This window comes from Bacillota bacterium, assembly GCA_013177945.1.
GTDB lineage: Bacteria > Bacillota > DSM-12270 > Thermacetogeniales > Thermacetogeniaceae > Ch130.
This window is the reverse complement of record JABLXW010000001.1, coordinates 1-341,513: the sequence shown is the minus strand read 5'-3', so window position 1 is coordinate 341,513 and position 341,513 is coordinate 1. Positions and strand designations below refer to the sequence as shown.

Here is a 341,513-nt window from a genome sequence, read left to right as displayed (position 1 = left end):
ATGGGGATGTCCACGGTGACCAGCATGCTGCTGAACCGCACCGGGTACCGGTTGCCTATGGCGGCGGGATTTCTTGTGCTGGCCCTGACCACCCTGGGATTGAACCCGTACTGGCGGCCTCCGGCGATCCTGGGCAGGGCGATTCCCACCTTCTGGTGGCTGGCTGCTCTTATTTTTGTATCCGGCATGGGTGTGGGCTTGGTCAGCCCCTCTTCTAACAACGCCGCCATCGAGCTGATGCCCGAGAAAATCAGTGCCATTGCAGGGCTCAGGGGGATGTTCCGGCAGACTGGCGGGGTTATCGGAACGGCAGGCATCGTCCTGGTTCTTTCCCGTTTTCCGGATAAGGTGGCCGGGTTCCGGGCAGTTTTCCTGGGGATGAGCGCCCTGCTGTCGCTGGCGATGCCGCCTATCCGGCTGGTTCCGGACGGGCGCGGGGCTGCGGGGGCCGGTCCCCGGGGCGAAGGGCTCGAAGTTTAGATAGTTTGGATTACCAGGAACCCTTCCGGTGACTTTCTGAATGTAAAAAAATTTAACAACCACCATTAAATGGTAATCTCTGCCACGGTTGACAATGACTGTAATCCATGGTATGGTAAATGTAAATGGGTGCTTCGTTGTTCGACGAGGTGCCCCTTTGCTTTATTATAAGCCTTTCCATAAAATGGCTTGCATGGGGGGAATAAAATGACAAGAGGATTTGAGGTCTCGAAGGCCTTCTTCGAAAACCTCGTAAAGCACTTGGTTGAGGTAGAGGAACAGAAGGATAAACTCCTCGAGGAATATTTCCAGGAACCCTCAAAAGAACGTGACGAACTAGAAAAACTTATTGATAACTACATCAAACATGTCGAATCACTCCTTAAGAAAGCCCATAAGTCAGAAACCGCGAGTGCCTCTCTCCCTTTTGTGACTATCGGAAGTGAGGTTGAAATTCAAGACTTATCCACTCAAGAAGTTCACCGTTTTCGCCTGGTAGCTCCCTTTTCAACAGGTGTAGGAGGCGGCGATATATCATATATCTCACCTGTCGGAAAGGCATTATTGTTAAAGAGGGTTGGAGACGAAGTAACAGTTAATGCGCCAGCTGGAGTATTCCGATACAAGATAAAATCTATTAAGTGGCAAGGCGATTAAGACCACGTATTTGTTTAATTTCTTTTTCCTGGAGTTCGATGGGCGGTTTAATATAAGTCACCCGGAGATTGGTGGTCACCCGATCGGCATCGTGGCTAGAATTGCCCGGTAATGGGATGCTGCAGGTCACGCAGGGATTGCTCTGTGAAGCAAAACCAAAAAAAGACATAAAAAAGGCGGTACCGTCCGGTTAAAGCGATCGCCTCCCCACCTGTCGCGGCTTCCAGGACGGCAGCAAAGGAAAAATTAAGGTTCTTAATCATCTGCTTGAGCCCGCGGCGGACGATGGGCTCGTCATCTGCCAATAAAATCTTCATTTCTCCGGCCATCTCCGGTTGTGAAAGGGATCCGGATCGTCACTTCCGTACCCCTGTTCTTTTCGCTTTTGATGCGGATCCCGTAGCCTTCGCCGAAAAGGGCGAGGCAGCGTTTCTGAACATTCGCCATTCCGATTTCCCCTGCTTCCTCGAATATCTCTTTCCGGTTAAGCCTCCCGGTGATTTTTGCGAGCTCTTCCGGCGTCATTCCGACACCGTTATCCCTCACGTGAAATATCAGATCCCGGCCCCGCACTTCCGCCTGTAACTCCAGGCGGCCGATCCCTTCATAAGGCTCCAATCCGTGGATGAGGGCATTTTCCACCAGGGACTGCAGCGACAGGGCCGGTACCCGGGCATCCAGGAGGGCATCGGGGATATCGATCACTACCTGAAGCCTGTCTTCAAAACGTGTTTTTTGGATGAAGAGGAGACTGTTTACTGCTTCCAACTCATCCCTGAGAGAGGTCAGCAGGTCGTTGACACTGAGCCTGGCGCGGAGCAGGTTGCTCAGGGCATTGATGATATCCGGCGTTTTCCTGGCACCCTCCAAATAAGAAAACATCTGGATCGTATTAAGGGCATTGAACAGAAAATGGGGATTGATCTGCGAACTGAGGGCACGCAATTCCGATTCCAGCAGGGCCTTTTCTATTTCAGCCTGTCTGACTTTTGCCTGGGCAGATCCCAACCGGATGAAACAGTTGCTGATGGCATAAAGGGTCTCCCCAAGCAGCAGGATCTCTTCGCGCTTTTTAACCGGCACTTCTTCGTAATATCTCGACAAACGTTCCCGGTTCAAACCCAGGTCCGCCACCTTCTGCAAGACCTCGCCGGTATCGACGGTACCGTCATCTATTCTTATCTCCCCTGTGGCCAGTGCTCCAATAGGGCCCCGTTCTCCTTGTAAAGGAACGGCAAGGACGTACAAACCGGCATGACAGGGAAAAAGGTGGTGTCTGTGCGGATCGAGGTAAACACATCGCCTGGCAGTCTCCCGGCACCGCTGATAGCCTACCGGATGATTGCGTATGAGGCGGCAGAAATTGCACTGTTGTTTGTTAATCGGGGTGATGACATATGTCCCGGAACAGCTTACATACTTAATCCAGAGCCGATAAAAATTGCTTAAATTCTCGAGCACCGGCTGGATGATATCTTGATTTTGCTGGAATGGGGTGTTATCAAATGTTTCCACAAGCCCACCCCTTGATCTTTTTTATGTATTTACGACCAAGATCTTAATTTTTCCTTCATAAATTACCAGTTCTCTTCCGCTCGATTCTGCGGCTTGAGCCGGAGCAGCCTGATCCCTCCCCAAATATCCTGCTCCGAAAAGCTTAATTATCGGGGAAAGGGGTTACTTACACTCTTTACCAGGTGTAATTCCCGAAACGCTTGATATGTTTGAATTACAGGAATGGCAAATACTGGGGGCGAGCTTCAGAATCGCGCTCTATTGACAAAATTGGATTTCGATGTTAGAATCGATTTCAAATAATTTTATATGGATTAAGCCCATGAAGGGGAAGATTAGGTGGAAGCCCGTCTTGAAGCGAGCCGGTGAGGGTGGAAGACCGGTAGATGGGAACACTGAAGGCCGCCCCGGAGGTGCCTGCCGAAAGAGATTTTTTCAACAGTAGGTACGGACGGTTCCCCCCGGTAAAGGGGACTAAAGTTGAACCTTTAACGGTTAACTAGGGTGGTACCGCGGGAGTTAAACCCCGTCCCTTGAGGACGGGGTTATTTTTTTAAACTTTTTAGCAATCCGTGACTTTTGGGAGAGCGAGGGGGAGCAGAATGCAGACTTTAAGAAAGTCCGGAGAAAATTTTAATGGTTTTATTTCCGAAACCTTGCGGGGGTTGCCGCCGTCAGGGATTCGAAAATTTTTCGATTTGATTGCTCAGACCGAGGGGGTCATTTCTCTTGGTGTGGGCGAGCCTGATTATGTTACACCTGAGCCAATTCGAAGGGCCTGTCTGGAGGCGTTAAAAAAAGGAAAAACAAAGTACACTTCTAACTGCGGAATGCCGGAGTTGCGGGAAGAAATAGCCTTCTATTTGCAGGACAGGTTTAATCTTAGTTACAACCCCGACGAAATCCTTGTTACTGTAGGGGTAAGTGAAGGTGTCGACCTGGCACTCCGGGCCTTGATTAATCCCGGGGACGAGGTTTTAATAGGGGAGCCCTGCTATGTATCTTACGCACCATGTACCGCTTTAGCAGGCGGAAAACCAGTTCTGGTTCCGACAAGGGCTGAAGACGAATTCCGGTTGCGCAAAAAAGATCTTGTGGTCCGAATTACCGATAAAACTAAAATTATTTTGCTCTCTTACCCCAACAACCCAACGGGAGCAATTATGGAGCGTGAGGACCTGGAAGAAATCGCTCAAATTGCAAAAAATTACAACTTGCTGGTTATCTCCGATGAAGTTTATGCGGAGTTGACTTACGGTGCCCGGCATGTTTCAATTGCCGCGCTTCCCGGCATGAAGGAGCGAACGATTTTGCTGAACGGCTTTTCTAAAGCCTTTGCGATGACGGGATGGCGGCTTGGTTTTGCCGCAGGCCCCAGGGGAATTATCGATGCGATGTTAAAAATTCACCAGTATACAATGCTTTGTGCTTCCTCTCTCAGCCAGTACGCTGCTCTCGCTGCTCTCCGGGAGGGAATCCAGTTTGTGGCGGAGATGGTCGGCGAATATGACCTGCGCCGCAAACTCATTGTCAGCGGGTTGCGGCAAATCGGACTTCCCTGTTTTGAGCCTAAAGGAGCTTTTTACGTATTCCCGAGCATCCAGCATACAGGAATGGCATCAGATGAATTTTGCGAACTCCTTTTGATGGAAGAAAAGGTGGCCGTGGTTCCCGGCAATGCTTTTGGGCCCAGTGGGGAGGGATTTATCAGGTGTTGTTATGCCGCCTCCCGGGCTGAGATTGAAGAGGCGCTGGAACGGGTCGACAGGTTTTTGAAGCGACATCGGCTCCCCCGGGTTGCCACTCTGTAAGCAAGGTCTGTCTTGCAGTTTTTTCAGGACGCGGACACGGGCTTCGCATAGCCGTCCGGGCGGCAGCGAAAAACGGCCAGGATACCGGATTTACCCGGACGGATAACAACATATGTCTTGTAACGAAAGACAAAAGGATTTTTTTTGGTTGGGGCGTTAAAAGAACCAAAAAATTAAGCAAGGCAGGACTATCACGGCAGATGCCATTGAAGGACTGGCACGGAAAATGGGTGTGCCTGTCGCGACCTTTAAGGCCACTGTTGCGAGGTATACAACGAATTGGCTCAACTGAAGAAATGCTGGCTACGATCGAGAAGCCTCCGTTCTACGCCTCAAAAGTGGTTCCTGGTCTTCTTACAACTGTAGCTGGCTTGAAAATCAATACCAAAATGCAGGTCTTGGATGAAGGGGGTTGTTTCCCCCTCTTTTTTGTATTTATTTTTTGGCTAATAAAACCTGGATCTCCTGGTGGCTTACTGCGAGCAGCCTTCTGATAAAAGGGTGTTTAGCCCAGGGAATGACTTCACCGAGCGAGAAATAGACGGCGAGTGCCTGTTTTGCTTTGAGGATCATGGGGAAAGTTGCAACTAAACGGAGCAGTTCGCGAAGGATTTCTCTTTTACGAAGAAGGTTCAGGATCTTTTCGAGCCTGACTTCGTCCTCGGGAGTAAACTTGTGGATGTGAAGGGAGCCGGAAAAGTGTTGGAGTTCGTCTGCGGTGAAGTAGACCGGTAGAAGCTGCGGAAGTTCGGCAAGGAGGTCGGCCTTTTCCAGGTAATAGGGGAGATTGGCAATTACTTCCTCCGGACAAAAAGGGATCTCCGCGGCAGGATACGGATTAAAGGGTTTTATTTTTTGAAGTGCTTGATGCAATTGTTTTCTCGCCGGATAAGGTGTTGCGGGATTGTTGAGGGTGACTAAGATAACTTCCCGACAGAGAAACCGGATTTCCCGTAAAACAATAGAAAGGGGACCTTCCAACACGCTGTGTTGGAATTTTTTCAGATGCCTGGCGTAGGACAGAATCCCGGGGTAGAGGCAAGGGAGATGGGCAAGGAGAAAGGAACGCAAACCGGAGAACGTCGAGAGCGCAGGGTGTTTCAGGTAAAGCGTTAAAAACAAGGCGTCCAGGGTTTTCTCGGGGTTTTCCGTTAGAATCTTTCGAAACCGCGCGCGTAAAAAAGGGTAGGCAGGTGCAGTCAAGTGCCATGCTGAAACCAGTTCAGAAAGAAAATTTTTTATGGAAGTATTGGTGTATTGTTCCATCTTCTCCACCGTTGCACTGTGAATCGTCTTTCCTTTTATTTATTTATAGGAGGAGAAGGTTTTATTCAAAAAACCTGTTAGGTGCAGCAGGTTTTTTGAGAGGTTCTGGATAAATAATAATATGTAATGCACATGAGAGAAAGGATGGTATCCGTGGAGGGGTATGGGTTTCATATCCCCGCTCTTTTCAGCAAAGATTTCTTTATGGCAGGATTTACTTTGATTCCCAACCTTCTGATGAAATACAGTGCAAGAATTTCCCTGGGGAGCCTCGACCTTTTGGTGGTTCTTGCCCTTTTTTATTTTCAACAGCAGGGAAATGACGCTCCGGCCCCGGAGGCGTTTAGCAGGCTTCTCGATGTTCCGGAAAACCAGGTTAAAGTAGTCCTGGAGTCTTTGGTGGCGCGCGGTCTGCTTAAAATCGAGGGTGGCAGGTTTGATCTTTCGGGGCTTTTTGAAAAAATTGCCGACCTCTGGGCTGAGGAAAAGGTGCAGGCGCTTCAGGAGATGCGCAAGGAGGCGGCACCAACTGCCCAGGTAAGAACCGCAGGGCGGGCTCAAACACCTTTACTGAGCAACCTCTTCCGGATATTTGAGCAGGAATTCGGGCGGCCTCTTACTCCTATGGAGTGTACGCAGATTATCTGCTGGTATAAGGATGAGGGTTATTCTGAAGAGTTGATTTTAGAGGCCTTAAAGCGGGCGGTTATGAGGGGTATTTTTAATCTGAACTACGTAGACCGGATTCTTTCCCGCTGGGCTCGTAATAATTTAAGGACAACCCAGGAGGTAAACCAATACGAGGAAAGGTATTTTGCCCAGCGCCAGGCTCGAAAAGGAAAGCCAAACCTTGAAGGAACAAAAGAGGATAAAGAAGAAAAATATAAAGATCTTTATTTAACTTAGTCAGGTGAGGCAAATGAAACAGGTTGAAGATTTGATTGCAAGGCTGCATAAGATCGTAGAAAAAAAGCAGCCTTCTCTCAAGTTTAAAGATTTGGAGTCACCCAGGTGTAAAATTTGCCAGGACCGGGGTGTGGTTCTTTTTGGAGATGTGGCCAGGATTTGCAGCTGTACAAAACAATTCACTCTGGAAAACCGGTACCAGTATGCAAATGTTACACCTGAAATTAAGGGATGCAGCTTCGAGGGTTTTCGACTTGATTATTATGAAGGAGTTCACCGGGAAATGGCGGCAAAGGCCTTGCAGGGAGCACGCCAGTTTGTTTCTGAATATCTCCAGAATCCCCATATTCCGGGCATCCTGTTTACAGGAGATGTAGGGGCAGGAAAAACCTATCTGGCCGGCGCTGTGACTAATTTTCTTATTCAGCACGGGATTCAGGTCTTTTTTCTAGTTGTTCCCGATTTTCTTGATGAACTCCGGGCAACTTACCATAAAGGCATCTCCGGGGAGGGATCAGATTTAGACGATGTCACCTTGTTGAGAAAGGTACGGCAGGTAGATGTTTTGGTTCTTGATGATTTAGGAGCGCATAACTATACACCCTGGACCTGCAACAGGTTATACTCCTTGCTTAATTATCGGCTGAATTTTCATCTTCCGGTTATTATTACCACAAATTTAACATTGGGCCAGCTTGAGGAATTTCTTGGGGAACGAACAACTTCGAGAATCGTTCAGATGTGCCGTATCTACCGGCTCTCAGTGGACAAGGATATTCGGCACTTGAAAAACAGGAACGGTTCTCAAGCAGGTAAATAGAACAACCATTGAAAAAGTTTTTTCAGGAAGGAGTTGCTTTTAGTGACATTCTGGCTTATTGAAGACCATACCCCGGGATACAGTGTAAAATGGCGCATACATAAAACGATCTACACGGAACAAACCCCTTACCAGCACCTTGCCATTGTGGATACTGTGGAATTCGGCCGTGCTTTGGTTTTGGATGGGATTATTCAGACCACAGTTTCGGACGAGTTTATTTATCACGAAATGATTGCTCATGTTCCCATGTTTACACACCCAAATCCCCGCCAGATTCTGATTGTAGGAGGGGGAGACGGGGGAACGGCACGGGAGGTGCTAAAGCACCCAACGGTCGAGAAAGTTGATCTGGTTGAAATTGACGAGCGCGTGATTACTGCCTGTCGTACCTATCTGCCGGAAACGGCATCCGCGTTTGAGGACCCGAGGCTTAATGTAATTATTGACAATGGTGTGAATTATGTAAGGCAGCAAAAAGAAAAATATGATGTTTTGATAGTGGATTCTTCAGACCCGGTGGGCCCGGCAATTGAGCTTTTCGACAAAGAGTTTTACAGGAGCGTCCATCATTCTCTTCAAGAGGATGGATTATTTGTGGCGCAAACCGATTCACCCCATTTCAGCCAGCAGATTTTTCAAAGAGTTTATCGGGATATCAAATCGATTTTCCCCATGGTAGCGGTCTATTTGGCCTGCATCCCTAGTTATATCAGTGGTTATTGGAGCTTCACGCTCGGGTCTAAATGTTACCATCCGGTGCAGGACTGCCGGGTCAACAGTTTGATTAAAACCAGATACTATACCCCCGAATTGCACAGGGCGTCTTTTGTTTTGCCTCGCTTTATTCAGGAACTGTTGGGAGAGGATTGAGCAAAAAAAGGATTTTTATCGAGTTTGGAGAAGGTAGTACTGTTTTAGTTTTAATTATGCTTTTGCGAAAGGGGTGGGAGCGTAAAAAGGGAATCACCGTTAGCAGGGACTTATTAAAAAAATAACAAATAACGACTCAGAAGCACGGAAGGATGGTAGTCTCATGAAATGGATGGCGGTTGCTATCTATTCCCTTTTTATTCTCTGTTTAAGTTTAATTACGGTAAAAAAGGTTCGTACGGTAGAAGATTTTTTTCTCGGAAATCGCTCTATTGGATCCTGGGCTTCTGCTTTTGCGTATGGAACAACTTACTTTTCTGCCGTAGTTTTTATCGGATATGCAGGTAAGGTAGGATGGGGTTTCGGTTTATCATCTCTGTGGATCGCAGCCGGCAATGCGATCATTGGTGGTTATCTCGCCTGGCGGCTTCTTGCACGCCGAACAAGAGAGTTGACCACCAGGCTGAAGGCATTAACGATGCCTGAGTTTTTGGCAGCCCGTTATGACAGCCCTGCGCTGCAGTATGTTGCGGCAGCTCTGATCTTTATTTTTTTGGTTCCCTATTCGGCCTCAGTGTACATGGGTTTGAGTTACTTGATTGAAAACATCTTTGGAGTTCCTTATTTATTGGCTCTCATTGTGATGGCCCTGCTCACTGCCTTTTACCTTGTCATGGGGGGATATTTTGCAGTCGCTCTGGTGGATTTGTTTCAGGGCCTGATAATGGCGTTTGGGGCAGTTCTCTTAGTGGTTTTTGTTACAAAAAGCCCTCAGGTGGGAGGCCTCTTCACGGGATTGCAGCGCTTGGCAGAAATTAACCCCGGTTTTACAAAGATTATAGGTCCTCCCGGATTCTTGCCCCTGTTTGCACTGGTCGTTCTCACAAGCTTCGGGTGCTGGGGTTTGCCTCAAATGGTTCAGAAATTTTACTCCGTTAAAAATGAGGATGCGATTCGGAGGGCGCAGGTGATTACCACTACTTTTGCTTTGATGATTGCCGGGGCGGCTTATTATACAGGAGCCTGGGGCCGCCTGTTTTTCTCGTCACTCCCGCTTTCGCAGGGTAGGCCAAACCCTGATTTAATTGTTCCTCAAATGCTTCAGATGATTCTCCCGGAATGGGGTGCCGCTTTAATCTTGCTCCTGGTATTATCTGCTTCGATGTCAACCCTTTCTTCTCTTGTTTTGGTTTCAAGTTCCGCAGTTGTGGTTGACATCTTCAAATCGCTTTTTCCACACTGGCAGGAGAACTGTTTTGTTGGGTTGATGCGCTTCTTGTGCATTGTTTTTATCGGTTTAAGTTTGTATTTGGCCGTAACACCGACAATTATTCTTGTGTTGATGGCCCTTTCCTGGGGAACACTGGCAGGTGCTTTTCTTGGCCCTTACCTGTACGGCCTCTACTGGCGCCGTGCCACCAGGGCCGGAGCCTGGGCCGGTCTTTTGACAGGTTTGGCTGTTTCTTTAGGTTTGGCTTTTTACTTCAAAATGGATGCGCTCTGGATTCCCATCAGCGGGTCCCTGGCGATGATACTGCCTCTGGCAATCGTGCCACTGGTCAGTTGCCTGACGAAAGCTTTTCCGGAAAGTCATTTAGAGAAAATTTTTGGGGCAAGGGATGAGTATAGAGAAGAAAGAGGAGCGGAGAAAGGACTGAGTTTTTTGTCATGATCTGGTCACCGCAATATGAGTGCATTTCCCGTGAGGCCTTAGTTGAACTTCAGCTGGCCCGGCTCAGGGAAACTGTAAAAAATGTTTATGAGAGCAAGGGTTTTTACCATCAGATGTTCCGTTCTCTTGGGTTCCAGCCCGGTGATCTGAAAACCCTCGAGGACCTCCACCGCCTCCCTTTTACGACTAAAGAAGATCTCGTCCAGGCCTATCCTTACGGTTTCTTTATTCGCCCCTTGAGGGAGATTGTAAGAATCCACGGCTCCTCAGGGACAAAAGGGAAGCCAACGATCGTGGGATACACCCGCCGCGACCTGGAGACCTGGGCCGATCTGGTGGCCCGGGTTGTTACCCAGGCTGGAGTTGGAGAGGATGACATCGCTCAGATTTGCTTTGGGTACGGTTTGTTTACCGGCGCTTTTGGTCTTCACTACGGACTGGAAAAGGTAGGGGCAATGGTTATTCCAACCTCTGCCGGGGCAACCGAGCGGCAGTTGATGCTGATGCAGGACTTCGGGACAACCGCTTTAATAAGCACTCCTTCTTACGCCCTGCACCTGGCCGAGGTGGGGGAAGAGCTTGGGATCGATTTCAAATCCCTCAAGCTCAGGGTGGGGCTTTTTGGCGCCGAAGGCTGGACCGAAGAGATGCGTAAGCAGCTGGAAGAGAGATTGTTTTTAAAGGCCACCGATAATTACGGTTTAAGCGAAGTAATGGGCCCCGGCGTGGCTGGAGAATGTTTGGAGACATCCGGTATGCATGTGGCCGAAGACCATTTTCTCATTGAAATAATTGACCCCGAAACCGGAGAGGTTTTACCGCCCGGGAAGAAAGGCGAAATCGTCATTACGACATTAACCCGCGAGGCCATGCCCCTGATTCGCTACCGGACGAAAGATATTTCTTCAATAAGCGAAGAGCCCTGCCCTTGCGGACGGACAACTGCGAGACTCTCAAAAATCAGCGGAAGAACTGACGACATGTTGATTATCCGGGGGGTTAATGTTTTTCCCTCTCAGATTGAAAGTGTTCTCATGGAGATTGACGGCCTGGCGCCTCATTATCAGATTGTAGCCAAAAAGCGGGGGCATCTCGATGAACTGGAGGTTCTGGTAGAAGTTTCCCCAGAGCTTTTTACAGACCGTTATCGCGACCTGGAAGCCTGGGAGAGGAAAATTGAGCGCAAGCTTCACAGTGTATTGGGTCTCACGGCAAAGGTGCGCCTGGTCGAGCCCAAAACGATTCAACGAACGACAGGAAAAGCGCAGCGCGTTATTGATCTGAGAGATAAAAATTAGCTGTTTGAGGGGAGTACTGAAGCGGCCACCGTTGATGTGTCCCGGGTGCCCCCACCGGCGGGGAGTTTTTTACGTTCTGCGTAAGCTTCGTGCGGCGGTTGCAGGTGACATTGGATGTTATGCCCTGGGAGCGCTGCCCCCCTTTGAACCGATGGATGCCTTCAGCTCGGGTGTCTGGCGCTCTGCTTTGAAGGAGATTGCCTGGCAGTTGACGAAAACAGTCGTGTATGGCCTGTGCTTTGAATTATCAGGTTTGCCCTCAAAGGGCAATGAAAAGCAAACAGACCGGGTGCACCTCGTTGCGGCCCGGGAAAGGGCCCAAAAATTGGGGAATCCCCGGGTGGTGAACATGATTTACTGGAAGTTCTGGCGCAGTACCTGGGGCGTTTCCGGGGGCCGCTGGGAAGAGGATATTAAAGATAAAAAATTTTGAGGGGGAAGAAAATTTGCGCAAGGTTGAAGATTTAGGGCGGCGTGCCATTTTTGCATTAAATCCTTATGTTCCCGGCAAACCCGTTGAAGAAGTGGAGCGGGAACTGGGGATTTCGGGAGCTATTAAGCTTGCTTCAAATGAAAATCCTCTGGGTCCATCACCCCTTGCTATAGAGGCCCTTCGGGGGGCAATTACGCGGGTGAATTCTTACCCCGACAGCAATTGCTTTTACCTGAAGAAAGAGCTGGCGGCCCATCTGGGATGCCGGGAAGAGAATTTAATCATTGGAAACGGGTCCGACGAACTCTTAAAGCTGATCGCAGAAACCTTTCTGGAACCCGGTGATGATGTGGTCTTTGCCCATCCTTCTTTTTCGGAATACGAATTTGCAAGCAAAATCATGGAGGCAAACTGCATCGCTGTTCCTGTGAAGGGGGACTTCACCCATGATTTAAAAGCGATGGCAGGAAAGATCGGGCCCCGGACAAAAATCGTCTTTGTCTGTAATCCCAACAATCCGACGGGAACGATTGTTACCGAGGATGAGCTTCGTGCCTTTTTTGCCGAGATCTCTCCCGAGGTCCTGGTCGTCATGGATGAAGCGTACTATGAATATGTGACAGATCCCGAGTATCCCAATTCCCTGCAGTTTATCGAAGAAGGAAAAAACGTTATTGTTTTAAGGACCTTTTCCAAAATCTACGGATTGGCGGGGCTGAGAATCGGGTACGGGATTGCCCGTCCGGAAATCATTGCTCTAATCAACCGGGTGAGGGAGCCCTTCAACGTCAATCTTCTAGCTCAGGAGGCGGCCCGGGCGAGCCTCCGCGATCAAGATCATCTCAGGCGAAGCAGAGAAATTGTCCTGGAAGGACGGGAGTATCTTTATCAGGCATTTGACCGGCTGGGGCTGGCATACGTTCCCACCCAGGCCAATTTTATCTTTGTAAACATTTTTCAGGATTCAAGGAAGGTTTTTGCTGCCTTGCTGCGGGAGGGAGTGATCATCCGGACGGGTGACATTTTCGGTTATCCGACCTATATCAGGGTTACCATCGGTACCCCGGAGGAGAATCAACGTTTTATCGCGAGCCTGGAAAAGGTTTTAAATACAGGGGGATGACTTTGGTGGAGGCCGAATATCTGAATCAGGTTAAGAAACTCGCTGACCTTCTCCTTTCCGCAAAATATCCCATGGCCTTAACCGGCGCAGGTGTCAGCACCGAGAGCGGGATTCCCGATTTTCGCAGTCCCGGAACGGGTCTTTGGGAAAAGATTGACCCCGTAAAGGAGCTTTCAAGGGATGCTCTTGAATCTGATCCTGCCCGCTTCTACGAGGTCGGCCTGCCCCGGTTTATCCGGATTTTAAAGGCAGAACCCAACCCCGCCCATCTGGTTTTGGCAAGATTAGAGGAAAAAGGTTTGTTGCGGGGTGTGATAACCCAGAATATAGATGGTCTTCATGTCAAGGCAGGCTCGCGAAATGTCTTCGAGGTGCATGGCCATCTTCGGACCTGCTTTTGCTTGAAATGCGGAAAGGAGGACGTGTTTGGTTTTCTGGTAGATTCGGTGCAAAAGGGGATCAATCCCCCCTTGTGCCGTTATTGCAAGGATGGTGTTTTACGCCCTCACGTTGTTCTTTTTCACGATCCCATGCCCCGCGCTTTTTATGCTGCTGCCGAGGCATTGCAAGATTGCGATTTCTTGATAATAGCAGGCAGCAGTCTCCAGGTTTATCCTGTTGCCTATTTGCCCGCTAGGGTAGAAAAGCTGGCCATCATCAACCTGATGCCAACACCCTATGATGATAAGGCAAGGGTGGTCATCAGGGAAAGAGCAGGCAAGGTGCTGGCTGATCTCTGGAAGATTTTAGCAGAACAAGAGTCAGCGGTCTTCTAAGGGGGGGCGCCGGTTGGAGGTTCGATGTTCCCTGTGCGGAAAAAAGGAATCGATCACCGAAGTTCATAAAGATTTTGAGCGTATTGTCAAAAATCCGAAATCGGTTTATTTCTGTCAGATGTGCCTTGCAAAACTCCAATATGATGCTTTGGAGCATAACAAACCCAAAAAACCAATCGGATAGGATCTTTCTCTGAATTCGGGGAGAAAATTCCCTGAATTTGTTTTTTTATATAATCCCCCTGGATAAAGAAAACGACAAATATTACCATTTTTTCCGAAGGAATCCAGTCAACTGATGGCGAATTGCTTTTACTCCAGGAAGACAGAGCATATTCAGAAGGGGGTTTATAAAAGATGGCGAAGGTTAAAAATGACAAAAAAACTTTAGATGCCTTTGATGAATACGAGTACGGGCGGAGGAGAGAAGAAGACCTTTTCTGGGAATTTGAAAAGGATGAGAACGAACTTCAAAAGGTGAAAATATTGAAGGAAAGGCTTCGCAAGCTCGAGGATGAACTCACCGAGAAGAACCGCTTGATCAACAGTCAGCGGAAGCAACTGGAAGAATCTTTACGTGCCCTGGAGGAACGGGAGAAGAAATGTCACGAACATGAAATTTTGTTAAAAACCATGGAGGCAAATCTGCATCAAATGGAAAGCGAAAGGCGCCAGTACTTGGGGAGAATAGAGGAATGCGGAAAGGAAGCCGCGGCTCTGCAGGATAAGTGTGCCCAGTACGAGGAAGACCTCAGAAATCTAACCGGTCAGTTGAAAGCCAGGACCCAGGAGAACATTCTTCTCAATAAGGAGAATAAGGATCTTCAAAGGGCAAACAACCAGCTGCGGGAAGCCCTTGCTCTTTCAGAAGAAAAAATCCGGAACCTGGAGCAGGAATTGGCCCTGGCGGGGCCTGCCAGGGCCGAACTGGAAAAGAAATTCAACCGCGCCCTGGACAGTTTGCGCACCGAGGTGAAGGCGAAGCATCAGGAGATACTCCGTTTAAATAAAGAGGTGGCAGACCTTAAAAAGATGCACCAGGACCTCCAGCGCGTTAACGAGAACCTGGAGTTAGAACTTGATATGTTGAACACGACGAACGTTTCGCTTCAGAAAAAGATTGAAAAACTGACCCTGCAGAACAGCATTTTGGAGAAAAAACTTCGGAATCGCCTGGTGCGTTTTGTGCTGGCTCTCTGCGCTCTCTTTGGTTGGAATCCGGAAAAAAAGATGAAGACTCTGGGTGTCTGAAGGGAGATGGAGGAATATACAGCCTGTGATATCCGGCTGCCGGCCCCTTGCGGCACCTTCGTGGGTAGAAAAAGCGATTTTTTATCAAATTTTCCCCGAGCGTTTTGCAAATGGTGATCCCGCCAACGATCCGCCCGAGGCTTTGCCCTGGCATGAGGAACCGGGAGAAGCAACGTTTTTTGGCGGCGATCTTCAGGGGATTATCGAACACCTTGATTATTTAACTGATTTGGGGGTTACGGCCCTTTATTTAAACCCGATTTTTGCTTCCGTTTCCCCCCATAAATATGATACATACGACTATTACCAGGTTGATCCTCACTTTGGAGATCGGGCAACCTTAAAAGAACTGGTTGCATTACTGCATGAGCGGGAGATCAAGATCATTCTGGACGGCGTTTTTAATCATGTAGGGGACGAATTCTGGGCTTTTCAGGATGTGGTGAGACGGGGTCCGGAATCTCCTTACGTGGACTGGTTTTACATTTACAGTTTTCCCGTTCGCAGGTCACCCCGTCCTAATTATGCGGCCTGGTGGGGATTCCCCGATTTGCCAAAGCTAAATACGGAGAATCCGGTAGTACGGCGTTACCTTTTTGATGTTGCCTCATTCTGGCTGCGGGAGTTTCAGATCGACGGTTGGCGCCTCGATGTTCCTAACGAGATCAGCCACGATTTCTGGCGTGAATTCCGGAAAATCGTAAAACAGATTAACCCCGAGGCTTTTATCTTGGGTGAGATTTGGGGCGAGGGTACACCCTGGCTCGAGGGGGATCAATTTGACTCCATCACTCACTACCAGTTCCGGGATCTTGTTTTGAACTTCTTTGCACGAAAGTGCCTCGATGCCGGGGAGTTTCATGCCCGGCTGTTAGGCTTCCAGAAGACTTACCCTCCCGGGGTGCAAAGTGTTTTGATCAACTTGCTGGGAAGCCATGATACGGCGCGGGTGGCTACAATCTTTCTTCGGGCGAGCGGAGATGAGCCTCCTGCTTCTAAGATCGTTTCCGCTTCCGGATACCTCCGCATGAAGGCTGCTCTTTTATTTCAATTTACCTATCCCGGGGTTCCTTTGATTTACTACGGCGATGAAATCGGTATGCTGGGTGAAGAGGGGCCTGCGTGCCGCCGCCCAATGATTTGGGAAAGGGAAAGGTACAACCGGGAGTTGCTGGCATATTACAAGGATTTAATCAGGTTAAGAAAAAGTTACCCGGTCCTGCAGCGCGGAAGGTTTCTCCCCCTCTGTTGCCACAGGAAAAAAAATTTCTATGTTTTTGCAAGGGAAGCAGGAGGTGAAGAGGTCATCATCATTTTAAATAACAACGATTGGAGACAGACGGTCAACTTTCCGGTTGGTGCTCTATCTGCTCCGGAAGGAAAGATTTGGAAAGACTTTTTTTCAGGGGAAAAGTTTATCGCCCAGAATGGGAAAATTGTTGTTGAAGATGTTGCAGGCAATTCCGGCGTAGCCCTTGTGCCGGTAAAATCCGGTTGACAGATGCCTGTGGTTTATGTTACTCTTACCAAAAAAACTTGATCTGGAAAAAGACAAGGAAGGGGAAAAGTAGCCAGGCTTCCTCGAAAGCAGCGAGCCGGGAAGGGTGGGAGCCCGGTTGAGAGGGCCGCGTGAAGTTCTCCCTGGAGTTGGGGACTGAATCCGCACGCTTTGTGGTAGTAGGTTGCCCCGGAGTTTCCCACCGTAAAAAGGGAAGAGATATCGGACGCTTTTTTGTGTCCCGTATCTTTAGAGAGGGTCCTTTTAAGGATCAATAAGGGTGGTACCGCGGAATCAACCCCCGTCCCTTCGGACGGGGGTTAACTTTTACAGCAAGACGAAACGGAGGCAGGTAAATTGATTGTCGTGATGGATGCGAAGGCTACCCAAAGGGAAATCGAACAGGTTAAAAGCCGCTTGAAGGAGTTGGGTTTTCAGACCCATGTAATCAGGGGGGTTAAAAAACAGGTAATCGGTGCCGTAGGTGATAAAAGTATTGCAGATGCCGGCTTTCTGGAATTGCTTCCCGGTGTCGAAAAGGTAATGCCGGTATTGAAGCCTTACAAGCTGGTAAGCCGCGAAGCGAAACCCGAAGGGACGATTATCGAGATGGGAAATCTGGCGATCGGGGGCGAAAACATTGTTGTGATGGCAGGCCCCTGTGCTGTTGAAAGCCGGGAGCAGATTGTTGAGACGGCGCGGGCCGTAAAAGAGGCTGGAGCCCAGATCCTGAGGGGTGGCGCGTTTAAACCCAGGTCTTCTCCTTACTCATTCCAGGGACTGGGTATTGAGGGGTTAAAATACCTTCGCGAGGCGGCCGAGGAAACGGGAATGCTGGTAGTAACCGAAGTTCTGGATTCCCAGGACATCCCGGCGGTTTCGGAGTATTCTGATATCCTTCAAATTGGGGCGCGGAACATGCAAAATTTCCGCCTGCTCCGGGCTGCAGGGAAACAGGAGAAGCCGGTCCTGCTGAAACGAGGCCTGGCAGCAACAATAGAAGAGTGGTTGATGGCAGCCGAATACATCATGTGCGAGGGGAATTACAGAATAATTTTATGCGAAAGGGGAATTCGAACCTTTGAGAACAGCACAAGAAACACCCTCGATATCAGCGCGGTTCCTCTGGTGAAGCGTTTAAGCCACCTTCCAGTAGTTGTCGATCCCAGTCACGCTTCGGGGAAATGGTATCTGGTGGCGCCGCTGGCAAAAGCCTCTTTGGCGGCGGGTGCCGACGGGTTGCTGATCGAAGTCCATCCCCGGCCTGAGGAAGCCAGGAGTGATGGCGCCCAATCTTTAACACCGGAGAATTTTAAAACTTTGATGGAGGATCTTAAAAAAATGGCACCCTTCTTGGGGCGCCGCCTTGATAGTTAAAAAAGTGTTTGGGTTGTAAAAATAAAAATAAAAAAATGGCGCGCCCGGCAGGAATCGAACCTGCGCACCTGGCTCCGGAGGCCAGCGCTCTATCCCCTGAGCTACGGGCGCGCTCCACTTCCAGTTATTATTTTAACCTGCGCGACTGAAATTGTCAAATCAAAGTCCGATTAGGGTAGCTGTCAACTTGCCGCCTACGCCACAAGCGAAGGAATTCTTGGATTGAGCCCTTAAGCGCTTCTCCTAAAGGAGTGCCTTGGGCCCTGGTGGCAAGAAGAGGAATGCTTGCCTGGAGCCGGGCTGCAGTAAAAGAAGGAAATAAGTCTGTCAATACATAAATTAGGAAATGATTCAATCCAAACCAAGAGAGGGGTCGTGAGCGATGAAAACAATTACCCTGCAAACCACCCGGCAGATTGAATTTGTCGATATTACAAGTCTGATCGAAAAGGAAGTTCGGGCTGCCGGATGCCAGGAAGGGATTTGTTTCCTTTACGTTCCGCATACAACGGCGGGGATAACCATCAACGAAAATGCCGATCCGGATGTGATTCGGGATATCGGCCAGACCCTTGAAAAACTGGTACCCGTAGCGGGTAGTTATTTTCACAGAGAAGGAAACGCTCATGCCCACATTAAAGCCAGCCTGCTGGGTTGTTCTGCTTTTGTTTTTATTAGAAATGGCAGACTGGCACTGGGAACCTGGCAGGGAGTGTATTTCTGTGAATTCGACGGGCCCCGCCGGCGCTCTTTGTTTTTGAAGATAATGCAGGAAATCGGCTCTTGTTAGCGAATCCTTTTAAAGGAAACAAAATCTGGAGGGGTTTGAGGATGGAGCAGGTTAGGGATAAATTAAACAAGAGTTTTATGAACCTGGATGTCACTTTAGAACTTGCTCAAAAGAAGCTGGGCGAAGGCAAACCCGAGGATATTGCCTGGCGCGCCGGGGTTAAATACGATGAGCTTCAAAGTGAGTTCTCAGTTCAATTTTTAAACGAGGAGCACCGTGTCAAGTACCCCTTGGGGAAAGTTTATCATCCAAAAGGCAAAGATGTACCCATTGTCAACAAGATTTTGATTCTCCATTATTTAAATACCGCCGAAGGGGTTCCTCTTCATCACAGGTGGATTTCCTTTAAAGAACTTCCTTCAGGTCAGATCTACATCGAGCCTTTTTACAACCGCGCTGTTCGTCCTTTGATCAAGCTTTTCGGGAATGATCCGGAGGCGCTGGTTAAAGCAGGCCTGGCGCTGGGCGGAAAAAAGGAAGCTCTCGGCGATTCCAGCGTTACCATACCGGTTTTTCCAATGGTGCCCATAACCTACGTAATCTGGCGGGGCGACGAGGAGTTTCCGCCCTCCGGCAACATTCTTTTTGACGCATCCGCCTCCTGTTATTTGCCGGTTGAAGATTACGCGGTGGTTGCGGGTCTGGTTGTGTATGAGCTGAGGAAGAAGGCAGATCAGTTGGCCGGGGGTCCGCCTGAATCCCGGGCACATTAAATTTTTTCTAGAGCATATATATTTTTTAGGGAAGCCTTTCGTTCTGCACCTTTTTCTTCCCCGGGGAATATAATGGGGAAGAAAAAGCAAACAGTGAGGTGGTAATCTTGAGGGTTTATTTTATTAAATTACCACGTTTCCTGAGGGATATCTTAAAAAAAGTGGTTAAGTAGAAAAAAGCGGCCCTTTCCGGCTGCTTTTTAAATTTAGTCATAATTGGTTTTTGCTGTGCATTAATTTACCGTAGAATCCTTCCAGGGGCAGGAAAATGGATCGTGGATAAAAAAATTTTTAAAAGACTTTTTCTGGTGGTTATTGTTGTTTCAGTTATATCTATCTCAGGCAAGTTCCTGTTGGGAGCACTTCGAGAAAGCAGCTTTTCGCTTCCTGTCGCAAAAGAGTTTGTTTACCCGGGAAATCCTTTTGAAGTAATTGACAGCTTCTACCGGGCCTTTTCTGACAACAACTGGGATGCGGTTCAAGCTCTCACCACTCCAGCCCTCTATCTCTATCTGGAGGAAAGCGGTCTAATCTCCCGATGGAAGCTTATCAAAAGACAGGACCCCTCGATTCAATATGTGATGTTTCTGGTTTTGGATTCCAGTGTGGACCCGCAGCGAGGAGAAGCCTGGGCGCTGGGCCGCGTCAGCTGGAAGTCGGCTCGGCGGCGTCTTTCGGACTATAATGAGACGGTTTTTCTCCGCCTGGTTGATGGGTACTGGAAGATTGCTCAAATTCGTGTCCACTCTTCGGTTGAGGTTGTAAGCGATTTTTACCAGGCAATTCAGAATGCGGACTGGCAGCGTTTTTATGGACTTTTAACAGACCGTTACAAGAGACGCTTAGAGGCTGCCGGTGTAACCTCTGCGCTGATCAAAGAGCGCGGCCAAATGACCACAGGGGTTTATGTGGTATTTCTTGTCACGAACTTTGCAGAACTGGATTCTCATGCCTGGGTTGAAGGGGATGTCATTTGGCGCCCTTTGAGCAAGCGGCAAAAGGAGGTCAAGGTCAGGGTCTTTCTAATCCGGGAACCCACTGGCTGGAAAATAGACGGCATTCGCGGCCACTGGGAACAGGCTAAGTGATAAGGCTAATCGGTTAACGCAATCCCGATGATTCCACCTGCGGCAGAAACTGTTAGCGTGTAAAGTGCTTTTAAACTCAGGTTAAGTAAAGAAAAAGGGGTGCGGGCCGCCAAGAGCACCAGCAGCGTAAAAAAGAGAAAGTAAAAGACGCCTACAAGAGTTCCGTTTAGCAGCCCTTTTCCGCCGGCCTTTTTTGCGGCCAAAAAGCCCCCCAGAAAGGCGCCGGTGAGGTAAAGAGTGGTTCCTGCTGGCTGCAGGTAATTTTCAGAAAGAGGAGAAAAGTAAAAAATTAAAGTTAAAAGAAGTGTGCCAGTCAGCCCAAAGCCAACTGCGACGAGAAAACCGAGGAAAACCGGGTTTACGCTGTATTTAGAGAGTAAATTTTTTTCCTCAGGCATTTTTATCCCCTCTCCTTCGGAAATTTTTACATTTCTAAGCATATTAAGAGTGGGAGCGGAATATGACAATAAGTAAGAATCTTCGTCTTATACAAGAAAAGGAAAACAAGAAGATAAATTGAATTATATTCTTAACGACTAAAGCCAATTGGTGAAGAATTTTGAAACCCAAGGTTTTGGTTATCGATGATGATCCCCTGGTAACCCAAATAATTAAAGACACTTTAGAAACGGCCGGTTTTGAGACCACCGTTCTCCACGATCCCACTCAGGCCTTGGCAGTGGCTCAAAACTTCCGTCCCGACATTATTCTTGTGGACCGGGTGATGCCCAAAATGGACGGTTGCGAACTCTGCCGCCAATTTCGCAGCAATCTTTTCACCTCCCACCTTCCCATTATCATGCTTACTTCCCGCACCGATATAGCAGACAAGATTGCGGGCCTTGAAGCCGGTGCCGACGACTATCTCTGTAAACCGTTTGAGCCGCTGGAACTGATTGCGCGGTTTCGCGCCCATCTCCGGCGCATTCAGCATGAGAGAAGCGCCAATCCGCTGACCGGTTTGAGCGGAAACCCTATGGTAGAAAAAGAAATAAAGGCCAGGATTGCGGCAAACAGAAAATTTGCTGTCCTTTACCTTGATATTGATAATTTTAAAGCATATAATGACACATATGGTTTTCTGCAGGGCGACGAGGTCATTAAATTTCTTGCAGAACTCCTCATCTTCGTATTTCAAAAAGAAGGCAACCCCGACGATTTTCTGGGTCATATTGGGGGGGATGATTTTGTCGCCATAACCACACCGGATCGGGTGGATAAAATCTGCAACCTTTTAATCCAGGGTTTTGATCAGGGAATTCAAAAGTTCTACAGCAATGAAGACCGGGAGCGCGGGTTTGTCGTAACCATCGACCGGAGGGGAAGGGAGCAGGTTTTTCCCCTTTTGAGCCTCTCAATTGCAGTGGTTTCTAACGAATACCGTCCGATCGACAACCACTGGCTTGTAGGGGAAATTGCTGCAGAGCTGAAAAAGTACGCGAAAACATTCCCGGGCAGTATTTATGTCAAGGACCGCCGGAGAAGATAGTTTATGGAGGGATTGCATTGCGGCCGAGCTTTAATTCTCTTTGTGCCAAGCTCCAGCAGAAGGCTTACAAGATTACACCTCAGCGCCAGATAATTTTAAAAGCCTTTCTCGATCATGAGCAACAGCATTTAAGCGCTGAAGAAGTTCACGGGATTGTCAGGGAGAAACACCCGGAAATCGGCCTCGCCACTGTTTACCGGACTCTGGAAATTCTTGCGAGTTTGGATATTTTGCATAAGATTGAGTTTGGAGACGGGTGCACCAGGTACGAGTTCTCCGATGCCGAGGTGCACCATCACCATCATTTAATTTGTGTCAATTGCGGCAAAGTGATGGAATTCAACGACGATCTGCTCGAAACCCTTGAGGCCTGGGTTGCCAAGAAAACCAACTTTTTGGTAATCGATCACCAGCTGAAGTTTTTCGGCTACTGCAAGGACTGCCAGCAGGAGAAATGAAAAAAGATCTCTGTCAGAACCTGACAGGGAAAGCGGCCAGGATATAAAAAACGAGAACCCCGACGAAACGGGGTTTATTTGTTTAGACAGGAAAAAACAAAAAACAGGCGCCCTGACGAAGTAGGGCGGAATAAGATGGAAAAAATTAGCAGGAATTTAATCCTTGAGTAAGAATTATAATAATTGGCTTTGAACGGCTACATTATTGAAGGAGGGGAAATCCTTGAATTTGAAAACTAGGCTGAACCTGTTCTTGGAAAAAATTCAAGGTTTTTTAAAGAACTTCCTGCAGGCGTGCAGATTTAAAGAAGGCGGATTCCTTGAGGAGAACGGTTCTGGAAACTTATACTGGGCAAAAAGTCTTGCCCTTGAGGCCTCTCCAAAGAATACCTTCTTGCTGGATAAGGCGCTGGAAAATGGAGTGGAAACCCCCGAACTTTGGAGGCTCAAAGGGGAAAGCTTGATGCATCAGGGCCAGTTTTTTGAGGCAAACAACTGCTTTGACCGGGCGTTGCGCCTTTCCCCAAAGGACGCAGTGGCGTTGGATAGCAAGGGTTATTGCTTGTACAAACTGGGCTATTACGAGATTGCCCTTTCCTGTTTCATTCAGGCTTTAACGCTACGTCCCCGTGATCCGGAAATTTTAACAAATACCGGTATTTGCCTCTGTCATTTAGGCCGCTATATGGAAGCACTAAACTATTTTGAAAAGGCCTTGCAAAATGGCGGATGCTCCCCTACTCTTTGGAACAACAAAGGTTTTTGTCTTGCTAAGTTGGGGCGTTATCAGGAAGCCTATCAGGCGTATAAAATTGCCCTGGAGTGCGGTGAATATGAATCGGTCGATCTTTTATGTAATGTAGCTGCCGCACTGGTGGGAATCGGCGCCTACAGGGAAGCCCTGTATTATTTCGATCGCGCGCTCCAGATGGATTCTGAAGATCCTCTTTTGCTGAATAATGTTGCAGTATGCCTGGAGGAGCAGGGTCGTTATGATCTTGCTTTGAAGTGTTACGAAAAGGCTTTAAGTTATGTTTCCGATAACCTGACGTACTTGTATAACAAGGGGGTTTGTCTCGCCAGGATGAAATGCTGGGAGGAGGCTTTGCATTGCCTGGAGGAGGTGGTCGCGCGGGAACCGAACCACACCGCTGCCTGGGGTGAATTGGGCGCCATTTATTTAGCTCAGGGAAAAAGTGAAAAGGCTTTAATTTGCTACAACAGGGCTCTTGGGTTGATTAAATAAAGAATATCTCCCCGATAAGCTCTCTTTTTTCGGATACTTTTTTACAATATCTTTATTTTTTTTTGGAAAAGTGCTAAACTCAAAAAGGAGTCCGTGGGACAAGGGGAAACTTACGGGGGGATTTATTTATAATGATATGCAACGATAATAAAAGGAAGATGGATCGCGAAAAGATTATTCAGGGGGTGCGTCTCCTTTTAGAAGGAATTGGTGAGGACCCTGATCGGGAAGGGTTACGGGGAACCCCGGAAAGGGTTGCCCGGATGTACGAGGAAATTTTTTGCGGGCTGCAGTACGATCCAAAAGAAGAGTTAAATGTCTTTTTTTCTGAAAATCACGACGAAATGGTTTTGGTTAAAGATATTCCGTTGTATTCAATTTGCGAACACCATTTTCTTCCTTTTTATGGAAAGGCTCATGTTGCCTATGTCCCACGCCAGGGAAGAATCACCGGCTTGAGTAAACTGGCACGGGTGGTGGAGGGTTTTGCCAAAAGACCCCAGCTTCAGGAAAGAATGACATCTCAGATTGCGGATACAATCATGGAGGCATTGAACCCCCTGGGGGTAATGGTGGTCGTGGAAGCAGAACACATGTGTATGACAATGCGGGGAATAAAAAAAGCCGGTTCAAAGACGCTGACATCGGCAGTGCGGGGCATTTTCAAATCCAACGAAGCAACGCGAGCCGAAGCCTTTTCTTTAATTAAGGGTAAGTTGGAGTAAGGAGTTTAATATAAAAAAGGAAGGGCGCCCGGAGGGCGCTTTTTAGTTTTTTGTTTTATTGCACGAATTAACTTCGAGCGTTAAACTAATTTTAAAAAGATATTTTGAGGATTTTGGAGGTCGTAGATGAGGATTTTATTAACGAATGACGACAGCATCTACGCCGAAGGGTTGGCCGTACTCTGGGCTGCCCTGAAGGAGATTGCCGAGGTTGCCGTGATCGCCCCCGACCGCGAAAGGAGCGCATCGGGCCACGGGATTACCGTTGATCAACCTCTCCGGGCCGAGCGGGTTAACCTTTTTGATGGTTCTGCCTGGGCGGTTAACGGCACCCCCGCAGACTGCGTTAAGCTTGGTGTAAATTGCCTCTTAAAAGACAAACCCGATCTGGTTATTGCCGGAATCAACCGGGGGCCGAATCTGGGAATCGATGTTTTATATTCTGGAACTGTATCGGGCGCCCTGGAGGGGATTATTTTAGGAATTCCAGCGCTTGCGGTTTCGGTTACCGACTACGTGAACCCCAATTACGAGGATGCTGCTTCTTTTATCAAGAGGCTGGTTCCCATGGTTTTAAAGACCGAAATTTGCACCGACACCCTCCTCAACATCAACGTTCCTTCCCTGCCTGCAGATAAAATTCGCGGCGTTAAAATAACGAAATTGGGGGCAAGGAAATACCTTAATTCCTTTGAGGTTAGAACTGATCCCCGGGGCCGGGCTTATTACTGGTTGGGCGGAGATGTGGTAGACCTGGATGAAGATCCGAATTCCGATGTTGCGGCAGTTAAGCAAAAGATGATTTCCATTACGCCAATTCATATTGATTTAACCAATTACCGGGCTCTCAAGTTGTTGCAGGAGTTGTTTTTAGAGTTTACGGGTGAGCAGCCGTGTTCTTCTTAAAGGTTTTAATTTTTACATTGCTCTTTTATTTTATTTTGAATTTTTCTCAAATTAAACAGGGGCGTCTTTTTCAAAAGCGTTCTTTGATTTTGCCTTTTTCGCTGGGTATTGCCCTCACTTTAGTGGATTCTGTCCTGAGAGTTGCTTTTTACTATTCTTTTCTCCTTTTTCTTCTGATCAGCGGGTTCAGTTACTGGCTGCTGTCTTTCTTCGCCAGGGGTTTCGAGAAAAGAAGGAAAGGAAGAGAGTGATGGAGTTAGTTCCGCTCGGAAAAAACCGGTATAAGTTGCCCAGACAGGGCAGGATGCGGGTGGAGGGAATAGTTTATGTTAACCAAAACCTGTACGAGCATCTTTTTAAGGATGATTCTTTAAAACAGCTTGCCCAGGCTGCATCTTTGCCCGGTGTTGTAAGAAGCGTGTTTGGAATGCCTGATATCCATCAGGGGTTTGGGCTTCCGATCGGAGGCGTGATGGCAACCGCGTTTCCTGAAGGCGTGATTTCGGCAGGGGCAGTTGGAATGGATATCAATTGCGGTGTCCGCTTGCTCCGAACCAATTTATCGAGCGAGCAGATTTGCCGGGACATTCTGTACGCATTGATTCGAAAGATCGAGGCTTATGTTCCAACAGGTGTTGGAAAAAAGTCGCGGAGGGGAAGTTTCGGGAAAGATTTTTTCGAGAAGGTCCTGCAACGCGGGGTCCCGTTCCTGATCAAAAACGGCTACGGCTGGCCGCAAGATGACCAGTACATCGAAGAAAACGGGTGCCTTCCGGGGGCTGAAATCGGTGCAGTTAGCAGTGAGGCCCTGAAAAGAGGTTCAGAGCAGCTGGGGACGCTGGGAGGGGGAAACCACTTTATCGAAATCCAGGTGGTTGATGTGATTTATGAACAGCGAATTGCCTCTCTTTTTGGACTTAAGGAGGGCCAGATTCTCGCGATGATTCATACAGGGAGCAGAGGGTTTGGCCATCAGATATGCACGGATTACACAAAAATTTTATACCGGGCTGCAAAGGACTATGGGATTGAGGTTCCGGAGCGGGGGCTTGCGTGCGCTCCGATTAATTCTCCCGAGGGGAAAGCCTACTATGCGGCAATGGCCTGCGCCGTAAATTTTGCGTTTTGCAACAGACAGCTTATCACTCACGATATTCGCCGGGCTTTTCAGGATATTTTCGGGAGGACGGCACAGGAACTCGAAATAAAAATCATCTACGATGTTGCGCATAATATTGCAAAGTTTGAAGAGCACAGGGAGGGAAAATTGTTGATCCACCGGAAGGGAGCAACCAGGGCGCTTCCTCCGGGTCATTTTGCCAATCCCAGGGTTTATCAAGAAACAGGCCACCCCGTTCTGGTGCCCGGGAGCATGGGCACCGCATCCTATGTCCTTGTCGGTACGCCCGAGGCTGAAGAACCCTTTTACTCTGTCAATCATGGGGCAGGGCGCCTCCTTTCGCGGACCGCCGCGGAAAAAGGGATTTCCAGGGAAGAGTTTAAGGCGAGCATGCAGGGGGTGGTTTTCGATGAGCGGGCCTACCATTTGCTGCTTGATGAGGCGCCTGCTGCATACAAGAATATTGACGATGTGGTGGAAACTCTTGCCGAAATCAATTTCGTTCGGAAAGTGGCAAGGTTGCGCCCTCTGGCGGTAATTAAAGGAAAAGATTAGAGGCACGGAGGGAGAAATGGAGCTGACACTGGAAGAACTGCGGGAGAGATTTACCCGCGCGGGATATATTATCAATGAGGATGCCTTAAACACTGTTTACCTTGCCTTGAGACTGGAGAAGCCGCTGCTGGTCTGCGGTCCCGCCGGGGTCGGAAAAACCGAACTGGCGAAGGTTTTGAGCAGCATATTAGGTGCGAAATTGATCAGGCTTCAGTGTCACGAAGGTCTGGATGAAAGCAAGGCCCTTTATGATTGGAATTTCCAGCGGCAGCTGGTGAAAATTCACCTTGCCGCCAGGCACGAAACGATTCGTGAGGAAGACCTTTTTTCCCTTCCCAATATTCTCCAGCGCCCCCTTTTGCAGGCGATTACTTCGGAGGAGCCGGTTGTCCTCTTAATCGATGAAATTGATCGGGCGGATCCTGACTTTGAGGCATTCCTGCTGGAGGTTCTCTCAGATTTTCAGATATCAATTCCCGAAATAGGCACTATAACGGCAAACCGGAAGCCCATCGTGGTGATTACAAACAACGGGGAGCGGGAGATTTCCGAGGCCCTCCGGAGGCGCTGCATCTTTTTATACATTGACTTCCCCACCATTGAACAGGAGGCTTCAATAATCAGGGTTCACGCTTCTGAAATCCTGGAAGAGTTGGAGGAGGAAATCTCTCTTGGCGTCAACCGGTTGCTCCAGCCGGGCTCCCACCCGGGCCCCCAGGCGGCTTCCACTCTGGACTGGGCGCGGGCTTTGCTTTTGTTAAATGCGGACCGCCTCCGGAGGGAGTACGTAGAAAAAACTCTGGATTTGCTGGCAAAAAAGAAAGAGAACATTGAAGCCTATCAGGAGTTTTTGAAATCTCAAGCTTGAACATGATTTTCAGAAGGAAAAAACAAATATATGGCGAACATATAATTGGTCTCTTTGTGTAAAAATGCTGTTATTTTTTATGTAAAGCTTTTGGGAGGGGGCTTCGCGATGGAACTTCAACCGGGAGAATTGGAGATGATCCGGAACGAGGTGGAAGCGGTTCTTCAGAGGTACGGGGTGGAGCGCGAGAATTTGATTCCAATTCTCCAGGAGGTTCAGAACAGATTGGGTTATCTTCCCAAAGAGGCGATGCAGCAGATCGCGGAGAACATGAAAATTCCGGAAATCGACGTTTACGGGGTCGGAACCTTTTACAACCAGTTCCGTTTAAACCCGCCCGGAAAACATCAGATCAAAGTATGCATGGGTACAGCCTGCCACATGATGGGGGGGCATATTATCCTTGACTCTTTTGAACGGCGCCTGAACATCAAAGAGGGTGAAACAACTCCAGACCGGGAATTCAGTTTAGAGCGAGTTGCTTGTGTAGGATGCTGTGCCCTCGCTCCCGTTGTTGTAGTTGATGAAAAGGTTGAAAGTAAAGTTTCGCCGATCAGAGTAGATGGGATCTTGCTGACTTTTGAAATAGAGAAGCAGAAGAGCGGGGAAGAAAAAGGCCAGGAGGAAGAAGGTAGTGGGCAATGAAGACTGCCGGACCTGCAATAGTTGAGACCTACCAACAGTTAAAAAGGGAAGCCCGGAAAAAATTTGAAGCCTTGAAGGAAAAGCCGCTGGTGCTGGTGGGGACGGCAACCTGCGGGAGGGCTGCCGGCGCACTTAATGTTCTGGCTGCTTTTCGGGAGGAAATTAGCCGGAACCAGCTTGATGCCGGGGTTAGAGAAGTAGGTTGCATGGGGCACTGCTACGCAGAACCGATGGTTATAATTTACAAGCCGGGCTTTCCCCCGCTTTGCTACGGCCCGGTTGATGAGGGAACGGCGGGCCGTTTGGTTGTGGATTTTCTCATCAATGACGATCCCTGTTTTGAATTTGCGATTGCGGCCCTTGAACCAAATGACTTTTTCCCGACCTTTTCTGATTACCCGCGCGGGATCTACGAAAACAAAATCATTTTGGCAAACTGCGGCCTGATTGATCCGGAAGACATTGACCATTATCTTGCTCACGAAGGTTATGAGGCTCTGGCAAAGGTCTTAACCATGGATCCTGCTGCCGTCGTCGCCGAGATTAAAAGCTCCAAATTACGAGGACGGGGGGGAGCGGGCTTCCCGACAGGAATTAAGTGGGAAACATGCAGAAACACCTCCGGCACCCCTAAATATGTGATCTGCAATGCTGATGAAGGGGATCCCGGCGCCTTTATGGATCGCGCTCTTCTGGAGTCTAATCCCCATCAGGTTTTAGAGGGGCTGATCATTGCCGCATATGCTGTAGGAGCCTCGCAGGGCTACATTTACGTCCGGGCGGAATATCCCCTGGCGGTGACGCGCGTGAAAACCGCGCTCGAGCAGGCGCGGGAAAGAGGACTGCTGGGAGAGTCGATTCTGGGAAGTGATTTCAGTTTCGATATAAAAATTTTTCAGGGTTCAGGTGCTTTTGTCTGCGGGGAAGAAACTGCACTGATTGCTTCGATTGAAGGAAGCCCCGGCATTCCCAATCACCGCCCTCCCTTCCCGGCAACTTCCGGCTTGCGGGGAAAGCCTACGGTGATTAATAACGTGAAGACCCTCTCCTATGTACCGCATATTATTCGGAAAGGTGCGGAATGGTTCAGGAGCATCGGCACCGAGAATAGCCCTGGGACAGCGGTTTTCGCCCTAGCCGGAAAGGTCAACAATACCGGTTTGGCAGAAGTGCCGATGGGTACCACGTTAAGGCAGCTGCTCTACGATGTAGGAAACGGAATCAAAAATGATAAAAGGTTCAAAGCGGTTCAGATTGGCGGTCCTTCGGGCGGTTGTTTGCCGGAAAGTGCTCTGGATATTCCGATTGATTTCGATTCTTTGCAGCAGGCAGGAGCAATGATGGGTTCGGGGGGGCTGGTTGTTTTAGATGAAGATGACTGCATGGTTGAGATAGCCCGGTTTTTCCTGGATTTTACCCAAAAAGAGTCCTGCGGCAAGTGTACATTTTGTCGTCTGGGAACGAAGCAGATGCTGGATATCCTCACGGAGATTACACGAGGTCGGGGAAGACCTGAGGATATCGACCTCCTCTGGGAGTTGGCCGAAGATATTAAAGCCGGCTCGTTATGCGGCCTGGGCAAGACCGCTCCGAATCCTGTCTTAACTACGATCCGTTATTTCCGCGACGAATACGAGGCTCATATTCAGGAAGGGCGCTGCCCCGCCTTGATGTGCAAAGAGCTGATCACTTATTATATTGTGCCCGAAAAATGCAGTAAACTCTGCAATGTTTGTATTGGGAGTTGTCCCGTCGAGGCTATCTACACCAGGCCGGATATGCTGAAGGCCATTTACCTGGATAAATGCGTGAAATGCAACAGTTGTATGGTGGCCTGCCCGCCTCAGTACCAGGCTGTTATCAAAATATCTCCACCTATTGTGGAGGATAAAGGAGATCAAGCTCATGAGCAAACCAGTGGTAATAACCGTTGATGGAAAGGAAATTACAGTCCCTGAAGGGGAGATCTTGCTGTGGGCGGCTCTGGATCAGGGAATATACATCCCCCATTTATGCGGGATCAGGGAAGCAGAGCGGCCTGCTGCGAGCTGCCGGCTCTGTTTTGTCGAGATTGAGGGTATTCCCAATCCGGTTACCGCATGCACGCAGCCGGTTCAGGAGGGGATGGTTGTTCGAACGCGCACTCCCCGGGTCGACAGGCTGGTCCGGACGGCATTTGAACTGCTCCTTTCGAATCATTGCCTGGGATGCGCCAAATGCCCGAAAAACCGCAATTGTGAATTGCAAAAAATTGCTAAAGAGCGGGGTCTGAAACTTAAGCTCACCCGGTTAAGACCGCTTCTCAAGGAGGTCCCCAGAGACGAGAGCCCGGATGCTTTTATTTACGATCCCAACAGGTGCGTGCTTTGCGGCCGGTGCGTTTGGGTGGATCACCATCAGGTCAAGGTTGGAGCAATTGGTTTTATCCGGCGGGGGATGGAGCGAAAGGTGGCAACTTTCGGGGATCTCAAATTTGCCGAATCCCGTTGCACCCAGTGCGGTGAATGCGTAAAGGTCTGCCCGGTGGGGGCCCTCAGCTTTAAGAAAAAGGAGCAAGAATATGCGAGTAAATAAAGTTTAACAAGGGGCCGGGGTTTTAATCCCCGGCGGGTGCACAGGTTTTAAGAGCGGAACCGGTTCTCTGTCTGGAGACTTCGTTCGGCTCTTTCAATGGCAAGGCGTACAAGCCCGCCGCAGTAGCGAGATGGGACGCCTCCCCAGCCTTCGCGCTGGACGATATCGGCTACCCCCATCTCTTTAGCCAGCTCCCACTTAAGTGCTTCAGACATTAAACCTTGATTTCTACGCCCCATAAAAACCCCCTTTTTAGTGCACCCATTATTAGTGTTGTAAAGACTCAACAAGTTTTATACCAAGCTCTTTCCTCTTTAAGGGACGAATTTTGACTTCTACAGTAATTTATAATATAATATTAACCAATGTAATCTCTATTTTTTTAGAAAGCGTCCAAAGTGACGTGTTTTCGCGTTTAGCCTAAATTTTGGAGGAGGGACCACTGATTTGAAAGTTTATGAAACATCTCGTTTGCGCAATTTAGCCGTAATAGGACACGGGGGCTCGGGAAAAACATCTCTTGTGGAAGCCATGCTTTTTAACGCGGGTCATGTAACCCGCCTTGGGAAAGTTGATGAAGGCACGGCCACAACCGATTTTTTTCCTGAAGAGATTAAGCGAAAAATCTCTGTAAATACAGCTACTGCACCCTGTGAATGGAAAGAATGCAAAATTAACCTGCTGGACACCCCAGGCTACTCCGACTTTTTCGGCGAAGTAAAAGGGGCTTTGCGAATCGTCGAAAGCGTTTTAGTAGTGCTCTGCGCCGTCTCGGGGGTTGAAGTTCAGACGGAGATCGGCTGGAAGGAAGCAGACCGGTCGAACCTCCTCAAGGTCGCATTCATTAATAAAATGGACCGGGAGAATGCAAATTTCGAGCGCGTCCTGCAGCAGATGAAGGAGATTTTGGGGGGGAACATTGTTCCTGTTCAGCTTCCAATCGGGTCTGAAGCAGAATTTTCAGGTGTCGTCGATCTCTTAAAAATGAAGGCTTATTATTACAGCCCCAAAGAGGGTACTTACCGGGAGCAGGCGATTCCCGATGATCTGGTCGAGAAGGCCGAGGCTGCCCGGGAGACGTTAATGGAGGCGGTTGCCGAAGCTGACGACGAGCTTCTGGTGAAGTATCTGGATGGAGAACCCCTGACCGATGAGGAGATTTTTGCGGGACTCCGGAAAAGCTTTAAAACAAATAGCATTATTCCTGTACTGTGCGGCTCTGCCATTAACAATATCGGCGTCAGACATCTTCTTGATTTTCTTGTGGATGTTGTGCCTTCCCCCGCAGATCTTGCCGGGGAAGACAGGGTTTTGGACCAGGAGCCTTTGTCCGCTCTTGTTTTCAAGACTATGGCAGACCCCTATGTTGGCAAGTTAAGTTTCTTCCGCGTATTTACCGGGGTTTTGAAGTCCGACAGTATCGTTTTTAATGCCAATAAAGAAAAAGAAGAAAAAGTCGGACAGCTTTTTGTCATGCGCGGGAAGCAACAGGAATCCATTCCCGAGGTCAGAGCAGGAGATATTGCTGCGGTCGCGAAATTGCAGGAAACATCAACGGGGGATACTCTTTGCCGGAAGGACAAAGTCGTTGTTTTACCCGGCATAGATTTTCCTGAACCTGCTCTTTCAGTTGCAATTGAGCCGAAGAGCAAAGGGGACGAGGACAAGCTGAGCAGTGCCCTCGGAAGACTGCTCGAAGAGGATCCAACCCTCCGCCTCACAAAGAATCTCGAAACAAAAGAAACCATCCTGACCGGAATGGGAGAAACCCATTTGGATATTGTACTCGAGCGGCTCCAGCAGAAGTTTGGAGTGGAAATAAACTCCAGGCCGCCGCGTGTGCCTTACCGGGAAACAATCCGGGCCACAGTTCAGCAGGAAGGAAAATATAAGAAGCAAACCGGCGGCCGGGGCCAGTACGGGCATGTCTTTTTAACCTTAGAACCGCTTCCCGATCAAGACTTTGTCTTTGAAGAGAAAATTTTTGGGGGAGCCGTTCCGAAACAGTACATTCCCGCAGTGGAAAAAGGGGTGCGGGAAGCTTTAAACGAGGGTGTTCTCGCGGGTTATCCGGTAACAGGCGTTAAGGTTACTCTTTACGACGGTTCTTTCCACCCTGTTGACTCTTCGGAAATGGCTTTTAAAATTGCGGCTTCGATGGCTTTCAAAAAGGGTGCGGAAAAGGCAAATCCGGTTCTTTTAGAGCCGATTATGAATGTTGAAGTTACGGTCCCCGAGCAGTTTATGGGGGATATTATTGGAGATCTCAACGGCAAGCGTGGTCGTATTTTGGGCATGGAGCCCAAAGGTGAGGGGATGCAGCTGATCCGCGCTCAGGTTCCTTTGGCCGAACTTTCAGATTATGCCATTGCTTTAAAATCCATTACCCAGGGGCGCGGCTCCTTTAAGATGGACTTTGCCCAGTATGAAGAAGTACCTGCCCGGCTTGCAGAAGAGATTATTGCGAAGCGTCGAGCCGAGCTGGAGAAAGAAAAGGAAAAATAATTAGTTTTCGCTTCGCAGGTATTGAAGGCATCCCCCTGTTAGAGAAACAGCGCGGAAGAGAGTTTTTTTCCCAAACCTGCTTCGCACAAGGTCGCATGCTTTTGCAATCCTTTTGAGTTTTTCCTGTTCCCCGAACAAATCCGGTTGTTCGATCTTTTGGGGGATAAGGTTGGTGAGGGTTATTCCCGCAAGACGCACAGGCCATGTTGGGAACCAATGTCTTTTTAGCAAGGCCAGGGCTACCCGGTAAATATCTGAAGGAAGGTTGGTATACTCCTTTAGCGTTTGCATCCGGGAGATCCAGGAAAAGTTGGGATCTTTCAGAGATAAAATTACGGTCTTTCCCAGATATCCTCCGGTTCTGGCGCGGTAGCTTACCAGATCGGCCAGCTCCAGAAGAACCACCTTAATTTCATCCCCCCGGTAGTCGCGGGGAAGGGTAATCTGCTGGCCGATGCTTTTTGCCTGGTTGAAGCTATTGGGGTCAACGGGGCTCGAATCTATCCCGTTTGCGTTTAACCATAAAATTTCTCCGGTTAACCCAAACTTTCGCTTGAGAACGTCAACAGGGAATTTTGCCAGGTCACCGATCGTATGGATGTTGAGTTTTCGCAGGTGCTGTTCGTAGCGGGGACCCACCCCGAAGAGCTTCCGGACGGGGAGGGGCCAGAGGAGAAGGGGAACATCCTGGTGGCGAATTACCGTTAACCCATCCGGTTTTTCCAGGTCCGCAGCCATCTTGGCTAACAGCTTGTTTGGTCCGATTCCGATGCTGCAGGTTATCTTTAATTCTTGTTGGATCCGTTTTTTTAGTTGCTGGGCAATTGCCACCGGCGAGCTGAAGAGTTTCCGGCAGCCGGTAACATCCAGGAAGGCCTCGTCAATCGAGAACGGTTCGACAAGGGGGGTAAAGTCTTGCATGATCCGTAAGATGTGGCCGGAAAAATACGTGTAGAGATAATATTGGGGTTTGATAAAAAATCCCTTTGGGCACAGGCGGCGCGCTTCCCATACCGTCATTCCTGTTTTTACGCCCTTTCTTTTGGCTTCGTAGCTGGCCGACAAAACGATGCCATGGCGTTTTTCCGGGTCCCCTGCAACAATCACAGGTTTACCCTGCAGGCCAGAGTTTAAAGCCTGGTGGACGCTGGCAAAAAAAGAGTTCATATCGGCGAGCAGGATTGCCCTTTCCATGTTAATCACTCCGAACTGGTGTTCTTAATGCGATCTTACCCAGAACACAGGTTCGTGTCAAGTCTTCAAGGGCTCCGGCTTCATCTTGACACCGCGGCCCAAGGGACTACTACCCAGGCCTGATGTAGTCACCCTCCACCTTCGGCTCCGGGATGGGCAGGCCGTCCTCGGCAAGGCCCTCCAGATGCATCTTCAGGGCCTCTCCGATGTTTGTCTTGACCTTCTCGACTGCCCTCCCGGTGGCCGCACACCCCGGCACGTCGGGAAGGTAGGCCGAATAATTGCTGTCGGTCTTCTCAATCACCACAAGATACCGCTTCAATGCTCGCGCCTCCTTTTGGCAGCTATTACATCCACGCCAGACGTAATGATAGGTCCCCCAAGTTCCTGAAGAAACACGGCCTGCCTATTTTCCCTTTCACGGCCCGCGCCACACCAGCGCCACCGTCCTGATCGGGGAGGGAGTAAACATCAAGGAAATTAGTTCCCGGTTGGGCCACACCAGCATCTTCACAACGGGGGATATTTGCGTCCACACCCCCAACTGTCCCCAAATTGTCCCCAAGGCCCGATTTTATACATCCTTGCATAAAAGAAAAACTCTGTTTGTGATGTTTGATGGGGCTGTTGCCAAAGACCCTCAAATACCAAGGCCAAAGAGTTGAATCCAGCAGAAAAATGCAGAAACATTTTCTTTGTCCATCCAGGCACCCGGCCTTTCCGTATAACCTTCACCAACTGCTTGATATTGTGCGCCGCAAAGAAAAGCAGCACCTGGATCTGCACCTTGTTTGTCCCACGCAGGGTTGCCCGATCCAATCCCAGGGGGCCTTTAAGTTCGGCAAAACTGGTCTCAACCCGCCATTGAAGTGAAAAAGATTATTCCGTTGCTGCCGATCTCCTGGACGAAACGGCTGTTGCACTTGGCGGGTGGGTAGGTTCCGGCTCTACTCTCGCGCAGGATTTTGCTTCCCGAAGTAGAAAACTCTACGTCAAGGTGCTTTAAGAGGGCGGTGAAGAGCGTGAACTCGGGCCAGGGAAGAGACGGACTCCACCGGCTGGTGGACGCTTTACCGGAAGACAAAATTAAAGCGGCCAGGGAATTGCTGGAACTCCTGCTCGTTGAAAGCAGCGAACTACCACCAGAAAAGTTAGGGGGGCGGCTGAGCCTTCTTGAGAAAATCGTCGACTCCCTCCCGGATGGCGTCCTTGCCATCGACCGCGCAGGCAAGGTGGTCGTGTGGAACCGGGCCGTGGAAGAAATGACTGGAGTCACGAAGGAGGAAATACTGGGCAAGGGCGAATACACTTACGCCGTCCCTTTTTTCGGGGAACGCAGGCCCATCCTCGTGAACATCCTGCTCGGCAACGGCAAGGAGTGGGAGCAGGAGTACGAAAAGATTGAGAGGAGGGGCCAAGTTCTTGTCGGGGAAGGTTTTGCCCCCTGCGCTTACGGCGGCAGGGGGCTTCATTTCTGGACCCTCGCGGCCCCGATCTGCGACGAGAAAGGGAACCTGCTCGGGGCGGTCCAGTGCATCCGCGACATCGGCGAGCGCAAGAAGATGGAGGAAGAGCTGAGGTACCAGAGCATGCACGACGCTCTCACCGGGCTTTACAACCGCGCCTTCTTCGAGGAGGAACTGCGGCGGCTGGAGAAGGGCCGCTCCTTTCCCGTGAGCCTTATCCTTTGCGACCTCAACGGCCTCAAGGTGGTCAACGATGCCCTGGGCCACGAGCAGGGCGACGAGCTCCTGCGCCGTGCGGCAAAGGTAATCGCGGGTTGCGTCCGCGGGTCCGACGTGGTGGCCCGGGTCGGCGGGGACGAGTTTGCCGTGATCCTGCCGCAGACGAACCGGAAGGCAGCGGAAGAAGTAGTCGGGCGCATAACCGAGGCGGTAGAGACGGACAACGCGCAGCACCCGGATCTCCCTCTGAGCGTTTCCGTGGGGGTGGCGACGGTGGAGGATGCTTCCCGCCCGCTGCGGGAGGTTTACGCGGAGGCCGACGACGCCATGTACAGGGACAAGCTCGCCAGGGAGGCGGAGCCGCACCGTGCGGTCGTCCGCGTGCTCAAGGCGGCCCTGGCGGAGAAGGATTACGTGGCCGGGGGTCACACGGAGCGGGTGAAAAAGCTGGCCTGTATGCTGGGCAGAGCGGTGGGGCTCTCTCGAAGCGACCTGGATATTCTTTGCCTTTTGGCGGACGTGCACGACGTGGGTAAGCTGGGAGTGCCTGAGCACATCCTTTTTAAGCCTTCTGCGCTCACCGAGAAAGAGTGGGAGGAAGTGAAACACCACCCTGAGGTGGGGTACCGGATCGCCCTTTCTTCACCCGAACTTGTCCCTGTGGCGGAACTCATCCGGCAGCATCACGAGCGGTGGAACGGGAAGGGATATCCCCGCGGGCTGCGCGGCGAGGAAATCCACATCCTGAGCCGCATCCTGGCCATAGCCGACGCCTATGACGCGATGACCTCGGAACGGCCCTACCGCCCTGCTCTGTCACCCGAGGAGGCCCTGGAGGAGCTAAGAAAGGGTGCGGGGACCCAGTTTGACCCGCACCTTGTGGAAGTTTTTGTAAGGTTGCTTTCGGAAAAAAGGTAAAGCCGCGTGTAGAAGTGGAAAAGACAACATGCCGGAGTTTTGCCTCGCCGGGAGAAAGGTCTCCCAAACAGGCCGTGCAGGGTGTATCAGCCGTAGCTCTTTTTAATTATGGGGGGTTTATGTATGCATTTTGGTCTGATGCAATTTTTCAAGCCCAACGGGGCGAGATGAAAATAAGGTTATTCGCAACGAGCTCCTAGGGGGACATTGTGACGAAAGAAGAAAAATTTTTGAAGGCTTTTAAAGACATTTTTGTTGGCCAAAGGTTCAAAGGCAGTCTGGTTATGTCAACCTCATGCATATTATAAGAGTCGGTATTTTGAGGAGGGTGTGTTTTCGCGCTTAATAGAAGATGTTAGCCGAGCACTTGAACCTTTCCCCTTCATCAGCGTGTTTACAAGCGAAACGAGGAGGAGATCGTTTTGACGGGGCTTGAGAGTCTCCAGACAGAAATGCAGATCGATTCTGCAGCTGTCACTCCCCTTCTTACCAGATTCATTGCCGCGAAAGTGGAGGAACTCGAAAGGGAAGGAGTGATCCTCGGGCTTAGCGGCGGGGTGGACTCGGCAGTTGTCGCTGCTTTGTGCCGAAGAGCAGTTGGTCCCGATAAAGTAGTTGCACTTGTGATGCCCGAAAAAGACTCCCGTAAGGAACACTTCCAAGATGCTCTCACTTTGGCGGCAGATTTAGGAATCAATGCCAGAGTAATCAGTCTCACAACTTGGCTGAAAGAAGTGGAGGCATACCGCCTGTTTGCTTTGGATAAACTTTCCTTTTTCGGAAAGCTCCGAGAAAGAATCATGAAAACCGCTTACAACTACTATCGAAAGAAAACTGGAGAAACTCCTTTTTCAGCAAGTCTCTTAGGGTTCAAGGACAAAGACTTCACCTCGTACCTCAAAACAGGAAATGCTTACTATCGGTTAAAACACCGTCTGCGTATGGTCCTGCTTTACCTCCACGGAGAGCTTGAAAACAGACTGGTTGTAGGCTGCGCCAACAAGACAGAATACAAAATCGGCTTTTTTGTCAAACACGGCTGCGACGATGCTGCTGATGTCATGCCCCTTCTTGACCTTTATAAAACCCAGGTGAGGGCCCTTGCTCGCCATTTGGAGATTCCGACACGCATCATTGAAAAGGCTCCTTCCCCTGATATCCTTCCCGGCATCAACGATGAAGAGGCAATAGGTCTTTCCTATAAAGAGCTTGATCTTATCCTACTGGCTTTAGAAAAGGGCTGGGCTGAATCCGAAATCAGCCAAGCGGTTGGCGTCGAAAAAGAAAGAGTTGAGTACGTTAAGAACCTTATACAGAGATCGGCCCATATGCGCCAGACCTATTTCCCCCAGATCCAAAATTAAGCACAATTCTTTGTTCCACGATGTTGCCCCCCCCACTGTGTGGCAGGCCATCCAGGCCACCGAGACGAGAGAGTAAGGCCCGGGAACAGCCGCTAAGCCTGAGCAAGCAGCCAACTTTATCGTAAGGGTAATGTTTTCCCTTTCTCCGGTCACTTCAGTAGCCTTAAGGCTGCGGCCACGTTGGCACCGGAAGAGAATCCGAAGAGATACCCTCAAGGCTGGCCAGCTCGGGTCAATATTGGGGCCGACAAGAATTAACATCAGCAGAACAGAAGGAATTGGGTGGCTTCGGAAGAATGATTAAATAAAGTACTTGCAGGAGGCATTTTCTATGGGCCCCTGGAAAATGCAAAAGCTATACGGGTTTGCCATCATTATGACCCTGGCAGCGATAATCTCCGGCATCATAACAAAGGACTATATATGGCTCTGCTTTCAGTTGGGCGTGCTGTATTTGCAGCTGAGCCCCTATCATCAGGTTTTAACTGCCCTGGAGACGGCAGCATTTTTACAGAGAGTGGGCGGGCTTTCTGGTTGATGAAAACCTGCCTGCAGCGGAGAGTCTACCGGAGATTGTTTCCCGCATGCTGTGGGAAATGTCTTTCTAGTGGCTTAAAGATTTGATCACCCCTCAGCGGCGGGGAGAAAGGCATGAGGACAGCCGTAAATGGAGATACTGTTTACCATACTGAAATGGATATTTAAGGAAGATATTGCATGAACACCTTGTCACCAGGAAGGAAAATGTGATAAAAGAGGAACCTTCTGTATTTGTTTGTAACCATTCCGGCATCTATGGTCCCATCGCAATGGAACTTTTTTCCTTATGAATTCAGGTCGTGGGTCATAAGCGATATGATCGGCGAGAAATCATGTAGTGCATACATGGAATAAGGACCTTTTCGAAAATGTGCCTGTAATAGCGAAACCTTTCTGCAGGCTGCTGACAATTATCATAGAGCCAATTGTTCTTTGGATAATGCAAAAAGTCAACGCCATACCTGTATTCAAAGGAAACAGCAAAATAATCAAGACGTTAGAGAGCAGTGTTGATTCACTTGCAGCCGGCGTTAATATTGCGATTTTCCTTGATGATGTGGTAAATAACAGCTGCGGAAGGCAAAAGAATTCAGGTTTCGTGCATATAGCCAGGGAATATTATTTTAAATATGGCAAGGTCCTGCGTTTCTATCCGGTGTATATAAGCCGGAAGAACAGAGAAATAAGCATAGGCATACATAGCACAGCACCCGGATGGTCTCAGGTACAGCCAGTTCTGCGACCGCTACCATAAGTGTTGAATTGCATATGAACATTTAGATACAGCGAAGGCGATTATATCGGTCATGCTTGCTGGCTATGGTCCTGGAACGGTTGACCAAAGGAAAATGTGGTTTAACATCCAAAGAGAGGAAGGAAGACAAGGTTAAACTTGACTGCCAGTATCTGGTACTTTGCCTACGGCTCCAATATAGACGCCAACCAAATGAAAGAGCGGATCGGGCGGTGCCCCGACCGCGTCCTCGGGATCCTCAGAAACTGGCGTCTGGAGTTCAACAAGGCGTCTGCAAAGGTCCCCGGCGCAGGCTTCGCCAACATTATGCCTTGCCCCGGCGATGCGGTGGAGGGCGTCCTGTACCTCCTTTCGGAAGAAGAGTTGCGGAGGCTTGACCACTATGAAGGCGTCCCTCATCACTACAGGCGCCATCTGGTCAACGTGGAGCGACAACAGACAGGTAAAGACGTCACCGCCGTGACCTATGTGGCAAACCCTGAAAAAGTCCAGGGTGGGCTCAAACCCACTCGCGAATACCTCAGCCACCTGCTAGCCGGGGCGGACTGCCTGAGCGAAGGATACATGCAACTCCTGCGGGCCATAGAAACGCTGGACTAGCCGAAAACCGGGAAAGGGATTAGTTGTTTTCAGCTGCCAGTTCGGCTGGCTTGGGTTTGGCTTCTTGCAGAAGTACATTATTGGACCCTTCAGACGGCGCTGGGACCGTGCGGCTGTTGCTGTGGGCTTCGACCCACGGAACCAGCGCCATATTCCCGGCAGAAGGAGTGGAGATGCGCATGGACAAAAGTGAGATAGCGCCTGACGAGGCTTACCGTCTTCTCGCGCCCGGTTGCGTGGTGCTCATCGGGAGCCGGAAGGACGGCAGGCCCAACGTGATGGCCGCCTCGTGGCAGATGCCTGTCAGCAGAAAACCGCCCCTGGTCGCTGTAGCCGTGGCCAAGCAGCACCTGACCGCAGAGTATGTGCGGGCCACCGGTGCCTTCACCCTGAATGTCCCCGGCTACGGGCTTCTCGACCGCGTCCACTTCTGCGGTACCGTCTCAGGAAGGGACGTGGACAAGTTTGCGGCTGCGGGGCTGACTCCCGTGGCAGGGCGGAAGGTCCCCGCCCCGCTGGTGGCCGAGTGCCTGGCCGGGGTGGAGTGCCGCCTGTGGAAGACATACGATGGAGGCGACCACTGGATCTTTGTGGGCGAGGTGGCGGCGGCCGAGGCCGCGCCGGGGTGCTTCGAGGGCCGCTGGACCTTCAAGGCCAAGGATCATTTTCCTGTTCACCACCTGGGCGGCACCGTGTACGCGGTGGCTGGGTTCCTGGCCGAGGTCAAAAGGCAGGGGGACGGGTGGACGGTCGCGGAGAGAAAGATTCCCGGAACGGACCGCCTTTGAACCCGGGCGTGCCGGGATCGCGCGGCCTGTAATGACCGGGGAGGACGGGGTTCGCAGCGCCGAATACCGGCTGCCGGAAATTTTGCGGCTGCCTGCTGGGGCTTGCGGTCGGGGATGCCCTGCCCGCTACCTCCGCCATCTTCTTGACCGCTTCGGCGGCGATCTCCGGCTGGCCCTGGCAGCATACAACGCCGGGCCAGGGGCCGTGGAGAGATACGCCGGCGTACCGCCGTATCCGAAACACGAACCTATGTGGAGAAGGTGCTGGCGGCCATGACTGGCCGGGAAGCCGGGGCGCAAATCGTGCCGATCGTTGGGGCCGGATCGGCCGCAGGCGTCACAGGCGGTGCCGGAATCCGAGTTGCCGCCCTGCGGGCTTACCTCACGGTGGCGCTATTGCGGACCACCCTGGAGGCCATCTTTTTTAACCTCCTAATGGTTGCCCCCAGAGATTTCAGGGACGAGGAGTTCTTCACGCCCAGGCGCGTCCTGGAGGAAAAGGGCGCCCAGATCACCGTGGCCAGAGTGTGAAGGAGATGGCCAAGGGGATGCTTGGCGGCACCGTAAGACCCGACATAGCTTTCTCCGACGTCCGTGGCGCCGACTACGACGCTGTGGTAATCGCAGGCGGCACGGGGTCGAAGGTGTATCTTTGGGACGACAAAGAACTTCGCCGGGTAGTGCGGGAGGCCCACCGGCAAAACAAGGTTGTGGCAGCGGTCTGCCTGTCCCCGGTGGTGCTGGCTCGCGCCGGCTGCCTTGATGGAAAAAAAGAGGCGACGGTCTACCCCGATCCGTCGGCGGTGCGGGAGCTCAAGACAGCGGGCGCCAGGTATGTTGACCGGAGTGTGGTCGTCTCCGGGAACGTCGTGACGGCCAGGGACCCCCAGAGCGCGGAGGCGTTTGCCCGGGCGGTGGCGGGGTTGCTTGGGCGGTACTGAAAGTAAGAACAGAGAAAAAGTCGAATTTCTTCTGGCAACTCCAGATAAAAACGGGTGATGTTAGATGTGTGACGACCTGCATTTAGCAGAAAGAACCCTTTCAGCACTTTTAGTGGGCATAGCGGCCCTCGCCGGCGGGCTTTTCATAATGGACCCAAAAGGCATAAAAGCCCTGGGTGTGAACGAGCGGGCAGCCGCAGCTCTGCTCATTGCGTCATTTATCGCCATGCTCCTGGCGGGCGCTTCCGCTGGGTGGCTGGCCGGTAGATATTCACGGGAGACTATGCTTCCCCTAGGACTGGCCTGGGCTGGAGCGTATCTTGTGCCGATGGTGGCCTGGTTTGCAGGTCTGGAAGTAGCGTGGCCTGTATCTCTTGCTTACGCCTGCGCGCTGGCCTTTGCCGGAAGCTGGGCAGGTCTGAGCTTGAGTTTGGTCCTTTGCAGGGGATTAAAAAGGTGAGCAGGTGAGCATTGTGGCAGAAATTACAAAATAGCTTACATGCTAGGCATCAGCTCTTCGATGGCGCACATTATAGCACGGAAGTTTCGCCAAATGGGGGTATCGGACCCGCAATATTGGAAGCGGAAACCCGGCCCGGTGAGAATCATCGACACCGCAACTGACGCCGGGGCTTGCGTCCTAGGGGGTTTTCTAGGGCACGGCCACAACGTCGGATGATGTCTGCCAGGCTCCGGAAAGGCCGTACCCCTGCGGCAGCATCAACGGCAGGGGTTTCATCCGGGCCTGGGTGGAGCTGCACGCATGCGCGGACGTGGTCCGCGCACCAGGCGAAAAAGACGCCCGATGCCCAGGCTGAGAATCTACGGCAACCAGGCGCTTCTGGAAGAAGTGAACCGGGTGGTGGCTGCCGGGGCGGGCCTGCCGCCAAGGAAGCTACAGAAGGTGTCCACAAACACCGGTACTGTCTGTAGTCTCTACTACACGGGAGAAGTGTTCGAAGCGTGGTGGACTGGCTCTATGCCGAGGTGTTGCTTTCCAACCCAGCGGCGCGGGGAAGATTTGGGGAGCTTCTGCATGAAACGTGCCTCAAGAGCTGAGCGGTCCGGCGTCGGGAAGCCGGGCGAAAAATTTTTTAAGAGACCCGGTTCTCTGCCGGGCCTTTTCGCGTCTGGAAAAAGCAAAAAAGCGCAGCTCACGGCCTTGGACTCGGGTTGAATCCGAGTTTTTCGTTTTTTCGAAAGGCCTTTTATTTCTTTTCTTTAAAATCGATTCCGAATTCCCTGCATACATCGGATAATCGCAAGGGCTCCGGCATTTTTCGCAGGAGCAAATCTTCTCCTGCTTCTATTTCCTTGGCGAATGTCTCCAAAATAAGAGCACGCATGGCTGAAATTACAGCGGAATTAAAACTCTCACCGCGGAAAGCAGCCACAGCTTCGAACGCGGCTGCCTGGCTTTGCGAAGTGCGGAGTGAATAAGATTTGTAATTTTTGGCCATAAATACCGCCTCCTTAATGATTTACTTTATATATATGGTATCATTAATGTTATATTCGGTTCTAGATTGTCAAGTAAAAGTGATCCCTTTTTAACATCGAAATTTGATCCCTTGATCAATTGATCTCCTTCCAGAACTGGTAATAGATGTAATTTGATCCGCCGCCATTTTTATTTTAATTTAACCGGCTACCTGCCACCCCCTTTTTGGGTTTCAGTCTGTCCTTCATCCTGTAGCTGTTGCCGGTGATCTGGAAGATGTGGCAGTGGTGCACCAGCCTGTCAATGATCGCTGAAGAGATTACTTCATCCCCAAAGACCGTGTCCCACTGGTCAAAGGGAAGGTTGGTGGTGATGATAATGGAACCATGCTCATAGCGTCTGCTCACCAGCTGGAAGAAGAGGTTTGCTTCTTGCTTGTCTACGGGCATGTAGCCGATTTCATCGATGATTAAGAGATGCAGCCGGGCAAGCGACTCAAGTTTCGCGGCCACACTCATGTCGGCCATTCCTGCATAGAGATAGTCAACGAGATCCGCACAGGTCATGAACAGCACCCGGTAGCGGGCAATGCAGGCCTTGATCCCTAAGGCAATGGCCAGGTGGGTCTTGCCTACACCCGGGGGTCCCATGAAGATTACGTTTTCTTTTCTTGTGATGAAGCTCAAGGTTTGGGCCAGTTCCCGGACCTCTCTGGCGTTGATGCTCGGCTGGAAGTTGAAGTCGAAGCTCTCCAGGGTGCACTGCCTGGGAAACCGGGCCATCTGGATCTTCCGGTCGATGGATGCATCGGTTTTGCGCTCCACTTCGGCCTGCACCAGACGGGCAAGGTATTCGATGTAGCTTGAGTTTTCCCGAGTCGCTCTTTCGGCTTCTGCCTCGAAGATCTGCTGGATCTCTTTCAGCCTCAGCAGTTTCAGGTTTTCTTTGAGCTGAACCAGGTCTTCGTGCGTCATCGCTCATCCCCTCCCCCTACTGCAGCAGTTCCCGGTAGCAGGCAAGCGGCCGGACCATTTGCCCTGTTACGGGAAGAGGCGCCGGAGTTCCTGCGGAAGGGGTAGAGTGCCAGAACACCAGTGATTTCAGGATATTGGTCACCGTTTTGTAAGAGGCCGCCCTGTACCTGAGGGCGTGTCTTAGCGCCTGGTCGATTGCTTCGTCCGGGTAGTACGCCTTGAGGTCGAGAATCCTCTGGGCATGGTAGGTGGCGTTGCAGCCGACCTTCTCCAGCAGAAGCCGGTAGTAGTCCCTCCCTGAGGGGAAAGACTGCATGAATATTTCCCGGATGCGCGGTGCAGTGCAGGGTGCTTTGCGCAAGCTTTGGTAGTGCTCTTCTTTGATGTTGGTGGACCCTTTGGTCTTTGACAATTCGTGTGTTGCAATTACAGCCCCGGCCTGGTCCTGGATCTCCAGAAGATGTCCGTGTCTGACGAGAACCCAGACCCTGGTTCCTGCATGCTGCGCTGGAACTGAGTACCTGCTGCCGCCTACGGAGACAAGGCAGTCCCGGCTTACTTTCCGGCTCTTGCGCAGGCTTTGAGTAAACGGGGTTTGCGGGAGCGGCTGGAGTAATTCCTTTTCTTCCCGAAAAAGCTCCTCCGGTTTCTTAAGGGTTGTCCTGTGCTCCTTTGCGCACCACTCCAGGATGAAGGCATGGCCTTTGTTAATCAGGTCCTCTAAGGAGTCAAAGGAGTTCCCCTTGATGAAGTGCTCCTGGATGTAGTAGAAGGGCCGCTCCACCTTCCCTTTGGTCTGGGGGTGCCGCGTCTTTTGGCAACCGGCCGGAAGCGGTAGAGCCCCGCCAGGGCCAGGAATGTCTCGTTGAAGCACTTTACACCGTTTCTGATTTCAAAGACTATCTGTTTGGCATTGTCCACCAGGAGCTCCTTCGAGCTGCCCCCGAAGAACCAGAAGGCTTCCTCCAGGGCTTCGATTACCGCAAAGAGGTCCTGCTTCAAGTTAAAAGTCATGTACTTCATCCGGCTGTACCCCAGGATCACCAGGAAGCAGTAGACCCGGACCTTTTCCCCGGCAATCTCTACATCAAAGGGGGACCAGTCGAATTGGGCCTGCTCTCCTGGTAGCGTCTCAAATCTCAGGCTGGCTCTGTTCCCTGGCTCTTCTTTAAGCATCCTGAGGCAGCGGTAGAGGGTCATCAGGGAGCCGTCATAACCCAGCTTTTTCAGCTCTTCGAAGATGCGAGTGCCGATCAGCTTCTTTTCCAGATACATCTCTCTGACTTGTTCAAGGTAAGGGAGAATCTTTTGCTCCGTAGTTTTCGTACGCCGGTAGCTGGGTGGAGTATCATCTTTCAGGGCGCGCCGTACCGTGTTCACAGAAATCCCCAGAATTTTTGCGATTCTCTTTTTGCCGTACCCCTCGTTGTAAAGCGTTCTGATGGTTGTCCATTGATCCACTTTAATCATCCCCCATTTTCCTCCCTGAAGCATGTTCCTTCAGGGATAGTTTAAGTTAACTGGAAATTCCGGGGGATCAGTTTTCGGTGTTAATCGGGGATCAATTTTAATTGTGGATCAACAATTGCCTCTCTTGAGGCCAGGACGCTTATCGCCCACGTCCGCTACGGTACGGTAAAGCTGCTGGACTCGGTCACCAACGCCCACCCTTTTGTGGCAAACATCAACGGAAAGGACTGGGCATTCGCTCACAACGGGTTTTTGCGGGGAATCAAAGTGTCCAGGCTTTTCGCGAACTACGCTCCCGTCGGGAAACGGACTCAGAGCAATTTTTCTCGGTCCTCGTCGACCACCTCAGCACCGGGAAGAGCAGGGCTGCAGCGGTCGCTTCCGCCGCCAAAATACGGCAGCGCGGGGGAGCTAAATTTCATCCTTTCCGACGGAGAAGAGTTCTATTTCTTCTCCAATCAATCCAACGGCCTGCACTACAAGGCGACCAAGAACGCCGTCTATGTCGCGACGGTTCCTGTCGGGAACCACGTGAACTGGTTTACAGCAACACCCGGCACGCTGTATATGGTAGAAAATGGGAAAATTATAGCAAAGGTTGTCGTGTTCACCGAACCAACATACATCCCCAAGAAAAAGGACGTTACCGACTCAACTGAGAGCCACGTCCGAAAGCGTTTTGGTTTCGAGAGAGTTAAGATCCGCCCCGACTTGACAAAAGAAGAGTGGGAAAACCTGTTGGGTTTTATTGGGGAGCGAAAGATGAAGGAGTTGTGAGAAGACCGTTAGCTCTCTTGGTGAGCGGTTGGCTCTTGAGGATTTCAAAAAAGAAGTAAAGAAAAGAGAGGAGCGGTTTCCTTGCGCACCACCAATAATTCAATTCAGCCAATCAACCGGCGGTTCAGCCCAGCTATAAAAAGACAGGTTCCGCGGATCAAGCCCCGCGTTATCAAGATTACAAGAGAGCTGATCAAGTGAAAGCCCTGGCGTGGCAACCCAGGGAGAAGCGGGTAAGAGGAATTTTCGAGGGCGTACCGGGCCTGCCTCACCTGGCTAAAAGAAATGAGCGCGCTGTACCACATCCCGATGCCGCTCCTTTTCATTACCGCAAATTGCGGCTCCGGATGCTACGACCCCGCAATTAACGCCATATTTCTTCCAAAATTCTCCGTCACTACGCTGGCTCACGAGTTCCGCCACGCCCTCCAGAATAAGAAGCCAATCCGGGTATGGAGCGTAGCACAGGCTGAAGAAGACGCCAGGGGATGGGAGCTCCACAGGCTTGAGACCATTCCAGGGGTGGGTAAGAAGACCGCAGAACTGATAATTGCAGAGGTGGGGACAACATGAGCAGATTCCCCAGTCACAAGCATCTTGCATCCTGGGCAGGTCTGTGCCCCGGGAACAATGAGAGCGAAGGCAAACGCTCAAGTAGCCGAACTCGAAAAGGTGATCCGTGGCTCAGAGAAGCCCTGGTAGAGGCGGCACGGGCAGCTGCAAGGACTAAAGGAACCTATTTGTGTGCCCAATACCACCGGATTGCCGCCCGGCGGGGAAGCAAGAGAACAGCAGTGGCAGTAGCCCATACCATTTTGATCATTGCCTACCACATACTCAAGCATGGCACTGCATACCGCGAGCTCGGGCCAAACTACTTTGACGAGATAGGCAAGACTGCAGTTGTTCGCAGGAGTGTCAAACGGCTGGAGAATCTCGGCTATCAGGTCACCCTAGAACAAGTTGCTTGAGGTACCACGTTCATTTTCAGAGCAGGATATAAGTCAGAATGAACAGGGGTATCTGAGTGTTAAACCGCTCTGCTGCAGGCGGTGCGGCAAAGGAGTACGAACCGGTGAGTGCCCAGACCGGCTAAAAATCTGGTCAACTGCGCCGGAAGGCCCGCCCCGCTTTGATGAAACTGCTTCCTGGCCCGCTTCCGCCGGACACTGGTGGGGCCGGTGGGGAGAGCCGCCAAGGGGCGGGCGGCATAGGAAAGCAAGGGCCTGCGCAGTGCCGGCCTTTTCGTATTTCGTATTGACGGGAGCAAGACGGAATAGTAAGATGAGGGCAGGTGGGGGCCATTGAAAAGGATAACCCGTTTTAAATGGGACGCCTGGAATGTGAACCACATCGCCAGGCACAGAGTGAGACCGGAGGAAGCCGAAGAGGTTTTCTTCAACGAGCCGGTCTTCCGGAGGGGCCGCGGAGGCACCCGCGTAGCTTTGGGCAGGACGGATACTGGGCGGCTACTGACGGTGATATACGCCGACAGGCCGGGCAGTGCGGTGTACGTGGTGACGGCGCGGGATATGGATCGCAAGGAAAGGCGGCTGTACCGCCGGGAAAGGAGGCGCTGAGCGGTGAGGGAAGAAAAGGCAATACCGGAATTCAAGAGCGAGCAGGAGATGGCGGAGTTCTGGGATACCCACAGCGTGGCCGACTACTGGGATCTGCTCGAGCCCGACGAAATCGAGCTTGCGCCCGAGCTGGCCGCGAAGATAAGGGAGCGGTCGAAGACCAAACGCGTGACCCTGCGCCTACGGGTGTCGCAGATTGAGGCGGCGAAGCGGATAGCGAAGGAGAAGGACATACCCTACCAGACGCTCCTGCGGTCCTGGATCGCGGAGGCGATCAGGAGGGAGCAGGAGAAGCGGGCTTAGGCGGAAAAGAAGCAAAGAGAGCCTGGCCGGGAGAGATCCCGGCCTTCGGTTTTTTTGGGAAAGTTACGGAAAGGAGGCGAAGCCGGTGGAGGCAGAACCTGATCCCAAAAAGAGGTTTAAACAAACTCTGGAAAAAATAAACAACCCCGCAAGGCTTGCGGGGCTTGATTTTTCTGGCAGGGGAGACAGGACTCGAACCTGCAACCAACGGATTTGGAGTCCGCTACTCTACCAATTGAGCTACTCCCCTGCAGTTTTACCGTGTATAATTATAGCGTAAAGAAAAAAAGTTGTCAAAGGGGGATTTGGAGATAAATGGTCTTTTTCAAATTTGGAGGGCATAAATAAATTTAAAATTCGGTAACAGAAAGGTGAGCAAAGCAGTGAAAAAGAAACCCGAAAAAGTAGCCGTTTTGCTGGGGGGGCTGTCTTCGGAGCGGGAAGTTTCCTTAAGAACAGGGAAACAGATTGCATCGGCCCTCGTCGAGAAAGGTTATCAGGTCAAAGAAATCGATCCTGCCCACCAGTTAATCGAGGGCCTGCAGGAGTTTAAGCCAGATGTGGTGTTTATTGCTTTACACGGTAAATTTGGAGAGGACGGCACAATCCAGGGGCTGCTTGAACTCCTTGGTTTTCCCTACACTGGTTCCGGTGTTTTAGCCAGCGCCCTTGCAATGAACAAGGTAATGACAAAAAAAATTCTTCTTTCCGAGGGGATAGAAACAGCGCCTTTTTATGTTTTTAAAAGAGACGAACTGGAGTATAAAGAGACGGCCCAAATTGCCAGCGAAATTGCAGAACATCTCAAGCTTCCTGTTGTGGTAAAACCGGCGTGCCAGGGTTCGACGATCGGTGTTTCGGTGGCGAGAAACCAAAAGGAGCTCGAAGATGCCATTGCTTGCGCCCTCCATTTTGATGAACTCTCGTTTGCAGAGCAGTTTATTGAAGGTGTTGAAGTGACGGCATCAGTCCTGGGCACAAAGGAACCACAGGTTTTACCGTTGATTGAAATTGTTTCGAAAACCGGTTTTTATGATTATACGGCAAAATACAGCGCCGGATTAAGCCGCCATATCATTCCGGCCCGGATTAGCCCCGGCGTTGCGGAAAAAGTGGAAGCTGTGGCCTTGAAAGTATACCGCGCACTTAACTGCCGCCATTTTGCCCGGATAGATTTTATGATCAGCAATCACGGGGTTCCGTATGTTTTGGAAGTAAATACGATTCCCGGAATGACGCCAACAAGTCTTTTCCCTGACGCCGCTCAAGCCGCAGGAATCTCTTTTCCAGATCTCGTTTCGCGCCTGGTTGAAGAAGCCTGGTCTTCGAAGTAGAAAGAGCAAGGAGCTTCATGGTGGAAAGGTTTCATCAGTGGTTACGCCTGCTTGTCGGAATTCTCATAATTATCTTAATAGGTGTTCTTGGAATCAAGTTTTTCGAAGAGTACTCTTTCCTGGAGGCCCTGTGGTTTATTATTGTTTCCCTTACAACAACCGGTTATGGAGATTACGTTCCTGTTACGACAGCAGGAAGAGTCTTCATAATGGTCCTCCTCGTTATTGGAATAGGTTTCGTTCTTTATGCCTTCGGTAGCGGGGTGGGAATGATCGTTGAAGGGAAACTGGCGGACGTGTTTGGGAGGCGAGGTATGCTTAAAAGAATTGCTAAGCTGGAAGGCCACATCTTAATTTGCGGTGCAGGAAGGGTGGGACGCCAGGTAATTCAGCGCTTAAAGAAAGAAGATGTTCCCTTTGTGGTTATTGAAAGCGAACCCAGTATTGTTCGCGAACTCCGGGAGCAAGGTATTCTGGTTCTGGAAGGTGATGCCACCGCAGATCATACGCTGCTGGAGGCCGGGATTCAGAAGGCAAGAGGGCTTATTGCGGCTCTTCCTTCTGATGCCGATAATGTTTTCGTTACTTTAACCGGTAAAGAGCTTAACCCAGAAATTGTGATCGTCGCCCGGGCGAACAAGGAAGGGGCGGAAAGCAAGCTCATCAGGGCGGGGGCCGATAAAGTGATCGCGCCCGAAGCAATTGGGGGCAGGCGGATGGCTGCTTCCATTCTGAGGCCGGCTACCGTTGAATTTGTAGAAACCATCATGCACAATCATGGAGCGGAAATTGAAATTGAGGAAATTGCGGTCTCGAGCCGTTCACCTCTGATCGGAAAAACCCTGCGGGATTCTCGCATCAAGGAGCGGACGGGAGCGATGATTATTGCGATTATGCGGGAAGGAGAAATTGTCGGGGTTCCCCGGGCTGATGAAGAAATTAAAACCCATGATCTTTTAATAGCGATCGGAACACGAGGCCAGCTTGCCCTATTGGAAAACTTAGCGGCCGGAACTGAAGAGGTGTAGGAGTTGTTAAACAGCAGGATTCTCAAAAACAAGATTCATTTCATTGATGGGAAAGGTTACAAAGCCTATCAGGAAATTGAAGGAGAATACGATTTCGGAAAGTATCAGCTTTTTATTGATCACGTCCAGGGGGATCCCTTTGCTGCCCCTTCAAAGGTGAGGGTAAGGGTAAATCAAAAACTTGCCCGGTTTCCTTCGGCTTTGTATCAGACAAAAATCAGGCAAATAGCCCTTACCGATTATCTGGCAAGATATTTTGCGCAGGCATGCAGGAAGTTTGGAACAGGATTGCGGGGCACAGGGAACAGCGGGCTTATTGCAATAGATCACGGAAAGCAGGAGATTTTAGAGCGGAGTGCTGTTGTAATTAACCAGGACTTTGTTGAGGCCCGCTTTGTCTGCGGTCTTCCTGCAAGAGGCCGGACGATTTTGGGTCGAGCGGCAGAAGCGATCTTTTTTCAGGCAATTCCCCAAATCGTAGAAGCGAGTCTTTTTTACGCCGCGCTTAATCAAAACGAACTGCATGAATTCATTATCCTGGCGGAGGACCAGGAAGCCATCCGATCGTCCCTGGAGCAGCTTTCTCTTGTAGCTTTCATTGGCAATGGTTCCATTCTCCCGCGCTTCAGCGGCGCCAGCGATGCCCCTCTTAAAGGACCCCGGGTTGTTCCGTTTCAAAGTCCGCCGGATTTAGAAGTTGCTTTCAAAGTACCCAACCACGGCGTAATTAAGGGGATGGGAATTCCCAAGGGTGTAACTTTAATCGTGGGGGGAGGGTACCATGGAAAATCGACTTTACTCCGTGCCATTGAGAGAGGGGTCTACAACCACATTCCGGGGGACGGAAGGGAATGGGTGATTGCAATTAAAGATGCGGTTAAAATTCGAGCCGAAGACGGAAGAAGGGTGGAAAAGGTGGACATCAGCCCTTTTATCAATAATCTTCCCTTTGGGCAGGATACCCGTTGTTTCTCCACGGAAAATGCCAGTGGCAGCACATCGCAGGCTGCCAACATCATCGAAGCGGTGGAGATGGGAGCCCGGCTGTTGCTTATCGATGAGGATACGAGCGCCACTAATTTTATGATCCGGGATATGCGGATGCAGGCTCTTGTCGCGAAAGAAAAGGAGCCGATTACTCCTTTCCTGGACAAGGTCCGCCTTTTGTTGAAGGACCTGGGTGTCTCAACGATTTTGGTTGTGGGGGGTTCAGGGGACTATTTAGATGTTGCCGATACGGTGATCATGATGGACGAATACCGGCCGCGTAATGTTACAGACCGGGCAAAAATGATTACCAGGCAGTACCAGTCAAACAGAAAGCCCGAAGGCGGCGAGCATTTTGGAGAAATCAGGCCCCGCGTTCCCCTTCCGAAGAGCTTCGACCCGCAAAGGGGGCGCAAAATCAAGGTAGCAGCAAAAGGGATGGAAACAGTCCTGTTCGGCCATTACCAGATCGAACTCGATTATGTAGAGCAACTGGTAGATATAAGCCAAACCCGCGCCATTGCCGACATTATTTACTATGCCTGGAAAAAATATTTTGATGGTTTCCGGACGCTTCGCCAGGCACTTGAAGAGGTTGAACGGGATTTGGACAGGCATGGGCTGGACATTATTTCCCCGTTTAAGGGAAAAGCAGGAGATTATGCAAGACCCAGGAAGTATGAGGTTGCAGCAGCAATCAACCGCCTGCGAAGTTTGGAAATTCGATAAGAGAAAGGGATGGGGAAAAGGATAAAATGAAGAAAAAAATTATCTGTTTGGGAGACAGCCTCACCTACGGATACCCCTACGGACCGCGCTTTTCCTGGGTTTATTACGTTGCCCAGAAAACCGGTCTTAATCTTGTTAATGCAGGTGTAAATGGCGATACCCTGGAGGATATGGCGAGAAGATTTGAAAGAGATGTCGCCGCGCGGGAGCCAGCGGCGGTTGTCATTCTGGGGGGAACCAATGATGCTTTTTGCAGAGATATTTCGATTGCAGAAACTCTCTATTACCTGAAGGAAATGCTCCGGCGCGCCCGGGAGAAAGAAATAGAACCGATAATCGGCCTCCCAATTCCTGTGGACGATCCTGTGGCCGGCCCGAAACTTGAGCGCATTTCCCTGTCTTACCGGGAAGTGGCAGGCCGCGCCCAACTTGTAGTTCTGGACTTTGCAACCCCCTTTTTTGTCGATCCTGTGTCAAAGTCTCTCCGTCAGGAACTTTATCTTGATTGTGTTCACCCGAATCAAAAGGGATACGAAGTCATGGGGGAAACGGCACTGGTCTTTTTTAGCTCCTGGATCTCTAAAAAGTAGATGATTCAACTTGGTCCGGGTGATTCTTTTTTCCAGAGATAGTCGGGATTGAAGTTTTTCAAGGCCGTCAAGAGGCGGTCTCGTACACCGGGAAATTTTTGCTCCAGATAGTTCAGAAGTTCCTTCATTTCCTCCCGCTTCGTCTGGTGATTTGCGGGGCAGGGGTTTTTGGCAACAGGAAGTTTAAAAGTCGCGGCAAAGTTTTGGATTGTTTTTTCGCGGACATAAATAAGAGGTCTGATCAGGGTTAGTTTGCTGCGGGATAAAAAACTTAAAGGCTGAAAAGTTTTAATCCTGCGCTCGTAAAAGAGACATAAGAAAAATGTCTCTAAAGCATCGTCCAGGTGATGGGCCAGGGCTACTTTGTTATACCCTAATTGATGTGCTGCATTATGCAGGGCGCCGTTGCGCATTTTACTGCAGAGTGAACAGGGATTAGTTTCTTTGCGGTAATCGAACACAATCGGGCCGATCAGGGTATGAATACAGGACCAGGTGATTCCATTCTCACGGCAGAAGTCCCGGATTGGGTTAAGGGAGGTGCCGAACCCGAGATCCACGGTAAAAGCAGATATTTCAAATTTGACCGGTGAGAAAGACTTGATTTCGTTTAATACATAGAGAAGAGTAAGGCTGTCCTTGCCGCCGGAGACTCCGACAGCAATTTTATCTCCTTCCTGGATCATCTGGTAGTCGTTGATTGCTTCTCCGACCGGGCGCCAGAGGGAATCATGAAAAGGTCTCTTAGGCAAGTTGATCACCCTTTATAATTATACAGATTACAGAAGAGAAATCCAGCGTGTGCATATTTATACGTTAGTGCATAATTAAACGCAAAATCGCAAGATAGTGAATCTTTATACACTCAACCCATAATTATGAAATTTGTGCATGATTATTCAAACTGTTTTAGGACTTTTTTTGAGAATAATTAGTATAAATTAAGTCCTGTGCAGCGGAGGTTCAAAGCAGGCATTGTGGGATCCCTCTGATTTTTATCCCGTATCCTTGTGTAAATTATGGACAGCGAAGAACAGGGAGATTATAATGCTCTAAGAGGGGATAAGAGGTGTTTAACATTGTTCTTTATGAACCGGAGATACCACAGAATACCGGAAATATTGCCCGCCTTTGTGCGGCAACGGGCTGTTGCCTTCATTTAATAGAACCTCTTGGTTTTTCTCTCCAAAATCGCTACCTCAAACGGGCCGGTTTAGATTACTGGCATCTTGTAAGGGTTTACTGCTATTCATCCTTTCAAGAGTTTAAGTCAAAATTTCCCTCGGCAAGATTTTTTTATATTACCACTAAGGGAAAGTTTTTTTATCATAATGTTGAGTATAAAGAAGGTGATTTCTTTATTTTCGGAAAAGAAACAACGGGCTTACCGGAGGATTTAATCGCTGAAAATCTGGATTTTTGTTTGCGCATCCCGATGGTAAAAGAGGCGCGCTGCTTGAATCTATCGAATTCTGTGGCAATAATTATCTATGAGGCGCTTCGTCAACAAAAGTTTAAGGGATTAAGCTAAAATTAAGGAGTGGGGGGTATATTTTGGTAAATAAAGGGGAATTAACACGAAGTTTCTGGGAGGAACTGCTGCACTTGTATGATGAGTTTATTCAGCTAGGAAAAACTGACCGGCGTACGATAGAGTTGTTGGAAAAAGCAGATTTGTTAAGAGAGGGAACACGGATCGGTCAGGAGATCATCGCTTCTTTTCCACACTTAGACTTTCAGGTGGTTGATGCTTTGGTAAAACAGGGGATCAGGGAAAGGATTTTGAAGGAATTAAGAGAGGCTCCTGAATGAAGCCTCTCCTGTTTTTTTGCAGAAGCTCAAAAGAGTGATAGGAAACCGAACCAAAAAGGTTACGATTTCCTACCCCTGGAATTATGGTGGCATTTCATATTCTAACAAATAACTACAGCTTTTGCAACAGTTCGACAGCAAATGTCGAAAGTTAACTGATAAATAGCGAGCTTTCGAAATCTTTCCCACGGCTGCCCGCAACAACAAAGCGGCCTGGTTGCAAAATGAAAAGGGGCAAGGGGCCTCTTGAATTTCTTATAGCTATATGCTAATATTGGAATGAAGTTATTTAGAACGTTCCAGGAACCTTAAACAAAGAGATGATTGGGGAGGAATACAAAAAATGCCGGAAAAGGTGACAACCAGACTCTCTCTTCTCGACCGCTTTCTGACGCTGTGGATCTTCCTTGCCATGGCCGCGGGTGTAGGGGGTGGCTACCTCTTCCCGGGGATCGCCAACTGGCTGAACAAATTCCAGATCGGGACAACCTCCATACCCATCGCCATCGGGCTGATCGTTATGATGTACCCCCCGCTGGCGAAGGTGAAGTACGAGGAGATCGGGAAGGTCTTTAAGGACTTCAAGGTCTTAAGCCTTTCCCTTTTCCTCAACTGGATCCTCGGGCCCATCTTAATGTTCGTCCTCGCCATTGTTTTCTTGCGCCACTACCCTGACTACATGGTAGGCCTGATCTTGATCGGCCTCGCGCGCTGCATTGCGATGGTGATCGTCTGGAACAGCCTGGCGCAAGGTGATTCAGAATATGCCGCTGCTCTTGTAGCCTTCAACTCCCTCTTCCAGGTTTTCTTCTACTCGGTCTACGCCTACCTCTTTATTACTCTCATCCCCCAGTGGCTCCACCTTTTCCAGAAGGTAGCCGTGATCCACGTATCCATGGCCGAGGTTGCCAAGAGCGTCGCCATCTATCTGGGAATACCGTTCCTTGCTGGAGTCGTGACGCGGTTCAGCCTCATTCCGGTGAAGGGCAAGGAATGGTACGAGAACCGCTTCATCCCAAAGATCAGCCCGGTGGCGCTGATCGCCTTGCTCTACACCATCGTGATTATGTTCTCCTTGAAGGGCAAGTACATCGTCACCCTACCCCTCGATGTCGTGAGGATCGCCATTCCCCTCCTTTGCTACTTCGTGCTCATGTTCCTCTTCTCGTTCTTCATAAGCTGGAGGCTCGGTGTCAGCTACCCCCAGACCGCCTCGCTTTCCTTTACTGCAGCAAGCAACAACTTTGAGCTGGCGATTGCCGTAGCTGTGGCGGTCTTCGGGATCCACTCGGGCCAGGCCTTTGCCGCCGTCATTGGTCCCCTTATTGAAGTGCCGGTGATGATCAGTCTCGTCAATGTCGCGCTCGGCTTTTCTCGGAAGTGCTTCACACCCGAAGGGGAGGCAATATAAATATGAGGAACTGCAAGACGTGCGCCCTCGGCAAAACTGCCAAGCCTGAAGGAGCGGTCTACTGCCACAAGTTCGAGCGCCTGATCCCGCCCGCGGACACCGGGCGAGATTGGGGGTGCCGCTACTTCACGGAGGCCGTTCCCGGTGAGGACTGCGGGCCCCAGCAGTACCTGCTCTTGAAAGAGTCCGAACTCGCCGATAAGAAGTGAAGGCTCCCCTAAACGTCCCGTGGGGACGGAGCCTCCTGAACTGAGAAAGACTGGCTTCGTTTGGTCTAGAATAGGCAAGCCAAGGGTTTTGCCTGACACTTTTATTCCTTTATGCTTAAATTGGCATAAAAGGAGGTGAAGAGCATGCCGCACGAACTCTATACTTTCCGGGCACAAGTCATCAGAGCCCTTGCCCACCCCATCCGGCTCCAGATCATCGACCTCCTCAGCCCTGATGAAGAAAGGTGCGTCTGCGAGCTCGTAGAGGCTCTGGGGTGCGACCAGCCTACGGTCTCGAAGCACCTCGGAGTTCTCAAAAGCGCCGGGCTTGTGACTGCGCGGAAAGAAGGCACGAAAACCTTTTACCGCATCCGGACGCCCTGTGTCAAAGAGTTTCTCGGTTGCATCGACCGCGTCCTGAAAGAAGACCTCAAGGCGAGAAACAAGGAACTCGCAGGAATCGAGACCCTCTAAACTGGCTTAAGAAGGGAAGGAAAAAAAGTGAAAGAGCGCGACAAGTTCTTCTTGTTGCTCATCGCTTTCTTGTGTGCCTACTTTATCCCGTTCGGCCACCCGCGGGTGGGCCAGGCGATCCTCGAAGCCTTCTACATGCTTCAGGATTACGCCCAGAAGCACGTGCTCTTCTGCCTTGTCCCCGCCCTCTTCATTGCGGGAGCGATCTCCCACTTTGTTTCCCAGCAGGCGGTTTTGAAGTACTTCGGGGGCGGCGCCAGGCAGTGGGTGGCCTACCTTGTGGGTTCGGTTTCCGGGGCGATCCTTGCCGTCTGCTCGTGTACGGTGCTTCCCCTGTTCGGGGGCATCTACAGGCGCGGTGCGGGATTGGGACCGGCCATCGCCTTTCTTTACTCCGGCCCTGCCATCAACATCCTCGCCATCGTGCTCACGGCGCGCGTTCTGGGGTGGGAGCTGGGCCTCGCCAGGGCAATCGGAGCGGTAGTCTTTGCCCTGGTCATTGGAGTCCTCATGGCCCTCTTCTTCAGGGGGGAAGAGCGTGAAAGGATCGCCCAGGCCCGGAAGATCGTGGCGGAGATGCCCGCAGAGAAGCGGAGTCCCCTCCAGACGCTGCTCTACTTCCTTGACCTTGTCCTCATCCTCGTCTTCGCTGCCTGGGGGAAGCCGGCCCAACAAGCAGGCTTCTGGTACGCCGTCTATGAGGTCAAGTGGCACCTTGTAGTGCTCCTGCTTGTTTTGCTCTTCCTCATGCTCTGGCGCTGGTTCGAAAAAGAAGAGCTTTGCTCCTGGGCGGATGCCACCTGGTTCTTCACAAAGCAGATCATTCCCCTGCTCTTCGGCGGGGTGCTGGTGGCAGGTTTCCTCATGGGAAGGCCGGGGCTTGACACCGGAATCATCCCCGCCCGCTACATCTCCCAGGTCGTGGGCGGAAATTCCCTTCTCGCAAACTTTGTCGCGGCGATCGTAGGGGCCTTCATGTACTTCGCTACTCTCACCGAAGTTCCCATCCTCCAGGGGCTGCTGGGGTCTGGAATGGGCAAGGGGCCGGCGCTCGCCCTGCTCCTCGCAGGACCTGCTCTCAGCCTGCCGAACATGCTCGTGATCATCAGGCTCATCGGGGCCAAAAAAGGGTTAACCTTTATTGCTCTTGTCGTCGTCATGGCCACCTTTACGGGTTGGCTCTTCGGAGCATTTTGCTAGGTTGCCCCAAACTGTTAAATCTCAGAAAGGATGGTTTCTATGGAGATCAAGATCTTGGGAACCGGCTGCGCCAAGTGCAAGAGGCTCGAGGAACTCACGCGGGAAGCGCTCGACGAGCTTGGAATCGAGGCTGCGATCAGCAAGGTCACGGACATCAACAAGATCATGGATTACGACATCATGATGACACCAGGGCTCGTGGTAGACGAAGAGGTGAAGTGCTTCGGCCGCGTGCCGAGCAAAGAAGAGATCAAGAAGTGGCTTCAAAGCTCAAAGTAAGGGGGTGAGAGGATGGAAGGAACAAGGGAAGAGTGCCTCTGCGCTGGAGGAAATGTGCTTGTCTTCGCCTGCTCGGGTGGCTCCAATGTCGGTCAGATCTCCAACCAGGCGGCAATAGCCCTGGAAGAGGCCGGCCTCGGGAGGTTCTTCTGCCTTGCGGGGATCGGGGGGAACCTCCCGGACATGGTGGAACCGGCGCGGGAAGCAGAGAAGAGAATCCTCATCGACGGGTGTCCAGTCTCCTGCGGCAAAGCCACCTTCGCGCGCGCCGGGCTCAAGGCAGACTGCTACGTAGTCGTCACTCAACTCGGGATCAAGAAGAGGCACGAGTTCGCCTTTGCCGACGAAGAAGTAGAGAAAGTCGTCGCCGAGGTAAAGGAAATCCTGTCTAAGACTGAATAATCTTGAAAGGGGTGCTTGTTCCAATGAGTGAAGGGTGCTGCTGCACCCAGCCGTCATTCAACTACATCGTGGCCTGTTCTGGAGCATGCTCGAACCTCGGACAGCTCAGCTCCAGAATGCTCCTAAAATTAGCTCGAGAGGGCCGCGGAAAACCTTTTTGCCTGGCGGGGCTGGGAGCTCATTTGCCCGGGTTTCTCGAACGCGCAAGCAGGGGGAGTTTCCTCGCGATAGACGGTTGTCCCCAGCAATGCGCAGCAAAGACACTAGAACACGCAGGTTTCAAGCCTGCACGAGCAGTCGTCATCTCCAATCTAGGAGTAGAAAAGTCGAGCGAGCTTGAGCCCCCCTCCGAGGAAGTCGAAAAGGTCTTTCAAAAAGTAAAAGAAGAGCTTGAAAGGAGGAACGCGTGAATGGAGAGGAAAGAACTCGAACAGCGCCGTCAAATGGTTGTGCAGACCCATACCCAGTTCTATAAACTCATTCTCGCTCTCGGGGACGAGTTCGGGCTCGGCAAAGTGCTCAATGTCGTGGCCAAGTGGCGGTTCGGCGAAGGCAAGGGAGTCGGCGCCAGGCTCAAAGAAGAACTCGACGTTACCGGTGATTCCCCCGAGGACTTCATCAGGATTTGGCAGGAACACGGGAAAATGGTAGGCATAGAGTGTGAGGTCTTTAAAGATGCAGATGGGAACATCGTATTCCGCCACGCGGGTTTCTGCCCTTGCCTCGCTGCCATCGGCAAGGCCAAGGCCCCCTGGGAACTCATCTGCCCGAACTGGGGCTGGCCGTACATTGAAGGCATGCTCTACGCCGTCAACCCTGACCTCAAGCTCATCCCTCCTTCAGAGCTTAGGTGGCGCGCCAAGGGCGACAAGTTCTGCGACCACAAGCTGGTAGTGGCCGGGGAGTAGGCTCCCTGAAGTGGCGAAAGGGGGAGAAGCAAGGTTGATCAAGGAATATAAAATCGATGTTGACTACCTCGCCTGCCACGTCGGGACCGATCTCGTGCGGGCCAAGATCGCCGTTGACACCGACCTCTCGGAACTCCTCCCCTACCTCAACGCTGTTGCCGAAAAAGCCAAGTTCCTCCCAAAGTTCAACTGGATCCGGTTCGTCTTCCGCGGCTACCCGCCAAGACCCAACGGCTTCTGGGAGGTAGCTATAAAAGAGTGCAAGATCTCCGTGAAAACCTTTCCCGATAAAGACGAGGCAGCCCAGATCTGCAAAGAACTGATTGCTTACCTGAATAAAGTGGCGCAGGAGAAGGACACGATCTCTCCCAGCTACAGAGAGTGGCATCCTCCAAAGGCGATCGAACTCTTCAAGCACCTGCCGAAAACAAACTGCCGCAAGTGCGGGGAAGCAACGTGCATGGCTTTTGCCACGAAGCTCGTGCTAAGTAGAACTCGACTCCTGTCCAGAGATAAAGCCAGACTCCGAAGCGTGCAAAGCCTTGAAAAGGATGCTGGATTAAAGGTGGCTTGGTTATGAAGAAGAGATCACCGAGCTTCTGGGCAAAGGCTATTCCGCCAGCACCAGCTACTGAGTGGATCGCGTGCTCTTGACAAGAGAGAACTAAAGAATTAATATCTATTTTAATGAAAGTATTTGGGCGTGTAGCTCAGTTGGGAGAGCACCTGACTCGCATTCAGGAGGTCACGGGTTCGAGTCCCGTCACGTCCACCAAGAAAATCAAGCCTTTCCAGGTCTTGGCATAAAGAGTTAGAGGGTCGGTTGACATCAACTTATCAACTTGACATCAACCGACCCTCAGAGTCCTATCTTTCAGGGCTCTTCTTTAAGAGGAAGGGCTTTTTGTTTTCACTTTAGGATGATGTTCAACTTCTCTGTAGCACGCCCCTTCAAGACCGGCATTGGAAGGTTGTAGAATATCTGCGACAGGCGGAGGGTTTGGAGAAGCCATTAGCTAAAGATGGTGGAGGAGTTGCGGGAAGAAATTGTAAAATCAAGGGAAACTGCATAGAATTGCCTCAAGCAGCCGTAAGAAGAGAAAAGATTCAGGTGAATAACAGGGTTTTTACAGTTAGGAGTAGGTGGCAACCTGTGGCTACCAGGACAGCATCCTTTGGGACACCTAAGAGAGAGGGTCACGACTCTTCAATCTTTTATTCAAGAAGCCTTTATCAGGTAGATTTCGAGTCCCTGCACCGCTTCCTGATCGAAACCTGTACAACCCAGGATCCTGGTCATCAAAGGATTAAAAACCCTCCCAGGCCCCTGAAAGCATGGGTCGACCGCATTTACTGCCACACTTCTGAAGATATGCATCATATTCCGGACGCGAGCGTGGCCCTGGCCTTTACATCACCTCCCTATAATTCCGGAAAGGATTACGACCGCGATCTTGAAGCTACAGAATATTTTGGGTTGATTGCCCGGGTAGGAGCGGAGGTCTTCCGGGTTCTCAAGCCAGGGGGAAGATATGTAATCAACATTGCCAATCTCGGGCGCAAGCCCTATATTCCGATGCATGCTTACTTCTACCTGATACACATGAACATCGGCTTCCTCCCTGCCGGAGAAGTAATCTGGCAGAAGGGGAAAGGCGCCAACGGCTCCTGCGCCTGGGGAAGCTGGCTTTCCGCCAGGTCGCCGCGCTTAAGAGATATCCACGAATACCTTCTGGTCTTTGTCAAAGAAAGGTTTGACCGTCCGGACAAGGGAGAATCTGATATTACCCGGGACGAGTTTATGTCCTCTACTCTCTCCGTGTGGGAAGTCCAGCCGGAATCTGCAAAAAAGGTGGGGCACCCGGCACCCTTTCCTGTGGAACTGGCGTGCAGGGTAATCAAGCTGTATTCCTACGTGGGGGATGTTGTCCTTGACCCTTTCGCTGGCTCCGGGACGACCTGTGTCGCTGCCAAAAAACTTCACAGACACTGGGTTGGATATGATATTGTGCCTGAATACTGCACTCTGGCCGAAGAACGCATCCAAATGGAAGGAGCACCGGAAAGTGCCGGGCACCAAGACTGAATGCACCGAACTGGCAGTTGCCTTTGGAATCTTGGAACGGGACCCGCTTGATGTAAGTACCGAAGAACTGCCGCTGCTCTTCGAAGCTCTTCGAAAAGACTCTTTCGCCTGAAAAGTTTCAGGGTAGGAAGCAGGGGTGGTTCACTTTATCAGGAGTATTAAAAAACTGAGAGTGAAAAAAGCCAGAGCTTTTAGGCGCACGAATTTCTGGGGGAGGAAAGAGGAACCATGCAAGTAGGGGCCGGAAAGCTGCCCCGGGAAGCTGAAGCCGCGGAGAAATTGGTGGAGTACCTCCGAACGGAACGGAGAGTGCTGGGGATCGATGAGGCGCTCGGTGGGTTTGCCCCAATGGAGGAGGAGTTCTCAAAGATCATTGCCCGGGAAGAATTTCTGGAGTGTCGGAAGAGTGGAGTTCGGTGAGGGATCAATTCGCCGGTTCTTTTCGATTTTTTAGTTCCAGCACGGATTTACTTTTGCAGGGCAAGGGATGCGCCGAGACTGTGCGTCTAAAAAAGTGATCAAAAAAGGGGAGCAGAAAGGTTGCGTCTTGAAGAGATTTCGGAATATGGGTTGGTCCAGCGGATTATACAGCAGTTCGGTACCACAGGTGACGGAATTGTCGTGGGAATTGGGGATGATGCAGCAGTTCTTTCGCTCGATCCCGCCAGAGAACTGGTCGCAACCTGTGATATGCTCCTGGAAGGAGCCCATTTTGATCTGCGCTGGATTACCCCGCGCCAGTTGGGGTGGAAGGCTTTAGCTGTTAATTTAAGTGATATTGCGGCAATGGGGGCCGAACCCCGTTTTAGCCTGGTTTCTCTGGGCCTTCCCCCCCAAACCGAAGTTAATTTTTTTGAGGAATTTTTTCAGGGCTTCAGAACCTTAGGTGATAGATTCAGAACTCTTTTATGCGGCGGAGATATTGTGAGTTCCCCCCTTGGGCTTGTAGTTAATGTAACGGTTTTAGGCCAGATTGAAAAACCAAATGTGCTTACCAGGAGCGGGGCAAAGCCCGGGGATCTCCTTGCCGTAACCGGTTACCCGGGGAGTTCTGCGGCCGGACTTGCACTCTTGATGAATAACTGTCTTGGCAAACTTCCGGCTGATGTGGAAGGAGAACTGCTTCGAGCACACTTGGAGCCGTATCCGCGCGTTCAAGAGGGGCGGTTTTTGGCTCTCGAACGTGTGGCAAGTGCCCTGAACGATGTCAGTGATGGCCTTGCCCGGGAGGTTAGGGAAATTGCCGAGGCGAGTGGAGTTGGTGCGGTTATTTACGCGGAGAAGCTCCCGTTAAGTGGAGCTGTAAAAATTGCCGGAGCATATTTAAACCGGGATCCGGTTTTCTGGGCGCTGGATGGAGGGGAGGATTACGAGCTGGTTTTTACTCTGGCTCCAGAAAATCTGGTAAAATTGGAAGAACTGCGAAAAATGGGAACTCCGGTTGCTGTTATTGGCGAGATCACAGACGCGAGAAATGCTCTTTATCTAGAACTTTCCGGGGAGCGCATTAACCTGGAACATTTTGGGTATGATCATTTTCGAAAAAAGAGTTGACAAGAAATTAACATGGTTATTATAATCTAAGTAGTAATTATTACTGAGGAGGCTGAAGGATGGCGGTCTGGCAATGTCAGGACTGTGGCTGGGAAAAAGAGACCAGATGTAAACCCCGTAAGTGTGCTAATTGCGGAGGAAAAAACATCGATAAAAAGGAATAATATTATAATTTTTGCATGGCCGTGGCAGTTTTTTCTTGACTGCCATTTTTTATTTTTTATATTGATTTTCACTTCAAACGTGATGTATCCTAAGGTAAGGATTTAATCAACGGGTTTTTAGGAGGAATGAAATGACTCAATTGATCAGTTTAGATCGAGCCCTGCAGTTAGAGCAAAAAGAAATTCGCTCTTTGTACAGGCAGTATTTAAATCCTGGTTTCGCGACTATGCTGGGCTTACTAAATTTTGATAAAAAATTTGTCCGCGCCGAGGATGTTTATGTTTGGGATGAGGCAGGGAAGTGTTATTTGGACTTTCTGGGTGGTTACGGGTCCCTGAATTTTGGACATAACCACCCTCGAATTAATGCTGCCCTTCAGCAGGTTTCGAATTTGCCCAACTTACTTCAAGCATCTCTTGGTATATTAAGCGCGGTTTTGGCTCATAATCTTGCTCAAGTAACACCTGGAAATCTTATTCGCTCCTTTTTTTGTAACAGTGGTGCAGAAGCTGTCGAAGGGGCACTCAAGTTGGCAAGGGCGGCTACAAAAAAGAAGAAGATCATTTACTGTGAAGGCTCATTTCACGGAAAAACCCTGGGCGCTCTTTCTGTAACCGGAAGAAGTAAATACCAGGCGCCTTTTCAGCCTCTTCTTCCTGGCTGCGAACCGGTTCCCTTTGGCGATTTAGCTGCCCTGGAGGCAAAGCTTAAGGATGGGGATGTGGCCGCTTTTATTCTCGAACCCATCCAGGGGGAGGGAGGGGTTCGCGTTCCACCTCAAGGTTACATGAGTGAAGTCCGCCAGCTTTGTAAAGAATATGATTCTCTTTTAATTGTAGATGAGATTCAAACCGGATTGGGGCGGACGGGTACAATCTTTGCATGTGAACTGGAAGGGGTAGTTCCGGATATATTGTGTACGGGAAAGTCTTTAGGTGGAGGGGTCATGCCTCTTGCAGCTTTTACAACAACTGAAGCTATTTGGGAACAAGCCTATGGAAGCCTTGAAAAGTGCCTTCTCCATACCTCCACTTTTGGGGGAAATACGCGGGCTATGGCTGCAGGGATTGCTGCTTTACAGATATTGGTAGAGGAAGATCTTGCTGCGCATGCATATGAAAAAGGGGTATATTTTCTGCAGAAACTCCGGCATCTTCAGGAAAAGTATCCCTCTTTTATCAAAGAAGTCAGAGGGAGAGGACTCTTGGTAGGAGTTGAGTTCAACCAGCTTGCCCAGGGTATATGGGATAAAATTACAGGTGGAAAACTGAATAAACTGGCCGAGGAATACCTCGCAGCTTTGGTTGCGGCAGAGTTGCTGAACAAGTATCAGATTATTACCGCTTATACCTTAAACAACCCGAATGTAATTCGTTTTGAGCCGCCCCTGACCGTTTCCCGGCAGCACCTGGATCGGGTGCTTGGTGCGCTGGAGGAGATTTTTAAAACATACCAGAGCATCTGGAGGTTTGTCCTTGCAAGTAGCAAGTATTTATTTTTTGCTGCCAGACCCTCTTCGTAGGGTAATACCGTTTTAAAGGAGGGAACCACATTGTGGAGATATGAGGAAATCTGTCAGGATTTTTTAGATGCAGCGGAAAACGCAGGGCTTTTTGTGTGCGAGGTGCATCACATCATGGACGTGATTACTTGCGATCGGGAGTTTCGCTGCACCTGCACCATTGACGAAAGCGAGCCTCCATACCGGATTTGGGCCGAAGTAGGCTTTACATGGAATACGCTTCTCACTGCAGAATCGATTTATGGAGACAATTGCCCGCTCTGCAAAAAGTACCCCTTAACACCTCCTTTTGAACGGGAACCTTCGGATTCTTTTATCGAGTTGGAGGTCAGGATCTGTTTTGAAACCGTTAAGTTTGAAGAGGCTGGAACCCTGGCACGCCAGATCCAAAATCTGATCGGCAAATTAATTACCCACAACCAACCTCAAATCAAATTTGAGGTTTCGGTTCTCCCGGAGGGAAAGGTAGTTGTTCATGATTCCTATATCTACTACCTGTGGTTGATCAATATCAAGGACGAAAAAATCGAATTTTTACCTATTTGCGAGGAGATCAGATTGATTCTCGACGCTTTAGTTAACTCTTCCTTGTTTGGATAATTTGGCTTTTAAAAGTGCTCCCCCGGCGGGGAAGAGGGGGAGAAAGAAGGAAAGAGCCAAAGTCATAAGGTAATAAAGAGGGATTTCCCAAAGCTGGATCCTGGGTAAAAAGGGAAAGAGAGGGGCAAAAGGAGCCTGCCAGATTTGGATAAAAAAGTCCAGGGCTTCGGGGATGAGGAATTTCCCGGCTTTCCCCAAAAGGATGATGACTGCGCAGATGATACCGGGGAACTGGCTTAAATATCCGGCCAGCAGGACCGCGGGAACCGTTTTTTTTAATTCGAGGAAAAATCCAAATCCTGACAAAAAAAGAACGGCCGGGTAAATTAACGGCAATGTTAAAGATAAAAGGGAATTTTCGAGAAAAAGCGGAGCCAGAAAAATAAAAGTGAAATGAACCAGAAAAAGAAGAAGCGCAAGCTTCTGTAATGAGTTCAATTTTGGCAAGTGAATCACCGCGCCCGGGAGTAGGCAACAACTTGTGTATGGGGGCTGTACCAGAAAGCGTCAGGAACAATCCAGTAGCCGTTGAAAGCATCCAGGTTGATGCCCTGTTTCAGGTAAGCGCACCAGATCAGTTTTGTGCAGTACCAGAGTCCGTTTTCTGATTTAGGTGTGAGGATAAAAAAGGGGCTTCCCACCTGGCTGTTGATATAGCTGATGACCGCCCTCTTTTTTTCTGGATTTGCCTTGACGCGGAGGATTGCGGCCCAGTCGTATTGATGATATGTCTCCGCTTCCGTGATATAAACACCGGTGCTGATATACATGTCCACCACTTTATTATCTCCAATGTAGAGACCGGCATGAGTAAAGTGCCCGTAAGAACCTCCGGCATTTCCGCCCAGGAGAATATCTCCGGGTTGGAGTAATGTCAGGTCAAGCTGGTTGGGTGTTCCTCCGAATTTTCCCGTTCCCAGGTTTCCCCTGCCGGCTGAAGCAAGAAGTTGAACCCAGAGGGGAGGGTGCTTTGCCTCCTTTTGGTACAGGCCTTCTATATAAATCATAACTCTCAGAAACGAATAAAAAATGAGGACTCCGACAGGAACAATGAGGGCCGGGTTGCGGCGCAAGATTTTTCGCTCCCATTTATTTTAGTTTTTCTTAAGAAAAATTTTAGGAAAGAGGGAGAAGCTGCATGATCTATTTTCTTACGGTTTTAACAGGTCTAGTCGCGGGATGGCTCAGTGCGTTGTTGGGAATCGGGGGCGGTGTGGTTTTAATTCCAATTCTGGTTTACTTTTTTCATTTGCCCATTCACCAGGCGGTCGGAACTTCCCTCGCGGTGATTCTTCCTACTGCTCTGGTAGGAGCTTATCAACACCACCGCCTGGGGCATGTAAACCTTGAAGTCGCGATTTTAATTGCTTTAGGCGCGGTATGCGGCGCTTATGCAGGTGCCTTGACAAGTTCAATTTTGCCGGGGACATTGCTCCGGAAGCTTTTTGCCCTGGTTCTGCTGGGAACAGCAATTCACCTGTGGCTAAATAGTTGACATAATTATTATTATAAGAAGTTAAACGAACAGACGTTTTTGGATCAGGTTAATGTTTATGATATAATTATATAAAATTATATAAAAAAATCGGGTCAATCTCTTTAACGGAGGTTAAAATAATGGTAAAAGACCTCAGTACGCGGCAAATGGCTATTTTGAATTTCATCCAGGAGACCATCGACAGACGTGGCTATCCCCCTTCGGTGCGGGAGATTGGAGAAGCAGTTGGGCTTAAATCGAGTTCCACGGTTCATGCCCATCTTGTTAATCTTCAAAAGAAAGGTTACATCAAAAGGGTTCCCACAAAGCCCAGAGCAATTGAATTAACAGGAGACAATACCTCGGTTGTTCGCATTCCGATTGTCGGTAGGGTTGCTGCCGGAGAACCGATTTTAGCTGTCGAAAATATTGAAGATACCTTCCCGCTGCCTGCTAATTTTTTGAAAACAACAAACAATGTCTTTATGCTACGGGTCCGCGGTGACAGCATGATTAACGCCGGGATTTACGATGGTGACTTCGTAATCGTTCGCCAGCAGAACACCGCCGATAATGGAGATATTGTAGTGGCACTGTTGGGTGAAGAGGCAACCGTAAAGCGCTTTTTTAAGGAAAAAGGTGGAGTCCGCCTCCAGCCTGAAAATGATGCTCTTGAGCCGATTATTAGTAAGGATGTTGCCGTTTTAGGAAAAGTGATTGGAGTTCTGCGGAAATTAGAGTAATTAAAAGATTACGTAAAGAAATGTTATCACCATAAAGAGCGCGATTATAAACCTGAGGATACTTCCACCTAAAAATCCTACGAGTGTACCAATTCCCACGCGCAAGGATTCGCGTAACGGGCGTTGGGAAATGATGATTTCTGCAATTACAGCACCTGTGAGGGGCCCCAGGAGAATTCCCAGGAGAGGATTAATGAGAACACCCAGAAGCCCTCCCAGGAGCGCGCCCCATACCCCTGCCCTGCTTGCCCCATACCTTTTTGCGCCAACCCAACCTGCCAGATTATCAATAAAAAAGGATAAGACCGTAATGATCAGCATTGCAATGAGAAAAATTGAATTAATCCGCTCAAATCCTTCAAAGAAACCGTAAACGAGAAAGGTTCCGAAGATCAGAGGAATTCCCGGCAAAAAAGGAAAGATTGACATAATTACTCCTATCCCCAGGATAATGATGGTAATGGCCAGGAGCACATTGTCGATTTGTTCATCCCTCCTGTTTTTAATTCTGGAGACAGGCCAGTCCTTCGTTTACCAGCTCCTGGGCGGCTTTAAGAAGTCCAAACAGGATGTGAACGTAAGAGAGCCCGCCCTGGACATAAACAATGTAGGGGGGGCGCAGCGGCGCGTCTGCCGATAGTTCTAAGGATGCTCCCTGAATAAAGGTTCCTGCAGCCATAATAATCGGGTCCTGATAACCGGGCAAGAGGCTGGACACCGGTACCGCGCGGGAATCTATTGGGGAAGCCGCCTGAATACCCCGGCAAAATGCTTTGACTCCTTCGGGGGAATTAAGTTTTAAAGCCTGTACGAGGTCGGAGCGAGGTGAACCCGGCAGAGGTGATGTTTCAAAGCCCAGCAGGGTAAAAAAATGAGAGGCAAAGATTGCCCCTTTCAGTGCCTCGCCCACGATTTGGGGAGCCATGAAGAGGCCCTGGTAAAAAAGACGGCCCAATCCCAGGTTGGTGCCGATTTTATTTCCCAGGCCTGGTGCAATTAATCTGTCTGCGGCATCACCAATTAATTCCCTTTTTCCAACAAGGTATCCTCCTGATGGAGCCAGCCCCCCTCCCGGGTTTTTGATAAGGGAGCCTGCTGCCAGATCTGCCCCCACATGGGTTGGTTCCCTTGCCTCAACGAACTCCCCGTAACAGTTATCTACAAAGCAGATAAGCTCTTGATTCGCATCTTTTAAAAATTTAATTAAATTGCCGATTTCTTGAACGCTGAGGGACTTTCTCCACGAATAGCCCCGCGAGCGCTGAATGAGTACAACCCTGGTCCTTTCCGTGATTGCTGCTTTAATTTTCTGGTAGTCGGGCAATCCTTCCGGCGTGAGAGGTACCTCCCTGTAATTTATGCCCCGGTCTTTTAAAGAGCCTCGCCGCGCGTAGGGGATTCCAATTACCTGGGCCAGGCTGTCGTAGGGACGGCCTGTTGCAGAGAGGAGTTCATCACCAGGGTTGAGCAGGGATGAGAGGGCAAGGGCAATGGCGTGAGTACCCGAAATAATTTGGGCACGGACCAGGGCGGCTTCGGTGCCAAAAGTTAAGGCATATACTGCTTCAAGCCCTTCCCGGCCAAGATCTCCGTAGCCGTAGCCGGTTCCATCTTTGAGGTGAAATTCCGAAATTCCTGCCTCCTGGAAGGCGGCGAGGACTCTCAGTTGATTTGTTTGAACAACAGGGACGAGTTCCTTAAATTCCGGGGCAGCTGCTTTCTCTGCTTCAATTGCCAGTTCGATTAATTTTGGATGGAAATTGTAATTCAAGCCAAGGTGTTCCCAAAATAGATTCATTTGATTCACCTGTTAACATGCAGCTATCTTAGATCCTCGGGTTTGATGGTCATGAGTTCTTCTCTGGTTAAGCGCGGTTGTTTAACAAGGCGCACCGCCTGCCGGCGGATCGCCTTTTCAATTAAATTTCGCACGAGGCGGGCATTTCCTTCGTACCGGCTCCCCTTCCCTACCTGCTGCTCAAGGATGATTCGGAGTTCTTTCCGGGCATCCGGTGACAGGTGGTACTGGCGCTTTTTGAGCATGGCCTCTCCAATTCTAAAAAGTTCTTCTACGGTGTAGTCGGGAAAATCAATATGAATTGGAAAACGCGAACGGAGCCCCGGGTTGCTTCTCAGAAAGAACTCCATTTCCTCCTTATACCCGGCCAGAATAAGGATGAGATTATCTTTTTGATCCTCCATTGCCTTTACTAAAACATCAATACTTTCTTTTCCGAAATCTTTTTCTCCACCCCGAGCCAGGGAGTAGGCCTCATCAATAAATAAAATTCCGCCCAAAGCTCTCTTGATTTGTTCCCGGGTTTTCTGCGCCGTATGTCCAATATATTCACCCACCAGATCCGCCCGTTCTACTTCAATCAGATGGCCTTTTGTCAGGACCCCAATTGCCCGGAAAAGTTTTCCAATAATCCTGGCTACCGTTGTTTTGCCGGTCCCCGGATTTCCTTTAAAAACCATGTGGAGAACCAGGGGGTCCGCACACAGCTTTTCTTTAATTCTTTTCTTCTGGATTTCAACATAGGCATAAATTTCAGAAACCAGATTTTTTACTTCGGACAACCCGATTAACCCGTTTAGTTCCTGGAGAATTTGTTCCGGTCTGGGCTGGCTGCCGTTGCTGGGATGGGAAAGATTTAGTGAACCAGTCAGAAAGGGTTGCGGCTGGATTGCCCCTCCCCCTTTTCTAAACTGGAACTTTAAATCCACACGACTTCCACCTCTTTGCCCTTTTTTCTCTGAAACATTATACGCCTTCCCAGAGTAGAACGTGTTATCAGCAGACGAGCAGGACAAGGAGGCTAAACAAAAGAAGGGATGTTTCTCGCATCCCAGGGCGGGCCAGCAACCGGCAACATGTTTTTCTCTAAAAATAAAGTCCTCACCGATCGGAGTTTCGGTTTAGCTCGAAAGAAAGGTTAACGGGTCTCAAAGGCATTACCGTTGAAATTGCATGTTTGTATACCATTTGCTGTTTTCCTTCAACTTCAAGGATGACCGTAAAATTGTCAAACCCCCGGATAACCCCTTTTAATTGAAAACCGTTGATAAGGTAAATGGTTACCGGTGCACCTTCTTTGCGGACCTGATTTAAAAAAAAATCCTGTAAATTAATCTGTTGTTTGGTCATTTTTTTACCTCCAATCGGGACTACAAGATCGGAACTGCAAAACTTTACCATGTCTTATTCTACACAAACGGGAATACTCCTGCAAATGTAGCTTCTGATTTCATCTAAAGTTTCTTGTTTGAGGGTTTCTCCTTGAAGAAAAAACCACTTAATTCTGGGGTCGCGGCGAAACCAGGTTAATTGTCTTTTTGCGTAGTTTCTGGTTGCCTTCTTTGTCAGGGCGATAGCGGTTGCAAGGTCGTAATCTCCTTTTAAGTAATGGATTACTTGTTTATAGCCCAGGGTTTGAAAGGGTTTTAATTCCGGGTTATATCCCCGGGCCAGTAAAGATTTTACTTCATCCACAAGCCCCTCGGCAAACATTTTATCAACCCGTTTTTCGATTCTCTGATAAAGCTCAGAGCGGCTTCTGTTTAGTCCTACCATGGCCAACAGGTAGGGGGAGGAGCACTTTCCCGCTTTCTGATAGAAAGAAATGGGTTTTCCGGTTAAGTAATAAACCTCCAGGGCCCTTGTAATCCTGCGGTAGTCATTGGGATGAAGGCGGAGGGCCGTAGGGGGATCGATTTTTTTGAGTTCTTCATAAAGCTCGGGACCTTTTCCCTCTGCTACCTTCTGGTTGAGCATATTCCGGATCTCTTTGAGCCCTTTTATTTTTGGAAACTTGTAGCAATCATCTATCACTGCCTGAATGTAAAGACCAGTTCCCCCCACGAGAAAAGGAAGTTTTTCCCGCGCTGCAATTTCTTTGATTTTTTCCCGGGCCAGGTGCTGAAATTGAGCAACGCTGAAATCTTCATCCGGTTCGAGAAAATCAAGGAGGTGGTGAGGAACACCTTTTTGTTCTTTTGGGGATAATTTTGCCGTTCCGATTCTGAAGTATTTGTATACCTGAACAGAGTCGGCAGAGATGATTTCGCCATTTAAATTCAGGGCAAGCTCCACAGCTATTTTTGATTTACCGACTGCAGTTGGCCCTAGAATTACGACAAGCGGCGCCACCTTGCTTCAATACTTCCCTCCGGGAACTCCAGGATAGCGGCAAGCTATTTCAGGTATAAAGTATAACCCGGGAAAAGGGTTTATTCAATTTGAATCTCACAGTCCTTTTCAACAAAAAACTGGTAGTAAATATCGTGCGGTTTATCCTGAAGGTAGACAAAATCCAGCCCCTGCGGATTTTTAATCCTTTCTTGATAGTAGCCTCTTGCTTCCTCCTGGCAGTTTAGACAGGCCTGCCATGGAATTGCAACCGCAAAGATGGTCCTTGTTGTTCCGTAGGGGTACATCCCCCGGGAAGTGATCATCTGGTAACCGGGGCAGGTTTTGCACAGGCGAATTTGCTCCCATTGCTGTTCCCTGATATGATCCGTATCGTAGTAAATTGATCTCTTCTGTTCGTAGAAATCACCTTCGTGAAATTGTTTTTGCTGCCCTAACGATGTCCTGTTTTTCCAGATTTCTTTCAGGTATTCGACAAGTTCTTTGATATAGACCATTTTCTCCGGGGGCTGGATAAAGTTTTCTTTTCTGTAATCCGGTTCCCGAACGTAAGAGTAGTCCAAACCAGCCATGGCAAGAACAATTCCCGTATTCACATAGGGAAGGGCGGACTCGATGGCATAACCCCCTTCAAGAACTGCAAGGTCCGGCTTCAACCGGGCATTGAGCCGGGCGTAACCCTGGGCGGTAAAGCGCATATTGGCCAGTGGATCTGTATAGTGGTTGTCCTGCCCTGCCGAGTTGACGATCAACTCGGGCTGGAAGTCATCGAGAACCGGCAGGACCAACTCCTCCAGTACGTAGTGAATTCCTTCATCTGTGGTGCCCGGCGGGAGGGGAATATTAATTGTGGCACCAAAGGCCCTGGGTCCTCCTAATTCGTGGGTAAAGCCAGAGCCGGGGTAGAGGGTTCGGCCATCCTGATGGAAGGAGATGAAGAGAACATCCGGGTCGTGGTAATAAATATCCTGGGTCCCGTCGCCGTGGTGGACATCGGTGTCTACAATGGCGATTTTTCGGATTCCGTATTTTTTCCGGAGATACTCGATCATGATCGCCTCATTGTTGATGTTGCAAAATCCCCGATTCCCGTGAACAACCCGCATGGCGTGGTGTCCGGGCGGGCGCACCAGGGCAAATCCGTTTTTAATTTCTTTGTTCATTAAGGCATCGGCAAGAACCAGGGTTCCCCCTGCTGCAATGAGGTGCGCCTCGGTAACCTGGGCCCTGATTTCCGGGACGCAGAAGTGAACCCGCGCAATATCCTTAAAAGTCGCAAGTCTTGCCTTGTATTCGCAGATTTCCGGGAGGTCCATGATGCCCTCTTCGAAAAGCTGGTCCTTTGTATAAAGCAGCCTTTCCTCCCGTTCAGGGTGCGTGGGAGAAATCGCCCAGTCAAAAGCAGGAAAAAATACCAGACCGGTTTTTTCAGGCATTTTGTTCCCTTCTTTCCAGCCAGTCTTCTAGAATACCGGGAGGAAACTGGACACAGATATCGTAAAGCCTCCCCGTAGTTGTCCACCCCCGTACCATATTAAACATTTCGCTGTAAACCAGTTCCGGTTCTTCTCCCGGTGGGATCCCCAATTTTTCCCCTTCCTGCCTAAGCCACTTAAAGGCCATCTCTTCTGCGTCGGCTAACGAAAGTTGCCCCTTGACTCCAAGTTTTTCCTGGACTCCGGTTTCTTCGATAAAATAAAAGTTTCTTTCGGTGTCAAAATGGAACGTCAGCCGGAGGGTTACCTTTGCAAGAGCGGCACCGATGGCATTGGCAACCTCTGCGTAGGGGGGAACAAGCGCCCGGCATCCCATTTCTTTTCCTAAGAGGGGCAGGATTGCAGGTGCTGAGGCACCGATCCCGACTACATTTTGGGGTCTGATTTTCTGTTTTTGAAGAAGCTCCCAGATCCGGTACGCGGGTTCCTCTTCCCAGGCCAGGAACATCTCGTTAATTTCCCTGGCAATGCGTTTGACCATAAGCTCGATTATTAAAGCGGCTGTTTGCTCGGCTGGCAATTTTAATTTGCTTCCCAGTTTGTTCATTGCTTCCCGGGCGCGTTTTTCGTCCCCGATCGTGATCAATCCTGCAACCCGCATGGCATCTGTTGGAGTGGGTTGGGGGCCTCCCAGGCAGTATGCGGCCCCCGCTCTTTGCGGCAATATTTCCAAAGAGGAATCCGGGCCCACCTGAACTACGCTGTCACCTCCCAGGGCTACAGATTTTGTTGCAAAGGCCCTCACATGTGTAAGGTGGTTGTTGATCCGGGCACCCCGGGAAGCCAGCAGTGGTTTCCCTGATAAAATGAGTGCAAGGTCTGTGGTTGTACCCCCAATGTCCAGAACAACAGAGGTCTGACCGCTGGGAGTCAGTGCCAGCACCCCCAGAGTGCTAGCTGCGGGGCCGGAAAAAATGGTTTCAACGGGTTTCAAAAAGGCCTGAGCAAAGGGCAGGGTTCCTCCATCTGCTTTCAAAATATAAATCGGGGCCGTAATTCCCCGTTGCGCCAGAACTTTTTGGATCTGAGAGTAGAATTCCTGAAACCTGTTTTGCGTTGCAAGTGTGAGGAGGGAGGTTACCACACGGCGCGGGAAGTTCAGGCGCCCGGAAACCTGGTGTCCCATCACGGTTTGAATCTCAGGTGCATGCTGCTTAAAATAAGAAGCAACTGCCTCTTCGTGGTTTTTGTTTCGTTGCGAAAACTTTCCCACGATAGCCACGCGCTTGATGCCCCGCGCTCTGACGGCCTCAAGGCATTCTTTTATTTCTTTCTCTTTAAGGGGTTCGATCTCGCGGCCGCGGTAGTCAATTGCTCCCGACAGGATAAAAGTGTCCGGAATATTAAAATTATACGTATTTGGGTTCAGGCCCGGCCCCGGGATCAAAACCAGGGCAACCGGATCGATATTTCCTGTTGCAATTAAGTTGGTGATTAAGGTGGTGCTGAAAACGATTCGATCAATTTGATTGTTTTTTGCAGCCTTGAGAAGGGGTTCCAGTGCTTTCAGTAAAGAAGTCAAAAGGTCGTCCGGTATTGTAGGGGTTTTGATTTTTTCCAGGACTTGTTCCTGTTTGAGCAGCACAGCATCTGTATAGGTGCCACCTACATCGATGCCAATTATCATTAATCTCACCCCTTCCGGAACTTGTTTTTGGTTTCCTGGGTTCCTGGACTTGTGCTGCCGTGCGGGTGTCCTTTGCTAAAAAAGCCGTTTGCGATCAGCACGAGCGAATTCCCGGACTTCGCAACTTAACTGGTCGGAGCGAGATCCCTGCACAAGGAACTCCCTTTACATGCAGTCTGGGCTCTGGCATTCGGAACAGGCCGATGGAGAACAGGAGCCTCCAGAAAGGATCTGGTTGATAATTGCGTTCACCTGCTGTAAAATTTTTTGGAAATTTTTCTGGGCCGAAAAATAAGCTTGAAGTGCTTTATTTTCTTTCATTTTTTCCTGTACCTCGCCGAATTTCTGCCAGTCATCTTCGCTTACTTCAATTCCTGCTTCCTGTAATTTTTGAATTTTTTGCTGCTGTTTTTGAAAATCCCTGATTAAAGCCTGGGCTTCGGGATCCTGATCGAGGTTTATTTCCGCCGCCCGCAAAATCGTTGTTTCTTCGCACTCCAAAAGCGCATATCCTAATTCCTGAGCCTTCTGAATTACTGACAAATTAATCACCTCCTGGGTTATATACTACTTAATTCTTGGTAAAGGCAAAGACTCCTCTTTTTCTCTGATTTTAATTAATGAGCCGAGCAGCGTCCATGTTTGGGCACATTCAATTTTTACCTCTACAATTTTTCCTCTTAAATTTTCTTCCCCTTCGAAGACCACGATTTTATTGGTTCTTGTTCTTCCGCTCCAACGGTCAGGATTTGTTTTGCTTTTCCCCTCAACTAAAACCTCCCAGATTTGGCCTTCCAGAATCCGGTTGCGGGCCAGGGAAATCTGGTTTTGGATTTTTGCAAGCTGACTTAAACGCGCCTTTTTTTCTGGAAGAGGAACCTGTTCTTTCATGTCTGCGGCAGGTGTTCCGGGGCGCGGCGAAAACATAAAAGTATAAGCCGCGTCAAATTGAATTCTCTCCACGAGATCGAGCGTTTCCTGGAAATCTTCCGGTGTCTCCCCAGGAAATCCCACGATTAAATCTGTTGTAATGCTTGCAGCGGGAATTACTTCCCGTATTTTTTCGGTCAGGCGGAGGTACTGCTCCCTTGTATAACCCCGGTTCATCTTTTCAAGGATTTTATTGCTTCCTGCCTGGAGAGGAAGGTGGAAGTGTTCACAGACTTTTTGGGAATTTGCGATTGTTTCAATCAGTTCGTCGTTAAAATCCCGGGGGTGGGAGGTCATGTAGCGGATCCTGGCAAGCCCCGGTATTTGATCGAGCCTCCGCAAGAGTGCGGCAAAATTCACATTCCCCGGAAGATCTTTGCCGTAAGTGTTTACATTTTGACCTAAAAGCATAACCTCGAGGTATCCCTGCTTTGCCAGGTTTTCAACCTCTTCAACAATTTCTTCCAGCGGGCGGCTTTTCTCCCTTCCCCTTGTATAAGGAACGATGCAGTAAGCACAGAAATTGTCGCAACCGTACATAATCGTCACATAGGCTTTTACAGGGCTTGCATAACGGGCCGGGAGCAGCCCGGGTAACTCCTTGTTTTCAATCCCCAGTTCAATTACCTGGGATTTTGTTTGCTCTGCCTTTTTGATGAGTTCGGGCAGTTGGTGAAAGTTTCTTGTTCCGAAAAGCACATCGATATAGGGAGCTTCATTGCGGAAGAACTCGATGATTTCAGGATTCTGGGTCATGCACCCCCCCACCGCGATCAGGATTCCCGGCCTTTTTTTCTTCTGGTGCTTTAAATTGCCTAAAAAACCCAGGGCCTTTTGCTCTGCGCTTTTTCTTACAGAACATGTATTGAGAACAATTAAATCGGCTTCTTGAGGACTGTCGGTCCACTGGTAGCCACTATTTTCTAAAAGGGCGCACATGATTTCCGAGTCGTGTTCGTTCATCTGACAACCCCAGGTAATGACTGAGAATTTTTTTTGCCGTTCCTGGTGCATTTTTGATCTCCTTTGCTGAATATTATTAAATCGCACTTTCACCATTGGTTATTATACCAAAAATTAAAGTGCGGCCAAAAAAGCCCCGGAAATCATTCCCCGATTAATTCCCTGATGTAGTTGATTAGAGTATTCGTTGTTTCTACATCTCCCATTGCCATGATATGGATGCCGTCTACGTATGAATAGACTTCAGAAATGAATTTACAGGCAATGTCGACTGCTGCTCTTTCGGAGCGCGCAAGGGCTTCCAGCACCTCCGGTGGGATATAGATGCCCGGAACGTTTTTATTCATGAATTCCGCCAGTTTTAGGCTCTTTAAGGGCATGATCCCCATCAGAACCGGAATTTTGAAATTTTTAACCCGTTCCATAAAGCGGATGGCCTTTTCAACGTGAAAAACCGGTTGCGTCTGGATAAAGTCGGCTCCTGCCTCCACCTTCTGTCGAACCCGTTCCACCTCTGCATCCAAATTTTTTGCAGCGGGCCGGGCTGTTGCTGCAACGCAGAAACAGGTTTGACCCTTAAAAGGTTTTTCGTTATAGTCCACCCCCCTGTTCATCTTTTTGATCAGTCTGATCAGGTCAAGTGAGGTGTAATTGTAAACCGCCGTCGAAGGGTAGGGTCCGTGTTTTGGGGCATCTCCCGTTGTTGCCAGAAGATAGCGGATTCCCAGGGCGTGGGCGCCAAGCAAATCTGCCTGGGTGCCGAGCAAACTGCGGTCTCGACATGTAAAATGAGGAATGGTCTCAAACCCCGTTTCTTCCTGAATGATATGCGCCAAGCTTATCGAATTGATCCTTAACCTCCCGCCCGGGCAATCATGAATGTTGATCCCATCCAGGGAAGGTTGATAAGACCTGGCGTTGTTGATAGATGTTTGGACATCAACTCCTTCAGTTGCACCCAACTCCGTTGTAATCACAAATTTTTTGCCCAACTTCTCTTTAAGCTTCACCAGTTTCTCCTCCCCCACTAATAATTTTTGAAATTTCAGGCAGCAAGAGGGCCGACCAGGATTCCATGCAGGGTTGATAAGAAGAGAGCCGGGAAACCGGGACAAAGCTTCCTGTAAGTTTCCCCTTTTCTTTAATTTCTGCTTCGGCCGAGGAACACGTGACGAGAAAAACGAGTCCAAGATGGCATTTTCCCACCCCGGTTTCTTCGTCGTTAACGATTCCCAGGAACCGGTGCGAATACGACCCCTTTAAAAAGATCTCTTCCCTTAATTCCCGGTTCAAATTTAGCGCTATGAGCTCTTTAAAACTTCGTGCCGGACCCGGGTTGATATGACCACCCAGACCCAGGGAATGTTTGAACAGCAATCTTTTCTCAGAGGATGCGTCTATACGCTGGTAAAGAAAAACAGAGTTCTGATGCGTGAGCACCAGATAGGTAATAATCTGCTTGTAATGGGGTTCTTTTTCTGCTTCATGGCGGGGGATAAAAAAGCTTCCGGCAGCAATCCGTTTGATTAATTTCCAGTTCCTGCCTCTCTGGAAGCCTTGTAAAATAGCCTGGCCAGAAAAAAGAAAAGACTTGGGTACAACGAGGACTTTTTCGCGCAACAGTTTCCCCCTTTTCCTTTTGTAATTGAACTTATCTTTTCGCTTTAAATTTAAAAATTCCTACCCACCTGGGCTGGCCTTTTAAATAAAAAACCCTCCGGCTGAGAGGAGGGAGCTTTTTTAAAGAGGTTTTGCTCCGGCTATACTACGACGCGATATAAAGTTGCGAGATGTTTGTGGATGGCTTTTTCGTAAAGCTGCGTATATTCCTGGGCGGAGCGTTCCCAGGAATAATCGGCTTTCATGGCATTGACCATTAACCGGCGCCACTGTTCGGGCCGTTCCCGATAAATGGCAAGGGCGCGTTTGATGGCTTCCAGAAGCGCTTTTGGCTCATAAGGTTTAAATGAAAAACCATTTCCCGCTCCCTTCTTCTCATCGTAATCCTGAATGGTATCGGCAAGGCCGCCGGTGGCGCGGACGATGGGAATGGTGCCGTACCTTAAGCTGATTAACTGGGCAAGGCCGCATGGTTCAAAGCGCGATGGCATTAAAAACATATCTGCTCCGGCGTAAATTTTCTTGGCAAGGATTGGGTTGAAACCCAGGTTGATCGCGGCCTGCTGGGGGTATTTCATTTTAAATTCCGCAAACAGCTTCTGGTAATAATCGGCCCCGCTTCCCAGGAGGACGAACTGGATTCCCAAAGCCATCATTTCATCAAAGATATCAGCGATCAGATCAAGTCCTTTCTGGTCCACGAGACGGGTGACAATCCCAATAAGGGGTGTATTTCCTGCAGGCAAACCCATTTCCTTTTGGAGGGCGTATTTATTATCTCGCTTGAGGTCGACTGTTTCAATATTGTAATTCTTGGAGATATGAGGGTCTGTTTCCGGGTTAAATTCTTCGTAATCGATTCCGTTTAAAACACCGTATAGATCCTGAGCCCGTTTTCGGAGGAGGCCGTCAAGGCGCTCTCCATATTCAGGAGTCTGGATTTCCAGGGCGTATTTCTTGCTTACGGTGTTGATTAAATCTGCATAAAGAAGCCCCGCCTTCATAAAGTTTATTTCCCCGTAAAATTCCAGGCGTTCCGGAGTGAAAAATTCGTCCCCTAACCCGATCAACCTCAAGGCGTGTTTGGGAAAAAGCCCTTGATACTGCAAATTGTGAATTGTAAACAAGGTGGCAATCCTCTGGTAGAAGGGGTCTTCGGTATATTTTATCTCCAGGAGCAAGGGGATCAGGCCGCACTGCCAGTCATTGCAATGAATCAGGTGCGGCTGAAAGTCGATGCGAGGGAGCATTCCAAGCAAGGCCTTCGAAAAAAAATTGTATCGTTCTGCTTCATCCGCAAAGCCGTAGATTCCGTCGCGATAAAAGTATTTATAGTTGTCGATTAAATAAACGGGGATCTCACAGTTTCTCCCCTTTAAAATTGTTTGCCGGATAATACCGGTTTCTAGATGGTGATCCATTTCAACAGGATAGTCTGTTAAATAATCCCCTTCGTTAATCTGTTTATATTTCGGTAAAACAATTCTCACATCATGCCCTAACCGGGCAAGAGCTTTCGGAAGAGAACCCGCAACATCTCCAAGACCTCCTGTTTTTGCGAAAGGTGCTACCTCTGAAGCTGCGAAGAGAATTTTTAACCCTTTTTTAGGCACTAAACCGTCTCTCCCTTCTTTCAGGTTTTTATATTTGTTTCTCTTAGATATTTTGCTGCCGCCTCCGGGGATGTGGGGTTGATGTAAACTCCTGTTCCCCACTCAAACCCTGCTACCGTGGTGAGGCGCGGCAGGATTTCTAAGTGCCAGTGATAATAGGGAACCTCTGTATATCCGGCGGGAGCCGTGTGAAGCAGGAGGTTATAAGGAGGATGATCTAACGAGGAGATGATCCTTTGCATGGTTTCTTTTACAATTGAGCTTAACTGTTTCAATAAAGAATCGTCCAGCGCTGAGAAGCTTGCCTGGTGCCGCTTGGGGAGAATCCAGGTTTCAAAGGGGAAACGCGAGGCAAAGGGGCAATAGGCAAGAAAACCTTCGTTTTCGGCAATAACTCTGACATTTTTCTTTAATTCCTGGTGATTTATTTCGCAGTAAAGGCAGCATCCTTTTTCCTCAAAAAAGTCTTGGGCCCCCTTTAGTTCTTCTTCGATTACAGGAGGAATCAGCGGTGTCGCGATGAGCTGGCTGTGGGGGTGCTCTAAAGAGGCTCCTGCTACTGCCCCTGCATTTTTAAAAATCTGGACGTATTTGATTATCTCCTCTTTCATCAACGCATTATGGCGTTCCTGCCAGGCGCGAAAAATTTCCTGAAGCTGATGAAGAGAGTGTTTCTCCAGAGAGGCGTTGTGGTCAGGGGATTCGATGATTACTTCATGGTAACCGATACCTTCCATTTTGACGAAAAAGTTTTGTTCAGGCGAACCCTGTGTTTCGTCTTTTTGAAGCGCGGGAAATTTGTTGGGAATCACCCGGATCCACCAGCCGGGTTCATTTGAGTTTGTTCCAGGTTCGCGAAAGGCCATAATTTCAGGTGGTGTTTGATTTTCATTTCCTTTGCAAAAAGGGCAGGCTCCCCCACTTTTTTCATTCTGTTTGACGCGGAAATCCGAAGGTCTTTTACTTCGCTCGGTAGCTATAATAACCCATCTTTTGGTAATGGGTTCCTGTCTCAATTCAGGCATTATTTTTGTTTTCCTCCTTGTTTTCGAAAAAATTTCTTACTTCAGTTTTTTCTCTCCTGCTTTGTTTTATGCAGACAGGGAATTCTTAAATTAAAAAGCCCTCTTCTTTTTGAGGTGGCTCAAAATTTTCCGTTAGTCCAGGCATTATGTAGAGCATGGGATACCGACCTCAATACGACCTCAATATCAGTATATCGTGGGTCGAGAAATTAATGTGAATAAATTTAATTATAATGGTTAAAATGATGAAAGGAAGGTCTCTCAATCCTGTTAAGTAAGTGGTCATTACTTAAATAGCCTGACCAGCGAAAAGACTGGGAGACCTTCCCCTTTTATTTGCTTTTAACAGGGAGACGCGGCGTTAACAAGAGCACCTCGGTGACGGGATAAGAGTTAAAAAGAGGACTTGTGTTTCGGCTTAATTCTCGATAGAGGGTTTTGATTAACTCAAGACAGGCGTTCTGCCGGAAGCGAAGAGAACAGTTGTTTTTTTGGCATTCGCGTCCCAAGGCCTGGTTCAGGATAATTTCCTCTTCTTGAAGGCGAAGCCAGAAAGCTGCCCAGCGCTTTGCTCTCGAATCTCGCCATAAGGAAACCTCGGGGCAGAGAAATTGGCGGCACACGGTATTGCGGTAGAGGATGGGAAGCCGGCAGCCAATTTCCGGGTGATGAAAACGGCAGTAGCGGCGTCCATCCACTCCCTTGATAGCTTTAACTTTTAAATAATTGTCTCCAATCTCTGCATAGGGGCTTTTGAGTAAACTTTTAAGGAAGCCGATGCTGTTGTTGTTCAAAAAGAATCCGATGTCGGTAAGCAAAAAAACAGGGCTGATTTTACAACAGCCATGAACCCGGTCCCGGGGGCACCTGCTGCACATGTTGCATTCAATGCTGCTCCGGAGACCTGCGTTGTGAAAAGTGACCTCGATTGCCTCCATCAAAACTCTTCTCCCAAGCCGGGAGGTGTGGACTCTGCCCTTTCAATCCTAATGATTTCTCATGAAATTGTCAACCTAAAATTTTTTCTTCGTCCTCCTTTGTCTTTTCCGTTTTTTCCTCAGGGTAGTAAAGGAGTCCCAGGTGGCAGAGGATGGGAGAACTGTAAAGGGCAAGAAAGATGCAGACAACGGCCACCAGGGTTAAAAAATAAAGCCCTAATCCGATTGCCATTCCCAGGCCTGCTGTAACCCACAGATTGGCTGCAGTTGTTAATCCTCTAATGGTTCCCCGATCTTTCCAGATTACTCCGGCTCCCAGAAAGCCGATTCCGGTAATTATCTGGGCCGCGATCCGGCCCGGGTCCATGCGAAAACCGCTTATGTACGGCAGGTTCTGAAGTCCGTAAGCGCTGATGATCATGAAAAGGGTGGCTCCGATGCATACCAGGGAGTAGGTTCGAATTCCGGCGGGTTTTTGCTGTTTTGTGCGCTCGTAACCGATGATTAACCCCACCAGGAGGGAAATTAACATTCTGATTATGATCTCCTGGTAAGAAAGCAAATTCCCTCCCTCCCCTCTCCGGTAGTCTTAACAAAAACTTAACATAACCTTAACTTAAACTTAACATAAATAAATGCTTCTGTCAATTAAATGAAAAAAGCTACATAAGTAGCTTTAGTATCTTTGGACTCCCGCAAGGTTTTCACAGGATTGCTTCGATCACGTCTTCGAGTTGTTTCAGGTTTCGACATTCGAATACTTGCCGGCAATAAGGTGCATAAATTCTCATAATGCTGTCCTCGGTATCCCAGCCGCTTTGCGGTTGGGGGTTGAACCAGAGGACTTTTCTCACCCGTTCCGCGATTTTTTGCAAGAATTCCCTTTCGTCCGGGCGCCAGTTGTTTCTGGCATCACCCAAGATGATAACCGTGCTTTTCGGCGAAACTCCGGGGAGGTATTTATTTGCGAAAATGGTGAATACCTTGCCAAAGTCGGAAAAGCCAGAATAAGAAAAATACGCTTTCGAAAAAGCCTCATGAAGGGCCTCTTCCAGATCTTGCTTCAAGAAGTAATCTGTCACCTCATCGATTACATCAACAAAAAGAAAAGATCGTACGGCGCGAAATCTATTCTGGATGGTATAAACAAGCTGCAGCATAAATTCACTGAAGACCGCTACGGAACCGGAAACATCGCATAGCAGCACCAGTTCCGGTTTGCTGATGACTTTTTTCCGGTACTTTAAACGGATTGGTGTGCCGCCTGACAGCATTGCCTGTCTTACCGTTCTCCTTAAGTCAATTTCTCCGCGTTTTGCTCTTCGGTAGCGGCGCGCGTATTTTGAAGCGAGCTTGCGTGCCAGCTTTGTGATCCTCTTGCGGATTTCTTCTATTTCAAGCTGATTCAACCGGTGAAATTCCTTTTCTTTCAGGTTCGCAGAGAGCGCGATCTCTTCTAAGGCCTCCAGGCCGAAATTTTTGACAAAAAATTCTTCTAAAAGCTCTTTGATTCTATTTTCAAGATAGGCAAGATGCTCCAGCCACCGGGTATAGGTGGCGTCGCTGATCTTTTCCATTTCTTTGATGCGCTCCAGCCTGTTGACCCCTTCGTACCAGCCTATTGCCACTTTGGCCCTCTCCACTGTTTTATCCATTTCTGCAAGCTGTTCCCGCGTGATTTTTCCCAAACTTTTAAGGGCCAGTTCTGCAAGAAAGCGGAGTAAAGGGTAGTTGCCTTCGCGTACTGCTTTCACCAGCAGAAGGGCAGGTGAAGCCCCCCCTCCCTTTCCCATCCCTTTTCCTTCGGCGCTCTGGACCAGCTCTGCGCCGTCTCCAGGGGCGTCCTCGCTTTCCTCTCCGTTTTCTTTGTTTGCTGGATTGTTTGTTCCACCCTGCAGGGATAAAAAAAAGAGCCGAAAAAGCTTGTCAAATAAGGATTTATCGGCGCGCTCTTTAACCAGAGTGCAGCACAGGGCGCAATAGAAGTCTTCCTGAAGAAAGCCTACCTCCGCAGCGGCTTTCAGTGCGTCTGCAACTTGAGAAAATGAAATATTGATTCCGCTTTTGCGAAGAAGCCGGCAGAACTCCAGAATTTTCTCTTCCATGGGCTAGGTTCCCTTTGATAAATTAATGTTCTGGAATTAAAGAAGAAACCTTTGGCGAGATCTTTTCAATGTCGCTCTGGTACTTCAAAAGAATACTGATGGTGCTCTGGATTATTTCTTCATCAATTGAACTTATCCCTAAGGTCAAGAGGGCCTGGGCCCAGTCAATGGTTTCCGCGATGCTTGGCGCTTTTTTTAGTTTTTGCTTTCTGATTGTTTGAACAAAACGGACAAGCTGCTGGGCTAAGGCCTGTTTAATCCCTGGTACTTTAAGATAGATGATATCCAGCTCTCGTTCAAAGGTCGGGTAGTCCAGGTAGAGGTGAATGCATCTCCTTTTTAGAGCATCGCCGAATTCGCGAAAGCTGTTGCTTGTAAGGATCACGATGGGTATATGAAGCGCCTTAATTGTACCCAGTTCAGGTATAGTTACCTGGTAGTCGGACAGGATCTCCAAAAGAAAACTTTCAAACTCCTCATCACTTTTATCTACTTCATCGATCAGCAGAACGACCGGTACTTCTGCCAGGAGGGCTTCTAAAAGGGGGCGTGTAAGAAGAAACTCAGGAGTGAAAATATCTTGCTTGGCTTCTTCCCAAGATTTGTTTTGCATTTGATCAATGTGGAGACGTAAAAGCTGCTTTTGGTAATTCCATTCGTACAGGGCCTTGGCTTCATCTAAACCTTCGTAGCACTGGAGGCGGATCAACCTGCTCTTCGTAGCCTTGGCCAGGACTTTTGCCAGCTCAGTTTTTCCAACTCCTGCAGGACCCTCTACTAAAAGGGGCTTTTGAAGCTTCAAGGCAAGATAAACTACCGTCGCGACATTCCGGTCGGTAATATACTCGCATTCGGCCAGCTTTTGCTGGAGTTCTTCGATAGAGGAAAACATGGTTTTATTTCACTCCCAAGTTGCCTAGAGGCTGTAATTGGGCGCCTCTTTTGTAATGATAACACTGTGTGGGTGGCTTTCCTGCAGTCCGGCGTTGGTAATTTTAATAAATTTGGTTTTTGTTTGGAGTTCCTTAATGTTCCTGACACCGCAGTAACCCATTCCTGCTCGCAGCCCTCCGATGAGCTGGAAAATGGTTTCGGAAAGAGGGCCCCGGTAGGGTACGCGTCCTTCTACTCCCTCTGGTACGAGTTTTTCAGGGTTATCCTGGAAATACCTGTCCATACTCCCCTCTCGCATTGCACCCAAAGAACCCATACCCCGGTAAACTTTATAACTTCTGCCTTGATAGATTTCTATTTCACCGGGACTTTCCTCGGTGCCTGCAAGCAGACTGCCCAGCATTACGGAGCTTGCTCCGGCGGCCAGAGCCTTTGTAATGTCACCGGAATATTTTATCCCGCCGTCGGCGATGATGGGAATATCGTATTTTTGAGCTTCTTCTGCACATTCAACAATCGCCGTAATCTGGGGAACTCCAATTCCTGCAATGACACGAGTTGTGCATATCGAGCCGGGTCCGATCCCCACCTTTACTGCATCCGCGCCTGCCTGGATCAGGTCCCTGGTGGCTTCTGCTGTTGCAACATTGCCTGCGATTAACGGAAGATCGGGAAAGTGGGTCTTGATCAGCTCAATTGCCTTTAAGACCGGGCTTGAATGCCCATGAGCGGTATCGATTACAATAACATCAACCCCCGCCTTCTGGAGGGCCTTGACGCGATCCAGGAGATCCGGGCCGACTCCGACCGCAGCGCCCACCCGCAGGCGCCCCTTTGAGTCTTTAGCTGAGTTGGGGTACTGCCGGGCCTTTTCAATGTCTTTAATTGTAATCAGACCACGCAGGTTGTTTTGCTCATCAACGATCGGCAGCTTTTCTATTTTGTAGCGGCGCAAAATGTTTTTCGCTTCCTGGAGTGTAGTGCCTACAGGAGCGGTAATCAGGTTGTCCTTTGTCATTACTTCCATGATGGGGCGGTTGAGATCATCTTCAAATCTAATATCACGATTGGTAATGATTCCTACCAGCTTTCCGTCTACCGTAATCGGGACCCCGGAAATATGGTAATGTTCCATGATATTCAGCGCATCTTTTACAAGATGTTGGGGGGTCAGTGAAATGGGATCGGTTATAACTCCGTGCTCAGAACGCTTGACCCTGTCTACCTCAACCGCCTGACGCTCAATGGATAAATTTTTGTGGATGATTCCGATTCCGCCTTCCCTTGCGATCGCGATCGCCATCCGGGCCTCGGTCACTGTATCCATACCTGCACTTATGATCGGGATGTTTAGTTTAATATCCTTGGTGAGGTATGTTGATACATCAACATCCCGGGGCAAGACCGAGGATTTTCCAGGAATTAGGAGAACATCATCAAAGGTGAGTCCGATTTTTGCAAATTTATCTTCAACCACGTTCAATACTCCTTTCTCCTTCCCCCCAATCTTTGAATCCCATTTTATCATCTTTAACAAAAAGAAACAATAACTTTCGGCCGCATGGATTCTCTCTGTTTCTTTTAAGAGAGGGAGCAGAGGTGATGTGTATCATTAAGAAGACACAAAATGCCGCGGTTCTGGTGGTATTCTATGATATTCAGTGCTCCATTATCCTGGCGAATGCGGAAGGCATGATTCAAGTCGATATCCAAAAGGGCGCAGATAATCGCTCTGATGGTTCCCCCGTGTGTGACAATGATAAATGCACCCGGGTCGTGCTTTTTAACCAGTTCTAGAACGGTCCGATATGCTCTTTCTTTTAATTGGGCGAACGTTTCTCCCTGTGGGATCTGGATTTCTGCAGGGGTTGTATACCAGCGGTCGGCCAATTCCTTAAAGCGGGTTTTGATTTCTTCAAAAGTGAGGCCCTCCCAGGCTCCAAAGTTAATTTCGCGCAAACTGGAGATTGTTTGGACCTCTAACTGGTGGGGAATGGCAAGGATCCGCGCTGTTTCGTAAGCACGCTTGAGATCGCTCGCGTAAACCGCCTGGACCGGTTCTCTGGCAAGCCGCTGCGCCAGCAGGCGGGCCTGCTTGAGACCAACTTCACTCAGTTCAATGTCAGTATGGCCCTGGTAGCGGGCGTCATGGTTCCAAACCGTTTGGCCATGGCGCACCAAAAGCACTCTTGTCAACCGTTAAACCTCCTTGCATTCCAGTTGATAGATAATATCTTTCAGGTTTTTCAATAAAAGCAAGTTTTCCGGTCTTTTTTTTACAGCAATTCTGATAAAATTATCACCCAGAAAGGCAAAATTACTGCAGTTTCGAATGAGGATGCCCCTCCTGGCAAGCTTGTCCTCTAAGTGCGAAGCCGATAGAGGTTCCTGGAGTTTTACAAGAAGGTAGTTGGCTTCAGAGGGAAAAACCTTGAAGCAAGGTATTTTTGCCAAAGAGAGAACTAGAAAATTCCGTTCTCGCATGACAAGCCTTCGCGTTTCCCGGGCGTAGCCCTTTGCACGGAAGGCCAAAAGGGTCGCAGCCTGGGCGAGGCTGTTGACCTGCCATGGGGGTTGAAAGTTACTTAAGAAATTAATGGTTTCAGGATGCGCAACCCCGTAGCCTACCCTCAGCCCGGGGATTGCATAGAACTTGGTGAGGGAGTGGATGATTAAAATCCCTTTGTTTTTTCGAGTTTCTGGAATGCAGGTTAGTTTTCTCCAGTCGCGGTGGAAGAAAAGAAAAGATTCATCGACAACAACAAAGATGGATCTCCTGCGGCAGAATTCCAGAAATGGCTTTAAAATTTCAGGAGGAAGAAGATAACCGGTAGGGTTGTTTGGATTGCAGATGAAGACCAGATCGGTGCCTTGTGCTGCCCGCACCAGATGCTCGAGATCCAAAGCAAACCCCTTTTGAGGCGAAAGTTTCAGGTGTTTAACCTGCGCATTCCAGACCCGGGCTGCAATTTCATACTCCCGAAAGGTGGGCCCGGGAATCAATACGGTCCGGGGTTGAAGAGCCTGAACTACAAGGTAGATTAATTCTATTGCCCCGTTGGAAAAAGTAATTTGCTGGGGTGAAACGTCTAGCAGAGGTGCGGCGGCTTCTTTTAGAGTCTGGCAGTCCGGTTCCGGATAAAATGCGATCAGGGAAAGATTTTTTTTCAAGTTTTTTTGAATTTCTTGAGGGGGGCCCAGAGGATTTGTATTGGTGCTGAAGTCAACTATATCCTGGGGCTTCAATCCGTATTTTACTGCGGTTGCATTAAGATTTCCCCCATGCCTGTGATTTTGCATGACTCCTCTCCTTTTTTTGCGTTTTTCCCAAGTACCGGCCCCCTCCACCGGTCAACTGTAAAGAGTAGTAATTCTTGATTTCTGGAAACTTTTCTGCAATTTGCTGGATTAAACGGCTATTTCTTTCCTGTCCCGGCGGCAGCAGGACTCCCGCCACGGTTCCGCTGTGAGCCACATTAACACCATATGCTCCCCTTTTGAGTACAAAATCTACTAATTCATGAAATCTCGGTTTGGGATTGATGGCTTGATTTGCCATGGCGCTGATCGTTGCTCCTTCGCCAACAAGGAAAGGATCCTTTCGGCTGAGACCCAGTTTCACCAGCTCAAGGGCCGCCTTTGTTTTTGCCTCGTTCATTTGATTGTAAAGGGGCAACTCGGGGTGCTGGTTGAATTTGAGCGTATCCACTGCTCCCCCGAAGTCGAGCACCAGAATTCCCAACGGGAGTGGCTCTCCCAGACTCTCCTGCATTGAACCCCGGACGTGATCGAACAACCAGATGCCCGGGTAGAAGGTCCCATCTGAAGGTTCAATAGATAAGGCGATCTTTGCAATTACGCCGGGCTCGACTCTGATCTTTAAGGCAGCTCCAACTGCGTAGCAGGCAGCGGCAAGGTCGGCGGTGCTGCTTGCCATTCCCTTACCCAGGGGAAGACTGGAGGCTATTTCTATAATCGCCCCAAAGTCGAAATACCCGAAATGGTTTAAAATTTTCCGAACGGCCTGTGCCGTTTTGGTCCGGTTTTTTGGATAAAAAATTTTTTTCAAAGAAGGCACGAGGGTAACAGTAGCCTTGCTGTAGAGGTTGACAGGACAGGTTACGTGAAAGTTTACCCCGGACGCGGTGCCCTGAACCAGTTCCCCGCAGGAACCCGGCATGCGTACGATCCCCTGAAGATTCACAGAGCGTGCCCTCCCAGGCCGAATCCAATGAGAAGTACCAAAACTTCAGTAAGTTCGCAAAGCGCTCCGTAGGTATCCCCGGTTAAACCACCCAGCAGCCGGACTAAGGATTTGGACAAAAGAAAAGCAAAAATTCCCGTTGCAAGAAAAATAATTAAGCCCGTTATTTTCAGAGACAGGATCGAAATAAAAAGGGTGATTCCGGTTGTTACTGCAAACTTTTTAAGATCCCCGTAAACATTAAAAAAACTGCCCAGGCCCTGCCGCCGCGCGTAGGGAAACGCCACTTGAGCCCAGACCGTCACCTGTCTTCCCAAGACTGGGGCGGTCACGAGAAGAGGGAGAAATTCAAAATCCAGCTGGGTATAGATACTGTACTTAATCAAGAGGAGGAGAAAGGCGCCCACGATTCCGTAGGCTCCCACGTGACTGTCCCGCATAATGGCAAGCCTTTCTTCTTTATCCTTGCCTCCGTATATCCCGTCCAGGGTATCCATAAGGCCATCCAGATGCAGGCCTCCAGTGATAATTACCTGGAATAAAAGAAGGAGAGCCCCGGTGATAATGGGCGGGAAAATATTTTTTAGGAGAAACCAGCTTCCTCCAAGTATCCCCCCGATGATCAGTCCCACTAACGGAAAGTAGTAAATGCTTGCAGAAAAGTCTTCTTCCTTAAAATTATTTCTGGTTGGAAGGGGGAGCCGCGTCAAAAAGGTAACCGCACAAAAGAATTTATCCATAGAAAGCCCGTCCTTCCTTTGGAGATGAGATAGGCAAGAGCAAGGCTTAAGACCAGAAAAATTGCCACTGCACCGTACATTAAGTGCACGGTCCTGGTTATATCTGATGGTTCCAGCGGCCTGAGAGGATCTCCCAGGTGTGGCCGTAAAGAGGGTTTTCCCTGATAGTAATTGACCCCTCCCAGTCGGATTTCGAGGGCGCCTGCCACGGCTGCCTCCGGGAAGCCGCTGTTAGGACTCGGATGCTTACGGGCATCGCGCCGCACTACGGAAAGTCCCCTGCGCCAGTTGAACCTCCAGCAGAAGGCGCTCGCGATTAAAAGTCCGGCTGTCAGGCGGGCCGGGAGGAGGTTTGCCAGGTCGTCTAATTTTGCTGCAAACCATCCGAAATCGCGGTATCTTTCGTTCCGGTAGCCCACCATGGCATCAAGGGTATTAATGACCCGGTAGGCGCAGGCGAAGGGGATTCCCCCAATTAAGAAATAGAAGAGGGGAGCCATAATTCCGTCGCTGATATTTTCGGCTACGGTTTCTACTGTAGCCCTGATAACCTCCGGTTCGTCGAGGTGTTCGGTGTCTCTTCCCACAATAAACCGCAAGCGTTCTCGGGCCTGCACCAGATCTTTTGCTTGAAGGAGGTTGAGAATTTCATGCGCTGCCTCCGCCAGACTCCGGATGGAAATTACACTCCAGAGAAGGAGCCCGCCCACGATGGGATAGAGCACCGGAATCGAGTTTTTGACCAAACCAAGGAAGAAATGGGCGGCAAAGAAAACCGGTACCACGTTTCCAAAAACCAGAAGAAATCCCGCCAGGCGGTTTTTAATAGGCGCCCCTTTCTCCTGATATAACAATCTTTCCCACTTCTGAATCGCTTTGCCAATAAGAGCTACAGGATGATAAGCGACCTGGGGGTCCCCGATGATGAAATCGAGAATCAACGCGAATAAAAGAATTTCGATTTCTGTTCCCTTCATGATTCTCTTACCCGGTCTTGTGGGGAGACAGAACTTTTTGAAGGTCCTGATTGAGGCTTTTCAGATCTACTGCAAGACCGGATACCAGAAAATAGACTTTGTCCGCTTTTGCAGCCATGATCTGATTGGCCCATCCCGCGACATCACGAAAGATGCGGCCCTGGGGGTTTGGAGGAACAAGACCCAGGCCTACTTCGTTCGATACCAGAATCACATGGGCGCGGCAGCTATAGGCCGCCTCGGCCAGCTGTTTCACTTCAGCCAGAGCCCTTTCCTGAACTTTGGAATTTGCTTCAGCTCCCAGGCAGTCTTTAAAAAGAAGATTTGTTATTAAAAATGTCAAACACTCAATGATAATGACTCCCTCGCGCTGCCCCACCTTTTCCACCAATGCGGCTACATGAAGGGGTTCCTCTAAAGTGGTCCAGGTTGCCGGCCTTCTTTTTTGATGTTTCTTGATTCTGGCAGCCATTTCTTCATCCAGTCCTTCGGCGGTGGCAATATAGGTTACAGGTTCTCCGAGAGCAAGGGCCAGGGACTCGGCAAAGCGGCTTTTTCCGCTCCGGGCTCCCCCTGTGATAAAGAAAAACTGTCCGCGGTTCATGCTCGAAGTTGACCTCCAGTTAAATTTTCTAAATTTTTTGCCCGACATAAACGATTCTTGGTGTCTGGGCATGGGGCGGGTCAAAAGTAAAGGCCTGATACGTTCCCTGGATCGTAAAACCTAGTTCGGTGAGGTGGGCCCAAACTTCGGATGGTTCGTAGATCCTCTCCCGGTGTTTTTCATGAAATTTTTCGTAATAATTTTCTCTGGTTTTGACGAATCCGGTTACTTCTGCCTCCCATAATCTTTCTTTTTCAGAGAAGTTCGTGCGCCAGATAAGGGTGAAGAGCTCCTCCTCTGCTACGGAGATCTGCTCATTTTTAGGAACGATTTGGGGGAGGTAATTGAGATCAAAAATAAAATATCCTTTCCCTCTGAGGTTATTGTATACGGCTTGAAAAGCTCGCCGCAACCCTTCAGGCTCCAGGATATAGTTCAGGCCATCCTGGAAACAGACGGCCAGATCGACCGGTTCTTCAAGTTTAAAATTACGGATATCCTGCCGGAGAAAAACTATTTTTAACCCTTGGGTTCTGGCCTTCTGGAGCGCCTGTTTCAGCATGGCTTCGGACAAATCAACACCAAAGGTACGGTAACCCCGTCTTGCCCAGGGAAAAGTCGAGTTTCCCGTGCCGCAGGCCAGATCAACAACCGAGCATACTTCCCCTTTAAGCTTCGCAATAATCTTTTCTACATAGCTTACCCAGGCTTCGTAGTCGATTCCCTGCATGAGGTGATCGTAGAAAACAGCCAGCCTTTCGTACTCCAACTGCCGATCCCACCTTAGCAGAGTTAATAAAGAAACTGTTTCCTGATCACTTTTTCGAGGTGGGCCAGGGTATAACATTCATGCATCCGGGAGTATCGCTGAAAGGCTGCAACAGAGCGGAGGTCTTTCCACTCGTCCTGAGGGAGGGTGTTGAGCCAAAGTATGTCCTTCACCGCCTGCTTAACTCTAAAAAGTTCCTTTTCCGCCCGTTCCAGCTCCAGGGTTTTGGTGTCACTTACGATAATCGCGATGGTATGGGAGGTCAGCAGGAGGGGGTACTGGGTTCGGAGTGTGTTCAAGGAAGCCCCCAGATTGGTCCCCTTCCCCCAGATGCGGCTCTTTCCGATCAGTTCCACCATCGTCTCTTCAAAAGGGCGGAACTTTTTAAAGAAGGGTGTTACGTACTCCAGCTCCTCCGCAAAAATGAAGCTTTCAATGTGTTTCATTACCATGCTCAGCCCGTAGATGAACTGGATCACAAAAGCGGCGTAGCGGGCCATCGAGCCGGAGACGTCGCAGATGAGCAGGATTTGCGGCTTCTGGATGCGCTTCTGTTTGTATTTGAGTTTAAAGATGATTCCTCCGTAGCGGACGTTGGACTTGATGCTCCGCCGGAGATCGATCATTACGGCTTTTTTGCTCATCCGGTAACGCCGTGAAATTTTTGTGGCCAGCTTCCTGGAAAGCTTTTTGAGGATGTTCGTGACTTTGGGCAGATCCCGCTCCCCGATGCGCTTCATATCTTCGTAGAGAAGGTTGCTGTCATCTTCCCCTAATTCGTGTAAAATCGAGGCCAGGACCTCGTCGTCTACTTCGTCATTCGGGAGAGGCGGAAGTTCATCCTCTTCGGCCAGCCTTTGTTTCCAGTAGCGCAAGGAGCCTCGGATCTGATACTCGAGCATCGGTTTGAACCTGCTGTACCGGTCCTCGGGAAGATAGCTTGCCTCCAGGAACTCCCTGATCTTTCTCTTTTCCTCTTCAGGTAGCTGGGCGTAGAGGAGCTTTTCTTCTTCGGTAAGGTCGAGCTTTTCCCCCTGGTAAGCAAGGTCTTTTTCCGCCTCCTCGATCAGGCGCGCCTCCTCTATTTTTCTTTCCTCCCACTCCTCCCGCTGCCGTTGCCTGACTTCCGGGATCGTAAAAAAACTCTCGAAGGCTTGATCGAAGATCGCCTGTTCGTCGTGGTTTTTAATCAGGGTCGCTCGTAAGGCTGCCTTTACATGGGCCCTGTTCAGAAGATCGACGAGCATCAGCGCCCTCAGGGCGGTGATGGTTTCTCCCGTGCTTACTTTTATTCCCAGGTGCCGCAGGATGTGAACGAAGCGGGCAAGGTTGTTTTCCAGGTAGTTTTTCAAGCGAAAGCCCTTCTTTCCGAACGCTTGCAGAGTTGATTCCGGACGATTTCGACAAGCCCTCCGGGCCCCACCTGTTGATTAAAGAGGTCGATATCCTCTTTATCTTTGAGCAAAAGGTTGATGGTTTGTTTCACGTGATCGGCTTCAAGCCTCTGGGCTCCGAAAAGCACGAGCGCCCGGGCGAGATCAAGGGTTTCCGAAATAGACGGTTTCTTTTTCAGATCTATCTGATGGCGCAAGTGGTGAACCGCCAGAGCGATCTCTTCCGCCAGCCTTTCCCCTGCCTCGGGGACCTTCACCTTGATGATTTTGATCTCCTTTTCAATGCTGGGAAAGTCAATAAACAGGAAAACGCAGCGTCTCTTTAAGCCGTCAGAAAGCTCCCGCTCCCCGTTGTTTGTCAGCACTACAATCGGGATGTGGCGGGCCACAAGGGTTCCCAACTCAGGGATCGAGACCTGAAAATCCGAAAGCACCTCAAAAAGAAAGGCTTCAAACTCTTCATCTGTTTTGTCAATTTCGTCAATCAGTAAAACGGTCTTTTTGGAAGCCTGGATTGCCTTGAGAAGGGGCCTTTCCAGCAGATATTCGCGCGAAAAAAGATTCCGCTCGATCAGTTCATCGGAGGTGCTCTCCTTGATGAGCTGGATTTTGATCAGCTGGCGCTGGTAGTTCCATTCGTACAGTGCTTTGTTTTCATCAAGCCCTTCGTAGCACTGGAGGCGGATTAAATCTGTTTCGAAGGCCTGCGCCAGCACCTTCGCGATTTCGGTTTTCCCAACCCCCGGGGCCCCCGTGATCAGGAGTGGTTTTTCCAGACAGAGGGCGAGATAAACCGGAACAATGATCTCTTCCTCTGCGATGTAGCCTGCCCGTTCGAAGCCAGACCGGACCTGGTCAATTGTTACTTTTGCAAACTTCACGAGTTTCTTTTCCCTCCCTGTGCTTTTTTAAAGAAGGCGGCGGGCGAAGGCATAGCGCGGCCCATACCATGTATCCTGGAGTGGTGTGATGGTTATTCCCTTACTTCGGCTCGCGTGAATAAAGGCATTGTTTCCCATGTAAATTCCCACGTGATCGATCAATCCGGTTTTTTCGGTAGAAAAAAAGACAAGATCCCCCGGAGCTAAATCCGCTACCTGGATTCCGGTAGCAGCCTGGCTGCTTGCTGTTCGGGGAAGTTTGATGCCGTGCAGTGAGAAAACATATTGAACAAATCCGGAGCAGTCGAATCCAGTTTCGGGGCAGGCTCCTCCGTACCGGTAGGGAATTCCTATGAAACGCCTTGCTGTTGTGATTACATCTGAATCCTCCTTTCGGGCCGGATGAGATTGTTGTCTCGAAATGGGGTTGATCCTTTCGGCAGCAGTTTGGTTCGTTTTCTGGTGATTTAGAGGATCGGGAACTTTTAAGATCTGGCCAGGGTGGATCAGGGTTCCCTTTATTTTATTCAGTTTTTGGAGCTCCTGTACGGAGGTTCTGTGCATTCTTGCGATTTTCCAAAGGCAGTCCCCTCTTTTTACAAGATAAGTGCCGGCCTCCGAAATTTGCGGGAAGCTCAAGCTTAAAAAGAAGATCATTCCCCACATCATCCCGAATTTCGTCGGCTGCTGGTTTTTCATTTTAATTCCCCCAGATTTTCTGAATACGTTTACACTATTTTTCGTTGCCGAAGTTTATATTCCTTCCGCGCCTGGCGAATTTTAATGCAATAATTGGTGCAGCAGCTTGAGGTCGGCTACCGTTTGATCCGGCACCGTTATTGTGCCCAGCGGGGGGTAATCCAGACCGGGTCCATGGGAATCGGACCCCCCTGTCATTATCAGTCCACTTTTTTGGCAAATCCAGACGTATCTTGCAATCATCTCTGGTGTGTGGCGTGGATAATATACTTCGATTCCCAGCAGGCCCGCTTTGATGAACTCCGGTATCAGTTCGTCTCGATCCATTAAACCGGGATGCGCCAGCACGGGGATCCCCCCGCCCTTGCGAATTAATGCGATTGCCTGAAAGGGGCTCAGCCTGTGGCGCGCTACGTATGCGGGTTTCCCCTGGCCGAGATAGCATTGGAAGGCTTCTTCAACAGAGGAAACATAGCCCGCTTCGATCAGAGCCTGGGCGATGTGGGGCCTCCCTATTGGAGCCGGACCGGCAATTTCCTTGACCCGGGCGGGCGACAGACTTATTCCTATTTTTTTCAGTTTCCCAATCATTGCTGCTGCTCTTTCTTCCCGGGCATTCCGAAGGTCATTCAGCGCCTGTTGAAACCAGCCTGCTTGAAACTCTATATAATAGCCTAAAATGTGGACTTCAATTCCTTCCCAATCGGTATTGAGTTCAATGCCGGGAACCAGTTCTAAGTCCTTCCCGGTTGCGGTGCGAAGAGCAGAATAGATTCCGTCAACCGTATCATGATCCGTTAAGCTTATTGCCGAAAGCCCGGATTGGACGGCCTGGTTCACAATTTCTTCTGGCGTCAGGGTTCCATCTGAAGCTGTACTGTGTACATGAAGGTCGGCAGACAAGTTAGCTCCCCTTCTTATTTTAAAACTTCTTTAAGTATCCGGAGGCAGTTTTCTCCACATATTTTTTGAATAGAAGTATCGGAATAACCTCGTTTCTGGAGGGCCTCAATGATTCTGGGAAAGTGAGTGACATCTGTTATTTCGGGAATCAGAGAATCCGTTCCATCGAGGTCGGAACCAAAACCCAGATATTCATCACCGACAAGTGCGCAGATATGATCGATGTGATTCAATAAATCATTCAGCCCCGCCCCCGGAGGGCCCAGAAAGTCGGGGACAAAGTTCAATCCGATAACCCCTCCTTTTTGAGCCAGCCCCTTAATTTGTTCGTCTGAAAGGTTGCGGGGATGGTTCCAGATTGCACGGCTGTTTGAGTGAGAAGCAATTACAGGACTGGTGCTCAATTCGAGTGCATCCCAGAAGCCCCTTTCCGCAAGGTGAGAAACATCGATAACCATGCCAAGTCTGTTCATCTCTTTAATGACTTGAACTCCGAAATTTGTAAGCCCTCCCCCTGTTCGGTCTTCTGTAATCCCATCTGCGAGTTCGTTTCGCTCGTTCCAGGTCAGGCCCAGACTTCTGATTCCCAGCCGGTGGAGAACCCGTAAAATTCGCAGGTTTCCTTCCAGAACTTCTCCTCCTTCGATGGCCAGGAGAACCCCCATTTTACCGCTTGCCAGGCATTTCGAAAGACTTGTTTGGGAGGTGATAATTTCCACCAGAGTTCTCTTGTTTTCAAGCTGTTCTAAGAAAAAATCTAACATCTCAAGGATGCGGTGGAGACACCGGAAGCGGCGGTAGATGCTTTCAGGAAATAAAGCAAAAAATTGAATTCGAATGTTTCCTTCCTTGAATTTTTGGATTTCGATCTGTTTTTGGGCGCGGTAGGCTGCAAGGATTGTATCACAGTGCATGTCGATGATCATCATTTAACCTCTCCTTGTGAGAATCACATAAAAAACATAAAAACCTGTTCATTTCGCTTGCAAAATGAACAGGTTATTTATAAATATCGCAAAAGGAACCGGCCGATCTTTTTCTAGGCTTATCTGGGCTCTACGATCAGTTTAATGGCTGTTCTCTCTTCACCGTCGATGACAATGTCTGTAAAGGCAGGGATGCAAATGAGGTCTACACCGCTGGGAGCTACGAATCCTCTTGCAATAGCTACCGCTTTAACCGCCTGGTTTAAGGCACCTGCTCCGATTGCCTGAAGTTCCGCACAGCCCTTTTCTCTTAAAACTCCGGCAAGAGCACCGGCCACCGAATTAGGGCTAGACTTTGCTGACACCTTCAATACTTCCACGAACTCAACCTCCCCTGTTGTTTTCCCCCAACTTATAAGCCCCTGAATAAACCCGAAAAAAGTGTTAGTACAATAATCATATCATCAACGGGGAGTTTTAGCAAGATAAAATTTTGGCTATTTTTCCTGGATAATCTGGATTCTTTCAATTGCTTGAGTGGTGTTTCGTTGGGGATCGATTTCAAGAAAAAGGGCGTTTAACTGAAGGGCTCCTCCGGCAACCTCAAAGCGAACGGGCTGAAGTGTAAGAAATTTTTTTAACACCGCCTCCAGTTTTACCCCGAGGACGGAGTCCCGGGGCCCCGTCATCCCGACATCGGTGATATAGCCCGTTCCTCCCGGCAAAATCCGTTCATCAGCGGTTTGAATATGGGTATGGGTTCCGATTACTGCTGTTACCCGTCCGTTTACATACCAGCCGAAAGCCACCTTTTCCGAGGTGGCCTCGGCATGAAAATCAACCAGAATCAACGAGGTTTCCTGTTGAAGCAAGGGAAGGATCTGGTCAATACTGCGGAAAGGACACTCCAGAGGGGGAAGAAATACGCGCCCTGAAAGATTGACAATACCCACCTTTACGTCCTGGACAGAAACAACTGTAAATCCCTGTCCCGGCGTACCCGGGGGGTAGTTGGCCGGCCGGATGATTCTTTTGTCGCGGTCAATAAAATTGTAAATTTCCTTGCGATCCCATACATGATTTCCCATGGTTAAGATATCAATTCCGGCATCATAAAGTTCCTGGGCGGCTTCCTCCGTGATTCCGTTGCCTCCTGCTGCATTTTCACCATTTGCAATGATCAGGTGAGGTTCGTACTTTTCTTTGAGTGCCGGAAGCATTTCTCTTACAGCGCGGCGCCCGGGCCGGCCGACAATGTCTCCAAGGAACAAAATTCGCAAGGAAATTTTACCTCCTGAGCTATTTGTTGAAAACAAAAACCTTTCCCTCGTCTCGTAAAGCAATCAATTTAGTATTTGAGCTGGATCTTTTGGCGTTTTCCAGCATATATCCAATCAATTCTTCATGCAGCGAGAGATCATCGATCATTAAACCATCGTCTTCTTCAGTTACAAGCTGGGAACCGAACTCCTCTTTGATTAATGCAATAATCAGTGCTATTTCCTTTTGGGAAAGGGTTTGGACATCTCTTTGGAATTCGATGGTTGTAAAGAAATCTAGCGATTGAAAGACCAGAGAACAAACTTCAATTTCCCGTTTTTCTAAATAATAATAAGCGCGGAGGGATTCCTTTAAGTGCCGGTGAAATTCTTTTAGTTTTGCCTTGGCTACGCCATTCGAAAGATAGAATGTAAATTTAACAGTTCGACTTTTAGGATCAAGATTAATTGTGGCGATTTCCGGATAACAAAGCAGGATCGAGGTAAGAAGGTTCGCAATATGAGATACGTTATTATTACTATCTTTTTCGCTATGCTTTTTGGCCATTACTTAATCCCTTCCCTTGCAAAAAATTAAAAGGTGCATCCAATTGCATCTTTATTTTTTTCGTCAGTAATTGAATAAATCCTGCTCCTTGAGAATTTCCTTTTCCTAACTGCCCCTTTGAAGAGAAAAAGGCCATTACTGGCCTTTTTTGGGCTTGAACGGCCCTGGAGGGCCGGAGCGGACTGCCGGATACGGAATCATTTTGCATATTCTACGTTTCTCGTTTCCCTGATCACTACTACTTTAATCTGCCCAGGATATTCCAACTCCTTTTCTATCTTTTTCACGATTTCCCGGGCTAATTGTGCAGCCTGAAGATCGTCGATTTGTTCCGGTTTTACCATAATCCGGATTTCCCGGCCTGCTTGAATTGCATATGATTTTTCTACACCTTCAAAGGATTCGGCGATTTCTTCAAGTTTTTCGAGACGCTTGAGGTAGGTCTCTAGAGTTTCCCTCCGCGCCCCGGGTCTTGCAGCAGAAATTGCATCTGCTGCCTGAACAAGAACCGCTTCTATTGTTTCCGGTTCCTGATCCCCGTGATGCGCTAAAATACAGTGGATTACTTCCGGACTTTCCCGGTATTTACGCGCTAAATCTGCCCCAATGGTGACATGCGGACCCTCCATTTCATGGTCAACGGCTTTTCCGATGTCGTGAAGGAGTCCGGCGCGTTTTGCAAGTTGGACATCTGCGTGGAGTTCTGCTGCCATTGTTCCTGCAAGGTATGCCACCTCAAGCGAGTGTTTTAAAACATTTTGACCGTAGCTCGTTCTGAATTTTAACCTGCCCAAAAGTTTAATCAACTCCGGATGGAGATTGGGCACTCCAACCTCAAAAGCGGCCTGTTCTCCCTCTTCCCGGATTTTTTGCTCAATTTCTTTCTGCGCTTTTTCTACCATCTCTTCAATCCGGGCCGGATGAATTCTCCCGTCGGCGATGAGTTTCTCCAGGGCAATACGGGCGGTTTCACGTCGAATTGGATCAAATCCCGAAAGGATCACGGCTTCCGGTGTATCATCGATGATCAGGTCAACTCCTGTCAGGGTCTCTAAAGTTCTGATATTTCTTCCTTCCCTGCCGATGATTCGTCCCTTCATTTCGTCATTAGGTAAAGATACAACGGAAACGGTTGTTTCTGCAACAATATCGGCTGCACACTTTTGAATTGCCTGGGTTACGATTTCCCGTGCTCTTTTTTCAGCTTCCTCCCGGGCCTGAGTTTCTGCTTCTTTGATAATTAATGCGGCTTCATGTTTAACTTCGTCTTTAATGTTGTTCAGGAGCAGCTCCCTTGCTTCTTCTTTTGATAAACCGGAAATGCGCTCCAGTTCAGAGGCCTGTTTTTGGAGCAGCTCATCTAAGCTGGCTTTCATCTGGCTGATTTCTTGATCCTTTTTCAGCAGACTTTCTTCTCGCTTTTCGAGGCTTTCCAGCTTCCGGTCTAAAGTTTCTTCTTTTTGGAGCAAGCGCCGCTCAAGCCGCTGAAGTTCGTTGCGCCGCTCGCGGTTTTCGCGTTCGGCCTCGCTTCTCATGAGATGAATTTCTTCTTTTGCTTCAAGGATTGCCTCTCTTTTTTTAGCCTCTGCTTCCTTTTGCGCTTCCTCCAAAATTCGTTTTGCCGCATCTTCTGCAAACGAAATTTTAGCTTCTGCTAAGTGTTTTCTCAGCAAGTATCCGGCAAGTACGCCCAGCATGAGAGCAGATATGGCAAGTGTTACGAAAATGGCTGAAATAAAGTTAATTCTTATCACCTCTTTCCTTAATTCAGAAAAATTAAGTTTTCATAAATAAAACCGAGTAGAAACTCGGTTTTATTATAGAAACTTCTTCCACAATTTAACCGATATTTAGTTTGCCTTTTGATTTATTTTTCCTTAAAAAATTTATCTATAGTAAAACTGTGGCAGAAGTTCTATCCATTGTTTCCACTTGCTTTAAATTTTATTACCCTTTGAGATGGATGTCAAGTAAATCTGACGCTTATGTATCGTTGCATGCCCTCCATAAAAAGCAGGAACCTTTTCTTTGGGTCAACTGAGGAGCCTCCGGGTATGCTCGATCTGGCCCTCGTCAGCGCCCACAAAGTTGCCTGGTCGGCGGGGAATGATTGACGAACGTCTGGGGTTCGGTAAAATCGGCGGCCTCGCGTTCGCTGCGGAGTTGGTGCGGAGGAGGCTCAGGGAACAAACCGGAGGATGCCCGGCACCAGCCGGCAACATGGAAACCTGGAGTTTTTAAGATTCACCTCTGTTGTCGAGTTCATCCTCATGATACCCCTGCGGCGATAAAGAGAGCTCCCTGCTTCCAATCATCGACCGGATTTTTTGCTCGATTTCGTCAGCAATTTCGCGATGCTCTTTTAAGAATTCCTTTGCGTTTTCGCGCCCCTGACCCAGACGTTCGTCTCCGTAGGCAAACCAGGACCCGGCCTTCGAGATTAACCCCAACTCCAAACCGATATCGAGGAGACTGCCTTCCCGCGAAATACCCTGGCCGTACATGATGTCAAAATCCGCTTGTTTAAAAGGTGGTGCCACTTTGTTCTTAACTACTTTCACCCTTGTCCGACTTCCTACCACTTCTGTTCCCTGTTTAATTGCTTCAAGTTTTTTTACTTCAAGCCTTACCGAGGCATAAAACTTGAGCGCCCTCCCTCCAGGAGTGACTTCGGGGTTTCCAAACATAACCCCAACCTTTTCCCTTACCTGGTTTATAAAAATCGCTGTGGTCCTGGATTTACTGATGGCTCCCGTGAGTTTTCTTAAAGCCTGGGACATCAAGCGGGCCTGGAGGCCCACGTGAACGTCTCCCATCTCACCTTCTAGTTCTGCCCTGGGAACAAGAGCAGCTACAGAGTCAACGACAAGGACATCTAGGGCACCGCTCCGGACGAGGGTTTCGGCGATTTCCAGGGCCTGTTCACCGGTATCTGGTTGCGAAACTAAAAGATTGTCAATATCGACTCCCAATTTCTGGGCGTAAAGAGGATCAAGAGCATGTTCGGCATCAATAAAGGCGGCAATACCACCTGCTTTTTGAGCCTCTGCAATTACATGAAGGGCCACTGTGGTTTTTCCCGAGGATTCAGGACCGTAAATTTCAATAACCCTCCCCCTCGGAACTCCACCCACACCGAGGGCCAGGTCCAGCGCAAGACTTCCGGTGGGAATTACTTCTACGTTCAGGTGGGCAGGAGCTTCTCCCAAGCGCATAATCGATCCCTTGCCAAAGGATCTTTCAATTTGCGTCATGGCCAGTTCTAATGCTTTAAGTTTTTCGTTCATCCTTCCCCCCTACCCCTTTAAAACAAATGTTCGGAATCCTTCCAACATTATATTTTACCCTGGGAAAGGTTGTCAAATAAAATTTATTTTTTAATGTCCTACCTTCTCAGCGGGAATGCAGCCAAAGAAGAATAAGAGGGTCCTGCGGGGCTTAATTTACTTTCCATGAGGTGAAGTTCGGATACCGGGAAACTTCCTATTTCTCCCGAAAGGGGTGAACCTTTCATTTTAATTAAAAGAAGTTCGATGTTGGCAGGAGAACGGAATCTTCCCAGGGTGATATGGGGATGAAAACTCTTTTCTTCTCTGGGAAAGCCATGGTTTAAGAGGCCGTTTTCTATTTTCAACCAGAGGTTGTGTAAAGCATCAAGGGCATCACCGCCGAGGCCCAACCAGAGAACGCGGGGGTGCCGACGATTGGGAAATAAGCCCCAGCCGCCGTACTTCAAAGAAAAGGAATCTACCTGGGGGGTTAATTCGGTTAAAAAAAGGCTAATTTTGCGAATTTCACTTTCTGTAAGGGAACCAAAAAACTTGAGTGTTAAGTGATAGTTTTCTTTTTCCACCCATTTGATATCCAGAGGGAGCCGGCAGATGGGGTTTAAATGTTGGTAGATCTGGTTCTTAACATCATCCGGGAGCAAAACGGCAAGAAAAGAGCGTATTTTTTTGGGGCCAAAAGCATTTTCCATCTTACCCAACCTCGACAGGCTTGATTAAGAACCGCCGGAGAAAATCCAGGGCGCCTTTTGCCGCCAGTTTTTTCACTGTAATTCGCCCCACCCCCGGGTAAAAGAGTTTTTTTGCAAACACCCCGGAAGGGGTCGCCAGACCGACGTATACAGTACCAACTGGGGTTTCAGGGAGACCGCCTGAAGGGCCCGCGATCCCTGTGGTGGCGAGGCCGAGATCTGTTCCGAGTACCCGGCGGGCGCCCAGGGCCATTTCCTTTGCTGTTTCCGGACTTACCACTCCGGCTTCCGCGAGGGTTTTAGCTTTGACACCTAAAATGTTTTCTTTGATTTCGTTGTGATAGGCAATAATTCCGCCACAGAAGTAGTCGGAGCTTCCGGCAATGTTTGTGAGATAATTTCCTATTAAGCCCCCGGTGCAGGACTCGGCGACTCCTAAAGTAATATTTCGGCTCCGCAGCAGCTCTCCCACTTTGCCTGGCAGGGTTGCGTCATCTATTCCGTAGAGATCGGGTTCAAGCAGTGATTTAATTTTCTCAACGAGCTGCAGGAACAAACTTTCGACTCCGTTGGGGGTGCCGGTTGCCTGAAGAATTACGTGAACTTCGCCGAGACGGGGAAGAAAGCTGATCTTTACCGGTGTATCTTTAATTTCTTTTAAGAATTCCTTTAACCTTTCTAAAATTGCAGATTCTCCCAGCCCGAAAACCTTAAAGGTACACTTTTTTTGGAAAGGAACCACCGGGTAGCGGCCTTCAAGGTAAGGTCTAATCTCGCTGAGAAACATTTGCTTTAACTCACCAGGGGGGCCGGGTAAGGCAATAATTGTTTGGATGCCTTGAGTGACAATAATGCCTGCAGCGGTTCCCAGGTGATTGGGAACCGCGCGCGCCTGGTACGGAAGGTAAGCCTGTTTGATGTTGGCGGGCGGTGTTTCCCTTCCCCGGGCTCGAAAGAAAAGCTGGATTGCCTCCCAGAGATCGGGCCGAAATTCGAGAGGTTGATTAACAGCTTCAGCAAGGGCCTCCCTTGTTAAATCATCCGGCGTGGGCCCCAAACCTCCGGTGACAATGATAATTTCGGCCCGCGTCAGGGCTTCGCGAATCGTTCTCTTGATCTCTTCCTGGTCGTCGCCGATGGTAACCAATCTCCCAATTTCATACCCCAGTTCGAGTAGTTGGTTTAATAAAAAAGGGGTTGTAGTATTTTCAATTTCTCCTCTTACTAATTCGTCGCCTGTTGCGATGATTTCGACCTTAGCCATTTTGAGATCAACCCTTCTTTTAAAATTTAGTGAAGGAGCGGATTTTGCCCTTGTTCCAGCAGGTCGCGTAAGGTTTGGCCCCCAAGGTATTCGTGTTCCAGCAGCATTTGGGCAATTTTCTTTAAAGTCTCGAGGTGAGCCTCAAGGATTTTTTCTGCCTCCTTTTTCTGTTGCTGGAGGATTTCTTGAATTGTTTGGTGGAAAACATCTTTGGGAAGAATTTCTTCCCAGACAATACCCAAAGGGGAAAGACCGGCGATAATAATTTGGCGTGCCACCTGAACGGCTTGCTGAAAATCGCTGGTTGAACCTGTGCTTTGGGAGTCCAGCAGAATATTTTCTGCAACAGCACCTGCCAGGTATACCTGGATTTGCTTTTCAAGGTAGTCTTTAGTATACAAGTAGAGATCATCTTCCGGTATTTGGCGCATGTATCCCAGTGCCCTGCCGCGCGTCGTAACTGTGAGATGAGATACAGATCCAGGCCGCAGGACTTCGCTGACGATGGCGTGCCCTGTTTCATGCACTGCAATCCGGTAAAGCTCCTCCCGGCTTGGCTTTCGATCGAGCTTTTCCCCCATCATAACCTTGTCGACTGCCTCTTTGAAGTGGCGTTGGTAAATACGCGGAGAATTTTCCCGGAGGGCGAGAATCGCCGCTTCATTGGCAACACTTTCCAGGTGGGCCCCCGAGAAGCCAAAACTTTCCTGGGCAATTTTTTCTAAGTCAACGTCATCTGCCAGGGGCTTGTTCCGGCAGTGCAGCTTCAAAATATGAAGACGGGCCGCCTTGTCCGGGAGATCAACGCGGACGATCCGGTCGAAGCGCCCCGGCCGGAGGAGTGCGGGATCCAGCATATCTTCCCTGTTGGTTGCCCCGATCACCAGGATTTTCACGCGGTCGTCATTTCGCAGACCGTCCATTTCAACCAGCAGTTGATTTAAAGTTTGATCATATTCAAGGTGGCCGGCGTGGGTTCCCCGCCGGTTTCCTAGAACCTCTATTTCATCAATAAAAAGAATCGCCCCGTTCTTTTTTTCTCGTAAAGCGCGCTCCTTTGCGGTCTTAAAAAGCTGTCTTACCCGCTGCGCACCGACACCGGCAAAAACTTCAATAAATTCGCTCCCTGACGTGGCTAGAAAAATTGAGTGGGTATAGGCAGCTGCCGCCTTTGCCAGGAGCGTTTTCCCCGTTCCCGGTGGTCCCGTTAAAAGGATACCCTTTAAAGGACGAATTCCCATTTCTGATATTCGGTTTGCGTGAAGGACGAAATCGAGGGCTTCCTTGAGTTCCTGTTTGGCCGGGGCTTGTCCCCCGATATCATCAAAGGTGAAATCCACCTGCTGGGCATACCCTGCATAGGAGGAGCCTCCGGCAAACCCCTTTCTCTCAATTAAAAGATAAAGAAAGATTCCCAGGCCTGCCAGCAGGAGCAACGGAAGGACATTATATCCCAGCATGATCAAGAAGATGAGGACGGCCAGGGATGTACCCAAACATACCTCCTTAATCATAGCAACCCTTCGACCTCCGGTTTCTTAAGCCCTTCATGACCGATCGCGAGTTGGGGCCAGCGGGGGATGATTTCGTAAAGGTAGCCCTCTTCATCTCGAAATTGCACGTAGACATTATAGGAATCTACAGAAATTTTATAGTTTACATTTTTATACCTAGCCTTTTGGCTTACAGTTTGATACATTTCCTGAAAGCTGCCGGTGCTGATCGCCTCTTGAATCGGAAACTGACAATCTTCAAACAGGGTTTGCAGTTTGGAAGTACGCCGATCCAGCAAAACAATTTGATATTCAGGGCCGAGCTGCTCTTTGACGGTTTTTTCCAGGCGCCTGTATATTACTTGAAGATCTTTGATCTGTGACGCGCGGATGTAAACGACAGGGGGTTTTTCTTGCTTTGCAATTTTAATTTCGTCAACTTTTACGATTTGTGAAACTTTCTGGTTGAGTCCCTGTTTTAAGATATACTTTTCATAGATATATTGTCCGCCTAAAAGCAGGCTGAGGGTGATGACCATCGCAGCGATTACAGTTGTCAGCCGGATCTGGTGTAACGGCATGGTTTTTCTCCCCTCCTACGACAAAAAATTATACCACAACTTTTTTCATAATCAGCTATGAAAGCACTGGAAAAAGCGGCTATTCCACTTCAATTCCTGCAAGATCGAAGGTATATGCCTGGGTGATTTTGACCTTTGCAAAATTCCCGGGAGACAAATTTTTTGCTTTAACAATAATTTTGGGGTCAACCTCCGGGGCCTCCCGGAAGCTGCGACCCAGGTAAACGCCGTTTCCTAAATCTTTTTCGATTAAAACCTTCAGTTCTCTTCCAACCAGTTTTCTGTTCTTTTTTCGTGAGATTTCCCGCTGGAGTTGCAGGAGAATCCGACACCGCCTCTTTTTTTCCCACCAGGATACGGTTTCGGGGAATCGAAAAGATCTGGCGCCTTCTTCGTGGTAATAGGGAAAAACTCCCAGGCGCTCGAATTCAGCTCTTTCGACAAAGCTTAAAAGTTCGCGGAAAGCGTGTTCGTTCTCCCCTGGAAACCCTATCATCAGAGTGGTTCTCAAAGTTAAATCAGGAAAGGCAGATCTTAAATAATCAACGAGCCGGAGATGTTCCTCAAGGCTCCCCTTTCTTTTCATTTTACGGAGTATCTCCTGATTTGCGTGCTGAAAGGGAACATCAAGGTAGCGGCAGATTTTTGTTTCGTATTTTATGACTTCAACAAGTTCAGGCGTTAAAGAGGTTGGATTGAGGTAGAGAATTCTGATCCACTCGAGTTGCGGTATTTGAGCGAGTTTTTTCAAAACAAGATTCAGAGAAGGGGATCCGAACAGATCTTTTCCGTACGAACCTGTATCTTGAGCCACCAGGATGATCTCTTTGACTCCATTCTCTGCTAATTGGCAGGCTTCCCGGTAAATGGCTTCCAGGGGTCTGCTTTTCAAAGGGCCCCTCAGGTGAGGAATGAGACAATAAGAACAGAAGTGAGAACATCCCTCCGCGATCTTAAGATAGGCTGTAGAAGGAGGTGTTGTTAAAAGTCGGGGGGAACCGGAATCTGGTTCCCGATGGGGAGAGGGGCAGTTTAACACCTTTTCCCCGGCCAGGGCTTTTTGAAGGGATCCAAGTAACACAGGGGCGGCATTAACGCCCAACCAGACATCAACTTCAGGGATCAATTCGGCCAGCTGGGGGCCGTAGCGCTGGGGTAAACACCCCATCACCACAAGACAGCGGCAGGCTCCCTTTTTTTTGAATTGGGAAGAGTAAGAAATTGCGTTGAGGGCTTCTTTCACGGCAGGTCTGATAAAGCTGCATGTATTAACAATTATTAATTCGGCGTCTTCGAGCGATGGGGTGATGGCATATCCGGAAGCGGCCAGAAGGCCAAGGATTGTTTCGCTCTCAACAAGATTTTTGGGGCAGCCGAGACTGATCATGCTGACAAGTTTCATGTATCGTTTGCCCTTCTCACTCCGATTTAACAAATTCTTTGACGACTACTTCACCGCGTTGGCCGAGAGGGGGAATCCCCTTCCCGTTGTAAAAAACTACAACCCCTCCGGCGTTTCCCAGTTTTAGCCAGATTGCCTCTTGAGCCTGAAATTTTTTGGTTTCTTCAGGGTTGAGGAAACCGGAAAACTCTTCTTTTCCGTCAACCTTTACCTGGATCCAGCATAGCTCTTTCCCCACCAGCTTTACTTCAACCCCCTCTCGCTTGACCGGAGGCGAGGGGGGCAACTGGTTCTTGTAGGGCGGAGGAGAAACTGGAGCAGGCGGTGCAGTCTTTTTGTTAGAAGCTAGCCCGAGGATCGCAAAGATCAGCAAAACTCCTGTAAAAGCCAGAATTACTCCGATAAAAAGGGCTTTATTTTTTAAAAGCGAGGCGAATTTTGAGAGTTTGTCAATTAATATATTTGGTTCCCTTGCACCTTGAACAGGTGGCGGAATGATTTCCTGGTTGCTCTTTTTCGTTCGGGATTTATATTGACTGATAATTTCGTCTGGATTCAGGTCAAGATAGCGGGCGTAGTTGCGAAGAAAACCTAAAAGGTAGACTTCGCCGGGGATCTCTTCAAAGTTTTCTGATTCCAGGGCAGCTAGATACTTGGCCCTAATTTTTGTTTCATTTTCGACATCAAGGAGGGAAAGTCCTCTTTTTTCCCGGTTTGTTCGCAAAAGTTCACCGATTTTCATGATGCCCTCCCCATAAATTTAATAAACTTTTTCAGGTACTTTTTAATTTCCCAGGCGGCCTTAACGGGATCCCGGCTGCACACCGAAATAGGGTAGCTTTCACTGGGACCGTCCGGAAAGTGGTAAAGGGGGTCATAATATTCCCGGAGTAAAAACCCTACTGCCGCCTCGTAATCCTGCTTGTTGAGCAGATTACAGAGAAATGCGGTTTTTCGTTTCCCCAAACGTACTTGAAGGTGAGAAACCGCGTTTTCGAGGTCGCAGTTGTCCTTTTGTGTGGCAAGGTATGTTGCAACCAACCTCTTTACCCTCTCCTCAAATCGATCGTAAAGAAGAATCCGTGTTCCCCTTTGCATCGCTTCGAAGAAAGGGGTTGGGAGATAGATATTCCCTATCCGCCGGCTTTCGCACTCGACAATAAGGTATTTTGACTCTTTGAGTCTTTCCAGTTCAAGGGCAAGCAATGCTTCAAAATCTTTTTGAGAGCGCATAGCGGTGAAACCGATATGGCCGAAAACCGAACCCCGGTGACCTGCGAGGTCTTCGAGATCAATTGCCGGTTCCTTCATTTCCTTTAAGAACTGGATAACTTCTGTTTTCCCGACTCCCGTAAGGCCCTCCAGGACGACAAATTTCTGTTTATATTGGTATTCTGCCAGGTATGAAATTACATGGCGGCGATAAGCTTTATAACCCCCCTTTAAATAGGAACACTGAAATCCTGCCAGTTTTAGAACAGAGGCGAGTGCCTGGCTCCTCAGTCCACCCCGCCAGCAGAACAAGACGAGTTCCCGGTTGCGGTAAGGCTGGAGCAACTCGGCTAAACGAACAAGTTTGGGAGAGGCGAGAGCCAACCCCCTCATCCGTGCCTTTTCAGGCCCTAACATCCGATATATGATCCCGATTTCACTCCGTTCCGCCTCATCAAACAAAGGAAGGTTGATTGCGCCTGGAATTGTACCTTCTGTATATTCGGTTTTAGTCCGGACATCTATCAAAACTGCATCAGGTTTCTTGAAAATCTCTTCGACAGTTACCATCTCGATCATTTGATTTCCCACACTTTACTTCAAACTGCTTTCATCAAATTCTAAAGAGCCGGGGGTTCTTTCCTTCTGGCTCCGTGAACGGCCTGGCTGCTGAGAGTCCTGAATGCCCATGGCCCGGCGTACTGCCAGCCGGATTTCATAGCCTGCTGCAAGCCCTCCGGCAATTCCTGCCGTAATGCTCAAAGGAGATCCCGAGGTATGAAGAGGTAAAACCGGAAAATACATCGTTTCCTTTTTGGTAACAAGAAGCAAACCCTGTTCTTCAAGAATAACGATAAGTGCCTGCAGACCCTGATTAATAATTCTCCGGCAGGAGGGGAAAAAAGCTTCAGGTTCAGTTCCCAGAGGGACCCCTTCCAGCTCTTGGATTTCTTGGTGGCGACAAACTAAAAAGAGCTGGGGACAGCTGAGGAGTTCCTTCTTCTGGAGCCAGTTAAGAGAGCAGCCTACAATGGAGGCTGCGATATTGTACTGTTTTATCTTGGTGATGAGGTATTCGATTTCCTGGAAGGGCAAAGTTCCATCAATTAGCAGCACCTTTGTTGTTCTCAAAAGCTCTTCTTTTGTGGAGAGGACTTTCTGGGTCAGGCTCCGGGCAATATCCATCTCCTCGACCTCGAGAAGAAGTTCCTCTCCCCTTTTTACTACGATGCGTTTTCCGCTGGAGAATGCAGGGTTTCTGATGATGTGCTGAACTTTAACCCCTTTCTGGAGGAGGTTGTTATAAATCTGATCTCCAATTTCATCACGTCCGAGAAAAGTGAGCAAGGTTGGCTCAACCCGGAACCTGGCCAGTTCTTGAGCGAGGAGATACCCAAACCCGCCGTATTCCATTACAACCTTTCCCGCAGGCGCTTCACCGGTGATCTCTCCGCGAATTTCGATCCAGGTTTTTCCGATAACGAGAACACCGCTCCGTTCGTTAAAAATATAACCCCTCCCCAAAATGTACCCTTTCCGCATCAGGTTGGAAATGTGGACGGCGGCAGCGGAACGCGAAATCTGCATTTTCGCGGCAAGCTCATCCTGGGAAATCATGGGGTCCTTTTTTAAATAAGCAAGAATTTGCTTTTCCCGCTCGGTTAGATGGCTCATTTTTTCCCCATTAACAATAGTTCAGTTCTCTGAATTATTGTTTAATTAATGATATCAAAATTTTTGTGAAAAAGACAAGAAGGAAAAGCTATTTTCCACCATAGTATTTATAAAATTGTTCCAGATTCATTAAAATGCCCCGGGGTTTTGACCCTTCAAAGGGCCCCACAATGCCTTTTTCCTCAAGAATATCCATAATTCTGGCAGCTCTGGAGTAACCGATCCGGAAACGTCGCTGAAGAAGAGAAACAGAGGCATGCCCCATTTCTATTACAAGCCTTGCCGCCTCCTTAAAAAGGGGATCACCGAAGTCGTCATCCTCCCGGTTTGCGGCCTCCGTCCATTCCGGAATCTCTGTGGGGTAAAAGGGTTTTCTCTGTTTTGAAACATGAGTGACGATTTCTTCAACTTCGTTATCGGTCACAAGCGCCCCCTGGATTCTGATGGGTTTAATTGCTCCCACGGGCAGGAAAAGCATATCTCCTTTCCCCAGCAGCTTTTCAGCACCATTCAAATCAAGGATGGTGCGGGAGTCCGTTTGAGAAGAAACGGCAAAGGCAATCCGGGAAGGAATATTTGCTTTAATCACACCGGTAATGACATCAACTGAGGGGCGCTGGGTTGCAACAACGAGGTGGATCCCAGCGGCGCGCGCCATTTGGGCCAAACGGCAAATGGCATCTTCCACTTCAACAGGGGAGATCATCATTAAATCTGCCAGCTCATCTATAACCACAACGATGTACGGTAAAGGAAGGTACTGCTTCTGCTCCTGGGCGCCGCAAAATTGGGAGTTGTACCGGTTGATATCACGAACTCCCAAGGAGGCGAATAGTTCGTAGCGGCTTTCCATTTCTCTCACAGTCCATTTTAAAGCGGCGGCTGCTCTTTTCGGCTCTGTAACAACTGGCGCAAGGAGGTGGGGAATTCCGTTGTACATGATCAATTCCACCATTTTAGGGTCTATCAGCAAAAACTTCACTTCGTCAGGGGTTGCTTTAAAGAGAATACTGCAAATAATGGTGTTTAAGCAGACGCTTTTTCCCGAGCCGGTGGCCCCTGCTATCAAAAGATGCGGCATCTTGACCAGATCTGCAACAAGCGGATTGCCGGCAATATCTTTTCCCAAAGCAATCGTAAGTTTGGAGGAGGCATTCTGAAACTCGTTGGTTTCGAGAATTTCCCGCAGGTAAACAGGGGTCACCTCTTTGTTTGGCACCTCGATTCCAAGCGCCGCTTTACCGGGGATCGGAGCTTCGATTCGAACATCGGGGGCTGCAAGGCTTAAAGCGATATCGTCGGCGAGCCGGATGATTTTGCTTACCTTTATTCCGGGTGCCGGTTGAATCTCATAGCGGGTAATTGCAGGCCCCCGGTGCACCTGGCTAACGCAGACCTTCACCCCAAAGCTTTCCAGGGTCTCTTCAAGTATCCGAACATTTTCGATGATTTCTTTATTGAGACGGCTGCTTTTAACTTTCAGAGGACGGGTTAACAAGGTCAGAGGAGGCAATTCATATTTTGGAAAACCAGGAGACTCTTGTTGTTTCTCTTCTGTGGGCTCGGGAAGGTTTTCCGGTTGCTCTTTGGCATCCGAAGGAGAATTATAATCGATAATAACAGGAAGCGATGGGTTCTCTTCCTCTTTTTCTTTTTCCTTTTCTTTTTCTTCAGGTTGAGTTTCTTCTTCAATAAAAAGGAAATTTAATGTTTTTGCTTTAATGATACCTCCTATTTTTAAGCACCCGCTTCCTAAATATTTAAGAATTTTCTTTGTAGAAATACCTGTGAGGAGGACGAGATCGATACCGCACAGGGCAATGACGAGGATATAAGCACCATGCCGGCCAAAAAGAAAAACAGCCATGATGCTGAAAGCGGCACCTAAAATGCCTCCGCCCTTCCCCTCAAGACCGGCTCTCCACAAATACTTGATGATTTCGTTTCTGGATAGAGGTTGAGCCGGAAAGAAAAGAAGGTGAAATCCTGTCATTGCGATCAAAAAGAAGAGCAAAACTCCCCAGGTACGGGGATTCATGGTCAATGGCCTGCGGTTCCAGCAAAGGTTGAATCCAAAGAAAGCGAGCACCCAGGGAACAACAAAAACTCCCTTCTCACCAGTTGTCAAAGCGAGTAGCTGCTTGAGGAAACTCCCGATGATACCCGTTTGGGTAAAGAGGCTGAGGAAAACAAAAAGGGCAAGGGCCAGAATTAAGATTCCTGCAATTTCATACTTTAATTTTTCATGTGCTAATTTTGCTTCTTGCTTAATTCTGGGAGCCACGGCCTTCCTCCTTGTATCCTTCCATTCTTCCCAAATTATAACACTTCTTGCCAACAAGGAAAATATTTTTGCTCGGGATCCTGCGAATTATTTGTGGGAGAGCGAACATAATAAAACTTAGAAATTTGCCTTGAGAAGGGAATGCCTATGGAGCTACGTGGTGAGCCGCGAGATCCCCGAATAACCCGTCAACCTCAGAGTCCTCCCCAGCCTGAAAAGCGTAAAATACAAGGGGTAAGGAAGATCGATGCCATTAAGGAATTCGGACAATTGAACATTCCCAATGTAAAAACCAATATCCACTGTGTCCCGATAGTAGGTCAGATTGAAGGGCACCTGGTGCTCCCCCCGCAGAACAAAACTACAAAGTACGAGCACATCATTCCCCAACTGGTGGCTGTAGAGCAAAACCCGGAAATAGAAGCACTTTTAATTGTTTTGAATACAGTGGGGGGAGATGTTGAAGCCGGACTGGCGATTGCAGAAATGATCGTGAGCATGTCCAAGCCGACGGTTTCTCTTATTTTAGGAGGAGGTCATTCAATCGGGGTTCCGGTAGCGGTAAGTGCTCGATATTCCTTTATTGCTGAAACTGCCACGATGACAATCCATCCAATAAGGTTGAGCGGCTTGGTAATTGGAGTTCCACAAACATATGAGTACCTGGATAAGATGCAGGACAGAGTGGTCCGATTTGTTGCCAGGCACTCGCGTATTACCGAGGAGAAATTCCGGGAGTTGATGTTCCGGACCGGGGAACTGGCGCGGGATATCGGAACGGTTCTTGTGGGGAGAGATGCGGTGGATGTAGGATTAATTGACAATGTGGGAGGGCTCGGTGATGCGATCAGAAAATTGCAGGAGATGATACAGGAAACAAAAAGAGGAAAAGGGGTGGCTCGGTGATCCTTTATACTCCTCTTCCTCTTGAGTTGATCTGGGCATCGGAGGGAAATGTTCCCTCGTACCAGGAAGTCGAATTTTCCGGAATAACCTTTGTAATTCAGCCTACAGGGCCAGGGATAGGAAAAATCGTCCAGATCAGGAGTTCTGACCCCAATGTTTACCTGAGGCCAGAATATCAGCCGGGGCGGGAGATATCCCTCTTTAGTCTGTATAAATGCCCTTTTTCATATTCCTGATGCTGCTTTTTAAACATTTTGTTATAATATGTGCAGCAACTTTTTTCAAGGAGGAAGGGCATTTGTTTTTAAAGGACGATATTCCCTGCGAATTTGACGGAATCTCGATAATTGACAGGAGCGGATCTGTGATCTGCCCTGTTTGTGGTGTGATTTGGTCTGTATCCAGCATTCACTTTTCATTCAGCGAGGAAGAAAAGGAAAGGTTCTGGAGCGGGAAAGGCTGTCCTGATTGCAGGATTTTATCAAGGTAGACTTCGACTTCACAGGGGCGTCGCTGCCCTTGTCAATTACACCTCCATGATAATGGGCAGGATCATTGGTCTGCGCCGGGTTCGCTCGTAGAGGAACTTCCCCACGATTTCCCGCATATAAGATTTTATTGCAGCCCATTCCGTGGTTTGCTCCTCCTCACACTGTTTGAGGATATGGCGGATCTTTTCTTTGGCCTCTTCAAGCAATTCTTCAGACTCGCGCACATATACAAACCCCCGTGAGACAATATCAGGACCGGCAATAACGGCTCCTGTTTCTTTATTAATTGTCACCACAATGATAAAAATTCCATCTTGAGAAAGTTGTTTCCGGTCCCGCAGGACGATGTTTCCCACGTCTCCGATTCCCAGTCCATCGACCAGGACCTTCCCTGCAGTTACTCTTCCGGCAACTGCTCCCTGTTCGGAGTTGAATTCCAGGACCTGTCCGTTTTCAGCAACAAAAATGTTCGCCGGCGGAATTCCCACTTCCCTGGCAAGCTGGGCATGTTTTATTAAATGCCGGTATTCGCCATGGATGGGAATGAAAAACTTGGGTCTGACAAGATTGATCATCAATTTTAACTCTTCCTGGCTTGCGTGGCCGGAAACATGGACCCCCGAGAAGGGTTCGTAAATGACATCCGCGCCCTGCCGGAACAGATGATCAATGGTCCGGTGGATTAATTTTTCATTGCCGGGAATCGGGCTTGACGAAATTATAACAGTGTCACCCGGGATGATTTCGATTCTCTTGTGATCGCACATTACCATTCTCGTCAAAGCGGACATGGGTTCACCCTGACTTCCCGTGGTTAAAATGACAACCTTGTGTTTCGGGAGGAGCTGAATTTCATCAAGGTCTACCAGGGTTCCCGGAGGAATTTCGAGGTACCCCAGTTCCCAAGCAATGTTGACAACGTTGATCATGCTTCTTCCGACGACAGCCACTTTTCGATTGTACTTATGAGCGGTTGTAATCGCCTGCTGAATGCGGTGAATATTAGACGCAAAGCAGGCAATGATAATGCGCTCTCGTGCATTACGAAAGGTTTTGTCGAAGGTTTCTCCTACAACCCGTTCGGACAAAGTGTAGCCGGGCCTTTCGGCATTTGTACTGTCCGATAAGAGGACGAGCACCCCCTCTCTTCCGAGTTCCGCAAATTTGTGGTAATCTGTAGTTTCATTATTAACCGGTGTCTGATCCAGCTTGAAGTCCCCCGTATGAACAATCGTCCCAAAGGGAGTTTTAATGCCCAGGGCAACGGCGTCGGCTATGCTGTGGCTGACCCTGATGAATTCAACATGAAAAGGGCCGAGTTCGACGGAATCTCCCGGGCGGATGCACCGGGTTTTAACCGGCTCTTCAAAATTGCTTTCTTTTAATTTTGCTTCAACTAAACCCAGTGTTAGCCTGGTTCCGTAAATTGGTACGTTAAGTTCTCTCAATATATACGGAAGGGCTCCAATGTGGTCCTCGTGGCCATGGGTTAGAAGAATTCCTCGAACGTACTCTCTGTTTTCGAGGAGATACGAGATGTCCGGAATCACCAGATCGATTCCAAGCATTTCATCTTCGGGAAACATGAGACCCCCGTCGACCACGATAATATTATTTCGAATCCGCAAGGCCATAATATTTTTTCCGATCTCGCCAAGTCCTCCCAGCGGAATGATCATTACGGAATTCCCATCTTTCATTTTTTCACCCCCTTGTACTATAGTTAGTTCTTAATGGTATTAGAGCTTTAATTAACTCAAAGTCATTGGCTTTTTCATAGCACGTCTTTTCCCTGTTTGGCTGCTTGAACAGATCGGACAACGAAAAAACCTACCTCGTAATTCTAAAGGTAGGTTTACCTCACCAGCACAACCGTTCCCTTCGCCTTTTATTATACTTCTTTGCAGTTCAAATTACAAGTGAATCTCGGTGGTTAGCTGCCCAGGCAAGGGTCGAACGCCGGATGGGCTAATACCGTTGAGCTGACCGGCTGGAGATAGAAGAAACTCTTGTGAGCAAAAAGGTCTGCCGCCTCCCGGTAAAAGGCCCCCCTCGAGCAGGAACTGGAATCGGATTTAGTTTTTTATCAGATCCAAATCCTTCATTACTTTCTCAATTGCCTCCACCTCTTGGCTTGTTGCTTCAACCAGGGGAAGCCGCGGGGGCCCTACGTTGATCCCGGCAAGCTTAACAGCTGCCTTAACAGGAACAGGGTTTGTTGTAATAAATAAAACTTTGAAAAGGGGGTAGAGTTTTAGATGAATCTCCTTTGCCTCCTCCACTTTTCCAGCAATAAAGTTCGTAACCATTTCTTTGATTAATTTTCCTGCGACGTGTGAGGCAACACTGATGACACCATGACCGCCAAGTGCCAGCATTGGCAGGGTAAGGGAGTCGTCTCCGCTGTAAATTATAAAGTCCTGGGGCGTTGTTCGCCTGATTTCTGCGACCTGATCAAGGCTCCCGCTTGCTTCTTTAACAGCAACGATGTTTTCGATTTCAGCGAGTTTTTTCACTGTTCCCGGCAAAAGGTTGACCGATGTTCGCCCGGGGACGTTGTATACGATTACAGGGAGGCTGGTTTCCTGAGCAACGGCCTTGAAATGCTGGTATAGACCCTCCTGACTTGGTTTGTTATAGTAAGGAGTTACAAGCATAACTCCATCAACTCCAACCTTTTCGGCAATTTTGGTTAATTCAATGGAATCCTTTGTGTTATTTGAGCCGGTGCCGGCGATTACTGTTGCTTGATCCCCTACGGCTTCCTTGACAACGGCGAAGAGCCTCTCTTTTTCTCCTTTGGTCAAAACAGGTGATTCGCCGGTAGTCCCTGAAACAACAATTCCGTCCGACCCGGTTTTCACTAAGTAACGCGCCAGGGTTGCAGCCTGTTCGTAAGCTACCTCACCGCTTTCTGTAAAAGGAGTAACCATTGCGGTTAAAACACGCCCGAAATCCTTCATCTCTGTCACCCCTCAAAAAATTTTTTAGAGTAGATTACGGTTGACGAGGATTTCTGCGATTTGAACAGCATTAGTTGCCGCGCCTTTGCGTAATTGATCGGCCGCGATCCACAAATTTAACGCTTGCTCGTGAGAAAAATCGTTTCTGATTCTTCCCACGAAAACCTCGTCACGGTGGGAAGTATAAAGCGGCATCGGATACTGTAGATTTGGCAGATCATCCTGAATAACAACGCCGGGGGCCCGTCCCAGGATTTCCCGAACTTCTTCAGGTGTAAGTTTCCTCTCGGTTTCAATATTTACCGATTCCGAGTGGCTCCTGATCACCGGCACACGCACCGTTGTTGCAGTAATTTTGATTTCTTGATCATGAAGGATTTTTTGGGTTTCCAGGAGAAGCTTCATTTCCTCGCGTGAATAGCCGTTTTCTCCGAAAGTATCTATGTGGGGGATGAGATTAAAGGCGATTTGATAAGGAAAAACTCGAGGGTTAACGGGTTCGCCTGCCAATACCTGCCTGGTTTGCAGAAGCAATTCTTCAATGGCTTCCCTTCCGGCACCTGAAACCGCCTGGTAGGTAGAGACAACCACCCTTTTAATGCGGGCTACGTCGTGAATCGGTTTGAGCGGTACAACCAGAATAATTGTAGAACAGTTAGGATTGGCAATTACACCCTGATGATTTTCGAGATCTTCGGGATTAACCTCGGGGACAACCAGGGGAACCCAGGGTTCGAGCCGAAAAGCACTGCTGTTATCTATCGCAACCGCTCCCCTTTTCACAGCTTCAGGGACGAGTTCTTTGCTGATGGGGCCCCCTGCAAAAAAGGCAATTTCAACTCCTGTAAAAGTTTCAGGTTTGGCTTGCAGAACTGTGAGTTCTTCAGACCCAAATTTAAGTTTTTTCCCCTCTGACCGGGGACTGGCCAGCAGCTTGAGATCGCTGATCGGGAAATCGCGCTCCTGGAGGACCTTAAGGATCTCCTGACCAACTGCTCCTGTAGCGCCAACCACAGCAACCCGATAGTTCTTTGCCATCCCGTTCCCTCCTGAAATTGTTTCTTTAATCATTTAGAGAGAAGGAGTGATGTCCTCCTGTCGCGCAAGAGTCTACAAGAATCTAATTGTTTTTATATTCTACTAAAACAGGCTGGATCTGTTTTCCTTCCAGAGCCAGACAAACGGTGTCGATAATTTTTTCCATGTGTGCCACAAGAGAGTTCGGTTTAGCGAACGGGTTATCCTGACCGAAAGGCACCATGTAAATGTTTTTTGCGTTGAGTAGAGTTGCAATATTTTTGGCATTAAGGCCGAGCCCATCATTTGTGGAAACCGCAATGACGACCGGGCGCTGATTGCGCAAATGGGCTTTAATTGCCATCAAGGCAGGGGTATCTGTAATTCCATTTGCCAGCTTAGCCAGGGTGTTTCCTGTACAGGGGGCAACAACCAGCACATCGAATGATTTTCCGGGCCCAATTGGTTCTGCCTCCGCAATTGTTTTGATAACAGCCTTTTTCGTTATTTCTTGAAGCCTGTTACACCAGTCAGAGGCTTTTCCAAAACGTGTATCTGTTGTACTTACAGAATAGGAAACAACAGGAAAAACATCTGCTCCTTCTGCCACAATTTTTTCGATTTCCCTGAGGATTTCTTGGATGGTACAGTGGGAACCCGTTACCACAAACCCCACACGCACTCCTTTGAGACGCATTCCAGGCACCTCCCTTAACCTATTCTCGATAGTTCACGGAGAATAAGTTGGGGAATAACCCGGGCAAGGATCTTGCCACTTGTTTTAGGCGCTACCTTACCGGGCAAGCCTGGCGCAAGGATTGCCTGGATGCCCAATTTTTTTGCGGCGGCGAAATCTGTTCCCCCCGGATGTGAAGCAAGATCGATGATAAGGGCGTCTTTTTGGAGCAAAGAAAGCATCTGCTCATCTAAGATCAGGGCAGGAACGGTATTAAAGATTATTTCTGCTTCAGAGATGACCTGGGGCAGTTCGGCAAATGAGACCGGGCGGTAACCCATTTCAAAAATGCGCGCCAGGTCAGCACGTCCTCTTGCGACCACCGTTGTCTGCGCTCCAATACCCTGCAGCATGCGCGCCAGGGTTTTGCCCAGACGCCCAAAGCCGAGAACGAACGATTTGCTATTGTGAATTGTAATTGGCAATTGCTCCATTGCAATTTGGAGCGCACCCTCGGCAGAAGGGATTGCATTTAAGATGGCAACTTCGTCCAAATCGGCGATTTCAATTAGCTTCCACCCGTATTCAATTGCCCGGTTGCGCAGAATTTCTCTTGCGGAGCCGATGATGACGAGGGTGCCGGCTGGGATAGTTTTTGCAATTTCAGAGGTGAAGGTAAGACTGCAGTTGCCGTCAAGTGTTTTAATTCTTCCTTCAGGATCCGTACCCTGTACAGGGAGAATCAGGACATGAGCATCCTTTAAGGCAGCTTCAAGGGTTCCATGAAGTTGGACCTGGCTCAATCCGGGACAGGGGAGGAATCCCACAGCGGTGACATCTGCACCCAAGCGGACAAGTTCCGGAATTAAAAAAAGTTGCCGCTGGTCTCCTCCAATGACTGCGATCTTAATACCCTTCAGATCCAAGCCCATCTTACTCCCCTCCTTCACTCACCTTTTGCTGGCGTTTACAGTATATGAGTTGGGAGGGGAGAAGGTGCCCATTAATGCTTCTCAACGGACGTGCTTTGAATAATTTAAAGCCCTAGTCCAGAATTTTTTCTAATCCGATTACCACTCCTTTCAACTGGCGGATTTTTCTAATTCCCAGGATGACTCCGGGCATAAAAGATTCCCGACTTAGAGAATCATGGCGTATGGTCAGCACCTGTCCCAGGGAACCAAAAATCACCTCCTGGTGAGCAACCAGACCGGGTAGACGGATGCTGTGGATTCTGATCCCCTTCCACTCTCCACCTCTAGCCCCCGGGACTTTCTCGTATTCATCCGGATGCCCCTGGCGAAAAGGTTCTCTTTCTGCTTCAATCATCTGGGCGGTTTTAAGCGCGGTGCCGGAAGGTGCATCGATTTTTTGATCGTGGTGAAGTTCGATGATCTCCACATGTTTGAAATAACGGGCTGCGCGGCGGGCAAAGTCCATCATGAGAACCGCGCCTAAGGCAAAATTCGGAGCAATCAAAACCCCCAGACCTGACTTTTCGGAAAGTTTCCGGAGTTCTTCGATCTCAACCTCATCCAAGCCTGTCGTGCCGATTACCGGGGAGACACCGTAGTTGAGAGCAGTGATGGCGTTTTTGATTACAGCTTGAGGGTTCGTAAAGTCAACCAGAACGTGGGCATGATTGTCTTCTAAAACTTTACGCAACTCTGCCTGAATTGCAATTCCATGGCCTGGCAGACCAACCATTTCTCCGATGTCGGTCCCAACTTCTCTCACATCTACGGCTCCCACGAGCTTTAAATCTTTTTCTTTAAGAACGGCTTTAATTACCTCTTGCCCCATTCTTCCGGCGGCTCCGGTAACAACTACCCGGATTTCCTCGCCCACCTTAACCCCATCCTTTCATCCTGAAGAAAAAATTCCCCTCACGTTGATCTTGCCTTATATTCTCGTACAAACGAAGCTTTCTGTCAATAATCGCGCCTCAAAACAAAAACCCGGGTTTTATTTCAAACCCGGGCTGGATTGTTTAATTTTTTTTCTATAAAGAGTATATGTTCGGTCGAGCTCTACTATAATTACTTCGCTTCCGATTTTTTTAACGGTCTCCCAGGGCACTACCAGGTCCTGGCGATCGATCCAGAAGTTAAAGAAATTCGTACGCTGCGGAAGGATAATCGATTCAATTTCTCCGCTTTCGGGATCAATTACAAGGTCGGAGTCTCCAATTGTACCCAAACGAGCGCCATCAAAAATATTGATTATTTCCTTGCCTCCGAGCTCACTGAGTCTCAATCGAAGTTCCCTCCCGCACCAGAGTCATTCCCTTCCATAATGTTATGTTTTAACAATCGGGATTATGCTAAAACTCCTTTGCCCAGGGAAGGGATATCCGCTCTACATCCAGATTGCCCAGTACAGTTGCGGTGAACCTGCCCGGATCCAGGAGTTCTTGTGCCAGTTCCTGGATCTCTGTCCGGTTTACACGGAATACTTTTTCCAGAATCTCTTCCGTTGTAATCAAGCGGTTGTAGATTAAATCAGATTTTCCCAAACGGTGCATTCTATGGATGACATTTTCTGAAGCCAGCAGGATGCTTCCTTTAATTTGTTCTTTGCTTCGGGTCAATTCTTCAGGAGAGATCCCGTCCTCAGCAATCCTCCTGATCTCCTGCCAGCTCAACTCCAGCACGTCGTCAAAATTATCCGGGCTTGTTGCAGCATAGATTACAAATAATCCGGTATCACGAAAAGCCGTATAATAGCTGTATATGGAATAGACAAGGGCGCGTTCTTCCCGGATTTTTTGAAACAGGCGGGAGCTTGCTCCCCCACCCAGGAGGCTGTTTAAAATTTGCAGGGCGTAAATCCGTTCATCTTTTTGAGAGAGGGCCGGCACCCCCATGCAAAGTTGTACCTGTTCCAGCGGTTTATAAAAGTGCTTAAAAACCGCACGGGGTTGAGGCGGAGTTGTGGAATATTCGACAGCCTCTCCGGGTGTTCCTTGAGCGAAAAGGGGTTCCAGGAGGGAGACGGCCCTTTCGTGCTTGATGTTACCGGCCAGGGCCAGCACCAGATTGGCAGGACGGTAGTACTTCTGATAAAAGGAAATTATTTTTTCCCGCGATAAAGCAGCGACCGAATCCCTCGTACCGATTACCGGACGGCCAAGGGGGTGCCCATCCCAGATCGTTTGTGCAAAAATGTCGTGAATGATTTCGTCAGGAGAGTCTTCGTACATCCGAATTTCTTCCTGAACCACCCTTTTTTCCCGCTCGATATCTTCAGGAGTAAAAAGGGAAGAAAAAAACATATCTGCCAAGACATCTATTGCAAGGGGCAGGTGTTCGTCTAAAACCCTGGCGTAATAACAGGTGTATTCTTTGCTTGTAAAAGCGTTGAGCTGGCCGCCTACAGATTCAATAGCCTCGGCAATTTCTTTTGCAGTCCGTTTTTGGGTGCCCTTAAAGAGAAGGTGTTCGATCAGGTGTGAGATTCCTGCCTCCGATGCATCTTCATAATGGGAACCTGTTCCAATCCAGACGCCAAAAGCAACGGAACGGACTCCCGGCATTTCCTCAGTTACAATCCGTATCCCGTTGCTCAAAACGGTTTTATTGTACATTTAAAACCTCCCTACCCGGCAGATATATTTTTATTCTCGTTCTGCATCTTTTGATTAAACTCCTTTTTTAAACCAGTTCTGCCGGGGTACTGCTGTTAGGGTCACCAGGTCTGTTTTAAAAAGGAGCCTCTCTTTCAGGAAAATTTCCAGTGTTCCTGCCTTCGTTCCAGCTTTAAAAGGTGCCTTTAAAAAGGGCTCGAGGCGGACTCTTCTCTCAAGAAAAGGTAGCTGTTCCGGGTTGACCGGAAATTCAAAATCGGCATCTGGACCGACTCCTACAGCAGAAAACTTTCCGTTCCAGACCGGCAATGCCAGGAGAGGCTCTCCTTTTGCAATTTTAAACCAGTGGCATTTTCTAAAACCGTAATTCAGGAGGTTTAAAGTATCAGCGTAGCGATCATGGCTGTGGAGGACAACGCTGATTAAGGTTCGGCCCTTATGTTCTGCTGCCGCGACCAGGCACTGGCCTGCCTCGCTTGTTGTCCCCGTCTTTACCCCGATGACTTGAAGATCGCGGTATTTGCTCCAGAGCAACCGGTTTGTATTACTTAGGAGAATTAAACTGCCTGTTTTCAGTTCGCGAATCGTTCCGGTTCGGGTTTTTACAATCTCCTGAAAATCTTTATTTTTCAAAGCATAACGAGTAATTAAGGCAAGATCGTAGGCTGTGGCATGGTGGCCGGGGCAAGGCAAGCCGTGGGGATTAAAAAACTGGCTCCGGCTGGCTCCGATTACTCTAGCCTTGTAATTCATTAAGCAGGCAAACAGCTCCCTGTTTCCCCCTATGTGTTCGGCGATTGCTGCCGCGGCGTCGTTGCCGGAACTGATTAAAGCACCTTTGATTATATCATTGAGGTAAAAAGAATCGCCTTCTCTTAAGGAGAGGCTTGCTCCTCCAGTGCGTGAGGCATTCCGGCTGACAGCAGCAATTTCTTTTTTCGAGCCCAGTTCCAGACCGAGCAGAGCGGTGAGGATTTTTGTGGTACTGGCAGGGGGGCGCTGCTGGGTTGCGTGATTGCTGTAAAGAACCTGGCCTGTTCGATAATCCATTAAAATGGCGGCATCTGCCGTAAGCTGGGGAGCACTGGCTGCTGCAGGAGAAACCGGTTTGATTAATAATGAGATAATAATTAAAATCTGGCACCAGACAAGTCGGGAATACCTGAGATCCTTTCCCAGCAAAAGGTTCCGCTCCTTCAACAAGGGCAACTTTTAAGACTTATTCGAAATTAGTTTTTCCAAAGGCTCTATCTGATAATCCTGGGCGGCGAGACTCTGAATAATTTCGGAGAGTGCTTTTACAGTTGAAGCTGTAGGATGCATAAGGATGATCGCGCCGTTGTGCACCCTCGTTAAAACTCGCGAGGTGATCCATTCCGGTGGAGGTTTTTGCCAGTCCAGGGTATCAACGGTCCAGAGGATCGTCCGGTGATTTAACCTGCGGGCTGCTTCTAAGACAACTTCGTTGTATTCTCCATAGGGGGGAGCAAAAAATTTAGTTTTCCTTTTTGTGAGATCATAAATAATTTCCGCAGTTTGCGCAATTTCCTTGATGTTGTCTTCCAGATTTAAATTGTTCACATGGGGATGAGAAAAACTGTGATTTCCAATTTCGTGCCCTGCTCTGGCGACTTTCCGGACCAGTTGGGGGTTGTTCCTGGCCCAGCGTCCTGTTACAAAAAATGTTGCTTTAATTTTATGTTTATCAAAAACGGCAAGCATTTGAGGAAGGTGCTCTTCCCCCCAGTCTACGTTCACCGTGAAGGCAACAGATTTTCTTGCGTTGTTTCCCTGATAAATTGGCCTCCTGTCGAGAAAGGTTTTTTCCGCGGAGTGGTTGGTTAACACATAAAGACCCGAACAGAAAGCTACAAACATAAAAAAAAGAGGAAGCGCCTTCCGCCTGATGCGGTAAAAGAAAAACAATTCTTCTCCCTCCCTCCGATTCTCTAAAATTATATATTCGGAAGGAGAGATAGATATTAAAAGGTAGCATCAAAATAAAAAATAAACCGATTTTTTTCGGTTTATTTTTAATATTTTTCTGATTTATTCTTTTCTGATTTGTTTCGAAGGCTTCTAATTGCTTCTTTGCGGGATAAATTGATCCGGCCCTGTTTATCGATTTCGATTACTTTGACGAGAATTTCGTCCCCCTCTTTAAGTACATCTCTTACTCTGCTTACTCTGCGTTCATCTAGCTGGGAAATGTGGACAAGACCCTCTTTTCCTGGCAATCCTAAGACGCCTGGAATAATTTCTACAAAGGCCCCGAAATCCATGAGGCGCACTACTTTGCCCATGTATATTCTTCCTACTTCAACATCCTGGGTAAGGCATTCAATAATGTGCACTGCTCTCTGACCGGATTCTGCATCTGTTGCTGCAATAAATATTCTCCCGTCATCTTCGATGTCGATCTGAACTCCTGTTTCCTCGATGATCTTGCGAATCGTCTTTCCGGCAGGGCCGATGACGTCCCGGATTTTGTCGGGATCGATCATCATCGTAATAATGCGCGGGGCATAAGGAGAAAGTTCCTTTCGGGGTTCAGGAATCACCTCGAGCATTTTTTCGAGAATGAATAACCTTCCCTCTCTTGCCTGGTCAAGCGCTTGCTGTAAAATCTCTTGAGAGACACCTTTGACCTTAATATCCATTTGGAGGGCGGTAATTCCCTTTCTTGTTCCTGCCACCTTGAAGTCCATGTCTCCAAGCGCATCTTCGATTCCCTGGATGTCGCTTAAAATGGCAAACCGGTTGTTATCGGAGTCAGTGACAAGGCCCATCGCGATTCCTGCTACAGGCGCCGAGATGGGAACTCCAGCATCCATTAATGCCAGAGTGCTTCCGCAAACGCTTGCCATTGAGGTGGAACCGTTGGACTCAAGAACTTCGGATACAAGGCGAATCGTATAGGGGAACACATCTTCCTTTGGTAAAACGGGTTCCAGTGCCCTTTCGGCAAGGGCTCCATGCCCGATTTCCCGGCGCCCCGGCCCCCGGATTGGCCTTGTTTCTCCTACACTGTAAGGAGGAAAATTGTAATGGTGCAGATACCTTTTTGATTCCTCAACTCCTAAATCATCCAAAATCTGCTCATCGCTCACAGCTCCAAGCGTTGCTACTGTGAGGACCTGGGTTTGTCCTCTTGTGAAAAGACCGCTCCCGTGGGTGCGTGGCAGAATGCCGACCTCGCAGGAGATTGGTCTGATCTCCGCCAGACTTCTCCCGTCGGGGCGAGTTCGTTCCTCGAGAATCATTTGGCGGACGGTTTCTTTAAGGACCTTCGTAAATACTTCCTTAACGGCTTTTATCTGCTCGGGATAAATTTCGGAGAAATAGGCGGCGGTTTCTTCTTCTAATTTGTCGATGGCTTCCTGCCTTGCGAGTTTATCGGGATTTCTCACTGCAGCGGAAATTTTATCGGCAAGATAGGCGCGCACTGCTTCCTCTATTTCTGGTTCCACCTTGTAGACCGGGATGACCAGTTTCTCTTTTCCTACCGCTCGCACAATTTCTTCCTGAAATTTGATTGTTTCCTGAATTATCTGATGCCCGAACTCTATTCCCTCAAGGATTACATCTTCAGGAACTTCCTTCGCGCCGGCTTCAACCATGAGAACTGCTTCTTTTGTGCCGGCGACTACAAGATGCATTTCACTTTTTTCTGACTGGGCGAGGGTAGGGTTGATGACAAACTCTCCATCTACCCTTCCTACAATGACGCCTCCTATTGGGCCTGCAAAGGGAATGTCGGAAATGGAAAGAGCCGTGGAAGCCCCAAGCATTGCTGTGATGTCGGGAGGGCAGTCCTGATCGACGGATAATACCGTTGCTACAACCTGAACATCATTGCGAAATCCCTCTGGAAAGAGGGGGCGAATCGGGCGATCAATAAGCCTTGCAGTTAAGATGGCCTTCTCGCTTGGGCGCCCTTCCCTTTTTATAAATCCTCCCGGGATTTTTCCGACTGCGTATAAACGTTCTTCATAATCTACCAGCAGAGGAAAGAAGTCGATTCCCTCCCGCGGCTCTTTTGAAACTGTTGCCGTAACCAGAACCACTGTATCGCCGTAACGTGTCAGCACTGCGCCATTGGCCTGTTTGGCTACCTTGCCTATTTCCATGCTTAGAAGACGGCCGCCAAGAATCATTTGGAATGTTTTGTGCATGATCTACCTCCTGTTACCAAAGAAATAACTTTTTGGGTATTAATCGTGTGGTTACTCTAGATTTTTCCTGGTCTATGTTTTGGATTCATCGTTTAACTGTTAATGCAACTTAAGAATAATTATAGAGCGGTGAACCGCTCTCTTTTTGAATTACCGGCGCAAGCCAAGCTTCTCAATAATGTTCCGGTATCTGAAGGAATCTTTTTCCTTCAAATAATTTAAAAGAGCGCGCCTCTGGCCTACCATTTTGAGGAGGCCTCTTCGTGAATGAAAGTCCTTCCGGTGGACTTTAAGGTGTTCGGTCAGGTAATTGATTCTTTCTGTTAGAAGGGCAATCTGGACTTCAGGAGAGCCGGTATCCCGTTCATGAATTTGATATTTTTGAATTATTTCTTTTTTGACCGTAGGGCTGAAAACCAATTCGATACCTCCCTGTTGTTAAAGATTCTATGCTACTTGTATTTTACTTGCCGATAATTGTGATTACAAGGCGTCCGGCAGGAATGTCCTTGACCACCAGGTCAAACATCCGGCCCGACTTTGCAAAGAAACCGCGGAACCTTGCAGCACTTGGGACCTGTGCAGGAATTTCTCTTGCAGCCCGGATGATGTCATCAATTGTGATTTTTTCTTGACGGAGGTCATTTAACCTTTTTTTCGCGTGTTCGGTAATAATAACCTTCATCAACAATCTGCTCCTCGCCCTAAACCCTGAACTGACGCAAATTCAGCTCCTCCTGGGCGATCAGCGCGTAGAGAGCATCTTGAAAAGCAAGAATTGAGGCATGTTCTGCACCACAGTCGGCATAAATTATTTCCAGTTCTTTTTTTAGAGCGAGGAATTCCTCACTCATGCAAATATGGGAAATTCGCTGCACAATTTTTTTGAGATCCTGGTGATACTCGTCGATCACCGGAAGTCCCAAATGGATTCCCCCTTAATTTTCTTAATTTTATTTATTAATCCTATCTTATCACAGTTTAAACCTTCTGTAAATCTTCACTTCACGGCTGCAGTTGGCCTTATCCATTACAAAAATATACGGAAGAGACGGGGCGATTATACCTGTTTTTTTGGCAGGAAAGCGCAGGAATTTCCCTGCTTTTCGAAAATGGAAATGGCGTTTTGGATGTCTTCTTTGATTTGCTGAACCAGTTCCTGAGTGTTGTTGAATTTTTGTTCATCTCGCAGTCTCTGATACAGTTCCACCTCAATTTCTTTGCCGTAGGCAAGCCCCCGGTAGTTTAACAAATGTGCCTCAATAGTTTTTCTGCTTGTATCATCAAAGGTAGGGCGGTAGCCGACATTTACAATTGCCGGGTAGTATTTTCCCTCCAGGTAGGCGCGCCCCGCATAGACTCCGGAACCGGGAACAATCAGGTCAGGCGGTAATGCAATGTTGGCGGTAGGGAATCCAAGCGACCTCCCTCGTTGGTTTCCCTGAACTACAGTTCCTTTTATGACTGGCCAGTATCCCAGCAATTGCCTGGCCCAGGTAATATTGCCTGCCTCCAGGGCGGCCCGAATTGTGGTGCTGCTCACCAGGGTGCCCTCCACCGTGGTAGGAGGAATAACGGCAACGAGAAAATTAAATTTCCTTCCATAGCGAACAAGGAGTTCAGGTGTACCTTGAGCGGCCCGTCCGAACCGGTAATTGAAACCAACGTAAACTCCAAATACCCTGAGTTTATTAATTAAAATTTCCTCGATAAATTGTTCAGGGCTGAGCAGGGCCAGATCCTCGTTGAAAGGAATAATAAAAGCCGCTTTAATGCCCAGCAATTCAAGCAATTCAATCTTTTTGTTAAAGTCGAGGAGCATTTTCGGCGCTTTTTTGGGGTCCAGGATTTTTAAAGGATGGGGATGGAGAAGGAGAACGGCCGGGACTGCTTTTATCTTGCAGGAAAATTTAACCATTTCCCTTAACAGATGCTGGTGTCCAAGGTGAACGCCGTCAAAGTTGCCAAGGGCCACAACGAGCTTTTTATCCGGGAAAGGCACTGGATCCAACTTTTCAATCACCTTCATGACCACGAACCCCTTTTTAATTTTTCTGCTTTTGCCAGAATTGGAAGACCTTTTTTGGTTTGTAAAACCAGTTTCCTCCAGGGCGGCTTTGATGCTCCCCTAACGCAAGAAAAATGCCATTGGGTGCATAGAGACGAACAAGGGGAGGCAGATTGGTATTGCCAATTCCTCCCATAATTCCTGAAGGGGCAAGAGGCAAGCCGTTAACGATATTACGTATCGCCTGCTCCTTAACCGTGAAAGCAGGCAAATCCTGTAAAGCATAATCTACGGGAAGAAGAAAAGAGCAATCCCCTTTTTCCCAAAGCTCCTTAATTTCTTCTAGCGTAAACGCCTTTTCGAGATGGAAGGGTCCACTTGCAGTCCGGATTAAAAAAGAAAGGTAGGCGCCAAAGGTCAACCTTTCACCGACTTCGGCACAGATGCTTCTTACGTAAGTTCCTTTTGAGCATTCGATGTCGAATAAAATTCGGGGATATGGATGTTGATTATCGACGCGAAGAATTTCAAATGAGTAAACCGTAACCTTGCGCGGCTTGCGTTCCACTGTTTTTCCCTGCCGCGCCAGTTCATAGAGCCTCTTTCCCTGGCAGTGAACTGCTGAAACCATCGGCGGAACCTGCTTGATTTCTCCGGTTAAACTTTTGAAAATTTCTTCGATTTGTCTGGGCTCCACCTGAACCGGGGCATGTCTGAAGGTAACTTTTCCTCCTGCATCGAATGTTTCGGTACGAATTCCGATCACCATTTCCCCGCGGTAGCGCTTGGGCTTCTCCATCATGTATTCCGCGACCCGCGTTCCCTGCCCCAGGCAGATCGGCAACACTCCAGCAGCACCGGGATCAAGTGTGCCGGTGTGACCCACCTTTTGGGTATGGAATAATTTCCGCAAGTACAAAACCACGTCGTGAGAGGTGATACCCGGGGGCTTCAGCACATTAATCAAGCCATCCATTTGTTTTACTTCCCTCCCCTGCTTCGGGTTAGGAATGCTTCTGTTGCCTGAATAACCCTTCTTTCCACTTCTTTTAAAGGGCCCCGGATTGTGCAGCCTGCCGCCCGTTCGTGGCCACCACCTCCAAAAAGGGCAGCAAGTTGATTAACATTCAGGAAGTTTTTTGAACGAAAGCCGACTTTGATTTCGTTCTCGGCGAGTTCTTTAAAGAGAATTCCAACTTCCACCCCGGCAAGAGATTTGGGATAATCAATAAACCCTTCACAATCTTCAATCTTGCCGCCAACTTCCTCGAGAAACTTTTGAGAAACTGTCATCCAGGCGGTCAGACCGCTTTCACTAACCGACAGGGTGCCGAGGCTTTTTTCCAGCAAGCGAAGGCTTGTTAAAGAGCGGTTTTCGTTTAAAAATTGCTGAATTTTCTCCTGGGCGGCCCCTAACTCCAGGAGAGTTGCCGCCGTCCGGTGGCAGCCGGGCGTTGTGTTTTGATATTGAAAGGAACCTGTATCTGTTGCCAGAGCAAAGTAGAGATTTGTAGCCACATCCGGGGTAATTTCAACTCTCATCACTGTAAGAATTTTGAATACAAGTTCTCCGGTTGCTGCAGCAGCGGGATCCACCACGTTGATGTTTCCGAAATTGGTATTGCTGATATGGTGATCGATGTTAATTATCTTTTTGCATTTCCTGAGAATCTCTTCAAGGTCCTTTCCGGCCCGGTTTATTTCTGTGCAGTCAAGAACGACACCCACATCGTAGACCTGCTTTTTTAAATTGCAGGGGAGTTGGACGAATTCGCTTCCCGGGAGAAACTGGTAGTTCCCGGGCAGGGGATGGGGAGAAACCATTTCCACTTTTTTATTTAATTTTTTAAGTGCCAGGCCAAGGCCGAGCAGAGAACCCACCGCATCCCCGTCGGGGTTGAGATGGGTGGTAATCAGGAACTCACCGGATTCCCGAAGGATGCTTGCTGCTTCTTCATCGGTCTTCACGAGTCCCCGGCCTCCCTTTTGTTTGCAACCTCGCGCAGAATTTGAGAAATCTTGATTCCCCGCTGGATTGAAGGATCGAAGCAAAAGGAAAGCTCGGGGAGGTACCGCACGCGAATTCTTTTTCCAAGTTCCGCCCGGATAAAGCCGCTGGCCTTCTTCAAGCCCTCCAGGGTTTTCGCCTGCTCTTCCTCAGATCCAAATACGCTCACGAACACCTTGGCATGGCGCAGGTCCTTTGAGACCTCTACATCCGTAATGCTGATAAACCTGCTGATGCGGGGATCCTTTAATTGGAGCCGGAGAATGTCTGTTACCTCTCGCTTGATTTCTTCTGCAAGCCGACTTGGACGAAAGTTCACTTTGCTTCACCCTTTTTAAGTATGGAGCACCCTCTTGACCTCTTCCACAGTATAGACTTCCAGGATATCACCCTGTTTCAGATCCTGGAATTTGTCAAACCCGATTCCACACTCATGGCCCTGGGCTACTTCGCGGACATCGTCTTTGAACCGCTTAAGGGAAGAGATGCTCCCGTCGTAGATTACCATGCCGTCACGAATGACGCGGGCCTTGCTGTTTCTGGCCACTTTTCCTTCCGAAACGTAGCACCCCGCAACTATACCTACCTTCGGAATGCGGAAAGTTTCTCTCACCTCGGCCCGCCCCAAAATAACCTCTTTTAATTCAGGCTCCAGGAGCCCCTCCAGAGCAGCTTTGATATCGTCAAGGGCTTCGTAAATAACGCGGTAAAGCCTGATTTCTACCTTTTGTTGTTCGGCAGCCTTTTTTGCATTGCTGTCAGGCCGCACGTTAAAGCCGATAATCAAACCATTGGAGGCGCTCGCGAGCATGACATCCGTTTCTGTGATGGCGCCTACGCCGGAATGAATGAGGTTAATCCTCACTTCCGGGGTATTCAATTTGGTAAGCGCCTGGGTAAGGGCTTCCACCGAGCCCTGAACATCGGCTTTAACAATGAGGTTTAGTTCTTTTACTTTTCCTTGTTGAATCTGTTTAAAGAGGTCTTCCAGGGTAATCTTACCGGGGGCTGAAACATCCTGCTGCCGCTTTTGTTTGATTCTTTCTCCTACAATCTGGCGGGCCAGTTTTTCGTCCTGGACCACATAGAAAGAATCACCCGCGTTGGGTACCTCCGAAAGGCCCAGAATTTCCACCGGAGTGGATGGAGTGGCCTTTTTTATCCTCCGGCCCTTGAAATCCATCATTGCCCTTACTCTTCCGTGGGCAGTGCCTGCCAAGATGTAGTCACCAACTTCGAGGGTCCCTTTTTGGATTAACACCGTGGCTACCGGTCCCCTGCCTCTATCCAGCTGAGCTTCAATGACGGTTCCCCGCGCCGGACGCCGCGGATTGGCTTTCAATTCCTCCATTTCGGCGACAAGTAAGAGCATTTCCAGGAGCTGGTCCAGGCCTTCCTTCGTGACAGCAGAGACGGGAACGCAAATCGTATTCCCTCCCCATTCTTCGGGAACAAGACCGTGTTCGGCAAGCTGCTGCTTTACCCGGTCCGGATTTGCCTGGGGTTTGTCGATTTTATTGATTGCAACTACAATTGGAACTCCGGCTGCTTTTGCGTGGTTGATTGCCTCCACGGTCTGCGGCATTACACCATCATCTGCTGCTACGACTAAGACGGCTATATCGGTAACCCTGGCCCCCCGCGCCCGCATTGCAGTAAAAGCTTCGTGACCGGGAGTATCTAAAAAGGTGATTTTCTTGCCTTTCAACTCAACTTGATACGCTCCGATATGCTGGGTAATCCCTCCTGCTTCGGTTGCAGTAACATTAGTTTTGCGAATGGCATCGAGCAGAGAGGTTTTCCCGTGGTCCACGTGACCCATTACTGTAATAACTGGCGGTCTCGGTTCAAGGTGTTCTTCCGGATCGGGGGTATCCTCCAGAATCGTTTCCAGCCCTGCGCTTTCTTCTTCGGCTTCAACTTCCACCCCGAATTCTTCTGCAACCAGAATTGCCGTTTCGCTATCGATTTCCTGGTTCAGGGAGGCCATTACCCCCAGTTCAATTAGTTTCTTCACTACTTCACTCCCGTTAATCCCCAGACGATCGGCCAGTTCTTGAGGTGTAATCGTATTTCCGATCGTAATTTTTGCGGGTTGAAGTTCGCCAGCGGTTCTGTTGGCTCCTTTCCTTCTGCGTTTTCCTAAAGACTTGCGGGAGGAAATTGTCACCACTTTGGAAAGGAGCTTGCGCTGGCTTTGCTCTTGAGAACGCCGTTGCTCTTCTTTGCGGGCTAAAGTCCGCCTCCGGTATTCGTCCCGATCAAACCTGGATTTTTCCGTAGCCTGAGGTTCAGGCTTCCTCTCGGGTTTCTTTGGAGACTTCGCCTGAGTACTTTTGCCAAAAATCTTTTTAACTCTTCTAACTTCTTCGTCCTCCAGGGTGCTCATGTGGTTTTTTACCGTTAGCCCCATTTGATGTAAACGGGCAAGAAGATCCTTGCTGTTCATATCCAATTCTTTTGCTAGCTCATGGACACGGGTTTTTGCCATCAAATCACCCCCATTTTAACAGGTTTAATTGAGATCTTGCTTCTTTTTAAGGATTCCGTTTCCGTATTTTAGAATCTGTTGGGCAAAATTTTCACAAAGAACTGCCCAGATGCAAGAGGATTGACCAAGATACTTGAGAAATTCTTGTCTGGATCCAAACTCAAGATAAGGTACCTGCTCCGTAAGGCAGGCTTTAATCACCTTCTCTCTGTTTCTTCCTGCGTCTTCTGCAAGAATTATCAGCCTGGCTTCTTTATGAGCAAGGGCGTGGAGGCAATTGGTAATTCCGGAAGTAAGCTTGCCTGCCCGCCTTGCAAGACCAAGTAAGGAAAAAAGGGACTTCATTTTACTTCACCTGAAAGCATTTTTTTAAGTTCCTCCAAAACCTCTGAGGGCAGCTCTACACGCAAGGCTCTTTGGAGTTGTTTACCTGCAATTGCAGCATCCAGACACTTTAGGTCCCGGCAAATATAGGCACCCCGGCCGGATCTCTTTCCGGTTGGATCAATCACTACGTGGAGATCGGGTGTCCGTACAATTCTGATCAATTCCCTTTTCTCTCTGGTTTGTTGACAACCCACACAGATGCGTTGGGGAATTTTTTTTGTTTTAGGCATCGGAGAAATTCACCTCATGTTTTTGCTCGACTTCCCGGGTAGTTTCTTGTTCAGCTGCCTGCTCAATATAGTTATTGCTTTCCCGAACCTGAGACTCGCTTTTGATGTCAATTTTCCAGCCTGTGAGGCGCGCTGCCAAACGCGCGTTCTGCCCTTCTTTTCCGATAGCCAGTGAAAGTTGAAAATCGGGGACGATTACCTTTGCGACTCTTTCGCTTTCGTTTATTTCTACTGAAATAACTTTCGAGGGACTTAAAGCATTGGCAACAAAAACTTTCGGATCGCTGTCCCACTTTACGATATCAATCTTTTCTCCCCGGAGTTCGTTCACGATCGTCTGGACGCGCATTCCCTTGGGCCCCACACAAGCTCCGACCGGATCCACGTTTTCGTCTCTGGAATGCACGGCGATTTTTGAGCGGGCGCCTGGTTCCCGGGCGACTGCCTTCAATTCGACGATGCCCTCATAAATTTCGGGAACCTCCAATTCAAAAAGGCGCTTGAGCAGTCCCGGATGGGTCCGCGAAACTAAAATCTGGGGGCCCTTGGTGGTTTTTTTAACTTCGACAACATATGTTTTAATGCGCTCCCCGCGGTTGTATTTTTCCGTAGGGATTTGTTCCGCTGGTGCAAGAAGGGCCTCGGCGCGGCCTAAATCTATATAAACATTTTTCGCTTCATGTCGCCGGATCACACCCGTAACGATGTCTCCTTCGCGGCTTAAAAACTCTTCATAAATAAGCCCCCGTTCCGCCTCCCGGATTCTCTGGACAACTACCTGCTTTGCTGTTTGAGCTGCGATCCGTCCAAAGTTCTGGGGGGTTACTTCGACTTCGATCACATCGTTCAAGTTTACCCCAGGGTTTATATTTTTAGCTTGTTCAAAGTCAATTTCAAGCCTGGGATCCGCAACTTCCTCCACGACGGTTTTTCTGGCAAACACCTTGATTTCTCCTGTTTCTCTTTCAATTTCAATCCGGGCGTTTTGAGCCGAACCAAAATTTTTTCGGTATGCGGAGAGAAGGGCAACTTCAATTGCTTCTAAAAGGGTTTCTATTTTAATTCCCTTTTCCTTTTCGATATCTTTTAGAGCATTGATAAATTCAATGTTCACGCTTCATTCACCTCCCTTATCAATTATTAAAAACTAGAATACTTTAAGTTTTGCCTGACTGATTGCTTCATACGGAATCATGAAATCACCCTCATCTGTCTGGAGAATTACCTGATTATCCAGATAATCAACAAGAACACCTTGAAAGTTCTTTTTACCCTGAACCCTGTTGTGTGTTTTTAAAGAAATCCGGGAACCGCGGTAGCGAAGAAAATCCTCAGGTTTCCGTAACGGCCTTTCAATGCCGGGTGATGAAACCTCCAGGATATAATGATGAGGAATGAGATCCAGTTCATCCAACCTCGAACTTAGAAAGTTGCTGATATTTTCGCAATCCGCTAGCTGAACACCACCCGGTTTATCTATAAAAATTCGCAGAAACCAGTTTTTTCCTTCCTTGCGATATTCTACATCGATGAGTTCGAGCGCGCTGTCGGTTAGAAAGGGCTCCAGCAGTTTTGCTATTGTTTCGTAAAATTCAGTTTTTTTCAAGAAAAACCCTCCGATCTGAAGTTACGAAAAAATAATTATTGATAATATGAAAGAGTGGGCAAAACCCACTCTGTCCGCACAACCTCCCCAGAGCATTTAAAGTACTGCAAGAGTGCTTTCTAACACGAATTATAACAAAAGATAAACATTTCTGCAACAAACACCTGGAACCCTGAAACAATTAAAATTCCCCATCCGTAAGCAAAGATTAATATTCCAGCAATTTCGAAAGGGTCGTTGATTCCGGCAGGCTCAGAGGTGAACCTTGTATTATTACTAAGATGTCGATAATCCTGTTTCTGTTTTTTTGTGAAGCATGCGCTTGGCGAAAGTAGTAAACCAAACCCAGCAATAATACTAATGCTAGAATGATGATTTTGTAATTCATTATGAAGCGGCCCCCTGACAATTTGTTATTCTCCTCTTCGGAGGGTGTTTAGAGTTTCGGCCAGGTAATCAACGGCCTCTCCTTTTTCCTTGAAAATTATTTCTCCGGTCGCGCGCCATTTAATTTCAACCAGCCCTTCCGTAACTGCCTGGGTTCCCACTACCAGACGAACGGGATAGCCAATTAAATCGGCATCCTTGAACTTGACGCCGGCCCGCTCCGGGCGATCATCGTAAATTACGTCTACTCCGGCGGCCAGAAGGTTCTGATAAATTTCCTCGGCAAGTTTGACCTGTAAGGAATCCCGGTGACTGATCGGGATCACAACCACCTCGTAGGGAGCAATTGATACAGGCCAGATAATTCCGTTTTCATCATGTCTTTGTTCCACTGCTGCGGCCATGGTCCTCGTAATGCCGATTCCATAGCAACCCATGATTATGGGAATCTCTTTTCCCGTTTCGTCGAGAATGGTGGCTCCCAGGGCCTTGCTGTATTTATCGCCCAGTTTGAAGATTTGGCCGACTTCAATCCCCCTTTTGAACTGAAGGGGAGCATCACATTTTGGACAGGGATCCCCCTCTTCTGCAACACGAAGATCCCCCAGGCCATCGAGATCGTAGTCGCGGCCGGGGTTTACGTTTAGATAATGATAGTCTTTCCGGTTAGCTCCTGCAACGGCATTAACTAACTCCTTGACCTCGTAGTCTCCAATAATTTTTACCGGCGCCTTCTCCTTTAAACCGCATGGTCCGGCATACCCCACCGGGATCTGAAACCGCTGGCTGATTTCCACTTCCGGGGCAATTTCAAGCTGAGTTGCTCCAAGGAAATTTTTTAATTTGGTTTCATTTACGGCGCGATCTCCCCGTACAAGAACTGCGACCGCTTCCCCATCTGCGTAGTAGAACAGGGTCTTGAGAACAGCTTTGGGTTCCACACCTAAATAGGCTGCTACCTCCTGTACGGTACGCGCCCCGGGTGTTGGAACAAGTTCCAGGGGTTGGGGCTTTCCGAGGGAAGCAACTTTCTGCGGTCGGCACGGAGCCTTTTCCACATTTGCGGCGTAGTCACAGACAGAACAGAAAACAAGTTGCGCCTCTCCGGCTTCCGCAAGCACCATAAACTCGTGGGTATCACTTCCGCCAATTGCACCTGGATCGGCCTCAACAACCCTGAAGGTGAGGCCGCACCGGCTGAAAATACGGCTGTAAGCATTGTACATCTTCTGGTAACTGATTTCCAGGCCTTGCTCGTCTCTGTCGAAGGAGTACAGGTCCTTCATAATGAACTCCCGCCCGCGCATTAACCCGAAGCGAGGGCGACGTTCATCTCTGTATTTGTTTTGAATTTGATAGAGGAGGAGAGGAAGCTGGCGATAAGACTTGACTTCCTGGCGGATTAAATCTGTAATGATCTCCTCGTGGGTTGGCCCCAAACAAAAACTGCGCCCGTGGCGGTCATGCAAGCGAAACATTTCGGGCCCGTATACTTCCCAGCGTCCTGTCTCGTGCCATATCTCTGCAGGCTGAATAATGGGAAGCAAAAGCTCGATTCCTCCGGCCTTATTCATTTCTTCTCGGACGATCTGCTTAATTTTTTCTACGACCCGATACCCCAGGGGAAGAAGAGTATAAATCCCGGCAGCCACCTTGCGGAGCATGCCCGCACGAATCAGAAGTTGATGGCTGATCGTATCTGCTTCTGCTGGCACCTCCCTGAGAGTCGGAATTAAATTTTGTGTTACCCGCATCCTTTAAACTCCCTCCTGTTCCTCCAGCATTTGTTCAATTTCTGTAATGAGAGCATCAGCCAGTTTTTCCTCGGGAACCTTCCGGATCATTTTGCCTTTTTTAAATAAGAGGCCGGAGCCCTTTCCCCCTGCGATTCCAACGTCAGCCTCCCGGGCTTCCCCTGGCCCGTTTACGGTGCAACCCATTACTGCGACACGCAGGTTTTTTTTCGAGGCGGGGAGGCGTTTTTCCACGGCCCGGGCAATTTCAATCAGGTTTATTTGACAACGCCCGCAAGTAGGGCATGAAATAAGTTCAATTCCCTCTGCCCTGAGACCCAGGCTCTTTAAAATTTGGATTCCCACGCGTATTTCTTCATGGGGGGTGCCTGTCAGAGAAACGCGGATTGTGTCTCCGATCCCCTCCGCGAGCAGAGCCCCAATCCCGACCGCCGATTTGATTGTTCCCGCCCAGGGCCCTCCTGCTTCGGTGACCCCCAAATGAAGGGGATAATCGACCCGTTTTGCTAAAATCCTGTATGCCTCTATTGTTATGGGAACCTCGGCAGCCTTAACGGAGATTTTCAGGTTGTAATAATTCTCTTTCTCCAGCAAGGCAACATGGGAGAGAGCACTTTCCACCAATCCTGTGGCTGTTCTTCCGTATTTTGCCAGGATTTCCGGAGCCAGGGAGCCTGCATTTACCCCGATCCGGATTGGGATGTTTTTTTCAGCCGCAGCCCTGACAACAGCCCGGACGCGTTCCTGGCTCCCGATGTTTCCGGGGTTGATCCGGAGCCCGTCTGCTCCCTTTTCGATTGCCAGCAGAGCAAGCCGGTAATCAAAATGGATATCTGCGACAAGAGGAATCCTGATTTGCTCTTTAATTTTTTTTATGGCATTTGCCGCGTCCCGGTCGGGGACGGCAACCCTGATGATGTCGCATCCAAGTTGCTCCAGTTCCCTGATTTGGGCTACAGTTGAGGCGACATCGCGCGTATCCGTTTTTGTCATGGTTTGCACCGAAACCGGTGCTCCCCCGCCGACAGGCACATTACCAACCATGATTTGTCTGGTAATCCTGCGCATGAAAACCACCCTAGTGTCCGGTTAATAAACGGGCGAGGTCGTTATAAGTAATGAGGAGGATTAAAACCATTAGAAGGGCAAAACCAATCAGGTGGATAAAATTTTCTTTTTCTGGATCTACCGGCCTCCCCCGGATTCCCTCCAAAAAGAGAAAAACCAATCTGCTCCCGTCTAAAGCGGGAATAGGAAGAAGGTTGATCAGGGCGAGATTTATGCTCAGGATAGCGGTAAAACTGAGCAGGTAACCGGCTCCCCCGCGCACTGCCTCCCCAATCATCTGGGTGATCCCGATGGGCCCTGCGATTTCCTCGGGAGGTACTGCACCGGTTACCGTTCCTATAAGACCTTGTAAAATCAGATGGGCAAAGCTAAAGGCCCGGCTCAGGCCTAATTTTACAGCATTCGAAAAACTTTGCTTCTCCCAAACCAGGCTTTGTCTGATTCCGATCTGGCCTACCTGGAACTTGGGATCGAACTGGGGTGTAACGAAAAAGATATATTTTTTATTGTCGCGCTCGATCACGAGGCGCGTTTTCTGCCAGGCTCTTTTATGAATATTCAATGCAATCTTCTCCCAGGTATCCGTTGGAGTCTCGTTCACCTGGATTATTCTATCACCCGGTTTCAACCCAATTCGGGCAGCGGGGCTTCCCGGGACAACTTCTCCGATGACATTTGAATTCGACGGAGTGGGGATCCCGATGATGCTGAAAGTGAAAATAAAAAGCACAATTGCAACCAGGAAATTGGTAACCGATCCTGCTGCAATAACGGCGATGCGGTCTTTTAAAGGTTTTTTGTTAAATCCATTTTCTTGGTCGCTGGCCGGGTCCATTCCTGCCATTTTTACGAATCCGCCCAAAGGAAAGCAGCGCAGGGAATATCTGGTTGGACTTTTTGCTGTTTTGAAACTGAAAAGTTTGGGGCCAAAGCCGATGCTGAATTCCTCTACCTGGATACCAACCAGCTTTGCAACGAGGAAGTGCCCCAACTCGTGGATACAGATGAGAAAACCCAAAACCAGAACAGAAATAAGAACGGGCATGGGAAACCTCCTAATTTCTCATTTCAATCAGTCGCTCAGTGTGTTTTCGGCCCCACTCGTCTGCGGCCAGAATCTCCTCCAGTTCTGGAGCAGGCCTTGGGAGATGAGAATTCATTGCTTCGGAGATAAGTTCGGGGATTGCCAGAAAGGAAATCTTTCCTCCCAAAAATGCCTCAACTGCAACTTCGTTGGCTGCGTTTAAAACAGCGGGCATTGTCCCTCCAATTTTACCGGCTTCAAGAGCCAGCTTAAGACACGGAAAGGTGTCAAGGTCTGGAGGTTCAAAAGTAAGCTGCCCTGCCTTAACAAGGTCTAAGGGAGCAATGCCACTTTTTCTTCGTTCTGGAAAGAAAAGGGCGTATTGAATTGGGAGGCGCATGTCCGGCCAGCTCAGCTGGGCAAGTACGCTTCCGTCTTTAAAAACAACAAGGCCGTGTACGATGCTTTGAGGGTGGATCACTACTTCGATCTGGTCGTACGCGATCCCAAATAGCCATTTTGCCTCGATTACTTCAAGCCCCTTGTTCATCAGTGTGGCGGAATCAACGGTGATTTTCGGGCCCATCTGCCAGGTCGGGTGGCGCAGGGCCATTTCAGGCGTAACCTTTTTGAGTTCCTGACGGGAGAAACCTCGAAAGGGGCCGCCTGAACCTGTTATGATTACCCGGGCAGCCTCGCCGGTTCTCTCCCAGCACTGGAAGATCGCGGAGTGTTCGCTGTCCACTGGAATGATCTGAACCCCCATTTTGCGGGCCGCCTCCATGACAAGGTTTCCCCCCGCAACCAGGGTTTCCTTATTGGCCAGGGCGATGTTTTTCCGGGTATAAATTGCTTCGAGGGTGGGGCGAAGCCCTGCAATCCCGGTTACTGCTACCAGGATTAAATCGGATTCCGGAAGTCCGGCAAGCCTGGTAAAACCCTCTGGTCCTTTCAGGCAGGTTACCTTTAGATCCCGGAGTCGTTCGGAAAAAACCCGAGCGGCATCAGGGTCCATTACCGCGGCATAGGGAACGTTAAAAAGGCGAACCTGTTGCTCAAGCAAGTCAATGTTCCGTTTTGCGGCCAGTCCGACCACTTGAAAAGCCTCGGGAAAAGAGCTTACTACTTCAAGGGCCTGTCTTCCGATTGAGCCTGTAGAGCCGAGGATTACGATCCTTTTTTTCATCACTTCAGATGCCTGCCTTTTTTTCCTCGAAAAATGCTTTATAGGCAATTACCAGGGCGGGCCCTAGAATCAAACCCCATAAACCCAAAAGCGAGAATCCAAAGTAAAGGGTGATGAGTGTGGTAAGAGGATGAAGCCCAAGACTTTGACCGACCACCTTGGGCTCCAGTAACTGTCTTACCACCACGATTATACCATAAAGAATCAGGAGACCAATCCCCAGGCGAATTTTTCCGGAGAAGAGCATCCAGAGCGCCCAGGGAATATAAAGGGAGCCGGGGCCCAAAATCGGCAAAAGATCGACGAAAGCAGCAACCAGCGCCAGAATGTGGGCGTAGCTTACACCCAGGATCGAAAGCCCCACCAGGCTTTCAAGGCCTGTTAAACTGATTAAAAATAACTGGGCCTTTAAATATCCGTGGAATGCTTTAAAAAGGCCGCCGCTCACCCTTTTAAAGGGTGCCTGCCACGGCGCGGGGATAAAACGGATCATGTTTGTTTTGATTAAATGGTAATCACGGGCGAAGAAAAAGCTTCCAACCAGGGTGATAATTAAAAGAATGAAGTAGCGGGGCAGGGATGCAATAAAGCGGAAAAGCTGGGTCAGGATTATGCCCACAATGTTTTTCGTAAAATCGACAACCTGCCAGAGGTTACGAACGGCCTCCTGAATAATGTTTTGGGGAAGATGCAGGTTTAATAAGAATGACTGAAATCGCTCTACCAGCAGGTTCAGGTTCCATATTTCTAAGTCCTGGGATGCACTGGCAAGAGCCTGGGATAATTGAACGAGTTCCCGGATTAAGTTGGAAATAAGAAGAAAAAGAAGCCCCCCAATGATGGCGATAAACAGGAGAAGGGCGAAAAGAGTCCCCCAGGTTCGAGATAAGTGCAGCCTTTGCTCTAAAAAGGTAATCGGGGGATCGAGCAGTGAGGCAAAAAGATACGCGATCAGAAACGGGAGCACCGCCTTGATTCCCGCTCCGATCAGGCGCGCCAGGAACGGCCAAAAATGGGTGATGAAAAAATAAATGCCCGCCCCAACCAGAACAAGAGTTAAAATTTTTATGAATATTAAGAGATTCTTCTCTAAAGCAGGAGTCACCTGGGTCCCTCCTCAACGGTTATAAGGAACTTAGATAAAGAACTTCAGGTAAAGGTAAGTAATGGGAGCGCTGAAAAGCAGGCTGTCAAAACGATCCAGAATTCCTCCATGGCCGGGAATCAATTCTCCGGAATTTTTTACCTTTCCCAGCCTCTTGATGGCAGATTCCACCAGGTCTCCCAGCTGAACGAAAATGCCGATCAGCAGGCCGAGAAAAAATGTACTTAAATAAGAAAAGAGAGGATAAAAAAGCTGAAAGAGAAAAGCCGCTCCAATGCTTAACACCAGGCCTCCAGCAGTTCCTTCTAATGTCTTTTTGGGGCTTAAATTGCGCCAGAGGTGGCGGCGTCCCCAGAGCCGCCCCGCAAAATAAGCACCTGTATCGCAGGCCCAGGTGACGATAAAGACGAAGAGCAAATACGGGAACCCGAAGGAATTCATTTTTCTGATTAAAATGAGATAACTGAGCAGGAGGCTTACGTAGCAGCCTCCCAAAAAAGATGAAGCGCTGTCACCAAGTGTATGCCTGGGGAAAGTAATAATTAATGCGATAAGATGAATTAACAAATAAATCGTGAGACCTGTTAAAAGGAGCTCGTGTTCCCGGCTGCTTGGTGCAAAAAAGGCAAGAAAGGGAAAGAGAATGCCGCTTCCGTAAATGAGAAGCGGGTGAGTTTTGAGATTCATGCGCACCATGATGGAGCAGAGTTCGCGCAGGCCTGCCATGGCGAGAAAAACAATCCCGGCCAGGAAAATGTATTTTCCTTCGTAAGAGAGGTAAATCAAAACGGGGATGCCCAGGACTGCGCTGAGGATACGTTCCAAAAGCAAAATTTCCAGGCCCCCTCAAAGCCCTCCGAAACGGCGTTTCCGCTGCTGAAAAGACACCAGTGCCTGCAGAAAGTGGGATGCCCGGAAGTCCGGCCAGAAAACCGGAGTGCTCCAGAATTCGGTATAAGCCGTCTGCCAGAGGAGAAAGTTGCTGATGCGAAGTTCTCCTGCTGGACGGATTAAAAGGTCTGGGTCCGGGAGATCCGCAGTGTAAAGGTGTTTTTCAAAAACAGCTTCGTCGATTTCGGCTGGCTCCAGCTCACCATTTTTGACGCGAAGCGCGATTTTCCGGGCAGCATCCACAATTTCCAGGCGCCCCCCGTAATTCAGCGCAAGATTTAAAATAAGTTTGTCGTTTTGAGAGGTCAGGTCCTGGGCCCTGATAATTTCTTTTTGAGCAGGATCAGGCAGTTCGTGGATGTGTCCAATAGCTCTGATTTGGATTCCCTGCTGGTGCAGTTCATTTAATTCCTTTTGGATATACTCGCACAACAAGTCCATTAAGATATTGATTTCTTCTTGCGGGCGCTTCCAGTTTTCCGTGGAAAAGGCAAACACCGTTAAAATTTTTATCTTTAATTCCAAGCACAGTTTTACGATGTTGCGGAGCGTTTCCACTCCTGCCCGGTGGCCCATTGCCCGGGGGAGCCCCCTTGCCTGGGCCCAGCGTCCGTTGCCGTCCATAATGATGGCTACATGAAAAGGAAGGCGGGCCAAATCAAGTCTTTTCCGTAATTTTTCTTCTTCTTGATAACCGTTTTGTTTTTTAATTCTGATTCGATTTAAAAGACCTTCAATCAATGTTAACTCTCCCAGAAAAGGTTTGGTTAAGAAAAACCCCCTCCATGAGGGGGAAGGCAGGGTCTGCTTACTCTTCCACGATTGCTTCGTTGGGGCATACATCCATGCAAGTTCCACAATCTTCACACTTTTCGGTGTTGATCCGATAGGTGCCATCTACCTCTTCAATCGCTCCATTGGGACATTCATCAAGGCAGGTACCGCAAGCTTCGCACTTATCGGTGATTTTGTAGGGCATTTTATCACCTCCTTTTACGCGGGATCTGAATAAAATTCATGCCCTATGATTAATTCGACTTTTTTTTCTCCAATTTCACGCTGGCGCAAAATTCTTGCCTTTTTACCCGGTTCTTGATGCAAAGGCCCGGTAAAACGAATTTGGATTCGGTAACCTGCCTGTTGAAGGAGGCGAGCACCTTCTTCGTAAAGATAACCGATAACGTCGGGAATCTGAAATTTCATCATCATTGCTCCAAAAATTAAAGTTCCATAATTTCTTTTTCTTTTGCTTCGGCAATTTGATCGATTTGCTTGATGTACTTGTCGGTAGCCTTTTGAATTACCTCGAGACTGCGCTTTGCTTCATCTTGAGAAATTTCCTTTCTCTTTTCCTGACTTTTAACCTGTTCGTTGCCTTCCCGCCTCAAATTTCGGACCGCGACGCGCGCCTCTTCGGCTTTTTTGTGAACCAGTTTAACAAGTTCTTTTCTTTTTTCCTGGGTCAAAGGAGGAATTACGATTCGGATTAAATAGCCGTCACTTACCGGGGTAACGCCAAGGTCCGACTTGAGGATTGCCTTTTCAATTTGCGGGACGAGGTTTCGGTCCCAGGGTTGAATTACAAGAAGGCGCGGTTCGGGGACGGAAATTGCTGCAAGCTGGTTAATGGGGGTTGGTGTTCCGTAATAGTCCACGGAAATCTTATCGAGCAAGGCAGGGGTAGCACGGCCGGCACGTAAAGTTGTGTACTCTTTAGCCAGCAAATCAACCGTTTTTTTCATTTTTTCTTCCAATTGTTGAAGGGCTGTCTTATCCATTACTTTCCCTCCCTACAATGGTACCGATTTTCTCGCCCATAACTGCCTTTAAAATATTTCCTCTTGTTGTGACACTGAAAACAATTATCGGAATTTTATTTTCCATACAGAGGGAGGTCGCAGTGGAATCCATTACACTCAACCCTTTATTCAGAACATCCAGGTATTCCAGCTCGGCAAACTTCCGGGCCCCGGGATTAAGCTGGGGGTCTGAATCATAAACCCCATCTACTTTTTTAGCCATCAGGATTACTTCTGCCTCAATCTCCGCTGCTCGGAGCGCTGCCGTAGTATCGGTGGAGAAGAAAGGATTCCCTGTCCCGCCTGCAAAAATTACAATACGTCCTTTTTCCAGATGGCGGATTGCCCGGCGGCGTATATACGGTTCCGCTACTTCCTTCATTTCAATGGCCGTCTGGACTCTGGTCTCAACTCCGTGTTTTTCCAAAGCATCCTGCAAGGCCAGGGCGTTGATTACGGTCGCAAGCATTCCCATGTAGTCTGCTGTGGCCCGGTCCATTCCCTTTGCGCTCCCTGCGACCCCCCGCCAAATATTTCCTCCCCCGACGACGATTGCGATCTCTACGCCCTTGTCTTTAACCTCTTTAATTTCGGCGGCAATAGCGCTGACAAGATCTGGGTCAATGCCGAACCCTTGATCTCCGGCAAGTGCTTCGCCGCTCAATTTAAGAATAATTCTTCGATATTTAGGATTCTCCATACTGGGGAAAACCTCCAGTTTCCCATATCTTCTACTTCATGTTTGTAAATCCTCTCAACCGGTCAATTTTAGGATTCTTCCCCAAGCCGGAACCTGCAAAAACGGCGGACCACAATATTTTCTCCTAACCGGGCAATATACTCGTTGATTAAATCTTTTACGGTACGTTCAGGGTCTCTGATATAGGGCTGTTCCAGAAGGCAAACTTCCTGGAAGTACTTTTCAAGTCTTCCTGAAACAATTTTATCAATCACCTTTTCAGGTTTGCCTTCATTTAAAGCTTGAGTTCGCAAAATCTCCTTTTCCTTTTCCAGCTGGTCAGGAGGAACATCACTGCGGTCGATATAAAGGGGATTGGATGCTGCTACTTGCATTGCTAATTCCCTGCAGAGGGTTTGATAATCATCTGTTTTGGCAACAAAATCGGTTTCGCAGTTGACTTCGATTAATACCCCTAGCCGGCCTCCGGCGTGAATATAAGCTTCAATTCTGCCCTCCTTGGTGGCTCTTCCTGCTTTTTTCGCGGCGGTAGCAAGCCCCCGTTCTCTCAGGTAAACAAGGGCTTTTTCAAGGTCTCCGCCCGTTTCCGTGAGGGCCCTTTTGCAATCCATCATTCCGGCTCCTGTACGCTCCCGCAATTCTTTCACAAGGTCGGCTTTAATCAAAAAAGATCCCTCCGATCTGTATTTAAGCCTGTTCCTGTTCACCCTGTTTGGCTTCTATCACCGCATCCGCGATCTTCGAGGTAAGTAGACGGACCGCTCTGATAGCATCGTCGTTTCCCGGAATCACATAATCAATTTCATCAGGATCACAGTTAGTATCAACAATTCCAACTGTAGGTATTCCCAATTTTCTGGCTTCACAGACGGCAATTCGCTCTTTCCGGGAATCAACAATGAAAAGCGCTCCCGGAAGCTCGTTCATTTCTTTGATTCCCTTGAGAAACTTTTCCAGTTTATCCTTTTCTGCCTTCAATTTTGTTACCTCTTTTTTGGGGAGGAGATCGAAATATCCCGTTTCCTCCATCTTTTCGAGTTCCTTGAGTCGCTCTACCCGTTTCCTGATGGTGGAAAAATTGGTCAGCATTCCTCCCAACCAGCGAACATTAACATAAAACATTCCGCATCTTTCTGCTTCTTCGCGTACCGACTCCTGTGCCTGTTTTTTCGTTCCTACAAAAAGAATGCTCTTTCCTTCTCTGACCACGTCTTTGACAAAATTGTAGGCTTCGTCAATTTTCTTTACGGTTTTTTGGAGATCGATGATGTAGATTCCGTTCCGCTCCGTAAAAATATAGGGGGCCATTTTGGGGTTCCAGCGTCTTGTTTGGTGGCCGAAGTGAACTCCCGCTTCAAGCAATTGCTTCATAGAAATTACTGCCATTAAGACTCCTCCTTGCAGGTTTTTCCTCCGCTGCTTTCATGCCCAACCGGACCCGGGGGGACCACCGGCTGTATTCAGCAGCGTGTGTTTTATGCCACCGGTTAGTATAACACAAAGATCCGCTCCTGGCAATGAAAAAGGCATCTGTTGGCGAAGACAGATGCCCTATTTTCTACTTTTTTAAGAGAGCCGTTTCCCTTTTAATTCAAGTACCAGTTCCACCTCGTCATAGCCTAAATTTAACCGCTGAGCAATTTCCTGGGGGCTTAACCCCTGGTCGGCCAGTTCGTAGAGTTTTGCGTATTTTTCCCCGTCATTGATCTTGACAGGTTCCTCTTTGCCGGATCTGTTTTCCTTCTGTTTTAATTCCCGACTGTTCCCGCGAGGTTTCCCCTTTCCCTGCGATCTTTGACTCTTTTCTCTTTCTTTGGCTATATTGCGCTTTTCTCCACTTAAACCAACAACGTGAAGACGCTGTTCGAGATGCGCAACTGAATTCCTGACCTGTTTAACCTGTCCTTCTACCTGAGATACCGCAAGGTCAGTATGTTTCCGGGCTGCAGTTAACATCTTTTCCATTTCTTCTTTTATCTGGTAAATTTCTTTAATGGATTCTTCCAAACGTGATATTTCCCTGGTGATCTGGTTTAGTCTCAACTCCCGCCTGTCGCGCCAGATGACCAGAGATACCATGGCGATGATACACAATGTAAGAATACCCAAGGTAATGATTAATAATTTTAATAGTTCCATAACGATCTACCTGCACCTCTAAATTAGATTTTAAGATCAACAATCTGGCCTAAGAGCAGGCTTCCGATGAGTTCCTGTTTTTCTTCCGGCACGGGCTGCTTTTCATGCGGTGCACCCTTCTTTTCATCTTTTTGCCTGGCAGAGGATCGCCTCTCATCGCGCGTTCGTTCCTTGATTCTTGCTTCTTGTGGTTGGGAAAGGTGCTGTACTGTTTTTTGGATGGCTTCGGATTCGTGGAGAAGATGAGCGGCAAAGCTCAGTTGCTGATTCTGCTCGTTTATCTGTTGGACATGCTGAATCCGGCCAACTTCCTGCGTCCTGGGAAGGAGAACCTGAAGGTCGAGTGATTTCAGGGTCATTGCCAACCCCCCGTAAAGAGCCATCTTAACCCCTGTTTAAATTGCGTCAAGCATACGGCGAAATTTTGATTTCCCCTCCCTCCTGGGAGATTGTGACATACTGCATTTCGTCCCGTACATAATAGGTTAGCTGGCCAATCCTGATGATCGTGCCAGGATGAAGGAGATTCTTTACCTTAACCTTCCCCTTGTCAAGAGTGCTGAGCAATCCTAACAATTTAGCCTCCTCTTCCCTTATTTCTTCAAGCTTTCGTTTGAGCTGAAGTTGGGTTCGGGTTAACCTGATTAAAAGCGTCTTTTTCTCCGGGGAAAGTTCCTTGCCTTCGCCTTCTAACCCGCGTAACAGGTTAAGGGCCTTCTCTACTTTATCCAGGTGAGTTTCGGTTTCTGACCGTTCTTTTGAAATTTGATTAAAAGCCATCCTCAGTTCCGGATTCACGCCGACCTCTAATTCCGTGATTGTTGCCAGGTTTGAACCAACGATTTTTGCTTCAATGTCTTCCCCCGCGCGGCAAAGTCCGCCTACAAGAAGCCCCTTTCGGCCGTTAACGATGATTTTCCCTCCTGCATTGACGTGGCTGTGCATGATTGCTTCCCCAACTATTACATTCTGTCCTGCCTGAACATGGGCAGTTTCCAGAAACTTTGCGAAAACGTTTCCCTTGGCAACGATGCGGCCTTTTCCCAGCCCCCGTATCCCCTCCTTTACAACAACATTTCCTCCGGCAATAATGGAGCCCCCTTCAATGGTTTCACGAACCTCGACATCACCTTCTGCCCTTACTGTAAATCCAAATTTGATACTGCCCCGGACCTGAACGCTCCCGATAAAATCAATGTTGCCTGTTGAGAAATCTACATTACCAACTACTTCGTACACAGGCAGCACGTGGATTTTATTATCCTGCATTAAGACGTGGCCACGGGCAGAGGCAATAAGGGTCAGTCCTTCATCTATTAGCTCGGTGTTTTTTCCGGCGCGCAACTGGCAATCCTTCCCGGGGCGGGGAAGGAGCGGTTTTCCTGTAACCGTCGAACCGGGCTCACCCGGGGTCGCCGGAGTTTTAGTTGCCAGCACCTGTCCGGTTTCCACATTATAAATTAGATTTATATTATAATAATCAACTCTTCCATCATCCAGTTCAGCGGGTTTTGGCTTTTGGCCTTCGACCGGAAAGTAGTAAGTGAGCTGGGCGTCTCGCCCGTCTTCAGCAGGCTTCCCGCGTGCCACAAGGACCGGTTCGTTTGACTCGGCCGCCTTTAGGGCTTCTTCTACCCTTGCCTGGTCGATGCCATAGACCACTCCCGCCTTTTTCAGGGCTTCGTAAACCATGTCAGCGGTAACGGGATTTCCGTTAAAGGGCGGAAATATTGTGACATAAGCCTCCATTTCATCTTTGCTCACTTTTACAAGCACTTCGCCGTTTTTTTTCAGGTTTTCCTGGACCGGAGCTATTTTGATTCGCTTCGATTTTTCCTCTACTGCCTCCCTGACCTTGTCCCAGTCAACCTGCTGAAGTGCAAGGGCCTTGATTTCCTGTTCTAAATCTGCAAAGGAAAGAACCTTTCCTGCTCCTTCGGGAGGAAAAACGGTAAGAAAGGTGCCTTCATCTGTAAATTCCAGAAGACGTAAACCGTCAAAGTCTTTAATTCCGGAGAGCGCCCTCTCGCAGATCTTTTCAATCTGGTCCTCTCTATTATTAAGTTCTCCCGGGTTTGGTTTTTTTCCTTCCTGCATAAATATTTTTATCCCCTCCCGTTTAGACTAATTAAGCCCTTTTTCTTTCTGCTTAAGTGCCCTCTCAAACGCAAAATAGCTTTTGTGTGAAGTTGAGAGACCCGGGATTCCGAAACACCGATTACCTTTCCGATTTCTTTTAATGTTAAACCTTCATAGTAATACAGGGTTGTCACCAGCTTTTCTTTTTCGGGAAGCTTTGCAATTGCCTGCGCGAGCACCTCTTTGATTTCTTCAAGTTCAAGGTGTTCAACCGGATCTTTCGCTTTGGGATCGGGAATTACTTCTCCTAGGGAATAGGATTCATTATCTGAATCCGAATACAGGGAGTCTTCGAGAGAAATCAGGGTAACCGGGGCAACTTCATCCATCATCTGGTGGAATTGCTTTAATGTAAGACCCAGATGAGCGGCGATTTCGTGGTCTTCCGGGGGCCTCCCCAAACTTTGCTCAAGGCTGAGGAGGGCTCTTTCCAGGGAGCGTGCCTTATTCCGAACGGATTGCGGAATCCAGTTGAAAGCACGGAGCCAGTCCAAGATCGCTCCTTTGATTCGCGCCAGGGCAAAAGTCTCGAATTTGAATCCTCTGTCCGGATCGAATCTGTCAACAGCGTTGATTAACCCGTAAACCCCCGCATTGATCAGATCGTCTAATTCAAAATGCCCCTTAACTCCAATGGCCAGGCGGCCCGCGACGTACTTCACAAGGGAGACATAGTGGAGGATTAACCGCTCCCGGGCTTCGGAATCGTTTTCTTTTTTAAATTTATGCCAGAGAAGGGCCAGTTCTTGAGAGTCTGCGGCTTCCATCAGAGGGCCTCCCGTGCTCTCTTGAATTTATTTTTCAGGCTGATCCTCAAGTGCCATCTTCCGGACCAGTTCTGCACCCCGTGCCGGGTCCTGACTCAAACGGGAGATCAGGTCCTCGGCCACCTGAGAGGCCTTTCTTTGCCTGAATTCTCCTTCAGTATCTTCAGATTCCCGCTCTCTTTTTTGGCCTGGGACCCGTTCGCCTTTGTTCTGGGGTAAATTTTTATGGGGATGCTGTCTGGTTTCGATTCTTTTCAAACCGAAGCTTAAAAGAGTTGACAAAAGATAAATAATCAGGCCCGAAAGTAGAGAGCGTTTAACCAGAACTGGAAACGAAACCTGTTTGAGAAAACCGGTTAAAAAAATAACAATTCCAAGGATGAGAGCTGCCCAAAGCGCCGGATTCATATAACCTTCTCTCCGTGCTCGATGGTCCGAATATAAAGCTTGCCTGTTGTCGTACAAAGCTCGATGCTGCGGCCGTAATTCCCCCCAACGTCCTGGGCAATTAAGGGGATCTGCTCCTTTGCCAGGGTGCTCTTTGTGGCTTCTATGTTACGTTCTCCAATGCGCATAAAATCTGTTGCACCTGGAAAAGAGAACATTTGGGCTCCACCTGCAATTTTGGCTACAATTCTGTTTTTAAGTGCACCCAATTTGAGCATTTCCGCGACGAGGATACCAACCGCAGTATTGGCAAATTTTGCTTTATTCTCGGAATTTCTTGCCTGTGTGCTGTCAGGTAGCATGATGTGTGCCAGACCACCGATTTTTGCAGCAGGATCAAAAAGACAGATTCCAACACAAGAACCGAGTCCTGCACTGGCAAGATTGGTAGGAGCTTTGGCGACTTTGAGTTCGGCGATTCCTACTTTTAAAATTTCTCCCACTAAGTATTCACCCCAAGTGTACTTAAAATCAGGTCCAGCGAGTCTGCCTCCGGAAGGAAGAAGAGGTACCCTACTACATGATCGGCCTGATACCGGAATTCGGTTTGAATAAAAAGGGCATGATCGCCTGTTTTGCCAAGTTCGTGAAATACGGTTCCCAGAAGGGCACCTGCCATGTCGGTACCGAGAGCCGGCACCGAGGGGAGGTAGGTGAGAGAAGTGAACATGGCCAGGGCGTTCAAAAAAGAACCGGTTAAGATGTTTCCTGCCTCCATGAGAGCCGAGCGTTCAAGTTCGGTCAAAGGCTGTCCCGGCCCTCCTGCTTTGCTTTTAAGCAAAATTTTCACAAGCTGTTTGGCGTCAGAAAAGGGGAGAAGAAACAAAATTCCACCCGGGGCCGAACCCGAAATTTTTAGATAGATTCCTGCCACAAAGGTTTCTGCTCCACCCAAAATTTCGGCTACTTCTGCAAAAGGAAGAATCCTGACCTGGGGAACACTCATTTCAACCCGGTCATCGATCAGTTTGGAAAGGGCTGTAGCAGCATTTCCCGCTCCGATGTTTCCGATTTCTTTCAGTGCATCTACCTGCAGATGGCTTAAAGAGCGAAAATCCCTAGCCAGGTTTATCCCCTCCCTGCCTCTGAAGCCTCTTCACCATGTTCTTTTAGGTTAAGCAGGGAAGCCAGGTCCAGGAGAAGAATAAGGCGCCCCTCGCTCTTTCCGACTCCCAGCAAGTGAGCTGTGCTCGCGGCTACTCCCGGCAGTGCAGGGGGTTCAATGGCGCTACTGCTCAGGTAAAGGACCCCTAAAACTTCATCGACAATCAGACCGACCGGGATCTCCTGAACCTGAGCAACGATGATGCGGGTCCGGGCGGTGTTCGTTCTCGTTCCAAGCCCCAAACGGGAGTGCAAATTTATAACCGGGATGACGTTTCCCCTTAAATTGATGACCCCTTCGATATAGGAAGGAGCCCGGGGCACTCTGGTGATGGGAAGAAGGCGGTTGATTTCCTGGACTTGATTGATTTCCAAACCGTATTCTTCTTTTCCTACAAGAAAAACTACCAGTTGAATTTCGTCTCCAAAAGTTCTTTGGTTTTCCACCATTTTTTACCCCTTCCCTCTCAAAACAGACTGTTCACATCAAGGATTAAAGAGACTTCGCCGTTTCCCAAAATCGTAGCTCCTGCAATACCGGGAATGTCTGTAAGGAGCCTCCCCAGCGATTTAATAACGATGTCTTGCTGTCCCACGAGGAAATCTACAACAAGCCCTACCCGGCGCTCCCCTTTTCGGACCACAACAACGTATAACTCTTCATTTTCGGAAGCTGCTGTTTCCACCCCGAGCAGCCGCTGCAGCCGAACCAGCGGCAAAACCGCTCCCCGGAGCACCATTACCTCCTGGTTTTGCATGGTTTTGATCTGATCGGGCAGAATAAAAGTGGTTTCATCAATTGAACTGAGCGGAATTGCGTACTGCTCTTTCCCCACGCTTACCAGGAGAGCCTGGATAATGGCCAGGGTAAGTGGAAGACTTATTTTAACCTTTGTTCCCACCATTTTTTTCGTTTCAATTTCGATGCTCCCATTTAAGGATTCAATTTTGGACTTGACAACATCAAGCCCTACACCCCGGCCTGAGAGATCGGTCACAATGTCCGCGGTGCTGAAGCCAGGCTGGAAAATTACGTTTAGAACCGCGTTGTCATCCAAATATTCTCCTTCCTTTTCCGTTAAAAAGCCTTTGCTGATTGCATGGCTCCGGACTTTATCGAGGTCTATCCCCCGTCCGTCATCTTCAACTTCGATGATTACGTTATTTCCTTCATGGTAAGCAACAAGACGAAGGCGGGCTGTTTTTGCTTTACCTGCCTGGATCCTTTCTTCGGGATGCTCAATTCCGTGATCAATCGCATTTCTGATTAAGTGCACAAGGGGGTCGCCGATTTCGTCGATTACGGTCCGGTCCAGTTCTGTTTCTTTACCCTCGATGATAAACTGAATGTCTTTTCCCATCTCCCGGGCAAGATCTCTTACCATGCGGGGAAACCTGTTAAAGACCTGTTCGATGGGAACCATCCTTACTTTCATGACGAGGGCCTGAAGATCAGCTGTAAGCCGGCCCATCTGTTCAATTGCTTCGAGGAGATCGGTGAGCCGGTGCGTTAGCCCGATTTGTTCGAGCCGTGTTTTATTGATCACCAGCTCCCCCACCAGGTTCATTAAGTTATCAAGGCGTTCGATATCGACTCTGACCGTTTTCAAGGCGCGGCCTCCAGGTGAGGAAAGAACCGCAGTCTGGTTTTTAAGGGCTTCGGTTTTAGTTTGCAGGGGTGCCGCTTTCTGGCCGCTGAGGCTGCTGGTGCTGATTTTCTGGATGGATAAAACCCTTACCTCTGCAATTTTATCCAGAGCCTGGGAAATTGTTTCCACGGGTGCCTGGGAGACAAAGACTACCTCAAAACTGTCCCCAAAGCGTTCCTCCTCCAAATCCTGAACGGGAGGGTGGCACTTGATAATCTGTCCGTATTCTTCCAGATTCCGGAAAACCATAAAGGCGCGCACCGATTTCATCACGGTATTTGGGGCCAGACCGACTTTAATATAATAGGGTTGGTACTCGCTGTTTTCGGCGGCTTTGAGAACCGAAACTTCGTATTCATTGAACTCCAGGGGTTCAGAAGAGGGCTGCTCTGGTTCGGAAGAGGGTAAATCCAGGTGGTCGCTGCAGACCTTGCCAAGATCCCGGAGTTCGCTGAGAAGGGGGTGATAGGGGTAAGGTTGTTCCCCGCCGTCTCGCAAATTCTTAATCATCACTTCGAGGGCATCCAGACATCTGAGAAGCACGTCGATAACTTCCGGAGTTACCCGGAGTTTCTTCTCTTTTAAAAGGGCGAGGGCATTTTCCATTTCGTGGGTTAACTCGGTAATTTGTTCAAAACCCATGGTGGCGGCCATGCCCTTCAGGGTATGGGCGGAGCGAAAGATTTCATTCAGAACCTCGTAATCACCAGGATTCCTCTCCAGCTTGAGGAGATTTTCGTTTAAAGATTCCAGATGCTCTTTTGCTTCAGCCAGAAACAAATCCATGTATTGCGACAGGTCCAAAGAAGATTCACCTTCCTTTACATTCTTTATTTAACAGATGGATGATTTCCGATGCGACTGACGGGAGGGGAAGTATGTAATCAGCCAGCTTTGCCTCGATTACGGCCCTCGGCATTCCGAAGACGACCGCAGTTGTTTCATCCTCGGCGATGACTTTTGCATTTTTTTCTTTAATTGCCCTGATTCCCTCCCGGCCGTCATGTCCCATTCCTGTCAGGATCACACCGATTAACTCCCACCCGTTGGCTCTTGCCGCCGACTGCATCATCACATCAACCGAAGGACGGTGGCCGTTTACGGGCGGGTCCTTGCTGAGCCGCAGCAGAGGATCTTTTTGCTGAGGAGAAACTCGCTCCACAAGAAGGTGATAATCACCGGGGGCGATGTAAGCAGTACCCGAAATGACCTTTTCCTGGTCTTCGGCCTCCTTGACCCGTATTTCGGAAATCTGGTCAAGGCGCTCTGCCAAAGAACGCGTGAAGCCAGGGGGCATGTGCTGCACAATAATCACTGCAGCAGGGATATCTTTCGGCAACCTGGGCAGGATCTCGTTCAGGGCTTTCGGCCCTCCTGTCGAAGTTCCGATGAGAACCAGTTTTTTAGGAGCCGTTGGTGCAGGAACTGTCGGTGCAGTCGAATAAAAAGCTTTTTGAGGAATTCTCCCCGGTTCACGAATAAAGGTCTGGTAAACCTTTACCGTTGCCGCGATTTTAACCTTGTTTATGAGTTCTTCTTTTACCTTAGCAAGATCAAGGGAAATAGTGCCGGAAGGCTTGGGAATAAAGTCAACAGCGCCCCTCTGAAGTGCTTTGATCGTAATCTCTGTTCCACTTTGAGTCAGGCTGCTGAGCATAATTACCGGAAGGGGCTTCTCCTGCATGATTTTCTCCAGGGTAACGAGTCCGTCCATTACCGGCATCTCTACGTCTAGGGTCACAACATCAGGCTTGAGCTCGTGTATTTTTTTTAAAGCATCCTCCCCGTTGCGAGCCGTGCCGACTACTTTGAGGACAGGATCTGTTTCGAGCAGATCAGTGATAACTTTTCTCATAAAGGCAGAGTCGTCAACCACGAGAACTTTAACCTGTGAGAAAATTTGGGGCACCTCCTAAACCAGACCCTTTCTTCTCAGTTCACGCTGGCGTTCGAAGACAAAGGCGATAATCCTGTCGCGGTCCGACTCATCAATTACCACAAAATCGATTCCGACCAGATAGAACAACCCGCCTTGATCTTTTGTCTCTTGAGTTCGCACAACTCTTCCTACCAGGTTAATCGTCCCTTTGCGCGGCAGGGTTAGCTCTATCTCCAAATATTCATCTTTTGAAAGCTTGACCGGGGATTTGATCATCACTCCTCCCCCGCTGAGATCGACTGTTTCTGCGCGAAAAATTTCGGACCGCGCGGCGTGCTCCAGGTCCTCGAGAATGCTAAAAGTTAAGGGTAGAGCAACCGGAATGCGCAAATAATTTCTTCTTTGAATCCGCGTTACTTCGCGTGGTCTTTCCGCAATAATTACAGGAACCTGTTGCACCTGTGTTTTGATTACTCTCGTGGTGAAGCTGTAGCTTCCCGTTTGCCCCCAGTAATTGACGGTAATGGTGTCTCCCTTCCGGAGGGGAATCAATGTTCCCTTTTTTAAAGGTGCAGCGAAAACTATTTTATCCGGAAAGATCTCTTCAACCCGGCTGGGATAGCTTCCGGCGTAAGAACTATCCCGAAGTTGGATTTCTACTCTTTGATTGATTTTAAGCTCTTCTTTTACCAATTTTACCAAGGTTTCAGATCCCTTCCTTAACCAAGTCTTTCGTTTTCTTTACCTCGAAAAAAAGCAAGCAGCTGCTCGAAAAAATTCTGGATCCCGCGCGGTGGTTTCCCGGAGCGCTCACCAAGGGATGAAGCAATTTTGATGGTGCTCAATGAGGCCGGGGACCGGGGGAAAGCCAGAAGATAAGCCTGGTGCTTTCGAACTGCATCCTGAACCGCAGTATCAGATGGGATGAACCCTGCGACCTCAATTTTGATATTTAAAAACTGGTGAACAACGCTGATCAGTTTTTGGGCGGCATCAAGGCCTTCCTGCTCGCTGGTTACCATGTTGATGACAAGCTTAATTTTCCCCTTTCCCTGATGGCGGCTAAAAACTTTAATTAAACCGTAGGCATCGGTAAGTGCGGTGGGTTCAGGTGTTGTTACCAGGAGGACCTCGTCTGCCGCCAGGATAAAGGCCAGCACCTGCCTGGAGATCCCTGCGCCTGTATCAATGAAAAGGTAATCCAGATTTTGGCCTAAAGCCGCGATTTCCTGGAGGAGTTTTGTGAGGGCTAGAGGTTCGAGATTGGCAAGTTCTTCAATCCCCGATCCGCCCGGAATAATCCAGAGTCCCGCGGGGCCCGCCTGGAGAATCTCCTCGATCCTTCTTTCCCCTGCGAAAACATGAGCCAGATTGTAGCGCGGAATTAAACCCAAAATTACGTCAATATTGGCCAAGCCCATGTCTGCATCCAGGATCATGACCCGATACCCCGCCTTCGCAAGGGCAAGGGACAATCCCAGCGCCAGATTGGTTTTGCCGACCCCTCCTTTACCGCTCGTTACTGCAACCACCCGGCACCCTTTTGTAGAGTTATAAATTTGACTCCGAATTTGGTCCTGGAGCGACCTGGCAATCATTCTTAATCTTTCAGCCTGGTCCTTCATTTTTCTTTCACCTGCAAAATCAATTTTGCAAGTTTAACGGGATCCGGAACTTCAATGTCGTCAGGAACATTCTGTCCGGTTGTGACATAGGCAAGATTTTTTCGCAGCCTGTTGACGACATTCAGGATCACACCGTAACTTCTGGTTTCGTCAAGTTTGGTGAAGATCAGGTGTTTGATTGGTAGCTGGCTAAACCGTGTCACGGCGTCCCATAAATCTGTTTGCTTTGTGGTGGCTCCCAGCACGAGAAAAATTTCGACATCAGTGCAGGGTTCTAAAAAGGCTTTAAGCTCCGTCATTTGCACCTCGTTAAGCGGACTTCTTCCGGCAGTATCGATGAGGATCAGATCTTTATTTGCGTGTTTTGCAAGGGCATTCTGGAGTTCTTTTGGGGTGTAGGCAACTTCAAGGGGAACGGAGATGATATCCGCATAGGTTTTCAATTGATCTACGGCGGCAACGCGATAGGTGTCAACTGTTGCAAGGGCCACCTGTCTTTTTTCGAGGATGGCAAAAATCGCGGCAAGTTTTGCAATTGTTGTGGTTTTGCCGACTCCGGTGGGCCCCACAACAGCAATTCTTTTTTGTCCTCCGGACTTTTTAAAAAGGATTGGCTGGGGACGCAGCAACCGCCGCACAATCAGATCCTCCAGGGTCTGATAAATCTCCGTGCGGTCCTGCCATTTTGCCGGTTGCAGGAGTTCAATGGCCTCATGGATGATTTTACGGGCGAGCTTTTCTTCAACCTCGCTGGATCTTAAGACCCGGTAAGCCTGGTCAAAATACTTTGGGTAGGTGCCGCCCTGAAAAGTGCTCAACTCCAACTCTTCGAGCATCTGTCCAAGCAGGGTTTTCACTTCTGCAATTTCTTTTTTGACATCCAGGTTGGCCGCCTCTTTCGCAGGATAGGAAGCAATGGAAGAAGGAAGACCAGGGGGTTGAATTTTTTTCGAGAGATGGTTCAGGTCTTTCTCTTCAATTGCTGCGGTAACTTCGACACGATCGCGTCCGAAAAAACCAAAGATACCCCCTTCCCGAAATTTACGGGTGTGTAAGATAACGGCGTCTTTGCCCAGCGTAGCCTTTACTTTGAGCATTGCCTCCTGCATGTCGTTTGCGATGAAACGCCTAACTTTCAACAGTGCTCACCATCCCAACAGACTCAACTTGAATGTTCGGTTGGAGTTCGTTGAAAGAGAGGACGACGAGGCCCGAGAGAACCCTTTCCGTTAAGCGCTTGAAATAAGGCCTGATGCCAGGTGGACACAAGACAACAGGTTGATGTCCTGCCTCGATCATCTTCTGGGCGAGGCTGCGTAGCCGGCTTAATATTTGCTGCGCTTTCTGAGGATCTACGGCAAGGTAGGAACCATGCTCGGTTTTCTGGATGCCGTCTTTAATGATCTGCTCTACTTCGGGATCAAGGGTCAGAACGTAAAGTTTCTGGTCTTCCAGGTACTGCCCGACGATTTGCCTCCCCAGGGCCTGGCGGACGTACTCGGTAAGCAGCTCTGGATCGCGCGTTACGCGGGCGTAGTCTGCCAGAGTTTCGAGAATTGTGACCAGGTCCCGAATGGATACTTTTTCTCTTAGCAGGTTTCCGAGCACCTTCTGGATTTCTCCAAGGCTGAGCAAATCAGGATAAAGTTCGTTGACAACGGCGGCGTAGCTTTTTTTCACATGATCGAGGAGGTTTTGGACATCCTGCCTGCTCAGCAGTTCGTGGGCATGAGTTTTGATAATTTCCGTGAGATGGGTGGCAATCACCGAGGTCGGGTCCACCACCGTAAAACCGGCCAGTTCGGCCTCCTCGCGCTGGTGAGCCTGGATCCATACGGCAGGCAGTCCAAAAGTAGGTTCCTGCGTTCTAACCCCCTTTAATTTGCTCTGAACCTCGGGTCCGAGAGCAAGGAGGTGGTCCAGCATCAGATCGCCGCGCCCCACCTCCACCCCCTTTACTTTGATTACATAGGTGTTCGGGTTTAGCTGCATGTTGTCGCGGAGGCGGACGGGAGGCACGATAAAACCCAGCTCCAGCGCACACTGCCGCCTGATCATCACAATCCGGTCCAGGAGGTCTCCCCCCTGTTTCGAGTCTACAAGAGGGATCAGGTTGTAGCCCAGTTCGATTTCAAGGGGATCGACCTGGACAAGGGAGATAACGTGCTCCGGCTTTTTTGCCTCTTCGAATTCTTGAGCCCGCGCCTTTTCCTCCTCCTGCCGCCTGGCTTCCTTGAAGGAGCGTTCAAGGGTATAAGCCAGGCCGCCGAGAATCCCGGACATGAGGAGGATGGGAAGGGGAGGAAGACCCAGAAGAGCAAGGAGCACCAGGATCCCTCCGGCGATTCCCAGCGCTTTTGGATAACTGAGCAATTGCCTGGAGAGATCCAGGCCAAAGCTGGCTTCCGCCGCTGCGCGTGTTACGATAATCCCGGCCGATGTTGAGACAAGAAGGGCAGGAATCTGAGTGACGAGGCCGTCTCCTACGGTAAGAACTGTATACGTTTGAAGGGCCTGTTGAAAAGTCATTCCCTTTTGCACGACACCCACAAGAAAGCCACCCAGGATGTTAATAACGATGATTACCAGGGCGGCAATGGCGTCACCCCGGACGAACTTGCTGGCACCGTCCATTGCCCCGTAAAAATCTGCCTCCTGCTGGATTTTGCGGCGCCTTGCCCGGGCCTCGTTTTCCGTAATGAGACCCGTGTTCAGGTCCGCGTCGATGCTCATCTGTTTTCCCGGCATTGCGTCCAGGGTAAACCTTGCCGCAACCTCCGAAACCCGTTCTGCGCCCCGGGTAATAACGATGAACTGAATGACGACGAGAATTAAAAAGATGATGAATCCAACTGCGGGGTTTCCTCCGATCACAAAACCTCCGAATTTTTGAATCACCTCGCCGGCGTACGCTTGAAGGAGGATGAGCCGGGTTGTGGAGATGTTCAGGCAGAGGCGAAACAGCGTCATGATCAGGAGGAGCGCCGGGAAAACGGAGAATTCCAGGGGCTCCCGGGTAAAAAGGGATACGAGCAAAATCAGCAGAGAAAGGGCGATGTTGAAGATCAGAAGAACACTGAGCAGTCCTGATGGTACAGGGATAATCATCATGACTACAGCCAGGATGACCGCTACGGCAACTGCGACATCAACGTATTTAAAATAGCGGCTTCCGGTTGATAACACGGCCAATCTAGATCACACCTTTTTTCCGAAAATGATTCGGGCGCAACCGGTAGACGAAAGCCAGCACCTGGGCCACTGCTTCGTAGAGTTCTGGCGGGATTAAATCGCCCACCTCAACGGTTTTATACAAAGTCTGCGCCAGCGGAGGATCCTCAAATATGGTGATTCCGTGCTCCCGGGCGATTGCTTTGATTCTTAATGCCAGCTCGTCAACCCCCTTTGCCAGAACAAGCGGGGCTGCCATTTGTTCCGGGATGTACTGCAGCGCGACGGCATAATGGGTGGGGTTGGTAATCACAACATCTGCCTTCGGAACCTGTTGCATCATCCTCCGGTACGAGATTTGCCTCTGGCGCTGCCGGATGCGGGCGCGAACCCGGGGGTCTCCCTCGTACTGGCGAAACTCTTCTTTCAGTTCTTGCTTTGTCATCCGCAGGGATTTCTCATGCTCCCAGTACTGAAACGCGTAATCGAAGATTGCAAGAACGAGTAAAAGAAGTCCGATGCGCAGGATGATGGCGGTGCTCAATTCTCCCAGGCTGCTTACTGCCTCCGGAACGCTCATGTCCAGGAGACGGGGAAAAAGGCTGAAATTCGCCTTGATTGTACTGTAGGCCAGGTAGCCTACAACCACCACCTTTGCTCCGGATTTCACCAGTTCGAGCAGGGCGCGCCGGGAGAAAATCCGCCTGAGTCCTTCGAAGGGGTTGATCCGGTCCAGCCTTGGCGCGAGGGGCGATGGTGTGAAAAGGAACCCTACCTGGAGAAGATTTGAGGCAAGACCCGCCCCCAGGGCAATTCCCATGACCGGGAGAGAGATCTGAAAAAAAGCTACTGCGCTGAAAAACAGGATCAGGTAAACGGTCTTTGTTCCCCACTCACGTGCAATTAAATCGGTTAGCACTGTTTTTGCGAAATTTGCCACCTGAGCACCCAGCCAGGGGCCGAAGATTTTCAGAAAGAGAAAGGTGCACAGGAGGATTACCGCTGAATTTATTTCGATGCTCCGGATTACCTGGCCCCTTCTCCGGGCTTCTTCCCGGCGCCGGGGAGTTGCTTTTTCTGTGCGTTCTTCCGCAAAGAGCTGTAAATCTAGAGGCTCCCCAGGGTTTCTCAAAAAGCCTTCACCTTCCTAAAATCACCAGGAGTTTATTGAGGTCCTCAAAAAGACCGGTAAAGATCGAACTGAAGATCCAGAGAAAAAGCGGCAGAATAAGCATTAATAAGCCCAGTCCGACCCCGATTTTCAGGGGCAAGCCGACGATAAAGACGTTCATTTGGGGGACGGTGCGGGCAATGATTCCCAAGGCAAGATCTGTGATGAACAGGGCCCCCAGTACCGGAAGGGAAATTTTAAAGGCGGTGAGGAACATTTCACCGGCAAGAGTAAAGATGAACGAATAAAAGGCTCCCGAAAAATGCAGGTTGCCAAGAGGTAGAAAACGGTAACTCCGGGCGAGGGCCGCTAAGAGCATGTGGTGCCCGTTGATCGTGAGAAAGAAAAGCACCGCCAGAATATATTTGAAGTTGCCCAGCACCGGAATTTGAATTCCGTACTGGGGATCGATGACATTCACAATGCCGAAGCCCATCTGCATATCGATCATCTGCCCCGCAAGCTGGAGCGCACTAAAAGTTAGTTGCGTCAGGAAACCTAAAATTGCCCCGATCAGTGCCTCCCCGAGAAATTGAAGGAGATAGCCTCCTGGTGTTTGAGAAATCTGGAAGTTCTCACGAGAGTGGATCGTAAAAATGAGGAAAGTGATCAGGGCTGCCAGCCACACCCTGACCTGACCAGGGATGTTCCGGCTGTTAAATGGGATCGCCGTGAGCATAAAACCTGTAATTCTGGCCCAGATCAGGAAGTAAAGATCAATTTCTTGAAAGAGAGACACCAGAAATTCCATAATCTTCTTTAACCACCGCCAGCCAGACGGTTAATGTTTAAGTAGAGGCTCTGGGTGAAAGAGACCAGAATCTGAAGCATCCACGGCGCGAAAATTACAGCTGCCACCAGTACGGCGATGATCTTCGGAACAAAGCTTAAGGTTTGCTCCTGGATCTGGGTTGTTGCCTGGAAAATACTCACAAGCAAGCCAACCAGCAAACTGACTCCCAGGAGAGGGGCGGATACAAGGAGAACCGCGTACAATGCGTCGCGACCTAAAGTGATAATGAATTCTTCCGTCATCTTCCCGGACTCCTTTAAGAGAAACTCATCACAAGAGAACGGACCAGCAGGTGCCAGCCGTCCACCATAATGAATAAGAGGATCTTAAACGGCAGCGAGATCATCATGGGAGGCAGCATCAACATCCCCATCGACATTAAAGTACTTGCGACGATCATGTCGATCACCAGAAAAGGAATATAGAGAACAAACCCGATCTGGAAGGCGGTCTTTAATTCACTGATTGTAAACGCCGGGATCAAAACGTAATTGGGAATATCCTGGTAGTTGCGAGGCCGGGGAATTTGGGCAAGGGAGACAAAAAGGGCGAGGTCCTTTTCCCTGGTCTGCTTGAACAGGAACTCCCTGATGGGCTCCATCCCCTTTTTAAGAGCCTCTTGCTGGGTGATTTCACCCTTCATATAGGGTTGGACCGCCTCCCGGTTGACCGCCTGCCAGGTTGGCGCCATGATGAAAAACGTCAGGAATAAGGCAAGCCCCACGAGCACCTGGTTGGGCGGCATTTGCTGTGTGGCAAGGGCGCTTCTCATAAACGAAAGAACAACAATGACACGCGTGAAGGAGGTCAACATCATCAGTATTGCCGGTGCCAGAGAAAGAAGCGTGATGATTAAAAGAATCTGGAGGCTTTGCGCCACCTCTGCGGGTCTTTCGGCACTGCCGATCTCGAAGCTGATCCGGGGAAAAGGTATGGTCTGGGCTTCTGCTGCTCGGGCCCCAAGCAGGATAAACATCAGGAGTACGGTTGTTGCAAGAATCAGGATTTTCCGCCTGGCCTCCACTCCGTTATTCCCCTTCCCGGTGCTCGAAAATATCTCTGCTTAAATGTTCTTTCTTCGTTGACAAGATATTTTGAAAGGTTCTTCTTTCCCAAAAGGGGTACCAGGTCCTGCTTCCCGGAAGAGGAGGGTTCCGTGCAGCCTCCTCCTCTTCGAGAAGTGCCGTTAAAAATGAAGCATCATCAATTTCAAGCAGTTTCGTAATGCTGTGGTCTGTAAGGGCAAGGACGTATATTTTTCCGGCAATTTCTGCCAGCAGAAGGCCCCGGTTGGGACCGACCGTTACCTGATCCAGGATTCTGATCCAGCGAGCAGGACGCGTGAAGAAAGGGCGCCGCTGCAAGAACTTTACTACGACCAGAGCAAGTCCGATAACAACGATGAGGCTGATTACCAGCCGCAAAAGCAGGGCACCTATGTTCGGGGGATTGAGAGGGGCCGGGTCCTGGTAGTCTAAGTTGGGAAGTGCTGCGGCCTGAGCAGGCAGTATGGCCATCATCTCCAAGATCCTGAGAGCTTTTGTGAGAACAGGACACTTCATCTTTCGGGAACCCCCGCGTTATCCCAGCACCTTCGCTACTGCCTCTAAAACCCTTTCGGGTTGAAAAGGCTTGACAATAAAGTCTCGCGCTCCCGCCTGGATTGAATCTATTACCATTGCCTGCTGCCCCATTGCGCTGCACATGATGATTTTTGCCTGGGCATCAATTTTTCTGATTTCCCTTACGGCGGTAATTCCATCCATCTCCGGCATCGTGATGTCCATGGTTACGAGATCGGGACGCAGCTCTTTGTACTTGTCTATCGCAACAGCGCCGTTTTCGGCTTCTCCTACCACGACGTAACCGTTTTTCGTAAGAATATCCTTAAGCATCATCCGCATAAAGGCCGCATCGTCTACAATTAAAATCCGCTTCCCCAAAAGTTTTCCCTCCTGATTCAAGATGGTATTTTAATTCTTAAAAATGTTTTACTGGAGGCTGCTCATCCGCTCTGCGGAACTCAAAATTTCGGTTATTCTTACCCCGTAATTTTCATCGATTACTACAACTTCTCCCTTCGCAATCGGCTTTCCGTTCACGAGGATGTCAACTGGTTCCCCTGCCAGCTTGTCGAGCTCTACAATCGCGCCAGGCCCCAGGTCGAGGATCTCTTTGATGGTTTTTTGGGTTCTTCCCAGCTCTACCGTGAACTGCAGCGGAACATCCAGAATTAAAGAAAGATTGCCCGTTTCCTTTGGCGGTGAAGAAGCTGTAAATGGGGCAAATTCTGCCGGCTGAACGACGACACTTCCAGCCGCCACCTCCTGGCGTGCTGCAGCAATATGACCGCCGGCTTTGGCTGCAGGCTGGACCGGCATTTCTGGTTCGGGCCGGGAAACGGCCTTTGCCTCCTCTTTTGGCGCTGGTTCTTTTGCTTCAGAAGGAGCCTCTCCTTTTAATTCTCCAAGCAGACCAAGGCTCATTTCCTTGGCAAAGGGGAGGGGGATGATCTGCATCATTTCGCTCTTCAGCAGATCTTCGATCGAGATTTGAAAAACAACCTGAACCAGCTGTTCGCTTCCGCACTCGATTGCAGGGTCCAGCTGCTCCTCGGCAAGGTTGATTAAACGCAAAGTTGGCGGAGAGATGCTGACCTTTTGGTGAAAGATTGTCGACATCGATGTGGCAGCAGAACCCATCATCTGGTTCATGGCTTCACTGACTGCACTTAGGTGAAGTTCGTTTAATTCTTCCGGGGGGTTGCTGCCGTCCCCTCCCATCATCAGGTCAACAATAATTGCGGCGTCCTGTTTTTTGATGATTAAAAGGTTTTCTCCGACAAGTCCTGCGGTATAACGCACGTTTACAACAACATAAGGTAAAGGGTATTCGGTTTGAAGCTTGTTTCGGGTTGTAATTGTCACCCGGGGTGTCGTGATCTCCACCCTTTTCCCAACGAGACTTGAAAGAGTTGTGGCTGCTGTACCCATTGAGATGTTGGCAACTTCACCCAGCGTATCTTTTTCGAGGTCCGAAAGGGCTTCCGTTTTTCCCTGCAGCAAAAAATCGATTTCTTCTTGAGTCAGGATCTTTTCGCTCAGAAAAGTTCTCCCCCTTTCTCATGAAAACCTGTAATCTGTACGGCCAGCCTGTTGTTCTGGATTCCGGGTTTCGCGTAAAATTTCAGGCGGTTGCCGACCAGTACGTCTAAATGGGCATCAACCCTGCGGTCGAGGGGAACAACGTCACCTGCTTGAAGGTCAAGGAGTTCCTGCACTGTAATCGAAGTGGAACCCAAAATCACCCGCAAAGAAATCCGGGCGGCTTCAATTTTTTGTTGAAGGGAGAGGCGGTATTCCTGTTTGTGTTCTTTGGGGGCCCTTGCAAACCAGTAATGAACACTTAATTTTTCAATGATCGGCTCGAGCACGATGTAGGGAATACAGAAGTTAATGAATCCCTCCAGTTCCCCCACCTTTGTTTCCAGGGAGATCAGAATTACCATTTCCATTGGGGAAACGATCTGCGCAAACTGGGGATTGGATTCGATAAACTCCACCCGGGGGGCTAATGCTGAAATATTTTCCCAGGCTTCTCTCGAAAGATCCAGCATGCGCTGGCTAATCCGTTCGACAATGGTCCGTTCGATTTCCGTGAGAGAACGCGTTTTTGGGGGAGTTCGGCCGGGGCCCCCGAAGAGCCGGTCGATCATCCCAAAGACGATGGGGGGCTGGATTTCCATAATCCCGTTTCCCTCAAGGGGAGCCATGTTGAAAATGATGATGATCGAAGGATCAGGCAAGGAGCGGATGAACTCCTCGTATGTTAACTGTTCAACGGAGGCGACCGATATCTGGACCGGGCTCCGGAGCTGGGCCGAGAGAAAAGTTGCCAGGGCCCGCGCATAATTTTCGTAGATGACCTGAAATGTATTGATTTGCTCTTTGGAAAACTTGTTGGGCCTGCGGAAATCGTAGACCCTTACCTTTTTCGTCTGTTCTTCTTCTTTAAGTTCATCTGCTGTTACCTCTCCTGCTGTAAGAGCGGCCAGCAGGGCGTCAATTTCCGCCTGGGATAAAATTTCCGTCAAAGTGTCACCCCCGAAAAAGTCTACTGCATTACCAGATCCGAGAAGTAAAGGTTCATGATTTTGCCTCCGCTTAAGTACCGGTTAAGGTCTGCCAGCAGTTCATCTTTAAAATGGGGGCGATTCTCGGCGCTCAGGTCCTCACTGGTTTTGCTGTTGAGAAACAAGAGAATGCGGTCTTGCAAAACTGGGAGCTTCTGTTTGACCTCTTCTGCCAGAGATTGCTGACTTAATTCAAATACTACTTTAACTTTAACGAACTTCTTTTCTCCTCCCTGGGCAAGGTTGGTGGTGAATTCTCCGGCCTCAAAAAGCGGGCCGATCGCAGAAAGTTCGTTTTTTGCTTGATCTGAAGAGCCGGTTCCCCCAGGGTTTCCGGTGTTGTGCTTCATGGCCAGATAGAATACGAGAAATGCCACTAAAGCACAGACTATAATTGCTCCAAACCCCAGCATAAGAAGCCTTTGATCCAGATAAATTCCCCGTTGGGCCCTGCTCTGGTTTCCCTGTTCCCCTGTTGCCTCTTGAGCCATAGAGCGACCTCCCTTGCGAAACTTTCTCCCGGATCATCCGTGTTATCCGGCACTTTGCCGTTCCCCCGGTTTCTGATTCAGGGGAGCCGGCTCCTTTTTTCCCAGTTCTTGTTTCAGGATTAAAATATCTACCCGCCGGTTTTGTCTCCTGTTCTCTTCGCTGGTATTGGGAACAACCGGGCGGTACTCGCCATAACCTACAGCGGAGAGGCGTTCTCCCGGAACGCCCAGGGAAATAAGATATTGAATTACCGTTGTTGCCCTTGCTGTGGAAAGCTCCCAGTTTGAAGGATATGAGGGCGTTTTGATGGGAAGATCGCAGGTGTGGCCTTCGATCCGTACCTGGTTCGGAATCTGCTTGAGAAAGGCTGCAACAACTGTCAGCGCCCTCTTTGCTTCTGGTTTTAAAATTGCTTTTCCGGGATCGAAGAGAACCGTTTCCTGAAACCTTAAAATCAAACCCCTTTCATCCAAAACCAGCTTTACTTTCCCCTGAAAGCTCTGGTTTTGCAGGAACTGTTCTGCCCCTTCTTTTACTTCGCGCAGCTGGGCGTCGGCCAGAAGCTGTTCTTCCAGGCTCTGCCCTTTCGGGAGCACCCCGGTCTGGCCCTCGAAGAAGCCGAGGGACCCCCGGATCGAGAGCAGGGCTGCCTGGAAACGCTCTACATCGATGACAGAAAAGGCGTAAAGAGCCACAAAGAAGGCAAGAAGTAGGGTCACCATATCTCCGTAGGTGAGCATCCAGTATGGGGACCCGACCCTGGGGGGATCTCCTCTCCTCCGGTTTGCCCTCATTTAAAGACCCCCTGTTGAACGTATTTCCCGGGCGTAGTGAATGTTCTCTCGCAAACGCGGGGCCAGGAAAACCTTCATCTTTTCTTCAACAATCCGGGGGTTTTCCCCGGCCTGGATGGAAAGAATTCCTTCGATCATCACTTCCCGTAAAAGCACCTCTTCACTGGTTCGCACCCTCAATTTGCCGGCAATCGGGTTAAAGATCAGATTTGCCAGCAGCGCCCCGTAGAAGGTTGTAATCAGCGCAGTGGCCATTCCCGGACCGATTTGTTCGGGTTTATCGAGCACTCCCAGCATCTGAATTAAACCTATGAGGGTTCCGATCATTCCGAAGGCCGGAGCAAGAAGGCCCATTGTTTCAAAAATGGCCTGGCCCGCTTTATGGCGCTCTTCCAGGAAAGTAAGATCTGTCTCCAGAATGCTCCGCACGAGTTCCGGATCCGTCCCGTCCACGACAAGCTGAATTCCTTTCTGGAGAAACCTGTCATCCACCGTTTCCGCCTCGGCCTCAAGCGCCAGCAGCCCCTCCCGTCTTGCCTTTTCGGCGAAGCCAACCAGGATTCGGATTATTTCGGTAGGGTCCTTAACCTTGGTAAAAAAGGCGTTCTTCAGAACCCTCGCGACCCCAATCACCTTTGGTAGGGGGTAGTTGATTAAAGTGCTTGCCAGGGTTCCCCCGATTACGATCATGATCGAGGGAAGATCCCAGAAGGTCCCAATTGATCCACCCATTTTTATTGCCCAGAAAAGAAGGAACAAACCTGATAAGAGGCCAAGCGCGGTTGCGAAATCCATTTCCTACACCTCGTCTTGATCTTTCTCCAGTTCTTGCTTTCCATCCACTTCCGGTTCTGCATTTTCTTCTAAATTTAAAGATGCGCGGACGAGGGTCCCCCGAAAAACCGTGATTCTCTTGATGATTTCAGGTATGTCTTCCTTCACCACGATTTTTCTTCCTGTGGTGAGGGTCAAAACGGTGTCAGGGGTCTTTTCGATGAACTCGATCAAATCCGAATTAACGTAAAACTCCTCCCCGTTCAAACGGGTTACTTTAATCACCCTGCTTCTCACTCCTGCCCCCGTCCCTACCCGGGGGAGCGGACTGCGCCGGCGCGGGCGCGTCCGCTCCCTTCGGGTGCTGGCCGGGAAAAGTAGGCGCACGAAAAAGGAACGCCAGTCCATTAAAGCCACCTTAACGCTTCAGATTAACCAGTTCCTGCAGCATCTCGTCAGATGCCGTGATCACCCGGGAGTTCGCCTGAAACCCCCGCTGCGTGACAATCAGGTCCGTGAACTCCGAGGAGAGATCCACGTTCGACATCTCCAGCGACCCGGGCTTGATTGTCCCATAACCACTTGTACCGGGTGGCGCCGGGTCTATTTTTCCTGAGTTGCTGGATTCGATGAAAAGGGAATTTCCTGCTTTCAGAAGCCCTGCCGGGTTGGTGAAGCGCCTCAAAGCCACCTGGGCAAGCGCCCTTGTGGTCCCATTGGAAAATACCCCCACAATTGTTCCAGACTGGTCTATGGTCAGGCTCTCAAGCACTCCCGAGGGGTACCCGTCCTGAGACTGCACCGTGGCCGTGGTCTCCGCAGCGTACTGCGTCATTTTCGAAAAATCAGGAGTGATGTTGACTTCTGCTAAATACCCGGTTCCGTCAGGATCAAACTTAAAGGGGTTAGTTTCTGAATAACTTTGCCATTTACCCTCATTATTGAACGAAACAGTACCTTCCCCTTGATATGTCCCAGGCGGTGCGATACTATTTCCTGCAGAGTTAAGCATATTAATTAATTTGCAAGTCCAATTTCCGCCTCCAGTGTTTGTAAATTCTATCACAGCTGTATAAGTGTTGCCCAGGGAATCGTAGACAGTTTGGCGAACTGTTACAGTGTCATTAATCGCAAGACGAGAATCAAGGTTGCCAGCAAAAACTATATTTTCTGTGGCTTTTGCTGGCTCCGTTTCATTTAAATTAATTTTCAAGATTACGGGATCTTGTTCTGAGTTAATTCTCCCTGTAGTATCGGCAAGCCAGCCCAGGACGTGCATCCCGTTCAGGTTGCTGACGAGGTTGCCGTTGCTGTCGAAGTCGAACGAGCCGACCCTGGTATAGAACTCTCTACCGGCTTCTTTTTCGGCGAGGATAAAGAAGCCTTCGCCGTCGATTCCCAGATCGGTCATTTTTCCTGTTTCCTGGAGGCTGGCGCTGGTCATGATGGTGTCAATGCTTCCCATGGTGACCCCAAGTCCGATCTGGATCGGGTTTGTACCTCCGCGCCCGTTGTCGACAGGGCGGCTTGCCCCCCTGATGGTCTGGTTGAGCATGTCCTGGAAGGTAACCCGGCTCTTTTTGAAACCGGGGGTGTTTACATTGGCGATGTTGTTGCCGATTACATCCATCCGCTGCTGGTGAGTTTTCAAGCCAGAAACAGCGGAAAACAGGGAACGCATCATTTTAAATCTAACCTCCTTTTTCGGGGTGGTTTACTTCGGTCTTTCGGTAAACCCGGGCCCCCTCTCATGAGGTCCGGCCCTTTTCCCCAAGAATAATTGGCGTTCAGATAATCACGGCGCTGTCGATGTTTGTGAAAACGTTTCCACGCAAACTTTTTTCATCAAGAGCGGTGATCACCGTGCGGTTCTTGATGCTGACCACAAAGGCGAAGTTGTCTACCAGGATCAGCGAGTCGCGTGCTCCCTTTGCGGCTGCCTTTTCCACTGCGGCATGGATGCGCTGCAGGTGGTCCGGGCTTAAAGAGATCTCCCTTTTCGCAATCCGCTCCTGGGCGTGGCGGGAAAACTTCAGTGTTTTCTGGGCGAGAATCTCCGCAAAGGAAGCGGATTGCTTGACTTCTCTTTGGGCCTCCTTTCCCTGCTCTGGCGCCGGCGGCAGGAGCGGTTGCGGAAAATAAACCCTTTCCGTCACCTATGACCCACCACCTTGAGGAAGTCCAACCCGGTAAACCCACGAAATGGGGATTTCTTTTTCCGGCAGCATCAGCCAGATTTCTCCTGCTTTGAGGTAATAGCCCCGCACCTGACCCCCGAATAGTTCTCCTGTTTCTGGATTTTTTGCTTCTACTTCTTTTCCCAGCATGTTTGCAGCAAAAAGGAGGACTTCCTTCTCCCAAGAGAGTTCCTGAAGGTAAGCCAGGTAACTCAAATTTTTGTTTAAGCCCTGCAGCTGCTCAAGTGAGGTTAACTGGGCCATCTGGGCGATGAATTCCGTGTTCTTCACCGGCTCCAGAGGGTCCTGGTGCCGGAGCTGGCTGATCAGCAGTTTCAAGAAATCTTCTTTCCCGAGCACCTGGTTTGTTTCCGATGCAGGTTGTTGGGACAGCGCAGAAATTGCATTTACAGCAGCCATATTTTCACCTCCTTGCCGTATGAGAAAATCCAGCACCTTTTCATTTAGACGAGGTAATCAACCAATCCCGGCGCTCCCCGGGAAGCACTCTCCGCCTTGCCGTTCTCACCCCTGGCTGAGACATCTTCAAGTGCGCCGGCGCAAGGAAGATTGTGCTGAGGTGTCTGGGCCTCCTGATGGGTTTGGGAAAATCCCTGGAAGTTTGTCTGGCTGTCCACGGCGACGCTTACCTGCTGCCAGGAAATGCCATGCTGTTCGAGAGACTGCCGCAGTTCGGGAAGGCGTGTTTCGATCAGGTTGGCTACAGCAGGGTTTTCCGCCAGGAAACGGGCCTGGAGAACCCCCTTTTCCAAACTGATCACCAGGTCCAGTTTCCCGAGAAATTCCGGCTTAAGGTGGATCTTGAGGGTGGTTGCTTCCTTCCCAACGGCCAGGTGGGCCCTTTCCACAACCTGTTCCACGATCTGTTTCATGATTCCTTCCGGTTTGCCAGGCTTGCTGTTGCCAGGCTCTGGCTGGAGGTGGAAGTTAAACTGTGCTTCCCGAAGGGCCGGCGCGGTCCGGAAAATATCCTGGAGTGAATTATCCCGGTTCAAGAGGGCTTTTGCCTCCGGCACGCTCGTTGTGCCGTCCTTTTTGGAAGCCTGTTGTCCCATCCCTTCTTCAAAGAAAGTTTCGCAGAAAACCGGTGATAGAGGTTTGGCTTTCCGGTTTCCGGCATCCTCCCCTGCAGCATGGAATGAGAGGCTCCCGGGTTCTGGCCGGAAGGCCTTAGCTTGAACCGCCTGTTCAACCGGTTCAGCTGCAACTTTCCGGGCAGAAAGAGGCAGCCCCTGTTCTTCTGAAGAAGCGGGCGGGCTTTTTTCCAGAAGATTTCCTGGTTTCATTTCTGAAAGTGCGCTAAAAGCTGCTTTGCTTGCTTCGGACAGTTTATGATTAACTGATTGGGAGATGCCGGTGCTTGAACTGCCGTGCCCTGCTTCTCCTGGGTCCGTTTCCGTTCCCGGAAACCAGGCGGATTCCGGGTTGAAACCAGATCGCGGTGCAGCTCTCAGCACCGGACCGCCGGTGGAGGAGGTGCCGTCCTGGAGCAGAAACGCCTGGTTTAATTTTACAGAAATCACAGGTTCCCCTTTGACGGACAACAGGGGATGCCCCTGGGGCAGAACTGCTTGGGAGAATTGCGGCAGCTGGAGGCAAGAAGCGAGGACGGCCCCCCACTCCGGACCGAAACCGGGAATTTCCCCCTCGACATTTTCCGGTTTCTCATCCTCCGGTGTTTGGAATGTAGCAGCTTCTGAAAGAAAAGCGCTTCGATTTGGTGCAATCTGAACCGAATTTCCGGGCAGGCCGGACGAGTTCCCGGTTCCCCCTTGAATACCCTGCTGCGCGATGAGGACAAGAAGCAGGTTGAGAAAGGGAGAGCCTGCAGGATCAGGGGAACCTCCATCTGTTAAAAACACAGATGCTGAGTTAACCGGCGGGAGGAGCACAGATGGGGTCTCGATTGCCAATAGATTCACCTCCTTTCCTTGAAGCTGTTTTCAGGCACCGGCCTGGGCTGCACTGCTTGCGATTACTTTCAGCAGTTCGGCTGCCCGCGCCGGTTCCATTGCGGCCAGAATCTGCCCTGCCTGTTCTTTGTCCATCGCCTGGAGAATTTCTGCTGCCACTTCGGGATCGAGGTTGTTCAGGATCGCCACCGCAGCTGCCGGTTTCATGTCTGCGTAATAAGCTGCAAGGGCGCGGTAACTCTCCTTTTTTGCCTGTTTTTGGGCAAGCCCCTCCTTTTGCAGGGCAAGAGTTTTTTCAAGGTCCTTTTGAATCTCTCGTAAAGCCCTTTCCCGCTCCTGCAACTCTTTGACTTCTCTTTCGAGTTCAGCAACCCGAGACTTGAGCCGCTTATTTTCTTCCGCCAGGGAAACGGGTTCTTTTTTGCCCACCGTTTCTCTTGAAATCCACCGGTCTAAGAATGGCACCTTTGCCGCCCAGTCTTTAAGATCGATCCAGCCCGTGGTGGAGGCGGCTACAATTCCCCCGCCGGCTATCACAATCAAACAGGCGGCAAAAAGTTTCCAGGATACAGGGAATGGTCGCGCCATTTTTCCCTCCTAGGCTTTCAAGAAACGGATTGTTCCTGCTTCATCCAGGTGCTTTTGTTCCTCGCGGAGAAAGTCCTCGTAGTAAGATGCCCAGAGCCGCTCCCGGAGGCGCTCCAGAATCCTTTTCTCTTTGCGCAGGTCGAGGAATTCCTGCTGCTGCTGCAGCAATTTACACCTCGCTTCGGCGACCACCAGGGCCTGCTGTTCTTTCTTTTCCTTTTGGAACTGTGTATACCCCTCGCCAAGGGTAAGCAGCTCAAGTTCAATCAGGCCGCGCCGCGCCTCCCGGTTTCGTTCCAGCAGTTCCTTCAGCTCGTTTTGGATCCCGGCCAGAATTTCCGCTTCTCTCTGGTACTCCGCCTGGGCCCGGCCAAGCTTCAGGCGGGCTATCTCTTCCTGCTGTGCCTTTAAGTTGAGAAAGTTTTGAAAGCGAAAACGAAACCGCCTCAAGGTTCCTTTATTCCCCTCTGGAAAGACTTCGCAGGTGTCAAAACCTATGAAAACAAGCGAAAGAGCAGCTCTTGCGTTGCTTCAAAGCTGTATTTCTCCCAGATGCCTTGCTGCAGAAAGGTCCGGCATTTTTCGATCATCTGGATTGCTTCGTCGATTTTGGGGTTGGAGCCCCTTTGATAGGCGCCGATTTCGATAAGATCCTTTGCCTCCTGGTAAGTTGCGAGAATGCTTCTTAACCGTGCAGCTTTTTCTAAATGTTCTGAAGGGACGAGATCGATCATTACTCTGCTTACGGAATTTAGAACATCGATCGCAGGGTAGTGGTTCTGGGCGGCCAGCTCCCGCGAGAGAATGATGTGCCCGTCCAGGGTGCCGCGCACGGCGTCGGTAATCGGCTCGTTCAGGTCGTCTCCATCCACCAAAACCGCGTAAAGCCCGGTGATCGTCCCTTTTAAAGAGGTGCCCGCCCTTTCCAGGAGCTTGGGCAGGAGGGCGAAGACGGAAGGGGTATAGCCCCTTGTTGCCGGGGGCTCTCCGATTGCAAGACCCACTTCACGCTGGGCCATCGCAAAGCGGGTTACAGAATCCATCATCAAAAGCACGTCCCTCCCCTGGTCCCGGAAATACTCTGCAATTGCCGTCGCCAGCAAGGCTCCCTTCAGCCGGACGAGTGCGGGCTGATCCGCGGTTGCAGCAACAACCACTGAACGGGCCAACCCCTCATCCCCCAGATCCCTTTCGATGAATTCCCTGACCTCCCGGCCGCGCTCGCCGATGAGGGCAATTACGTTGACATCTGCCGTCGTGTTGCGGGCGGCCATTCCCAGAAGGATGCTTTTCCCTACTCCGCTCCCGGCAAAAATTCCGATCCGCTGCCCTTTCCCGCATGTGAGGAGCCCGTCAATTGCTTTGATTCCTAAAGGCAGAACTTCGCGGATCCGCCTTCTTTCCAGGGGGTTGCGCGCCTCGGCAGTGACGGGGTACCAGTCCGCAAAGGAGACGGGTCCCCGCCCGTCCAGGGGCCTTCCAAGACCGTCCAGCACACGCCCGATAAGCCCCGGGCCCACCCCGATTTTAAAAACCTCTCCCGTTGCCACGACTTCGCAACCAGGTCCGATCCCGGTCATTTCTCCGAGCGGCATGAGGATTGTGTGCTGCCCCCGGAAGCCCACGATCTCTGCTTTAATTCTCCCCTCGGGTGTCGTGATGTAGCAGAGTTCCCCCACATTTCCCCGGGGGCCCAGGGCTTCGATCGTAAGCCCGATAATCTGAACGATCCTGCCGTGGTATTTAATAGGATCAAGTTCTTCACTCCGCATAATGTATCTTTTGAGGCTAACCACCCTGGCTTACCTCCAGGAGGTCCGACAGCGCCGCCTGCAGCTGCCCTTCAACGGTGCCGTCAACGACTCCGTAGGGCGTTTCCGCAAGACAGCCCCCGTTTTCGATTGAGTTGTCAATCTCTACCCTGACCACCGCCCTGTTCTGCCCATTTTTTTCCAGAAGATCCCCGATGTACTCATAATCGCTGGAGTGAACCTTCAGGGTAACATCTCCATCTGCCAGGGCCTTGGCCAGGGTTGCCCTTGCAATCGAGGCTATCTGATCGGGAGCAAGCTTGAGTTCGGCGTGAATGATCTGCCTTGCTATGTTTACGGCAAGCTGGATCAGTTCTGGTTCAGCTTGCTGGATTAAGCGGCGTCTTTCCTCCTCAAGGGCAGCCCTTTCCGACTCTTTAAAGGCATTGAATTTTTCCCACTCCTCCGCAAGAGCCTGCCGTCCCGCGGTAAAACCTGCCTCGTATCCGGTTTTTTCGGCCTCCTTCTTCAGGCCGTCGATCTTTTCGCGGGCTTCCCGCAGGATCGCCTGGGCCTCTGCTTTGGCGTCGGAAATGATTTTTTCTGCCTGGACTCTGGCTTCGTTTAAAAGCTGGTGGACCATTTCCTCCGTTTCCGCAATGATGGCCTCGGCAGCTTCGGCATTAAAGGCTTCAGGGTCCGGGATCTCAAGCTCTGGACCTCTCTTTTCTTTTTCCCCACATTTCTGTTCCCACTCAATCAGCCTGGGAAGGGTTACCACAAGATTGGTTGCCTTGATTACTTTGGACAGCCTAAACAATAATTTCCTCCCTCCCTCCCCGGGTGATGATGATCTGCCCCTGCTCTTCCAGCTTCCGGATAATTGATACAATTCTTTGCTGGGCCTCTTCTACATCCCGGAGCCGCACCGGTCCCATATATTCAATGTCCTCTTTCAGCATCTGGGCTGCCCGTTTTGAAATATTGCGCTCGATCTTGTTCATCACTTCTTCTCCTGCTCCCTTCAGGGCCAGCGCCAGGTCATGGGAATCAACCTCCCGCAGGACCAGCTGGACCGAGCGGTCATCCAGCTGGACAATGTCCTCAAAAACGAACATCAGCTTTTTAACTTCTTCAGCAAGTTCTGGATCCTGAACCTCGAGGGCTTCGATGATAGTTTTCTCCGTGCTCCGGTCGACCCGGTTCAGGACCTCGACAAGCGCCTTTACGCCCCCGGCACTCGTGTAGTCCTGGGTTACCACAGATGACAGCTTGCGCTCCAGGACCTTTTCGACCTCTTTTAAAATCTCCGGGGAGGTGCGATCCATCAACGCCACCCTCCGGGCCACTTCGCTTTGCTGGTCTGCGGGGAGCGCCGAGAGGACAGAGGCTGCCTGATCCGGTTCCAGGTAAGCCATAATCAAAGCAATGGTTTGCGGGTGTTCGCCCTGAATAAAGTTGAGGAGTTGACCCGGATCTGCCTTCCTGATAAAGTCGAAGGGGCGGACCTGAAGGGAGGCCGTAAGGCGCCCGATAATTTCTGATGCTTTTTGGGGGCCCAGGGCCTTTTCTAAGAGTTCACGTGCGTAGTCTATGCCCCCCTGACTGATGTACTCGTTCGCAACACACATCTGGTAAAACTCCTGATAAACTTCATCCCGCTTTTCTGGCGGCACTTTTCTGATGTTGGCAATTTCCAGGGTGAGCTGTTCGATTTCTTCTTCCTGCAGGTATTTAAAGATTTGGGATGAAAGCTCTGGTCCCAACGAGATGAGAAGAATTGCGGCCTTCTGCTTTCCTGTTAAGGCTTTCATGCACTCTCACCTCGACTCTTCAGTTAACCAGGTTTTGAGAAGCTGGGCAGCCTCCTTTGGGTTTTGGCGGACAAGCCGGTGAATTTGTTCGAAGATCCTGGCCCTTTCCCTTTCCTCCTCCGTCAGTTCCGGCTCCTGTGCGGCCAGGGCTTCTTCCACGGTCATCCGCGGACCGGCAAGGTAATCGATTTCCGCCTCGGGACGGCGCCGGCGGAGAACCCATCCCAGGAGGATCAAAGCCCCCAGCAGAGCCCCTGCAGTTATTCCGTATGTAACAAGCTGCTGGCGCCGCCTTGTTGCTGCCATCTCTTTTTCGAGCTGGCGCGCCCACGCTGTGTTGAAGGGCATGCTGGTTACAGTAAGGTTGTCTCCCCTTTCGGGGCGGATTCCCGCAGCTGCGGTAACCAGTTCTTCGATCTCCTGCTGCTGTTGCAAATCAAGTTGTCCATCCACAACAACAGAGACAGATAGCTGCTTGATCTGGCCGGGAGCAACTACCCGGTATTCTTCCTGCTTGTCAACTTCGTAGTTTGTGGTTTTTTCTGTTTTTTGGTACTGGCTTCTCCCCTGCCCCTCCGGTTGGGTATATAGCGGGATGTTCCCGCCGGGGCCAGGTTCACCCTCAGGAGTGAGGTTCTCCGAGGAAGAAGTTTCCTCCTTTGTCTGCTGGCTTCTTACCGTCTTATCTCCAAAGTCCTCCCTGCGGATCTCAACCCGATCGAAATCAAGGACCGCGTTGGCGCGGACAACGGCTTTCCCTTGGCCAACAATCCTTTCCAGCATTGATTGAATCGACTTTTCCAGTTGCTTCTCGAAATCCCGCTCAACCTGGATCTGGCTGGCTGTCAGCCTGGTTGTCTGGGGCGTTTCCTGGGTGGCGTCGAGCTCCTCAGAAAGGATGTTCCCCTGGGTATCCACAACTGTAACGTTTTCCGGTTTCAAGCCTTCAACTCCGCTTGAAACAAGGTGCACAATCCCGGCAATCTGGTTGTTCTGCAAACGGCGGCCCGGTTTTAATTTTAGTAGTACAGCGGCAGTGGCATCCTTTTCCTTTTCAGTGAAGAGAGAGGGTTCAGGAATTACAATGTGAATCCGCACGTCTTCAACAGCTTCCAGTTTGCGAATCGTTCGCTCCAGTTCTCCCTGCAGGGCAACCAGGTATTTAATTCTGCGCTCGCTTTCTGTTTCTCCAAAGCGGGTCTGGTTGAAAATTTCAAAACCAACACCTCCGCCCTTTGGCAGCCCTTCACCGGCAAGGTCAAGGCGGAGCTGGTACTTTTGGGATGCAGGAACGAGAACAGTGCTTCCTTCGTTGCTCAATTGGTAAGGAATTTTTTTCTCCTTCAGATACTCGGTAATTGCAGCAGCATCCTGAGGATCAAGGTTTGTATAGAGCGGCACAAAGTCGGGCTTGCCCGCCTGGGTGATAAGAAAGACAGAAATGGTCGCAATTAGCAATACACCTGCTCCAAAGAGAACCTTTTGGTTAAGTGTTAACTTGTTCCAGAAGTTGAGAATGGCTTCCTTCTGCTTCAGCCAGACTTGCATAAATTCGATCAATCCCAGAAGCTAAACTTGGAGACGCATAATTTCGTGGTATGCATCAATTAATTTGTTTTGAATCTGGGTGAGGAGCTGCAAAGCAAGCACAGCCTTTTCTGTTGCGATGATTACCTCGTGAAAGCTTTTGGCTTCTCCCAGGGCCGCCTCCATCGCCTTTTGTTCTGCTTCTTTCTGAAGGGCGTTTGCCTCCTGCCAGGCGCGCGTGAAAATCTCCTTAAACGGGATCCCGGGCGCCTCTTTTTCTCCTCTGTTGTTCTGGTTCCCGAACAAGGTTTCTCTTGTTGGATACAGTACCGTCCCCAAAAGAGGCTCCTGCATTGGATCTCCTCCTCCAGAAGGTCTGCTTTATTAACTTAATTTTAACTTAACTCCGCCCGATTTCCAGCGCCCGCATGCTCATTTCCTTTGTTGCATTAAGTGCTGTTACGTTTGCCTCGTAGGCTCTGCTTGCACTGATGAGGTCTACCATTTCTTCAACGATGTTCACATTGGGCATCCGGACGTAGCCCCGCTCATCTGCATCCGGATGGTCGGGATTGTAAACAAGAGGAAAGGGTCGGGGGTCGGTTTCAATTGCCTTTACCCTTACGCCCTGAATTGCAGCTTCGAACTCCTTCAAGATGGAGGCAAAGGCAGGAACCCGGGCCTCAAAGATCACTCTCTGCCGCCGGTAGGGAAGCGGGCGACCTTCAGCGTCGACCTGGCCTGATCTGGTGGTTTCCGCATTGGCAATGTTGTTTGCAATCACATCCAGGCGCAGGCGCTGCGCCGTCAAACCACTTCCGCTTATTTCGATTCCGGTGTAAAGACCCATGGCCTACCGGTACCTCCCTTCAGTGATCGCGATTCGCAGCATTCCAAAGTGCTCTGTCACCAGCCGGGTAAGAAGGTTGTAGTTCAGGAGATTTGCTGCCTGCTGTGCCATTTCTGCTTCAATATCCACGTTGTTTCCGTCATTCCGCCAGCTCGCCTGGCGTGAACGGGTAATGACAGGTTGAACCTCTTCCAGGCCTGGCTTTCCTCCCAGGTGGCGGGGATTTGTTTTCGATAGCGGCAGGGTTGGCGCGCTCTGCAGTATTTCCTTTAGTTTCTCCTCGAAACTTACCTCCTGGCGTTTATAGTAAGGTGTATCAACATTTGCAATATTGCTGGCAATCACTTGCTGGCGCAGCCAGGTGCAGTCGAGCGCCCGTTCCAAAAGCGGGATCAGCGGGGCTCCCAGTTGCTGCCACACTCTTCTTCCCTCCCATGTAAGATACTAGCTGAACAGGGGCATTCTGCCATATAAAACGACAGCAGGCCTCCAGCCTTGCTAATTTTAACTAATAGTTTCGAGGTTGCCTTCCAAAATCCTTCTTTTTCGACAAAAAAATGAAGCAGTGGTCAGTTTTTTCTATCCCCAATTTACCACTGCTTCAGGACCTTTTGGTATGTTACGTTTTTCCTAACTTTTTAGTACTAAAGACCTACGGCAGTTAGCGGATCTTTTTGTTCCACCTGATCTTTTTCAGTTCGTCCAGGAGATTCTCGTTGAGAATTCGGATGTAAGTCCCCTTCATCCCCAGGGACTTTGCCTCAATCACCCCGGCGCTTTCCAGCTTGCGCAAGGCGTTCACGATTACGGAGCGCGTGATTCCTACCCGGTCTGCAATTCTGCTCGCAACAAGCAAACCTTCGGGGCCTCCCAGTTCAAAAAAGATGTGTTCTGCAGCCTCCATTTCCGAAAAGGAAAGAGTTCCTAAAGCGATCTGAACGGCGGCCTTTTTTCTCGTATCTGCCTCTATCCGCTCGGTTTTAATCCGCATGATTTCCATTCCGACAACGGTGGCGCCGTATTCGGCCAGAACCAGTTCGGCTGGCCCCAAATCAGACCCGATCTTTGTCAGGATCAAGCTTCCCAGGCGTTCTCCCCCTCCGAAGATAGGAATGATAGTCATTTTTTTGTTGCTTAAAGGGCATTTTTCAGAGGGGTGAAAGAAACAGCTATTGGCTTGCTGGGAAACATTTGCCTTCGTCTCGGTGATGAGAAGAAGTTCCTGGTTATAACTTTCGGGAAAACCCTCGCTGTGCAGAATAATATCTGTCATAATTTCGCAGGCGAAGCCCTCCAGAAAGCTGTACCCCAGAATCTTCCCCCGCCGCCCGACCAGATAAATATTTACCCCGATGTTTTCGCTGAGAGCCTGAGCCATTGCCGCAAAATCCACCGGATTGCCTGCCGCCTTTTGGATTAATTTGCTGAGAGAACGGGTTTTTTCCAACAGGGCTTGCATGTCTCATCCCCTCTCCGTTAGAGTATGTATCTGCTTAAATCATCATCTTTGATGATCTCGGCAAGACGCGCCGAAACATAGTTTTTGTCAATGGTTATTTTTTTCTCCTTTTGGGAGATTTCGGGTGCCCGGAAAGAAACTTCCTCAAGCACCTTTTCCAGCACAGTATGGAGCCGCCGCGCTCCAATGTTCTCTGTTCGGGCGTTAACAAGATAGGCTATTTCTGCGATTTCTGCCAGCGCCTCAGGAGTGAATTCAATTTCGAGGCCTTCGGTGCGTAAAAGCTCGGTGTACTGCCGGATCAGAGAGTTGTGGGGCTCTGTTAAAATTCGCAGAAAATCCTCCTTTGTCAGGGGTTTAAGTTCAACTCTGATGGGAAATCTGCCCTGAAGTTCAGGTATGAGGTCGGAGGGCTTGGTGAAGTGGAAAGCTCCTGCGGCAATAAACAAAATGTAATCTGTTTTTACCGGGCCGTACTTCGTCATTACCGTGGAACCCTCCACGATCGGTAAAATGTCCCGTTGCACTCCGCCGCGCGAGACATCAGGTCCGTAGTTTGTTTCGCGACCGGCGATCTTGTCAATTTCGTCCAGGAAAATGATACCTGTCTGTTCGGCGCGTTCGATTGCCTCCGCAATCACTTCATCCATGTCTATCAGCTTTTGGGCCTCTTCCTGGGCCAGAATCCGGCGCGCCTCCCTGATAGCTACACGGCGCTTCCTCTTCTTCTTGGGTAAAATATTCCCCAGCATATCCTGGAGATTGATTCCCATTTCTTCCATTCCCCCGGCGGAAAAGACCTCCAGCATCTGGGGGGTTCTCTCTTCCACTTCTATTTCTATGTATCTATCTTCAAGCTCTCCGCTTCGCAGTTTTTCCGCGAACTGCCGGCGCCGCTGGGACCTGCTTGCTTTTTCTTCTTCCCGATCTTCTTCTCCCTGCACCTTTTCGAATTCTCCGAATAAAAGCTCAAAGGGGTTTTTGGGTGCCTGCTTTTGCCGGCGGGGAGGAAGCAGGATGTCCAGAATCCTTTCTTCTGCTAATTTTTCAGCCTTTTCCGCGACTTCAGCAAGTTTTTCGTTTTTGACCATGCGAATGGAGACCTCGACCAGATCCCGGACCATCGACTCGACGTCGCGCCCTACATACCCGACTTCTGTAAATTTGGTGGCCTCTACCTTGATAAAGGGGGCGTTTACCAGCTTTGCCAGACGCCGTGCGATTTCCGTTTTTCCAATTCCGGTCGGTCCGATCATGATGATATTCTTCGGAACAATTTCGTCTCGGAGTTCCGGAGGGAGCCGGCGCCTCCGGTATCTGTTTCTCAGGGCAACCGCAACGGCTTTCTTGGCTTCTTCCTGACCGACAATATACCGGTCCAGCTCGGCAACAATTTTTTGCGGAGTCAGCTCTTCCATTCCCATTCTCTCCTATATCTTTTCTATGGTTACAAAGTTGTTTGTGTAAACACAAATCGAGGCTGCGATTTCCAGCGCCGAACGAACGATTTCGGGAGCCTCCAGGGAGGTATGGCGGAGAAGCGCCCGCGCCGCGGCCAAAGCATAGGGTGCGCCTGAACCGGCCGCAGCAATCCCGTCGTCGGGCTCGATAACTTCTCCGTTGCCCGAAATGATTAAAAGGTGTTCCAGGTCGGCAACCACCAGCAGGGCTTCCAGACGCCGCAGAAAGCGGTCGAGGCGCCAATCCCGCGCCAGCTCCACTGCTGCCCGCAGGAGATTGCCCCGGTACTCCTGGAGTTTTTGTTCAAATTTATCGAAAAGGGTTAAAGAATCGGCAACAGAACCGGCGAACCCCGCTAAAACCTGATTGTTGTAAAGTTTTCTAATTTTGCACGCACGTTCTTTCATAATGGTATTGTTTCCCAGCGTAACCTGCCCATCCCCCCCTATTGCTACCTGGTTCCCCCGTTTGACTGCAATAATCGTCGTTCCGGAAAACAACTGGTTGGTAACCCTCCCCTCATCCTTTTCAAGCTTTCGCCCTCGGGTGAGCTCTTTCATATGCAGCTTTAATCCGCTCTCCTGAGACATGTGTATAAATTTGAGTGCTGGAAAGCCTCTGGTGTCCCAGGAGTTCCTGAACGGAACGGAGGTCGGCTCCCCCCTCCAAAAGGTGTGTGGCAAAGGTGTGGCGCAGGGCATGGGGTGTCAAATTCCGGGTCGGATCGAGCCGCCTTAAGTGCTTTGAAACAATTCCGTATACACCCCGCGTGCTTAAACGCTTTCCCCTCCAGTTGACAAAGAGGGGATCAGAGCAGGGGGGTTGCAGCTCTCCCGTGATGAGCGGCCTTGCTCTGGTTAAATAGGTTTTGAGGGCCTCCGCAGCATAGGATCCAAAAGGTACAACCCGCTCCCTCTTTCCCTTTCCTTTTACTAAGAGAGAACGCAGAGAAAAATCCAAATCACCGATGTTAATCTGAACGACTTCACCTATCCTCAGCCCTGAACCGTAAAGCAGCTCCAGGAGAGCACGGTCCCGCAGATCCAGGATATTTTCCTGTTCAAGCGAAGAGAAGAGGGTGTTTATTTCGTGAGAATAAAGAAACTGGGGCAGGCGCCTGGTTTTTTTAGGGGCGCGAATGAGAGCCAGAGGACTTGTTTCGATGATTTTTTGTTCTGAAAGATATTTAAAAAAGGTACGCAAGCAGGCAAGCCTGCGGGCCACGGTAGCGCGGGCGTAGCCGGCTTCATACAGCCTGGACAGGTAATGGCGAATGGTTCTCTGATCTACCCGGGCGGGTTCTGTTATTTTTGAAATTTTTAGAAAATCAAAAAAATGATCCAGATCAGACAGATAATTGATCACCGATTTTTCGCTCAAGTTTTTCTGATTTCTCAGATAATCATTAAAGTTATTTTTCAGTTCCTGGAAAGGGTCCATATCTCACAAGCCTTCCTCCTAACTTATAAACACATGCTAGCATAGAATACGAATTTCGACAAGTCTATTTGTCTAAATCTTCTAAGAATTTAGTCCAGGCGGAGAGCGCTCTTTGAACAAGGACGTGAGTTCTGGCGCGGCGTGGGATTCGCTTCGGCAGGGGAGGAAAGATGCCGAAATTGATGTTCATCGGTTGAAAATTAGGACTTGTTGAGGTGGCTACATACCAGCACAGAGCACCATGCGCCGATTCGGGAGGAGGGGTCAGGGGTTCTTTACTCTGGGCAAGACGCGCGCTGTTGACACCGGCAATAAATCCACTTGCAGCGGATTCGACATACCCTTCGACCCCTGTCAGTTGCCCTGCACAGAAGATATCGAGATGCGACCTCATTTGAAGGGTCGGCTGGAGAAGCCTGGGACTGTTGATAAAGGTATTCCTGTGCATAACCCCATAACGCACAAATTCTGCCTTTTCCAGGCCGGGAATAAGCCGGAAAACACGCTTCTGTTCCCTCAATTTCAGTTGGGTTTGGAAGCCAACCAGGTTGTAAAGTGTTCCCGCCCGGTTGTCCTGGCGCAGCTGGACAACCGCAAAGGGTTTTTGTCCGGTTCGCGGGTCGATTAATCCCGCCGGTTTCAAGGGGCCAAAGCGGAGGGTGTCGCGCCCGCGTCTTGCCATGACTTCAATCGGCAGACATCCTTCAAAGAAGCAGTTTTTTTCAAAAGCCTTGGGCTCGTGAACCTCTGCCGCAACAAGGGCGCGCCAGAAGCGGTCGTATTCCTCTTCGGTCATGGGGGCGTTTAAATAAACACCCTCCCCTTTTCCGTAGCGTGAGGCCGGAAACAGCTTATCCATGTTCAGAGACTCCTGAGTTACAATGGGGGCTGCAGCATCGTAAAAAAAGAGGTGGTTTTCTCCGGTCAGGCGTGCGAGGCTCTCGCTGAAAGATTCGGAGGTCAAAGGACCGGTTGCGATGACCAGAGGCCGGGAAAGAGGAATTTCCTCAACCTCCTCCCTGATTAGCGTGATCCGGGGGTGACTCAAAATTGCGTCGGTCACGGCATGCGCGAATTCGGTGCGGTCTACGGCCAGCGCTCCCCCTGCAGGCACAGCGGTTTTTTCGGCGCACTCCATAATAAGGGAGCCGGCACGCCGCATTTCTTCTTTCAGCAAGCCTACAGCATTTTCCAGGGAGTTGGAGCGAAGTGAGTTGCTGCACACAAGCTCTGCCAGCAGACCTGTGTGATGGGCGGGTGTTTGCCGGACCGGACGCATTTCAAAAAGGTTTACCTGGATTCCTCGCTGTCCGGCCTGCCAGGCTGCCTCGCACCCTGCCAGACCTCCTCCGATGACCGTTATTGAAGCCATTATTTCACCCCGGTTGCTTCAGGTAAACTGATCTCATCGTATGAGATTCCGCAAACAGGACAGGCAAGCTTTTTATTCTTTCCCCGGTAAACCAGAAAGTGGTTGCATTGGGGGCACTGCCTGGAAGCAGGTTCGTCCCAGGTGGTAAAATCGCAATCAGGGTAATTAATGCATCCGTAAAACTTTCTCCCGCGCCGCGTTTTTCTTGCTACTATTTTCCCGCCGCAGCGGGGGCAGGGAACGCCTGCCTCTTCATAATACTGCTGCGTGTAGCGGCACTCGGGAAAACCCGGGCAGGCCAGAAATTTTCCGTACCTCCCCTGTTTGATCAGCAGATACCTCCCGCACTTGGGACACCTCTCCTCACTCCTTTCTTCTTCTACCTCAATTGTTCCAATTTCTTTTTCGGCCTGTTCCAGGTTTTTCTTAAAAGGCCCGTAAAAGTCTTTGATTACCTCTTGCCATGCCATCTTTCCTTCCTCGATCAGATCAAGCTTTTCCTCCATTTGAGCGGTAAATTCAACATCAATAATTTCTGGAAAGTACTCCTTCAAAAGAAGCACAACAATAAAACCCAGTTCAGTCGGATAAAGGTTTCTTTCTTCTTTGACAACATAGCCCCGGCTTTGGATTGTCTCAATAATTGGGGCATAGGTGCTTGGCCTGCCTATCCCGTTTTCCTCCAGTGCTTTCACCAGGGTCGCTTCGGTGTAGCGGGGAGGCGGCTGGGTAAAGTGCTGTTTGGGAAGCAGCGCTTCGAGTTCCAGGGTTTCACCTTCAACAAGCGGGGGCAGGATGGTCTCGGCTTCCTCGTTTTCAGCATAAACCTGCATAAAACCCGGGAAGCGGAGGACCGTGCCGGTTGCCCGAAAAACATAGCAATCTGCCCTGATCTCCACGGTGGTAGCTTCGTAAAGCGCCGGGCTCATCTGGCTTGCAATAAATCTTTCCCAGATCAGTTTATACAGCTTATACTGATCCCGGTTAAGAAAACTTTTTACATCATCGGGACGGCGCCCGGCAACCGTGGGACGAATCGCTTCGTGGGCTTCCTGCGCCCTCCCGGTTTTTTTGAACTGGGGGGGCTTTTCCGGAACGTAATCGGTTCCAAAAGTGTTTTTAATAAACGCACGCGCCGATTCTACTGCCTCCTGAGAAAGCTTTGTGGAATCGGTGCGCATGTAAGTGATCAGGCCCACCGTCCCCTCTTTTCCCAGATCCAGACCCTCGTACAGTTGCTGGGCAATCAGCATCGTTTTACGTACTGGAAAATTAAGCTTCCTGCTTGCTTCCTGTTGCAGGGTGCTTGTTGTAAAAGGCGGGAGAGGGTTTCGTTTTCGCTCTCTTTTTGTGATCTTGTGAACGATGAAAGGGGCACCGTTTAATTCCTGGAGCACTTTATTAACGTCTTCTTCCCGCGCCAGGTGGATTTTCTCCTCCCCTCTCCCGAATAGCTTTGCTTCGAAAGAGGCTTGATTCGATTTCAAGCGGGCTGTCAGCGTCCAGTACTCTTCGGGCTGGAAATTTCTAATTTCTTCTTCTCTTTCGCAGATCAGGCGGACGGCCACGGATTGTACCCGGCCGGCGCTGAGGCCGCTCCGGATCTTGCGCCAGAGCAAAGGACTCAAATTGTATCCTACGAGCCGGTCAAGGATTCGCCTTGCCTGCTGAGCATCGACGCGGCGCTGGTTGATCAATTGAGGATGTTTGACTGCCTGCTCCAGAGCCCTTTTGGTGATCTCGTGAAATTCAATCCGGCAGGGGAGATCCGGAGGCAGTTCCAGGATTTTTTGCAGGTGCCACGCAATTGCCTCTCCTTCCCGATCAGGGTCGGGGCCGAGCAGAACCCGCTCTGCTTTTCGGGCAGCCTCGCGCAACTCCCTGATAATTTCCCCCTTGCCCCGGATTGTGATGTATTTAGGTGCAAAATCATTTTCAACATCCACACCGAACTGACTCTTGGGTAAATCCCTGATGTGCCCAAGGGAGGCTTTAACAAGGTATTTACGCCCCAAAAGCTTTGTGATGCTTCGTGCCTTTGCGGGAGATTCTACGATTACCAGCACCTTCGACAATTTCTTCTCCCTCCATTTCTGCAACTCAATCATCCGGAAAACTGGTGCTCACAAAAAAATGCCCGGGCATTTGTTTCACGAGCCCTTTTATCTCCAGCAACGTCAGGAGTCCGCTCACCACGGAAACAGATAGACGCGTCAACCTGGCCAGCTGGTCGATGTGAACCGGTTCCAGGCTTAAGAATTTTAACAAACCGGCTTCTTCAGGTGTAAGCTCCGCTGCCTTTCGGGGCGCCTCCTTTGTTTGCTGTTTTGGAAAATTAAGATAAGGAAATTCTACGAGAATATCCTCAACGGTTTCCACCAGTTTTGCTCCCTGTTTGATTAAACTGTGGGTGCCTTTGCTGCGGGTGCTCGTGACGGGACCCGGCACCGCGAAAACGTCTCGCCCCTGTTCCAGCGCGAACCCTGCGGTAATTAGGGCCCCACTTTTGTCCCCTGCTTCTACTACCAGTGTTCCCAGAGAACACCCGCTGACGAGCCGGTTGCGCACCGGAAAGTAATGCGGTTGGGGAGCAGTGCCAGGCGGAAATTCGCTTAGGATGCAGCCGGTTGCTAGAATTTGTTCTTTTAATTTTTGATTTTCCCGGGGGTAGCAGACGTCTACACCACAACCTAGAATCGCCAGCGTATAGCCGTTTCCTGCAAGCGCTCCTGAGTGGGCTGCAGCATCAATGCCACGCGCCATTCCGCTTACGATTCCCCAGCCTGCTTCAGCAAGCTCCTGCGCAAGTTTTTTTGCCACCGCCAGCCCGTAGGGGGTAGCACGGCGTGCGCCCACGATGGCAAGTAAGGGCAGCGCTCTGGGCGGAAGTTTTCCTTGGTAGTAAAGGACTACCGGGGGATCTGGAATTTCGGCCAGGTAAGAGGGGTATTCAAGATCTCCCAGCAGGATCAGCTTGATTTCTTTTTTAAGCAGTTCCTCTGCGGTTTTTTCGAGGTTGATGTGGCGTCGGCGCTCAATAATCTTTTCTACCAGATGCCGGGAAAGGTTGGGCACCTGTTTGAGTTCTTCTTCACCGGCATTCAAAAGGGCTTCTCCTGAGGGAAAGCAACGGTAAAGGTGAAGTAAATTGCGGGCGCTCAAATCCAGTGCTGCCTGCAGCGCCGCCCAGCAAAGACGCTCTTCCAACCTCAACCTCTCCCTTTTTATACTTTTAGTTTTTTTAATTTTTCGAAATTAAGAATGGATAATCCTTCCCTTACCTTTTATTTTTTTGGATGCCGTTAAGCCTGTTTTTGTAAGTACTTATTATACGCAATCATGACCGTGCTGAAAAATCTCTTGTTGCTGGCGCGCGGTTCTCTTCAGGAAATGGCAGTTTTTTTTCGAGTTTTACCTCGCTCCTTTTTTCCTTCCTTTCTTTCTTTTGTCATATCAATGCTTGCCCGAAGGGCCTCGATAAGATCCACAACTTTTGGAGCCGGAGCAGCAGGCGCGATCGTGATTTCTTCTCCCGTAATTTTTGAATTGATTATGCGCTTTAGCGATTTCCGGTATTCATCTTCATATTTTTCAGGCTGGAACTTGCCTGCAAGGTTTCCGATCAAACTGGTTGCCATCTTGATTTCGTTTTCATGCAGGTCCACCTTTTTTTCAAGTTCTGGAATTTCCTCAAGGGAACGAATTTCATCGGAATAGTACATCAGAGCCATCAGCAGGCAGTTCCGGTAAACTCTCAGCGCTACAAGAGATTCTCTGTTTCGCAACCTCGCCTTGGCGATGGCAATCCGTTTTGTATCCTGCATTGCCTGGCGCAGCAGAAAATACGCTTTTTCTCCCCCCTCGCCGGGCGCAAGATAGTACGGCTTCGCAAAGAAGATGGGATCGATCTCCGCCAGATTCACGAAGTCAAGGATCTCGATGCTGTGCAGAGGCTTGCCCGGTGCGGCGAGAAGTTCATCCTCAATAATAACAAACCTTCCTTTTTCGTATTCATATCCCCTTTCGATTTCTTCAAGGGGAACCGGGACTTCACAGGTGGGACATCTTCGTTCGTAGATTAAAGGGGTATGGCACTTCTTGTGAAGAAAACGAAATTTAAAATTGCGATCTTCGATTGCTGCATACAATTTTACCGGGATGTTTACCAGTCCGAAACTTATTGAACCACGCCATAAGGGGCGCATCCTTCCCACCCTCCTGTCTGCATTTATCATATATTCTGACCCCGAAAAAAGACGAACATACAGGGGAGACTGAAAAGGCACAGGAAGACGGGAATGATCCCTGCAGGAATAAAAAATGAACCGGGAGCAGGAAACAGAAGGCCCGGCACCGAATAGATATACATTAATTGAGAAAAAAAGATAAAAAGATTCAGGGGAAAAAATCAAGCGAGGGAAACCGACCGGTGCTGGCCATCGTAAACAGTTGCTGCTGTTTAGGAATGGAAACTTACCTCGTAAGGGTTGAGGTGGATGTTTCCCCTGGTTTGCCTTCATTTAACATTGTAGGGCTCCCGGACCCTGCAGTCCGGGAGTCCACGGAGAGGGTCCGGGGAGCGATCAGAAATACGGGTCTCGAGTTTCCCTTGAAAAGGATTACGGTTAATCTCGCGCCGGCTGACTTGAGAAAGGAAGGTTCCCTTTTTGACCTTCCAATCGCCGTCGGGATCCTGGCTGCCACAGAGCAAATTCCCCAGAACCAGCTTGGCCGCCTGGTTTTTGTGGGCGAGTTATCCCTTGACGGAACAATCTGCTCCGTTCCCGGGATCCTCCTGATGGCGGGGGACATTGTCAGGAACAAAGCAGGGTTCTCTTTAATCGTTCCCCTCTGTAACCTGGGGGAGGCTTCTTTAGTTGAGGGAGCTTCCGTTTACGGTGGTGGTCATTTAAGAGACGTGATCTATTTTCTGCGGGGGGAAGGAGATCTTCAAACAGGTACCCAAGACCTCGAGGCCCAGAAAAAACATATTCTCGAAAAAGCAGCATCTGAGACCTATCCCGATTTTGCAGACGTAAAAGGACAGGAAAAAGCGAAACGGGCGCTTGAAATTGCTGCTGCAGGTGGCCATAATATTCTTCTGGTAGGGCCGCCTGGGACAGGAAAAACCCTTTTGGCAAGGCGCCTTCCCTCGATTTTGCCGCCTTTAAGTTGGGATGAGTATTTAGAAATTGCCAAAATTTACAGTGTGGCGGGGTTGCTTCCCAAGGACAGCCCCTACATCCTCACGAGGCCCTTTCGGGCACCGCACCACACGGCATCGGCGGTTAGCATTATCGGAGGAGGGAAAGTGCCCCGCCCTGGTGAAGTTAGCCTGGCGTCGCATGGAGTTCTCTTTCTGGATGAATTGCCCGAATTCAACCGGGATGTTCTCGAGGCCCTGCGTCAGCCTTTAGAAGAGAGGGTGGTCACGATTGCCCGCGCCTCCGGTTCTTTTACTTATCCGGCCAACTTTATTTTTGTCGCTGCGATGAACCCCTGCCCTTGCGGATTCCTGGGCGATCCCAAGAAGGAGTGCACGTGCACTCCCTATCAGGCCCAGCGCTACCGCAACCGGGTTTCCGGACCTCTTCTGGACCGGATCGATCTCCAGGTTGAAGTTCCCCGTTTGGAACTGAAAGATCTTGAGAAGGGTTCAAAAGGAGAAACGTCTTTTGAGATAAGAAAAAGGGTGCTCAACGCCCACCGGAGGCAGCGGAGGCGCTTTCAAAATGAAGGAATTAGATATAATTCAGAGATGCAAAACCGCCATATCAAAATGTTTTGTCAATTGAAAAGCGAATCCTGGCAACTGCTCACCAGGATTTTCCAAAATTTAAATCTCAGCATGCGCGCCCTCGACCGCGTCTTAAAGGTTGCCCGTACCATTGCAGATCTGGCAGAATCCGAAGAGATTGAACCCCTGCATCTTGCAGAAGCGGTGCAGTACCGTTGCTTTGACCGACCTCTCTGGTGATCTTAATTTTAAAAATTGTTTTAAAAATGTTTCCCATGGAAGGAGGTATCTCGCATGATTCCCGTTCAGGTAAAAGAGATCGCCTTTGACCTTTCCCTGAGTCCTGTTGTTCTTTTAGTAGATCAGACTGAGGAACGCGTCCTCCCCATCTGGGTAGGACCCTTTGAGGCGCAGGCAATAGCCATGGCCATCCAGGGAATTGTAGCACCCCGCCCCATGACCCACGATCTGATGAAGTCGGTTTGTGAACATTTAGGAGCATCTGTACGCCGTGTCGTGATCAGCGACATCCGGGATGGTACGTACTATGCAGAAATGTATTTACAAACCATGTCTGGAGAAGTAATTGTTGATTCCCGTCCAAGTGACGCAATTGCCCTGGCTTTACGTACAGGCGCCAAATTATATATTTCAGAGAAGGTTGCCAGTTACACCCTGTCTATTGAAGAACTGGTAAACGAAGAGCAGCAGGAAGAAGTGAGGCGTATTTTAGGGCTGATCAGTCCCGATGATTACAAGAAATCCCTGCATTAAAAACCTCTTTCGGAAATTTACACTCAAATCGCCGGGCCCATACCCTGGCTGCCGACGGGCAGGAACGTTAAAGTTACGGAACCCCTGGCGAACGATCCTGATTGCTCCCTTGCATTATCTGAAACAATGAGAATAAAAAACAGGGAATTAAAAAGAGGAGAGAAAAATTTCTCTCCCCATCTCGTTTACCCCTGCTAATTTCAGCTAATCTGGTAGCTCCAGTTGAGGCCGTTATTGTTGTCCCAGTTGTTGGCGCTGTCTTTAAAACAGAAGTTGAACCGACCGCTTCTTGTAATCTCGATGGTATGCTCCCATTCATCTCCTGCTTTGCTCATTTTATAATCGTAGATGTTCTGCCAGGGTCCCGTTCCGTAACCGGTGTGAAGCCAGATCTGATCCGCCCCGGCCTGGGCAAGGATGCCGTGGTATCTGATTTTCACTTTGTCTCCGACCCGCTTGGGAATCGGTGAAATAGAGAATGCGGGATGCATATCGTACACTTTCAAGTCCCTCCTGTTTTCATTTATTATTTTTATTATGAAAACAGGAGGGGCTTTTTATGCTTTTCAAGCTGCGGCTTCTTTCAGGCGTTTTGTGAGAATGGAACCCAAAACGTATACGGCAGCGGTAGAAAGGTACCTTGGGGTTACAGCATCGAAAACCATGTTGGCCCTTGCCGGAAATTCCTCATCTCCCACCCATAGAATGACCGCAACCAGGATGCGTGGGAGAACCGGGATCACAACCCCGAGATCTCCGATTTTCAGTTCACTTCCACCCAGGGCCTGTGCAGCTTCCAGCAATTTTCCGGGTTGGCCTCCAAAGGTTTCGGCAAGAGGCTCGACAGCTTCGACCTTAAAAGGGCGATCATGGTACATTCCGTTTGGAAGCTCGGAATAGGAAATCCAGCGCTTTGTTAGGGGATGCCCCGGGGCCTGGCTGAGGTATTGGAGAATCAGCGCTTTTTCTTCAACAGCCAGATTGGTCGGCTCTTCTTCTGCCAAGATTCTTCCTTCCGGATAAAAAACCCTGTAAGATTTGTTCAGATAGAGAACCCGAATCACGTTTTCGCGGGGATCATATTCGGCGCCGCTTGCTTCCGCCATTTTTTGGGGATCGTGTTTTGCGAACTCCCGCTGGGCTTCCAGCAAAGTTTCAAGATACTGCATGAGAACACCCCCTCCCCGATTCGTTTGCTTGACCCTGTGAGCTATAGGTCATGCTCAGCAGTTCGGCTAAATGAAGAACCTGAACAGGGGAATTTTCCAGTTCAAGCATATGGCGAAGTTGCATGATGCAGGAAGGACACCCTGTAACCAGGAAATCGGCACCTGTCTCCCGGATATTTTGCACTTTGCGCCGGCCGATTTTGGCGGCGAGATTGTAATAGGTCAGGTTGAAGGAACCGGCCGCTCCACAGCACCGATCAGGCTCCTTCATTTCCTTGAATCTGAGGCCCGGCACTTTCCTGATCAACCTCCGGGGAGCTTCGAATACCCCCTGCCCCCGTTTCAGGTGGCACGGATCATGGTAGGTTGCAAGGCGCGGAACTTCAATTTCACCTGCCCGGAAAGAAACAGCTTCGCTCAGGAACTGGCTGAAGTCTAAAACTTTACCGGCAAAGGCTTTTGCTTCAGGCGTTCCTAAAAGATCGGCGTATTCTTTCAGCATGCTTCCGCAGGAGGCGCAATCGGTAATCACAGCATCTACTCCGGCTCTCTGGAATACCTCCACATTTTTTCGGGCCAGTTCGGCTGCCGTCTTTTCATCGCCGCTGGCCAGGGCGGGAATGCCGCAGCACCACTGCTCGGGGATTAAAATTTCCAGGTCGTGGCGGCGGAGGACGTTGACCACCGCATGGCCTGTGGCGGGATAGACAAAGTTAGTAAGGCAGCCTGTGTAATACGCGACCCGGAGCTTGGGCCGGGAGCACGTCAAAAACCTGGGGACCTGTTTCCGAAAGGGGCGCTTCGCCATTTTGGGAAGAAGGCGTTCTTTTTGAACGATTTCTTCCCCAAAAACTTTTAAAATGTTGCTCTTTCGTACCAGCCACTGGACTCCGGCGCGCTGGTACAACCACCCGAGCCGGGCTGCCAGGGTGAGCCTGCCGTTGTTCTTGAGGAGGTGCTGAAAAACGTTCTTTTTGACAAATGAGATCCCTTTTTCCTGCGCAATTTTCTGGCGTGCTCCCAGGACCAGCTGATCCACCGGGATGTTATTGGGACATTGGTTTACGCAGGCTTTGCACAAAAGGCATAAACTCATAATCTCTTTCATTTTGGCAGAGAGGGGAAGCTTCCCCTCAAGGTGGTTTTTTAAAAGAAAAAGCTTTCCTCTTGCGACATAAGGCTCGGCCCTGGTCTCTTGATAAAGGGGGCAAACAGCCTGGCACCCGCCGCACTTGCTGCACCGGTTGAGATAATCCGCAGCCCTTGCAAGGTTATCCATTTCGCTCACTCCCAAAGATTTTGCCAGGGTTGAGAATGTTGTTGGGGTCTAGCGCTTTCTTGATCGCCCGCATGACCTCATACCCTGCTTCTCCGGTTTCCAGTTTAAGGTAAGGTGCCTTCATCGTCCCGATCCCGTGCTCGCCGGATAAAGTCCCTCCCAATTCCACTGCTGCCTGAAACAGTTCTCCTATCGCTTTTTCGACCCGTTCCATTTCCTCGGGATCGTTCTGGTCGCAAAGAATGTTGGGATGCAGATTTCCGTCCCCTGCATGCCCGAAAATCACCAAATTCAGCTGGTAGCGGGAGGCGATTTCCTTTAACCTTCTGATCATCTGGGGGATTTGACTCCGGGGCACGGCAATGTCTTCGCTGATCTTTGTGGGTTTGATCTGAACAACTGCAGCAGAAACAGCCCTGCGGGCCGCCCAGATCTCCTCTCTTTCTTTTTCGTTCCTTGCGATCTTAATTTCTCGTGCCCCACTTGCCCTGCAGAGTTCTGCCACCTGTTCGGTTTGTTTTTTCACCAGATCGGCGGGCCCGTCGACCTCGATGATCAGAATCGCCTCGGCATCTAAGGGAAGCCCGATTTGAAGGTAGTTTTCCACACAGCGGATGGTCAGGTCATCCATCAATTCCAGGGTGACGGGAATGATTCCCCGTTTAATGGTGAGCGTTACGGTTTTAGCGGCATCGTCAAGCCGCTCGTAAACCGCCATCATCGTTTCTTTTGCTTCCGGTTTAGGGATCAAACGGAGAATAATTTTCGTAATGATTCCCAAAGTACCTTCGGAACCTGTATAAAGCCGGATTAAATCATAGCCGGTCACACTCTTGACCGTTTTGCCGCCTGTTCTTAAAATTTCCCCCGTTGGCGTCACCACTTCCAGGCCGAGTACGTAGTCCCTGGTGACACCGTATTTAAAGGCGCGGGGGCCTCCTGCACATTCCGCAACATTGCCGCCAATAGTTGAGGTCTTTAAGCTGGCGGGATCAGGTGGATAGAACAGCTCGCGTTTTTCCGCTTCCTCCTGGAGATGGGATGTCACAACTCCGGGTTCCACTACGGCAACCAGGTTTTCTTCATCTATTTCCAGAATGCGGTTCATCCTGGTGAGGTCCAGGACAACCCCGCCTTTAACCGGCAGTGATCCGCCGCTCAGACCCGTTCCGGCTCCCCGGGGAATGACGGGAAAAAGATGAAGATTGGCCAGTTTGATGATTTTTTGTATTTGCTCGGCGGAATCCGGGCGGACCACCAGGTCGGGAAGAAAGGCCTCCGGGGTGCTGTCGTAGCCGTAGCACAACCGTTCCTCAAGGGTGGCGAGGACGTTTTCCTTACCCACAATCTTCTTGATTTCGTTGATCAAAGAGGACTGAAGCATTTTCCGGAACCTCCTGTTGAGAGAACCGTTTTTAGTTTTCAGAGAAGAAGCTTTCCACCATCAAAGGTCATTTCCCGCCCTTCCCCCAGGATCGTCAAAAAAGGGTGAGCTTTTGCCTCCTCGAAAAGGGCCGCGGAAAACACGAGCTCCTCCAACTCTAGTGTATTTTGAATCACCAGAACCCGGGCCCCTTCGGGATTCCTGCTTCCCAGACTCAGAAGCGCCTTTTGAATCGTTTCCTCATCTGTAGGAAAGTGCATGGGGATCATCGCCCGCTGGACAAAGGTCGTGCTGAGCACGTTGAGGTATGTCGCCTCCCAGTCGACTTTAGAGAGGAGGCGGTCTGTTGTGAAGTCGGCAAGACCAATTCCTGTAGCGTTGCCCTCCGAGCGCTCCGCCAGGTCGAGGACGGCAATCCGTTTAATCCGGGGTGCTTCGGGTTCGGGTTCGCCCTGAATCCGCAGGCGCCCGATCAGGTTGGTATCCATCCCGGTGCCGCTGAAGCACTTCCCCATTTCTTTCACGACAAGCAGATCAAGTTCCTGAAAGGGCAGCCGGGGCATTAAAGAGCGGGCTCTGTTCAATAACTGTTGTTCCTTGCCGAAAAATTCCTCTGGTTCTACTCCCTCGATGTGGGCGGTTTGCTCCCGCGCGTTTTCGATGATCGCAATGCCGTATAAAACGGGAAGTCTGGCAAGAATAAAGTTTGCCACCTGCGGAATGTACTCCCTGAGCCCCGCGGGGCCAAATTTATGGAGTGCAGCCGCTCCCTGGGGATTGCCCAGGCCGACGGCAAGCATTTTCATCAAGCCGCTTTCCACCGGGCCCCGAAACGAAGTATGGGGTTTCACCCGGTTGACCACAATAATGCCGTCGCTTTCCAGGGCTGCCTGATTGAAAAAAACAGGAACTTCAGGTGTAATCTCGCCAAGTTTTATTGCTTCCCCTGTTGCTTTGATGGGAACACCTGTTGTTTCCTCGGTGATTCCCAGGCTGGCCAGAACTTTTTTCTGCCCCTCGGGTGTGCCTCCTCCATGGGACCCCATGGCGGGGACGAGGTAGGGCCGGAGACCGTTTTCCTTGAGCATGTTGAGAATAGTAACCAGAATCGGCAGGATGTCCGAAATCCCCCGGCTTCCTGCTGTTACCGCAATGCGCGCCCCCTTTTTGATCCCCCTCCAGAATTTTGCTTTTTGAAGGGCCTTTTTTACCTCATCCTGAACGTTTTCAACCCGGGGGGCAGGCAGGTTGTAAAGCGCCCGGTACATTACAGGATATCTCATGACAGAACCTCCCGATCTTCTTCAGGCAGCCGGTAGGCCCAGGGAGAAAGGTCGCACCAGCAGGGAATTGCGCTCCGGACCTGATCGATCAGTTTAAAATCTATCTCGCACAAGATAATATCTTCGTCATTTGAGCCTGCAGCGAGGACTTTCCCATCGGGAGCCACCACAAGTGACCTTCCGGGAAAGATTAGACTTCCCTCTCTTCCTGCTTTATTTACACCTGCTATGAAAACTTGATTTTCAACCGCACGTGCCCTTAGAAGGAGTTCCCACTGTTCAATGCGGGCATCGGGAAAAGCGGCGGGCACGAAAATTACCAGCGCCCCGGCTTTTGCCAGGAGGCGCGCCACCTCCGGAAAGCGCAGGTCGTAGCAAATCATCACTCCCATCTTACCATAAGCTGTCGAAAAAAGGTACAGGTTCCTGCCGGGTATACACCATTCTTTCTCTCCCAAAGGCCCGAAGGGATGAACCTTCGCGTAACCTCCCAGGTATCCTCCCGGGCCGTGGACTGCACAGAAATTATGAATTCCCTGGGGGGTTTTGATCGGGAGCGAGCCCCCTACAATGTAGATCCCCCTTTCTCTGGCCAGTCCGGCCAGGAGCGCATTTGTCGGGCCCTGGAGCATCTCGGCTTCCCTCATAACATTTTGGTGAAGGTGTCCTGTTGTCCAGAGCTCCGGAAGGACGACCAGATCAACGTCATGGGGAACTTTTTCCTCGACCAGGGATTTTACATGGGCCCGGCAGTCTTCGGGAGTTTTCTGGCCCGGCGCCAGTTGAAGCAATGCAATCCGCAATGGAAACACTCCCTTAAAAAACCCCTTTTAGGTGTTCGATTACGGGTCTTCCCTTCTCCGTAAAGGTAATTGCGATCACATCAAAGCGAAGGGGCGCCTCTTCTTCTTTTTTGGTGAGCAGGTAGTACTGCGCGAGGCGTCTGATTTTCGCCTGCTTCGCCGGGGAAACCGCTTCCTGGGGGGTTCCGTAAAGAAGATTGCGCCGCGTTTTCACCTCCACAAAAACGGTGACGGGTCCATCCTGCATGATTAAATCGATTTCTCCCAAGCGGCAGCGGAAATTCTTCGCAAGAAGACGGTACCCCAGGGAAGAAAGAAAGGAAAGGGCGATTTCCTCTCCCTTGAGACCGGTTTCCCGACGTTTTAAGGCCATTGCCTGGACCTCTTTTCTCCCCCTTATCAGAAATGGAGATTCAGGAGAATGCTCCTTCAGCCTCTTCCCTCCCGGGTTTTGAGAGGCGGGATTTCCGATCAAGCTGATAAATAAAAACGAGAACCTCTGCAACGGCGTGGTAAAGCTCAGGAGGAATTTCAGATTCCAGAGGGAGTTTTACAAGCAGACTGGCCAGTTCCGGGTCTTCGTAAAGGGGCACCCCGTGCCTTTCGGCTTCTTCAATAATGCGTGCTGCGACCTCACCCTTTCCCTTTGCAACAACCCGGGGGGCGCGGTCCTTATCTTTTCGGTACCTCAAGGCAACCGCTTGTTTCAGGCCGGCCTTTTCTTTTTCCATTTTACTTAATCCCCTCTTATGCCAGATTATACCAGAAGGTTTATCACCGGGGCAGCTGGGAAATGCTCTTTGCGAAGCTTCGCAAATACGGTCCTGACGGTTCCCACCGCACAGCCCAACCAATGGAGATAAAAATTTAGATTTCGCAGCGAATCTGCAAGGCAAGGCCAGCACTCATCGAAGAGAACCTTCGTTTCTTTCTGCTCGACAAGGGCGCGGGCGTACAGGATCGGGTTCTTGAAAGTCAGTTCGACCTGGACCCACCCCAGGGACGGAGTTTCCAGGGAGATAAGAAAAGACCAGACGGATGATTTCGGGGTTTCCTCCTGGGGGGAAGAATAAATGGAGATCTCCCCCTTTAGGGAAGGGTTTTGATCTGAAAACAAGAAAAGGGGGATGTAAAAGAAGGGCGACTGGTCTGGAGAATTTTCCTGGGCCCAGGCAAAAATTTGTCCGCCCAGCAATTGTTTTGCTGACTCCCCTTCCAGTTTTAGAGGAAGTTGATATTGTTTGCAATGTTCGCTTTCAAGAGGCTTTTCCAGGTGCTCCAGGAGCGACAGGAGTATTCCCCGGAGTTGATCCACCGCCGCTTTCAGGCGAAAGCCGAACAATTTTTGCTCCCTGGCATTCTGCTCAACATTTTCTGCTTTTTTAGGTTCAAGATAAATCTGAGGTATTGCTTTGTTTAGAAAACTGGCAAGAGATTCCAGGAGCAGGGGGTGAGGAGAGAGAGCCAGCTTTGCCAGGGTTGCTGCAATGAGAAAACTGACAGGAGATGAGCTCCCGAGTTTTGAAAGGATCTCCTGGACAAGGAGGAAATTTTTCTCGGAGATGGGAAGTCCTGCGTTATGGAGAACAGAAAAAATGGCACGGTTTCGGGTTTCCGGCAAACTCCCCAGAAGAGGAGGCTCCAGAACCTCCTGGACGATTCGCCAGGTTGTTTGATTCCCGCCCTTTTGCTCCTGTTTTACGAAAAAATACTGCCCTGGAGCAAGGGGAATTTGCGTGCGCACTCTGTAAAGCATCCCCCGCGCAGAGACAACTGCCGTCTCCCCGCTGACCTCTAAAATTTTGATTAAAAAAAGGTCCTTGTCTTGTTTCCCCGGTTCCCTGTGGAACTGGAGGAAAGAGAGTTGCTCAATTTCCATCTCCGGTCACCTTGACCCCGCAAAAAGTAAACCGGTGGAGAAAACAGGGGCCGTACTTTCTCAGTGCTTCAAGATGGGCAGGAGTGGCGTACCCTTTATTTTTTTCAAACCCGTACCTGGGGTAAATCCGGCTGTAGTAAATCATGATTTCATCCCGGAGCGTTTTTGCGAGGAGAGAGGCCGCCGCAATCGCGGCGCTCCTGGCATCCCCTTTTACCAGTGGGGTTTGAGGGATAATTAAATCCGGCAATGCCCAGCCGTCTATCAAAACGTGGTCGGGGGGAACCGGAAGACGCTCTAAAGCGAGCTTCATCGCGTAGAAGGTCGCCTGATGAATGTTATAGCGCTCGATAAAGCCTACAGGAACAATCCCGATTCCCCATCCTTTTGCGTGTCTTTTGATTTCTTGAGCCAGCCGCGTGCGAAGAGAAGGGGGAACGCTCTTGCTGTCGTTTAACCCGGGGATCATCAGCTCCCTCTCGATAACCACCGCTGCCGCAACCAGGGGGCCCGCAAGAGGGCCCCTTCCGACCTCGTCAACACCCGCAATCAGGCTGACCCCGCTTTTCCAGAGCAACCTTTCGTGAAAATGCAGCTGCTCCAGACGAGCCCGTTCTTTTTCGTTTAATATCTTCGTTTCTCCCCTCATCTGATCCTCATCTTCCTCCCTGATCTCCTAAAAATGATCGGGGAGTTCCAGCGTAAGAGAGCCGAGTTTGCCGCTTTGAAACGAACTGAGCAGGAAGCCGGCCGCCCGGTGGAGGTCGGGGAGGCCGTCAGCCAGGAGGAATTTTTTCTCTTGAGCAAGACCCTCCAGCGAGAGAGGGCCGGCAGAGATTCCGGAAATCCGGGAGAAGCTTTCCGGGCAGCGTACTTCCAGAAACTCGAGCAGTTTTCTGGCGACATCCTCTATATTGTACATTTTTTCGCCAAGCGCTCCGATCACGGCCAGCTTGAAAATCGCTTCTTCATCTTCAAGTTGCGGCGGAAGGACGCCCGGGGTATCCAGGACGGAAACCGCGCCCCGCAGGTGAACCCACTGGGGACCCCTGGTAATGCCTGGCCGGTTGCCCGTAGCGACGGCATGTTTTCCGAGAAGCCTGTTTAAAAAAGTGGACTTGCCCACGTTTGGAATCCCAAGCACTGCGGTTCGCAGTTCCCTGGGGCGGCGCCCCTTTTTTTGCAGCTTCTGGTTTAGCTCCAGGGCAGCCTCCTCCAAATACAACCAGAGCTCCCGAAATCCCCAACCCTTGCGAGAATCAACGGCAAGGGCGGCCTTTCCTTCGCGGGCAAGGAAGAGGAGCCATTGCTCTGTTGCTGCAGGCTCGGCGAGATCGGCCTTATTCAAGATCAGCAACTGTTTTTTTCCGGCAGCCAATCGTTCCACCAGGGGGCTGCGGGTGCTTCGTGGGCAGCGTGCGTCAACGATTTCGAAAACAAGGTCGACAATTTTAAGGCTGTTGAGAAGCAGCCTGACCTGTCTTTTCGGGACTCCGGTGCTCATCTAATCAGTCCTATGCGGTGGGGGGGCCAGTAGATAAAAAAGGCCTTTCCGACAAGATACTTTTTATTTAAACACCCCCAGAACCGGCTGTCCTCACTGTTATTCCGGTTGTCGCCCATTACGAACAAATACCCCCGCGGCACTTTAACGGGTCCGTAGTTCGGTACGGGTTCATAGGAGAGATAAGGCTCTTCAAGTCTTCTTCCGTTGATGTACACGTAGCCCTGACGAATTTCTACGGTCTCTTCTTCTAAGCCAATGATTCGCTTGATAAAATCCCGTTGGGGATCGAGGGGAAACTTAAATACGACAACATCTCCCCGTTTCGGAGGGTGCAGCCTGTACGAAAGCTTGTTCACAATAATCCGATCCCGGGGGTACAGCGTTGGTTGCATGGAAGGAGAAGGAATATAAAAAGGTTCGAAAAGCCAGAGACGGATTACGGCAGCTAGTACTACCGCAAGAATTACCGATTCGAGAATTTCCCGCCAAAAGGGTGGCTTCTCCTGAGTCAAACTTTTCCCCTACTTCCGTTCTCGAATTCGAGTAGCCTTCCCTACCCTTTCCCGGAGGTAGTAAAGCCTGGCGCGCCTGACCCGGCCCCTGCGGAGAACCTCGATCTTTTCCAGGCGCGGGGAATGCAGGGGGAAGGTCCTTTCAACCCCCACCCCATAAGAGATGCGCCTCACGGTAAAGGTTTCATTAAGGCCGCTTCCCCGTCTCCTGATCACCGTTCCTTCGAAGGTTTGCGTTCTTTCGCGGTTTCCTTCGATAACCTTTACATGTACCCGTACGGTGTCGCCGGGACGGAAAGGGGGAATCTCCTTTTTCAGATAATCCTGCTCGACAATTTTCATTAAGTCCACGAGATTCAGCCTCCTTGCTGCTCTTGTTTCAGGGTCGCCTGCCAACACTGCCGTTTATTATAGCACAGGAACTGGTAAATCACAATCCGCCGTCCGTTTCCCGGGAATTAAAAATTTCATCAACAGTCCTGCGGTCCTCCTCCTCCCAGTTTGCCTGCTGCAGCAAGTCAGGGCGGCGCAGAAAGGTCCGCTTCACGGCCTGGGCGCGGCGCCAGCGGGATATTGCCTGATGGTTTCCGCTCAGCAGGATCTCCGGCACCTCCCAGCCCCGAAAAACCCGGGGCCTTGTATACTGGGGGTATTCCAGGAAACCAAAGCTGAAGGACTCCTCTTTTAGCGAACCCTCTTCACCGATAACCCCGGGGATCAGACGGACAACGGCATCAACGAGGACCATTGCTGCAATTTCTCCGCCTGTTAGAATAAAGTCTCCAATTGAAATTTCGTCGGTTGCCAGGTATCTGACCCTTTCATCAATGCCTTCGTAGTGTCCGCAGATCAAAATGAGTTCCGGTGCGTGCGCGAATTCCTGGGCCTTGGCCTGAGTAAAGGTTTCTCCCTGGGGGGTAAGGAGAATGGTGCGGGAGCGCGGATCTGTTCGTACTGCCTCGAGACACCGGAAAAAGGGCTCTGGCTTCATCACCATCCCACTCCCGCCACCGTAAGGATAGTCGTCAACCTTGTAGTGTTTATCCTCGGAATATTCCCGGAGATCGATGGCTTCGATTTGAAGCATTCCCCGCGTTTGGGCGCGTTTGAGAATACTGCTTTGAAAAGGGCCCCAGAACATCTCCGGAAAAATAGTCAGGATTTTGATCACCATAAAGATCACTCCCCGAGCAGACCGGGTAAAGGATGGATGAGGATGGATTTCTCCTCTAGATTAATTTTTTTCACAACATCTTTAATGGCAGGGATCAGGTACTCCTTTCCCTTTTTGCTGTCCTTGATAACGTAGACGTCGTTGCTCCCGGTGGTCAGGATTTCTGCAACTTTTCCTACCAGTTCACCATCTTCCGTGAAGACGGAAAATCCGAGGAGCTGGAAGTGATAGTACCGGCCTTCCGGCAGGGGCCAGACCTCGGCGCGCGGCACCTGGAGCAGAGCACCCTGAAATTTTTTTGCCTCTTCCGGGGTGTTGATGGTGGAGAGCTTCAAGATCACGCGATTTTTTTGAAGTACAGCACTCTCAACCTCTTTTTCCAGGCAGAGATCCGCGAGGCGAAGAAAGATCCGCTTTGTTGCAAGAAAACGCTCGGGGAAATCAGTATAAGGAGTCACCTTGACTTTCCCCCGGCAGCCAAAAGGACCGGTAATCTGCCCGACCGTAATAAACTCCTCCATTTTTACTCCCCTAAAACGCCGTGTATAAAAATTGCAGTGAAACCATCTTCAAGACGTGATCTCAACGAAGACCTTTCTTCCCATCTTTGCCCCTGTGGCTTTTGCCAAAGTACGAATTGCCCTTGCTATTTTTCCCTGCTTTCCAATCACCTTGCCCATGTCTTCACTGGCAACTTTCAATTCGATGATGATTGCTTTTTCTCCCTCGATTTGGTTTACTTGCACGGCTTCGGAATTATCTACAAGAGATTTTGCTAGAAGCTCGATCAGTTCCCGCATTTGTCAATCCCCCTGCCTGGGGCCTTCAGCTTTCTGGAACTGCCGATTGAGTTGTGCGTTTCTGCCAGACCCCGGTTTTTTTCAAAAGCGCCCTCACGGTCTCGGAGGGTTGTGCTCCCCGGGCAAGCCAAAGAAGCGCCTTTTCTTCGTCGATTTTGATTACCTCGGGGTTGGAGGCAGGCTGGTAGTAGCCGATTTCTTCAATAAACCTTCCATCCCTGGGAGAACGGGAGTCAGCGACAACGATGCGGTAGGCAGGGTTTTTTTTCGCTCCAATCCTTTTCAATCTAATCCGTGTTGCCAAGAAGCAGACCTCCTTTAAAATAACGGAAATCTTAGTGATTTTAGTTTACGGGCACCTTTCCCCGTGCTCAGTTCACTGAACTGTTTGATAAGCTTCCGTGTTTGTTCAAACTGTTTCAGGAGACGGTTGACATCCTGAACTGTGGTACCGCTCCCCCGGGCAATCCGTTTCTTCCGGCTCCCGTTGATAATCGAAGGATTTCTTCTCTCTTCCGGAGTCATGGAGTTGATAATTGCTTCGATATAAACAAGTTCTTTCTCATCAAACTCCTCCTGAATTTTGCGAAGCTGCTTCGCCCCGCCCAGGCCTGGAATCAAACTCAGAACCTGCTCCAGGGGCCCCATCGCCCGTACGTGGTGAATTTGAGCCAGGAAGTCCTCCAGCGTAAATTCTTGCTTCCGGAGTTTTTGTTCCAGCTCCTTGGCCTTCTCTTGATCAAAAGCCGCCTGGGCCTTTTCGATCAGGCTCAGAACGTCGCCCATCCCGAGAATCCGGGCCGACATGCGGTCGGGGTAAAAGGGCTCCAGGGCATCCAGCTTTTCGCCGACTCCAATGTATTTGATCGGGCACCCCGTCACCGCTTTAACAGAAAGCGCTGCTCCTCCCCGGGCATCTCCATCCAGTTTTGTTAAAATAACCCCTGTTAAACCCAACTCTTCGTGAAAACTTTTTGCAATATTGACAGCATCCTGACCCGTCATTGCGTCTACGACCAGCAAAATCTCCTGGGGTTCGAGCGCCTTTTTGAGGTTTTTGAGTTCTTGCATGAGTTCTTCATCAATATGCAACCTTCCCGCAGTATCAATGATAATTAAGTCGCACCCCCGGCTTCGGGCAAATTCAAGGGAATCCTGCGCGATTTTGACCGGAGTAAATTTTTCGCCAGGGGTAAAGCAGGGGACGTTGATTTGTTTTGCCAGAACCTCCAGCTGTTTCCCTGCTGCAGGACGGTAAACATCTGCCCCCACCAGCAGCGGAGACCTTCCCTGTTTCCGGAGCAGAAGGGCAAGCTTGCCTGCTGTTGTGGTTTTTCCGCTGCCGTGAAGTCCAACCAGCATGAGGATTGTAGGGCCGGAACTGCTGAAGTTAATTTTGCTGAGACCCTCGCCCATCAGTGCAGCAAGTTCTTCATTGACAATTTTGATCATCTGCTGGGCAGGGGTCAGGCTTTCTAAAACCTCTGCTCCCATGCTTCGTTCCCTGACCCGCTGTGTAAACTCTTTTACAACGGGCAGACTTACATCTGCTTCAAGCAGGGCCAGCCGCACTTCGCGGAGGGCTTCCTTAATATCGGTTTCGGTTAACTTCCCTTTTCCCTTGAGTTTTTTAAAGGTGTTCTGCAGCTTTTCTGCCAGTCCCTGAAAAAGCAAAACCTTCACCCCCCTTCTCCGGATCTCAAAGAAGTACGCTCCTTCAGGTATCCCGCAAGCAGGCCGAGCTTTGCTTCATATGCCTCCAGAGACCGCTCGGCGCGTTTGAGAATGTCATGCACTGCCTGCCTGCTTATTTTAAGCTCAGCCGCAATTTCCCCTAAAGACAAATCATGCTCATAGTAAAGCCGCATCACTTCCTGTTGTTTCGAAGTTAACAGGGAACCGTAAAAATCATATAAAAGCATGACGCGGCCCAATTTGCTCAGCAGCATTGCCACCAACCTGTCAAGGGTTAAACCTTAACAGCATTTTAGCCCACAGAGAAAATCTTGTCAAATACAACTTCAGCCCGGGGAAACCAGGCGCCGGGCGCGCCTTTCCACCTCTCTCCGGACTGTTTCTTCATCAATTGTAAGGATTCTCCTGTTTTCCATCACGATCCTGCCGTCAATAATTACGGTTTCAACGTCATGCGCCTGGGCGGCATAAACCAGATGCGCGACCAGATTGTGCCTGGGGCAGAGGTGCGGCCGGTTGAGGTTAACCAGAATCAGATCCGCCTTCAGGCCCGGCTTCAGCATGCCGGTTTCGTTTTCCAGGCCCAGGGCGCGCGCTCCCTCCCGGGTTGCCATCAAAATCACTTCAGAGGCCGGCAAGGTTAAAGGATCTTCACTGGCAACTTTGTGCAGGAGCGCTGCAGTCCGCATTTCTTCGAACATATCCAGATTGTTGTTGCTTGCCGCCCCGTCTGTTCCTAAACCAACGGTAATTCCTGCCGCGCGTAAATCTTTAATCGGAGCGATTCCGCTTGCCAGTTTCATGTTGCTTTCTGGGTTGTGGGCAACGCTTGTTCCGGATTCCGCCAGGATCCTGATGTCATCCCTGGTGAGATGAACGCAATGGGCGGCCAGCACGGGAACCTGGAAGAGGCCGATTTCCTGGAGGTAACGCACAGGTGTTTTTTTGTACTGCTCCTCAATTTGCTTTACTTCGTCCCGGGTTTCTGAAACGTGGATATGAATCCCCACGCGATACTCCCGGGCGAGGGCGAGTACTTTTTCCAGGTACGAAGGGGGGCAGGTATAGGGTGCATGGGGCCCGAGCCACACCTTAATCCTTCCTCCTGCTCCTCCCTGCCATTTTTCGATTAAAGTGCGGCTTTCATCAAGACCCCTTTCGGCCTGGCTCCCGATCCCGATCAAACCCCGCGCCAGACACGCCCTGATTCCCACCTTATCTACCGCCTGGGCAACTTCGTCCATAAAAAAATACATGTCGTTAAAGGTAGTTGTCCCCGATTTGATCATTTCGATTAAGGCGAGAAGAGTTCCCCAGTAAACATCTTCCCCTGTCAAACGCGCTTCAACCGGCCAGATTTTCTTTTCCAGCCAGTACATGAGAGGAAGGTCATCGGCATAGCTTCTCAGCAGGGTCATTGCGGCATGGGTATGGCAGTTAACCAGTCCGGGCAGGCAAAGAAAGTCCTGACCGTTGATGATCTTGTCGGGTTCCCAACCGGGAGGGAGCTCGCCTTCCGGTCCTACTTTCAGAAGGCGGTCTCCTTCAATTGCAATGTCCCCGTTGAGGACCAGTTCTCCAGGATCTTTCCTCCTTTCCCCGGGTTGATGGGTCATCGGTAAAATCAGGCACTCCTTAATTAAAATCTTCTCTTTCATCATCTTCCCCTCCGGGTCGTTGCCCGTAATTTTTTATGAAATTTTCACGCAGCCTCTGCACTTCTGTCTCCGCCAGAAGACAGGGAGCTCCGCTTAATTTCGCCCAGAGAAAGACCTGGGCCGCCTTTTCCACGACCTGGCATACCAGGAGGGCCTCTTTCAGCGAACTCCCCACCCCCACGAGGCCGTGATTTGCCAGCAAAACCGCAGTTCGCCCTTCCAAAGCAGAAACCGCAGCCTCAGCCAGTTCCCCGGAGCCAGGCGGCGCATAGGGGGCTACTCTGACGCTTCCCCCGATTATTTGAGCCACCTCCTCGAGAACCGGGGGTATTTCCATCCTGTTTACGGCGAAAACAGAAGAAAATGGGCTGTGGGTGTGGATAATTCCGTGCACATCCTGCCGCGCCAGGTAGATTGCTGCATGAAGGGGAGTTTCCGTCGAGGGCCGCATTTTTCCTTCCCTCTTTTTTCCCGTAAAGTCAACAAAGACAAGGTCCTGGGGGCGCATCTCGGAGTAGGGAACCCCGCTCGGGGTAATGAAAAAGCCTTGCCGGCCTGGAGCGCGGATGCTAATGTTTCCCCAGGTGCCAAGGACGAGGCCTGTTCGCAGCAGGATCCGCCCAATTTTAATTACTTCTTTTAGATCTCTTGAAGTTCTCTCCACTTTTTTACTCCTGTTGTTTGGACTCTAGATCTCTCAAAGAGCATACCAGATTATGGAAGGGGGGGTTAATGATTCCCCACTCCGTAATAAAAGCCGAAACCAGGTGGGAAGGGGTCACATCAAAGGCAGGGTTGAAGACCGGACAATTCTCATACGTTATCAAATTCCCTTTAATTCTTCTTACTTCCTCCGGGTTTCGAATTTCGACGGGGATCTCGTCCCCTTTCGCCAGGCTCAGATCAAAGGTTGACAGGGGGGCGGCAACATAAAAGGGACGATGGTGGTAAGCCGCGAGCACGGCCAAACCGTAAGTGCCTATTTTATTTGCGAAATCACCGTTGGCAACAATCCGGTCTGCACCGACCAGAACCAGGTCGATTTTCTCCTGGGCAAAGAGATATCCTGCCATGTTATCGGTAATTAACGTAAAAGGAATCTCCCGTTCCTTTAATTCCCAGACCGTAAGGCGTGCCCCCTGGAGCACGGGTCTTGTTTCAGGAACGTAAACGTGGATCTCCTTTCCCTGCTGGTGAGCTTTCAAAATCACTCCTAAAGCAGTGCCCAGTCCCCCCGTCGCCAGCGCCCCGGTATTGCAATAGGTGAGAATGCGGGCGCGGGGAGGAATTAAGGCCGCACCAAAGGCGCCGATTTTTTCGTCCTGTTCCCGCTGTTTTTTGAGCAGTTGTTGTGCCGCCTCCAGGAGTCCTTCCCTGATTTGAACCAACGGCCTGCCTCTTAAATCTTGATACGCGCGAACCATTTTTTCAACGGCCCAGTTGAGATTAACTGCCGTCGGCCTTGCTGCTTTTAAATTCTGGGCGGCTTCAGACAGGTACCGATCTAAGGCGTGTTCCCCACCCCCCGAAAAGTTAAAAGCGGCCAGGGCGAAGCCGAAGGCTGCCGCAACTCCGATTGCGGGAGCGCCCCGGATCCGCATTTCCTGAATAGCCTGAACCACCTGTTGATAGCGGGTGCACAAAAGATAATGTATTTTTCCTGGTAGTTCCGACTGATCGAGAATCAGCAAGCTGTTCTTCTCCCAGCGCAGAATCTCCAAAGCAGGTTACTCTCCTTCTTTTTTTGGTTTCCCCAGGGAGCCCAATTCCTGGGCAGCATAGGGGCAGGAACAGGTGCGTGTTTCTTTTAATCGTTCAATCACGGTAAAAATTAGATTCCGCACGAGACCCTGAGCTTTGCTTGTTGCTTCGACAACTTCCCGGTGGGACAGGGGGCGCAGAGAAATGCCTGCTGCATAATTTGTAATCAACGCAACAGTCGCGTAGCAAAGGGTTGCCTCCCGCGCCAGCACCACCTCGGGAACGCTGGTCATCCCGACGACATCCCCGCCCAGCATGCGGAACATGCGGATTTCTGCAGGAGTTTCGTAACGGGGACCCTCTGTGCAGACGTAGGTGGCGCTCCGGTGCACCCTAACCCCCGCGTGGCGCGCTACCTGGTAGATCTCTTCATGGAGGCTTGGGCAGTAAGGTGAAGTCATGTCTACGTGCAAGACCCCTGCTTCCCCTCCCTCGTAAAAGGTTTGGGGACGGCTCTTCGTAAAATCAAGAAACTGATCGACGAGAACAATTTCGCCGGGCTTTAAGTCTTCTTGAAGGGAGCCAACTGCTGCGGTAGCAATTACCTTGATCACGCCGATTTCTCTGAGTGCCCAGATATTCGCCCGGTAATTGATCAGGTGCGGAGGTGTTACATGGCCCTCCCCATGCCGCGGAAGAAAGGCAACCTCTTTCCCCTTGTAGCAGCCAACTTTTAAGCTGACCTCTCCATAAGGGGTTTTCACTTTAAGGTCCCTTTCGTCTTCTAAAAAGCCGGGTTCGTAAAAACCTGTTCCACCGATAATCCCAAATTTCAATCTTTTTAAGCCTCCTCACCAAAAAGTGCAGCAACAAATTCTCTTCCATCGAAATCTTTTAAATCATCGGGCTTTTCACCGATCCCGATTAATTTTACAGGAATTCCTAGTTCCTCTTTAATTGCGAGGACAATCCCCCCCTTGGCGGTGCCGTCCAGTTTTGTCAGGGCAATGCCGGTCACACCGGTAGCCGCCTGAAACAATTCGGCCTGGCGGAGGGCGTTTTGACCGGTTGTCGCATCTACCACTAACAACACTTCGTGGGGTGCACCCGGTATTTCCCGCTCGACAATTCTTTTAATTTTTTTGATTTCCTCCATCAGATTCACTTTTGTATGGAGGCGGCCGGCTGTATCAATAATTACCACATCTGTACCCCTCCGGCGTGCTGCCTGAAGGGCGTCAAAAACAACAGCCGCAGGATCGGAACCTGGCTGATGCTTGACCAGTTCGGCTCCCGTTCTCGCTCCCCAGATCTCCAGCTGTTCAATGGCAGCGGCACGAAAGGTGTCGGCTGCAGCAAGAAGAACCTTTCTTCCCTCGGCGCCGAAACGGTATGCCAGTTTCCCGATTGTTGTGGTTTTGCCCACGCCGTTCACCCCCAGCACCATGATCACGGTAGGGGGGGTATCGCTTATCACAAGGGGAACGCGGGGTCCCAATAGCTCTTCCATTTTTTCGCGCAGAAGCCCCTTTACCTGTTCTGCCTCTTTCAGCCTCTGCTGTCTTGCCCCTTTCCGGATCTCCTCCAGCAAGTGGTTTGAGGCCGCTACCCCTACGTCGGCCTGAAGCAAAATTTCCTCCAGCTCCTCAAAAAGATCTTCATCAATTTTCCGATGTACGGAAACAAGCTGGGTTACCTTTTCTACGAAACCCTGCCGTGTTTTTGTAAGGCTTTCCTTTAGTTTGGCAAAAAAGGAAACCATTTTGAACCCTCTTTTTCTTTTTTAGTTCAAGCACATTTTACCACAACCAGAAAGGCCTGCTCAATTAGAGCCGGACTGTAAAAAGCTGAAAAAGGGTGCCGCAGAAGGCACCCCTTGGTCCGGTAAACAAATTCAGCCTGCCCTTACCCATTTTGAATCAGTAAGATTGACAGAAACTATCTTGGAAATTCCAGGCTCCTCCATGGTGATCCCGTAGAGGGTATCGGCGACCTGCATTGTCTGGTAACGGTGGGAAATAAGGATAAGCTGAGAACTTTCCCCCATTTTTTTAAGAAAATTCGTGAAACGGGCGATGTTCGCCTCATCAAGGAATGCCTCGATCTCATCCAGGAAATAAAAAGGGCTCGGGCGCGTTTTTAACAGGGCAAAGAGGAAGGTGATGCCTGCCAGGGCCTTTTCCCCTCCCGATAAAAGGGAGAGGTGGCGCGGCTTTTTCCCCCGGGGCAAAACCACTACCTCCAGACCGGCTTCCAGAGGATTTTTTTCATCGGTAAGCAGGAGTTCGGCTCTTCCACCCTCGCAGAGGATCGAAAAGATTTCTTCGAAATTTTCCCTGACTTCCCGGTAGGTTTTTTGGAAACGGCTTACCACAATTTGATCCATTTCCCTGATCACCCGGTGGAGGGCCTCCTTTCCTTCTTCCAGGTCCTTTTTTTGCTGGCGGAGAAAACTTAATCTTTCTTCAAGGGCGCGGAGTTCACCGGGTGCGGTAAAATTGACTTCACCAAGAGACTCCAATCTTTCTTTTAATTCCGCAATTTTTTCTTTAATGAGATTCTTCTCCTGATCCCCCATCTCCCTGCTGTTTTTGATTTCCCGGAGGTCGACTCCGTATTCGCGGGCCTCGGTTAGAAGTTGTTCAGTTTGTTCTTCTAAATGATTTAGTTGAAGCTCCATACTGCGCAGTTGCTGCTGGTACTGCCCAATTTTTTGCTTTATTTTTTGATATCTTTTCTCTTTTGCAGTTAAATATGCCTTTCTGGCCCGAAACTGTTTTTTCCTGAAAGAAAGTTCGCCTTCCAAAATGTTTCTTTTGTTTTCGATCTCGCTCAATTTTTCCCGGGTTTCCCTTTCCTGGTTTTGCAGTTCTTGCATTTCCTGGCTGACTTTTTCAAGCTCTCCTTTGAGCTTTTCAATGAGGCCATCCTGCTGGGTTAGCAGATCTTGGATCTGACATTTTCTCTGGGCCAGGTGCTTGAGTTCCTGGTTTAAAGAGCCCAGTTCGACCTTCAAAGCTGTAATTTCCTTCTCGAGCGCCTGGAGTTTTTTTTCGCAAAAGAGGCGCGCTTCTTCAACCTCTCCCCGCCTTCTTTCAAGGCCTCTTTCTTTTTCTAGAATCTCCGCAAGCTCCTGCTCTAAACCGGCAACCAGTTGATCCAGGTTCTCCAGCTGGCCGCGGACTTCACCTTCGGAAAAAAGTTTTTGGGTGAATTCGGTCAGCTGCTTTAACTCTTGGGTTAAGAAAAACAGCTGTTGCTCTTCCTCGCTTTTTTCCATCTCCCGGGAAAGCCGGAGGCTTTCCAGCTCCCTGAGTTTTCTTTCAAGGTGACTGATTTCCGAATTTAAGCACTCCTCCTGCTTCTTGAGGAGCTCAAGACCTTGCTGATCTTTGAAAAGTTGAGCTGAAATCCGGGCGATTTCCTGCTTCCGGTGGAAAGAGGCGGAAAAACGGGGACTTAGTTTTCCTCCTGTAATTAAACCCCCGGGCTGGATAAGATCCCCTTCAAGTGTGACAACGCGGACCCGGTACTGGTTGCTTTCGGCGAAATGTCTTGCACTTTTCAAGTCTCTGGCAAAGAAAGTGCGTCCCAACAGGAACTCAGCAACATTCCGGTACTCTGGGCTGCACCTGACAAGATCTGCGGCCCGGCCGAGAATTTTTGATTCATCTTTAAACCGCGGAAGATGCTCCTTTTCTGCCCAGCGGGCAAGCGCGGTCAAGGGAAGGAAGCTGGCCCTTCCTGCACCAAGAGACTTCAGGTAGTCAACGCCCCGGTGGGCGGCCTCTGGTGTTGTGCAAACAAAGTAATGAGCGGCACGGCCCAGCGCCACATCCAGCGCTGCCGTATATTCAGATTCGATTGAAAAAATTTCTTCAACCAAACCCAAAATTTCACGGCGGGAGAGAATTCCTTCGGCCAGAGCGCGCAGGATCTCCCTCACGCCTTTTTCGTAGCCATCTCTGGCCTCTTCGGCTTCTTTTAGAAAGCCGAGGCGCATCTCTGCTCCTTGAATTTTTTCAAGCACTTTCCGAATGGAGGAGGCAAGTTTTTCTTTTTCATTTCTCAGGTTTTGAAGCCGTGATTGGTGCAGGGAAATTTCCTGCAGAACCTTCTGCAGCGAGGAGGCATGAGAGTGGCAACGCCGGGTTCGTTCCTGAATCTGCTCCTTCAGCTCAGCAACCCGCCTTTTCTCTTCCTCTCCCCTTTTCTCAATGTTTTCCTGGCGCTGCCTGAGCATTTCTTTTTGATTTTTAACCTCCTGGATGCGGCTGATAAGAGAAGCTTTTTTATGAGAGGCTTCCAGGAACTCCCTGTTTGCGAGCTCCCAGTCTTGATTTATCCGGTTCCTTTTCTCTTCCCAGCTGTTTTTCTCCTTTTCCAGGTGGTCGTGATGTTGTTCGAGGTCGTCTTTTTGCTTGAGACGCCGCTTGAGTTCTTCCTCCAGGCCCCTGAGTTCCCCTCTTCCCTCTGCGTCTTTTTGGGCGAGGGAAAGGATTTGAGATTCCAGTTCTTTTTTGCGCGAGGAGGCGGAAGCAAGCCTTTCTTCGCAGCGAACCTTTAAAATACTCAAATCCTGAACATACTTTTGAAGTTCTTCGCAGTCTCTTTCAATTTGAGAGATTTTTTCTCCTCTTTCATGGAGGCCGGTTCTTAAATTTTTCAGTTCTTCTTCCAGAGGAGCCATCCTCTGCTGCTTCTGCGCCAGGGAGCTTCCTGTTTCCTGGTATGTCTTCGTGATAAATTCTTTTCTTTTTTTTACTTTGAAATATCGCTCCTCCAGCAAGCGCACCTCTAAACTCCGGAGTTCGTGCCGGAGCTGATGGTAGAGTTCGGCTGTTTTTGCCTGCTCGGCGAGGGGGAGGCGCTGTCTCTCCAGCTCCTCTAATATGTCCCGGAGCCGCACCAGGTCTTTTTCCGTTTCTTCCAGCTTTTTGACGGCCTCGGCTTTCCTCCGCTGGTACTTGCTTACCCCCGCTGCCTCCTCCAGATAAAGCCTCCGCTCCTCGGGGTGGAGGAAAACAAATTCCTCGATTTTCCCTTGAGGAATAACAAAAAAAGCCGCCCGCCCGATACCACAGGCAGAAAAAAGCTCCTGGATATCGCGCAGCCGGCAGGGTGACTTGTTGATGAAATATTCACTCTCCCCCGACCTGTAAACGCGGCGCGTAATGCGAACTTCCTGGTAAGGAAGGGGCAAAACGCCTGTCGTGTTGTCCAGAGTTATTGAAACTTCAGCCATGCCGAGAGAACGGCGTCTTGTGGTGCCCGAAAAAATTACGTCGTCCATTTTGTAGCCCCGCAGGGCCCTCACATTTTGTTCTCCCAGCACCCACTGCACGGCCTCGATCAGGTTGCTTTTTCCGCAACCGTTCGGGCCCACAATAACCGTTATACCCGGTCCGAATTCCACTTCAACGCGATCGGCAAATGACTTGAAACCTTGGATTTCCAGGCGGTTTAAGTACATCGGATACCTTTATCTGGGCTCCACAATGAATTTAATCGCCGTTCGCTCCTCACCGTCAATTGTAATTTCCACGAAAGCCGGTACTGCAACAAGGTCGATGCCATTGGGGGCAATAAAGCCTCTGGTTATCGCGATTGCTTTTACAGCTTGATTTACAGCGCCAGCACCTACAGCCTGAATTTCCGCGGTTCCTTTTTCCCTTAAAACAGCAGTAAGTGCACCCGCAACTGATTTAGGATTCGATTGAGCAGAAACTTTGAGCACTTCCACCATTATTTCCTCCTTTGTACTTCTGAAGTTACCAAATTTGACCTTGATAATCGGGTGAAATTAACCCGGCTTTTTACATGTATATTCGACGGAGTTGCTAAAATTCCTGCCTTGCATCATCTCCACAATCTCAGGATTTTTTAACCTTCTGGTTCTTCAGGTACTCCAGGGCAGCCCTTGCCGCCTGTTGTTCGGCCTCCTTTTTTGATTTTCCACTCCCCCTCCCCAGCATCTGGCCGCGCCAGATGACTCCCGAAGTAAATTGCTTTGCGTGATCGGGCCCGGATTCAGATAAAACAACGTACTGCAGCTTTCCATTATTCTGCTGCTGAATGAGTTCTTGCAGAGATGTTTTATAGTCCGGATAAAAACCCCGCGCCGTTTTTTCAATTTCTTCTTTAAATAAATTATATATAAAATCACGGACCCTTTCCCAACCCTGATCCAGGAAAATAGCTCCTGTAAGAGCCTCCAGGGCATCGGCAAGATTGGAAGGGCGCGTTCTTCCTCCCGAAAGCTCTTCCCCCCGCCCGAGACGAAGGTAGTTTCCCAGCTTAAGATGTGCGGCCAGCCGGGCAAGGGTAGGCTCGCACACAACCGCTGCCCTCATTTTTGTAAGCTGGCCTTCCGGCTGTTCGGGATAATGGTGGTAGAGATAATCGGCAATAACCGAACTTAAAATGGCATCGCCGAGGAATTCCAGCCGCTGGTTATGGTTTTTTCCTCCGGTATGTTCGGCAGCATAAGAAGGGTGGGTGAGCGCCCTTTCGAGAAGCTCTGGCCGGTTGAAGCGGATGTTTATTATTTTTTGGAACTGGTCCAGCTTTCTGCGGCTGTTTATTTCCATACAGGTACCCTGCCTCCCTCAAGGGAGGTGCGTTAATCGCTCTGAAATTTTTGAAAAACCAGAACTGCATTGTGACCGCCAAAACCAAAGGAATTAGAAAGTGCAACCCTGACGGAATGCGCCCGCGCCTGATTGGGGACATAGTCCAGGTCGCACTCGGGGTCCGGAAACTCGTAGTTAATCGTTGGCGGAACCAAATCGCTGGCAATCGTGAGAACTGTCGCGATTGCTTCAACAGCTCCCGCCGCCCCCATCAGGTGCCCGATCATGGACTTGATTGAGCTGACCGGAATCCGGTAGGCGTGCTCTCCCAGGACGTTTTTGATCGCCAGGGTTTCTATTCTATCATTTAACTCTGTAGAAGTGCCATGCGCGTTAATGTAATCCACGCTTTCGGGGGATATGTTGGCATCAAGCAGGGCTAGCCTTATGGCGCGGGCGGCTCCGGCACCGTCGGGATCGGGAGCGGTGATGTGGTAAGCATCTGCTGTGGTTCCATATCCTGAAATTTCGCAATAAATCCTTGCTTTTCTTGCCAGGGCGTGGGATAGAGTTTCAAGAACCAGAACTCCTGCTCCTTCCCCAATCACCAGGCCGTCTCTTTGCCGATCAAAGGGGCGGCTGGCGCGGGCAGGTTCGTCATTACGGGTGGACATGGCACGCATTGCGCAGAAGCCGCCGAGGGCAATTGGAGTGATGGGAGCCTCCGTTCCCCCGGCAAGCATCACATCTGCCTCTCCCCTTTGCAGGACCCGAAAGGCCTCCCCTATGGCGTTTGTCCCCGAGGCGCAGGCGGTTACAAGCGTCATGTTTGGTCCTTTCGGTCCCAGGCAAATGGCGATCTGCCCTGCAGCCATGTTGCTGATCATCATGGGGACAAAAAAGGGACTGATCCGGCTGGGTCCTTTGGCGATGAGGAGGCGCAGCTGTTCTTCAAGGGTTTCAATTCCACCGATTCCGGAGCCGATAAAAACACCCACCCGATCTAAGTCTTCTTTTTCCAGATCAAGTGCAGCATCTTCTAACGCGAGTTTTGCAGCTGCGACTCCGAACTGGGTGAAACGGTCCATTCTCTTTGCTTCCTTCTTCTCCAGGTAAGCTTCGGGGTTAAAGTCCTTAACTTCCGCGGCAATTCGGCTGGCAAAAGAAGAAGGATCGAAGCGTGTGATGGTGCCCACACCGGATCTCCCCTGCACCAGGGAAGACCAGAAAGATTCTTTACCAATCCCAACCGGGGAAACTACACCAAGGCCCGTAACAACGACTTGTTCCCTTGTGACCTTAGCCATAAAATCTTAATCCTTTCATATGGGATCGAGAAAAGAACTCAAACTTAGAAAGTCCCGTAGTTTTCCCACGGGACCCTGGTTTACTGATTCTCTTTGATATATTCGACGGCTGCTCCTACGGTGAGGATTTTTTCAGCTTCCTCGTCGGGAATCTCCAGATCGAACTCCTCTTCCAGTGCCATGATTAGTTCTACAATGTCCAGAGAGTCTGCGTTCAGTTCTTCAAAAGTGGTCTCGGGAGTAACATCATCTTCCTCCACACCAAGCTGCTCCACAATGATCGATTTCACCTTTTCAAAAATTGCCTTTTCATCATACTCGGCCATCCACCTTTCACCTCCCTCCCGCTTTCCAGATCATATGACCATTCCTCCATCGACATGTATTACCTGCCCGGTAATATAATCTGCACCAGGAGAAGCTAAAAATACAACCACTCCGGCAACATCATCCGGCTTTCCGGCTCTTCCCAGGGGAATTCTCCGCAGCAGTTCCTCTTTTGCTTCCGGCGGTATTTTTTCGGTCATTTCTGTTTCAATGTAACCTGGTGCCACGGCGTTTACGGTAATCCCCCGCGTGGCCACCTCCCGGGCAACGCATTTTGTGAAGCCGATGACTCCTGCCTTTGCCGCGCCGTAATTAGCCTGCCCCGCGTTGCCTGTAACTCCTATTACCGAGGCAATGTTGATAATCCTTCCCCACCGCTGCTTGAGCATCAGCTTTAAAGCGGCACGGGTGCAGTAAAACACCCCGGTTAAATTGGTGGAGAGAACATCTTCCCAGTCCTGATCCTTCATCCGGAGGAGCAACTGATCCCTTGTAATTCCCGCGTTGTTAACGAGGATGTCAAGGCTGCCGAAATGTTTCTGGATCGTTTCCACCATTTCTTCCACAGCCGGCTTGCTCCTGACATCTGCAGGAACCGTAAAACCTTTCCCGCCCAGTTTTTCGATTTCGGCTACAACCTGCGCGGCTTTTTCCTCCTGGTCCGGGTAAAAATTCACCGCTACCCGGGCGCCTGCCCGAGCCAGAGCCAGAGCAATTGCCCGCCCGATGCCCTGCGAAGCACCCGTTACTAAAGCAACCCGATTTTCTAAAATCATTTTAAACAGTCCCCCTTAATTGTGCAAGCACCTTTTCCAGGGAAGTTCTGTCTTCAACATGAAAGGTCCTTGCATCGGAAACGATCCTTTTAATTAAGCCGGAGAGAACCCGGCCCGGCCCAACTTCGATAAAAGTACGGTGCCCATCCAGGTGCAATCTTTTTATCGATTCTTCCCAGTAAACGGCACTTTTAACCTGCTCTGCCAGAAGTGATTTGATTGCTGCCGGATTCGAGACGTAGCTTCCGTTCACATTTGCCACATAAAGAACCCGCGGCGGGGAAAAAGAAAACTGCTCGAGATAGAGCGCCAGTTCCTGTGCCGCTTCCTCCATAAAAGAAGAATGAAAAGGGCCGCTTACCGGCAGAGGAATGATTTTTTTTGCACCGGCCCGGCGTGCTAAAACAAAGGCTTCCTCCAGTCCCCCCTTTTCGCCTGAGATTACAACCTGCCCCGGTGCATTGAAATTTGCCGGCTGCACAACTCCCTTCGCCCGAGCCTGGCGGCAGATTTCTTCTACTGCTTCTCGTTCAAGGCCGAGGATTGCAGCCATTCCGCCCTGTTTTTCTAAAAGGGCCTTTTCCATTAACTGGGCCCGCTTTTGGACGATTTTTAAGGCATCGGGAAAGCTTAAAACATCTGCTGCAACAAGGGCGGAGTATTCTCCCACGCTGTGACCCGCAACAGCATCGCAAGAAATCCCGTGCTTTTTTAAAACCTCAAAAGCAGCAATGCTTGTCGTGAAGACGGCAGGTTGCGTAAAGCCGGTTTTGTTCAAAGTTTCCGGCGGCCCCTCAAAACATAACCGGGCAAGCGGATAACCTAAAATCTGCTCTGCCTGCCTGAAAACATTCGCCGCTTCAGGCTCGCTCCTGAAAAGCTCCGCCCCCATCCCTACGTACTGGGAACCCTGGCCGGGGAAAACAAACACCCTTTTACCCATTTGCAAGCACCCCGAGTCTTTTGATGACCTCCTCTGCCTCCTGGATAATTTCTTTAATAACCATTTCAGCCGGCTCGATTTTTTTGACAAGCGCAGCGCTTTGGCCCGCCATCAGAGATCCCGTTTCAACGTCTCCCTCAATCACAGCGGCTCGCAGTCTATTTGTCCCCAGTTCTTGAAACTCCTCAGGAGAGGCCCCGCGTTTCGCCAGTTCTTCGAACTGGCGTGCCAGTTTGTTTCTCAAAACCCTCACATAATGGCCGGGATAACCTGTGACTACCGTATCTCTGTCGCCGGCCTTGAGGATCGCCTGTTTGTAATTGGGATGCACTACACACTCGGAGGCGCAGATAAAGCGCGTTCCTATTTGAACACCTACCGCGCCGAGGGCAAGGGCAGCGGCCAGCCCTCTTCCATCGGCAATCCCGCCTGCGGCAATAACCGGAATCCTCACGGCATCCACGATCTGGGGAACCAGAGCCATCGTTGTGATTTCGCCAATGTGGCCGCCGCATTCCATGCCCTCGGCAATGAGCGCGTCTACTCCAGTGCGTTCAAGACGCTTTGCCAGGGCAACAGAAGCTACAACGGGGATCACCTTAATCCCCGCCTCTTTTAAGCGGGGGAGGTGCTTGCCGGGATTGCCTGCCCCGGTTGTAATTACGGGAACCCTCTCGGTAATAACCAGATCGATCAGTTCTTCTACATGAGGCGACATGTAGTAAATATTTACTCCAAAGGGGCGGCTGGTCAGAGACTTTGCCTTCCTGATTTCGGCCCGGACGGCTTCAGGCTCCGCGTTGCCGGCTCCGATGATCCCCAAACCCCCCGCCTGGGAGACGGCGGCTGCCAGTTCCGCCGTCGCAACCCAGGCCATCCCCCCCTGCAGAATGGGGTATTCAATTTCAAGCAAATCGCACAAAGGTGTTTTCAGCATTTCAATCCCCTCCCTACCACCGCAAAGTGCACGCAGCCCAGGTGAATCCAGCCCCGAAGGCTGTTAAAACAACGACGGAGCCCTCCCTGATTTTCCCCTCTTCGACGGCTTCGGTCAAGGCAACGGGAATCGATGCTGCCGAAGTGTTTCCGTATTTCTCCAGATTCACAAAAACTTTTTCCGGAGGAAGCCCCATCCTTTTACGTGCTGCTTCGATGATCCGCAGATTCGCCTGATGGGGGATCAAAAGATCCACCTGGTCGGCTCTGAGGCCGGCGCGGGCCAGGCTTTCCAGAGCCGCTTCGGGCATTGCCCGCACCGCGAATTTGAAGACTTCGTTTCCGTTCATGTGGATGGTATGGAGCCGGCTTGCAACGGTTTCGGGAGAGGCCGGAAAGCGGGAACCGCCGGCAGGCATTTTGAGGAAATCTTCCCCCGTTCCATCAGCGCCGAGAACGAAAGAGAGAAATCCCTTATGTTCAGGAGCAGGCTGGAGAACCGCAGCTCCTGCTCCGTCGCCGAACAAAACGCAGGTGCTTCGGTCTGTCCAGTTGACAATCTTGCTTAGGGTATCGACTCCGATAACCAGAACGCAGTTGTACATCCCTGTGGCAACGAACTGGGAGCCTGCCGCACAGGCATAAATGAAACCCGGACATGCTGCCTCGATGTCAAAAGCTGCAGCATGTGTTGCCCCTAAACCTGCCTGGACCAGACATGCTGTGGAAGGGAAGAACATGTCCGGCGTTACAGTTGCAACGATAATCAAATCAACCTGATCCGGTTCAACTCTTGCCTCGAACAGGGCCTTTTCTGCAGCCTTTAAAGCCAGACTTGAGGAGGGCTCATCCGGTGCGGCAATCCGCCTTTCTTTGATTCCGGTGCGCGAGAGAATCCATTCATCACTTGTTTCTACCATTTTTTCTAAATCACTGTTTGTAAGCCTCTGGTCCGGCAGGTGTTTTCCCAGGCCTGTGATTGCAACACCCCTCATCTTAACCTGACTCACAAAGATTTCCCCCTAATCCCTTTTTAACAAGTTCCAAAAGGTTTTTCCGGGCAGCTTCCTGCGCAAAACGAATCGCGTTCCGGATTGCCTTGGCTCGGGAACTGCCGTGGCAGATAATGCTTATCCCCTGCACTCCCAAAAGGGGTGCACCTCCGTATTCCGTATAATCCAGTTTCCGCAAAATCTCACGAAACCCCGGTTTTACCAAAACTCCCCCGAGCGACCGGAGGGGATTTTTTTTGAGTTCCGACCTGATCATCATGAAAAGTGCTGCAACCAGGCCTTCTGTGAGCTTTAAAACAACATTGCCAAGAAAACCATCGCAGACAATAACATCAACATCTCCTGTGAAAAAATCACGTCCTTCAAGATTTCCCGCAAATAAAAGATTCTTTGTCTTTTCTAAAATTTGGAATGCCTCTACAACCGCTTCGTTTCCTTTGTTCGGTTCGCTTCCGATATTGAGGAGGGCAACCCGCGGGCTTTCGATCCCGAGCACTTCCCGGGCATAGATGCTCCCCAAACAGGCAAATTGGACGAGGTGGCGGGCTTTACAGTCTACATTTGCCCCGGAATCGATCAAGACTTTGGGGCCTCCAGGAGAAGGGAAAACAGTGGCGATAGCCGGCCTTTCGACTCCCGGAATCCGGCCCAATTCAAAAAGTGAAGCTGCCATTTGAGCCCCGGTGTTTCCGGCGGAGACAATTGCTGCTGCGGTTCTCTCCTTGACAAGCCTTGTGGCAACCACAAGGGAGGCATTTTTTTTTCTCCGGACCGCCGGTACAGGCTCCTCATCCATCTCGATGCTCTCAGGTGCATGAACGCAGGATATCAACTCAGGAGGGTAGTGGTATTTATTTAATTCCGCTTGAACCCTTTCCTTTTTCCCCACCAGGATAATCTGGGTCCCGTCTTTTACGACTGCTTCAACCGCCCCTTTAACAATTTCCTCAGGAGCATAATCACCCCCCATGGCGTCAACGGCAACTTTCATAAAGCTCCTTCATCTCCTTTGCCACAACAGTGAACTGGCTCCTTAAAACATCCTCCTTGCCTACCCGCGAGTTGACCCTTACCAGATAGCTGTTTCCTTTCCGGGTTACCACCTCGGCGCAGGCAGTTACCTTATCCTTCCAGTAAACAGGTTTCAAGAAACGGACCCGTGCACTTCCGGTTAAAACCACCTCGGCATTGATTAGAGCCACGGCCAGGGAATTGGCCTGCGCAAAAAGGTAGTGGCCCCGCAGAATTTTCGTTTTTGCAAAAACCATGTCCCTCCTTACTTCAAGTACGGAAACACCCCTTTTTCCGATCTGGATTTCCACGGGTTCTCCAATCAGTTCGCCTGTCATGAGGGACCGGATTTTCCCGTAAAACCGTTCTGCAACCTCTTTGGTCCGCACCCTCAGTTCGGGAATTCCCAATTCAAGCCGGTCCAGGCGGACCGTGGGGACGCTTACCGCCAGCAAGTCGGCAAGCTCTTCGTCTGTTAAAAACGGATTCTCCTGCAGATATGTGGTTAACTTTTGGTGCCTTTCCAGTTTCTCCTGGGTTCGCTTTTTCCTCATCATTTCAACAACCTTATTTATGACCTATTATTATTAACAGGTAATAAAAATTCCTGTAATTTAGTATATTACAAAGAAATAAAAAAGACAAGCAGGTTTTGTGAAGAACCTCTTGTCTTTTGAGCTTTTCCTGTTGGGAGTTTATTTTTCCAAGACCGCCTTGCCCCGGTAGTAGCCGCACTCAGGGCAGATGCGATGCGCCATTTTCGGTTCATGACAGTGGGGACAGAGGACCACCGTAGGGCCGCTTATTTTCCACATTGCCCTCCGTTTATTTTTCCGGGCCTTTGATACTCTTCTTTTCGGTACACCCATTTCTCTTAAACCTCCTGATTATTTTTTGCATTTTTTTTCAATAGCTCTCCCAGCACAATCAGCCTGGGGTCTCCCTCCTGCTTCTCGCAGTTGCACTCTCCGAGATTCAAATCCAGGCCGCAGGCCGCACACAATCCCCGGCAACCTGGTTTGCAAAGCGGCTTCATGGGAAGAGATAAAATCAGGCCTTCGTTGATGACTTCGGTTAAATCAATTGTATCTCCTTCGTAAACTCTTCCTAACCCCTCCTCTTTTTTTAATCCTGCATCCCCTACCCTGAAAAAAGACTCCGTAAAGGGAAATTTCAGGTCGAATAAAAACGGCTTCAGGCAAAGACTGCAGTTCAGTTCTGCTCTTGCCTCTACATTTCCCTGAACCAAAATTTCTTTTCCTGTATTGGTTGCTTTCCCCAAAACCTTAAGGCCGCGTACGGCAATGGCAGCACCCTGAAAATCAACGGTGAAACCGGGGAGATTTCCGGCAAATTCTTCCACACGCCCCTTTACCTTGCGCAGCTCACTGACATCGATTTTCACTGAGATCACTCCCTTTAATCACCCCACATTATACCGGTCGCCTACCCCCGTGTCAACGAACGAGGGGAAGGTGTTAATAACCTTCCCCTCGGCTGGTAAAATTATTTTTTACCTGAAATCAGATCTCCATTTCCTGGCCGTTGACCGTAACTTTAATTGGAGTGCGCCCCGGAACCTTTGCCCTGGCCCTGATCATATCCGGATTCTTCTGGAGCTGCTTCACGAATTCTTCATCCCGCATCTTGTTCCTGTATTCAGGGTTCTCAAAGGAATACTTGAAGTTGGTATGGACATCGTAACGGTTCTCCAGGAGGGCGACCACGTCTTCCACAAAGACGAGTTCCTCGTCCGTTGGGATGACGAAGATCTTAACCTTGGAATCCGGGGCCGAGATGTCCGATTCAGAGTTCCTCGTCCGCGCCAGCTTGTTTAACTCAGGGTCAAATTTAATGCCCATAAATTCTAAACCTTCCATAGCACGCGCCCGGATGTCGGCTGCCATTTCCCCGACTCCTGCTGTCCAGACGATGGCATCGACCCCACCCATTGCTGCTGCGTACGCACCGATATATTTCCTGATCCTGTAGCTTTCGATTTCGAAGGCAAGCCTTGCCCGCTCGTCACCTTTTTCCATGGCTTCGAGAACGTCGCGCCGGTCGGTGTACTTCCCGGTGATGCCAAAGATGCCGCTCTTCTTGTTCAGGATGCTGTCAATTTCCTTCGGGGAAAGACCTTCTTTCTGCATAATGTAGAAATCGAGGGCGGCATCGTGATCTCCGGCCCGCGTGCCCATGACGAGACCTTCAAGTGGGGTGAAGCCCATGCTGGTGTCAAAGGAAATTCCTTTCTTGACGGCGTTTGCGCTTACACCGTTGCCGATGTGGAGGCAGACCAGGTTGACATCAAAGGGGTCTCTCCCAAGCAGGACCGCTGCCCGCTTTGAAACATACAAGAGGGAGGTGCCGTGGAAGCCATAGCGGCGCACCCGGTACTTTTCGTACCATTCGTAAGGAATGGCGTAAATGTACTGGGGCGGCTGCATGGTCTGGTGCCAGGCGGTGTCCATGACTGCCATGTGGGGGACGTCTGGCAGGAGGCTCTTTGCTGCTTCGATGCCAAGAATGTTTGGGGGGTTATGCAAGGGAGCCAGATCTTGCAGTTCTTTAAAGGTATTCAGTACCTCGTCATCGATTATTACGGATTTCGCAAACTTTTCGCCCCCGTGAACTACACGGTGACCTACCGCATCAATCTCTTTGACGCTCTTCAGGACACCGTGTTCAGGACTTACTAAGAGGTCGAGGATCAGGTGTACGGCCTCTCTGTGTGTAGGGCACTCATGCTCGACCTTTACAGCGTCCCTTCCTGCCACTTCGTGGACGCAGAACGATTGCCCGATCGTTACCCGTTCTACAATTCCCTTGCACATGATCTCTTTCGCATCCCAGTCATAGACCATGTACTTTGCGGAGGAACTCCCGCAGTTCAAGGTCATAATTTTCATTTAACTCTCTCCCCCTTTTTTATTCGTTGATTATTCCCAGGTAGAGGCTTAAGGGACTGCGCCTTGGACAGGGCTACCCAAGAAAAAGCCTCTCAACCTCTTACAGCATGCAGGCTTATGTGCCCTCATTTAGCGGGTGCCGTACGGAACCATTGCTTTTACTGCCACAACTGCTGCAACATTGACGATGTCGGTCGGCTTGCAGCCCCGGGAAAGGTCGTTGATGGGCTTATCCAGACCCTGTACCAGTGGTCCATAAGCCTCGGCCTTGGCCAGGCGCTCTGTTAATTTATATGCGATGTTTCCGCAGTTCAGATCAGGGAAGATGAGGCAGTTTGCACGGCCTGCCACAGGGCTGCCCGGTGCCTTCTTTTTCCCGATTTCGGGAACAAGGGCGGCATCTCCCTGCAGTTCCCCGTCAATGAAAAGATCGGGACGCTTCTGATTGGCGATCTTGGTGGCTTCAATCACCTTGTCAACGATGGGGTGGGTGGCGCTTCCCTTTGTCGAATAAGAGAGCATGGCAGCATAAGCCTCTTTCACGCCGAAAATGTTTTTGATGGTCAAGCAGGTGGTAATTGCGATGTCAGCAAGCTCCTCCGCGGTGGGATTAGGATGACCTCCGGAATCGGCATAGAGGAAGAATCCATTTTCCCCATAGGAACAGTCAGGCACAATCATGGCAAAATAAGCAGAGGCAATTGAGATTCCGGGAGCTGTTTTAATAATTTGAAAAGCAGGTCTTAAAACATCTGCTGTGGTATGACTGGCCCCGGCAACCATACCGTCGGCGTCATCCAGCTTGACCATTGTAACTCCGAAATAAAGATAATCCTTTAACAAGTTTCTTGCCTCATCAAGGGACGCAATCTTTCCCTTCCTGATCTCCATTAATTTCTGGGCATATTCCTCGGTCTTTTCGTACTTATCCGGATCGATTACCGGCAGGTCGTCAATATTCGCTCCCGCCTCCTTGGCCTTCTTGCGAACCTCATCCTCCTTCCCAACCAGAATCACCTTGGCCAGCCCCGCCTTGTGGATCATTTCTGCGGCAAGCAAAGTCCTTTCATCTTCCGTTTCCGGAAGAACGATGCGCTTTTGACCCTGGCGGGCCCTCTCCCACACATACTCCATGATGGGATGCTTGGGTCCTACGACAGCCATCGACTCTACCTCCCTGATGAAATTATAAAAACATATACCATAATCGGTACTTTAGAAGAGCGTACCGATCTCTCCCGCCTTTGCATCCTGTATCCCGGGCGGTTAACGGCCCCGCCCTTTTCTTTTTTCCAGTGAAAACTGGCATTCGAAAGCAATTCCTGGGGTTAAAAAAGTGTTGGAAATGTTGCAGATTTTTTGTTAGGAAGGCTCTCAGTATGCGCGGTTATTTAGGATTGACTATGGCCTGTCTCCAGGGTAGAGTTGCTTATATTATATCATAATTGTTTTAATGGAACCACTCTTTTTTTGCAGCTTAAATTTTTCTAGATAGCCTGCTGTCTCAAGCTATACTGCCAGGTCTACTTTCTACATTGAGCTTGTATAATCCTTCCGAGAAAAAGTTTTTTCCTTTAATAACCCGGGAGGTATATTTAATGCTGGCACGGAGAATGCTTTCCAACTTTGAACTCCGAAGAACTGGCATATCTTTTTTCTGGATTTTCATCTTTCTAAGTTTTGGCATCGGGATGATTTGCTTTCCTGTCGTTGTCCTCCGGGCCGCCCGGCGGGGTTTAGAGGTGTGGTGGGAAATAGTTCTGCCCAGCCTCCTCCCTTTTTTCATCATTTCTGATCTTCTCATGAATTTGGGCTTTATCGCTTTTTTCGGGACCTTTCTGGAACCGGTAATGCGGCCCCTCTTCAATCTGCCGGGAAGCGGCGGATTTATTCTGGCCGTGAGCTACCTTTCGGGTTTTCCTTTATGTGCAGTTCTTACTGCTCGCCTGCGCCAGACGAACCTCTGCACCAAGGACGAAGGAGAAAGGCTTTTATCCTTCACCAGCAATGCCAGCCCTCTCTTCATGTTGGGGGCTGTAAGCGCGGGAATGTTTCAAAATCCGGCGCTGGGCCCCTTGATCGCCGGGATCCATTACTTTTCGAATTTTTTATGCGGGGTGATCCTCAAATTTTTTTCTCGGATTTCTCCTGGTCATCCCCCGCGATCTGGAATGTCAAAGGAATCCCTTTTAGCCAGCGCCCTCAGGGCCTTTCAAAAGGCTTCACGGCTTAAAGAACAGGGCTTCGGGGCCCTGCTGGGGGAGACAATTCGCAGCACAACCATTACTCTTCTCACCATTGGAGGCTTCATCACCCTCTTCTCGGTACTGCTAGGGATTCTCCAAGCGGTGGGCTTGTTTGCAGCAATTACCAGGATTTTAAATCCCCTTGCCGCATTTTTCAATTTTGATCCTTCTTTATTCCGGCCTTTGTTGTACGGTTTTTTTGAAATTACAATTGGAATCAACGAAGCAAGCAAAGTTAACGGTTCTCTACTTCAACAACTGATGATGGTCGAAGCAATTTTAGCATGGAACGGACTTGCCGTTCAGGCTCAGGTAGCAGGAATGGTTGCAGGAACCGACCTCCGGATTTTGACTTACATTTTAACGCGGTTTCTCCAGGCTGCAATTGCGGTTTCGCTGACTTGCATCTTCACCTGCTCCCCGGTTCAAGCAATTTTAGCCATCTCTCCCCGGGACCCTCTGGTCTGGGCGGCGGTTTTCCTGACTGGAGCAATTACCTTTTGCATCATCTCTTTTGCCAGATCTTTTCGAAAAAAAGTAATTATCATTCGCTGAACAGTACTCACTTCATCTGGCTGAGTTCTTCCCGCGCCCTGCGGATGACAGAGAGGTTTTGATCTAGACTCCCTTCAAGCTGACGTAAAATCTCGTCGGCATATTCCGTTGCCCCGTTGCGGATTTCCCTGGCAACGCGTCTTGCCTGGGAAACAATTTCCTCGGCTGCTGCCTGGGCCTGTTTCGTCAATTCACTTTCGCTGGTCAAGCGGTTAACTTCTTCCCGAACCTCGGCGAGGATCCGTTCTGCCTCTTCGCGGGCCTCTTGAATTACTCTTTCTCTTTCCCTGCTCAACAATTTAGCCTGGCGAATTTCCTCCGGTAAAATTGTTCTGATCCGGTCTAGAAAATCAAGCAGCACTTCTTCGCTGATTAAAATTTTACCGGTCATCGGCACCTTTTTGCTGCTCTGGATGATGCTTTCAAATTCATCCAGGACCTTGAAGATATCCACCCTCCCACCTCCGTCTGCTTACCGCTTGCAATTCTGCAGAAATTTTTCCTTCAGTCGTGAGGCTACCTGATCTGAAACAAAACCCGTGACATCTCCACCCAGGCTTGCGATCTCCTTGACGATGCTTGAACTTAAGTAAGAATATTTCGGCTGCGAGACCAGAAAGACCGTTTCCGCCGCAGGATTAAGCTTCCGGTTCATCAGGGCCATTTGAAATTCGCTTTCAAAATCTGAGATCGCGCGCAGACCCCGGACAATGGCGCGAGCTTCCTGCTGGCGCACAAAGTCACTCAACAATCCTCTAAAAGATCCCACCTCAACATTTGGGAGGTGCTTGCACTCCCGCGTGATCATCTCCACCCTTTCTTCTATCGAAAAGAGGGGTTGTTTCCCGGGGTTGATACATACAGCCACAATAACTTTATCAAAGATTAGGGCAGCCCTTTCGATGATATCCAGGTGGCCGTAAGTGATCGGATCAAAACTGCCAGGGTAAACCGCAACTTTCATGATGACCTCCTTCCTCGTGATTGCAATTACTCCCCGGAGTAAAATCTCAGAACACTGTCTCCATACCTCTCCTCCCGAACTGGCAACCTGTTTGCCGTTATTTCCTCCCCGAAGGCGCTCCGGGTAATAATCAACCCCCCTGGACGCAAAAGTTTTAGCCGGTACAGGCAATTCAGAGTTGGTGCCACTAAACCCTGTCTGAAGGGAGGGTCAACAAAGATCAGGTCGAACCCGTATTCCCTCTTTTTTAAAAGATTAAGGGCCTTGAAAGCATCGCACCTGTAAATTTGCGCTTGGGCAAGAAATCTGGTAATTTTCAAATTTTCCTGGATTAAGTCAGCATTTTGGGGATCTTTTTCCACGAAAACAACTTCTTGCGCCCCCCGGCTTAACGCTTCAATTCCAATGCTTCCGGTTCCTGCAAAGAGATCTAAAAAGATGCTGTTTGGCACCCGTGGGGCAATGATATTGAAAAGAGCCTCTCTGACAAAGTCAGTCGCGGGTCTCAAATCCTTCGACTTTCTGGTTTTCAGCCGTTTTCCCTTCGCAATTCCGCCGATCACGCGCAGTTTTTCCACCCCAGATTGTAATCCTGAAAGAAATTATAGCATTAAATAACCAGGAAAACACTTCCCTAAAAAGGATTTGCTTATTAATATTAAACCAGAAGGAGAGAAACCCTTTTTTTAGTCAAAGCAAAGGGTTCGAAAGGGGAGCATCTTGCATGGAACTTACAGAGGCAGGCTGGGCCGTTTTTCGAAGTCGTTACGCCCAAAAAGACGATACCGGAAAAGTGATCGAAAGCCCTGCAGAGGCCGTTTGGAGGATAGCAAATGCGGCAGCACTTGCCGAAAAACCGCTTCAGCGGGCTTCTTGGGCAGAAAAGTTCGCCGCGATCATCGACCAGAAAAAATTTATCCCAAGCACCCCCATCTGGGCCAACGTGGGAAAACCGGAGCGGCCCTGGCAGCCGAGCGCCTGTTTTGTTCTGGCAGTGGAGGACTCCCTCGAGTCCATGTATGAAACCTTGAAGCAAACTGCCCTTGTCTGTAAATGGGGAGGAGGGGTTGGCTTTAATTTCAGTTCTATCCGGCCGCGTGGAGATTTTATTCGTTCCACAAAAGGAAGGGCAAGCGGCGTTGTAGAGTTGATCAGGCTCTACGACGCCTCGGCTGCAATGGTAAAACAAGGGGGCATCCGGAGAGGCGCCTTCATGGGAATTCTCAACGTGGATCACCCCGAAATTTTTGATTTTATCAATGCCAAAAAGGAAGGCGGCTTAGAAAATTTTAACCTTTCTGTGGGAATCACTGATTCCTTTATGGAGGCCGTATTTAACCAAGGAGAATGGAGCCTCAAGTTTAGGGGGGAAACAAGGAGAACCGTAAAAGCCCGAGATTTATGGGAGGCGATTGTCAATGCCGCCTGGGCGTGTGGAGATCCAGGTTTAATTTTTCTTGACCGGCTTCAAGAGGCGAATCCGGTGCCGGGAAATCTTTTAAACGCCACCAATCCATGCGGTGAACAGCCTCTCTCACCGGGAGAAAGCTGCCTGCTGGGTTCCATCAACCTTGCCCAAATAGTGACGGCCGAAAAGGGGATCGCAAAAATAAATTGGGAAGAACTGGCCGCAATCACAGAGGTCGCCCTGCGCTTTCTCGATAACCTGATTGATGTCGCCCAGTATCCGCTTGCTTTTATCGGGGAAAAGTCCCGCGCCACGAGAAAGGTTGGTCTTGGCGTCTTGGGGTTGCACGATCTGTTGATCCGGCTCCGGCTTCCGTATGACAGCCATGAAGGGCGCCAAAAGGCAAGGGAGGTGCTCCGCCACATCCGCCTGACCGCATACCGCTATTCAGCTCAACTGGCGCGGGAAAAGGGGTGTTTTCCCCAGTGGAAAGACTCAATCTTTTATCCAACACAGCCCATGCGAAACGCCTCCTGCATCACCATCGCCCCTACCGGAACCATTACCCTTCTTGCCGGCACCGAAGGGTACGGAATCGAGCCGATTTTTGCAGTTGCCTACCGCAAAGAGACGGAAGCAGGAACAATCCCCGTTTTTTCAAGTCTTTTTCGCCATTTCTGCAACCAGCATCGAGTTCCGGAAAGGGCTTTAGATGAAGTTGCTGCCAAGGGCTCCTGTCAGGGAGTGGCCGGAATCCCGGATCAGCTTCAAAAATTATTTAAAGGGGCTTACGAAATTGCTCCAGAAGATCATCTGGCAATGCAGATCGAACTCCAGCAGGAGGTTGATAATGCGATTTCCAAAACGATCAATCTTCCCCTAACAAGCACCGTGGAGGATTTAGATTTCATCTACAAAAGAGCTTTCACGGGGAGGCTGAAAGGCATTACAGTTTTTCGGGCAGGGAGTAAACCTGGAGTTATTACTTTAGGAGATTTAGGAGAGAAACCCTCCCTATCCTGTTCTTCGCGGTGGATTTGCACCGGTTGCGAAGATCCCAGTTAAATGGTATAAATTACCACAAGAAAAAATGTATAAATTCGTTGTAATTGTACAGAATAGGTAATGGCAAAGGGTCTTCATGGGGAGGGGGACCCCGAACCAGGCAACGTGGCTTCTGTTGGTGCAGAGGTTACAGAAAACCCTCCCCCATGAGCTCTTCCTCCAGTTTCTCCTCTCCCACCGTCATTGAGTTCGCTCTGCGAGCGTCTCAATGGCGGCGCAAAAAGCGCCATGAGGATTACCCTCATGGCTTTTTCTATCCCTCTGATCCTCTGATAACTCCTTTCCATTAAGGAAAAATTAAACAAATGTTAATTAATTTGAACAATTATTTAGTTAAATGCTTTCGCAGAAAATCGGGGCCGTAGCCTCGTCTTTTGAGAACGGCTTCGATTAATTCAATTTTTCTTTTTAAGTCATCAAGCTCCTGGTCCAGTCTTTTTCGCACACCGTCCGGTATGTGTACAGGTGTTTTGCATAAGACAAAACTTCGCTCCCGCTCAAGGTCAGACTGCTCTTCATAGAGACGGTTCAGTTCCTTTTTTAACTCTTCGCTGCTCATCTGCTCAAAATCATGGCACATCCTCAATCTGCTCCTGCCTCTCCCCGAAAACCTTGCTTTTATAATTCCTCCCCGGTGATTTCACAGTACCGCTGAAGGAATTCCTCAAGCAGTTCTTTGTTTTTCTTAATTGTTAGCACCCAGGCGCGAAGAACATCTTCCCCTTCGCCAGTTAGTTTATAAAAGCGGCGGGGTGGCCCTGTACCAGATGTATCCCAGTGCGATTGAACCAGGCCATCTTCTTCCATCCGGCGCAGGTTGCGGTAAACTGCGCCAGGGTCGGGTGTTTGCATCAATCCGAATCCCGTTAAATTTTCTATAAGTTCGTATCCATAAGCCGGTTTTTGCCGCAGCAGGAGAAGTAAACAGGGCTGGATGAATTTTTTTAAAGGGCCCCCGGGGCACCGCCAGGCTTCATCATGTTCTTTAAAATCTGTATCATCAGGGTAGCCACCGTGGAACACTGCCGCCCCCTCCATTTAATTCAGCTTTTCTCCGTCTTAATATCTTAACACCCAGCAGACCCTTTTGAAAATAGTTCTGAGCACCGAAAACCGCTTGACCCTGACGAAAGGTTTGGATTATAATATATGTTGCCAACATATATAGGTAAAATGCCTTGAGAAGGGTACTCGAAGCAAAATCTTCCGCAGGAAAGGGGGTGAGCCGGTGCTCAATGAAACACAAGCCCTTCTGAACCAACTCCAAGAGGGGCAGGCTCAAATGGCGCGGCATCTTCCCGGTGTACTGGAGAACTTTCATGCCCTTGCCCAGTCAGTTATGAAAGAAAGAATTCTAGCGCCAAAGTTCAAGGAACTGATCGCGGTAGCCGTAGCAGTTGCAATCCGCTGCCAGCCGTGAATCGCCAGCCATGTTAAGCGCGCCCTCGGGGAGGGTGCAACGACCGAAGAAATTCTTGAGGCATGCGGTGTGGCCGTAATGATGGGGGGAGGGCCATCCATCGCTTACACATCTTATGTGGTAAAAGCTTTGAAGGATCTTGGTGCCTTAGATCAAGAAGAATAAAGGAGGCTTTTCAGGTGCGCTGCGACAAATGCCAGGCAGATGTTCCTGAAATCGAAATCCACGAGCATTTAGGGCGAAAGCTCTGCGAGGACTGCTATATTGCGGCTTTAACCCGCCCTCAACCCTGCGACCCGGGCGCAGTTTCGGCTGCCAGGGCGAGCCGGGAGTTGCAGGGGCTTAAGGGAGCCGAGGGGCTTACTCCCTTACAGAGAAAGATTTACGACTACTTGAAAGAAAAAGGAAAGGCAACCCGCGATGAGCTGGCAACTTATATAGGGATGCCCTGGGAAGACCTCGAGAAGCAGTTTGCAATCCTGCGCCACTGCGAGCTGGTACGAGCCTTTAAAGATGGTGACACCATCTTCCTGACATTAATGTAGCCCTTTATAAAAAAGCGAAAAAGAGGGTCTTTAGAGAAAACCCTCTCTTTTTTTATCAAAAGAATCAAAAAGTTTGGCCTGCCCTTTTATATTGTAAAACGATGCTGCCTATTGGACGGCCTGTATCCCGGGCGATGATCGGGCACTTCACCCGGAGCAGGAAAAATATATCTTTTCCACAAAACTGAAGGGTTTCGTAGTTCGCCTGCCCTTTTGCAATAACCAGATCCGCCTGTTGGAACCTTTCCTGAAATTCTGGTGAGCATGCTTCCAGTAAGGTGCCCGGTGTATCGGAACCGGTGTCAACTACCTCCACCAGTTCAGGTAAACCTGCAAAAATTGCATCCTCTTTTGTGGCATCGTTGATGATCGGGCCTCCTTTTACAACATAACTGAGCTTTTCAAACGGAAGTTTTTCGATGAGAATCCGGTCGAAGAAGGTTTCTCCGGCATTGTCTCCGATATAAAGAATCTTTTTTGCTTTCTCAACGGCCTCTCGAAATTCACGAAAATGATTGATGGCGAAAGGCTTCTCCAGAGTATCTTCGATTGTTCTGTTTACCGTCTCGAGATCCCGAATGGCAAAATCGATGATGTTTCCGGCAATCGCTATTTTAACTGCCGCCTCGAGGCTGTTTTCGGAAGTCCTGACGATCTCTTTTAAGCGCGGGTACAGCCTGCGGGATGCTTTATTAAAAAAGTGCTTCAGGGGCCGGTAAGGGTCTGAGCATCCGGTTTCTCGCTTGACAATGCTGTGAGCCAGGTAACTGAGCCTGGCGGGGTATTGCGTAAAGGAGACCTCTGCGAATGCTGCCAGTACTTTTCGGAGGACTCTTTCTTGGACCTGTTCGTCCGTGGCGGCCAGCCGCGCCGCATCCAGAGCCTGCCTCACCAGGCAGGGGGCGCAGTCGTGAAATCTCAACATGACCGGTCAAAACCCACCTCTTTCAAGTAGCATTGGGGCCCGGGTTCTTTCCTGGCTCCAGCCAATACGAGTGCTTCTTGTGGCCCGCTACGTTCCCCTTTCCCGACACCCTCACTTCTTCGCTCAAGTTAATACCGGGATAAATTCCTGGCTTTCCTTGGGCAGTTCGCCAGTAAAAGCAGGGGCTTCATCCTTTTTGCTCGGGAACATTTCTCGGTAATCTGCATACCTGCCCGCAAAAACCGGCCGGGTAAACCATATCCCCGGTCGCCGAGTTCGTGTGATGGCTAGTTTCGTTTCAACATCTCTTCAATCCAGCTCACCAGCCTGTCTACCTCTTCCTGCATGGTGCCTCCTTCCAGAGGACCCCCCAGCAGACTTGCCCGGGCTATGGCCGGGGAATAAGGGAAAACGCCCTTGATCTCGATGCCCTTCGCCGCCAGCATTTCTTTTAAAACAGGCTCTGTTTTCTCATCCACCTTATTCAGTGCCACTCCGAAGTCCTTTTTCGCTTCCCGGGCCAGGCTTGCAGCCTTCTCGGCCAGGACGACTGCATCGTGGGAAGGATCCACCACCATCAGCACGGCATCCACACCTTCCAGGACTCCCCGTCCGAAGTGCTCCACCCCCGCCTCGGTGTCAACCAGGACCCATTCGCCGTCTCCCACCGCCAGGTGGTTTAAGAAGGCCCGCGCCAGCGCACCCATGGGGCAGGCGCACCCCTCCATGACATGCTCGATCTTGCCCACTTGCATCCAGGCCACCTGCCCCTCCCTGTACATGCATTCCTCCGGCAGGTTGTCCAGAGTGATTTTTTCGGCAAAAAGCTGAATAACTTCATCGCCCTGACCCCGGATGGCAGCCATCAACTTCTCCCTTACCGCCGGCTTGCCCCCCAGGTGGTCCATTAACGTCTTTTCCGGCGGCTGCAGATTTAACATTGTACCCAATCCTAAATTCGATTCGTCGGCATCCACCACCAGCACCCTTTCCTTTTCTCCCAGCCGCCGCGCCAGCAGGGTCACCAGTGTGCTCTTCCCGCTGCCGCCCCGGCCGCCAACAAGCAATTTAGGCATCCTTAACCAACCCTCCTTGAATCATCTTTAAACCAGCCTGTGCGTGCCTCAGAAACACTGTCCAAATCAGAAACACTGTCCAAATCAGAAGAGTACGGTTTTATGTCCAGGCACCCTCAGAACAGCCCCCCCAACAATCCGGCCGCTCCCCAAAGGCTCTTTTCCGTCCTGCCCGGGGAGCGCGCTCCCCGGGCAGGAGACTCTTTTTCTACACCTGGATCACCTGGTCACCAGGAGCGGGAGGGTCGCGGTAAAACGCCGCTGGTCGTAGTACCCCTCTTTTGCGTCGGTTTCATCCACGTATCTTGCCAGGATCAGGTAGCGACCCGATTCACTTAACGTAAAGTCCACGAGACCGTCTTCTCCCGTTTCTTTTACAAGAGGTTCGCCCACATCAGGCGAATCCCCGTCGACGAAGGTTATTTTCACACCTGCCACAGGCTGGCCCCGGAACAGAGCATGCAGCCTTAAACGATCACCGGCCCGCCAGGTCTTCCAGAGCAGCGGCGCAAGCTCCAGGGCATTGCCTGCCGGCCTGACCTCCCCTTCCAGGTCGTGGCCGACCGGGATAATTGCCCGCGCATACTGGGTGAAGGCCGCGGCTTCCAGGGGAAACTGGCAGTCTTTTTTGGGCAAAAGCAGGTATTTGCCGTCGACCGTAACCGTTACAATCCCGTCCTGCTCCACAACGACCTGATAGAAACCCTCCTTTGCCGGAGTGAAAGAAAGGGCGTAGGAAAGATCGTCGTGATCGTAGAGATTCAAGTTTTCTTTGATTCCCTCAGGGTCAACCAGGTAAGCCTGGAGCCTTTCTTTCTGGCACAACCCGTCCGGCTTCATGTTGTGCCCCCACTTGAAAAAGACCTCGACAGGAGCGCCGGGGTGGTAGTGCACGCGGCCTACATCGAGCCACCCCTCGTGGCCCCGGATGACGAGGTGGGTCGTATCCCGAAGCGATCTGGACTTCATTTCAATCCCCCTTAAGGACTTTTAGTTTTCATAAATTCTGACCTTTCTTGCAAGCCTCACGTATTTCTAAAAAACAAAAAACCACGAAAGTTTCTCCTCCCTTCAGGGAGGCGCAAGACCTCCGTGGTCTGCTTCTTAAAGCCGGATGGATTAATTGTTAAATTCAATGCCGGCCTTCACGGCAACCCAAAAAAACGCCGAAAATCCAAACGGCTCCAGCCGTCCCTTCTTGCTAGTGTTTACTTCGACGCAAAACAGAAAATTCCTGCCCAGGATGCCTGCAAAAAATTGCTTTTACCCGGTGTATTCGGTGTATTTTTTCATCAAAACCAGCAATGCACCTCCCAAAAACATGATTCCGCCACAAAGCAAAAACGCCGGCCTCAACCCCGTTAACTGGGAAAACATTCCACCCAGGGAGGCGCCGCCGGCCAGGGCGGCCATCCGAAAAACTGTTAGAACGCTTAAACTGCCGGCAGTTTCTCCTGGAAAGAGTTCGGCCAGCCTGACCGTGAAAGGAACGGAGGCCAGGGCCTGGGCAAGGCCGAGAAACCCTGCGCTTACCCCTGCCCGGATGACGTCCCGAGCCAGGGCCAGGGCAGCGAAACTGACCCCGCTCCCGAAGAGGCCCAGGAGCAAGGGACGCCGCCACCCAAGGGAGTCTGTGAGATGCCCTGCCAGCAAGACGGCCAGGCTGTAGCTGATAAAGTAAATGGTTATGGTGAAGCCGACCACTCTTTCAGAAGGAACCAGCTCGTAAAAGAAAACCTGCAAGAAAGCATTGCAGAAACCTATTGTCAGAGCCGGGAAAACAGCCAGCACAGAGAGCAGGTAAACCAACCGGTTTTTTATGAAGTGCACGGATCTGGTTTGATCATTGGAAGGCTCGTCCCGCTCTGCAGGCAGCGAGGCCAGAAAACCCATGCCCATCACCGCTGCTCCGATTAAAAAGACCTTTTTAATTCCCAGGAAATCGATAAGCAGGCCTGCAGGAATAGGAGTAAGGGCAAACCCCAGATTGGCCAGGGAGTGGTAGGCACCGATGGCCTGCCCCTTTTTTCGGGCCATCCCGGCCACATAGGCAGTTCCAATGGTAAAGTTCAGGGCTTCGCTGATGCCCTGGAGGCACCTGAAGCCGATCAGTTGCCAGGGGTGCCGGGATAAGGCATAGGCCACCGGAGTCAATGAAAGCAGCGCAAACCCGGCACAGGCAAAATATTTCCTCCCGAATCTATCGGCCAGCAGTCCCAGCGGAAGCACCGCCAGGGCCCAGGCAATCTCGAGGGCCGCAAAGAGCATCCCTACTTCAAAATAGCTCGCTCCTAATTGCCGGGCATAAACAGGGAGAAAGGGGACGACAAAGCCCTGCCCTGACAGGGCCAGAATGATAGCTGCGCTGAATAAAAGGACGTTGCGGTCCCTAAACATTTCTGGCTCCCCTTCCGGCCTCAAGCATTTCCTTTAAACCTTCGCCCAAAGAATTCACCGCCAGTACGGTGGAAATAAGGGCCAGGCCCGGAAAGAAAACCGTCCACCAGACACCGGCCATCAGATCGTCCATCTCTTCCATGATAATGTTCCCCCAGCTCGGCTCATGCGGCGGGATGCCAAGGCCCAGAAAACTCAACGTGGACTCCGCCAGAATGGCGTGGGCTACGCTGAAGGTAGCGGCGACCAGCATGGGAGCAACGACATTGGGCAGGATGTGAAAAAAGATGAGATATCCCCTTGAGGCACCCAGCGCCCTGGCAGCCAGCACAAATTCTCTTTCTCTCAACGAGAGCGTTTCGCTCCGGATCACCCGGGCGGTGGCCGTCCAGCCGGTAAGAGCTAACACAAGGACCACATTGGCAAGCCCCGGTTTAAAGTAGGCGAGGAGTACAATGTAAACAACGATATTCGGTAGAGAGTTGAAGATATCCACGCAGCGCATCAAGATGTTGTCCAGAATGCCTCCCCAATACCCGGAGACCAGGCCGATAGCGACCCCCAGCACGGTGGTGATTACGGCCACCAGGAACCCGACCAGCAGGGAAACCCGGGCCCCGTAAAGGCACCGGCTCAGGACATCCCCGCCCAGGTCATCTGTGCCAAAGGGGTGTCTGAAAGAAGGTGCCTGGCTGGCCCTGTCCAGGGAAGTTGCCGTGGGATCACCGGGAGAAATCAGCGGAGCAAAAGCAGCCAAAAGGCAAACAAGACAGAGAAAGCAAGCACCAAAGACAGCTCTTTTCGGCACTCAGAGTTCACCACCGTACCTTACCCGCGGATCGACGAAAGCGTAGGTGATGTCCGCAAGGAGGTTCCCTAGCACAACGAAGATGCTTAAAAGGAGAACAAGCCCCATCAAGACCGGGTAGTCTGCCCGCAGCGCGCTTTCCACCAGCAGCCGTCCCACTCCCGGCCAGGCGAAGATGGTCTCGATGACCACGCTCCCCCCAACGAGGTGAGGGAAGGCCATCCCCAAAAGGGTAACAAAGGGAAGGAGGGCGTTCCGGAGAGCGTGCCGGAGGAGGACGGCCTTTTCCGGAAGACCCTTTGCCCGGGCCACCAAAATAAAGTCAAAGGCAAGCACCTCCAGCAAACTGGCCCGGAGGAACCTGGTGTACCAGGGTGCGGTAGTAAGGGCAAGCACGAGAGCCGGTAAAACTAAATGATGCAAAAACTCCAAAAAGGAAAAGGTGGTTGCCCGGCTCGAAGCGGTTCCGCACACAGGAAAGATGTTCAGCTTAAGGGAAAAAATATAAATAAGGATGAGGGCAAGCCAGAAATTGGGCGTGGAGTAAAGGGCGAAACTGACAGTTGTACAGGCGTGGTCAAAAAGGGACCCCTGCTTTTTAGCAGAAGCCACCCCCAGGTAAATGCTGACAGCAATAATGAGCAGGTAGCCTGTGCCCATGAGCGCCAGGGTGGCCGGCAGGCGCTCTCCAATGACCTGGAGAACGGGTCGTCCGATGAGTTGGGATGTGCCTAAATCTCCCCGCAGCAGGCGGCCCAACCAGACAAAGTACTGGACAGGCAAGGGTTTGTCCAGCCCCCAGGAAGCCTGGAGCCGCGCCCGATCTTCCGGTGTCAGCAGGCCTGCTTCTTCCTTGCCCAGGTAGAGTTCGACGGGGTCAATGGGAGACAGATGGATGATGAGAAAAGCCAGGATACTGATCCCGAAAAGGAGGGGGAGAAGCTGGCTCCCCCTCCTTAAGAGATAACTGCTTAAGCCCATTGCCCGCTTTTCTCCCTCTTCCTCATTTCTCCAGCCTCCATTCTTCCAGGTTCCACCAGAGGCCCTCGGTCATATAGCCGCTGTGGCCTTCGGGCTGGATTTTGAGTCCTTCAACCCTTGTGCTGCAGGCGTAGGTGTGGTCGATATAAGCAATGAAGATCATCGGCTGCTCTTCGGCAAGGATTTGCTGCAGCTCCCCGTAGATTTTCCGGCGTTCCTCTTTATCCATGGTCGCCCGGCCCTTTTCGAGAAGCTCGTCAACCATTTCGTTCTGGTAGCAGGCGGGGTTCCACCAGCCCTGGCCGATAAACTCCGAGTGCCAGATGGGATACTGGTCATCGGGATCATAGACAGTCGACCAGAAAAAGAGGGTGGCATCAGTATACATTCTGGGTTTAATCTGCTCCCAACTCAGCCCGGCCAGCTCTATATCTATGCCGACCTTTTTCAAATCTGTTCTCACGGCGGTGCAGATATCCTTACGCAGGACATCGTCTGCGGCATACATCAAGGTGAACCGGAGGGGCTTTCCGTTTTTATCCAGAATTCCGTCGCCGTCGGTATCCTTCCAGCCGGAGGCGGCCAGCAGGGCCTTTGCCTTTTCCAGGTCAGGGCTGTACCTTTTGGCTTTAGGGTTAAAGGCCCAGTGGTTGCTCCGGAAGGGAATGCTGGTGGGCTCCCCTTTGCCCTCGAGTATCCTATCGACAATGGCCTGTTTATCGATGGCATAAGCAAGGGCCTGTCGGAGGTTTCGATCCCGGAAGAGCGGGTTCTTATAAGGGAGGCCGATGCCACACCATTCACCTGTGGGAACAGCAACCACCTGAATATTTTTGCTTTGAGCCTTCGCCGCCAGCCTGGGAGGCAAGAAAGCCACATCGACATCCCCTTTGGTCAGCTGGAGGAGGCGGGTGTTTTCATCTGGAATAAAAGAAACCACGACCCTGTCGATCTCCGGCTTCCCCAGGAAGTAATCGGGGTTTGCCTCCATGACCAGCCTCTCTCCTTTTCTCCACTCCACGAATTTAAAGGGACCTGTGCCCACAGGGTGCTGGTTGAACTCAGCAGTCTTGATGTCCTTCCCTTCCAAGAGGTGCTTGGGGACAATCCCGACCACCAGTCTCTCTAGAAACGGGGCATAAGGCTTGGAGAGTTGAATCCTCAATGTGTGGTCATCAATAACATCAATCCTTTCTACAAATTCAAAGTAGGGCTTGAGGGGAGAAGCCACTTCAGGATCAAGGATTTTCTCGTAGGTGAACTTCACGTCCCCGGCAGTAAACTCCTTCCCATCATGCCATCTTACCCCTTTGCGGAGGTGAAAGGTGTAGGTCTTACCATCAGGGGAAATTTCCCAAGATTCAGCAAGGTCTGGAACTACATTGAGGTTTTCGTCAAATTTTACCAGCCCATTGAAGAACTTGGAGCCCCCGTACTTGCCGTAGCCCAAGATGGGGTTCAAATTATCGCCCTCGTACTTGGGAGCAATCACCAGGATGTTTTCCCTGGGTGGTGGGGTAGATGTCGGGTGCTGCTTTCCGCAGCCTGCCAAAATGATGCCCGCCACCAGCACCAGCATCATACCGCTCACTGAAAACAATCTTTTCCAGAGTCTCATCACTCGCCCTCCCTTGCTCTTAACTAAACTTCGAGTCACCCTGCCCCGGCCATGGGGCTAACCACGTTCTCCGTCCATCACCCCCTCATCCAACGCCTAAATGCCCTGATAAAAACCGAGCTTATTCTATAACTTAACTTCAGGCAACCAGCGGGTCTCTAACCTCTCCTCCTGTCCGGCGTGGCCTAAAAGCACAAAGCTCAACACCGCGAAGGAAATGCAGAAAACAGGGGGAAGGTACCACCACCAGTAGCCGTTGACGATCCCCCCGTGGGTGAAGGCGTAGTGTAGCATCATTCCCCAGCTCTTTTGCGTCGGGTCGCCAAGCCCGAGAAAGCTTATTCCCGCTTCCGTGAGCATAGCACCGGCAACCGCCAGGGAAGCCTTGGCGAAAACAACCTCTGTGGTATTGGGGAGGATATGCCGGAGCATGATGTAGAAACTGCCGGCTCCCAGGGCGCGGGCACTCCTGACAAAGGGCATTTCCCTGATCTGCAGCACTCTTGAGCGGACCACGCGGGCCGTTCCCGCCCAGCCCAGAAGGGAGATGGCAATAATAATGTTCCAGATGCTGGGCTTGAGGTAAGCCACCAGCACGATCACCAGCGGCAGAGTGGGAATCAGGAAAAAGAGATCGGCGAAGCGCATCAGGAGTTCATCCAGGGTTCCCCGCAGATAACCTGCCGCAAGCCCTACCAGGGTGCCGATGACAGTAGCCAGAAAGGCGGCAAAAAAACCGATAAACAGGGAGATGCGGGCACCGTAAATCAGTTCGCTTAAGAGATCCTGCCCAATGTCGTTGGTGCCTAAAGGATGCTCTCCCCCCGGCGGCAGGTACGGAGTCCCCAGCGCCCAGGGATCATGGGGTGACAGGAGAGGGGCGAAAATCGCCGTGATTAAAAAAAGCAGAAGTAGGCTCAAGCCTGTAGCTGCCATCCTGTTTTTAAACAAAAGCCTCACCCTCTTTGATCCTGGGGTCGATCAACGCATAGGCGAGGTCGGCCAGGAAATTGGCCAGCATCACACAGATGGTTAAGATCAGGAAGCACCCCTGGAGCATGGGGTAGTCCCTGGAGACTACCGCATCATAGATTAACGTGCCCATCCCCTGCCAGGAAAAGACCACCTCCACCAGCAGCGCCCCGGCCAGCAAGAACCCGAAATCAAGGGCCACCACCGTCACCAGCGGCGGCAAAGCGTTGCGGAAAATGTGCCCGAAGAGAACCCTTCTTTCCCTCAAACCTTTTGCAAAGGCGGTCAGCACATATTCCTCTGTCTTTACCTGCGCCACGGCGTTGCGCATGATGATGTAGTTGTAGGCGCCGTTGTGGATAACCAGAACCGTCAGGGGAAGGCACATGTGCCACAAGATATCGGCCAGCCTGGCCGGGCCGGAAAGATCCCCGCTCACCATTCCACCTAAAGGGAAGAGGTCGAGGTAAAAGGCAAAGAGCAGGAGCAGCAGCATCCCGAAGCAGTAAGTAGGGACGGTGTAAAAGAACAGGAGCACGGGAGTGAAGACAAGGTCAGCTTTCTGCCCTTTTTTCCAGCCGGCCAGCGTCCCCAGGTAAGCCCCTAAAATGGCAGCCAGGATAATCGCCGGCAGGAGCAGGACAAGCGTCCACTTGATGCGGAAGAGGATCACCTTGAAAACAGGCTGTCCGTATTGATAGGACCAGCCAAAGTCCCCTTTCAGGCAGCTGGCAAGGTAAATGCCGAACTGAACGGGCAAGGGCTTGTCCAGCCCGTACCTGGCTTTCAACTCCTCCAAGGTCTCAGGTTCGTGAACGTAGAGATACTGGTAGTTTTCCTCACCCAAGAGATGAACCAGGGGATCTCCCGGCATGAAGCGGATCAGGAAAAAGTTCAAAGTGATTACGCAGAAAAAAGCTAATAAATACCAGACCAACCTCAAGGATAAGTAAAATCTCCTCATTAGCTGCTCCCCGCCACCCTAAAAGAAAAAACCACAGAAATTCTCCTTTCCTGCCTTCGTGGCAAGAATGAAAACCTCCGTGGTTTTGATGTTCCGCCTGGGTTCTTCCGCGCGCGTCCCTTCACGAGACGCCTTCTGATTTCAACCTATTCGACAAGAATAAGGTAATTCCTGCTGAAAGATAAGTTTTGTTGCCGAAACCCACTCCGGCCGGAGTCAGGTTTTGGGCGTATGCTACAGCGACGTTTTTCAGTTGCATTTCTTCGGGCAGCACCCCCGCGTTTTGATGGTATAACCGGCCCGCAGCTGTTCGGGGACGTGGGACAGGTCGTCCACCTGCAGGGGCTGCCCTTTTCCCGCAAGGTTTGCAAACTCACCCCTGCGCATGGCTTCCCGGATTTTCTCTTCGGCCAGGATGGCCAGAATATCCATACCCATGAAATCACTTCCCATATCTATAACCTGGCAGTTTCCGGTACTCGTATCATTCCATTCCCAGGGAGGCCGCGATGAGGGTGGTCAGGGATGATGCTCCAGTTGCCGTGCACAGCCACGGATGGAAAAGCTTGAGGTGAAAGGCATTAGACAGGAAGCTGGATCCGCCCCAGCCTCTGCCGGGCCGGGAGAAGCCCCCCGCCCCTGGGACGACCGCAAAAGAGAGGGCATGAGTTTGGGTGAGCTATTTAAAAAATACTTTCCACCTGTACCGCAAATCCGGCGATTACACGGGATTGAACCTCTCCCTGTTGCTCCACTTCCTGGTCCAGGGCATATTTTCCACCCTTCAGGCAAAAAACCTGGACCGATTTACTATGGGGATCAACGATCCAGTATTCCCTGACGCCGCTCTTTTCGTAAATCTTATACTTGGTCCGCAGGTCGTAATAACCGGTACCGGGAGAAAGGATTTCCACCACCAGGTCCGGGGCGCCATTAATCCGGTTCTCTTCGATAATGAACAGCCTTTCGTTGGAAATATAAATTATGTCCGGCTGGTAGGTTTCCGTTTCTTCCAGATAGACATCCACAGGAGCGTACAAAACAACGCCCAGTCCTTTTTCCAGGACATAACCCGCCATTTTTAATTCCAGTTTCATGGACACCATCTGGTGGTATGGTGTCGGCGAGGGCGTCATGACCAGTTCCCCCCCAATCAGTTGATAGGGCGACCCTTCCGGAAGGCGGCAGTAGTCTTCGTAGGTATACCTTTGCCGGCCGGCCGCCAGCTCACCCGGGACGGCTCTCATTTTTCGCACCTCCATTTCTCCGGTACTGGTTTTGGCATTGTCTTAATCCGCGGTTTTTTCATTATTTTACCTGAACACAGCAGTTTGTGCAAACTATCTGAACCTGCCTGGCTGCAAAAATAAACAAATTAAAGTATTCCTGGACAGCAGCGTAATTATTGCTGGCCTGGCGTCGAGAACCGGCGGTTCGCCTCACTTTTTTGTTTTTAAAAAATACCCGGCCCGCATCGGCCGGCAAAACCCCTGCCAAAATGTGGGCAAGCGTAGATTTGCCGGAACCGGATTCCCCCACCAGGGCCACCACCTCACCACTTTTAATTTCCAGGCCAACTCCTTTCACTGCCTCAATTTCTCTATCCTTCAATATGTATTTTTTTCGAATCCCTTCAGCCCCCCCTTGTGACAGACTACCATGCGCTCAAGGGCTACATACCTGAGGGGACCTCGGAGTTTTTGATTAAAATGGCGATTTATGACCAAACGTGTTAAACCGCCAAACCACCTTCAGGCAACTACCCTTGACAGGAACTGACGTAAGGATTATATTCAGGTGTAAGGAGGTATTTAAATGATAAGAGCAAGGCTAACAAGTAAGGGACAGGTAACAATACCCGTAATCGTCCGCCGCAAGCTTAACCTGCAACCGGGAGACGAGCTCGTGTTCGATCTCGACCCGGGCGGGGAAGTTAAGATAAGGGTCCTGAAGCGCAAACGCTTAACTGAGCTCTATGCCTCCCTGCCCGCGAAGAGACCTTACCCCGGCAAGGCAGAAGTCCGGGAAGAGGTGGCTGGTGGACTCGCCCGGCAGATACTGGACAAGGGGAAAGAAACGTAATGGTCTATTTGTGGGTTGATGCCAACGTTGTCTTGCGCTTTCTCACCGGCGACCCACCCGAAATGGCCGCTCAAGCCCTGGAGCTAATGAGCCGTGCTGAAAAAGGAGAAATCGGCCTGCGAGTATCTCACCTGGTAGTAGCCGAAATCGTCTGGGTTCTGTCTTCTTTTTACAGGTATGCCAAAAGCCAGATTGCCGAAACCTTAATCTCCTTTCTCAGTGCCGACGGAATTTACCCTGAAAACCCCGCTTTGCTTATCCAGGCCCTGCAAGATATGGCGGAAAAAAATGTCGACTTCGCAGATGCCTACCTTGCCGCGCTGGCCCGAGCACGTGAGGAAAGCATCTGCTCCTTTGACAACGATTTTGAAAAGTTGAACGTCAAATGGGTTGCCCCGCCAGGAGATGGGTAACCGACCCAATCTAGCTGCATGTCAAGACCCGCTTCAGATAAACCTGAATTCCCTGCTCCCTAACCGCCCCTCCATGGCCAAGAGCAGGAAGCAAAGACATCAGCAGAACAAAAACCATCAAAAAGGAGATGCCCTTCAGGGAAAAACTTTTTTTCATCAAAATCCCCCTCCAAACCTTCTTGATCTTTGGATTAAATTCTCACAGCTAGCCTTGATACTCGCTTTTGTAGCAACCTAAGAGGGTTCTCTTTAGCGTGAAAATTGCAAGCAAAAGGCAGCCGCCAACTGAATGATAAACGCGCCATCACCCGCCCCTATATCAAGGACAGTAAATTCTGAGCCAATCAGACTACCTTTCCGGAGTAACGCTAACAACCTTCTCCCACTTTTTGCCGCCTTCCTCCCAGACGATCCGCACTTTGCTTTGGTAGGCAAGTCTTTCAACTTCGTCAGGGTTGCCTTCAATGAGGTACGTAACCTTGTCCAGGGTGACTGTTTTACCTGGAGCTACAGCCCCAGGGATGCCTAAGCACTCGTTGATGACGAGTTTCTTAAAAGAAGGATCAAGAATCGGGTCGACTAAAATGAAGCTTTTATTCCTTTTTCCGGTGTTTGTTACGGTTACTTGATATACTACCTGCCGGTGTTTCTCTGGGTCTGGCCTCCTACCTTTATACCAGTCGTAACAGGGATCGTGTGGATCAGGAGAAAAGTACACGCTGACTTTAACCGTAGCTTGCAGAGTGTCGACGGGATCGTATTTCTGGCACCCGGTAAAGATCAGCGGAATAACTAAGATCACAAAAAAGACCGTGAGTTTTTTCAAGGTTCTATCTCCTCCTATATGGCATGAAAGGGTAAGCCTGCCCCAGGCAGGAGGCCTGGGGCAGCCTGTTTTATTTAATATGTTATATGGAGGTAGTACTTGGTGCCACTGATGTCGCTTAATTTTCTGTCCTTTGTGTTAGTTGTATGGTACGTCACATGTCGATTCCCTGCACTATCAATCTTCGTTACGATCATCGAGTGATCGTTTGGATCGCTATCATCGAGGTTGAGCTGCACGATGTCACCCAATTGCAGTTGGCTGGGTGAGGAAACCAGGGTCCCTAAACGACTCCGGATGTGCCAGTGGAGGGTCTCCACCTTCACCCAACTCCAGGACCAGTCGTCGTCGTTGTTGCTGTCGTAAGCATCGCTACCGTGGCGGTAGTAGTACCAGTCGTCTTTGTCCCACCAGGGCCGCCACCAGGCATCAACCATCGGTATCCCGCCGCCTTCTTTAAGACACTGGGAGACAAAGTTGGTGCAGTCGGCACGAAAAGCGTGGTAAGCGGGATTGTAGTTTTTGTAAAAAGGATTGTCACTCGCGTTGCCGACATAACGGTAGGCATAATTAACAGCCCCCGAACGGTTGTACGAGCCACTTTGTATGACGGTAGGAGCAGGCTTTTGCTGCGATTGCTTCCTTAGCTCCTCTTCTGGTGACCCTACCGGCGGCAAAATGTTTCGGACGTAGTAGTCGTAGGCGTAAGCATCTATCAGTTCCCATTTCTGGGGATCTTGACGCCGCAGCTTTCCTGCGGGGTCGGCATACTCGGTGAGGCGCTGCCAGTACTCCTCTGTGCCGTATTTAGGGACCTTACCGACTTTCTGACGCAGAAGCTCTTCGAAGATCTTCTGCCCTTTTTCAACCTTCTGCTGCTCCATTACTTGCATGTTGATCAGTTCGTCTACCGTACCATTTCCTTCTTGAACAGCTGTATAACCGGCCACCCCTGGTCCGGCAAGCAGCGCGAGTAAGAGTAAGATTGCTATTGCTGCCTGCCAGCGGGTACTAATTTTCCGCAACATGGGCGCTTAACCTCCTTATAATTCCGTTGGTTATTAAAACAACAGAAAAATCCAGGTTTTCGCATATGCAATAATCTCAAACAAATCGGGTCGCAACAGGGGCTCACCGCCGCTGAATTCCACCTCCATGGTGCCCAGCCGGGACAACTCTCCAAGCAATTCCTTGACCTCGGCCAGGCTCAGTTCGTTGTACAGCTTCTCCCCGGCGCTGGCATAGCAGTGGCGGCACCTGAGGTTGCACTGGTTGGTAAGTTCCACGGTTACCACCAAAGGTGTATAAATTTGCCCACCCCCTAAACAAAAAACCGCGAAGCTCCTCCTTGCCTTCATGGCAAGGTGGAAACCTTCGCGGTTTCTGTTTCCAGGATATTCCGTTTTCCCCTGACGGATTCCCGGGGATCGAGCACATCCCTTAACCCGTCTCCCAAAAGGTTAAAGCCCAGCACCGCGAGCATAATGGCCAGACCAGGAAACAGCATCAGGTTTGGTTCCACCTGAAAGTACGGCCTGCTGTCACTTAGCATTGTCCCCCATTCCGGAGCAGGCGGCTGGGCTCCCAAGCCTATAAAGGAAAGCCCGGAAATGCTTAAAATAATCCAGCCCAGGTCTAAGGTGGCAAGCACCACCACCGGCCCGATAACATTGGGAAGGACGTGACGGGATAAAACCCATAAACTTGATGCGCCTAAGGCCCTGGCAGCCAGGATAAATTCCTGCTTTTTTATTTGCAGCACCAGTCCCCGGATGAGCCGGGCAAAGCTTACCCAGGAAACACCGGCCAAAGCCAGCATGGTGTTGGTGAGACTGGGGCCGAGCATCCCGGCGATGACCAGGGCCAAAATAATATTGGGAAAAGCCAGCAGCACGTCCACAATGCGCATTAGTAAATTGTCTACCCGGCCTCCAAACCAGCCGGAAATCAGGCCGTAAGGGATGCTGATTCCCAGGATGGCCAGCAAAACAATAAAAGAAGTGGTAAGAGAAACCCTTGTTCCCCAGATTATTCTGGAAAGCAGGCAGCGCCCCAGTTGATCAGTGCCCAGCGGGTATTCCTTACAAGGTGCAAGAAGAGCCTGGTCAAGGTTTGCATCTACCGGGTCATGGGGGGCAAGGAAAGGAGCCAGCACCCCAACCGCTATAAACCCTAGAACGATGACCAGGCCGGCGAAAGCCAGAGGGTCCTGGCAAATTTTTAACAGGCCTGCTGCCTCCGGCCTTACCCCGATCTTTTCTTTCAAAATTCTTGCTTCCTGCATTTAGCTCTCCTCCACCTCTACCCGGGGGTCGAGGAGCCGGTAGGATAGATCCACCACCAAGTTGGCCAGGACAAAAACCACCGCCATAAACAAGGCGTAAGCCTGGACAACCGGATAATCCCGGTTAAAAATGGCCTCCAGGCAAAACTTGCCCACCCCCGGCCAGGCAAAGACGGTTTCAATGATCACTGTCCCCCCCAAAAGGTGGCCAAAGCTCAAACCCAGCATGGTCACAGGCGGCAAGAGGGCGTTTTTTAAAGCATGCCGGACGACTATCTCTCTTTTGTTCAGTCCTTTAGCCCAGGCCACCGTAATGTAATCCTGCCCCAGCACCTCCAGCATGCTTGCGCGCAGGAGCCTGGCGTAAGTTGCCGCCATGCCAAAGCTCAAGGTTGCTGCAGGCAAAATAAGATGCTCTAAGCCACCTCTTCCCATGACAGGCAAAAGCTTTAGCTTTACGGCAAAAAGATAAATGAGGAGCAGGCCCAGCCAGAAACCGGGCAAAGAAGCGCCTAAAATAGCGATCAGGCGCATTAAATGGTCAGTTGCGGCCTGGCGGTAAAGGGCAGCCAGAATACCTGCGGGCAGAGCAAGCAAGACCACCAGAGCAATAGCCGCCCCGGCCAGCTCCAGGGTTGCCGGAAAGCGCGCGAGGATTTCCTTTGCCACCGGCTCGCCGGTATAATAGGACTTTCCCAGGTCCAGGTGAAGGACATTTATAAGCCAGCGGAGGTACTGGAGAGGAACCGGGGCATTTAAGCCCAGCTCTTCACGCAGCGCCTCTACCTCTTCTTTTGTCGGTTCAATCCCGCCCTGCCGCAAGATCAACTCCGCCGGGTCTCCAGGGGCCAGGCGAATTAAGCCAAAAGTAATTATGGAGATGCCAAACATTACCGGAATGAGGTAAGACAAACGCTTAAGGAGATACGTTCTCATTTTCTTCAACCCCTTTGGCCCCAATTATCCGGTTGGCGGCCAACCGGATAAATTCTTTTTTTGTTTACCTCCCAGAGGATGACTCCTAAATGATGCGATACTTTCTGATGATAAATGCCGTCTTTGCTCTGTTTTTGGATGTAGTCAGAAATTATCTGCTTAATTTCAGGAGTAACATCTGTATAACGGCCAAAAGATGCACAAAGGCTTTCAATGGCCTCTTCAGCAGGTTTTTCTTCCTCCCAAAAATCATCGATAAAGCGTAAGCTTGGAAGATAACCCAAAGCCAGCAAGAAATTCAAAGGGTAAATAACTTCAAATCCGCCACCAGGGTAAGCTTCTTTAAAGATAAGTTTCCACAGTTCAGCAAAAACAGGGTTATGATAACCTCCAGCGAATTCAATGAGGCAGCAGTATTTGCGGCTGGCGGCGAGCATTTTCAGGAAGGTTTCGGGATCTCTGATTGCCGGTGTGATGGAAGCAAAGACCAGGTCAAAATAACCCGACCAGCCCATTTTTTCTAAATCAACCTCTTCCCAGGGAAGAACCACTGTGGTTATGTTTGGCAAACCTGCTTCCTTAGCCTTTTCTTCTAAAACCTCGATCATTTTCTCAGCACTGTCCAAAGCCACTACCTGCTTTACTTTAGGTGCCATGCGCAGGGCATAAACCCCCGGCCCGCAGCCTATATCCAGGACAACGGAATCTTTATTTAAAATCCCTTGAGTCTCTAAAATTTCCATCACAGCTTCTAAGCGATCTTTTTCCTTTGTTTGTCTCTCCTGCCCGTAAGTAAGAGCGATCTTATTCCAGAAGTCAGAGCTATCTTTCGTCCTTTTAGCCCATAGGGAATTTTTTAAAGCTTCTTCCCAGGCGCTGCGCCAGAACCCGGCCGTCTTGAGGAGCTTAAAGTCCAAGCTCAATCCTCCTTTCCCTCCTTAATTAAGAAACGATCTTGCGATGAAAGATCCTGGCTGAAACGATGGCGGTAAACAAAGCCACCCCCCAGACATAGAGCAGGTGCCTTAAAGGGGAGCTGCTTCTTAATCCTTCCACCGCCTGAGTCAGGGGAACAAGCTCGATAAAACAGCGCACCGCCTTTGGGTAAAGTTCAAGAGGGAAGAATATCCCGCACAAAAAGGAAAGCGGCAGCAAAATCAGAGTGCCTGTAGTGGTGAAGTGATGAGGATTGGTGTGGCTTATCCCGCTAATAATCCCCAACGAGGTAAAAAACACCCCCAAGCCGGCGCTAAAGCCAATAAGCCAGCCTAAAGAAACTGAACTGCTCCCTATAACCAGATACGCCATGACTAAAAAACAACCCACGGCAAAAAGAGAAATGAAAATGCCGGCAATCAGGTAACCAGCCACTGCTTCCAGCGGATAAATAGGGGCCACCATCATTAAAAGCTCTAAATACTTGTCTACCTGCCGGGAAATCCAGAGCTCCGAGCTGAAGTGAGTATAGCTTACCTGCATCACGGTAATCATTAAAATTCCTGGAAAAACATATTCAAAGTAAGTGTTCCCCCCGTAGCGGGTAAGAGTGCCTACCCCCAAACCAAAGGCAAAAAGGTAAAGGGCGGGGGCAAGGAGGGTTCTTACGGCAAAGTACGGGAGGTGGATCAAGTAATCATATAATACGTATTCGCAGGTAACGCCAATCGCCTGCAGAGGCTTATGCATTTACCTCATCATCCTTCCCGGTAACCTTTAAAAAAACTTCTTCTAGCGAAGCCTGCCTTAAAGAAAACCCCAGCGGATTAAACCGAGAACAAACTTCCTGGACGAGCCAGCCTGCCTGCCGGGAATCACCATTAAAAGTGACCTCCAGGGTTTTTCCCTGAAGATGGCAAGTCTTTACCCCTGGCAGCCCGTTCAACCGGTTCATTTCCTCCGGCGCGGGCGATTCCTTAAGCTCTACAGATAAAACCTGCGGCTTGCCGATGATTTTGCGCAGCTCTTCTGGGCTTCCCTGCGCGACAAGCTTCCCTTGATTGATGATAATCACCCGGTCGCAAAGCTGCTCCGCTTCTTCTAAATAATGGGTGGTTAAAAAGATGCTTTTCCCCTGGCTTTTCAGCCTTTGAATTAAATCCCAGAGCTCTTTTCTGGCCCGCACATCCAGGCCTGTAGTTGGTTCATCCAGGAGGAGCAGGGGGGGATCGTTAATCATTGCCCGGGCAAAGAGGACCTTCTTTTGCATCCCGCCGGAGAGGTGCGCCCCGTTTTTCTTGCTGTGTTCCGTTAAATCCGCCCATTGGAGAGCAAGCCTGGCCCTTTCCAGGGCTTCTTGGCGGGGAAGCCCGTAGAGGCGGGCGTAAAAGTAAAGGTCCTGCTCGATGTTATAGTGTGCGTTGTAGCTGAAATCCTGGGTGCAGACGCCAAAAAGGCCCTTGGTCTTGATGGGGTTTGCGACTGCATCGATCCCGGCAATAAAGACTCGCCCTGCGGACGGCCTGTAGAGGCCGGTAATGATCCTTATCGTTGTGGTTTTCCCTGCTCCGTTGGGCCCCAAAAAGCCCAGCACCTCTCCTTTTTTTAAAACAAAATTAAGGTTGTCCAGCACCTTTTGTTTTTTTAAGTATTTGGTTAAATCTTTTACTTCCAGGATATTCATTAAAAAGCACCTCATTGGAGAGGACAGTAGTAGTCTTTTCCCGCCCCGGTTTTATTTGCCAGGCAGCCGCCGCCACACAAAGAAAAATAACGACAGCAAGCACAGCCTTTATTTAATTCCGTAAGCTTTGCCTGCAAGCAAACCCAGGCTTTTAAAACGCCTTCTTTGAGGTGGCTAAGCGGGAGGGGAAAGTAGGGGCAGGGTTTTACTTCCCCTTCCGGGCCAATAAACATGGCCAGCCTTCCCCCAGGGCAAAGGTTGGGAAAGCCGGACAGGCCTAACAGGGGGATGTCTATGATCAGCTCACGTAAGGGTAAATTTCCCAGCTTTTTGATTATCTGTTGGAAAGACGTAAACTCGAGAGCATATTTATGGTGCCGGGGAACAATAAAAATATTGGCTTTAAAATTATGTTTGGCGCACCAGCTTAAAATATCAGCTATTTCTTCCGTGTTTTCCCGGCAAACCGGGAAGACCAGGATTTTCTCCTGGTTATAATTTTCAGCCAGCCAGCGGGCAAAAACCATTATTTTCTGAAAATTATCTTTTTCACCTGCGATCTGATCATGTTTTTCTGGATTTAAAGAAAAAAGACGCAGGCGGATCTGCTGAATTAGATTTAAAGATGAAGGCTGCTCCAAAAAGCCGCCCCAGGTATCTACAGAAACCGGCCACCTCATGCTTCGCGCCAGGGAAAGAATTTCCTTTAAGCGCAAATCCACAAAAGGCTCTCCGCCTGTTAAAACGAGCACACCCTGGGGTGGGTTTGTCTTAAGGTAAGCAAAGACCTGGTCGTAAGCTGATTCGCTTAAAATGCCTACTTTTCCTGGATTAAGGAACGGGTCGTAATTGTTTAAAGCCAGGGCAAGGATAAAGGGGTGGCTTAAAGCGAATTCTTTCACCGGCCCCCACCTTCCAGCCAGCATAAGGGGTCAGCGGCCAGGTAATCCTTTGAGCGCGCCCAGGCATCGGCCCGGCACCCCCGGCAGATGCTAATGTATTCACAGCCGGAGCATTTTCCTTTTAAGTTATGCCAGTTGCGCAAGGTTATAAATAATGGTGAATTTAGCCAGATTTCTCTTAAACTTTGGTTTTTAAGATTTCCAGCGGGAATCCTTAGCTTTACACAAGGGTAAACGTCCATTTCAGGTGAAATGGCCACCCCGGCAATACCGGCAGTGCAGCCGCCGGCTATTTTGTTGGGTTTTACAGATTTTTTCTTTTTTTCGTTAAACCAGAAATTTAAAGGGTCATCGTTGGGGAGGCCAGCGTGAAAAGCTTTTAACAACACGTCTTTCCAAATAGAAGGGTCAGTTAAAGGAGCCAGGTTATTTTTTCCAAAACCGCACATGCGGGCAATCTTGGCTACAGCGCCATTTTCTTTGGCTATTTGGACAAAGGCATCCAGCTTATGGTGGTTGTCTGCATTTACTGTACAGAGAAAAGAAACCGGCACAATTTCTTTCAAATAGCAGGCAGCGCTAACCGCCTTTTCGAAAACCCCTCTTCCTCTTATCTTATCGTGAGTTGATTCATCGCCGTCTAAGCTTATCTGTACTTCGTCAAAAATCTTAAAATATTCCCTCGGAAATTCCCGGACTAAAGTGCCGTTGGTAGTAAGCAAAAGCTTCCGGCACACTTTTTTAAGTTCTTTAGCTAACTCAAAAATGTTCTCCAAAACCAAAGGTTCTCCCCCGGAAACAGTAATGAAATGTGGCTTTACTTTAGCAAGGTAGCCCAAAAGCAAATTAAAATCACTAAAGTCTTCTGGAAGTTCACTTCCCCGGTAGCAGTGGCTGCAGGATAGGTTGCACCTGCCGGTGATTTCTAAAGTTACCAGATGAAGACCTAAACTCATGTTTAACCTTCTTTCCAAAGAGGCGTTTTATATAACAATTAGGTTTTTTTCCATTAATTGATTAAGAAAACCGGTTATCTCTTCCATAGCTCTTTCCCTGGCAACGTTATATTTGTTAACTACTATTTCAGCCATATCCTTTATTGTGTGCTGGCCGTCACATAAATGCCATATTTCTGCCGAATAGCTTCCTAAAACAAAAAGCTGGTGCCCCCGATAAAGTACAAGCCTGTCCCCCTCCTGGCGCTGCATTAAGCCTGTGTCTCTTTGCCTTGGACAACAATCGGGCAGTAAGGATCCGAACATAAATAATCACCCTCCAGAAAATAAGCTAGGCCCCGGCAGCCTCCCCGGCAGCCGTCACGGTAAGCACAGGTGGCACAGGGGCCTTTAAGCAAGGTGGGGTCGCGCAGTTTCTTTAATACAAACGAGTCATGCCAAATTTTGCTTATAGAATCATGATAGATATTGCCTATAATAACGTCTATCATATATGCGCAAGGCGTTACATCTCCATGGGAATTTATCCAAAGGCGCGTGTATCCTGCTTCACATGGCCCAGCCTGGCGTTTTTTAGGGGGAAGAAAAAGAAATTCCCAGGGCATTTGAAAGCCTATGTTACCTTTAAATATTTTGTTCCATGAATGCTTTTGCTGAAGAAAATCATATATTGCTCTAGAAGAAAGAACCTCGCTCTTAAACTTAGCACCTCTGCCTAAAGGCATAAATGGTAGGAATCTTACATCTGAAATATTAAGTGCAGAAAGGAAACTTAAAAATTCTGGAATTACCTTGATATTTTCTTTATTTAGGACACATGAAACAGAAACTTTGGCGCCTGATTCACGCAACATAATAATTGCCTCAATTGCAGAATCAAAGGTTTCTTTGGGCCGAAAATAACCATGGAGTTCTGGTGAAGGGCCGTCTAAACTGACCCCTACTCCCAACAAGTCATCATATTTTTTTAAAATTCTCCGCAATGAATTAATCCTAGTTGGTATAAGCAAACCGTTTGTAACAAAAGACAACTTTAACCCTTTCGACAATATGTACTCGCATAAGTCGAAAAAACCATCGTAAAGAAGTGGTTCACCGCCTCCTAAATCCAATATCCTTACGCCTATAAGCTGAGCTTCATCTACGAGTGATAGTATTCTATCATAGGGTATACTCTTGCCTTCTTTGCTTGCTTCAGCTAGACAGTGTGGACAATCAAGATTACAACGTGTTGTAAGCTCTATGGACAATTCCAGGGGACTTTTTGGTAAATACATAAAATATCAGGCTCCCTTTTCAGTAAAACTGAAATCCGGGTCAGGGTGGGGGTAAACCCCCACCCTGACCAAAAATTTGCTATTCTTCCGCAGATTCGCCAACACAGAAACCCGACTGTCCTGCATGATTACTCATGCAACCTGCAAACACAAACTCCTCCAGCTCAAGCGTCCACTCCATACCTTTTCACCTCCTCCCTCAACTGTTAATCACTGCAAGCCTCGGAAACCAAAAGCTTGCAGAAATTCATCATCGCAAATCATTCCTCCCACCTTACCTTTATCAGCTCTTTTTCAGCATCGCCGTTAAAGTACATTCTATACATTGGGAAAGGAGAAAGACCTTTTACATTTTTCTTTGAAACAACAATATGCTTCTGATAGGCTATAGGGCATGAAACAACCAGTTCTTCTAAAGCTCTCTTTTGCGCTGCCTTATACTTTTCTGCTGCTCCTGCAAGATCTTTCCTGCTTTCCAGCTCCATTCCTTCCTCTAACAGCCGGTCTATCTCTTCATCTTCCGGCCGGTGATAACCTATCAAACCACTTTTGCTGTAAAGCTGGTCGTAAAGCATTGTGCTGGGGCTACCCCAGAAAAGACCCACCAGGTCAAGACAAATATCAAAATTCCCCTCCTCAATTACTTCTTTGTAGTAAGCATTCGAGTCCAAGCCTACGATATCTGTTTCTATGCCTATTTTCTTGTAGTAAGAACCAATAGCTTCGGCAAGTTCCTTATAGCCTTCTTCCGGGGCATAATAAGTAAACCTGAGTTTCAAAGGTTGACCGTTTTTATCGACATAACCCCTATCGGTCTCCCGGTAACCAGCCTTTCCAATAAGTCTTTTCGCCTCGTTGGGATTATAAGACCATCCTTGGATTTCATTTTCTGCAGAATATATGACCTCAGGTGGTACTATTGCCTTGGCCGGACTGGCTGTCCCATAAAAAACTCTGCTTACAATCTTATCTTTTTCGAAGGCCATACACAGCGCCTTTCTTAAGTTGATGTCTTGCATCTGAGGACGATTGTGATTAAACAGAAGAATAGCTGTACAGCCACGCGGAGCTACAACTACGTTAAAATCTTTCCTTAGTTCGTTAATAAGCGGGTAAGGAGGATAAAGGACTACATCAACCTCCCCTCTTTGTAAAGCCATTACCCGGGTATTGGCATCTGGTATTGGTTTAAATACAATTCGTTTGAAGTAGGGCTTTTCGCCCCAGTACTCATCGTTGCGCTCAACTATTACATACTGGTCTTTGACCTCTTCCTTAAATTTAAATGGCCCTGTGCCAACTACTTCTCCTTTGCTTATTGCTTCAGGATCAAACCCTGCTATAGACCCATGGGTCATTAAATTAGGTAAAAAGGGGTAAGGCCTAAGTGTTTTTATTTCTAGTGTATACTTGTCCACTACTTTGAAAGAATTGTGATCTACAACTTGACTTACTCTCTGGCCAACATAACCTGTTTTTAACTGATCGAGATAAATAGTAAACGCAAACTTGGCTGATTCCGCATCAAATTCTTTACCGTTATGGAATTTTACCCCTTCACGTATTTTAAGGCTCCACGTAAGATCATCTAGTCTATCCCAGGAGAGTACCAATCCTGGCTGCACTTCTAACTTTCTGTTGAGAAAGAGTAGAGGTTCATAAATTTGCGTACAGCCAGCTACTTTAAAAGCCTTGCTCGGAGAATAGGTATTTAATGCTATAACCAGTTCTTCTTTAGCCGGGACCCCGGTAGCTATTCTCACCAGGCGCGATTGGTCATCCCACGCCACCTTTGCCCCGAAGGCCTCGCTGATAAGCCGTAAAGGCACCATGGTGCGCCCATTGACAATTTTTGCAGGCGCATCCAAAACAACCTGGGTAACTCCTCTTTGGGTGATGGATGCAATCTTGCTGCCGACGGTTAATTTAATGACAGTATCATTTTTTTCCGCAGTTACTGTTTTACTTTTTCCATCCCATTCGACTGAGGCTCCTAAAGCTTCGAATAGTGTCCTGGCAGGAACAAGGACCCTCCCTTTTTCAATAAACGGGGAAACATCAAAGGCCAATAATTTGTTGTCTACCTCAACTTTTATGGCTTGCTTGTCTGGAGTGGCTATGGCAGCTGGTGCTACGGTAATATTGAGCAAGCCTGCCACAAGCATTGCGGTGAGCAATACCAAAACGAACCTGCTCTTAGGCAAATTCATTGTTTACGCCCCCTTACACATTACTTTTTAAGTGATTTGCGAATATTAAGCCTGCATTTTTTTTAAGCTCGCCCGCTTGTTTTGATATTTCAATTCCCACCCCCTATATCAAAGAAAAACCGCGAAGATCTTACCCGCCTTCACGGCATGGTAGAAACCTTCGCGGTTCCTCTTACTGCTATATTCTGTTCATTTTTGTTTATTTTGCTACCTGCTGTCTTGAAGGCATTGTATCATAAAAACTCATCACCATAAAATCTTATATTGACCGATTCATTAGGAGATTCTGGATAAGTCTCTATATTTTTCTTGTTTTTTCTAAAAAATTCTGTTATTATCGCTTTCAGTTCTGTCTATACGGTTCCCACAGCTCATGTATCCTCACTGCCTGTAGGTCATGATCTCGTACAGGCTCACCGTTAGGTCTACTTTCACCAAAACACTAATTATTTGACTAAGGCAGCGTTCCTTCCTCATTCTGCAGGCTCTAAACTCCACCAGGAGAAGTAATTAAAGGGACACCTGGGGTAAGTAATCCAACCGGTGTATTTGTCGATCCTGTGGGGATATAACAGCTCGTTCCAGCTCAAGGCGATTCCCACCAACGTCTTGTTGTAGTAATCCTGCAGCTCCCGAATCGCCTCTAAGGCCTCTTTTTCGTTACTGGCATAGAGCATTTTAAAATAGAGCTCTTGCAACTGCGGGTCATCGGAAGTGCCCCAGGCGCCTATTCCTTCCTTGGTTTTGCCCAGGTCAACAAAGTGGCACAGCCCGCCAATGACCTGGGTGATCATGGGGTAGGCCCTCCTCACGCACAACCAGAAGTCCTTATCATCGTGGAGCTTCTTGCTGGCTTTATCAACATTGCCGATTACTTCCTGGTCAAGGGTAGCATTAAGACCCACGTTCTTTAGATAACTGGCTATAACCTCGGCCATCCGGATATATAATTCATCAGGAGATCCATAGGGGATAAGGGCAAGGATAAGCTTTTCCCCAGTTGGAAGGTCGCGCCAGCCATCGCCATTTTTGTCCACCAAACCTAAAGAGTCGAGGATTCGCTTTGCGCCTTCGGGATCATACGCCAGCCTGGAGAGTTCTGGATTGTGACCCGGAACACGCGGGGGAATAAAACCCCTTCCGGGGACTTCCCCGTAACCCCCGGCAAACATTTTCACCAGCTGGTTATAGTCAAGGGCCAGAGAGATTGCCTCGCGCATTTCCTTAAGGTTCAATGGGTACTTTTGCACATTAAACTGGAGGAGGAAGCTAATCCCCGTGTTGGGCGTGAGACCCAGGGAAACACCTTTTGTCTTTTTCAGAGCCTCAGCGTAGGCTGGTGCTACCGATTCATAGTAGGTGCCCAAGCCATCAATTTCCCCTTTGCAGAGGGCCAGAACGGCCTGATCCATGGTGTCGAAAATCTTGTAACGAACTTCATTGAGGACCGGTTTCCCGGCAAAGTAATCGGGGTTGGCTTTTAAGTAAGCTATTCTTTCTGCAGGATCGTAACGCTCGAAGATAAAGGGGCCGTTGCCAATCATCAACTCGCGGCCTGTAGCCTTCCCCGGGTCCCCAGTGGCCACTATATCTTCCCAGATATGCTTAGGGAGCATGTAGTTTCCGGCTTCTTCAAGGAGTGCGGCGTAAGCCACCGGACGCTTGAAATGGCAAGTAACCGTCCAGGGATCCTTTATTTCTGCCCGCTCAAAAAATGGTTCCCAGATGAGATTGCAGTTAGTCATGAAGTGGTGCTTTAAATTAGCCTCGTAAGTAAACTTCACGTCTTCAGCAGTTACTGGTGTCCCATCATGCCACTTTGCATTCCTGCGGAGGTAAAAAGTAACGGCTTTGCCTTCGGGGGATATTTCCCACCTTTCTGCCAGACAGGGAGCTAGCTTCAGATCGGGGGTGAACTTTACCAGGCCCACATGTGTGACCCCTTCAATGTTCGACTGGGACAACCAATCGGCTACTCTAGGATTTAAGGTTCCAAAACCGCCTTTTCTGACGGTACCCAGGACGAGCGGGCGAAGGGTTTCCTTGAATATCCTAGCGGTACCCGTATTTCCGTCCCATTTCACGGCCGCCCCCAGGTGCTCGCTCACAAAGCGCAAGGGAACAAAAGCCCGACCCTGGACTATCCTGGGAGCCACTTCCATCACGGTTGTCTGGCCGTCCGAAGAAGCCAAGCGATTGCCGATTTGAAGCTTGACCTTCTTGCCTTCGGCTTCAATAGTGATAGTTTTTCCTTCTCCTCCCAAATTACCTTAGCTCCCAAGCTCTCCGCGAGGGCTCTTACAGGAACAAGGGTTCTTCCGTTTTCAATAAAGGGAGGCACATCGGCAGAAACCCTCCGGCCGTCCACGAGAACGCTTATCTTAGGGGCGGCAAAAGCAGGGTGAATTCCCCATAAAATACTGGCAGTAAACAAGAGGATAACAACCGGGGCAAGCAGTCGTAGCGCTTTAAACCTCACGTCACGCAACACTCCTTTCATTTGCGGTTTTCGGTTTTGCCCAGCCCTGAACTATTTTAATGCTCGCCGGAATCACTCTTTCTCGGCATAGATCATCGCATCCCTGTACCAGCAGTTGACCCACAGCGTTCCGTCTTCTTTCGTGACGAGCTTTCCTTCTGCCTCCAGGTAGGCGCGCACTTTATCTTCATCTTCCGGGGCAATTCCCTCATCGTGGCGCCAGGTCTTGACCAGCAGGTCCCAGGGGTAAAGATAGCGCCTGGTGTTGATCTCCACGCTGGCCTTGATCCCCAGCTGGTAGACCACATTATAGAGGATGATATAGTCGGGAGGGGGCTCATAGTCGGGGACGAAGAGGGGATACACCGCAGCCAGGGAGCTGCCGGCCTGGGTGATCAGGAAAAGAACGCCTCTGGTGCAGCCCCACATCTTCATCAAGGCGTCCTTGATATCGGGCATGGCAAAGCAGTAGGCGGCGTTGACCAGATCGTACTCCTGCAATTCCTCCCGCGACACGTCCTCCCAGCGCTTGTTGATGATCTTGATGTTCTCGAGCCCCTCCGTCCTCTTGAGCAACCTCCGGATCTGCCCCTGCGAGGGCTCGACAACCGTAACTTCCTTGACGATCCGGGCCAGGGGAACGGTATAGGCGCCGTCCCCGGCCCCGATGTCCAAGACCCTAGAATTGGGGCCGAGGTAAGACTTCATCTTCTCCAGGATGGCCCCGGGATAATTCTTGTACCCGTGGTCAAAGTAGAGCTCATCAGGGTAATTGTCCCAGTAGTCTTCGTTGGTGAGCCCCTTCTCTTTCAGCCTCCTTGTCCAGAAATACTCCTCGCGCTTCTGGTGCCATACTGTTGCCCAGTCAAGTTCCACTTTAGCAGCCTCCTTGCCCGGCAGCCTTCTTAATGAGCGCGCAGGCTGAACCAGGTCTGGTAGTTTACGGGGCCGAACCCGCTGCGGATCACCCAGCCGCTAAACTTGTCCGTCCGGTACGGATACAGGGCCTTCCCCCAGATCAGGGCGAGCCCCGGCAGTTCGCGGGCATGGTAGTGTTGGGCTTCTCTTAAGGCAGCAGTCCACTCCGAATCGTCTTTTGCCTGCCTGACTTTCTGGTAGATCCGCACGTATTCCGGATCGGCGCGGGTGCCGAAAGCTCCCTGGGCATCCACAAAGTACATCAAACCCCCGTCGTAGATGGCCGCGCCCGGTGTGGCATAGCCCAGGTAGAACCAGTAGTCGCGGTCGTTCCAGACCCGTTGCTGCCACTTCTCTTCATTACCGAGGACCTCAGGATCGATATACGCATCGATTCCAACCTTTTTCAGGTGGCTGCAGATTACCTCCGCGGCCCTCACCATCATCGTTTCCTTTCCTTTCTTTGTGGCGGGCGTAACCGGAATGCTCAGCTTCGAGCCGTCCGGGAGCTCTCTTATCCCGTCCCCGTTTTTGTCTTTCAGGCCCATCTGGTCGAGGAGGGCATTGGCCTTCGCCAGGTCCTGTTTTAGCCTGGGGATCGACGGGTCATACCCGGGGAGGCTCGGGGGCACGATGCCGCGTCCCGGAACCTCGCCGTAATCCCCGGCAATCGCCTTCACCAGCATCTCGTAGTCGATGGCGTAAGAGACCGCTTCCCGGAAAGGTTTCTCCCGCACCGGGTATTCCCTGCCAAAAGCCATGTAGATCATGATTCCCAAGTCGGGGATTACCCCCAGCTCCAGGCCGGGAACATCCTGCAAGGCAGGGGCATAAGAGGCCGGAACGGGCATGGCATAGTCATATGTAGCAGCGATTTCTCCCTTTTTAAGCGCCATTACCAGGGCATCAACGTTTTTGTAATACTTCACCTTGACCTTTTCGACGCTCGGCTGCCCGGCAAAGTAGTCGTGGTTGGCCTTGAAAGTGGCGGTCTGGGAAGCGGGGTCGTAGGACTCGAAAATAAAGGGGCCGCTACCAATGAGGTTCTCCCTTGCGGTGTATTTCTTGGGATCCTCAACGTTCTCCCAGATGTGCTTCGGCAAGATGATCCCGATGCCGATGGCTAGATCCTTAAAGAGGGAATAGACCAGGGGTTCCTTCAAGTAGAAGGTAACTGTGTGCTCGTCGGCAACTTCGATTCTCTCGATTGCGGCCACCGTCCACCGGGCAAGCTCTTTCAAGTGCTTGAGTTTGTATTCAAAGGTAAACTTCACGTCTTCGGCTGTCACCGGCTTCCCGTCGTGCCACCGGGCATCCTTTACCAGGTAAAAGGTGACTGCCTTCCCGTCCGGAGAGACATCCCACTTTTCGGCAAGACACGGCACAATGTTCAACTGGGAATTATACTGAACGAGCTGGACATGAGTGAAGCCCAGGTGGTTCATCCGGTACCAGGCGCCCAGAGCATTTAAGATATTCAACGGTTCAAGTGGGCTGAGCGTCCCCAGCGATACCTCCTTCACCCTGCCGCTCTTTACGTCAGCCAGTTGCCTTCCATGGTCCCACCCCACCTGGCAGCCAAAGGTCTGGGCGACAAAGCGGAGAGGGACAAAACACCTGCCGTTTACGATCTTCGGCGCAACCTCCATAAAAACTTTTCCATCGTTTTTCTCAGCCGCCCTGCTCCCGACAGTGAGCTTCAGCAGCAGGTCCCCTTTTTGCAGGGTGACCATCCTTTCATCGCCGTACCACCTGACTTTTAATCCCAGCGCCTCACCCAAGCCACGAACAGGAACCATAATTCTTCCCTGCTCATTAAGCAGTGATGACCCAGAAGCCAGTTCCCTTCCGTCGACCTTGACGCTGAAATCCTTCGCATAAGCCAAGGCCGTCCCATTAAAAAGGGTTACGGCAAAAAGGAATAAAACCGCCAGAGTAAAAAACCTGGCTTTTCTCGCCACCATTGTTCCCCCCTATCTCAACTGTTCTGTGGTTACCATAAAGAGTTTTCCTGTTTCGGGGTCTTTGAAGACTGTCCCCACCTTTTCATAAGCCTTTCCTTCCCCAGGTGTTTCCAGCAGGTCGCGCCGCACTTCGGGGAGATGGGAAACTTCCCTCGCTTGTTTTAACTCGATTCTTTCTCCCTGAGGGATGATCGGAACTTTCCAGTAAATCACCAGGGCAAGCATCAAGCCGCAGGCGAAGACCAGCATGGCGTCTACAATGTTAATCGCTCCCTCTAAGGGATTTGCTTCCTCCGCCGAAGTCAGCAGCCCCTTCTTTTTCCGCAGCGACCTCATGGCTCTTGCTCACCTCCAGCAAAGCTTCAGTAACGGTTTCCAGGATGCTCATGTAATCCTCGTACCACCGCCGGCGCACCCTGGAAATGAAATAGGCGATGGCGGCCGACGCCAGGCCAAGCACGGTGGCGTCGAACGCCGTCAGCAAACTTTCGGCAAGTTTTTTGGTATCACCCTGGCTCAGAGCAATTAGCCCCGGGCCGAGAGGGATCAGTGTTGCCATCAAACCGAGCATGGGGCCTAACCGGGCCACGAGTTCTGTTTTGGTCACTATCTTTGCGTAAAAAAGCTCCTCCCGAGTAAGCATCCTGCGCGCCAGGGCCTCCCAGGCAGCGTGGGGCAGTTCTGACTGCGCCAGCAGCGCGCCCAGCGCTTCTTTTTGCCTGCGGAGCATATTGCTTTCCTCAACCAGTCTTCCCAGTTCCACCCGGTGCCTGCTCATTTTGATTTTTCTCACCAAATCAGAAACATCGGTTAAAGCAGCACGCCTCGAAAAGAGCCATTCCACCAGCAGGCTGCCCAGTTCAATTACAGCAAAACAAATAAAGAACAGAAGCACGGCGATGGTGGGAACCAGCAGGATGGCAGAAAGCTGGTGCATTACTTCCTTCAATCCGTACAGCAGACCCAATTTCAACTCCTCCTCAAAAACCAATTGGATGCATCTGGCCAAATTCTCGCCTGTGCTGGAGGAGCCCCTTTGCTCCGCCCACCGCAAGCAGGGCCAGAAGGACTCCAACAGCAGGCCAGCAGGAAGCTTGCCCCTGGGAATGGGCAGCAGGCAATGGTACAGGCTCCACTTCAAAGATCAGCGGCCCTGGTTTAACCTCGGGTGCTCGGGGCGGCAAAGGCGCTGAACTTGCCTGCTGCTGTTGGGATTTTGTTTGGACCGGTTCTACCCCTGCTGCTGATGGCTTTTTCTGAACCGCCGGAGCGCTCCCCTTTTCGCCAAGCCGAACCCGGGAATCTTCCTGCGGTCCTGGTTCTTTGCCGGTCTCAACTCCCTGCAGGCCATGGGGTGTCCCGGTAATTTTTTCCACCTCCCCTCCCCCCCATTTTTCCAGGGCCGCCCTCAGCCCCGGCACGTAGGTGTATTCCAGGGGCAGGTCGTCCTGGTCAAGGATCGAACTTTCGCTGCAACAGTGGAAGAGTACATTACACCCCTTCAGCAGTTCCTTGAAAAGTTCGGGCCGGTTTGCACCCCAATCCGTCTCGGAATAAACATTGCCCAGGCGGTTCACAAACTGGTTGGCCACCTTTTCCGGGTCCTGCGGAGATCCGACAACATCGACTCCGGAACCAAACTCTCCTTCAGGTGGAGCAAAAATCCTGGCCGCCGCCAGTTCGCCGGCTTCCTCTGGCTGGTGGCCTTTGGCCAGGAGCTCGCGGACGGCAATTATCCAGCACCCGGCAACATAGTTGGAGTCCAATGGCTCCCTCCCTTTTGTGAGCAGTCTGGCTCTTTCTAAAGAGGCAAGGGAGGCATCCAGGGCCCCCTGGAGGTCGGGATAGGCTGAGGTGATGCTCTGGTAAGAAGCCGCCAGGGCCAGGCGGTGGGCCCGGTCCAGCATAATCACCTGGTTCTTGAAAAGGTCGCGAAACAGGCCTGTGGCTATCATTATGACATCGGTGCGCGGCCGGCCCAATTCACTGGGACTGATCAACTCCAGGCCAACCACTTTTCCAGATGGATCCCACCGGGGCCTGACGCCAAGCAGGGCAAGGGCAAAGGAAACCATCGGCCCTTCCCTCCCCGCCGTCTCCTTGCCCCAGATCACTGCGGCTACCCGCGGGGGGTAACTCCCTTTTTCTGCTCTGAACCTGCTCATAGCCTCCCGGGCCAGCTTTTCCCCCACGGCATAGGCCTCCCGGCTGGGATATCTTTCGGGATCGATGGTTTCTTTTTTGATTTTTTCGTCAAAGCGGAGGACGCTCAGATCTGATTGCCCCAAAGCAGCAGAGGCAAAACAGGCAACAGAGAGATAACCTGCGAACAAGAACAAAATCCATTTCCAGCGCTGCAATTCCGCGCCCCCTTTCTTAAAAAGCACCCTGTTGCAGGATCTCGTGAGGCTGGCGCACCGGCGGCTGCTCCTGCAGCTTCCCGTCCACCAGGCGGTAAATCCGCCGGCAGAACAACCGGGCCAGTTCTAAATCGTGGCTGATGAAGAGATAGGCCACCCCTTTTTCCTTTTGAATCGCCTGCAAAAGCCTGATGATCTGCGCCTGGGTAATGACATCCAGCATGCTGGTGGGTTCATCCAGCACGAGAAACTTCGGCTCAAGCACCATGACGCGGGCGATGGTTGCCCTCTGCAGTTCTCCCCCGCTCAGCTGGGAGGGGTAGCGGCCCAGGTGCTCGGCGTACAGGCCGACGGCTTCCAGTTGCTTTAAGAGGACCTTCTCTGTAAAGGGGATTCCGTGCAGCCTGTACGGTTCGGCCAGGCTCCGGATCAATCTCCATTTGGGGTTGAAGGCCGCCTCGGGGTGCTGGAAGATGATCTGGGCCTGGCGCCGGAAATCCTTATTCTCAGACGGAGTCAGTCTGGTGATTTCCTTCCCGTTAAAGAAAATCTGACCCTCATCGGGTTTTAAAAGACCTGTTAAAAGGAGCCCCAGGGTGGTTTTGCCGCTCCCGCTTTCCCCGACGAGGCCTACGGTCTCCCCTTCATCGATAAAGATCTCGGCCTCTTTGATCACCTTAATGGACCTTTTCTTGAGCCACCCGATTTTATAGGTCTTGCTCAGGGCAACTGCTTTAACTAACATAGAGCCAGCACCTCACCTGGCGACCGTTTTGTTCTAAAAGGGGTGGCTCCGCCTGGCAGTGGTGGAAAGCGCGGGGGCAGCGCTTTCGGAAACGACAGCCCGGTTCTCCATAGCTGGCGTGCTCAGGGGCGTAGCCGGCCAGGGGCCGCAAGCCGCGGGGGGGTAAGGCGGCCAGCAACGCCTGGGCGTAAGGGTGGAGCGGCTGTCTGAAGAATTCCGCCCGGGGAGCCACCTCCACAATTTGGGCTGCATACATTACTGCCACCTTTTGGGCAAACTTTTCGGCAAAACAGAGGTCATGAGTAACGGTTAAGATAGTCTTTTCTGCCAAACTTTGAAAGAGGTTTATGATTTCTTCTCGCCTTTCCCAGTCCACTCCCTTCGTAGGTTCATCAGCAAGGAGAACCTGGGGCTCGGCAGCTGCCCCCATGGCCACCAGCACCCTCTGCTTCATCCCTCCGCTGTACTGATGCGGGTACTCAAAGGCTCTTTTGTGAGCCTCGGGGATGCCCAGTTGCCCGAGCAGAGAAACCGCCTTTGCCAGAGCGGGCCTCTTTTTGAAGCCCAGGTGGACGATCAGAGGCTCGGCCACTTGAATTCCCACGGTTAAGACGGGGTTCAAGGCGTTTCCTGTCCCTTGCGGAATGTAGGCCAGCTCCCGCCCCCGGATCCGGCAGAGTTCATCCTCGGATAAACGGAGAAGGTTCCTTCCTTTGTACCAGATTTCTCCGGCAATCCGGGCACCGGCCGGCAAAAGCCGAAGGAGGGAGAGAAGCAGGACGCTTTTGCCGCTGCCTGTTTCCCCGACCAGGGCCACCCGCTCCCCTTTTTCAATCTCCAGGTCAACCCTGTCCACTGCCCGGATTGAACCCCCGGGACCCGGAAATTCCACCGACAGGTCCCTGATAAGAAGCAAACTGGAATCCACTATCAAACACCCTGCCTGACAGCTTAAAAAAGCCGCCGCGTACCCCTTTCCTTGCGAGGAGCCACTGAAACAAAAAACCACGAAAATCTCATCTTGCTTCTGCAAGAAAAGACCTTCGTGGTCTGCCTTTCTCTCAACCAAACCAGAGCAGCTTCAGCCGCCTTTTTATTCGGGAGATATTCTATTCGACATTAAGCTTCGACATTAAGTAATAAATTCCTGCAACAGAATAGCTGGCAACCTCACCTTTTGCCCGGCCTTACCATTAAGGGCAAGGATGTATTTGCATTTCGATTTCTTTACAAGCCCGGAACGCTGCGGATGCGGTACTGACGGAACGTACTCCAGGTCCTTTTCTCCCCGCCGGTCCTCATTACTCGGGCTTGATTACCCCGCAGTTATTCTCCATTGCCTTACCAGCCCAAACCTGACCCACCCCGGCCGTGGTAAAAGCAACCTGCCCAGCAGCATCCCCACGGCGCCAACTATCAGATTTATACCAGATTTATACCTAAGGTAAAAATTTTTCCATATGGACAGTTTGCTGGGGGCCCCCTTCATCCAGCCTTAGCTTAAATCCCTGCGAATGCCAGAATTCGAAAGCACCTGGTAGGTACATATGAGTATGGAGATAAATTACTTTATACCCTGCTCCCCTGGAGAATTGTTCAGCTTCTTTTACCAACAGGGAACCAATTCCCCTTCTTCGGTATTTCCTATCAACGTAACATCTGGAAAGCTCTGCCGTCGCCTTTAAATCATAAAAACCATCCAAAATCCGTATTCGCCCGTCATACCGGCGCACGGCCAGGGCGCCGACAATCTTATCATCTTCGGCATAAGCGGTCAAAAAGGTATTGCCAGGGGTTTCGAGGTAGACCTTTTGAAACTCAAGCAGATCGCGGTCCCAATCCGGCCTGATCTCTCTACCATAAACCTCTTTAATGCTGCGAATAGCGAATTCGGCAACCTCCTGAGCATTATCCCCTGCCGCGCTCCTGACAACAATCCCCGCACTTGTTGGCATATGGATCACCCCCACGCACTAATCACCTCAATCACGTTGCAAGCGTCACCTCTGGTGTCAACAGATAGTACTCGGTTGGAGATGGCGTAATCCCCTTAACCTTATTGCTCATGGCCACAATCGTCTTGGGGTAGACCAGGAATGCGAAAGCTGCGTCATCGAGCAGCACCTGTTGAGCCTCTTTTGCTATGGAGTTTCTCTTTTGGGTATCGAAAGCGGTTTTGAGCTGATCGACCAGAGCGTCAAGCCTGGGATTGCTGTATTTCCCGAAGTTGGAGCTCGCTCCCGTCCTAAACATGATCTCCAGCAGGTACTGAGGATCAGCAGTCGGAGCAGTGTTTATGCTGTAAATGGCAGCATCGAAGTCTCCTTTCAGAGCATCGCTGATGTTTTCCACAACTGAAATATTTATCTTGATCCCGATCTCCTGCAGCTCAGCCTGGATGGCCTCCAAAAGAACCGGCAGCTCTGGCCTGCTTTTATAACAGAGAACGGTAAACTCCAGCTTTTTCCCGTTCTTCCGGCGGATGTTGTCAGAGCCAACCTTCCAGCCTGCGGCATCAAGGAGCTTCTTGGCCTCATCGGGTTGATAGGCATATCCCTTCAGCTCATTCCCGCCAAAAGGCAGGACCAGTGGATAAGGGCTAACCGCAGGGATGCCGCTGCCTTTCATCACTTTATTAGCCAGGTCTTCCCTGTTAATGGCCATATTAATCGCTTTTCTCACGTTAATATCGTCAAGTCCTGGTTTCTTGACATTAAAAATGAGCATATGGGTGCGCACAGAGGACCAGCTGAGCGTCCGGAATGATCTGCTCTTTTTAATGGCCTCAAGGCTTTCTGCAGGAATGTTGTTCGCAACCTGGACCTCCCCCGCCTGCAGGGCCATTATCCTGGTATTGGCATCAGGAATAAGCTTGATAATCACCCTCTCCAGCTTCGGCCTCTCTCCCCAGTAATCGTCATTCCTTTCGACGACCACCTGAACGTCTTTCACATATTCTTTTAACTTGAAGGGGCCGGTCAGAATGGGTTTCATGGCAAAAGCATCGCCCATGGCACTGGCTGCCTCTGCATCAACGATCACCGTCAGGGGATCTGCCAGGGCATTCAGCAATGCCGGGTTTGGATGGTTGGTCTTTACCGTAATCTCATTGCCATTTGCCTCTATTGATGCGATATCGAGCAACTCAGGCGCTCTCTTATTCATTCGCAGGGAACGCTCGAGCGATACCTTGACCGCCTTTCCGTCGACCTTTTTGTTGTTATGGAAGAAGACATTATCCCTGATCTTGATCTTCCAGGTCAGTTCGTCCACTCTTTTCCATGATTCTGCGAGCCAGGGTCTGATCTTCATATCTTTGTTGATCTTGAATAGGGTCTCTCCCAGACCGTATTCCACAGTGTACCAGCCGTTATATTCCACAGCAGGGTCAAGATTGGTCGGCGACTGGGCCAGGCCTAGCGTGAGGGTTTTCTCCGTTGTCCCCCCTGTCGACGCTTTTTCGGATACCTTTTGGCCGCAACCCAATGCTGACAGCAAAAGAGATGCAATCGTTATCAGAGCGATCAAATATTTGCTCGACTTCATAATCTGTAACCTCCCTTTCAGATACCATATGATTCCACTGCAGAAATATCGATTCAGTCACCCAAGCAGATGTATTTAGTAATTGAACACATTTCCGGTCGATCTTCCAGCTTTGCATCATATAACTGGTTTCTCGGCAACAATCATAAAGGTATCTCCAGACGTACATCCGGCACCAGAGGGGCTTATGCTTGTTTCACGGCAACAATCATAAAGGTATCTCCCCAATAGCCTGTCTTCAAATGTTCAAATATGCTTCGTATTTGAGAATTAATGTTAGATTTAACGGTAATTATTTTGAAGCCACAAGCGTTTAATATTTTTTGATCCTCCTGCGGCCGGAGGCGGTCAATAAGGGGTAATTTCTGCAAAAATTCCTCATTCCGGTCCCGCTTCCAGGGTTTATAGCCCTCGGAAAGAAAGATTAATATCCAGGCAAAAAATTGCCAGGCCCTCCTGAACGGGGAACGCAGGTTTAGGTACCAATTGCCGTCAATAACTATTAACTTTCCTCCCGGGCGTAGTACCCGCCACCATTCAGCGTATGCCTTTCCCGGGTCCGGCAAGGTCCAGACGACGTGGCGGGAAACTACTGCGTCAAACGTATCGTCGGCAAATCCAACGAGTTCCGATGCGTCATTTAAACGAAAATCTATTCGTAAACCGCGTTGGGCAGCATTTCTAGATGCAATTTCCAGCATTCCCGGTGCAGCATCCACGGCCATAACACGGTGTCCCATTTCGGCCAGAAGCAATGCTAAAAATCCGGAACCGGTTCCCACATCCAGGACATGCTGGGGTACTTTCTCTCCCAAGGCTTCTCGAAGGAGATTTTTCCACACTTCAATACCCTTCTGATTGCGAAACTCAGCCTGGATACTTTTATCGTACTCACTCGCTTCCCGGCTCCAGTAATTTGATATCTCGTTGATCATCTTACTCCCCTCTCGCCCGGCTTTATTTGGTCACAAAAAGCTTTTCCCATTTTACGGGAAAATACGCCGTGGTTCCGAATTCAAAACCCTGGACATACGAATTAACTACCATAATTTCTTCCGGGTAATAAAGAGGCACACACATGGCCTGTTCGTAAATCAAGTTGAATATTTCATCATAGATTTTTTGCCTTTCTGTTTCGTCCATAGTAGATAAGACATTATCAATCAGCAACTCAAGTTTTGGATCAGCCCAGGCAACAGCGGGTTTACCCTTGGCAGTATGGAAAAGTCCCGCTAAAAAGCCATGAGGATTCCAGGAGTCCGAATAGGTGCGGTAGATAATGAGTTCGTAGCCCCTGTTTTTCCAGAGTTCATCATAATAAGCAGTGCGCTCCAGCATTTTCAAGTTTACCTGAATGCCCACTTTCGCCAGATCTCCTTGGATGGCTTCACACATGGGTTTCCATTCAGGATACTCTACGTTTTGGAAGGTCAAAGAAACCTTAAAAGGCTTCCCATTCTTGTCCAGTATGCCGTCGCCATCTGTATCTTTCCACCCAGCTTCCGCTAACAGTTCCCTGGCCCTGTTCACATCGTACGGGTAACCCTGGTTATTTCTTTCGGTAACATAGGGAACAGTGAATTGGAAAAGCCCTTGCGCAGGTTTGCCCACCCCACTAAGGAGATTGTCCACCATGCTCCTTTTGTTGATCGCATAGTTGATGGCCTGCCTAATGCGGACATCTTGGAAAAACTCATTGTCATAATTGAAGATCAAGAAATAAGATGTGCTCCCCTCGGTCCGGTGAATTTGCAGCTTGCTGTCTTTTGTTATTAACGGGAGACTTTCCAGAGGAATACTGCTCATTCGCCCTCCGGCCAAATCCACCTCTCCGCTCTGGAGAGCCAGCACCCTGGCTTGAGGGTCGGGAATAACCTTTAAAATGATCTTGCTTAGCTTGGGCTTTTCTCCCCAATAATTGGGATTTCTCACCAAGACAGCCTGCTGGTCTTTAGTATAGCTTTCAACCATCCAGGGGCCTGTCCCGATCGGTTTGACGAACTTACCATTGGGATCTCCGGCAGGAGTAACCGCAGAAGGGCTCATAATTCTCACCGGCCGGGGATACGTCAATTCCGTCAGGATGGGGTAGTAGCAGATGTTAAAGTGCAACTTAATGGTATGAGAATCAACAACCTCAATCTTCTCCAGGGCTTTGGAGGCAGTGATTGAAGAATGCTCTGGCTTCTGGCGCCACCTTTCCAGGGAAAATTTGACCGCATCAGCATTAAAAGGTGTACCGTCGGAAAACTTTACTCCTTGTCGCAAATGAAATGTGTAAGTTTTACCGTCAGGTGAAATCTCCCAGGACGTGGCTAAAGCGGGTAGAATCTTGCCTTTTTCTCCATACTCTACCAAAGAGTCATAGATCATCGGATAAGCTTGAATTAAACCGTTATAGGAGGCTGCATCCAGCTGATCAAACCCGGGGTCTTCAGCGACAGCTACCGTTATTTCTCCTCCTTTTTCTTTTACACTCACCCCGGTTTTCGTTGCACAGCCCGTCAAGATTGCAACTAGCAGTATTACGATAAACAAGTTGATAAAAAACTTGTGTCTTTGAAACATAATTTATCCCTCTCTTCTTAGATTTTTACGGGCATTCACCTTGATGAACCGTCATGGCCAGCAGCACGAGAGGCGGCCATGACGGTCCTTCAGAGCCTATAGACAAAAGACGTTGCCGCGTAACGTCTAACTTCCTTGTAGCTTAAGTGCCATTTTTGCTCGTAACAGGGTTTTATTTAGTCACAATAAAGCACAATGTTGCCGTCAGGGACAGGGCATCATACACCCCTTCTTCCCCTTCCGGCACCCGGTAGCGGGCCACCACCAGGTAGCGGCCGGGGTCCCGGGCCTGCAGATTGATGCGGCCGTCCCCGCCCGTCATTTCCTGCCACTGCCGGTATCCACCAGGCCCGTTGCAGGCCACATCCAGGGCCACACCATCCAGCGGCTCACCGCGGAATTGTACCTGCAGGCCGATTTCATCACCCACCCGCCATTGTTTCCATACTGCCGGTATTATTTCCAATGGTATTCCGGCCCGCTGGGGAACACCCTCCAGGTCGTGTCCCACCGGTACGAAAGTCTGCGCGTACTGGTTATATAAAACGGCCTGGGCCGCATCCGGGTGTTCCCTGCGGGTACCCTGATGATACTTGCCCTCCTTATCCAGCACGTAGCTGCCGGTATTTTGAACAACAACGTGATAAAACCCTTCGGCAGGGGCAGAAAGACGCAGGATATAATAATCGGGGCCTCCATCGCCGATGGCCAACTCTTCTTTTTCCCCACCCGGAGCCACAACCAGCGTGGTCATGCCTTCTTTCCGGGCCAGCCCGTCCGTCTGCATATTGTGCCCCCATTTCACATACACCTCCACGTTGCCGCCTGCGTGGCCGTGGCTGCCGGCCATCTCCAGCCACACTTCGTGGCCGTATACCATCAAGTCCGTGGTATCGCGCAAGGCGATTTTCGGTTTTTCACCCATCCTCCACCACTCCTTAAACTGTAATTTAATAGATACTTAAGAAATTAAACCCCATCTACCCGGCAACGACTCCTGAGATGTTCACTTAAAGCGCTGTTACATCAGGGAGAAACGTTAATTAAACAAGACAACCACCAACCCTATTGCCAGGCAAGTCGCACACTCCCGCACCACCAGCGCTGCCAGGCTTACTTTCCCGCCTAATTTGGGTCCGAAAATAGAAATGTTGGTCGGCAGCCCACTGCTCCAGAATTCATACAGGTAATGCAGCACCGAAGTAACCAGCAAGGCGATAACCGCCTCGGCCGGAGTGACCAAACCGGCCTGCAGGATGGGGCCGAGGGCGCCTATGGCTGCAACCATGCTGATTACACCTGTAGTAATAACGAGGATCACAGGGGCCGGCAGGCCCAGGTAACTTAAGACAGGTTCAACCTGCCGCAATATTTGGTTGACAAGGTCCGTATGCAGCAGGATCGCTACCAGAAAGGTGACGGGCATGAATACCACAGCCAGACGGCAAAAAGCGGGAAGCGTGCGGCGCACCGCTTCAGCCAGCTTATCCCGCCAGGATAAACCAACCGTTTCCCGGCTTCGATCACCCTCTTCCTGATCTTGATCCGGCAGCGGCAAAAGCAACCTGCCCAGCAGCATTCCCACGGCGCCGATCATTAAACTTATGCCAAGGTATATTGCCAGGTATACGGCTCCGGTATGGCACCCCAGGGAGGCCATAACCGCCGGGCTGAAGTAAAATATCGTATAATAGATCCCCGTAGGAAGGGCGGAAACCAGAAAAGAAACCACCACCTCCCGGGCCCCGACTACCCCGGTATTTTTCAGCTCGGCCAGCATGGTGTAGGCGGCAATCCGGTCGGCCAGGCACAAGGTGAGGGGTGTCGCACAGCCCGCAGGCAAACGGCCCAGCCGCGCCAGGGGCTGCATTACCCGGCCCAGGCGCTGCAGAAGAACGGTATTTTGAAACAGATTGCCGAGAAAGCAACCAAGCAGCATGGAAGGCAACACACTTTTCCACAGCTTTAGGACATTTGGCAGGACATCTAAAATGAGCTGCACCTACATCCCCACCTTTACCCAGAACCGGCATTGATCACAGAATTCTCCGGCTTATTACCCGCCAGCGGGTATTTAACTAGATGTCCGAGGCAGATGTCAGATGTCGGAAGCTCGCAAGAACTGTCTAACGCCGGTTCCGAATCAACCTCCAAACCTTGCTTCGCCTGATCTGTATTTACATCTTTCTGATGGTGCCGCATGGGCGGCATGAGCATCTGCCCCGAAAACGCAGACGGATTACTCCTCAACCCAGGCTTTATCCAGGCTTGGCTTGAAGAAAGGATCGAGTTTTAAGTCTTGAACATCTTTTCTGGTCGCGTACAGGCATACATCGTGGTAAATGGGGCAGAGAGGCACATCCCGCGCCACCAGTCGTTGCAGCTCAGCATAAAGCTCCCTTCTCTTTACCGGATCTCGTTCGGCAGCTGCAGTCTCCACCAGCCGGTCCGCCTCGGGATTGATGTATCCCACACCCCTCTGCACGTTCATCTGCCCGCCGGAAGAAACCCAGCGGCCGAAGAAGAAGTCCGGGTCGCCGGTCATCAGGGTGTAAGGGGAGAGGGTAATGTGATATTCCCCGCTCGCAAGAGCATCCTTCCAGGCACCGGCCTCCACCAGCTTGATCTCCACCTCAAGGCCGATATCCCGCAACTGCGCCTGGAGGATCTCAGCTATCTGTTTGTAAGGCCAGCGGTTGGCAAGAGCAGTGCTGATGACAAACTCGACACGCCGGGACCTGCCGGTACCGAGTGCCTGGGCTGCCAGCGATCTCGCTTTTTCCCCGTCGGTTTTCCACAATCCCCTCTCTACTAGATGCTTTGCCAGAGGCGTGAAAACTGTATCCGCCGGCTCACCGTAACCGCCGAGCACCTCTTTAACAAGCTGGGGCCTGTCGATAAAAAGGCTGACCGCCTGGCGCAAGCGCCGGTCGTTAAAAGGCGGTTTCTTGTTGTTAAATAGCAGGTAGTGGGTTGTGGTAACAGGCCGGGAAGATAAAGCCAGTTGTGAATCGCTCTTTATGGCCGGAACCTGCTCCGGCAAAATACCACCCACATCGGCTACGGCCTGAATTTCACCTGTCTGCAGGGCAGCCAGGCGGGTGGAGGGGTCGGGAATGACTTTAAAAGTCACTTTTGTCAGCCTGGGTTTGCCACCCCAATACTCTTCGTTGCGGACCAGCACCAGGGCTTCTCCTTTTTTGTATTCAGCATACTTGAAAGGCCCCGTCCCGTAAGGATGAACAATTCTTCCTTCAGCGTCAAAGCTCTGCGGGCTGAAAATGGGGCAGCCGTGATAAGCCACTTTAGCCGGAAAAACCGGCTCCGGCTTGTTGAAGGTAAACCTCACCGTCCGGTCACCTGCTGCCTCAACTCGATCCAGGTTCAAAAAAGTTCCGTACTCGTCGAATTGCGCCCGCCTTTGTAGGCGCTCCACGCTCTTTACCACCGCCTCCGAATTAAGCGGTGCCCCATCATGGAATTTAACTCCCTTCCTCAGATACACCGTCCATACCTTGGCCGTGTCATCGGAGACGAGCTTTTCGGCCAGCAGAGGTACCGGCTCCAGGTTTTCATTGAGGTAGGTGAGGCTCTCCCACACGCCCGTGCTGCCGTGCACAAAGCAGCTGCTCTCCGGCCCCTTGTAAAAGTCCCGCCCGACACCGATCACCAGTTCCCGGGTTGCTGATGCCGCCGGCTCCTTACTCCCGCAGCCGGCAAGCAGGCCGGCCAGGACGAGAAGAATTAAACACCAGACTGAAGTGAACTTACCATATTTTATCTTTATCATCTCTTCCTCCCATTAACCGAATATCAATTACCTACCCATCATGTACCCACGTATCGTTTGTCAAACTTAATGTTTCTCTCAAAAGGCGCCTGTTTCGGCCTTCCATTTTTCACCCCCCGTCCAGAGGATCATGCCCAGGCGCACCCGGTATTCCTCCCTGTAAACCCCATTGACTGCGTGCTGCTCCACGTACCCGGCAATTGTCTTTTTAATCTCCGGGGTAACCTCCGTGTAGAGCCGGAAAAACTCCTCCAACCCGGCCACCGCCTCCTCAACCGGCAACTCATCCCCCCAGTCATCCTCCCAGGTCTGAAAAGAGAGACAATAACCGCTAGCGTACAGATAGTTAAGGGGATAGATAATATCGTACCCAGGCATGGGCATTTCCTCGCCGAAGAGCAGGCGCCACAGCTCCTCCCGTCCAGGAGCACTGCGCCTGCCGGCATAGTCGCACAAAAAACACCACCGGCGGGAGCAGGCCATCATTTTTTCAAGGGTTTCCACATCCCGCACCCCCGGCGTGAGGGAGGCAAAGACCAGGTCGAACTTGCCGGCCAGGCGCTCTACCACTGGGTCAATCTTCTCCCATTCTAGGTCCAGAAATTGAACGTTTGTCAGCCCTTCCGCTTCCACCTTCTTTTGCAAGGCGGCCAGTACGGCCAGAGCCGGTTCCAGGGCCACTACTTTTTTTACCTGCGGGGCCAGAGGAATGGTGAAAGTACCTGCTCCAGCACCAATGTCCAGCACCTCTATTTCTGGGTGCAGTACTCCCTGCTGCTCGAGCCAGGCCAGTACCCGGGCCACACGTCCTCTGGCGTTCGCCTGATCGGTCCAGCGTTCAACTTGCCCCGCCAGCCGGTTCCAGTATTCTATAGGGTTTAGGTCAGGACGCCGCCTGGCAGATAGGGAATGGCGATGCGCCTCGTTCCACGTCTCTGTCCAGAAATGGGGGTCCTTCAACGAATACCCTGAACAATCCGGGGCTCCCCCTGCCGGATCCAGCCTTTCTGTTGTCATAAAGCTTCCTCCCTGAATCTTCTATTCTTCTATATAGACAGTGTCCCATATCGTGTTAATATTTGAAGGATGGGGAGTAAGTCCCTTAACCTTTTCTTTTGCGGCATAGATCGTGTATAACGAGGCAATTGGTACAGCAGTTGTTTCTTCATCTATCAGAACATGAATGGCCTCCGCCACCAGCCGTGCTGCTTCCCCTATCTCAGGATTGTTACGGGCATGATCAATCAAATCGTCAAACTTTCTGCCTGGCCAGAATGCTTTATTATAGTTGGCCTCATAATACCCTTCGCTATGGAAAAGAAGCTGCGGCAAGAAAGTTGGGTCGCCATCATTCTGGCTGCCTCGCTCCAGCCAGAGATCCCCTTCCCCCTTTTTCAATTTATCGAAGTAAAACCCGCGATCTGCAACTTCCACCACCTTAACTGCAATTCCGACATCCTTAAGCTGCTGCTGCAAGATTTCCGGTAAGGGTTCAAGCACACTAGCCGAAGGAAAACCGGAAACAAGGGTGAGTTCCAATCGCCGCCCGTCCTTGATCCTGATGCCGTCAGGCCCGGGTTTCCATCCAGCCTGTTCCAGGAGATTTTTGGCCTTTTCTGGGTTGTAGGCAAATCCGTTGACTAAATCCTTATACTCCCTCAAGATATCAGGAGGAATTATGGTCTGGCTGCTTATAGCATTACCTTCCCATACCTTCTGGATAATAGCCTCACGGTCGATGGCCCAGCCAATGGCCTGCCGTATCCTTTTGTCCTGCAAAATGTCGAAGGGCTGTTTCCCGTTAACCATAAGGTAAAGAGCCACATAAGCACCGGTTTTTCCGCGCAACACCTGAATCCCTTGGGTTGTCTTAAGTTGTCCAATCATTTCACGAGGAATTTCTGTAATAACATCAACTTCACCTGCCTGTAGGGCAAGGAGCCGGCTGTTGTGGTCTGGAATGAATTTAAAAACAATCTTATTCACTTTTGCAGGTTCCCCCCAATAATCAGGGTTACGCTCAACAACCAGCTCTTTATCTTGCTCGTACCTGGCAAAACAGAAGGGGCCGGTACCAATAGGTTTCTGGCTATCTTCATTTTCTTTGATTCGTATGGCAAAACTTGGGTGAGCCAGGATTTCTGGAACGCGCATATTAGGTTCTGTGGTTACAATATCCACCGTATAATCGTCAATTATTTTGACAGCATCCCCTTCGATTTTCAGCATGGATTTTCCACTTGGGCTAATACCTTTCTCCAAAGTGTACTTTACAGCTGCAGCATTAAAGTCCTCACCGTTATGGAACTTTACGCCTCTACGCAGGTAAAAGCGCCAAGTATTGTTCCCCTTATATTCCCATTTGGTGGCCAAAAGTGGCTCTAATTGATACTCAGGCGTTAGTCTAATTAATGGCTCGCAAATATTGGCATTTAGCGGATAAATTCCTAACTCGCTGTCCCTCTGGCTATAACCATCAGCTCCAACGCCCACAACTAATTCCTTTTTGCTTACCTGACCTTCCCTTTGTTGCCCACCACAACCCGTAGACCCGGCAACCAACATTATGATGACCAAGAAAGACACTATTTGCTTTAAATATTTCACGTTTCTGCACCCCTTTCTCCAGTTATCGCCCTTTGTACACCCGGATCGTTACGAAAGGTACGCTAACTCAAATGGCACCTCACCAGATGACCCTTCCCCACCTCCTTCAGAACGGGCTCCTCTTTCCGGCAAACGCCGCGAACTTGCGGGCAGCGGGGGTGAAAGCGGCAGCCCGGCGGGGGATTCGCCGGGTCGGGCGGCTCGCCCCGCACCACCGGTTTTTGGCCGGTTCTTTGCCGCGGGTCGGGTTCCGGCACCGCCTGTAGAAGCGCCCGGGTGTAGGGGTGGCGGGCCTGTGATACGAGGCCTTCTGCCGCCAGGATCTCCACGAGCTTGCCCAGGTACATCACCGCCACCCGGTCGGCAAGATACTTCACCGCCGCCAGGTCGTGGGATATGAAGAGGTACGATAGATTGAGTCGTCTTTTCAGCTCCCGCAGCAGATTCAAGATCTGTGCCCGGATGGAGACGTCCAAACTGGAAACGGGCTCGTCGCAGACAATCAGTTCCGGCTCTAAGGCCAGCGCTCGGGCGATGTTGATGCGCTGGCGCTGGCCCCCGCTGAATTCGTGCGGGTATTTTGGCGCATCCCCAGGTTCCAGGCCGACGAGCGTTAAAAGCTCACGCACCCGCTCCCGGCGCTCCTCTTTCGCCACGCCGAAATTGGCCAGGGGTTCCTCAATGATTGCCCCCACCGTCCGGCGCGGGTTGAGCGAGGAATAAGAGTCCTGGAAGACGATCTGGACCCGGCGGCGCAGCTCTCGCAGCTTTCTCCCCGTCCAGGCAGTGATCTCCTCGCCAGCAAAAAGAATTTTCCCGGCCGTAGGTTCTTCCAGCCGCACCACCAGCCGCCCCAGGGTGCTCTTGCCGCAGCCGCTCTCCCCCACCAGGCCCAGGGTCTCTCCCCGGGCCAGGGAGAAAGAGACGCCGTCCACCGCCCGTACCTTTTCCCGATGACCCGCAAATATCCCCCTTTTTCCTGCGTAGTGCTTCACCAGTTCCCTTACCTCTAAGAGGCTCACCCGCACCCCGCCTCCCTCAATCGGCTCCAGGAAAAGCGGTGGCAGGCTGCCGTATGACCCGGCCCGATCTCCCGCGATCCGGGTTTATCCCCCCAACATTCTGCGCCCGCCTGCGGGCAGCGGGGGAGAAAGGCGCAATGGGCCGGGAGATTTAGAAGCGACGGCGGCTGTCCCTCAACCGGCACCAGTTCTTCTCTATCCAGGCGCGGCACGGAGCGGAGCAAAGCCCGGGTGTAGGGGTGGGCGGGACGGTCAAACACTTCTGCCACCGGGCCGCGCTCCACGATCGATCCGGCGTACATCACCGCCACTTCATCGGCCATGGCCGCGACCACCCCCAGGTCGTGGGTGATGAGAATGATCGCCATCCCCAACTCCTCCTGCAGCTGCTTCAGCTCCGCCAGGATCTGGGCCTGGAGGGTGACGTCCAGGGCAGTGGTGGGCTCGTCGGCAATCAGAACCTTCGGACGCAAGGAGAGCGCCATGGCCATCATCACCCGCTGCCGCATACCCCCGGAAAGCTGAAATGGATATAGGCGCATGAGCCTTTCCGGGTCGGGCAGGCCCATGCGGGCAAGAAGCTCCACCGCCCGCTGCCGCGCTTCGGCCCAGGTTGTCTCTTGATGGGAGACAATAGTTTCGGCGAGTTGGGTGCCGATGGTTAAAACCGGGTTCAGGGAGGTCAGCGGGTCCTGGAAAACCAGTGCTATTTCCCTGCCCCGCACCTGCCTCAACTGCCTTGAGGGGAGTCTTAGCAGGTCGTAGCCGTTTAACCAGACTTCGCCGGAGCAGATCCTTCCCGGCGGCTCAATAAGGCGCAGGATGGACAGGGCCGTAACGCTCTTGCCGCAGCCGCTCTCCCCCACCAGACCCAGGGTCTTCCCCGCCGCCACCGTAAAACTCGCCCCATCTACGGCTTTGATCACGCCGTAGCGGGTGTAAAAATGGGTGGAGAGATTTTTCACCGTCAGAACAGAAGCAGAAGACATCCGTGCAAAGCCCCCTCTGTCTTCCTTAAAAAACACTCCTTTGAGAGCTTAAAGCCCGGTGGTCCCCCGCGGGTCCAGGGCGTCCCTGAGCCCGTCACCCAGGAGGTTGAAGGCCAGCACTACCGTCATGATGCAAAGACCCGGGTAGATCATCAGCTGGGGCGCCACCTGCATGTAAGGGCGGCCGTCATTCAGCATGGCCCCCCACTCCGGCGTGGGCGGCTGGGCGCCAAGGCCCAGGAAGGAGAGCCCGGAAATGGCCAGGATCAGCTTGCCCATGTCCAGCGTGGCCAGGACGATCACCGGTGAGAGCACATTGGGCAGGATGTGTCGGGTGATGATGCCCAGTTCGGAGGTGCCGCAGGCCCGGGCCGCCAGGACGAACTCCTTCTCTTTCACTGAAAGGACCATCCCCCGGATGACCCGGGCGTACCCCACCCACCAGACGGCAGAAAGCGCGAGCATCACGTTTAAAAGCCCCGGCCCCAGCGTCCCGGCGATAACCAGCGCCAGGATCAGGCCCGGAAAGGCCAGCAGCACGTCAACAACCCGCATGATGGCGTTGTCCACCCGCCCTCCGCAGTAGCCTGCCAGCGTGCCCAGGGGAATGCTGATGAGAATGATCGCCGTCAGGGCCAGAGCTGCCGTGGCCAGGGAAACCCTCGTGCCATAGATCAACCGCGACAAAAGGCAACGCCCCAGGTGGTCGGTGCCCAGGGGATACTGCGCGCCGGGCGGTGCAAGACGCTGCGCCAGATCCACCTTTACTGGGTCGTTGGGCGCAATATAGTGCGCAAAGACTGCCACGGCCAACACGGCCAGGATGATCACCAGCCCCAAAAGAGCCAGTTTGTCTTGCCAAAGTCTTTCCAGCGCGGCGACCAGCACTCCAGGCGAGCCAGCTCCTGCAGAACCTTTTGTTTTCCCGGCAATATGGTAACCAGCAACCCCAGCACCAGAATTTTTCGAGATGCCCACCGGCTACTTCCCCCTTTCCAGGCGGACGCGGGGATCCAAGAAGACATAAGACACATCCACCAGGAGGTTCACCAGCACGAAAACCACGGCCATGAAAAGGGCATACCCCTGGATCACCGGGTAGTCCCGGTTGAAGATGGAATCAACGGCAAACTTCCCCACGCCCGGCCAGGCAAAGATGGTTTCCACAATTACCGCTCCCCCCAAAAGGTGCCCGAAGCTCATGCCCAGTAACGTCACCGCGGGCAAAAGAGCGTTCTTCAAGGCGTGGCGCCCGATCACCCACTTTTCTTTCAGCCCCTTGGCCCGGGCCACCCTGATGTAATCCTGCCCTAGCACGTCCAGCATGCCGGCCCGCAAAATCCGGGCGTAGACGGCGGCCAGCCCAAACCCTAAGGCTACCGCCGGAAGCACGAGGTGCCTCCACCCGCCCCGGCCCATTACCGGCAACAGCCCGAGTTTCACTGCGAATAAGTAGATGAGCACGAGCCCCAGCCAGAAGCCGGGCAGCGAAGCCCCTAATAGAGCACAGAGGCGGCTCAAGTGGTCTAGAAAGGCACGGCGGTAAAGGGCGGATAAAATCCCTGCCGGCAGGGCAAGGCTGATCATGAAGACCATGGCCGCGCAGGTCAGCTCCAGGGTGGCCGGAAAGCGGGAGAGAATTTCTTCCGCCACGGGCCGCCCGGTACGAAAAGATTTGCCCAGGTCCAGGTGCGCCGCATTCCACAGCCACCGGCCGTACTGAATGTATACCGGGTCGTTCAGGCCCAGCTCTTCACGCAGGGCCTCCACAGCTTCCCTGGTCGGCTCCACCCCGCCGGAGCGCAGGATCAACTCTGCCGGGTCGCCGGGCGCCAGGTTGATCAGCCCGAAGGTGACGATGGATACCCCCAGCATCACGGGGATGAGGTAAAGAAGGCGCTTTGCCAGGTAACGGCCCAATTAAAAGCACACTCCCGGGTTAAGCAAAACATAAAAGGCCACGGAAACCCTCACCCCGCTTCGGCGAGGTGCCAAGGCCTTCGTGGCCTGAAGATGAACAAACCAAAATACCGTCCGCCCTTTTTAGGGCGTTAACTTTAATGGTGAGAGAAACCGGCGGCTCCTGCCACCCTCAGCTCCATTATTGTAAAATGGATACGACATCATTCCCTGAATTCCTTCTTTAATTCTTTTTAAGTCACAACTTTTTCCCGGCCACCTGCTGTGCTTTTTGACTCAGCAGAACCAGTTGCTTTCGGACATTCTTTAATTTTTCGGGCCAAAAAAACTCCGGCAAAATTCTGCCGGATACAGAAAGGAAAAGAGACAGTGGGTTTAATAAAAACTCCAGCCCCGAAAGAGAGGCTGGAGGCAATAAAGCATTGTAACCTGGCACTACCCTCTTCCTGGGAAGGTTAAAGATGCCTTGCAGCCCGGGCAGGTCTGGGAGAATTTTTTCTGAGGGCGTTCGAGCACCTTAATTACCAGCTTCACGCTCCGCAATCTCTTCCAGCCTTGCGACCAGCCTTGCCACCAGGTGATTTAAAGGTTTGGTTTCCGCCTCTTCTTCCATCCCCACCACTTTTACCTGGACAGGAGTCAAGGGCAAAAGAATCTTTTTGGCTCTGTTTTTTGCGATGGCTTCGGCCATTCCTGGCGTGAGTTCACCCCGCAGTCCAGGAGCACGACAGGAATGCCAAGTTTCTGCAGCTTGCTTACGATCTCCTGTTTAAGCGCCATGCCGCTTCCGTATGCAATGAAGAGATCAGGTTTTAATGCCGCGATTTTTTCTATACTGGGTGTCATGACCTTTCCTACTTTTGCCTTATCCTTTAGCTGCGGAGGAAAATTAGTTGTATCAGAAATTCCAATAATCTTCTTTCCTGCCCCAAAGGCGCAAATCAACTCCGAGGCGTTGCCGTTAACAGAAATAATCCGCCTGGGCGGGCAGGGAACCCGGACCAAACGGCCTGTCGAGTCGGTAATGGTAATTCGTCTTTCCTTAATTCCTGCTGCCTGAATCGCCGGGGCAAGGGCAAGCTGACCTAAGCCCAGGGTGAAAATCAACACCAGGATGAGACCATAAGCATAAATAACCTTGCTTTTCGCTTCCATAGGTCTACTTAACCTCCAGTTGTATTGGTATTCTCCTTCGTATTTCAATTCGTTTCTGCCCGGGAAGCAACTTAAAGCCCCGTTAAATGAAAACCCCCGGTCTACGGGGGACCGGGGGGTATTACGCTCAAAGAAAGCAAATTGAGCATCAAGAACACCTCCCTATCACGCGTAGATCAACGGTGTCCGCTGAACAGGCAGGTTTCCTGGCTCGGGTTCATCTCCAACCTTGCGCCTTCCCATCCGGCACTCAATTGCTGCTCAAAACTTGAGCTGGGCTGTCACCATTTTTGCCGAACCCAGCATTGAGTGCCGGACAGTGGCATCTTGCAAGGCGAATCCCCCACACAGTGGCGGGACCGCGCCGGATTTGCACCGGCTTCCCTCTCCCCCGGGAGTGCCGCTCCCGGGGTCACCTGTTCCGTACTATTCAGTTCTGCAAAATTGCTCTGCAAAATTCTTAGTTTAGATCTTTCGCCGTTTTCGCCGAAAATCCTTCTATCCCTCCGAATTTTATCTGTGCGTGCCAAATTGGCCTTGGCTTAGTGCGGAAAAATGGGTAATGGCTATGCCATATTTTTTATGGCGACCCTACTTTATTTGCGAATCCTTGCCAGCCACCACCCGCCTGGTGTAAACTGAAGATAGAAACGGCACGGAATGTAAAAGGGCAGGTGGTTTAATGTCTTCCATCCCTGAGCACCTCAAGTTTACCTACGAAGATTATCTGCTTTTGCCTGAAGACAGGCGGTATGAAATTATCGGAGGCGAACTTTTCATGACTCCTTCCCCCAAGCGGGCGCATCAGAAGATAAGTTTAAATCTGGCTACCATTTTATGGTCATTCGCCAAAGCCCACGGCCTGGGAGAAGTCTACGAAGCGCCGTTCGATGTGCTTTTCAGCCGCCATGATGTGGTGCAGCCGGATGTGCTCTTCGTGAGCCGCGAGAACCTCTCGATTGTAGGGGAAAATAACATTCAAGGAGCACCTGACCTGATCATCGAGATTTTATCGCCTGCTACCGCCGAAAGAGACCTTGATCTGAAAAAAAAGCTGTACGCCCGCCATGCCGTCAAAGAATACTGGATTGTGGACCCCGACGCCCGAAAAGTGACGGTGTACCTGTGGAAGGACAATGATTACGTAAAAACCGGGGTTTACGGCGAAGAGGATAGCTGGCAGCCTCACCTTTTGCCCGGCCTTAACATTAAGGGCAAGGATGTATTTGCATAAGGACAATCATTAGGCATTTTTGAGCCAGCTTCCTGACTTTTTAAATTCCACAATCAGCGCCCGTACCGTACGCTTTTTCGGGCCAAAAAAACTCCGGCAAAACTCTGCCGGATACAGAAAGGAAAAGAGACAGTGGGTTTAACGAAAACGCCGGACCGTCCAGGATTTTCACCTGATTCCCTTTTATCCCTTGCTTCAGGCAGGGGAACCCGGGCCAAAAAGTATTTAGTTGACAATAATGTACCATACTCCTTGATAATTTGTTGTCCAGTGTTTTATCCTTAATTTTATATTACCAGCGGTAAATTGGGTGAATTTTTTTCTGAAAGCGTTCGAGCACCTTAATTACCCGGGATCCAAGCAGCAGGTAAAAACCCGCGTTGCTCAGCGCATGAAAGGTATCAAACCAAAAGCTGGCGGCGTACGTTGCCAGAAAAGACTTCCAGGTAAGGGGATTGATAAAGGCGGTCCAGAACCAGAAGTCCATGATCCACCCGTACAGGTAACCCCAGGCAAAGCAGAAAAGGGCTGCTATGAGGCGCCCGTGGCGGGGGAAAGCGGTCTTCAGCCACCCCGCAGTTGCTCCCGCGAGGCCCCAGGCAAGCATCTGCCAGGGGGTCCAGGGGCCCTGGCCGAGAAAAAAGTTGGACACAAAAGCCGCAGTCGCGCCCACCATGAAGCCTGCAAGAGGCCTGAAGACGAAGCCTGCGGCGATGATCAGGAAAGTGGCGGGCTGGATACCCGGCAGGGCGGCGAAGGGCACCCGGGCGACGGCGGCGATGGCTCCGAGGACGGCGACCACCCCTACCTCCCGGGAGGAGGCCGTGCTCCGCTCGAAGCACCAGTACCAAAAGGCAAGGGCACCGCACACGAAGGCAACGCACAAGAAACCCCAATCCCTCTTCGAAACCGTCAGGGCCAGCAAAGCCACGGCAAGGACCCCGGCCGCGGACACGATCAGGAGCCTGCCTTTACCGCCAGACACCGGCCGAAAACCCCTTTCCTGCTGAGTTTTTCGATTCCTTCTTCTACGGTGAGCACACCCTCGACGTAGCCCCTGAACAGCCTCGCCATCTGGGGGCAATAAAAAAGGGAACCCCCGAGAACCTCGTGCTTGGAGCCCTCGCAGACTACCCTGCCGCCGCTGATCACGACCACGCGCCTGGCGTACTCCGCCGCGAACTCCACATCGTGGGTTACTACCACCACGCCCACGCCTTCTCCGGCAAGCGCCGTTAAGAAAAGCCCGAGCTCTCTTTTCAGGCGGCAGTCAACACCCCTCGTCGGCTCGTCGAGAACTAAAAGGCGCGGCCGCGCCACAAGCACAGAGGCCAGCGCCACCCGCTGGCGCTCCCCGCTGCTCAGGTCGCGGGGGTTGGCTTTCCGGTGAGCAATCAACCCGAGCCTTTCCAGAGTGGCGTCGACCACCCCGTTGTCCTCGAGACCGAGGCTGTCGAGGGTGAAGCGGAGTTCGTCTTCCACCGTGTCCTGGAAAAGGTAGTCGTTGGGATTCTGAGAAAGATAGCCGACACCGCGCGCCAGCTCCGGCAGGGAAACAGCGCGCGTGTCCCTGCCCAAAAGAAGAACCCTACCGCGCCCCGGCTTCAGCAGCCCCACCATGTTTTTCAGGAGGGTGGTCTTGCCAGCCGCGTTTTCCCCCATGATCACCACGAAATCCCCGGCCCGCACCTCGAGGCTCACCCCTCGCAGAACCTCCCTGCCGTTCGGGTAAGTAAACCAAACGCCCTTCAGCTCAACCAGATCCTGGGCTTGGGGCTCCTTCTTCCGGGGCAGAACCGCTTGAAGCTCTCGGGGTCCGGGCCCCGCGGAGAGGGGGATGTCCTCGAGAAGCCTTCTCAGTTCTCTCCGCCCCTCTTTTACCGTGAGGGGCAGGGCGGGCGCGCCCAGAGAGGCGAAAAACCTGGCCACAGGAGGGATAAAGGGAAGGCGGTTTTCGACCAGCCACCGCGCCGCCTCCTCTACCCGACCGCACCTGAGGACTTCTCCTTCTTCCATCACCACGAGCCGGTCGGCGAGGTGGAAGCACCTTTCCAGGCGCTGCTCGATCAGGACTACAGTATACCCCATCTCCTTGTTGAGGCGCTCCACGAGGTGGAAAAACTCTTCAGCGGCCACGGGATCGAGCTGCGAGGTCGGCTCGTCTAGAATGAGAACCTCCGGCTGCATCGCCAGGACCGCCGCGAGGGCTACTTTTTGCTTCTGGCCCCCCGAAAGGCTGGCAGTGAACTCTTCCTTCAGGGATGAAAGACCAAGAAAACCCGTGACTTCCGCGATGCGGCGGGACATCTCTTCTTGCGGCAGGCCAAGGTTTTCCAGGCCGAAGGCGATCTCGGCCTCCACAGAAGTCATGACCAGCTGCTTTTCAGGGTCCTGGAAAACAACACCCACGCGAGCAGCCAAAAGGCGCGGGTCGAGTTCCCGCAGGTCCTTTCCCCTGAAGAGCACCCTGCCTTCCAGCCTTCCCCCGTAAAAGTGAGGAACCAGCCCTGCCAGAAGGCGCGCCAGGGAGGATTTCCCGGAGCCCGAACCCCCTACTACCAGCAGCAGTTCTCCTTCCTCGATCTCCAGGTTGATGTTCTTCAAGGCCGGGCGGTCTCCGTCCGGGTAGGAGTAGGTCAGATCTTCGATCTTAAACAGGGCCAATGCTTCCACCCCCAACTCAAGATTGCCGGCACCGAAAGGGCCAGCAGAATGCCCAGAAGCAGGATGAGGGAAGAGCCGTCGGCCAGGGGCGCCAGCCGGGGGTAGTAGGTGTAATCCCCAGAACCGGAAGCCTTGGCGTAAGCAGAAAGAGCGAGGGCGAGGAGGCTCGCGGCGAGGCACACTGCGTCCCGGGGCCGCGCCAGCTCTCGCCTGTAGCAGGACCGCGGCCCGCTGCCGAAGGCCCGTGCCTGCATCGCCTCGGCAATCTGAAGGGCGCCTTCGAGCGAAGAAACGAGGAGGATGTCGAACAGCCACGAATGCTTTTTCAGCTTCTCCCTGAAACTTCCCGCCTCGAAGTCCACACCCCGCACCTGGAGGACTTCCCGGGCGTTCGCCAGGTCCCTGGCAGCAGCAGGCAGCATCTTCGTGGCAAGGGCGGCCACGAGGGCAGACTTATAGGCGAAGCGGGAAAAAAGGGCGAGCAACTTGTCGGGGTGGACGGTTGCGCTCCCGAGGCAGCAGACCGTCAAAACGGCGAGCAGCCTCACGCCCATGGCGGCACCATAGCACACTGCCTCGAGGCAGACCTTTACCGGCCCGGCCTGCCAGATGACGGTTTTTCCAGCGTGGAAGACGAGGGGGTTGAGGACCATGATCAGGAGCGCCATCCAGAGGCCGAACTTCAGGTAAAACTCCCACTTTTCCAGGGCCCCGGCGGCCGCCACTCCGAGCGCCCCGGCCGCCAGGACGGCCAGCAGATAGAGGGGGTGAGAGAAGAGCAGAGCCAGGACAAAGAGCACTCCCAGGTACCCCAGCAGGGCAACGGTGTGGAGGTCCTGAAGCAATACATCCCTGTCCTCATAGAATAAGCGGTCAAGCATTTTATTGCTTCTCCTTCACTGCAGTGTGATCAGGACTTCTTTTAAGGACTCGTTCCAGTCGACCCTGTACCCGAAGGCCTCGGCCACGTAGCGCGCGGGCAGGTAGGTGCGGCCGTTCCGGACGACCGGGGCCACGTCCATCCCCCTCGACCGGCCGTTGACGTAGAGAGTCCTGCTTCCGACGGTGAGCCTGACGGCCGTGTTGCCGAGCCTGAGCGTCACCGTCCGGTTCTTGCCGTCCCAGAGGATGTCCCTCTCCGCCACGCCCATAGCCAGCGCCAGGTAGCGCACGGGGACGAAGGTGCGGCCGCTTTCGACGAACGGGACGGCATCCATCTCGTGCCGTTCCTCCTGCCCGGACCGCGAGGTCACGTACCACTTCTTCCCAACCCGGAACCTTACAGAAAGCTCTTCTCTGCCTCCGAGCCCTGCCTTTCTCTTGAGCCGCGTCCAGAAGATCTCCCCGGAAAGCAGGGCGTCGAGGGCCATCAATGCCTGGTGGGTGGCCATCTCGTTCACCCCCCCGCCCTCAATGTGCTCAAAAGAGCCGTCGGGCAGCTGAAACCGGAGCAGGGCGGTGACGGGGTCGCCTTCAGGCTTCCGGAAGGCCGGATCCTGGGGATCGATCCCGACGGTGCGCAGCCCTAAGATCACCATGCTGCAGGACTCCGGGTTCTCGGCCCCCCAGGACTCAAAACCGCCGCTTGCCTTCTGCACGCTCTGCAGGTAGCGGACCGCTTTCTGGACAACCGGGCTTTCCTGCGTCTCTCCCAGGGCGCCCAGGGCCATCAGAACCATTCCTGTGGAGTCCACATCAGCGGTTTTCCGGTCGCGGGCGTTCCAGTAGAAAGAGCCGTCTTCGTGCTGCCGGCCGGCGAGCCACCGGCGCGCCCCCTCGGGGTCCGGCACGGAGGCGCCGGCGGCTTTGAGGGCAAGAACCGCCCAGATGTGGGAGTTGACCAGGTCCTCCCCGCCCGTTTTTACGTTGTCGGCGAACTTGCCGCTGGGAAGCTGGGCCTGCTGGATGATCTCCACAATGTTTTTCCCGCGGTAGTTGAAGGGATCCTGCCCGGCCGCGAGCAAGGTAAAGACCAGCAGGCAGTAGGTGTTCATCTCTCCGGAGGCCAATTCCTCATCGCTCCCGAGGAGTTCGCAGGCCCGGGATACGCGGCTGCCGCCGAGGTTCTCACCGGACGCGGCCAGCGCTATGTAGCTCCAGGGAGAAAGCACTCCTCTCTCCTTCTCCAATTTCAGAAGGTAGCTTTTTGCCCGTTTCAGGGCTTCTCCGGCCTGAGGCGAGGATACAGGCGAGGCAGATGCGGGAAAGGCAACTGCCGCGCAAAAGGCAATCGCCAGCAGGAAACACGCTATTCTTTTCACAAATTTGCACTCCCTTCAGTTTTTCCTTACCAAATCATCCCACCGGGGGGAAGCCTGGCTCATGTCTCGACTGTACCACCAGATCACCCGGTCCCCCTGCTTCACGATCCTTTTGGCAGCGGCAACCAGCGGGACCTCCTCGTTAACTTTGTACATCCAGCCGGACTGGCCGCGGTTGCGCTGGCCGGCGACCGCTTCCACGAAGTCCGGAAACCTTGCAGACATGGTGTAAGGCAGCCCCGTGGCATCCAAGGCACCGAGGGCGGTGGTGCCCCATGTGCTTTCTTTTGCTACCCTGACCTCAGCAGGACCGAAAAGGAGCTCGCCGTCCTTTCCCACCACCGCAACGCCTACTGCAACCGCGCCGTCAGCGGCCCCTGGCGTCTTGTCAGACACCCCCTCGCTCCTTTCCTCTCCCGTTTTCTTTTGGGTCGGCACCGCTTTTGTTGCCTGCCCGGTCTTCTCGCCCGGCAGGTGCTTCGGCGGGGCTTGCGCCACGGCACCGTTCTGGCTAACGGGTCCGGTCTTGGAAGCACTTTCCTCCGGGCCCTCTTTGACTTCTACTCTGGTTTGCCCGGGAGAGTTTGGCGGGCCCTGCCGGTCTTCCTTTGAGGCGTAGAAGAGCGGCACCAGCAGGCCCAGCAAGAGCAGCAAAAGCGGCACCACGTAGAGTCGCTTCACGCAATTCCCCCTCCTGTCCTCTGAAGAAGACCCATAGCTTCAGCCTCCTCTAATGCTTCAAAACTGTAACACTTCAAGACTTTAATCGTTCACCCGTTGCTCAAGGCCCTGCAAAGGTCAAAACCCAAGCTCGCCGCAGAGGCGGCAAGGGACGATGCCGAAGACCAGAGTTCCCCGATTGCCAGGACGCGGGAGGAGATGCGCCGGGGGACAAGCCGCGGGGGCAAGGGCCTGTCCCCCGGCTGTTGATGAAAGGATCAACAGGATGCCTAAACCCTGTTTAGAAAATGGAGGAGGTTCTTTACCACAACCACAGCCTCTGCCCTGGTGGTAGTGCCCTTGGGTGCGAGTTCGGAGGCGGACCTGCCTCTGATGATGCCGCTCTTTACGCAGGCGGCAACTCCTTCCCTCGCCCAGGCAGAAATCGCGCCGTTGTCAGAGTAGCTGGCGAGGGCCTCTGCCGCCTGGGAAGCGTCCGGCTTCACCGCTGCACCCTGCTTCACGAGGAGCCGCCCCAGCATCACAGCCATCTCTTCCCTCGTGATCCACCTCTCGGGCTCGAACCTCCCGTTCCCCGTGCCAGAAACCAGCCCTGCCTTGAATGCTGCTTCCACGGCTCCGCGGCCCCAGTGGTCGGAGGGAACGTCTTGAAACACCGGGAGGCCCGGCTGCCCTTCCTCGATCCCGAGCGCCTTCACCAAGAGAGCGGCGAACTGGGCCCTGGTCACCTTCTCGTCCGGGGCAAAGCGGTCACCTCCCACTCCCCTGATGATGAGCCTCCTTGCCAGGAAGTCAATTGCCTCCCGCGCCCAGTGGTCTTCAGTGTCTTTGAAAGTCTTCCAGAACTCGGCGAGGGCGTAGAGGCTCAGGTGATCCGTCTCAAAGGTGAAGGACTTCCCGTCCGCGCTCAGGCTTCCCCCGACGAATTCCCAGGAGCCGTCTTTTTTCTTTCTGTAGACTGCCAGCTTGCTCAAGTCGAGCTTGCCGAGATCCACTCCTTCAAGGGAGAAGGCAATTGTAAGTCTTTCAGGGAAGGCACTCGGTTTCCCCCTTTCCCCCTCCGGAGTCACCCCGCAGACCTCGAGATCAAACGCCCTCTTGGTAACCAGAGAGGCGCCCTCGAAGAAGCCAGCTTTGGTGCTGTCAACTTTTTTGACGGAAACCTCCACCTGGGTCACATCTGGAAAGACCCCGAGCACCGCCTTCAGGACCTCCGCGGGCAGCCTGAGGGAGACCTCCCTTTCCCGCAGAACGAAGGTGAGGCCGGCTTCAGCCACTTCCCTGCCGGCGCTTGCGGGGAAGGCCGTGCTCAGCTCGCTCCTGCCGGCAAAAGCATCCGGAACCTCTACCACAAGCTCGTCTTTAACGAGAGCAGCGCCCTCGGAGACACCGATTTTCTGCAGCTTAGCGGCCAACTGCGAGGCGTTTTTGAGCGCACCTACCTGGTCTTTCAGGATCTCGCCGTCTATTTTGATGCTGACTTTTTCTCCTTCTTCCTGAGATGTTAAAGCCTTCTCAGGCACCTTTGCCAGCGCCACGACGAGGAGGCGCGCGGCCTCGGAGAGCTTACTTTTGAGCTCCTCAGTAACCTCGGATTCTTTAAGCTTCTCGAGGGACTCCGTGAGGCGGGATACCGCCTGGCCGGCGCTAGCTTTGCCGCTCTGCAGGTCGGACAAGGTGTTTTCTACGCTCTTCAGGGCTTCTTCAGCAGGTATCGCACCTGCAGCCTTGTTTACGAGGTCCTCCCACTTCGGGGCAGGTGCGCTCATGTCCTTGCTGTAGTACCAGATCACCTTATCGCCGTCCTTCACCTGGCACTTGTCGGCCGAAGTCATGGGCATGGCATTGTTGACCGTGTAGCACCAGCCCTCCATCCCGGTGCCCGCCTGGCCGGCGATCTCCTCCACGAAGCCCTCCCACTTGTCGGAGAGCCGGTAGGGAAGACCCGTGGCATGGAGCGCCCCGAGAGCGGTCAGGCCCCACCTGCCCTCTTTAGAGAGGAGCACGTAGCCCGGGCCAAAGAGGAGTTCCCCATTCTTGCCCACCACGGCAACCCCGACCATGCAGGTGGTTGCAGTGCCGCCCGGTCCCCCTGAGGGCGCCACGGTCAGGGCCGCCGAGGCCGTAAGCCCGTTGTAGACGGCCCTGACCACTGTTTGCCCGGCCTTGAGCGCTGTGACCAGGCCCTTGTAAACGCCGTTGTCGACGCTGGCGATGCTGCTGTCGGCCACAGACCAGGCGGCCCACTGCGTTACGTCAGACTTGTTGCCGTAGGCATCCTGCCAGACTGCCGAAAATTGCTGCTTTTCACCAATGTTCTTTATTACATTCGTGGGGTTGATGTAAAACTGGGTACTCAGCAAATTATAGGCACTGAGCACCCAGGTGGCATCCATGGCGTTCCCTGAGGTGCCGAAGCTGCCATCAGGATTGAGGACATTTTCCAGCAGGTAGTCAACGGCCGTTTTTCCGTCACTGCTCTTCCACTCAGCTGGATCCCTCCCCAGTGCCTTTAAGGTCACGACCACTTCCGCGGTGTCAATGGCCGGGTCCTCCCACCAATTAGCCACGAACTTACCGTCGGCCTGCTGCTGTTTCTGCATCCAGGCCAGGCCGTTGTAGATCGCTGCCCGGACCGAGGGATCGCTCCCGGTGGGGTCGAGGTAATGCAAGGCCCGCACCGCCTGGGCGGTGGCCATGAAGTCGGCAAAGTAGTGTGTGCCTTCCTTGTCCGTCCAGCTTCCGCCCCAGGCGCCGTAAACATCATCGCTGACCGTAAGCTGCTGGCCTAAAATATAGTCCCTGGCGTAGGCTGCGTTTAAAACGTCAATCCTTCCCGCCCGGCCCAGCAGGTCGAAGGCCGACAGGTCGCTGAGAGGATTGTTATCAAAGCCGTTCTCGGTCTGCCTCTTTTTTAAAACCTCTAACAGCTGGCCGACCAGGTCGCCCCGCCCCAGTGCCTGCACGGCCACCAGGTCCTGGGCCAGGGTCTTGGCCTTGATATTGTCCACGTTCTGCAGGTCCTTGTAAACAGCATCCACCACGGTATCTTCCAGCTTCTGACCGTTGTACACCCAGGAACTGACATCAACGCCGGCCTGCTTCAAGACGTAAAGAGCGTAGGAGCCGACCCCGTACTCCGAGTTGTCGATTCCCTTCTGGGTGTATTCCTTGTATAAAAACTGCACGGCACTGTCGACAAGTGAAGCCGGTGCCCCGCTGGTGCCGGCATTTGCCGCCGGTACCAGAAAAGCGGCAGCCAGGATCAAAACCAGTACCAGACTCAAGCTTTTCAGCGCGCCCCGGCGCCGGTACACTTTTCTCTCCTCCCTTCATTTTCTTTCAGCTAGCTACTTCCAGGTAGTTCTTGCCAGGCCGCGTCTCGGAGAGCTTCAACTTCTTGATAGCACAGAAGACATCCCCTTATCTTTTCCGGCCGCCCCTTTTCCCTAATCCCCCTTACAATTTTGAAGCCCCGGTCCTACGCGAACCGGGGCGTCTCTCGCTCGAGCAAAAACACCGAGCATAAGAGACACCTCCCTATCTCGCGTAGATCAACAGTGTCCGTCGAACAGGCAGGTTTCCTGGCTCGGGTTCATCTCCGACCTTGCGCCTTCCCATCCGGCACTCAATTGCTGCTCAAAACTTGAGCTGGGTAGTTACCATTTTTGCCGAACCCAGCATTGAGTGCCGGACAGTGGCATCTTGCAAGACGGATCCCCCACACAGTGGCGGGACCGCGCCGGATTCGCACCGGCTTCCCTCTCCCCCGGGATGCTGCTCCCGGGGTCACCTGTTCCGCACTATTCAGTTTGGCAAAACACTAATATTAGATCTTCGCCGTCCCCACCGAAAATCCTCCCATCCTTCCGAAATTTTTCTCAGATGGCCTCACCCACTCCCAAAAGATTTTCTTCAAGCGGCAGTCTCCCTCATAGGGGCGATCCACCCGGCCTTTGTGGGCGTAGGCCCGCACCAGGCAGCCTCCCCCGCAGAACTCGCTTTGGGGGCAGCCCTTGCACCCTGCAGGCAGCCCCCTCCTTTGCCTGAACCACTTCTTTGCCTCCAGGGCCCTGGCCAGGGAAAAATTGGGGTCTTCAATGTTCCCCAGGAAAAACTCTTGCAGACCGCTGAGGGAGGCACAGGGGTACACGGAGCCGTCGGGCACCACCGCCATGCTCTGGCACGTTGTTGCGTAGCAGTAATGTTCCTTTGTCACCTCCTGCAGCAGCTGGCGGCGCAGCCTTTCTGCCTCGCGAAACCTGACGCGGGGGCCTCCCAGCTGCGCCAGTTCCTCCGCACGGTGAAGAGCCGCCCGCACCCGGCTTTCGAGCAGGTCGAGATCAGGCGCCCTCACCCCGGAATCGGCTCCCCTGCCCAGGGGGCGCAAGAGATCGAGGGAAATCCCGTGGACGTTGCCCAGGTAAGAAGCGAGCTCCACAAGGCGCGGCAGCGAACGGGTGCTTTCATCGGTCAAAACAGCTGTCACGCCCACCCTGACTCCTTCTGCGGCGAGGCTCTGGAGGCCCTGGATCACGGCAATGGTGGAACCCCTGCCCCCGGGAAGAGGGCGCAGGCTATCGTTCACCTCCGGAGGCCCGTCGAGGCTCACCCCCAGGCCGATCCTCAGCCTCTTTAATTCCCGCGCCAGCGCCCGGTCGATCAGGGTCCCGTTCGTCTGGAGTTGAAAGGTAACAGATCCCGGGTGGTTTTCAAGGTAGGCGATTATCTTCTTGACCAGGGGAAAGTGCAGCAGGGGCTCCCCGCCTGTAAACTGGATCTTGAAAGACCGGCTTCTTACGGCGACGTAGTCCACGGCGCGCCTTGCCGTCTCCCAAGTCATGTAGTCTTTCTTTTCACCCCCCAGGGCGTAGCAGTAGCGGCAGCCCAGGTTGCAGTCGCGGGTCACCAGCAGGATCAGGCACCTGATCTCTTCTCTCATCGTTCCCCGCTCCCGCAGCCCTAGCTCTCGGTCCGGGCCTCTAGCTCTGCTTCTATGTCCAGGTAGATGTCCCTCAGGGCCTCCGCCATTTCCCGGCCCGCCTGCCACATTCCCCGCTCAATCGCTTCCAGCAGGTGTTCAGTGATGTTCTGCAGGGCCCAGGGGTTAACCTCCTTAAACCAGTGCTGCATGGCGGGGTCGAAGACATATTTGCGCGCCAGCTCCTCATACATCCAGTCCTCCAATACTTCGGCTGTGGCGTCCCAGCCAAAGGCCACCTCCACCAGGTGGGAGAGGTCTCCCGCCCCTTTGTAGCCGTGCCTCTTCATGCTCTCGATCCACTTGGGGTTGAGAACCCTGCTCCGGAAGATGAACCTGGCTTCCTCTCCAAGCGTGCGGACCCGCACCCGCGCCGGGTCGGAACTGTCGCCGCTGAAAGAGGCCGGCAAAGAGCCCCTCACAGCCTTCACCGCTGCCACCATTCCCCCGTGGTAAGAGTAAAAATCGTCGCTGTCAAACATGTCGATCTCCCGGGTGTCTTCGTTCTTCACGGTTGCCTCTAAAGTCGCCAGGCGCCGGCGGAATGGCTCCCGGGCATCTTCACCATAGGCCTGCCTGCTGTAGGCGTAGCCTCCCCAGGTGATGTAGACCTCAGCAAAGTCCTTTTCGTCCTTCCAGTTTTTTGCAGTGACGAGGTTGCTTACACCTGCTCCGTAGCACCCCGGGCGGTCGCTAAAAACCCGCCAGAGGGCCTCTCTCCGGGCGCGTTCCGGTTCCATCCCGGCCCCCACCTTTTCTTCCACTTCCGCCTGCACGTGGGCAGCCAGGAAGTTCAGCTCCTCAGGCTCGTCTAAGGAGGCAACCATTTCTACTGCCTGGTCTAAAAGGTGAATCACGTTGAGGAAGGCATCCCGGAAAAGCCCGCTCGCCCGGATGGTGATATCGATGCGCGGCCGCCCCAGCTCCTCGAGGGGAATTACTTCTAATCCCTTGACCCGCCCGCTTTTCTCCCAGACCGGGCGGACTCCCATGAGGTAGAGGGCCTCGGCAACATCATCACCTCCTGTCCGCATGGTGTTGGTGGCCCAGATCACCATCCCGATGTTTTCAGGGTACTTCCCTTCAGCCTGGCGATACCGTTCCAGTAAAGCATCGGCAAGCGCCTGTCCCGTATGCCAGGCGGCCCGGGTGGGGATTGCCTGGGGGTCAATTGAGTAGAAGTTGCGTCCGGTCGGGAGGATCTCGGCCATCCCCCGCGTCGGCGCCCCGGAGGGCCCGGGCGGAATATAGGCCCCTTCTAAGGCCGTAAGACAATTGACAAGCTCCTGCTCCGTGGCCCTGAGAGCCGGGACCAGAGTTTCGGCAACATATGCCAGCACCCGGCCGATCCCCTCGTCTTCTTTTCCCAGCACCTGCCTCGTGACATCCACCGCTTTTTCCCGGGCGTAGTTTTCCCTTGCGAAAGCCTTGAGAAGGGCGCGGCCCTTCCTGTCGATCTCTTCCAGGATCTCGCCGTAGGTGCAGTTATGCTCACCTGAAAAATATCCAGGGTTTTCCAAAAGAGAGGTGTAGTCGTGTCCCAAGTACCCGGCCACCTGCTCGCGCAGGGAGGGAACCGGCCCGTTTGGCAACCTGGTGAGGGCAAGCAGCATCTCCACGAGCCGGTCACCTTCGGGGGGTTGGCCCAGGATATGGAGCCCGTCACGGATCAGGGTGTCCTTGACTTCGCAGAGGTAGGTATGGAGGCGCTCCAGGAAGCTCTCCCAGTCTTTCCCGGCTTCTTCCCTGGAGATGCCGAGGTCGTGGTCGAGGTGGACAGCCTTCACCCGCTCCCAGATCAGGCCGCGCAGGGCCGGGAGCTTCGAGGGGTCGAGGGTCTTGGCGGTGTGGTAATCCTTAACCAGCGCCTCCACTTCGGCCAGCTCATCGTAAGTGTCGGCCCTGGTCATCACGGGGATGAGGTGGTCGATGATGCAGGCGTGGGAGCGCCGCTTGGCCTGGGTTCCCTCGCCGGGGTTGTTGATAATATAGGGGTAGACGTGAGGCAGATCCGGGAAGACAAGGTCCGGGAAGCAAGCTTGGGAAAGCCCGATCCCTTTACCGGGAAGCCATTCCAGGGAGCCGTGCTTCCCGATGTGGAAGACGAGATCGGCCTTGAATTCGTCCCGCAGCCACCGGTAATAGGCAAGGTAGTGATGAGGTGGCGCCAGGTCCGGGCTGTGGTAGATGTGAGAGGGGTCTTCGAGAAAGCCGCGCACGGGCTGGATGCCGATGAAGATGTTCCCCAGGAAGACGCCCGGCACGAGGAGGTGCTTTCCATAAGCAAAAACCTCCCCAGGAGGGTCACCCCAATCTCTTGCCAGCATTTCCTGGGCCCGGGCCGGAAAAGCGGCAAACCATTTTTCGTAAGTTTCCTGCTCTACCCGCGCTGCCGCCCGGCGTTCCAGCTCCCTGGGGTCGAGCCAGCCCCGCTCGTTGGTGAGGCCGGACAAGATCTTCTCCATCAGCGCAGCCCCGTCGGCGGGAAGGTCTTCAACGCGGTACCCCCTCTCCTTTAGCGCCAGCAGCAGGCGATGGACGCTAACCGGGGTGTCCAGACCAAAGGCGCAGCCGATGCGGTCGTTGCGGGGCGGGTAGTTGTGGAGGATGATGGCCACCCTTTTCTCCCGGTTAGGCTTGTGCCTGAGCTTTGCCCAGCGCAAGGCCAGAGAGGCTACCTTTTTCACCCGCTCCCCTACCGGGAAGTACCTGCTCAACGTTGCTCCGGTAAGGGGGTCCTGCTCTTCTTCCTCACGGGTGGCGATGGGAACGGTGATCAGGGCACCGTCAAACTCGGGGAGGGCGACGCTCATCACCACGTCGAGAGGGCCGAGTCCCTGGAGGCTCTCCTCCCACTCCGCGCAGGAAGTGAGCGAGATGATGGCCTTGATCAAAGGAACGCCTAGTTTCCGGTAAAAGTTTTCTCCTGCCGGGCGGTTGATGGTGGGGGTAGCCATTGTTTGCGAGAACATCAGGGTGGTCACCACGGCATTGACCAGGGGCTGGCCGTCTCTGGTGAAATAATTTGCGAGCGCCCACTCGATCCCCCGGCATCCGAGTTCGTCGTTTCGCGTGGCGTAGAGGAAAACTGGCAGGGCTATTCCTCCCTGGCCTTCGATTTCCCGGATCAGCTCGTCAACGAAGCTCGTGTTTCCCGCCACCCAGTAGCTCTGGTAAAAGAGGATCCCGATTACAGGTCTCTTCTTTTCTTTGATCTTTTCCTCCAGGTACGCCATAAGAGCGCTCTCCTCCCGGAAGTCGGGGTGGTAGAGGCCTTCCCAGGGCAGGGGTTTTGGCTCCTCTACCGGGGGGCCCTTGCTGAGGAAGCGGTTGGCCGCCCACAGGAGGAGGTTTCTGAGGTTGGCTTCACCGCCATAGCTGACATATGAGCAGACGAGGCGGTATTCGTCGGCTGGAAGCGAACTCAGGGCCAACAACTCGGAAACATTATCCCCTGTTGAAGGCAACACAGCCAGAGGAATGTTTTTCTCCCGGGCCAGTCCTGTGAGCAGATTGAAGCCAGGCAGGGAATCGGGGCCGCCCATCAGGTGGAGCAGAATCAGGTGGCACCGGGGGACGATCTTGAGGAGTTCCTCGATTTTCTCGGCGCTTTGGAGTTCCCGCCTCGAGCGGGCAATGACCTCGACCACGGGGCCGTGTTCAGAGATCAGGGACCTTACGGCTCTGCTTAAGGTAACCAGTTCCCCTTCGATGGCAGTGCAAAACAAAATCTTGAAGCCCAAGAGCGCTACCCCCTTTAACAGGTCAAATGAAAATCGAAAACCCCGCCTGCCACGACGGGGTTCACTCGAAAGAAAGACTAAAACCTCCTTACCTATCCGCGTAGGCAGGTTACGGCCAGATGGAACGGGCAGGTCTCCTGGCTCTGGGTCATCGTCACCATACGCCTTCCCACCCCGCACTCAATTGTCTTTCCGCCCGAACGCCTTGAGCGAACATCAGATTTTTGAACCGCTCCAGCACGTCCGCGATCATGTTCATTGAGTGCGGGGCAGTGGCCTCATGTACGGAAACTCCCCATCACAGTGGCGGGACCGCTCAGGATTTTCACCTGATTCCCTTTTCAGCCCTGTGCAAACAAGGCAACCCATTCCGACCATATTCACTTTTAAAGAACCATTCGCTGTTCCTCCACAAACTCCTGCTTTCCACCTTGTGAAACTATCGGAAATGCTCCGCCACCAGCCGCAGGGCGATCATCGCCGCAGGCGCTGCACGATTTCTCTTAAGTTATTGCAGGCATCGAGGCAAACTGGTTCTTGGATGTAAAGGCGTGAATGTGGTAAATTAAATGTGGTAAATTAATAGAAAATGCTAAGGAGGTCGGGAATGTGAAAACAGCCCTGCGCCAGCTTCCCTGGCCCGTGACCCTGATCGGGAGCTTTCATGAGGGCCGCCACAACCTCATGACAGCTTCCTGGGTGAGCCAGGTTTCCTTCAAGCCCCCGCTGGTGATGGTTTCGATTGCTCCGGAGCGCTTTACCTACGAACTCGTCTCCGCCTCCGGGGAATTCGTCGTCAGCATCCTCGCCGCCGACCAGGCGGAGATCGCTCAGTTCTGCGGCAGCCGCTCCGGAAGAGATGTGGACAAGGTAAAGGCCCTGGGCCTGAAAACCCTCCCTGGAAAAACTGTCAAGGTTCCGCTTCTCGAGGACTGCCTCGCCAACCTCGAGTGCCGGGTAGCGGCCACCCACCCTGCCGGTGACCACGCGATCTTCATCGGAGAGGTTGTGGGAGGCGAGGTCCAGAGGCCCGAGGCGGAGCCTCTCGTGGTCCGCGACTGGAAGTGGGGGCGTTACGTGAAAGCAGAAGCCTGACTCCCCCAGAGCCGCGCTGGCTTGCCAAAAATTTGATTGACTTTTTCTTCCTCCCGAATATACAATAAAAATTGGTAAACGCTGCCGATGGACGGCAGTAAAACCTTCAGGGAGGAGGTTATGGATAATGGTATTGCATGTCCACGAACACACCCATCCTGCGGTTAAACACACTCATGCTCACTCCCACGGCGATCTGGTCCACGAGCACGAACACGAACACGGGGTTTGCACCCACAGCCACGAGCACGAGCACGTATCGGGAGCCGAGCACCAGCACGAACACGAACACCCGGGTGACCATGAACACAGCCACTAAGCTCGGGGCCGCCGCAAAAGGCGGCCCCTCTTTACTCCGGCGCGGCCGCGCCGGAGTTTTCGATCAGCTTGTTTACGCCGGAAACGAAGGCCCCGAGCAAGGAGGCTGCCGCGTCCTTTTCCCGGCCGCTGGAGAAAGCCCAGGGAAGAGGTACCCTTCGGCGCTCCCTCCCGGAAGCTCCCCGGCTTTGCAGTCAGCGGGTATGTGGTGGTTGAAAACCGCCTGCAGGTCTTCCCGGTGGCCCCCGTTGATCCTGGCGGTGCTCACCACCCGGCGCGGCCCCGGAAACCGGACGATGATTGTATCGTCCCTCAGGAAAACCTTTTCCCCGCTCCTCATTTCGTGAATCAGCACCCTTTTTCTACCCCTCTCACTCATTTGCTTCCCGCCTGTTCAGCATTTCCACCAGCGCAACGGGGCTGGAGCAGAAAACCAGCCGCGCCGCCTCAGCCCCGTAGAGAACTTTTGCCTCCTCCCTGCTGCGCAGGCAGTAGATTACCTTGCCCTGAGCCAGTAGCTCTCTTGTCAGCTCTACGTTGCGCCTGTTCAGGGACCCCACCGGGTAGCCGGCGTCAATCACGGAGGCGGCCTGCCGGCCGAAAAAAACCGCCCACTCCAAAGAGCTTGCGCTGATTTCTTCAAAGGGCTTTTCACCGACAACAGATGCCCCCATGGCTCTGGCCACGTGGCAGTCGATGTCGTTCTCGTGAATCACGCCCGTTGCCACGCTGAAGCCATGTTTGTTCAGCAGACGGTAAAGGGAGGCGCCGCTCCCGGCGCCGGCCAGGACAAAGACACCTGTCCCTCCGCCGCTCTTCAGTTCAATGCCGCCCAGGCAGTGGCTGAACCGGGCAGACTCCATATCGTAAAGGGAGGCCACCATTTCGTCGCTCAAGACCTCTTCCGGCGGCCCCCAGGCAAGGATCTTTCCCTCCTTCACAAGGAGCGCCATTTCGCAGTACTTCAAGGCCAGGTCGATTTCATGCAGGGAGAGGAGTACGGTAATCCCCTTTTCCCTGGTGAGCTGCCGCAAAATGGCCATCACCTCCAGGCGGTGCTTCACGTCCAGATGGGTGGTGGGCTCGTCCAGCACAATCACCTCCGGGTCCTGGACCAGCGCCCGGGCCAGGAGCACCTTCTGCTTCTCCCCATCGCTCAGTTCGCCGAAGCACCTCTCTGCCAGATCATGGGCATTCACAAAGTGCAGGGCCTCCCAGGTTTTTTCCCTGTCTTCCCCGGAGAGGCGCCCGAGAAAGCTGGTGTAGGGATACCTCCCCATCGCCGCCAGCTCGAAGACGGTTACCAGGCCCGGAGAAGGGCGCTCTGTTAAGACTACAGCCAGGGTCTGAGCGAGGTCCTTCGACTCCAGAGCAGATAATAACCGGCCCTTAAGATAAACCGCGCCTTTCAGGGGAGCCAGCAGCCCGGCCAGGCAGCGCAAGATGGTGGATTTCCCGGAGCCGTTGGGGCCCAAAAGACAGATCAGCTGTCCTTTTAAGGCCTCCAGGTTAATACCCTCGACAACCGTCCTGCTGCCGTAGCCCACGGCCAGCTTCGAGGCTTTTATTACCGCGTTCACAGGCTGGTCCTCCTTCGCAGGAGCAAACTGATCACAAGGGGTGCGCCGAACAAAGCGGTGACGGCACTGACCGGCAGCTCCACGGGTGAGAAGGCGAGGCGGGCCGCCAGGTCGCACATGGTGGCGACCAGCCCTCCCAGCAGGACCGTCGCCGGGATCAGGAGCTTATTGTCCGAAGTGTCCAGCGCAAGCCGGGCGAGGTGGGGACCCGCCAGGCCGATGAAGGCAACGGGCCCCGCAAAAGCCGTCACCAGTGCGGCAAGGCCGCTGGAGAACAGGACGATTAAAATCCGGAGCATTTTGATGTTTACCCCCATGCTCTGGGCATAATCTTCTCCCAGGAGCAGTGCATTGAGCGGTTTGCAGAGAAAATAAGATCCCCCCAGCAAAAGGATGCCACCCACCGCCAGGACTGCCGTTTCGTCCCAGCAAAAGCCGGAGAAGCTGCCCAGGGTCCAGAGGACGAAGCCGTGCACCTTCTCCTTCTCGGCAAAGGCGATCAGGATGCTGCTTCCGGCGCTGCACAGGTAGCCGATCATTAACCCGATCACCAGCAGGGTGACAACGTTTTTTACCCGGCTCGCCACGGTCACTACCAGGCCGACCACCCCCGCAGCGCCGGCAAGGGCGGCGGCGCTCAGCAAAAAGGGCGGGGCCGCGCCTATTCCCAGGGCCAATCCTGTAAGCATCAGGAGAGCAACCACCAGGGTGGCGCCAGAAGAGACCCCTAAGACGTAAGGGTCAACGATGGGATTGCGAAAAAAGATCTGCAAAAGCAGCCCGCTGGTGGCCAGGGCCGCTCCCCCGAACACGGCGGCAAGGGCGCGGGGGAGGCGGATCTCCCAAACCACGCTCTGGTAGACCTGGTTTGCCTCCCGGTGGAGCAAGGCTTTGCAGACCTCCCCCAGGGGGATGCGAACCGAACCAAGGGCAATGTTTAAGATAAAGAAGAGGAGCAGCAGGCACCCGAACAGAAGAAACAGGAAAAGCTTCAAAGACAACCGTGCTGTCCGGCGCCGGGTAGCATCCACCGGGATTCACCTCATCCCATGCGGGAGCCTGACTTGCGAAAAGCCGGGCCCGGCAGATTTTTATGCCCTACGAACTTGCAGGAAGTCGCAAATGATGTTTAATTTTCACTTCCGGAAAGAGTTCAGGATGAAAAATGGCGGCAAGATCCGCGATCATTTCATCGGTCTTGTCCAGTGATTGGTAGTACCAGGGCTGGAAGCACCAGACCTTCCCTTCCTTCACCGGCAGCAGGTCTTTCAGAACCTTTCCCTGCTCCACGATCTTCGCGATGGAGGTGATTCCGTAGTTGGGCATTGTGGAGGAAATGTAAACATCTGCATTTTTCCCCCGGGCGTAGAACTCTTCCAGCGTCACCGTGCTGCTCCCCGTTCCCGCAAGGTCCTTAAAGAGGTAGTCGCCCCCGGCCATTTCGATCATCCTGGCGGCGTACGAAGCCCCGGCCGGCACGTATACCTTTCCCTGGTAGATGCTCCCCCAGAGGACCTTGGGCTTCGCCTTTGCGCTTGCGGCTTCTCTGGCGATTTTTGCGGTCCTCTTCGCAGCAGCTTCAAAAAACTCGGCCGCCTCCTTCTCCTTCCCGTAAAAGGCCGCGAGGAACTTCACCCATTCCATTCTCCCCAGTGGGTGCTGCTCCAGATGGCTGTTCTCTACCGCCACAGGAACCTTCAGCTCCTCCAGTTTCCGGAGCGTTTCAGAAGAGCCGGGGGTTCCCGTGTAGATGAGGACGAGGTCCGGCCTCAAGGCCACGACCCGGTCGTAATCAAGCGGCCCCATCCCGCTGCCAACCAGTTGAATCCTCCCCTGCTCCAGCCCTTCTTTAACCGCTTCGAGATGCCAGTGCTCTTTTTCCGTGGTCACACCGATGATGCTTCCCAGTTCCCCAAGCGGCCTCAAAAGGGCAGCCTGGGCGGTGGAGCCGATTACCACCCGCCTGACCGGCGTGTAAACCACAGGTAAATTCCCGTATCCTGAAGGCGGCCGCTGGCCCCGCGGGACCAGGATCAGCTTCCTCCCTTCTCCATCGGTGACCCGTTTGCAGCCCCCGGCCAGGTGTTCGATTTTGAATCCCGTGGCATACTTGAGTTCAACGGCACCGGCTGCCGTTTCCCCCTTTCCCTTGCCGCAGCCCGCCAGCAAAACAAGGGATGAGATCAGGATGAAGACCAGAAAGACCTTATTTAGTCGCCTGAACATCAGAAATTCAAACCTCCCTCAATTCTAAAATTTATTTCCAAATCATTTCTGAAGGCAGTCGTCCTTGCTCAGCAGCAGCTCATAATCCACCATTTCTAAAAATCTCTTCTGCCTGGCGGCAAGAGGGCTCAAAAGCAAGATCTTGAACTCGTCCCCTGCACCTGGGGCAGCGATTTTCTGTCTCTTTTCCGGGTGCCTGGCATAGCTGAAGATGAGGCTCTCCCCCACTGCCCAGCAGCTTCCCTCCCCTCCCCACTGGTTTGCCACTACCAGATGCAACTGCTGCTCGGCGGCCCTGGCCTCCCAGAGGAAAAGGGTTTCCTTTGCCGTCCAGAAGGCAGGGACGCAGAGAATGTCTGCACCCCTCTTGGCGAGACTCTCGGCACTTTCGGGGAACAGCAGGTCGCTGCCCAGCAGAACCCCTACACGGGCGCAGGGAAGGTCAAAGCTGAGGAATTCGTTTCCCCCGGCCCGCGCCCAAGCCGCATCCAGAGGAGAAAGGTGGACCTTGCGGTATTTTCCCAGCAAACCTGCGGGACCGGCAAGAACCGCAGTGTTGAAAAGCGATTCTCCATCCCGTTCGGCCATTCCCCACACCACGTACAGGTGCTTCTCCTGCGCCTTGCGCGCCAGAAGCTCCGCAGTGGGTCCGGGGATTGCTTCGGCCCCTTGCGAGGCTTCCTCCCGACCCTTGAGTGCTCCAGTTGTGGCAAGCTCCGGAAGGACCGCGAGGTCCAGCTTCAGCCTGCGCTCCTCTGCCGCCTCGCAGGCCCTGTCAAGGAGGGAAGCCATTATCTGCCGGTTTTCGGCCGGCCTCAAGGGCAAGGGCCGGAACTGGATAGCTGCTACGGTGAAGGGCTGGGGCGCGGGAAGTCCCAGCAGCATTTCAGGTTCAAGGCTCGAGAAGGGATCAAGAGCAACATCAAGGTAAAGCTCCGGGCATCTGGCGAACAGCCGCTCCTGGGCAGGGGCAGAAGGGAATGTTCTTCCCTCCAGCGGGATTGCGGTATAGAAAACAGCGTCCTCATCAGCGCGGAACTCCTGCACGATCGACCCTGCAGGATCGATCAGGTAAGAGCGGGCCTGGGTGCAGTCCATGTTCCTGTCCGTTCCTGTTCTGTTGCAGGCCAGGAGATAGATCCCGTTTTCCAGAGCGCGCGCCCTCCAGAAATTCTCCGGAGGATGGCAGTGGGGCGGCCAGTTTGCCAGCACCAGCAGGAGCCGCGCCCTTTTCAGGGCGGCCAATCGGGCCGGCTTGTACCAGTAGGCATCGGCGCAAATGATCACTCCTACCTTCCCGTAGGCGGTCTCGCGAACCAGGACCGGAAGGTTGCCCCGGGCCGACCAGAGGTTTTCTTTAAAAGCCGGGGCAAGCTTTCGGGCGCGGCCCAAAATCTCCCCCTGGGGCCCGATGAAAACGGCAGCATTGTACAGGAGTCCTGTTTTGAGGTCGCGCTCCGGCAACCCGAAGGCAAGGTAAACCCCGTACCGCCGGGCCAGCTCGGAAAAGTGCTCCGTAGCAGGGCCAGGTATCGTTTCTGCTAAGGGAGCAATTTCGCTTCTGCTGTGAAAAGAGTAGCCGGAAAGGGCCAATTCTGGGCTCACGATGATTTTCGCCCCTTGACGCGCCGCCTCTTCGGTCAAGGCAAGCAGCTTCTTCAAGTTGCGCTCCTTGTCCTTCCAGGCGACGGCGGCGTGGATTAGCGCCGCTTTGACTTCTTCTTTCAAAGTTCACTCACTCTCCCTGGCTTCGGAAAAAGCAAAAACCCCGCCTGCCTGGACGGGGTAGAACTAGAAAACATTAAAACCTTCCTATCCGCGTAGGCAGGTATGGTTGGGCGAAGCAGGGCAGGTCTCCTGGCTCTGGTTCACGGCTGCCGCACGCCTTCCCACCCCGCACTCAATTGCCTTTCCGCCCGAACGCCTTGAGCGAACATCAGATTTTTGAACCGCTCCAGCACATCCGCGATCATGTTCATTGAGTGCGGGGCAGTGGCCTCATGTACGGCAGCTCCCCATCACAGTGGCGGGACCGCGCCGGACTTGCACCGGACTTCCCTTTTAGCCCCCCGTTTTCAATTCAACGGGAAGAGCACCCTGTTTCGGATTATTCAATTTTCAAAAACAAAAGTACAGGTCAACCCTCAACCAAAGAAAAAACCACGCTACAGCCCCTTGCTTCCTGGCGGGGACCTTCGTGGTCCTCATTATCATCCAGGCTTCGATTCACCACAATTTTCTATCCGGGTTTCTACACGACAAAGTATTTATACGACAAAGCCTGTCAAAAATCCTTCAACATCCAGCAAAAAATTTCAGCCTGTCCGGCAAACCTTAAGGTCCCGGGCCACTGGCACACCACTGAGCGTAAAGGAATACCTTCAACTTTCTCCTCCCTGCCCTCCTGCCGACCGGAAAACAGAAATCTGTTCTGATTGACCGGTGGAAAAGCGGATTGTATAATGGCACCGGGGAGTGATGCCAGATGGAAGCAACAAGACCGGACCTCAAGTTTACTTATCAGGACTACTGCCTGCTCCCGGAAGACAGGAGGGTAGAGCTCATCGGGGGGGATTTCTACCTGGTTCCTTCGCCAAGCGTTATTCACCAGAGGGTAGCCGCCAACATTGAACACATCTTACGCAATTTTGTTAAGGAACACCAACTGGGTGAAGTGCTTTTAGCCCCTCTGGACGTGGTTCTTTCACCCTACGACGTGGTGCAGCCGGACGTGATGTTTATTTCCCACACGCGGAGGCAGATCATCACCGAAGCCAACATCCAGGGACCGCCCGATCTGGTAGTGGAAGTCCTCTCCCCGGGGACAGCCGAACGGGACCGGACGATCAAGAAAAAGCTCTATGCCCGGAGCGGCGTGCGGGAGCTCTGGCTGGTGAACACGGCCGCCCAGGCGATCGAGGTCTTCGACCTGGAGAAGGCCGAAGAAGAACAACCGGCCCTTTTTACCAGAACCGGAAGAGAAAGGCTCGAATCTAAGGTTCTGCCAGGCCTCCAGGCGGATCTGGATCAGATTTTTTAACCAAAATTCGTTGAGAAAAGAACAGGTTTGCAAGCAATCAGGAGAACTTTTTCTGGCGACCTGTTCATGCATCTGAATTGCACAGGCGGAGCCAGCCCGCGAAAAAGAAGGAGAGGGTCCAGGTCACGACCAGCACAGCCGGCTCCCAGGGGAACCCCGCCCCGGCAAGGGTGGCGCGCAGAAGCTGGGACGCCGGGGTGAGGGGGAAGAGCCAGACGAGCTTCTGGAGCAGACCCGGCAGGCGCTCCACCGGGATCAGGGTGCCGCTTAAGAAAGTCATCGGAACAAGAAAAAATTCGCTGGCCAGCGCCTGATCGTCGAAAGAGCGCAGCAGCAAACCGATGAGAACCCCGAGGCTGCCGAAACAAAAGGAAGCAAGCACCATGCTCCCGAAGAAGCCCCAGCTGAGGTGGAGGCCGGGAACCAGGAGCAAAACCATCCCCAGGACCACAAGCCCGGCCAGCAGTCCCCGCAGCATCCCGGCCAGGGTGTAGCCGAGCCAGAGGGAAAAGGTGTCTACGGGGGCCACGCGGTAGGCCTCAAAGCTGTGGTAGTGGAGCCTTGTGTAAAACATGCGCACCGTCACCGAGGTCACACCGTTGTTGAAAAGGGCAAGGGCGATTACGCCCGGGACGAGAAACTCGAGGTAGCTCATGCCGCCGGGCATCACCAGCCGGAGCCTCTGCCCTACCCCAAAGCCGAAGGATAAAAGGAAGATCAGGGGGGAGAGCATGTAGGTAACAAGGTAAAGCCAGAACTTGCTGCGCCAGTAAACCAGTTCCTCCCAGATAATCGGATACCAGGCGGGCACCCGCATCACGGTCAGTCCTCCCGCCTTAGTTTGAATAAATAGTAAGCAAGAAGGTAAAAAGCTCCGAGCCAGCCCAGGCTCTGGCCCAGCCAGCTCAGGTTGCTGGCTCCGGTGAGAGCCAGGCCGCGCAGGTTGTAGGTAGCCGCCGTCAGGGGCAGAAACCAGCTTCCGAGCTTCAGGAAACCAGGCAGCCTTTCCACGGGGAAGAAAGTGCCGCAGAAAAACGTCATGGGGAAAACGATTAAGTTGGTGAAGAGAAGCGTGTCTTTGTCCCCTCCGGCAACCATGGCCACGGCAACGGCGAGGCAGGCAAAGGTGAGACAGACGACGAACAGCTGGAGGAAAAACAAGGGCGCAATGTGAAACCCCTCAACAAAGAGGTGGGCCGCGAGAAAAACCGCGAGAGCGGTCGCAAAACCTTTGCCTGCTGCCCCTAAAATATATCCTGCAAGGAGGGAAGCGTTCGAAATCGGTGCAAGCAAATACTCGTCCAGGATGCGGTAATAGGTTCTCCGCAAGGTGAACCAGTTGACGAGGTCGGCGTAGCTGGCCGATACGGCCGCCATCACCACCAGTCCGGGTATGAGAAAGCCCAGATAACTACCGGCAGCAGGCGCCGCGGGACTCCCCAGGTTCCAGGCAAAGATGGCAAGGAAAATGAGCGGCCGGTTCAACCCCCCGATGAGAAAGCGCCACCAGCGCCGCCGCCAGATAATCCCCAGCGCCAGCACAATCGGCAGCCAATCCAGGCACCGCGCTGCCCGCGCCGCGATGGTTCGGGCAGGATTCGCTCTATCCAGAGGTAAGCCCTCCTCCTTCACGTCCCGTCAGCTCCACGAAAACATCTTCCAGGTTGGTCCGCCGGACCACAGCATCACGATCCTGAGTTCCGGCAAAGGCGCGCGCCTCCTGCCGGGTTGCAAAGAAGTGGCGCTCCGTCCCCTGCTCGTTTAAAAACTCCACGCAGTAGCTGCCCAGGCTTTGCTTGAGCTCGCCTGGGGACCCGAGGGCAATCAGCTTCCCGCGGTCCATGATCCCCACCCTGTGGCACAGGCTCTCTGCCTCCTCAATATAATGGGTGGTTAAGAGCACGGTGACACCCAAATCGCGGTTCAGCAGGCGGATCAAATCCCAGATCCTCCTCCGCGTCTGAGGATCGAGCCCGATGGTGGGTTCGTCCAGAAAAAGTATCGGGGGCTGATGCACCAGCGCCCGGGCGATCAGCAGGCGCCGCGCCATCCCTCCCGAGTAGTTCTGGACGCGCTCGTCAGCCCAGCCGTCCAAGCCCACGTAGGCGAGAAGTTCGGCAATTCTCTGCTCCCGGACGCTTTTCGGCAGCTTGTGGAGGAGGGCGTGGAGGAGGAGGTTCTCCCGGCCCGTCAACTCCCTTTCCAGGTTATTCTGCTGGGGCACCACCCCGATCTGCTTCTTAACCTCAACAGGATTTTTCCGCACCTGGTAGCCTGCCACGTAAAGCTCGCCCGAGGTGGGCCGCGTCAAGGTTGTCAGCATCCGGATGGTGGTCGTTTTGCCTGCCCCGTTGGGGCCAAGCAGTCCGAAGATCTCCCCGTAAGCCACGCTGAAGCTCACCCCGTTGACGGCTGCAACCCTGCCGTAGCGCTTTACAACATTGCGCACCTCCAGGGCGTATTGTGCCTCCCCAGACCGGGCCTTCTCCGGAAGCACTGCAGAAGTGAAACAACTGTCTTCTTTTAAGCCAACATGGGCCAGACTCGCCAATCAAGACGCCTCCAGTCAAGACCTTCCCTGTTTCTGCACCAAACCTCGGGGTCAGCTTGGGCTGCCGAGTTTCGCTTTGATCTCCTGCATCTTGGCGCCCCAGTCGGCCACCTCCTCGGCGGTGAGGATGTCGATGGCGCCGCCCTGGAAGTCCCCTTTAACATCACCCATTTTTTCTTCAATCCAGCCCTCGATCTCGAGGTAGAACTCCTTCAGCCCCTCCAGCACCTCGGGGTCGGCGTTCCACAGGCCGCGCTGGTGGGCCTCCAGGAGCCGGCGGGCGATCTCTTCCAGCGCCCAGGGGTTGTGCTCCTCGAAGAACTTGCGGTTCTCTTCGTCCAGGATAAAGGTTCTGGTGATGTCGTCGAAGATCCAGTCATCAACTTCTCTCGTCGTTGCCTCCCAGCCGTAGACCCGGCCCACTCTTTTCGAAATGTCGCCTGCCCCCTTGTAGCCGTGCCGCTTCTGACCCTCGATCCACTTGGGGTTCAAAAGTTTTGTCCGCACCACCCGCCGGATCTCGTCGGCGAGCGTCCTCACCTCCACGTGCTCCGGCTCCCTCGTGTCCCCGTAGTAAGTCTTGACGTCCCTGCCTGACGCCACCCGGGCCGCTGCCGTCAGCCCCCCATGGGTGCCGAAGTAGCAGCAGCATACAAAGAGGTCGCTCTCATCTGTGACGACCTTGTTGTAGGTAATGTCAACGGTGCGAAGGTTGGACTGGAGCTGCTTGAAAGCCTCTTTTCCGAAGACGCCTTTGCCGTAGGCGTAGCCGTTCCAGTAGACGAAAACGTCTGCGAGGTCTTTTTCTTCCTTCCAGGCCGAGGCGTAAACGGCTAAATTGACGCCCGCCTGGTAAGTGCCGGGCTTCGCTGCAAAGATGCGCAAAGTCGCCTCCCGCCAGGAATTTTCGTCCGCCTTCCCGTCCAGCTGGGCGAGGGTGTGCTTGCGGATAAAATTCTGCTCTGGGGGTTCATCGAGGGCAGCAACGGCGCTGATCGCCTCATCCAAAAGCTCGATGCAGTTGGGGAAGTTGTCCCTCGTGATCCCGGAGACTCTTACGGTCAGGTCGATGCGCGGCCGCCCCAGCTCTTCCAGCGGAATCACTTCAATGCCTGCCACGCGGCCGTTGGGCAGCCATCTTGGTCTTACCCCCAGAAGGTAAAACATCTGCCCCAGGCCCTCCCCGTCGGCCCACATGATGTCGTTGCACATCCAGTAGAGGGCGATATTTTCCGGGTAGCGGCCCTCTTCGTTGAGGTGCTTTTCCAGAATTTTTTCCGCCAGGCGCTTCCCGACTTCCCAGGCCGCCCGGGTGGGCACCCGGTGGGGGTCAAGGGAGTAAAAGTTGCGCCCTGTAGGCAGCACGTCGTCCCGGCCCCGCGTAATCAGGCCGGAGGGTCCCGCAGGAATGTACCTGCCTGCAAAGCCCGAGAGAAGGGATTCTATTTCCCGGGATGCCTCAATGCGGGCATCGAGGTCAAGCACCCTGGGCAAAACCGCATTAAGAGAAGGCAGCGCCTGGGGGCGGATAAATTTGTCTCCCAAAACTTCTTGGGCCAAATCCGGGCCTACCTCTTTGCCTTTTAAGAAGTGCCCGATAAAGGCTCGAGATGCCTGATCGATTTCCTCCAGCAGGGCGCCATAAGATTTCCCAAAACGGAGAGAAATTTTTCCCTGATCGGCTAAAAGCTCGGACAGCTCGAGATCCATTAAAGCAGCAACGGCGCGGCGCAAAGATGTTTCCTGGCCGGCATCGAAACGCAGAATAGAGTTGATAAATGCAATCCTTCGTTCGCCTTGAGGCAGCTCGCCGAAGATGTGCTGGCCGTCCTGGACCTGGGTGTTCCGGATGGTGGAAAGCACGGCGTGCGCCTTTTCGGCAATGGAGGCAAATTCCTCGTGCCCCCCATCCACGGGAATCTGCTTATCCAGGTTGGTTTTCTTAATCTCCTCGACAATGAGGTGCTCTAAGGTGTGGGCCCGCGCCGGATCGGCTACCCTGGCCTTCTCGTACTCCTCGAGGCAGCGCTCAAGCTCCGCCAGCTCGTCGTAGAGACCCCCCTGGGTGAGCACCGTCTGCATGTGGTCTACCAGGGTGGCGTAGCTCCTTCTCTTGGCGATGGTTCCCTCGGGCGGATTGTCGGCGTTGTAGATGTAGAGGTGCGGCATGGCGCCGATGGCCAAATCCGGATAACAGTCGCCGGAGAGGCCCGTGCCTTTGCCGGGCAGAAACTCGAGGTTGCCGTGGGTGCCCACGTGCACTATAACATCTACCCCAAAGTCCCGCTCCAGGTAGCGGTAGGTGGCCAGGTACTGGTGGGGCGGGGGGATGTCCGGGTCGTGCAGGATCTTGCAGACCTGGCCGTCGCAGCGCGCCCCGGCGCAGCCCCGCTTCGGTTGCACGCAGACAACCGCGTTTCCATACCGGACTCCGGTAACCACGATCTTGCCATCGTGCACCATCGCCGCCGGAACGCCGTTTTTCGCTTCCCCCGGAGGGGCGCCCCAGGCCTCAATGAGGCGCTCCCGCACCCGGGAGGAGAGAGTGTCAAACCACTCCCTGTACTCCTCCACGGGCATGAGCTTCAACGCCCCCCCTTTGCTGATGATTTCATCTGTAGTGGTCCAGCGGAACTCCGAAATGGCCTTGCGGTTCATGATGGTTTCAATGAGTTCCTTGCCATCGGCAGGGGCTTCCACCGCGTAGCCCGCCTCCCGCATCCGCTGCAGGATCCTCGCAACGCTCTCCAGGGTGTCGAGGTTGGCCCCGCTTCCGACCGTGGCCTCCACCGAAGCGCAGGGGTTGTTGTGCAGGACAAAGGCCACCTTTCGCTCCTGGACCGGCTTTTCCGCCAGGCGGATCCAGTTGGCCACCCGCTCCACCAGCCGCCGACAGCGCTCCGGCACGGGCTCCCGGAACTCCAGCTCCCCTTCGCGCCTCGCCCCGGCGATGAAGGCGGCTCGATCACCCCTTCGAACTCAGGAAGAGCAATGCACCAGGCGATATCCTGGTTCAGGCCCTGGGGGTCTCCGGCCCACTCCTCCACAGTCCGGTAAAAAGAGGCAACGGGCTGGAAAACCGGGACGCCCAGCTGCTGCAGGAGGCCGACTCCTGCTGCAGCCACGCCCTCCTGCAGGAAGTCGTCGGATCTCGTCCTGGCTTCGAGAAAGAACGAGATGAGCTTGACCAGGGCTTTAATGCGCGGCTTCCCCTCCCGGTCGAAGAAACAATCCCGGACCACCTCCCCAGATCCCCTGGTTCCCAGCTCCGCGTCCTTTAAAGAGTAGCAGAAAACGGGGATCACGTTGTACCCCTTTTCCTCAAAGAGGCGGATGAGAAGGTCTTCCACGGCGAGGTTGGCGTTCACCCAGTGGCTCCGGGAAAAGAGGATGCCGACAGCAGGGGCGTCTTTTAACCTGTACCAGGCAAGGTACTCTTCCACATTGCTGAAGCAATGGGGGGCATCAGGATGGTAGATTCCTTCCCAGGGGTAAGTGAGCGGCTCTTCGTAAGAAACCTCTTCACCAAGAACCTCTGCAGCGAGATAACGGAGCATCCGGGCGAAGTTTTCCGGCCCCCCTTGAACAACGTAAGTATAGCATTTGGCCGCAACTTCAGGGCCGACCGTCGAGGAGAGCCAGAGGGCAGGGTCGTGGGCCGTGCAGACAAGGGGCCTGCCGGCTTCCCTGGCGGCAGCCTCCAGCTCCTCCCAGACGGCCTCACCTGTAGAGCGGTAGAAAAGGACGAGGTCGGCTTCTTTTATGTCTTCCAGAGCGCGCGCCAGATCCTCCTTTCCTTCCTCGAGAAAGCGGGCCGAATAGCAGCAAAGGTCGAGAAGATCCTTCACCAGCTCTCCGGCCCGCCGCATCGTGGTTGTGTGGCTGTGCCACATGACGGCCGCAATCTTTTTCATTTTGCTCTCCTCCTCTCATCTACTTTTTTCGGATGATCTCTGATTCTTGATTGCATGCTCTTGCTTGCATGAGCCTGGAACTTTTCTCCCCCTCACGGCCGGAAAGCCCTCATTCCACCCGCAAGGTAACCCAAAACCCGAGGCCGAAGAAAAGCGCGGCGTACCCTGCCAAAACCCCCAGAGAAGCGAAGGGAAACTCCGCGCCCAGCGCCGCGGCCCGGAGCGCAAGGGCGGAGTGGGTGAGGGGGAGGACCTGGACAAAACCGGCGACAAGGGGCGGAAACTTTTCCACCCGGAAGAAGGTCCCGCACAGGAAGCTCATGGGAAGAATGACAAAGGTCCCGAAGCGGGCCATGTCCTCGTGGGAGTTGACCAGCATCGCGGCGACCAGACCCAGGGAGGCAAAGAGAAAACAGGTGAGAAACAGAGCCGCAAAGAACCAAAGGTTGAGGTGCATGCGGGCGCCGAAGAAAAAGGCCAGAACAAGGATGATCGCCGCAGAGATCAGGCCGCGTAAAACTCCTCCGAGCACGTTGCCCAGCACGAGGGACCAGACGCTGATGGGGGAAACCAGGAACTCCTCAAGCGTCTTGTGGTAGAGGCGGCTGATGTTGAGGGAAGTGCCCGTGGCGTTGTAGCTTCCGTTCATGGCGCTCAAGGCCAGAATGCCCGGCACGACGAAGTCGAGGTAGCTCGTTCCCCCGAACTGGATGTTTCTCCCGAGACCCCAGCCGAAAGCCGTGAGATAAAGCAGGGGGCTCACCATGCTTCCTGCAAAAAACCGCAGGAACCTCTTACGAAGCATCAAGAAGTCACGCCAGAAAACGGTGTAAGTATCCCGCATTCAGTCACCTACTTTATGGCCCGTCAGTTCTACGAAAACGTCTTCGAGGTTGGCCTCTCTAATCACCACATCGCGGTCCAGCGCCGCCGCATACCGGAGGGCCTGCTCCCGGTTTTCGAAAACCCGGTATTCGGTGGCGTTCTGGTTCGGCACCTCCACCACAACCTTGCCCACCCTCGCCTTCAGCTCCTCGGGTGTGCCGAGGGCGATGAGCCTGCCCTTGTTCAAGATCCCGACCCGGTGGCAGAGGAGCTCGGCCTCCTCGATGTAGTGGGTTGTCAGGAGGATCGTGATCCCCTGACCGTTGAGGCTGCGGATTAAATCCCAGAGGCGGCGGCGCACCTGGGGATCGAGGCCGACGGTGGGCTCGTCTAAAAACAGGACGCGGGGATTGTGGAGCAGGGCGCGGGCAATCATCAACCTCCTCTTCATTCCCCCCGAAAAATGCTCAACAGGTGTACCGGCACGGTCCTCGAGGCCCACAAAGGCAAGGAGCTCCTGGATCCTTGCCCTTCTTTCCCGGGCCGGCATCCTGTACAGGCGCCCGTGCAGCTCGAGGTTTTCCCTGGCAGTCAGCTCCTGGTCGAGGTTGATGTGCTGGGGAACGACCCCGATCTCTTTCTTCACCTGCGAGGCGTTTCGGGTCACCTCCCAGCCGTTGATGAAAACCTCCCCCGCCGTAGGCCGCGCCAGGGTCGTGAGAAGGCGCACGGTCGTCGTTTTCCCCGCCCCGTTGGGCCCCAAAAGCCCGAAAACCTCCCCCGACCGGATGGTTAGATCAAGGTGATCTACGGCTTTGATTTGCCCGTAATACTTGCAAAGGCCCCGGATCTCAATCAAGGGCAGCCCCTCCCAACGCCTGACCCGCTACTCCGGGCGCTTGCCTTGAAAAGGGTGGTGGTGGTGCCCGTGGGGGTGGCTGTGGGCATGGGCGTGAACGTGGGCGTGGGGGAGGGTGTGGACGGCGCCCCGTTCCAGGATCCCCTCCAGCTTCTTCTGGTCGAGGTCGATCTCCTGGAAGGGCCTGCGGCGCATCCGGTGGCGCAGGGCGAGGTCGGCCGTGGACCTGATGTCCTCCTCGGTGACTTCCTCCCGCCCCTCGAAGGCTGCCATGGTCTTGGCGGCCTTCATCATGATGAGGTCGGCGCGGTGCCCGTCCACCCCCATTTCGATGGCGATCTCGGCGATGAGGTAGAGGAGCTTCTCCGGCACCTGCACCCGCGGCAGGAGCCCCTTCGCTGCAAGGATCTTCTGCCTGAGCCTTTCCTGCTCACCTTCCCAGGCGGCGCAGAATCCGGCGGGGTCCTCTTCGAAGGCGACCCTTCTCCTTACCACCTCTACCCTCAGGGCGGGATCAAGGATCCCTGTAATCTGGACGCAGAGCCCGAAGCGGTCGAGGAGCTGGGGGCGCAGCTCCCCTTCTTCCGGGTTCATCGTCCCCACGAGAATGAAGTTGGCAGGGTGGGTAAAGGATACCCCTTCCCGCTCTACGGTGTTTACCCCCATCGCCGCGGAGTCAAGCATCACGTCGACGATGTGGTCATCCAAAAGGTTGACCTCGTCCACGTAGAGGATGCCGCGGTTGGCCTCGGCCAGCACCCCGGGCTCGAAGCGCTTCTCCCCCTTCTTGATCGCCTCCTCGAGGTCGAGCGTTCCAACCACCCGGTCTTCGGTGGCCGACACGGGGAGGTCCACAACGCGCATTTTCCGCCTCGCCCTGGGAAGCCCCTCCCCCCGCAAAAGCCGCTCCCGGCAAGAGCCACACATGGTGGTGAGATCATCCGGGTCGCAGCCGAAGATGCAGTCCGCAACCACATCGTTCTCCGGAAGGAGGGCGGCCAGGGCCCTTACAGCCGTGGACTTCGCCGTCCCCTTTTCCCCCCGGATCAAGACCCCGGCCAGCTTGGGGTTGATGGCGTTGAGGATCAGGGCAAGCTTCATCTCATCCTGGCCGACGATTGCCGTAAAGGGATAAACATACCTTGCGGCCTGTTCCGGAACTTGTTCCATATCTGTTCCCATTCCTTTCTTTAAAATTTTTTATAGAAAACCCTCCATCACGCAGTTGAAAGAAGTTCAGGATCTGGCCAGGGCGCCGTGCACCGCCTCCAGCAGCCGCTCCGCCCGCAGGTCCTGGAGCTTGTAGTAGTCCCCCTCCAGTGCGGCTGCCAGCTGCTGGGCGAGACCGAAGGAAAGGAAGCCGTTATTTTCCACATCCACAACAAGGGCCTTGATGCGAGGCTCCCCTTTAATGAGTTCGGCGACCCGGAAGGCCTCCGCTAAAGGGCGCTCCTCGCCCAGGCTCACGTTGGCCTTCCCGTCGGAAATGATGACGAGCAGGGGACGGATGTCGGGGTCCTTGAAGAGGTGGGCCTTCGCCACCTCATAAGCCTTGAGCAGGCCCGCCGAAAGGGGGGTGCGGCCCCCGGTGGGCAGTTCCGCCAGGAGCTTCTGGGCGCGCTCCACGCTGTTCGTGGGGGGGAGTAAGACCTCGGCGCGGTCGCCCCGGAAGGCGATCATCCCCACCCGGTCCCGCTTCTGGTAGGCGTCGAGGAGCAGAGAGAGAACCGCTCCCTTGGCCTCCACCATCCGCTGCTGGGCGCCCATGGAGCCGCTGGCATCGACAACGAAGAGGAGGAAGTTGCCGATCCTCTTTTCCCGGACCTTTTCCCGGAAGTCCGCAAGCTCGATGACGACCGCCACCCCGTCCCGTTTGCGCCGCTTCTGGTAGGGGGCCGCGGCGCGCAGGGTGGCGTCGAAGGCGAGGTCGTTCCGCTCCCACCGCAAGGTGCTCCGAACGTAGCGGCCCGACTTGGTGGCCGTCTGCCCCCGCGACCTCCGCCCGGAACCTCTTCTCAGCAGCCCCTTCACCTTAAAGCTGATCCGGCGCACAGGGAAGGGCTCTCCCACCGCGAAGATGGTTTCAGGTGCACCCCGAGGGGGAGCCGGCTGGGGGGGCAGATCCTTTTGCTCTTCTTCCCGGCTTTCCTGCCCTTCAGGGGGAGGCTGCTCCTGCTGCTCTTCTTCTTTCTCTTCTTCCTGCTCCTCCGGCTCTTCGGGTTCTTCCGGCTCCGGGGGTTCCGGCTCCGGGGGTGGAGGCGGCACCTCGCGCCTGCGGTGCGGTAAAACGAACTCCGCAGCCTCGTAAACATCCTCGGTGGTGACTTCCCGCCTCCCGTACCAGGCGGCAAGCGTCCGCGCCGCTGCGGTCATCATGAGGTCCGCCCGGTGCCCCGCCACCATTGCCTCAGTGCAGACCCGGGCAACCAGGTCTTCCAGCTCCGGGGAAATTGTCACCCCAGGCAGCAGGCGCCGGGCAGCGAGGATGCTCTGGCGCAGCTTTTCCTCCTCCTGCTCCCACCAGGCGAGAAACCCCAGGGGGTCCTGGTCAAAGGCATCCCTGCGCCTGATGATTTCCACCCTTATGGCAGGGTCGGTCTCGCCTGTGATCTCGACGCAGAGCCCGAAGCGGTCGAGGAGCTGCGGGCGGAGCTCCCCTTCTTCCGGGTTCATCGTCCCCACGAGAATAAACTCCGAGGGGTGGCTGTAAGAAAGCCCCTCGCGCTCCACAACGTTGACTCCGGAGGCTGCCGCGTCGAGGAGAATATCCACGAGGTGGTCGTCCAAAAGGTTGACCTCGTCCACGTAGAGGATCCCCCGGTGCGCCCGGGCCAGGAGCCCCGGCTCAAAGCGGCGCCCCCCGTGCTTGACGGCATACTCGAAGTCGAGGCAGCCCACCACCCGGTCTTCGGTTGCGGATACGGGGAGGTCCACCACCTGGACGCGGCGCCAGACGACAGGCAAAGAGCCGCCTGCGATATACCGGGCTGCACACTGAAAACAGAGCTTCTCGGGCTCGTAAGGGTCGCACTGGTAAGGGCACCCCGGCACCACCGGAATTTCCGGGAGCAAAGCCGCGAGGGCCCTTACGGCCGTGGATTTGGCCGTCCCCTTCTCGCCGCGGATGAGGACACCGCCCAGGCGGGGGTTGACGGCATTGAGGAGCAAGGCCTTTTTCATCTTTTCCTGCCCCAGCAGCGCCGTAAAGGGAAAGACATACCGCACGGATTTGTTCTCTTGCAACTTCTCATTCATATTCGAAGCTTGCCCCCCTCTTACCGCATTCCCATAGAAGCCGCAACCTGCCGGTGCTCCTCTCCGGTGTTCACCGCACCATTGCTTGCCCTTGCAGTAATCACATAAGGACCCAGGCTCGTCGGCATGATCATTGCCTCCACCTCGTAAACGGCTCTGATGTTCTCGGGTGTCAAAACCGCCTGGGGGTGTCCCGCCGCAAACACAATGCCGCCTTTAAGCATCAGCAGCTGGTCGGAAAAGCGGACTGCCATGTTCAGGTCGTGCATCACCATCAAGACGCACTTTCCTTGCTTCGCCACGTCCCGCACCATTTCCAGCACTTCCAGCTGGTGCTTCACATCGAGGTTGCTCGTGGGCTCGTCGAGCAAGAGGACCTCCGGCTCCTGGGCGAGGGCGCGGGCGATCAGCACTTTTTGCCTCTCACCACCGCTTAGCTCGGACAGGTACCGCTCCGCGAAGTCCATAAGGCCCAGGCGCTCGAGAACCGCTCCCACCACCTCGAGATCTCCTTTGCCCACGCCCCAGCTGAGATGGGGTTTGCGCCCCATTAAAACGGTTTCGAACACGGTGCTGGGGAAAACCTCGCCTGACGCCTGGGGAACGTAGCCCATCATCTGGGCGCGTTCCTGAGCCTTTAGGCGAAAAAGTTCTTTGCCGTCTAGAAAGACGGTCCCCAGATACGGCTTCAGGATCCTGTTGATGCAGCGGAGCAGGGTGCTCTTGCCCGCCCCGTTGGGACCGATGATGGCAAGAATCTCCCCTGCCCTGGCCTCCAGCTCCACGTCCTGAAGCACTTCCCGGCTTCTGTAGCGAAAACAGATTCCCTTTACCTTCAGCTTCATTTCTGCCTCGCTCCTTTCAACAAGTTTTTTCCCTTTCTCCCTTCCCGCTACGAAGCCTTGCCTGATGTCCAACCAGGAGCACGTTCTGCAGGAAAGAAAAAGGGCCATAAAAACCTAACCTGCCCCCCGGCAGGAAAGAACCTTCATGGCCCTGCTTTTCCCAAGCCGTATTCTTATGTAAAACCTGCTTCCTGCAGTTCGCTTTTTAATAAGAAGATGCTGCAACCCGGCATTCTTCTCCGACCCCGTGCAGGATCGGAGCGTCCGGCCAGGATGCCGGCTTCGGCCGGCTTTTTATCAATTTGACTTCGCTAATTTAACAAAAATTCCTTCTTTAATTTATTTTTGGATGATAGATTCATTGACTCATGGACAAACCCAGGTTCCATTATACATTCTTCATAGTTTTGTACATCCCGGTTTATTGCTCCGGATATGCCCAGATCCCCTTAAAAGGAACCCTTAACCACTTTTCGAAATACTCTTGGAGCACCTGATCAGGGTCAATATCTTTAAAAAGCTCGGGGTAGAACCATTTGGCAAGATAGAGGGCGCCCAGGTACGTCTTGTCACCGCCAAGCAACTTAGTATTGAGGAAATAAACGCTTTCCTTTCTTCCTGCTCCTGTTTTACTCAAGATTTGGTTCTGGAGAGCATTGTTCCTTAATCCGGCCACAACAGTGGAGCCCGCCGCGGTATATCCCAGCCCTTTCTCTTCAAGAACGCCAAATACTGCTGCATCAGGATTTTTCTGTAACACCCACTCTGCACTAACGGCAGGATAACCCTCGAGTTCCCGGGCAATATTTACGCCCCCCGCCAGCTCAATTCCTTGATGGAGTGCTGTTCCCTGGGCATACGGTTTCCATTCCCCTTTTTCGAAGGAAGAGTACCATGTACCGTACACCTTGACCTTTTCCTGTTCTTTTAATTTTTTCACCCGCTCCGTTACAACCGCTGTTTTTTCGGTCTTCCAACTGAGGAAAGTCTCTGCTCTTTTCTCCTTTCCGAAGATCTTAGCTGCAGCAGCAAGATCGCGGTCATAAGTTTCGGGCTTGTAAAAATCAAGCCTGATCACCCTAATCCCAACCGGCTCCAGTTTCTCCTCCAGCTTCGTGTCCGGCCACTTGCCGTACGTAATTACGGCCTGGGGCTTTAACTGGACTATTTTTTCAATGTTAGGTGTAAAGGATTTCCCTACAGAAGGCTTACCTTCCAGGCCGAGGTAAGGATCCTCCCGGACGCTATCGCTCACCCCTGCAATTATATCCCCGGAAACTCCGAGAATTCGCAGGGCTTCAGCAGCATCTGAATTGAGCAACACGATCCTGCTCAATCCTCTGGGAACGGTAATCTCCTTCCCGGTGGAATCTTTAATGGTGATGGTGCCCCTTTCTGCCCCGCCGGGCACCTGTTGTTCGCCTCGCCCACATCCCGCAGCTAAGGATAAAAAGACCGCAGAGATCAACACCAACAGCGCTAAAACTAATTTCTTTTTCATTACCAATCCCTCCTCATTTTTCTTTGCTGCCATCAAATTCTGCATGGTACGCGTAAGTCCCCGGCGATGTTTCTTCCCCCGGCAGCATTCACCATCTGGGCCCCGCCTGACCCGCCGCTAACGGTGCTGTAATCTGTGTAGCCTTCTGCGTACACCAGAGGCTTCTTTGCAACCGGTAGTTTTTTCGTGCGACTCTCGATAAAATTGCGGTATCTTTCAAAAACGGCGATATACGCTTCAGCCTCCTTTGTCTTGGCTAGAATTTTGCCCAGGGTTCTGATATCCTGCGCCATAGTTTCCAGCTTATAGCAGTCCAAAAAAACTACGGGGATGCCTGCTTTTTGAATCTTGTTAACAATCTCTTGCTTAAGAAAACTACCATAACCGAAAACAATGCCCGGCTTCAGTGCAATAATTTTTTCCGCATTAGGAGTAAATGACTTCCCGACATCTTTCGCATTTTTTAGTTTCGGTTTCAGCATGGGATCATTTATGGTAGTATCTGATCCACCTACAACGCTGTCTCCCGAGCCAAAAGCACAAATCAGCTCTGCCACGTCGCTATTAACCACCACGATGCGCTTAGGCGGGCAGGGAACCCTGACCGTTCGCCCCAGGGAATCGGTGATGGTGATTCTCTTAGATGCTGCCTGGACTGACGGGGCGCAGGCGCAAGCTGCCCCAAGACCAGGCTGAAAACCAGAACAAGAGCCAGACAGTGCGCAATCGCATTTTTCGCTTTCACCACAATCAACACAGCCTCCCTTCGCTTTTTGCTTGCTTAAGACCACCACTGGCGCTTCCGCTTGAGGAGCAGGTAGATGAAGAAGGGAGCGCCGAGCAGTGAGGTGACGATTCCCACCGGAATTTCCACAGGCGCGAGCACAATCCGGGCTAAAGTATCGGCGAGCAAAAGCAGAACGCCGCCTGTGAGGCAGGAGCAGGGGATCAAAAACCTGTGATCGCCTCCGATGAGGATGCGGCAGATGTGGGGGGCAATCAACCCGATAAATCCGATGATCCCGGTAAAGGCAATGGTGCTCGAGGAGACAAGCGTCGCGAGACCAAGAGACATCAGCCTCAGCCGCCCTACGTTAACGCCCAGGCTCATGGCGACGTCTTCCCCGGCGCCGAGCACGTTGAGATCCCAGGCGTAGCGGACGAGCAGCCCCAGGCAGACCAGCACAACAGGGAAGAGAATCGAGACCGTGTCCCAGCTCGCACCCCACAGCCCCCCCATCAGCCAGACGACCAGCTCTTTGAGGGCTTCGTGCTCGGAAATGTACTTGAGGGCGGAGACTCCGGCCTGAAAGAGGTAGCCGAAGGCCACACCTGCAAGCAGCAAAGTCTCCGGAACCGCGCCTTTGATCCGCGCCACCCCGTACACCAGGACCATGGTCAGGGATCCGAAAACGAAGGCATTGGTCACGATCAGGTACCTTCCTATCACGCTGAAGCCGGCCCCCAGGATTCCCGTCCCGAGGATGATGGCGAGAGCCGCTCCGAAGGCCGCTCCGCTGGAAAGGCCAAGGGTATACGGGCAGACGAGAGGGTTGCGCAGGATGCCCTGCATCACCACTCCGGCCCCGGCAAGGCTGATCCCCGTAAGGGCAGCCAAAAGGATCCTGGGGAGCCTGAGCTCCATTACCACCGTCTCTGCGAGGTCGCTCGAGGGAACTACGTGGAGGCCGGGAACCACCTTCGCCGCAATGACGCGGCAGACATCTGCCACGCTGATCCCGGCGGCCCCGGTTGCCGTAGCAAACAGCCCGATGCCAACCAGGATCAAGACCAGGCTTCCCAAGAGGGCAATTTTCCGCGCGGCATAGCGGGTATACAGCTCCCTGATCTGCGCGATGTCAACGCTCCTGCCGGTTGCAGCGGCTTCTCCAGTAGTCACGGAGACGCCCAAATTTCCCCACCCCTTTTATCCCGGGGGGCAGCCGGGGATTACAAAGGCGCCCCCGAGCCGCCCCGAGGCTGTAAGAGCCAAACAGTACCGCCGCAAAGCAAAAACACCTCCTTCAGAATCTACCAATCGGTGAAGATTCCAGCTTCCGGGCAAAAAGAAAACCACGAAGGAATATCCCTCCTTTCGGTGGGGGCAACCTTCGTGGCTGCGCTGTGCTCCCCTATTTTTCGCCGAACCGCAAAAGCCTTGTCATCAAAAAAGCCTTCTCATCCCTGCCTCCGGGCAGGTCTTACTTCCAGAGCTATCCTGTTGTTTGTTATTTCGGCGCAGGATCAAAAATTCCTGCCCGCGCTCTGAAAAGCTGCCTCTTCCCTGGCTTCTTCCCTGGTTTAACCCAGCGCCGGCTCCGCTTCCTGAATAACCCCGAGTTTCTATAGCACATAGGGTCTCCCTCAACGCGCGTCCTGGCAGGCTTCTGCAGGCAACCTCTGCCACAAACGAACGGCTCTCCCGGAAACCTTACTTGTTCAAACCAAGATCGTCGAGGTCCCAAATAGAAACGGTGCATTCTTGTGAAAGCAGATTTCCCGGATAAGACAGGTTGAGGAAACGGATTGAAACTCTCCTAGTGCCAGGATGTGGAGCGGTGGGCAATGTGATCACCGTCATGGAATTATACGCGGCGCCTCAGATTACCGCCGAACAGGGGAAAAGATGGCCCGCTGTTCGACGGGTTGGACGGGGTAGTTGAAGGAGACTCAGAGATAGCGCGGAAAGCCGGGGAACTCCTGGCTAAATACCGGAAAAACCCCGGTCTAACCCCATAGACGCTCTTATCGCGGCAACAGCATTGAATATGGACGCAGCCCTTGTTGCCAGGGACAAAAAGCACTTTGATTTTATCCCCGGCGTCATTGTCGCGTGCCCGTATTAATTGGGCCCCGGGGCTGCAATTTCCCTTCTGCACCCGCCACATGGTCGCAGGCCCTGCCGGGAGTCGGCCTGCCCCCCTCTCCTTTGTTATTGATCAATTGAGTTTGCTGCCAAGACGAAAAGGTTGCTCCTCCAGTCATGATGTCTTACAATATGAGTAAGAAAGGGGGCTTTTGCTTATGGAAACTGTCCGCTTATCCTCCAAAGGACAACTGGTGCTCCCTAAAAAAATCAGGGAGCATCTTTCCCTGAAACCTGGGGAGGAGTTAAAAGTAGAGCTGGTGGGAAGAAAGATCGTCCTTGAACCTGTTTATCAGGAAACCGAAGCCGGCTGGCGCCGCTGGAGGGGCGTGCTAAGAGGAAAGCGGGCGCTCGAAGAACATCTGGAGGAGCACAGGCTCGAGGTGGCCCGGGATGATCAAGGTATTTGACGCCTATGCGGTATTATGCTGGATGCAAGAAGAACCCGGTTCTTCTTATATCGAACATCTCATGGAGGAAGCCGAAAAAGGGGCAGTTGAGATCCAGATCTCAGTCATTAATGTCGGTGAGATCTTTTACCGCCTTGTTAAGAGTGGTCAAGGCGAAGATGCTGTCTCCTTTTTATCAGACGTTAAAAAGAGGGCATTCCCCTGGCGGATAGTTCCTGCAACGAATGCGCGTGTTTGGGAGGCAGCAAAACTAAAAGGTAAATACAAGATCTCCTACGCTGATGCCTTTGTCCTGGCATTGGCCAGGGAAACGGGGGGCGAAATTGTTACGCGGGACCCCGAAATAATCGAGGTGTGCAGCAAAGAGCACTTTCCGCTAGACCAAATACCTTCGGCTCTTTAGTATTCTCAGCAGCCCGCCAGGAATGGCGACAAGTACGTGGACCAAAACACAAAAAGTTCGCTCCCACGATTTCTGCTCCAAGCGCTTTACTTACTTTTACTTTTGCTTTACAATGATCCTTTAGGGTAAACTTTGTACTGGGAGGTAAAGTAATGTTCGCCAAGGTTTCAAAAAAAGGCCAGATCACCTTGCCCGCCGAGGTCAGAAAACTGCTGAACCTCCGCCCTGGGACGCGCATCCGCTTTGTGGTCGAAAAAGATGCCGCCCGGATCGTCCCAGCTGCAGGAGGAATCGAGACGCTCAAGGGCGCCGTTAAAGCGGACGCGCCGCAGGATTTCAAGACTGCCCGCCACAAAGTAGCGGAGGAACGCAGCCGTGAAAAAGTTGCGCGCGCTCGACGCTAACGTTATTCTTCGCTTCTTGACCGATGATGTTCCGGAGCAGGCAACCCGTTGTGCCGAACTCCTAAAACGGGCTGAAGTCGGCGCCGAGGAAGTCTGGTTGCCCGAGCTCGTCCTGGCGGACGTGGTGTGGACCCTCGAAAAGTTTTACGACCAGCCCAAGAGCCAGATCCGGGGGCTGCTCACCCCAATCCTGAACCTACGCGGCCTGCGCCACGCCAACAAAAAAGTTGCCAAGAGGGCCCTCCAACTTTACGTAGAGAAAAACATTGACTGGACCGACGCTGTTGTTGCTGCCCAGATGATCGCCTGCAAGTTGAGCGAGATCTACTCTTACGACAGAGATTTCGAGAAGGTCGAAGGCATCACACGGGTGGAGCCGTGAACCGTCCGTCCCTTCCGGGAGAGGCTTCCCGGCAGGAAAGTTAAAACGATCGCAGCGTTTCCTTCCTGAGCTAGAGAGAAGCGCGATTTCCGTTGCGTGTACCGTCTCCGGCGAAGAGACCACCGGACAAATCGGCGCGGGAAGACCCGTCTCCTTCGGGGGGCGGGATGAAAGTGTGGAAGACACCGGAAATACGACACCGGTACTCGAGAGATTGCTAGCCCGCGAGCCGGCCGTAGCTCGAAATGATGGCGCAGATCATGGCCGATGCCACGAACGCCACGATTCCCCCCAGAAAGATGATCAAAGCCGGCTCGATAAGGTTTACCAGCTGCTTAAGGCGCACCTCCAAGAGTTCCTGGTACATCCTGGCAACCATGGCGAGGGATGTATCCACGCCGCCGGTTTCTTCCCCCACCCTTACGGAGGTGCCGACCACGGGCGGAAAAACCCTGGTGGCATTGAGCAAAGGAGCAGAAAGGTTTTCGCCCTCGAGGACGCGCTCCGCCATTTCGCGCAGCACCTTTTTGGCTGCGTAGTTGCTCGCGCTTTCTTCCGTAATCCGGAGCGAATCCAGAACGGGCACTCCGCTTTCCAGCAGCAGGGAAAAGGTGCGGGCAAAATGGACTACGAGGGCGGAGGTGAAGACCGATCCTATTAAGGGGAGGCGGAGCTTGGCAAGGTCGAGGTAGTACCTGGGCCCCGGAAGGTAGTGGAGGAGGCCGAAAAGGCCCGCAACCAAAGCGACACCCGCAAAGATTTTGGGGGCCAGGACAGGGAAGGAGGCGCCGGCGGCAAGGAGGATCTCCACGTTCCAGGTCAGTTTTCCGCCCATCGACTTGACAAAAGGGGTTAGTTTAGGAACCACGTAGCCGACGAGGAAAGCGACTGCTCCCAGGGCGGCCGCGAACACCAGCGCCGGGTAAATAAGGGTGGAGAGAATCCGCCGGAAAAGGCCGAGTTTTTCCTCCCACAAAGCAGTCACCCGCTCTAAGGAGGTCTCCAGGAGGCCCGTGGTCTCCCCCACTTTGACCATGCTGATCAACAATGACGGAAACGTCCTGGGAAAGAGCGCCATCGCTTCGCTCAGCGGCTTCCCCGTCTCCACTTCGCTCCGCAGGCGGGCGAGGATAAACTTCAGCTTCCGCCGCGAGGTCTGCCGCTCCAGCAAGGAAAGAGTAGGGACAAGAGAAATCCCGCTTCTGAGCATGGCCGCCATCTGCTTTAGGAGCAGGACAACATCGGCCTGGGTGACAAAGCTGAGACTGGTCAGGAGGTCCGGGGACGGCGCGGAAGCCCCCTCGTCCGGGTCCCCGGCTTCCTCCAGGGCCGTAATGGAAAGCCCCCAACTTCTCAAGGTCCTGGCGGCTTCGGTAATGGTCGCCCCGCTGATGGTCCCTTTGACGGTTTTCCCCCGGGGATCCAGGGCCGTGTAAAAAAAGGACGGCATCCTCCCACCTACCACTCCCGTGTGACCCTCAAGATTTCGGCAACCGTGGTGAGTCCCTTCTGCACCTTCAGCACCCCGTCTTCAAGAAGCGTCCGCATCTTGAGCTGGCTCCGGGCGTAGTCCCGGATGGCTCCGGTATCGGCACCGCCGGAGATAAGACGCCGGAGCCTGGAATCGATCCGGAGCAGTTCGAAGATCCCCGTCCGGCCCCGGTAGCCTGTCCCGTGACAGACAACGCAGCCCCGGCCCTGAAAGCAGGTAAACCCGCTGCCCGGATCTATGCCGAGGGACTGAAGTTCAGCCGGGGTCGGGGTATAGGCCTCGCGGCACTCAGGGCAAACGAGGCGGACGAGCCGCTGGGCGAGCACCGCCCGCAGGGCGGAGGCCACGAGGTACCGCTCGCAGCCCATGTCGAGCAGGCGTTCCACGGCGCTCGGAGCGTCGTTGGTGTGGAGGGTAGAGAGCACGAGGTGCCCTGTGAGCGCCGCCTGGAGCGCCATGGTGGCCGTCTCCCCATCGCGGATCTCCCCCACCATGATGATGTCGGGATCCTGCCGCAGGACCGCCCTCAGTGCCATGCAGTACCCGTATTTTTTGGCCGCGCTGTGGTCGACCTGGGTCTGGGTAATCCCGGGCATCTGCACCTCTACGGGGTCCTCCACAGTGGTGATGTTCACGGTCTCCGAGCGGAGGCGCCGCAAGGCCGCGTAAAGGGTGAAAGTCTTCCCGCTCCCGCTCGGCCCCGTGACCAGGATCAGGCCGTGCGGCGCTCCCAAAATCTCCAGGAAGGCCTGGCGTGTATCGTCCTCCATGCCCAGCTCCTCAATGGCAAAGACCTCGTCATGGGGAGGGAGGAGCCTCAGAACCGCCTTTTCCCCTTTCGTGCAGGGCAGGGTGGAAACCCTGATGCTGATCGCGAGGCCGTTCCGTTCGTAGAGAAAGCCGCCGTCCTGGGGGCTGCGTTTTTCGGCGATGTTCATGTTGCTGAGGACCTTCAGGCGCGAAATGAGGAGGGGCGCTGCCGCCAGCGGAAGCCGCTCTACCGTCTTGAGCAGGCCGTCAATGCGCAGGCGCACCCTGAGGTGGTCGCGGTCAGGCTCCAGATGGAGGTCGGAGGCACGCCTGGCAACGGCGGTGGAAATCAGGTGGTCCAAAAGCTTTACGGCATAACCGGGATCTTCCGGCGAGAAGGCTTCTTCAGCATCGGGAGCCTCCTCTCCAGGCTGCTCGGAGTAAACCATCTGGAGGGCGCCGGCCAGTTCCGAGGGCTTCATGAGCACGAGCTGGATGCGCTTTCCCGTAACGCGACCCAGGTTCTCCAGCACCGTGCTGGATACGGGTTGGGTGCAGGCAATAAAGAGCTCACCGTTCTTTAAAGCCACCGGGACGATGCTGTGCCTGAAGGCAAGCTGCCTGGGCACCAGGGAAGGGAGTTCCGGGGCCAGTTTGATCTCATCGCGTGAAAAAAGCGGGAGGCCGAAAAATTCCGCCAGCAGCGAAGCAAGCCGGGACTCCTCGAGGAATCCCAGGCTGACCAGCACCTCTCCCAGCTTCTTCCCGGTGGCGCGCTGGGCCTTCAGCGCCGCGCCGAGGGCTTCCCTGGTGAGCACCCCTTTGCTGACAAGGAATTCGCCCAACCTCCTGCGCGCCATCTAAACACCTCCCCGCCCGCAGGACCCCAGTTTTTCTTTGAGAAGCAAAGGGTTGCGGGCGCCTTTCAAAGCAGTCTGGTAGTCGATGAGGCCCTTTTTATAGAGGAGTTCCAGGGACTGCTCCATCGTCTGCATCCCGAAGTTCTTCCCGGTTTCGATGGCAGTGGCGATGTGCTCCAGCTTCCCCAAACGGATGAGATTGCTGATAGCCGGTGTGACGAACATCACTTCCGAGGCCAGGACGCGGCCGGACCCGTCCTTTTTGGGAAGCAGCTGCTGGGAGATAACCGCCCGCAGTGATACGGAAAGCTGCTGCCTGATCTGGTTCTGCTCTTCGGGGGTGAAAACACCCAGGATCCTCGTAATGGAGGAAACGGCATCCCGGGAGTGAAGGGTAGAAAAGACGAGGTGCCCGGTTTCGGCGGCCATGACGGCCGTCCGCATCGTTTCCAGATCCCGCATCTCTCCCACGAGGATCACATCAGGGTCAGCCCGGAGGGCCGACCGGAGCCCTTCGGCGAAGGTCGGCACATCTGTGTAGAGCTCCCGCTGGTTGATGATGCTCCGGTGGTTGAAGTGCACGTACTCGATAGGGTCTTCGATGGTGATGATGTTCCGGCGCGAGGTGGAGTTGATCCTCTCGATCAGGGCGGCCAAAGTCGTGGACTTCCCGCTCCCTGTTGTCCCGGTCACCAGCACCAGCCCGTTCGGGAGGTCGGCCAGCCCCTCCACCGAGGGCGGCAGGCCCAGGGTGGACAGTTCCGGAATCTCGTCGGCCAGCCGCCGGATGGCCACGGTAACGTGGCCGCGCTGGTAGTAGGCGTTGATCCGGAACCTCCCCAGCCCCCCGACCCCGACCGCGAGGTCCACCGACTTCCTCTCCTCGAGTACCTCCCGGTGCCTCGGGGTCAAAATCTGGTGGGCAAGGCGCCTGGTGTCCTCAGGGGCCAGGGGGGGATAGGGGAGCGGGAGCAACTCCCCCACCACCCTGACAATCGGCGGGCTGTAAGGCGTAAGGTGCAGGTCAGAAGCGTTTCGCTCCCTGGCAGCCTCGAGCAGTTCTTCAATATGGCCGACCCGGTCTTTCGCCAGGTCTGTAGAGCCTCTTGACGCCACCTCAAGCTCCCTCCTCAGATCAGCAGGATGCAGGAGGCTTCGAGAAGACCAGGCTGGCTGCCGGCCTTCACCTGCAGGTTTTCCAGGACCACCAGCTTCTGAATCTCCGAAAGGTGGTAGAGGAAGCTCACAAGCTCGTTGTGGCTCCCTTCCACAACAACGCCGTACTCCTGCCACGAAAACGCCTCCGCAGGCCGGGCAGGCACCGCACTCTCCGACCCGCGGGCCTGTTTGAACGCCAGGTTCCTGACGTCCAGCCCGCTCGCGAGGGCCAGGTGCAGCACCTCCGCAAGCACGAGCGTGGCCTCGCGCTCCGTCCGGGCCTTCTTCAAAACCATCAGACGTTCCACGTCCTGCTCCAGGCTCCCGGCCTCCCTCCGCGCCTGGACCAGCCTTCCCCGCAGCGACCACTCGGTTCCCAACCCGGCCACCTCCGCCCGGAGGCTTTCCACCTCGCGGCGGCTCTTTTCGAAGGCCCGCATGGAGGGATCATAAATCTTGTTCACGTAGAAATAGAAGCTTCCCACCAGAAGAACTGTGAGGAGCAGAATTTTTTCGGACCTCGTGAGCCTGCGCTTCACCGCAGTGCCACCCCTCTCAAGCCCCCTCCTTTACCGCGACCCTGAGGCTGAAGCTGAAGACAACCTCTTTTCTTTCCTCCTCCCGCCCGGTCTCCGGGGAGGATGTTTTCTCGGTTTTTTCCGTGCGCCCGATGCTCTCGATCCTGGCATAGTTGCACCAGACCTCCTGCTGGAGGGCGAGGACGAAGGCGCGGATGGACTTCACGCTTCCGCTCTCCCCTGCTACCAGCCAGAGGCCGCCCCCACCGGGCTTCACCTCTTTCAGAGCGAGGTCCGGCGGGGCGGCGGCGCCGAGGGCGGCCCAGAAGTCTACGGCGCTCGCAAGCTCGGCGCTCCCTCCCCTGCTGAGGAAGTCGAGCTGGGTCTGCAGGAGCCGGCACTTTTTTTCCAGCTCCTCACTCTCATTTTTCAGCTTACTCAAGGTCTCCCGCTCCTCCTTCAGGGCGGCCGCCTGCTTCTCCGCCACCCCGGTCTGGTGCGCGAGCCAGAGCCAGTGGCCGAGGAAAAAGGCGATGATTGCTGCTGAGGCGAGCAGGGGGTAGAGGTAAATCCGCTCGCGGAACAGCCGGAGGGCGCTCACGGCATCGGTGGGGCCCACCGTCTTCCATTTCCCCGAAAGGTAGAGTTCCCGCAGGGCGGCGCCGGCCGCGCTGGCGAAGGCAGCGGAGGCTGCACCGCTCTTTGCCGGAATGGTCAGGGGCGCGGCCCCGGCGCAGAACTGCCGGAAAAAATCGGCCACCCCGGCCTCCCCCGCGCCCGCGCCGGTCAGCACCACTTTCAGGCCGCGCCCCTCCCACGCCTCAAAGACCTCGGCCAGAGCGCTGGTTAGCCCCTCGTCGGGCAGGCCGTCGAGGTGCAGCCGGAGCGCTTCCAATCCGTAGGGCAGGACGCGGTAGGAGCAGCTCTCCCCATCCGCAACCAGGGTGAGCCGGATAGCCTTCAGCCCCACGTCCACGGCGATCTTTTCCGGCGCCGGGTCCCAGCGCCCCGCCGCCGCCCCGAAGCAGACGTCCGGGGGGTAGACCCTCCTCAGCCTCAGGCCCGCCCCGGACAGGGCGCGCTTGAGCGCCTGGTAGTCGGCGCGGGGAAACATCGTCACCCAGATCGCCTGCTGCCCCTCCCAGGTCTCCAGGCCCAGCTCGTAGCCGACGAGGCACTCGGCAGCAGGCAGGGTGCAGTAGGGCTCGGCCTCCCAGCGCACCGCCTCCCTCAGCTGCTCCGGGCTCATCTTCCGCACCCGCCGGGCGTCCATGACGACCTCCACCATCTCCACCTCGGGGGTGACGACGACAACGTCCCGCGGGCAGCCGGGGATCTTGGCTGCCACCATGCGCGCCTCCTCGGGGGCGAGGGGGGCGCCTTCCTCCGGGCGGGCCGCCTCGAGGTGCTCCCCCACCACGAAGCTGCGGAAGGCCCGCCGGACGGCGACGGCCCGGAGCACCGGGCCGTCGAGCTCAAGGGCCAGGACTGAGAGCAACATAACCACCTCTATTAGCGGATTGTTAGAACCAGCTTGTCCTCTGCCGGGGACTGCGTCCCCCCAACCCCGATGAAGACCACAGCCCGGTTTTTTTCCTCGCCTGTGCTGGTGAGAACGGCCCGGGCGAGCCGCGCTCCCCCGCAGGTGTAGTCACCCGAGGGCACCTCCAGCACGAAGGGCGAACTCCCGCCCGGAGGAACATAAACAGTGGAACTCACCGTTTTCCCCTCCGGCTGGTAGCAGAGGGAAACCTCCACATCCACGCCATCTCCCGTCTCGTTGGCAACCTTCCCGCGCAAGACCACCCCCGCCACCTGCCACGCCGAAGCGGCAATCACCGTCTTGATATCATCAGGGGTATCGAAGTTCTTGTCCCTCCCGGCGCTGGCGATGGTGAGGATGCCTCCGGCTTCCAGGGTGAACCTGAGCGGCTCCCCCCAGGCGTCGCGCAGGACCTCGTCCTTCCCCTCGCCCCAGGGTCTGGTGAGGTAGGGTCCCCGCCAGGCAAACCCGTACACGCTGTCGGGTATCGTGGGGGCGCACCCCGAGTCCCACAGGCCGCGCGGCTGGCCCTCCAAGGCATCTTCCACCCACTTGGACTGGGACTCGTCCCACTTGTAGAGCTTGGGCCAGCTCCCCACGTCGCCGAGGTAGCCCCCGATGATCCGCCGCCCCGCGGCGTCGCAGGCATCCGGGGGGCCGAGGAGGGCGGACCTGATGCGCTCGAGGATCTGGCGCGTCCTCTCCTCGCGGGCGGCCCTGTTGGGGCTGTACCACTCCTCGGGGGTGATCTTGAGGACGACGTCGTCCTTACTTTCCTGAGCCGTAGGGTCATAATGATCCACCCTTTCGTCGCCCGGCAGGACAGGATTCCCACCCGCGTCCCGCCAGCCGCTCTTCCGGTCCGGGCCCTCGCTGATGATCCACAGGGTGGTGCCGGGGCCGCTCCCCTCCTTCCAGAAGAGGAGGGCGCGCCCCCAGGCGTCCGCCAGCTTCCCCCCGGTCTGGCGCATCTCGAACTCGCGCTTTTCCGCCGGATTGTTCCAGTCCAGGCCGGCGGCGTCGTCGGGGTACTCATCCCGGGGGCAGGGAAGGTAGGGCCCCTTCCAGTCTTCCTTCTCAGCGTAGACCTCCTCCCAGAGGGAGAGGGGCTGGCCCGTCCCGTAGTTGTCCTCCACCACGCTCGCGCTGTCGCGGTCCGGCCAGTCCCAGCGCTTATAAACGTCGTTCCAGATCGACCTGTGCAGGAGGGGGAGGCGGTCGCGGTCCCCCACGTAGCCGCCGACCACGCGCAGACCCTCGGCGTCGTAGGCGCCCCGCGGCCCCAGGAGGGCGGTCCGGACCTCCTCGAGCCTCTCCCTTGTGGCCCGCACCTTCTGGTTGGTGTCTGCGAAGCCGACGAGCGGAGTGATAATGGCGACAAGGAAGCTCATGATGGCGATGACCAGGATGAGCTCCAAAAGGGTGAAGCCCGCGGGGGCGGGGAGGAAGCCCTGCCTGCTCCTCCCGCGCCGGAAGAGGCAGACAAGGAGAGCGCGGGTCCCCCCCGTCACGCCGGGTTCCGGCAAGATGCTGCGCGCTTCGTCCACAATGATCCTCCCGGGGGTGCAGGTCTGGACGGCTTTACCCATCATCCACATCTCTCCGAAAAAAAGAAGGTGAACCACCCCTTCGTGGGTTTTCACCTTCCTGGTGCAGTTCGCCAGTTTTCGCCTGTCTGCATTTAGCACCTTGCCTGCGTTTAACATTGTAATTTTAAATCCCCCCAAATAAAAGTTCAACCGTCGTTTTAGACCAAAAAACACCACAATAACAAATTGCTTCCCAATCAAACGGCGCAATTACCTTGTTTATCCCGAATTCACGAATTTTCGAAAGCAGCTTCGTGAGGCACCCGGGCCCGCAGGCCGGCAAAAAAATTCATTCCCCGGCAGGAATTCTAATGCCAAGAAAAGAATTAGATAACCGGCGGCAACCATGAAGGTGCCTTAGCCTTCCAGAAGGAAGGACGGCGTTCATGGTTTTTTTGTGCGGATTTAAGCTTTTTCCTCAGGAGGTTTGAATAGCTGTGCAGAGGAAGCTGATTATCCTTGCACTTGTCTCTCTCCTGATGCTGGGTGTGCAGGCAGCAGCTTTCGCCCACGGGGTCGACATTGCCTACCGGGTCAGGAGTGCGGTTGAGATTACGGCTGTTTTCGACACGGGCGAACCGGTAGCCGGGGGCGAGGTAGCAGTCTACGCCCCGGGCAACCCTTCCGCACCCTGGGCTACCGGAAAGTGCGATGGGAACGGGCGCTTTACCTTCACGCCCGACCCTTCCAGGAAAGGGACCTGGCATGTGCAGGTGTACCAGGCGGGCCACGGCGGGGTGATTGACATCCCCCTGGGCGAGGGTGCAGCAGCAGGGAGCAGCGGCTCTACCCCGCTGCAAATCATCCTGATGGCGGCCTGCGTCATCTGGGGACTCGCCGGCACCGCCCTGTTTTTTTCAAGGAGGAAGGGCTGATGCACATACCGGATGGCATTCTGGGTGCCGGTGTTTGCCTGGGCGGGTACGCCACAGCCGGGGCAGCCGCCTGGTGGTCCCTGCGCAAAATCGGCCGGAAGGCGAACCCGCGGGAGGGCATTCCCAAGGCATCGCTCCTTACCGCCGCCTTCCTGGTGGCTTCCTGGATTCACATCCCGGTGCCGCCTGCCAGCGTCCACCTCGTCCTGAACGGCCTTTTGGGGGTGGTGCTGGGCTATTACGCCTTCCCTGCCGTTCTCATCGGCCTTTTCTTCCAGGCAGTGATGTTTCAGCACGGCGGCCTGACGACGCTGGGAGTGAATGCCACAATCATGGGAGTACCGGCGTTCCTGGCCTACCACCTGTTCCGGCTGCGCCGCATCTTCGGCAAGGACAGCCTGGTGGGAACCGGCATCTTCGGATTCCTGGCCGGTGCCGGGGCGGTCGGGCTTGCGGCGGCTGCCGCCTTCATCATTTTGATTACAACAATCCCGGCAGGCCTTGATGTAGAGGCGCAGCGGGCGAGCATCATCGCACTGACCCTGGCCCACGTCCCGCTAATGGTGATTGAAGGTGCTTTTACGGCGCTGGTGGCTCTGTTCCTCCACCGGGTGAAGCCTGAACTCCTGGAGGGCTGACGGATGAAGCTCGGTCTGGACGCGCACGCAAACCTCAGCACTCCCCTGCACCGCTGGGATCCGAGGCACAAACTGGTCGCCCTGATGGCCCTGATCTTCTCCTTCGCCTCTGTGCGCGACCTGCGCCTTTTGCCGGCGCTGCTGGCGGCCAGCGGCGCTCTTTACCTTGCATCCGGGCTGCCTTTGTCCTTTCTGCTGAGCCGGCTGCGCCTGCCGGGCTTCTTTCTTTTGATGATCGCTGTGATCCTGCCGTTTCTCTCAGGCCGGACCGTCCTCTTCCACATCGGGTCCCTCGCCGTAAGAGAGGAAGGCTGCCTCGCCCTGCTTTTAATCGCGGTCAAGTTCGCCTGCATTTTGACCGTCGGGACCGTCCTCTTCGGCACCACACCCTTTCTGACCACCGTAAAGGCAATGCAGGCCCTCGGCCTGCCCTGCATCCTGGCCGACATGACCTTCTTCTCCTGCCGGTACCTCTACGAAATCGGCGACGACCTGAAGACGATGCAGACGGCCATGAGGCTGCGGGGGTTTCGCGGCCGCCGCCCGGGGAGCCTGAGCGCCCTCGCCTCGCTGGCCGGGACGCTTCTGGTCCGCAGCTACGAGCAGTCAGACCGCGTCTTTAAAGCGATGATTTTGCGGGGCTACGGCCGGCCTGCCTCCTTCCGGGACGGGTTTCAGGCTGATTTCCGCGACTGGGCCTGGTCCGCGGCGGTCGTGCTGGCGGCGGCAGGACTCGCGGCCGCCGAAATGCTCCTGCGCTGAGGGGGAGGTAACGTAGTGGAGCCGGTGCTGGAGGTTTCAGGGCTGACCTTCTCTTACGAAAACAGGCTTCCCGTCCTGGAGGACCTTAGCCTCACGGTGTGGGCGGGGGAGCGGGTCGGCGTTGTCGGCCCCAACGGGGCGGGGAAGACCACCTGCTTCCTGCTGGTCTGCGGGGTGCTGAAACCGGCGGCCGGGGAAATCCGCCTTTTCGGCAAACCGGTGGTGCCCGGGGAATTCCGCCCCGAGGCCGGCATGGTCTTTCAGAACCCGGACGACCAGCTCTTCTGCCCCTCGGTCTGGGATGACGTCGCCTTCGGCCCGCGCAATCTGGGGCTGTCAAAGGAAGAGGTGGAGGCCAGGGTCCGGGAGGCCCTGGCCCTCACCGGCATCACAGAACTGGCCGGCCGCCCGCCCCACCATCTCTCCGGCGGCCAGAAGCGGCTGGCGGCAGTTGCCGGGGTGCTGGCGATGCGTCCCAGGCTCGTGATTTACGACGAACCGACGGCAAACCTCGACAGCCGCTACCGGCGGCGCCTGATCAATCTGCTCCGGGCTTCGGCGCAGGAGGCCATGCTCGTCGCCTCCCACGACCTGGAGTTCATCCTGGAGGTCTGCAACCGCACCATTTTGCTGGACGGAGGGCGCCTCGTCGCCGACGGAGCACCAGAAGAAATCCTGGGCAATGCGGCGCTCATGGAGGCGCACGGCCTTGAGCGGCCGCACTCCCTGTCACTGCGCTGAGCCTTCCGGACCTTCCGCCGGAGCCGCTCCCGCCCCGCGCGGGCCCCTGCCGGCCTTAAGCCCCCTGTAGCCCAGCGCGATTCCCGCCAGACCAACGAGGTAGCCGAGCCCCGCCCCGATCGTTAAAGGCAGCGGCAATCCCATCCCGCTTTTTTCGCCCGCACCGGAAAAAACGCTCTCCCCTGTGTGTCCGGAGTGCTCGGCCACGATCACCCATTTTTTCCCCCATTCCTTCGGCTCAAAGCGGAACCTGCCCTCGCTGTCCGCCCTCCCCTGCAGGCAGAGCGTCCCGTCCTCCCTGTAGACCTTTACGTCGGCGTTGCCGGCCGGGAACCCGCCGCCGAAGGTTACCGTCAGGTCCATCCCGCCTGCCTTGACCACCAGCCCGACGGAGTGGGCGCCTGCATCCGGCGGGACGGGGAAAAGGGCCGCTCCCACCAGGAGCAGGAGCAAAAGGGCAGTCAGGGCTGCGGCAATCCTTTTCATAAAGACCTCTCCCTTCATGAAAATTTCATGAAAATTTCAAGCAGTGCTCAGCCCGGCGCGGGCCGGGCGCCGGAGGCAGCAGGGCACTCCTCCCCGGCCGCCTGCGGGGCGGCCTGCCTCCACACCGCCAGCACCGCCCCCAGGACGGTCCAGAAGAGGGGCATGAGCACGGGGTCCTCCACGCTGAAAAACCCCTGGACCAGGTAGACGAGGACCATGGCGAGGAGGAGGAGGCCCTGCTCGCTCCGCGGGCGCCTGAAGAAGGAACTCAAGAAAGCGAGGTAGGCGAGGAGGGCAAAGGCCCCCATCGTCACGCCGACCTCGAGGAAGATGTTGCGCGCCTTGTCCACGACAACTCCCATCAGGGTGCTGATCCCGGCGTAGACCAGGTGGTCGGGCCCGATCCCGAAGTCCCAGGCGCACTTAAAAAGCTGCAGGCACGCGGGCCAGACGATGTAGAGCAGCTCCCCCAGGGTGGGCCCCCCGGGCTGAACAGGGACGGCCAGCAGGGAGGGGCTGCCGGCCCAGGGGACGCCCCTGGCAAGCAGGAGGCCGGAGGCGGCTGCTGTGAGCGCAGCAAGGGCGAAACCCAGGGGGAGGCGCCGCTCCGGCCTCCGCCAGGCGGAGGCGGCGACGAGGACGAGGCCGGCGAGGGCGGCGAGCCAGGCGAAGAGTGCCTCGCTTGCCACAACCCCGGCGCAGACGGCGCAGGCCACAGGAAGCCAGAGAATCCGGGAGGTCCTCCCTGCTTTCAGGCAGCGCGCCAGGGCGGCCGGGAGGAAGAAGGCGGCGTAGGCCCCGAGGAAGCCGGGCGCCGCCATCGTCCCGAAGCCCTGGAGGCGCTCCCGGTAGAGGTCGCGGGGCACGAGATCGAGGCCCCACCCCTGCGCCAGGGCGAGGAGGGAGACGAGCGCCGCCGCTGCCGCCGCCTGGCCGAGGAGCCGCTCCGTTTTCTCCTCGTCGAGGGTGGTGGAGGCGAGGAGAAAGAGGAGGGAAGAGGCGAGGTACGTCAGGAAGCCCGTGCGCCGCAGGGGGCTGCCGCACCAGGCGACGGCCGGGTAGGCCGCCAGCGCCGTGGAGATGAAGGCGAAGAGGAGGAACGCTCCGAGGGCGACGAGCGCCCGCTCCCCCCTGAGCCGCGGCCGCTCCCTGAGGAGGATGCAGAGGGCCGCCAGGGCGAGGGCAAGGAGCACCGCGAAGCGCGGGAAGTAGTAGTAGTCCGGCGGGAGCCGGCGGCCGAGGAAGAGGGGGGAGTAGCCGTGGGGGACGACGAGAAAGGGGTAGACGACGAAAAGGAACCAGAGAACCAGGTACCCGGCCCGGGGGATCCGCTCCCGCAGGCCCTGCAGCCACACGGTAGGGGACAAGAGATCAGCTCCTCTCAAGGCTTGTTTAAAAAAGGAGGGAGAGGGGCGGCGAAGCCCCTCTCCCCGGTTGCGCCACTGTTTTACAGGAGCACCCAGGCGTGCTCGCCGTCGATGCTGATGTGGAACTTGTGGCCCTCGGGGCACATCACGTAGAAGTCCCAGACGTCCTGCTCTTCGTCGACTGTGAACGTTTCTACGCGCTCGCCTGTGTCTTGCTTCTCGTTATCGTTGGCGTCGAAGAAGGCCTCAACCTGGATGCCAGGTGTGTCGGGATCCTTGTCGATCACGTTGGCCGCTACCCACTCAACGCCCGAGGCAAGCCGCGGCAGGATGATCGTGTAGTAGCCGTACTTGTAGTAGTCCGTCTTGCGCTGGGAGTCGGCGTAGATGCCGGCGTTGGTGATGAGGCCCTTCTTCACGAGCTCGCAGTCAGGCCCGACGCCGAGCAGCAGGCGCCCGATCAGGCTGGGGTCGGAGTACTTCGCACCGGAACTCAGTCCGCCCGCGCCCGCGCCGACCATGGCGAGGTACACGGACGTCGTAACGGACTGGACGCCCAAGTTCTCCCAGCGCTTCTCGGGATCGGAGAGCCCCGTATCCTTGTAGAGGATGATGTTGCTGATGCCCATGGCCTTCAATGCGTTGACATCGTCACCGCCCAGTTTGTACAAGCCGAGGTTGTTGTGCGCGTTGAACTCCTCGGAGAGGAACTCCGGCCCGTTGTCGGGGTCGTTGTCGCAGGAGGAGATGTCCCAGTTGTCGTTCTTGTCCTTAACCGCCAGGTTCACGAGGTAGTTCGGCAGGCGGTTGTTCTGCTGGACAAAGCTGGCCAGGATCTCCGTCAGGCGGTGCTTGTTCTGGTCGCACTGCATGTCCACGCCGGCGTCGCTCACCCGCGCCAGGCGGGGGGCAAGGATGGCCGCCAGGAAGCCCATGATGGTGATCACGACGATCAGCTCGAGCAGCGTGAAACCGCTGCTGTTGCCGGCAAACCTCTTAAACCTCTTCAGCATCTCAATACCCTCCTTAAAGATTTTCGAAGATTTTCGTTTGCTTTAAGAAGGGTTCCCCCGCGGAACCGCCCTCTTAAAGAAGGCTCAGGTGCGGAACACGCCTGGCCCGGGGCCCTCCCCCGCGGCCCTCTCTTTTTTCGGCTCTTCTCACCTCCCCCGAAGATCCTCCCCGGCGGGGCTGAACGCCGCCCGCTGGCTCCCCCCGCTTCTGCGGGGCAGGCCCCCGGGCTTCTGCCCCGGGCCTCCACCAAAAAGGCCGCCCCCTCGAATCCTACTCGAATTCTAAAGGAGCGGCCGGTTGCGCCACTGGCTCCCCGCGGCTCGTTCGGCGCCCAGGTTTTTCTGAGCCGCGCTTCCTCGCCTCCGCCTTTCACCATAATTCCTTTTCCGGGTAGTCCACCACATACCGGTACTGCTTGCCGCAGTGGATGATGACCTCTTTCTGCCCCTTCTTCAGGATGCGGATCTCGATGTGCATCTCCCCGAAACCGTTGTGGTAGAAAAGCTCCCGGTACAGCTCGCTTACCTTCGCCAGCACTTCCTCGTTGGTGGCGGTCTTGCCCATCATCACCTCTCTCCGAAAAAAAGAAGGTGAACTACCCTTCGTGGGTTTTCACCTTCCTGGTGCAGTTCGCGGTTTTCGCTTGTCTGCATCTGTTTAGTCAATTCTAAATCCCTCCAAAAAAAAGTTCAACTGCCATTTTGGACCAAAAAACACCAAAACAACAAATTATTCCCGAACCGGATGGCGCAATTACCTTTTTTATCCCAAATTCGCAAATTTTCGAAATTTTCAAAGCAGCTTCGCGAGGCGCAGCCGGTTCCTGCCGGCTGCGGAAAACTTACGCCTGATCGTGAAGCAAGGCGCGCCCGCGGCCGCTCCGCTTCGCCTCCAGCAGGGCGTCGTCTGCCTCTTGAAGGAGCCTGTTGAGCTGCCGGTCGAGATCAACTGCAGGGCCGCGTTCGGGCTCCCAGGCGGAAACCCCCATGCTCACCATCGCCCTGACCCTCCCGCCGTCAAACGAGCGGCCCTGCAGCGCCGCCAGGACGCGCTCGCAAAAAGAGAGGGCGCCCTCCTTGCCCGTTTCCGGGAGAACGACGACGAACTCGTCCCCCCCGTAGCGGCCGACCACATCCGAAGCGCGCGCCGTTTTCTTCAAGACCCCGGCCACCTCCCGCAGCACGGTGTCCCCGCAGGAGTGGCTGAAAGTGTCGTTGATGGTTTTGAAGTTGTCCATGTCCACCATCACCACACTGAGGGACCGGCCTGTGCGCTGCGCTCGCGCCAGCTCTTCCCGCGCCCGCTCCAGCAGAAAGCGCCGGTTGCAAACCCCGGTCAGCTCGTCGTTGTAGGCCATTTCTTTAAGCCTTGCGTAGGAGTCCTTGAGGCGCAGGGACATCTCGTTGAAGGTGTCGGCGAGAAGCCCGATTTCGCCGGGACAGTCGTTCTCGATCCGGCGCCCGAATTCTCCGTCCGCGATCTTCCTCGCCTCTCCGGCCAGCCGGCGCAGGGGTTCTGTGATCCTCCGCGTGACGAGGGTGCTCAAGGGAAGGCTCAGCATTAAGACTAAAAAAACGGCCAGGAAGACCATGTTAAACCCCTGGGAGGAAACGCCCCGGGCGATTTCGCTTTTCTGCGCCTCCACCACAAGCACGAAATCGCTGTCCGGAAGCAGCTTCCCCGCCGCAAGAACTTTTTCTCCGCGCTGGTCTGTGTAGGTCACAGGCGCAGGCTCCTGTTTCTTGATCAATTTTGCGGTTTCCGCGTTGAGGGAACTTGCCCCCGCGCCGAGCGCGCCCTGTTCCGCCAGCAGGTACGACCTGATGGCGCCGGGCTCGGGCAGCTGGGGGCGGTAGCCGAAGTGGAACCGAAAAAGCTTATCAAAGAGGCTTTCCGAAGGAGGGCCGGCTGCAGCCGTTCCCACCAACACCGGCCGGAGCAGAGCCTCGAGGGGGCGGGCGTCGAAATCGGCCCACAGGAACCCGGTCCCTACCGGGAAAACCAGTTGAATGCCTCTCTGTATCGGATCGAGGAGAAAAAAACGGGGGCGGCCCGACCTCCTGAGAGCAGCTACCGCCCGCGCGATCTCCTCGCGCGGCGCGGGTGCGCCTGAGGCCGGGACAACCACAATCCTCCCGCTGCTCCCGGCAAACGCCAGAGACCTGCACCCGGCGATCTTCCGGTGCACCGAGAGAAGCTCAGGGCCGGTCGGGGCTTCTCCCAAAGCGGCCCCTTCAGCCTCCTCCCGGGCCCTGTCGGCCGCGGCGCTCAGCCAGCGAGCCACGACTTCCGCCTCCTTCTGGCAGACGACCTGCAAGATCTGGGAGGAGAAGTGCTCGGCGGTGGCCAGGGTGTACCTGTAAGATGCATATCCCAGGACTGCTGCGGGCAGCAAGGCGAACACGAGAAACCACCGCGTGAGAAGCTGGCTCAGAGAAATGCGCAATGATCCTCGACCCCCGTAAACATCTGTCAGGCGAGAAATGATTTCAAATAAGCTTCCGCAGTCTTCGGGCCGTACTTGCGGTAAAGAGAAGCGGCTCGATCACCCCTTCGAACTCAGGAAGAGCAATGCACCAGGCGATATCCTGGTTCAGGCCCTGGGGGTCTCCGGCCCACTCCTCCACAGTCCGGTAAAAAGAGGCAACGGGCTGGAAAACCG

General features: G+C 51.9%; 357 protein-coding genes, 3 tRNA genes, 5 pseudogenes, 6 riboswitches and 2 other annotated features. Of the genes and pseudogenes, 92 read left to right on the top strand and 273 right to left on the bottom strand.

The genetic code is table 11. The features are described 5' to 3' along the window. Window positions 1-15 precede the first annotated feature (15 nt). Together HPY58_01825 and HPY58_01820 are read left to right on the top strand one after the other, a co-directional pair. Window positions 16-480, top strand: coding sequence for a hypothetical protein (locus HPY58_01825; GenBank protein NPV28397.1), 465 nt, complete (start codon window positions 16-18; stop codon window positions 478-480). A gap of 207 nt (window positions 481-687) precedes the next feature. Then, window positions 688-1,137 (top strand): GreA/GreB family elongation factor, encoded by a 450-nt coding sequence (locus HPY58_01820; protein NPV28396.1) that lies wholly within the window; start codon window positions 688-690, stop codon window positions 1,135-1,137. A 95-nt stretch (window positions 1,138-1,232) separates the two neighbouring features. Here the strand turns inward: HPY58_01820 and HPY58_01815 are convergent, their stop codons facing one another. Together HPY58_01815 and HPY58_01810 are read right to left on the bottom strand one after the other, a co-directional pair. Then, window positions 1,233-1,454 carry a hypothetical protein gene (locus tag HPY58_01815; protein ID NPV28395.1) on the bottom strand — a complete coding sequence of 74 codons (222 nt, stop codon included), beginning with the start codon at window positions 1,452-1,454 and terminating at the stop codon, window positions 1,233-1,235. Then, a complete protein-coding gene (locus HPY58_01810; GenBank protein ID NPV28394.1) occupies window positions 1,432-2,652 on the bottom strand; it encodes a histidine kinase in 1,221 nt (406 codons plus the stop codon). The genes HPY58_01815 and HPY58_01810 overlap by 23 nt, the downstream gene beginning before the upstream one ends. A 313-nt stretch (window positions 2,653-2,965) precedes the next feature. Next, window positions 2,966-3,189: a binding site (T-box leader), on the top strand. 65 nt (window positions 3,190-3,254) lie between these two features. On the opposite strand from HPY58_01810, the gene HPY58_01805 reads away from it, so the two are divergent. Next, window positions 3,255-4,463, top strand: a complete 1,209-nt coding sequence (locus tag HPY58_01805) for an aminotransferase class I/II-fold pyridoxal phosphate-dependent enzyme (GenBank protein NPV28393.1) — start codon at window positions 3,255-3,257, stop codon at window positions 4,461-4,463. 435 nt (window positions 4,464-4,898) lie between these two features. Here HPY58_01805 and HPY58_01800 read toward each other — a convergent pair whose 3' ends face one another. Continuing rightward, a complete protein-coding gene (locus tag HPY58_01800) occupies window positions 4,899-5,336 on the bottom strand; it encodes a hypothetical protein (protein NPV28392.1) in 438 nt (145 codons plus the stop codon). A 525-nt stretch (window positions 5,337-5,861) separates the two neighbouring features. On the opposite strand from HPY58_01800, the gene HPY58_01795 reads away from it, so the two are divergent. The 12 genes from HPY58_01795 (at window position 5,862) to aroF (ending at window position 17,756) form a co-directional block, all read left to right on the top strand. Then, window positions 5,862-6,635, top strand: a complete 774-nt coding sequence (locus HPY58_01795; protein NPV28391.1) for a DnaD domain protein — start codon at window positions 5,862-5,864, stop codon at window positions 6,633-6,635. 13 nt (window positions 6,636-6,648) lie between these two features. Beyond that, window positions 6,649-7,455 carry an ATP-binding protein gene (locus HPY58_01790; protein ID NPV28390.1) on the top strand — a complete coding sequence of 269 codons (807 nt, stop codon included), beginning with the start codon at window positions 6,649-6,651 and terminating at the stop codon, window positions 7,453-7,455. 42 nt (window positions 7,456-7,497) lie between these two features. Continuing rightward, window positions 7,498-8,328 (top strand): polyamine aminopropyltransferase, encoded by an 831-nt coding sequence (speE, locus tag HPY58_01785; protein ID NPV28389.1) that lies wholly within the window; start codon window positions 7,498-7,500, stop codon window positions 8,326-8,328. Between the two features lie 163 nt (window positions 8,329-8,491). Beyond that, window positions 8,492-10,000, top strand: coding sequence for a sodium:solute symporter family protein (locus tag HPY58_01780; protein ID NPV28388.1), 1,509 nt, complete (start codon window positions 8,492-8,494; stop codon window positions 9,998-10,000). Then, window positions 9,997-11,298 carry a phenylacetate--CoA ligase gene (locus HPY58_01775; protein ID NPV28387.1) on the top strand — a complete coding sequence of 434 codons (1,302 nt, stop codon included), beginning with the start codon at window positions 9,997-9,999 and terminating at the stop codon, window positions 11,296-11,298. Before HPY58_01780 ends, HPY58_01775 begins: the two co-directional genes overlap by 4 nt. Before the next feature lie 34 nt (window positions 11,299-11,332). Further along, window positions 11,333-11,731 (top strand): hypothetical protein, encoded by a 399-nt coding sequence (locus tag HPY58_01770; GenBank protein ID NPV28386.1) that lies wholly within the window; start codon window positions 11,333-11,335, stop codon window positions 11,729-11,731. A 13-nt stretch (window positions 11,732-11,744) separates the two neighbouring features. Next, complete coding sequence (locus HPY58_01765; protein ID NPV28385.1) at window positions 11,745-12,854, top strand: histidinol-phosphate transaminase; 1,110 nt, start codon at window positions 11,745-11,747, stop codon at window positions 12,852-12,854. Then, complete coding sequence (locus tag HPY58_01760; GenBank protein NPV28384.1) at window positions 12,851-13,630, top strand: NAD-dependent deacetylase; 780 nt, start codon at window positions 12,851-12,853, stop codon at window positions 13,628-13,630. The genes HPY58_01765 and HPY58_01760 overlap by 4 nt, the downstream gene beginning before the upstream one ends. A gap of 13 nt (window positions 13,631-13,643) precedes the next feature. Beyond that, window positions 13,644-13,814 (top strand): DUF2197 domain-containing protein, encoded by a 171-nt coding sequence (locus HPY58_01755; protein NPV28383.1) that lies wholly within the window; start codon window positions 13,644-13,646, stop codon window positions 13,812-13,814. A 173-nt stretch (window positions 13,815-13,987) separates the two neighbouring features. Beyond that, window positions 13,988-14,881 carry a hypothetical protein gene (locus HPY58_01750; protein ID NPV28382.1) on the top strand — a complete coding sequence of 298 codons (894 nt, stop codon included), beginning with the start codon at window positions 13,988-13,990 and terminating at the stop codon, window positions 14,879-14,881. A gap of 25 nt (window positions 14,882-14,906) precedes the next feature. Beyond that, complete coding sequence (locus tag HPY58_01745; protein NPV28381.1) at window positions 14,907-16,379, top strand: glycoside hydrolase family 13 protein; 1,473 nt, start codon at window positions 14,907-14,909, stop codon at window positions 16,377-16,379. 47 nt (window positions 16,380-16,426) lie between these two features. Beyond that, window positions 16,427-16,691 (top strand) — a binding site (T-box leader). A 45-nt stretch (window positions 16,692-16,736) separates the two neighbouring features. Beyond that, window positions 16,737-17,756: a 3-deoxy-7-phosphoheptulonate synthase gene (gene aroF / locus HPY58_01740; protein ID NPV28380.1), complete on the top strand. Its 1,020-nt coding sequence runs from the start codon at window positions 16,737-16,739 to the stop codon at window positions 17,754-17,756. A 36-nt stretch (window positions 17,757-17,792) separates the two neighbouring features. Here aroF and HPY58_01735 read toward each other — a convergent pair. After that, window positions 17,793-17,867, bottom strand: a tRNA-Arg gene (locus HPY58_01735). 271 nt (window positions 17,868-18,138) lie between these two features. Here HPY58_01735 and HPY58_01730 point away from each other — a divergent pair. The 3 genes from HPY58_01730 (at window position 18,139) to HPY58_01720 (ending at window position 20,347) form a co-directional block, all read left to right on the top strand. Then, complete coding sequence (locus tag HPY58_01730) at window positions 18,139-18,546, top strand: YjbQ family protein (protein NPV28379.1); 408 nt, start codon at window positions 18,139-18,141, stop codon at window positions 18,544-18,546. Window positions 18,547-18,581: 35 nt separating this feature from the next. Next, window positions 18,582-19,259: a DUF3786 domain-containing protein gene (locus HPY58_01725; GenBank protein NPV28378.1), complete on the top strand. Its 678-nt coding sequence runs from the start codon at window positions 18,582-18,584 to the stop codon at window positions 19,257-19,259. Between the two features lie 275 nt (window positions 19,260-19,534). Further along, on the top strand, window positions 19,535-20,347 hold the full coding sequence (locus HPY58_01720) for a hypothetical protein (protein NPV28377.1): 813 nt from the start codon (window positions 19,535-19,537) through the stop codon (window positions 20,345-20,347). A 5-nt stretch (window positions 20,348-20,352) separates the two neighbouring features. On the opposite strand, the gene HPY58_01715 is transcribed toward HPY58_01720, so the two are convergent. Beyond that, a complete protein-coding gene (locus tag HPY58_01715) occupies window positions 20,353-20,745 on the bottom strand; it encodes a TIGR04086 family membrane protein (GenBank protein NPV28376.1) in 393 nt (130 codons plus the stop codon). Between the two features lie 158 nt (window positions 20,746-20,903). Between HPY58_01715 and HPY58_01710 the strand changes: the two genes are divergently transcribed. The 10 genes from HPY58_01710 to HPY58_01665 all read left to right on the top strand — a co-directional run bounded on the left by HPY58_01710 (window position 20,904) and on the right by HPY58_01665 (window position 30,933). Continuing rightward, the gene (locus HPY58_01710) at window positions 20,904-21,836 is read left to right on the top strand and encodes a response regulator (GenBank protein NPV28375.1); all 933 of its coding nucleotides are present in this window, start codon (window positions 20,904-20,906) and stop codon (window positions 21,834-21,836) included. Window positions 21,837-21,853: 17 nt separating this feature from the next. Continuing rightward, the gene (locus HPY58_01705) at window positions 21,854-22,294 is read left to right on the top strand and encodes a transcriptional repressor (protein NPV28374.1); all 441 of its coding nucleotides are present in this window, start codon (window positions 21,854-21,856) and stop codon (window positions 22,292-22,294) included. Window positions 22,295-22,499: 205 nt separating this feature from the next. Continuing rightward, entirely contained in the window at window positions 22,500-23,540 is a 1,041-nt protein-coding gene (locus HPY58_01700; GenBank protein NPV28373.1) for a tetratricopeptide repeat protein, read from the top strand. Window positions 23,541-23,698: 158 nt separating this feature from the next. Continuing rightward, window positions 23,699-24,265 (top strand): GTP cyclohydrolase I FolE, encoded by a 567-nt coding sequence (gene folE / locus HPY58_01695; protein NPV28372.1) that lies wholly within the window; start codon window positions 23,699-23,701, stop codon window positions 24,263-24,265. Window positions 24,266-24,391: 126 nt separating this feature from the next. Continuing rightward, window positions 24,392-25,171 (top strand): 5'/3'-nucleotidase SurE, encoded by a 780-nt coding sequence (gene surE, locus HPY58_01690; GenBank protein NPV28371.1) that lies wholly within the window; start codon window positions 24,392-24,394, stop codon window positions 25,169-25,171. A gap of 250 nt (window positions 25,172-25,421) precedes the next feature. Further along, window positions 25,422-26,846, top strand: coding sequence for an RtcB family protein (locus HPY58_01685; GenBank protein NPV28370.1), 1,425 nt, complete (start codon window positions 25,422-25,424; stop codon window positions 26,844-26,846). Between the two features lie 16 nt (window positions 26,847-26,862). After that, window positions 26,863-27,714 (top strand): MoxR family ATPase, encoded by an 852-nt coding sequence (locus HPY58_01680; GenBank protein ID NPV28369.1) that lies wholly within the window; start codon window positions 26,863-26,865, stop codon window positions 27,712-27,714. A gap of 108 nt (window positions 27,715-27,822) precedes the next feature. Then, on the top strand, window positions 27,823-28,359 hold the full coding sequence (gene nuoE, locus HPY58_01675; protein ID NPV28368.1) for an NADH-quinone oxidoreductase subunit NuoE: 537 nt from the start codon (window positions 27,823-27,825) through the stop codon (window positions 28,357-28,359). Next, the gene (locus HPY58_01670) at window positions 28,356-30,293 is read left to right on the top strand and encodes an NADH-quinone oxidoreductase subunit NuoF (GenBank protein NPV28367.1); all 1,938 of its coding nucleotides are present in this window, start codon (window positions 28,356-28,358) and stop codon (window positions 30,291-30,293) included. The genes nuoE and HPY58_01670 overlap by 4 nt, the downstream gene beginning before the upstream one ends. Further along, a complete protein-coding gene (locus tag HPY58_01665) occupies window positions 30,265-30,933 on the top strand; it encodes a 4Fe-4S binding protein (protein NPV28366.1) in 669 nt (222 codons plus the stop codon). The genes HPY58_01670 and HPY58_01665 overlap by 29 nt, the downstream gene beginning before the upstream one ends. Before the next feature lie 47 nt (window positions 30,934-30,980). Here HPY58_01665 and HPY58_01660 read toward each other — a convergent pair whose 3' ends face one another. Continuing rightward, a complete protein-coding gene (locus HPY58_01660; GenBank protein NPV28365.1) occupies window positions 30,981-31,172 on the bottom strand; it encodes a small, acid-soluble spore protein, alpha/beta type in 192 nt (63 codons plus the stop codon). A 208-nt stretch (window positions 31,173-31,380) separates the two neighbouring features. Here HPY58_01660 and fusA point away from each other — a divergent pair, with 208 nt between their 5' ends. Further along, window positions 31,381-33,438 carry an elongation factor G gene (gene fusA / locus HPY58_01655; GenBank protein ID NPV28364.1) on the top strand — a complete coding sequence of 686 codons (2,058 nt, stop codon included), beginning with the start codon at window positions 31,381-31,383 and terminating at the stop codon, window positions 33,436-33,438. On the opposite strand, the gene dinB is transcribed toward fusA, so the two are convergent. After that, window positions 33,439-34,632, bottom strand: a complete 1,194-nt coding sequence (gene dinB / locus HPY58_01650; GenBank protein NPV28363.1) for a DNA polymerase IV — start codon at window positions 34,630-34,632, stop codon at window positions 33,439-33,441. 109 nt (window positions 34,633-34,741) lie between these two features. Beyond that, entirely contained in the window at window positions 34,742-34,954 is a 213-nt protein-coding gene (locus HPY58_01645) for a type II toxin-antitoxin system HicB family antitoxin (GenBank protein ID NPV28362.1), read from the bottom strand. Window positions 34,955-35,081: 127 nt separating this feature from the next. Between HPY58_01645 and HPY58_01640 the strand changes: the two genes are divergently transcribed. The 10 genes and pseudogenes from HPY58_01640 (at window position 35,082) to HPY58_01595 (ending at window position 43,399) form a co-directional block, all read left to right on the top strand. Next, complete coding sequence (locus HPY58_01640) at window positions 35,082-35,297, top strand: hypothetical protein (GenBank protein NPV28361.1); 216 nt, start codon at window positions 35,082-35,084, stop codon at window positions 35,295-35,297. A gap of 420 nt (window positions 35,298-35,717) precedes the next feature. Then, complete coding sequence (locus HPY58_01635; protein ID NPV28360.1) at window positions 35,718-37,235, top strand: diguanylate cyclase; 1,518 nt, start codon at window positions 35,718-35,720, stop codon at window positions 37,233-37,235. 422 nt (window positions 37,236-37,657) lie between these two features. Then, a complete protein-coding gene (gene nadE, locus HPY58_01630) occupies window positions 37,658-38,599 on the top strand; it encodes an NAD(+) synthase (GenBank protein NPV28359.1) in 942 nt (313 codons plus the stop codon). A 331-nt stretch (window positions 38,600-38,930) separates the two neighbouring features. Continuing rightward, window positions 38,931-39,137, top strand: a complete 207-nt coding sequence (locus tag HPY58_01625; GenBank protein ID NPV28358.1) for a hypothetical protein — start codon at window positions 38,931-38,933, stop codon at window positions 39,135-39,137. 372 nt (window positions 39,138-39,509) lie between these two features. Next, window positions 39,510-39,893, top strand: coding sequence for a hypothetical protein (locus HPY58_01620; protein NPV28357.1), 384 nt, complete (start codon window positions 39,510-39,512; stop codon window positions 39,891-39,893). A gap of 138 nt (window positions 39,894-40,031) precedes the next feature. Continuing rightward, window positions 40,032-40,493, top strand: a complete 462-nt coding sequence (locus HPY58_01615; protein ID NPV28356.1) for a gamma-glutamylcyclotransferase — start codon at window positions 40,032-40,034, stop codon at window positions 40,491-40,493. 567 nt (window positions 40,494-41,060) lie between these two features. Next, a complete protein-coding gene (locus HPY58_01610) occupies window positions 41,061-41,558 on the top strand; it encodes a lytic transglycosylase domain-containing protein (GenBank protein ID NPV28355.1) in 498 nt (165 codons plus the stop codon). A 158-nt stretch (window positions 41,559-41,716) separates the two neighbouring features. After that, a pseudogene (locus HPY58_01605) lies at window positions 41,717-42,222 on the top strand (DJ-1/PfpI/YhbO family deglycase/protease). Window positions 42,223-42,286: 64 nt separating this feature from the next. Further along, on the top strand, window positions 42,287-42,682 hold the full coding sequence (locus HPY58_01600; protein ID NPV28354.1) for a hypothetical protein: 396 nt from the start codon (window positions 42,287-42,289) through the stop codon (window positions 42,680-42,682). A gap of 345 nt (window positions 42,683-43,027) precedes the next feature. Beyond that, complete coding sequence (locus tag HPY58_01595; protein ID NPV28353.1) at window positions 43,028-43,399, top strand: hypothetical protein; 372 nt, start codon at window positions 43,028-43,030, stop codon at window positions 43,397-43,399. Between the two features lie 31 nt (window positions 43,400-43,430). On the opposite strand, the gene HPY58_01590 is transcribed toward HPY58_01595, so the two are convergent. The 4 genes from HPY58_01590 to HPY58_01575 all read right to left on the bottom strand — a co-directional run bounded on the left by HPY58_01590 (window position 43,431) and on the right by HPY58_01575 (window position 46,107). Then, window positions 43,431-43,682 carry a hypothetical protein gene (locus HPY58_01590; GenBank protein NPV28352.1) on the bottom strand — a complete coding sequence of 84 codons (252 nt, stop codon included), beginning with the start codon at window positions 43,680-43,682 and terminating at the stop codon, window positions 43,431-43,433. Between the two features lie 175 nt (window positions 43,683-43,857). After that, window positions 43,858-44,637, bottom strand: a complete 780-nt coding sequence (locus HPY58_01585) for an ATP-binding protein (protein ID NPV28351.1) — start codon at window positions 44,635-44,637, stop codon at window positions 43,858-43,860. Window positions 44,638-44,653: 16 nt separating this feature from the next. Continuing rightward, on the bottom strand, window positions 44,654-45,421 hold the full coding sequence (locus tag HPY58_01580) for a hypothetical protein (protein ID NPV28350.1): 768 nt from the start codon (window positions 45,419-45,421) through the stop codon (window positions 44,654-44,656). Beyond that, window positions 45,358-46,107, bottom strand: coding sequence for an IS21 family transposase (locus HPY58_01575; protein ID NPV28349.1), 750 nt, complete (start codon window positions 46,105-46,107; stop codon window positions 45,358-45,360). The genes HPY58_01580 and HPY58_01575 overlap by 64 nt, the downstream gene beginning before the upstream one ends. A 90-nt stretch (window positions 46,108-46,197) precedes the next feature. On the opposite strand from HPY58_01575, the gene HPY58_01570 reads away from it, so the two are divergent. From HPY58_01570 to HPY58_01550, 5 genes are all read left to right on the top strand, one after another. Next, window positions 46,198-46,884, top strand: coding sequence for a hypothetical protein (locus tag HPY58_01570; GenBank protein ID NPV28348.1), 687 nt, complete (start codon window positions 46,198-46,200; stop codon window positions 46,882-46,884). 285 nt (window positions 46,885-47,169) lie between these two features. Continuing rightward, window positions 47,170-47,457, top strand: a complete 288-nt coding sequence (locus tag HPY58_01565; protein ID NPV28347.1) for a hypothetical protein — start codon at window positions 47,170-47,172, stop codon at window positions 47,455-47,457. Continuing rightward, window positions 47,454-47,855, top strand: a complete 402-nt coding sequence (locus HPY58_01560) for an IS110 family transposase (GenBank protein NPV28346.1) — start codon at window positions 47,454-47,456, stop codon at window positions 47,853-47,855. The genes HPY58_01565 and HPY58_01560 overlap by 4 nt, the downstream gene beginning before the upstream one ends. Window positions 47,856-48,188: 333 nt before the next feature. Continuing rightward, complete coding sequence (locus HPY58_01555; GenBank protein ID NPV28345.1) at window positions 48,189-48,464, top strand: BrnT family toxin; 276 nt, start codon at window positions 48,189-48,191, stop codon at window positions 48,462-48,464. A 3-nt stretch (window positions 48,465-48,467) separates the two neighbouring features. After that, entirely contained in the window at window positions 48,468-48,767 is a 300-nt protein-coding gene (locus tag HPY58_01550; protein NPV28344.1) for a hypothetical protein, read from the top strand. Between the two features lie 174 nt (window positions 48,768-48,941). Here HPY58_01550 and HPY58_01545 read toward each other — a convergent pair. Further along, a tRNA-Trp gene (locus HPY58_01545) sits at window positions 48,942-49,017 on the bottom strand. Window positions 49,018-49,150: 133 nt separating this feature from the next. Here HPY58_01545 and HPY58_01540 point away from each other — a divergent pair. From HPY58_01540 to HPY58_01525, 4 genes are read left to right on the top strand one after another with little or no spacing between them, the layout of a single operon-like run. After that, the gene (locus HPY58_01540) at window positions 49,151-50,101 is read left to right on the top strand and encodes a D-alanine--D-alanine ligase (GenBank protein ID NPV28343.1); all 951 of its coding nucleotides are present in this window, start codon (window positions 49,151-49,153) and stop codon (window positions 50,099-50,101) included. A 20-nt stretch (window positions 50,102-50,121) separates the two neighbouring features. Beyond that, on the top strand, window positions 50,122-51,129 hold the full coding sequence (locus tag HPY58_01535; protein ID NPV28342.1) for a potassium channel protein: 1,008 nt from the start codon (window positions 50,122-50,124) through the stop codon (window positions 51,127-51,129). 3 nt (window positions 51,130-51,132) lie between these two features. Next, on the top strand, window positions 51,133-52,845 hold the full coding sequence (locus HPY58_01530; GenBank protein NPV28341.1) for an ABC-ATPase domain-containing protein: 1,713 nt from the start codon (window positions 51,133-51,135) through the stop codon (window positions 52,843-52,845). Between the two features lie 26 nt (window positions 52,846-52,871). After that, window positions 52,872-53,435 (top strand): GDSL family lipase, encoded by a 564-nt coding sequence (locus tag HPY58_01525; protein ID NPV28340.1) that lies wholly within the window; start codon window positions 52,872-52,874, stop codon window positions 53,433-53,435. A 5-nt stretch (window positions 53,436-53,440) separates the two neighbouring features. Here the strand turns inward: HPY58_01525 and HPY58_01520 are convergent, their stop codons facing one another. Continuing rightward, complete coding sequence (locus HPY58_01520; protein NPV28339.1) at window positions 53,441-54,121, bottom strand: adenine nucleotide alpha hydrolase family protein; 681 nt, start codon at window positions 54,119-54,121, stop codon at window positions 53,441-53,443. Between the two features lie 383 nt (window positions 54,122-54,504). Here HPY58_01520 and trmL point away from each other — a divergent pair, with 383 nt between their 5' ends. The 18 genes from trmL (at window position 54,505) to HPY58_01430 (ending at window position 66,057) form a co-directional block, all read left to right on the top strand. Continuing rightward, window positions 54,505-54,966: a tRNA (uridine(34)/cytosine(34)/5-carboxymethylaminomethyluridine(34)-2'-O)-methyltransferase TrmL gene (gene trmL / locus HPY58_01515; GenBank protein NPV28338.1), complete on the top strand. Its 462-nt coding sequence runs from the start codon at window positions 54,505-54,507 to the stop codon at window positions 54,964-54,966. A gap of 23 nt (window positions 54,967-54,989) precedes the next feature. Then, window positions 54,990-55,247 carry a hypothetical protein gene (locus HPY58_01510; GenBank protein ID NPV28337.1) on the top strand — a complete coding sequence of 86 codons (258 nt, stop codon included), beginning with the start codon at window positions 54,990-54,992 and terminating at the stop codon, window positions 55,245-55,247. A 343-nt stretch (window positions 55,248-55,590) separates the two neighbouring features. Further along, the gene (gene arsB, locus HPY58_01505) at window positions 55,591-56,658 is read left to right on the top strand and encodes an ACR3 family arsenite efflux transporter (GenBank protein ID NPV28336.1); all 1,068 of its coding nucleotides are present in this window, start codon (window positions 55,591-55,593) and stop codon (window positions 56,656-56,658) included. Window positions 56,659-56,660: 2 nt separating this feature from the next. Next, the gene (locus tag HPY58_01500) at window positions 56,661-56,867 is read left to right on the top strand and encodes a hypothetical protein (protein ID NPV28335.1); all 207 of its coding nucleotides are present in this window, start codon (window positions 56,661-56,663) and stop codon (window positions 56,865-56,867) included. A 144-nt stretch (window positions 56,868-57,011) separates the two neighbouring features. Further along, window positions 57,012-57,341, top strand: a complete 330-nt coding sequence (locus HPY58_01495; GenBank protein ID NPV28334.1) for a helix-turn-helix transcriptional regulator — start codon at window positions 57,012-57,014, stop codon at window positions 57,339-57,341. Between the two features lie 135 nt (window positions 57,342-57,476). Then, complete coding sequence (locus tag HPY58_01490; protein ID NPV28333.1) at window positions 57,477-58,541, top strand: permease; 1,065 nt, start codon at window positions 57,477-57,479, stop codon at window positions 58,539-58,541. Window positions 58,542-58,580: 39 nt separating this feature from the next. Then, window positions 58,581-58,820, top strand: coding sequence for a thioredoxin family protein (locus tag HPY58_01485; protein NPV28332.1), 240 nt, complete (start codon window positions 58,581-58,583; stop codon window positions 58,818-58,820). A 12-nt stretch (window positions 58,821-58,832) separates the two neighbouring features. Then, a complete protein-coding gene (locus tag HPY58_01480) occupies window positions 58,833-59,222 on the top strand; it encodes a zinc-binding protein (protein NPV28331.1) in 390 nt (129 codons plus the stop codon). Between the two features lie 2 nt (window positions 59,223-59,224). Continuing rightward, window positions 59,225-59,632 carry a zinc-binding protein gene (locus HPY58_01475; GenBank protein ID NPV28330.1) on the top strand — a complete coding sequence of 136 codons (408 nt, stop codon included), beginning with the start codon at window positions 59,225-59,227 and terminating at the stop codon, window positions 59,630-59,632. Beyond that, entirely contained in the window at window positions 59,633-60,130 is a 498-nt protein-coding gene (locus tag HPY58_01470; protein ID NPV28329.1) for a hypothetical protein, read from the top strand. Window positions 60,131-60,491: 361 nt separating this feature from the next. Next, a complete protein-coding gene (locus tag HPY58_01465; protein NPV28328.1) occupies window positions 60,492-60,710 on the top strand; it encodes a hypothetical protein in 219 nt (72 codons plus the stop codon). A 119-nt stretch (window positions 60,711-60,829) separates the two neighbouring features. Further along, window positions 60,830-60,905, top strand: a tRNA-Ala gene (locus tag HPY58_01460). Between the two features lie 336 nt (window positions 60,906-61,241). Then, a complete protein-coding gene (locus HPY58_01455; GenBank protein ID NPV28327.1) occupies window positions 61,242-62,216 on the top strand; it encodes a site-specific DNA-methyltransferase in 975 nt (324 codons plus the stop codon). 228 nt (window positions 62,217-62,444) lie between these two features. Continuing rightward, entirely contained in the window at window positions 62,445-62,636 is a 192-nt protein-coding gene (locus HPY58_01450; protein NPV28326.1) for a hypothetical protein, read from the top strand. Between the two features lie 120 nt (window positions 62,637-62,756). Beyond that, window positions 62,757-63,770, top strand: coding sequence for a thiamine-phosphate kinase (thiL, locus tag HPY58_01445; protein NPV28325.1), 1,014 nt, complete (start codon window positions 62,757-62,759; stop codon window positions 63,768-63,770). A gap of 59 nt (window positions 63,771-63,829) precedes the next feature. Continuing rightward, window positions 63,830-63,934, top strand: coding sequence for a rubredoxin (locus HPY58_01440; GenBank protein NPV28324.1), 105 nt, complete (start codon window positions 63,830-63,832; stop codon window positions 63,932-63,934). A 131-nt stretch (window positions 63,935-64,065) separates the two neighbouring features. Next, window positions 64,066-65,457 (top strand): aspartate aminotransferase family protein, encoded by a 1,392-nt coding sequence (locus HPY58_01435; GenBank protein NPV28323.1) that lies wholly within the window; start codon window positions 64,066-64,068, stop codon window positions 65,455-65,457. 30 nt (window positions 65,458-65,487) lie between these two features. Beyond that, on the top strand, window positions 65,488-66,057 hold the full coding sequence (locus tag HPY58_01430) for a hypothetical protein (GenBank protein ID NPV28322.1): 570 nt from the start codon (window positions 65,488-65,490) through the stop codon (window positions 66,055-66,057). Window positions 66,058-66,509: 452 nt separating this feature from the next. Here the strand turns inward: HPY58_01430 and HPY58_01425 are convergent, their stop codons facing one another. Then, complete coding sequence (locus HPY58_01425) at window positions 66,510-67,130, bottom strand: hypothetical protein (GenBank protein NPV28321.1); 621 nt, start codon at window positions 67,128-67,130, stop codon at window positions 66,510-66,512. Between the two features lie 65 nt (window positions 67,131-67,195). Between HPY58_01425 and HPY58_01420 the strand changes: the two genes are divergently transcribed. Then, window positions 67,196-67,552: a sulfite exporter TauE/SafE family protein gene (locus HPY58_01420; GenBank protein NPV28320.1), complete on the top strand. Its 357-nt coding sequence runs from the start codon at window positions 67,196-67,198 to the stop codon at window positions 67,550-67,552. Between the two features lie 122 nt (window positions 67,553-67,674). Further along, the gene (gene lexA / locus HPY58_01415) at window positions 67,675-68,277 is read left to right on the top strand and encodes a transcriptional repressor LexA (GenBank protein ID NPV28319.1); all 603 of its coding nucleotides are present in this window, start codon (window positions 67,675-67,677) and stop codon (window positions 68,275-68,277) included. On the opposite strand, the gene HPY58_01410 is transcribed toward lexA, so the two are convergent. The 44 genes from HPY58_01410 to HPY58_01195 all read right to left on the bottom strand — a co-directional run bounded on the left by HPY58_01410 (window position 68,278) and on the right by HPY58_01195 (window position 113,439). Beyond that, window positions 68,278-68,751 carry a DUF456 domain-containing protein gene (locus HPY58_01410; GenBank protein ID NPV28318.1) on the bottom strand — a complete coding sequence of 158 codons (474 nt, stop codon included), beginning with the start codon at window positions 68,749-68,751 and terminating at the stop codon, window positions 68,278-68,280. It abuts the gene before it with no gap. Window positions 68,752-68,779: 28 nt separating this feature from the next. Beyond that, window positions 68,780-70,075, bottom strand: a complete 1,296-nt coding sequence (locus HPY58_01405; protein NPV28317.1) for a hypothetical protein — start codon at window positions 70,073-70,075, stop codon at window positions 68,780-68,782. A 23-nt stretch (window positions 70,076-70,098) separates the two neighbouring features. Beyond that, complete coding sequence (spoVK, locus tag HPY58_01400; protein NPV28316.1) at window positions 70,099-71,004, bottom strand: stage V sporulation protein K; 906 nt, start codon at window positions 71,002-71,004, stop codon at window positions 70,099-70,101. 172 nt (window positions 71,005-71,176) lie between these two features. Beyond that, the gene (hfq, locus tag HPY58_01395) at window positions 71,177-71,425 is read right to left on the bottom strand and encodes an RNA chaperone Hfq (GenBank protein ID NPV28315.1); all 249 of its coding nucleotides are present in this window, start codon (window positions 71,423-71,425) and stop codon (window positions 71,177-71,179) included. Between the two features lie 54 nt (window positions 71,426-71,479). Beyond that, window positions 71,480-72,427, bottom strand: coding sequence for a tRNA (adenosine(37)-N6)-dimethylallyltransferase MiaA (gene miaA, locus HPY58_01390; GenBank protein ID NPV28314.1), 948 nt, complete (start codon window positions 72,425-72,427; stop codon window positions 71,480-71,482). A gap of 80 nt (window positions 72,428-72,507) precedes the next feature. After that, window positions 72,508-73,863: a histone deacetylase gene (locus HPY58_01385; protein NPV28313.1), complete on the bottom strand. Its 1,356-nt coding sequence runs from the start codon at window positions 73,861-73,863 to the stop codon at window positions 72,508-72,510. Beyond that, window positions 73,856-75,550, bottom strand: coding sequence for a hydantoinase/oxoprolinase family protein (locus HPY58_01380; protein NPV28312.1), 1,695 nt, complete (start codon window positions 75,548-75,550; stop codon window positions 73,856-73,858). Before HPY58_01380 ends, HPY58_01385 begins: the two co-directional genes overlap by 8 nt. Window positions 75,551-75,715: 165 nt before the next feature. Further along, complete coding sequence (locus HPY58_01375; protein ID NPV28311.1) at window positions 75,716-76,093, bottom strand: YlbF family regulator; 378 nt, start codon at window positions 76,091-76,093, stop codon at window positions 75,716-75,718. A 24-nt stretch (window positions 76,094-76,117) separates the two neighbouring features. Beyond that, the gene (miaB, locus tag HPY58_01370) at window positions 76,118-77,494 is read right to left on the bottom strand and encodes a tRNA (N6-isopentenyl adenosine(37)-C2)-methylthiotransferase MiaB (protein NPV28310.1); all 1,377 of its coding nucleotides are present in this window, start codon (window positions 77,492-77,494) and stop codon (window positions 76,118-76,120) included. A gap of 92 nt (window positions 77,495-77,586) precedes the next feature. Then, entirely contained in the window at window positions 77,587-78,453 is an 867-nt protein-coding gene (locus tag HPY58_01365) for a 5,10-methylenetetrahydrofolate reductase (GenBank protein NPV28309.1), read from the bottom strand. After that, window positions 78,443-79,063, bottom strand: coding sequence for a hypothetical protein (locus HPY58_01360; protein NPV28308.1), 621 nt, complete (start codon window positions 79,061-79,063; stop codon window positions 78,443-78,445). The genes HPY58_01365 and HPY58_01360 overlap by 11 nt, the downstream gene beginning before the upstream one ends. Window positions 79,064-79,203: 140 nt before the next feature. Further along, window positions 79,204-80,676, bottom strand: coding sequence for a glycogen synthase GlgA (glgA, locus tag HPY58_01355; GenBank protein ID NPV28307.1), 1,473 nt, complete (start codon window positions 80,674-80,676; stop codon window positions 79,204-79,206). Window positions 80,677-80,696: 20 nt separating this feature from the next. Further along, the gene (gene galT, locus HPY58_01350) at window positions 80,697-81,701 is read right to left on the bottom strand and encodes a galactose-1-phosphate uridylyltransferase (GenBank protein NPV28306.1); all 1,005 of its coding nucleotides are present in this window, start codon (window positions 81,699-81,701) and stop codon (window positions 80,697-80,699) included. Window positions 81,702-82,033: 332 nt separating this feature from the next. Then, complete coding sequence (locus HPY58_01345; GenBank protein ID NPV28305.1) at window positions 82,034-82,639, bottom strand: hypothetical protein; 606 nt, start codon at window positions 82,637-82,639, stop codon at window positions 82,034-82,036. 70 nt (window positions 82,640-82,709) lie between these two features. Further along, entirely contained in the window at window positions 82,710-83,201 is a 492-nt protein-coding gene (locus tag HPY58_01340) for an MgtC/SapB family protein (GenBank protein ID NPV28304.1), read from the bottom strand. Window positions 83,202-83,343: 142 nt separating this feature from the next. Beyond that, window positions 83,344-84,744 (bottom strand): VWA domain-containing protein, encoded by a 1,401-nt coding sequence (locus HPY58_01335; GenBank protein ID NPV28303.1) that lies wholly within the window; start codon window positions 84,742-84,744, stop codon window positions 83,344-83,346. A 22-nt stretch (window positions 84,745-84,766) separates the two neighbouring features. Further along, window positions 84,767-85,636, bottom strand: coding sequence for a MoxR family ATPase (locus tag HPY58_01330; protein ID NPV28302.1), 870 nt, complete (start codon window positions 85,634-85,636; stop codon window positions 84,767-84,769). A 24-nt stretch (window positions 85,637-85,660) separates the two neighbouring features. Beyond that, window positions 85,661-87,166, bottom strand: coding sequence for an IMP dehydrogenase (guaB, locus tag HPY58_01325; protein ID NPV28301.1), 1,506 nt, complete (start codon window positions 87,164-87,166; stop codon window positions 85,661-85,663). A 53-nt stretch (window positions 87,167-87,219) separates the two neighbouring features. Further along, on the bottom strand, window positions 87,220-87,834 hold the full coding sequence (gene cobC / locus HPY58_01320; protein NPV28300.1) for an alpha-ribazole phosphatase: 615 nt from the start codon (window positions 87,832-87,834) through the stop codon (window positions 87,220-87,222). A 3-nt stretch (window positions 87,835-87,837) separates the two neighbouring features. Next, a complete protein-coding gene (locus HPY58_01315; GenBank protein ID NPV28299.1) occupies window positions 87,838-88,938 on the bottom strand; it encodes a threonine-phosphate decarboxylase in 1,101 nt (366 codons plus the stop codon). Next, window positions 88,907-89,842, bottom strand: coding sequence for a GHMP kinase (locus HPY58_01310; protein NPV28298.1), 936 nt, complete (start codon window positions 89,840-89,842; stop codon window positions 88,907-88,909). Before HPY58_01310 ends, HPY58_01315 begins: the two co-directional genes overlap by 32 nt. Continuing rightward, on the bottom strand, window positions 89,839-90,582 hold the full coding sequence (cobS, locus tag HPY58_01305; GenBank protein NPV28297.1) for an adenosylcobinamide-GDP ribazoletransferase: 744 nt from the start codon (window positions 90,580-90,582) through the stop codon (window positions 89,839-89,841). The genes HPY58_01310 and cobS overlap by 4 nt, the downstream gene beginning before the upstream one ends. Further along, complete coding sequence (gene cobD / locus HPY58_01300; protein NPV28296.1) at window positions 90,549-91,559, bottom strand: cobalamin biosynthesis protein CobD; 1,011 nt, start codon at window positions 91,557-91,559, stop codon at window positions 90,549-90,551. Before cobD ends, cobS begins: the two co-directional genes overlap by 34 nt. A 7-nt stretch (window positions 91,560-91,566) precedes the next feature. Beyond that, window positions 91,567-92,163: a bifunctional adenosylcobinamide kinase/adenosylcobinamide-phosphate guanylyltransferase gene (gene cobU / locus HPY58_01295; GenBank protein ID NPV28295.1), complete on the bottom strand. Its 597-nt coding sequence runs from the start codon at window positions 92,161-92,163 to the stop codon at window positions 91,567-91,569. Window positions 92,164-92,191: 28 nt separating this feature from the next. After that, window positions 92,192-92,932: a class I SAM-dependent methyltransferase gene (locus tag HPY58_01290; protein NPV28294.1), complete on the bottom strand. Its 741-nt coding sequence runs from the start codon at window positions 92,930-92,932 to the stop codon at window positions 92,192-92,194. 23 nt (window positions 92,933-92,955) lie between these two features. Then, window positions 92,956-94,284: a VWA domain-containing protein gene (locus tag HPY58_01285; protein ID NPV28293.1), complete on the bottom strand. Its 1,329-nt coding sequence runs from the start codon at window positions 94,282-94,284 to the stop codon at window positions 92,956-92,958. Further along, entirely contained in the window at window positions 94,281-95,207 is a 927-nt protein-coding gene (locus HPY58_01280) for a MoxR family ATPase (GenBank protein ID NPV28292.1), read from the bottom strand. The genes HPY58_01285 and HPY58_01280 overlap by 4 nt, the downstream gene beginning before the upstream one ends. A 27-nt stretch (window positions 95,208-95,234) precedes the next feature. Beyond that, the gene (locus HPY58_01275; protein NPV28291.1) at window positions 95,235-95,906 is read right to left on the bottom strand and encodes a LysM peptidoglycan-binding domain-containing protein; all 672 of its coding nucleotides are present in this window, start codon (window positions 95,904-95,906) and stop codon (window positions 95,235-95,237) included. A gap of 81 nt (window positions 95,907-95,987) precedes the next feature. Further along, window positions 95,988-96,809, bottom strand: a complete 822-nt coding sequence (locus HPY58_01270) for a PHP domain-containing protein (GenBank protein NPV28290.1) — start codon at window positions 96,807-96,809, stop codon at window positions 95,988-95,990. A 14-nt stretch (window positions 96,810-96,823) separates the two neighbouring features. Next, window positions 96,824-97,738, bottom strand: a complete 915-nt coding sequence (locus tag HPY58_01265) for a membrane dipeptidase (GenBank protein ID NPV28289.1) — start codon at window positions 97,736-97,738, stop codon at window positions 96,824-96,826. 116 nt (window positions 97,739-97,854) lie between these two features. Continuing rightward, a complete protein-coding gene (gene spoVS / locus HPY58_01260) occupies window positions 97,855-98,115 on the bottom strand; it encodes a stage V sporulation protein SpoVS (protein ID NPV28288.1) in 261 nt (86 codons plus the stop codon). A 117-nt stretch (window positions 98,116-98,232) separates the two neighbouring features. Further along, window positions 98,233-99,015 (bottom strand): TIGR00282 family metallophosphoesterase, encoded by a 783-nt coding sequence (locus tag HPY58_01255; protein ID NPV28287.1) that lies wholly within the window; start codon window positions 99,013-99,015, stop codon window positions 98,233-98,235. 19 nt (window positions 99,016-99,034) lie between these two features. After that, window positions 99,035-99,562, bottom strand: coding sequence for a hypothetical protein (locus tag HPY58_01250; protein NPV28286.1), 528 nt, complete (start codon window positions 99,560-99,562; stop codon window positions 99,035-99,037). Between the two features lie 197 nt (window positions 99,563-99,759). After that, on the bottom strand, window positions 99,760-101,307 hold the full coding sequence (rny, locus tag HPY58_01245; GenBank protein NPV28285.1) for a ribonuclease Y: 1,548 nt from the start codon (window positions 101,305-101,307) through the stop codon (window positions 99,760-99,762). Between the two features lie 492 nt (window positions 101,308-101,799). Beyond that, window positions 101,800-102,849, bottom strand: coding sequence for a recombinase RecA (recA, locus tag HPY58_01240; GenBank protein ID NPV28284.1), 1,050 nt, complete (start codon window positions 102,847-102,849; stop codon window positions 101,800-101,802). A 98-nt stretch (window positions 102,850-102,947) separates the two neighbouring features. Then, on the bottom strand, window positions 102,948-103,541 hold the full coding sequence (gene thpR / locus HPY58_01235; GenBank protein ID NPV28283.1) for an RNA 2',3'-cyclic phosphodiesterase: 594 nt from the start codon (window positions 103,539-103,541) through the stop codon (window positions 102,948-102,950). A 1-nt stretch (window position 103,542) separates the two neighbouring features. Then, window positions 103,543-104,805: a competence/damage-inducible protein A gene (locus HPY58_01230; protein ID NPV28282.1), complete on the bottom strand. Its 1,263-nt coding sequence runs from the start codon at window positions 104,803-104,805 to the stop codon at window positions 103,543-103,545. A gap of 26 nt (window positions 104,806-104,831) precedes the next feature. After that, the gene (locus tag HPY58_01225) at window positions 104,832-106,319 is read right to left on the bottom strand and encodes an AAA family ATPase (GenBank protein ID NPV28281.1); all 1,488 of its coding nucleotides are present in this window, start codon (window positions 106,317-106,319) and stop codon (window positions 104,832-104,834) included. Continuing rightward, a complete protein-coding gene (locus HPY58_01220) occupies window positions 106,316-106,879 on the bottom strand; it encodes a hypothetical protein (protein ID NPV28280.1) in 564 nt (187 codons plus the stop codon). The genes HPY58_01225 and HPY58_01220 overlap by 4 nt, the downstream gene beginning before the upstream one ends. 79 nt (window positions 106,880-106,958) lie before the next feature. Further along, a complete protein-coding gene (gene rimO, locus HPY58_01215; protein NPV28279.1) occupies window positions 106,959-108,281 on the bottom strand; it encodes a 30S ribosomal protein S12 methylthiotransferase RimO in 1,323 nt (440 codons plus the stop codon). A 16-nt stretch (window positions 108,282-108,297) separates the two neighbouring features. Then, window positions 108,298-109,023 carry a helix-turn-helix domain-containing protein gene (locus HPY58_01210; GenBank protein NPV28278.1) on the bottom strand — a complete coding sequence of 242 codons (726 nt, stop codon included), beginning with the start codon at window positions 109,021-109,023 and terminating at the stop codon, window positions 108,298-108,300. Continuing rightward, window positions 109,020-110,072 carry a tRNA 2-selenouridine(34) synthase MnmH gene (mnmH, locus tag HPY58_01205; protein NPV28277.1) on the bottom strand — a complete coding sequence of 351 codons (1,053 nt, stop codon included), beginning with the start codon at window positions 110,070-110,072 and terminating at the stop codon, window positions 109,020-109,022. The genes HPY58_01210 and mnmH overlap by 4 nt, the downstream gene beginning before the upstream one ends. A 15-nt stretch (window positions 110,073-110,087) precedes the next feature. After that, on the bottom strand, window positions 110,088-111,167 hold the full coding sequence (locus HPY58_01200) for a winged helix-turn-helix transcriptional regulator (GenBank protein ID NPV28276.1): 1,080 nt from the start codon (window positions 111,165-111,167) through the stop codon (window positions 110,088-110,090). 88 nt (window positions 111,168-111,255) lie between these two features. Next, window positions 111,256-113,439 carry a DNA translocase FtsK gene (locus HPY58_01195; protein ID NPV28275.1) on the bottom strand — a complete coding sequence of 728 codons (2,184 nt, stop codon included), beginning with the start codon at window positions 113,437-113,439 and terminating at the stop codon, window positions 111,256-111,258. A gap of 159 nt (window positions 113,440-113,598) precedes the next feature. Between HPY58_01195 and HPY58_01190 the strand changes: the two genes are divergently transcribed. From HPY58_01190 to HPY58_01180, 3 genes are read left to right on the top strand one after another with little or no spacing between them, the layout of a single operon-like run. After that, window positions 113,599-114,357: a translocation-enhancing protein TepA gene (locus HPY58_01190; protein NPV28274.1), complete on the top strand. Its 759-nt coding sequence runs from the start codon at window positions 113,599-113,601 to the stop codon at window positions 114,355-114,357. Further along, complete coding sequence (locus HPY58_01185; GenBank protein NPV28273.1) at window positions 114,354-114,593, top strand: hypothetical protein; 240 nt, start codon at window positions 114,354-114,356, stop codon at window positions 114,591-114,593. The genes HPY58_01190 and HPY58_01185 overlap by 4 nt, the downstream gene beginning before the upstream one ends. Beyond that, entirely contained in the window at window positions 114,572-114,847 is a 276-nt protein-coding gene (locus HPY58_01180) for a hypothetical protein (protein NPV28272.1), read from the top strand. The genes HPY58_01185 and HPY58_01180 overlap by 22 nt, the downstream gene beginning before the upstream one ends. Before the next feature lie 36 nt (window positions 114,848-114,883). Here HPY58_01180 and HPY58_01175 read toward each other — a convergent pair whose 3' ends face one another. From HPY58_01175 to HPY58_00770, 82 genes are all read right to left on the bottom strand, one after another. Continuing rightward, entirely contained in the window at window positions 114,884-116,548 is a 1,665-nt protein-coding gene (locus tag HPY58_01175) for a ribonuclease J (protein ID NPV28271.1), read from the bottom strand. Between the two features lie 375 nt (window positions 116,549-116,923). After that, a complete protein-coding gene (dapA, locus tag HPY58_01170; GenBank protein ID NPV28270.1) occupies window positions 116,924-117,811 on the bottom strand; it encodes a 4-hydroxy-tetrahydrodipicolinate synthase in 888 nt (295 codons plus the stop codon). A 24-nt stretch (window positions 117,812-117,835) separates the two neighbouring features. Continuing rightward, window positions 117,836-118,849 (bottom strand): aspartate-semialdehyde dehydrogenase, encoded by a 1,014-nt coding sequence (locus HPY58_01165; GenBank protein ID NPV28269.1) that lies wholly within the window; start codon window positions 118,847-118,849, stop codon window positions 117,836-117,838. Window positions 118,850-118,931: 82 nt separating this feature from the next. After that, window positions 118,932-119,525, bottom strand: coding sequence for a dipicolinate synthase subunit B (locus tag HPY58_01160; protein NPV28268.1), 594 nt, complete (start codon window positions 119,523-119,525; stop codon window positions 118,932-118,934). Window positions 119,526-119,539: 14 nt separating this feature from the next. Then, complete coding sequence (gene dpsA / locus HPY58_01155; protein NPV28267.1) at window positions 119,540-120,436, bottom strand: dipicolinate synthase subunit DpsA; 897 nt, start codon at window positions 120,434-120,436, stop codon at window positions 119,540-119,542. Between the two features lie 112 nt (window positions 120,437-120,548). After that, complete coding sequence (locus HPY58_01150; GenBank protein ID NPV28266.1) at window positions 120,549-121,352, bottom strand: 4-hydroxy-tetrahydrodipicolinate reductase; 804 nt, start codon at window positions 121,350-121,352, stop codon at window positions 120,549-120,551. 117 nt (window positions 121,353-121,469) lie between these two features. Beyond that, window positions 121,470-121,760 (bottom strand): YlmC/YmxH family sporulation protein, encoded by a 291-nt coding sequence (locus tag HPY58_01145; protein ID NPV28265.1) that lies wholly within the window; start codon window positions 121,758-121,760, stop codon window positions 121,470-121,472. Between the two features lie 67 nt (window positions 121,761-121,827). Then, window positions 121,828-123,090, bottom strand: a complete 1,263-nt coding sequence (locus tag HPY58_01140) for an insulinase family protein (protein ID NPV28264.1) — start codon at window positions 123,088-123,090, stop codon at window positions 121,828-121,830. 54 nt (window positions 123,091-123,144) lie between these two features. Then, a complete protein-coding gene (locus HPY58_01135) occupies window positions 123,145-124,290 on the bottom strand; it encodes a D-alanyl-D-alanine carboxypeptidase (GenBank protein ID NPV28263.1) in 1,146 nt (381 codons plus the stop codon). A 12-nt stretch (window positions 124,291-124,302) separates the two neighbouring features. Then, the gene (locus HPY58_01130; protein NPV28262.1) at window positions 124,303-124,968 is read right to left on the bottom strand and encodes a polysaccharide deacetylase family protein; all 666 of its coding nucleotides are present in this window, start codon (window positions 124,966-124,968) and stop codon (window positions 124,303-124,305) included. 155 nt (window positions 124,969-125,123) lie between these two features. Next, window positions 125,124-127,265 (bottom strand): polyribonucleotide nucleotidyltransferase, encoded by a 2,142-nt coding sequence (locus HPY58_01125; protein NPV28261.1) that lies wholly within the window; start codon window positions 127,263-127,265, stop codon window positions 125,124-125,126. 150 nt (window positions 127,266-127,415) lie between these two features. Next, window positions 127,416-127,685: a 30S ribosomal protein S15 gene (rpsO, locus tag HPY58_01120; GenBank protein ID NPV28260.1), complete on the bottom strand. Its 270-nt coding sequence runs from the start codon at window positions 127,683-127,685 to the stop codon at window positions 127,416-127,418. Window positions 127,686-127,728: 43 nt separating this feature from the next. Then, window positions 127,729-127,950, bottom strand: a complete 222-nt coding sequence (locus HPY58_01115; protein NPV28259.1) for a hypothetical protein — start codon at window positions 127,948-127,950, stop codon at window positions 127,729-127,731. A 19-nt stretch (window positions 127,951-127,969) separates the two neighbouring features. After that, window positions 127,970-128,191 (bottom strand): hypothetical protein, encoded by a 222-nt coding sequence (locus HPY58_01110; GenBank protein ID NPV28258.1) that lies wholly within the window; start codon window positions 128,189-128,191, stop codon window positions 127,970-127,972. Between the two features lie 134 nt (window positions 128,192-128,325). Next, complete coding sequence (locus HPY58_01105) at window positions 128,326-129,294, bottom strand: bifunctional riboflavin kinase/FAD synthetase (protein NPV28257.1); 969 nt, start codon at window positions 129,292-129,294, stop codon at window positions 128,326-128,328. 16 nt (window positions 129,295-129,310) lie between these two features. Beyond that, entirely contained in the window at window positions 129,311-130,249 is a 939-nt protein-coding gene (gene truB / locus HPY58_01100) for a tRNA pseudouridine(55) synthase TruB (GenBank protein ID NPV28256.1), read from the bottom strand. 5 nt (window positions 130,250-130,254) lie between these two features. Further along, window positions 130,255-131,241 carry a bifunctional oligoribonuclease/PAP phosphatase NrnA gene (locus tag HPY58_01095; GenBank protein ID NPV28255.1) on the bottom strand — a complete coding sequence of 329 codons (987 nt, stop codon included), beginning with the start codon at window positions 131,239-131,241 and terminating at the stop codon, window positions 130,255-130,257. Further along, entirely contained in the window at window positions 131,238-131,600 is a 363-nt protein-coding gene (gene rbfA / locus HPY58_01090; protein NPV28254.1) for a 30S ribosome-binding factor RbfA, read from the bottom strand. Before rbfA ends, HPY58_01095 begins: the two co-directional genes overlap by 4 nt. A gap of 15 nt (window positions 131,601-131,615) precedes the next feature. Next, on the bottom strand, window positions 131,616-133,772 hold the full coding sequence (gene infB, locus HPY58_01085) for a translation initiation factor IF-2 (GenBank protein ID NPV28253.1): 2,157 nt from the start codon (window positions 133,770-133,772) through the stop codon (window positions 131,616-131,618). 24 nt (window positions 133,773-133,796) lie between these two features. Next, a complete protein-coding gene (locus HPY58_01080) occupies window positions 133,797-134,117 on the bottom strand; it encodes a 50S ribosomal protein L7ae (protein ID NPV28252.1) in 321 nt (106 codons plus the stop codon). Continuing rightward, the gene (locus HPY58_01075) at window positions 134,114-134,389 is read right to left on the bottom strand and encodes a YlxR family protein (protein ID NPV28251.1); all 276 of its coding nucleotides are present in this window, start codon (window positions 134,387-134,389) and stop codon (window positions 134,114-134,116) included. Before HPY58_01075 ends, HPY58_01080 begins: the two co-directional genes overlap by 4 nt. Beyond that, window positions 134,382-135,503, bottom strand: coding sequence for a transcription termination/antitermination protein NusA (gene nusA, locus HPY58_01070; protein NPV28250.1), 1,122 nt, complete (start codon window positions 135,501-135,503; stop codon window positions 134,382-134,384). Before nusA ends, HPY58_01075 begins: the two co-directional genes overlap by 8 nt. A gap of 33 nt (window positions 135,504-135,536) precedes the next feature. After that, window positions 135,537-135,995, bottom strand: coding sequence for a ribosome maturation factor RimP (locus tag HPY58_01065; protein ID NPV28249.1), 459 nt, complete (start codon window positions 135,993-135,995; stop codon window positions 135,537-135,539). Between the two features lie 413 nt (window positions 135,996-136,408). Continuing rightward, window positions 136,409-138,136, bottom strand: coding sequence for a proline--tRNA ligase (locus tag HPY58_01060; protein ID NPV28248.1), 1,728 nt, complete (start codon window positions 138,134-138,136; stop codon window positions 136,409-136,411). 3 nt (window positions 138,137-138,139) lie between these two features. Continuing rightward, window positions 138,140-139,204, bottom strand: a complete 1,065-nt coding sequence (gene ispG / locus HPY58_01055) for a flavodoxin-dependent (E)-4-hydroxy-3-methylbut-2-enyl-diphosphate synthase (protein ID NPV28247.1) — start codon at window positions 139,202-139,204, stop codon at window positions 138,140-138,142. A gap of 10 nt (window positions 139,205-139,214) precedes the next feature. Beyond that, entirely contained in the window at window positions 139,215-140,249 is a 1,035-nt protein-coding gene (gene rseP, locus HPY58_01050) for an RIP metalloprotease RseP (GenBank protein NPV28246.1), read from the bottom strand. 10 nt (window positions 140,250-140,259) lie between these two features. Then, the gene (locus HPY58_01045; GenBank protein ID NPV28245.1) at window positions 140,260-141,414 is read right to left on the bottom strand and encodes a 1-deoxy-D-xylulose-5-phosphate reductoisomerase; all 1,155 of its coding nucleotides are present in this window, start codon (window positions 141,412-141,414) and stop codon (window positions 140,260-140,262) included. Between the two features lie 4 nt (window positions 141,415-141,418). Next, window positions 141,419-142,519, bottom strand: coding sequence for a sporulation integral membrane protein YtvI (gene ytvI, locus HPY58_01040; GenBank protein NPV28244.1), 1,101 nt, complete (start codon window positions 142,517-142,519; stop codon window positions 141,419-141,421). A 30-nt stretch (window positions 142,520-142,549) separates the two neighbouring features. Beyond that, complete coding sequence (locus tag HPY58_01035) at window positions 142,550-143,350, bottom strand: phosphatidate cytidylyltransferase (protein NPV28243.1); 801 nt, start codon at window positions 143,348-143,350, stop codon at window positions 142,550-142,552. Window positions 143,351-143,365: 15 nt separating this feature from the next. Beyond that, window positions 143,366-144,253 carry an isoprenyl transferase gene (locus HPY58_01030; protein NPV28242.1) on the bottom strand — a complete coding sequence of 296 codons (888 nt, stop codon included), beginning with the start codon at window positions 144,251-144,253 and terminating at the stop codon, window positions 143,366-143,368. Continuing rightward, window positions 144,219-144,389, bottom strand: a complete 171-nt coding sequence (locus HPY58_01025; protein ID NPV28241.1) for a 4Fe-4S binding protein — start codon at window positions 144,387-144,389, stop codon at window positions 144,219-144,221. Before HPY58_01025 ends, HPY58_01030 begins: the two co-directional genes overlap by 35 nt. Before the next feature lie 14 nt (window positions 144,390-144,403). Then, window positions 144,404-144,616: a hypothetical protein gene (locus HPY58_01020; protein NPV28240.1), complete on the bottom strand. Its 213-nt coding sequence runs from the start codon at window positions 144,614-144,616 to the stop codon at window positions 144,404-144,406. 14 nt (window positions 144,617-144,630) lie between these two features. After that, a complete protein-coding gene (gene frr / locus HPY58_01015; protein NPV28239.1) occupies window positions 144,631-145,188 on the bottom strand; it encodes a ribosome recycling factor in 558 nt (185 codons plus the stop codon). Next, the gene (locus tag HPY58_01010) at window positions 145,181-145,909 is read right to left on the bottom strand and encodes a UMP kinase (GenBank protein NPV28238.1); all 729 of its coding nucleotides are present in this window, start codon (window positions 145,907-145,909) and stop codon (window positions 145,181-145,183) included. Before HPY58_01010 ends, frr begins: the two co-directional genes overlap by 8 nt. A 68-nt stretch (window positions 145,910-145,977) precedes the next feature. Then, complete coding sequence (gene tsf, locus HPY58_01005) at window positions 145,978-146,574, bottom strand: translation elongation factor Ts (protein NPV28237.1); 597 nt, start codon at window positions 146,572-146,574, stop codon at window positions 145,978-145,980. A gap of 22 nt (window positions 146,575-146,596) precedes the next feature. Further along, the gene (gene rpsB, locus HPY58_01000; protein ID NPV28236.1) at window positions 146,597-147,295 is read right to left on the bottom strand and encodes a 30S ribosomal protein S2; all 699 of its coding nucleotides are present in this window, start codon (window positions 147,293-147,295) and stop codon (window positions 146,597-146,599) included. Window positions 147,296-147,475: 180 nt separating this feature from the next. Continuing rightward, window positions 147,476-148,048, bottom strand: coding sequence for a hypothetical protein (locus HPY58_00995; protein ID NPV28235.1), 573 nt, complete (start codon window positions 148,046-148,048; stop codon window positions 147,476-147,478). A gap of 23 nt (window positions 148,049-148,071) precedes the next feature. Continuing rightward, complete coding sequence (locus tag HPY58_00990) at window positions 148,072-148,413, bottom strand: hypothetical protein (GenBank protein ID NPV28234.1); 342 nt, start codon at window positions 148,411-148,413, stop codon at window positions 148,072-148,074. A 40-nt stretch (window positions 148,414-148,453) separates the two neighbouring features. Next, window positions 148,454-150,145 (bottom strand): DUF342 domain-containing protein, encoded by a 1,692-nt coding sequence (locus HPY58_00985; GenBank protein NPV28233.1) that lies wholly within the window; start codon window positions 150,143-150,145, stop codon window positions 148,454-148,456. An 8-nt stretch (window positions 150,146-150,153) separates the two neighbouring features. After that, window positions 150,154-150,954 carry a FliA/WhiG family RNA polymerase sigma factor gene (locus HPY58_00980; protein NPV28232.1) on the bottom strand — a complete coding sequence of 267 codons (801 nt, stop codon included), beginning with the start codon at window positions 150,952-150,954 and terminating at the stop codon, window positions 150,154-150,156. Window positions 150,955-151,358: 404 nt separating this feature from the next. Further along, on the bottom strand, window positions 151,359-151,844 hold the full coding sequence (locus HPY58_00975; protein ID NPV28231.1) for a chemotaxis protein CheD: 486 nt from the start codon (window positions 151,842-151,844) through the stop codon (window positions 151,359-151,361). Further along, entirely contained in the window at window positions 151,844-152,467 is a 624-nt protein-coding gene (locus HPY58_00970; protein ID NPV28230.1) for a chemotaxis protein CheC, read from the bottom strand. The genes HPY58_00975 and HPY58_00970 overlap by 1 nt, the downstream gene beginning before the upstream one ends. Window positions 152,468-152,469: 2 nt before the next feature. Further along, complete coding sequence (locus HPY58_00965) at window positions 152,470-152,955, bottom strand: chemotaxis protein CheW (GenBank protein ID NPV28229.1); 486 nt, start codon at window positions 152,953-152,955, stop codon at window positions 152,470-152,472. A gap of 17 nt (window positions 152,956-152,972) precedes the next feature. Beyond that, window positions 152,973-154,940: a chemotaxis protein CheA gene (locus tag HPY58_00960; GenBank protein ID NPV28228.1), complete on the bottom strand. Its 1,968-nt coding sequence runs from the start codon at window positions 154,938-154,940 to the stop codon at window positions 152,973-152,975. 25 nt (window positions 154,941-154,965) lie between these two features. Continuing rightward, window positions 154,966-156,054 (bottom strand): chemotaxis response regulator protein-glutamate methylesterase, encoded by a 1,089-nt coding sequence (locus HPY58_00955; GenBank protein ID NPV28227.1) that lies wholly within the window; start codon window positions 156,052-156,054, stop codon window positions 154,966-154,968. A gap of 12 nt (window positions 156,055-156,066) precedes the next feature. Next, window positions 156,067-156,735 (bottom strand): hypothetical protein, encoded by a 669-nt coding sequence (locus HPY58_00950; protein ID NPV28226.1) that lies wholly within the window; start codon window positions 156,733-156,735, stop codon window positions 156,067-156,069. Between the two features lie 17 nt (window positions 156,736-156,752). Beyond that, a complete protein-coding gene (locus HPY58_00945; GenBank protein NPV28225.1) occupies window positions 156,753-157,658 on the bottom strand; it encodes a MinD/ParA family protein in 906 nt (301 codons plus the stop codon). Beyond that, window positions 157,655-158,797, bottom strand: coding sequence for a flagellar biosynthesis protein FlhF (flhF, locus tag HPY58_00940; GenBank protein ID NPV28224.1), 1,143 nt, complete (start codon window positions 158,795-158,797; stop codon window positions 157,655-157,657). The genes HPY58_00945 and flhF overlap by 4 nt, the downstream gene beginning before the upstream one ends. Then, the gene (gene flhA / locus HPY58_00935) at window positions 158,787-160,850 is read right to left on the bottom strand and encodes a flagellar biosynthesis protein FlhA (protein NPV28223.1); all 2,064 of its coding nucleotides are present in this window, start codon (window positions 160,848-160,850) and stop codon (window positions 158,787-158,789) included. The genes flhF and flhA overlap by 11 nt, the downstream gene beginning before the upstream one ends. A 1-nt stretch (window position 160,851) precedes the next feature. After that, window positions 160,852-161,961: a flagellar biosynthesis protein FlhB gene (gene flhB, locus HPY58_00930; protein NPV28222.1), complete on the bottom strand. Its 1,110-nt coding sequence runs from the start codon at window positions 161,959-161,961 to the stop codon at window positions 160,852-160,854. A gap of 7 nt (window positions 161,962-161,968) precedes the next feature. Continuing rightward, the gene (fliR, locus tag HPY58_00925; GenBank protein NPV28221.1) at window positions 161,969-162,751 is read right to left on the bottom strand and encodes a flagellar type III secretion system protein FliR; all 783 of its coding nucleotides are present in this window, start codon (window positions 162,749-162,751) and stop codon (window positions 161,969-161,971) included. An 8-nt stretch (window positions 162,752-162,759) separates the two neighbouring features. Then, a complete protein-coding gene (gene fliQ / locus HPY58_00920) occupies window positions 162,760-163,035 on the bottom strand; it encodes a flagellar biosynthesis protein FliQ (protein NPV28220.1) in 276 nt (91 codons plus the stop codon). A gap of 14 nt (window positions 163,036-163,049) precedes the next feature. Beyond that, window positions 163,050-163,769: a flagellar type III secretion system pore protein FliP gene (gene fliP, locus HPY58_00915; protein ID NPV28219.1), complete on the bottom strand. Its 720-nt coding sequence runs from the start codon at window positions 163,767-163,769 to the stop codon at window positions 163,050-163,052. Between the two features lie 52 nt (window positions 163,770-163,821). After that, on the bottom strand, window positions 163,822-164,355 hold the full coding sequence (locus HPY58_00910; protein ID NPV28218.1) for a flagellar biosynthetic protein FliO: 534 nt from the start codon (window positions 164,353-164,355) through the stop codon (window positions 163,822-163,824). Between the two features lie 18 nt (window positions 164,356-164,373). Continuing rightward, window positions 164,374-164,736 carry a response regulator gene (locus tag HPY58_00905; protein NPV28217.1) on the bottom strand — a complete coding sequence of 121 codons (363 nt, stop codon included), beginning with the start codon at window positions 164,734-164,736 and terminating at the stop codon, window positions 164,374-164,376. A 48-nt stretch (window positions 164,737-164,784) separates the two neighbouring features. Beyond that, window positions 164,785-165,897 carry a flagellar motor switch phosphatase FliY gene (gene fliY / locus HPY58_00900; protein ID NPV28216.1) on the bottom strand — a complete coding sequence of 371 codons (1,113 nt, stop codon included), beginning with the start codon at window positions 165,895-165,897 and terminating at the stop codon, window positions 164,785-164,787. After that, on the bottom strand, window positions 165,894-166,886 hold the full coding sequence (fliM, locus tag HPY58_00895) for a flagellar motor switch protein FliM (GenBank protein ID NPV28215.1): 993 nt from the start codon (window positions 166,884-166,886) through the stop codon (window positions 165,894-165,896). Before fliM ends, fliY begins: the two co-directional genes overlap by 4 nt. A 20-nt stretch (window positions 166,887-166,906) precedes the next feature. After that, window positions 166,907-167,416: a hypothetical protein gene (locus tag HPY58_00890; GenBank protein NPV28214.1), complete on the bottom strand. Its 510-nt coding sequence runs from the start codon at window positions 167,414-167,416 to the stop codon at window positions 166,907-166,909. Window positions 167,417-167,458: 42 nt separating this feature from the next. Beyond that, the gene (locus HPY58_00885; GenBank protein ID NPV28213.1) at window positions 167,459-168,211 is read right to left on the bottom strand and encodes an OmpA family protein; all 753 of its coding nucleotides are present in this window, start codon (window positions 168,209-168,211) and stop codon (window positions 167,459-167,461) included. Beyond that, window positions 168,212-169,006, bottom strand: a complete 795-nt coding sequence (locus HPY58_00880; protein ID NPV28212.1) for a motility protein A — start codon at window positions 169,004-169,006, stop codon at window positions 168,212-168,214. A 3-nt stretch (window positions 169,007-169,009) separates the two neighbouring features. Next, on the bottom strand, window positions 169,010-169,270 hold the full coding sequence (locus tag HPY58_00875; protein NPV28211.1) for a flagellar FlbD family protein: 261 nt from the start codon (window positions 169,268-169,270) through the stop codon (window positions 169,010-169,012). A gap of 133 nt (window positions 169,271-169,403) precedes the next feature. After that, window positions 169,404-170,669, bottom strand: coding sequence for a flagellar hook protein FlgE (locus HPY58_00870; protein ID NPV28210.1), 1,266 nt, complete (start codon window positions 170,667-170,669; stop codon window positions 169,404-169,406). 103 nt (window positions 170,670-170,772) lie between these two features. After that, the gene (locus HPY58_00865; protein NPV28209.1) at window positions 170,773-171,141 is read right to left on the bottom strand and encodes a flagellar protein; all 369 of its coding nucleotides are present in this window, start codon (window positions 171,139-171,141) and stop codon (window positions 170,773-170,775) included. Continuing rightward, the gene (locus HPY58_00860) at window positions 171,142-171,582 is read right to left on the bottom strand and encodes a hypothetical protein (protein NPV28208.1); all 441 of its coding nucleotides are present in this window, start codon (window positions 171,580-171,582) and stop codon (window positions 171,142-171,144) included. It lies immediately after the preceding gene. A 44-nt stretch (window positions 171,583-171,626) separates the two neighbouring features. Then, window positions 171,627-172,469, bottom strand: coding sequence for a hypothetical protein (locus HPY58_00855; protein ID NPV28207.1), 843 nt, complete (start codon window positions 172,467-172,469; stop codon window positions 171,627-171,629). A 657-nt stretch (window positions 172,470-173,126) separates the two neighbouring features. Next, window positions 173,127-173,684, bottom strand: a complete 558-nt coding sequence (locus tag HPY58_00850; protein ID NPV28206.1) for a hypothetical protein — start codon at window positions 173,682-173,684, stop codon at window positions 173,127-173,129. A 9-nt stretch (window positions 173,685-173,693) separates the two neighbouring features. After that, window positions 173,694-174,134 carry a hypothetical protein gene (locus HPY58_00845; protein NPV28205.1) on the bottom strand — a complete coding sequence of 147 codons (441 nt, stop codon included), beginning with the start codon at window positions 174,132-174,134 and terminating at the stop codon, window positions 173,694-173,696. Between the two features lie 44 nt (window positions 174,135-174,178). Next, the gene (fliI, locus tag HPY58_00840) at window positions 174,179-175,456 is read right to left on the bottom strand and encodes a flagellar protein export ATPase FliI (GenBank protein NPV28204.1); all 1,278 of its coding nucleotides are present in this window, start codon (window positions 175,454-175,456) and stop codon (window positions 174,179-174,181) included. Window positions 175,457-175,472: 16 nt separating this feature from the next. Continuing rightward, window positions 175,473-176,255, bottom strand: a complete 783-nt coding sequence (locus tag HPY58_00835; protein NPV28203.1) for a hypothetical protein — start codon at window positions 176,253-176,255, stop codon at window positions 175,473-175,475. Further along, complete coding sequence (gene fliG / locus HPY58_00830; protein ID NPV28202.1) at window positions 176,248-177,249, bottom strand: flagellar motor switch protein FliG; 1,002 nt, start codon at window positions 177,247-177,249, stop codon at window positions 176,248-176,250. Before fliG ends, HPY58_00835 begins: the two co-directional genes overlap by 8 nt. Window positions 177,250-177,255: 6 nt before the next feature. Beyond that, on the bottom strand, window positions 177,256-178,797 hold the full coding sequence (gene fliF, locus HPY58_00825; protein NPV28201.1) for a flagellar M-ring protein FliF: 1,542 nt from the start codon (window positions 178,795-178,797) through the stop codon (window positions 177,256-177,258). Window positions 178,798-178,818: 21 nt separating this feature from the next. Beyond that, window positions 178,819-179,130 (bottom strand): flagellar hook-basal body complex protein FliE, encoded by a 312-nt coding sequence (fliE, locus tag HPY58_00820; GenBank protein ID NPV28200.1) that lies wholly within the window; start codon window positions 179,128-179,130, stop codon window positions 178,819-178,821. A 46-nt stretch (window positions 179,131-179,176) separates the two neighbouring features. Continuing rightward, window positions 179,177-179,626 carry a flagellar basal body rod protein FlgC gene (flgC, locus tag HPY58_00815; GenBank protein ID NPV28199.1) on the bottom strand — a complete coding sequence of 150 codons (450 nt, stop codon included), beginning with the start codon at window positions 179,624-179,626 and terminating at the stop codon, window positions 179,177-179,179. Between the two features lie 3 nt (window positions 179,627-179,629). Beyond that, the gene (gene flgB, locus HPY58_00810; GenBank protein ID NPV28198.1) at window positions 179,630-180,034 is read right to left on the bottom strand and encodes a flagellar basal body rod protein FlgB; all 405 of its coding nucleotides are present in this window, start codon (window positions 180,032-180,034) and stop codon (window positions 179,630-179,632) included. Window positions 180,035-180,287: 253 nt separating this feature from the next. Beyond that, window positions 180,288-181,085, bottom strand: coding sequence for a GTP-sensing pleiotropic transcriptional regulator CodY (gene codY, locus HPY58_00805; GenBank protein NPV28197.1), 798 nt, complete (start codon window positions 181,083-181,085; stop codon window positions 180,288-180,290). Window positions 181,086-181,102: 17 nt separating this feature from the next. Continuing rightward, window positions 181,103-182,503: an ATP-dependent protease ATPase subunit HslU gene (gene hslU / locus HPY58_00800; GenBank protein ID NPV28196.1), complete on the bottom strand. Its 1,401-nt coding sequence runs from the start codon at window positions 182,501-182,503 to the stop codon at window positions 181,103-181,105. 12 nt (window positions 182,504-182,515) lie between these two features. Beyond that, entirely contained in the window at window positions 182,516-183,046 is a 531-nt protein-coding gene (hslV, locus tag HPY58_00795; GenBank protein NPV28195.1) for an ATP-dependent protease subunit HslV, read from the bottom strand. Between the two features lie 28 nt (window positions 183,047-183,074). Beyond that, the gene (locus tag HPY58_00790) at window positions 183,075-183,986 is read right to left on the bottom strand and encodes a tyrosine recombinase XerC (GenBank protein NPV28194.1); all 912 of its coding nucleotides are present in this window, start codon (window positions 183,984-183,986) and stop codon (window positions 183,075-183,077) included. Window positions 183,987-184,050: 64 nt separating this feature from the next. After that, window positions 184,051-185,358, bottom strand: coding sequence for a methylenetetrahydrofolate--tRNA-(uracil(54)-C(5))-methyltransferase (FADH(2)-oxidizing) TrmFO (gene trmFO / locus HPY58_00785; GenBank protein NPV28193.1), 1,308 nt, complete (start codon window positions 185,356-185,358; stop codon window positions 184,051-184,053). Further along, complete coding sequence (gene topA / locus HPY58_00780; protein NPV28192.1) at window positions 185,358-187,466, bottom strand: type I DNA topoisomerase; 2,109 nt, start codon at window positions 187,464-187,466, stop codon at window positions 185,358-185,360. Before topA ends, trmFO begins: the two co-directional genes overlap by 1 nt. After that, a complete protein-coding gene (gene dprA / locus HPY58_00775; protein NPV28191.1) occupies window positions 187,459-188,565 on the bottom strand; it encodes a DNA-protecting protein DprA in 1,107 nt (368 codons plus the stop codon). Before dprA ends, topA begins: the two co-directional genes overlap by 8 nt. A gap of 176 nt (window positions 188,566-188,741) precedes the next feature. Next, window positions 188,742-189,563 (bottom strand): Ku protein, encoded by an 822-nt coding sequence (locus HPY58_00770; GenBank protein NPV28190.1) that lies wholly within the window; start codon window positions 189,561-189,563, stop codon window positions 188,742-188,744. Between the two features lie 224 nt (window positions 189,564-189,787). Here HPY58_00770 and HPY58_00765 point away from each other — a divergent pair, with 224 nt between their 5' ends. Together HPY58_00765 and HPY58_00760 are read left to right on the top strand one after the other, a co-directional pair. After that, window positions 189,788-191,335 (top strand): YifB family Mg chelatase-like AAA ATPase, encoded by a 1,548-nt coding sequence (locus HPY58_00765; protein NPV28189.1) that lies wholly within the window; start codon window positions 189,788-189,790, stop codon window positions 191,333-191,335. A gap of 54 nt (window positions 191,336-191,389) precedes the next feature. Next, window positions 191,390-191,869 (top strand): bifunctional nuclease family protein, encoded by a 480-nt coding sequence (locus tag HPY58_00760; protein NPV28188.1) that lies wholly within the window; start codon window positions 191,390-191,392, stop codon window positions 191,867-191,869. Between the two features lie 200 nt (window positions 191,870-192,069). On the opposite strand, the gene HPY58_00755 is transcribed toward HPY58_00760, so the two are convergent. The 39 genes from HPY58_00755 to pta form a co-directional block, all read right to left on the bottom strand. After that, window positions 192,070-192,360: a carbohydrate-binding protein gene (locus tag HPY58_00755; GenBank protein ID NPV28187.1), complete on the bottom strand. Its 291-nt coding sequence runs from the start codon at window positions 192,358-192,360 to the stop codon at window positions 192,070-192,072. A gap of 75 nt (window positions 192,361-192,435) precedes the next feature. After that, complete coding sequence (locus tag HPY58_00750) at window positions 192,436-193,038, bottom strand: DUF3786 domain-containing protein (GenBank protein NPV28186.1); 603 nt, start codon at window positions 193,036-193,038, stop codon at window positions 192,436-192,438. Further along, on the bottom strand, window positions 193,025-194,317 hold the full coding sequence (locus HPY58_00745; GenBank protein NPV28185.1) for a (Fe-S)-binding protein: 1,293 nt from the start codon (window positions 194,315-194,317) through the stop codon (window positions 193,025-193,027). The genes HPY58_00750 and HPY58_00745 overlap by 14 nt, the downstream gene beginning before the upstream one ends. Further along, window positions 194,310-195,701, bottom strand: a complete 1,392-nt coding sequence (locus tag HPY58_00740) for an FAD-binding protein (protein ID NPV28184.1) — start codon at window positions 195,699-195,701, stop codon at window positions 194,310-194,312. The genes HPY58_00745 and HPY58_00740 overlap by 8 nt, the downstream gene beginning before the upstream one ends. A gap of 38 nt (window positions 195,702-195,739) precedes the next feature. Further along, window positions 195,740-196,984 carry a DUF2088 domain-containing protein gene (locus HPY58_00735; GenBank protein NPV28183.1) on the bottom strand — a complete coding sequence of 415 codons (1,245 nt, stop codon included), beginning with the start codon at window positions 196,982-196,984 and terminating at the stop codon, window positions 195,740-195,742. Beyond that, window positions 196,981-197,787, bottom strand: coding sequence for a carbon-nitrogen family hydrolase (locus HPY58_00730; protein NPV28182.1), 807 nt, complete (start codon window positions 197,785-197,787; stop codon window positions 196,981-196,983). Before HPY58_00730 ends, HPY58_00735 begins: the two co-directional genes overlap by 4 nt. 13 nt (window positions 197,788-197,800) lie before the next feature. Continuing rightward, entirely contained in the window at window positions 197,801-198,160 is a 360-nt protein-coding gene (locus tag HPY58_00725; GenBank protein ID NPV28181.1) for a YraN family protein, read from the bottom strand. A 40-nt stretch (window positions 198,161-198,200) separates the two neighbouring features. Beyond that, window positions 198,201-198,518: an FhlB domain-containing protein gene (locus HPY58_00720; protein NPV28180.1), complete on the bottom strand. Its 318-nt coding sequence runs from the start codon at window positions 198,516-198,518 to the stop codon at window positions 198,201-198,203. Between the two features lie 26 nt (window positions 198,519-198,544). Further along, window positions 198,545-199,666: a hypothetical protein gene (locus HPY58_00715; protein NPV28179.1), complete on the bottom strand. Its 1,122-nt coding sequence runs from the start codon at window positions 199,664-199,666 to the stop codon at window positions 198,545-198,547. Then, entirely contained in the window at window positions 199,656-200,315 is a 660-nt protein-coding gene (locus HPY58_00710; protein ID NPV28178.1) for a ribonuclease HII, read from the bottom strand. Before HPY58_00710 ends, HPY58_00715 begins: the two co-directional genes overlap by 11 nt. A 27-nt stretch (window positions 200,316-200,342) precedes the next feature. Next, window positions 200,343-201,170: a ribosome biogenesis GTPase YlqF gene (gene ylqF, locus HPY58_00705; GenBank protein NPV28177.1), complete on the bottom strand. Its 828-nt coding sequence runs from the start codon at window positions 201,168-201,170 to the stop codon at window positions 200,343-200,345. Then, window positions 201,167-201,685, bottom strand: coding sequence for a signal peptidase I (gene lepB, locus HPY58_00700; GenBank protein ID NPV28176.1), 519 nt, complete (start codon window positions 201,683-201,685; stop codon window positions 201,167-201,169). The genes ylqF and lepB overlap by 4 nt, the downstream gene beginning before the upstream one ends. Before the next feature lie 9 nt (window positions 201,686-201,694). Continuing rightward, on the bottom strand, window positions 201,695-202,027 hold the full coding sequence (gene rplS, locus HPY58_00695) for a 50S ribosomal protein L19 (protein NPV28175.1): 333 nt from the start codon (window positions 202,025-202,027) through the stop codon (window positions 201,695-201,697). An 88-nt stretch (window positions 202,028-202,115) separates the two neighbouring features. Further along, the gene (gene trmD, locus HPY58_00690) at window positions 202,116-202,859 is read right to left on the bottom strand and encodes a tRNA (guanosine(37)-N1)-methyltransferase TrmD (GenBank protein NPV28174.1); all 744 of its coding nucleotides are present in this window, start codon (window positions 202,857-202,859) and stop codon (window positions 202,116-202,118) included. A 5-nt stretch (window positions 202,860-202,864) separates the two neighbouring features. Further along, window positions 202,865-203,380, bottom strand: coding sequence for a 16S rRNA processing protein RimM (rimM, locus tag HPY58_00685; protein NPV28173.1), 516 nt, complete (start codon window positions 203,378-203,380; stop codon window positions 202,865-202,867). Between the two features lie 48 nt (window positions 203,381-203,428). After that, window positions 203,429-203,659, bottom strand: coding sequence for a KH domain-containing protein (locus HPY58_00680; GenBank protein NPV28172.1), 231 nt, complete (start codon window positions 203,657-203,659; stop codon window positions 203,429-203,431). A 25-nt stretch (window positions 203,660-203,684) separates the two neighbouring features. Then, complete coding sequence (gene rpsP / locus HPY58_00675; protein NPV28171.1) at window positions 203,685-203,963, bottom strand: 30S ribosomal protein S16; 279 nt, start codon at window positions 203,961-203,963, stop codon at window positions 203,685-203,687. 14 nt (window positions 203,964-203,977) lie between these two features. Then, window positions 203,978-205,342 carry a signal recognition particle protein gene (gene ffh / locus HPY58_00670; protein NPV28170.1) on the bottom strand — a complete coding sequence of 455 codons (1,365 nt, stop codon included), beginning with the start codon at window positions 205,340-205,342 and terminating at the stop codon, window positions 203,978-203,980. Continuing rightward, window positions 205,339-205,608, bottom strand: a complete 270-nt coding sequence (locus tag HPY58_00665) for a YlxM family DNA-binding protein (GenBank protein ID NPV28169.1) — start codon at window positions 205,606-205,608, stop codon at window positions 205,339-205,341. Before HPY58_00665 ends, ffh begins: the two co-directional genes overlap by 4 nt. Before the next feature lie 72 nt (window positions 205,609-205,680). Next, complete coding sequence (locus tag HPY58_00660; protein NPV28168.1) at window positions 205,681-206,970, bottom strand: amidohydrolase; 1,290 nt, start codon at window positions 206,968-206,970, stop codon at window positions 205,681-205,683. A gap of 19 nt (window positions 206,971-206,989) precedes the next feature. After that, on the bottom strand, window positions 206,990-207,676 hold the full coding sequence (locus tag HPY58_00655) for a class II aldolase/adducin family protein (protein ID NPV28167.1): 687 nt from the start codon (window positions 207,674-207,676) through the stop codon (window positions 206,990-206,992). Window positions 207,677-207,680: 4 nt separating this feature from the next. Continuing rightward, window positions 207,681-208,733, bottom strand: coding sequence for an S-methyl-5-thioribose-1-phosphate isomerase (gene mtnA, locus HPY58_00650; protein ID NPV28166.1), 1,053 nt, complete (start codon window positions 208,731-208,733; stop codon window positions 207,681-207,683). Between the two features lie 6 nt (window positions 208,734-208,739). Beyond that, window positions 208,740-209,549: an S-methyl-5'-thioadenosine phosphorylase gene (gene mtnP, locus HPY58_00645; GenBank protein ID NPV28165.1), complete on the bottom strand. Its 810-nt coding sequence runs from the start codon at window positions 209,547-209,549 to the stop codon at window positions 208,740-208,742. A 5-nt stretch (window positions 209,550-209,554) separates the two neighbouring features. Further along, window positions 209,555-210,475: a signal recognition particle-docking protein FtsY gene (ftsY, locus tag HPY58_00640; GenBank protein NPV28164.1), complete on the bottom strand. Its 921-nt coding sequence runs from the start codon at window positions 210,473-210,475 to the stop codon at window positions 209,555-209,557. Between the two features lie 132 nt (window positions 210,476-210,607). Beyond that, window positions 210,608-214,186, bottom strand: coding sequence for a chromosome segregation protein SMC (gene smc, locus HPY58_00635; GenBank protein NPV28163.1), 3,579 nt, complete (start codon window positions 214,184-214,186; stop codon window positions 210,608-210,610). A gap of 9 nt (window positions 214,187-214,195) precedes the next feature. Next, a complete protein-coding gene (locus tag HPY58_00630) occupies window positions 214,196-214,456 on the bottom strand; it encodes a stage V sporulation protein S (GenBank protein ID NPV28162.1) in 261 nt (86 codons plus the stop codon). A gap of 130 nt (window positions 214,457-214,586) precedes the next feature. Then, complete coding sequence (locus tag HPY58_00625; GenBank protein NPV28161.1) at window positions 214,587-215,303, bottom strand: ribonuclease III; 717 nt, start codon at window positions 215,301-215,303, stop codon at window positions 214,587-214,589. Window positions 215,304-215,335: 32 nt separating this feature from the next. After that, window positions 215,336-216,592, bottom strand: coding sequence for a beta-ketoacyl-ACP synthase II (gene fabF, locus HPY58_00620; protein NPV28160.1), 1,257 nt, complete (start codon window positions 216,590-216,592; stop codon window positions 215,336-215,338). 80 nt (window positions 216,593-216,672) lie between these two features. Beyond that, window positions 216,673-216,918, bottom strand: a complete 246-nt coding sequence (gene acpP / locus HPY58_00615; protein NPV28159.1) for an acyl carrier protein — start codon at window positions 216,916-216,918, stop codon at window positions 216,673-216,675. 30 nt (window positions 216,919-216,948) lie between these two features. Continuing rightward, window positions 216,949-217,695, bottom strand: a complete 747-nt coding sequence (gene fabG, locus HPY58_00610; protein ID NPV28158.1) for a 3-oxoacyl-[acyl-carrier-protein] reductase — start codon at window positions 217,693-217,695, stop codon at window positions 216,949-216,951. Between the two features lies 1 nt (window position 217,696). Then, entirely contained in the window at window positions 217,697-218,638 is a 942-nt protein-coding gene (gene fabD / locus HPY58_00605) for an ACP S-malonyltransferase (GenBank protein ID NPV28157.1), read from the bottom strand. Next, window positions 218,631-219,575, bottom strand: a complete 945-nt coding sequence (gene fabK / locus HPY58_00600; GenBank protein NPV28156.1) for an enoyl-[acyl-carrier-protein] reductase FabK — start codon at window positions 219,573-219,575, stop codon at window positions 218,631-218,633. The genes fabD and fabK overlap by 8 nt, the downstream gene beginning before the upstream one ends. 13 nt (window positions 219,576-219,588) lie before the next feature. After that, the gene (locus tag HPY58_00595) at window positions 219,589-220,569 is read right to left on the bottom strand and encodes a ketoacyl-ACP synthase III (GenBank protein ID NPV28155.1); all 981 of its coding nucleotides are present in this window, start codon (window positions 220,567-220,569) and stop codon (window positions 219,589-219,591) included. 1 nt (window position 220,570) lies between these two features. Next, window positions 220,571-221,578 carry a phosphate acyltransferase PlsX gene (gene plsX, locus HPY58_00590; protein NPV28154.1) on the bottom strand — a complete coding sequence of 336 codons (1,008 nt, stop codon included), beginning with the start codon at window positions 221,576-221,578 and terminating at the stop codon, window positions 220,571-220,573. After that, a complete protein-coding gene (fapR, locus tag HPY58_00585) occupies window positions 221,562-222,152 on the bottom strand; it encodes a transcription factor FapR (protein NPV28153.1) in 591 nt (196 codons plus the stop codon). The genes plsX and fapR overlap by 17 nt, the downstream gene beginning before the upstream one ends. A gap of 141 nt (window positions 222,153-222,293) precedes the next feature. Next, a complete protein-coding gene (gene rpmF, locus HPY58_00580; GenBank protein ID NPV28152.1) occupies window positions 222,294-222,467 on the bottom strand; it encodes a 50S ribosomal protein L32 in 174 nt (57 codons plus the stop codon). A gap of 5 nt (window positions 222,468-222,472) precedes the next feature. Continuing rightward, the gene (locus tag HPY58_00575) at window positions 222,473-223,003 is read right to left on the bottom strand and encodes a DUF177 domain-containing protein (protein ID NPV28151.1); all 531 of its coding nucleotides are present in this window, start codon (window positions 223,001-223,003) and stop codon (window positions 222,473-222,475) included. A 118-nt stretch (window positions 223,004-223,121) separates the two neighbouring features. Next, complete coding sequence (locus tag HPY58_00570) at window positions 223,122-224,507, bottom strand: acetate kinase (GenBank protein ID NPV28150.1); 1,386 nt, start codon at window positions 224,505-224,507, stop codon at window positions 223,122-223,124. A gap of 129 nt (window positions 224,508-224,636) precedes the next feature. Next, window positions 224,637-225,671 (bottom strand): phosphate acetyltransferase, encoded by a 1,035-nt coding sequence (pta, locus tag HPY58_00565; GenBank protein NPV28149.1) that lies wholly within the window; start codon window positions 225,669-225,671, stop codon window positions 224,637-224,639. A gap of 434 nt (window positions 225,672-226,105) precedes the next feature. Between pta and HPY58_00560 the strand changes: the two genes are divergently transcribed. Next, window positions 226,106-227,308: a sporulation integral membrane protein YlbJ gene (locus HPY58_00560; GenBank protein ID NPV28148.1), complete on the top strand. Its 1,203-nt coding sequence runs from the start codon at window positions 226,106-226,108 to the stop codon at window positions 227,306-227,308. Window positions 227,309-227,315: 7 nt separating this feature from the next. Here HPY58_00560 and HPY58_00555 read toward each other — a convergent pair whose 3' ends face one another. From HPY58_00555 to rsmD, 3 genes are read right to left on the bottom strand one after another with little or no spacing between them, the layout of a single operon-like run. Further along, window positions 227,316-227,762, bottom strand: a complete 447-nt coding sequence (locus HPY58_00555) for an ATPase (protein NPV28147.1) — start codon at window positions 227,760-227,762, stop codon at window positions 227,316-227,318. Between the two features lie 18 nt (window positions 227,763-227,780). Next, the gene (gene coaD / locus HPY58_00550) at window positions 227,781-228,272 is read right to left on the bottom strand and encodes a pantetheine-phosphate adenylyltransferase (GenBank protein NPV28146.1); all 492 of its coding nucleotides are present in this window, start codon (window positions 228,270-228,272) and stop codon (window positions 227,781-227,783) included. A 26-nt stretch (window positions 228,273-228,298) separates the two neighbouring features. Further along, the gene (gene rsmD / locus HPY58_00545) at window positions 228,299-228,850 is read right to left on the bottom strand and encodes a 16S rRNA (guanine(966)-N(2))-methyltransferase RsmD (GenBank protein ID NPV28145.1); all 552 of its coding nucleotides are present in this window, start codon (window positions 228,848-228,850) and stop codon (window positions 228,299-228,301) included. Between the two features lie 146 nt (window positions 228,851-228,996). On the opposite strand from rsmD, the gene HPY58_00540 reads away from it, so the two are divergent. Beyond that, complete coding sequence (locus HPY58_00540) at window positions 228,997-230,745, top strand: adenosylcobalamin-dependent ribonucleoside-diphosphate reductase (GenBank protein NPV28144.1); 1,749 nt, start codon at window positions 228,997-228,999, stop codon at window positions 230,743-230,745. Window positions 230,746-231,070: 325 nt separating this feature from the next. Here the strand turns inward: HPY58_00540 and HPY58_00535 are convergent, their stop codons facing one another. Both HPY58_00535 and HPY58_00530 read right to left on the bottom strand, forming a co-directional pair. After that, a complete protein-coding gene (locus HPY58_00535; protein NPV28143.1) occupies window positions 231,071-231,325 on the bottom strand; it encodes a hypothetical protein in 255 nt (84 codons plus the stop codon). Window positions 231,326-231,363: 38 nt separating this feature from the next. Further along, window positions 231,364-231,783 carry a PadR family transcriptional regulator gene (locus HPY58_00530; GenBank protein NPV28142.1) on the bottom strand — a complete coding sequence of 140 codons (420 nt, stop codon included), beginning with the start codon at window positions 231,781-231,783 and terminating at the stop codon, window positions 231,364-231,366. A 244-nt stretch (window positions 231,784-232,027) separates the two neighbouring features. Here HPY58_00530 and HPY58_00525 point away from each other — a divergent pair. Together HPY58_00525 and HPY58_00520 are read left to right on the top strand one after the other, a co-directional pair. After that, window positions 232,028-232,330 (top strand): annotated as a pseudogene (locus HPY58_00525) (carboxymuconolactone decarboxylase family protein). A 14-nt stretch (window positions 232,331-232,344) separates the two neighbouring features. Beyond that, a complete protein-coding gene (locus HPY58_00520) occupies window positions 232,345-232,710 on the top strand; it encodes a hypothetical protein (protein NPV28141.1) in 366 nt (121 codons plus the stop codon). Between the two features lie 64 nt (window positions 232,711-232,774). On the opposite strand, the gene HPY58_00515 is transcribed toward HPY58_00520, so the two are convergent. The 12 genes and pseudogenes from HPY58_00515 to HPY58_00460 all read right to left on the bottom strand — a co-directional run bounded on the left by HPY58_00515 (window position 232,775) and on the right by HPY58_00460 (window position 244,139). Continuing rightward, window positions 232,775-233,635, bottom strand: a complete 861-nt coding sequence (locus HPY58_00515) for a DUF89 family protein (GenBank protein NPV28140.1) — start codon at window positions 233,633-233,635, stop codon at window positions 232,775-232,777. 287 nt (window positions 233,636-233,922) lie between these two features. Continuing rightward, window positions 233,923-234,711, bottom strand: a complete 789-nt coding sequence (locus HPY58_00510) for a nitrogenase reductase (GenBank protein ID NPV28139.1) — start codon at window positions 234,709-234,711, stop codon at window positions 233,923-233,925. A gap of 219 nt (window positions 234,712-234,930) precedes the next feature. Next, entirely contained in the window at window positions 234,931-235,680 is a 750-nt protein-coding gene (locus HPY58_00505) for a DUF4198 domain-containing protein (protein NPV28138.1), read from the bottom strand. A 294-nt stretch (window positions 235,681-235,974) separates the two neighbouring features. Then, window positions 235,975-237,108, bottom strand: coding sequence for an MFS transporter (locus tag HPY58_00500; protein NPV28137.1), 1,134 nt, complete (start codon window positions 237,106-237,108; stop codon window positions 235,975-235,977). Then, a complete protein-coding gene (locus tag HPY58_00495) occupies window positions 237,101-237,916 on the bottom strand; it encodes an ABC transporter permease (protein NPV28136.1) in 816 nt (271 codons plus the stop codon). The genes HPY58_00500 and HPY58_00495 overlap by 8 nt, the downstream gene beginning before the upstream one ends. Continuing rightward, complete coding sequence (locus HPY58_00490; protein ID NPV28135.1) at window positions 237,917-238,897, bottom strand: ABC transporter permease; 981 nt, start codon at window positions 238,895-238,897, stop codon at window positions 237,917-237,919. It abuts the gene before it with no gap. A 22-nt stretch (window positions 238,898-238,919) separates the two neighbouring features. Continuing rightward, window positions 238,920-240,515, bottom strand: a complete 1,596-nt coding sequence (locus tag HPY58_00485) for an ABC transporter substrate-binding protein (protein ID NPV28134.1) — start codon at window positions 240,513-240,515, stop codon at window positions 238,920-238,922. Window positions 240,516-240,641: 126 nt separating this feature from the next. Further along, window positions 240,642-241,466, bottom strand: coding sequence for an ABC transporter permease (locus HPY58_00480; protein ID NPV28133.1), 825 nt, complete (start codon window positions 241,464-241,466; stop codon window positions 240,642-240,644). Beyond that, window positions 241,459-242,451: an ABC transporter permease gene (locus HPY58_00475; GenBank protein NPV28132.1), complete on the bottom strand. Its 993-nt coding sequence runs from the start codon at window positions 242,449-242,451 to the stop codon at window positions 241,459-241,461. The genes HPY58_00480 and HPY58_00475 overlap by 8 nt, the downstream gene beginning before the upstream one ends. A 121-nt stretch (window positions 242,452-242,572) precedes the next feature. Next, window positions 242,573-242,883, bottom strand: a pseudogene (locus HPY58_00470) (DUF1992 domain-containing protein). A gap of 251 nt (window positions 242,884-243,134) precedes the next feature. After that, window positions 243,135-243,698, bottom strand: coding sequence for a Uma2 family endonuclease (locus HPY58_00465; protein NPV28131.1), 564 nt, complete (start codon window positions 243,696-243,698; stop codon window positions 243,135-243,137). 193 nt (window positions 243,699-243,891) lie between these two features. Next, a pseudogene (locus tag HPY58_00460) lies at window positions 243,892-244,139 on the bottom strand (ATP-binding cassette domain-containing protein). Window positions 244,140-244,266: 127 nt separating this feature from the next. Here HPY58_00460 and HPY58_00455 point away from each other — a divergent pair. Further along, a complete protein-coding gene (locus HPY58_00455) occupies window positions 244,267-244,533 on the top strand; it encodes an AbrB/MazE/SpoVT family DNA-binding domain-containing protein (protein NPV28130.1) in 267 nt (88 codons plus the stop codon). Next, on the top strand, window positions 244,533-244,946 hold the full coding sequence (locus HPY58_00450; GenBank protein ID NPV28129.1) for a PIN domain-containing protein: 414 nt from the start codon (window positions 244,533-244,535) through the stop codon (window positions 244,944-244,946). Before HPY58_00455 ends, HPY58_00450 begins: the two co-directional genes overlap by 1 nt. Window positions 244,947-244,956: 10 nt before the next feature. Here the strand turns inward: HPY58_00450 and HPY58_00445 are convergent, their stop codons facing one another. The 38 genes from HPY58_00445 to HPY58_00260 all read right to left on the bottom strand — a co-directional run bounded on the left by HPY58_00445 (window position 244,957) and on the right by HPY58_00260 (window position 283,020). Next, a complete protein-coding gene (locus HPY58_00445; GenBank protein ID NPV28128.1) occupies window positions 244,957-245,103 on the bottom strand; it encodes a hypothetical protein in 147 nt (48 codons plus the stop codon). A 192-nt stretch (window positions 245,104-245,295) separates the two neighbouring features. Then, window positions 245,296-245,772: a hypothetical protein gene (locus tag HPY58_00440; protein ID NPV28127.1), complete on the bottom strand. Its 477-nt coding sequence runs from the start codon at window positions 245,770-245,772 to the stop codon at window positions 245,296-245,298. Window positions 245,773-245,846: 74 nt separating this feature from the next. Next, window positions 245,847-246,800, bottom strand: a complete 954-nt coding sequence (locus HPY58_00435) for an amidase domain-containing protein (protein ID NPV28126.1) — start codon at window positions 246,798-246,800, stop codon at window positions 245,847-245,849. Between the two features lie 33 nt (window positions 246,801-246,833). Then, window positions 246,834-247,130, bottom strand: a complete 297-nt coding sequence (locus HPY58_00430; GenBank protein ID NPV28125.1) for a radical SAM protein — start codon at window positions 247,128-247,130, stop codon at window positions 246,834-246,836. After that, entirely contained in the window at window positions 247,127-248,056 is a 930-nt protein-coding gene (locus tag HPY58_00425; protein NPV28124.1) for an ABC transporter permease subunit, read from the bottom strand. Before HPY58_00425 ends, HPY58_00430 begins: the two co-directional genes overlap by 4 nt. Then, on the bottom strand, window positions 248,057-248,992 hold the full coding sequence (locus HPY58_00420) for an ABC transporter permease (protein ID NPV28123.1): 936 nt from the start codon (window positions 248,990-248,992) through the stop codon (window positions 248,057-248,059). 5 nt (window positions 248,993-248,997) lie between these two features. Continuing rightward, entirely contained in the window at window positions 248,998-249,909 is a 912-nt protein-coding gene (locus HPY58_00415) for a class I SAM-dependent methyltransferase (GenBank protein NPV28122.1), read from the bottom strand. Between the two features lie 25 nt (window positions 249,910-249,934). Beyond that, window positions 249,935-250,678, bottom strand: coding sequence for an ABC transporter permease (locus HPY58_00410; protein ID NPV28121.1), 744 nt, complete (start codon window positions 250,676-250,678; stop codon window positions 249,935-249,937). Next, window positions 250,671-251,612, bottom strand: a complete 942-nt coding sequence (locus tag HPY58_00405; GenBank protein ID NPV28120.1) for an ABC transporter ATP-binding protein — start codon at window positions 251,610-251,612, stop codon at window positions 250,671-250,673. The genes HPY58_00410 and HPY58_00405 overlap by 8 nt, the downstream gene beginning before the upstream one ends. Window positions 251,613-251,623: 11 nt before the next feature. Then, entirely contained in the window at window positions 251,624-252,514 is an 891-nt protein-coding gene (locus HPY58_00400; protein ID NPV28119.1) for a radical SAM protein, read from the bottom strand. After that, on the bottom strand, window positions 252,511-253,470 hold the full coding sequence (locus tag HPY58_00395) for a radical SAM protein (protein NPV28118.1): 960 nt from the start codon (window positions 253,468-253,470) through the stop codon (window positions 252,511-252,513). The genes HPY58_00400 and HPY58_00395 overlap by 4 nt, the downstream gene beginning before the upstream one ends. 27 nt (window positions 253,471-253,497) lie before the next feature. Further along, window positions 253,498-253,722 carry a PqqD family protein gene (locus HPY58_00390; GenBank protein ID NPV28117.1) on the bottom strand — a complete coding sequence of 75 codons (225 nt, stop codon included), beginning with the start codon at window positions 253,720-253,722 and terminating at the stop codon, window positions 253,498-253,500. Continuing rightward, window positions 253,722-254,720, bottom strand: coding sequence for a radical SAM protein (locus HPY58_00385; GenBank protein ID NPV28116.1), 999 nt, complete (start codon window positions 254,718-254,720; stop codon window positions 253,722-253,724). The genes HPY58_00390 and HPY58_00385 overlap by 1 nt, the downstream gene beginning before the upstream one ends. Before the next feature lie 287 nt (window positions 254,721-255,007). Beyond that, window positions 255,008-256,957 (bottom strand): hypothetical protein, encoded by a 1,950-nt coding sequence (locus HPY58_00380; protein NPV28115.1) that lies wholly within the window; start codon window positions 256,955-256,957, stop codon window positions 255,008-255,010. A 473-nt stretch (window positions 256,958-257,430) separates the two neighbouring features. Then, window positions 257,431-259,221: a hypothetical protein gene (locus tag HPY58_00375; GenBank protein ID NPV28114.1), complete on the bottom strand. Its 1,791-nt coding sequence runs from the start codon at window positions 259,219-259,221 to the stop codon at window positions 257,431-257,433. Continuing rightward, on the bottom strand, window positions 259,119-259,457 hold the full coding sequence (locus tag HPY58_00370) for a copper amine oxidase N-terminal domain-containing protein (GenBank protein NPV28113.1): 339 nt from the start codon (window positions 259,455-259,457) through the stop codon (window positions 259,119-259,121). The genes HPY58_00375 and HPY58_00370 overlap by 103 nt, the downstream gene beginning before the upstream one ends. Window positions 259,458-259,508: 51 nt before the next feature. Next, window positions 259,509-260,312 carry a class I SAM-dependent methyltransferase gene (locus HPY58_00365; protein NPV28112.1) on the bottom strand — a complete coding sequence of 268 codons (804 nt, stop codon included), beginning with the start codon at window positions 260,310-260,312 and terminating at the stop codon, window positions 259,509-259,511. A gap of 29 nt (window positions 260,313-260,341) precedes the next feature. Further along, entirely contained in the window at window positions 260,342-262,315 is a 1,974-nt protein-coding gene (locus HPY58_00360) for a hypothetical protein (protein NPV28111.1), read from the bottom strand. Window positions 262,316-262,327: 12 nt separating this feature from the next. Further along, entirely contained in the window at window positions 262,328-262,654 is a 327-nt protein-coding gene (locus HPY58_00355) for a DUF2149 domain-containing protein (GenBank protein ID NPV28110.1), read from the bottom strand. Beyond that, entirely contained in the window at window positions 262,581-263,255 is a 675-nt protein-coding gene (locus tag HPY58_00350; GenBank protein NPV28109.1) for a MotA/TolQ/ExbB proton channel family protein, read from the bottom strand. The genes HPY58_00355 and HPY58_00350 overlap by 74 nt, the downstream gene beginning before the upstream one ends. Window positions 263,256-263,298: 43 nt before the next feature. Next, window positions 263,299-264,678 (bottom strand): hypothetical protein, encoded by a 1,380-nt coding sequence (locus tag HPY58_00345; GenBank protein ID NPV28108.1) that lies wholly within the window; start codon window positions 264,676-264,678, stop codon window positions 263,299-263,301. 16 nt (window positions 264,679-264,694) lie between these two features. Further along, window positions 264,695-265,423 carry an ABC transporter ATP-binding protein gene (locus HPY58_00340; GenBank protein NPV28107.1) on the bottom strand — a complete coding sequence of 243 codons (729 nt, stop codon included), beginning with the start codon at window positions 265,421-265,423 and terminating at the stop codon, window positions 264,695-264,697. Beyond that, window positions 265,413-266,357: an ABC transporter ATP-binding protein gene (locus tag HPY58_00335; GenBank protein NPV28106.1), complete on the bottom strand. Its 945-nt coding sequence runs from the start codon at window positions 266,355-266,357 to the stop codon at window positions 265,413-265,415. Before HPY58_00335 ends, HPY58_00340 begins: the two co-directional genes overlap by 11 nt. 505 nt (window positions 266,358-266,862) lie before the next feature. Next, window positions 266,863-267,378, bottom strand: a complete 516-nt coding sequence (locus tag HPY58_00330; protein ID NPV28105.1) for a GNAT family N-acetyltransferase — start codon at window positions 267,376-267,378, stop codon at window positions 266,863-266,865. Between the two features lie 31 nt (window positions 267,379-267,409). Further along, window positions 267,410-268,969 (bottom strand): ABC transporter substrate-binding protein, encoded by a 1,560-nt coding sequence (locus HPY58_00325; GenBank protein ID NPV28104.1) that lies wholly within the window; start codon window positions 268,967-268,969, stop codon window positions 267,410-267,412. 185 nt (window positions 268,970-269,154) lie between these two features. Next, window positions 269,155-269,904, bottom strand: coding sequence for a methyltransferase domain-containing protein (locus HPY58_00320; GenBank protein ID NPV28103.1), 750 nt, complete (start codon window positions 269,902-269,904; stop codon window positions 269,155-269,157). Between the two features lie 22 nt (window positions 269,905-269,926). Then, window positions 269,927-271,537, bottom strand: coding sequence for a nickel ABC transporter, nickel/metallophore periplasmic binding protein (nikA, locus tag HPY58_00315; protein ID NPV28102.1), 1,611 nt, complete (start codon window positions 271,535-271,537; stop codon window positions 269,927-269,929). A gap of 172 nt (window positions 271,538-271,709) precedes the next feature. Beyond that, window positions 271,710-272,462 (bottom strand): DUF4198 domain-containing protein, encoded by a 753-nt coding sequence (locus tag HPY58_00310; GenBank protein ID NPV28101.1) that lies wholly within the window; start codon window positions 272,460-272,462, stop codon window positions 271,710-271,712. Window positions 272,463-272,576: 114 nt separating this feature from the next. After that, on the bottom strand, window positions 272,577-273,539 hold the full coding sequence (locus HPY58_00305; GenBank protein NPV28100.1) for a hypothetical protein: 963 nt from the start codon (window positions 273,537-273,539) through the stop codon (window positions 272,577-272,579). A 237-nt stretch (window positions 273,540-273,776) separates the two neighbouring features. Further along, window positions 273,777-275,327 carry an ABC transporter substrate-binding protein gene (locus HPY58_00300; protein ID NPV28099.1) on the bottom strand — a complete coding sequence of 517 codons (1,551 nt, stop codon included), beginning with the start codon at window positions 275,325-275,327 and terminating at the stop codon, window positions 273,777-273,779. A gap of 78 nt (window positions 275,328-275,405) precedes the next feature. Continuing rightward, entirely contained in the window at window positions 275,406-276,344 is a 939-nt protein-coding gene (locus HPY58_00295) for a class I SAM-dependent methyltransferase (GenBank protein NPV28098.1), read from the bottom strand. A gap of 21 nt (window positions 276,345-276,365) precedes the next feature. Next, window positions 276,366-277,934 carry an ABC transporter substrate-binding protein gene (locus HPY58_00290; protein ID NPV28097.1) on the bottom strand — a complete coding sequence of 523 codons (1,569 nt, stop codon included), beginning with the start codon at window positions 277,932-277,934 and terminating at the stop codon, window positions 276,366-276,368. 62 nt (window positions 277,935-277,996) lie between these two features. After that, window positions 277,997-278,962 (bottom strand): ATP-binding cassette domain-containing protein, encoded by a 966-nt coding sequence (locus HPY58_00285; GenBank protein ID NPV28096.1) that lies wholly within the window; start codon window positions 278,960-278,962, stop codon window positions 277,997-277,999. Continuing rightward, window positions 278,953-279,945, bottom strand: a complete 993-nt coding sequence (locus tag HPY58_00280; protein NPV28095.1) for an ABC transporter ATP-binding protein — start codon at window positions 279,943-279,945, stop codon at window positions 278,953-278,955. The genes HPY58_00285 and HPY58_00280 overlap by 10 nt, the downstream gene beginning before the upstream one ends. Before the next feature lie 48 nt (window positions 279,946-279,993). Further along, window positions 279,994-280,923, bottom strand: a complete 930-nt coding sequence (gene nikC / locus HPY58_00275; protein ID NPV28094.1) for a nickel ABC transporter permease subunit NikC — start codon at window positions 280,921-280,923, stop codon at window positions 279,994-279,996. A 3-nt stretch (window positions 280,924-280,926) separates the two neighbouring features. Beyond that, window positions 280,927-281,865, bottom strand: coding sequence for an ABC transporter permease (locus HPY58_00270; GenBank protein ID NPV28093.1), 939 nt, complete (start codon window positions 281,863-281,865; stop codon window positions 280,927-280,929). A gap of 517 nt (window positions 281,866-282,382) precedes the next feature. Beyond that, window positions 282,383-282,556: a DUF3842 family protein gene (locus HPY58_00265; protein ID NPV28092.1), complete on the bottom strand. Its 174-nt coding sequence runs from the start codon at window positions 282,554-282,556 to the stop codon at window positions 282,383-282,385. Further along, complete coding sequence (locus HPY58_00260) at window positions 282,505-283,020, bottom strand: ABC transporter substrate-binding protein (protein ID NPV28091.1); 516 nt, start codon at window positions 283,018-283,020, stop codon at window positions 282,505-282,507. The genes HPY58_00265 and HPY58_00260 overlap by 52 nt, the downstream gene beginning before the upstream one ends. Before the next feature lie 178 nt (window positions 283,021-283,198). Beyond that, window positions 283,199-283,455, bottom strand: a riboswitch (cobalamin riboswitch). 247 nt (window positions 283,456-283,702) lie between these two features. Between HPY58_00260 and HPY58_00255 the strand changes: the two genes are divergently transcribed. Continuing rightward, window positions 283,703-284,254, top strand: a complete 552-nt coding sequence (locus HPY58_00255) for a Uma2 family endonuclease (protein NPV28090.1) — start codon at window positions 283,703-283,705, stop codon at window positions 284,252-284,254. A 4-nt stretch (window positions 284,255-284,258) separates the two neighbouring features. Next, a riboswitch (cobalamin riboswitch) is annotated at window positions 284,259-284,482 on the bottom strand. 64 nt (window positions 284,483-284,546) lie between these two features. On the opposite strand, the gene HPY58_00250 is transcribed toward HPY58_00255, so the two are convergent. From HPY58_00250 to cobN (HPY58_00210), 9 genes are all read right to left on the bottom strand, one after another. Next, window positions 284,547-285,239 carry an ECF transporter S component gene (locus HPY58_00250; protein ID NPV28089.1) on the bottom strand — a complete coding sequence of 231 codons (693 nt, stop codon included), beginning with the start codon at window positions 285,237-285,239 and terminating at the stop codon, window positions 284,547-284,549. Beyond that, window positions 285,212-286,918 (bottom strand): ABC transporter ATP-binding protein, encoded by a 1,707-nt coding sequence (locus HPY58_00245; GenBank protein NPV28088.1) that lies wholly within the window; start codon window positions 286,916-286,918, stop codon window positions 285,212-285,214. The genes HPY58_00250 and HPY58_00245 overlap by 28 nt, the downstream gene beginning before the upstream one ends. Further along, window positions 286,891-287,799 carry an energy-coupling factor transporter transmembrane protein EcfT gene (locus HPY58_00240; GenBank protein NPV28087.1) on the bottom strand — a complete coding sequence of 303 codons (909 nt, stop codon included), beginning with the start codon at window positions 287,797-287,799 and terminating at the stop codon, window positions 286,891-286,893. The genes HPY58_00245 and HPY58_00240 overlap by 28 nt, the downstream gene beginning before the upstream one ends. A gap of 15 nt (window positions 287,800-287,814) precedes the next feature. Beyond that, complete coding sequence (locus HPY58_00235; protein NPV28086.1) at window positions 287,815-289,179, bottom strand: copper amine oxidase; 1,365 nt, start codon at window positions 289,177-289,179, stop codon at window positions 287,815-287,817. 15 nt (window positions 289,180-289,194) lie between these two features. Then, window positions 289,195-289,860: a DUF4430 domain-containing protein gene (locus tag HPY58_00230; GenBank protein NPV28085.1), complete on the bottom strand. Its 666-nt coding sequence runs from the start codon at window positions 289,858-289,860 to the stop codon at window positions 289,195-289,197. 89 nt (window positions 289,861-289,949) lie between these two features. Next, window positions 289,950-290,087: a hypothetical protein gene (locus HPY58_00225; GenBank protein ID NPV28084.1), complete on the bottom strand. Its 138-nt coding sequence runs from the start codon at window positions 290,085-290,087 to the stop codon at window positions 289,950-289,952. A gap of 42 nt (window positions 290,088-290,129) precedes the next feature. Beyond that, on the bottom strand, window positions 290,130-293,177 hold the full coding sequence (locus tag HPY58_00220) for a DUF4430 domain-containing protein (protein NPV28083.1): 3,048 nt from the start codon (window positions 293,175-293,177) through the stop codon (window positions 290,130-290,132). A gap of 239 nt (window positions 293,178-293,416) precedes the next feature. Next, a riboswitch (cobalamin riboswitch) is annotated at window positions 293,417-293,672 on the bottom strand. 17 nt (window positions 293,673-293,689) lie between these two features. After that, on the bottom strand, window positions 293,690-294,802 hold the full coding sequence (locus HPY58_00215; GenBank protein NPV28082.1) for a radical SAM protein: 1,113 nt from the start codon (window positions 294,800-294,802) through the stop codon (window positions 293,690-293,692). 20 nt (window positions 294,803-294,822) lie between these two features. Beyond that, window positions 294,823-298,584, bottom strand: a complete 3,762-nt coding sequence (cobN, locus tag HPY58_00210) for a cobaltochelatase subunit CobN (GenBank protein ID NPV28081.1) — start codon at window positions 298,582-298,584, stop codon at window positions 294,823-294,825. Window positions 298,585-298,693: 109 nt separating this feature from the next. Further along, a riboswitch (cobalamin riboswitch) is annotated at window positions 298,694-298,968 on the bottom strand. Between the two features lie 225 nt (window positions 298,969-299,193). Here cobN (HPY58_00210) and HPY58_00205 point away from each other — a divergent pair. Both HPY58_00205 and HPY58_00200 read left to right on the top strand, forming a co-directional pair. Beyond that, window positions 299,194-299,679 (top strand): flavin reductase family protein, encoded by a 486-nt coding sequence (locus HPY58_00205; GenBank protein ID NPV28080.1) that lies wholly within the window; start codon window positions 299,194-299,196, stop codon window positions 299,677-299,679. A 127-nt stretch (window positions 299,680-299,806) separates the two neighbouring features. Continuing rightward, the gene (locus HPY58_00200; GenBank protein NPV28079.1) at window positions 299,807-299,998 is read left to right on the top strand and encodes a hypothetical protein; all 192 of its coding nucleotides are present in this window, start codon (window positions 299,807-299,809) and stop codon (window positions 299,996-299,998) included. Between the two features lie 72 nt (window positions 299,999-300,070). Here the strand turns inward: HPY58_00200 and HPY58_00195 are convergent, their stop codons facing one another. The 5 genes from HPY58_00195 to HPY58_00175 form a co-directional block, all read right to left on the bottom strand. Then, on the bottom strand, window positions 300,071-300,352 hold the full coding sequence (locus tag HPY58_00195; protein ID NPV28078.1) for a hypothetical protein: 282 nt from the start codon (window positions 300,350-300,352) through the stop codon (window positions 300,071-300,073). Between the two features lie 16 nt (window positions 300,353-300,368). After that, window positions 300,369-301,577 (bottom strand): ABC transporter ATP-binding protein, encoded by a 1,209-nt coding sequence (locus HPY58_00190; GenBank protein ID NPV28077.1) that lies wholly within the window; start codon window positions 301,575-301,577, stop codon window positions 300,369-300,371. Continuing rightward, on the bottom strand, window positions 301,574-302,572 hold the full coding sequence (locus HPY58_00185) for an iron ABC transporter permease (protein ID NPV28076.1): 999 nt from the start codon (window positions 302,570-302,572) through the stop codon (window positions 301,574-301,576). The genes HPY58_00190 and HPY58_00185 overlap by 4 nt, the downstream gene beginning before the upstream one ends. A gap of 103 nt (window positions 302,573-302,675) precedes the next feature. Continuing rightward, entirely contained in the window at window positions 302,676-303,803 is a 1,128-nt protein-coding gene (locus tag HPY58_00180) for an ABC transporter substrate-binding protein (protein NPV28075.1), read from the bottom strand. 42 nt (window positions 303,804-303,845) lie between these two features. Then, the gene (locus tag HPY58_00175; GenBank protein NPV28074.1) at window positions 303,846-305,531 is read right to left on the bottom strand and encodes a carbon-nitrogen hydrolase family protein; all 1,686 of its coding nucleotides are present in this window, start codon (window positions 305,529-305,531) and stop codon (window positions 303,846-303,848) included. A gap of 101 nt (window positions 305,532-305,632) precedes the next feature. Further along, a riboswitch (cobalamin riboswitch) is annotated at window positions 305,633-305,918 on the bottom strand. A gap of 370 nt (window positions 305,919-306,288) precedes the next feature. On the opposite strand from HPY58_00175, the gene HPY58_00170 reads away from it, so the two are divergent. Beyond that, complete coding sequence (locus HPY58_00170) at window positions 306,289-306,843, top strand: Uma2 family endonuclease (GenBank protein NPV28073.1); 555 nt, start codon at window positions 306,289-306,291, stop codon at window positions 306,841-306,843. Window positions 306,844-306,907: 64 nt separating this feature from the next. On the opposite strand, the gene HPY58_00165 is transcribed toward HPY58_00170, so the two are convergent. The 12 genes and pseudogenes from HPY58_00165 to HPY58_00110 all read right to left on the bottom strand — a co-directional run bounded on the left by HPY58_00165 (window position 306,908) and on the right by HPY58_00110 (window position 322,451). After that, entirely contained in the window at window positions 306,908-307,660 is a 753-nt protein-coding gene (locus tag HPY58_00165; protein ID NPV28072.1) for an ABC transporter permease, read from the bottom strand. Window positions 307,661-307,665: 5 nt separating this feature from the next. Beyond that, window positions 307,666-308,475, bottom strand: coding sequence for an ABC transporter permease (locus HPY58_00160; GenBank protein NPV28071.1), 810 nt, complete (start codon window positions 308,473-308,475; stop codon window positions 307,666-307,668). Further along, window positions 308,447-309,298, bottom strand: a complete 852-nt coding sequence (locus tag HPY58_00155; GenBank protein ID NPV28070.1) for an ATP-binding cassette domain-containing protein — start codon at window positions 309,296-309,298, stop codon at window positions 308,447-308,449. The genes HPY58_00160 and HPY58_00155 overlap by 29 nt, the downstream gene beginning before the upstream one ends. Window positions 309,299-309,445: 147 nt before the next feature. Further along, window positions 309,446-313,308, bottom strand: a pseudogene (gene cobN / locus HPY58_00150) (cobaltochelatase subunit CobN). A gap of 109 nt (window positions 313,309-313,417) precedes the next feature. Then, on the bottom strand, window positions 313,418-314,152 hold the full coding sequence (locus HPY58_00145) for an ABC transporter permease (protein ID NPV28069.1): 735 nt from the start codon (window positions 314,150-314,152) through the stop codon (window positions 313,418-313,420). Further along, window positions 314,153-314,992: an ATP-binding cassette domain-containing protein gene (locus HPY58_00140; GenBank protein NPV28068.1), complete on the bottom strand. Its 840-nt coding sequence runs from the start codon at window positions 314,990-314,992 to the stop codon at window positions 314,153-314,155. It lies immediately after the preceding gene. Window positions 314,993-315,019: 27 nt separating this feature from the next. Then, a complete protein-coding gene (locus HPY58_00135) occupies window positions 315,020-316,162 on the bottom strand; it encodes an AAA domain-containing protein (GenBank protein NPV28067.1) in 1,143 nt (380 codons plus the stop codon). 66 nt (window positions 316,163-316,228) lie between these two features. Next, the gene (locus HPY58_00130) at window positions 316,229-318,247 is read right to left on the bottom strand and encodes a putative cobaltochelatase (GenBank protein ID NPV28066.1); all 2,019 of its coding nucleotides are present in this window, start codon (window positions 318,245-318,247) and stop codon (window positions 316,229-316,231) included. A gap of 20 nt (window positions 318,248-318,267) precedes the next feature. Continuing rightward, complete coding sequence (locus HPY58_00125; protein ID NPV28065.1) at window positions 318,268-319,092, bottom strand: ABC transporter ATP-binding protein; 825 nt, start codon at window positions 319,090-319,092, stop codon at window positions 318,268-318,270. 421 nt (window positions 319,093-319,513) lie between these two features. Then, a complete protein-coding gene (locus tag HPY58_00120; GenBank protein ID NPV28064.1) occupies window positions 319,514-320,593 on the bottom strand; it encodes an ABC transporter substrate-binding protein in 1,080 nt (359 codons plus the stop codon). A gap of 32 nt (window positions 320,594-320,625) precedes the next feature. After that, the gene (locus tag HPY58_00115) at window positions 320,626-321,387 is read right to left on the bottom strand and encodes an ABC transporter substrate-binding protein (protein ID NPV28063.1); all 762 of its coding nucleotides are present in this window, start codon (window positions 321,385-321,387) and stop codon (window positions 320,626-320,628) included. Further along, window positions 321,375-322,451: an iron ABC transporter permease gene (locus HPY58_00110; GenBank protein NPV28062.1), complete on the bottom strand. Its 1,077-nt coding sequence runs from the start codon at window positions 322,449-322,451 to the stop codon at window positions 321,375-321,377. Before HPY58_00110 ends, HPY58_00115 begins: the two co-directional genes overlap by 13 nt. A 183-nt stretch (window positions 322,452-322,634) precedes the next feature. Between HPY58_00110 and HPY58_00105 the strand changes: the two genes are divergently transcribed. From HPY58_00105 to HPY58_00085, 5 genes are all read left to right on the top strand, one after another. Continuing rightward, entirely contained in the window at window positions 322,635-322,862 is a 228-nt protein-coding gene (locus tag HPY58_00105) for a hypothetical protein (GenBank protein NPV28061.1), read from the top strand. A gap of 755 nt (window positions 322,863-323,617) precedes the next feature. After that, window positions 323,618-323,869: an AbrB/MazE/SpoVT family DNA-binding domain-containing protein gene (locus HPY58_00100; protein ID NPV28060.1), complete on the top strand. Its 252-nt coding sequence runs from the start codon at window positions 323,618-323,620 to the stop codon at window positions 323,867-323,869. Continuing rightward, complete coding sequence (locus tag HPY58_00095) at window positions 323,853-324,272, top strand: type II toxin-antitoxin system VapC family toxin (GenBank protein ID NPV28059.1); 420 nt, start codon at window positions 323,853-323,855, stop codon at window positions 324,270-324,272. The genes HPY58_00100 and HPY58_00095 overlap by 17 nt, the downstream gene beginning before the upstream one ends. A gap of 152 nt (window positions 324,273-324,424) precedes the next feature. Then, window positions 324,425-324,676, top strand: coding sequence for an AbrB/MazE/SpoVT family DNA-binding domain-containing protein (locus tag HPY58_00090; protein ID NPV28058.1), 252 nt, complete (start codon window positions 324,425-324,427; stop codon window positions 324,674-324,676). Further along, complete coding sequence (locus HPY58_00085) at window positions 324,648-325,058, top strand: PIN domain-containing protein (GenBank protein NPV28057.1); 411 nt, start codon at window positions 324,648-324,650, stop codon at window positions 325,056-325,058. Before HPY58_00090 ends, HPY58_00085 begins: the two co-directional genes overlap by 29 nt. A 217-nt stretch (window positions 325,059-325,275) precedes the next feature. Here HPY58_00085 and HPY58_00080 read toward each other — a convergent pair whose 3' ends face one another. From HPY58_00080 to HPY58_00055, 6 genes are all read right to left on the bottom strand, one after another. Next, window positions 325,276-326,508: a type II secretion system F family protein gene (locus HPY58_00080; protein NPV28056.1), complete on the bottom strand. Its 1,233-nt coding sequence runs from the start codon at window positions 326,506-326,508 to the stop codon at window positions 325,276-325,278. Between the two features lie 8 nt (window positions 326,509-326,516). Then, window positions 326,517-328,160 carry a Flp pilus assembly complex ATPase component TadA gene (gene tadA, locus HPY58_00075; GenBank protein NPV28055.1) on the bottom strand — a complete coding sequence of 548 codons (1,644 nt, stop codon included), beginning with the start codon at window positions 328,158-328,160 and terminating at the stop codon, window positions 326,517-326,519. Further along, window positions 328,161-329,228: a type IV pilus twitching motility protein PilT gene (locus HPY58_00070; GenBank protein NPV28054.1), complete on the bottom strand. Its 1,068-nt coding sequence runs from the start codon at window positions 329,226-329,228 to the stop codon at window positions 328,161-328,163. A 62-nt stretch (window positions 329,229-329,290) separates the two neighbouring features. Next, window positions 329,291-329,857, bottom strand: a complete 567-nt coding sequence (locus tag HPY58_00065) for a hypothetical protein (protein NPV28053.1) — start codon at window positions 329,855-329,857, stop codon at window positions 329,291-329,293. A gap of 16 nt (window positions 329,858-329,873) precedes the next feature. Next, window positions 329,874-331,337 carry a hypothetical protein gene (locus HPY58_00060; GenBank protein ID NPV28052.1) on the bottom strand — a complete coding sequence of 488 codons (1,464 nt, stop codon included), beginning with the start codon at window positions 331,335-331,337 and terminating at the stop codon, window positions 329,874-329,876. An 11-nt stretch (window positions 331,338-331,348) separates the two neighbouring features. Next, window positions 331,349-333,085, bottom strand: a complete 1,737-nt coding sequence (locus HPY58_00055) for a type II secretion system protein (GenBank protein NPV28051.1) — start codon at window positions 333,083-333,085, stop codon at window positions 331,349-331,351. Between the two features lie 362 nt (window positions 333,086-333,447). Between HPY58_00055 and HPY58_00050 the strand changes: the two genes are divergently transcribed. From HPY58_00050 to HPY58_00035, 4 genes are read left to right on the top strand one after another with little or no spacing between them, the layout of a single operon-like run. Next, the gene (locus tag HPY58_00050) at window positions 333,448-333,843 is read left to right on the top strand and encodes a carboxypeptidase regulatory-like domain-containing protein (protein ID NPV28050.1); all 396 of its coding nucleotides are present in this window, start codon (window positions 333,448-333,450) and stop codon (window positions 333,841-333,843) included. Then, complete coding sequence (cbiM, locus tag HPY58_00045; GenBank protein ID NPV28049.1) at window positions 333,843-334,481, top strand: cobalt transporter CbiM; 639 nt, start codon at window positions 333,843-333,845, stop codon at window positions 334,479-334,481. Before HPY58_00050 ends, cbiM begins: the two co-directional genes overlap by 1 nt. Before the next feature lie 3 nt (window positions 334,482-334,484). Next, window positions 334,485-335,243 (top strand): cobalt ECF transporter T component CbiQ, encoded by a 759-nt coding sequence (gene cbiQ, locus HPY58_00040; protein ID NPV28048.1) that lies wholly within the window; start codon window positions 334,485-334,487, stop codon window positions 335,241-335,243. Between the two features lie 15 nt (window positions 335,244-335,258). Further along, window positions 335,259-335,984: an ABC transporter ATP-binding protein gene (locus HPY58_00035; protein NPV28047.1), complete on the top strand. Its 726-nt coding sequence runs from the start codon at window positions 335,259-335,261 to the stop codon at window positions 335,982-335,984. On the opposite strand, the gene HPY58_00030 is transcribed toward HPY58_00035, so the two are convergent. The 6 genes from HPY58_00030 to HPY58_00005 all read right to left on the bottom strand — a co-directional run. Further along, on the bottom strand, window positions 335,973-336,470 hold the full coding sequence (locus tag HPY58_00030) for a hypothetical protein (GenBank protein ID NPV28046.1): 498 nt from the start codon (window positions 336,468-336,470) through the stop codon (window positions 335,973-335,975). The two genes, HPY58_00035 and HPY58_00030, sit on opposite strands and share 12 nt — an antisense overlap. Before the next feature lie 47 nt (window positions 336,471-336,517). Beyond that, window positions 336,518-337,837, bottom strand: coding sequence for an O-antigen ligase family protein (locus HPY58_00025; protein NPV28045.1), 1,320 nt, complete (start codon window positions 337,835-337,837; stop codon window positions 336,518-336,520). Between the two features lie 80 nt (window positions 337,838-337,917). Beyond that, entirely contained in the window at window positions 337,918-338,850 is a 933-nt protein-coding gene (locus tag HPY58_00020; protein NPV28044.1) for a prepilin-type N-terminal cleavage/methylation domain-containing protein, read from the bottom strand. 283 nt (window positions 338,851-339,133) lie between these two features. After that, window positions 339,134-339,223, bottom strand: a riboswitch (cyclic di-GMP riboswitch). Then, window positions 339,221-339,415 carry a hypothetical protein gene (locus HPY58_00015; GenBank protein ID NPV28043.1) on the bottom strand — a complete coding sequence of 65 codons (195 nt, stop codon included), beginning with the start codon at window positions 339,413-339,415 and terminating at the stop codon, window positions 339,221-339,223. Its footprint overlaps the riboswitch before it by 3 nt. A gap of 277 nt (window positions 339,416-339,692) precedes the next feature. After that, window positions 339,693-341,297 carry a diguanylate cyclase gene (locus tag HPY58_00010; protein NPV28042.1) on the bottom strand — a complete coding sequence of 535 codons (1,605 nt, stop codon included), beginning with the start codon at window positions 341,295-341,297 and terminating at the stop codon, window positions 339,693-339,695. Between the two features lie 43 nt (window positions 341,298-341,340). Next, window positions 341,341-341,513 (bottom strand): hypothetical protein (locus HPY58_00005; protein ID NPV28041.1); only part of this gene is annotated, 173 nt, incomplete at its 5' end.

Coding starts and splice junctions, on each gene's coding strand:
- HPY58_01820 (NPV28396.1), top strand. CDS start 688: ATGACAAGAGGATTTGAGGTCTCGAAGGCCTTCTTCGAAAACCTCGTA.
- HPY58_01815 (NPV28395.1), bottom strand. CDS start 1,454: ATGAAGATTTTATTGGCAGATGACGAGCCCATCGTCCGCCGCGGGCTC.
- HPY58_01805 (NPV28393.1), top strand. CDS start 3,255: ATGCAGACTTTAAGAAAGTCCGGAGAAAATTTTAATGGTTTTATTTCC.
- HPY58_01795 (NPV28391.1), top strand. CDS start 5,862: ATGAGAGAAAGGATGGTATCCGTGGAGGGGTATGGGTTTCATATCCCC.
- HPY58_01790 (NPV28390.1), top strand. CDS start 6,649: ATGAAACAGGTTGAAGATTTGATTGCAAGGCTGCATAAGATCGTAGAA.
- HPY58_01780 (NPV28388.1), top strand. CDS start 8,492: ATGAAATGGATGGCGGTTGCTATCTATTCCCTTTTTATTCTCTGTTTA.
- HPY58_01775 (NPV28387.1), top strand. CDS start 9,997: ATGATCTGGTCACCGCAATATGAGTGCATTTCCCGTGAGGCCTTAGTT.
- HPY58_01770 (NPV28386.1), top strand. CDS start 11,333: ATGTGTCCCGGGTGCCCCCACCGGCGGGGAGTTTTTTACGTTCTGCGT.
- HPY58_01760 (NPV28384.1), top strand. CDS start 12,851: ATGACTTTGGTGGAGGCCGAATATCTGAATCAGGTTAAGAAACTCGCT.
- HPY58_01750 (NPV28382.1), top strand. CDS start 13,988: ATGGCGAAGGTTAAAAATGACAAAAAAACTTTAGATGCCTTTGATGAA.
- HPY58_01730 (NPV28379.1), top strand. CDS start 18,139: ATGAAAACAATTACCCTGCAAACCACCCGGCAGATTGAATTTGTCGAT.
- HPY58_01715 (NPV28376.1), bottom strand. CDS start 20,745: ATGCCTGAGGAAAAAAATTTACTCTCTAAATACAGCGTAAACCCGGTT.
- folE (NPV28372.1), top strand. CDS start 23,699: ATGGATCGCGAAAAGATTATTCAGGGGGTGCGTCTCCTTTTAGAAGGA.
- surE (NPV28371.1), top strand. CDS start 24,392: ATGAGGATTTTATTAACGAATGACGACAGCATCTACGCCGAAGGGTTG.
- HPY58_01685 (NPV28370.1), top strand. CDS start 25,422: ATGGAGTTAGTTCCGCTCGGAAAAAACCGGTATAAGTTGCCCAGACAG.
- HPY58_01680 (NPV28369.1), top strand. CDS start 26,863: ATGGAGCTGACACTGGAAGAACTGCGGGAGAGATTTACCCGCGCGGGA.
- nuoE (NPV28368.1), top strand. CDS start 27,823: ATGGAACTTCAACCGGGAGAATTGGAGATGATCCGGAACGAGGTGGAA.
- HPY58_01670 (NPV28367.1), top strand. CDS start 28,356: ATGAAGACTGCCGGACCTGCAATAGTTGAGACCTACCAACAGTTAAAA.
- HPY58_01665 (NPV28366.1), top strand. CDS start 30,265: ATGAGCAAACCAGTGGTAATAACCGTTGATGGAAAGGAAATTACAGTC.
- HPY58_01660 (NPV28365.1), bottom strand. CDS start 31,172: ATGGGGCGTAGAAATCAAGGTTTAATGTCTGAAGCACTTAAGTGGGAG.
- dinB (NPV28363.1), bottom strand. CDS start 34,632: ATGGAAAGGGCAATCCTGCTCGCCGATATGAACTCTTTTTTTGCCAGC.
- HPY58_01625 (NPV28358.1), top strand. CDS start 38,931: ATGGGCCCCTGGAAAATGCAAAAGCTATACGGGTTTGCCATCATTATG.
- HPY58_01610 (NPV28355.1), top strand. CDS start 41,061: ATGGAGGCGACCACTGGATCTTTGTGGGCGAGGTGGCGGCGGCCGAGG.
- HPY58_01600 (NPV28354.1), top strand. CDS start 42,287: ATGTGTGACGACCTGCATTTAGCAGAAAGAACCCTTTCAGCACTTTTA.
- HPY58_01595 (NPV28353.1), top strand. CDS start 43,028: ATGCCCAGGCTGAGAATCTACGGCAACCAGGCGCTTCTGGAAGAAGTG.
- HPY58_01590 (NPV28352.1), bottom strand. CDS start 43,682: ATGGCCAAAAATTACAAATCTTATTCACTCCGCACTTCGCAAAGCCAG.
- HPY58_01585 (NPV28351.1), bottom strand. CDS start 44,637: ATGACGCACGAAGACCTGGTTCAGCTCAAAGAAAACCTGAAACTGCTG.
- HPY58_01575 (NPV28349.1), bottom strand. CDS start 46,107: ATGATTAAAGTGGATCAATGGACAACCATCAGAACGCTTTACAACGAG.
- HPY58_01565 (NPV28347.1), top strand. CDS start 47,170: ATGAGCGCGCTGTACCACATCCCGATGCCGCTCCTTTTCATTACCGCA.
- HPY58_01560 (NPV28346.1), top strand. CDS start 47,454: ATGAGCAGATTCCCCAGTCACAAGCATCTTGCATCCTGGGCAGGTCTG.
- HPY58_01525 (NPV28340.1), top strand. CDS start 52,872: ATGAAGAAAAAAATTATCTGTTTGGGAGACAGCCTCACCTACGGATAC.
- HPY58_01520 (NPV28339.1), bottom strand. CDS start 54,121: ATGATCCAGGAAGGAGATAAAATTGCTGTCGGAGTCTCCGGCGGCAAG.
- arsB (NPV28336.1), top strand. CDS start 55,591: ATGCCGGAAAAGGTGACAACCAGACTCTCTCTTCTCGACCGCTTTCTG.
- HPY58_01500 (NPV28335.1), top strand. CDS start 56,661: ATGAGGAACTGCAAGACGTGCGCCCTCGGCAAAACTGCCAAGCCTGAA.
- HPY58_01495 (NPV28334.1), top strand. CDS start 57,012: ATGCCGCACGAACTCTATACTTTCCGGGCACAAGTCATCAGAGCCCTT.
- HPY58_01490 (NPV28333.1), top strand. CDS start 57,477: ATGCTTCAGGATTACGCCCAGAAGCACGTGCTCTTCTGCCTTGTCCCC.
- HPY58_01485 (NPV28332.1), top strand. CDS start 58,581: ATGGAGATCAAGATCTTGGGAACCGGCTGCGCCAAGTGCAAGAGGCTC.
- HPY58_01480 (NPV28331.1), top strand. CDS start 58,833: ATGGAAGGAACAAGGGAAGAGTGCCTCTGCGCTGGAGGAAATGTGCTT.
- HPY58_01470 (NPV28329.1), top strand. CDS start 59,633: ATGGAGAGGAAAGAACTCGAACAGCGCCGTCAAATGGTTGTGCAGACC.
- HPY58_01450 (NPV28326.1), top strand. CDS start 62,445: ATGCAAGTAGGGGCCGGAAAGCTGCCCCGGGAAGCTGAAGCCGCGGAG.
- HPY58_01440 (NPV28324.1), top strand. CDS start 63,830: ATGGCGGTCTGGCAATGTCAGGACTGTGGCTGGGAAAAAGAGACCAGA.
- HPY58_01435 (NPV28323.1), top strand. CDS start 64,066: ATGACTCAATTGATCAGTTTAGATCGAGCCCTGCAGTTAGAGCAAAAA.
- HPY58_01420 (NPV28320.1), top strand. CDS start 67,196: ATGATCTATTTTCTTACGGTTTTAACAGGTCTAGTCGCGGGATGGCTC.
- lexA (NPV28319.1), top strand. CDS start 67,675: ATGGTAAAAGACCTCAGTACGCGGCAAATGGCTATTTTGAATTTCATC.
- HPY58_01405 (NPV28317.1), bottom strand. CDS start 70,075: ATGAATCTATTTTGGGAACACCTTGGCTTGAATTACAATTTCCATCCA.
- hfq (NPV28315.1), bottom strand. CDS start 71,425: ATGACCAAACAACAGATTAATTTACAGGATTTTTTTTTAAATCAGGTC.
- HPY58_01385 (NPV28313.1), bottom strand. CDS start 73,863: ATGCCTGAAAAAACCGGTCTGGTATTTTTTCCTGCTTTTGACTGGGCG.
- HPY58_01380 (NPV28312.1), bottom strand. CDS start 75,550: ATGATAATTGGCATCGATGTAGGTGGCACCTATACAGATGCTGTGCTG.
- miaB (NPV28310.1), bottom strand. CDS start 77,494: ATGCACCAGGAACGGCAAAAAAAATTCTCAGTCATTACCTGGGGTTGT.
- galT (NPV28306.1), bottom strand. CDS start 81,701: ATGCCTGAATTGAGACAGGAACCCATTACCAAAAGATGGGTTATTATA.
- HPY58_01345 (NPV28305.1), bottom strand. CDS start 82,639: ATGGAGGCAATCGAGGTCACTTTTCACAACGCAGGTCTCCGGAGCAGC.
- HPY58_01335 (NPV28303.1), bottom strand. CDS start 84,744: ATGGAAGAGAAAATTCTGGAGTTCTGCCGGCTTCTTCGCAAAAGCGGA.
- HPY58_01330 (NPV28302.1), bottom strand. CDS start 85,636: ATGTTTTCCTCTATCGAAGAACTCCAGCAAAAGCTGGCCGAATGCGAG.
- guaB (NPV28301.1), bottom strand. CDS start 87,166: ATGATAAAATGGGATTCAAAGATTGGGGGGAAGGAGAAAGGAGTATTG.
- HPY58_01315 (NPV28299.1), bottom strand. CDS start 88,938: ATGCAAAATCACAGGCATGGGGGAAATCTTAATGCAACCGCAGTAAAA.
- cobS (NPV28297.1), bottom strand. CDS start 90,582: ATGGATAAATTCTTTTGTGCGGTTACCTTTTTGACGCGGCTCCCCCTT.
- cobD (NPV28296.1), bottom strand. CDS start 91,559: ATGAAGGGAACAGAAATCGAAATTCTTTTATTCGCGTTGATTCTCGAT.
- cobU (NPV28295.1), bottom strand. CDS start 92,163: ATGAACCGCGGACAGTTTTTCTTTATCACAGGGGGAGCCCGGAGCGGA.
- HPY58_01275 (NPV28291.1), bottom strand. CDS start 95,906: ATGAAAAACCAGCAGCCGACGAAATTCGGGATGATGTGGGGAATGATC.
- HPY58_01265 (NPV28289.1), bottom strand. CDS start 97,738: ATGATGATCATCGACATGCACTGTGATACAATCCTTGCAGCCTACCGC.
- HPY58_01250 (NPV28286.1), bottom strand. CDS start 99,562: ATGGCCAAAAAGCATAGCGAAAAAGATAGTAATAATAACGTATCTCAT.
- recA (NPV28284.1), bottom strand. CDS start 102,849: ATGAACGAAAAACTTAAAGCATTAGAACTGGCCATGACGCAAATTGAA.
- thpR (NPV28283.1), bottom strand. CDS start 103,541: ATGGAAAATGCTTTTGGCCCCAAAAAAATACGCTCTTTTCTTGCCGTT.
- HPY58_01230 (NPV28282.1), bottom strand. CDS start 104,805: ATGGCTAAGGTCGAAATCATCGCAACAGGCGACGAATTAGTAAGAGGA.
- HPY58_01225 (NPV28281.1), bottom strand. CDS start 106,319: ATGATTAAGGAGGTATGTTTGGGTACATCCCTGGCCGTCCTCATCTTC.
- HPY58_01220 (NPV28280.1), bottom strand. CDS start 106,879: ATGCCGTTACACCAGATCCGGCTGACAACTGTAATCGCTGCGATGGTC.
- rimO (NPV28279.1), bottom strand. CDS start 108,281: ATGAAACTTGTCAGCATGATCAGTCTCGGCTGCCCCAAAAATCTTGTT.
- HPY58_01210 (NPV28278.1), bottom strand. CDS start 109,023: ATGAAAATCGGTGAACTTTTGCGAACAAACCGGGAAAAAAGAGGACTT.
- mnmH (NPV28277.1), bottom strand. CDS start 110,072: ATGATCGAGATGGTAACTGTCGAAGAGATTTTCAAGAAACCTGATGCA.
- HPY58_01200 (NPV28276.1), bottom strand. CDS start 111,167: ATGAGCCATCTAACCGAGCGGGAAAAGCAAATTCTTGCTTATTTAAAA.
- HPY58_01190 (NPV28274.1), top strand. CDS start 113,599: ATGGAGCTACGTGGTGAGCCGCGAGATCCCCGAATAACCCGTCAACCT.
- HPY58_01180 (NPV28272.1), top strand. CDS start 114,572: ATGCCCTTTTTCATATTCCTGATGCTGCTTTTTAAACATTTTGTTATA.
- HPY58_01175 (NPV28271.1), bottom strand. CDS start 116,548: ATGAAAGATGGGAATTCCGTAATGATCATTCCGCTGGGAGGACTTGGC.
- dapA (NPV28270.1), bottom strand. CDS start 117,811: ATGAAGGATTTCGGGCGTGTTTTAACCGCAATGGTTACTCCTTTTACA.
- HPY58_01165 (NPV28269.1), bottom strand. CDS start 118,849: ATGGCAAAGAACTATCGGGTTGCTGTGGTTGGCGCTACAGGAGCAGTT.
- HPY58_01160 (NPV28268.1), bottom strand. CDS start 119,525: ATGCGTCTCAAAGGAGTGCGTGTGGGGTTTGTGGTAACGGGTTCCCAC.
- dpsA (NPV28267.1), bottom strand. CDS start 120,436: ATGGGCTTGGATCTGAAGGGTATTAAGATCGCAGTCATTGGAGGAGAC.
- HPY58_01140 (NPV28264.1), bottom strand. CDS start 123,090: ATGTACAATAAAACCGTTTTGAGCAACGGGATACGGATTGTAACTGAG.
- HPY58_01130 (NPV28262.1), bottom strand. CDS start 124,968: ATGTTTGTAGCTTTCTGTTCGGGTCTTTATGTGTTAACCAACCACTCC.
- HPY58_01125 (NPV28261.1), bottom strand. CDS start 127,265: ATGCACAAAACATTCCAAATGATTCTTGGCGGCCGTCTTCTAAGCATG.
- HPY58_01115 (NPV28259.1), bottom strand. CDS start 127,950: ATGAAGGTTATTATTACCGAACACGCGAAAAAAAGGTTAAATGACCTC.
- HPY58_01105 (NPV28257.1), bottom strand. CDS start 129,294: ATGAAGGTGATTGAAAAGTTGGATCCAGTGCCTTTCCCGGATAAAAAG.
- truB (NPV28256.1), bottom strand. CDS start 130,249: ATGGATGGCTTGATTAATGTGCTGAAGCCCCCGGGTATCACCTCTCAC.
- infB (NPV28253.1), bottom strand. CDS start 133,772: ATGGCAAAAACCCGTGTCCATGAGCTAGCAAAAGAATTGGATATGAAC.
- HPY58_01080 (NPV28252.1), bottom strand. CDS start 134,117: ATGAAGTCCCTTTTTTCCTTACTTGGTCTTGCAAGGCGGGCAGGCAAG.
- HPY58_01075 (NPV28251.1), bottom strand. CDS start 134,389: ATGCCTAAAACAAAAAAAATTCCCCAACGCATCTGTGTGGGTTGTCAA.
- HPY58_01060 (NPV28248.1), bottom strand. CDS start 138,136: ATGCGGGTAACACAAAATTTAATTCCGACTCTCAGGGAGGTGCCAGCA.
- ispG (NPV28247.1), bottom strand. CDS start 139,204: ATGCGCAGGATTACCAGACAAATCATGGTTGGTAATGTGCCTGTCGGC.
- rseP (NPV28246.1), bottom strand. CDS start 140,249: ATGCCCGTTCTTATTTCTGTTCTGGTTTTGGGTTTTCTCATCTGTATC.
- HPY58_01045 (NPV28245.1), bottom strand. CDS start 141,414: ATGAAAAAAAGGATCGTAATCCTCGGCTCTACAGGCTCAATCGGAAGA.
- HPY58_01030 (NPV28242.1), bottom strand. CDS start 144,253: ATGTATGCCCCAACGAAGCAATCGTGGAAGAGTAAGCAGACCCTGCCT.
- HPY58_01025 (NPV28241.1), bottom strand. CDS start 144,389: ATGCCCTACAAAATCACCGATAAGTGCGAAGCTTGCGGTACCTGCCTT.
- HPY58_01020 (NPV28240.1), bottom strand. CDS start 144,616: ATGATGAAATTTCAGATTCCCGACGTTATCGGTTATCTTTACGAAGAA.
- frr (NPV28239.1), bottom strand. CDS start 145,188: ATGGATAAGACAGCCCTTCAACAATTGGAAGAAAAAATGAAAAAAACG.
- HPY58_01010 (NPV28238.1), bottom strand. CDS start 145,909: ATGGAGAATCCTAAATATCGAAGAATTATTCTTAAATTGAGCGGCGAA.
- rpsB (NPV28236.1), bottom strand. CDS start 147,295: ATGGCAGTAATTTCTATGAAGCAATTGCTTGAAGCGGGAGTTCACTTC.
- HPY58_00995 (NPV28235.1), bottom strand. CDS start 148,048: ATGGAACTATTAAAATTATTAATCATTACCTTGGGTATTCTTACATTG.
- HPY58_00985 (NPV28233.1), bottom strand. CDS start 150,145: ATGCAGGAAGGAAAAAAACCAAACCCGGGAGAACTTAATAATAGAGAG.
- HPY58_00980 (NPV28232.1), bottom strand. CDS start 150,954: ATGGAAGCCGCAGACTCTCAAGAACTGGCCCTTCTCTGGCATAAATTT.
- HPY58_00965 (NPV28229.1), bottom strand. CDS start 152,955: ATGGTGGAAAACCAAAGAACTTTTGGAGACGAAATTCAACTGGTAGTT.
- HPY58_00960 (NPV28228.1), bottom strand. CDS start 154,940: ATGGATTTGTTTCTGGCTGAAGCAAAAGAGCATCTGGAATCTTTAAAC.
- HPY58_00945 (NPV28225.1), bottom strand. CDS start 157,658: ATGAAGGACCAGGCTGAAAGATTAAGAATGATTGCCAGGTCGCTCCAG.
- fliR (NPV28221.1), bottom strand. CDS start 162,751: ATGGAATTTCTGGTGTCTCTCTTTCAAGAAATTGATCTTTACTTCCTG.
- fliQ (NPV28220.1), bottom strand. CDS start 163,035: ATGACGGAAGAATTCATTATCACTTTAGGTCGCGACGCATTGTACGCG.
- fliP (NPV28219.1), bottom strand. CDS start 163,769: ATGTTTATCCTGCTTGGGGCCCGAGCAGCAGAAGCCCAGACCATACCT.
- HPY58_00910 (NPV28218.1), bottom strand. CDS start 164,355: ATGAAGTGTCCTGTTCTCACAAAAGCTCTCAGGATCTTGGAGATGATG.
- HPY58_00890 (NPV28214.1), bottom strand. CDS start 167,416: ATGGCTCAAGAGGCAACAGGGGAACAGGGAAACCAGAGCAGGGCCCAA.
- HPY58_00885 (NPV28213.1), bottom strand. CDS start 168,211: ATGAGGGCAAACCGGAGGAGAGGAGATCCCCCCAGGGTCGGGTCCCCA.
- HPY58_00880 (NPV28212.1), bottom strand. CDS start 169,006: ATGGATTTCGCAACCGCGCTTGGCCTCTTATCAGGTTTGTTCCTTCTT.
- HPY58_00870 (NPV28210.1), bottom strand. CDS start 170,669: ATGATGCGTTCCCTGTTTTCCGCTGTTTCTGGCTTGAAAACTCACCAG.
- HPY58_00860 (NPV28208.1), bottom strand. CDS start 171,582: ATGGCTGCTGTAAATGCAATTTCTGCGCTGTCCCAACAACCTGCATCG.
- HPY58_00855 (NPV28207.1), bottom strand. CDS start 172,469: ATGAAACCAGGAAATCTTCTGGAAAAAAGCCCGCCCGCTTCTTCAGAA.
- HPY58_00850 (NPV28206.1), bottom strand. CDS start 173,684: ATGGCGCGACCATTCCCTGTATCCTGGAAACTTTTTGCCGCCTGTTTG.
- fliI (NPV28204.1), bottom strand. CDS start 175,456: ATGCGGAGTGAAGAACTTGATCCTATTAAATACCACGGCAGGATCGTT.
- fliG (NPV28202.1), bottom strand. CDS start 177,249: ATGAAAGCCTTAACAGGAAAGCAGAAGGCCGCAATTCTTCTCATCTCG.
- fliF (NPV28201.1), bottom strand. CDS start 178,797: ATGCAAGTCTGGCTGAAGCAGAAGGAAGCCATTCTCAACTTCTGGAAC.
- fliE (NPV28200.1), bottom strand. CDS start 179,130: ATGCAGGAGCCTCTTTTGGGGACGGTACTGTATCCAACAAGAGAAACC.
- flgC (NPV28199.1), bottom strand. CDS start 179,626: ATGGGTCTTTACACCGGAATCGAAATAAGCGGAAGTGGTTTGACGGCG.
- codY (NPV28197.1), bottom strand. CDS start 181,085: ATGCAAGCCCTGTTGGAAAAAACCCGTTCTCTCAGCAAATTAATCCAA.
- hslU (NPV28196.1), bottom strand. CDS start 182,503: ATGGAAGAGCTGACTCCGCAAAAAATTGTTGCCGAGCTGGACCGGTAT.
- HPY58_00790 (NPV28194.1), bottom strand. CDS start 183,986: ATGGACCCTTTCCAGGAACTGAAAAATAACTTTAATGATTATCTGAGA.
- trmFO (NPV28193.1), bottom strand. CDS start 185,358: ATGGCTTCAATAACGGTCATCGGAGGAGGTCTGGCAGGGTGCGAGGCA.
- topA (NPV28192.1), bottom strand. CDS start 187,466: ATGATTGAGTTGCAGAAATGGAGGGAGAAGAAATTGTCGAAGGTGCTG.
- HPY58_00770 (NPV28190.1), bottom strand. CDS start 189,563: ATGCGCCCCTTATGGCGTGGTTCAATAAGTTTCGGACTGGTAAACATC.
- HPY58_00760 (NPV28188.1), top strand. CDS start 191,390: ATGATTCCCGTTCAGGTAAAAGAGATCGCCTTTGACCTTTCCCTGAGT.
- HPY58_00755 (NPV28187.1), bottom strand. CDS start 192,360: ATGCATCCCGCATTCTCTATTTCACCGATTCCCAAGCGGGTCGGAGAC.
- HPY58_00750 (NPV28186.1), bottom strand. CDS start 193,038: ATGCAGTATCTTGAAACTTTGCTGGAAGCCCAGCGGGAGTTCGCAAAA.
- HPY58_00745 (NPV28185.1), bottom strand. CDS start 194,317: ATGGATAACCTTGCAAGGGCTGCGGATTATCTCAACCGGTGCAGCAAG.
- HPY58_00740 (NPV28184.1), bottom strand. CDS start 195,701: ATGCTTCAGTCCTCTTTGATCAACGAAATCAAGAAGATTGTGGGTAAG.
- HPY58_00735 (NPV28183.1), bottom strand. CDS start 196,984: ATGAGATATCCTGTAATGTACCGGGCGCTTTACAACCTGCCTGCCCCC.
- HPY58_00725 (NPV28181.1), bottom strand. CDS start 198,160: ATGGCCTTAAAACGTCGGGAAACCGGTCTCAAGGGAGAGGAAATCGCC.
- HPY58_00720 (NPV28180.1), bottom strand. CDS start 198,518: ATGGAAAAAGAAAAGGCCGGCCTGAAACAAGCGGTTGCCTTGAGGTAC.
- HPY58_00715 (NPV28179.1), bottom strand. CDS start 199,666: ATGGAAATTGAGCAACTCTCTTTCCTCCAGTTCCACAGGGAACCGGGG.
- HPY58_00710 (NPV28178.1), bottom strand. CDS start 200,315: ATGAGGGGAGAAACGAAGATATTAAACGAAAAAGAACGGGCTCGTCTG.
- ylqF (NPV28177.1), bottom strand. CDS start 201,170: ATGAGCACCGGAGTCCCGAAAAGACAGGTCAGGCTGCTTCTCAACAGC.
- rplS (NPV28175.1), bottom strand. CDS start 202,027: ATGAAAATTGTCGAGCAGGATTATCTGAAAAAGGAGATTCCCCCTTTC.
- trmD (NPV28174.1), bottom strand. CDS start 202,859: ATGGTGATCAAAATCCTGACTATTTTTCCGGAGATGTTCTGGGGCCCT.
- rimM (NPV28173.1), bottom strand. CDS start 203,380: ATGGAGGAGTTTATTACGGTCGGGCAGATTACCGGTCCTTTTGGCTGC.
- HPY58_00680 (NPV28172.1), bottom strand. CDS start 203,659: ATGCGGGAACTGATCGAGCTTCTAGCAAAATCTCTTGTAGATAATTCC.
- HPY58_00665 (NPV28169.1), bottom strand. CDS start 205,608: ATGCTGCTGAGCAAATTGGGCCGCGTCATGCTTTTATATGATTTTTAC.
- HPY58_00660 (NPV28168.1), bottom strand. CDS start 206,970: ATGACCCATCAACCCGGGGAAAGGAGGAAAGATCCTGGAGAACTGGTC.
- ftsY (NPV28164.1), bottom strand. CDS start 210,475: ATGGTTTCCTTTTTTGCCAAACTAAAGGAAAGCCTTACAAAAACACGG.
- smc (NPV28163.1), bottom strand. CDS start 214,186: ATGTACTTAAACCGCCTGGAAATCCAAGGTTTCAAGTCATTTGCCGAT.
- HPY58_00625 (NPV28161.1), bottom strand. CDS start 215,303: ATGGAAATAAACAGCCGCAGAAAGCTGGACCAGTTCCAAAAAATAATA.
- fabF (NPV28160.1), bottom strand. CDS start 216,592: ATGGCTAAGGTCACAAGGGAACAAGTCGTTGTTACGGGCCTTGGTGTA.
- acpP (NPV28159.1), bottom strand. CDS start 216,918: ATGGCCGAGTATGATGAAAAGGCAATTTTTGAAAAGGTGAAATCGATC.
- fabG (NPV28158.1), bottom strand. CDS start 217,695: ATGATTTTAGAAAATCGGGTTGCTTTAGTAACGGGTGCTTCGCAGGGC.
- fabD (NPV28157.1), bottom strand. CDS start 218,638: ATGGGTAAAAGGGTGTTTGTTTTCCCCGGCCAGGGTTCCCAGTACGTA.
- fabK (NPV28156.1), bottom strand. CDS start 219,575: ATGCTGAAAACACCTTTGTGCGATTTGCTTGAAATTGAATACCCCATT.
- HPY58_00595 (NPV28155.1), bottom strand. CDS start 220,569: ATGAGGGGTGTTGCAATCACAGGCCTGGGAAAACACCTGCCGGACCAG.
- plsX (NPV28154.1), bottom strand. CDS start 221,578: ATGAAAGTTGCCGTTGACGCCATGGGGGGTGATTATGCTCCTGAGGAA.
- fapR (NPV28153.1), bottom strand. CDS start 222,152: ATGAGGAAAAAGCGAACCCAGGAGAAACTGGAAAGGCACCAAAAGTTA.
- rpmF (NPV28152.1), bottom strand. CDS start 222,467: ATGGGTGTACCGAAAAGAAGAGTATCAAAGGCCCGGAAAAATAAACGG.
- HPY58_00570 (NPV28150.1), bottom strand. CDS start 224,507: ATGAAAATTATGACCTTGAACTGCGGGAGTTCCTCCGCAAAGTACATG.
- pta (NPV28149.1), bottom strand. CDS start 225,671: ATGGCTGTCGTAGGACCCAAGCATCCCATCATGGAGTATGTGTGGGAG.
- HPY58_00560 (NPV28148.1), top strand. CDS start 226,106: ATGCTGGCACGGAGAATGCTTTCCAACTTTGAACTCCGAAGAACTGGC.
- coaD (NPV28146.1), bottom strand. CDS start 228,272: ATGAAAGTTGCGGTTTACCCTGGCAGTTTTGATCCGATCACTTACGGC.
- HPY58_00540 (NPV28144.1), top strand. CDS start 228,997: ATGGAACTTACAGAGGCAGGCTGGGCCGTTTTTCGAAGTCGTTACGCC.
- HPY58_00535 (NPV28143.1), bottom strand. CDS start 231,325: ATGTGCCATGATTTTGAGCAGATGAGCAGCGAAGAGTTAAAAAAGGAA.
- HPY58_00530 (NPV28142.1), bottom strand. CDS start 231,783: ATGGAGGGGGCGGCAGTGTTCCACGGTGGCTACCCTGATGATACAGAT.
- HPY58_00515 (NPV28140.1), bottom strand. CDS start 233,635: ATGTTGAGATTTCACGACTGCGCCCCCTGCCTGGTGAGGCAGGCTCTG.
- HPY58_00510 (NPV28139.1), bottom strand. CDS start 234,711: ATGCCTAAATTGCTTGTTGGCGGCCGGGGCGGCAGCGGGAAGAGCACA.
- HPY58_00505 (NPV28138.1), bottom strand. CDS start 235,680: ATGAAGTCCAGATCGCTTCGGGATACGACCCACCTCGTCATCCGGGGC.
- HPY58_00500 (NPV28137.1), bottom strand. CDS start 237,108: ATGTTTAGGGACCGCAACGTCCTTTTATTCAGCGCAGCTATCATTCTG.
- HPY58_00490 (NPV28135.1), bottom strand. CDS start 238,897: ATGGGCTTAAGCAGTTATCTCTTAAGGAGGGGGAGCCAGCTTCTCCCC.
- HPY58_00485 (NPV28134.1), bottom strand. CDS start 240,515: ATGAGACTCTGGAAAAGATTGTTTTCAGTGAGCGGTATGATGCTGGTG.
- HPY58_00475 (NPV28132.1), bottom strand. CDS start 242,451: ATGAGGAGATTTTACTTATCCTTGAGGTTGGTCTGGTATTTATTAGCT.
- HPY58_00465 (NPV28131.1), bottom strand. CDS start 243,698: ATGAGAGCCGTCCCGGGTGAGCTGGCGGCCGGCCGGCAAAGGTATACC.
- HPY58_00455 (NPV28130.1), top strand. CDS start 244,267: ATGATAAGAGCAAGGCTAACAAGTAAGGGACAGGTAACAATACCCGTA.
- HPY58_00450 (NPV28129.1), top strand. CDS start 244,533: ATGGTCTATTTGTGGGTTGATGCCAACGTTGTCTTGCGCTTTCTCACC.
- HPY58_00445 (NPV28128.1), bottom strand. CDS start 245,103: ATGAAAAAAAGTTTTTCCCTGAAGGGCATCTCCTTTTTGATGGTTTTT.
- HPY58_00435 (NPV28126.1), bottom strand. CDS start 246,800: ATGTTGCGGAAAATTAGTACCCGCTGGCAGGCAGCAATAGCAATCTTA.
- HPY58_00430 (NPV28125.1), bottom strand. CDS start 247,130: ATGAAGGCAAGGAGGAGCTTCGCGGTTTTTTGTTTAGGGGGTGGGCAA.
- HPY58_00425 (NPV28124.1), bottom strand. CDS start 248,056: ATGCAGGAAGCAAGAATTTTGAAAGAAAAGATCGGGGTAAGGCCGGAG.
- HPY58_00420 (NPV28123.1), bottom strand. CDS start 248,992: ATGAGAACGTATCTCCTTAAGCGTTTGTCTTACCTCATTCCGGTAATG.
- HPY58_00410 (NPV28121.1), bottom strand. CDS start 250,678: ATGCATAAGCCTCTGCAGGCGATTGGCGTTACCTGCGAATACGTATTA.
- HPY58_00405 (NPV28120.1), bottom strand. CDS start 251,612: ATGAATATCCTGGAAGTAAAAGATTTAACCAAATACTTAAAAAAACAA.
- HPY58_00395 (NPV28118.1), bottom strand. CDS start 253,470: ATGAGTTTAGGTCTTCATCTGGTAACTTTAGAAATCACCGGCAGGTGC.
- HPY58_00390 (NPV28117.1), bottom strand. CDS start 253,722: ATGCAGCGCCAGGAGGGGGACAGGCTTGTACTTTATCGGGGGCACCAG.
- HPY58_00380 (NPV28115.1), bottom strand. CDS start 256,957: ATGAATTTGCCTAAGAGCAGGTTCGTTTTGGTATTGCTCACCGCAATG.
- HPY58_00370 (NPV28113.1), bottom strand. CDS start 259,457: ATGAAAGGAGTGTTGCGTGACGTGAGGTTTAAAGCGCTACGACTGCTT.
- HPY58_00355 (NPV28110.1), bottom strand. CDS start 262,654: ATGAGGTCGCTGCGGAAAAAGAAGGGGCTGCTGACTTCGGCGGAGGAA.
- HPY58_00350 (NPV28109.1), bottom strand. CDS start 263,255: ATGCACCAGCTTTCTGCCATCCTGCTGGTTCCCACCATCGCCGTGCTT.
- HPY58_00340 (NPV28107.1), bottom strand. CDS start 265,423: ATGTTAGTTAAAGCAGTTGCCCTGAGCAAGACCTATAAAATCGGGTGG.
- HPY58_00330 (NPV28105.1), bottom strand. CDS start 267,378: ATGCCAACAAGTGCGGGGATTGTTGTCAGGAGCGCGGCAGGGGATAAT.
- HPY58_00325 (NPV28104.1), bottom strand. CDS start 268,969: ATGAAGTCGAGCAAATATTTGATCGCTCTGATAACGATTGCATCTCTT.
- HPY58_00320 (NPV28103.1), bottom strand. CDS start 269,904: ATGATCAACGAGATATCAAATTACTGGAGCCGGGAAGCGAGTGAGTAC.
- nikA (NPV28102.1), bottom strand. CDS start 271,537: ATGTTTCAAAGACACAAGTTTTTTATCAACTTGTTTATCGTAATACTG.
- HPY58_00310 (NPV28101.1), bottom strand. CDS start 272,462: ATGGGTGAAAAACCGAAAATCGCCTTGCGCGATACCACGGACTTGATG.
- HPY58_00300 (NPV28099.1), bottom strand. CDS start 275,327: ATGATAAAGATAAAATATGGTAAGTTCACTTCAGTCTGGTGTTTAATT.
- HPY58_00295 (NPV28098.1), bottom strand. CDS start 276,344: ATGACAACAGAAAGGCTGGATCCGGCAGGGGGAGCCCCGGATTGTTCA.
- HPY58_00280 (NPV28095.1), bottom strand. CDS start 279,945: ATGTCTTCTGCTTCTGTTCTGACGGTGAAAAATCTCTCCACCCATTTT.
- HPY58_00265 (NPV28092.1), bottom strand. CDS start 282,556: ATGGCCGAAGCCATCGCAAAAAACAGAGCCAAAAAGATTCTTTTGCCC.
- HPY58_00260 (NPV28091.1), bottom strand. CDS start 283,020: ATGGAAGCGAAAAGCAAGGTTATTTATGCTTATGGTCTCATCCTGGTG.
- HPY58_00255 (NPV28090.1), top strand. CDS start 283,703: ATGTCTTCCATCCCTGAGCACCTCAAGTTTACCTACGAAGATTATCTG.
- HPY58_00240 (NPV28087.1), bottom strand. CDS start 287,799: ATGCTTGACCGCTTATTCTATGAGGACAGGGATGTATTGCTTCAGGAC.
- HPY58_00215 (NPV28082.1), bottom strand. CDS start 294,802: ATGAGAGAAGAGATCAGGTGCCTGATCCTGCTGGTGACCCGCGACTGC.
- HPY58_00200 (NPV28079.1), top strand. CDS start 299,807: ATGGTATTGCATGTCCACGAACACACCCATCCTGCGGTTAAACACACT.
- HPY58_00180 (NPV28075.1), bottom strand. CDS start 303,803: ATGTTCAGGCGACTAAATAAGGTCTTTCTGGTCTTCATCCTGATCTCA.
- HPY58_00170 (NPV28073.1), top strand. CDS start 306,289: ATGGAAGCAACAAGACCGGACCTCAAGTTTACTTATCAGGACTACTGC.
- HPY58_00165 (NPV28072.1), bottom strand. CDS start 307,660: ATGCGGGTGCCCGCCTGGTATCCGATTATCTGGGAGGAACTGGTTTAC.
- HPY58_00145 (NPV28069.1), bottom strand. CDS start 314,152: ATGCGGGATACTTACACCGTTTTCTGGCGTGACTTCTTGATGCTTCGT.
- HPY58_00135 (NPV28067.1), bottom strand. CDS start 316,162: ATGGAACAAGTTCCGGAACAGGCCGCAAGGTATGTTTATCCCTTTACG.
- HPY58_00130 (NPV28066.1), bottom strand. CDS start 318,247: ATGAATGAGAAGTTGCAAGAGAACAAATCCGTGCGGTATGTCTTTCCC.
- HPY58_00125 (NPV28065.1), bottom strand. CDS start 319,092: ATGAAGCTGAAGGTAAAGGGAATCTGTTTTCGCTACAGAAGCCGGGAA.
- HPY58_00120 (NPV28064.1), bottom strand. CDS start 320,593: ATGAAAAAGAAATTAGTTTTAGCGCTGTTGGTGTTGATCTCTGCGGTC.
- HPY58_00100 (NPV28060.1), top strand. CDS start 323,618: ATGGAAACTGTCCGCTTATCCTCCAAAGGACAACTGGTGCTCCCTAAA.
- HPY58_00095 (NPV28059.1), top strand. CDS start 323,853: ATGATCAAGGTATTTGACGCCTATGCGGTATTATGCTGGATGCAAGAA.
- HPY58_00090 (NPV28058.1), top strand. CDS start 324,425: ATGTTCGCCAAGGTTTCAAAAAAAGGCCAGATCACCTTGCCCGCCGAG.
- HPY58_00080 (NPV28056.1), bottom strand. CDS start 326,508: ATGCCGTCCTTTTTTTACACGGCCCTGGATCCCCGGGGGAAAACCGTC.
- tadA (NPV28055.1), bottom strand. CDS start 328,160: ATGGCGCGCAGGAGGTTGGGCGAATTCCTTGTCAGCAAAGGGGTGCTC.
- HPY58_00060 (NPV28052.1), bottom strand. CDS start 331,337: ATGTTGCTCTCAGTCCTGGCCCTTGAGCTCGACGGCCCGGTGCTCCGG.
- HPY58_00055 (NPV28051.1), bottom strand. CDS start 333,085: ATGTTAAACGCAGGCAAGGTGCTAAATGCAGACAGGCGAAAACTGGCG.
- HPY58_00050 (NPV28050.1), top strand. CDS start 333,448: ATGCTGGGTGTGCAGGCAGCAGCTTTCGCCCACGGGGTCGACATTGCC.
- cbiM (NPV28049.1), top strand. CDS start 333,843: ATGCACATACCGGATGGCATTCTGGGTGCCGGTGTTTGCCTGGGCGGG.
- cbiQ (NPV28048.1), top strand. CDS start 334,485: ATGAAGCTCGGTCTGGACGCGCACGCAAACCTCAGCACTCCCCTGCAC.
- HPY58_00030 (NPV28046.1), bottom strand. CDS start 336,470: ATGAAAAGGATTGCCGCAGCCCTGACTGCCCTTTTGCTCCTGCTCCTG.
- HPY58_00020 (NPV28044.1), bottom strand. CDS start 338,850: ATGCTGAAGAGGTTTAAGAGGTTTGCCGGCAACAGCAGCGGTTTCACG.
- HPY58_00015 (NPV28043.1), bottom strand. CDS start 339,415: ATGGGCAAGACCGCCACCAACGAGGAAGTGCTGGCGAAGGTAAGCGAG.